Origin of the sequence: Gimesia sp., from assembly GCF_040219335.1 — a bacterium.
Taxonomy (GTDB): Bacteria; Planctomycetota; Planctomycetia; order Planctomycetales; family Planctomycetaceae; genus Gimesia.
The window spans coordinates 1-378093 of sequence record NZ_JAVJSQ010000007.1; the positions used below are offsets into that span (position 1 = coordinate 1).

The following is a 378093-nucleotide window of genomic DNA, read 5'->3' on the forward strand; positions in this document are numbered from 1 at the left end:
TGGACCTCCGCTTCCCGGAGTTTTGAAATGATCTGTTCGGATGAATGACGTTTGGTGGGCATGTTGCCTCCTCCTCAATTGGGCCAGAATCCTGATTAGTATATCAAGTTCTGGACGCGGTTAAGGGGGCCAGGTCAGCATCTCGTCTGCTTCAGCCGCACGTATGAATGGATGGACGCCCCCGGAGACAGGTCCAACGACCGTGACCATCGGGGTAGGTGCGTTGGGGGCACAAGTTCTTCTAAACGCCAAACGAATGGGCATAACAATCGATACCCTCATCGATGATGATCGCCTGCTTCCTCATAATCTTGCTAGACATGCTCTGCCCGGTTACGCGTTGGGTTTTCCGAAATCGGAGAGCATGCGAGTACTTCTGAATGACATTCTCGACTCGGATGAAACCAGCAAGGCAATTGTTGCAAATGTTCTTCGACCGGGTGAACATCATGACGCTGTTGAGAAGGCTTTGGGTGAAGCGGATATGATTCTCGACATGTCGGCATCAGTGGCTGTCGCCCGTGCACTGGCGTCCGATGCACAATCCAATGCCAGACGGGTGTCCATGTTTTTGAATCCCACCGGGACAGACCTCGTCGTTCTGGCGGAAGATGCTGATCGTACCTGTCCTCTCGACATGCTTGAATTGCAGTTCTATCGCGATTTGGTGAATCGCGATGACCTGGCCGGACACTTTGCCCCGAACGATGGTCGCCAGCGGTACGGCCAGTCATGCCGAGATGTCACTTCGCGAATTCCTCAAGACTCAATGGCAGTACACGGTGGCATCGGCACGCGTATGTTGCGCCGACTACTTTCCGATACTTCAGCGACAGCCGCCGTATGGCGTTTGGATGATGACCTTGAGATAAAGCGGATCGAGTTGAAGCCTGCGCCAGTGATCCAACGGCAGATTTCAGACTGGACGATCAAATTGGACACGACAGTTGTGGAGCGCCTGCAGGCATTGCGGCGATCAAAACTACCGAATGAAACTGGCGGCGTACTCATCGGGTCTTTTGATGTTCATCGACGTATTGCCTACATCGTTAACACGATTCCATCGCCTCCTGACAGCGATGAGTGGCCAACGCTTTACATTCGAGGCTCCAAAGGATTGCGCCGAAAGGTTGAGAGTATCGTTACAAAAACCGATGGAGCATTGCACTACGTTGGCGAGTGGCACTCGCATCCCGACGGCTGTTCGACTATGCCCAGTTCGGATGACATGAAAGTGTTCACTTGGCTAACGGATAGGATGCGTCAGGATGGATTTCCAGGACTTATGATGATTGTCGGAGATAATGACCAAGTGAATTGTTTTATTGGCGAAATCATGGCAATCGAAAATCTTATTCCCCCACTGCACATATGACAGAAGACAAATCCAAACCTAATCCGGTACTGAACTTCTTCAGTCTCAGCGATGATTACGAGCGAAGGGCGCGATTCCTACCGGCCGTCTTGACCGTCTTGGTTGCCTTGCCGGTCGCGATGGCGTTCGGAATTGAGATGATGCAATTTGTCACGCTCCTCACGACGGGTGTCGGAATCGGTGCCGTACTTGCGGTAGGGATTTCCCACTTGGCTTCGGCTTTGGGAAACCGCCTTCAGAAAAAATTGTGGCCTGACTGGCCTTATGATGCACCGACAAATCAATGGTTAAAACCCGACAATGCAGCAAGGTCTCAACAACAGAAGAAACAGTGGTACGGGACAATCAAAGCTGTCACCGGACTGGACATCGCGAAACTGGCGAAATCGGATGACGGAGAGGAAGCTCGACGCGTCATCAATGACGCCGTCTCAAAAGTTCGGTCACGATTGTGGAAGCAAGACGGCCCGGCAACAGACTTGGTGCGATTGAGGAACATCGATTACGGATACGCGCGAAACTTGACGGGACTGAGGGTAATCTGGATTCCAGCTGCCCTTTTGAGTTGTGCAGGATGCTGGGTCGCCTGGTGGAAACTCGATGGTCACATACTGTGGGCGGTTCTGTCGACCGTGTTGCTCTGCATCCTTCCGCTGGTTGGTGTCTTTGTCCTTCCGGGCTATGTTCGGCAGAAGGCGGATTATTATGCCGAAGCCTTCTTTGCGGCGATGGAACGATTGAATGCAGATGAAAATGCTGCGTAATCAAACTTAATTCGAATACTAAAAAGCCCTGCATCATCCTGACGCAGGGCTTGCCTGACGCTCAGGAACAAATTGACTAGTGGCGGCTGGACTATAACGAAAACCGCTCACACAGCTCACTGGGAAATCAGACCCCGGTGGAGTTCGCGAAAAATTCATCCCTGGCGTTAGGAATGAATTTACCTTGGTTCTCTAACATTCTAACTGGTACAAGGTTGGGGGCAGGTCAAGATAAGAAGTACCCCCCAGGGTTCGAACCTGCAACCTTCAGTTTCCTGAAACGAGGGTTTTGAATCTCCCAAATAAGATTGAATCAAACCTGCTGGAAGACACCAACAGCGACAATTCAATCAACAGGAGTGCATTCTTAAGTATCTATGAATAAGCAGTTTACGCATTTCGTTGTTTTATGTGTCCATTCTTGAACCACTCAAAACGGTGATTAATTACTTGTTAGATTTTTTATAGATGAAAAATTCAGCTTTTGCTTACATCTATCCTTGGTCAAGTCTCCTATTATGAGAGACTGTCGGCCCGGACGAAGGCTTCCCGGTCGACGCTCCAGATGGGGTGATTTGGCGTGGTGCCGATGGGCTTGGATTCCCCTTCCACACCGATGTCCAGCGTCTTGGCGGCTTGATGATGGAAGGTGCCGGTGACGATCTGGAAGCCGGGGCCCGGGCTCTTAGCGATCGGCGGACAGGCTTCAATCTTTAACAGAGTGGCATCGCCCTGAATGCCACATTCGGGAACGGAAATATAAATAGTTCCGCCAACGGTGGCGGATTGTAGTGTTCAACCTCTTATTTGGCGTTCCATCTGAATTCGATACCGTCTTGCTTTATGACGCAATTGTTGAGTGAATGTCTTGTTTTCCTCTATAGCTAATAATGCATGGATGACGGTTGCCGTTTGGTCTACATCTAAATCGACATCTGCAAGCCAGCAAAAAGCCTGCTCTGCCCAATATCCCCCCCTCGATACCGCATAAACAACAAGCCGATCAAATGGAAAATGAGGAACTGTCGTCTTGTGAACCCCAGACTCGTTAATGAATCGTTCAAGTCGTTCACACAATTCTTCGATTGTTGAGTTGAGAAGCGGAAGAATGAATACCAAGGACCTCGTCTCATCTAAGTGGGCAAGGCCATCGGCAGTATCTACGACCCAAGTGCCATCCCTCAAGACACCAATTGTGATTTCTGAGGAACCTAAAGTCCCTAGGCTAAACCATTCCACGGTCGGTCTTTCAGGTCTTCGAATCACTCGATTGACCCAAACGGGTTCTTTACCAGATAACATGGTATCAGCCTTTAACCCTCGTTTTTCTAGGAACTGCTTAGCGTGGCACCGTGAAACCCATACGTAGTTCTCGGATCGTAACCCTCCAGCCTTGAAATTTACTCGTGTGAAGTCAGGTTTCGAATGGCAAAGTTGTTTTAGTTATTTTTGAATCAATTATACGCATACTCCAGTTATTTTCATCCTCTTCATCTACACATTCAAAATACCCGTCAACTTGAAAATGAGATGAGACGATACGGTTCACAACGTCCTCTACCATAATGTCCGCATACTTTGCAGTCGCCCCAAAAAAGACATAATCTGAATAACCAAATGCCTTGGTTAGAGTCCAGTTCATTACGAGCCCTTTATATATCAGATCAGTCGAAAATTCTTCAATGATCTTCATCAAGGATTCGCCAGTGTCTTCATAGGGTTCGAGCCAACCCTTTACGTTGTAAAGTCGTCCCATTTTTAATCTCCCAATCCAATCCGCACGATAACATCTTTAGATTCAAGATAACCTTTGACATTTGGATGGACGCCATATTTGAACCAATATTCAACTTTTTTCCCTTCTTTGCGGGCATGTGCCAAAGTTGCTCTGAGTTGATTCTTAAATGCCTTTCCCGAATAGTATTTAGCCCTATCAACAGCACCAAGAGATCGCTTCACCTGGATTAAGCGATTATTGGTTAAGACATCTATTTCAAATGTTTTCCCTGCATGCATGAATTCCTGGCCAGTTTTACCTTTGACCACACCTGCAACAAGATCTTCATAGTGAGCATCCAATGCCTGAGAAGACTTGCCTTGGTCATTAAATTTTTTTGCTCGTGGAGATAGACAAAGCCCCCCATTATGCACCAGCACACCCGAGTCGGCAACGTAGTAGGTGTGTTTGACTTGGACTTCGAGGTTGTAGACCGCTTCGGGCGGGCCGCGGGGACTGATACTCTTGACGGTGGTGATGCCGTTTAGGTTTTGTAAACGCTCACCCACCGTCAGGCTGTCTGCTCTGACGAAGGCTTGTCTGTCGACGCTCCAGAAGGGGTGGTTTGGCGTAGTGCCGATGGGCTTGGATTCCCCTTCCACACCGATGTCCAGCGTCTTGGCGGCTTGATGATGGAAGGTGCCGGTGACGATCTGGAAGCCGGGTCCCGGGCTCTTAGCGATCGACGGACAGGCTTCAATCTGCAACAGTGTGGCATCGCCCTGAATGCCACATTCGGGAACAGAGATATAGAGCGTCTCACCAACTGTGGCCCGTTGTAAGGATAACCAGAGTGTAGGCCGAAGCAGTTGCACGCGCGCCGTCGTCCCATCCAGTTTGGGAGCATCGAGTGACAGCAGCTTCCAGGTCGCCGGGTCAACGTCTTTCCCGAACTCGGTATCATCCTCTTCAGCAGGATTGTCGGCTTTGACCCACTGACCGGTTTGGATATCCTGAATCGGTTTCGAAGTTAGCGGTATTTAAATTAAGGATTAATAATAATTACATTTTAAACGCGACTAATCGAGCCCATTCAGGATGCTTATCGTTCAGATTGATTATTGAATCGTTTATTCCCCCTTTTACAACAACATTCGACGTTCTGTCTAAAGTAACGACTTCTTTTGCAAAAGCTGTTATGAGAACTTCCGAGTGTATCGAAAGAGGGCCTTGTTCAGGAAATCTAATTAGATTCGTAAAGTAATCATTGATAGTCAGATCAGATTGAATTTTAAACCAATCTGTATTGCTTGCAATAATCCACCAATCATCGACCTTGAAGGAAATTGCCATGTGACCGGAGATTAAAATATCTTCAACAAGTAATGCAGTAAGAGAACTCTCATTCCATTTTTCTTGTGGTAAGTATATGTCAGAATTTGAATGGATATGTGAAATTGCATCAAATCCCAACTCATTGTTAAAGTTACAATACCTCTGGGATTCCTTATCATAGATTAGCTGAAATAGAATTCGCGAAATTAGTTGCTCTACCAAAAAGACTGATTGCTTTAGAGTACAGTTCGCCCACACACCGGTCTTAACCCAATACCCGTGTTCCTTACGCATGCTCCAGTTTGATTTCATAGGACTGTAACCGATAATAAACTGATTTAAGTCGGAGTCAAATTCAATCAAAAGAATCTCTGTGTTTCTTCGTGGCGTAAATTGAGAATCCCATTTTTCTGAAACAGTTTCTATGCAAAAAGTTTGGTGTGACCAAACGCCAAATAACTGGCTGGAAAACCACTGTTGGCTAAGGTTGACAAGTAATTGCTCAAATAGCTCAGGTATATTTGGATAATCAGTTACATGAGAATTACTACTAAGAGGTGACCACATTTCATGCCTTGTAGATATAATTATAAAATAGTTTAAAGGCTAGGAATTAGCCTCCCTTTTAAAATATCTTTTCCATCAAACCAAGCTTTACCATCAAGGTAGAAAGTAGTTTTCTTTAATAATTCAGAGTTTTCCCAAATACTTCGAAATTCCATATTTGTGAAATTAAAACGATGCCAATCTTTTGAATCTTTTACAGCAGCTAAGACTTTAAATCGATCTAAATTAAAATGAATATGCTTTGCATTTTTTGAAGCCTCATCAAATGCAAGATCAAAGACTCCATTATTCTCTGCATTAAATTGAGTTAACTTATTCTCCTTCCACTTCCAAAATGGTAATCCACCTGTTTCGTCAGCAAAATTTTGATAATTTTTTTTGGGACCAAGCCCAAGTGCTATTTCATCAGATTTACAAGGTGCTCCATTATGCACCAGCACACCCGTGTCGGCAACGTAGTAAGTGTGTTTGACTTGGACTTCGAGGTTGTAGACCGGTTCGGGTGGGCCGCGGGGACTGATACTCTTGACGGTTGTGATGCCGTTTAGGTTTTGTAGCCGTTCACCGACGGTCAGGCTGTCTGCCCGGACGAAGGCTTGGCGGTCGACGCTCCAGATGGGGTGATTTGGCGTGGTGTCGATGGGTTTGGGGGCCAGGAAAGGTGTCAGGAACCTTTGATTGACGCAGCGCAACTTCAGTCGCTCCAGTAAATCGAGTTGTGGTCTGGTTAGTTCCATAGGATAACTTGAATCAGGGAGACACACAGCTAGTCTCCAGAGTTTCCATTCTGGATTCCCACTTCACTTCTCCATTGAATCAGTGCCTGATTCTCAGATAACTCCGGAAAGACTTCCAGTGAAATCTCAACAAACATCTGTGCAATCTCCTGCAACATCGATTCAAAATGTGAAAATTCGATGTCATAACCTTCATGTACTGAATGATCGCAGTCTCTCATATCAAACGACACGCGATAGAGACCATTCTTTTTTTGCACTAACACGTCAAAGTTGAAACCTTGCTCAAAAAAGTGGATTAAAAAGCTACGGACGTGTTCATTCTTTGATGTAGAGATAACCTCGGGCAACTGCTCCAGGAATATTGAAAGTTCACAATCAACGGGCAGCAGTATTTCCTCTCCGTCACCAAAACAAAGCTTAAAGTCAAAAGCTCCACTTTCATAAAGCGCTCGACAAACTGCTGAGATCACGGCGGGGGCATAATCCACAGGGTCATACAACTCCAGCCGAGCCTTATTCTTCAGGGATTGATAGGCATCAGATTTGACAGTAAATGAAAACATGGCGTTCATTATCCAGAACCGAATGAATCTGGCCAAAGTAGTGACACACGAGAAACACTCCTAATGACTCACTAAGCTGATCAGACTTCGATCAACTCGACCGCAGCGACAATCTAAATAAGTGGACTAGATCTCTTATACTTCTTCACTTCCTTGCTGTCTCGTTACACCCCGCTCTGGTACACCACTTCGTCTGTGACTTTACGAGTTTTGGCGTCCCATCACTCATTACGGAGCTTGACGATTCCAGAAATTTTTCTGCTCAAGTTCCTTTTAACTTTTCTCCATCTTCTTCACTAAGATGAACTAGGAAATAAGATTCATCCAGACTTGGATTAGTATAATGTTCACACCAAACCAAGTGAGGAAATGTAATATCAGCCGATATATCTTCTCCCGTTTTGGAATGACAAAGTGGACATTCCCAATATAGATGGATAGGCATATCATTTGCGAAGCTCCCGTAGACTTTTCCTTCGATATGTTGGATTTCAACCTCTCTCGGTACTATACGCCATCCTTCAGTCTCATCATCTATTGCCCAATGTGCGCCTAATCTATACTCATAACCTTCTTCAGGCTTCCCGTAAGCATGACATCGCTTCACTGCCTTCACTGCTTTTTCTTCAGAACTGGAAAATACAAATATTTTATCTCCCCAGTATCCTTCATAAACAAAGATGAGTTCAGATTTCGGGATCATAATTCTCTACCATAGATATCTCATAAAATGAACCAGGGCGTTTTTATTGACTGCCGTTGAAGATTATTGTTTTCGCCAGGCATGGAGTCTTCCACTGAGAGAAATCAGTTCAATATTCAAGTATTAACGTTACTGCGTTTATCATTCACAATTAGTCGCATGTTACTTAAATTCAGGAAGCTGGTCTTCGAAGTTTGCGCAAAGAAAAATGTCGACCTTCAGTTGTTGAAGGTTCTGACAGATCGTTCTAGTCGTGTTTATTTGCCGTGACAATGTGATTTCCTTACTCAGAGGCGTTACCTCCAGACGATAGCGATAAAACAGAAAACCATCTTCGGTTTCTGTCTGAGATTCGTCGTAATCATCATTTTGATACATCTCGATCCAATTACCTTCGAAGTCAATTGAGTTAACTTTGCGCCCTCGTGCTCCCCTTAAGCCTGCTGACATTTGCCTAATAATTGAGGAAATAGTTAAGTCTGTATTCAGCATAATGATAAATTGTAATGCGCTATCCATCTTTTCTTACTCTTTTGATGAGAGGAAAATACAGTTGTGCTATTTTCATCTCTCATGATAACTCATCACATGAATAAACACCCCTGGTCCGATTTCTCAGACCAGGGGTATCCCAGATAACCAACCGAGCCGATCAGATTTCGATCGACTCGACCTCGGCGACGAACCGGCCGGCGTCGTTGCCCAGGAACGACGCCACCACGTTGAACACCGCGTCACTGAAGCCGCCCATGTTCAGGATGTCGTCGCGCTCAGGAGCCTGTGACGAACCGTAAGGCTGGATGTCGATGCATACCAGCTTCGGATCCGTCACGCCCAGTCGCCGCTGGTTCTCGATGAACCGCTGCCACTCGGTCATCACGCCGGTCGAACCGTAACGGCCCTGCCGCACCCAGCTCTCGTTGTCGCTCACCAGCACGCAGCCGGCGAACGCACGCTTGCTGAGCTTCGTGTTGGCCACGTTCAGCGGGATCGAACAGTCGGTACCACCGCCACCGTACTTCGCCAGCCGTGCCGACAGACTCAGAATCGAGTCCGACGGATCCAGGCGGGCCTGGTAAGGCCGGGTATCGAATGGAATCACCACGCTGTCCGGGTTACGTCGTAGCACAGCCGCCGCAAACAGAGCCGCAGCATCCACACACGTCATCCGACTTGTAGCACCACGACGCTGCCAACCGGTAACCGGACACTGCATCGAACCGGACGTATCCAGACCGATCACCACCGGACCTGGCAGTTCCGGCACGTTACCGCAGGCGAGCTCAGCCGCCTGGTGCAGCGCCGTCTGAATCTTGCGAGGCACTTCTGCACTCACATTCAGATAAGCCGCCAGGAACTGGTACGGAAACTGTCGCGACTGACGGATTGCCTCAGCGTCCGCCAGGCGGTCCGCCACATAGTCCACCAGCGCCGCATCCTGGAACACGTCGTGCCGCAGCAGCGTATTCAGGTTCATCCGCAGCGCCTGTGGTCCCATCTGTCGGGCCAGCGCCTTCCAGACCAGTGGACTCTTGGCCGCATCTGCCAGCAGATCCCACCGCACAGACAGATTCTCAACGATCTCTGCCTGCGCCTGGTCAGTCTCTGCCTGACGATACGCGATCAGCTGTCGCACCTGCCGTGGCAGATCCGCTGCGGTCGCCGGTGCCCACTTGGCAGGCTCCTTATCCGTCAGCCAGCCGAACAGCGCACGTCGCTCGTTGTCGACAGGCGTTGGTCGTGCCAGTCGCAGTACGTCGCGCAGGCTCGGATCGTGACCGATCGAAGCCGACAGCAGTCGACCCACCGAAGCCTCGTTCAGCCAGCGCTGAAACGCCCGCTGCAGACTCGATGACAGACCGGTTCGACCAAACTGACCCGAACGGATCATCTGGAACAGCGTCCGCAGTACACGACCGTTGTCAACCACGCGATCAAACACACGGTGCATCAGCTCGGTGTCCCGCGTCGACAGTGTCGCCAGCAGCGCTGCCGGCATGTCCTTCATGCAGGCCCGCTCCCGCGCATACACGGCCAGCTGTGCCAGGTAGCGGTCATCGTCCACCTGGTCAATCAGCGTCCGCAGAGTATCCAGTTGCGTCTGCGCACCGGCGTAGAACACGTTGTTGAACGTTCCGGTTGCCGCCAGCTGCGCGAGCGCATGCTTCGGCTCGAATTTATAAGCGCGACCGCCGGCCTCGTTACGCGAGTCCGCACGTGGATACTGATTCTGGCGATTTGAAAACAGAGTCTTGTTGGCCATCATAGCCTCCTTTAAAAAACGGGTCCGGCGAAAGACGCATCAGTCCCCACTGACGGCAGCCGGATCCTGTGCAAAGTTTGCATTTAAGGGGTCTGGTCTCTTAAATGCAGCTTCAATAAAAGCACTCGACGAGGTATTCGAGCAGAGTCCCACCCTGCCTCTCCGCGCGCACGCGGAGTTCAGGGTCCGGCCCCGATTTAAATATTCAGTGGGCCGGGCAGGAGTTGAACCAGCGAAACCATGTACTCCACTCCAGCAGTCGAGTGAGTCGCTTAAGAAAAACCGACGAAGTTGTGTAAAGAGAGTTTTCTTCTGATGCTTCTACCATTAAAGCTACAACGTGTTGTGCGGTTGCACGCGGCGCTGGTGGGATTCGAACCCACAACTAACAGATCACGATGTACTCCCCTTCGGCAGTCGGTCCTGTTTGCATGTGACGCTATTTGCGTCTCGGTTTGTCGACGATCAAAGTTTCGGTCTCCTTGAATGCATGCGATCCGTCTGCCGACAGATCGTCTTTCGACAGTAAATACAACCGACGAAGTGGTGAACCAGAGTTTCTACGGTGCTCTACCATTGAGCTACGGCGCGACTCGCTTTGCGAATGAGCGCCGGTGGGACTCGAACCCACAACCCCCGGGTCCTGAACCATGTACTCCAGATCGGCAGTCGGTCATGTCTTTTTTAAAACCCAACGAAGGGGCATCGAGATTCTTGCCTCTTCGGCCGTCCTGATCGGTCGCATGTGAAACCGTCAGTCGACACGCGCCAGACCATCTCACAGAGATGCCGTTGCGCTCACCTTCCCTGGATCACTCCAGGTTAGCTACCTTAGGACCGTCATAATGTAATCCCGACAGTCAGTTGGATTTTCAACAAACCGGCCAACGAAGAAATGATACAGACATCGGTTCTTAATCAGAGAATGATGTAGTCCGCATCGGCAGTTGGCTGGTTTAAGACGCCGGTGGGAGTCGAACCCACTTAGAACTGCTTTGCAGGCAGTCGCCTGGCCATCTGGCTCCAGCGTCAGTTTTACTCAAGTACCCCGCCAGGGAATCGAACCCCGTCTAATGGTTCCGAAGACCATCGTGCATCAATCACACCCGCAAGGCAGATCAATTCGTTCACAGACAAAACACCGCTCGTCTGTTGCCGATAAAAGACAGTGAACGTTCAGCAGGGGTTCGCTGTTTTCTGCAGGAAATTAATTTCATTGGAAAACAGTCACTCTGATTTCTCACAAGTCCTGCTTGACCCGCCTGCGCGTCTCGCTGATACTGGATGACTTCGCACACCATTCCCTCAGGAGATCCTCAGATGCCTCGACTGACCGACCACTGCCGAATTCTCACAGCGTTGTTGACGGTTCTATGTCTGACTTCGCTCGCAACAGCAGAACAGAAACAGGAACCCACAGCAGATTCCAACCTGCCCCGCGTGCTGATCATCGGCGACTCGATTTCCATCGGTTACACCAAACCCACCATCGAACTGCTCAAAAGGGTCGCGAACGTCGAACGCGTCAAAGCCAACTGCGGCGATACAAACCGGGGTCTCAAAAACCTCCAGCGCTGGCTCGGCAAAACCGACTGGGACGTGATTCATTTCAACTGGGGACTGCACGATCTCTGCTATCGGCACCCCGACTCAAAAACTCAGGGACACCGCGACAAAGTCAACGGCACCATCTCGGTCCCCCTCGCGCAGTACGAGAAAAATCTGGAAACACTGGTCAAGCAACTGGAGCAGACGAACGCCACACTCATCTGGGCCACGACCACTCCGGTTCCGGAAGGCGAAGCAGGCCGCGTTGTCGGCGACGATTTGAAATACAACGAGGTCGCGAAAAAGATCATGCAGAAACACAACATCAAAATCAACGACCTGCACCAGCTCGCGACAGGCTTCGAAGCGCCCCTCTGGGCCGGTCCGGGCAACGTCCACTTCAAACCCGCCGGCTCCCAAAAACTGGCACAACAGGTCGCCCGCGAAATCAAAGCCGCGTTAAAAGCGAAGTCGCAAGACAGGAACTGAACCTGCCTGTCAGCTTTGTGCGAGAGTAAGTGAATCGATCTTCGTCTAAATGACTTTTAACTTCCAAGGCGGGTCTTCCACATGAAACACGGCACATTTCTCTGGATTCTGATTCTATTCTCATCCTCTGTTGTTTTCGGGCAGAAGCCCGAGACGCTGCCCCCTTTGCAGGACGGCGCCGCGCCTCAAAATTTCGAAGCGATGTGGGCCGGTTTTGATCCGCGTAAAGAACCGCTTGAAACCGAAGTTCTCAAAGAATGGGAAGAAGAGGGCGTGATGCTCAGTGTGGTGCGATTTCGCATCGGCGTCTTCAAAGGACAGACCGCGAGACTCGCAGCAATTTTTGGTTTCCCCAAAAGCGTCAGCGCAAGCAGGAAAACACTTCCGGGACTTGTTCAGATTCATGGCGGCGGACAATACGCCGATCACCAGGCGTGCCTCATGAATGGCAAACGCGGGTATGCCACCGTCTCCATTGCCTGGGCAGGACGAATCAGTGCCCCGGACTACCGGGTGACTCCGGCTGAAGTGAAGCTGTTCTGGGAGGGTAAGACCGACGATCCGAACTACAAAGTAACCACCGACTGGGGCGCACTCGACGGTTATCATGCACCGGGAAAGCATCCTGGCAATGTCTTTCCCAGTGCCATGCCCGCCGCCTGGACTCTCGATGAAGTTGAGTCGCCGCGCAACAGCGGCTGGTTTCTCGCCGCGCTCGCGGCACGTCGTGCACTCACATTTCTGGAAGCGCAGCCGATGGTCGACCCCGATCGACTGGGCGTCTATGGACATTCCATGGGTGGCAAGCTCACCGTCTTGACTGCTCCCGACGCGCGTGTCAAAGCGGCTGCCCCTTCCTGTGGCGGTATCAGCGATCGATATAATCGGAGCCCGCTGTTTTGCGCGACCCTGGGTGATGATGTCAGCCTGAAGCAGATTGCCTGTCCCATCATCTTCCTCAGCCCTGCCAACGATTTTCACGGGCGTCTGGGCAACCTGCCTGATGCGATCAACGAAATCCGCAGCCAGGAATGGCGCGTGACCTGCTCGCCACACCACAATCATCAGGACACGCCCGATTTTGAAGCCGCGACGATGCTGTGGATGGACCAGCATTTAAAATCAGCATTCACATTTCCTGAGACACCGAAAACGAAGCTGGTTCTCAAGACCAGCGATCACATCCCCCGTTTCCAGGTGCAACCAGATCATACCCGACCCATTCTTTCGGTCGATATCTTTTATACCCAGCAGGGTAAACCAGACGAGCGTCCCGAAGATCGACTGCAGACGATGCACCGCTTCTGGCATCATGCATCGGCGACCGAAACCGACGGCACCTGGACGGCACCGCTGCCTTTGGGAAGTGTTGATCAGCCACTCTGGGTTTACGCGAATGTACGGTATTCTCTCGACGAACCCGTTTCCGGAGCAGGCTATTACTACCGGCCTTATACGACTAAGTCATTTAATCTCTCGTCATTGCTGACTCAGGTTACTCCCACACAACTTCAACATGCAGGCACGCGTACTACACTTGAACCGACATTACTGATCGAAGACTTTCAAGGTGACTGGCAAAAGGAATGGTTTAATTATCGATCGGATGAATGGACGCTGATCACGCATAAACTCAACGACACAACATGGAAAGCACCACAGCAGGCGGAGCTCGCGCTGAAAGTTCGCGCAGCAGAATCCAATCGGCTGGTGCTCGTGATTGACGACTTCGCTGCAGAGGTTGAGCTCACAGGGGGCAGCGACTGGCAGAACATCCAGCTGAAAGCAGAAGATTTTCAGAACTGGAACGGTGATCCATTACCAGGCTGGGATGGGATCCGTCAGCTGAAGATTACCCCTGCCGAAAGACTTCAGCCCGCGCGCAGAGGTAAAGGAAAATCACGAATCGTCGGCAAAAACTGGCGCGGCCCAGCACCGGAGTTCCGCGAACTACGCTGGAAAACAACACCCTGATTTTATGATGTTTTACGCACCTCTGTTATAAATCTGAATTCGATATCAATCTACGCAGAGAGAATAAAACAGAGGTGCGGTCATCGTCATTTCTTCTCTTTCTCCTCAGGCGACTGAATCGCTTTGAGGGTCGCTTTGACCTGCCGCAGTTCATAGTTCCGGGACTCCTGCTCCAGTTCCTTCAAGCGGGGGACCGCGGATTCTGCCAGTGGTCCGAACTGCTTGAGCCCTTCCAGTGCTGCACGCCGCTCTTGTGGATCATCCAGCATTTTGATCAGGCGGGGAATGGCTTCCTGCGCCGGTGCGCCGATGCGGCCTAAAGCACCCGCGGCGGCCACGCGAATGGATTTGTCATCCAAGGCTTTGAGTAAAGCGGGCACTGCAGGTGCAGCGTCGGCACCAAACTTACCCAGGGCCTGCACCGCGGCATATTGCACCCGTTCATTCGAGTCCTGCAGCGATTTCAGCAAAGCCGGTACCGCCAGGTCCGCTTCAATGGCCAGTTTTCCCAGCGACAGGGCAGCCAGGTCAGACAGATCCCGGTCCTTTTCTTCCAGCACTTTGATCAGCATCGTGACCACCGCTTTAGACTTCAAAGAGCCGGCGGCACGCAGCGCCATCTCACGGTCATACTGATTTTCACCGCTGGCCACATTCAATAACAGAGGCTCGATCCGCTCGGGAGCATCCGCGGCAAAGACTCCCAGGCTGTAGGCAGCATCCCCACGCAGGTTCGGTTGATCGAGGTTCTTTGCCAGAATATCGATCGTCGGCTGATGGTCTTCTTCAATCTTCTCCAGCGCCTGAGCAGCCGCATACATGGTTCGCTCATTCGTCAGCATCTTCCGCAGCGCCGGAATCGCTTCCGCAGCAGTCGATCCCAGTTCTCCCAGGGCAGCAGCGGCCTCCTCGTAATAACTGACTGTCCCCAGCAGATCAATCAAAGCCGGCACTGCTGATTTCGCGGCAGCTCCCATCTCTCCCAACTGTTCAATCGACGCCTGCCGGTAATCCCGGTTTTGCATTAACTTCATCAGGACCGGCGTCCACTGTTCATTTAAGGTACCTGCCATCGGTAGATCGTAGGCCGCCTGCTCACTCAGTTCTTCATCATCCGAGTCCAGTGCGTTACGCACAATCGTCAGCAGAGCATCATCCTCAGACCCCGCTTTCAACAGGCACAGCGCTGCCAGCAACCGGGTCTTCGGCGGCGCGTTTTTCAATAACGCTTCCAGTTTCGGCAGGACGGCTTTGGGAACGCCGTCTGCATTATTCCCCAGGGTGCGTAATGTCTGCTGCACGATCTCCTGATCCTGCTCGGCAAGCAGTTTGTTGATCGCGGTGCCCTCCCTGTCGCCGCGGACCAGGTAGCTGATCGCCGCCCTCAGCTGATAGGCATCCGTTTCCTGATCCATACCTTGAACCTGGGAGAGCAGTTGCGAACTGAATTGATCTCGCAGTCGCTCGTCCTGGCAGAGTAGAACCAGCACTGTAGACTGCTGCTTCGGTTCCAGCTCTTTTAATTTTGACTGCACCAGTTTAAGCGCTTCCGGTGAATCTGCTGCGATATTCGACAATGCCTCACCGGCGAACTGTTTGATCTGCCAGTTTTCACTTTGCACACCAGTCAGTAATAGAGGCACCAGGGACTGCTTGTCCTCGACCTGACCTGCGAGAGCAATCGCAGCCGCCACCTGTAATGGTTCAGGCTGTTTCTCCTTGAGCAATGCTTGAAGATTTTTCACGACCTCAGGTTCGTCAGCCGTGACCTCGCTGAGTGCCAGAATCACTTTGGCGCGGCGTTCCGGATCCACCTCAGTATTCGAGACCACTGCTTCCAGACTTTTCAGGGCCGGCTTGCCTCCGTGACTAAGAACAGCAGTCAGTTGATTCACCAGCTCTTCATCAATTTCATCGCTGACTAATTTCGCGGTCAGTAAGGGAACGACTGCGCCCGGCAGTGTTTTCTGCCTGTTGAGAATACTCATCACAGAGTACTGCAAGTCCGGATTCTCGAGGGATCCGACCACCGTTTTCAACTCATCCTCATTCAACTCAAAATTAGCAAGGGCAGACCCGGCGGCTTCACTGACGCGGGAATCCGAACCCTTCAACAGCTTCAGTAATGCTGCTTTCGCCTGCTCCTGCTGTGGTTTCGAGAGGGACTTCCGACGGCTGCCCAATGCCCGGGCTGCGTGCAGGCGCACACCCTCGTTGTCTGACTTGACTGCTTCCAGCAGCAGGGAATTGATCTGAGACTGCTGAGATTCGGAGGACGACAGCATGATCGCGGCACACTGTTTTGTCAGCAGATCTTTCTGGCCTAAAGCCTGTTCCAGCGAAGCCTGTTCTTCCGGACTGGGTCGATGATGAAAATCCCTGAGCACCGACATCGCATTCTCTCTGGCCTGGGTAGTACTCTGAGGATCGCAGATGATTTTGGTCAATGCGGGATACGAGTATCTCCAGGCGGTCCGCAGCGCGGAACGGATTTCCCAGTCCACTTCCCCTTCATCCAGTTGTTTGACGAGTGCGGATACAATCTTCTGGTCCGCCCCGCCGATTTTCTCCAGCAGTTTCGCCGCTTTGAGACTCACTTCAGGATCGGGATCGTTCAACAGTTTCTGCAGGGAACTGCTGGCTGTGCGGATATACTCGGCCTGATCCAGCAGCGAGACCGCCAGGGATCTGGCCTCTGCGTCATCTTCCGCGAGCACTTTGATCAACGCCTCCGTAGCCGCTTTGGAATCAGGACAGATCTCCTCGAGCGCTTCGGAAATGGCATCGCTCTCATCAGGATAGTTCGAATAGGCGGTCAGCAGTGCAGGCACCGCGGAATCCGCTGCGGCACCAAATTCTCCCAACGCGGAGATATACGCGGTGCGCACATCTTCGGGCGCCTGATCCAGGTGCTTCACCTTATCAATCAGTACCGGCAATCCCTGCTTGATTTTTCGGTTACCAATTGCTTCTGCCACCTCTGCCTGCAACGCTTCGGGACGGGATGCCTTTAACAGATCCACCAGTTTTTCATCGAGCGCACCGCTGCGTGTGGGATCGTGGCGGGAGAGGAAGATCACAGCCATGCCCCGCAGTTCCTCCGACTGTTTCGGATCGTTCATGATCTCCGTCAGCACCTTGACGATCTGCGTCGCCTGATCTTCTGACTTCATGAACGATTCGAGGACCTGCATTACCGATTCGCGAAAGACGGTCCGCTGCCCCGGATCCTGCAGGATCTCAATCAGCGTCGGCAAGGATGCCTGCTTTAACTGCTGCTTCGCCTCATATCGATACCAGGCGTTCTCCGACTGCATCGTCACCAGGGCGCCATACACCTTCAGCTTCGGATCGGTCACATACGCCTTCTCCCGATCCTGCTTATCCGGTTTGGGAATCTCTTTCAGCAGTTTCAGTAATTCTGATTTATCAACCACGCCGATCCTGCGCTGCCGCATCGATCCGTCGACAATCAGCGCGAAGGTCGGAATACTGGTGATATAAAAGTGCGAACTCAAATCCGGATTCTCATCGACGTCTACCTGAATGACCGGGTAGCCTTCGTCCTCAAGTTCCTTCACCACCGGCTTCATCATCCGACAGGGGCCACACCAGTCTGCGTAGAAATCGACCAGCTGACCTTTGGATTCAAACGTGTGTGACTGGATGTATTTCCGCGACATATTTGCCACCTGTTCATCCTTGTCATCCACAACATTCAACAGACCGGCGACAACACGGTTGGGGTCGATCTTGGACGTGACCATCATGGCGACGGCCATGACGCGCTGATCGCGATCCTTCGATTTCAGTTCGCTTAATGACCTCTGGAACGTTTTCTCCTGATGCTCGGCAACAACTCTTTTGACATAGTCATCACCGGTAGATTCCTTTTTGGGGGCCGCCTTTTTCCCTTTTTGAGTGACAGGTTCCTGCGCCGGTGCTGGCTCAGGCTTTGACTGACTCGCAGGTACCTGGCTGGGGGTGGTTTGTGTCTGTTCAACGGGTTTCGGCTGTTCGCCACACCCGACCAGGAGAATGAGGCCGATGAGCCATCCGGTTTTCTGATACATGATCCATCTCGTTATGCGTTGCCTGGTGAGACAGTAATAATCCTGTCTCTCCAGTAAGTCCGTGCCCGCGGTGACTGTCAGGATTGGGTGCGCTGCATCCTGAGGATTTCTGCCCAACCGGATGCCTTAGCCACATCTGCACATTTCTAACCATCCGGGAGCAGCATTGATCTATTTCATTATGAAAACTCATCCCGGGTTCGTCCAGCGTGAACTGAACAAATAGCGAGTATCTGTCTCAAAGCCGTAGAATTGAGCATCTAATGATGACTCGATACAATTTCTGTCAGTCTGGATCAACCAATTCTTCAGCGAGGGGGGTGTGGTACAGTGAAAGCGTTTTGTGGCTTAGTGACTGTTGTCATATTTTCCCTGATGCTTCACTGCAGGCATGAGAGCGCAGCAGAATCGTCCGGTAAATCTGTGACGAAACTCACGACTCAGGCAGGGACACCCACGCGACAGCAAAGCCTGATCCTCGACAGCAGACAACCGGATTTCGAAACGTTTCTGATTGAAGCGCACATTGATCCCACACAACACGCCGCCGGTGATCTCCAGGCGATTGCCGGTTTGACGTTTGGCCTCAAAACCCCTGAAGAGGACCCCTTCTCGAATACGAAACAGATTCGTTTCGAGTTACGCGAAGGGGCGCACCGCGGTTTCTGGGACATCTGGATCGACGGAATAAACGAACCACGCCGCGAACCGTCTCCTAAACCACAGGGCTGGATTGATCATCGAGAATACCAGCGCCCGTGGGAGTTCACCCCCCACCCGGGAAGCTACCAACTCCGCATTCTCTGTTCGCCCGTCAAAGAGGGAACCAGACTGCGCTTTTACTTCGAGCACATGGATCGTCCCGTTTTTGAGTTCACGAAGAAAGGCAAAGTAGTTCCCGGTTATATCGGCTTCTATGCCGTGACGGGGGGCACGACCCCGCGTCAGAACACAGCAACTTTCAGCAAATTGAATGTCAGGGAGATCCAGGATCTTGAGCCACTCATTCACCCCGCCCCGCGGGACATTGTTCTCGATGCACTCGATCTGACACACCCATCGTTGACGAAAGTCGCTGCAGCGATCGAGCAACAGGATCGAGCTCGCGCCGGCCAATTGCTGCTGGAACATCTGCGGACCCGGACCACACCGAAGGGCCCCGGGTTCCAGCCGGTATACTGTGGTACGAATTACCGTGAAGTTGCCGATGCCGTTCTGGAAGATCGTTATGGTACCCGCGGTCCCTTCCTCAGTTTCTCAAAGACCTATGTCGACGGAGCGGGGAACACACAGCACTTTGTCGATCAGAACGGCACAATCCGCTGGGATTTATGCAACGGTCACCTGACGCGACATTTCCACTGGGTCTCGCTGGCAAAAACATACGCGGAAACCGGAGACAAACGCTACGTCGTCCGCTTCGCACGCGAAGTCCAGGACTGGGTGGCACGGGAACCCTTTTTACATCCCCGGAATCCGGATATCGGCAAGTTAAACTGGATGGATGGGACTACGTTTGAGCCGGGATATCTCAACACCAGTAACATCGGTCGACGCTGTGAGATGACCTGGTGGCCCGCCTACGATGAATTTCGCAAATCAGCAGATTTCTCAGACGCAGCCCACTTCCACATGCTGCTGGGTTTCATCCGACAGGCGCGGCTGATCATGAACCCCAGCAGCTTCGCCGCCCATGATGACGGCGGAGCGCACATCTGCGTCGCACTCCTGCAAACTGCATTAATGCTCCCGGAACTGGCTGAGTCGCAACGCTGGGAACAGGAGGCCGTTCGACGCTGGGAGGAAGTCCTTCGGGTACAGTTCCATGCTGACGGAAGTCACGTCAGCTTGAGTACCGGCTATAACTGGGCTTCGCTGATGGCGCTCGAAAACATGATCGCACTTTATCGCAGAGTCGGGCGAGACGTCCCGCAGCAGTTTCTGGATACGCTCGAACTGGCGTATCAGCATCCCATCGCTCTCTCCCGCCCCGACCAGGGACAGATTGACATGAACGATGGGGGCTGGGGCATGATCGACGACCACATGCAACGCGCCCACAAGCTCTTCCCTCACCGCGACGATTTTCTCTGGATGGCGACCAGAGGCACACAGGGGCAACCGCCGGCGTATCGGTCGATCTACTTCCCCAATGCCGGACACTTTGTAATGCGGACCGGCTGGGGACCGCAACACCGCTACCTGTTCATGGATGCCGGGCCGGTCGGCGCCAGTCACGGTAAAGAAGATAAGCTCAACATCTATGTGGATTACGGCGGTCATCAGTTACTGGCCAGCGGCGGTCGGGGCTCATACTCCGGTGGCCCTTTTGCGGCTTACACAGGATCAACACGCGGTTACAACACGCTGCTGGTCGATGGCGGTGTCCAGGCCAGAACGTATCCCAGATACGAAATCGAGGGACACCTCCCCGAAAAAAGACGCTGGCAGACCACCGAGCACTTTGACTACGCAGAAGGCTTTCATTCTCATGGATGGTTCGCCCCGGAGAAACGGATCGAAGGAAAGCAGACGCGGCAGATCATCTTCATCAAAGGTGATAACCCTCCCACGACATCGTACTGGGTTGTGATCGATACCGTAGAACCAGCCGACCAGGGACTGCATGCATACGAGGCTCTGTTCCATTCACGTCGAAACCACGCGGGCGTTGTCGACGATCAATCTAAAATGGTTCACTGCTGGGACGCTGGTGCTGCACTCCGCATCATCCCCGTGGTCACCGAGGGGCTGGACGTCTCACTGATTCACGGCCAGACCGAACCACACATCCAGGGCTGGCATGTCGTCGGAGATGCGCATGCCCCCATGTGGACTCCGGTCTTCAAATGGAAAGCGTCCGGAACAACGACACGCGCATGGATCCTCGTCCCGGCAGGCCCTGACCAGAAATGGTGTCTTGATCGTGTCGAACTGAAACAGGCTGACGAAGCCGCATTGATTTTTCGCTGTATCCGACCGGATGGCAGTAGCGAAATCGTCTATCGCCGCCAGGGGAATGAACCAGAGACATTCTCTGCAGAGGAAATTCAGGTTCGGGGCGATATTGGTGTTGTCTCCCTGGATTCTGCCGGCGAGATCAAACAGCGATTCACCATAGTGCCTCAGCCGTGATATCAGCTGCCAGAATACACGAACAGAGCTTCCCTGCAGGAATTGCTTGACCCGGAGGTCCGGTTGCCTGATACTGAAAGCATTCATATCGAAGTTGATTGATATTCAGCATCGCCCCCGTTTTCATCCATGGTCAGCAACAGCGGACTGGCTCAACCGTAGTTTGGAGAAACGAGTAATGACGCAACCAACGGAATCAAACGTATCACGACGCGACTTCATCAAGACCAGCGCGACAACCGGTGCCGCCGCGAGCCTGCTGGCCGCAGCCACAAAGACACGCGCAGCCGATGCGAACAGTCGCTTACGGATCGGCGTGATCGGCGCAGGGAATCGCGGCTTCAATACACTCACCAAGAAACTCGTCAAACTCCGTGAGCTGGGTCACAACATCGACCTCGTTTCCGTCGCCGATGTCTACTCGGTGCATCGCCAGCGGTTTGTCGATTACATCAAGGAACAGACCGGCGTCACGCCAACCACGCACGTCGATCATCGCGAGTTGCTGGGCGATAAAGACATCGACGCCGTCGTGATTGGCACCCCCGATCACTGGCACGCCAAAATCACGCTGGATGCCCTGGCCGCGGGCAAGCACGTTTATTGCGAAAAACCGATGACGCACACGGTCGAAGAGGCCGCCGAAGTCGTAGCCGCCTGGAAAGCCAGCGATCGCGTGATGCAGGTCGGCGTGCAGTCGACCAGTGCGCCTGTCTGGGACATGGCCCGCGAGAAAATCGACGCCGGCCTGCTGGGCAAAGTCGTCCAGTTCCAGACTGAATGTGCCCGTAACGGCAAGTTCGGCATGTCGCGGCACAACCTGATCACGAAAGAAATGACGCCACAAACGGTCGACTTCCGTCGCTTCCTCGGCGTGGAGGAAGGCTTTCATCCCGACGTGCCCTTCGACCGTGAGATCTTCGGACAATGGCGCTGCTACTGGGCCTTCGGATACGGCATGTTCTCCGACCTGTTCGTGCATCGTGTGACCGGCATGCTGAAAGCCACGGGACTCCGCAAGCCCGGTCGCGTGGTCGGTGGCGGCGGGATCTTTTTTGAATACGATGATCGTGAAGTCACCGACGTGGCATCGATCATCGCCGACTTCCACGAAGGGGTGCAGGGGCTGGTCAGCAGCACCATGGTCAGCGAAGAACGCAAGCTGGATCACATCATTCGCGGCCACAACGGACTGCTGCTGTTCGACAAGAGCTGTTCGGGCAACAGTGGCAAGTGTTCGTTCGAATTTGTCCCCGAACGACCACAGGTCACGCTCAACAGCAATCTCAAACCCGAGACATTCCACGTGCAAACGGAACTCGACTTCGTGTCGACGCACTGTGCGAACTGGCTCGACGCCATCCGCTCGGGCAAACCCACATCCGTCAATAACGATCCGGAACTGGGCGCCGCTGCCGTCATGCTCGTCAACCTGGCCGTACGCAGCTACCGCGAAGGCAAGGTGTTCCATGTCGACCGCGACGGTCAGGTCAGCGATGGTAACAGCAGCTGGGCGGACGGCTGGGAGAAACTCTCTAAGGCCAAAGCCAAACCCCGCCACGTGCCCGGCTGGCATGCGGGTGACACAGGCAGCGTCATGTACCCGCCCGAATACCAGAAGCTCGCCGGCCCCTGGATCGATGGCAAGCCGCCACAAACATAATGACACTTGCCATTTAGCCAATCGCTGACCGTTGCTGACACCCACCAGGCTTGAGTGAGAATAAAGGACAAGGAACGCATGCAGTGCAACGTAGGTATTAACGCCGGAGTGAAGCTGCTGGCCCTGTGCTTCGTCTCGCTTTGTATCCTCCAAGCCTCGTTACCGGCTGCAGCAGCGGAACTGTTCAACGGTCGGGATCTCACCAGCTGGGTCAACGTCAACGGGGCGCCCGACACCTGGCAGGTGCGGGATAGTGCGATTGTCTGCACGGGCGAGCCCAGTTGTTTCCTGCGCACCGATCGGATGTATGAAAACTATGTGCTGGAACTGGAGTGCCTGCACGTGAAAACGGGCGGCAATTCCGGTCTGTTCTTCCACGCCGATGCACTACCGCAGATCGGGGCCCCCTATCCACGTGCCATCGAAGCTCAGTTGCTCGTCGAAGATCATGGCAGTCTGTTTGGAATCCGCGGCGCCTCGCTTGTGCCACTGACCGACCCCGACAAAAAGGGGACCACCGCACGGGCGCGTCCCCTCGAAAAACGCTGTCGACCAGCGGGATACTGGAACAAATATGTGCTCACAACCAAAGACGGCAACGTAGAACTGGCCGTCAACGGGAAGGTGGTCACACGTGCGAAACAAACGAGCCTCGTCAAAGGCTATATCGGCCTGCAGGCAGAACACACCGAAGTGCATTTCCGCAACATCCGCATTCGCGAATTGCCGTCGAGTAATCCGTCGGCGGAAAAAGTCGCCCAGCCTGACGCAGGCTTTAAGTCGCTGTTCGATGGACTCACCTTTTCCGGCTGGAACCATCGGCCCGGACACAAGGGGCACTGGGTCGCCCACGACGGTGAGATCCACTACGACGGTAAGGCCGAGTCCAAAAAACGGGCCGACCGTGACCTCTGGATGAAGGACGAATTCGAAGACTTTGTCCTGATCGTCGACTGGCGTCTGTCTGCCGAACCGGAAATGAAGCCGCACCCCATCGTGCTGTTTAACGGCGATTTCCTGATGGAGGCAGACAATCCCCGCCAACGCGTCACCCGCCCGCACCTCGATGCCGGCGATAGCGGCATTTATCTCCGCGGCAGTTCCAAAGCCCAGCTCAACGTCTGGAGCCAGGTCCTCGGTTCCGGCGAAATCAACGGCTACCGCACCGACAAGACGATGCCACCGGAAGTCCGCCGCGCCTGCATCCCTATCAAAAACGCGGACCGTCCCCTCGGCCAGTGGAACCGCTTCGAGATCACCATGCGCGGCGATCGCGTATCAGTGGTTCTCAATGGAACAACCGTCATCGAAAACGCACAGCTCCCGGGAATTCCTCCCAAAGGCCCCATCGCCCTGCAACACCACAACGATCCCGTGGAGTTTCGCAATCTGTTTATCAAACCGTTGAAGTAACAGCCCCCGCATACAGTCTGTTCACAGACAGGATATCTGCTATGAGTGATAATCTTTCCTGGCACCTCAGGTTCGCGCTGCTATTTAGTCTCCTCTCGACATCAGCAACATACCTGGCTGCTGCGGAACCGACGTCTGCTCAACAACAGCTGCCGCGGCCCCACTCTGAGCAGTGGCAGAACTTCAAGCAGGCAGAACGCATCACAGACCTGACGCGCTGCCTCCCGGCCGACGCACTTTCAAATCGTCGTCAGCATGACAAATGGAAAGTGTTTGAATATGAAACAGCAGAGTTCTCGGGAAAATGTATCTCGGTCGGACGTGAGTCCTCGGCACCGGACCTGACCTTAAAACTCAACAAACAAGGCTGGCACGCCGTCTATATCGGGCTGAGTTCGATCACCGATCTCGTGCGCCCCGCGAAGAATAATGTGGAGGTCAAGTTCACCAGCGACCCGGCTTACACCCGGCTGAGTAATCGACTCGACCTGGGTTCCCAACGCCGGGATGTGCTGGAAGAAGTATTTCTGGGCACCGCAGACCTGACCAATAACGACTTACAGTTCTCTACCGTGTATCACATGCCGGCGCGGATTCATTACGTCAAAACCATTCCACTGACCGAGGAGGAAGTCGCTCGGTTAAATGCTGATCGGACTCAACAGAAAACCAAAACCGCGGTCGCCACGTTTGATGGCTACACCTGGATTCACCCGTTCCGTCCTCAGAATCGCGCCGATCTCGCGGCGACATTTTCCGCTTACCGCGACAGTGATTTCAAGACCTGGTGGTTTCAGGTGGGAGGCGCGGATCTCGTCCATCACCCGAGCCAGGTGGGAAACCTGATGGGGGGACACCTTGATACGTTCCCGCGGGAAGTCGATCGCGAGTATGTCGAATCGGTTCGCCATCTGCATCAGCAGGGAATTGACCCGCTGAAAGTGGCTGTTGAAGAAGCACACAAACAACAGGCGGAAATCCTTATCTGCTTGCGTGCTGCCGGCTGGAAGGCGGCACCGCCGTGGGAGGAGTTCTTCATGAGTGAATTTTACGAAGCCCATCCCGAGTGGCGCTGCATCGATTACGACGGAACACCCACCATGCATCTCAGCTACGCCGCAGAGGAAGTTCAGGATCATCTGATCAAAGTCTACCGCGAAGCACTGCAGCGAGGCGCAGACGGAGCCGGCTTTCTCTTTCATCGCGGCATGCCCATGATTTTATGGGAAGAACCATTCTGTCAGCGATTCATCAAAGAATACGGGGAAGATCCCCGCAAGCTGGCCGAAGACGACCCACGCGTGCTCCAGTTACGGGCGACGATTGTCACGGAGTTCATGCGTAAAATTCGCAAGCTGCTGGATGAGGTTGCGACTCAGCGCGGAACACCCAGTCGCCGACTTAAACTGGCCGTTTCCACTTTTTCCACCCCCGCAGATAATCGGAAGTTCGGACTGGATGTGGAACGCTGGATTGATGAAAAACTGATCGACCAGATCGGCATCGCCTGGTTCGCGTATTATACCAGCGGGCTGAAATCCAGATCAGGAGACACGGCTTACTACGCCCGCATCACCGAGGGAACCGATGTAAGAATCTTCCCTTTCTATATCGGCTGGAAAATGGAAAGTGCGGACAGCCTGCTGAAGTCAGTCACGCGGGACTATGAACAAGGGGCTGACGGAATCGCCGTCTGGGATCCGAATCAGTTCGTCACCTGGCAAAAAGGGCGCAATCCCTACTGGCCGCTGGTCTCAAAGCTCGGTCATTGCCAGCACATCAGCGCCGGCTCATTCATCTTCAAACCCACCACCATCCCCCTGACCAGACTGGGCGACAATCACTACAGTCGCTGGTACCCGAATACCGGGTTTTAAAGACTTGCTCTGTTCCCAGCATCAAAGCCGATTCACAGCGCGATTTGCTTGACCCTGCGGTGCCGTTGGTTGATACTGAAGTAAACATACCACACCAAAAATTCTCAGAGGATGAACCATGCCGTCAGCCAACGTTGCGCTCGCTTTCGCTGCCAGAACCCGCACCTCACGTTTTCTGTTTCTCTCTGCTCTGCTCGCATTTGTCTGCGGATTGACCACGCTCTGCTGCACTGCGTCCGCCGTAGCAGCAGAAAAAGCAAACGATCCCAACATCATCTACATCCTGGCCGATGACATGGGCTACGGCGATATCAAGGCACTCAACCCGGAATGTAAAATTGACACGCCACACCTGGACCAACTCGCACACGGCGGCATGATTTTTACCGACGCCCATTCCAGTTCCTCCGTCTGCACGCCCACCCGTTATGGAGTGCTCACCGGTCGCTACAACTGGCGTTCCCGCCTGAAGAGCGGCGTGCTCTGGGGACTCTCGCGGCGGCTGATTGAACAGGACCGCATGACGGTTCCCTCCATGCTCAAGCAGCATGGCTACTATACCGCCGCGGTCGGGAAGTGGCACCTGGGCATGGACTGGACACTCAAGGATGGCGGCTTCGCGACCGAGAAGTCGTATAACAAAAAAACCAATCCCGGCTGGGAAGTCGATTACTCGAAACCGATTCAGAACGGCCCCAACAGTGTCGGCTTCGATTATTTCTATGGCATCAGTGCTTCACTCGACATGCCCCCCTATGTCTATATTGAAAACAACAAGAGCCAGGGCATCCCCACCGTCACCAAGGCCTTCTTCCGGGATGGCCCTGCCCACAAAGATTTTGAAGCCATCGACGTGCTCCCCCGCATTACCGAAAAAACGGTCCAGATCATCGATGAGCACGCGGCTGCTTCCAAACAAGGCAAGCCGTTCTTCATTTACTTCCCCCTCAACGCACCGCACACTCCGATCCTGCCGACTCCCGAATGGCAGGGCAAAAGCGGCATCAATGCCTACTGCGATTTCGTGATGCAGGTCGACGACACCGTCGGACAGGTGATGCAGGCGCTCAAAAAACAGGGCATCCACGAAAACACGCTAGTCATCTTCACCGCTGACAACGGCTGTTCGCCCGCGGCCAACTTCAAAGAGATGGCCGACAAAGACCATCAGCCCAGCTACCACTTCCGCGGGCACAAAGCCGACATCTACGAAGGCGGCCATCGCGTCCCCTTCATCGCCAACTGGCCGGCCCGCGTCAAAGCCGGCACGCACTCCGATCAGCTGACCTGCCTGACCGACCTGATGGCCACCGCCGCGGATATCGTCGGGGCGAAGCTGCCCGATAACGCGGGCGAAGACAGCGTCAGCATCCTGCCGGCACTCGAAGGCAAAGACACACAGCCCCTCCGCGAAGCCGCCGTCCATCATTCAATTCGGGGGGCCTTCTCCATTCGCAAAGGGCACTGGAAACTGGAACTCTGTCCGGGATCGGGAGGCTGGAGTTTCCCCAAGCCGGGCAAAGACGATCTCAGCCAGCTCCCGGCCATTCAGCTCTATGACCTGAATGCCGACCTGAATGAACAGAAAAACGTGCAGTCCGAATATCCCGAAGTCGTGAAAGAATTGACCGACCTTCTGCAGAGCTACGTGGACCGGGGTCGCTCGACTCCGGGAGCCCCCCAGGAAAACAACGGGGACGTCGATATCTTCGAAGCAGGCAAGTCCGCTCAGAAAATGAAACGACCGCAGAAAAAGAAACCGGCGAAAGCCAAATCGTAATGGGCAGGTGCGATCCGGTGGCGCTGTTGGCTCGCATTCCCCCAGAAGAAAGGGTAAGCCCGAATGCAATTCGGGCCGAGCGCAGCGAGCAGGAGGTCACAGCGCACTCATACAATTCACGACAGACGATCCGATAAGATCAGGCATATTATTGAACCTGTCTCAGTCTCCCCTGCGACCTCCTGTTGCCTCTGGCAATATCGGATTACATCCGATACCACCCAGAGTTGATTGAGTGAGCCACAAACCGAGTATTTATCTACTTTTAAAACCATAACTTAGGGCCAGGCACCCCGGTTTCAAACTAATTCCCATCCGGGAAAAAACTTGAATTCCAGCCCCGGTCGGGTTATCTTAATAGCTTGATTCTCTCTCCGGGAAACAACAACACATTCCCCTGATAACACATTCAGCCCGTCAGGCAGTGGTGTCTGACTACCGTCCCTCCGATATCGGCGGTTCTGACGGACCGGCATTACTTTCAATCTTCTCATCAGGTCACTTTCCAGGTCGCCAACAGCCTTGGAATTACCGCCTGTCAGGAATTGAACGCGTATGTATGGTTCTCAAGTGCCACGAGCTCTCTACGCAGGTCTCTCACTGATCAGTGCACTCACGCTGAGCACCTGGTCTGCCAGCGCAGCACCAACGCCCGCAAACAAACCGGCTGCCGGTGCCAAGATTGATTTTGAAAAAACAATCCGGCCGCTCTTCGTCAAACATTGTCAGGACTGTCACGGTCCCGATGCCCGCGAAGGGGGACTGCGGCTGACGAGTCGTAAGAATCTGCTGCTCCGTAACGATTCCGGAGAGCCCGCTATCATCTCGGGTAAAAGTGACCAGAGCGTACTCATGCATCGCGTCGCGTCAAAAGACGACAGCGAACAGATGCCCCCCGCGGATGCAGGTGAGCGTCTCACCGCAGAAGAAATCGCCACGCTCAAACAGTGGATCGATCAGGGAGCCGACTGGCCCACCGAATCGGAAGAACCCAAACACTGGGCCTACGTGCCCCCCGTGAAACAACCGCTGCCGAAACTCAAAGGCACGCCGCGCATCAACAACGCCGTCGATACCTTCGTGGTCGAGAAACTGCAGCAGCAGAATCCTGCGTTGCAACAGGCGCCGCTGGCCGAACCCGCCCGGCTGCTGCGTCGCGTTTCCCTGGATCTGATCGGCCTGCCTCCCACTCCGGAACAGGTGGCTGCCTTCGAAAAAGATCCTTCACCGGCCGCCTATGAAAAGTATGTCGACAGTCTGCTCAAGTCCCCCCGCTACGGCGAGAAGTGGGCCCGCCAGTGGCTCGACCTGGCCCGCTATGCGGACTCGAATGGCTTCCAGGCTGATCAGCTCCGCGAGATGTGGCTCTACCGGGACTGGGTGATCAACGCCCTCAACCGGGACATGCCCTTCAATCAGTTTACCATTCAACAGATCGCCGGCGACCTGATGCCTGACGCGAGTCTCGATCAGAAAATCGCCACCGGCTTTCATCGCTGCACCACCTGTAACGTGGAAGCGGGCGTCGATCCCGAAGAGAACCGCGTTAATCAGATCTTTGACCGCGTCAACACCACCGGCATGGTCTGGCTCGGCACCACCTTCGAATGTGCCCAATGCCACAATCACAAATACGACCCGTTCACACAACAGGACTACTACCAGATCTTCGCTTTCTTCAATAACACGCCGCTGGAAGTGAAGCAGGTAGGTAAAAGTGTGACCTTTGATGTCACCGGCCCCAAGCTGATGGTGCCCCTCAGTAAAACAGCTCAACAACAAAAAGATCAGCTGACCAAAGCGCGTCTGGCCCTGCAGAAGCAGCTCAACCAGCGACAGAAGCAACTCGAAACAGGGTACCCGGCCTGGGAAGAAGCAACACTCGCCCTTTTGGAAAACAGCGAAGAGGGGAACAAGGTTCCCGACAACATCCGCAAAATTCTGAATACGGAAACCGACAAACGGACTGCCAAACAGACCAAAGCCCTCGCCGCCTACCAGCGGGAACAGGATACCGATTTCGCCGACCTGACCAAACAGCTGAACCAGGTCCGCCAGCAGTTGAATGCCCTCGAGCCGGACACATCTCTGGTGATGGTCGAAATGGACAAACCGCGGATGAACAACATCTTCAAGCGGGGCAACTTCCTCGACAAGGGTGCCCAGGTCAAACCGCAGACACCCGAGTCCCTGCATCCACTCCAGGCAGAAGACACCCCCAACCGACTCGCCTTCGCGAAGTGGCTCGTCGCTCCGGAGAATCCGCTGGTCGCCCGTGTAACCGTCAATCGCTGGTGGTCGCAGTTCTTCGGACAGGGCATCGTCGCCACCCAGGAAGATTTCGGCAGCCAGGGTGATCCTCCCACGCATCCCGCACTGCTCGACTGGCTGGCCGTCGAGTTCATGGAACACAACTGGTCGATGAAACACGTGCATAAACTGATCGTGATGTCCGCCACGTATCAGCAGTCATCGAAGATCACCCCCGCACTGCTTGAAGCCGACCCCTACAATAAACTGCTGACCCGCGGTCCCCGCCTGCGACTCTCGGCGGAAACCATTCGCGACAACGCACTGGCCATCAGCGGCCTGCTCTCTACCAAAATGGGAGGCCCGCCCATCTATCCGCCACAACCCCAGGGACTCTGGCGGCACGTGGGCCGTAATGCTCCGAAATACAATACATCTACTGAAGAAGACCGCTTCCGCCGAGGCGTGTATGTGATCTGGCGGCGCAGTGCCCCCTACCCGAGTTTCACGAACTTTGATGCTCCCGACCGGGGTGCCTGCACGATCAATCGCTCGCGGACCAACACGCCTCTCCAGGCCCTGACGCTGCTCAACGACCCCGCATATATTGAGATCGCCACCGGACTGGCCCGGCGACTGGCGACAAAAGGTTTGAGCGACGGTATGACCGATCGGGAACGGATCGCGTATGCGTTCCGCCTCTGTGTGGCCCGTCAGCCTCTTGATGTGGAAGTCGATCACCTCACAAAAGTCTTCGAACAGGAACTGAAACATTTCCAGGACCACCCTCAGGCAGCCCAGAAGTTGATCTCTGCGAAAGACCGCCCCGAAGGCGTCGGCGCATCCCGCATGGCGGCCTGGCTGTATGTTGCCAACATCCTGCTCAACCTCGACGAAACAATCACCAAGGGATAATCATGAACGAGCACATGCAACAACTGTTGAATTATACCCGTCGTGAATTCTTTCAACGGGCCGGTATGGGTGTCGGAGGAGCGGCATTAACCACTCTGCTCGCCAATGACCTGCTGGGAAACATCCCCAGTGCCGTGAATCCGATGGCAGCCCGCGAATCGCATTTCACGCCCAAAGCGAAAAATGTGATCTTCCTGCACATGGTGGGTGCCCCTTCGCATCTCGATTTATACGACGCGAAACCGAAACTGCAGGAACTGGACGGCGAACTCGTTCCCGACAAACTCTGGGAAGGCCTGCGACTGGCGTTCATCCGCGAACAACCCAAACTGATGGGCAGCCCGTTTGCCTATCAGCGACAGGGAGAAGCAGGGATCCCCATCTCCGAACTGATGCCCCACCTCGGATCGGTCTCAGATGAACTCTGCATGATCCACTCGCTCAAGACCGATCACTTCAATCACGCCCCCGCACAGCTCTTCTTCCAGACCGGCTTCTCCCGCTTCGGACGGCCTTCGCTGGGTTCCTGGGTCAACTACGGCCTCGGTTCGGAAAACAGTAACCTCCCCGGCTTTGTCGTGCTGATCACCGGGAATGTCGCCGGGGGCGGCAACAGTCTCTGGGGCAGCGGCTTTCTGCCCAGCGTTTACCAGGGCGTCGAATTCCGTTCCCAGGGAGATCCGGTGCTGTTCCTCTCGAACCCCAAAGGGATGACCGGCGAGGACCGCAAACGGATCATCGACAGTGTGAATCATTTGAACAAAGTCCAGCTGGCGGATGTCGGCGATCCCGAAATCGCAACCCGCATCAACCAGTACGAAATGGCGTACCGCATGCAGACCGCGGTGCCCGAGCTGATGGATATTTCCAACGAACCCAAACACATCCACGAACAGTATGGCACCCAGCCGGGCAAAGCGAGCTTCGCCAATAACTGTCTGCTGGCGAGAAGACTCGTGGAACGGGGCGTGCGATTCGTGCAGCTGTTCGACCAGGGCTGGGACCATCATGGTAACCTGGTCAACGGGCTCAAGAAAAAATGTAAGCAGGTCGATCAGCCAATCGCGGCCCTGATAAAAGACCTCAAGCAGCGGGGCCTCCTTGATGACACGCTGGTCGTCTGGGGTGCCGAGTTCGGCCGTACTCCCATGGTACAGGGAGACCGCAAGTCACCCGGTCGCGACCATCACAAGGATGCCTACACCGTCTGGATGGCAGGCGGCGGCGTCAAACCTGGATTCGCTTACGGCAAGACCGACGACATCGGGTTCAATGTGGCTGAAAAGCCGATGCACGTGAATGATTTCCACGCAACCCTGCTGCATCTGCTGGGTATGGATCACGAGCGGCTGACGTTCAAATTCCAGGGGCTCGACATGCGGATCACCGGCGTGGCCGGCAACGTGGTTCCCGAAATCATCGCTTAGGCACCTGGTCGGGAGCGAGCCTAATCGTCGGCTCGCAGCATGGGCTGGATTTCGGTCACGAAATCGTTGGCGTCGGTAAAGTTCCGATAGACGGAAGCAAAACGGACGAAAGCCACCTGGTCGACGTTCTTCAATTCCGTGGAGACCCGCTCGCCGATGAACCGCGAGGGGACTTCGCGATCGAAGTTCTCATAGATTTCGGCTTCGATCTGGGCCACAATCGATTCTATCTGATCGGGGCTGACCGGGCGTTTGTAGCAGGCCGTCTCAATCCCCTTGACCATTTTCATCCGATCGAAGGGGACACGGGCCCCATCTTTCTTGACAACTTTGAGGGGGGATTCTTCAATCTTTTCATAGGTCGTGAAGCGTTTGCCGCAGGCCAGACATTCACGCCTGCGGCGTACACTGAAAGGTTGACTCAAGCGCGAATCAATGACTTTCGTCTCACCATCACGACAAAAAGGGCACATCATGAGCGACGCGACTCCCAGCAGGAAACAGCAACAGCCCGTCTATTCAGCCATAAAAGCTCTACGGGTCTAGTTTAAAAAATAGCAGGATCGTAACTGATTCACCAGTCAATTGTTCAGAAAACCCGAATTTTTAGCCGTTTATAAACCGTGTCGTGGAAGTGGTTTCGCAGCGAATATGGTCTCATTCAATCGGACGATCGAGAATTTCTTCGTGCGCCTGCGATTCATTCACGTCGGCCCGCAGGTCATCGAGTGTCGCTTTCAGTTCCGCTTTGACGCCACTCACGACGTAAACCAGTACGACCAGAAACGCGAGCCCACTGGTCAAGAGCAAGGCAGTCCAGATACTCATCCACAGGTACATAATCGTTTCTCTCTCAGTTTAAGCCGGATTGACGGAGACATTCGGACTGGTTTCAGCATGTCGATCGGGAATCAACAGTGAAAACACGATGTATGCCACGCTCGAAAACACAAACGTCAGCAGCGTCAGGTGTGTGCCATTTAAGCTGGTCGCAAACACGTTGTTGATCAGATCTACGCAGGGACCCATCGCCAACAATCCTGACAGACCTCCCAGGATCGCCGCCAGTGCACCGGCCCGGCTGCCCCGTTTCCAGTACAGACCACCAACCACCGTGGGAATCGCCCCGGATAGATACACGGCTCCCGTGACGGCCAGGTAACCCCAGAGGTCGCTGCTGACTTCGTACCAGAGTCCCCAGGTCAGAAGCATTGCCCCGATCACGAAGATCGCAATCCGTGTTGTCAGAATCCGGGAACGCTGGCTCATCGGCCCGGCGACAGGTGCGATAATATCCTGGGTGATCACGCCACTCCAGCAGAGCAGATAGCTGTCGTGGGTCGACATGAAGGCGGCAATCATGCCTGCCGTCACCAGCCCTAATAAGCCGGTCGGCACCACTTTCGCCAGAAACAGGGGCATCGCAGACAGCGATGTAACCGAGGCGTTAGTTTCAACGGCCTGGTGAAATTCCTGGAACAGTTCCGGCTGGGAAGCGAAAAAGGCAAACGTCCCGATCCCCCAGAACACAGGCAGGGCACGACGTGCCAGAAAGGAGATGGAGCTCAGCGAATAGAGTTTTTGAGCGACTTCCGCACTCTGACAGGAGAGCGTACGGGCCGCGCTGGTCGGCCAGAGCAGTGCGGCCGAACCGATGACAATCGCCATCTGCACGATCTGCATCCAACCGATGGGGTTCCCATTCCCCGAGTTATTTTCAGGATGGAAGGGATCATAATAACCGTTCTGCTCGGTAACAATCGCCGACAAGCCGTCCCAGCCGATCGACCAGAAGACCACACCAGTGACAATTACCATGCCGGTCCCCAGGATCAGAAACTGGATCAGGTCGGTGATCACCACCGAAACCATTCCCCCCAGCACCGTATAGAACAGCACCAGCAGCAACAGCCCCGTCATGATCAGTTTGAGGTACATCTCGTCCTGCAGTCCGGAAACCGCGGTCAGAAACTGCGAGCCCGCTTTAAGGAACAGCCCCATGTTCAACACGCCCGAGACGACCATCACCGACGCCCCGACCACCCGCACCGACTGCGAGTAACGTTGTTCATAATATTCGGGGATCGTCATGATCGAGGATTGCCGGAGCCGATAGACAACAAAGCCGGTCAGACCGATCAACAGCACCGCCCCCGCCTCCAGAAAAGCGAGGTACAGGGAGGCGTACTGCTGGGTGAAGCCGAGTTCGGCCATGTACATCACGGTCACGAGCCCCAGTTCGGTCCCCGTCATCGTGGCCAGGGCCAGTCGGAGCCGCAATTTGCGGCCGGCGACGAGATAATCGGAGAGATTTCCGACGTAACGATTGGCCCACAAACCAATTACGATTGATGAGAGCAGGTAACAGACGACGATGGACCAGTCCAACAGGGTGAAATTTGTATCGTACAAAGAAATGGTCTGGTCTCCCTCGATCCCGGTTTCAGGGCGAAATTTCAGAATTTCGCGAAAAACAGCTGAAAGGTTTCATTTAGCAGCGGTTGCAATCGTTGACATTTCCTTTTACCATATGTCGCTTCGCAAATCGTCGCGGGCAAATGTCCGTTTGACCAGCATGCTGTTAGAGCGCTTCTTGCGAATAAGACACCACTATGCCAGTTTTGACGGTCAATTTCCATAGTAAATGACCGTCTTCGATATAACATCTATTCAGAGGGGATGACACCGTGTCACTCGACAAAAGTTTGAAGAGCAAAAGCTCGCTGACTCGTGCCCGTAACGTTTTGAAGCGTGCTGAACGTATTGAGAAATTGAAGTTCGAAGACCGCTGGGTCGAAGGCCAGGGCGCCCTGGGTCTGCCCAAAGTCCGCGTCGAGAAAATCTCGATCGGCAAGAAGAAGAAAAAGAAGAAAGACGACGACGAAGATTAATCGTCCGGTTCCATCTGGCAGGAGGAGAGTTCTCTCTTCAGGCAGACTCTCCTCCACGTGGACCTTTTTCTGAGCGCAGAACATTTCGTCCGGGGAGCAAGGAATGCATGCCCTGTATGTGCTACGGGCTTTCGGGGGAACCTTCGTGCGACGACGCTATCGTCGTGCCGCTCATGAATTCCTTGCCTGCACCTCTGACTGTCGCTCGGTTCAACAGGCAACACTGCAGCGCATTCTACAGTTAAACGCTGCCAGCGATTTGAGCCGCCAGTACAACCTGGACGGTTCCTGCACGATTGAAGAGTTTCAATCCCGCTTCCCGGTTTCGGAATACGAATTCTTTCGCCCCTACATCGAACGCGTCAAACAGGGGGAAACCACTGCACTGCTGGGCCCCGAGAATCGCCTGCTGATGTTTACGCTCAGCAGCGGCACCACCACCGATTCCAAGTTCATCCCGATCACCGCCCCGTTCCTCAAAGACTATCGCCAGGGCTGGCAGAACTGGGGCATTCTGACCTATGACGATTTCGCGCCGCTGAAGTATCAGAACATCGTGCAGCTCACCAGCAACTTCGACAAGTTCCGCACACCTGGTGGCACCCCCTGCGGCAATATCAGCGGCCTGGTCGCAGCGATGCAGAGTCCCGTCGTGCAGTCGATGTATACCGTTCCCGGAGACGTCTCACGCATCGATGACCCGCAACTGAAATATTACACCGCCCTGCGACTCGCACTCGCCGACCGGCATGTGGGCATGCTCACCACCGCCAACCCCAGCACCCTGCTCCACCTGGCCCAGTTTGCCGACCAGGAAAAAGAATCGCTGGTACGCGACATTGCCGAGGGACGCCTGACGGGAGCCGCTCAGATGGACCTGCAGATCCTGGGCAAACTCAAACGACGGCTGCAGCGAAAGAACCGAGGCCGTGCGCGGGAACTGGAACAGATCATCGAACGCACCGGACACCTCTATCCCCGCGATTACTGGCCCGGACTCTCCGTGCTCGCTGTCTGGACGGGGGGCAGCGCCGGCGCTTACCTGTCACAACTCAAACCCTACTATGGCGATCTGCCGGTCCGCGATCATGGTCTCTCGGCCAGCGAAGGACGGATGACGATCCCCCTCGACTCAGGCACGTCGAGCGGTGTTCTGGATATCACGTCGCACTTCTTCGAGTTCATCCCCGAAGCGGAAGACCCGTTGAACACCTCGCACATCCTGACGGCGGATCAACTGGAAGAGGGGCAGAACTACTATATCCTGCTGACCACCCCCTCGGGTCTCTATCGTTACCATATCTGTGACGTCGTGCGTTGCACCGGCTTTTATCAGTCCACTCCCCTGCTGGCGTTCCTTCACAAAGGCGCACATATCTCGAATCTGACCGGCGAGAAGATCACCGAGTCGCAGGTCGTCGATGCCGTCCGTAGCGCAACTCAGCAGCATACGCTGGAACTGGGACAATTCGCGGTGATTCCGCAATGGGGAGAGCCCCCCTGTTATCAGCTGTTATTCGAAGCATCGCCGCTGCTCACGGATGAAACACTCACGAGACTGCTCGCCGACTTCGATCAACGTCTGCAGGAATCCAATTGTGAATACGCCGAGAAGCGCCAGTCCGGGCGACTGGCACCGCCGGTCCCCTGCCCGCTTAAGCCGGGCACCTGGCAGCGTTTCGCGACTGAACGTCAACAGAAACCGGGAGGCAGCTTCGAACAGTACAAGCATCCCTGCCTGATTCCCCAGCTCGATTACGCGAGTGAACTCATCACGAGGTTCTCTCCCTGAGGACTTCGGATTCGGACAGCTCGCTTATTTAAAGACCGGCTGACTGCTCCGCAGGAATCCGAACAGGTCCCGCAGTTCCTGGTCACTGAGTTTATCGAGCAGGCCTTCGGGCATCAGAGACTTGGGCTGCTTGATCATCTCATCGATGTTCTCCCGCTTGATCGTCACGTTCTGACCATCGGCCCCGCGGATCACGACAATCTGTTTGTCCTGATCGTAGAGGAAGCCGGATACCACCAGGCCATCGTCGGTGATCACCAGGTACGTTTCAAAACCCTCGCGAATTTCCGAACTCGGGTTCACCACGTGCATCAGCATCCGCAGGGAATCGTCGCGTTTGTACTGCGTCAACTCCGGTCCCACGCGTTTGCCTTCCCCGAATAGTATGTGACACTTGGCACAGTTCTGCTGATACAGTTCCTTGCCGCGATAAACGTCACTGCTGCCCTGCTCCAGCACGCCTGAGATACGGGCAATGCTGGCCTGCATCTGCTGATTCGAAGCGCCCTGGATCTCTTTCCAGTGCCGACCCACGAGTTCTGTGATCTGCGGATCCTGGTGAATCGTCATCTTGCGAACCAGGTCTTCCGGTATCGCCTGGGCGTCCAGCTGTCCCGCTTCCACCGCAGCCAGCAAGTCGCGGGTCCATTCCTTTCGACTGACGAGCGTACTCAACGCGACTTCGCGGACGGATTCAGAAAAGTCCGGATAGCGTTTGAGAATCACTGCCGCGATTTCCGGCTGCTGATATTTCTGTAACGCGACCAGCAATCCGGTCTGCAAATCGCTGTTTTTAGTACTGCTCAGCAAAGACTGCATCACAGTCCGGGCCTGCGGTTCCTGCAGTTCGCCCAGCACCTGAATATAGTCCAACAGCTGAGCCTGATTCTTGCCGGGTGATTTCAACGCGTTCAACGCCGTCTGAATTGCGGTCTGGTTTCCCAGTCGCATCTGCAGGGTCGTCGATCCGCCCCCCGCATCCGCCAGGGCTTTAACCAGTGCCTCGGGCAGCCCGGCCAGCGAACGTCCCTTGAACGAATTCTCGAAGCCCGTCATCAGCAGTTGGCGCGACTTCGCATCAGGGGCCAGTTCGAACAGTTTCGCACAGGTGACCAGATCCGTTCGGCTGCCTGCGGTCGCGTAACGACGAATCAGTCGTTCCAGCAGTGCCGACTGCACCAGGGGACGCTCCCAGAACTGTTTGTCTTTAAACAAGGCGAGTACCTGTTCCCGATCGGAAACCGACCTGGATTCCAACGCCCACCAGAGCATCAGCGGCTGATGCGGATCGTCCACGTCTGCCTCATAACGGCTCAAGGCTTCGACCAGGGGCAGGCAGAGATCCGCAGGCAGACGTCGAGCGGTTGCCGCCAGTTGACCGCGGACTTCCGCATTCGGTTCGTTCCGCGCGGCCTCGATCAGCTGCTCACCGATATGACTGGAGACCACTTTGTCGTCCCCCAGCAGACGCACCGTCCAGAAGCGGACCATGGGATGAGGATGTTTCAATGTCTCTTCCGCGACGGCATCGTCAAAGCCCTGCGAGAGATTCAACGCCCAGAATGCTTCCAGGGCAAGATGTCCGTCGTTCTCTTTGATCCATTGTTTCAGTGTGGGAATCACGGACGCATCTTTACGGTCGCCCAGCAGTCGCAGCGCGGTGCGGCGGTGCCATTCGTTGGGATGTTTGAGCAGGTCCAGCAGTTCCCGCGAACTCTTTTGACTCAAGTCCTCAATCTTACGGGGCGCCGCATCCTTACCGCGGAGGCGATAGACGCGACCCGAATTAGGATCGATCTGTCCCTGGTAGTGCTGACCGTGCGCGATGAATTCTTCGTAAAAGTCAGCGATGTAAACACCCCCGTCAGGTCCCGTGTAAATCGCTACCGGACGAAAACCGAGGTCAGTACTCTTCAAGGGAAAGCCGACGTCTTCGGTCTGAAAGGAAGACCCCAGTTGATTCACCTGAGTGAGGACCAGGTACTGGTGCAGCGGGTCGACGGAAATCAGCTTCCCTTTAAATCGCTCGGGCAGCGTGTCCCCCTCGTATTTCACCAGCGCGTGACTGAAGCGGGGCGTAGCGGCATGCTTCATGAAAGGCAGCAGACCAAAGGCATACGGGTTACTCACATCGCCGTACTTCCGCTCGGTCCCCTTTTCGTAATAGCCTCCCTGTACATAGTAGAAGCCGCGAGTACCACCGCCGTTATGGCCGGAATAAACACGGCCGTCGGCATCAACTTCCAGCCCGAAGGCATTACCGCCCCCTTCAGCAAACAATTCATAGCGCCCTGTTTCCGGATGATAGCGCCAGACCCCGGGCCCTTCACAGTAAATCGATTTCGCATCCGGCTTGTCGGTGTTCTTCAGATGCGAAACGAGGTTACTCCCCTGCACCATGTAGAGCCAGCCGTCCGGTCCCCACTGCAGACTGTTGGGAGCCGAGTGTGTGTCGGACAGACCAAAGCCCCACAGGTGAACTTCCGGATCACCGTCGGGAATGTCGTCGTTGTCTTTGTCAGGATAAAACAGGAGGTAAGGTGGATTGAGTACCCAGATCCCACCCCGCCCTTTGACAACCGACGTCGCGATATTGAGATCGCCGGCAAAGACCTTGTGCGCATCGTACTTGCCGTCACCGTTGGTATCTTCATGAATTGTAATCCGATCGTTACCCGGAAAGTGGTTGGGAGGCGGCGGGGAGACCCGGTCGAATTCCATCCGGTAATATTTATTCCGGCTCAACACCTTGAGCCCCGCGGGATACGGATACTGGCGATACTGCACGACCCACATCCGCCCCCGTTCATCGAAACTCATAAACAGTGGCTGCCCCACCAGTGGTTCGGTGAGTAACTGATCCACGGCCACATCATCATCGGTTTCAAAGAGTGTCATCGACTTCTCGGGGGAGAGGCGTCGCCCCGGAGAAAGTTTGGCGGAGCGTTTGAGTGTCGAGGTGGCCGGGGTGAACTCATCGAAAGCGGCCTGGGCCGGCTTCTGCTCGCGGGCGGTCAGCGCCCATTTCACATCATCGCCCGGCAGGAATTCCCATTCTCCTTTAAGCACGCATTCCAGAAAGTAACCGGCCAGAATCGGAGGTACGCCCCGGAAACCTCCCGGGCCTGCTTCATTATAAACGCGGACCGCGATCGTATTGTACTTCCCCAGCTTGAGCGTTCCCGGCGGAACCTTGTAGCGCTGATAACTGTCGAAGCCACTTTCGAAGTTCGGGGGGAACTTTCCAATCTGACCGATGCGCGTCCCGTTGATATAGACTTCGTGGGCATCCGCCAGTTTTTCAATCGAGAGCGTCACCGAATCCCGCCAGAGGGGGCGGGCATTCATGTCGGCCCAGTTATTGGGGACTTTGACGTAGCAGCGATACCAGGCGAACCCGTCCAGGTCTGCATATTTCCCTGCCTGCTGATCTTCCCAGGCTCCGGGGACCTGAATCAGCGAAGTTTCTGCATTAGATTCTGCCGCCGGAAGACAATTAGTACTGTAGAGGGTTAAAGTTACGAAGACTGCCCCAAAAACAGACATTTTCATCTCTATGTACTCCAAGCAGAATATGCGCCCTTGAGAGAGCATGGTGATATTTAAATGATATTTATTTATTTGAACAGAAGGACGAGCGACTTTCAATATCGATAAAAAACGCACCCCGTTTTTGAAATAAAAGGGAATTGCCGGAAATTTCTCCGTTACAAACCGGGTGTCTGCGTAGAGAGGGTACTACAAGACTGAAACAACTTGATGAACTTGCAGGAACCAGAACAGTGGAAACGACTCGGCTGATATTACGACGGTGGTGTGAGGGTGATGTCACACCTTTCGTCGAGCTCAATAAAGACCCACGCGTCATGCAGTATTATCCGTCCACGCTGACTTCCGAGCAGAGCGTGCAGATGGTGGAAGAAATCCGAAAGCACTTCGAAGAATATGGCTTCGGCTTATGGGCCGTCGAAATTAAAGACCAGACTCCTTTCGCCGGATTCATCGGCCTGGCGGTTCCCCAGTTCACTGCGTTTTTTACTCCCTGCATCGAGATCCTCTGGCGACTGGCAACCCCCTACTGGAACCAGGGATACGCTACGGAAGGCGCACACGCCGTGCTCGACTTCGGCTTTGATGAATGCAACCTGAAACAGATCGTTTCATTCACGGTCCCCGCCAATATCGCTTCGCGTCGCGTGATGGAAAAAATCGGCATGTCGTATATCGACAACTTCGATCATCCCGGATTGCCCGAGAACGATCCGCTGCAGCGACATGTGCTCTACAGTATCACCCATTCGGAACGGGATGGACTCCTGCCGAACTAGTCATCACTTTGACAACCGGTCGAGGACGTTTCTGGTGATCTGCTGGACGATCGGATCTTTCCCGCGCAGCCCGTGTGCCCAGTCGGTGCTCCCCACCGTCAGCACGGTTCCGCCGTTGGTATACATCCCCAGGACCGCGGCGCCGACCCGATCTTTTTCGAAGCGATCGTACCACAGGCTGTCACCGGGAGCCCATTTCGCCGGACAGGTCGCCAGGATCTGAAAGGACTTTGGAGTGCCATCTTTATGGGTCGGCACAGGCAGACCGTCCTGCATCACAAACTGACAGCCGTCGCATTCGTAACCGACAATCGTGTCTTTCCCCCCAAATTCGTCGCCCTGCTTAATCCCCGTTTTCGCAAAGATCCAGTGCTCGGGACGATGCACACGATACGCAGCGGAACCATCCATGAACTGACCGTGGCTCTTATGATAGCCGCCGTACAGAAAGCCCACGCCCGTCAGTTGATTTTCCGGTCGATTGACCAGGTGATGACTCCAGAGCGTGGTCAAGGTGCTGTGATCGTCCGTCGGAAAAACAGGATCCTGGTTGTACCACTGCTTCCAGCAGGTCAGGGCGCGTCCGTCGTCTTCACTCCGCACCTGCCAGCAGACTGAATTTCCACTAAAGAAGGCAACATTGCCTCCCTGCTTAATGTACTGCTCCAGGTGATCTCGCATCGGCGCAGACCAGTATTCATCATGGCCCACACTGAGAACCAGTTTGTACTGCTGCAAAATTTCGGGATGAAATTCCAGATCACTGTTGGCGGCGTAGTCCAGCTGGTAACCGTTCTGTTCGGCCCAGGCGATGAACGGGTATTCCCAGTTCGAAAACTGACCAGCCAGTGGACGGTCAAACGAAACGCGGTGCCCCTGCAGATGATCGCGACCATGGTAACTGTACAGGCTCGAACCACCCCAGTTGTTATAGGCATTGTAAGTGTTGGTCGAGAGTTGAATCAGGATTTTGGTTTCGGAACCGGGATTTTTGGGACGGATAATGAAAAACAGGCTCGACTCAGCCGAACGGGAATTCCGCTGAATAAATTTACCACCCCCGTCGCGTACCGCCAGACGGACGCTGTAATAACCGCTGGCCCAGGATTCGGGAACCGTCAACTCAAACGCCGCCGGCCAGCGACAGCCGTTTGACGAAGCATCTTCAGGCACGGGATAAGCGGCTCCGTTCTGACGCGTCTCTTTATAAACGGTTTTGTTCTCGGCTCCCAGGCGGGTAATCTCAATCGAGTACTGCGGTTCGGAACTGTTGAGGTGGAAATGAATCTTCTCGCCGGACTGATAGCTCAACTGATTCGTATAGCCCTCGATAAAAATCGAACCGGCATCATCTTCCGCAGCAGTTACAGGCACCGCAAACATTGTGGTCAAAACCAGCAGCAGCCACACACGAGAGAACGTTGAAATCATGGTGATCTTCCTCAGACAGAACGGCGGGTATCAAATAAAGTTGTTGCTCTACTTTGATCGTACCATCGGCGGTTCCCCATCGCCATCAAACCAGCGGTCCGATTCGCAAGGAATTGTCTACCGTCCGGAAACATTCAGCGGAGCGTATGACTCGATTGACGATATTCCCGGGGCGACATGCCCATCTCACGACCGAACATGCGAATCATCGCTTCCTGATGCTGAAAGCCACAGCGTTCTGCGATCTGTGAAATCGTCAGGTTGGTCTCCCTCAGCAGACGGGTGATCCGGTTCAACTTTGCCTGGCGAATTTCACTGGCCGGCGAGCGATGCAGGGCCTTCTGAAAACGATGTTCCAGAATGCGCCGCGAGACGTTCAGCTGCTGCGTGAGATCGGTGACCTGCAGGGGGAGATGTGCCTGCTGACGAATCAGCTGGATCGCCTCGCGAACCAGGTCGTCATCGGCAAACAGCGTATCCGTAGAAGCCCGCTCTTCGATGGACAGGGGAGGAATCAGCACCGGCGTCTTCGGCGCGGGCTGCCCCTGAATCATCTGATCCAGCAACTGTGCCGCGGCATGACCGACGACATGCGGTCCCTGGTTGATACAGGATAATGGCACCGGCGACAGCGCCGACATCAGCGGGTCGTGCTCGATGCTGAGGATCGCCACCTGGTCAGGGATTTCCAGATGATGATTCACGCAGACCGTCGCTACTTCGCGTCCCACCTTGCTCGACCAGACCAGTAACGCGACCGGCTTAGGCAGTTCCCGCAACCATTCTTTGAGTCGATGCTGCTGCTGTTCGTAGTCCGCTTCCTTCGTCAGTTCGTAATAAGGGAAGTCATAACAGACGCCCCCCGCCTCGCTGACCGCCGATTCAAAATCGTGCTGAATGGTGGGAGGGTATTTCAAATTAGGGTCGGCACCAATATAGCCAAACGAACGAAAGCCCTTGTTAAGGAAGAAGTCCGCCGCCATGCGGGCACAGGCCCGTTCGTCTGAAACGACTTTCGGAATGCGGGTCGAATGCGTTCCCAGCCAGGAGACATTCACCGCGGGCAGGCGCCGCCCGATAATCGACTGACGAATGCGTGCGTCCGTCAAGCGACAGATGGTGCCGTGCCCGTGCCAGGAGGCGGGAATCTGCAGCTGTTCTTTGAGTCCCCGGAATTCAATCCAGAAGTCCCAGCCCCCCTGCTCGAAAGCATAGTCGGCAATCCCCTGAATGATCTGGCGGCTCCAGTCGCTGGAGGTCTGGATCAGGAGTGCGATTTTTCGACGTTCAGGAAATCTCATCGTAATACTTCTACAGCAAACAGGGATTGGCGTTACCAGAGTTCTATGAACCGATACACTGTCAGAGAATGTTAAAGAACCCGTGAAGCCCATGTAAATATTATCAATTTAACTGCGTATATTATCATTGTATTCTGCACGCTGATCCCGATACTAGGCAATACTTAACTTTAAGTTTGGCACACTGAAGTTTGACAGTGCCTGGTGGGTAGAGTTCCTGTCTGCCCACCAGGCCGCGAACTTCCTGACCTTCATCCGATGGGAAACTCAAGCGACTCTCTCGTTCGGGTCTCACCGATAGCAAACCATGTCGACTCAGACTTACCAGCGAAAATATGATGTCATCGTCATCGGCGGTGGCGTACTTGGTGCGTTTCATGCATACTTTGCCATGCAACGGGGCTGGAAAACGCTCCTCATAGAACGGGATATCTTTCCCCAGCAGGCATCCGTCCGCAATTTTGGCCTCATCATCCCCAGTGCCATGCCCCCCGGAATCTGGCGCGATCGTGCCCTGGCCTCCTCGGAAATTTACGAAGAGCTGACCCGTCAGCTGGGGATCCCCCTGCGACAGGCGGGCACTCAGTACCTGGCACACACGGAAGCGGAAGCCGATTTCCTGAAACAACTCGCAGACACGCAACAGGACGCTCTCTGTCCCGCGAAGTTCCTCAACGCCGAAGAGACCATCCGTTCGAGCTGCTGTCTGAATCCGGAATTCTGCACGGGCAGTCTCTTCTTCCCCCAGGATCTGCAACTCGATCCTGGCCAGTTTTTTCGCGAACTCATCAACTGGATTGCCTGCACCTCGGACTGCGATTACCTGCCGAAAACCACAGCGGTCTCGGTACGGGAACGCAGCAGCCACTGCCAGGTCAAAATTGCGGACGGCAGATCCTTTCACGCACAACAGGTGATTGTCTGCTCCGGCGCTGATCTGCAGACCCTGTTTCCCGAAGCGTATATCGAACGCAACGTGCAGTACTGCAAGCTGCAGATGCTCAAGATTTCCAATCCGGAAAACCGCACACTGGGCACCAGTATCGCCTCGCCGATCGCGCTGACCAGGTATCCCGCATTCCTGAACGCTCAGTTTCTGCAGGGCATCAATCTTGAGGGCCCCGAACCCACGCTGCAGGAACATGGCATTCAGATCTGGATGACGCAGAACCAGGACAACGAATTCATCCTCGGCGATTCGCACGCGTATTCAGTCGATCCCCCTCCCGAACGCATGTCGGCTGAGGTGGAAGAACTCATCATAAATTATGCACGAAAGATGTTCGTGAAACTGGATTTTCAGGTCACAGACCGCTGGTGCGGCATTTATACTGAGGAGAAGTCTGCAGGCCTGTTCCACAAACAGCAGGGCGAGCGCATTCAGCTTCTCACCGGCATCGGCGGCAAAGGAATGACGACGGGACCAGGTCTGGCAAAAGAAAATATCGGTCAACTCTCTCTTTGAAAAGCAGCACCTGATGTCCAAGAACCCCAATCGTAACTGGCAGCTCATGACGCTGACGAGCCTGTTTCTCGGCTACGTCGGATACTACATCTGCCGCTCTAATCTGGCCGTCGCCACGCCACTGCTGCTGGGAGAAGAAGCCGGCCTGGGTATCACGAAAATCCAGATTGGTACCGTCGCCTCGGTCGGAGTCATGCTGTATGCCTTTGGAAAAATCATTAACGGCTACCTGGCCGACTTCCTCGGCGGTCGCCAGATGTTTCTGACCGGCATGCTCTGTTCGATTCTGTTTTCCGTTTTTTTCGGACTGGCGGGCGGGCTGACCCTGTTCATTGTCATCTGGGCCGGCAACCGCTTTGTGCAGTCCATGGGCTGGGTGGCTCTGGTCAAAACCGCATCGCGCTGGTATCCCGTCCAGTGGCATGCGACCGTGATGGCCATTCTTTCGCTCTCGTTTCTGTTTGGTGATGCCTTCGCTCGCGTCTACCTCGGCAGCCTGATCATGCTCGGAGAGAAATATAGTTCACTCAGTTTTATGGCCAACTGGCGCACCGTCTTCTTTGTCGCCGCAGGGACATTAACGGCGATCGCGGTCTTCGTTTACTTCACCCTGAAGTCGAGCCCCATCGATGTCGGCCTGGAAGAACCGGAAGCCAATCCGCTCAACGTCTTTGGGGCAGAAGGTAACCACGCGCAGCGGATTTCGATCAAAGAGGTACTCAAGCCCCTGGTCGCCAGTCCGCTGTTCTGGCTGATCTGCGTCATGAACTTCAGCCTGACACTGGTTCGTGAAACGTTTAATTTCTGGACACCGACCTTTTTAAATGAAGTGGCGCAATTCGATATCGGATCGGCGGCGGTGGGCAGTATGCTGTTTCCGCTGGTAGGCGGTTGTTCGGCCCTGCTGGCCGGAGTGATCTCCGACCGACTCCGCGGCCGCCACGGCCGAGTCGTGCTACCCAGCCTGATTCTGCTCGTACTCTCGCTGACCCTGTTGAGCACTGTCGATGTGACCGGCAAGCCTTACCTGGCTTTAACGCTCCTGTCGCTCGTCGCATTTTTCCTGATGGCCCCCTACTCCTTCCTGTCCGGCGTGATGGCTATCGACCTGGGAGGCAAACGGGGCTGTTCGACCGTCGCAGGACTCGTCGATTCCGCCGGCTACCTGGGTGCCATCCTGTCCGGACATACGGTCGGCATGATTGCCCAGTACTACGGCTGGAAGATGGCCTTCGGCGGACTGGCCGGCATCTGCTGTACCGCCATCATTGCCGGCGTCATTTACTGGATGATCCAGGAACGTGAAATGAACCTGGCGCAAACCCTGTCCGAAATCAATCCCCCGGAGGCAAACGATGTCACCCCTGGTTGAGACGCGTGAAATTCTGGATGAGATCCGTACGCTCTTCGCGGAAAAGGGCAACGACATGTATGCCGGCGAAGCCGTTTCACAAACGGAACACGCTCTGCAGGCGGCCTCCACTGCCGAGCAGGAACAGGCGTCACCGGAACTGATCACCGCAGCCCTGCTGCACGATGTGGGTCATCTGCTGCACAAGCACTCCGAAGACTGTGCCATTCAGGGCATTGATGATCTGCACGAACGCATTGGCGCCGCCTGGCTGAAGCAACACTTTCTCGAAGCGGTCACCGAACCCATCCGCCTGCACGTGGATGCCAAACGATACCGCTGTGCCACCGACGAAGAATACCTGTCCCGCCTGTCCCCCGCATCCGTATTGAGCCTGGAACTGCAGGGCGGTCCCTTCGATGCACGCGAACAGAGACAGTTTGAAAACAATCCCTGGTACGAGGAAGCGCTCCGCCTGCGGACCTGGGATGAAGCGGCCAAAATTCCCGGCTTAGCAACGCCGGATCTGGAATATTTTTTAACCTTTGTCCAACGGGTGCTGGAGCATCCCGTGGACCTCAACTGATTGAAAGTCAGCATGCAACCGACACAGATTAAACTCGCAATTTTTGACTGGGCCGGCACAACCATCGACCATGGCTGTTTCGCTCCGATCTCCGCCTTCATCAAAGCCTTCAAGGCCTGTGGTGTCGAGGTCACCCCGCAACAGGCACGCGGACCGATGGGCCTGCATAAACAGGATCATATCCGCAGTCTGTTTCAGCTCGACGAAATCGCCAGCCAGTGGGAAGCACTACACCAGCGTCCCTGGTCTGAAGACGATGTGAAACAGATTTACGAAACGTTCATGCCGCTGCAGATCGAGGAAGCGAAACTCTATACCGAGCTGGTCCCCGGCCTGTGTGCGTCACTCGCGCCACTCAAGGAACGGGGAATTAAAATCGGTTCCACCACTGGCTACCCGCGCGTGGTGGCCGACCCGATTCTCGTGTCCGCACGCGAACAGGGTTACTCTCCCGACTTTTCCATGTGTGCCGACGAGGTCCCCGCCGGACGCCCTGCTCCCTGGATGATCTACCGCAATATGGAAACGCTCGGCGTCTATCCCCCGCGTGCAGTGATCAAAGTCGGCGACACCGTACCTGATATTGAAGCGGGCCTGAATGCAGGCACCTGGACAGTCGGTCTGACCCAGACCGGCAGTGAAGTGGGACTGAGTGTCTCCGAACTGGAGGCCCTCACTCCGGAAGAAAAACAGCAGCGCTTACAGGCTGCCGAAACCAAACTCAAAAACGCAGGCGCTCACTTTGTCATCCCGACACTCGAGGGGCTGTCCGCCATCATTGACCAGATTGAAGCAGGTAGTGTGCCCTATGGATGCTGATATTCCTTACTTACTGTTGACTCCCGGTCCCCTGACGACAACCAGAACCGTCCGTGAAGCGATGCTGGCCGACTACTCAACGTGGGATGTGGACTACAATCAGCGCGTGGTGGAAATCCGCGAACGACTCGTGCAACTGGCGACAACCGGCCCCGGATATACGTCGGTTCTGATGCAGGGGAGCGGAACGTTTGCCGTCGAAGCGACCATCGGCTCGGTTATTCCCCCCGATGGGAAACTGCTGCTGATTTCCAACGGTGCCTACGGCGATCGCATTGGCCAGATCGCCGACTGCCTGAAGATCCCACGCGTCACACTTTCCTGCCCGGAAACCGAGAGCCCCGATCTGGATCAGATCCGCCAGACCCTGGCCAACGACGCCTCAATCACGCATGTGGCTCTGGTGCACTGTGAAACGACTACCGGCATGCTGAACCCGGCCCGGGAAGTGGGTCAGATCGTCGCGGACGCAGGTCGCGATTATATCCTGGATGCGATGTCCTCCTTCGGCGGCATCCCGCTGACGATGGAAGAGTTTCACATCGACTACCTGATTTCGTCCGCCAATAAATGTATTCAGGGAGTCCCCGGATTCGGATTCGTGATTGCCCGTCAGCAGAAGCTGGAACAGACGAAAGGCTATGCCCGCTCGCTGAGCCTGGATCTGTATGATCAATGGAACGAAATGGAACAGAAGGGGGGCAAATGGCGCTATACTTCCCCGACGCATGTGGTGAATGCGTTTCTGCAGGCATTGAACGAGCTGGACGCTGAGGGGGGCGTCACCGCCCGGCATGTCCGCTTCGTCGAAAACCAGACGAGGCTCGTCCGGGAAATGGAACAGCGGGGACTGCGCACCCTGCTGCCCCGGGAGTTGCAGTCACCCATCATCACTTCTTTCTACTATCCTGAATTCGACGGCTTCTCCTTTAACCACTTCTATGATGAACTCAAACGCCGCCGGTATGTAATTTATCCCGGTAAAATCAGTCAGGCTGAGACGTTCCGCATCGGTAACATCGGCCATGTTTTCCCCGAGGACATGGAGCAACTGGTCGCTCAGATCGAACTGGTCCTGGCTGAAATGCAGGTTACATCTGGACAGATCACATCAGGTTAAGATCAGTTGAAAAGAAAATCGGTACACTTTCCGATTTCATGCGGGCCGTTTATAAAAAAATAACTTTTCTAATTAAGAGAGTTCTTCTCGTACCCGGATAAATTTCAGAGCCCGTCCGAAACTACGACCGATTCTGACGGCTTTTAGATAAACGTAATTGACAGCATTATGAGCGATCCCTGCGTCTCGATCATCCTGACAGGTGACACACCTGCCTTGCAGCGTACTGAAGTCAAACAACCCCGGCTCCAGCCTGGCGAAGTCCTGGTTGAGATCTTGTGCTGTACGATCTGCGGCAGTGATCTGCATACCTACGAAGGTACGCGTTCCACTCCCTGCCCGACGATCCTGGGACATGAAATGGTCGGACGCGTTGTCGATCTGCATCCGGAACATCATACCGTCGATTTTCTCAATCGGCCGGTCAACATAGGAGATCGCATCACCTGGTCGGTGGCGGTCGCTTGTCAGAAATGTGAGTACTGCCGCCGGGGATTGACCCAGAAATGCACGAGCCTGTTCAAGTACGGTCACCAGAAACTGACTGACGAGAACTACCTCAGTGGCGGCCTGGCCAGTCATTGTCACCTGGTCAAAGGGACCACGATCTTCAAAGTCCCCGCGTCACTCCCCGATCAGATTGCGAGCCCCGCCAACTGTGCCACTGCGACCGTCATGGCCGCCTTTCGGCTGGCGGGTGAGATCAAAAATCGGAGCGTTCTGATTCTGGGAGCGGGTATGCTGGGTATTACGGCAACCGCCGTGGCGAAGTCCAGAGGTGCTGCTTCTGTCATCGTCAGCGACATCAACCCGCAACGGGTGCAGCGCGGACTGGAATTCGGTGCCAGCCATTCGATCCTGGTCAAAAAAGATCAACCGCTGCACTCAGAAGTTCATCATCTGACCCAGGGGCGGGGCGTGGACTTCGTCTTCGACATGACCGGTGTTCCCGATGTGATCGAAAGCGGTCTGGAAGCACTGGACATCGGCGGAACGATGATTCTGGTCGGCTCGGTCTATCCGGCCCGTCCGCTGCAAGTCTCCGCGGAACAGGTTGTCCGCAGGCTGCTGAAGATCGAAGGCATTCATAATTATATCGATCTCGATCTGGCGAATGCCCTGAATTTCCTCGAACGTTACCAGCACACATATCCGTTTCAGAAACTCTGCGATCAGAGCTATTCGCTGGAAGAAGTCACACAGGCGTTCGAAGCTACCGGCGAGCATCACTCTTACCGGGTTGCGGTTCTGCCACAAAAAAAATCCTGAACGAATCGCTTGCTTTGAGCGACACCGTTCAGGATTGATTCAAACCGGTCGGTTATCAGAAGTCGATTTCGGCGGACTGACCGAGATCGATTCCGCGTCCCGGGCTCTGTTCACGCTGATAACGGGGGTTTGCTGCTGGACGCTGAGGTCGGCTGTTGTTCGCAGCCCGCTGCGGTTGAGCAGAGTAACGTGCTGGCTGCTGCTGTGATTCCTGGTGCAACGAGGTCCGGGGACGACGCTGGTTTTCCTGAACCAGGGCGATGTCCTCCGCAGGCTGACTGCCGGCTGCAGGACGGCCACTGAAGGGAACCCGGGAATCGATGGGCAGCGGCCGCGATCTACGGGAATTCTCTTCGGAAGTCATCTGGTCCAGAGGCAGTGTATTGTTCTGATCTGCGGCAGCAAAATCAGCTTCGTTCTGGAGTGGTCCTTCCTGGTCAGGACTTTGCGACCGGATGACCAGGTCTTTGTTTTCGGTAGCGGGCTCAGGCTGATTGCTGGCCAGCTGCTGACCGGCGGGCTGATTCAGATCCGGGCTGCCGGCGATGATCCAGCTGCCCCAGTTCTGTTCCAGCTCATCCACGTTTTTGAACTGATACATTTTGGCAACGGCTTCATCCCAGCCGTTCTTGTGGGCATCCTGCAGGAACATCAGGTAGCGTTTGCGACCACCACGCTGCAGCAGGAAGTCTGCCAGGGAGTAACCTTCGGCATACAGCGTCAGGACCTGCTGCATCTCTTCGGGGTATTCGGTCATGGAGAGCAGACGACGCAGCGGGATGCGTTTGTTGGTCCCCATCACCTGGCGATTCAGCAGTCGCTGTCGACGTTTTTCAGATTCGTGTTCCACAATCGTCGCAGCCCCTTCATCGGCCCAGCGTGGAAGCGGACGACGGAAGTGACAGGCGAAGATGGTGTGATTGACTTCGTGAGGCAGTACGGAATCGAGGATGCGTTCCAGTGAGCCCTGGATCTGCATGTCCCAGCCAAACACGTGACCACGATCGAACGAGAAGGTGGTTGCACCGCCGGCACCATAGTTACCAACTTTGACTTTAATGGGACAGGGAGCATACCACTTGGGGAGTTCGTGTCCCAGCCAGGCAATCGCCAGTTCTTTGCGATACACCTCGGCGGCATCACCCACCTGTTTGGCAATTTCGGGAGTTGGTGCGTGGGTCACAAAATTAGGGGATTTGTATGAAGCACCCAGCGAGAAAAAAGCAGCCAGCAATAGTACGCAACAGCGATAGAGTTGAGCTTCCATGCCCTCTAGTTCCTTTTGGTTGCAGTCGTCGGCGGGATGACGACTGACAAACTCTCGGTAGTTGGTTACGGGATAGTTTTGGGTCGATCACTCGAATTGGGGATTGAGATTTGATCGGGGGTCCTGTAACGGATATCGGTGAATTCCATTCAGACCGATGCGGGTCGTGACAGGCAGAGGATCTTATTGCAAAGAAAAGACCAATGGCAAGCTGAGTTTAGAAACCCACCGGGATGTGCTAGATTCCGTTCTCGCTAAGACGCTGTCAGAATACAGCTTACGCAATTCCAAAAAAATTCGAAACACGCTGGCGCCGGTCGGCGATGTTCACCAGAAATGCTTGTAGATATTGCAAATCCGTCTGACGCGCTGCGGGAAATGCAAAAATTACAATCGCCTCAGCAGGGGCAAAAATGCGGTTTAAAAGCGAAGCCGGGCAAAGACCCAGCCCGCGATAAAACCGGCCAGCATGATCAGCCCCAACTCGGTAATCCGCTGCGTTTCACTGCCCGTCACATGAAAAAATGCCTGGAACATAAAGCAGAGCACCATCATCACTCCCGCCCCGTACAGGCCGAACCGGACACGGACTTCGCCCGGTGTGGGCAGATCCTCTTTCGACAGGGGAGTCCCGGTTTCCGGTTTCGATGTTTCGGGCTCGGGGGTTTCGGACGGGGGCTGTTCGGCAGTCACGTCTGCTAAACCTCGTCTTCCAGGTCCTGAAGTGTATTGACGATCTTTCTGACCAGCTGATCCAGGCTCTCTCCTGTGGCAGAGGAGATCTGCATCACCGGCTGCCCCAGTTCTTCAGACAGCAGCTCGGTGACCGCTTCCGCATCGGGGAGTTCACATTTGGTGACGACCACGATTTCCGGACGATCCATCAGCGTCGCATCATAGAGCCGCATTTCTTCCCGAATCTGTCGGTAATTCTCGATCGGATCGGTCTGATCCATGGGAGCCGGTTCGACCAGGTGCACCAGCACCCGGGTCCGCTCCACGTGTCGCAGGAATTCGTGTCCCAGCCCGATCCCCGCGTGGGCACCTTCGATCAGCCCGGGAATGTCGGCCATCACGAACTGATGATCGAAGCCGACCCGCACCAGACCCAGATTCGGGTATTTGGTCGTAAACGGATAGTCGGCGATTTCCGGATGCGCCTTGGAAAGTCGGCTGAGCAGCGTCGATTTCCCGGCATTCGGTTTCCCGACCAGCCCGACATCGGCGATCAGCTTTAATTCGAGGGAAATATCGCGTTGTTCTCCCAGTCCCCCCTTCTCGAATTCACGGGGTGTCTGATGTGTGGCGGTGGCAAAATGCCGATTACCACGCCCACCTTTGCCACCTTTAGCGACAACCACCCGGTCGCCGGTCTCTTTCATATCTCGCAGCAGGTGCCCGCGTTTGGTGTCGAGCACCAGTGTCCCGGGGGGAACCATGATCACAATGTCTTCCCCGTTGCGTCCGGTTTTCAGACTCCCCTGACCATGACCGCCCCGCTGGGCGTTCCAGTGCTTGTGACCAATGATATTCGCCAGGCTGTTGACGTTTTCATCCGCCAGCACGACGACATCGCCCCCCTTGCCACCATCGCCACCATTCGGGCCGCCCCGCGGAACGTGGGCCTCTCTCCGGAAACTGGCACAACCATCTCCGCCGTCTCCGGCTTTACAATAAATGTCAACGCGATCAACAAACATGGGTTTCGTCTACTACTATCAGTCAGCTAACAGGTGATGAAATCAAGGGTTACAACGCATCCGCGGCAGCCCCGTTAAGCGATCCGCCGCTTCTATCTTCGCCAGTTCGGCGTAAAAATCAATGCTGTCTCAGCTCAGGGAGCCCTGTATCTAAACACCCGAACTGGATAAGAAGAACCCGGGAAATGCGTGCGGCATCGAACCTTACATTGTAAATGTTCAAGCGGAAAATACGAGGTCCTCTGATATCAATCTGCAACAAAGCCCGTTGATCGAAGCACTTCGCCAGGGATTTTGAAATTAGCGAGCGGAGTCCCGCGGAATCTTTTCATCATAAACCGCTGCAGGCTGGTCACTTACAGCCCCACCACCCGAATAAAAACGGATTGACCCGTTTTTCGCAGCGCCTTATACTCCCGCTCCCCCACACATGCCCGCAAGGATGCGATAAAGGAATGGCGTGATGAGTTCCCTGCCTGCAAGGTCGGTGATTGAGTTTTCCCAGTTTGATCAGTTACGAGATGCGCGCGAAATTATTTTCAGCGAAGCTGCGGCATTGCGCCAGATGGGCAGCGCGCTGGGTACCGAACTCTGTGATGCCGTCGATCTGATCCTCTCCCGACCGGGAGCAGTCATCATGACCGGCATGGGCAAAGCAGGACTGATCGCACAGAAAATCTGTGCCACCCTCTCTTCGACGGGAACCCGTTCCCACTTTCTACATCCCGCGGAAGCGATTCACGGCGACCTCGGTTGCCTGCACCAGGACGACACCGTACTGGCGTTGTCCAACAGTGGAGAGACGGAAGAACTCCGTCGCCTCCTGCCGATCATTCAGAAAATGGATCTCCCCATCATTGGAATTACTGCCCGCGAGACCAGCACCCTCGGTCGTGCTTCCCGGGTCGTGCTCTGCCTGGGCGATCTCAAAGAGGCGGGCCCGCATCAGCTGGCGCCCTCCACCACCACCACCGCGATGCTGGCGATGGGCGATGCCCTCTCACTGGTCATCAGCAAGGCCCGCGGTTTTACGCCGCTACAGTTTGCCACCTTTCATCCCGGCGGCAGCCTGGGCAGACAACTGACACAAATCAACGAAGTGATGCGTCCCCGCGCCGAAGTGCGGGTGACACAGGAATCAACGTCCATTCGCGATGCCTTCGTCCGACTGAGTTCTCCCGGCCGCCGGAGCGGCGCCGTGATCATCGTCGATGAATCCGATCGCGTTACCGGCATCTTCACAGACAGTGACCTGGCCCGTCTGCTGGAAGAGCGACGCGATGCTCAGCTCGACCGTCCCATCCGCGAAGTGATGACGCTTAAGCCCACAACCATTCAGGCCGATGCTTCACTGCAGGCCGCCGTCGATCTCCTCAAGGCACGCAAGCTGAGCGAGCTGCCTGTGGTCGATCGTCAGAACCAGCTGGCCGGTCTGATTGACATTACCGATGTCATCGGCTGGCAACCCGAAGCCGCCTCGGTTGATCGCCAGGCGGGATAACACCTTATCAGTTCATTTCCCTTTCGACTGTTCATCTCACTTAAGTAAGAAACGATTTCCTTTCATACATGACCGCAACCATTCGATATAACAGGAATGGATTGTTCGATCGCCTGATCGCCAACCGGACGCTGCTGACCTGGGTGACTATGCTGTCACTGACGGGGGCGTACCTGGTCTACGCGCAGGTCCTGCGGCGGGTCATTAATAGCACGGTCGTGCGGCAGGAGTTTCCCGAAGAGGTCTTTCAGTCTCCCGAATACGCGTCTGCCAATAACGAGCACGCCAAAACGTATCTGCCGGAAATTCCCTGGGCAGCCGACGCCCGCTACCAGTTCAAGGATGAAAACGTCTTCATCTACACTGAACGCTGGCAGCAGGAAGAGGAGAAACGGGCCGCCCGTCTGAAACCGTTCGCAATGCTGATGTTCGATCCCAAGAAAAAGGATTCGGAAAAGCCCTTCGCGCTGATGAGTGAAGAAGCACTGATCCGCTTCGAGCAGCCGTTCGGTATCAAACAGACCGACCCGGGCCATATGATCGCGGGCTCGCTGGAGGGCTTTGTAAAAATTACAGGACCCAACGGCCTGATCATTTACGGACGTAACTTCTTCTACGATGAATCGTCCATGAACATCTGGAGTGACAGTGAAGTTCGCTTCGCCTACGAGGAACACCGCGGTCGCGCGCGGGGCATTGAGATGAAGCTCATCCCCGCAGCCGTGAAACCGAAAGAACTCAAACCTGCGGCTGACGGGATTCGCGAAATCGTACTGCGACGCGATGTCTACATGGAGCTGGCGCTGAAGCAGGACAAAGAGCACGCATCAAAAAACCGCAGCCGGTTCGCCAAAGTGAAAAGCGCGGGAAGCTTTACTTTCAACCTGGAAACCAACCAGGGGACATTCCATAAAGATGTCCGCGTCTACCATCCCACTGGTCCTCAGCATGCGGATACGCTGGACTGTGATCAGCTGCAACTCCAGTTTGTCAGAAAAGAAGACCCCGACAATCCGACACCGGAGGCAGATAAGAAACCGGGCCACGCTTCCGGGAAGCTGCAGTTCCAGGAGCTCGTCGCTACAGGGGAAAATGTTGCGTTGGTCTCGCAGGAAAACCAGTTCTCAGGCCGCATGACGCGTCTCTCGTATAACGAAGCAACAAAAACGATCGTGCTTACCGATGAACGGTCGGTCGAAATTTATCAACAGGCGTCGAAACTCGAGTGTCCCAAGATCACCATCCATCAGGATGAAGAGGGCCGCGTGGAGACCGTGCTGTGTGAAGGTGCCGGCAAGGTGGACTACGTGGATCCGAGTACGGGTCAGTTGAGCGTTGCTGCCCAGTGGGCAAAGCTGATGAAGAAGTCGCGCGATCCCGAGACACAACTCGACATGGTGGAACTGGAACAGCAGTGTATCATCCGGCAGCCGGCTGAGGAATTCGCGCTGGCCGCACAGCAGATTCGTCTCTGGCTCAAAGGGGATCTGGGGGCATTGAAACAGAAAGACATGCTGCAGGAGGATCGTCAAGAGAATGCGAAAAAGACCGCGCAGAAAGTCGATCCGCACAAGATGATCGCCACCCAGGACGTCGCCATCTACAGTCCCCAGCTCCGCGGGAAAACGAAGCGGCTGGAAGTCTGGTTCGATGAAGCCACCGTGCCGACATCTGCTCCGAATGCCCCTGTCAGCAAATCCGTCGCGCCACAGAAATCTGCGATCCAACCGGCGGCGTTTGCCGTCGATGACACACCGGCTGGCCAGCAGGGCGGCAGGACTCCGCTGGGCCCGGAAAAGAAAGAACCTGAGCCGGTAATGGTCGTCTCCGATTTAATCAAACTACGCATGCAGAAAGACGAAGCAGGCAAAGCCGAAGTCTCCGAAGTCTGGACTGAAGGCAACGTCTCCGTCAAACAGCTGAATGAAACGCAGAAGCAGCCGATGCACATCACCGGCAACCAGATGCACATCCAGAACAAAGGCGAAAACGACCAGGTGCTGCACGTGATGGGCACTCCGGCGAAAATCAATGGCGGTGACTCCCAGATCGAAGGGGATGACATCTTCCTGTATCGACTGGCCAACCGGGCGGAAGTTCAGGGAAAAGGACTGCTGCTGCTTCCGGTCAAAGGGGGCAAGAAGTCGGCGGCCGGACTGCTCTCGGGCGCAGATGGAATCACCCAGGAACGTGGTCTGACCGGTGAGGTCCAGGAACAGGGTAATGACCAGGAGAACCTGCTCGAAATTCACTGGGATCAGGAAATGGTCTTTGATGGCATCACCGCGAACTTCTTCGGTAAGGTTCGTACCAACATGGGCGACAATCGCCTGCGGTGCCAGGAAATGGAAGTCATCCTCTCCGACCGGGTCTCGTTCACCGAGAAACAACCGGAAGGTCAGAAACCGACGGTGCACTTCATTACCTGTCGGGACGGCGTGGAAGTGGAAAGTAACGAGTACCAGGACAACCGGCTGATCGGTATCCGCCGCGCCAGCTTCTGGCAGATGAACGTGGATCAGAAAACCGGTAACGCAGAAGCCCGCGGTCCTGGCTGGCTGATTCTCTGGCGACGTGAAAATTCCAAGGAATCCAATCCCGAATCCCGGGTCTCGCAGGCCAACCTGCCACAGAAAACCGATACCGACAGCTGGAATTACACCCGCATCGACTTCAACGGCAAGATGTCCGGCAATGTCTCGCAGCGGAGCACCACCTTCGACGATCGCGTGCAGATCACCTACGGGGGCGTCAAACGTCCGCTGGATACGATCAACCCCGATCAGCTGCCTCCCAATGCAGGCTGGATGCGAAGTAACAGTCTGAAACTGATTCAACATGACATTGAAGGACAGAAGAAGAAATTCATCTCGATGCTGGCCAAGGGGAACGCCGAACTCGAAGGCAACGCCCTGGTCAAAAACAAGAAGACACCGACCAACCAGTCGTTCATTGCCCGCGCGGATACGATCAGCTATGACGAATCCAAAGACCTGTATATGATGCGTTCGTTCGGAAACCGGAAAGCCACGATCCGCCGCTATTCGCGTACCGGCAAAACTCCCAGCGCCCCTAACCAGGCCCAGCAGATTGAATTCGCCCCCTCTTACGATCGCGTCACATTACACGGCGTAACCGGGTTACAGGGACTTCCCTGATCGGTTCCCACCTCAAATTGCCGATAAATTCCTTTTTTCCTCTGCCTGACTCGCCTAAAATCGTATTAAGAGAGCCTGTTAAACTGTCCCCTAAGGAACACCGAAGACCATGCCTGATGTGAATCGACAATCTGCTGCAATCCCTTCAGGGGAGGTCCCCCGTCAGTGCCGGCAGACTGTCTTTTCCCTGCGAACTGCGGCCAAGGGGCTACTGTTATGTTGCGCTCTGCTTGTACTGGCCCCCGGGGCCGGGTGGGCACAGAATGCACGAGCCCTGGAAGTCTATCACAAGCAGTACAATGCACTGCGGGATCAGTTTCAGGATCAACTCAAACAACTGGCAACCAGTTGTCGGCAAAATCAGCAGCCCGAAGGCACCGAGGCCATTGCGACGCTCATCCAGGAGTGGAGTGAATTTGATCCCGACTCCTACACGCTGCCCCGCGAAGTTCAGCCAGACCTGCCGGCCAGTCTGCCTGCAGGGGAACGTATGTGGCGACTCAAATTAAAGAACCTGCAGGAAGATCAGGCCAACGACCTGTTCGTCTTCTCCCGCAAAGTGCTGTATGCCGGCTTCCCCAGTTTTGCCTACGACCTGATTCGGGAAACCGCTTACCACAATCCGGATCACCGTTCGGTCAGACAGATTCTGGGATACGTGCGGAACGGCGATGAATGGATGACGCCTTTTGAAAAAGAGATGCAGGATCACAGACAGAAATGGCATCCTCAGTTCGGCTGGCTCCCCACGACGCATATCGCCCGTTATGAACGCGGGGAACGCTATGTCAACGGACGCTGGATGTCAGCCGCCCAGGAAGCCGAGATCCGCCGCGATTTCCGTAACGCCTGGGAAATCAAAACCGAACACTTTCTGATCAAAACGAATCACAGCCTGGAAATGGGTGTGAAGCTCGCAACGGAAATGGAAGAATTCTATCGCTACTTCCATCAGACCTTCGCCGGGTTCTTCAACACTCCCGAACAGCTGAGAAGAATGTTTCAGGGCTCCCGCAATCCGTTTCGTCGCCAGAATCAACAACAGCACGTGATGCACTATTACAGCACCCGTCAGGAATACCTGCAGCGACTGCAGAAAGAAATTCCCCAGATCGCTCTCACCCACGGCATCTACCTGTTCGGCGATCGCATCTCCCACTTCTATTATAACCCGGAAGCGGAAGGAGACCTGGGAACGCTGTATCACGAAGCCACCCATCAGCTGTTCTATGAAACCGGCAACAGTCGAGGCAGCCGACAGGTCGGTGAGAAGAATCATTTCTGGGCCATCGAAGGCATCGCCTGCTACATGGAATCATTCGAGAAAAAAGGCAAGAAGTTAAAAGCCGGAAATCCAAATCATATCCGCTTCAATGCTGCCCGCTATCGTCTGCTGGAAGACCAGTATTACGTCCCCCTGGAAAAATTCGCCGCCATGGGACGCACCGCCTTTCAGGGCAGTCCCAATATCAGCCCCAACTACAGCCAGGCGTCGGGACTCTCGCATTTCTTCATGCACGCCAATCAGGGAGAATATCGGGACGCGTTCATTCAACAGATGACGCAGCTCTACAGCGAAAACCCGCGGCTTCGTAACAACGCGCAGAGCCTTCCGGAACTGACGGGGCTCTCCTACGAGGAGCTGGATCGCAAGTACCTGGCCTACTCGATGACGCTGCAGAAAGCGCTCGACGAACAGGCGCTCAACCTGCAATCCCGGTAACGCTCCGCTTCCGCAGCCTTGAGTGATACCCCTCCTCTCGCCGAATCTTTCTCTGGTAACTACTGGAGAACGAGGCGTTTACCTCATTTCTCTTGGAAGCCCCCGTTTGGTTTTTCCTTTCTCCTGGCTTCGCTTCAAATAAGAAATCCCTTATCCATATTGGATTTACGGCAGAATGTTCTTGCCATGATGACTGAGTGCTGCTTAGAATAATTAATGCGCTTAAATTATAGTTTAATTTGTTACTAATCATTTCTTAATTTCAATAAGGAAATTCTGGACCATGGCACTTGAGTTCAAGAAATATTCAAAACGAGGTTTTACCCTCATCGAGTTACTGGTGGTGATCGCGATCATCGCGATTCTGATCGCCCTGCTATTACCTGCAGTTCAACAGGCACGCGAAGCCGCCCGTCGGTCAACCTGCAAAAATAATCTCAAGCAATTGGGCCTGGCGTTGCATAACTATCACGATACACACCGAATCTTTCCTCCAGGTGATATCAATGCAGGTGGCTACGATGCAGGCTGGCTACCCGCGGGTTCCATGAGAAACCATACCGCATATATGTTTTTGCTGCCTTTCATTGATCAGGCTGCAATCTACAATGAAATCAACTTTTCTTTGCCGACAGGAAATTCAGACGGATCTGGAATCGGCGGTGGTGGTTACCAGACTGCAACCGAACGAAAAGTGATTGTCTTCCTCTGCCCCAGCGATGGCTATTCTGCAGGGCCTTATACATCCACTTCAGGCGCTTATGCGGTCCGTAACGCTTACCGTACCAGCTACAGTGTGCTTTACCCCTGGTATAATACGGGCACCTCTTACGATAATTATAACGATATGACTCGCAAATCTGTCTTTGGTCATAATGGGGCAGCACGTCTGCGTGATATTCAGGATGGAGCAAGTAACACGATGTGTATGATGGAGACTCCGTTAGAAAAGCAAAGCGCATTAAGAGGCCCATTCTGGTCTGGCTATGTTGCTACTGGTGCTGTCGCTGCTGGATACAGAAAAATCAATGCTCCCTACAGTGCAACCGATGATCGAGTCGACTGGTATACCCCTGGAAGTGAACACGTTGGTGGGTGTCATATTTTGCTGACAGACGGTGCCGTCAGATTTATCAGTGAAAACATTGATTTCGAGACCCAGAAAGCCCTCGGGTCGATTCGAGGCGGTGAAGTAATTGGAGAATTCTAAACCCCTCTAAATTTAGATGAGCATTTTCATGTATTTAAAAAAGACGCGTTATATTTTTGCTAACCTGATGACAGTTACCTTCCTGCTTACAGGTTGTTCGGGTGAATCGGGGGATACTCCACCTTTAGGTGAAGTCACTGGTAAAATTACTCTCGATGGTAAACCTCTAACCGATGCCAGCGTCACTTTTGAACCAAAATCGGGGGCCCCTTCGTTGGGTAAAACCGATGAGACGGGCTCTTATGTGCTGGCATACAGTCAGGATCATCTGGGAGCCATTCCCGGTCAACACACGGTTCGCATTTCCAAGTTTGGTGAACCCGGTTCACCCAATGACACAGAAGATCAGGTGCCTGACAAATTTAATAAAAGTTCCCAACTCACCGCTGAAGTCAAAGAGGGAAATAATACTGTGAACTTCGATCTGGAATCCAAGTAGCGTCAAACCGGTTCCCGAAGTCGTTTCACTGCATCACACAGGCGATGCTCCCCCGGGGGCATCGCTTTTTTGTGCGCCGGAAAGGATTCCCCTGCCGACATTCGTTCTGGACCCACGGTTTGTCGTCGGGTACGATGAGGGAACTCTCTGCTTTTCTGCGTCCCTGCATCATCAGCCGCTCAAGAACACTCCGATGAACCAGACAGGCGATCCACAACCCGAACCGCGCCCCGCGCAGCCAAAGACACGGCACCCTGTGCTGTTTCGCACGCTGGCAGTGCTATTGGGGCTCATCTTCATTGGTCTGCTGGAAGGGGGGCTCCGCCTGGGTGGCGTTCAGCCACTGCCGCACAGCCAGGATCCTTTCATTTCTTTCAGCGAAGACTCCACCCTGTTTGTCAAAAATGCTGACGGGACGACATACCAGATCTCTGCCGACCGCAGCGATTTCTTCCGTCCGCAGCAGTTCCCGGTCAACAAAGGGAAAGACACGTTCCGCGTGTTCGTCCTCGGCGGATCAACCGTGCAGGGACGTCCGTATGCCGTCGAAACCTCATTTACCAACTGGCTGAAAATCAACCTGCAGGCCGCTGACCCTGCGCGGAAATTTGAAGTCGTCAACTGTGGCGGCGTCTCCTATGCCAGCTATCGCCTGGTACCAATCCTGCGGGAAGCGTTGCGCTACGAACCCGATCTGTTCATCGTCTACAGCGGACACAATGAATTTCTGGAAGACCGTTCCTACTCCCGTCTGAAACATCAACCCGAACTGCTGCTGCAGACCGAGAGTGCCCTGCTGGACCTGCGCCTGGCATCAGTGATTCAAAGCCTGCTTCCCGACTCACAACAGAGACCGCAGGCAACGGAAAAATCAGAAAACGTGCTCGAAACCGATGTCAACGCGCTGCTCGACTTTCGACAGGGACTGGAACAGTACCACCGCGATCCGGAACATCGCCGGGCCATTATGGTCCACTATGAATTCAACATGCGTCAGATGATTCTGCTGGCGCAGCAGGCCGGCGTTCCCCTGCTGCTGGTCAATCCGGTCAGCAATCTGAAAAACTGCATTCCCTTTAAAAGCGAATTCGCTTCGCGCCTCACCGCAGCAGAACGCGACGAGGTGAATGCACTCTGGAAGTCCGCCGACGAATGCAGCTGGGACGAGGCAGAGCAGAAAATGAACTACTGGCAACAGGCCCTGCGTATAGACGACACACACGCCAGCCTGGTGTATAGCGTGGGAAAAACCTGTGAATACCTGAAACGCACTGACGACGCGCGTCACTGGTTCATCAAGGCCAAAGAAGAAGACATCTGCCCGCTTCGCATGCTCGAACCGATGCACGACACCCTTTTCCAAGTGGCGAAACAGTACGATGTCCCCGTCATCGATGCCCGCCGGTTGTTCGAACAGAAAACACCGGACGGCATTCCCGGCAGCGAACTGCTCGTCGATCATGTGCATCCCAGTATCGAAGGCCACCAGTTGATCGCCGATGCGATCTATGAAACCATGTGCGATCTGCAGTTCATCTCTTCCCCTCCCGACTGGAAGACCACCCGCAATCGTTTGCGACAGGAACAGCTGGAGTCACTCAACCAGGAATATTTTCTGCGTGGCGCGAAGCGTCTCAGTCGTCTAAAGGGTTGGGCCCGCGGTCAAAGCACGCTCGCTCCGCCCGGCACGACGCAAACCCATACAAAATGAACGCGTTCTCTGATTGCTTCCGGTCTACCGCTGCTTTATGATCGAACTACCTGCCTGAATTACAGTTGCGATTCGCGCATCCCATTGAGAACCGGCCCCGACTGCAGCCCACAGAGAAAGAGACCGTTCAATGAATCAACGAAGGACCTGCCTGGTGACAGGACTTTTGTGCCTGATCATGGGCCATTCCCTGCTTGCCGCTCCTGATGCGGCCCCCTTTGTTTCCGGTTACGACCGCTTCGGACGTCATGCAGAACTTCCGAAAGGGACCGCAGGCCGACTGTTGATCAGTGAACTGAGCTGCGCCGCCTGTCATCCCACATCACAGTCTACCCTGCAGCCCAAGGGTGGTCCTCGACTCGATGGCGTCGGCAATCGTCTGCAGCGGAAGTGGGTTACAGAATTCCTGTCCGCCCCGCAGGTCACCAAAGCCGGCACCACGATGCCCGACGTCCTGCACGGTCTGCCTGCAAACGAAAAAGAATCCACCATCCAGGCCCTGACCGCGTTTCTGATGTCCCAGCAGAAACCGTTTCCCACGATCAAAGCCACCGGCGCCAATCCGGTCCCCTACGAATTCTGGAATAAAGGGAATCTGGCGCGGGGCCGCGAACTCTATCACAAAATCGGCTGCATCGCCTGTCATGAAACCGATGTGGACTACGAACCAGGCGAAACCAAAATTTCGCCCAACGACAAGCTGCTGGCTCAGCTCGATCCCGAAGACATCAAAGAGCTCGGACTCGCTGCAGCAGTCCGTCCGGTGAATTCGGTTCCTCACCCGGATCTCCCGGCGAAGTACACGCCACAGGCTCTGACTTTTTTCCTGCTCAATCCGGAACAGACGCGCCCCGCCGGTCGCATGCCCCAGTTGAAACTCGCCGCTGTGGAAGCAGCAGACATCGCTGCCTACCTGCTCCGAGATCAGCAACCCGGGTCCGCGACAGCTGCTACCAGCAGTGACTCTGCAGAACTGATCGCCGCCGGCAAGAAACGGTTTATCGAACTCAGATGCGTGAACTGCCATCAGGTCGACCAGTTGAAACCGACGTTCTCTGCCCGGCCTCTGATCCAGCTACAGGCGACCGCCGCTGCCAGCTGTTTTCACAATCCCCAACAGAAGATGCCCGCCTATCCTCTGGATGAACTCCAGCAGACCGCGATCAAAGAATCTCTCGCCGCTCTGAAGCAAAAACAAAATCCAGCTGCGGCAAACCAGCTGGCCTTTCAGCTCCTGCAGTTCAACTGCTATGCCTGCCATGAACGTGACAAACAGGGGGGCGTCGGTTTTAACCGGAAACCGTACTTTGAAACCGCCGGTCATGTCGACCTGGGTGATGAAGGTCGGATTCCCCCCACGCTGACAGGCATCGGCTTCAAGCTGCAGAAGGGTTGGCTGTCGAAGGTTCTCAAAGGCAAAGGGGACATTCGACCGCACATGCACGCCCGCATGCCGATCTTCTCGGGTAAGCAGATTGCAGCGCTCCCCAATCAGTTTGAGAAAGTCGATCGTCCACAAAAGCGATCTGAAGCGGACGTCTTCCCTCAACATGCGCAGCTCGCCCCCGCTGGTCGCAGCATGCTGGAGACCGGCTGTATTCAGTGTCATCCGATCCGGGGCGAAAGTATGCCGGGCGTGGTTGGCACGGACCTGGGCGAGGTCACCAGTCGCGTGCATTCCCAGTGGTTTCATGACTTCCTGCTTGATCCCGCGTCCCTCAAAGAGCGTACCCGCATGCCGACCTTCTTCCCCGATGGCAAGAGCCAGAACAAGGATGTGCTCAACGGGGATGTAGAGCAACAGATCGCCGCGATCTGGGCGTACCTCAAAGCGGGAGACAAACAGCCGCTGCCGGAAAAGATTCTCGCTGCCAAGTCGAAAAACTACGAATTGGTGCCCGACAAAAAGCCGATCATCCTGCGAACATTCATGCAGGACGCAGGCACACATGCGATCGCCGTGGGGTTCCCGCAGAAAGTCCACGTTGCCTTCGACGCCGAACAGGTTCGCCCTGCGGTGGCCTGGAAGGGACGCTTCCTCGACGCACAGGGAACCTGGTTCATCCGCTTTGCCCCACCGGCAGATCCGCTGGGTGATGCACTGATGCAGTTTCCCGCAGGGCCACCGGTCGCCTTACTCAAACAGACAGAAGAGGCCTGGCCTGAATCGAAACCGGGAACGAGTGCCCTGCAGTTCCGCGGCTATCGCATCGACAAACAGGGCGTGCCCACGTTTCTTTACCGCTACCAGGGAATTAACATCGAAGACCGCCTGGAAGCGACTGACAAACAGACACTGAAACGACGGCTGACCATCAAGGCCGGCTCACAAGCCAAGTCTGCCGGCACGCTCTGGTTCCGCGGTCTGACGGGGAAGAACCTGAAAACCGTTGATCCGACCACGCGACAAAATGAAGACGGCCTGCGTGTCTCCGTTGCAGAAGCCTTCGCCAAAGCAGGTGAAGAACGAACCCGAGACAAGCTCAGCGAATGGCTGATCCCCGTGCCCCTGACAGAAGACACCACGATTGAGGTGACATACCAATGGTAAAATACATTTTCTGCCTGCTCACACTGTTCTGTCTGACCAGCGTCCTGACGAATACCAACGCGTATGCGGAGAGTGAAGACGATTATTACCGCATCGTCTCCATCATGACCCCCAAAGCGCAGACCGAGTCGCGTTCGAAAAACTGGAAGCCGGCCCCCGGTGATCTGGTGCTGGAAGTCAGCGGCATCGCGGTCCTCGACGATCAGCGTATCGCGGTTGCCATCCGCAAGGGGGAGATCTGGATTCTGGACGGCGTCTATGACGAGCCTCCCAAAAACGTGACGTATAAACGGTTCGCCACCGCCCTGCATGAGCCGCTGGGACTGATCTGGAAAGACGGTGCCTTCTATACGGTGCAGCGGAGCGAGCTGACGCGGATTCGCGATACCGACGGCGATGGAACCGCCGATGAATACCTGACCGTCGCCAAAGGCTGGGGCGTCACCGGGCACTACCACGAATACGCTTACGGACCGAAGCTCGATCACGAGGGCAACCTGTGGCTGACACTCAATATCGGGCTGGGACTGAAAAAAGAACACAAGGCCCGAGCCGTCAAAGATCCGACGCTCGGCTTTGCCCAGGGACGCTGGCGCGGCTGGGGGATGAAGGTTACCCCCAACGGAGAACTGGTTCCCGTCTGCGCCGGCATGCGTTCGCCTGCAGGGATCGGCGTGAACCGGGCCGGCGATGTGTTCTACACCGATCAGCAGGGGAACTGGGTCGCCACGAATACGCTGCATCACATGCGCAAAGGGGCCTTCTTTCATCACGTGGAAGCACTCGCCTCGATGGGCCTCCCGGGCTCACCCATTCAGGGTGTGAAAGCGATTCCCAACGGGCTCCCCTTCCCCGATGCGATCAAACAAATGCCGCAACTCAAACCGCCTGCGGTCTGGTTTCCCTACAAAAAAGCGGGACAGTCCACGACCGATGTCATGCTCGATAACAGTGGCGGCAAGTTCGGCCCGTTCGATGGTCAGTTTTTCGTCGGCGAATTCACCCAGGCCGCCATCAACCGCGTCTTCCTGGAACAGGTCGACGGTGAATACCAGGGTGCCTGCTTCCCTTTCCGGGAAGGGTTCGCCTCAGCGGTTCTGCGTCTGGCTCAGGGAACCGATGGCAGCATGTTTGTCGGTCTGACCAACCGGGGTTGGAGCAGTCTCGGGACGGCGTCCTACGGCTTACAGCGTCTGGTCTGGACGGGTAAGACGCCCTTTGAAATCAAGGAAATGCGGGCGAAACCCGATGGCTTCGAACTGGTCTTCACGCAACCCGTCGATCCGAAAACCGCGATGGATCCCCGGTCGTATCTGATGAAAAGTTACACCTACACTTACCATTCATCCTACGGCAGCGATGAAATTCTGAACCGGGAACTCCCCCTTGAACAGATCACGGTCTCGGAAGATGGCACCCGGGTCCACCTCAAAGTGAACGACCTGCGAGAACTGTATGTGCACGAACTGATCGCCGCTGGTGTGAAAAACAAAGCCGGTCAGTCACTGCTGCATCCACAGGCCTATTACACGCTCAATAAGATCCCCAAAGAGTAAATGAGATCCTGGAACTACTCGTGTGCGTCTCCTCTGGCAGCTTCCTGTTGCCTGCAGCAGTATGTTCTATCGCGTAGAGCCCTGTGTGGCTACCCGCAGAGCGAGTCTGTCTGCGTTTGGTAGTACGAATATTTGAGAAAGCTACCTTCGTTGCCTGCATAACGGTCGAGACTCGCCAGGCGGGCGGACACACAGGTACCGCCCCTACGCCTGATTACATCTCGAAACGTGTCAACCCAGATTCAAATTACAACGACCCCGCTAATTCAGAAAACCGCGTTCGCGTAATTCCTGAATGTTACCCGGGGCACTCTCCCAGACCCGTTCGGCGGCGTAACGCATGATGGCGATGCCTCCCATGCCGGGCGGTGCACTGAGGATCGCGGTGTGCTCTTCCTCTTCGTCGTCCAGCTGTTTATTCAGCTTGTCAACCGCTTCCTCGACGCTGTCGCTGACGATCCGTTCGGGTCCGCTGGTGTTGGAGAACTTCAGATTGGAAAAGCCTGCCGTCCGCGAGAGCAGGAACGCAGCCAGGTCCGCCTCTTCCTGCTCTTCAAAAAAGTTGCGGAACTCGGGCTCCATCGAATCGGGAGTGATGATCATCGCCCGCGTGATCAGGACTTCCCCTTTGCGGACTTTGACCGTCGCCCCGGGTTCGGGCGCGCCGGTCACCAGGTAGTAAGGAAGCTGCTGATCTCCAAACGTAAACAGGGAGAAATTCACGGGACGCTCAATCCGTACTGCAGTCCAGATTTCGAAGAAGCGCTGCTCATCGAACTCGTGAGAAAAATTCATCAGGTTCCAACCGGGGTGAAGAGATTAAAGCGTGTGTGAACCTCAGGATCAAAGTCGGATCAGCTGACTTTCTTGAGTTTGCTGATCCGGCCCGTCGAGACCCATTCGGTGACAAAAATATTACCCGCCTGATCAAAGCAGGCATCGTGGGGATGCACGAAGCGACCGGCTTCCCACTGATCGGGCTGCGTGCGAATCTTAAAACCATCCAGCACGCGGTTCGTCCAGTCCTGATCATAGCCCAGGTGAGTGATTACCTGGTTCTGTTTATCGAACAGGGTCACCCGGGCATGCAGATCGGAGACCAACATGATGTCTCCCTGGATGTCAATGTCCGCCGGAAAGCTGACTGTGTTGACAAAGCCCAGGTGTTTACCATCCAGGCTGAAATACTGGAGCCGATGATTGGCCCGGTCACAGACGGCGATCTTAGGTGTGCCATCGCGGGTATCAAGCCACATGCCGTGCGGTGTTTTCATTTTGCCCGCTTCGGTGCCGCTGCCTCCCCAGAAAAACTCGGGCTTCCCGTCGCTCGTGTATTTGTGAATGTAGTGGGAGCCGTAACCATCGCCGACATAAAATCCCCCATCGGGGGCGAAGGCAATGTTGGTGGGACTGTAGCGTTGTTTGGCGTCCTGATAATGCGCGGGCGCAGCGGGTCGTCCAATCTTCCAGACGACTTCCCCTGTGAGACTGGTTTTAGCAACGATACCGTGCTTCACATCAGAGAGATACAGGAATTCCTCGTTGCCTTCCTTGCGGACGTCGATGCCGTGACCGCCGCCGTGATATTCCTTTCCGAAAGAGCGGACGAATTTCCCAGCGGCGTCAAACACCACGATGGCATCCAGGGGCGTCTTTGCGCGGGAGCGATGTTTGATATAAATCAGACCGGCTTCGTCGACACAGACGCCGTGTGTCTCTCCCCACTTGATGTGCTTCGGGGTACCGCCCCACCCGTGCGTGACTTCATACTGAAACGCGCCTTCTCCGACAAGCGGCGGCTTAGTGCCTGCTTTGTCGTCAGCCCCCAGAATCGCGGGAGCAAAAAAACTGCCGGCAACCGCGACCCCGGCGGTTTTCAAAAATGTGCGGCGGGAATCAAAGTGAGCAGAACAAGCGGTGGAACGTTGAGTCATGAGCAGACGACCTGAATCGGGAAAGATTTCTGGCAAAATACGTGAGGTTCACGTAAGACAAGGAGGGCCCATCCTCCTGATCTTAACGGACGGAATGTGGTCACCTCAATTGTGGATCGGAAAAAATAGGGTATTCTGACAATGTTCTCCACGCCAGGCTGCTCAGTTTACCTCCAGTCGGGCGGTCCGCCCCCGATTAAGATGGTCTTTAAGCAGTGAATGTGATATGAGACAATTCCGCCGGAAAACGTGTGTTTTCGGTGCTTTGTTTCACGTTAGCAGAATTCAAGCTCACTGCTTTCCTGATAAAAGGAAGAGAATCACCATGAACCGGTTGTGTGCCTCAATCTGTTTGTTCACCACCCTGGCTGGTCTGCAGATCGCCGCGCCGCTGGCCCTGTCCGCGGATGAACGTGCAGCGGCGGACGCACCGCTGCGCATCGACTCGGTGCTGGTGACCGTCATTGAGCAGGTCGAAGTCCCCGCGCGGGAAGTCGGGCAGTTGACCAACCTCAGAGTCCGGGAAGGCATGACCATCGAACGGGGCACCCTGCTGGCCCAGATTGAAGACTCCGAAGCCAAGCTGCTGCTCAAACAGGCACAACTGGAATACGAAACCGCGCAGCTCAAAGCGGAGAACGACGTCGATCTTCGGTTCGCCCGTAAATCGCATGAAGTGGCGAACGCGGAACTGCAGCGGGCCAAAGATTCAATCCAGAAATACCCGAAGAGCATCTCGAAAACCGAACTGGATCGTCTGCAGCTGACCGCAGAGAAAGCAGAGCTGGAAATCGAACAGGCAACCGAAGAAGCGAAGACCGCGCAACTGGAAGCGAAACTGAAACGGAACGCGGAAGAGATCGCAGCTTTGGCTGTGGAAAAGCGGAAAGTGGTTTCCCCGATTGACGGGATGGTGGTGCAGATCATGACCCGGACCGGAGAATGGGTGCGTCCGGGTGAAACCGTGATGCGGTTGCTGAAGCTCGATCGTCTGCGGGCAGAAGGCTTGATCAACTTGTCACTGCTGCAGGAACGGGATCTGAATGACCGTCCCGTGGTGCTGCTGGTCAACCCGGGCACGAAGCAGGAGCAGAAGTTCCAGGGCAAAATTTCATTCGTCAGTCCCGAGATCAATGCGGTCAATAACCAGACTCGTGTCTGGGCCGACATCGAAAACCCGAACCTCAAACTGAAACCAGGCATGCGTGCCTCGCTGATCATTCAATAAACTTCCGCGACTGAGAAGGCGGTCCTCCCTCATGTCTATCGGCGCCCAGAACTATTCGAACCAGTCCCTGCACCTGCGAATGCGGGCCGACCTGCAGGTGCAGCCGCTCCAGTTTGGCGGCAAGACGTACTGGGGCATCAAGGATCCGTTTTCGCTCCAGTACTATCAGCTGAGGGACGAGGAATACTTCATCCTGAAACAGCTGGACGGCGTGGCTTCGTTCGAAAGCATCCGCAGGCAGTACGAAAAAAAATTCCTGCCTCAGAAACTGGAAGCCTCACACCTGCAGGGCTTTTTATCGCGACTGCACGAAGCAGGGCTGATTCTGGCCGATGCGTTCGGGCAGGGTGAAATCCTGCTGGAACGTCAGACACAGAAACAGAAACAAGCCCGGCGGGCCCGCTGGATGAATCCGCTGGCCATTCGCTTCCGGGGCGTTGACCCGCATCGACTGCTAACCTGGCTGCAGCCGGTCGCGGCGCTCTGTTTTACTCCCTGGTTTCTGCTGGCGACGCTGCTGCTATTCGTCTCGGCGGTGACGCTCGTCTTCACTCACTTCGATGCTGTTGTCGCCCAACTGCCCGAGTTCACCACCTTTTTTGAAGCAAAGAACCTGGTGCTGCTCGGGGTCAGTCTGGCGCTGGTCAAGATCCTGCACGAACTGGGTCACGCCCTCGCCTGCCGGCACTTTGGCGGGGAGTGTCGCGAAATGGGCGTCATGCTGTTGGCCTTCATTCCCTGCCTGTACGTCAACGTGAGTGATGCGTGGACGATGCCGCAGAAGTGGCACCGGATCATCGTGAGCGCGGCGGGCATCCTCGTAGAACTGATCATTTCATCGCTCTGCGTATTTCTCTGGTGGTTTACGTATCCCGGCCTGTTTCATTCGCTCTGTCTGAATATTGTCTTCGTCTGTTCGGTGAGTACGCTGCTGCTCAACGGCAATCCGCTGCTCCGCTACGATGGCTACTACATCCTGCTGGACCTGGTCGAAGTGCCGAACCTCAGGCAACGGGCCCAGACCATTGTTTCCAACCGCGTGCATCATTTTTTCTTCGGACACAAGGCAGACACCCTGCTCCGCGAACCGCGACGGCTGCGGCGTTTTCTGTTTGCCTACGGCGTCGCTTCGGCGATTTACCGTTGGCTGGTTGTGTTTCTGATTGTGTCCGTCTGTTATTATGTACTGGAACCCTACGGCTTGGAAATCATCGCGCAGGTCCTGGGAGCCTTTGTCTTTTTGGGAATGCTGATCGTGCCCGTGAAATCCGGAATCAAGGAAATTCAGACTTACGCGAATGCGGGCCGCATCGACGGCGGTCGCTTTGTCCGGCGTGCGGCACTGGTCATTCTGATCCTGATGGGGCTGCTGCTGATTCCCTTCCCGCATCGCATCTCCGCTCCGGCACTGATTGAATTGCAGGATGCGAACCATGTCTACGTCACGTCCCCGGGGTTTGTCACTTCCATCGCCAGGCCGCAAACAAGTGTCGAACCGGGTGCACTCATCGCCCGCCTGCAGAACGATCAGATCGATCTGGAAATTCTCAAGCTCAAAGGACAGATCAGCGAACAGCAGATCCGCATCACCACGCTCAAGACGCGACAGGTCGACGATCCCGATGCCGCCCGCGAACTGCCCACCGCCGAGGAACAGCTGACCGATCTGAAAGACCAGCTCGCACAACGACTCACCGATCAACGGCGGCTCACCCTGACTGCCCCTGTGCGAGGCACGTTGATTCCCGCTCCGCGTACACCCGCACCTGCCGATGCAGCGGAGCTGCCGGACTGGGTCGGCTCTCCCTTCGATGCGGATAACCAGCACTGCTTTCTGAAGCGGGGGACCTGGCTCTGTTCGCTGGGAAATCCCCGCGCGTTGCAGTCCAGCCTGATCGTGGATCAGGAGGACGTCGAATATGTGCAGGCCGGACAGATCGTGCGGATTCTGCTCGACGAATATCCGGATCAGGTCATCACAGGCACGATCGACGACATCGCGGAGATTGATCTCGAAGATCTGCACCCCAACCTGATTCACCGGGAAGAGGTGATTACCGAAGTCGATGCCGAGGGCAAGCAGCGGCTCAGCAGCACATCCTATCTGGTGCGGGTCAAACTGGATGTGACGGACGAACAGCCCGTGATTCACGCTTCCGGACAGGCTAAAATCGTGGTTGCCCCGGAATCACTGGGGAAAAAGGCTTATCGCGGTCTGCGTAAGACCTTTCGGTTGCTGCAATAAAGCACACCCCAGTACTCCCTCTTTGCCTATTTTTACATCCACTATTCTTACAAGATCACCATTTGCAGATTGGTGACCAACTGCTAGAATCCCGCGAATCTTTGAAGATCTCAGAATTTCAACGTTGAAAATCCAAGCGATATTATGGCCGGAAGCAAGGAGGCGACCCGATGAGCCATTCACCAGCACAACCCTCGACCCTTTTAAACATTGTGGTACTTGCCGGCGGGGAATCTGCCGAAAGTGACATCAGCCTGAAGAGTGGCGAGAACGTGTCGCGCGCGTTGACTGCGCGAGGACATCAGGTGGTGACGGTCGATCCTTCCCTGGTCGATCTGGAAACTTATGACTGGTCAACCTGCGACGTCGTGTTCCTGGCATTGCACGGAACCTACGGCGAAGATGGCACCATCCAGGCCACACTCGAACGCTTAGGTGTTCCCTACTCCGGCTGTGATGCTCCCACTTCCAAGCTGGCCTTCAGTAAGTCGGCCTCCAAGGAACGTTTCATTCAGCAGAATGTGAGCACTCCTTCCTACGTATTGATCCACGAATCAGACGACGCCCAGCGGATCGAACAGCATGCCCGCTGCATGGGTTATCCGCTGGTGGTCAAGCCAGACGCCCAGGGCTCCAGCCTCGGGGTGACCATTGTTCAATCGCCCGAAGAACTGCCGCAGGCGCTGTCCCGCTGTTTTCATTATGACTCTTTCGGCATTATGGAGTCGGCAATCGCGGGTACAGAGTGGACCGTCAGCCTCGTCGATGACGACGTGCTGCCTTTGATTCAGATCGAAACGCCTCACGAATTTTTCGACTACGAAGCCAAGTACCTGGAAGACTCGACTCAGTATCACTTCGAGTTCCAGCAGACGACGAACGTGATTCAGTCGATCATTAAAACGGGCGTCGGTGCCTGCCAGGCACTGGGCACGAGCGGCATTGTACGGGTCGATATCCTGCTGGATCGCTTTCAGCAGCCCTGGGTACTGGAAGTAAATACCATTCCCGGCTTCACCGACCATTCGCTGGTCCCCAAAGCGGCCGCCCGGGCGGGTCTCGACTTTGGCGAATTGTGCGAACGGGTCCTGCTCAGCCGCCTGGCGAAAGTCACTACCCGCCCGCAAAACTGACAAAGTTTACCCAGACGGCCTGTGCCCGGCGGGAATTCTGGCTTTTCTGTGGTGTACCACAACTCGCGCTGCTTGAGATTGCGATAATGTTAATGCAGGGGAAGGTGCGCTGAGGTTGCGTCGCGCGCACCAGAATGGAACATATCAGTCAGAGCTCATGAGTCGCAAAGCATCCAAAAAGAAGCCGACGAAGAAAAAAGTCCCGGCTAAAAAACAGGTCGCAGAGATCGAAGAAGAAGAGGAAGTGCTGGACGAAGAACGGTCCGCGCTGAGCCCCGCGCGACTGGTCCGCCTGCTGTTTCGTCCCAAGGTGCTTTTGATTCTGGCAGTGGGAATTACCATCTGGTTCTTTTCGCAGAAGCTCAAGGATCAGCTTCCCGATCTGGCAGAACAGGAACAGTACCAGATTGAAACCCGCAGTCTGTCGCTGATTCCCGCACCTCCCCACTACGTCCCCATTGATCTGGTCGATCAGGTGATCAAACGCAACCAGCTGCCGGAGAAGGTCTCGCTGCTCGATAGGGATCTGGTCATCAAGGTGGCAGAAGCATTCCAGAAACATCCCTGGGTACAAAAAGTGGTCTCGGTTCGGAAGACGAGTACGGTCGAAGTCGAGCTGCAGTTCCGTAAGCCGGCGGCGATGGTGGCATTCAAAGAGCGACTGTTACCCGTCGACAACGCGGGCGTCCTGCTGCCTCCAGAAGACTTTTCGGTCTCCGATGCCCGCCGCTATCCTGTGATTACCGGCGTTGAATCGGTTCCCGCGGGACCTCCTGGAAATGCCTGGGGGGATGTCACCGTCACCGGTGCTGCCCAGCTGGCTGAAGCGCTCTCGCCGCACTGGAAGGAACTGGAGATCGTCGCTATTGCCGCGCCTCCCCGCCTGAGCGAAGCGAGTACGCTGGACGATCTGATCTTCCGGTTGATCACCGCAGGCGGTTCGGAGATTGTCTGGGGTCGCTCCCCCAAGAGCCAGCGACGGGGAGAGCTCCGCGTCGACCAGAAGATCGGCAAGCTGGAAAAATACCATCGGGATTACGGCGGGTTTGATCGGCCACACGGTCCGTATGAAATCGACATCCGCCACTGGCAGGAAATTTCCCGCCGCCCGCTGCGGCAGCAGAGTCACCGCCGAACTTTGATGCGCCGCTGAATCTCAGCTGACTGCAGTGCCTGGCTCTCTCTCCCGTTCTGATAGCAGCGATTCGCACATCGATCTCCCAGCGCCGGTTTCCAGTTCTGTTAAAGAATCTGGGAAAAAATCGTGGAAAACCGATTTCAACTCATTAGATTGTTAGGGATCTGCATCTTGCAAGCGCGCTGATTTTGACCAGGCTGCCTATGAGGAGAAAGTCATGACTGAAGACGCCATCGTTCAGGAATACCGGGAACAGGGGTTTGTGCACATTCCCGAATTCTATTCTGCCGAACAGCTGGCCCAGATCCGTGCCGCGGTCGATCGCTTTAATCGGGAAGTCGTTCCCGGGGTACCAGAGAACGATGTGGTCTTTGAAGCGGACGGTATCGCGATTCGCAACTGCTGGCGGATGCAGATCCATGATCCGTTCTTCGCGGAACTTCCGCAGTCAGCACAGCTGCAGCCCCTGATTGCTGCCCTGGTCAACGGCACACCGCTCTGTATGGGAGTCGAGACGTTTAACAAACCGGCGAAAGTCGGCTCGGGTGTACCGCCGCATCAGGACAATGCCTACTTCTGTCAGGAACCGCCGGACGTGCTTACGGTCTGGGTCGCCCTGGATGAAGTCACGCCGGAAAACGGACCGGTACAATACGTGGGTGGTTCTCATTTAAAAGGCCTGCAGGTACATACGCCATCAGGCGTCAAAGGAAATTCGTTCGGTCTGGCGGAAGACGTTGATGCCGCGACAGCGACGCCTGCACTGATCAAAGCGGGCGATGTGCTGATCCATCACTGTCAGACGATTCATTTCAGCGATCCCAATGTCAGCGATCATCCGCGGCTCGGTCTGTTGATGGTCTTTCGAGGTGAACACACACAGGATTCGCCTGAAATGAAAGCCGCCTATCAGAAAGCACGGGCCCTGATGGAGTCACAGGCGAGCTGAATCCGGCTGTATTTCCGCTGTCTGCCCATCAGCAGGTGTTCAGATTGTCCCCAGTGGTCGGTTCTGCGTCAAAAGGGATCGATTCGGGAAGAATTCGGGAATCTGCGTTACTTTCCGGTGATTTAAAGTGACTTCCGTACCCCGTTCTGCTTGATTTTCCCTGTTTTGACGCTTAGATAAGTGGTTACCTTTCATAATTCCGTTCTGAGAGGAAGCGATTGGCCGTTTGTTGACTTCAAAAAAACAGCACCCTAAAATCGCTAACTTAGCATTGTTTAATAATTCGACTTCAAGACACAGGGAGAGAATCGAATCTACACACCTGAAAATTCAGGTCGTTGATTAACATTTTTCGGTTCTTATTTCGCTCGCCAAATAACGCAAAGGGGAATGACAACGATGAGTGACCAGGCTAACGAAAACATTGAAAGTGTTCTTCAGGAAACTCGATCATTTCCGCCGCCAGCCGAGTTCGTCGAACAGGCCAATATTTCGAGCAAAGAACAGTACGAAGAGCTCTGGAACCGGGCCAAGGATGATCCGGCCGGTTTCTGGGGCGATCTGGCTCAGGGACTGGAATGGTCTCAGCCTTATGATCAGGTCCTCGAAGGCGAGATGCCCGATACCAAATGGTTCACGGGCGGCAAGATCAACGCTTCGGTCAACTGCATCGACCGTCACCTCGACAGCTGGCGGAAAAACAAGGCCGCTATCGTCTGGGAAGGCGAGCCGGGCGATACCCGCGTGCTGCGTTACCAGGACCTGTACCGCGAAGTCTGCAAGTTCGCGAACTGCCTGAAGAAACTGGGCGTTGAGACCGGCGACCGCGTCACCCTGTATATGCCCATGGTTCCCGAACTGGCCATCGCCATGCTGGCCTGCTCCCGCATCGGGGCGACACACTCGATCATCTTCGGCGGTTTCAGTGCCGATGCCATCGCCGACCGCAACAACGACGCCCAGGCCAAACTGGTCATCACCGCCGATGGCGGCTGGCGTCGTGGTAAGAACATTCCGCTCAAAGAAGCCGTCGACCAGAGCCTGGAAAAATCACCCAGCGTGGAAAAGGTAGTTGTCTACCGTCGTACCGGCTGTGAAGTCGATATGGTTCCCGATCGCGATTACTGGTGGCACGATCTGATGGAAGACGTCTCCGCAGAATGCGATCCGGTCGAACTCGACAGCGAACACCCGCTGTTCATCCTTTACACTTCCGGAAGTACCGGTAAGCCCAAGGGTGTGCAGCACTCCACCGGCGGTTACCTCCTGGGAACCATGATGACCTCCAAGTGGGTCTTCGACCTCAAAGAAGACGACACCTACTGGTGTACCGCCGACATCGGCTGGATCACCGGTCACAGCTACATCGTCTACGGTCCGCTGGCCAACGGGGCGACCACCGTGATGTACGAAGGGGCTCCCAACTGGCCCGATGAAGGTCGCTTCTGGGAAATCATCGAGAAGTACCAGGTCAACATCTTCTACACGGCCCCGACCGCGATTCGTGCCTTCATCAAGTGGGGCGACGAATGGCCCAACAAGTACGATCTCTCAAGCCTGCGTCTGCTGGGAACCGTGGGTGAGCCGATCAACCCCGAAGCCTGGATGTGGTATCACAGCGTCATCGGCCAGGAACGCTGCCCGATCGTCGATACCTGGTGGCAGACCGAAACCGGCGGCATCATGATGAGCCCGCTGCCCGGCGTGACCGCCACCAAGCCCGGCAGTTGTACGACTCCCCTGCCCGGCGTAGTCCCGGATATCGTCACCGCAGAAGGCGAAAGCCTGGGCGACAACCAGGGCGGTCTGCTCGTGATGCGTCAACCCTGGCCGCACATGCTGCGAACCCTGTACGGCGACCACGAACGGTTCAAAGACGTCTACTTCAGCACCATTGAAGGTTGTTACCTGGCCGGCGACAGTGCCCGCCGCGACGAAGACGGTTACTACTGGATCATGGGTCGTATCGATGACGTGATCAACGTTTCCGGTCACCGCCTGAGTACGATGGAAGTTGAAAGTGCTCTGGTGGCCCATCCCAAAGTTGCCGAAGCAGCCGTGGTGGGCTTCCCGCATGAAATCAAAGGGGAAGGTATCTGCTGTTTCGTCACCCTGACGACAGAAGATGGCAGCGATGAGTTGAAAAACGAACTCAAGCAGCACGTGCGGACTCAGATCGGCGTGGTCGCGACACCGGATGAAATCCGCTTTGCCGCCGCTCTGCCCAAAACCCGCAGTGGTAAAATCATGCGGCGTCTGCTGCGTGACATCGCCGCCGGTCGGGAAAGCACGGGCGATACCACGACGCTGGAAGACTTCAACGTCATCGCGAATCTGAAACAGAAAGAGGACTAAGACTCGCGGACTCAGGTCCCCGTCATCTATAATGTGCCCTGCGGCACAAAACCAATTTTGCAGGATGGTCGCTTTCGGCCATCCTGCTCTTTCTTTATACACTGACTTTTTTCACTGGAAATAGAGGCACTCTGATGGTGGATGATCAACTTTCTCAACTGTTTGAACTGGTAAAACAGGGAACGCTCTCTGTGGAGCAGGCGGTCGAGCAGGCGGAGAGCCAGGGACATCACAAATCGGGAATGCTCTCTTCTGCGAACATCGACCTCGATCGCAGTTCCCGCTGCGGTTATCCCGAAGTCATCTACTGCGAAGGCAAGACGTCGACCGCGCTGGTCGAAATCTTCACGCTACTGCTCGAATCAAAACAGCGCTGCCTGGGCACACGGATTTCCGAAGAGCAGGCCGAGACCGTACTCAAGCAGTTTCCACAGGCGATCTACAACCAGGTGGCGCGGACCATTCGCATCCCGGAAAAAGATGCCGCTTTCGACGAAGAGTTGACCAAAGGCAAAATCACCGTTCTGACCGCAGGCACCAGTGATCGCCCCGTCGCGGAAGAGGCGATGGAAACACTGATCTGGATGGGTTACGAGCCGGACCTGATCGTGGACGTGGGCGTCGCTGGACCGCATCGCCTGATCGAACAGTTACCCCGCATTCAGAACGTTTCGGCCATCATTGTGGCTGCCGGCATGGAAGGGGCGCTCCCCTCGGTGGTCGGTGGCTGGGTCTCTTGCCCGGTGATCGCGGTGCCCACGAGCGTCGGTTACGGCGCGAGCCTGGGCGGCCTGACGGCGCTGCTCGGCATGCTCAACAGTTGTGCCGCGAATGTGACCGTGGTTAATATCAATGCAGGCTTCAAAGCCGGTTTCATTGCCGGCCTGATCGCCGACCAGCAGCGTTCCTCCTCCGAAAGTTGACCCCATAACGAGAGACTCCCGCCATGCTGAATCTGTCCCCCCGTACTCTGCTCTGCGTTCTGCTTATCCTCATCGGCAGCTCTCTGTCAGGATCTCCAACACACGCGGCAGAAGAGAAACTGGCCCTGGATCCGATCGTGCGGGTTGTCGATCTGAACGTGGGTGAAACGACAACAGTCACGCTCAGCAATGGAGAACAGGTCAAAGTCAAACTCTGTGATCTCAAGGAGACCCGCGATCCGATTCGCAACGCGGTGCGCAGTGCGATTGTCACCGTGGAAGTGGACGGCGATACCATCGAACTCGAATCGGGTATGTATAATCTGCCGGTAGGCATGGGTAAGGCGCAAATCGACTGTTCCATTACCAGCGGCTACAACTCCAACGGCACGCCTGCGTTCTGGGGGCTCGACAAGGATGCCCGGCTCCGCCTGTGGCCGAATGGTTCGCCGCTGCTCAAACCAGGTTCATTAATTTATCCCGTCGATCAACGCTGGTTCGCCACGCGCACCTGGTACGACAATGAGCCGGTAGACGGCGGCCATGAGATCCTGCCGAAGATTTACTATCACAGCGGTCTGGATATCGGCGGTGCCGAAAAACTGACGCGGGTCGTCGCAGCCACCGATGCGATCGTGGTCTCTTCCGGAACGGATGTGCTGGACGGTCATGAAAAAGATACACCCGTCGCGGAGCGGTATGATGTCGTCTATCTGCTGGATGCCCGGGGCTGGTATTACCGTTACAGTCACCTGCACGAAATCAACGATCGCATCCGCCCGGGACGACTGATCAAACAGGGCGAAGAGATCGGCATCCTCGGAAAGAAAGGGGCCAGCGGCGGCTGGTCGCATCTGCACTTTGAAATCAAAAGCCGCCAACCGTCGGGCAAGTGGGGCACCCAGGCTGGCTACGCATTCATCTGGGAAGCTTACCGGAATCAATACCATCCCAAACTGGTCGCGAACACCCGCCGCAAACACATGGTCCTGCCAGGTAACACGGTCACCCTGAGCGGAGTACAGTCCTACAGTGTTAATTACAGCATTGTTGATTACGAATGGATCTTCAGCGACGGCACGACCACCCGGGGCCCGGCGATCGAACGCAAATATGACTCTCCAGGTATCTATTGTGAAACGCTTAAAGTCACCGACGAAGCGGGGAACGTCGATTATGATTTCGCGGAAGTCATGGTCCTGGATCCCAAAGACAGGGAACATTACGTGCCCCGGATTCATGCGAGCTACTGGCCTTCGCTCAAGAACAAAGTGGGGGAGCCGATTACTTTCAAGGTCCGGTCATTCAATAATACATTCGGCGAAGAGGTGTGGAACTTCGGTGATGGCACCCCTGAAGTACGGGTCAAATCAGACGGCAATGTGAACCCGCTGAATGAAGATGGTTACGCGATCACAAAACACACTTATCAGAAACCCGGCGATTACCTGGTGAAGGTCGAACGCAGCCGTGAGGATGGCGTGAAAGCAGAGACACGCTTACATGTGCGGGTGGAACCGTAATTCGATCTCTTTATTTATTGTGTTACGAGATCAGACGTAGGGGCGTTACCTGTGTGTCCGCCCGCCTGGCGAGATTTGTCTGGCATATGGACACGAAGGCAGCTTTCTCGACCATCCGAATTACAAAACGCAAACAGACTCGCTCTGCGGGTAGCCACACAGGGCTACCCCTACCCCGGTTCATTGAGAGAACACATGCATGGTCTCGGATAAAATCGGGGATTGCCGCAGGCAACAGGAAACTGTCAGAGCACGCTGGCAATTGCAAAGCAGTCGCCGACCTCGTTTCATTTTAGAGTCAAAGTGGCTCACCAAACTTGTAAGTACACACAGTCTGTTTCCTGCTCGCTCCGCTCGGCCCGAATTACATTCGGGGCCACCCTTTCGCTCATGATCAATTCAGAGACTGCAATCGCATTCCCTGCTGGCAATTGACTCCCTGCAGATTTACAATGTGAGGGAACTGCATCAAACACGGACTCATTCCTTCAAACATACCTGCCGGGAACCTGCCTGCCATGAACGCGCACCTGCTGCCCCTGTGTCTCAGCCTGTTAACCCTGATCTCCCTGCCCGCTGCTGTCGTCTCCGCTGCCGATGAGAAAGCGGAACCGTCGACCGTCGATTTCAAAGGCAAAGTCGCCCAGCGGCTGGAGTCACTGAAAAAACAACCGGCGCTGATTCACTCTGCACTCGGTGTTACTCGCCAGGAGACGCCGATTCCCTGCGTATTCTCTGCCGATGATCTGAACTTTGAAACAGGCAAGACGCGCGTCCTGCTGATCGGGGGACTGGACGGTTCACAGACATCCGTTGATGCGGTGATCGATGCCGTCAACTGGTTTTATGGATCGGAAGCAGCGGCACCGCTGCGGAAACAGTTCTCACTTTCCGCAGCCCCGATTGCCAATCCGGATGGGTGGGCACTGCAAGAGGGACCGAAAAATGCCTCCGGCGGTGATCCGACCACAGGTTACCCGCCGCAGGGATCTGCTTATCAGGATACTCAGAAACCGGAAGTTCAATACCTGTGGCGGTGGATCGGCATGCATGCCCCGGATCTGGTGGTTGATGTCCGCGCAGGTCAGCAGTCACAGTGGATCATCCCGAAAACCGCTCGCAAAGAAGTGCGTGGACTGCAGCAGCAATTGTCACCTGTGCAAACCGCGAACGCCGGCTGGGAACTGGCTGCCGCTCTGAATACCGAGGCCCCGTCGAAGATCGGACCGATCCCTGCCCTGGGTCTGGAAGTCTCAACTCAAGAGAAGGCTGCGTTCCTCCCCACACTGCTCAAGGCACTTAAGGAAACATCGTTTCCGGCGCCCTCTCCCGCGCGTGAGGAACTGATTCAGCGTCAACAGCGGACGCCGATTCAGGTGGCCACGCAGCTTTCGAAAGTGTATGGCAACGATCTGGGACGACTCTCGTATCTGCCCGTGCTCTCACTCATCAGCCAGATTCGTCTGGGTGAACTGACGAACGATCAGAGTCGTCTGCCTCATGTCGAGAAAATCACACAGGAGTATTTGAAGAAGAACCCCCAGCCCCTCGAAAATAAAGGGGGCGGCTCGGTCATCGCCGGTCACCTGCTCTTTTCCGAGCTGACCAAAGCGACCGGCAACCGGGATTACCTCAAGTACGCCCAACAGGCGGCGGACCTGGGATTTGATGTACAAGGCAAGATGAAAGAATCGATGCCGCACCATGTCGAGATGAGTGATGCGGTCTTCATGTCGTGCCCGATTCTGGCGGTCGTGGGTCGGCTGACTGGGGACCCGAAATACTACGACATGGCCATGAAACACTGGCGCTTCATCCAGAAGCTGGATCAGCGACCGGACGGCATCTATCGGAATTCTCCCCTCAGTGATGCTGCCTGGGGTCGTGGAAATGGTTTTCCCGCGCTGGGGCTGGCGTTGGTCTTGAGTGAGTTGCCCGTGCATTCGCCATTGCGGGAACCGTTCGTGGAGGGACATCGTCAGCACCTGGAGGCGCTCAGCAAACATCAGGATCCGACGGGCATGTGGCACCAGGTGATTGATCATCCGGAAAGCTACCGCGAAATGACATCCACCTGCATGATTACCTTCGCCATGATTCGTGGCGTGCGGGAAGGCTGGCTGGACGAAAGCGTCTATACGCCTCTCATCGAGAAAGCCTGGGAAGGGATCAAAACCCGGGTCGCGCCGAACGGAACCCTGGTCGATGTCTGCACGGGGACCGGCAAACAGAAGAACCTCCGCGGGTATCTCGATCGCATGGCGATTCTCGGTAATGACGCTCGTGGCGGGGCGATGGCCTTCATCGTCTCTAACGAAATGGCACAGTGGCTCAACGAACGGGCCAACGCCGCTGAGCAGAAACAGGATTAAGCGTTCTCTGCTGATGGCGATACTTTGAAACTCAACCTGGAATGCGCACTACTGGAATGATCAAACAAGACCTCTGAGCTCCTCGGAAAGGACTGTCATGATTTCGCGATTTTCTGTTCTGCTGTTGTTTGTACCTGCACTCGGGATGCTTTCGCTCAGTGTGACGGAAGTCCAGGCGGAACAGGCGGCGCTCCGTGCCGGGGCCGCGATGATCGACATTACCCCCGAGCCCGGTGTTTCACTGGACGGCGTGATTTCCAAGAATGGTCCCGTGACAGGAGTGCATGACCGGATCTACTCCCGCGCGCTGGTCCTCGACGATGGAAACACGCGGGTTGCGATCTGCGTGAACGATCTCTGCATGGTCGAGCGGAGCTATTTCGACCGGGCCAAGCAGATTGTATTTGAGAAAACCGGACTGCCCGTGAATCGAATGCTGATGACCAGCACGCACACACATGCGGCGCCTCGCGTTCCCTATGGTCGCGCAAGTGAGCAGGACGATACTTACTATCAGGGGCTGATCCAGAAAATGGCCCAGGCGGTCATTACCGCCGAGCAGAATCTTGCGCCGGCCCAGATTGCCTGGGGCTCCTTCGATGCAGGTCGTTATGCAGCGTGTCGACGTTTTCTGGCAGAGAAAGGGAGCGTCTCGCTGAATCCATTTGGTGTCGCGGGAGAGCAGATCAAATCGGTTTCAGGGCGCAGCAAACAGATCATTCAACCCGCGGCCGACATTGATCCCCAGTGTTCGATTCTCTCCGTACAACATGCTGACGGTACTCCATTGGCAGTGCTGGGGAACATGAGCATTCATTATTGTGGCGGCTACAGGAAGGGAGAAATCAGCGCGGATTACTTTGGTGCGTACGCGAAATATCTCGCGGAGAAACTGAAGTCGAACGGTTCCCATCCCCCGTTTGTGGGCATACTCTCCAACGGCACCAGCGGGAATGTGGGCGCAGTGATGAAACAGGACAAACGGAAGTATCAGCCATTCGAATGGATTGACGAATCGGGAAAACAGTTCGCCGAACAGACCATCAAGGTCCTGGCGCAGTTACAGTACCAGCGCAAGGTTCCGGTGGAGATGGTCGAACGCGAAATTGAACTGGCGATCCGCAAGCCGGATGCGGAACGCCTGGCCTGGGCACAGGAGATCCTGGCGAATCCGAAACAGAAAACCGTACATCCCTGGTCGAAAATTTACGCAACCGAAGCGGTTGAACTCAACAAGTACCCGGCGACGGAAACCATCAAGCTGCAGGCCATTCGCATCGGCGATCTGGGTATCGCCAGTCTGCCCTGCGAAGTCTTTACCGAAACCGGGCTGGCGATCAAAGCCGGCAGTCCATTTGATGCCACCTTCTCCATGGAACTGGCCAATGGATCGAGCGGTTATCTGCCCACCCCCACACAGCATGCGTTGGGAGGCTATGAAACCTGGCCCGCGCGGAGCAGTTACCTGGAGATCGAAGCCGAGACTATAATCCGACAGACGGCCCTGGAGCTGCTGCGTGAGTTACACAACTGAGAGTTGTCACGCTTAGCGGTCAAGCCAGCTGCTGAGTGTGACGGGCAGCTTCTTGATCATGCCGTCACGGAGCAGTTCGACTTGCACCACATCGCCGGCCGATTTCTCGCCGATCAGTTTCACGAGAGCATCGAAGTTTTCGACCGGTTTATCGTCGAACTTGAGAATGAAGTCTCCCGAGCGGATCCCCGCCTTCTGAGCGGCGAGACCATCAGAGACTTCGCCGACCAGGCAGCCCCCCTGGTCCCGAATGCCGGTCATGTGAGTAATGCCCAGCATGGCATCGCTGTCGCGGGTCTGGAATTGAGTGGCGGGAAGTGCCCGCATCAGATCTTCCATCGCGACAACCGGAATGGGATGTCCTTTGATGAGATACAGCACCGGAAACTTTCGGACCCGCTTGATGAACCGCAGGCCGTCTTCGCCTCCGGTCCACTTAGAGCCCAGGGCCACATAGCGTACCTGTCCGGGCTCCACACTGCCGCCCGGTGCTGTTCTGGCGATGTCTTCAGGCGTCCAGAGTTTGACCGTGCCGCCCATTTTTTTGATTTCGCGGACGGCCCGTTTTTCCCGAATGTCGGCATGCCGGTCGATGGCTTCTTCGGCGCGAATGGCAACCGAAGGATTCTTCGCCTTCGTCAGTTTCTCGAGTGCATCTTCGGCAGGTCCAACCGAATTGGCTTTCCCCAGAATGTAGACCTGTTCGATCACGAGGATCGCGCGGACCGCGGCTTCGAGGCTGTCGCCCTGGGTCACCTTGAGCAGTGGCGGAACAACCTGTTCGCCAAACTTAGGCAGTTCCTGGGTCGCTTTCTGGCGGACCTGATAGTCATCGCTCTGGAGATCGAGAATGTAGTCAACCGCCTGTTGCGGCAGCGCTGCTGTTTCTTTTTCCTGTGAGTACACAGGCGAACCGGTCGTGAGCAATGACAGGGCCAGTGCCCCCGCGAGCAGGGATGCGAAACATGATTTCATCTGGTTTGTACCTCTGGAATTAAGTGCGTCTTTTCAAGGGCGACTTCATTCCATTTTCGAACAAACCAGAGTGGAAATCAATACGAGACTTTATCCGAGCACCCGGAACAGGCGTTATTCTGCCTGTTTAAGTGTTTCCATCATCAGGCCGGGGCGATCGGTGGTGATACCGGTAATCCCCATCTCTACCAGTTTTTTCGCATCTTTGACGTCGTTGATCGTCCAGACAAAGACAGGCAGGCCGGCGGCTTCCGATTTCTGAATAAAATCGGCGGTGAGGAACCCGTTATAGCCGACATCCAGGCCATCCAGGTTCGCTTCTCTGGCTTTGCGGATGTAGTAGTCTGCATTGTGTTCCCAGCGACGGGTGACCTTGTTCTGCTTGACTTTGAAGACCCAGTAGGCTTTAAGCTCGGGCATTAATTGCTTGGCCTTGCGCATCGTGTCGTAGTCGAAACCGATCAGTGCCGTCTGGTCAGCTGCTTTGCCGGACGCTTGCAGATCGGCCTTGAGCTGCGGCAGAACCTCGGGGCCGCATTTGATTTCGATGAACAGCCGCTTGCCTGCGGGAATCGTTTTCAGAATCTGCGGGAGGGTCGGAATCCGTTCGTTGCGGTATTGAGCATTCTTCCAGGCACCGACGTCCAGGGTCTGGAGTTCTGCCAGCGTCTGTTCTGCCACATCCTTATCGCGCCCGCCGATCCGCTTGGTGGTCTTATCGTGATAGGCGACGATCTTACCATCGCTGGTGAGATAGATGTCGATCTCGACGGCATCAGCATTACGTTCCCAGGCCAGATTCACAGAGGAGAGTGTGTTCTCCGGGGCATCAAATGAGGCACCGCGGTGTCCCACAATTTCGACGGCTGAGAGGGGATTTGCAGCTGACACGAGAGTTAATCCTGCACAGAAAACGAGAAAACACACGGAACGCATCGACGACATCTGATCTGATCTCCACGAAAATAAGCAAACAGCGGTAAGGGGGTTTGATCCATCGTCAGTTATATAAAAGCATATTAACGACTTGTAAAGAAACGATGAAAACCGGAAAGTGACCGCGGGAGGCCGCCGTGGTAGCTTCTGTTCAGAAGCGAATCCCGCTGCTAAGCGAAATAACGGCTGACAGATTCGGGCCATTCCTTGACGACTGGCAGTATCACTTCTAAACTCGCTTTTTGCAAACAATCTTTGAGAAAGATCAGATTTCCCGCGATCTCTCGTTTGCTTCGTCTGATATGAAATTCTTCCAGGGAGCCGCACAGGTGCAAATTCAGGTCAACGGTGAACCCCGCGAGGTTCCCGATGCTTTTACAGTGGCTGAACTGCTGGTCCAGCTTGAACTGCAGCCCCGCTATCTGGCTGTTGAACGGAACCTGATCCTGATTCCCCGTGAAAAACATGCCAACTGTCAGCTGGAGGCCGGGGATCGTCTGGAAATCGTAACGCTGGTAGGCGGTGGATAACTATTATGGCAACAATTGGCGATACCGAATCGGCCCTGGTACTGGGCACACATCATCTAAACTCCCGACTGATCGTCGGCACGGGTAAATACACCACGTACGAACTGATGCAGGAAAGCCTGGAAATCAGCGGTGCGGAAGTGATTACCGTCGCCGTGCGTCGGGAACGATTGATCGACGCCGACGGCCGGAACATTCTGGACTTCATCGACCTCGATAAATACACGATCCTGCCGAACACCGCCGGCTGCTTCTCCGCAGACGATGCCGTGCGTGTCGCCCGGATGGGACGCGAAATTCTGCGGGGCCTCGAAAACCCGGGAGCCGACTGGGTCAAAATTGAAGTTCTGGGCGATACCAAAACCCTGCTCCCCGACCCGGTCGCCACACTCGAAGCGACGAAACAACTGGTCGACGAAGGCTTTTCGGTGCTCTGCTATTCCACCGACGATCCGATCACCGCGAAGCGTCTGAAGGACGCAGGTGCGACCTCGGTCATGCCGGCGGGCAGCCCCATCGGCAGTGGTCAGGGAATTCTGAACCCGAACAATATCCGCATCTGTCTGGAGTACCTCAAAGAGGACGACCCGGACTATCCGGTGATTGTCGATGCGGGCGTGGGAACCGCCAGCGATGTCACGATCGCCATGGAACTGGGTTGCGACGGCGTGTTACTCAATACGGGTATCGCCGGCGCGCAGGATCCCGTCCGCATGGCCCGGGCCATGAAAAACGCAATTGAAGCCGGCCGCGACGCTTATCTGGCGGGACGCATTCCCCGCAAGCTCTACGCCACGGCCTCCAGTCCCGAAACCGGGATTATTGCGCCAAAGGCTTAATTTCCCTGGTCGATTGATTTTTCCCGACCGGTTTGATTTTGCGGTCCTGCTTACGGGACTGCTCTTTCTGCCAGGGGGGCTGACGTTCGGCTGAGATCACGACCTTGATCTGATTCAAACCGGCGATTCCGCCCGTCTGGCCTGAGGTGCGGACGACTTTCCAGCTGGAAGTCGCATCCATCACGCCCCCTTCACCCAGTGCGCGATTGAGTTTTGCCAGCGCGGTCGAGAGGGCTTCTTCAAACGAGCCTTTCGAGGAGACGCCGGTAAACGTTCTGCGAATCGGCTCCATTTCGTGCCCCTGATCGAAGTGGATGACTTTGACACCCTGGTTCTTACCGTGCACGCGAACTCCTTTGACCCAGGCGGGCAGATCGGTCCAGACATCCGAGGCTTTGACTTCCGAGATGACCGTAATCGCGATACCGGTCGGCGGTTTGGCTTTGAGATAATAATCCTGAATGCCGTCTTCGGGAGGTTTGACATACACGGCTCGATCAAGATGCACGTCGGTGTAACCGCCGGTGGGAACCTCACCCACTACATCCAGGATCAGCGTGGGCGGTTTGGATTTCTGCAGCTGGTGTGAGACACTCAGAATTTTCTCGACGGTGATGGCTTCAGACTTCGATTTTTTCTTGTCTGCCTGTACCAGCGAAGTGCTGGCGCAGACACAGGCGACTGCCAGCAGGACGATTTTAAGTTGCTTCGTAGACTTCATCGGACTCCCTCCAGGTTAGAAATGGTCAAGGGAACATGCAGAGCGACTCAATTCCCTGCGACCCGCGGTCTCTTTGACGCAGGCCACGCCGCTCCTGTTCCCGGAGATCGAACAATCTCCCGTCAGCCCGGCTGTTTGCCTGCTACAGATTCGCTATCTTGCCTCGATAACCTTCCACTGGTCTTCGGTGGAAAAAGGATCGATGAGTTGTGCCAACCCTGCATCGGCCAGTTCCTGTCCGGAGACGAAGCGTCCGGGGCGCGTCCAGCGATCGAGAACGCTCTGTCGGCAACCAAACAGCTGTGCCTGGAGACGATCGAAATCGGTTTCCAGTACTTTAAAATGTCGTGCCCACTCTGCGGCTTCTTCGAGGCGAACCTCGTCTTCGCTCTGCCAGCGAATCGGATGAAACAGCAGCGTGGTGTATATGGTAACGAAGCGATGCTTACAGGCGGCAAACGGCAGGATGGCAGCGGAAGAGCATTCACCCAAAGCCACGCCAGCCACGTTAAGCTGCCTCAATCGGATCAGACTGGCCAGTGTCAGACCGGCATAGACTGAACCACCGGGGGAGTCGAAATAAATTGTGCCCCGACTGCTACGCGGGACGTCAACCAGCCTGGCCACCAGATCGGATTCCTTGTCTCCCAGATCTCCCGAGAGTGAGATTTCCCAGTCCGGCTCTTTATCCTGAGGCACAAAACTGCGCAGTGAACGTGCTTTCTCGGGATAGGATTTCAGATTGGATTCTGTACTTGTCCGTCTTCGTTTCGTCATTGTTTCTAAAAAGTCTTCAAGCTGAGAGCCCACAAATTCAACATGTCGCAAGTTATCTAGAATAACAGATTAAAAGTGTGATTCGCAAACTGTGTTTCCCCTCAGTTCGAGAAAAAACCGGTGAAATTGCCCCTGCGACTTGGCGCAGTCACACCGTTCAGGACACAATAACTGACAGTAATTAACAAACCGTTCAGGAATGACTGTTTTTTGAGGAAATTTCGCTGTGAAAACCGTGTTAAGCATACTCTGTCTGTTTGTCGGCCTCTCTAGCACTGTGGGTGCCGCAGAAGGTACCGTCGACATCAAGAAAAACGGAAGCAAGTTCAGTGTGACCATCGATGGGAAACCGTTTGCGACCTACAACACCAGTGCCGACCTGCCTAAGCCGTTCTTCTCACCGGTCCGCGCTGCAGACGGCACCGTGATTACCCGTTCGCTCGTCGATCCCGAAGATCACCCGCACCACAAAGGGGTCTGGGTGGCCGTCGATGAAGTCAACACTGTCGACTTCTGGGCCGAGAAAGGCAAAATCAAAAACACCGGCGTGAAGATCGTCAAAGCCTCAGGTAATCCGGCTGTAATGAAAGTCACCAACGAGTGGCTCGGCGAAGACAACAAGCCGATCATTACCGAAAATACCCTGATCTCGATCTACGCCAATCGTCTGATGACATACAACATCACCTTCACCGCAGGTGCGAAGCCAGTTGTCTTTGAAGACACCAAAGAAGGCCTGTTCGGAATTCGTCTGCCCAACGGCATGCGGGAAAAAGAAGATGGTTCGGTCGTCAACAGCAAAGGCGTCAAAGGAACCAAAGACACCTGGGGTAAGCCCACCGAATGGATCGACTACTACGGTCCGCTGAACGGAAAAGTTTACGGCGTCACCCTGATGGATTCTCCGCAGAACTACAAGCAGTCCCGTTACCACGTGCGGAACTACGGTCTGTTTACCATCAGCCCGTTCGGCGATCACGCTTACACCAACAAGAAGCAGCCCGCCGATCACAAGCACCTCAAAGCGGGTGAAAAGATGAACCTGAAATACGGCCTCTACATCCACTCCGGAGATACCAGGCAGGGTCACGTGGCTGACGCTTACCAGCAGTTTGTGGACGTCACTAAAAAAAAAGCGACTAAGAAAAAAGTGACACAGCAGAAACCGGCTGCCAAACCCGCTAAGAAAGTTGCCGCAGCGTCTCAAAAGCCGGCGGCACCCGCCAAGACTGCTGAACCCCAGATGAAACCGGTTCCGGAAACGGAAGCGGTTCCCGCAAATAACTGTGAATGTCAACCGGCTCAACAGCCGCAACGTCGTCGCGGTCTGTTCGGTCGTCTGCGATTTCGCCGATAACTGCACATAATATCACCCGCCGGAGCTTTTTTCCTGTATTCAGGTCTGAATAATCGGACAATCCGGAAAAAGATACCGGCGGGGTAAGGTGTATCCGCCTGCTGTTCATTGCGGGCGGTGGTCTGCTCTAATAAGATCAGCGTCATTGCTTTCAGCCCGGCGCACCAGTTGCGCGAACCCGGCCCACCCAGCGTGGATCAGAACCGGGAACGTGCATCAGTCTGCCGGCCGGAACTGACTTTGTCAGCCAGTTCCCGATATATATCCGGAGCCTGCTGCTCCCCGACACAACTTTTTTTGAGAACGAACGTTTTCTAACCAAGGACTTAGTAAGGTGTTACGAACACATACCTGTGGCGAACTGAGAACAGACCATGTTGGACAGACTGTGACTCTGGCGGGTTGGGTCATCCGTGGTCGCGATCATGGGGGCCTGGCCTTCATCGACCTTCGCGACCGCTACGGGGTCACCCAGATTGTGTTCAATCCGGATCGTGATGCCGAGATGCACGAGCTGGCTCGTACCCTGCGTGCCGAGGATGTGATCCAGGTCAGCGGCGAAGTCGTGCTGCGGGACGACCGCGAAAACGAGAAGCTGGCCACCGGGAAGATCGAAATCCGGGCGCACGAACTCAAAGTTCTCAACAAAAGTAAAACACCGCCGTTCGAACCGGGAACTTCCGAACTGCCCAACGAAGAGTTGCGGCTCACCTACCGCTTCCTCGATCTGCGGAGCGAACGTCTGCAGCACGCGATGCTGGTACGTCACCGCCTGATGAAACTCACCCGCGACTATTTTGACAACCTGCAGTTCCTGGAAATCGAAACGCCGATCCTGGGACGGAGCACACCGGAAGGGGCCCGCGATTACCTGGTGCCCAGCCGCGTGCACGAAGGTGCGTTCTACGCCCTGCCTCAGTCACCGCAGATCTACAAACAGATCCTGATGATCTCGGGCTACGACCGCTACTTCCAGATCGCCCGCTGTTTCCGTGACGAAGACCTGCGTGCCGACCGTCAGCCGGAGTTCACCCAGATCGATATCGAGATGGCGTTTGTCGAACAGGAAGACATCCTGACCCTGATCGACGGACTGATGGCGACCTTCCTGAAAGAGCTGCGGGGCGAAGAAATGGCCCTGCCCCTGCCGCGGTATGACTATGCCGACGTGATGGAAAAATACGGTTCGGACAAACCGGACCTCCGCTTCGGCCTGGAACTGGTCGACATTGGTGAGATCGCGAGCAACTGTGACTTCGCCGTGTTCAAAAAGACCATGGAATCGGGCGGTCGCGTACGTGGCCTGAACGCCAAAGGTGCCGCCGACAACTACAGCCGCAAGGACATCGACGGTCTGACCGAGTACGTGGGAGAATACGGAGCTAAAGGCCTGGCGTTCTTCAAAGTGACTGACGAAGGTCTGCACTCCCCGATCGCCAAGTTCTTCTCGGATGAAGACAAGCAGAAGATCATGGACGCCATGGGAGCCGAAGTCGGCGACCTGCTGTTTTTCGTCGCCGATCAGTGTGCGGTCACCTCTGCTGCCCTCGCGGCACTTCGTAACCGCCTGGGTAAAGAACTCAAGCTGTACGATCCGAGTGACTTCAAATGCTGCTGGGTCGTCAACTTCCCACTGCTCAACTACAACGAAGACGAACAGCGGTGGGACGCAGAACATCACCCGTTCTGTCAGCCTGTTGATGAAGACGTGCAGTACTTTGAGAGTGATCCTGCCAAGGTGCGTGCCCAGTCGTACGACCTGGTCATCAACGGTTATGAAGCAGCCAGTGGAAGCGTCCGTGTGCACGATCAGAACGTTCAGCAGACCGTCTTCGACCTGCTGGGGATCTCAGCCGACGAAGCGGAAGAACGTTTCGGCTTCCTGCTGCAGGCACTGCGTTACGGGGCACCACCGCACGCCGGGGCCGCTTTAGGCCTGGACCGACTGGTGATGCTGCTCTGCGGTAACGACAACATCCGCGACGTCATCGCGTTCCCCAAAACCCAGAAAGCGGCCGACCTGCTCAGCGGTGCACCTGCGGAAGTGGATCCGCACCAGCTGCGTGATCTGCGGATCAAAGTTGACATTCCCCAATAAGTCGATCCCGTGCATAATGGGGTGACTCGCATCAAGGAGAAACCCATGAAGTCAGTCACCCCGTTTCTGTTCTGTCTGGCAGGCCTGAGCCTGTGGGCGTGCAGTGAAGCGACATCCGAATCGATGACGCAGCGCGCAGACGCAGCGCAGGACTCCTCGGCAGAACCACTTCCCGAGGTGATCACGGAGATTTCGTTCAAGGACGCCCAGACCAAGGCGACTCCCCAGGTCGGTTTCTGGCCTCACTGGCTGGGCCCCAACTATGACGGCATCTCTCCGGAGACCAACTGGCGCGCCGACTGGTCCCAACAGCCGCCAAACGTCTCCTGGCGAAAAAATGTGGGTATCGGCTACAGCTCGATTTCCTCAGCGAATGGCCGCATCTACACGATGGGGCACAAAGAGGGCAACGAAACCGTTTACTGTCTGAATGCCGACACGGGCGAAGTCATCTGGCAGCAATCGTATCCCGCGGAACTGATCGACAACCTGAATGCAGGCGGTCCGGGTGCGACCCCCACCATCGATGGCGCGTTCCTGTATACCAACAGTCGCGACGGACGACTGATCTGCTTTGAGATTGAAACCGGTAAGAAAGTCTGGGAGAAAATCCTGCCAAAAGCGTACGACATGGAGATCCCCGAGTGGGGCTTTACCTGTTCGCCGCTGATCCGTGGAGATCGCCTGTATGTCGAAGCGGGACGTCTGGTCGCGCTGGAGAAACAGACGGGTAAGGAAATCTGGAAATCGAAAGCCTACATGCCGGGCTATGGCACGCCAGCCGCGTTCGAGAATGAGGGCACCCGTTACCTGTCAATTCTGAATAACGATTGCCTGTCGATCGCCCGTGAAGAGGACGGTAAAGAGGTCGCTTCATTTGCCTGGCCTTCCCCCTTCAATACGAATTCGACCACCCCCATCATCGACGGCAAGACCATCTTCATATCTTCCGGTTATGGCAAAGGCTGTGCGCTGCTTGACTTCGAAAATGAAACGCTGAAGTCCCGGTATACGAATCGGGATCTGAAGAACCATTTCAACAACAGTGTGCTCTACCAGGGACACTTATACGGCATGGACGGCAACTCGAACCTGGGGCGCATCGTACGCCTGACTTGCATGGATCATCAGACCGGAAAAGTCAAATGGCGGGAGGCGGGCTTCGGCTGCGGTTCCCTGCTGATCGCCGCTGGCAAGCTGATTATCCTCTCGGATAAAGGGATGCTGGTGACCGCGGAAGCCACCCCTGAAGCGTTCAAAGAAATTTCCCGCTTCAAGGTGCTCGACCATCAATGCTGGACGGTCCCCGTGCTGAGCGACGGCCGACTCTATTGCCGGGACTCAGCCGGAAACCTGGCCTGCGTGGACCTCCGGTCTAAGCCCGCCCGCTAGAATTTTCTTGGAGGGGTGTCCTTTTGCGATTTCACCCATTTCCCTACGCCTGGTAATGGCGGGTGATCAGATCGTTCTGTACCCAGAGCAGCTTATTGAACGCGACCAGGGTTTTGACTTCGGTTTCGCGATCCAGATTCAGGCCCAGAATCGTGCTGATCAGCGCAGTTGAGACGAACCCCATCAGTGCGTTCATCTGCACGAGGGGCACATTCAGGTCTTTGCTGCCCGCTTTGGGGGTGTGGATTTTGCCGACCATGTCCAGGTATTCCACCATCTTTCCGTCATAAGGCCGGGTAACCAGCGATTCCAGATAACGGGCCAGATGCTGTTTGCGAAACTGGATCATTTCGTGGTCCAGGGTCAGCGTTTCGAGGCTTTCGGGAATTTCCCCCTCATATCCGGATTGGCGTGGCAAGAAATGTCGTTTTGTGCAATCATATCTGAAGAGTTGATCATATACTGCATCAACCAGGGCCGGTACCAGAGGTTCCAGAATGCCCGCCGCACCATGAATAGCCCCCAGATCGTCTTCCGTAATCCCAATGAATTCCACGAGATACTGGAACCGGTAGGACAGATCAACTTCCAGTTTTTCTTCATCAATATGCTTCATGCAGGTTTCCTCTGCGAAGAGACGCCTATAATAAACTGACAAGAACTTTGAATAATATCAGATTTAGATTGAAACTGAGTCTATCAGACCCGATAATAGACATCAATGTCCAATTATCAGCTATAAGGACTTTCCTATGTTTTCGCAGACTGTTGAATATGCACTTCGAGCAATTGTTCACCTGGCGGATCAGGCTCCGAACCCCTGCACCACCGAACAAATCGCCAAGGCAACCAAGGTTCCCCAGGCGTATCTTTCGAAAGTGCTGCAAAGCTTAAGGCAGTCCAGTGTCGTGCATTCTCAGCGTGGCATCGGGGGTGGCATTTCGCTGGTAAAGCGCCCCGATGAACTCAGCCTGCTGGAAGTCGTGAATGCCGTGGATCCGATCTGCCGCATTACTACCTGCCCACTGGGACTGAAGGGCCACGGTGCGAATTTATGCCCGCTGCACCGCAAGCTGGATGACGCCATGAAGGAAACGGAAACGGCTTTCGGCGATACTACGCTGGCCGATATTCTGAATTCCTCGACCAGCAGTTATCCGCTCTGCAACGAACCGGTTGAGTGTCTGACTCAACTGGGCGGCCCCTCCATCGTGCCTTCCAACTGATTCACGGTCCTCCGACCTGTTGAATCTCTTCCTGATCTGAACTCCCCTCCGCTGCGGCGGGGGAGGCCGGTTCTTCCCAGTGTACCTGCTGAATCTCTGAGGTGGATCGCTTGCGCGCCAGTGCTTCCTGCTGAACTTCGCGCGCCTTCCAGCGCCCGACCAGATGCCCGGGAATCACAGCCCCCGCTTTGATCAATAGATCGCTAAAAGGCAGAAAGGGAGTCGCAGCCCCGGCGATGTAAGTCGCATACGCCGGGTAAAGTACTTCGTAGGCATCCGCTTCTCCGGAGTAATTCTGCTCCGCTTCCAGGTAACTCAAGGCATCGCCGGTAGCGATCGCTTCGGGCCAGAGTGAGACGCCGGGGATGGCCGTCACCACGGCATAGGTACCCTTCCATTTACGGGTACCAAAATCTTTGGAGTGCCCCCCTTCATGCAGGGCGACGGCGGGGTGATCCGAATAGAGGCTGATCGTGTTCGTGAAAGGATTGTAATTATCACCGCCGATGATGCGACCGGGCAGGAGTGTGTAAGACAGCGCGGTCAACGTGCCTGCAGTATACCGCCAGCCCCAGCCGACAGCCTTGTTTCTGCGAAGCCGTTTCCATTCGCCGAGCGGATCGTATTCATTGAGGCGTACCTTAACCTGATCGAGGCCGTTTTTCTCCAGGTAGTCCGCGATGGCTGCTTCCGTTTCGGGTGAGATCTTGTGATTATCGATCCGGCGATCCCAGAGCAGAACTTTCCCGGGGATGCCGACAACCCAGCCGATGCCGTCTATCACGGGCCGTGGTTTGCCGCGGACAATCTGGGGCTCTTCCTCAGGGAAATCCAGTTCCGGGCTTGTGATCAGCGGCGGCTGGTAGACATAGGGAGTCGTTGCGCAGCCGGTAGCACAGGTCAGCAGCAGGCTGGCCAGAAATCCCCAAAACCGGGGGCGCAGCTTCAGCGGAGAGTCTGGAAACGACATGTTCAGGATCTGCCTGGGAGAACGAGGGGAAAGAGAGGAAGACGCGATATATCTCAGTCCCCGCATTCAGGCAAGACCAGATTTCCACCTGCTGCCTGAACCGCTCGTTAACCGGCAGACTCTGCCGGTGTCTGCATTTCTGCCCCACCCCGAAACAGGCGTAACAGGGAACGGAACAGAATGCTGCTGGCCATCAGGATCCCCAGGCCGAGGAACAGCCAGCCAAACAGGTAAAAGAAATACGTGGTTTTAAAGACCCCGGGTTCCAGCACCGCGATCGCGTGATCCGCCGGGTCGTAATAGACGGTGATGTTTTGCTTGACGGGATATTTGCGGATCGTCTCTTCCGACAGGGAGCGGTCAGACGTCGAGACATCGTTCCCGAACCAGACGGTCTCCCCTTCAAAGTCTTTCCCTTCCACCTGGTAGCGATAGACGACATGGGGAGAGTAAGTTGACGAACTGGAGTTGCTGCTGCGATGTGACTCGACCCGCGATTCCAGAACGACCCCTTCCACGGTCGGCCAGGTTTTGCTGGCTTTGGCCCGTTCCAGCAGCGGCAGGCCCTTCTCGTAAGCTAAAATGTAACCCACGAAGATAAAGAGGAATCCAAGGAACATCACCAGCTTGCGGCCGACATTGGTCATTCGGTTATGTCTGCGATTCATGTCACCCTTCCTTTCCCCTGATTCCGTGTTTCAGCCTGCCGTGAAAACTCCAAACGTCTGTAAAGACAGGCTCAGCTGTCCCCAAACATATCGCCCAGGCCACCCAGAACAGAGCCTTCCCCGCGGGAAGACCCGCCGGCTGACGGAGCATGTGCCAGCACGCGATCTGCCAGCCGTGAGAAAGGCAGACTCTGCAGCAGCACGGTGCCATGTCCCGAAAGCGTCGCCAGAAACAGGCCTTCGCCGCCGAGCACCATTGATTTCAGGTTCCCTGCTTTCTCGATGCTGTAATCGATGTCCCCCGTGAAGGCGACGATACAACCGGTATCTACGCGGAGCGTCTCCCCCTGGAGTTTCTTTTTGATGACCGTTCCGCCAGCGTGCACGAACGCCATCCCGTCGCCGCTGAGTTGCTGCAGAATAAAACCTTCCCCACCGAAAAAACCGGAGCCCAGGCGTTTGTTAAACGCCATCGTGACTTCCGTGCCTAGAGCCGCACACAGGAAGGAGTCCTTCTGGCAGGTAATCGTGCCGCCGATCTTACTCATATCAATGGCGATGATCTTCCCGGGATAGGGGGCAGCGAATGCAACCCGTTTCTGTCCCCGACCATCATTGGTGAAATGAGTCATGAAGAGCGATTCGCCGGAAAGCATCCGTTTGCCCGCTTTGAACAACTTACCCATAAACCCATCGTCGGGGCGGGAACCATCGCCCATACGGGCTTCAAAGCGAATCCCGTCTTCCATGTAATTCATGCTGCCCGCTTCGGCGACCACCGATTCCCCCGGATCGAGGATGATTTCCACAATCTGCAGGTCGGAACCAAAGATCTCGTAGTCAACTTCGTGGCATTGCATGCTGATATCCTTAAATAGTGCCAGCGTCTGGCATAATTGATGTTGAAGGGCAGGTTCAGGAACGTTGAGCGGGGCCGCGCAGATCAAATAATCTGTTCTCCGGGGCTCAAAAGGTGTCAATCTTTTCCGAATGAGCGAGGTTTGCCGATTTTGAGTGAAGAACTGAATTTTAAGTAGTCGATTGTATGATCTAAGGAATCCTGATTCCTGAAAATCATCAACGTGTCTGAGTTGATGAACAAGTTATCAATTTAAAGGACTTTGTAAAGCAGAAATGTCGGGCTTCAGCCAGGAGAATGTCGAAGCCATCTTCGCCCAGGCGGGTGAAAGTATGGCCGCGATTTCCGATTCTCTCAATCAGTGTTTCGATACGAGCTATCGAATCGAGCTGGGTGAGTCGGGCATGTGGTCTCCCGAAGAGCTGGACGACACGTTTCGCGGTCCGGGCCTGGCTGTCTTATTTCGCATTGGCGACGAGGCAATGCTGGGCCTGATCCCGGAAGGACTGCCTTTACCAGACTGGTACACGTCCCCGGGAGAGTCGCAGTCTTCACGATTGCAGACGCTGTCGATGGAATGGTCCATGAACCTGATCCCGCTGGATGCAGGTGAAGCTGAAGAGTTTAGAGCTTACGCAGTTGAGAGTTTATTAAATGAAGTCATGCAGGGTGCTCCCGCCGATTGGGCAGCATTACTGCGCTTGAATGTGTTTCCGGGTGAATCGGAAACCGAAGCAGAAGAGAGTGACGGCCAGAGCCCGAGTGCTGTGATCCCTGTAATTTGGCCCCTGACGAACGTGCCAGTTGCAGAAACCGCATCCGCGGAACCCGATCCGGCGCCTGAACCGGCCGCCACTCAGTCTGCTGAGAAAGCCGCGTCCGCGGCTGCTCCCGCGGGAGCGATGTCCAGTGGTCATAACCCGTTGAACCGCATCACCAAATTGCCCGTGCAGGCGATCGTGAAACTGGCCTCCAAAAAAATCGAGATGAACCAGCTGCTCTCCATCTGCCCGGGCTCGCTGATCACTTTCGACAAAGCTTGCGAAGATCCCCTGGAAATGTATATCAACAACCAGGTTTACTGCCTGGGTGAAGCGGTCAAAATTGGGGAAAACTTCGGCCTCAAGATCGACAAGGTTGGCTTTCATAAGGAATACAAATCGAAGATTATTGAATTCTGATCGCGGTATCAGACGGGCCAGCCAACTTAGCCGTTATCGGCGTCTGCTTTGAGAGTCTTCGCATTGCTCTACAGGAGAACGTCTCAACTCTGTAAGTCATGCTGCTCCTCGTCTGCTGCGGGAACTGAGACCGCCTCCTGAGAATTTGGTTGAAAAATCGCCGAAATCCGATTTTTCTCAGAACGAATCGAGCCTGGAACACGTAAAATAGATGCAGCTCTTATTTTTTATTCACTTCTTAACTAATACCAGTCTGAGTCTGATACGAGCTGAATCGAGTCCGAACACGATTTAAAGCGCTTAACCACATATCTTGAAACAGGTTAAGTTTATTTTGCATGAACAGACGCAATTTGTGATTGAGCAGGTGCCGTCAGAGGCGCTCTGAACGGGCATTCTTTTCCAACAATCATTGTGAATTTGGATAACGCAGTTGCCTGGTCGGCAAAGCCTTCGATATCATCTCAAACGTTGAATTTAAGCTATTTTTAAGTGAACCTTAGATCATGAGTTCCGACTCTCAATCAGAACGATCCATGACAAGCCAGGAATCGCTGCCCGAGTTCTTCGCGCGACCGGTTCCTCAGGGGGACGGTCCGGAGACGATCATCAGTCCGCTGGAGCCGATCCCGGCTCCCGATGCGAATCGTCCGCAATCAGGTTCACAGCCTAACATGGCCCGCTCTTCCATCTGGAACCGCCTGTTTCCTCCCACCACAGATGATCCCGAAGTGGAAGTCGAAACAACCAGTCCGTCCGGCATGGAACTGGAACATTTTGTCATTCGTGAGCGCATCGGCCGGGGAGGCATGGGCGCTGTATTCCGGGCAATCGATACCCGCCTGGATCGTGTAGTGGCACTCAAGGTGCTCAGCCCTGGTCAGTCCCGGGATGCAGGTTCGGTTAAACGTTTTCAGAACGAAGCCAAAGCAGCTGCCCGGCTGGACCACGAAAATATTTCGCGTGTGTTTTACATCGGCGAAGATCAGGGTCTGAACTTCATCGCCTTCGAATACGTGAAGGGAACCAACGTCCGCGAGATCATTCAGTCACGTGGAATCCTGCCGGCTGCGGAAGCGGTCAACTACGCCCTGCAGATCGCTTCAGCGCTGAAGCACATCAACAAGGCCGGCGTGGTCCACCGTGATATTAAACCATCCAACATCATCATTACGCCCGGCGGCCGCGCCAAACTGGTGGACCTCGGTCTGGCCCGTAAGGACAGCGACAACGCTTCGGCAGACCTCACCACCGCAGGCACCACGCTGGGAACCTTCGACTACATCTCACCGGAACAGGCTAAGGACCCCCGGAACGTGGATGTGCGGAGCGATATTTATTCGCTGGGCTGCACGCTGTATCACATGCTGACCGGGGAACCACCCTACGGCGAAGGGACCGTGTTGCAGAAGCTGCTCGATCACTCGGGCAAGAACGTTCCCGACCCGGCGACCATCAACAAACAGATTCCACGCGAACTCTCGCTCATCGTACAGAAGATGATGGCCAGTGATCCGGACGAACGGTTCCAGACTCCCGAAGAGTTGATGTATCACCTGATGCAGGTTGCCGGCCAGTTGGATCTCCGCGGCGTGAACCCCGAAGGTCTGGTCTGGACTTCCCCCACGAATTCGCGACTCAGCTTCCTGGAAAAACATGTCGGCTGGATCGCAACCGCGGCTGTGCTGTTAATCGTGGTAATCCTGCTCGACCGCTATCCATCACTCGATCCCGGTTCCGTGACGGTGACACAAAACCCGGCTCCCCAGACAGGCGACAAAGGCACGACGACAGACAACGGATCAGACGTGATCAGTCCCGAAGCCAGTCAACCTCTGCCCGAACCCGACACGCCGATGGTCGGCTCGCTGACTGAGAATTCGGCGGTCGCTTCGACGACATCAACCGACGCCGGCAAAGAGAAACAGCCGGCCGGCACCAGTTCAAACAACAAAAACAGCAGTGCGGCTGACAACAGCAGCGAAACTCCACTGGCTCAGATGAATCTGGATGAACCCGGCGGTAAGGAACTGAGCGGCATTTTCGACATGCCCCTGCTCTCTTCTCCCGGTTCCATCAAGGATCTGATCGAAACTGAAAAACCCGTGACGAACAAGGTCCTGCTGGAGAACAAGCCCGAGAATCAACTGGCCATGTCCAACACTCCGGAACCCAGGAAGACCATGATTCCGCTGGCGCCCGCCCCCGAGGTGAAACCCGAGACCGAACCGGATCCGTTCCCCCGGAAAGACGCGAATGAATTCCGGAAGATCGAGATTCCAGCTATCACGATCATCAATCCGGATGGAACCGCCGGCCAGGATTTCAAAACACTCGACGCGGCCTGTGCCGCTGCCGAAGATGGCAGCATCATCGAACTGGGATTCACGGGCGTCCGCAAAGAAGCCCCGATTCACATCAACAACAAACGGGTCCGCATCCGGGCCGCGAAAGACCGCAAGCCGGTTCTCCAGTTTGAATCTGTGGAAGAACCTGCAGAAGGATATCAGACACACATGATTCACATCGCCAACGGTTCTTTAGAACTGTTTGATGTGAGCATTGTGGTCGACGTGAAAGATCTGAATACCGATTCCTGGGCCATCTTCTCGCTCAAGAATGCACACGACATTCGCCTGCATCAGGTGACGGTCACTTGTGCCAACAACACGAGTCAGCAGGTTGCCATCTTCGAAATGAACGAGCCCATCAACCAGGGCCTCGACGATGATTCCATGATGGGCAAACGCCCAGTCAAAGAATCGACGTTCATTGAAATCATCAACTCGGTACTCCGCTGTGACGGGCAGGCCTTCTCGGTTCGCGAGACAGCTCCCACCCGTCTGGAAATTACGAACTCGGCCCTGATGATTGGTCAGTCACTGATCGACCTGGTCGGCTGCAGTAACAAACCGATGGAAGGGGATCACCTGGAACTGGTGCTGAACCACTCCACGTTCCTGCTGGGCCGCGGTCTGGCGGTGATGGACAGCGGTTCGATTCCTCGCGAACTGATTCCGCTCCATGTTTCTTCCCGCAACAATATCTTCTTCTCGCGCAGCGATGCCCCATTCGTGCTGATGAAGGGGAACACGAACGAGAACGATTTCCGTCAGAAGCTGCTGACCTGGCGTGGTTCGAACAATTACTTTGACCGCTTCGAAACCTACTGGACGATTCAGTCTCAGCAGGGAACCACCGGCGCACTGTCACTCGACGCCCTGGACTGGAAAGACATCTGGGGGCTCTCTTCCGATGTCAACAATCTGCAGATGCGCATCCCCTGGCTCGCCGATCGTGAGAAACTGATCAAGTCACCCTGTGCCGAGCTGCAGACCGCACAACTTCAGTTCACGCAACCCACTGATGGCAGCCCGACGATCACCGCTGTGGATCGGACCAATGCCGGTGCCGACCTGATTACTCTGCCGGAACTGCCGCGGAATACCAAAGTCCCGAAAATCGATTAAGCAGCCACTGTTCGAGGAGGTCTGCTGCAGAAAATCAGCTCTGGGAGAACTGGAGCATTCCGTATATGATGACCTGTAGAAGGAACACCATCGCCGGTCCTCACGTCTGATTTCCCTGTTCTAATTCGATTGAGTTCATGCCGCAGCGATCACCACATGCCCCCCGCTCTGCCAACACACCGCGCAGAACCGGTGCGCTCTGCAGATGGCTCTGCGGGATCGTGCTGCTCTGTACGCTCAATGGTCTCTGCCAGGCTGAGGATCCGACGCGCACCTATTTTGAAGGACTCAGATCCCGCCACCTGTTTGGCATCGCAGAAGGCTTCTGTCTGAACGAACTGTCCCGGCAGCGTCTCTCTGATCCGGAGCGGGCCCGTTATTCCCTCGAGCTCATCCGCACGCTGGCCGCCCACGCCAGTGCTGCCACACCCTCCGAACAACCCGAACTCTGGAAACGGGCCGAGGAGACCATCGCGCAGATCGAACGCGATTATCCCCGCTGGTCAGACCTGCCTGTGTTTCGGGCCGAGCGTGCACGGATCACCTTTCTGCAGGCATCACTGCTCTTCTGGCAGTCACAAGCGATACCACAGAATGCATCACTGCGGGACAACGCCATCAATGCGCTGGATCGGGCTGTCAGCCAACTGACACTCTCCGAACAGCAGATTCAGAAACTGCTCAACAAAGCGGGTGCCAAACAGGATTTCACGGTACTCCCCGTCGCCACGGTGCGGGACAGCCTGCTTGAGTATCAGCTGCTGATCGCACGGGCAGACATGCTGCTGGCGGGCCTGTATCACCCCGATAGTCCCAAACGGAAAATGAGTCTCTCAGCGGCCCGGACCTGGCTGGAACCGCTGGCCCGCCGCGCGACGACTCTGAAGATCACCTGGGAAAGCAGGCTGGCGCTCATCGAATGCGAACGCCTGGAAGGCGATCCCGATGCCGCCGAGCGTGCGATTCAGGGACTGATCAAAGACCAGCACCCACCTTATCTGGATGAGTCTGTGTTTCTCGAATCGATGCGGATTCTACTCGCCCAGAATAAGCCCCAGCAGGCAGCTACCCAGATCATCCAGCACCGACAGAAACAGGGCCGTTACTCCAGTGAGCTCGGCTTCCTGGAAATCGATGCCCTGCTGAAGCTGCACCACATCGCCGCCGATCAGCAACAGCAGGAACTCGCCGACGAGCTCTGGCGACAGATTCAACAAAGGTCCGCACAACTCGCCGAAGCTCACCCGGGTTACTGGTCACAACGGGCGAAGCTGCTGGTCAGTCGCCAGGAGCAGATCCAGGAATACGGCAGCCGACTCTCAGACAGTCTGCAACGTGCCCAGCTGCTCTACGCGAAAGGCAAAATTCCCGAAGCGATTACCGCTTACGAGAAAACAGCCAAGCAGGCTGCTGAAGAAGGCAAGACCGATCTCGCGTTCGAGCTGGGTTTCACCAGTGCCTCGCTGCAGCTCAATCAAAAAGAGTATGCGAAAGCAGCAGAGCGGTTCCAGTCGCTGGCACAACGCTTCAGCGGGGTGGCGAAAGCCTCCGATGCGAGCCTGCTTTCCGCCTGGTGCCTGGGTCAGCTCTATTCGCAGAACCGCACCAAGTCGCGTCGCCTGGCTTATACCGACGCGCTGGAAAATGTCCGCAAGATGTTTTCCATGGACAAGGCCTATTACGAAGCCGGCTGGATGCTGGCCCGGCTGGAGGAGTCCCGCCTGCAGTACTCCAAGGCGCTCGTCCTCTATTCAGAAATTCCTGAGAACCATCCCAAAGCGGCCGACGCACACCTGGGTGTCGCCCGCTGTTACGAACAGATCCTGCTCAGACTCGCCGCCCTCGATAAACCGACACGTGCCTGGCGACAGGAGGCGATGGACGTGCTGGAAAAATACCTGGCACGCTATCCCCAGGAAAGCGACGACGCCATTCTGCTGTCGCAGTCCGAAATCGCACTTCGGCTGACGCGGATCTATCTCAATGACTCGCCTCCCGAATACGACAAAGCGCATCGCCTGCTGGATCTGCTCATCCACACTGCGGAGACCAAGCCAGAAGAACTGAAGCGGAACAGCGAACAATCGCCCGAGAGCGTAGCCCAGACGACCAGGGCCATCCAGGGCTGGAATCGGATTTCCAGCCAGGCACTCCGGCTGCAGATCATCGCGCTGGCCGGTCAGGGAAAACCGTCTGAAGCACGTTCGCTGGTGGCCAGCCTGGAGAATGCGGGGACGAGCGAGCTGCTCTCTGTCTTGAATGGGGTTTCGCAGATCGACCTGGATCTCAGCCCGTCGGTCCGCAGGGAACTGGGTATGCTGCAACTGCAGTCGGCCGAGAAGCTGGCCAATCGTCGCGATGAACTCACGCCGCAACAGGCACGACAGCTCGACCTCTGCCTGGCGGAAGCCTATCTCGCCGTCGATCGACCGATCCGCGCCCTGGAGTATTACCAGAGTCTGTTGAAACAGTCCCCCCGCGACACCGCGCTGATCAGGCAGGTCGCACTGCTGCTCGAACGGTGTGGCACCAAAGAATGTCTGCGGCAGGCGATTCCCAAATGGCGCGATCTGGAAGCAGCCGAGAAAGCGGGCACCGTCCCCTGGCTCGACGCACGCCTGCATGTAATTCGCTCCCTGTATGAATCGGGGGACACGGACGCCGCGAAGAAACTGATCGGCGTAACCCGCCTGCTCTATCCCGAACTCGGTAATGTCGATCTGAAAAAAGAGTATCGTGAACTCGAAGCACAGATTAAGAAATGACCGCTGAGAAAAAACGCAGCCTGCTGTCAGATGAAGAACTTGAATGGTCGGACGTGGCTGCGAACTGCCGCATGAATCGCGAACGCGAAATCACCGGGACTAACAGCTACACCGCCGACCTGAAACTCAATCCCCTCGAATTTCTGACCGAGAAAATCCAGGCAGGACAGACCGTGCGCTGGCTGGATCTCTGCTGTGGATCGGGACGGGCCTTGATTCAGGCTTACGAACATTTCCAACAAGCGGGACTGTCCGCACAGGTTCAGATTCGAGGCATCGATCTGGTAAATCTGTTTCTGCCTGCCCCTGACGCTGGCGATACACTTCGTCTGCAGACCGCCTCCCTGCATGACTGGGATACGGACGAACGGTTCGATCTGATTACCTGCGTGCATGGTCTGCACTATGTGGGCGATAAACTTTCGCTACTGGCCCGCGCCGCGGGCTGGCTCTCTTCCGACGGCCAGTTCCTGGCTCATCTGGATCTGGAGAATCTGCAAACCGTCGAAGGGACATGGACGACTGCAGACAAACGGGAATTTCTGAGGCGACGATTCTTTCAATACCATTCGCGGACACACCTGCTGACCTGCACGGGACAGCAAGACGTCCGCTTTCCCTGTCGTTACGCGGGTGCTTCGGATCAGGCGGGGCCGAATTTTACCGGGCAACCGGCAGTCAACTCGTTCTACCAGCTGCGGGAAACGGTTTAATCTTCCACGAGTGTGTTCATGTCGAGCAGCAACTCCAGCGCGGTCAGACAACCGTGAATATCACCAATGGCCAGCAGACGATCTACCACAGTCTTGTATCACCTTTCTGATTGGTCTCTGTCTGGCTTTAGCGACTCACAGACCGTGGGCTCCAGTGAGCCGAATCCGTGATCGCCGCCATGCTCATGAATGAATTCGTCTTCTACAAAATCCACGAAATCGACCTCATCCCCGGCGGTCTTGATCTCCAGAATGGTTCTGGTATGCGGGGCCCGCAGCAGCGTGACTTCGCTGCGCGGAAAGGCATCTTCTTCAAAATCATCCAGTCGTTGATCAAACAGATAGAACCACTCACCTTCGCGGGTATGGATTAAAAACCCGGCCGCCGGCTCGTAAGACGTGACCGACCAGTACTGGTAGATATTGCGGATCGTTATCTGTTCCGCCACGCTATCCGCGGCATCCCGCTGGCGACTTTCCTGCCTGGTTTTCCAGCGCTGCAGGTCCTCGGCACGGAGTTTGAGCAGATACCAGAATCCCCCCGCCAGGCCCAGGCCGGCGGCACCGAGCAGTACCAGCCGATTTAGTAGCAAATTCTCCTCCCCGGTCCAGCGTTCGCACACATAGAGCAGAGGCAGAACCGGAACCATGCAGAGCATCGGCAAGCCGATCAGCAGGACGACGATAAAGATGAAATATCCCTCAAAGCGATATTTTTCTTCCGGTCGTGGCGGATACGTATGCGGGATGCGGACGATTTCAATCATGTCTGTTCTGCCTGCCTGTCACCGGTTTTCTCTGATCCCAGTCATCAGAGTTTACCTCTCCTCCTGCAGGGGTACTCAGTGCTTTCAGGATAGTGGGATCAATGTTCTCAGACACATGGCGGACGCTTCCATCTGAGAGCAGAACCTGAGCCCCTTGTCCATAGGGACCTCCGAATGTGTCTGGTCCCTGATTGATACCGCGAGCAGGGTCCCTGAAATTTAAGGGATCTCCCCAGGCACGAATGCCTGCTTTGACTTCCCCTCCCAATATCGTGTAGGAAGTGCCATCGGTGATATCACGGAGTCTCAATGAAGAATTAATACCCAGCAGTCGCTGATTCGCCGCATAATGTGCGGGTTTATATCCGGGGCGATCCGACTGATAATCTTCCAGGGGATCGAAATCATAATCCAGGCCCGGATTATGGAAGACATAAAGGCGCGTCTCGTAAGGTTGGCGGTTCTCCTCTGATGTCCAGGGCTGAGTAAAATCGATCTGCTGATACAGTTCCTGTTGATCCAGGTAAGGCAGTAACCACGCCGCCCAGCCATGCTGGGGTTGTCCCGTCGAGTCAATGATCCCCCCACTGGGAAATTGATTGTGATCGTCATGGTAGTTGTGCATTGCCAGGCCAATTTCTTTCAAAATATTCCGCGACGTGCTACGACGCATACCGGTCATGCCTCCCTGATACACCAGCCTGTCTTCCCCGGTCGCCATCCACCAGAGTTGATGCGAAACGCCGATCAGACAGATGCCACTGGTTACCAGTACCAGCAGCAGTGCCACCAGTGAGAACGACCAGCGCAGTTGCCAGTCGCGGTTCTCCTCTGCGGCCGCGGTTTCCTGTTTCCCACGATAGACACCCCGGCAGGCAAAGTGCAGTCCGGTTACGAAGAGGGCCAGACAGAACAGAAACCATAACACGCCGGAAGCCGAAACCGTCAGCGTGGGCAGGGTTCGTTTCAGATAGGGAATCCAGCCGGTTCCCAGCTGAAACAGTGTCTGAACGAGAAAGGCCATTCCCGCGCAAGAGACCAGAAAAAAGAACGTCACCAGTGCCATGGCAGACAGGGAGGCGCGCTGTACTTTGGTAGAAGGTTCTGATTCAGTGCTCACGCTGCCCTCCTTTTGTGTTTCCTGACGGAGATGGATTTTCCTCCAGCACTTCCCGACCGTCAGGTGTGCTCAGCGCCTTGAGCACAGCCGGATCGATGTCTTCAGAAAGGAAGCGAACACTGCCATCCGCGATTAAGGCATTGGCTCCGGGTCCAAAGGGCCCTGCGAACGTTTCAGGTCCCTGGTTGATGCCCCGCGCGGGGTCGCGGATATTCAGGGGATTGCCCCAGGCTCGAATGCCCGCTTTGACTTCCCCTCCCATGATCGTCTGTGATGTGCCATCCTTGATGTCGCGGATTCTCAGACCGCCATTGAGGCCCAGCAGTCGTTGATTGGCCGCGTAATGCGCCGGCCTGTAACCAGAGCGGTCAGTCCGTTCATTGTCACCCGGTTCGAAGTCGTAGCTCAAGCTCGGATTCTCCAATACACGAAGCGGCTTTTCGAAAACCTGACGATTCACCTCGGCCGTCCAGGACTGATTGAAGTCGATCTGCTGGAACAGATCCGGCTGGTCCAGGTAGGGTAAAATCCGCGCCGCCCAGCCGTGGTGTGGATTGCCGGTTGCATCCACGGTTGCCCCTATCGGTAACTGGTGATGCTCGTCATGATAGTTGTGCATTCCCAGGCCGATCTGCTTGAGACGGTTAATTGAAACCCGACGTCTCTGACCTTCGATGAAAGCAACCGGATAAAACAGGGAGAGGGGACGCTCTCTGAGTAGAGCCCTCTGATCTCCAGCAGCCATCCACCACAGCTGATGCGAGATTCCAATCAGACTGATGCCACTGGTGATCAGAACCAGTAACAGGCTGACCAGGGTCGCCGTCCAGCGGAGTCTCCACCGCGAAACACCCGTCGTTGACTCGGTCCGCTTCACAGTGGTCAGCGTTCCTCGATACAGTTTTCTACCCACCAGATGGACTCCGATCAGGAACAGACTCAGGGTGCAGAGAAACCAGAGTGTCCCTGAAATTGAAAGGGTCAACGTGGGCACGACGCGCCAGAGATAACTGATCCAGCCGATCATCAGTGCGTACACTGTCTGCGGCAGAAAGAACAGTCCCAGGCCGAGAGTCAGACCGAGCAACATAAGGCCGCCTGCCAGCGCGACCCAGAACCGCTGCAGTGTAGTCAACGGTGGTGTTTCCGTTTTGCTGGTGGCGCTGTTTTCCTGCATCGCTTAATACTCCCCCACTGGTTCGCCGCCGTCGGGTGTTGCCAGTGCTTTGAGGATTGCCGGATCGATGTTTTCATTGATGAAGCGGACGGAACCATCTCCCAGTAGAAAATAGGCGCCGCCTGTCGAAGGGCTGCCGAATCCTTGAGGGGCTGCGTTGATACCACGCATGGGATCGCGGAAGTTGGTCGGATCACCCCAGGCTTTGATTTGGGAATTCACCTCGCCCGCCAGCAGGGTATTCGAAGTGCCGTCTCTGATCTCCTGAATTTTCGGTGCCGAATTCACATTGAATACATGGGAATTCGCGGCATAATGTGCCGGCTTGAGGCGGTGTTCGGCGTCTCTTCTGAGATCGCCCGGCTGATAATCATAGTTTAGCTTCGGGTTTTGCAGGACAGGTAACCTGTTCTCGAAATGCGGACGATTTTCCGGTGCTGTCCAGGGTTGCTCGAAATCGATCTGGTTATACAGATAGGCCTGGTCCAGGTAGGGCAGCAGTTGTGTGGTCCAGCTGTGCTGCGGCTGACCGGCACGATCAAAAATTCCGCCGGGAGGGAAACGGGACATCATGTTGTGATAATTGTGCATCGCGAGGCCCAGTTGCTTGAGATGGTGACGGGTTTCAATGCGACGGTATCTGCCCCTTCCTTTGTGAACCAGCAGCAGTCTCTCGTTTGTGGTCACCAGTTCCTGAACCGTGTGCTTCAGTCCCAGTAGTGCAAAGCCGAAACCCGTGAGACTCAGAACGAGTACCAGGAGTGAGGCCGTCCAGCGTTTCTCCCATTTTGTTGTCACGGCAGTCTGTACATGATCAACTCGGGTAGACTGGAACCGGTGGTAGAGACCGTTCAGCAAAAGATGGGCGACGAGCGCCACCGCCAGCAGCAGACCACAACACCAGAGGAACTGCGGCACCGTAAAGGTCCAGAGGGAGAGGAACCGCCAGAGGTAAACAGCCCAGCCCGTCAGGAACAGGAACCCGAGGAGCAGTGGAAACATGATTTGAAAAAATCCCAGCACGGCAATCAGGATCAGTAACAGACCCAACGTTTCCAGCCCCGTCAGTCGATAGCCCCAGGTGATCTCCGTCTCTGAAACATCCCGCCCGGTTTTGTGGAAGTCATCTGTCATGGTGCCACACTCCCTCACCCACCGGTTCGCCGCCGTTGGGTGTTGCCAGTGCTTTGAGGATGGCGGGATCGATATTTTCATTGATGAAACGGACGGAGCCGTCGACCATCAGAAACTGGGCACCGCCCTGAAAGGGACCGCCAAAGCCATGCGGGTCAACGTTGATGCCCCGCGTTGGATCGCGGAAGTTGGTTGGATCGCCCCAGGCCTTGAACTGCGCGTTCACTTCTCCTGCAAGCAGCGTATTCGAACTGCCGTCACTGATCTCCTGAAAACCCGGCGCCGCATTCGCATTCATGACATGCGAATTGGCCGCGTATTGCGCGGGCTGGTAGCCTGCGGAAGTCGGTTCGCCCTCGGCTCCCCCGCGGTAGGTCTCCCGCAGACCGGGATTCAGGCAGTAGTACAAGGGCTGCTGAAAGGGGAGACGATTAGCGTCGGCTGACCAGGGCTGGCCGAGGTCGATCTGACGATAGAGCCGCTCTTCCCCCAGGAAGGGGAGCAGGTGTGTGAGCCAGCTGTGCTGTGGCTGACCGGTTTGATCGAAGGTGCCCCCTGCCGGAAAGTGTCCATAGACATCCTGGTGACTGTGCAGCGCCAGCCCGAGTTCTTCGAGTTGATCGCCGGACTGCTCACGCTTCCAGCCGCCTTGACTGTCAAACGCGAATGAGATTCGTTCCTGACTGGTGACCAGCGCCCAGACCTGTTGTGTCAGCTCGGTCACTGCAAAGCTGCTGCCCAACAGCAGCAGCAACAACGCCAGGATGGTACAGGTCCACCGTGGTTGCCAGACTGCGGATGAATTCTCTGACTGAAATCGCAGGCGATAGCCACGTTTTAAAAACAGATGCAAGACGGCGCCCATGAAAATGAGAATGACGACACACCAGACGATCTGCGTGGGAGAACGACTCAAGCTGTTCCCCACGCGCTGCAGATACAGATACCAGCCGGCCAGCAGGTGATACCCGAGACGAAACGGATAGACGACTCCCAACAGCAGCAGGAAGAAACAGTAAACCAGCAGCGCAAACAGGATCATCAGGCAGCCAGCCACGATCAGCAGTTTGAAGCCCAGGCCGCGGGCAGGACGGGGATCGGTTTTCGTTTCGTTCGACATGGCTTTACCAGTCCTCCTGAAAACGGCTCATGTCTTCGCCGCCGTTGGGTGTCGCGAGTGCTTTAAGCACGGCCGGGTCGATGTTTTCATTAATGAAGCGGGCCGAACCATCTCCCAGCAGGCAATTGGCACCGCCGATGAAAGGACCACCAAAGCCGCGCGGGTGAGCATTGATTCCCAGTGCCGGATCGCGGAAGTTGGTCGGATCGCCCCAGGCTTTGAGCTGTGAATTGACTTCGCCCGCCAGCAGTGTGTTGGAAAGACCGTCCTTGATCTCTTTGAAGTTCAGCCCCGAGTTCACATTCAGGACACGTGCGTTCGCCGCGTATCCGGCTGGCTGGTATCCGTGGGGGAGCTCCGGTTCTTTCCTGTTCAAGCGGGGACCCGGAATCTGATAAACATCCAGTTCTGTAGTAAAGATGTCACGATTGTCCGCAGCGGTCCAGGGTTGATGAAAATCGACCTTGTTATACAGGGGTGCCTGGTCAACAAAAGGCAGGATCTGCGTCATCCAGCTGTGTTGTGGTTGTCCGGTCTGATTGAAAATTCCGCCGGGAGGCAGGCGATCATGGACGTCGTGGTAGTTATGCAGCGCCAGGCCGATCTGTTTGAGATTGTTTTTGGAAGCACTGCGTCTGGCTGCATTATAAGAATTATAGGCTGTCACAAGCCGCTCATCGCCGGTGGTCATCGACCAGACCTGCCTGCCGATTTCGGCAACGGCCACTCCGCTCCCGGCCAGGATCAACAGAAACAGTAGCACCGAACAGGTCCACTGTTTAGGCCAGGAGTTCAGGGGGGCGACGTCCGGCTCGGCCGACTGCAGTCGTTGTGACCAGTGATATCCCTGTTTCAGCAGCAGATGCAGGGCCACGACGATCAACGCCAGAAAGAGAATCAACCACACCAGTTGTGAGACGACCAGGGTCTGCGTGCTCAACACGCGTTTGAGATAGGCCACCCAGCCGAACAGGAGATGATAGCCGATCACGAAAGGCAACATAACTCCCAGGCAGGCCATGAATCCCGCCAGCGTCAAGACGCTGATCCCCCGCGCAATCCAGTCTCCCGATTTCTGTGGAGTCGACTGCTCTGAGTCCGTGGAGCCGGGTCCTGTGGTTTCCGGGTCGGTTGTCATCGCATTACCTCCCCTCCAGGAACGCGCTGACATCTTCGCCCCCATGGGGCGTCGCGAGTGCTTTCAATATTTCGGGGTCGATATTTTCATTGATGAATTTCCCGCTGCCATCCAGGAACAGCATGTTAGCTCCGCCTCTCAGCCTTCGCGGTGCTCCGAATCCCAGCGGGTGCCTGTTGATTCCTAATGCGGGATCGCGTGCATTCAGCGGTTCTCCCCAGGCAGGCAGCCGGGTGCTGATCTCACCGAGCATAATTGTATTCGCAAGTCCATCCGGGACGCTTTGATCATTGAGGACCTGATCTGGCGCGGCAATGTGACTGTTCAGCGCGAGATGTGAGAGTCCAAACCCGTTGCTGTCGACCCGCTGTTCGTCCGGGGTTTCACTCCTGAGAAAATTCGGGATCGAAGTCTGGAAATGCTCTGCATTCCGTTGCGAGTTCCAGGGGGCACTCAGATCGATCTTTTCGAACAAAGCGGTCGAGTCCAGGTAAGGCAACAGTTGTGTTTCCCAGCTGTGTAACGGTTTACCCGTCGAACTGATGATTACTGTGGGATGCCGATCTTGATTCTCTGCAGAATATCGCTCTGCTGATTTTCCAAGTCTGCGTTGATTCAAGAGAAATGTGTACTGGTTCCAGAATTCTTTTGTGCTTGTTAAGAAGGATCCTTTGTCATCCTTCATGATTTCCCGTGTCCGATGGGCCATACCGACCACTGACAGTCCTCCCGTGAAGCTGACGATCAGCAAGATCAGACAGACAGCCGTCCTGCGCAACCGCCAGGGACCTGCCGGGGAATTTTCAGTTTGTGAGGATCCCAGTTTTGTTGCCTGCACCCCCAGTACCTGAATTACAACTGCCAACAGAATCAGGAGCAGACACGCCGTCACGATTCCCGGCACTGAAACGGTCATTTGCGGCTGGACACGTAGCAAAAAGGGATACCAGCCCAAGAGAAGGTAGATCAGAAATCGGAAGATAAAATACATCCCACCCAGGAAAACCAGAGTCAGGAAGATCATGAAAACAACACCGATCTCAGTCTTTGTTGGTCCTTTCGATTTCTTTGTTTCATTTTCCATTGAGCACATCCTGAGCTTTGGTGGTGGGAAGCACCTTAATGGCGCCGTCGGTGAACAGGATCAGCTGCTGGTCGTCGCCGTAGATGGCCTGCTCGAAGGCGAGAGGTTCTGAAGGGTACGCTTGCTTGTCGCCCGCGACATAGCCGTAGCGGGCCTGCAGCGGGCCGGGCTGCAGCCAGAACTCTTCGGCGAAGGTGGTCTCGTCTGCTTTGCCGGGGAATTTGCCCTGGTGGGTGGCGACATGCATGAAGAGTGCCGACCGCAGTTCACCCAGTTTGCTGCGTCGCTCGTCGAGTGTGGTCCCTGCTGCCAGGGAGGAATCGTCCGGTTGTTTGTCTTCCACGAGTCGATAGGTGCGTCCGCTCTTTTCCCAGGCACCGGGGGTCAGCAGTTCGCGTGCGCCCGAGATCATCGTCAACACAAACAGGAACATCAGCCCCCAGAGCACCGAGACTCCGAGCGCGCCTTTATACGAGATGCGGGGCAGTTTCGGGAAATCTTTCGCCAGCAGATTCCAGCAGAGCTTGAGGATCAGGGCGCTCAGCAGCAGCACCATCAGGAAGAAGGAGATGGACTGCAGACGCAGCTGGGCGATGTCGGTCAGGTCGAGTGAGACGCTGGGCATCCCGGCCTGGACGGGTCCGGTCCAGAAAAAACTGACACAGCCGGCGAGCAGAACAGTGCGAACCATCATGGAAATCAACTCCGCAGAAGTGCAATGAGAAAGGGTCTATTTCCATCATACATAAGTCCACATGATACGCGAGTCTATTCTTTTTGTTGTCGGGCAATTTCGCGGGGGATCGCGATTTCGGGCTTGCCAGACGCGGGACCGCCTGTTGACACTCCCCGGCGCGCGGACTAGCATTGATCCATGATTGCGACTGCAGCGCTGTGCAGTCGTGACATTAGACTCATATTATTCCTTCCGCGTTGACCTGCCCGAGCTTATGTCTGCAGCCGAGAACAGCCCACCCCCCGAGACGAACCCGGAGCCGAACATTCCGGACCGCACTGGTTTGACGCTGCTGATGCTGGTGGCCGTCATTCTGCTGCCGCTGGCGACCTGGTTTGCCTTGCCTCTGGTTCCACCGCTGGGGAGTCTGCCCGAGCTCTACACGGGAGGCACTTCGTATCCGGCGTCCCCCCTACACTTTGATCGCAGCGGGAGTCTGCAGACTGCGAGTGCGGAGGGCTCATCAAAAGAGCTGCCTCTGATTACCAACGTGCAGATTCTTGATTTTGACGGCGATGGAAAAAACGAGATTCTCGCCTGTGATGCCGGCAATAACCGAGTGCTGCTGATCTCGATAGATAATGAGGGAGTCCAGACGACCCGCACGCTGATTGAGGATGTGGCTGCGCCCGCGCATGCGACTGCCGTGGATATTGACGCCGACGGCGATCTGGATCTGGTGATTTCGGTGCTGGGGAACATTCAGCCCGATGATGGAGTCGTGGGCAAAGTCGAGCTGTTTGAACAGACGAAAAACGGTTTTGTCAGACATGTGATTCTGGATGACGTCCGCCGCGTCGCCGATGTGCAGCCTGGTGACTTCGACCAGGATGGCGACCTCGACCTCGCGGTGGCTGTCTTCGGCTACAACCGCGGTGAAGTCCTCTGGCTGGAGAACCAGGGCAACTTTCAGTTTGTGGATCACCTGCTGCATCGGGCGCCGGGTACGATTCATGTTCCCGTGGCGGACTTTGACGGGGACGGCGATCTGGATATCGCGACGATCGTCTCGCAGGAAGAAGAAGAGCTCGTGGCCTTTGAAAATCTGGGGCAGGGAAAATTCAAAACCCGGTCCCTGTGGATGACGCCTAATATGGACCTCGGCAGTGCGGGTCTGATTCACGCCGACCTCGACCAGGATGGCGATCAGGATCTGATTCTCCCCGCGGGCGACAACCTCGAAGACTTCGATGCGTACCCGCAGCCTTACCACGGATGTTACTGGTTTGAGAACACGGGCGACTGGAAGTTTAAGCAGCACCGCATCTCGAATCTGGGAGGTACGTATGCCGGGGATGTGACCGACCTGGACGGCGACGGCGATCTGGATGTCGTGCTGGTGAGCATGACGAACGACTGGTACACGCCGGGGAATGCGAGCCTGGTCTGGCTGGAAAATGATGGTCAGCAGAACTTCAAAAGCTGGCAGATCGACAGTGAGCCGATCCATCTCGTCACGGTTGCGACGGGTGACCTGAACCAGGACGGCCGGCCCGACATCGCCGCTGGTGCGTTGAATATGCGGAAACCCTTTGATCGCATCGGACAGGTTTCGGCCTGGCTGCAACGTGCGGAAGGGGGTCGCTGATGTTATTTCGCGCGTTGATGCTGTTATTGATCGTTGAAGGCACCTGGTGCGGATATCTGTTCTACCAGCGGGCTGCACGACCGGAACCGGTATTGCCCGAAGCGCGGCTGATGGACACTTTGTTTGTAGAGGATGTCGAACCGCTGGTCACGCAGGTTCAGAAAGACAATGCGCCTTACGACTGGATGCAGTTGGGTGAGGCACTGCTGGGCCAGGGATATTACAGTCATGCGGCACTCTGTTTTGAACAGGTTGCCCGGCTGATGCCCGCGAGTCGACTGGCTGAGAGCCGCATCGCATATTGCCTGGAACGGACCGGGCGCACCTCCGAGAGCACCGACAAGTATCTGAGTCTGCTGGAGACCGCAGAAGAAGGACGCGAAGGAGACCGCGAGCGGATGCAGATCCGCTATGAAATCGGTCGCAATTATCTGCGCGAGGAACAGACCGACAAAGCGGAAGCCATGTTCCGTGAGAATCTTGGTTTCCTGCCGGCCCGCTATCAACTGGCCAAACTGTTGATCCGCTCGGACCGCATTGAGGAAGCACTGCCTTTGATTCAGGAATCGTTACAGCGGGTTCCCCAGTCACTCAAATTCCGGGAACTGGAACTGCAGGCATATCGCAGACAAGGTGACATGGACGCGGTCAACCGGAGTGCCCTTGCCCTGGCGCGGGCTCAGCACTCGGTCCCGTTGCATCCGGGTTCCGATTTCATCGAGCCCTATCGAATGCAGTATGGCATCGATCGGCGGGTGGAAGAGTTCAATCAGCGGATTTCGGGAGGCACACTGGATGAGCTGGCGGGCGAACTGGAGCAGCTGATCGCGCTGCTCGATAACCGCCCCACGACCCATTATCCGATCTTCCTGATGCGGCTGGCGGAAGTGAATCTGCAGCGAAAACGTCCCGAGCAGATCGGCAAGACGATTCAGCAGTTGAACGATTTGCAGATCCACAACGCCGAGACCCTGCTCTACCAGGCGCAGTCTCTGGGGATGCAGGACGAGTGGGATCAGGCTGCTGAGCTGGCTCAGCGGGCGGCGCTGCTCACGAAAGATCCGGCCCTGCATCAGCAGATTGCAGTCATCCTGGAACAGGCGGGTCAGGTGGAGCCAAGTACGGCGGCTCGCGCACGGGCCTTGCGGCTCAAGGGGATGCTGGCTTACCGCGAGAATCAGCTCGCAGAGGCGGAAGCCCTGCTCGATCAGTCACTCTCCCTGAACCCCGCAGATGCCCAGGCATGGTATGACCGAGGGCTGATTCGGCTCGCTCTGGGGAACCTGGAAGCCGCCCGGGCTGATTTTCAGGCCTGCCTGGAACGGGAGCCCCGACACGGTCGTGCGCAGCGTCAACTGACGCCGGCCAAGGACAAATAAGCGTAACCTTATATATATCAAGACTTACGTTATATTTTCTACCTGAGAAATGCTGCAGCAGTAGCCAGGTCCCCCTTCTCCTGACAGGTACAAGCCTCCTGCAGTAAACACATTTCTCTTAGGAAGCACTTTCTTTATTAACAAAATTATTGAATTCTTGCAGGCAGTGTGGCTAATATAAAGAAGCGTCTCAAATAATTCCCAATTACATTTCTATTAAATTTGAGGTCATGTCTTTATGAAGAGGAACAGTAGTGTGATCTGCGGCGTTCGCTGGCGTGGATTCACCTTGATCGAACTTCTGGTTGTTATCGCCATCATTGCTATCTTAATTGCCCTTTTGCTGCCAGCCGTACAACAGGCGCGCGAAGCTGCCCGCCGCAGTACCTGTAAAAATAACCTGAAGCAGATGGGCGTTGCCTTTCACAATTATCACGACACACACCGGACCTTCCCTCCCGGCTGGATCGACGGTGATCAGACTGTTGGTGACGCTTCCGAAGCTGCCAACAAGAATGGTCTGGGTTGGGGCACGATGATTCTGCCCTTCATGGATCAGACTCCGCTCTACAACCAGATCGGTACTGAGACCAATGGCTTCACCATGAACTGGCACATCGGCTATACCGGTTCGACATCTATCCCGTCCGCCAAAACCATTATTCCCGCGTATAACTGCCCGTCCGATCCGATGGGTGGCATCAATATCGACAAGGGAAGCTTTGGAAAATCCAACTATGGAACCGAGCGTCTGCTGATGGGCGTCAACAAGAAGCTACAGATCCGAGACTTCCGTGACGGAACCACCAACACGATTCTCGTCGGCGAAGTGACCACGCAGGACGAAACCGGAACGACCGGCAGCTGTGGTGGCGCCGCCTGTGATCAATTTATGGGCAAACTCTGGATCGGTGCCCGGACCGCCTCCTGGGGCTGGGAACGGGGTCTGCAGGCCGAAGACGTCTACTTCATCGGCTACAACGCACCGGATGACTTCATTAACGGTGGTGCCCGCGACCCTGCCGACCGGTTCGCTCTGTCGAGCCCTCACGTAGGCGGCGTACATATCATGCTGGCCGACGGCTCGGTTCGCTTCCTGTCGGAAAATATCGACGTCAACACCTACGAATGGTTGAACGACGAAAGTGACGGAAACGTGCTGGGCGAGTTCTAAGGGACGCCTCCGTCGACGACCACCCGTCACCAATTTCGTGATGTCTACTTTCTTGAGCACAACGGTTTTCAACTGAGAGCCGTTGTGCCTCTTTTACTGCAGCCCGAGCGGGACTGCAGTCGTTCCCAAATTTCTCCTGATTAATCCAGAGTATTTTCAAGATGACAAAACACACGCTGCTGCTGATGTTTGGTTTGACGCTTTCCCTGTTGTTGACCGCCTGTGGTGGTGCCCCCGATGACCAGCCCGAGCTGGGTACGGTTTCGGGTGTAGTAACCATGGATGGCAAACCGCTGCCCAATGCGAATGTGCGGTTCTACCCGGACGCGGGACGTGCGTCTGCTGCCAAAACGGATGACTCGGGTCATTACGAACTGGTTTACATTCGCGACGAAATGGGGGCGATCCCCGGCAAACACAGTGTCAAGATTTCAACCCTCGACGAAGCCAACGATCCGTTCGGCGACCAGGGTAGCGAAACCGTTCCTGATAAATACAACAAAAAAACCACCCTGGAAGCCACCGTTGAACCCGGCGAGAACACGATCAACTTCGACCTGGAATCGAAGTAAGCCTTTTCAACCGAAGGTCGACCGCGATCTCCTGTGGATCTGAAGACAAAAGCCCGCTATCATGATGACAGCGGGCTTTCTTTATTTCGGATGCGAATCATGCAGACTCAGCTGGCTCAAAAACCGTTTTCTCTGGAGCAACTCGTCGTACTCTGCAGAAAAATCCGCGCGGTGCTGCTGCATCCCCAGACTCTGTTACGCGGTCTGATCTATCTGCAGTGTCTGTTGACCCTGTTTCTGTTCTGCCTGTTTCATGGCGGGCTGCGATTCCTGGGTCCTTATGAAACAATGCGACCTCTGCTGCCTGCTCTGGATACCTGTATTTCGCTGGTTCCCATGCTGTGTGTCTGTTTTGGCTTTGCTTTTCTGATATTGTTCGGTTCGATTCAATATCCGGCAGGTCAAGCACGACTCTGCCTGGTATCGTATGCGGTCAACTTTGCTGCGGCGATCTTCTTCTGGTATTTCCTGTACGCCAGCCGAATTCCTGTGCTGTGAGCTCGCAACTCACTCTCCACTGTGGTCTGCGGAATCGAAGGTCATCCATTTGGGCAGTGGGATGGAAGGACTGCGGGCGATGAGCAGCAGGCAGCCGATAACGATCACCAGGATCGGGATTTCGATATTGAAGGTGACGTAGCCGATCTGTCTCAGGACGGAGAGGGTGCTGGCGATGAGGAAGAAGGGGCCGATCAGGACGGAGGACTTGTCGATTCCGCTGACGGCGAGGGAGGTCAGGCCGGTGATCGCCAGGCCGAGAATCCAGATCCAGTTGAGTCCGGGCACGACGTTGAGTGTCGTCAGTAACCAGCCGGTGCCGACGGCGATGATGAGCAGCGGAATGACCAGTGTTTTGCGGTTCGAGGCGGCGATTTCAGCAGCAGGCTGGGTGACTGGCGTATTCATCATTCTGACATCCTGTTCTAAAAGGTTGAAAGTGGCTTGATATCATTCAGGCGGTGTCGCGTCAGGAATCTCACGCGGTTTCGGGAAAAAACTGAGATTTTCCGGGAAACGGCGTTCCGCGTCGATTTGAGGCTCTATTTCAGTGAGGAAACGCACATTGACGCTCCCCCTGACTCAGAATCAGGATAAGACGCTGGTAGCATTTTTAAATGCGAACAGGTACTTGCAAAAGATCGCCTGCCCGGGCTACGTTGTTGAAGACGCCATCCGACTGGGGTTGAATATCGTCTGGTATTCGCAGCTGCCGTGTGTTGCTGGAGGCCTGACGGTTACCTGAGGTGGGAGAGACAGAAGAGGGGTTTAACATCTGCATGAGGATGGTGCACGTCATTCATGAGTGGAATCTGTCAAGAGTGAGGGCAGTCTGCGATGTTTGAACGGTAGACGTGCTTTGTCGAAGGCGGTGGTCCAGGTTTTCTCCCAGTCGGGGTCGGTGCAGTCGGCATAATTTTGATTGTCCTGCCGCAGGAGGATTGTCTGCTGTACCGTGCCCACACTATACAAGGCCAGTTCCAGTTCGCCAGGCTTTTGTTTCCAGACCAGTAACGACAGAGCTAACTGAATCAATTGATCCAGATGATCCAGGCCATCGTCAGGGTAATAAAATTTTTCGAGATCGCACCAGAGAATCAAAGACGAATCGATCCAATACTGCTTTTGAATTTTGGCGCGATGTTCCTCATTCGGAGTGAGCACTGTACACGATAGCCCCGGCTTCACCACAGTGTCGGTCAGCTCAGTGGAACGGTACATCGACTGCTGCTTGATCAGCCAGTTCAAGAGTTCTTCTGGAGTAGAGTCCAGCTTCAACGAGAACGCGTAAATACGAGACAGTCGATCTATGGTTCCAGCTCCACATTACTGATGCCTTCGCGGCCCGGGTCGAAGATGTTGTTCGAGAGATGAATGCCGGTCGCTTTGCGGGCGATGCGGATGGCGTAAACGTAGCGCGGTCCCTGCTCTGTTTTGTCCGGGTGGAAGCGACCGGAATTCTGGACGATGTTCCCCTGGATGATCACGTCGGCCAATGGCGGGTTGTCTGGTTTTTGACCTTCGTCGAGCAGAATCGGATTGCCCTGACTGCCCCAGATCCAGTGGGCGTTGCCGAAGCCGAACTGGGAGATAATATTGTTCGCGATGATCGAACCACCGTCGCCGTTATCGACGTGGGCCGACTCTGAAGGTGATTCCTGACGGGCATCATGAGAGGCGGCGCCTGGCATCAGGCCGATACTCCAGAGATCGTTTTTGATGAACTGGTTGCCGATGATGACCACATTGCGGGAGCCGTGCATCGCTTTCATTCCCACGAAGCAGTTGGAGACGATATTCTGGGCGACGATGACATGGTCGGAATGCAGGTCGATGCCCTGCGCGCCGTTTTCGATTGTATTCCCCAGGATCTGAGTACGATCGCTGGCGGTGGGCGAAGTGACGATGATGGCCGATCCCTGGTGCCAGTTTTTGACCGATTCCCGCTCCCAGGTTTCCTGGCTGGTGAGTGTCCCTTTGGTCTCGTTCTTTTTGACGAACTGGCCGAGCTGGTGTTGCTGCTGGACTTCGGGCGTGGGCAGCAGTTCGGTTTCGGTGATGCGGTTTCCCTGGATCAGGGTGCCTGTGCTGGCGTTGACGACGATGCCAGTACCGTCGATGCAGTGAAAGGCGTAGCCCCAGTCGGGGGACGCGGTGCGGTCGTCGACGGCGATCCGCATGTAGTTGGTGATCGTGCAGTTGCGAATGGTGGCGTTGCGACAGTTGAGCAGATAGAAGACGCCGGAACGGGTGCGATGATTCAGGACTGTGACATTATCGAGTACCAGATCCTGACAGTCGCGGACGTTGATGGCTTCGATGGCGGTCGTCTGTTTGTCCTCCGGTCGAGTGAGAACGAGGTCGCGAAACTGGACGCCCTTTCGATGTTCGACTTCGATGAACGGGGCTGCGGGGTTCGTCTGAATAATGCGTCCCGGACCAAACAGGCCGCTGCCATCACTGCGGATGACCAGTTTTTCCGAGATCTCATAATCGCCGGCAGGGAGGAAAAGCATCCGCCCCGGCTGGGCATCGAGGGCCGCCTGAATCGATTGTCCGGTGGTGACCATTGGAAAGGGCTGGTTGTTTTGTGCCCGGCTGGAGGTGGCAGAGACGAGGAGGCTGAAGAGAAGAAGCGTGGGCATGGTGAGTGAGCGCATGATGGTTCCTGTTTCTGTGATCGAGCGCGGGCACGGTCAGTTGCCTGCTCGCTGCGCTCGGCCCGAATTGCATTCGGGCCCACCCTGGTTTTTGAAACGATGGAATCGATTATAGCTTTCGGCTACGTTGCGGGCGACCACGCAGGGTCGCCCCTACCACGAAAGTGATTGATCAACGTTGAGGGGGCGACGATCAGTCGTCTTTCTTTTTCAGGGCTTCGACGAGTTCGTTGATTTCCATGCTGTTGAGGCGGATTGCGGTTTTCTCCAGCATTTTCTGGTAGTGTTCCCTGCCGCTGATTGAGCTGGGGAAGCCGATGTTCTGGCCGTCCTCTTCGTCGTTATTACAGGTCGCCAGGATTTTGCCGTCGGCATCCAGAATCGCCCACCAGGGAATTCCGCCTTGTGCGCCGGCCCGGATTTTCTTCATGATTTCACTGGAGCCGGTCCAGCGGTGATCCAGCTTGATCCAGATATAGTCGCGCTCCCAGATTTTGCGTTCGCGGTCCAGGTAGAGGGAAAGCAGACGACAGGGTCCGCACCAGGTGGCGGTCTCCTGCACGATGACGCGTTTGTTCTGTTCCTTCGCCTGCTTGAGCGCGGTTTCGAGTAACTCGTTCGCATCGCGGGTCGGGTACTGATTGGCTTTGAGAAACTTGAGCAGCTTCTCTTTACTGACTTTGCCGTCGACAGTGAGCTCTGACTGCGTGATGCGGGCCAACTGTTTGCCGTGCGTGTCTGTGACCAGCAGTTCGAACTGTTGCGGATCGAGTTTGAGGTTCCATTTGTCGGCGAGGGCCTGGGCGGCTGCGCGTTTTTCGCCCGTGTCACTCACGGCCATCACGAGGAAGGGATAGAGCTCTTTGCGAACGTCCTTGACTTCGTAGCGAAGCTGCATCAATTCTTTGACGGCTTTCGATTGGGGATCGCCGAAGAGCAACATGGGATACTGACTGGTGAGGCCGCCCAGGCGTTCGCTTTTTTGATAACGTTCGAGGGGCGTGCCTTTGACGCCGAACGCGGAAGCGATGCGTTCGTCGAGCGTGGGTGGGACATACGGTTTGGGTGGCGGTTGGACTTCGACTTCACCCAGGTCGACCGGCTGGCTGTCTTTCACCTTCACTTCACCGGCGGTACGCCAGGAGATATTGGCGGGATTCTTGTCCCGGCGGATGACCAGCGAGAGATTGTACTTCTGCCCGACGACCAGGTCCTTTAGCTCAAAGCGTCCCACATCATCGGTGGTCACTTTGCCCCCATACGCGGTTCGGAAGGCAGAGAAACGATCTTTGCCCAGATAGACTCTGACGCCGTATTGAAGTTCGCGGCCTTTCAAGGGTTCCCCACTGGCGCCATCAATCAGAGTGCCGAAGGCTGATCCTGAGGGTTGGAGGGGGATGGTCACGGTTTTGTCGTCCGGTCCGATCTCCACGACGCCTGTGAGCGTTTTATCTTTTTTGCGGGCATAGATGACCACCTTGTGGAGTTCACGTTCGACTTCGAACTTCCCTGCTTTGTTGGTCGTGGCCTGCATGTCACGACCTGCGAGACCGTGGCGATAAATGCCGGAGATCGAAGCATCGGGTACGGGCTGGGCTGGATTGCCTGCAACGACTGTGCCGTTCAGGATGCCTTTCTCCGGACGGACGGTATGGAAATTGAATTCTTTTTCGGTCTCTGTGGTTATATCAAACTTCTCGATCTTGTTTTGTGACGGGCCGCGCAGATCGAACTTGCCGGAGCCTACGAACAGTTCGAAGTCGCCGTTTTTATCGGTCGTCGTGCGCCGAACGATCATGGGGCGCACCGATTTCCGGCTCTTCTCCGGGTTCGGCAGATCGACGTCTTTCATATTGTGGGCGGCCTGACCGTACTGGTAGGAGTAGATCGTCTGTCCCTCGACCGGCTGATTGTCTTTGCCGGTCGTGACGCGACCAAAGAGACGGGTGGCGGGGCGGAGCTTAAAATCGAGACTGGTACGGGGCTGGTCCGGCTGGAGGGCGAAGCCGGTTTGGGGTTCTGCGGCCCATTTCTCATTTCCGGCGGTCACGAGGTAAACCATGTTGGGGGCAGCTTCAATGGTATAGTGTCCCTGGTCATCGGTGGTTGTCGTGCCGCGGAAGGAATCGATCATATAGCCTTCTCCGGATGCAGAAATCGGAATGCCTGCCGCCGGGGATCCATCGGGAAGGGAGACCTTGCCCGAGAGGGGGACAAGTTTCTGCAGGCGCATGGTCAGCTTGCCTTTGTCTTTCTCCGGGTCATACATGGTGCGGAGGTGTGCGTATCCCTTCTCGCGGGGCCACATGGTAATGGGTGTCTGTTGCCAGTGCGGGATCCAGTCGAAGTTGACCGTGCCTGACTGATCGGTTTCCGCCTGAATCAGTTTATAGAAAAACGAGAGATTGACATCGCGGGGCTGACCTTCTTTTTTGAGATACCAGGGAGCGACGTTGACGCCGGGCAGCGGCTTACCGGCGGTGTCGACGACTTTGATTGACAGTGGCTGTGTGCCATCCAGGGTCAGGCGAATGGGATGGTCGGGGACCTCCGGCCGTTTAGCCTGCTGATCGTTGTATTGTTCGCGCGAGAGTTCATAAGACCGGTAGTCGAGACCGTGCCCGTCGCTGAAGGCGAAGATGGTTTGAATATCGAGATCCTGAGGAATAAGGTAGGTTGCTTTACCGGTCTGATCGGTCTGTTGCGAACCCCAGCCCCGGTAATTCGCGAGCAGGGCTGTCGTAGCTCCGGGCAGGGGTTTTCCGTCACCATCCACCACTTCCAGGACCAGACGCCGCGGCGGTTTGAGTTGCAGGCGCAGCTTGTCGAGAGAGGGATCCTCTTCGATGGTCTGCCAGGGGAGACGAAAATGTGCCATCTGCTGATCGGGGCCGCTTACCTGGATGGTCTGACCGCGCAAGCGAGCGGACTTGCCTTTGAAGGTGAACCGGCCCCGGGCGTCGGTCTGCGTCTCAATATTGGAGTTGTCGGGAAAGCTCTGGGCTGAGAAATCGATCAAGACCTTAGCGTCGGCGACGGGCTTGTCCTGTGCATCAACGACGGTGCCCTTAATGGTCAGTTCGGTCTCTTCAGCGGGCTCCGCGGCGTGTAACACGACTGGTGTCAGCAGTGTTGATAACAGCAACAGGGAGCAGAGGAATCTGAGGGCGCGATTTTGTGAACGATTGAATGTGCAACGACTGAGCAGCGTTGAATGGACCATGGCAACAGAACTCGCGAGAGAGGAGTAGAGAATGGTTTCTCAGTTCACAATCCCCGGGTGTGCCTGAGCCCGGCTGGTGTGCTGGCCGGCGTGAGTGGTGTCACTGACCGGGGGAATCTGAGACGCTACCCGCGGTTCGTTGCCGACACTTTTGATGATAGCGAATGGGATACAGGGGTTCAAATCTTTTCTGGTGGTTTCGATTTGCTACCACGAAATGCGTGAAAATGAACCTGTTACGATGAAACCGGCGAGCATCACTTAGTCGTACTCAGAATCCTGAAAACTGAAAGCGTGCTGTTTCCTGAGGTCTTTGACTACCACCAATTACGTGCGTGGAAACTAGTTTTTTTGCTACCACGAAAAGCACGAAAGACACGAAAATGGCCTGGTGGCAGACCTGTTTCAGGGTTTGCGGTCTTGTTCTGGTGCAGGTGGTTTGGGGGTGAGTTGGACTGTTAAGGTGCCCTTGTCTCTGGCTGGATCGTAAGCGATTCGGTGGGGGATGTATTCCCTGTTTTTGACCCAAAAGTAGATTCGCTGTTTCTGCCAGTGGGGAAGCCAGGCGAAGACAGTCGTGCCTGCGTTATCCGTGGTCTGTTCGAGCTGCCGGGTTACGTAGAACATGAGTGGCAGCGGCATGGGCAAAGGCTGGTCTGGTTTCCACACAGACTGCGGCTCAAGACCGATACCAGACAGCGGTTTGCCCTCGGCTGACTCAAGTTTGATTTTGAGGGGTTGGGCGCCTGCGAGCGTTAACCGCAGTGGATGATCGGGAAACTTCGGTGGTTTGGCACCTGGTTTGTATTTGTCTTCCAGTTTCAGACGGTAAGCTCGATAATCGGCCCCGTAGCCTTCGCGGAGGGCGACGGCATATTTCAGATCGACATCCGGGGGGATCTGAAACGTAATCTTTCCTGCACTGTCGGTCTTGCCGATCCCCCAGGTTTTCGTGAGGGCCATGATGCCGGCAAGTGCTGCGGGAACCGGTTTGCCTTTCGCATCGACGACTTCCAGCTCGATGCGCTTCGGTGGTGTTAACTGCAGACGCAGGTCGTTCAATTCAAGTCGTTTCGGTTCCCTTAATGAAGGGCCGGGCAAAGAGAGTTGTGCCATCCTGTTTTGCGAATCCCTGGCCTGCAGGGTCTGTCCCTGAATCTGCCAGAGGTCGTCGGTTAACTTGAAGCGTCCCTGGGCATCGGTGGTGGTCTCGAGGTTGGGCAGGTCTAACTCGAACCAGTCACGCGACTCGATGAAGACCCTGGCCCCGGCGACGGGTTGATTCTGTTGATCGACCACAGTGCCCTGGATCGTCTGCTGGAGGGGAGTTCGCGGGTTGTCGGCGCGACTCTGTAAGGGCGCCAGCAATGTGAGTGACAGGAGGAGTAAGTGCATTGCGAAAGGCGATCTGCCGACGCGGTTCGAGGCACGTAGAAAAACGGTAATGAGCTGAGACATGATGTGTGACGTTTTCAAAAGATGGAACGATGTTTTCAATTCACCCTCCCGGGTGTGCCTGAGCCCGGAGCGATGAGGTGCCGGTATGAGTAGTGTTTATTGGGCAGCGGTCTGGTGTGATGCTGCGGACTGTTCATCTCCGGTCTGTGTGATGATATCGGGTAGAATACGGGGGTGCAATTTTTTTCGTCTTGGCGTGAGGAAAGTTCTGTTGTGATGTTGCGTGGCTCTGTTTTGATTGACTGTGGGTTGTCTGTTGCACGATGCCGTATTGTCATCCGTCTTTACCAAAACGTATTACCGGCAACTAGCGCTTTGCCGCTCACGATGAGGGAGGAGGGAGGCTGTCTGATGTTGTTGCATCATCGTGAAGGGGACAGGAGAGTCAAGACAGAATTTTGTCCTGGTGTGACCGGATTTTGTCCTGATTGGTCCGGGATTTTGTCCTGCTGTGTCCCGGTTCTGTCTCGAATTGCCCTGAACATGGAAGGGCTGATGCACTGTGTAGAGGACAGCAGTGCGAGATGTTCCAGTGAAGAGGGGGTGAAAATGGAGGGTGATTTCGGTGGTGATGAGTCACTGGTGCGACGTGTTCCGGTGATCGCGGACCTGCCTCGCGCGCGAGCCAGAGGGGGAAGAGGATACGTGGTGGCGGGGTGTCGTCAAGAGCAGGTTTGCACCCCAGGTAAACAGCCAGAGCCACTGCCTGAAGTTCAGGAGTGGCTCTGGTGTCTGATGTTGACGAAATCGTTTCTGAATTGGGGTTCAGAATTACTTCTCGTAAGAAGCCTGGTTCAGCTTGGAAGGCTCTGGCGGTACAGCAGGAGTTTCTTCCTGTTGCTGAGGAGCAGCTTCCGGCTGAGCTTCGACGGGAGCACCGGTGGAGTAGTAAACCGGTCCCTGTCCGTAGTAGTTATGACCGCGACAGTGCTTGCAGCCATGTCCGCGGCAGGCACGACAGTCACGTGTGTGGTACATGCTTGGATCTGGTGGCGGCGGAATCATGCCGGCCCGTGGTTGCCAGGTCGGTACACTCTGGTAGTAGAAACCAAGCTGGGTGGTATCGGTGGGCATGTAGATCTGTGGGTAGTTCGCCGGTCCGGTGGGGCCGGGCTGTCCCATGTACTGGTTCGAGTAGTACCGCTGATACTGCACGGGGGTGCGTTGAATCATTTGAGCGGAAGGAGGACACCAGCCATGACCGGGTGAAGTATGACATTTTCTCAGGAAGGCCCAGCCTTCGCGTGAGTTATAATTGCGATAGACGCCATCCCCGTCAAAGCGGTCGGAATAGCCGGGGGGGCAGTTATAGCCGTAGCCACCACCCCGCACGTGATGACCGACCTGCTGGATCTGTCCCGCGCCGGCGGTTGTTTTCTCTTCAGCACTTGCTGTCACAGTATGGAGCATGACGCCGGTTACTGCCAGAATCGCAAGGCTTTGCACGCTTAAGATTTTCATGTGAATCTTCCTGGACCCGATAAAGGCTACTGGGTTTTAAATTACTGAACGATGCGAGAAATGGGAGTAATGCGGCTGGAGGGAACGCCCCATCCGTAGTTGTAAGTCTGACGTACGGTCGGAGCCAGAGGCACAGCCACAGGAACGCCATAGCCCTGAGCACCGTACAGCTGTCCGTCACGACCATCGAAGTAGTAAGGATCGACGGCGTAAGTCATTTTGTAGTGTCCGATAGGAGCACAGCCTTTACCACCGCAGCCGGTGGGAATGAAATAACCGAATTTGCAACGGAAGAATTCGCGAAGCGATCCGCGTTTTCCGATGCCGGCTGAAGTCCGACAGTGCGGACAGTCGCCACCACCCGAGTACGTAGCACCGTTCGAATAGGAGTAGACATGGTTGTGTTTACAACCACATTTATCATTGAGGTAGCCCACCTGCTGGATGGGAGCAGCCTGTTTCTGATTCAGTTTCAGGCCACCGGGCTCACCTGCCTGCAGGCCTTGAGCAGAGAGAACCGTCACGATGCCGGCGACTGCGACGAGCCCTGCGATTTTATAAGTTAACTTGTGCATTTTATAACTTCCTGATCGTATCTCTGAGTGAATGGCTCAGCGTGATAAACGTTTTCCGGTTGCAACAACGCTCCGTGAGAGGCCGTTATCTCACCATAGGAGGAATGAACTTGGGGAAAAATCCGAAATCTGATTTGTACTTCACGTTGACGCGGGTACCTTCGAGTTCCCAGCGTTCGTGGGAACGCATACCGAAGGGAGTCCAGATCCAGCCCCCTTTAACGTTGTAGAAGTAAGGGCCATACATGGCGTTGTACTCATGCGGATAGAGCATCTCATGCGGAGAGAACGCCTGGTTGGTGATAATGGTCCGTCCGACGTAATCGGGAATCCCCGGTTTGGGACTGGGATACATGGGAGCTCCCAGCTGCGGGTATCCGGGCAGGACGTTCATGCCGGCCATTGAAGGCATGGGCTGAGCGGCCTTGTAATGTTTATGATCTTTGAAATGTCCGTGGCTGATGGGTCGCGCCTGGACGGCATTGTCAAAGGGAGCCGGTGTGGAGGTAATGATCCGCGGCTGATTGCTGACCTGCTGAATCGGACCGTATCCCGAGGCACGACGTCCGAGCGTCGGACGCTTGACGAACACTTTCTGGCTGGACTGCTGGGGAGCTGCCTGCTGTTCGTGAGCGACCTGCTTAACGTCAGCCGTCTGATCCTTGGATCGGCTGAATGTTCTTTTGAACCAGCTGACCGGATTATATTTTGACGTACTCGACTGGACTTCCTGCTGCACAACGGCATTATTGACCGCACCTGGCTCAGCAGCATGTAGTGCCGGCGCCATCAGAATAAACGCCGGTAACAGTCCTGTGAGCAGGGTTACCTTCAGACTCGTCTGAGCCATAACAATCCCTCCCTGGATTTTATTGTGGTTAATCCACCAATGAGACTGCGGCGAAGGCTCGTCGGACCTCCGTCAGTCAATTATAATGTTCAAATGTTTTGTGTCTGAACCGGTACTGGTTCCCCGTTGTGGCTGAGTCATGTCACAAAGACCGCAACGAGCCCCGAAATAGATGAATTTTCAGTTTTCAGAGTTCCGGTCAATTTTGTATGTTTCAATCGCCAGATTGCGACCCTCTCGAAAAGAAAGCCACTAGTCCAAATTTCGGCTGGCAGGAATCGTCGGAATGAGTCATTTTGTAACTACGATGACGATTCGTCCTATTTTCCCGAATTATTGTCTATTTAACGGGTTACGAGTGGCCTTATCTGTTCAATAATCGTTTCAACAGATACAATCCTCAATGTTTTCACAAACAGAAAATTCGACACATTTTTCTTAAACTACCAGCGGGGAATGACCCGAATTCTGAATAATAAGCCCATCTGAGATCGATAACCTGATGGTCGTCTGCTGACCTTCAGTCAGGACGGGTAATCGAAGTTTTTGGAGAGAGTCTTGGCGAAACGAAAATCAGCCAGTAACGGCGCAGAGAATGGCACCAACGGAAACGCCAGCGTTGAAACGGACCGTATTGAATATGTTCCCATCAGTGAGGTCACGCGACGACGCTATCTGAACTACGCGATGTCAGTCATCACTTCCCGGGCGTTGCCTGATGTCCGGGACGGTCTGAAGCCGGTACAACGCCGCATTTTGTATGTGATGTACCACGACTTGCGACTGGTGGCCAATGCGAAGCCCCGTAAGTGTGCCAAAATCTGTGGTGATACCACGGGTAACTACCATCCTCACGGTGACGCTTCCGTGTACGATGCCCTGGTTCGTCTGGCTCAGGACTTCAACCTGAGGAACCCTCTGGTCAATGGTCAGGGGAACTTCGGTTCGATTATGGGTCTGCCGGCCGCTGCTGCCCGTTATACGGAAGCCCGTCTGACCGGCATCGCAGAGCATCTGATGAATGAGCTGCGATATCAGACCGTCGAAATGCGTCCCAACTATGATGGTACCCGCAATGAGCCGGTTGTCCTGCCGGCCCGCTTCCCAAACCTGCTGGTTAACGGAGTACACGGGATCGCCGTCGGGATGGCAACGAACATTCCGCCTCACAATCTGGGCGAAGTAGTCAAAGCCTGCACGCATCTGATCCATCATCCCGATGCGACCGTGGCCCAATTAATGAAATACATTAAAGGTCCCGACTTCCCGCTGGGAGGTCGGATCGTCACGGACAAACGCTCTCTCACCAATGTCTATAAGGATGGCCGCGGACCGATCAAGATCCGGGGCGAGTGGAAGATCGATACAGACAAAAAAGCCAGTTCGAAAAATGCCCAGCGACTGATCGTTTATTCGGTACCTTATGCCGTCGAAACCGGATCTCTGCTGTCGGAAATCGGGGGCATTGTCGAATCGCGGAAGCTGCCCCAACTGCTGGATGTCGCTGACGAAACGGATGACAAGAACGGTCTGAAGATCGTCCTGGAGATCAAGCCGGATGCCGACCCTGAAACGGTAATGGCCTTCCTGTACAAGCACACGCACCTGGAACAGAACTTCGCCGTCAACCTGACCTGCCTGGTTCCCGATGATTCTGATGTACTGATCCCCCACCGTTGCGATCTGCGGGAGATGTTACAGTACTTCCTGGACTTCCGTTTCATTACGGTCCGCCGCCGCTTCGAATATCAGCTGGAACAGCTGGAACGCCGGATCCATATTCTGGAAGGTTTCGAAATCATCTTCAACGGGCTGGATAAAGCCCTGAAACTGATTCGTGCCAGTAACGGGAAACAGGATGCCGCTCAGAAGCTGATGGCCGAATTTCCGCTGGATGAAATCCAGACCATGGCCATTCTGGAGCTGCAGCTGTACCGCATCTCGAAACTTGAAATCAATACGATCCGCGAGGAACTGGAAGAGAAACGGGCCGAAGCGGACCGGATTCGCAAGATCCTGGCTTCCGACAAACGACTCTGGAAGGTCGTGGAAACCGAACTGAAGGAACTGGGCGAGGAATTCCCCGAGAAACGCCAGACGAAGCTGGGTTCTTCGGACGAAATTACCGAGTTCGATCCGCAGGCGTATATCGTCAAAGAAAACACGAACGTAGTGGTCACCCGCGAGGGATGGATCAAGCGCGTCGGACGGCTGCAGACCAAAGGCGATACCAGAGAGCTCGCCAAAACGCGTGTCCGCGAGGGAGACAGCGTGCTGGATGTCGCACCGGGAAGCACCCTGGATCATGTGGTGTTCTTCTCCAGTGATGGTGTCGCCTATACGCTGCCGATCGAGCAGGTTCCGGCTTCCTCGGGTTACGGCGAGCCGCTTTCAAAACATGCCCGCATGGGGGATGGGGCGAGCCTGGTGGCTGCGATTACCACAGACGCCCGGTTCACACCGGAAGATAAAGCGACGAAGAAAGAGCCGATTCCTACGCCGCACCTGCTGATCGTCACCGAAAAGGGGCAGATCATGCGGATTTCGTTCAGCCTGTTCCGCCAGGCATCGACGAAAGCGGGCCGTAAATTCTGTCGGCTCGGAAAAGACGACCGGGTGGTCTATGCCGGCCTGGTGGATGAGGCGGAAACGATGTTTATCGCAACCAAAGATGCCCGTGTGTTACACTGTGAGATCGAAGAAGCAGCTCTGCTCTCGAATCCCGGTAAAGGGGTTAAAGGGATCAAGCTGGAAAAAGGGGACTCCGTCATGGGTGCCCTGCAGCTCACTCGACCCAGCGACTGTCTGCGGGTCATCAATACCAGTGGCAAGAAAATGACGTTCGGGCAGATGAAGTACGGCGTCACGTCTCGCGGCGGTAAAGGGGTCAAAACCAGCCAGCGGAGCGGGTTCGCCGAGATCCTCTATCCGCCTATCGAAGTGGTGGACTGGGACGAGATCGAACAGGAATAAGCCTGCAGTGGGGCGACGTTCCCTTCGCGAGCAGACAAACAATTCAGTTACAAGTTCATTGAGAAAAGACGACCAGTAAAATTATGGCAACGGCAGCAAAATCATCTGACGCTAAAAAATACTCCGCTGATGACATCGAAGTTCTGGAGGGGCTTGAAGCGGTCCGCAGACGTCCTTCGATGTATATCGGGGGTGTAGACATTCGCGGACTGCACCACCTGCTCTGGGAAATCGTGGACAACTCGGTCGACGAATACCTGGCCAATGAAGCGGACACGATTGTGGTCACGCTGCATAAAGATGGTGCGTCGTGCAGTGTCAAAGACAACGGTCGTGGGATTCCGGTCGACAAGCACTCCAAGACCAAGAAGTCGGCACTGGAACTGATTCTGACGACCCTGCATGCCGGGGGGAAATTCTCGGACAAGAACTACGCCCGCAGCGGTGGTCTGCATGGCGTGGGTTCATCAGTAGTTAACGCGCTGTCTTCCGAGATGGTAGCGACCGTCTACCGGGACGGACACCAGTATGTGCAGCGTTATAAGAAGGGCAAGCCGACGACACCGGTAAAGAAGGTTAAACCATTCCGCGGGCACGGTACGGAAATCCATTTCCGCCCCGATGATAGCATTTTCCGCCGCGTACACTTCAACGCCGATACGATCCGCCAGCACCTGGAAGACATCGCCTTCATTCATGGCGGGCTGAAAATTACGTTCCGGGATGAAGTCAAAAAAGAGACACACGAACTGTCACATCCGGAAGGGATTCGTGGCTATCTGGACAAGCTGGCAACCGAACAGCAGAAGAAACCGGTTCACGAACAGCTGTTTTACGCGGAAAAAGAAGACGAACATATTCGCGTGGAACTGGCCCTGAGATGGACCGACGCAACCGATGAGCAGATTCGCAGCTATGTGAACGGTATCCGCACCCATGCCGGGGGAACACACGAAAGCGGCCTGCGCTCGGGGATCGCCAAGGCGGTCAAGAATTATATGGACGTGCATAACATCAAGCACAAGGGACTCCAGATTTCGACGGACGACATCCGCGAAGGCGTGCTCTGTCTGATCTCGGTGTTCCATAACGATCCAATGTTCCAGGGGCAGACCAAAGAGAAGCTGAATAACCCTGAGGTCAGCGGCTTCGTCGAAGGGATTGTCCGCCCGCTTCTGGAAACCTGGTTGAACAATAACCCTTCAATCGCCGACGCGGTTGTGGGACGCATCGTTCTGGCGGCGCGGGCCCGGATGGCCAGCCGCGATGCCCAGAAAGAAGTCAGACGCAAAACACCTTCCAACCGCAAGTCGACCCTGCCGGGCAAACTGCTGGACTGCCGGTCCAACAAGCCGGAAGAGTCGGAACTGTTCCTTGTCGAAGGTCTGTCCGCCGGTGGTACCGCAGCGATGGGGCGTGACAGCCGCATTCAGGCCGTGCTTCCCTTACGCGGTAAGGTACTCAATACCGAATCGCTGGCCGTCTCCAAAATCATGGGGAACCAGGAAATCAAAGACCTGGTCGAAACACTGGGAACCGGCATTGGTGCGAACTTCGATATTCGCAACCTGCGTTACAACCGAATCATCCTCCTGATGGATGCTGACAGCGACGGTTACCACATCAGCACACTGCTGCTGACTTTCTTCTTCCGGCACATGATGGAATTGATTCGACAGGGCAAACTGTTCCTGGCTCAGCCGCCGTTGTACTGCATCAGTGTGGGGAACGAAAAATATTACGCCCAGGATGATGTGCAGAAAGAAGAGATCATCGAGTCTCTGCCGGCGAATCGTAAATACGAAATCGGCCGCTTCAAAGGTCTGGGTGAGATGACCGCGAAGGAACTGAAAGAGACGACCCTGGATCCCAAGAAGCGGGTGCTCCTGAAAGTCGATATCGACAGTCAGCTGGACGCCGACGCAACGTTCTCCCAGCTGTTCGGTAAAGACGCCAGCCAGCGGTATGATCTGATTATGGAAGAGGCGATTGAAGCCGACGACATCGATTACTGATCGAAAGTCTGTGATCCGGCCTTGATCACTTCGCGCCCCTGCCGATACTTCAGATCGGTCTCAAGAGGATTTGTCATCCCGGTTCAGCAGTTACGCGTTGAGCATCGCGCACAAAAAACGGGAGGCGAACCAGATGATTCGCCTCCCGACTTAAATTCAACTCAGTGGAAAACCGAGGGTTTATTTAACCGAAGCGGTTTTCTCAACTGGTGGTGGCAGTTCTGTCTCGTTTTTCTCCACAGTCAGGTCGTTACCGATGGTCAGGGTCAACCAGCCATCGTTGGCAACAATGTCTTTGATGTGCAGATAGACGGTCCGGTTTTCCAGTTTGGCTTTAATCTGTGCGTCTTCAACACGATCCGGAAATGCCTTTTCCATTTTGTTGCGAACCACGCCAGAGCGGGCGATCTGAGAAGCAACGCTCTTGGGCCGTTCAACGGGAGACGATTTGATGGTTCCCCGTGTGATGGAAATCTTGTTGCCTTCAACTTTGAAGCTGAGAGGTACAGTGATTTCCTGAGTCGGAACGGCGGTTTCGCCTTTCTGCTCAAACCCACAGCGTAAAATCAGGTTGAGTGTGTTATCACTGATCTTAACCCGGATCGGATCATGATCATCGAATGCCAGAATGTTGGGACCTTTGTCAGGATCTACAGGTGGACGCTGCAGTTTGACCTTGCGGCCCAGAACGTCGGCGATCGATTTTTCAAACTCGGTGATCAGATCCTGATCGGAGATTTTCCGGCCTTCCAGGTTCATCCGGGAGAGGCTGTTGTTCATCAGCGATTCGTGCATCTGCAGGACAACGCTCTCGTCAGAAGCGATCGAGAGTGGCGGCGAGTTAGCGGCCAGTTCTCCGGTATCCATCAGACGGGTGCGGACATAAAGATGAGTATCGGTAGACGCATAGCTGCGGGCAGACGGGAACAGGCCGTTGTCACGCAGACGCTTGTTGAACTTCTGACCGACTTCCTCATTGGCTTTCGTGATGCGTTCGTCAACTTCTTCATCGAAGCGGGGACGAACCCGATCGCGAACACGCTGAGCAGCGATGGCTTCAGCTTCAGGACGCAGTTCTTCAGTGCGGCGGTAGGCCATTTTGCGTCCCAGGCCAGCCAGCAGCGGGATGCCATCCAGCTTGGTGGAAGCACCCACGGTGGTGTTATTGGCCTGCACATCAACCCAGGCGGGATGTGTTGTGAACAGGTCGCCGTCGAAGTTGATATCTTTTGCACCCCAGAACTGGTGGTGACCAGAGGTGTAGATCGTAGCCTGGCTGGTCTGACCGGAGGTTTCACTGTTGGTGACACCGTTCAGAGTCAGAGCGAACCGCAGGGTCGCATCGCTGGGTTGGAAGTCGACGCCAACTTCAGTGGTCGTTGCCTGGTTTCCGGTAACATAAGCACCGAGGATACAGTCAACAACAGGACCGGTTTCGCAGGTGCTGTCTTTGATCAGACGATTCATGAAGTCTTCAGCAACCATAACCCGCAGGTTGTAGTTGAAGTAGTTATTCCGCAGAGCAGTTGTCAGCGGCTCCAAACCACCTTCCAGTTCCTCACGCAGCAGAGCGTATGCTTTACGGGCTTCGAAAGCGTACTTGCTGTTCTGGGTGACTTCGTATTCTTCCAGATTTTCAACCAGGGCAGCGAGTTCTTCGCGAATCTTGCCTTTGTTGATCTGGGTTTTGCCTGGCTTGGCTTCTGCCAGGAAAGCGTTGATCGATTTTTCCAGGTCTTTGAACTGAGCACGGTTGAAGAACTTCCGCTGTTCGGCATCTTCAAGAGCTCCCCGGTTCTGGAATTTGTTTTTCAGAGCCTTGAGCAGATCCATCAGTTCGACTTCGGAGTAGCTGTTTTTCAGCTCTTTCTGCAACTGGTTCAGCTGCAGGTAGTCGACCCAGCCATTTCCATTCTGCAGGGTGCCCAGGTATTTTTTGAGTGCTGTAGCAGCAGCTGCAACCTGGTTCTGTTTGGCTTTCATCTGGGCTGCTTTGATCGTTCCGATGTTGACGTTCAAAGTTTTCAGAGCGGCATCAGCGATATCAACGCGACGCTGCAGGCTGCTGGCGTATTCCCCCAGGGCCGGCTGACCCTTGGCTTCGTCGATCTTCGCCTGCAGGCTCTTCAGAGTTGCCTGCTGCTGTGCCACGGGCAGATCCGATTCGTAGAGTTTTACAAGCAGGTCAGAAACCTGTGTGCTCCACTTGGCCCATTTTCCCTCGAGACCTTCGGGGGCCTCGGAAATTCCTTCAGGAACTTCGGCTGGCAAGATGCCTTGCAGTCCGACATCCGCTTTTTCTGGCTTCTTATCTTCAACAGCCAGAGTGGTTGTGACAACCAGCGCGAGGCTGGCGATACCCAGTACAGCAAAACTGACCATACCATAATAAAGCGAGCTTTTTCTGGCTGGCTTGAATTCCTTGAGAAGCATGTCTGATCGCACTCCATCGGCAAAAGGACTCGAATCACGGTGGCCACCGTTAAACGGAAACAGGGCCTGTCAGGCCCGCGTTCTCTCATGTGGTGGTGGAAACTACCGTTGTAAAATAATTTATCGTCATTTATCCGGTCGGGAGTGTGTTGAATTCCTACATCCCAACCGGCATTCAACTAATCCAGCTTCATAACCTGCAAAACCCTGTCTGGAAGTAATTTCCAGAAATAGAATGTTCCGCAGATCGAAATCTGGCGTTTTTTATTGGAGCGAATTTGAGCCGAAAACTCCGAGCAAACCTCCCAGACCCTGAAATCGATAGAGTCTGAGGTTGATTCTGCTTTAACTCTGGAGAGATCCAGATCATCATTCCATCTTAGCGCAGTCTAGTAGACCCGCAAATATTGTGCAATCAACCAAAGCACCTTGAACTCACAACATTAACAAAACGTACGAAAGTTCACTATTATTTCCCATTCTGGTTTGATTTCTCAAGTCTTTTTTGCTTTTGATGTCAAATTGCTCTCGAAACAGACTCTTTCTCAGTACGAAAACTGGGAATCCCTGACGGTTCGATTTGGAATTTGAGCCCCCTGCCCTTACATTGATGATTTCAGAAACGGAACCATTCAGCTTCGCTTGAAAAGGATTTTGACTTGGATTTTCAGCAGGTCCTCACACCGGAACAATACGCCGCCGTCAGCCATCACCAGGGACCACTGCTGGTACTGGCTGGACCCGGTTCGGGAAAGACGCGCGTGATTACTCACCGGATTGCCTCGCTGATCCAGGCAGGCGTGCCCGCGAATCAGATACTGGGGATTACCTTCACCAATAAAGCCTCGGATGAAATGGGCGAACGGGTTCAGCAGCTGATCCCCGGTATCCGCGTGGAGATCTCGACCTTCCATAAATTCTGCGTCCGCATTCTGAGACGGTACGGCAGAGCCGTTGGTCTCGACAGTAACTTTTCGATTTTTGACACGACCGATCAGCAACAGTTGATTCGCCACGTGCTCAATGAACTGGACATCGACACGGTAGCCTACAATCCCTCGACCATCGCAGGCATGATCAGCCGTGCAAAGAATGACCTGATCACCGCAGAGCGATATGCGGAAGCGTTTCAGGAATCGATCGGCGATCATTTGCAGGCGGTGGCCGCGCGGGTCTACCCCGTCTATCAACGACTGCTGCTCGAATCGAACGCCGTCGACTTTGATGATCTGCTGCTGCACGTCGCCAGCCTGCTCAAAGGTTCGCCCGAACTGCGAGCCACGCTCGACGAACGTTATCAATACATTCTGGTGGACGAGTATCAGGATACCAACCTGGCGCAATACCAGATTGTGATGGGACTCTCGCTGAACACACGTAATCTGTGTGTCACCGGCGATCCCGATCAGTCCATCTATGGCTGGCGTGGTGCCAAGATCGAGAACATTCTGCAGTTCGAACGCGACTTCCCGGACTGCCAGACGATTCGGCTCGAGCAGAACTTTCGCAGTACGAAAGAAATTCTGCGCGTCGCCGACAGCCTGATTGTGCACAACCAGCGACGAAAAGCCAAAACGCTGTTCACCGAGAACCCGGAGGGAACGCCGGTCGAACTGCTCACCTATAACGACGAGCGACAGGAGGCGGAAGAGATCGCCCTGCATATCCGCCGTGCAGTCGACCGGGGTGAATACGACTATACCGACTTCGCCATCTTTTACCGCGTGAACTCACTCTCCCGCGAGCTGGAACTGGCACTGGCCCGACATAAAATTCCCTACCAGCTTGCAGGCAGCGTCGCGTTTTACGAACGGACGGAAGTCAAAGACCTGTTGTCGTACCTCAAGCTGATTAACAATCCGGATGACCGCGTGGCGTTTGGCCGGATCGTAAATAAGCCGCTACGGGGGATCGGTAAAACCACACAGAGAAAACTCATCCGCTGGGCCGACGAGAAAGGAATCAGCCTGCTCGAAGCCGCGCACCAGGCCGCAGACTGCTCGACGCTGTCCAAGCGCGCCGCGACGATGGTCGCCCGGTTCGCCAAAATGATCTCCGGATTTTCACTGGCCGACACCGGGTCTGTGGCCCAGCTGATGGAAGTGGTCATCGACAGCACACGGATGATCGACAGCTGGAAAGAGAGTCCGGATGAAGACGATCAGCAGCGGATCGCCAACGTGAACGAGCTGGTCTCCACCGCCCGGAAGTACGATCAGATCTTTGGTGACGAGACGACGCTGGAGGGGTTCCTCGAAGTCAGCACCCTCGCCAGTGCCACCGATCAGCTGGATGCGGAATCAGGTCAGGTGACACTGATGACGCTGCACGCCGCGAAGGGGCTGGAGTACCCAGTGGTCTTTATTATCGGCGTCGAACAGAATCTGATTCCTCACGAGCGGGTGCTTCGCGAAGAGCTCCGTGATGGTCTGGAAGAGGAACGACGGCTGTTCTTTGTGGGCATCACCCGGGCCGAACAGAGTCTGTACCTGACACAGACACGCGAACGCTCGCTGCGCGGGCGTCCCTGGCGGACGATTACCAGTGACTTCCTGAAAGAGATCGATGTCGAAGTCAAAGACATGACCGATTTCCTGGGAGAGCACCGCTCGCATTTCGATGATTTCGTCGAGTCCGTTAAACGGGGTGAGGTCGACACCGAGGCACTGAAAGCGGCGACTCCCCAGAAAAAGCCTCTGCTGATGACCGGGGCTGACCTGCTGAAGCAAACCCCCGAAGCAGCCGAACTCCCGCAGGGATTCTCGGTGGGCATGCGGGTGCGTCATCCGCGGTACGGAGTCGGTACCGTCATGGGTATCAGCGGTTTTGCCCGTAAACGCATGGTGACAGTCCTCTTCGACGAGATGGAAGAGGGGCAGACCTTCGTTGCCGCCCACTGTCCGCTACAACCGTTGGGACTGCGATAACCGGCCCCGCGTTCATGGCATCTGATGTTTCCTTCCGATAAAGCCTCTGGTCCCCGCTGCGCCGTCTGTTAAACATGAAGTAGCAGACAGTGACATCCGCGCAGCAGCGACGTTGGACTCATCTGAAGCGAAGGACTTGCATGCCTCCCCGAAAGCGACCGCCGGCAAATTCAAAATTCCAGGTTCGCAAACCGGCCGATCCCGGCGTGCATCTGGAACCGTTCCTGAATTACCTGGAAGCCGAATGTGGAATGGCGGCCAACACCGTCTCTGCCTATCGCTCCGATATCACACAGTTTCTGGACTGGTACCGCGGTCAGCCCTCCCGCCCCTTGAGCCAGGTCGACCTGAAGTTTCTGAGCGGGTATCTGCAACACCTCAACAAACGCCGACTGGCCGCGACGACTGTTTCGCGACACCTGGTGACGATCAAGCTGTTTTTCCGCTACCTCGTCCTGGAAGGAATTCTCGCGGAGAGTGTCGCTGATCTCTTGAATTCCCCCAAGCTCTGGAAGTATCTGCCGAAGGTCCTGAGCCCTGAGAAAGTAAACGAACTGTTGATGGCTCCCTGCAATGCCGATCGGTATCCGCTCCGCGACCGAGCGATTCTGGCGATGATGTATGCCACCGGCTGTCGCGTGAGTGAGATTGTGAATCTCCCGCTGGACTCCGTCAAACTGGCGGAAGGCTATGCACGCTGCGTAGGTAAAGGGAACAAGGAACGCATGGTTTCACTGAACCCGGTTGCGGTGGCGGCCGTCGAAGCCTACCTCAAGTATGAGCGTCCCGATCTTACCCGACGCAACCCGGCAGAGCAGGCGCTGTTCCTGGGTCGAGGCGGTAAACAGCTCTCCCGGATCATGGTCTGGAACATCGTCAAGAAAAACGCGGCTCGGGTTGGTTGCAGTAAAGAGGTTAGCCCGCATACGCTCCGGCACAGTTTCGCGACCCACATGATGGCCGGTGGTGCCGAGATCCGCGCGCTGCAGGAACTGCTGGGACACGCGAATATCCGCACGACCCAGATTTATACCCACGTGGATCACAGTCGCCTCAAAGCGGTACACCAGATGTATCATCCCCGCGGCTGATTCGCGTGGTGGGTTAAAACGCTTTTTTCATCAGCTTTCCATCCGCGCGATTCCCCAGCTGATGCAACAGCGGCGCGTCGATACTCTCTGAAATGAACTGCACCCTGCCATCTCCAAAGCCGAAATGGGCGCCCCCCACATGATAGCTGCCAAAGCCCCCCATCTTCAGTAGCATGTCACCCTTGTCTTTCTCAGAATCAACATCCGAATCCGGCTCCAACCCGGGTGGCTGGCTGGAGCTGTTGTCTCTCCCCGGTTTGTCCCGATTGATAGAGCTTGTATTCCGTAATGTTGCGGAGGTGCCGGATAACCACCCCAGATTGTCTTTGGTATAGAAGTGTTCGCCGACAAAAATCGTGTTGGAACTGCCGTCTGTAATCTGGTCATAACGAATACTGCTGTTGAGAAACATCACGCCGTTATTCTCGCTGTCCAGCGGTGCTTCAGTACCGTTGTAACAGGCACCGTAGTTGGTCTGAAACAATGGGACGCCTTCTTCGGAACTCGCGTACGTGTAATAGTTCATCGGGTCGGAGGGACAGTGCAAAACGACCATCTGCACTTCCCGAACGTCCTTGTTGGCGGGAGCATACACACTCTGCTTGAAATCGATGTGCTCGAACACAGACGGCTGATCCAGATAGGGCATCAGCCCTGACAGCCAGTTCATGTGATACCCCTTGGGTTCGTTTTTGATGGGCCCGGTATCGTTATAGACACCCGCCGGCAGCATTTCGTACGCCATCTCGTAATTCTGCAGCGCCAGGCTGATCTGGACGAGGTTGTTCTTGCAGGTAACCCGTCGCGCTGCTTCACGCGCCTGCTGAACCGCAGGCAGGAGCAGTGCGATTAAAATCGCGATAATGGCGATGACCACCAGGAGCTCAATCAAGGTGAAGCCAGGTCGTCGCCGTTCACGGGCGCTGCGAAATCTGAAAGGAACTTCGTTCTTCATTTCAATTCCCCGGATTGTAGTTTCAATGATGTTCTATAAAGCATGATTTATGACATTCGATTCAAAATAAAAGTAACGCTTATAATATGATTTTTCGGGTCCGGGTGACGCTGAACGTTTCGTTTTCCGGATAGCGGATACGGGCTTCAATCGACAGCCGATCTGTTTTCTCCGCCGGCTTGAGCTGAATGACAGCAGAAGCAGCATAGCGGGTCCCCAGATCTTCCGGCCTGATTTCCCAGACCTCGCCTTTATAGTTTGGATTTTTCAATCGCTGTTCGACGGCCCGCTCCAGGGCTGACTCAGCCAGCCATTCTGCCTGAACGCGTAACTGCTCGCGGATGACCTGCCTGCGCTGCATCAGGGCGGACTTTAATAAGGAAGCCAGCAGCATGGTGACGATCAGCAGACAGACCATCACCAGAATCAGGACCGCACCGTTACGGTTCGCCTGCCGGTTCTGTAAAGTCTGTCGATTGATTATTCTCTGCATGAGTTTGGCCCTGTCAGTTCGTCTGGTTTGTTTCTTTTTCCGATTGCTCGAAAGAAATTTGTGTCAGCCGATAATCACGGCCAATTGTAGAAAGCACGGCAAGCTCGTGAGCGGCTCGAAGGCGACTTTCCGGCGTGTTCCCGCTCTCCTGTTCCGGCAGGACCGGGGAACCGGGTTCCCGGATACTGATGCCTGCCTGATTCAACCGCTGCTGCTGGATAAAATGCGCCTCGCTTCCCGCGGGAACATAGAACATATCTTCGTGAAGAACTTTCCCTTCCCGGCTGACTACGCGATCGATGCGGAACTCATCAATCCGCCAGGTAATCTGTTCCCCATCCGGCTTCTGGATAACCAGTGTTTTCGGGTTGGCCACTTTCTCCGGTTCCAGCTGCACTGATTCTGCAGCATGAATATCGTCACGGAACAGTCTTGAGAAACGCTGGAAAGAGGCCCCCAGCCAGACCGCCTCACTCGATTCCCGCTCGGCCCGCATGATGGTATGCAGCGTGGTCATGCTGAGCCCCATGAGCACAGTCGCAATCGCCATGGCCACGACGACTTCCACCAGAGATATTCCGGGCGGAATGCCATGCTGCCTGATCGAGATCATAAATCCACGTCGTCGCATTACTGCTTACCCTTTGGGGAGACCCAGGAAGTTAAGCGTACCGGCTGCTGGATGAGACCACGCTGATCACGCCAGCCCAGCTGAATCTGAATTTTTTTCATCAGCGGTAAATCTTTCGTCTCCTGGATGCGAATCCTCAGGTCGGCGTCAGGGAGTTGCTTCAAGGCACTCTCCGAGAGTGCGAACTTGTCGACTGTCGACTGCGTCATCTCCGGAAATGGCAGGGCCGCGGTCCGTTCCATCAGGTTTTCCACTTCGACCAGCGCGACCTGTCTCTGCTCGGACTGTTTCTGTTCGCGATGGACCCAGTAAATCGAAGGCACCACAATCATGAAGACGGTCGTCAGTAGAACTCCCGAGACCATCATTTCAATCAACGTGAATCCCCGACGCCTACGCAGCTTCGGCCGAGTCACCGCTGAGAAATCCTGTTTCTGTCGATACTGTATTCGCACTATGCAACCCATGCCCGTGGGATTACGCCAGGTGATGAACCAGGCTGATCAATGGTAAAAATAAACCAATCACTATGATTCCAACCAGGGCTCCCAGCCCTACAATAAACGCTGGTTCCAGATATTCGCGTACCAGCATCATCCGATAATTAATTCGCCGCTCGATGCTTTTCGCGATCGCCTTCAATGCCCAGCTCAGGTTTCCCGCCCGCTGGGCTGACTGCAGCAGCCGCACCTCACTAGGCGTTAACAGACTAAAATCATGCAGGGCCGTCCAGCAGTCGTTGCCTTTGTGAACATCCTGCAGAATTGCTTCAAACCGTTCTGCCAGCAGTCGGTTATTCGAAGTATGTGCCAGGGTCTCGAACGCCCCCATTAAAGGGCGCCCCGATTCAGTCGTGACGTGCAGGAACCGAAGCACATCCGGCGCCCTGCCCCGCGGATAGAGCAGGCCATAGACAAACGCAGGACGCCAGCCGTTCTCCAGAAAGCCGCGGCGCGTCAGTATTTTCTGCATGATCCACAACATTAAAATCGCAACAGGCAGAACATAGAAATATTCGATGACAAAATCATTGGCTTCAATAATTTTCAGCGTCAGGCCCGGCAGTTCTACTTCAAAATCATGAAAGATTTTTTTGAATTTAGGGATGATCCAATAGCCGATAAATAGCAGGTTCAGCGCGACAACCAGGAAGACCGCCAGAATATAAAGCAGAACGCCTGCACGGCTCCGCACCTGCTCAGTCCGTTCCGCCATGCAGACTTCTGAAGCCAGCGAAAGCGCCGAGGGCAGCGTGCCCGATTCTGCTCCTGCTTTCACCAGAAAAAACGCATTCGCTGGCAACAGGTCCGGCACCTTATCGATGGCATCCGCCAGGGGAACCCCACTGCGGAGCAAATCCACGAGACGGGAAATCTGCAGTCTCCAGCGGCCGTGCACGTCTTTTTCGAAGGTCTCAAGCACGTCGATCAACGACAGCTGTTTCTCTGTCGCCACAGCCAGAATTCTCAAGAGCGCCATCTGCTGTGAATGGGTGACACGTCCCGGAAGCCAGCGTGGTCCACGCAGGAGCGGACGATTGCCCCAGCGCCACAACTGATTCAGAGAATTAAAACGGGACGGCTTATTCATCAACGGGAGGTCGCTTGTAAACAGAAATGAATGTCAGGAAAACGGCTTGAAATGCAATGCTGCATGACGACTCAGGCCAGCATCGTCAGCAGTTTAAACAACGGAGCCAACAGGGATAAAAACAGGAAGCCCATCGTAATCGCACAGACAATAATGATCATCGGCTCCACAACGGTCGCGAAGAACGTGATCCGCACGCGGGTCTGGCCATTCAGCATATCTGCCAGCGCATTCAGAATTTCAACCGAGTAGCGGGGACTGTTCTGATTCGAATTACCTGACTGCGTCGCCAGGGTCTGTAGAAACGTGGCGGGAAATAACTTCAACGAGGTCAACGCTTCAATCTGCATCTCCCCGGAAGAGATGGAGTCCGAAAATTTGCGACAGGCTTTGCGAATCTGATAGTTATTTGAACTCTCCCCTGTCAGCTTGAGTGCTTCCAGAAACGGAACGTCATTATCGACCAGCAATGCCAGCAGGTGAGAAAAACGGGAAACGGAAATCCCACTCAACAGTCCCCCCAGCAGGGGAATCCGAAACAGGATGCGCTGCCCCAGCGCCTGGCCTCTTTCCGTACGGAACAGGGCGAAAGAGCCCAACAGAAAAAGTAGAGTACCGGGTAGATACCACCACCATTGCGTTCGGATAAACACGGACACCTCGAACATGAAATCGGTCACCCAGGGGAGTTCGATTCCAAAGTCCACGAAGATCGATTCAAACGAAGGAATGATCCAGAGCATGATCGCCAGAAACATTAACGAGGCGAAAAACATCAGAATCAGCGGATAGCAGAGGGCCATCAGTAACTGGCTTTTCATCTCGGAGAGCTGACGGGTATGTGCCACATAGTCGGCCAGAATCTCACTCATCTTGCCCGAACGGCTGCCGGCATGCACCAGGGCACAGAGCTCGCGCGGCGCCCTGGAATTGGCCAGCACCGTTTCCAGGTCATCGCCTGATTCCAGCTGGGTCGCCAGATCCTGTACCGCGGTCCGCAGACGTGTGTTCTCAATTTCATAAGAGACCGCTTCCAGCCCCGACGAGAGCGGGAGCCGGGCACGTGTCAAATCGGACAGATGATCGGTGATGAGTTCAAAATCACGGGAGGAGAGCCTGGTCGTCGCGCCGGAGGCAGGTGCTTCCCGGGCGGCAAACGCCAGTTCACCTTCCTCTTCCAGCTCGATCCGTTCAATTTTGATCCCCTGACCCTGCAGCTGGCTGGCAACTTCATCCCGGTCGGCAGCGTGAATCCGCCCCTTGATGAGCTTGCCTTCTGAATTAACGCCCTGATAGCGATACCAGTTCATTGGAGAATCATCCCGTCACTCAAATCATTATTATGGTGTCCAGCTGTCTGTAGCATCTGGTCACTGTCTCAGTCATGACCCTCAAGGGTTCCCTAATTGTTTAAGCATGTCGGTAAACGGGAGAAATAATACCAGGCAATAACATAAAACCGTGCCACCTCCGATAATCGCTCCCGTGAAGATCGGAAAGATCACGCGGAACCAGCGGGTATAGTGGGCCGCCTTCCGCCGATACATATCGGCTGCATTTTTCAGCGCGAGGCTTAATTCTCCCTCGTGGTTCTTGGTCGTTAATAACCAGGTCAATAACGGAGGCCAGCCATAGAATTTCGCCGATTCCCCCGATTCCAGCTGCGAGCGGGCATGTCGATCCGCCATCAGTTCAGCCGATTGAACCAACTGGTCGTCGCCGGTCGCTTCAGCCGCCAGCACTATTGACTCGGAGAACGGAATCTGTTGCTGAATCAACAGTGCCATCAGCTCGGCAAAGTTTCCGTAACGATAATAACTGGCAATCCGCTTCACGCCGGGAATCCAGCCGATCAACCGACTGGTGCCTTTAAAATTCAATAACTGAGAACTGCGGGTCCGCATCCAGACCAGGGCAAACACAAACAGGACCAGCGGCGGGACCAGCGCCCAGTAGACCATCGTCGATTCCAGAAAATTCAACGCCTGCAGTGGGCGGGTCTCACCCAGGCGGAAAACTTCATACGCGGAATTGAACCGTGCCAGCATCTCAAACAGGAAGACCAGAAACAGACCATAGGCCAGGCTGAAGACAATCAACGGATAGATCAGCGCCATGCCGATCTGTCGCCTCAGATGAAACAGTTCCCAGGCATAGTTGGACATCTCCTCCAGTGCCACGGTCAACTTACCCGATTTGACCCCCGCTTCAACGATCACCCGATACACGCGGGGAAAGCGTGAGCCTTCGGATTCCATCGCTTCAGCTAGCGTACTGCCCCGCTCCATCTTCACCGCCAGGTCCGAACTGATCTTTCCCAGCCGGTCGGGGAGTTCGTTGCCCATCTCCCGCAACCCCAATTCCAGCGGAATCCCGGCCTGCACGAGTGAAATAATTTCCTCGTTCAAGGCGATCAGCTCATCCAGCTCGAAGCGGGTTTCCCGTGTCGGTATGGCGTCGGAATCGTCTCTTGCGTTCATGTTCACACTCTCTTCAGACAGAAACGATTTCAGTCAATGTCTCCATGTCAGTGCTGCCGGTGCACCGTTATGTTTCGCTCCGCGAAATGCCCAATACTCGACGGACTTCCGCGGGACTGGTCAATCCTTCGTTCACGGCCCGCAGCGCACGATTCCACTGCGTCCGTAGTCCGGACTCAACTGCCAGCCGGTGCAACTCGGTCGCATCAACCTGGTCCAGAATCGCCTGCCCCACGGCCCCCTGATCGGGCAGCAGCATTTCGGTCAGAACCAGGCGGCCCTGATAGCCGGTCTGTCCGCAGTCTGCACAACCCGTTGCGGTTTTCCACTGTTCGACAGGCAGACCCAGTCGATCTTCTTCCGCCTGTGATGGCTGAGCACAACTGCAGAGTCGACGCAACAACCGTTGACTCAATATCGCCAGCAGACCACTCCGCAGTAAATACGGTTCGATTCCCATATCCGACAGGCGGCTGACCGCTTCGGTCGCGCTGCCTGCATGGAATGTGGTGATCACCAGATGCCCGGACAGCGAAGCCTGGAAGACTGTCTCGGCGGTTTCGCGATCTCGGATTTCTCCCACCATGATCACTTCCGGATCCTGCCGTAACAGGGACCGCAGACCCAGTGCCATATCAAAGCCCGCCGCCGGATTGACCTGCGACTGCGCCACGGTGGGCACCACGACTTCAATCGGATCTTCCAGGGAGGCCAGACTGCGGGCCCCCCGTGACTCGCGAATGATCTCCCGCAGACAGGCGTAAATCGTCGTCGTTTTGCCGCTCCCTGCAGGACCGGTCATCAGCACCACGCCGCCGGTCTGTCGTAACAGACCTCGCATCTCGGTCAAAATCTCTTCCGGCAGATTCAGGTTTTCCAGATGTTTGTATTGTCCCGAACCGACGAACAGCCGCACAACGACTTTTTCGCCATACAGGGTCGGAAAGGTGCTGATGCGGGTCTCGACCACCTGCTCGCCATCCCGGTGAATCCGCCCTTCCTGGGGGACATCGGTACGATAAGTGAGCAGCTGCGAGAGCACTTTGAGTCGGGCTGTGATCCGAGGTGCCAGCACCTGAGAAAAGTCAGCGACATGATGCAGTACGCCGTCAATTCGCCAGTCCATCCGCATCCGGTTTTCAGTGGGCAGCAGATGGATGTCGCTGGCATTGATAGCCTGCGCCTGGGCTAAGATCACATCGACCAGCTCCGTCACATACTCGGGATGATTTTCCGCTTTGTCAGGCAGTTGTTCCTGAAACTGTTGGGACAAGGTCTCCTGCATCAATCGCCTCGAGTAAAGATCTGCTCGATCGTTCCGGCCCGTTCATTCCGGAAACGAACGACGGCGTCAACCAGTCCCCATTCGCCGGACTGTTTGAGTGTGGCCTGCACGGAATTCCAATCGGTTTGAACTTTCTTCTCTCCGGGTGTGGCGGCCGAGATTCCCAGCACACGACTCCCTTTGGAATAGAGTGCACGGGACCAGCCGGATTCCGTATCGGACGCGACACGTAGATCGGCTCCTGAATCCCGGGTCAGAAATAACAGTGTGAATGTCAGAAACAAAGTGCAGCAGACCAGCAGCGTTTTGCGCTGCACCTTGCGATTTTCCGCATGGCGGGCGGCAGCCAGTACCCGCTGACGATGATCGCTGTGCGCGGGGACCGCCCCCTGGCCGGCCTTGAGTATCTGCTCTTCGAGAAAATGGTGATCTTCAAATTCAAACATTGATATCCTCACGCGCCACGGGACGCAGGTAATTATCTAATTTCTGGAGCGCATAACGGTAACGACTGGCCACGGTGTTCGGCGATTCATCCAGCACACTGGCAATTTCCGCAAACGTCATATCCTCCCAGATCTTCAGCACTACCACTTCAGACTGGTTCGTCGGCAGCCGCTTTAATGCCTGCCGAATCACCTGGGCCTGATCATTCTCTTCCACGATTTCTTCATCTCGCGACCAGAGCTGTCTGCACTGGGCGAAGATCTGCAGCGGCTTCCGCTTCTGCAGAATCCGCAGGGCTTCGTTCCGGGCCACCCGTAACAGGTAGGCCCACGGCTGCTGAGCGGTCGCCAGAATTTTGGGTCGCATGGCAATCCGTACCATGGTCGCCTGAATCGCATCCTCCGCATCGGGAGTGTTGCGGGTCACTGTCACCGCATAACGCAGCAATCGCTCCGATGTCAAATCGTACAGCGGACCCAGGCGGTCCACCCCATGATCCTGCAGATCATTGGCACAGCATCTTATCTGCGCTGCAAATTTGGCTGGCGACAGTTTATCCACGGTCCGATTCGATTCTTCTGGCGTTTGAAAACACTCAGCTTATCGCTAAAGAGCTTAACGATACTGTCCTGACAGAGCTGCCCGGATCTTTGACAAGTAAAATTCCTGTGAAATTCACACAAACTTCTGTTCCATGCTTGTGTTACCCTTCAGGGGAAAATCACAATTTAATTCTCACCTGAATTGTCACATAGTTCCTATTAGACCTGATTTGAGATATGATTTGTTTTCCTTTTCCCTGGATTTTAAAACTTTTCCAGGCTCCGGGGAAGGAAGCGAACCGAAGTCTTTGAAATGTATACAGATACGACTTTTTATATTTTGCCATTCGTTGCCCCTGTCCGCAGGAAATCACCCTGGAGAGTGCACCTTTTTCTCCCGGGAGTGCCCGCATGACCGCCGACAGCGAACCTGTCAAAACCGGAGTCGTTCTGACAGGCATGCCGGGCTCCGGAAAATCGACGGTGGGCAGACTACTGTCTGAACAGACAGGCCTTCCCTTTCTGGATACCGACGCATTAATAGAGGCTGGCGAATCCAAACGGCTGGCCGAGATTATTGCAGATCACTCCCCGGAAGGGTTCCGCGCGATTGAAGCGGCCTACATCCAATCGATTCAACCAGCAGGATCCGTTATTTCTACCGGAGGAAGTGTCTGTTACAGCAGTGAAGCCATGCATCATCTGGCCGGTCTTGGTACGATAGTCTGGCTGGATGTGAAGCCGGATATCCTAGAGCAGCGGTTTGTCGATGCCTTCGATCGGGGCGTGCTGATCGAACCGGGTTCCAGCCTCGCCGACCTGTATGACAGCCGGTTTCCACTGTACGAACAATATGCACAATTGAAAATCGAGGCCTCGCCGCTGACGGCTGAAGAAGTCGTCTCACTGATTCGTCAGCAACTGGCTCTGTAATTGAAACTGATACAAAACTGAATCTTCTCCCCCAGTAAACGAAAACGATTTAAACAAGATGCTACCCATTCAAAACGTTAACATCATCGATTCGGTTCGCCTGGTTGCTCCTCAGGAACTGAAAGAGACAATCAAACGCACTGACAAAGTGACAGAAACCGTCGGCGAATCACGGGAACAGATCAAGCATATCCTCTCGGGTGAAGATTCACGGCTGATCGTCGTTGTCGGTCCCTGCTCCATTCACGATCCCCAGGCCGCCATCGAGTATGCCAAACGCCTGAAAGAACTCTCCGAGAAAGTCAAAGACCGCATGTTCCTGGTGATGCGGGTCTACTTCGAAAAGCCGCGGACGACTGTCGGCTGGAAAGGTCTGATCAACGACCCTCACATGGACGGCACCTTCGACGTCGCCTCAGGCCTCAAAATCGCCCGCCAGCTGCTGCTGCAGATCGGTGAACTGGGACTGCCGGCCGCCACGGAAATGCTGGAGCCGATCACCCCGCAGTACATCGCAGATGCGATTTCCATCGCCTCCATCGGCGCCCGCACGACCGAATCCCCGACGCACCGCCAGATGGCCAGCGGACTTTCGATGCCCGTCGGTTACAAAAACGGAACGGACGGCAGCCTGGACGTCGCGCTCAATGCGATGCTCGCCGCCCAGAGTCCCCACAGTTTTCTGGGAATCGACGCCGAAGGTCAGACCTGCGTGGTCAACACCACAGGCAACCCCTGGGGGCACCTCATCCTGCGTGGTGGTCGCTCCGGCCCGAACTATCAGCAGGAACATCTGGAAGCAGCCGCACAAAGCCTCGAGGCGGCGGGTCTTTCGCCCCGCTTCATGGTCGACTGCAGCCACGCGAATTCTAACAAGGATTACCGCAACCAGGGCAAAGTCTGGAATGAAGTCATTGATCAACGCGTCGCCGGCAACAAGACAATCATCGGCCTGATGCTGGAAAGCAATCTGCACCCAGGCAACCAGAGCCTGCCCGAAGATCTCAGCCAGCTCCAGTACGGCGTCTCCGTCACTGACGAATGCATCGACTGGGACGAAACCGAACAGCTGATTCTCTCAGCATACGAGAAACTGGGCTAAGCGACTTAATTCCCGTCGTCACTATTTCTGTTGTGCTGCCTGCAGAAAATATTCTGCCAGCTCTCGCTCTTCAGGGGTAAAGGACGATTTGAGTTGAGTCGAGGTGCCCTGTTCGGTCGGTATTGTCTCCATCGACAGAACCCCCTTCACTGAAAACAGAGGCGGCTTCTCACCAGACCGTTGGGAGGCCGCCACAGCTTCTTTGAGCACCGCAATTTTTTGATTATCCTCTCCCCGTGAATGAAGCGCCGAGGCGACCCGGTACAAGAGGCGGACTTTCTGATTGTCATATTGAAGCCGCTGTGTCGCTTCGAGCGCACCGTCGGCCTCGCCTGCATTCAATAGCGCGGTAGCAACCTTGGCCAGCGCGTTCTCCTTCGTCTCTCGCTGGGGGATTTGCTGCACGACCTCCAGTGCCTGTTTTGACTTTCCCTGCTCTGCAACAGCGATCGCCACTTCCATCAGGTAGGTTGACTGCTCATGAGAACCCTCAATCAATGGAGCCACTTCGAGGGCCTGATTCAGATGGCCTGTTCCCACCAGCGATTTCGCCAGTGCACGTAGAAACCAGGGCCGACGATGTAAAAACAGAATCTGCCGCACGACATCCAATGCCTGCTTATCCCTGCCTGCTTTCGCGAGCTCCAGCACAATTCCTTCCAATGCCTGAAATCGGATTTCCTCATTGGTAATCTGCTCAGTCAACGACAGCGCCAGGTTACAGGCATTCGACTTGGCAAGAACCAGTATTACTTGCTGGAGCGCCTGCGATTGAGAGTTCCGATCTGGAATGGTCTCGACAAAGTTCAGAGCCTGCTCGACATTTCCGGTTTTCGCAATTTGCCCTGGAATGGAAATCAGCGTTTCTTCACGGAGATCGAGATTCGCGATTTGTTGTGCCACTTCGACAGCCTTGTTACCGTCTCCCGACCGCGCAAATGCTTTTGCATACCGATGCAGAAGTTGCTCATGCCCTGCGGAATTTCGAGCCTGCGGAAGTAATTTCTCGCCTTGAACCAGCCAGGGTTTCGCCCGCTCGAAGGCTTCCTCAGCCAGCAAGGCATGGGCAATCGCGCAATAAGCGACCGCCCGCTGACCCGCATCGGGAATCGCTTCCACTTTCTGGATGGTGTCGTCGAAGTCAGCATTCGAGCCAGTAGCAACCAGGTTATAATACTGTGGAAACAAGTCTGGCTCAGTTTCCTGTTCTGATTCCCCCTCATCCAGTCCCAGCATGCTGCCCACAGTGATCGGCCTGCGGGCCTGCTTCGGCTGGCCTGAACTACGGGGCCTCCCACTTTGTGCTTGAGGAAGATTTCGTGCTTCCGACATCAGCTTCACCCACTCCTCGGGAGTCTCCCATTGTGGGAGAGGAGGCGTCGGCGCGTTCGGTGCAGAAATCACGCCTGGTTCTGCAGCACGGGCATCCGGTTTTCGGGCGGACTCCTGCTTCAGATCTGTTTCAGGAGCACTCCCCTGCTGACCACAACCCAGATTGGTAACCAGCGCCAGCATCGTACAGATCAAACAGTTGAAGCCAACTGGCATTCTTTTGAGAGATTCTGGCATATTGAATCCTGGCTTTCGAATGGAATTTCCTGCAATCAGATCATCGGCTAGATCCTGATTCGCATCAGGCACCAAATGCGTTATGATACGTCAGCATCATAACCAACTTTCAGGAGCAAGACACACCATGAAATCACTGACCCGCGAACTCTGGATGGAAATCCCCCACCGTCGGCAGATCGTTTCAATCCATAAAAACGTCGAACAACTGGTCACAGAAAGCGGCGTCCAGGACGGCCTGTGCCTGGTCAACGCCATGCACATCACCGCGTCCGTCTTCATCAACGATAACGAATCAGGCCTGCATGAAGACTACGATCGCTGGCTGGAACAGCTGGCCCCCTTCAATCCAGGTGGCGACCCCAATTCCGGCGGCTATCTGCACAACCAGACCGGCGAAGACAACGCCGACGCCCATCACAAACGCCAGATCATGGGTCGCGAAGTCGTCGTGGCCATCACCGACGGCCAGCTGCATCTGGGACCGTGGGAACACATTTTTTATTACGAATTTGACGGCCGCCGGCGGAAACGGATCCTGGTGAAGATTATTGGGGAGTGAGTGATACATGGAATTAGACGAATTGCTGGAGCGAGTAGATGGCCCTGAAACGTTTCTTGAATTTGTACGTGCCCTCTGTGCTGATCGTGAAGCGGGAGTCGGACAGACTGTTGACCTGAGTGGTCGCGGGGCTAACGGCTGGGAAAACCATACCATTGAGGACTTCCTCAATGCCGCATTAGCCTGGGGCGAAAGTACTAATATGGGTGAAACTCAAGATATGGCTCATGAATCTCCCTGGAAACGATGTGCTGATTTTCTCTGGTGCGGAAAAATATATGAGTAAAACTGAGAGAGGAATCATAGTTGGCCAACCTGATCGAATTAAACGGAATCAAGCTGACACCGGTCATTGAATTCTTTCCGACGGACTTTTCCAGGCAAGACCGTAAGATGCCCGATGGCGGAGCTGCGTGCGCAGAATGGGAGTCCTACTGGAAGAGCTGTCTCGCAGACTCCGGCGTCGAAGAACTCAATCCCATTGAGTGCGGGTCCTGTTACGTTGACACTTCTGAGATCTCTACGGAACAGCTGGCCCGGGCCCTGCCGGTCTTCCTGGAAGACTGCGGAGGGCTGGCGGAGTTGCACGACACAGATTCCCGACCAATCTTGAGCGGAGGTCTCGCTTTAAGTGCTTACCGGCATGGGATCCTCGTCCTGCCCACCTGCTGCAGCGATCTCAGTAATCTCGAAAGCTGGCAAACCGCAGCTGGGTACACAGGCCTCTCCTGGGAGATGTTATGGATCGGGCATCCCTGGTTATCCATGAAATTTCAGCAGCCCTGGCTGGTACTGAGTGACCTGCACGAGTCTGATGATCCGGAGGCGCGCTGGATGGTCGATCCCGCTGATCTACGAAATGCCATCACAGTTGCCGAGGCTGAATTGAACCAATTCAGGGATCAACTGGCCGGAGTGTTGGCAGACTTGGGCTTTGAAGGAGATGCCACAGCAGTCGCTACAGACCTTGCTGGCTTACGCACTGTATAATCGATCTCTCAGTTACAAGCGGTATCTCGTCAATAAATGCTGACGGGGCCACACAGTTTGATGGATGACATTGACTGTCACTGCGATTGTCAGAGAGAATAAAACTGGAAAACAGCGATCGTTTAAACAGGGGAAGCGATCACCTTGCGTGGATTCCATGAAAATCAGCAGGCAGATATGAAAATTAACTTCGACCGTCGCAAAAGCCTGCAGGAACTTGAAGGCGAAGACTGGGGAGAACCGGAGGCCTCCAATACCAGTCTTGTCAAAACCTGCATGTGGTTACGACGCGTCCCCTTGCAAGACTTCACCACCGAAAATCTGCGGATCATAATCGACCAGAAGATCAGTCTGTGTTTCCTCGTTCCACTGGCACTGGAAACTCTTGATCAAGATCCGCTGGCTCAGGGAGACTTTTACGCCGGTGATCTGCTGAGCGCGGTACTCTCTGTGCCTGAGTCGTACTGGCGGCTGCACACCGAGCAGTGCGAGGTCCTCCGCCGGGTGATCGTCCGAGCCAAAACCATGCTGACAGAACTGGATGAGACGGAGTCCAACGCTCTCCGCAATAACCTCAAACAAATCCCCGACTTTCTGATCGATTCATAACAGGAGATCTTCCCTTCAACACAGACGACGAGCGTATGATCTCAACGGCCGAAACAAAGGTTGTGCAGGCCCTGGCAGAGCTGCTGCCCCTGACAGATACAGGAAAAGCTCTGCCCGACTCCGCAGCTTCTGGAAATCTCGTCTCAGCCCTGGGATATTTTATTCCCGAGGTGCTGCGGGAGCTGTATCCGGAATGGGAACACCTCTGCTTTGACGACGTCTACCCGCACGAGGCGCTCAAGCTCGGAGAGCGGGAAGCACTCATTTTTGGACTGGCTGATTTTCTGGATGACTTTCAACTGGCACCCGTCTATGCTCGTTTACAGGTCTCCAACAGCGGCCATTGCGTGAGCTGGCTTGAGTGCCGGGTGGGCGAATCTGGTCCACAGGGGATGCAGCGCTGGCCCAACCGCCCCGCCATCGAAAAACAACTCTACCGCCTGGCAGGCAAGCAGGACCAGATTGACTGGGCTTACCACGTCACCTATGGTGAGAAAGACTGACTCAAACAGGAATACACAATCCCATGTCTGCGAATCTTGACCTGGCCTCGCTCTGGGGTCGTCTGACCGCTGTCACCACGTTGACGTTCACGGCTCAATCCTTTGGTTCCGGCAGTGGCTGGAATGGTACGGGAGTTGGCACGGTGGAAGTTGAATCCATCCATGACCAGACGCTGCTCTTTCACGAATCTGGAAACTGGTCACCGCCGGAAGGAAAGTCTCTGCGTTTTACAAATGTCTATCGCTCGTGTGCCTATCCGGAACAGAAACAGTTGCGGCTGGAGCACTTGCGTTTTGGAAATGCGAATCCGGTGTATCTGTTTGATCTGCAACAGACCGCAGCCGATTGCTGGGATTCCATCGAGCCGCATGTCTGCAGCGAAGACCACTACACGGCTACACTGCGCCTCGAAAACGAGACACTGCACCTGGACTGGACCGTCAAAGGAAAGACAAAGAACGAACGGATTTCCTATGTCTATGAACAGTGAATCCAGCTGAACCCTGAGTCGCAGTCAAATCAGTTTGGCACGCAATCTGCTTACTCTGAGTCACAGATCCGTTTTGTATTTCCACCCTGTTTCAGCTCAGAAAAGCGAGAACCATGTTCGAAAAATGGATTACCTCACAATGGACTGAAATTCCCATGGTCCTGCTGTCGTGTTTCATTACTTATACTGTCATTATTGCCTATACCCGTTTTACCGGTTTGAGAAGCTTTTCAAAAATGTCGGCGGGCGATTTTGCGATGACTCTGGCCGTCGGTTCCATCTTTGCGTCCACGATCTCATCAGCGAACCCCACATTGGTAATCAGTCTGACGGCACTGGCAACGCTGTTTGTCGGGCAATGGCTACTGGCAATCTCGAGAAAGAAATTTCACTGGTTCAGCCGACTCATCGATAACCAGCCGTTACTCTTAATGCATGGCGGGACCATGGTGGAAGAAAATCTTCGCAAAGCAAACGTCACCCGGACGGACGTGTATGGGAAACTCCGCGCAGCCAACGCCCTGAACTATGAACATGTTCTGGCTGTCGTCTTTGAAACAACGGGAGACATTTCCGTGCTGCATTCCGAAGATCCCGAAGTCAAACTGGAAGCGGAGTTTTTTGAAAACGTCGTCGGGGCAGAATTGCTGTACCATAGTGAGAACGTCAATGTGAATACCCGGGAACGCGCAGCCGCTGCATCGTAACCCCGAGTACGCATGATTGTCTTCCAGCAATAGGGAGATCAGGAATTGGTCCCAACCGAAACAATAACTGAAGAGCATTCTGGCAGCTCGACGGAATCACCCATTCGTAAATGGGCTTACCGGTGTGTCCTCCTGTTGGCCAGCGTCGCGGTGTTGACCGCGTTGCTGCCCTTGCTTCCCGTTGACTGGTGGTGGGTCCGCATCGGGGATTTTCCCCGCGTTCAACTGCTGGTCGCTTATGTCGTCCTCCTGCTGGCACTCGTCCCCTTCTGCCGCAAAACCACCGCAAAAACAGGGATATTCCTGCTGTTTATCTCCAGCAGCATTCAACTATTCTGGATCTTTCCCTATCTGCCGTTCGCTCCAAATGAAGTGGAGTGGGCAGAGTCTGCTGATCCGCAAACCCGCCTGCGGATTATGACGGCGAACGTCTATCAGGAAAACCAGAACGCCGAAGCGGTGCTGTCTCTGATCGAGCAGGAACAACCGCATATCGTCGTGCTGTGTGAAGTCAACGCGCGCTGGATTCGCGACCTGAAACCCCTCGAAAAATCCTATGGCTGGCGATTAACGCATCCACTCGAAAATACCTACGGTATCGCCGTGTATTCCCGGCTTCCCCTGGAGAGTGCCCGTATCCGGTCCATGATCAAGCAGGAGATCCCCTCGATTGATGTCCGCGTCAAACTTCCCTCAGGACAGTTCGTACGCCTGTTTGCCGTACATCCTAATCCACCCCGTCCGGGTGAGGATACAACCAAACGCGACGCCGAACTCGTACTGGTCGGACGCGAAGTGCGCGACAGCCCCAGCGCTATCGTGCTGGGTGATTTAAATGATGTCGGCTGGTCACGTACGACAAACCTGTTTCAGGAAGTCAGCGGTCTACTCGATCCCCGTAAAGGACGCGGACTCTATCCGACATATGACGCCACCTCGTCGATCTGGCGTTATCCACTGGACTATCTGTTTCATTCGGATGATTTTCGCATTGTGAAACTCACTACGCTGCCTTCTATCGGTTCCGACCATTTTCCCCTGCTGGTGGAATTAAGTCATGAATCTGAAGCCGCAGTCACCCAGGAAGGCCCGCACCTGGATGGCGGTGATCAGGAAGACGCCAGCGATGCAGTAGATTCGGCGCGAGAGTTGAAAGAGACTCCTGAAGAACCCTGAGTTTTCTGTTTTCCGAGATCAAACTGACTCCCCAGCGTTCATGCTGCGCGGTCAGGCACCGCTTTAAGATGACAATTGCAAAGATTCTTTAATCGTCACTGTACCTGAATGAATGAAAGTCGAGGCAGAGTCACAATCTCTTGTTCCAGTACACTTTGGCATGCAGTTTGCGAATCTCTGCTTAGAATTATCTCGAACTCGAGGGACAGACGGCGATGGCCCGCCCAAGTCTGTAGGTTGCAAAGCTGTCCCCGTAATCAGTCTGTTATCGACACGATTTACGAAAGGACCAGGCATGTATCATCATGTTAAAAAACTGATGTATAAAGTTGATGTGGGAGATCCCGACCCCCGCTTTGGGAAAATGCTGCTCGAACAGTTCGGCGGTGCGAATGGCGAACTGGCCGCAGCCATGCAATACTCGATTCAGGGTATGAACTGCGAAGACCCGGCCCGCAAAGACCTGTTGATGGATATCGGCACCGAAGAACTGAGCCACCTGGAGGTGATCGGTGCGCTGGCCCGCATGCACCTCAAACCATTACGAAAAGCGGGAGATGCCGCTCTGGACGACCCACTAATTGCAGTGGTCGGTGGCGGTGGTGTGTCGCTGAGTAACTCACAGGGTTCTTCCTGGACTTCAGACTATATTGCGGTGACCGGTCAGCTCGAGGTTGATCTGCGTTCCAATATGGCGGCGGAAGCCCGGGCCAAGATCGTCTATGAACGTCTCATCGATCATACCGACGATCCGGGATCCAAGGATGCCCTGCGGTTCCTGATGACCCGAGAAATCACTCACCTTAAGGCCTTCGGTCAGGCACTGGAAAGTATGGATAAGCAACCGCTGGAAATCGGCGAACTGGAACCCGATTCCCAGTGGGTTGACAAGTACTTCAACGACTCGACAGAATCCGGTGATCTGGGTGAAGATTCCAGCGGCCCCTGGAATTCAGGGGATGAATGGAAAGTCGTTGATAATCCAGCCTTCAGTGGTACCTGATAGACAATTTCATGACAGAGCCCGAAGCTTCTTCATCAACTGCAGTGATGCTGAGCAGGACGATCACCACTCTGGTGGTGGTCGTCGTCTTAGCCGCTGCGCTGGTCATCACCTGGGAAATCATCTTAACGCTATTCCTGGCAGTCCTGTTCGCTGTCTTTCTGACCTTTTCCAGTAATAGTCTGAGCCGGGTCTTGCCGATCCCTTACCAGGGAAGTCTGGCATTACTCGTGACGACCCTGGTTCTGCTTTCCGCAGGAACCATTGCCTTATTCTTCGTACAGATCGAGCATCAGGTGCAGGAGGCCAGTCAACAGATCGAACGCGGTACAGAGAAAATTCAGAAATGGGCTGAAGAGTACACGACGGTCAAATCCGTGATTCAGTCGACCCCGTATTTATCCCAGTCACTGTTACCTGCATCCGATTCACAAAAGAAGAAACACGATTCCAGTCCATCTGAAGACTCGAAATCCCCTGAGCAGACTAACGACTCCCCCCAAAAGAAATCCGAAAAATCACAGCAGACCGATCTGAATTCACTGGCACAGCCTGCGAAACAGGCGGCCTCCTTTGTCGGCCAGATGTTCCGTACGACATTTGGACTTGTAGTGAATTCGGTGTTGATTCTGTTTGTGGGTCTCTTTCTGGCGACCGCCCCTGCGACCTATCGAGACGGCGTAGTCATTCTGTTTGCTCCAGAGCGTCGCGAGCGGATCCGGCAAGTCATGAACCAACTGGGAGGCACTCTCTGGCACTGGCTGATCGGCCGCTTCGGTTCGATGCTGGTAACCGGCCTGGGCGCCTGGCTGGTCCTGCTGCTGATCGGCGTTCCCATGGCGGGTACGCTGGGGTTCCTCACAGGACTGTTGACGTTCATCCCCAATATTGGTGCCGCGATCTCCTTTATTCTGGCAATCCTGGTGGCGCTCCCACAAGGCACCACCACAGCAGCACTCGTGATCCCTGCCTATATTGGACTGCAGCTGCTGGAGAGTTATGTGATCACCCCCCTGATTCAAAAGCAACAGGTCTCACTCCCCCCGGCACTGCTGATCTCGTTCCAGGCCATTATGGGCGTCCTGTTCGGTTTTCTGGGAGCCATCATCGCCTCTCCCTTCCTGGCAGCAGTCAAAGTCATCGTTCAGGAACTTTACGTGAAAGATTATCTGGAGGGGAACGCCGACCACAACGGCAGTTGACCTCATCAGCAGGATGACTTGGCCTGCCTGGTTTTCGATCGGATGCCTGCTGCTCTGACATATCATTTGCGCGTGAGTCAGTTACTCCCTGTGCACCCACCCAGCAGACATCTTTTAATAAATTAAAAACAGTTCTTGACGGGCTGCTCTGCCGCCGTTACCATCTTTTAACGAATTAAATTTAATTCCTGAATCACTCACCAGGTCTACCCGACCTGCCTGCAGGGAGCAGAATGATGGCACGTCCCGTCTCCGAACATCCGACCGATCTCGAGTTGGAAATTCTCAAGATCCTCTGGTCTACCTCGCCGCTGACGGTGCGGGAAGTCAGGGATCAACTTGAAACTGGTGCCGACCGTCCTTTGACGCACAGCTCTGTGATCACGATCCTAAACATCATGTACCGCAAGGGTTATGTGAAACGCGAGAAGGCCGGTAAATCGTTCCAGTTCTCTCCGGCCCAGGAAAAGCAGACCGTCACAGGCAGCATCATGGGAGATCTGCTGAGCCGCGTGTTTGACGGTTCCTCCAGCGATCTGGTGCTGAATCTCCTCGAAACGGCTGAGCTCGATTCCGACGAACTCGCCGAACTCCGCAAGCTGATCACACGCAAGGCAAAGGAGCTGAAAGAATGAGCTGGCACACCCTGATCGATCCGACATTAAGCAGCCGCCTCTGCCTGTCACTGTTGCATTCCCTCTGGCAGATCACCCTGGTTGCCCTGCTGGTCTGGTGCATTGACCGGCTCTGGAAATCGCTGGCCGTGGAACAGCGTTATACACTTTATGTTTCGGCACTGGTCCTTGCCTGCCTCTCACTGCCGATCAACTTTCAATGGGTGCGTGTGACGGACGCCAATCAGGCTGAAGTCAGCCAGTCAGGCATTCCGGCTGTAATCAAGTCAGTCCCCCCTGCTGGGCCGGAACTGGAATTACCAGCAGAACCGCTGCCTGTACCGCCCCAGGCGTCAGTCGCAGAAATAGCCGATACCCCGAATCAGCGCACAACGGCATCCCCGGCAACAGGCCGACTGCCTGACACACCGACTCCGTTTGACTGGAGAGTAGTGACTCCCTGGCTCGTTGTATTCTATCTGGCGGGCGTTGTGCTGATGCTACTGCGACTTTTGGCCGGCCATTTACGCATCGCCCGTGTGCGTGCCGCAGCCACACCAGTCTCGACAGGTCCCTGTGTGGAATTTCTTGCCCGTCTGACGGAACAATGGAATCTGAAGGTCCGCCCCATATTGACCTGTGCCGAACAGATCGTCGTTCCGCAAGTAACAGGTTTGCTGCGTCCGACCATTCTACTGCCTGCATCCGTCATGAGCAGTCTCTCCGCCGGTGAACTGGAACTGATTCTGGCCCACGAACTGGCTCACATCAGACGTTATGATCTCTGGATCAATCTCCTGCAGCGTCTGGCGGAGGTCGTCCTGTTCTTCAATCCCGCCCTCTGGTATCTCAGCCAGCGAATCAGTCTCCTGCGGGAATACTGTTGTGACGAAATGACCTGCCAGATTGAAGCCGAGGATCACCGTTCACTCGAGACAGCCCGCGTCGTCTATTCCACGGCCCTGCTCCGGGTCGCGGAACTGGCGCATCGCAGCCGCCTTTCCGAACCGCAGCTGACCTCGCTCTCTGCTACCGGCAAATCGCCTTCCGAAATCCGCCGTCGCGTGGCGCGCCTGTTTGGAGAACCGCTCCACGAACCGCTGCCCGTCTCGCGCGGGGGGTTCTGTACCCTGCTGGTCCTGATGCTGGCCCTGCCGGTGTTTCTGTTTCTGACTTCCACCACGGCGCAAACAGCAGAGCAGGAACAACCCCCTGAAAAGACCGTTACTGAATCACAAGACACGAAACCGGAAACGGACACAAGAGCAGTCAAGGACACAGAACGGCTGTTTCAACTGACGGTTGTCGACTCCACCGGTAAACCAGTGCCGCATGCGACGGTCGAAATTCGCAGCGATCCTTCACCCGCAGCAAAACAGATCATCCGCGGCAAGTTTCTGCGCGAAGCGACCTATGGTCCTTTCGCACAGACCAACGAACAGGGGGAACTGTTCTTCAAAATTCCGCAGAAGCTGAAGCGATTCAACCTCAGTATTAAAAAAACAGACTTCGGCCCCTACTGGGCCGGTTGGAGCGTCAGCGAGCGCCCTGAGTCCATGCCTGAAAAGTTTACCGCGATCCTTGAGACTGGCTGGTCGGTGGGAGGCATTGTGGTAGACGAAGCCGGGAAGCCGATTGAAGGTGCCCAGGTTTCTCCCGGCGTGAAATTTAAAAAACGGCCCGGTGATACAAGTGAATTATATGTTGGCACAAGAATCACCACCGATGCCAAAGGGCGTTGGCAATTTCATTATGTACCTCAATCAGAATCAGAGGTCTTTCTCTCCGTCAATCACCCGGAGTTCAGTCCCTGGAGAGAGCGCATCTCGCGTGATCAATTCGAAGTCAGGAAAAACAGGGGTCCCTCTGCGAAAGTCGAATTACAGCGGGGCCTTGATATCACAGGTAGTGTGACCGACGAAAAAGGTGCCCCCATTTCCGGCGCCCTCGTCAGAACGAAATTTATGAATGACATTCGAAAAGCCACCACGGACGAACATGGAATCTATGTACTCACCGGTTGTGAGCCGCGTCTGACCAGGGTCGTCGTCTCAGCCAAAGGTCGTGCGCCGGAAGTGCAGGAAGTTCGGGTAAAACCCGGCATGGATCCGGTTGATTTTAAACTGGTACCAGGTCGAAAAATCCGGGTCCGCGTGGTTGATGAACAGGGGAAGGGAATTCCCAGGGCACGTATCTTCTTCCAGCAGTGGCGCGGCTCGTGGCTCGGTGTCTTTTTTGAATTTAGCTACGTCCATCAATACACGGATAAAAACGGCGTCTGGGAATGGGATGAGGCACCCGTCGATGAATTCCAGGCCGACATCTACCGACCAGGTGGAATGTCCCTCAGCCGACAGACGTTGATAGCTCGTGAGAAGGAATATGTATTTACTCCTCCTCAAGCGCTGGTTGCTTCAGGACGTGTCATCGATTCCCAAACGAAAGAGCCGATCAAAAAGTTTCAAGTAACCACCGGCTTTCGTGACTCACACCCTCAATCCCGTGTGATCTGGAATACAACTGATGCTTTCGAAGCACAGGGCGGCAGCTACCAGGTGCGAATCACCCGAGATGAACCGGCTCATTTTATCAAGTTGGCGGCTCTCGGTTATCGAGTGGCCGTTTCGCGTCAGCTGAAAAACGATGAAGGCACTGTCAAGGTGGACTTCGAACTTGAGCCCGCACAGGATATTGCAGCAACGGTTTTGACTCCGGATCACCAACCCGCTAAAGAATCCAAAGTCGCCGTGGGAGTGAAAGACAGTTTTATCCGCATTCAAAACGGGGACATTCGCGAGAACTCCACTTATGCCACATTTGTCCGCACTGATGCTCAAGGACGCTTTCACACACCCGCCCCAAATGGGCCATTCCAGTTAATCATCACACATCCGACCGGTTTCGCGCATTATAAATCAGACTCCGGTCCACTCCCTGATCCACATAAACTGACTCCCTGGGCACGGGTCGAAGGTCAGTTCCAGATCGGTAAGTCACCGGCACCGAAAGTACCTTTGGAGATCCAGAGCTACAATTATTTCCCCTATGGAGATGATGGCCCCAGTATCACCATTCAACATCGCACCAGTACCGGCTCCGATGGCAAGTTTCTATTTGAGCGCGTCTGGCCAGGTAGAGGCTATCTTGGTCGTGAGATCAGTTTCATGGTAAATGATGGCGTTTCCGATCCGATCTCGTCGATTCTGCTGCCGCTGGATTTCAAAGCAGGTAAAACAGTCGCACAGAACATGGGTGGCACTGGCCGTCCTGTGATCGGGAAACTGGCTCCCTCCGCAAATCACAAGGGGAAAGTACTCTGGCAATTCACCCTGATTAACGGACATCGTTTTCTCGATCCCCCTCCCGGGATGCTGGCTGTCGAAGAAATGCAAAAGCATCCGCAGAATTACCAGACTTGGTATAAAAACTGGAAGGCTTCGAATCGCTATGCAGATGAGAAAGCGATTTATAAGCAATACACGGCAGATCAGGAAAAACTGCTGTCTGAAACTCCCCACTTCAAAGCCAGCATTGCTACCGACGGTTCCTTCCGCATTGATGATGTACCGCCCGGTAATTACGCCTTAAGTGCTCACTGCTACGAACAGAAGAAAGCCGGCTTTCCTGGTCATCTTATCAATCACATCTTCACCGTCCCTCCTGTGAACCAGTCCGGCAACAACGAACCCGTTGATCTGGGCACGCTCACGCTGGAATAAATCGTGATTGTTGCCAGGCTTGTAGAACCTCGACCATTCGAGTTGTGTCAGTCCATTCAATCTATTTAACCCAACCCTTTACAGAAGATTGAACCCGTCTCTTAAGTTGCCCGAATTGAGTATGGAAAGAGCCTGAACGGAAGATTACAATCTGTTAATCAGTGATCCTGTTTCCAACATCCGCGTGTAGATTCCAACACGCTATCGAGATAGATTCTTTTGCCATGACACATATGATTGGTATCGACCTGGGAACCTCCAACTCCCTGTGTGCCGTCTTTGAAGATGGTCAGCCCAGGCTCATCCCTAATGCCCTGAACTCGTTTCTGACGCCTTCTGTCATCAGTGTTTCGGAGGACAATCGCGTGCTCGTGGGCGCTGCCGCCAAGGAGATGCGGGTCACACAACCGGAACGCTGCGCCTGGGTTTTCAAACGACTTATGGGGACCGAACAGAGTGTGAAAATCGGCACGCATACCTTCACCGCGCCGGAGATGTCGAGTCTGGTTCTGCAGTCACTTAAACAGGATGCAGAAGCCTATCTGGGAACCCCGGTGGAGGATGCCATCATTACGGTTCCCGCTTATTTCAACGATCATCAGCGGAATGCCACCAAGCTGGCCGGAGAGCTGGCCGGTCTGAACGTCAGACGTATCATCAATGAACCGACGGCGGCAGCACTCACCTATGGTTTTCACGATCGAGGAGCCGACAAGCGACTGATTGTCATCGACCTCGGCGGCGGCACGTTCGATGTCACCGCGATGGAAGTCTTCGAAGGAACTCTGGAAATCATCTCCACTGCAGGCGAGAGCATGCTGGGTGGCGAAGACTTTACCGATCGCATTCTGGCCTGGACACTCAGCACACAGAAAATGCAACTGGAGGTGGCTGAAATGAAAGCCCCCCTGCTCGTCGCACGACTCAAGCAGGAATGCGAGGCTGCTAAACATGCCTTCTCGACAGCTTCGGAAGCCAGAATTCGTTTCCCTGATGTGCAGGGCGAAATTACCGAGCAGTCTCCGGTCATTATGATTTCACAGGAACAGTTCCAGAAACTGAGCGAACCTTTAATCAAACGTCTCTCGCGGCCCATCGCCCGGGCCGTTCGGGATTCGCGGATTCCGCCGCAGGAATTCACAGACGTGATCCTGGTCGGCGGTGCCACGCGCATGGAGGTCGTCCGCTCGTTTGTGCGCTCCTTCTTCGACACCGAGCCGCTCTGTTCTTATAACCCGGACGAAGTTGTGGCACTCGGCGCTGCAGTGCAGGCAGCGTTGATCCAGGATGAGCAGGCCGTCGACGACATGGTGATGACCGACATCTGTCCCTTCACGCTGGGAACGGAGGTCATTAAGGAATTTGGCCAGCGTAAAGTGGACGGTTATTTCCTGCCTGTGATTCATCGCAATACCACCATTCCGGTCTCCCGCGAAGAAGTAGTATTTACCGTCTCACCCAATCAGCGGCAGGTTGCTGTCGGTGTCTACCAGGGGGAATCGCGAAAAGTCGAAGACAATCTCTTCCTGGGCAAACTGGAGGTCAAAGGGATTCCCCCCGGACCGGCCGGTAAACCGGTTCATCTAAGGTTCACGTATGACTTGAACGGTATTCTGGAGGTCGAAGCCTTCGTGCCGGAAACCGGTAAGAAATCGACGCTCGTACTCACTCAACACGCCCGGCTCTCCTCCAGTAAAGAGATCAAGTCGGCCGTGAAGAAGTTGCAGGCGCTCAAATTTTATCCGCGGGACGATGTGCGGAACCAGCATCTCCTCTCCTTTGCGGAGCGGATCATCGGCGAAGTCAGCCCTTACCAGCGAGAAGATCTGGAAGCCATGATCGATCAGTTCGAGCATGCGATGTCTTCGGGCGATCGCGAATATTTCGACTCCGTACGTCAGAATCTGTTAACCTCCCTGGCAGCCCTGGGGTTCCACTACGATGAAGAGGAAGGCCGGGAACGCGAATCATGACAACAGCGCGCGAGAGCGAACAGGACTATCTCAGCCGACTGTTGCAGATGAACCCCCTGGATTGTACCGAAGAAATTCTGGCACGGCGGCACCACTTTCTGAATTCCCATTCGGTGGAGCACCCATTCCTCGCTGATCTGGATCTGAATTTTCTTGATCGCAAACAGCGAGCAAGAAAAAAGTTAGAGACCATCCGCAGGAATTTCTGGCAGGTCAATGCACAATCACTGCTGGCGCAGCTCGAGAAACTGGATGTCCACGAATTTCCCGAACTGGGTTTTTCCGTCAGTCGCCTGCAACAGGTTGCCCGGCTCAAAGGCGAATTCGCACGTCTGCAACAACACCATGCCTGCTTTGAAAATTTTTTCGATCAGTTCACTCAGCTGGTGGTCGCATCTCCGGAAGAGGCGGAACGACTCCGCACTCGTAATGGGGAGTCCACCAGCATAGAGCTGGTCGATCTTGATCTGAATACACCACGCGAGTACCAGCGCATTGCGGAAGTCGTTCAAAAACAATTCCCCGAACTCTATGAACTGGAAAAATACTGGTTGAACCAGGTCGCCGTTTCGGGCAGGGAACGGTCTTCAATCAATCGCACGGTCAATGTCCTGTATGCCCTGATCATCGCCTCCATCGGTCTGGTCCTGCTGCTGGCGCTGTTCTATCTTCCTGAAACTCTCACTGGCTGATTCCGGAGACTGGCATGAGCGAATCTGACGAACCACGGTGGGACCTGTTACCGGATGCCCCCGAACAGTTTTTTTCCCTGTCCGGCGATTACGATGTGCGCGACCTCAAACGTAGCTACAACGCGCTGATCAAACGCTTTAAGCCGGAGAAATGCCCCGAAGAATTCCAGCGCATCCGGGCCGCTTACGAACGACTGAACGATGCACTCCGCTATGGAGAAACACTGAATCCGGGAAGCTTACCACCCCAGGCCCAGTTTGACTGGTCAGCCCCGCCCACTCCCGGCAACCAGACTCAGGAACCTTCCGACGAACAGACCATCCTGCCTCCCTCAGACATCGAGCACGGTGAGTCGGAATCGGAATCCGCACCGCTGCTTGAATTCCCCGAGCTCTACGAACGCGTCCAGCAGGAACCGCTGCAGCACATCTACGAGGAACTCAAGTCCCTGCCGCACAAAACCCCCTACGATTATTATGCACTCGCATTGATGTCGGATCTGATTTCTGACGAAGAGCTGTCATTCCCGTTCTGGCTGCTCAAAGGGCTGAAAGCCCATCCGGAAGAGCCGGCCCTGTTTGAACTGCTGCACCAGTATTTTCTGACCGACCAGACCGTTAAGGGTTTGGGCAAGCTGCTGGTCGAGACGGCGCGGGTCATTCGTAACGACCGTTTCTACTATCTCACGGAAAATGCCTGGGACCGTCTGCTCAGGGAAGTTCCCTTCAACCAGTTTCGCCAGGTGCTGGAGGCCTGTGAATCAAACCTGCTCGATCACGAAGTCGATCACATGCTGGTGTTCTACGTGCATCTGCTCAAAGCGGGTCTCTGGAAAGCGGACCCCGACTGGATTCGCATGATTCTCGCCCAGATCGACGAATACCACGAACGGATGTCGTACTGGCTCGAACTCGAATACGAATTCCTGTTTCTGATTCGCAGCTACCGGGAACAGCGCGAGGAGTTTTTAAAAGGTGGACCGATCAGAAAGCTCATCGATCAAACCATCATCGACTACTGCACCCAGAGCGAACAGGTTGCGGACCGCCGGTTTCTGGAATGTCAGCAGACGCTGGTCTCACAAAGGGATGAACTTCTGAAAGAATTCAATGTGCCCAGCCGGGGTTGTGAAAACGTGATCTACCTCTGGGAGACCATCGCCGCGGATGTCTCCGAACGCATCGACACCGAATGGTCCCCCGATGATCCGGCGACCTTACCGGAACAGACTCACCGTCTGGCCGGTCAGTTGTTTGCCGAAACGGAAGGCGCCGAGTATCGCAAAGCCGTGAAGATCCCCACGCTGGCTTTCGTGCTGATCTTCCTGGTCTCGATTATCGTCGGTCTGCTCTTCGCGTTGAATAAATCGGACTCGATCTCGGCGATTCTGCTGATCGCAGGCTGCCTGCTGCTCTTTAACGGCGTGACGTTCATCATCAGTTACCTGGTCGCAGACGTGGTCACCCAGGAATTCTACCTCTCCTGGTGGCGACGACAGCTGTTAACCTTCTACCAGTCACACTGGTTTCCGCTCCCCTTTCTGGCGGCAGAGTTAAAGCGGCTGAACGGGACCGGGGTCGGCAAGGAAAAGTTCCGCGGCATGAGCGAAGTAGCCCACATGGTCCGCAACGATGCCGGTCTCTGGTTTTACTCCACCGCCCAGCGGCTGCTGGCTGCCTGTCGTTGAGAGACTCTGCTCAGCCTGCTACACCCCCACTGGACCGGTCAACACGCTGGATTCGATGTTCGTCAGCTGAAAGCGGTTCCGCATGATGATCTTGTCCCCGACATCAATGGTTGCCCGGAAATCGAAGATCCCACTCAACCGCTCGTTCAGATTCACCCGGATTTCCAGCTGATCCCCGGGGCGGGCGAAGCCTTTAAAGCGGGCCTGTTCCACCTTGACCAGCACACCCAGGGCGTACTCATTAAAGTGTGGATCGTGAGTGTTATATTCCGGCATCGGATTATAGCGTGCCGCGATGAGGATCCCCGCGGATTGCGTGGTCATTTCCTGCATCATCGCTCCCGGCACCACTGGCGCCCCCGGAAAGTGTCCCTGCAGAAAATACTCCTCACCCGTGACCCGCCGGGAGGTGACAATCTCACTGTCCGAAATCGACTGGATGGCATCGACCATCAGGTAAGGGGCTCGATGGTGCAGGTAGTCTTCAACGGACGGAAATTCGTGGCGGTATGTTTGCATACTGTGGACTTTCTGAGGAGAGATAAGATCTTAACGTACTATTTCTACTCAGCTTGTTGATTTTGGGAAGCCCTTAATTCGTGGAGAAAAGAGGCAGGAGGGAAACGAATATCATTGGAATGGATATCCACATCAGCAGACCAAAGCGCTTGATCACTTGTGCACATATAACTAAACTGAAACTCATAACCACATAAGAGTTTTAGATCAAAGAGGAATCCTGATGGCTATTTTTATCTGCTCCGAATGCGGACATTCCGAAGAAACACCCGAAGAATATATTGGTAAAAAAGCTCGCTGCCTTAGCTGCCAGACGATGGGAACGGTCCAGGCCAAACCACCTGCCCCTCCTCGGCAGTCTCCCCAACCCGTGGTGAAGGAGTCGAGTGCCGCTCCGCCTCCTCAGGATTTTGTGAAAGAGGAGACGCCTGCCCCCCAGGCACCAGCGTCTGCCTCCAGGTCAAATTCACTTACATTTGTGCTGATTGGACTGGTGGCTGCTATACTTGTCATTCAATTGCTGAGTATCCAGCTCAACATGCCTGCGTCAGTCCAGTGGGAATATAAGATTGTTTCCCCGAAAGACTCCGTCATCATTGAGGAACTCGATGACCTGGGTGAACAAGGCTGGGAAGTTGTGACAGCCAGACGCGCTTCAGGCTACAATGACTCGTACTCATATGAAATGATTTTGAAGCGGGCTAAATAGGTCGGTTTCAATCACCGGCCGATTCCTCACTCTTTCGGAGCAGTTAATCCATGCGAATTCTCATTGTCGGAGCCGGTATCGGGGGGATGACGCTGGCGGCGCTGCTCAAACAGCGTGGTTATCATCCCACGCTCATCGAGCGTGCTCCTGATTTTGAACACGCCGGCTACATGCTGGGTCTCTGGCCCCTCGGTTATCGGGTGCTGCATGGCCTGGGTCTCTATGAGCAGTTCGCCGCCGAGACTCTCGAATGCAGACATTACGAAGTCCGCGATAATCATGGCGAACTCGTCAAGCACTGGTCGATGGCACCGATCTCGGATCGCTTCGGCCCCAACCTGAGTTGCACGCGTCCCCAGTTGATCAAGCTCCTGCATTCGGCTATCGACGATCTCGATCTCCGTTTCAATACCACTCTGGATACGCTTTACGATGACGGCGAGACGGCAACCGTTGCATTCAGCGATGGCCGTACCGAGACATTCGACCTCGTCGTCGGTGCGGACGGCATTCATTCGAAGGTGCGACGGATGATCTTCGGCGATCAACCTTATTACCACACCAACTGGGGTGGCTGGGTCTGGTGGGTCGGCCTGGATCAAGTGCCGCAGGAAACCTTCATCGAACACTGGGGCGCGGGACGCTTCTTCGGGATCTATCCCACAACTCAAGGCGCGGGCGTTTATGCCGGTGCGCCGGTGACTGACGACTTCAGTCAGCCGGGACCGGGCCGCAATCAGAGGATTCGAGACCGGTTCACCGGGATGGGAGAACTGGTCGAGACCTGCCTGGAGTCGCTTCCCAATGACAATTCCGATCTCTTCTTCTGGAAACTCTCCGACGTGCGAGCCAAAGAGTGGACCCGCGGCCGCGTGGTGCTGCTGGGTGATGCGGCAGCCGGCTTCCTCCCCACCGCCGGCATCGGTGCATCAATGGCAATGGAGTCTGCAGCAGTTCTGGCCGATGAACTTTCCCGCACCAATACACAGTTTCTGGAACATGCCCTCGCGCTGTATGTCAAACGCCGCCAGCATCGCGTGGAGAGTACTCAAAACGATTCGCGCCACCTGGCGAAGATGATGTTCATCAAATCCGCCACCGTCTCGCACATCCGCGACGTCGCCACGAAATTCTATTCCCTCGAACAACTGGCCGGTTCGATCGCGAAAGCGTTTGACGAACCAATCTGAAAGAATCCAGAGCGAACACGACAAACTCTGTAAAGAGATCACATATGAATGTAAATCAGACCCCCACCACGCTCGACAGACAACTCGCACGACTGGCGGATGAGACGACCTTAGCGGAACGTTTTGACATCTTGAAAACGCTCGTGGAATACTGGCATGGAGCAATACAGGCCGAAGACGCATTGACAGAAAATGAATTGAGCGAGATCGCGATGCCTGCTGCTCTGAAAAAATGGTATCTGTGGGCTGGCAAGCGTAAGAGTATTATGAGCGGACAAAATCATTTCTTCGATCCTTCAAGGTTGCATAAACATGGAAATCACCTTGTTTTTCACCTTGAAAACCAAGGTTGTTTTGAGTGGGCAACAACGGTCGAGGAGGAAGACCCTCCTGTATTTGGACGCGAAGATGAACTTGATCCCTGGCAGCCCCAGAATTTGCGGCTCTCCGAGCATTTAATACAAACCTGTTTATTTGAAGCGATCACCTGTCATGCCAAATACAGTGCAACTGTAGCCTGGCTGGAAGAAACGAAAGTGGCATTTTTCAGGGAACACATTCCTGAAATCCCGATCTCTCCCTGGACCTGGTTGGAAGAAATTCGGTTCTTTGCTGGCCAGGATCGTTTCATGTACACAATTCAAAATGGCGAATATGAAGGAATCCCCGGTTATAATGTCTGGATCGCCACTAAGACGAAGGAGCCACTGCAGTTCGCAAAAGAAATGATTGATGAAACATGGGATTATGTTTCACTTTGACGTGAATTCCTGAATCAGCTGTCTCCCCCGCGATTCACCCGGTTATTATCTTCCGCGCGGGCCTTCTTGATCGCCGTGCGTTGCTGGTCGTTGTAGAAATCGGTTGTTAACGGCTTGCGTTTCTCACCCGACAGGGTTTCCATCAGTTGCAGCAGTTTGTCGACGATCTGCGGCTCCGCCTGAACTTCCAGGCCGGCGGTGCGGGCAGGCCAGGTGGTGTAGCCTCCCAGGTAATGCTGTTCGGGAGGCGGAATGTAGCCCGCGGCGCCGTTGGCCAGCCCCATGTTGAAGGTCTGCTTGAACGGACTCTGGGCTTTGAGCTTAAGCCCGGTAATCCCGTAGACTTCGTTCGGAATCGCCGTGATCCCCAGGTCGCCGATCCGAATCACCTGCAGCACGATCTGCTCCTGTGGATGCTCGTGAATCCACTGTGCCTGTTCCGCATAAACTTCTTCTTTCGATTTCGGACGACGTTCGCCCCGGGCCTGGTTGTACTTGTCTGCCCAGGCCAACCGCTCCTTGTTCGGCAGCCGGCGCTTGATAAGCAGCGACGATTCCGCCATCTTCAACTGTGACTCGGAACTGTCGTACTCGATCTGTTGATACGCTTTCCAGGCAATGTCGGCCAGTTCGCGGGCATACTGGTCGATCGAGTAATCGGTGCGGCGGGGCGCTCCATAATTCATCCATTGCAGATCACCGGAGGTTCCCTGAGACATGGCGGCCACGAACGGCTTCTCTCCTTTTGTACCGATTTTCTGTTCCAGCTCGTTACAGAACCGGCCGTAGTAATCGGACGAAAATCCACCCCGCGCGCCGAAATAGTGCATCGAATAATTGGCCAGCAGACCAATGGGTCGTTTGCCATCCGCAGACTGAATACTGAGTAGTGACAGTCCCGTATCAGCGGGACCGGCGGGGCCGATGAAGGCGGGATTCTGATAGCCCGGGTGCATGATCGCCCGGACCGTTTTGTCGCCGAAGGGATCGACGCCGTACTGCTCGGGATCCCGTAACCAGCGACGGCAGTGCGTATGCTCGGGTGCATCAATGCTGGTATAGCCGACGCGTGCCGGCTCCAGGTTGGCGTATGCCTGTGCGATCCCTTCCGCCAGTTTCGGAGGCAGGAAACGCTCATAACTGGGATCACTGCGGGTGCCCAGGCAATAGTTCATCACGCTGGGAGCAGAGTGCGTATGCGTGGAGGCGATTAGCATCCGATGAATGGGAATGCCGGTCTGTTTGCTGGCCAGCACTTTGGCCCGCTCGCAGACATCGCGGGGAATCATACAGGAATCGACGACGACAATGGCGATCGCCGCCCGGTCATTCTGCAGGACGAAACAGCGGGCTTTGAGACGATCCAGGACTTTGTCCTGATTCTGTTCCAGAAACAATCCGTTCTGAATCGCAGGCAGCGTGGGCGGCGTCACATCGACCGTGGCCGCTCCCGCAGAGAGCCCGCACTCACCGGGTGTCGTCATGACAAACAGTGTCGCAAGCAAAATCAGGCTGGCTGTAACAGGTGGCATCGAAATTCGCATCATCGGTTTCCTCTGATCCTCGGTGAATTACTGTTTTGATTCCTGCGCCGGTTTGTGGGCTCGCAGTTTGGGTGCGAGATATTTCGCGGTCTCGTCAGCGATCACATTGTAACCTGCCAGGTTCGGGTGCCGGTCCGAATACCAGCCGGGCAGATGTCCCAGGATCGGATCGAGCTCATTAGCCATCACGACCACCCGGCCTCCCGAGATGAAGGGTTTGATCAGAGCCTGATACTTTTCGGGAACCTTTTCCACCGGATATCGGCGGTAGTTGAGCATGTTAAAGCCCTGTTTGAGCTCAGCGGCATATCGTGGATAAATATCGAACACCTCCAGCCCTTCTGCTTTCGCGACGCCGAAGATCAGATCGTTGATCTCTTTGCTCACCTCTTCATTGGCAAACGGAATCACCGTCATGGGAATCAGCACTGCCTGTGGATGGTCTTTGCGTAGACGGTCCAGCATCGCATGGAAATCTTTGGGGAAGTTCTCCGTGAAGTTCTCCCGCTTCGCCCGGTCATTCAGTCCATAACGGATGAAGATATAATCTACGCCCGGCAGCTTGGCCGCATCCCGATCGTAGCGGCCCGAGTCAAACAGCCGCTTGATGTATTCACCGCTCAAGCTGGAGTTGATCACATGACAGGCTGGCAGATCACCTTCCGCGGCCAGCAGCTGTTCGATGACTGATTCCAGATGCGGTCCTGCCGGTTTCAACCGGCGGGGAATACTGCCTTCGGTTGTGCTGTCGCCCAGCAGCAGGATTTGAATCTTGCCCTCATGCTCCGCTCGGGCAGAAGTCACAAGCAGCAAGAGCAGGCAGCACAGCGGCAATAGAAATTTCAGGGAACGAATGCGGGGTGAGTTCATCAGTGGAGTCCTGTACGGTGAGTCATTCTGAGCGGGAAGGTTGAAAACGTTTGTCTGGTTGATTCATTATGCTCTACGGAGACGGGAAGATCAATTTACTGATCGGTGGCTCTCCGCGCAAACCGGGGGCTGAGCATCCAGATGCGACGGTGTCTCATAGAAAACACACATTTTTCTACCTGCCTGACTGCCAACACTTTGACGCAAACGCTGCCCTGCTCTGCACATCACTGGCATAGGTTTTGCGTAACTTAATTATTTACAAATGCGGACACCTCACCCGAATCATACTCAGGTAGATTCACTTGCCTCAGATATCACCGCTGACACCGCCTGAGATATTCCTCACCAGAATCAATGAAACGAATTAACTCACATGAAAAAGGAGGCAGCAATGGTTTTACTTACCTCTCAAAGTCGAAGAACCTGGCTCTGTGTTCTAACGACGCTAGTGCTACTCTTGGGATGTATTCCTCATCGCGAGGTCCAGGCAGAGCCCGAAATGACCAACCAGACCATCAGTGACAAAATCAGTGATGAAATGCTACTCGACCCGGGTGTGGTCTCGACCAGGCTCGACATCCAGACCGAAGATGGCATCGTCACGCTCTCCGGTCAGGTCAATAACATCCTGGCTAAAGAGCGAGCAGTGCGGATTGCTGAAACTGTCAAAGGGGTTCGGGCCGTGGTCAATCGGATTGAAGTCAAACCCTCACCGCTGCGAACGGATGACGCAATCAAAAAAGATATCAAGACAGCGCTACGTACCGATCCAGCAACGGAAGCCCGGGAAATTGATGTCAGCGTGAATGAAGGCGCTGTCAAGCTGACGGGGAAAGTGGAATCGTATCAGGAACTGGATCTGGTTAAGAAAGTGGCCCAAGGAGTACGCGGTGTTGTTGATCTGCAGGAAGAGATTCACGTCTTTTACAAGGATGAACGTCCGGATCAGGAAATCGAAGAAGAAGTGCAGGAAACCCTCCGCTGGGATTCACAGATTAATGACCACATGATTACCGTCACCGTCGATCAGGGTCAGGTGAAGCTCGCAGGGGTGGTCGGTAGCGCTGCGGAAGTAAGAATGGCGAAAGCCGATGCCTGGGTCGCAGGCGTGAACGATGTGGACACAGAACACCTGGAAGTTGATCCCTGGATACATGAAGAAAAACTGCGCGGCAATAAATTCGTGAGTAAATCAGAAGCAGAAATCAGCAGCGCCGTGCAGGATGCGCTCCAGAGAGATCCGCGGGTGAAATCCTTCAACGTCGATGCCGAAGTAACAGGCCGTACCGTGACCCTGCGGGGAACGGTCGACAATCTCAAAGCCCGTCGCGCAGCCGCCCGGGATGCGAAAAATACGGTGGGCGTCAGCTATGTGGAGAACCGGCTGAAAACGAGGTTCAATCAGAACCGTGAAGATTCAGCCATCGCCGCGGATGTCCGCGACACCTTCTATCGTGATCCTTATATCGAACGGTTCGACATTAATGTCACCGTCCTGAATGACACCGCGTACCTGTATGGGAAGGTCGACTCGCAGTATGAAAAGAACCGCGCCGATGATCTGGCGTCACGGGTTCCCGGCGTCGTGGATGTCAGGAACTTCCTGAGCGTTGCGGAACAGCGGCCCTACATTTCCGATCCCTACATTGATGATCTGTTCATCGATCAGGATGCCCTGGTGCGCTATGACCGCAGGTCACCCTACCAGTCGGATAAGGAAATTAAAAATGACATTCAGGATGAGCTCTGGTGGAGTCCGTTCGTCAGTTCCGAGAAGATCAAGGTCTCCGTGGACGACGGCATCGCGACCTTGAAAGGGCAGGTCAGTTCCTGGAGCGAAAGGAGGGCCTCTACTGAAAACGCTTACGAAGGGGGCGCCCTACTCGTTGATAACGAACTGGTGGTGAAAAGCGACTAATTTCACAGAACCGCTTTACAACACAGTTTCACTTTCAGTGAGCCGCGTCAGCATCTGGCGTGGCTCACACCCATTTCAGCAGAAAGGAATTCAGAAATGAATGATACCACTGTCAAAAAAGTAGACTCAGCCCATTCCCCCGAAGGAACGATGGGACAGAAATACCTGGCTTCCGGAGTTTCGGTTTCGATGCGACTCTGGGAAGAATCACCTGGATCGGTCGACCCGCAACCAATGAGCCGGGATTATGAGGTCGTCGGATTCGTCATCAAGGGAACGGCTGAACTGGAACTGGAAGACCAGAAGCTGCTACTCAATCCGGGCGAAAGCTGGCTGGTGCCGAAACATGCGGTTCACCGCTATCGAATCCTGGAACCGTTCGTCGCGATCGAGGCCACGGCTCCTCCGGCGCATGTGCATGATCGTGACAGTAAATAGCTCCTGTAGGATAGCAGGCTGAATTCGGCTGCGTTGATGGCCCCGTCTGATATTTCCGACTGGTCTGAAGGTAGGGTACCCCCTAGAATCCAGGAAGATCATCAATCCTGGAAACGGGGGCCTTTACCCATGACGCACCGCAAGTCAGAGCTGCCACAAAAGCGCTGCGCCGCCTGCGGGCGGCCTTTTACCTGGCGTAAAAAGTGGGCCCGTGTCTGGGAGAAAGTCAGGTACTGCAGCACGCGCTGTCGACGTAACCGAGGACAGACAGAGTGAAAATCGGCATCCTCTCAGATTCACACAATCACCTGGAACGGACCGAACGCGCCGTCGCGATGCTGCAGGAAGCGGGTGCCGAGGCGCTGTTTCATTGTGGTGACCTGGCAACACCTGAGATTGTCTCTGCCTGCGCGGTGCTCCCCTTCTTTTTCACCTTTGGCAATCACGACGCCGACTCTGTCCCTCAACTCGAACAGGCGACACGGGAACAGGACGTTCATTGTCTGCGCTGGGGCGGCGAAGTCAAACTGGCCCAAAGACGCATTGCCCTGGTGCACGGTCATATCAGCCGTGATCTCAAACCCCTGCTGGCTGCCGAACCCGATTACCTGCTCACCGGCCATTCACACCAGACCCACGACTTCCATGAAGGCACTACCCGCCGCATTAACCCGGGCGCCCTGTTCCGGGCGAAAGTCTTCACCGTCGCCACACTCGATCTGGCAACCGACGATCTGCAGTGGATCGAGGTACCCCGATGAAGATTGCTGCAGTATATCAGTCTCGAAGAAGATAGCCAGCTACTCCCATGTCCCGGGCAATTGCCAATTGCCGGGAATCGGGTGAGAAACAGAGGGCATACGCGACAGAACGAATCCGGCTGCTTATTTGAAGGTCAGCCGCACACAGCACCAGCACATCCCTGCCCGTGCAACAGGCAACCCAGCGGCCATCGGGTGAGATTGCCAGACATTTTCCATAGGCATTGACATCAATGGATGTTTTAAACTGCGACTCCTGCTGGTAGTCACTGCTCGCCCAGTCGTACTTAATGAGTCCCTCAGAACTTAGTATGACGAGAAAACGACCATCTTCGCTCAAGGCCACACGGGAGCCCTCGGGGACTGCAAATTCCTGAATCAGATCGACCATGAGAAAGGGCGGGCAGCGTTCTTGATTAGCAGATTCTTCAGTCATTGTCAGAGTACAGATTTTGGCCGGGCAATGCGAATCGTAAGTGACGGCGATCCGATATTGATCATCTTCAATCCGGCACGCTGTAATGGAGCGACCGGAGTCGTCGTCACAGTCGAGGATACGTTGGACTTCACCGTCAGGATTTTTAAAAACAAACTCTCTCAAGTCTGCACGTCGCAGCACAAATGGTTGACCGAAACCTGAAAAGTCTTTCAATACATGGCCACCCGTCCCCACCACAAGTTCGCCGCAACAACAGACGTCAATACAACCAGCAGCATAAATTGATTCTTCGAGTTGAGTTCCCTTCTCACGTGAATAGACTGTCAGGTCCCACGCCCTTTCAGAGGGAACCGCAAGCACTCGTTCGTTATCGAACCAAGCAATGGCTGGCAGAAAACCTTTCTCAATCTGCCAATACCGCTGTTTCGTTTTCAGATCGAAGAGTTCCAGGCAATTATTCTTGACGCCAAGCAGGCTCTGGCCATCAGGAGAGATCTGAATCTCAAAATAATTTCCACTTTCCCCGGGGGGTAGAGACCAGGCGGCTTCATAATCCGGACGGGTAATGATGAACAGCAGCAGGATCAATACCGTCAACGTTGTCAGCAAACCAATCCACTTCCGGTTTTGGGTGAATACTGTCAGACTCATCATCATCACCCCCGGGGGACACCCAGGCAAATGCGAAAGCCATCGCGTGAATCGGAATAATAATCGCTCTTGAGTCCCAGGCGGACGGCGCAGCGGGCATTGCCGGGCACGTCGTAGTAGTTCCCACCCCGACAGACCGGGCGGCGATTCTGGTCTACTAGATAGACTTCTTCATGTCCCCCCGTGGGATCGAAATGATCGAGGACGATTTCCCAGACGCCGCCACACATGTCGGCCAGCCCGAAACCGTTGCGTCCCATCTCGCCATAATGGTCGACAGGAGAGACAAACGCAAAGCCATCACTCCACGGGGCATTCGCCAGCGGCCAGATCTTGTTGCGTCCGGGCAGGAAATCGACGGCGGAGATATTCAGGCGACCTTCGCCATCCCGCAGATCATCGCCCCACCAGAAATAGTGGCTCTCGGTACTTCCCCCCCGACAGGCATACGCCCACTCGGCTTCGGTGGGCAGGCGGTACTCCAGACCTTCCGGCAGGCGTCCCGCTTTACGCTCACGCTCGGTCAGCCACTTGCAGAACGCGCGGCCGTCGTTCCAGCTCACACAGACGACCGGATAGCAGTCGCGCAGTGGAAATCCGAAACCCGGATCACGCCAGCTTTTGCCTTTTACCGAAATCCAGGGGTGCGGCGGGGCTTTGGCCGTGATCTTCCAGTTGGGATCAAAGACCTGCGTTTTTCCATCCGGCTTCTCGGCATCGGTCACGTAGCCACTCTCTTCAACAAAACGTTTGAACTGGCCGACGCTGACCTCGGTCCGTCCCATCCAGAAACCGTCTTTAACCTGCATCGCGCGGGGCTTTTCTCCTTCGTAGGACTCGCGCACGGTGCCCGGTGTCGCACCCCCTTCAATCCCTGTTGCCCAGGCTTTTTCCTCCGGAGTACTGCCCATCATGAACTTACCCGGCGGAATATACAGGACCTCCAGTGAAACGTCTGCTCCCAGATCAATCTGTTTTGAAGTGCCCTGCGCTGGTGGATCAGCGGCGGATGATTTCGCGGGCAGAACGACATTGAAAATGACTCCAGATAACAACAGCAGACGCAGCACATTTGTGATTCTCATCAGGCGGGTCCCTTGTTAAGGTAGGCTATGCGAGCAGGCAGGATTTCTCCGATTATTAACCATAAGGAATCGTAGCCAGCGGATCAACAATATTTTTTTGTCCGGTCTCCCGATTCGATGAAAGTGATGGCCTATGAGTCTTCAGAAAAAACAGGATGGTTACTGGTACGGCGACGATCATGCAGACCTGCGTCAGGAACTGCAGCGGTACAGCGAACTGAATGGTTACCCGATTGATAATTTTGCAGATGTCCGTTGTACCTGCGGGAACGATTCGTTCTACTTCGGTACCGATGAAGACGAAGGGGTGGCACTGCGAATCTGCGGCAGATGTGAAGACGAACATCTGATGGGTGACAGTGAAGAGTACGCTGAGGAAGCGGACATCGAGAAACATGGCTGCGTCTGCGGCGCGGAAGTCTTTCAGATCACGGCCGGCATATATCGCTACCGCAATGAGGATGATTCGCTGTCCCCGGATGTGAAATGGCTTTACCTCGGCTGCCGCTGCGTGGCCTGTGGACTCGTCGGCTGTTATGCCGACTGGAAAAACGAATTTAATGGATATGAAGCGCTGCTCGCGAAGATGTGAACTCCTGATCTACAGACTGTTTTCACTCTACGTCCAGATATGAACTGATTCAACATTCTCATAATCACTCTATAAAGACACGCATCATGAAAATAAGCGGCTTGTCCATTGGATGGGGAGATCGACTATGGGATCAGTTGGAACCTGATCTCGAAGCACTTCAGGAAGATCAGGAACGCTCTCGTGGTTGTCTACAATTCCTGAGATATCTTGAATCAATCGAAGGCCCCGACCTGTGGGTCGGAACTTCTCACTCTACTCTCGTTTTCTTTCTTAGTGATATACAGGAAGATCATATCGAGGTTCCGTATGTGGCCTGCGTAGATATCAGTGCAGGGACCCCACCTGCCTTGTACATGATAAGTTATCCCCTCCCACGCGAAATTCGCCCCTGGATGAAAAGGGATCCAACAGAGATCCCTGATCTGGAAGAGATCAAGAAAGATTGTTGGAAGGTATATACACATCAAGAAAACAAGGAGGACGCAGCTGCTGCGTTATTAGGTGCGATTGCTGTCTCAGGAACCAATCCCATACGACCACAATCTGATTGGTTGTGGTATATTTGCCCCAATTGCGATCTGCACTCCCCCCATTATCAATCTCATTGTCGGCGTTGTAAGTATGTCTTTCCACCTCAGAAAAAAATGGAATTGCTGGGTCTCTTTCGGAAAATATCACTTTCTGAAGGAACAAGATCTTCTACCAAAACGAACACAGAGAATACCGAAATCTAATTCGGGCAGGCGAACTTCCCTGCAACTTGCCCTGTCTTAAATCTGAGCTTGCTATACCCGCCGTGGCGCGGGATACTCGAACATCCGTTCGTGGGACTTGAGAGTGACTTCCGCGTGAGCATCTGCAGCTTTTCAGCCCGTCGCTGTCTGCATTCCCCGAACGGATTTTTTTGACTCAGGGAATGACTCTGGTGACCAACGGAACCTATTCAACATCGTCTCCCGAACGAACTCGCCTGCGCGATCAGTGCGAACGGGAAGACCTCGTGATGTTTATCAACTCCTGTTTCGCCGCCACCCGGCAGAACGAGTATTATACCGATCGGTATCTCGCCACCGTTTCGATTGAATTCCTACACCAGTACACGCTGATTAACTATCGCCTGCTTTACGCACGAACGCTGGCAGCCGGCATCAATCATTTTAACCAACTGCAGATTCTCTTTAATCTTCTCCAGTCCGGCGCGCCGGCTGATCTCACGCAGCGGTCTGAAGAAGGAGCACTGATCGCTGCTGCGCTGCGCGGACTGCCTCCCAACCGGGTGTATGGGCTATTTACACGATTGCAGCAGGCCCGAATCAATAATCGTCGCACGCGTGCCGTGATTAAGACATACCTTAACTGGCGACGAGAACCGGATTTTGATGCCATCAAATATCGCAACAAGTTTTGTTCTGCAGCAGCACACATCCATTTTCAACTCGATGCTGAACTGGGACGGTTTCTCTTTGATCCTTCCAGCCAGAAGACTTACACGCGGCCCCTGCTCAATCAGTATCGACAGGCGCAGTACAGTGCCGCTGCCATCTACGAACTGCCCTTCACTGTCGCGGAATCACTGGCACAGAAGCATCAGATTCCTCGCGAGGTCTTCCTGCAGAAGATTCAACCGAAAATGACCGCAGCGGAAAAGATGCGCTATCAGTCTACTGCTGCACGGACGAAAGGGGTTGAAATTGAATTTGACCTGAGTCGCGCAGGACTGACGAAACTGGCACTCTATATACTCTCGCTGAAGCAAAGCGAGCGACGGGACCGCGCTGTAGAACTGCAGGCTGCCCTGAATTCCGCTGCAACAAAAGCACTCCGTCGCGCTCCCCTCGCGCTGGGACGTGTCGCAGCCGTCCTTGATCGCAGCCGGTCTTCCCTGGGAAGTCGTGAGCGGCGAAACCGTCCACTGGGCGTGGCCCTGGCAGCCAGTTGTCTGCTCAGAAATGCAGCTCGGGAATACCGGTCTTTCTGGACACCGGAAAACGAAGAAACGGAATATGAATTTCTGACGCGACCTGCGGGACAGACGGCTCTGGCCGAACCATTGCTTGCCGCGCTGGAATGGGGGCCAGACCTGATCGTAATTGTTTCGGATGGATACGAAAACGATCCTCCCCAGCTGGTCGATCAGGTGGCGCGCGTGTACCGGAAAACGATTGGAAAAGGGAATACTCCGGAGATTGTGCATATGAACCCGGTCTTTGATGCCGATCATTATTCACCGCGTCGACTTGGCCCCACGATCCCCACCGTCGGACTGCGGGATGCAGAAGACATTCCCACCATGCTGGGCTTTGCCCGGTTCACTGCCGGAACGACGAAACTGGAGGATCTGGAAGCGTATCTCTCACACCGTGTCAACAGGATGCTGAACTCCGATGAAACCTGAAGATCTGCAGCAGACGATTTCGCTGAAAGGACTGAAGCTCGCTCCGTCACAAGTCCTGGGAGGAGTGCGTCTGGCGCCCGTAATACGTAAACAGGTTCGTGAAGATCTCCGTTTGACGCGGCGTCCCTACCATGAGGATATTGCCGCCGTTCAACTCGATCAGAAAACGGCATATTACTCCTACATTCCACATGCATTTATCGCGGACTGGTCAGACGATGGCTCACCGGCCGTCGCCTACGGTACACAGCTACGCCGTCTGCAGAAAAGGCAGAAAAACAGCGATGGCCGGGTTCATGACCTGGGCTTCATGACGGCGCGGGTGATGAAAAAAATGCGAAAGCGGGAAGACCGCAATCGATTGCGGTTTCTTCCGATGGATCTTTCACTCGAAGGATTTCTTTCGCTCCATTTTGGTGGACCGGATGTGATCTGGGAAGAATACTCGCGCGCAGCAATCCGCGATGGTTTGAGCCCGCGTTGTGAGATGTCGGTTCCCGGCCGCTGGATTAAAGGGCTGGAAGATGCCCTCCGTGTTTTCGAAATTCATGAGAATCAGGTTGGTTCACTGGTTTTTGTGGGGGATGCCCTGGCGTCTGCCTTTATCGTACCTCATCCGGATGATTATCGTGATCTGCACGAAACACTGTTGACCGATGATTACGGTGAGCTGCTCTATTTCTACGGACTTTACGCACAGGAAAACCGGTTACATCCAGCGGACATCGATGCCAAGCGGGTGGCGTCACTGGAAGACCTGCGTCGAGAAGTCAAGCGTGTGCGTGGCGACTGGTCAACGCTGCACACACTGATGTCTGATAATCTGCTGGATTGTCCGGTCCACAATGAAATGGTTTACAAGATGGGCCCCTTTCAGTTGCAGCGGTTCATGACGGAATTGAATCCGAAGGTGGAAAACCACATCGGGGAAGCCATCGTCCGCAAGAATGGAACGTTGGAATATTTGAAATCGTATCGACTCTCTGCCGCCCAGTGCCGACGTGCTTATCTGCTGATGCAGCTCGCTGACAGCAACTGGTCTGTCGAAGCCTGCGCTGAAAAACTGAGTTGCACAACTCACGAATTGATTTACCGTCTGGAAAAAGCGGGCTTCGGTCACCTGTTCCATCAGCATGTGCATGACAAAGTTCAGAGCATGCTGCGAAATGACCCCTGGTAAATCATTTATTAAACCCCGGTTTGACAGAGCCTCTCCGTGTAGTACCATGGGTGGCTGTTTCATCCCGCCAGGATGATTGGTCTGTTGATGTGATCGCGACCGGAGGGTTTATGGGTTATCGAGCTTTCTATTGCTGTTATAAAACCGATGAAACGCTCAGCGCGGAAGAAGCCTGTGAGATGGATCTGTCTCTCGCCGCCGATCGGATTCTGGAACTCCTCCAGGGCGATGAAGATTTCTTCGGGCTGATCGACGAACACAACAACACGCTGCAATTCCTCCGCAACGGCGAGACAATCTGGATGGAAATTCCGATTCCGGACAAGCAGGGAAGTTACGGAAAATACATCCCGCTCAGTGAAGTGAGCGCGCTGGTCGCTGGCTTACCCGCCCAGATCGATCTTAATGATTTCTCAGAAATGCAGTTTCAACCCTGGTGATCCGACAGGCTGTCTGCAGCAGTTCCACAGTTAATTGACGCTGGTCAGGCCGCTTCCTATATTCGAGGCAGGTCGTGCTGTGATTACGCAGTCATGCAAACAACCCTCCCACTTGTTAACAACCTCAGGTTCCTCAATGAACGTGTTTCGATTATTTCTCACCAGTCTGATGGTCTGTTGTCTGACTTGCCGGACGCAGGCAGATCTCAATTTGTATGTTAAAGCCGATGGAGGTCCCGGGGGCGATGGCAGTCAAGCGAAGCCGTTTCGTCAGATCGAGCAGGCACGCGATGCGATCCGCCGGTCTCGTCAGAATGGTCAGCTGAAAGTGGGTGCTGGGGCAACGGTCCACATCCAGCCCGGTGTTTATCAAATCAGTAAGTCGTTGGAATTCAACAAGACTGACAGCGGCACCGCCGCGTCGCCGATCGTCTATCGTGGAACTCAACAGGGCCAGGTACTGATTCAGGGGGGCATCGGTCTCGATCCCGCATCGTTTCAGCCTGTCACCGATGCTGCCATTCTCAAACGGCTGCCTGCTTCCGCTCGCGATAAAGTCCGGGTCTGTGATCTATCGTCCATCGCAGACGGCTCTTTCGCGGAACTCAAACGCTCCTACCGGGGAGTACCCGTCGGTCCCTGGCTGTATGTGAACGGCGCGCCGATGACGCTCGCCCGCTGGCCGAATGCCGATGCAGATCATGGTGGCTGGGCTTCGTTTTCCAAAGTCGTTGATAAAGGGCTGCCCAACCCCAAGGCCGAAGATCCGGAACAACGCAAACTGCACCCCGGTGCGTTCATCTTTGATGATCCCCGGCCCGCCCGCTGGAACCTTGAAGATGGCGTCTGGCTGCTCGGTTACTGGACTCATGACTGGAGCGACGAAGTCATCCGGATCGCCGATTATGATGCAAACCAGAAAACGATCCGGCTGGCAGCCCCTCATAACTACGGCATCATGGGTGGCACCTGGGGATCCAAATCACGTCGCTTCTTCGCACTCAACGTTCTGGAGGAACTGGACGCACCTGGCGAATGGTATCTCGATCGCAGGCAGAAGCAGCTTTATTTCTATCCCAACCAAAATCAGCAAGAGGCATCGATTGTCCTCGCGACGTTGACGCAGCCCCTGCTCAAACTGCAGGACACGCAACATGTCCGCTTTGAGAACCTGAACCTGGAGTATGGTCATTCAGAAGGTGTCTCGCTGAAGAATACCACCGGCATTGAACTGGCCGGGTGCGTGGTCGCGAACCTCGCCAGTGGCGGTATCTCCGTGAATGGTAAGCAGAACACGATCCGCAGCTGCGATCTGTATCACCTGGGAACACGCGGGATCGCCTTGTATGGAGGCGACCGTAAACAGCTCACACGCGCCGATAACCGTGCGATCAATAACCACATTCACCATTATGGACTCTTCCAGCGAACCTATGCCCCGGGCATCTATGCGAATGGTTGCGGGCAGATCGTTCAGAACAACTGTATTCACGATGCCCCTCATAACGCGGTCCTGTATGGCGGTAATGAGAACCTGTTCGAACGGAATGAAATCTACCGCGTCGTCATGGAGACGGGTGACTCGGGCGCCTTTTATACCGGTCGCGACTGGACCAGCCAGGGAAACATCCTGCGGCACAACTTCATCCACCACCTCGGAGGCGGCGATGCAGAGCATGTCAACACGATGGGCGTCTACCTGGATGACTGCGACAGCGGCGACACGGTGGAAGGCAACGTGTTCTACCAGACCGGCCGGGCCATTATGATTGGCGGCGGTCGCGATAACCCTATTCTGAATAACCTGGTCTTCGACTGTCCTATCGGCCTGCACGTCGATTCCCGGGGCATGACCTGGAAACAATGGAACAATCCTAATGAACCAAGCTGGCAGCTCGAAAAGAAGGCGGAAGCGATGAACTACCAGAGCCCGCCCTGGAGCGAACGCTATCCCCATCTCGCTAAAATCATGCAGGACTCGCCTCGAGAACCGCTCTATAATCCGATCCTTCGGAACGTGTTCGTGAACTGCTCAAAGGAAGTCGCACATCTGGACGGCAACGTAAAGAAGCTGCTTGACAAGTTCGACATGCAAAATAATCTCGCCGTGAATACGCGTGGCACATCACGGGGTATCGCCATGACCAACGATCTCAAAGGCTTCACCAACCTGAGCGGGACCCCTGACAAACACATTCCACTGGGCCTGACAATAAATTCACAAGGCAAATGGGAACTGCACCAGGATCCCTCCCTGCTGACGAAAGAGATCGGTTTTGAGCCGATTCCTTTTGACAAAATCGGTCTTTATCTGGATGACTATCGTCACAAACTGCCAGAGTAAGATCCCTCTCGAAACTAAGAAGTTCAACCGGCAACCGGTGCATGCTCTTGCGCCGGTTGCAGCGCGGCTTCTGCTGTTTTCTCCCGGGTCACACGAAAATGGCGACTGAGCAGAAAACCGATGATGCCGAGAAACAGAAACGTGGAGGTATGGTAAGTTCCCAGTAGCTCACTATAGAACTTGCCGATAAATGCGCGGTTCAAAATCAGCACCAGGAACACAAACAGACCGATGCCGACCTTCAGCGGTTTCGTAAAATGTTTCTGACTCATGGAAGAGCGGATCAGCAGATAGACACCCGGAAATATCCCCACGCAATGCTGTCCCCAGGTGACCGGCGAATATAACAGGATCAATATCGACAGCACCGCACATTCCCAGAGAATGCGTTCATCCGAACGGTCGTCGTAATGCCTGCGGAATAGCCACGCAATAAAAATCAGAAACACCAGCATACTCAGCGAGATGATCCGTCCTGCCGTCACCGGAGGCAGATTCAGAAAGTCCACATACAGCGGTGTTTTCATCCGCCCTTCATGCTCTCTGGGGAAATGCATCAGGTAACGGGCAAGTGTAATTCGCAAAGACATATTCGCGATTGGAACCGGACCGGCAATTCCTTTGGAAGGATCTTTTTCCTTAAAACCATGCATCACGTTAAATACCCAGTGCCGCACCGTGCGATCGTATTCGGCATATCCCAGTTTGAGCATGGGGGATAATGTAAAGCAAGCCGCCGCCAGGAAGGTCAACCCGGCCATTTTCCATTCCCGCTTGAGAATGAACCAGACCCAGAATAAGGAAGGCGTACATTTCAACGCCATCGCGAATCCCAGAATCAAGCTCCCCTGCAGTTCCTTCTTTTCACGCCAGAGATAAACGGACAGCCAGGCAGCAGCCACCAGCGCCAGATTCACACCGCATTCCAGCATGTCTCGAATCAGGTACCGGCTCGAGAGCAGAATCGCAATTGTTACCAACCAGAACAGTTCGTTTTTCCCCAACGGAAAATGCACTTCGCTCAAACGGTTCAAAACGCGAACGAGTACATACAGCGCCGCAAAGAACAGGGGGTAGACCAGCAGGTACGCGGTCTCCATCGGAATCCATGCCAGCGTGGAATGCACGAAACCCCAGAACGGGGGATACGGGTAATTGATGTTGCGGGTATAGAGGAACTGACCACTGGCGATGAAATGTCCCGAGGTCCAATGCAAAGGAAAGTCACCGGGAGGGCGACGGGCGATGCGCAGGAACTGAATGACAGAGACAATCACACCCACCACGATAAACGCAGCACGCCAGATTTTGTTATGTCTGTCAAACAGATCTTTAATCAAATTCACCTCCTTGTTGAAGAATCGTCTTGCCCTGATCGAGTGATTTATATACTAATGCCCTTCCTCTCAGATAGAGGAGAAAATCGAATCTGCACAATGAGCAATTAGCCTCGTCGTTGCGAGAAAAATCAGCTGACGGGTGTTCCCTATCGGGTGCAGAAATGAGTGACACTGAATATTTCCGATATTTTTAGCGCAATCAAATAAAAAGTTTGCATTAAAAATCACAGATTATAAACTGAGTGGAACATAACACCCTTCATTTATATTTCGAGTCAACATTTCTAAGAGACAGATCATTTCAGTACATCTTTGATTCGCTCATCATTCTGATGAGGGCATCAGTGCGACCTTCTGTCTTCGAACCTTTTCGATTCAGTGTGTACCGCTTCAAATTCACCCTCTTTTGTAGCGCATGCGCATGTAGTTTTGGAGATTCAATTCCTAGCTGAGGCACGATTTAGCAGCTAAAAACGACAAACAATCCGACGACATTTCATTCAGATATTCATACTTTATTCGGTTTTTTATGGAGAAATCGTCATGAAGAAGCTGGTGTCGATGTTTCATTCGTTGCTGATCGGTCCTGTTACCTTTTGTGTCGGAATGCTGGTCATTCTGTTCGCGTCTCTGATCGGAATTAACCGTCTGGTGGAGGTAGATGCCTCAGGCAGACCGCTGGTGAAGAGAAAGTGCGTGGCAGATCGGCATCCCATCACAACGGAAATGATCGAGCTCACTAAGGACCTGGGCTGGGATGAAAATCCCGCTAACCTTTCCAAGCTCGATCAACTGACCGATTTTCATAGAAAGATGGCTACCGAAACCGTCACCGAGACGGATTCTCTGTCACTCATCAAAAAAGTCGATTTCGATTAGTTTGACAGTTCCACGAACACATCTTTTCATTTACATCTCTCAGATGTATTCAATCAAATTACAGGCACTCTCTGCAGTTGAGTCATCTCAACCTGCAAGCCCGGTCCAGCTCAATCTCTCACACGTCATGCAGTGGGACCGGGGCTCAGTGTTTGTAGATTTTATGACGCGGACGATCTGACAGAATCTCTTCCTTACCCCAGTTGGTAACCGCACGAAAAGCATCGCTGTGGATAAAATCCTGGAATGCCTGTTCGTCGGACCATTCACTGGTAATCATGTAAGAAGCGTTGTCGCTCACATCCTGCCACAAGTGGGATGAGGTATGTCCCTCAGCCTGTTGCAGGGCCTGCTGTACGCCGGCAAATTTGGCTTCGAACTCAGCCTGCTTACCATCAATCACCTGGTAGTTCATTCCCACTGTAATCATCGTTTCCTCCTGGTTTTGAATAAGGATTTTCTTTACATCGTATGGCAGGGGGCGTGGTACTACAACTGCGATTCAGCTGTTCCCAGAGACATCCGCACACAGCCATTTTGTGCTCTGATCAAGTTATCAGACTCCGCCTTGCAAACATATCTTTTCTTTGCAGAGACCTGAAATATAGATTCCTTTTAAAACGACTCTGACTAGAATAGCTCGTCGGAATTAATTCTCCAGGTGCCCAGGGTACAGATTCACCTCTCACTTCTGTCATTTCTCATTTCCAGAACTTTACTATTGCCGTCGAAAAAGGACCCGCTGAATGAGCCGCTTGAACTGGCATCAGGCCGTCTTGCAGAACATGATAGACGCCGTGATCGCAGTTGATACACGACAGCGTATCATGCTGATGAATCCCTCTGCGGAACGACTGCTCGGTCGTACAATTAAAGAAATCCAGGGACAGGATTTTTTCGAAACATTCCTGTTGGCAGCAATAGAATTTCGGGCTGAAATGCAACAGTCTCTCGAATCTGTCCTCTCGACAGGTGAGTATGTCATCTTCAGCAGTCAGCCTGCTATCAATACAAAAGAGAACTCGCCTCAACAAATTAACGGTAATATCGCTCCGCTGTATGAGCATCCCGGTAAAATCATGGGAGCCCTCTTCGTCTTTTATAATCAGAACGAGGACCAGGATCCCTTCCTCTGTTTTAGAGACCTGCAGAATTTCATAGTTAATTCTCCGGTCGCGATCGCGCTGTTCGACAGAAACATGCGCTATCTGGCCACCAGCCGCCGCTGGATCGACGACTACAGGCTGGAAGACAACTTGCAGGGCCGCTCCCATTATGAAGTCTTTCCGGAAATTCCCAATCACTGGAGAGTTGCTCATCAGCAGTGTCTCGCAGGATCGATTCTGCGAAATGAAGAACTGTTTCCGCGTGAAGGCGGCGCAGCGCACTGGATCAACTGGATCATCCAACCCTGGTATGAATCGAGAAATTCGATCGGCGGTATGGTTATCCTCACAGAAGACATCACCGACCGCAAACACCTCGAGCAGGAAAACCAGGAATTGCTCGAACAGCTGGTGGCAGCGCAGAAGATCGAATCCCTCGGTAGACTCGCCGGAGGTATCGCCCACGACTTCAATAATATGTTGAACGTGATCCAGGGCCATGTCGGGCTGGCGCTGCTCGACATCGATACGGACCACCCCCTCCATCATCACCTGACAGAAATTCGCGATGCTGCAGAGCGTTCCACCGAACTGACTCAACAACTTTTGAGCTTTAGCAGTCGCGAGGAAGCCGAACCAAGGTTGATTGAACTCAATCAGTCGATTGAGGGTATGTTGCGCATTTTGAAACGCCTGATTGCTGAGGAAATCGAATTTGTCTGGGAGCCGGAATCTGAAGGCTGTATCGTCAAAATGGATCCTTCCCAGATCGATCAGATTCTGGCGAACCTCTGCGTGAATGCCAGTGACGCCATTTCCGGAATTGGAACCATCACCCTGAAAACGGAGAACAGAGAATTCGACCACGAATTCTGTAAAGCACATCCGGAGTACCTTCCCGGTCATTTTGTGATGCTTTCCGTATCTGATACCGGTCCCGGCATAGACCCGGCCACACAGGCTCGCATTTTTGAACCCTTCTTCACCACAAAGCCACAGGGAAAAGGAACCGGGCTCGGCCTGTCCACCGTCGCAGGAATTGTCAAACAGAACCAGGGCTTCGTCCGCGTGGAAAATCAGCCCGGCAGTGGCTCGACGTTTCAAATATTCCTTCCCTGTCGTCGCGATGGAAAACCGCTCCCTCACCTCGAACCCGCTGTACGTGCACCCATCGGTACCAGCGAAATGATCCTGTTGATCGATGACGAACCGATGCTCGCCAAAATCAGCAGGGAGATCCTGCTCTCGCTGGGCTATCGCGTGATCATCGCCACCAGTCCCCGGGAAGCCATCCAGATACTGCTTGATTTTAAGGGAACGGTGGACCTGTTAATCACCGATATGGTCATGCCCGAAATGAACGGCCAGGAACTTTATCTCGCATTACAGAAACTCCAGCCAAATCTCAATGTCCTGTATATGTCCGGCTACACCTTGCACATCATGGCCGAACAAGGCATCACCAGCGAAGAGAACTCCTTCCTCAAAAAACCATTCTCGCGCAACGAACTGGCAGTCAAAGTCAGACAGGTACTGCAAGGGGGCTGAGCGTAGCTGGAGTGATGTAACTCACACCGCATGCCTGAAATCAGAACAGCTTATGCAGACGCTTCGCGGCGTCAACCTCGATCTCAGCGTCATTCAAAACAGTCCGGGAATCACATCCCCGGCCGTCGCGACCTGCACGACTTCGTTGGGAACGCCCCGCGTAATCCGCAGCTCGCCCAGGTCGAACAGCGTGTGCATGATGCTGGTCACCAGATCTTTCCGTTCGATCGGCTCGGTCTGCGGACCGCCGGCATGCCGGTCTGACTGACCAATCACCTGCCCCATCTTGAGCCCGCCGCCACTCAGCATCAAAGGCGACAGGTTCCCCCAGTGATCGCGGCCGCCGCGGCTGTTGAGTTTGGGAGTCCGTCCCATTTCACCCGTGCAGACCAGCAGAATGTCTTCGCTCAAGCCCCGCTCGTGCACGTCTTCCAGGAAAGCGGAGACCGCATGATCGAAGGGGACGCCCATGTAGTCCATGCCCTCAGCCACGCCCGCATTGTTATTGTCCGCGTGCATATCCCACACAAAATTCGTGGTGATCGTCACGAATCCGCAACCCGCTTCGCACAGACGCCGCGCCATCAGCAACAGTTTTCCTAATGACTGTGCGTTATCGATGTACCGCTGATAGTTCTTCCAGCGTTTGCTGATCGTTTCAGGACGAACCAGCGGCGCCGTATCGTAGCGGGCCACAACACGGGGATCTTCCTCCGACAAGTCAAAGGCTTTGGAAACGCCACCCAGAATCACATCAAACGCCTGCTGCTGCAACTCCGACGAAGCAGCAAACGTGTCGCTCTTCTCAGCCGCCCAGCGGGCCCGATCCAGTTTCGTTAACAGCACTCGTCGATCGTCCAGACGATTCTGCGGAATCGACAGCGTCATATTCGACTGCATGTCCCCCCCGGCGCCAGGCACGAACGGGGCATACGCACTTCCCATCTGCCCGGGAGAATCAAATTTGCCGAACTTGGTAATCGCCGGCATCATCTTTTCATCAATAGCACGCGGATACAGCACCGCACTTGTGGGCATCCCTTTATCAGGATGATTCGCCCCCACCACGCGGGAGTAAAGCGCACCCAGGTTGGCATCGAGCGTATCCTTATGCACGATCGGTTTGATGTCGTGTCGACTGTCCCCCGAACGATAAGAGCGGACGATCGACATCCGGTCGGCCTGTTGTGCCAGCTTGGGAAACGTCCCTCCGAACGTCACGCCGGGAATCTTCGTCGCCACCTCGCCCGTCACGCTGTGAATGTCCGACGGCGCGGTCATCTTGGGATCGAACGTCTCAATCTGGCTCGGACCACCGTGCATGAACAGGAAGATCACCGACTTGTTCTTCAGCAGCGTTCCCGATCCCGCCGCCTGCGCCTGTAGCGACATCAGACCAGGCAGAGTCAACCCGCCCAGCGCCAGACCGCCCACGCGCAGGAATTCCCGCCGACCGTTTCGATGATTGTGATCACAGAATGAAAGCATGATTCTACCCGAGCCTAAGAAAATCGCCTGTTCTGAATATCGTCCAATATATCGACAAACGTTGATGCAATCCAGACGAAAACCTGTCTGAAGGAAAATCGGGACTGTTAATCTGATCCCCGGTTTTCTTTCGGTTCCTCTGCCGGTTATGATGGGAAGGCTTCATACGTTTTGATTCTGAAAGTCTTATCGAAAGGGACCCCGGATGCGCTTGCTCCTGATGATCGCTCTTCTCTGGCTCGTCTCCACACCGCTCCAGGCGGCTCAGAAACCCAACATTCTGTTTATTGCCATCGACGACCAGAACGACTGGATCGGCTGCCTGAAAGGGCACCCCCAGATCAAGACCCCGAACATTGACAAGGTCGCCTCGCGGGGAACCCTGTTTACCAACGCCCACTGCCAGTCCCCCCTCTGTAATCCCTCGCGGACCAGCCTGATGACCGGCCTGCGGCCCACGACCACCGGCATCTACGGACTGGCCCCCTGGTTCCGCAACGTCGATCGTTTCAAAGATCGTGTTTCGCTCCCTCAGTACCTGGAGCAGAACGGTTATAAAACTTTGAGCACCGGCAAAATTTATCACGGCGGCTACGGTCGCAAGAAAAAAGACAAGGAATTCAACGTCCTCGGCCCGCCTGCCGGGGTCGGCGTGAAGCCTCCCAAAAAACTGGTCAACACCCCCAACCCGCACCCCCTCGTCGATTGGGGCACCTTCCCGCACAAAGACGAAGACAAAGGCGACTGGAAGGTCGCCAGCTGGGCCGTCGATCAGTTGAACAAAAAACCGACCGAACCCTTCTTCCTCTCGGTCGGCTTCTTTCTGCCGCACGTCCCCTGCTACGCCACACAGAAGTGGTTCGACCTCTACCCCGCGGACACCGTCCAGTTGCCTCCCGTGCTGGATGTCGACCGCGACGACACGCCCCGCTTTTCCTGGTACCTGCACTGGAAGCTCCCCGAACCCCGGCTCAAGTTTCTCAAGGAAGCCAACGAGTGGCACAACCTGGTGCGGTCTTACCTCGCCTGCACCAGCTTTGTCGACAGCCAGGTCGGACGCGTCGTCGACGCACTTGAGAAAAACAACCTGGCGGAAAATACCATTATCGTCATCTGGTCCGACCACGGCTGGCACCTGGGTGAGAAACTGATCACCGGCAAGAACACGCTCTGGGAACGTTCGACACGTGTTCCCCTCATCTTCGCCGGTCCGGGCATCACCGAAGGCGCTGTCTGCAGCAAACCGGCCGAACTCCTGGATATCTATCCCACGCTGGTCGAACTCAGCGGCCTGCCTCCCCGCACCGACCTCGAAGGTCACTCGCTGGTCCCACAGCTCAAGGACGCCAACACACCCCGCAAGTGGCCCGCCATCACCTCTCACAACCGCAACAACACCACGGTCCGCACGGAAAATTATCGCTATATTCACTACGCTGACGGATCGGAAGAGTTTTATGATATGCAGCAGGACCCCGCGGAATGGAAAAATCTCATCGGCGATCCCAATTATGCAAAATTGATTGAAGAACATCGCACCTGGCTTCCCACGGTCAACGAAAAGCCTGCGCCCGGCAGCAAGCATCGCATCCTGCGATACGAAAACGGTCAGGCAAACTGGGAAGAAGAAGACATCAAAAACGATGATCCGATTCCTGAGTTGTAAGCAGTTTTTCACAGCCGAAATTCATCCTGAATTTGTACAAATGATCGCAGACAATTTGAAACAGTTTTAACTTTCACTCATGTCCTGCCGGTTACAATTTCACTCAAAAAAATCTGCCATTTTTTTGGGCACGACCATTCAAGTTCTGTCTGAAAACTTGCCGAAGTATCCGTGTATAACAACGAACCTGGAAGTAAGTTGCCGTCGATGAACCCAAGACAGTTCGCAAGAATTGAGTAGTCGTCAGTGATACTTATGACCAGACTAAGTGTTACCTAAACACAGGAGAAATCCTCAGGGGACTGGAAGCTTGGGCTTTCCAGTCCTCTTTTTTTATGCGCCACTGACAGAACCACATCACGCCACTCCTCCTTCCACAAATCTTTCTCCTCCCGCATCCGACCAGGGAAACTTTTTCACCTGATCTAACTGAAAAGATTGAACTTGATCGACGGTTCGCGAATCATAAAGTATTGCAATTGTGCTTCGCGCGCGAGGCGGACGATGCGTGCACTGGAACACCGCGAACCAGTGACACAGCAGCACCTGAATCGACGTCGAATTTTCCATCTTTTCACCGGAACATCCGGCACCGGTTCTGCATGTCCCGTAACATTTCAAATCATTTCGCAGCACACTCAGAGCATTTCGCAGCAAATTCAACATCAACTCACTCTCTTTCAAAGCGGAAGCACAGCACATTTCCTCTTGACCCCCTCACGCCGTTCTACAAAATGCTTCCACATGACAAACATTCAAATACATTGATTCAAGCAGCACGGTTTAAAACATTGATTACGCCCAACTGATTTTCGTCGTAGGGGCGACCCTCTGTGGTCGCCCGCCTGGCAGGTCACAAACCACTCACACGCTTTCCCAGGCCTCAGAGAAAACTCTCAATACACCGGGTAGGCCCGCAAACAATTCGGGCCGAGCGCAGCGAGCCGGAAACGGTCAGTGTTGCGTTCAAAAAAAACGTCACTCGAATCGAACAAGAACAAGAAAATGGTTCCCTCGTCGACCCATTATCCACATCGGCGTCAGTCAGGAGAGCTGAATCGACGGCAGCTGTCCGCAAAAGATCAGTGGTCGGACATCGATATACATAAACACTAACGCAGTCATAAGTTCAGTTAAATCGGACCAAAACATCAGTTTACAGATCTGGCCTGCAAAGACTATAAAACGCGCCTGACAGGTTGGACTGTTTAACGTAATAAATTTCACTGATGAAACGACTGCAGAAACTACCAGAGTACTACCACCCCCGCGTCTATATCGTGGATGATAACGACACCGTCAGGGACTCCTGCGTCATCCTGATGCAGAGCTGCGGCTTGAGTGTAGAAGCGTTTTGCTGCGCGGAAGATTTCCTCCGCAGCACCGCCGCCGATTCCTGTGGCTGCCTGCTCACCGATCTCCAGCTGACCGGCTGTAACGGGCTGGATCTGTTAAAACAGATGAAGTCCGCCGGCTACCGTCTGCCCGCAATTCTGGTCTCAGGCTCTCTGGACCGGGAGACCACCGGCTGCGCCGTCGAAGAAGGCGCGTTCGCGATCCTGGAGAAACCCTACCCGGTACAATCACTGTGGGAAGCCGTGATCACCGCCATCGAAAACGATTCCCAACAGCGTACCTGTAAATAAGCGACACAACCTCAGCGGGCAAACTCCCCCTCTACCGCATCCGACTCGCCTGATATAGCTGCTTATGCCCCCGCGCTTCAAACTCCGCCACCATCTGCCGCGCCGCTGCTTCACTAAGCCCCTCGGCCATCACAAACCGGTTCCCATCATCCCCCTGCCGCCAGACGGACCACTGGCCTGTGTCTAAAGCATCTCTGTTCTCTGTTTGATCATCGTTCATTCGGGTCTTCTTAATTACATTGTTCGGTTATAACCTGCGACTGTCTCCCAGCCCATCAGCGATAACTTCTCTTCCACCTCTATGACACAGTAGAAGCGATTCAGGATCCGTTGTAATTTCCAGAGGAACTGTTTTCAGACTCATCATAGCCTCTCACACTTCAATAAATTTTCGTGTATTTCGTGCCTTTCGTGGTAGTAAAAAATCAGCACGCATCTCTTTCTAATATCTCACAGACTACCTTGGAGCACCTCTTTTCTTGGTTAAGAAAACCAATCCCTGTTGAACTCCCCGATCACGCGGAAAACGACCGCGAACGTAACCCGCTGATTGATTTCGGTTTTGAAATGACATACGCTAGACAATATTCCTGCAATATTAAACGCCCGGACCGGGCTTCCCGCCAACATTCATTCGCGAGGGTTTTCCATGACTGCTGTTCGTCGTGATGCACTCTGTCTACTGACGCTGGTCAGTCTTCTCTGTCTGCCTGTTTCCACTATGGCGGGAGAAACGAAATCGGAAAAAACAACCATCGACCAGGCAAAAAACTGGCAGGCCAAAGGGGTCGACTATGCCCGCATCATGTCCCAGGTGAAATGGACGCCGGTCGCCGAAGGCATGCCCCGCCGCCGGGGCTTTTTCGAGCCGGGTAAAGAATACACGGGAGTTCCCTATTCCAGCGTCAAATACGTCGGCCGCTATATCGGCTTTGATATTTTTCTGAAAACCTTTCTGGCTGCCGTGGAAAATCCCCAAAGCGTTCTCTACACCGAAAACCTGTATGGCAAAGTTCCCAATGCCGAGTGCTACTACGGCAAGGTCTGTTCGTCCTACACCAGCTACGCCCTGCAGTGCGGCATCTGGTATGTCAGTCGCCTGCACAATCCCCCGTATCGCGAGGGGGTCACACCAGTGGAACCCGCTACCGCGCAACATGCCCGGGTGGGAGACATCATCTTCACACCACCCCAGCCCGGTTCGCACGTTGAAATCGTCACCCGGATTACCAGGAACCAGGCCGGCGAAGTCACCCATGTGCGGGTTGAAGAGAGTCGCCCGCTCACTACCAAAACCACGAACCGCAGCGTCGCCAGTTTTAATAAACACCTGAGTTCCCGCGGCAGGAAACTGTATCGCATTACCGACCTTGATGCCTGGCGCGGCGAGAACAAGGCTGAAGATTTCCTGTTCCCCAACTACGAGGAAGATGCCAAAACCCCTGTCATCAACCGTGTGCTGCTGCTCGATCGCGGTGACTGGGTCCCCTATCACAAAGGCCAGTCAGTCAAAATCAACATCATGGACCGGGATCAGCAGGGCGTGAAAAAACTGGTCATCAAACGGGGCGAGGCCGTGGTTGAAGAAGTCGACCAGCCCGGCACAGGCGTGAAGGAATTCACGTTCACAGACTGCGGCGACTATACTGCACACTGCGTCATGCAGGACGATTCCCTGAGTCAGGCCTGTGAATTTTCTGTCTGCGATCTCGATTTCAGTCTGCCCGCGAAAACAGCATCCAAAAGCAAGCCGTGGGAAATAGATATTCGCTCCGAAAATATGCAGGTGATTATCGCGCACCTCGTGAGTGACGCCGACGACTACGACGATCATAGCATCTTCGTCACCGAACAGGATCGCCAGAATGGAAAAGTGATGATCCCCGCCAACCTGATTCAGACCCCCGGCAACGTCCAGATCTGGCTCATCGGCGAAAACAGATACGGCAGACTTAAGAAACGCCGCGATATTCTGATTGGAGAGTGAACAAGCTCCCCCGTTGCTCCTGCAACACTGCTTATCCTGATTCCTGAAATGATTACCCACTCACACAAGGCACACCACATGCAGCTGCTCACCCTGGTTGTGGCGACCCTCCTTGCTCTGGCTCCGCTCTACGCGGATGAACCCGCCCCCAAATCGCTCTGGGATAACAGCCGGCCCCTGCCCGCCGCCGCGAATATTCCGGAACTCAAGAACGTCCGCTTCGAAGTCATCAAGAAATGGGACCAGCCCCGCGATGGCTACACCTTTCTGCACGGCGTCGGACTCTGCTGGCACAAGGGAAAACTCTACGCCTCTTTCGGTCACAATAAAGGGAAAGAAAACACCGTCGGCGAGGAAGCCCAGTATCGCGTGAGCAGCGACGACGGCAAGACCTGGAGCGACCTCCAGCTGATCGACGCCGGCGACGAAGAGAACCTCGCCGTCAGTCATGGCGTCTTCCTCTCACACCAGGGACAACTCTGGGCTTTTCAGGGTGCCTACTATAACCACATGCAGAAGATTCACACCCGCGCCTATTCGCTGGATGAAAAAACCGGCACCTGGAAAAAGCATGGCACCATTATCGAGAACGGTTTCTGGCCCATGAATCAGCCGGTCCGGTTGCAGAACGGCAACTGGATCATGCCCGGCCTGACCGGCGGCCCCTATGCAGGGGATCGTCTCTTCCCTGCCGCCGTCGCCATCAGTCACGGTGACGACCTCACGAAATGGGACTACGTGCAGATCCCCGCTGCCAAAGACATCACCCGCATGTGGGGTGAATGTGCGCTCTGGCTCGACGGCCAGCGCGTATTCAATCTCGCCCGCTACGGCGGAGGCACCCAGGCCCTGCTCGCCATCAGTGAAGACCAGGGACAGACCTGGTCCCCGTCCCGCGTCAGTAACCTGCCCATGGCCCCCTCCAAACCGGTCACCGGCGTCCTCAGTAACGGGCAACGCTACCTGGTCAGCAACAGTGCTCAAGGCATCGGTGGTCGGCGGTCCCCCCTGACCATCGCTGTCTCCCGTCCGGGTGAAAACGTCTTCTCCAAAATCTACGTCATCCGGCGGTCCCTGCACCCCGATCAGCCCGGAGAATCCGCCAAACGATTGAGCCTCTCCTACCCCTGCGCCCTGGAACACAACGGCAAGCTGTATGTCGGCTACTCCAACAACGGCGGCCGCCGCGCCAACCTCAACAGCGCCGAACTCGCCGTGATTCCCCTCGCAGAACTAACCGCGGACTAATGATTTCTTTCGTGCATTTCATGTCTTTCGTGGTTCTTCATCAATCAAGAATTGAATCACCCGATCAGTGTAACAAACCCGGAATCTCCTCTCATTATTGACGACCCGCGTCCCGCCGACTACCTTATTAATAGCGTTTATGTTTCTCTCACCAGAAAATCCGGAGTGCACCGCGCCATGTTCGAAAATGAAATCGCTCTCAACCAGCTGCAGATGAAACAATTCGAAACGATCATGGCCGATCTCCCGGAAGAGACGCTCTTCATGCCCGGCCAGGGGCACGGCCATCCCCCCGCCTGGATCCTCGGCCACCTGGCCATCGTCGGGGAAATGGGGCAGACCTTTCTCGGCGGCAAACTGACACACACTTTCTGGGTGCAGGCATTTGGTCCCGGCTCTAACGATGAAGTCCAGCCCGACGAAGGACTCAAACGCGAAACTCTGATCGCCGCGGTCCTCAGTGCCTACGAAACCCTCCGTTCGCTCGCCTCCCAGGCAACGCCCGCGGATCTCGAAAAGCCACACGGCATTGAACTCTTTGATGGCACTCCGGTCCAGACCGTCGGCCACGCGGTCGCGCTGCTCCTCACCAGCCACTTCGGCTTCCACCTCGCCCAGCTCTCCAGCTGTCGGCGCGATCTTGGTCAGGGGTACCTGTTTTAAGACCCCAACGAACCTGCGTTACCAGCTGTTTTCCTCTCTGCTGAATCTCCAGTAATGAGACTCCACTGCGAACGTGCGCCCGCATCCCGCTGATCTTTATCCCCCAAAACAAATCATTCAAAAATAAATAAGATTGTGTGAAAATTATTTGACATTGGCGCCAAAGAATACTACCAATATAACATTGGTGCCAGAATCAAATATAAAATTAGCTTTACTCCCTTCTTGCCGGCACCAGCTTCAACTGTGTTGTAATCACGATTCTGCCTGTCATTCTGCTCCGAATGACAGGAGTTCTGTTATTCTGACCGGAGGTAAGTGATGAGTTCAGCCAGATACCCACGTCGTGCGTTTACGTTGATTGAGTTGCTGGTCGTCATCGCCATCATTGCAATTTTGATCGCTCTGCTCCTGCCGGCAGTACAACAGGCCCGCGAAGCAGCCCGTCGCTCTACCTGCAAAAATAATCTCAAACAGCTGGGCATTGCCCTGCACGGCTATCACGAAGCCCACGGTTCCCTGCCCCCGAATTCCAACGGCGGACCCAACAACCTTCCCAACGGTTTCAGCTGGCGGGTCATGATTCTGCCCCTCATCGATCAGGGACCCCTGTATAACAAATTCAACTTCAGCCTCCGCATCACCGAGCCGACTCACCTGGAACTCTGTCAAACCATCCTCCCGGTTTACCTCTGTCCCAGCGATCCGACGTCGGCCATCAAAAGTGATCTACACACCAACTGGTGCTTTCCCGGAAATGCGACCGGAGCCAGTGGTACCGTCGGTTCGTCAGGCAACTGTGACCCCTCGGGTGGCCCTTATACCCAGACGGCTGCAGTGACCACCTACACGGGCGTCGCCGGTCTGCACCCCGATAACGGACCAGGCGGCTTATTCCGTCGCCGACAGACCAAAGTCGTTCGCTTCCGCGATATGACCGACGGCGTTTCCAATACGCTGGCCGTCGGGGAAAGCTCGCCGAAATATAACCCGTTCAGCGCCTGGGTCTCCAGCGACAGTCCGGTGCCTACCGCGTATGCCATCAACAGTTCCTCTTTGCTCTGTGGACCCTCGCCCTGTCAGTATCCCAGCATCGGCTGGCCACAGACCACCGCCTCTCAGAGTTTCCACGAAGGGGGCGCCCATTTCCTCGTCGGTGATGGCAGCGTGCATTTCCTGAGTGAAAACATGGACCTCCAGGTATTCCAGCAGCTGGGTCACATATCCGACGGCTTACCCACGGGCGGCCTGCCTCAGTAACAGTCGATTCACTTTCAGCGCCTGCGGAACTTTATTGACGGGACAGAGACAGATGACTTTCAGACACCTTCAACGCGTTCTGGGACTACTGCTTATCCTGAGTGTCGGCACCGGCTGTGGCGCCAACGCGGATCGCAAACCTACCGGGCAGGTGGAAGGGAAAGTCGTCTGTCAGAACCAGGACCTCAAAACGGGAACGGTGATGTTCTTCCCTGTCGACGGCGGCAAACACGCAGTGGGAATGATCGGCCAGGACGGCAACTACTCGCTCTCGACCTACGAAACCGGCGACGGTGCGATCCTGGGCAAACACAAAGTCGTGGTGCTGGTCTCCTATGAAAACCCGGATGGCAGTACTGTACCAGACGATGTCCCCCGCGTGCCCGACAAATACCTGAGTAAGGAAACCACGCCACTCGTGGTCGACGTCAACGGCGAACGCAATTCCATTCTGCTCGACCTGGAATGAACCCACGCGCGAGCAACACGTTCTTTATACTTCGGAATTGCATGCCTCTGCGACATTGTTTAGTCTGAAGGAACGCGCTGAGCTACATCATTCACACCGCATCCGAAACAGGGCTATCCACCATGATTCACCGCGCTGCCACCTTCCTGCTGACGTGCGCACTGCTGACAGGCGTGCATTTGACCACAGACAGCCTCTCTGCTGCGGAGCCGGCGACCATCGTCACCTTCGGCGATTCCACCACCGCCACCCGTGGTCCGCTGGTCGTCTATTCCATGATCCTCGCGAAAGAACTGCCGCAGCAGGGGGTTCCCGTCAAGGTGATCAATGCGGGCATCGGCGGCAACACCACGCAGAACGCCATCGCCCGATTCGAAAAAGACGTGCTGGCTAAACAGCCCGATCTGGTCGTCATTCAGTTCGGCATCAACGATTCTGCCGTCGATGTCTGGAAAGATCCTCCCGCGAAAGCCTCGCGCGTTTCACAGAAACAGTACGAGGCCAACCTCCGTTCCCTCATCGATCAGCTGCAGCAACGTGATATCAAGGTCATCCTGATGACTTCGAATTCGCTCCGCTGGATTCCGCGTATCAAAAAACTGTATGGCAAGCCGCCCTACGATCCCGATGATCCCCAGGGCTTCAACCTGTTTCTGAAAGACTACGCCCAGTCAGTCCGTGAGATCGCCCGCGAGAAACAGGTCCCCCTGGTTGACATCTACGCTGCCTTTGAAGAGTTCGACAAGCAACCCGATCAGTCGACCGATGACCTGCTCCTCGACGGCATTCATCCCAACACCGCCGGCCAGCGAAAAGTCGCCGATCTGCTGATTCCCCAGATCAAAAAAGTACTCGCAGCGCCGCAGAAATAATCAGCCGCCGGGGTCTCTCATCAAATCTCCCGTGTTGAGTCGATTTTTACTGCGAGACGCTGTATGGTAGAAACCATCAGGCCCCAACGCTCGTGAGTGCCTGCAGTATAAACCTGTCTTCTTCCCAGGCCATAATGCTACCAGGGTGAGATCCTTATGCAGACACTGTCGTCCCTCGATTACGCCGTCATCTTCGCCTATCTGATCGGAACGCTGGGGCTGGGACTCTACATCGGCTCCAAGATTAAAACCGGTTCGGATTACTTTCTCGCCGGTCGCCGCCTCCCCTGGTGGGCTATCGGCATGTCACTCGTTGCGACCGACATCGGTGCCGTGGACATCATCGGCACCGGAGGCGCTGCCTTCTCGCATGGTCTCGCTGTTGGTAACTTCGAATGGATTGGCTGCGTTCCGGCGATGATCATCGGGGCGTTCGTGTTCATTCCCTTTTTCTGGCGGAGCGGCGTGACCACGATTCCCGAATACATGGAGCGGCGGTTTAACGTCTCCGTCCGTTCCGCGCTGGCCCTCTGCTGGATCATCTTCATGGCCTGCAATCTGGGCATCATGCTCCTCGCCTCTGCGAAAATGATGAGCCTGCACCTGGGCATGAGCGTTAACGCCTGCATCTATCTCACCGCAGTTCTCGTCGGCATCTATACCATCTCCGGCGGACTCGCCGCCGTGGTCTATACCGACATGATTCAGTGCATCATCATGATCGGCGGTTGCCTGCTGGTCCTGGTGATCGGCATCATCGATGTCGGCGGTATCGACGAATTTCAGGCCAAGATCAGAGAACGGGAACTCGCCCAGAAACTGGAGCCCGTCGATGGCGCGGCAATGGAACAGGCTCCTGAAACAGAAGAGGAAGACCTGCTGCACACCTCGCTGATCCTGCCCGCCGATGCAGACACCCCCTTCCCCTGGACCGGAATCTTCTTCGGCCTGGCTCTGATTCTGAGCCCCGCTTACTGGATTGGTAACCAGGCCATCGTGCAGCGTTCGTTAGGGGCGGCCAGTGAATTCGAAGCGAAGGCCGCGTATGTCTGGGGAGCTCTGCTCAAAAATCTCGTTCCCGTGGTCGTCGCGGTGCCCGGTCTGATCGCCTTTATCAAATTCCCCGAATTGACCGATGGAGATCAGGCTTTCCCCGAACTGATTTCACATCTGCTGCCCGTCGGTCTCAAAGGGCTGTTCCTCGCCGCGTTCCTGGCGGCGCTGATGTCCAGCATCGACTCGTATCTCAACTCTGCCTCGACCATCGTCTCCAACGACTTTTACAAACGCTTTTATCGCCGGGACGCCAGTGATGTCTCCCTGCTCATGGTGGGTCGCGTGGTCACGTTTTTGCTCGTGATCTGGGCCGTCGGCTTTTCCTTCTTTCTGATGAATCGCAGCGAAGGCATCTACACCATTTTCCAGACACTGATGGCCTTCTTCCAGGGACCCGCGTTCGCCCTGCTGATCACCGGCCTGCTCTGGAGACGGGCGACCGGCGTCGCCGCCCTGACCGGATTCCTGGTCGGCGTCTGTTTCTCGATCACCCTGTTCGCCCTGAATCAGCCCGACGTCTACACCGCCCTGGGCCTCGAGCCCCTGTTCCAGATCTCCGAACCGTTCCTCTACTTTTCGATCTGGGCCTTTGTCGTTTCGTTCTCGCTGATTGTAATCATCAGCCTGTGTACCAAACCCGAGCCCAAAGAAAAAATCGACGGCCTGGTCTTTAGTCTCCAGCCCCAGAGAGGTGAAGCATGACCCCACTGCATCACATTGGAAATTTCGTCCGCGATCTGGTCGTCCAGATTCCCCTCTGGTGCGTACGGGCCCTGTTTGTCGGCACACTGATCGCCGTCCTGATCTGGGTCCTGAGTCTCCCCCGCGAAAACACAACCCCGGAAAATGCCACCCACTGGTACCAGAACCTCAAAGTCTGGGCCGGCCTCGCATTAACCATTCAGATCCTGATCTACAGCCTGTTCTGATTAACGAACTGTAATCGAGAAGTAGGGGCGACCCTGCGTGGTCGCCCGTCTGGCGGAGAACAAACTCATTCACGCTCACAAGGGATCCAGATACAACCCTCAAAAACAAGGGTAAGCCCGAATAAAATTCGGGCCGAGCGCAGCGAGCAGGAGGTCTCAGTTCACTCTGACATTCCACAACAGAGCATCGAACCAATGTCTAACAAGCTCACCCCTTCAAAATCGAACCAATCGGCGTTGCCCCATGGTCAGCCAATGGAATCGGACGGCCGATGTTCGACATGTTCTGCTTCTCCGGATCGAGGCCCAGTGCTTTACAGATCGTGGCCATCAGATCGGGAACCGTAATCGGCTGATCGGTGACTTTCATACCATCCTCGCTGGTCTTGCCAACCACCTGTCCGCCGCGAATCCCACCACCGCCGATCACCGTGGACCAGGCTGCGGGAAAATGATCGCGGCCCGTGTTCTGGTTAATCTTCGGCGTGCGACCGAATTCACCCATCCAGACCACCAGCGTCGAATCCAACAGCCCCCGTTGTTCCAGGTCGCTCAGCAACGTTCCCCAGCCCGGGTCGAGCACTTCACTCAGACTTTTGACGGCTTCGAAATTATCCTGGTGCGTGTCCCAGCCGAACGCGTTCGAACCCTGCACCCCGTTAAGCGAAACCTCGACAAAGGGAACGCCCTGTTCGACGAGCCGCCGGGCGAGCAGACATCCCTGACCAAACCGGTTCCGACCGTAGGCGTCCCGCAACGCGTCCGGTTCCTGGTCCAGTTGAAACGCTTCGATCGCCTTGGAACGCATCATCCGCACCGCCGCGGCATACGCACTCCGATGACTGCTGGTCGGCACTCCCGGGTGGGTTGCCTGAAAGTCGTCTTCCAGGTCTTTGAGAATCGAGAGCCGGGCATCCGCCTGCTTCCGGTTGATTCCCTGAGGCAGTTCCAGGTTTTTCACTTTCAGAGCCGCATCCAGATTCATCTCGTCGTTCTGCACAAAGCCCGCCCCTTCACCAACGACCAGCGGCGCATACTGGGGTCCGAGAAATCCGGGGCCGTATGCGTTGGGGCTCAATGTTTTGTTCGGGGCGATACTCACAAAGTTCGGCAGCTCGGATTCATCACGTCCCAACTCTTTACTCATCAGCGAACCGAGGGCCGGATAACTCAACGGACCCGAGGGCAAATAACCGGTGCGTAATAAATATGTCGCCCGCGTATGATCACCCTCTTTAGTACTCATGGAGCGAATCGGAACCAGGTGCTGCATCGCCTTCGCCAGCTGAGGCAGATGCTCCGAAATCTGAATCCCGGGGACAGATGTGTCGATCGGCTTGAAAGGACCGCCGTTCTCATGGTCCGGCTTCAGATCGAAGGTATCACACTGACTGGGCCCGCCCGACATCCAGAGCAGAATACACGAACGTTTGCGCTGCGGATTCTGCGCGGTCTCTGCTGCCAGCCGTCTCATCCAGCCGGACATTCCGGTTCCCAGCACACCCAGGGCCGAGAGACGCATGAAATCGCGCCGGGAGATGCTGCCGAATCGCTGTCTGTCTTTACCTGTCATGCGCGCAACCTCTGAAAATTTCGTGTTCCACTTCATTTTAGCCGTTTTTCTGAAACAAATGCGAGACTTTTCCGGTAAGAACCGGCAGCCCCCCGGGGCGTTTTTTTGTTTCGAAACACTGCCCCTGTCTGGTAAGATTCGTAAAGCCGTTCTTTTTATTTATCTATTCCGCGATCAGGTCCGATTTTATGTCGATAGTTTCACGCGTGCGAACTCTGTCTCTCTGTGCTTTACTGCTCTTAATCCCTGTCAGCAAACCGGTTAACGCCGCTGAACAGCCCGTAGCACTCTATCAGCAACAGAAAAATGTCGTCTACGCGGAAGTGCACGGCGTGGGACTGTTGATGGATATCTTCACCCCCACCGGCAAGTCCAACGGCCTGGCGATTGTCGATGTGGTTTCCGGCGCGTATCACTCGGACCGGGGCAAACTCCGCGATCACGAGCGGGCACAGATGTTCGATATCTTCTGCAGTCGCGGCTACACCATTTTCGCCATCCGACCTGGATCCATTGACAAATTCAACGGACCCGAAATGCTCGAGAATGTGAACCGCGGCATCCTCTGGGTCAAAGCCCATGCCGGCGAATATAAAATCGATCCGGATCGCCTGGCTCTGCTCGGTGCTTCCGCGGGAGGCCACCTCGCCTGCATGGCCGCTGTCTCCGCTGCCGAACCCACTGCCAAAACCCGCGTCAAAGCTGTCGCCGTCTTCTTTCCCCCCACCGACCTGATGAATTATGGCGGCCTGAAACTCGACATCACCGGGAGCGATCGTCTCTCGCAAGCCATCCGCCAACTGATCACCCCCAAAGGCGCGGAGACCATCGACGAACAGAAGCTGGACGAACTCCGCACCTCGTTCTCCCCCGCCCGCCTGGTTCAGCCCGGCCTGCCTCCGTTCCTGCTGATTCACGGCACCGCCGACTTCACCGTTCCCATTCAACAGTCACGCGCCATGGTCGCGGCACTGGAAAAAGCAAACGTCCCTGTCACGCTGATCGTCAAACAGGGAGGCGGCCACCCCTGGCCCACCATCCACGAAGAGGTCGCCAAAATGGCCGATTGGATTGATACGCAGTTGCAGCCAAAAGAAACCCAGGTTTCAGAACCGTAGACGAGATGCTCATACCTTAGAGAAAAAAGGGTGGGCCCGGATGTAATCCGGGCCGAGCGCAGCGAGCAGGAGGTCGCAATTCACACAGACAGTGGATAACAAAGCTTCTGTTATAAGATTAAAAGCTTCGGGGACACGCTCTCTGCAAAGAACGTTCTCTCAGCCACCTCCTGTTGCCTGCGGCAATCCCGAATTACATTCGGGACCACCCGGCGAAAGATCAACTCATCCCACAACCAGATCAATACCGCACAGTCGTCTGCACGTAGAACTGAGTTGCGGTATTCCGTGGCGGAATGTTGGTCCCGACGAAATCGCCATACCAGAACCAGGAGTAGCCGGCCTGGATGTTGAAGTTCGGATTGAACTTGTAAATCGCGATCAGGTCGAGTTCCTGCCCGATATCGCGGCTGCCTCCCAGCGTACCCACCGGGGCACCGGCAACGTTATACAGGTAGTCGTTACTGGTTGCCTTTTCGAACCAGTGGAACGCACTGACCAGGCTCACCTTCTTTGCCGGCTTCGCATTCAGCTGCAGGCTCCAGTCAAACAGGTTCTGACCGGACAGGTTGTCGATGATCCCCCAGTAGGCGTGGCCCAGCGGGTAGAGCGTGTTGAAGGTATTGTTCGTACTTCCGTTGGGATCGTGGTTCCCTGAACCGTAGTAGAACAGACCACTCAAACGGGGCTGCCAGGGAACCGTGGTCCAGGTGTGACCCAGTACGGCGGTCCAGAACCCTGCCGATACACGCTTGCTGTCATCGACCCCGAACTGATAAGCACCTTCGGTTTCAAAGTCCCAGATGCGGGTAACCTGGCAGCATTCGTTCTGAACTTCCCAGGAGTTTTTATAGCGTCCCCCCAGGGTATGACGTGAACCATCGGGACGGTTCGGCGTGTTGGTTTCATCACGCAGCCAGAGATAATACAGGTCGATCAACTCAGGACCAGCGTCCAGGAATGTCATGTAGATCCCGCTGAACGTCACCGAGGTATCCGGCTTATCCCGGCCATTGTCATACCGGGAAAGCGGCTGGTTTCCGGCTGCTGCGTTTACGGGGTTGGTGATGAAGGCGTCGAAGTGTACCGAATCGGTATGGTGAAAGTATTTGAAGCCTTCAAAATTCCGGCGGGTATTCGACCAGTCCAGGGGTGAGATCAGGTGCTGAGAACCGTACAACATTTCCTGTCGACCATAGCGGAACCACCCGGGCGCCCCATCCCACTCGTGCAGTTTGACATCCACAAACGCGTTCTGCACATTCCAGCGGTTAATATCAATCGGCGTAGGTGGCAGATCGTTATCGAAGATCGAGGCATCAATGCCTTCAAAATAGACGCGGGCAAAATCGCTGATATGCAGATCGAAGTACTGACGCCAGCGCCACAGATTGTAATCGGTATTGATGGGTCCGCCGGGACGCAGTCGGTTTTGTTCGTGCATCCAGCGGTGCCGCAGCTCGCCACCCACCGACAGAGTGTAAGGCGAACATTCATCTCCCAGCGGCATCTCCTTCAACCGCTCTCCCAACAGCCAGGGATGGTTGGGATTGCTGAGATAGCTGCCAAACGTGTTGTCGTAGAACAGGGGCTTATACGGATCAGCGGGCGGTTTTACCGGCGAGGGATCGTCGAAGATGATCTGGTCTTCGGACTCCTCGGTTTCATTCAGGGTCTCCGGTTGCGGATTCTCTTCGGACTCAATCGGATCTGCAGAGGGTTGGAATACTTCCGCGACGGGTGTCAGCTGAGCCTCTTCACCTGCAGTCTCAGACTGTGCTGCGGGCGCGGGAGGAACAATCGATCCCAGATTTTCCGCTTTGAGTTCGGCAGCCGTCAAAGAGGAAAGCACACAACCAACTGATAAGAGAGAGCGTAAACGCATCTGGCGGATCCTGTCTGTGACATCCCTGAAAGTGACTGAGAGCGCCCTGACTGAAAACCAGCCGCGGAGGAACTTCATGTACCGCGAACTTCGATCTTGCACCTCAAGACCGGTAGCAGGCATAGCTACTGGCAAACATCGGAACATTTCCGGCAATCCAGACATGCAGACCGTTCGGATTTTCAGTAATAACCGGAACTTAGTGTCCAAACGGACTCAGAGCAGGCACGATCCCCTTGAGCGGCAAATTAATAAAAACCACCCTAAACGCAATAACCGCTACAGATAACTGGGACCCCGGATTCAGAAAGAAGAGAGAATTATTCGCGCAGAGACGCGCGTCTTACCACTGGACACCCAGCATGAGAGAATTCAGACCACTGCCGATTCCCAGCAGGGCAATTTTGGCGTCGTCCTGCAGAATCTGATCCTGAATCCCCAGCGCCCACGCCATGGGGAGAGCAGCCGCTCCAGTGTTGCCCAGTCGTTCAACGGTCGGGTAATCCAAAGCCGGATCGAGACCCAGCTTGTCCAGCAGCAGTTTCCGGTGTGCTTTACCGACCTGATGTGTGAAGACATGGTTCACATCCTCGTTTTTCCAGCCCAGCGTGGTTTTGGTGACTTCCCAGGTCGGAATGGCCAGGTTGACGCCTGCTACCAGCAGGGATTCGGAGTCGGTCTGCATTCGCGGACGGTGATCGCCGTGCTTCTGGGCTTCGACACCCCCGGCACAGAGCTCGTGACTGGAGGTGTCAGTCTGGAAACTCCCCCCCAGCAGACGATGACCGGTTTTACTTAACTTACGGTCACAAAGCAGGATCGCTGCAGAACCACTGCCGATTGTCAGCGAGGCAAAATGATTCTTGATCGACTTGCGGGTCAACGTGCTGTCTTCCAGCAGATCATCGATGGTCCCTTCCACCAGATCGCGTCCGACTTCGGTTCCCACCACAATCCCGGCACGAATCTGACCCATTTCGATCATATTGGCCAGGAAAACCATACCGTTTAAGAGACCCAGGCAGGCATTACTCACGTCCAGAACGAGGGAATTCTGGGGAAGTTGTGTGGCATGATGCACACCACTGGCGGTCGCCGGTTCCAGCTGATCACGACAGACGGAGCCATGAATCAGGCCGCCGATGTGTTTGCGGTCGAATCCACTTTCGTCGAGCATTTGATTGACGGTCTGGGCACTGATCGAACCGGGGAGCGTTCCGGGATCAAAAAAGCGGCGTTCCTGGATACCCGTCATCAGCTCAAGTCGGCCCGCAGGCAGACCTAATCGATCGTAAACCGGGGCCAGACGCGCTTCGAGTTCATCCGAAGTGACAACGTGGGGGGGAAGCGTACAACTGACAGCTTCGACGCAGACATGCTCATAACGCATAGGAGGTAAGATATTCCCATCTCATCAGATCATAACAAACACAGTACGCTGCGCGGCGGGACTGAGCCAATGCGCGCAACGCGAACCGTCCTATTGAATTGAATCTGGGAACTAAACTCAACCTAAGCGCTGGTAATTCTCAAACCTGAGCAGCACTTTCCTGGCGCGGTGAAGAATTCAGAGTCTTTTCGAGAGCGGTAATTTCTTCCAGCTTCTCGGTCCGGCTACGGACGTATTCAGGTGTGGGATCTTCCACTCGCAGCTTTTCCGCACTTTTAACGTAGCGCAAACCTGACAAAAGGAGGTCCAGTTGTTTTTCCGTAATATTGATATTTGCGATTTCTGCCATAGGTAAACAAAAACTCTCTCGAGGTGATCCGGAGAATTCAGTCCACAACAACCTCCTGCTGCTGTTACTGACACCATATTAGTCAATCACCAGACTAAATTTCAACCAGTTTTTACAAAAACACATCCTGTCTGGCTGCTTTAATTCATCGACCTCTCAATCAAGTCCGCTTTGAAACCATTTCTGGTGCTGTTGAATCCCTTACAGCCGGACTGATTGTATTGATCGACAACCTCTTATCCACCGATCATTACATCAGTTAAACTGCCCGTAAATTACCATGCGAGAAGGCTTCGGCCATCGCCAGAGGCACTTCTGCTTCCGCCAGGACGACTTTCGCCTGGTTTTCCTGAGTCCGGGCCACCATCTCCTGTTCCGAGGCAACCGCCTCAGCACGACGTTCTTCAGCCCGGGCCTGGGCAATTCGTACGTCCGCTTCTGCCTGGTCTGCCCGCAGGCGGGCGCCAATATTCTCGCCCACATCAATGTCGGCGATATCAATTGAAACAATCGAAAACGCAGTCTGGGAATCCAGGCCCCGGTCCAGCACGTTGCGAGCAATCACGGACGGATTCGCCAGGACTTCTTTATGACTTTCACAGGAGCCGATGGCGGAGACGATCCCCTCGCCGACGCGGGCGATCACCGTATCTTCCGTAGCGCCTCCCACCAGTTGGTTCAGGTTGGTTCGCACCGTGACGCGAGCTCGGGCTTTCAGCTGAATGCCGTCTTTCGCGACGCCATCCAGAGTCGGCCGACCACTCTTCTTCGGATCGGGACAGTCGATGACTTTGGGGTCCACGCTGGTTTCCACCGCGCTGATGATGTTTCGTCCTGCCAGGTCAATTGCACAGGCGGTATCCCAGTCGAGTTCGATCCGGGCCCGGTGTGCAACAATCAACGCATGCACCACGCGATGCACATTGCCCCCCGCCAGGTAATGGGCTTCATATGACTGCGTGGGAATTTCTGTCAGACCCGCCTGGACCGCCATGATCTTGGTGTCCACAATCACCGAAGGTTTTACCTTCCGGAGCGACATGAAGACCAGAGCTAACGGGCCAATCTTCGCACGGGAAAAGAAGGCCTGGATCCAGAGCTTGAAATACCGGGCGAACAACGCCAGAAAGACGATGCCCAGGATGATACAAAATCCCCCGAGCAGAAATCCTGCGATTTGCCAAAGATTATCCATAGTCTGCTTAACTCCCTGCAAGTAGTTGATTTCGAGAGGTCTCTCTCCCGCGTATCATAACGGTCTGATAGTCAGTTCCGAAAGGATTTTTACACCCTTTTTCTATTTTTCCATGCCTACCCGTATTGGATACGGAATTCGACTTCTCCCGGATCATTCTGTTTTTGAAAAGAGTTTTCGTCGGGCGATTGGAAATCAGCAAGGCTCGTTTTATTCTGGAATAGAGTCGGCACCCCTCGCCCGCCCGGGAATCGGCTGCCTGAAATGACACTTTCTGATCGAATCGAACTTTTTAAACACAGGAACCGAAAATGAGCATCGAGGCAAAAATTCAGGAACTGAATCTGGAACTCCCTGAAGCCCCCAAACCAGGTGGAATCTATAACCCCGTCGTCCAGGTGGAAGACATGCTGTATATCTCCGGTCATGGCCCCGTCAAAACGGATGGGTCTATGCACAAAGGACGGGTTGGCGAAGAAATCACCGAAGAACAGGGGGTCGAAGCTGCCCGCGCTGTTGGTCTGACCATGCTGGCGACCCTCAAACAGTACCTGGGTGACCTGAATCGCATCGATCGCTTCGTCAAAGTGCTCGGCATGGTCAATGCCGCCCCCGATTTCAAACATCATCCGCAGGTCATCAACGGCTTCAGCGATCTGATGGTGCAGATTTTCGGCGAAAATGGTCGCGCCGCCCGCAGTGCCGTCGGCATGGGTTCACTGCCCGGAAATATCTCTGTCGAAGTCGAAGCCATCGTGCTGCTCAAGAAAGAAGCCCGGGCCTCCATCTGATCTGGATGCTCCGAACGCTCCTTTTTCGCTGAAACTGATATTCTGAACACGCATTTTACCCCGATTCACCTTCCCGAATCGGGGTAAAATCATTAAAAAACAGCTTCAACTCCGTTCAAATTGACGTTTTATGGGAAGGGACACCTTCTCACTGTGAGAAAGGATTCTCATCGTGCCTGCGGCAGATCTGATTATCTTCGGAGGAGGCATTGCCGGCCTCTGGACCCTGAGCGAAGCCACGCGGCGGGGATACCGGTGTTTTCTGCTCGAAGCTTTCGAACTGGGCAGCGGACAGACCATCGCTTCCCAGGGTATTATTCACGGCGGATTAAAATACACACTGCAGGGCATGATGACCGGATCCGCACGCGGAATCCGTGAGATGCCGCTGATCTGGCGGAAATCCCTCACCGGCGAACAAACGCCCGATCTCTCGCAGACCAAAGTCCGCTCACCCCACTGCTATCTCTGGCGAACCGAATCCCTCTCCTCACGGCTGGGAATGTTCGGTGCCAAAATGGGTCTCCGCGTCGCACCCCGGAGTCTGACCGCTGACGAAACACCGTCGGTCCTCGCCGGCTGCCCCGGTTCCATCGGCGTCATGGAGGAACAGGTGATCTCTCCCTTCAGCCTGATCAGCAATCTGGCACAAACGCACGCCGACCAGATTTTCAAATATGATCCCGCACAGCTGACCTTTCAAACAGACACATATGGAAACATCACCGCAGTTCAACTGCAGACCACCGAGGACGATCCGCTTACGATCAACACTCGCTCTGTTCTGCTGACTGCCGGCAGCGGTAACGAATCGCTTCGCACCCAGGCACGCCCGGATGCCGTTTCTCAGACCGCCCCCTTCATGCAACGACGCCCCCTGCACATGGTTCTCGTGCGGGGTAACCTGCCACCGTTCAACGGGCACTGTGTCGACGGCGCTAAAACACGGGTGACGATCACTTCAGATACCGACTCCCAGGGACGCACTGTCTGGCAACTGGGAGGCCAGATCGCCGAACAGGGCGTAGGTCAGTCACGACAGGAACTCGTCGCTCACGCTGCCCGGGAGCTAAAGGCTGTCATGCCCGGGATCAACGTCTCCGGCCTGGAATGGACTTCGTACCAGGTTGATCGTGCCGAAGGAGCCACGAAGTCAGGCCTGCGACCGGAAACGCCTCAACTGGTTGTCGAAGGAAACCTGATCACCGCCTGGCCTACCAAACTGGCTTTGGCACCACAGCTGGCAGAAGATGTGTTCGACTGCCTCAAGAAACAGGGAATCTCGCCTGCGTCTGGCAAGCATTCCGATCTCACGGCACTCCAGAAATTAGCCCGCCCCACTGTCGCGCTGCCTCCCTGGGAAACAGCATCGGAGTGGCTGACACTGGAAGAGAACGACGCACGTACTACCGCCGCCTGAAGCAGAAAGACTCATCAGCATGCAATATCGTCCCCTGGGAAATACGGGTGCTTCCATCAGTGCTCTTGGCTTCGGCGCGTTCAAGATCGGTCGCAATCAGCAGATCAAATACAGTCAGGCTTACGACCTGCCCGATGACGCCACCACCGAAACGCTGCTCAACTCGATTCTCGATCTGGGTATCAATCACTTCGACACGGCACCCGCGTATGGCATCAGCGAAGAACGTATCGGCCGCTTTCTGTCACACCGCCGCACTGAGTTTCTGCTGTCGACCAAAATCGGTGAGACCTTTGAAAACGGACAATCAAACTACGACTATTCTCGCGCGAGTCTGACCGCCAGCCTGGAGCGGAGTCTGCAACGCCTCAAGACCGATGTGCTGGACATGGTCCTGATTCACTCCAACGGAGACGATCAGAAAATTCTTAACGACAGCGATGCCGTAGAGGTCCTGCAGTCGTTTCAAGAGGCGGGCAAGATTCGCTGGATCGGTCTGTCTGGAAAAACCGTGGCAGGTGGCACTGCGGCTCTGAAGTGGGCTGATCTCTTGATGGTCGAATATCACCTCGAAGATCCTTCGCACGCAGAGCTGATTCAACGCGCTGCAGACCAGGGTGTCGGCATTCTGGTCAAAAAAGGGCTCGCTTCCGGACATCTTCCCCCTGCGGAAGCGATCTCGTTTGTCCTCGAAAATCCCGGTGTCAGTAATCTGGTTGTGGGTGGTTTGAATCTCGCGCACATCGAAAAAAACTGGCAAACCGCGGGTGCCGTCTCTCTGAGACCCGCCGCATAAGTACGCTCAATCCTCTTTGAATCAGGGGCACAGGAATTACGCAGGAAGATTTAATATCTCACAGAGGCTTCCCTTCTGAGTGCATTGACCGCGATTTCTCACTGAACGTCCGCATTCTCAACTCGTGGTCGGCTTGGCATTCATGACCCGGAGGACTATAAAAGAGAGAGTATCAGTGATTGAATTGAGAACCCTTCGAAACCCCTGATGAGTTTCCTGCCATGCCGCCCAAAGTTGGCCTGTTTATCCCCTGTTATGTTGATCAGCTGTTCCCGCAGGTGGGGATTGCCACTCTGAAAATCCTCGAGCATTTCGGGGTCGAAGTCGACTATCCCGAAAGCCAGACCTGCTGCGGTCAACCGATGGCCAACACCGGCTGTACGAATGAAGTCGGACCGCTGGCAAAACGCTTCGTCGAGATTTTCAAAGCATACGACGCCGTCGTCTGCCCCTCGGGAAGTTGTGTCTCGATGGTCACGCATCACTACGACGAATATTTCCAGAACGATGCCGACTACGAAAACCTCAAAGGTAAAACCTATGAGTTCACAGACTACCTGACCACCGTAATGGGAGTAAAACAGTTCGCGGGTCGCTTCCCTCACAAGGTCGGCCTGCATCAGAGCTGTCACGGTTTACGAGAACTCCGTCTGGCCAGTTCCAGTGAAGTCGTAGGCGAACCCTTTGGAAACGCCCGGGCCCTGCTCGAAAGTATTGAGGGGGTCGAGATCACCCAGTTGCAGCGGCCCGACGAATGCTGCGGCTTCGGGGGAACGTTCTCCGTGGCGGAAGAAGCGGTCTCCTGCATGATGGGCGAAGACCGCGTCCACGATCACGAGCAGGCGGGCACCGAAGTCCTCACCGCTTTGGACATGTCCTGCCTGATGCATCTGAATGGCATCATCCGTCGGCAGAAGAAACCGATCCGGGTGATGCACATCTCCGAAATTTTTGCTGAGTGTTTATAACATGCCTTCACATCCCCAATTAGCAGCCGAATTCATCGAGAACAAAGACCGTGCGCACTGGCATGATCAGTCGCTCTGGTTCGTTCGCTCCAAGCGGGACAAAGCCGTCAACCAGCTCCCCGAATGGGAACTGCTCCGCGAACAGGCTTCACAGATTAAACAGCACACGGTTTCCGATCTGCCAAACCTGCTCGAAGAATTCGAACGCAACGCGACTGCCCGCGGCGTGCACGTCCATTGGGCCCGTAACGCGACCGAGCATAACGAAATCGTCCATGGCATTCTGAAACAGCACAACGTGAGCCGCGTGGTCAAAAGCAAGTCGATGCTCACCGAAGAATGTCATCTCAACCCTTACCTCGAACGGCATGGAATTGAGATCATCGACACCGACCTCGGCGAACGCATCGTCCAGATGCAGAACATGCCTCCCAGTCACATCGTCATGCCCGCGATTCACATCAAGAAGGAAGAGATCGGCGAGCTGTTCCACGAAAAACTGGGTACCGAAAAAGGGGCCACCGATCCCCAGTACCTGACCGAAGCCGCCCGGCAGCATCTCCGGCAGAAGTTCATCCAGGCCGAAGCTGGTATTACCGGGGTCAACTTTGCGATCGCAGAGACCGGCGGTTTTGTCGTCTGCACGAATGAAGGCAACGCAGACCTGGGAACCTCGCTCAACAAACTGCACATCGCCTGTATGGGCATCGAAAAACTGATTCCCCGTGCCGGCGATTTGAGCGTCTTCCTCCGGCTGCTGGCCCGCTCCGCCACCGGACAGCCGATTACCACCTATTCCTCACACTTCCATGGACCGGCCCCCGGACAGGAAATGCACATTGTTCTCCTGGACAATGGTCGCAGTGAAATTTCAGGTAGTGATGAATTCCGTCGCTCGCTGAACTGCATCCGCTGTGCCGCCTGTATGAATACCTGCCCCGTCTACCGACGCAGTGGCGGATACAGTTACAGCAACACAGTTCCCGGACCCATCGGTTCGATCCTCGGACCGGCCCGTGATCCAAAAGAGAACTCCTCGCTGCCGTTCGCCTGCAGTCTGTGTGGATCCTGCACCGACGTCTGTCCGGTCAAAATCGATCTGCATCATCAGCTGCTCACCTGGCGGAAAGAAATTCGCATCAAGGGCTTCCTCCCCTTCTCCAAGCGGATCTCCATGAAGATGATGTCCTGGATGATGCAGGCACCGAAGCTCTATAAACTGTCCGGTAAGCTGGCACGCTGGATCGTACCAAAGCTACCCCGCTTCCTGCTGTATAATCGCCTGAACGACTGGGGAAAACAGCGGGAGCTGCCCGAGTTCCCCAAACAGAGTTTCCGGGAATGGATGAAAGAGAATCATGACAAAAAGTAAAGACGACATTCTCAGCAAGCTCCGGAAACAGTCGGTCCCTCCCGTCGAACTCCCCAACCTGGAAACTCCCGAACTCAAACAGCGGTGGATTCAATATCCCGATCCGACGGCGCAGTTCACCGAGGTCCTTTCCGGCGTCGGTGGAATCTGCCTGCAGGTTAAAGACGTTGCCGAAGCGACACAGAAACTCGCAGAAATGCCTGCATTCACTGATGCCAAAAAAGTCTGTTCGCAGATCTCCGAATGCGGCAATCCGAATGTTTCGATCTCCGAAATCACTGACCCCCACGATTTTGAAGACATCGATTTTGCGATTCTTCCCGGCGAATTCGCGGTCGCAGAAAACGGCGCCGTCTGGATTACTAACGACGGCGGACCAGCGCGGGTACTCTACTTTCTCGCACAACACGTCGCCCTGCTCGTACCTGCTTCCGCAGTGATCAACAACATGGCCGAAGCTTACGAACGACTCGCCTTTGCAGGGAACAGCTTTGGAACCTTCATGTCCGGCCCGTCGAAAACGGCCGACATCGAACAGTCACTGGTGATCGGAGCCCACGGCGCACGCTCCCTGATCGTCTTCCTCGTCGAAGATGCATTTCAGACGAACTGACGGGAAATTCCAAAAATCTTGTAACCCGTTTCCGCTCAGACAGGTACACTGGAACAGACGCTCCGGTTCTCACTTGAGATCCGGTCCGTTCCCTGTTTCCATTGTCATCTATCCATTGATTCTTCTTTGATATGAAGGGGTTCTGCCGTGCAGACATTGTCGAGGACTTCACTGTTTCAACGCGTGACTCTGACCCTCTCCTTTCTGGCCATCAGCACCCTGGCCCTGGCGCAACCCAAAACAGACGAACCCCGCAAAGACAAAATCGACTGGAATCAGCCCATCGCCGTGGCGTCGATCGCCAGCATCGACCGGGTCCTGGATGATGTCGACTATATGTTCTCGACCATCGACAAACCCGAGTATCCCGCGATGATCAAAGGCTTCCTGGCCCAGTATCGCAACCTGGAGGGCATTGATAAAACCAGACCACTGGGCGCCTTTGTCTTTCTGAAAGAAGGCATCTCGCCGCAACCTGAGGTCGTCGGCTTTATCCCCATCAAAGACCTGGATGCTCTGAAAACAACACTCGAAGAAGTCGGCATTCTCCTCAACCCGGTTCCCGACCAGGAGAACCGTTACACGGTCGCCCTGCCACAATTCTCCCTGCACCTGAAAATGGCCCATGACTACGCCTTCGTGCAGATCAAAAGCGAAGCCCTCGACCGCGACTTTTACAACCCCGACGAATTCACCACAGCGCTGGCAGAAAAATACGACATCGCAGCATCTCTGCTGTTGAAGAATGTTCCCGAACCGATGCGGATGATGGCTGTCGATCTGGCCAGTGCCCGCATCGACGATCAACTGCAGAAGAAAGAGAGCGAAACGGACCTCCAGTTCGAAAGTCGCAAAGCCACAACCATGATGATCTTCAAGCAGTTCCAGACGATTGCCAAAGAGGGTGCTGCGTTGACCTTTGGTTACGAACTCTCCCGGGAGAAAAAACAGATTCTGCTGCATTTCGGCATCGAAGCCAAACCGGGAACCGATTTAACCAAACAGCTGGAAGCACTCTCTCAGAAAGCCAGCCAGTACTCCTACCTGAATGCCGCCGACTCCGATGTGCTCGGATACACGATCGTTCCCCTGCACAAAGACATCGAACAGAAGATGTTGCTCGACGTCATCGAACAGTCGAAATCCAATGTGCCTCCCGTGTTTTTCGGCAGCGAAGCCAACCCGGGACCAGCCGCGAAAGTCTTCAAATCGGCTGAATCAACGGTCAAGTCCGGGAAACTCGATGCCCACATCAAACTGGTTCAGAACGGCGACGAGAAACTGGCATTGATCGGTGCTTTGAAACTCCAGGAGGCGGCTTCGTTCCGCGAAGGCCTGCAGGAATTCTTCGATCTGATCTCCCAGGCAGAAGACACCAAAGGCATCAAAGCCAAGGTGGCCGAGGTCGAAGGTGTCGTCATTCATCAAATCTCTCCCGATGATGTGAAAAACAATGCCCGGGATATCTTCGGGGAAAACCCCGTCATTTTCCTCGGCTGCAGTGATACAGAGTGCTGGGTCGCCATGGGCGAACCATCGAGCCTGGAACTGCTCTCCGCCTCGATCTCCGCAGCAGCCAAACAGGGTAAACAGACAAAACCCGGCTCCCCCTTCCTGTTCTCTTTGAAATTCGCTTCGATTCTCCCCCTGGCCAGTCAGAAGAATAAGGATCCGGAATTTGTGGAATCCGCGAAAGTCGCCTTCGCTACCGGTGGCGATCTGGTAACCTTTTCTCCTAAAATCACCGCCAGTCAGTTCAGCCTGAACCTCGAACTGGGTGAAGGGTTCATTCGGCTGTTTTCCCTCGCGATAGCCAATAGATAGTAGAATTCCCCGTATGTCTGAGTCCGAAATCGAAACACTCCCTTTTCTGACACCAGACTTACCGGGGATCGGCGGCCAGCTGAAACAGACCCCCGAGGACTTCGTCGTCGACGAAATTCCCGTCTACGAACCCACGGGAGCCGGCGAACACCTGTTCCTCTGGATTGAGAAACGGGACGTCTCTGCCCCCTACCTGGTGAAGAACCTGGCCCGCATACTGCAAGTCAATCCACGCGATATCGGCGTCGCCGGACTCAAAGACCGCTTTGCAGTCACACGTCAATATGTGTCTGTCCCCGCCGAATGCGAACCCCTGGTTGATACCTTCGAATTCACCGGCATCCAGATTCTCAAAGCGATCCGTCACGAGAACAAACTCAAAACCGGGCACCTCAAAGGGAATCGCTTCTCGATTATCGTCCGCGATACAGAAGACAACGCCTTCGAAAAAGCGCAAGCGATTCAGGAACAGATCGCCCAGACCGGCTTTCCGAATTACTACGGTGCCCAGCGGATGGGTCGCGACAACGAGACCTTCGATATGGGGCTCAAACTGCTTCAGGGAAAACGGGTCCCGGGAAAATACATGCGAAATAAAGCCCTCAAGCGGCTGGCCCTCTCGGCAGTGCAGTCGGCGCTGTTCAATCGCGCGCTCGCCAACCGGATTCTTGCCGGTCAGCAGCAGACCGTTCAAATGGGAGATGTCATGCAGGTCTGTGCGTCGGGGGGACTGTTCGTCGTTGAAGATGTCGCCGCAGAACAGCAAAGGTTCGATCAGGGAGAAACCATGATCACCGGCCCCCTGTTCGGTCCGAAAATGAAACAGCCGACTCAGGAAACATCCGCACAGGAACAGCAGGTCCTAAACGACTTTGGACTGGAGCCCGATCTGTTTAACCGCTATAAAAAACTGACCGCGGGAACCAGGCGCCCCTACCTGATCCGGCCGGAAGCACTCCAGCTGGAACCGACAGAGAACGGGGTTCGATTCGAGTTCACGCTCCCCTCCGGCGTGTATGCGACCATGCTGCTCAGGGAGTTCATGAAAACAGAACTCGCCGGGGATACGACCGAGACAAGTTAACGAAAGGATGTCGCTGTGAAAGTTCTTATTGACCAGGACCAGATCAACTCACGGGTGATCGCGCTCGGACGCGAACTGGCCCAGGAATACCAGGGACGCCCCTTAACGATTATCGGCATCCTCGCCGGCAGCCTGGTTCTGCTGGCAGACCTGATTCGTGCCATCGATGTACCGCATCAGGTCGGACTGCTCCAGGCATCCAGCTATCGCGGCAAATCGACCAAACCAGGTGAGCTGTTCGTCAACCTGGATTATCTGCCCGACCTCAGCGAACGCGATGTCCTGCTGGTCGACGATATTTTCGATACCGGGAAAACCATGCAGAAGGTCATGGCACAAATCAGCGAGCAGGAACCACGCTCACTGAAAACCGCAGTCCTGCTCTGGAAAGAGGAAGCCACCGAAGTCGATTTCGGACCGGACTATCACTGCTTCAAAATTCCCGATCACTTCGTCGTCGGCTACGGTCTGGACTTCAACAACGAGTATCGGCACCTTCCGTTCATTGCTTCTCTGGAAGGCTCCGATCTCGTCTGATTCGCCAGCTGAAGACCTCGATGATTAAATATCGAGGTTCTTCACATCCAGGGCGTGCTTCTCGATGAACTCGCGGCGGGGTTCCACCACATCACCCATCAGGACGCGGAAGATCTCATCGGCGGCAGCGGCATCTTCCATACCGACCTGCAACAGAACCCGGTTCTCGGGATCCATGCTGGTGTCCCACAGCTCTTCCGAGTTCATTTCGCCCAGTCCTTTGAAGCGGGTCAGTTTCAGGCCTTTTTCACCCAGATCACGCAGCGAGGGAAGCAGCTGACGCAGGCTGCTGAGCTTGACGTTGCTGTTGCCGCTGTGAATCGTAAACGGGAAGATCGGCTCCCCGTTCCGGTTGCCGGGCGAATAGAAATCCTTCAATGCGATACCGTAACCTTTGAGCTGTTTCAGGTACTCATTGATCGAGCGGATCTCGTGAATGTCCGTAACCTGCAACCCATCATCTTTGCCGAAGTCTTCTTCATCCTCTTCGGAATCGGCTGAGGAATCACCGTTTTCATCGGCAATCCGCAGTTCTTCGCCCCGCTTCTGTTCTTCCTCTTTCAGGAATTCTTTCATTTCATCCTGCGAGGTGAACCAGAACTGTTCCTTACCCAGAAAGATCCGGTACTGAGGCAGCAGTCCCTCTTCAGTGGCGTGATTCTGAGCCAGGAATTTCAGGTCAATCCCACGGCGGTCCAGTGTTCCCAAAGGCTCTTCGAGTTCGCCCACCAGCTTGACCAGCTTATCGAGCATTTCCGTTTCGAATACGGTGCCGTCCTCACAAGTCAGATTCGCATCGCCCAGAGCCAGTTCTACCAGCTCGTTCATCATCTCTTCCTGGGTCTGCACGTAGCGCCGTTTTTTCCCCTGTTCGACGCGGTACAACGGAGGTTGTGCGACATAGACACAGCCATGGTTCACCAGTTCCCGCATGTGGCGGAAGAAGAAGGTCAGCAGCAGCGTACGAATGTGGCTACCGTCGACGTCGGCGTCGGTCATCAGAATGATCTTACCGTAACGACGCTTGGTCACATCATCGAACTCGGCTCCCGGAGGAACACCCACGGCTTTGAAGATGTTGGAAATTTCCGCGTTATCCAGCACTTTAACCAGTTGGGCTTTTTCCACGTTCAGGATCTTACCACGCAGCGGGAGGATCGCCTGAATATTCGAATCGCGACCGGTATCCGCAGAACCACCGGCCGAATCCCCTTCGACCAGGTACAGTTCGGTAATGTCCAACTCACGACTGCGGCAGTCGCGGAGTTTTTCAGGCAGGCCGCCGGTCGTCAGCGCACCTTTACGCCGTACCATTTCGCGGGCCTTCTTGGCGGCTTCGCGGGCTTCCGCTGCCAGCAGACCTTTCTGAGCGATCTTCTTGGCAACCGAGGGGTTCTCTTCGAAGAACTTCATCAGCTTCTCGTTGACAACCGTCTGCACGATCCCTTCGACTTCGCTGTTACCCAGCTTGGTTTTGGTCTGCCCTTCGAACTGGGGATCAGGCACACGCACGGTAATCACCGCGGTCAACCCTTCGCGGAAGTCATCACCACTGGGTGTGAAGTCCTTGAACAGGTTGGCTTTCTTGCCGTATGCGTTGATCGAACGGGTCAGAGCACCACGGAAACCGGAGAAGTGCGTCCCCCCTTCGATGTTGAAAATGTTGTTGGCAAAGCAGCGGACATTTTCGGTAGAGCCATCATTGTGCTGGACAGAGATGTCGACCTGCACCCCTTCCATCTCTCCCTGGATCGAAATGATTTCCTCATAGAGCACATTCTCCGTCCGGTTCAGATAGCGAACGAATTCGACCAGCCCGTCTTCGTAGTGGAATTCATCCGTCTGTCCCGAACGTTCGTCGGTGATCCGGATTTTCACACCTGCATTCAGAAACGCCAGCTCCTGGAGTCGCTTGGTCAGCGTGTCGTAGATGAACTTCGTATCGGGGAAGATCGTACCATCGGGTTTGAAGGTAATCTTTGTGCCGCTCTTTTCGGTTTTGGCCAGCTTCTGCAGCGGTGTTTTCACGAGTCCCGCAGCGAAGTCCATGGTCCAGACGTGACCTTCCCGGCGGACTTCCGCTTCGAGCCATTCACTGAGCGCATTCACCGCGGTAATCCCGACGCCGTGCAGACCACCGGTTCCGGTTTTATAACCCCCTTCTCGGTCGAACTTACCCCCGGCGTGAATTTCGGTCAGCACCACTTCCAGAGCCGGCCGGTTGTTCATGTCGGGCATCGCCCCAACGGGAATTCCTCGACCATCGTCGCTACAGCTCACGCTGCCATCCGCGTTGATTTTGACGTTAATTACGGAGGCGTAACCGTTCACACATTCGTCGATGGAGTTATCCACGATTTCATAAACCAGGTGATGCAGACCCCGCAGCGTGGTATCGCCGATGTACATGGCGGGGCGGGTGCGAATCCCTTCTACACCTTCCAGGGCTCGAATATTCGATTCATCGTAGCCCGCTTTTTTCAGGTCTGCCTGACTCTCTTGTTGATCGCTCACTCTAATTTCACTCCCGTGAATTCCTGAATCGTTACCCGTTAGGATAACGATCGCTGATTAGTGACGGACGGCAAACAGAAATTTCCCATTCCATTTTACCCCTGCCTGCTGTCCTGGTTTGTTTTCGATTTCAATCGGAACCGCATGTCGCGGACGTTCTGTTTTCCATACTCTTTCTGCAGCTTCTGCAGCAGCGACATCTTGTGAAACGAATTCAGCTCGTTCAACAGAGCCGAATTGTCGACGCCGATCTGCACGATCCGGTTCTTGATACCCAGGATCGTGGTCTGGCTGGCAATCTTTTCGCCGGCCACCTGTTGCCAGGCCTGTTTCAGTCGCTGATCTCCCTGAACCCGAGCCAGCCCTTTCATCGCAATCAGTTCCGAGAGCACCTGGGAGACAGGTGTCGCGGCCGGAATCGCGCGGCAGGTCTTGAATTCGTATTTCTCTGACATGAATTACCGTGCCTGTGAGAGGGGCATGATCACATAGGTGTAACCATCATCGGTCTTGAGGACGGCAGCGCTGTCGGAATCGATCAGCTGCAGCTGGATATGAGCGGCGGAATCCAGAGCTTTGAGGAAGTCTGCCAGGTAGCGGACGTCAAAGGTGATAACGATTTCGTCGCCTTCAAAGGGAATCGGGATTTCAACCTTCGATTCCCCCACAGAGGCAGCCACACTCTTCAGCGTTAACAGGCCACTGTTGAAGATAAAATCAACACCCCGGGTTTCCACGTCGGTCACAATCTGTGCCTGACGGACGGCACCGAAGAAGGTTCCGACTTCCAGGTCGATACTGTGAGTCGCTTCTGGGGGAATGACATCGCGATACTTGGGGAAGCGGCCTTCTACCAGGCGGGCAAAAATTGTCGAACGACCACTTTTGACGATCACGTCATTGGCCCGAATCGCAATCTGGATGTTTCCTTCATCGCCGGTCAGGCTCTTTTCGATCAGCGTCATCGCCTTGGCGGGGATTACAGGCCGATTGTTTTCATACGCCTCTGATCCCTGGTAGGAACAGGCGGATTCTACCATCGCCAGACGACGTCCATCGGTCGCCGCCAGCGTCAGCTTGTCCCCTTCCACGTCGAACAGTACGCCACCCAATGCATAGCGGGTGCTTTCCGGATCGGTTGCGAATACGGTCCGCCGGATCATTTCCCGGAAGGACTGCATGGGAATTTCGAAGTAATTTGATTCTTTGAATGTTTCTACTGCGGGAAATTCAGAAGGATCGTGGACTGACAGACGGAATTCGCTCTTGCCCGAGGAAATCAAAATAAAGTCCTGTTCGGTTTCCTCGTCCTTCTTCAGTTCGATCTCGACCGAATCGGTTGTGGATTCTTTCAGGATCGAGACCAGTTCGTGAACCGACAGCAGGATCTCTCCGGGAATCGTGACATCCACTTCATCGAAGTCATAACGGATGCTGACTTCGAGATCGGTTCCGCTCAAGGTTGCCTTGCCGTCTCCTGCTTCGAGTTTGGCGCACTTCAGGATCTCCTTGGGAGTGCGTGAACTGATGACGCTTCCAATGATCTGGAAACCGGACAACAGGGCCGATCGTGAACAACTGAGCTTCATGTGTGAATCAACTTTGTATTAGATTTTTGATGGGTAAATTGTGCTGCCCCGCATGTCCTCTGGAACTCATTCTGGCAGCGATAAGATATCGATTTTCTGGTGTTTGTATTTTATGTGATTCAAAGCATTTTCACAATCATCGGAGAGACGTGAATCTCGACATGCCAGGGGTTTTTCAGAACCCATTTTCTCTAAAAATTAATTAATTTATTATTAGTATTATCTAGGCGGGGAGGATTCTGTTAAGAAGTCAGGAATTTTCGATGTAAGATATTATATGGGAATATCTTACATCGATTATCGATAAGGGTTTGAATGTCGATAAACTGTCGGTGGAATGTGGCGCAGCAGCGCAAGAGATGATGAGAGTCAGCAGGGGTTGTGGAGGTTACTTTTCGGCGCGTTCAGAACCCGAAAATGGCTCCACATTTCTCAACCGGAAATCAACAGGTTATACACAAAATGGCCACCAGCAACCGGGAGAATTCGAGATGGAATCCTTTATCTGACCGGTCGGGTCTCTGTGATTTCACTGTCTGCTATAAAAGATATACTCCCAGTTGTTGCTTAATGCGAGAAATCTGCTGACGTAATCCAGGTGATTTTTCGAGATCGGTCTGAATTTGACGACAGGCATGAATAACCGTGCTGTGGTTCTTCCGATTGAAGTAATTTGCGATTTTGGCTAAAGATTCATCGGTCAGTTCCCGGGAGAGAAACATCGCACACTGCCGCGGCAGAACATACTGTTGTGACCGGTTGGCAGAACGGATTTCAGCCAGGGTTGTTTTAAATTCGCGGCAGACCGCGCGTGTGATTTTCGCGGTACTCGTGCGGGGCGGTTCGAGGTTGCCCTGCAGATACTGTTTTACAAAGCGACTATCCAGGGGCTGTCGATTGATCCGACTGACGGTTTGCAGCTGTTTCAGCACCGCAAACAGTTCGCGTGGTGAGAGGTCTTTCTTTTGTGCGATCAGCGTCAGTTCTTTTTTCGGCAAGGGAATCGCTTCCACCTCGGCCCAGAATTCCAGTAATTCCTGTCGGCTCTGAAAGTCCAGAGGCGGAATCGCTGCACAGATTCCGCCATGAAAGCGATTGGTCAGCTTTTTCAGAAAAAAGGCCAGCTCCCCGGGCGGCTTCGTCGCCGACACGATGATCCGCCCCCCCTGGCCCAGAATATCACCGAGAGTCGACAGCAGCTCCTGCTGCGTGTGAGAGCGGTTTTCCAGGCTATGCACGTCTTCCAGGATCAGCAGATCGAGTCCCCGCAGCCCTTTCTGAAAGTCGGCAATCTGCTGGTTTGATGACGCCAGGGCAAAGCGGGCGGCAAATTCGCTCGCGGTCAGGAGTTCCCATTCTGCCCCGGGATGCAAGGCGAGATACTCGGGCAACAGATGATGAATCAGGGCTGATTTACCGCATCCGGAGGGGCCATACAGGTAAATCAGCTGGGGATCCGGCGTCTCAAGAGAGTGCAGTAACTCGGTGACAGCCGTGCTGGCATACTGATATTCTTTCAATATCTTGAAAGGTGTCTCGAATGACTGCTGCTGAGATGGACCGGATTTTGACATCATCCCAAATCTTTTTCTCAGTAATGTCCCGCAATCGGGGAGTATTACAGCTTAAACATACGCGTCTGGCTCTGTGAACTGATGATGGCCGAATCCGATTCGCTGATGAAATCGACTGAGACATCAAAGTCACTGCAGATGTTCTCCATCACGGACTGCAGCTCGAGGATCTCGAGCGATTTGGGTACCGCCACCTTGATCATCATCTCGAATGTCTGTCCATCGGAGGAACTGGTGGCAGACAGGTCAATGATGTCCACGCCATCCTGTCCCAGCTGGGACGAGATGCGTCTGAGAATTCCGGGACGGTTAGTGCCCGCGATGGCCAGCAGGTACTTGATGCAGTCTTCCGGAGGCAGCATGGAGGGCACGTCTACATCCGGGTCCTTAATGGAGACATCGACATTGAACGCGTTACAGATTCCCTCGATGTGTTCCTGGATCAGGGTCGGATCGCGCTCTTCAGGGAAGTCAGCGGCAATCACGATGTTGAAAAAGTTCTGGATCACTGCAATGCTGGCTTCATGCAGGTTTGCGCCCAGTTCATCCATGGCGGTCGTGACGGCGGCCATGATGCCTACGCGGTTCGCAGATAAAAGTGAGATAATGTAACGTTTCATACCAGACTCCGGTTCTGTCGAGATAGACAAACTGATCTCGATGCGCATCGTTCCTGAATCGAGAGGGAAGCGCTATTGTAGCGAATGGGGGTTCAAAATTGCGATAAGGAAACGAAAATAATCTGAAAGTCTGTCCCAGTCCTCTCCCGTCAGACTGAGGAGGCTTTTGTACTATCATTCGTGCCTGCATTGCTGTAAGTTGTTATCTGCCAACAGCTCAGATCGGGTAACCGATCGTGGCTTTTTTGCGATCTATTCTATATGGGAACTGGTTTATGGTTCGCCTCGTTTCACTCAGCATCATTTTCTGCCTGATCCTGTTCCTGGGAGTGACCTTCTTCAAGGTAATCCTGCCGTTCCTGCTGCCCCTTTTTCTGGCAGCCGTGGTCGCCATGGTCAGTCAGCCCCTGCTCCAGTATTTCATTAAACGGGCCCGGGGTCACGTCCGTATTGCCGCCAGCATCACGACCACGCTGATCATTTCCGCGATCTTTGTTCCCCTGTGTGTGGGGATTTTCCTGGGTTCCCTACAGCTGTTTACCACGGTGGTGAATGCGCTTGATGAAGCCAACTGGAATAAAACCGTGCAGACGGTCCGCGAAAAAGTAGAGGTCAGTAACCTCAAACTGCATCAGTTCGTGGAATGGTCCAACGAATACCTGGGAAAAGAGGCAACTGCAGAAGAGGGAACCAGCAATCAAGAACAGTCGCAAGTCACCGATGATTTCATCCGCAAGAATCTGCAGGCGACTCTGGTTCCGATCGCCAAACGTTCGCTCGGTTTTGCTGCTTCAACCGTGGGATTGCTCGGCACCGTGTTTTCCGCGATGATCGCCTGGATTATGTTTGTGATCGCCCTGTATTACTTTCTGGCCGATGGCTACGTGCTCGTCGAATCGACGCAGTCCCTGATTCCCGTGCACCTGGATTACCAGCGGCAGCTGATCGATAAGTTTCAGAAAGTCGTGCGGGCCGTGGTTTTGGGAACCTTCCTGGCGGCCATTGGTCAGGGACTGATGACTGCGATCGCCTTATACATTGTCGGTTTTGAGCATTTCTTCATTCTTCTGATCCTCGCCACGATCACGTCGATGGTTCCCCTGATGGGGTCCTGGATTATCTGGGGTCCCTGTGCCGGCTGGTTGATGTACCAGGGAGACTGGGGCGCGGCGATCTTCCTGACCCTGTTCGGGACACTGGTCGTCGGCACGATGGACAACGTCATCCGTACCTATATTTTGCAGAGTGACGCAAAACTGCACCCCCTGCTCGCCTTTGTCAGTGTGTTGGGCGGACTGCAGATGATGGGGCTCTGGGGGGTTTTCATCGGCCCGATCGTCGCTTCCTGTCTGCACGCACTTGTGCAGATCTTTAATGCCGAGCTTCGTGCGTTCTCCAAGGAGAAATTCAACAGCAATAACCTGCTCGACATGGTCCCGGAGGAGGAAAAAGTGAAACAGGAAGATGATCAGCAGTCAGGGCCCCAAGCAGAGACAGAGACTACCAGGGCAGATGCACCCGCGGAGGGCCCGTCGCCAGAGACGGAAACAAAAGCAGAATCTTCCGGATCGCCAGAATCTTCGCAGCAACAGAAGCAGGAAAAGAAATCACCTGAGTCGGATTAGTGGCTGGTACTCAGCGTGAAGATCGGCAACAGCATCGAGAGTGCGATAAAACCGATGATCGAGCCCATGCAGACCACCATCAACGGTTCCACCAGTGTCGTGGCGGACTTGATGGCGATTTTGACATCCCGATCAAAGTAGTCGCTCAGCTTATTGAGCACCATTCCCAGTCGGCCCGTCGATTCGCCGGAAGCGATCATCTGCTGCATCGTGGGGGGAAATAATGCTTTGCCCTCCAGTGCCTCATGAATCTGTTTTCCGCTCGTAACCTGCTCGCTGATTTCCATCCAGCTCTGTTTGAAATAAACATTGTCGGATACACCAGCGCTCAGTTCGATGGCTTCCAGCATGGGAACCCCCGCGTTGACCGTAGTCGCCAGCGTACGGATGCTGCGGCTGATTGCCAGTTTTTTCAGCATCGAGCCGAAGACGGGCATCCGAATCAGACACCAGTCGAACGTTGCTTTGCCCCAGGCCTGATTCCGCATATAGAAGAAAAAGCCGATTACAGCCACCAGAAACAGCAGCAGCAGATACCAATAAGAGGTGATGGCCGTTGAGACGAAAATCATCATTTTGGTCGGTGTGGGGACCGCGGCACCACGGGCAGCGAACATGGGCATCAGCTTGGGAAAGACGTATGTCAGCAGGAAAATACAGACGCCGATACACATCACCAGCATCACAGCCGGGTAGATCAAAGCGCCCTTCACCTGCTGAATGGTTTCCTGTTCTTCTTCAGCCTGCTGTGCAATGCGGTTCAGCATCTGCGGCATCGTACCGCTGGCCTCGCTGGCTTTAATGAGATTCACATAGGTTTTATCGAATAACCGTGGAAACTCACTCAGTGCACTGGAGAGGTCGCTACCCGCTTCAACGTCTTTCTGAATGCAGGATAGAATCTCGGCGAGTGTTTCGTTTTCAATCTGCTTCGCAATTCCTTCCAGGGCTGTGGCCACGGGCACACCCGCGTCGACCATAATCGCCATCTGGTTGGTAAAATAGATCACGTCTTTGCGAGAGACCCGTTTTTTACGGGTTGCTGCCAGACTCTTGGATGACTTTTCATCCGCTTCTTCCAGAGAGAGCAGATACAGACCTTCCTGGCGCAACTTGGCAACCGCATCTTCCCTGGTCTCAGCGACCAGTTCCCCGGACTGATTCTGTCCTGTCGTGTTGCGTGCTATATATGTGAATTGCATTGTTTCGCCTGTCCCTCATCGATCCCGTTAAGCCAGTAATCCATGAGAATATTCTTTGCCCGACGCTTCGCCCTTTAATTCCTGCAGGTTTTCGTCCACGGTTTCCGCGTCGACTTTACCGTTTAACAGCAGTTCTTTGAGAGCCTGTTCCATCGTCTGCATTCCTACGCGACGGTTCGTCGAAATAATGCCTGGGATCAGATGGGTCGTCGATTCGCGAATACTGGTTTGAATCGCCCGATTGGTCAGCATGATTTCCACGGCAGCCACACGCCCATTGGACATCGCCGCGGGTAATAAGCGTTGGGTAATGACAGCCCTTAACGATTCCGCCAGGTGGCTGCGGACCTGGGACTGTTCCTCCGGCGGAAAGACTTCTACCAGTCGATCGACGACTCCCGCTGCACTGGAAACATGCAGTGAAGCGAGCACCAGGTGTCCGGTCTCCGCAGCCTGCAGGGCGACACGAATGGTATCCAGATCCCGCAATTCCCCGATCAGAATCACATCCGGATCCTGCCTCAGAACATGTTTCAGTCCCGAGGTGAACCCGGGACAGTCTTCGCCGATCTCCCGCTGTTCGATCAATGATTTTCCATGCTGGAACTGATATTCGATCGGATCTTCCAGGGTGATGATATGTTTTGAATCCCGCTGATTAATCGCTTCGACCATGGCCGCCAGCGTGGTGGACTTACCGGAACCGGTCTGCCCGGTTACCAGGATCAGCCCGGTTTTGAGCCGCGTCAGCTCTTCCACGACAGGGGGCAGTTCCAGGCTGCTCAGCGTACAGACTTCGTTGGAAAATCGACGGATGGCCGCCGCCAGGGAACCGCGCTGCACATGAATATTGAAACGGAAACGCCCCAGTCGCGGAACGGTGATCGCGAAGTCGACGTCCTTCTGCTTCTCCAGAAGTTCTTTCTGTTGCACTTTCATCACCTGGTCGCACAGATCGCGAATCGTTTCGGGATCCAGCGGTTCCAGGGCGGTGGTGCACAACTGACCGTCAATACGGAACATGGGCGGTGCGTCGGTTACCAGCAGGATATCCGAAGCATCACTGTCCACAGCCGCGTGTAACAGGTCGTTCATTTCCATTGGGGATTACTCTCTATCTCTTCAGCGTGATGCCGTTATGAATGGGAACGGATCAGCGCGGGTTTTCGGGGAATCCAGCCGTCATCACTGACTTTGATGGCTTCTTCCACTGTCGTCAGTCCTTCCTGGGCTTTACGCAGAGCGTCGTACCGCAGGGGGATCATGCCATTGTTCTGTGCATATTCTTTGACTGCTGCCACCGTAGGATTCGAGGAGATGATTTCCCGCAGCTGATCATCGATGGTCAGGATCTCATGCACGCCGATACGTCCGGAGAAACCGGTATTGCGGCATCTCTTGCAGCCTTTGTTTTTATAAAATTCGTTCGCTTCCAGGCCGACGCGTTCCACCGCCAGTTGCATCGCCTTGGGCAGTTCATAAGGTGTTTTGCATTTCGGGCAGAGTTTACGACAGAGTCGTTGTGCCAGAGCCATGTTGACTGCTGCCGCAATCAGGTAGTCGTCGACACCCATATTGATCAGACGGGTAATCGCCGAGATCGCGTCGTTGGTGTGCAACGTACTGAAGACGAGGTGACCGGTCAGGGCTGCCTGGATGGCGATCTTGCCGGTTTCCTGGTCGCGGATTTCGCCCACCATGACGACATCCGGGTCCTGTCGCAGCAGACTCCGCAGGATCGTAGCGAATGACAGGCCGATTTTTTCATTCACCTGGAACTGATTGATAATCGGCAGCTGATATTCGATCGGGTCTTCGACCGTACAGACATTTTTCTCAATCGAGCTGACGGCATTCAGAGCCGCATACAGGGTGGTACTCTTACCACTACCGGTAGGCCCGGTCACCAGAATAATGCCGTTCGGTTTTTCCAGCTGTTCGGTGAAGTTTTCCAGAACTTCGGAACTGAAACCCAGCTGTTCGAGTGAAATATTGACGCTGCGGTTATCCAGAATACGAATCACGACTTTTTCACCGCTCGGCATGGGAAGCGTACTCACACGCAGGTCGATTGGACGCCCTTCCATCAGGACGTGAATTCGTCCATCCTGTGGCAGACGACGTTCGCTGATGTCGAGGCTCGCCATAATCTTGATACGCGACGAAACCGCAGGCGCCAGATGCACGGGCGGTTCGAGTGCCTGATGCAGCACTCCATCCACGCGATAACGCACCCGCAATTGCTGTTCGTTGGGTTCGATGTGAATATCGCTGGCCCCCTCGCGAACCGCATTATAGATAATGTAATTGACCAGTTTGATGATCGGGCTCTGGCCGGCAAACTCGACGTCGAAGCCGATGTCGTCGATTGATTCTTCGATCAGTTCGACATTGGTGCCGTTCGCATCATCGATGATGTCGTCGATCACGAACACGTTTGTGTTCGGCATATAAGTCTGCACCATCCGGCGGATTTCGCGGGCGCTGGCGGCGACAATCTGGATTTCTGACTTGGTCAGGTCGCGGAGCTGGTCGACCAGGAAGACGTTTGTCGGTTCCGCTACCGCAACAGTCAAAACGTTGCGGACTTTGAACAGAGGCAGCACCGTATGCTTTTCTACAAATTCACGCGGCAGGACATCGAAGATTTTCGAGTCGAACATGCGGCTGTCGAGCTGTACGTAGGGAATGCGGTATTCCAGGGCCAGGCATTCCAGCACCTGCTCTTCAGTGCAATATTCGTTGTTGACCAGCAGCTCACCCAGCAGCTGACTGCCGTCTCCCTGTGACTGTTCCTCCAGCGCGGAATCCAGCTGTTCTGCGGTGATGTACTCTTTAAAGATGAGCAGATCACCGAGCCGCATTTTCGGTTGTAAGAGGGAATTGGTATTCATGACTGGTTCTTAAATCTTTATTGAAAGCTGGAAACCGCTTCGATCACCGAATCGAAAATATCGATCCGCTGGTCGAGTCGTGTCATTTCCAGAATTTTCTTGCCAGGTTCTTCCAGGCCGCTGATCTTGAGGTTCCCCCCGTGTTCCCGGGTCAGATCCTGCAGATCGAGTAAGGCCGTCAGACCGGCACTGTCCAGCAGATCGCTGCGATCCATCTGCAGGACAACCTGGTAATGCTGTTCGTTAATCGCATCTGACAGCGCATGGACGAAATCACCGGATGTGTCATCCGTCAGTTCATCCGGTGTATGGGCCACCAGAACATTGCCAAAAACTTCCGTTGTGATCTGCATGTCTGACTCGCTTATGTACCCGGTTTCCTGGTGGCGTTCGTATCCAGGCCGACCACCTGATTTCGTCCGCCTTCCTTCGCCTTGTAGAGATATTCATCAGCCACCCGCACCAGCTCTTTCGTGGTTGTTGCGGGGTGACGGAATTCTGTAACGCCAAAACTGGCAGTAACTTGCAGTTGCTGTCCCTCGAATAGGATCGGGCAGTTTTCCAGTGTCTCACGTAAATCTTCCGCGATCTGACGTGCCTGAGAATATTCGTGATCCAGCAGGACGCCGATGAACTCTTCACCGCCATATCGTGCCAGCACGGCATTATCAGGCATCACGGTTTTCCAGATCCGTGCGACCTCTTTCAGTACGAAGTCACCGGCCTGGTGTCCGTAAGTATCGTTGAAGGATTTGAAGTGATCGATGTCGCTCATGATGATGCTGAGGCTCGTGGACTGCGCTTCAGCGCCCTTCACCAGTTCATGCAGTTTTTCCTGGAAAGTCGCATGGTTATACAATCCGGTCAGACCATCGCGGCTGGCCATCTCTTCAATGCGTTTGAACAACTGTGAATTCTTGATGCCCAACGCGTAGATATTGGAAAGAATATAAATCAGGCGACCAATGGTGGGAGAATCCACGTCGATCTTATCGATGATCAACAGCCCGATCAGTTCCGAACCCACGGTCAGCGGTGCAATCGCATCCGGCATCTGTGGATCGTCTTCGATGATCCGCTTGAGGCGGTAATCCTGATCGGCGTCGTTTCGCATCACAATCTGACGGTGTTCGATGACCCAGGCGGCTACGCCATGATTGGCTGCAGGCCGGTAGTCCAGTCGGTCGCGGGCTCGCGCGGGCAGTGCATTTTTCAGAGCTCGCGATTTTGAATCCCAGAGATAAACCTGACATGATTCACATTGCAGCGAGGCTTTGGCCGTGCTGATCACGGTCGGAATCAATGATTCGTTGGATTGATTAGTAGAGATCCGACGACCGATGTCCTGCAGCGTCAGCAGGAGCAGTGGATAATTCACGCCACTCTCCACACTCGTATTCTCTTTCTGCTCGCTGACCGGTTTCTCATTGCTTTCTGTAATTCCCGATTTCGAAGCATCGACGGCGGCCTGTTTCTGAGTCTGGTACAACTGGCGGACCAGTTCGTCATTCTGGTCGTGCATCTGAGACAGTTTGTGACGCAGTTTACCCATGTAGAGATCGATCAGCAGTACCAGTCCGACAAGTACGCTGGCGCACATAATGCTCGCTGGGTAGGTACTTCTGACTTCTTCCAGGTCCGGGCGAAAGAAAATTTCGGCGAAGCAGGAACTGATGGAGAGTACTGTAATGGTCCAGTAACAGACCCGCGGTGAAGAAACCGCCGCCAGAACTGTGGGGGGTGCCAGCAGCAGCAACGGAGCCACCCCCAGGGGCCAGTGCATGTAGGCACCCAGGAAGACCGCCAGCGGACACAGGCAGACTACCAGCAGGGAGTAAGACCAGAACTGGATGGCAGTGTAATAATTTCGCATGAGATAAAGTTTCAATAAACTGAATTTGAGCGACTAACCAATCGTGTCCGGTGCCGTTTGCAGACACTCCTGGACCTGTGTTAACAATTTCCTGGGACTGAAGGGTTTCACCATGACATTGGTGATTTTCAGATTCTGCATATATTCATCATGATCGAATTCGAAACCTTTCCCTGTCAGTAACGTCAGCGGGATCGAGCGGGTTACTTCAAATTCGCGAATTTTTTCGCAGAGTTCCAGACCATTCATCCGGGGCATCTGCAAATCGGTGATAATCATCTCGGGAGCCCGCTCCTGAACCTGTTCCCAACAGGTGTAGCCATCCGGAAAGCTGACGACTTCCAGGCCCGCTTTTTTAAGTTTCATACTGACGGCACGCACAATGTGCGAATCGTCGTCACAAACATAAACCAGATGACTCATGGCAGTATTCCTTGGGTTCTTTCCAGCTGTTGAACCGCGCCAGGGCGGGTCACGAACGCATTCTGTTATACGGTTACCGGCGATGCCAGTTGTTTTTTCTTTTTCTGTTCTTTATGTCCCAGCGGAATGGTGACCGTGAAACAGGTTCCTTTATTGACGACCGACTGCACCGAAATGGAGCCATTATGGACATTGGTCACAATGAAGTGGACCAGGGCCAGACCCAGTCCCGTACCGGCCGCGGAGCGGTTGTTCTCGGGTACCCGATAGAACCGATCAAAAATGTGAGGCAGCGAATTTTCTGGAATTCCCATCCCGGTATCCCGGACTTCGATAACTGCCGTATTGTCTTCCATTCTGCTCCGCAGGCGGACTTCGTGTCCGTGCGGCGTGTATTTTACTGCATTTGACAGCAGATTGATGATCGCCTGGCCCAGCATGTCTTTATCGACGTGCACGGGCAGATAGAGATCGCTCAGTTCGGAGGTAAACCTGATGTCTTTTTCACCGGCATTGGGCGAAATGACATCTGCGGCCGATTTGAGAATGTCATTCAGCTCGCAGTCGTGTCGCTTGATTTCTACAACACCGCTTTCAATGCGGGCCAGATTCAGCATGCTGTTGACCAGCCGAGTCAGACGGTCAATCTGTTCGTTGATGAAGCCATACAGTTCTTCGGCTTCATCTTCTTCGCAGTCACCATCCAGCAGCATCTCGATATAAGCCTTAATCCCGGCCATCGGTGTTTTCAACTCGTGAGCGACGGACGACACAAACTCGGCGTGCCGTTCCTTCTCATTAGTTTCTTCCCCAATGTTTTCCACCACGATCACGGTTCCCAGCAGCGCCTGATTTTCATCGAACAGGTTCGTGGCGATGGCGCGGAAATGGGACTGGAATTCGAGCCCCGTTAACTGGAACTCGCTGCGGCGGCTTAACGTGGCATCTTTGCGTTCAATTGTTTTGGTGAGCAGGCTGGCGATCTCGGGAATCACGACATCGCTGCTGAGGGCCTTATTAAGTGCGAGGCCGGATTCACTGGTGTTCAGCGTGCGGTCCGCTTCGGGAATCACGAACTTCGATGCGGCCTGATTCGAAAACTCCAGCGTGTGTTGTGCGTCGAAGACGAGTACCCCGGTCTCCAGGTGATCCAGCACCGATTCCATCAGGGCCTCTTTCTTCGAGAGGGCATTCAGACGGGCTTTCAACATCGTCTTAACCTGGGTGGTCGATACGAGTTCGGTATCGGATTCTTCAATCTTCTGAATGGCTTCCGCGAACAGGTTTCCGAAGAAGTTCTTCTGCTTCAGTTCCGGACGCAGTAAATCGGGATTCCGCAGACACGCGCTGATCTGGTCGCGGTCTTTCTGCAGGGATTTCACCAGCCAGGCCCAACCGACGAGTGATGCCACCAGCGAGGCGGCCAGCGCCAGCATGGGAGAAGCTAACTGGCTGGTTACCAGGAGGTTATCTACACAACTCATGAAGAGCAGCAGTACCACCAGAACCCAGTATTTGCCATAACTTTTCATTGCCGAACACCTTCTCAGCAGATTAACGACACTGCTGAAAATGAAATACCCTGTTTCGAATCCAGATTGGAGTACTACAGAGCGCACTCCACCAATTAAGAAGTGATCTTAAATCACCACTCTAAATCTAGGTTACGAAATCGGGGTTGTCCAATTTCTGGAGCGAGTTTGCGCTGGGCAAATGAATCTTGCACAAAAATACGCAGTTCAGGTGATTACCTTACCGCCGTCTGTTGCGCAGGGAGGAGGGCCGCGACCTCTAACAGCGTAGGATCAGCGGGCCATTTTTTACGGGCTGTAGCGATGATGGCTTTCGCGTCAGTTGTCTGGCCCCGGTTAATTGCGCATAACCCGCGCAATACCTCTACATGGAGTAACTGGTGCTGATGGGCAGCAGAAATTTCATCGAACAGTTGTTGCGCCTTTTCCAGATCTCCCAGCCGCAGCGCCGTGTCGCCAAAGGCGATTTTTTCCGAAAGCGACAGCAGTTCCCGGTCTGCTTCCTGGCAGATGGAGAACTGTTCAAAAGCTTCCTGGTACTTGCCGGCGTGATACAGACAGCGGGCGCGGTGTTTTCGCCAGACGTGGTTTTCGGGAAGATGATTGATCACCATCGCATAATATATGCTGGCTTCGGACCACTGCTGATTGACCTCACAGACGCGACCCAGGGCGATGGGCAGTCGTTTGCTGCCCGGTGTCGTATGCAGGGCCCGTAACAGAACTTCATGAGCCTCATCGGTGCGACTGGTCTGCTCCAGAAAAGCCGCCAGTTTCAACGAGTAGTTTTCTTCATGCGGTTTCAATGCGATGGCACGCTTCAGGCAGGCGATCCCTTCCTGTGTCTGGCCAGCCTGAAAAAACAGGGTTCCGACGGCACTCTGTTTGGCGGCGTCTTGAGGGCTGGCAGCACGAATCGACCGGAGCGACTGCAGAAATTGTTTCCGGTCTCCCATGTCGTAGGAGAGCTGGGCCTCGATTTCAAACGTCCCGATATGACCGGGATCTATTTCCCGCGCCGAGGCGAGCAGCGACCGGGCCTGCTGCAGTTCTCCCTGGGAATAATGCTGTAATGCCTGATCTACGAGCTGATTCGCCCGTTCATTGAAGGGAGATGTCCGCTCGGTCCGTGAGGAAGTTTCTGAGGTCTGTGGTGTGGTTTCCCCTTGCAGCGCCTCACCTGACATCTGCGTCAGCGTGGAAATCGGCACCGCCTGACAGCCGCAACAGATCAGCCAGACCAACGCACAGGCGATGCAACTGAGTTTCCGCAGCATGCTCAGGGCACCTCCTCCACAATCGGAGCCGGCATCTCGGGACCAGACAGTGGAGGCAGTCCGATCATCTGGCGGTTACGGTTGATCAGTGCATCTTCGATGTACTTCTTCAACTGAATTGCTTCGGTATTGTTTTTATCCAGTCGGACGGCAATCTTGATGTGCTCTTTGGCTTTAGGCAGATTTCCAATCCGCAGGTATTTCTTGGCCAGCTTGATATGCATCTGGACAATCCGTACCTGGTTGATCGGCAGGAAGCTCTTCTTGAAGTTATCAATCCGTTCTGCACCCTCGTATCTCTCGGCCTGACCTTCAGCATTGGCCTCTTCAGGATGTACGATCCGCGGTGTGATCAGCACGATCAACTCGGAACGGGTCGTAATTTCCCGCTGCTGGCGAAACGCATTGCCGATCACGGGAATCGCACCTAAGAATGGAACCTGATTTTTGGTATCGGAGACGCGTTCTTCAATCAGTCCCCCGATGACAACCGTATTCCCGTCGCGGACCATGACGTTTGTGGTGACTTCGGTGGTCTTCAGGTCGGGCAAATTCGTCGAGGAGTTAATGGTCGCCGAACTGCGTTCCGGGTGAATTTCCATCCGAATCTGACCATCGGGAGTAATAAAGGGTCGCAGGTTAAGCACGATACCGGAATCCAGGAAGTTCACGTTCTGAATCGAAGTATTGCCGTTCTGGGTCACTGTGGAATAACTGATGCGATCACCGATAATCAGTTCTGCTTTCTGTTTGTTCAAAGCCCGCAGCTGAGGAGATGCGATCAGGTTGGTTTCCGTGATGTCTTCCAGTGCTTCGATAAAACCGCTGATGTCGCCGTGCAGGAACCCGTATTTGAGTCCTGCCAGGTCAGCCACAAACTGTCCAGTTGGTGGGACGATCGACGAACTGCCCGACCCTGGGAAACCGCTGGCAGCGTTCAATGTCTGACCGTTACCATCGACGAGCAGGCTCTTGTTATTCCCACTGAGCATGGCGAAGTTCACGCCAAACCGCATGTCATCATTCAGCGTGACGTTCAGAATCATCGCTTCAATGACCACCTGCAGGGGAGGTACGTCCATTTTTTCGAGCAGACGATCTACCTCTTCCAGGATTTCAGGGTAATCGCGAACCAGAATGGAATCGTTCTGAGCGAACGAGTCACCGCCGGCACTCGTTTCATCAGGAGAAATCCCGACTTCGCTGGGTGTGGTCAGTGAGACGATCCCCACGTTTTCCGTCAGGATCGGCGTGATCAGCTGCTGTAATTCCTTGGCACTGATGTAAAACGGGGTATAGAGCTTGGTGACGACTTTCCGGCTCGACTTCTTCTTCTGTTCCAGCTCAGCCTGGGTCATCACGTAGATGAACTCCCCTTCTCTTTCCGAAGTCAGCTCGCGCGATCGCAGGATGGCATCCAGGGCCTGCAGCGGCGTGACATTCTTGAGGTTCGCTGTGATCGTCCCCGAAACGCTCTGCCCGGCCAGGATATTCATGCCCGAGAGTTCCCCCAGCATGTCCAGAACCTGCATGATTTCCGCATCCTGGATCTGCAGGGAGAAAGTTTCCCCGGCTCCCTTATCGGGGCTGACTTTCAGGACCGGCTCTTTTTTCGCTTTGGAATCTGCAGGGGCGCTGGTCTCACTGGCAGCGGGAGCCTGCGGTGCTGTGGCCTGTGGTGCAGGCGTTTTCGGCTGTGCAGCTGCGTCGGCCTTGCCCTGCATCCCGTCCAGTTTACGTTCGAGATCACGCAATTGATTCATCTGCTGCATCTGTTGCAGGAGCTTGGTCGCCTGTTCCAGACGATCCGTATTCTGAGCCAGTTCCATTTTGGACTGCTGCTGGACTTCCAACTGCAGATTGGTCAGCCGATCGACCTGACGGGTCAGGCTGGCAAGCCGCATTTCCATTTTCTTCTCAGTGGGATCCACGCGCTCAGCTTGTACTTCCTCAGCCAGGTGAAACTGGATCGCGCGGGAACGCTGCGGTGTGGATGGAGTTTCGCTCGGCTGTTCCAGTGTGGGATCGACAAGCGTCCGCGTCTGTACGGTCCGAGATGCGTTCGCTGCTGTCTTGACTTCGGGTGTGACATACTGTGGCACTGGTGTCGCCTGCACGGTACGGGCCACGGTTTTAATTTCAGGCTGCCGCTCAGGTTGTGCTGTCACAACGACGCGCTGCGCAGGCGCAGGCTGAGGGGCCGGCGTGGAAGCAGATGTATTATCTGAGACCTCAAGCAGCGGCTCTCTATTCGTGGGAGCCTGTTGCTGCGGTGTCGCACTGCGCGCAGTGCGAGCGTGGTGGGGTGAGATAAACAGAGACTCTGGTGTTTTGACGTCGGTCATGGCTGCGATTAACAGCAGCGAAAGACCTGTCAGCATTGCCCAGAAAGCCGGTATAAAATATTGTCGTTTCATGTTTCGACCATCATCCGTGATCGTTCGAATCAGTTGAGAATCAGCCTGTGATGCGAACCGTCTGATTATTCAAATTTAATAAATGCGGAAGGATCGTTTTGAATTTTTAATTCAAATGTCTGATCGCCCTGCCGCAAAATCACACTCCGGTCTGCGACCCGTTCCAGAACGTAGGTCACATTGTCATACTGGAATGGTTTACCTTCGTAATACAGTTTTTTGTTGATCATCGCCGCCTTGCGAAATTTACCGATGATCGTAGTCGTCAGGACGATCTCGTCGGGCAGTGCCTTGATTTCCGGTTCCTGCTTCTCCATCTGAACCTGTTTGGGTTCGGTTTCGGGCGGCTCTTCGGCAAACAGAATGGGGGGCGAGAACTGGTCTCGATTCACCTCAAAAGGATTGCGTTGAATCGCTCCCATCTGCACGGACTGCACCAGCGGATCTGTGTGCATCAGGGAATCAAACTGTTCCCAGGAGTGAAGCGTGGTTTCTTTGGGATCGAGTTGGGTGAAACTCATCTCCGTCTCGACCGGAGGCCGTTGTGGAATCGGTGCCGGACTCACTTTCGCAGGCGTTAATTCGGGAGCGGTGGTGCCCCGCATGGCGCGATAGAGAGGTGGAATCCAGAAGTACAGACCGACCAGCAGCAACAGCCCTAACATCAGGGTTTTCTGCCAGCTGACCTTCAAATCGTGTACAAATTGTTGGCTGAACGATTTCACGTGTAGTTCACCACATCTGGAATAGATGACTGCAAGAAGGGAAACGGATCTAATTTCGGTTCATAAGCGAGAACGCCTGTTTTCGAAGTTCACCTCAGGGATAGCTTGAAGGGGAGTGTCTCTTTATCTTTTATCGGTCGTAAGAAAGGACTGGCTGACCCTATTTTCCTTAAAATCGGAAAAATCACTCTGTGTGTCGCGTAATACGTAAACTGACAGTTCGATGGTTCCTTTAACAAACTGCTTGTTTTCGCTATTTTGACTAGTGAGCATGAGATTTGAGACGGTAAACAGCCGACTATCGGTATCCAGTCCATTCAGAAACTGGATCAGCCCCTTGTAAGGTCCGCTTATATTGACGGTGAAAGGCTGCCTCAGATAGGTCGCATAAGGCACAGGCTCACCAGGGTTCAGAGAAGAAACCGTCAGCGAGGAACTATTTGCCAGCTGTGCCACCCGCTGCAGAACCCGGTGTGTATCTTTATCCGTCGGGATATGTGTTTTCATGCGATTGATGAACGCCTCGCGCTGCTGCAATTCCTTCTGCAGTAGTTCCAGCTGTTCAACCTTGGTGGGAATCGCGCGGATCTCTTCCTGGATGGAGGCAATCTGTTTATTGAGCTGCTGCTTGCTCTTAAGCCCCGGCAGGTAGATCACAAAGGTAAACAAAGCGACCACTACCGCCAGGCTGATGATGGTGATCAGGCTGTCGCGTCGTAATTTTTCATTCATGGCCATAACCTCCTGTCAAAGACTGATCCAGGCCGGCGGTCAACCGGTGATCGAGTGGGGGAAGAAACATGCCTGGTGCTTTCACCACGATACGAAGTCGGAACTGCCGCATCGTTTCTCCTTCGAACATCGTTTCGTTGGATTGAATCAGATCAATGGCTTTAAACACGCCCAGTCGATCCAGATTTGACATATAACCGGAGATCGAAAGGTGGTCAGGGGCGATCCCCTGCACCAGCAGCACCAGTTGTTCGTCCGTCCGATGCTGTTTCAGCTTCTCGAGATCCAGCTTTTCAGGAACCACGTTCTCTGGTGTTTTTTTCTGTTTGACATTCGTCGGCTTTTCTTTACCCGCCACTTTTTCAAACAGAAATTGAAACTCGTTTAATGAGACATATTCGGGCAGCGCATGGCTGGTGATCGCCAGCAGCTGTGCCGGTGATTCATCCAATAGCAACCCTGCCAGCAGATCGGCCCGCAGGTCGGAAAGCTCAATCTGCTGCGTCAGCCGTGCAGGGTCCTGCAATTGCTCATGCATCTGCTGGATGTGCTTTTCCAGCGTCTCCTTTTTCGTCTGCAGTTCGTGCTGAATTTCCCGCTGTCGCACGGTGCTTAAGGTCACCAGCGTGAGGAAGATGACAACAATCGAACGACGCCAGATCCGGTTCCGGTGTCGACGTCGCACTTCGCGATAACTGGCAGGTAAAAAATCAATTTCAGGTATCATGATCTCGCCCTTAACGGGTTGCTGGCAAATCCGGCTCTCGGATTCGCTGATATCTATCTTGTTTGAAAATGGTTCGTCTCAGAGGTTTTCTGATACAAGTGTTATTTCTCGGAACTTTCTTTCATGGCCAGTCCCATGGCGGTACTCCATCTGCCAGGTCGTTCCAGAATCGAAGTGGATGTCGGCCAGCTCTTCAGACGCTCGAACGGGTTGCCCATCCGGCAGTCCGTATTCAGTCGCTCGGAAAGAAAGTCGATCAGCCACGGACTCGATTCGTTACCCGTCACCACCAGTTGTTCCAGTTTCTTTCCGCGGAAAGTCACTTTGTAATATCGCAGGCAGTTCTCCACTTCTGTGCTGATCGATTCCAGTAGTGAGCGGATCGAATCAATCACCGACCGGTGCAGCTCATCACTGGCATCCAGCGTCGGAGAATTGGTTACGATCTTTCGCAGACGAATCGCCTCGGTCAGCGGCAGATCCAGATTGTCAGCCACAGCCCGGTCCAGGTGGTTACTCCCCTGCATAATGTATTTCAGAAACAGTACGTTCTGCTGATCGGCGAATATCACGGTGGTGGCGGCGTCACCAAAATTCAGATAACAGCTCACCGAGTTCAGTTGCAACTCGCGTTTCTCATCATGAAAACAACGCAGCGTGGCCGATGGCTCAACGTCAATCGCCTCTGCAGTCAGTTCCGCCTGTTCCAGCAGATTCAAATGCCGCTCCAGAATTCCGTTGTGACAGGCCAGCAGGATCACTTCCTGCTTGGTGTTTGATTCCTGTCGAACCTGTCCTGCAGGCAGATGACGGATTTCCGCTTCGGCAACCGGGTAAGGCAGACGTTCTTCCGCCTCCCAGGCGACCACTTTCGCGATTTCTTCGGTCGGCAGTTGAGGCAGTCTCACGTTTTGAATGAACAGCTCCTGCGAACCCAGGCAGCTGATCACCCGGCGGCCTTTGAAATGATGGTCAACCAGAATCCGCCGCAGTTCAGCGGCGATCTTTGTATCGCGTTCGTCGGCAGTGAGTCGGTCATCCAGGTCGAACTGCTCCTGGGCAATCGCATGCACAACCCGATTCTGTTTCGGGCCGGTCAACTGCACCAGCGTGGCCGAACTGGGCCCCAGCTGCAAACCGATGGGTGTATATTGTGAACGAGGTAAGGAAATCATGTTGATTGATTCTGTCTATTATCAGGTATTTCTCTAGTTTCAGTTGGTCTGTATTTCATCCGCCCACGCCTGGCCTGTAATCCAGGAGACCGTAATCGGGATGGAAAAGGTGGTCCCGTTGCGGGTCGTGGAGATGACAATCATGGTATCTTCGCTGCGTCCCGGCCCGGTGCCTCCCATCGCTCCGAAAGCCAGGTCGCGTACTTCGGTGTCAGAGGTCTTCAGATAGATCTGGCTGATGACGACCCGATCAGGCAGATTCAATGTATCTTTCTGTACGGATTGAATGTATTTCGTTTTGTCCGCGGATGACCCTGCCAGACTGTTTTCCGGCACAGGTGCGGTACCTGCCCCACTGTGTACGATTTCGTATGTCTGCGTATTGAGATCGAATTCCACCGTGTATTCGGTGTTGAACTGAATCGCATGATTTCGGGCCAGCCGCAGGTCAGCCACCAGCATCCGCGCTGTGGTCTCCAGGGAGTGTGATGTACTCGAGTCAATGGAAAGCAGGGAGACCGAAGCCAGAATCGAAATCAGTACGACCACAATCAACAGTTCAACCAGCGTGAACCCCGAACGTCCACATTGATTCTGCAAAGTGTGCAGGCTCCGCGGTCGGGTGCACTGCATGCTGCAGACCCCTCTGCTGTGTCGCCAGGTTGGTTGGTGTCGGCTGTTAATCATGGTTCTGTCGTTTAGTTCGTTTCATTCCAGTCAATCAGTGACCAGCGATAACCGGCGAGTTCCGGGTTGGCATCGCCGCCGTTGTAGGGTTGAAACAGCGGAGGCTCCCAGCGATATTCCCGTTCGACCAGGTTTTGGATCTGCAACGTTGGTTCGAGGCTGATTCCGTAGGTCTGGTAGTAACTGTCCCACCCGGCAAAGTTACCCGGGTACTCCAGCCATTCACTGAAACCGATGTCGCTCATTCCCAGAATGCGTCTCAGATTATTCGTATAATTCCAGTTGCTGAGCCGGTCGTTCCAGAGAGAGCTGTACAGCACCCATTCGTTGATCCGGTTGAAATCAAAAGTTTCTGCACAGACCGGTCCGCGGATTTGAATCAGGTTGCGTTTGTGTCGTTCAATGCGATAAGAGGTGGGGGTGGACTGTTCGATTTGCCCCCGAACCGTTAACTGCTGCTGACCGTGATCAAAGCCAACGATGGGATACCAGCTGCCCGTCGTGCCCGTGTTCCCCGTACCTGTCGTTTCCAGCCAGATCGCATAGTCGCTGTTCGATGTCAGGCTGCTGAGAATTTTGTATTCCTGCAACTGAATTGTGCTGTAAGGTTGACCTTGGGGAGCCGCTGTCGCCGTGCCACTCAGACTGAGATTGAGTGCGGATGGATAGCTGAGCGAGCCGCCGCCTCCTTTCACACTACCCTGACAGACGATGGCACCTTCGACGGTGGTCTGCGTCTCACGTCCGAACTCAATGTTATTGGCGACCACGCTGGGTAACTGGGGCCAGAGTTGAGAATCCGTCACGATGGCGTCCCCGCTATCGTCTTTCCAGTTGAAGGCGGTCAGGTGGATTTGTTTGCCATAAAAGTAGATTTTCCCCGTACAGACGAGCGTCCCCTGAATGGTCACGCTGTCATACACGCTTAGATTTCCCGAACGATAATAGATGCCCAGAGGGTTATCAGCCGTCGGTTGCAATGTCCGGTTGTAAAGAGTCGAACCCAACCGTTCAGCCTGATATAGAGGACCCCCTTCATACAGTCGGTAAGAGGAGAAAGCGGCATAATCGGTGCTGGGAATGGTCAATCGCTCGCCTGTCGTCGACCAGCTCACTTTCAGGTCAGACAGATCATCGCGGACCGCGTAATTCGGGTAGTTATAAAAAGTGACATTCCCCGCAATCGGGTGGGGCGTGGAGATCCGGGCGTCGGACAGGCTGGTCGCACCCTCGGGAAACGCAACAAACCGGTTCCCCACATCCTGCAGATAGGTATCCCGGACCGTTGAACCCCAGGCCGGATCGTTGAACATGTTGTATTGGTCGTAGATCCAGATGTTCCCGTCGAAGCGAGTAGCCGGATCGAAGTTGAGTGATGTGTAACCCTGCTCTGCGAAGAGCACATAGTCTGTGACACGATCGAAGTCGCCGTCATTGTTGATCTGGTCAGAAGCCACCGCAGAGTCGCCCGGCAGAATCGTCCGTCCCTGAAGTCGCGGTACCAGCCGAACCCGGGCAGTAATCTCGTGTTCTGATTTCATGTTGGAATCGGCGGCTGAAGTCCAGGTTCCCCGCGAAGAGACATTGAGTTCGAGTACCGAACTGAGCGAATTACCAACAGCTGCGAAAGAAACCGCATAACTGCAATCGCCATCCGCGTCCGCTTGAAACGGTCGCTCGTACTGATCGCTGACGCCTTGCCAGTCAAGTGAATTCAGTCGATTAAGGGCATCTGAAATGCCGGCCCGTGCTGCATTCCGTGCCAGGTCGCGACGTGATCCATTAGCGGAGATTTGAGTCTGTACGCTTTGTGTCTGAATGAATGAGTATGTTAAGACCAGCGACATGCTCAAGGCGAACATCACCAGGATCAGCGAAACTCCAGATCGCGGCGCGCACTTTGAGCGGTCATGGCAGCGCTGATGCACCGAGCCATGTTGTCGCAGGCAGGCCTTCAGGAGTTTATGGTGTGTACGCATACAACCTCGAACTGGATCCAAAAAACGGTAATGCGGTTTCCGAGTTGATGTCGGTTAACGTGTTCTGTTCTGCGGTCTCAAACTGGATTTCATAATTCACGGTCACCTGACGCAGTCCGCTGGTGGCACTCACGGTGCCCTGCGGCCAGGGAAGATTCATCCAGGCACTCGTACCAGGAGTCGTAGCCTGCAGACTTGCATCATCGGGGGTACGGGTAATCGTGAAAATCAGATTCGACGCCGTTGGTCCCCACGGGCTTCCCGAGAGCAGGTACTGACTGTTCTTCAGCCGCTTGCTCAGAAGCGCCTTCTCCGCCTGGCTGGATTGGATCGCTGTGCGAATCGTGTTGTCGAAAGCAGAACTGTTAAAGTCGATCTCCGCCGAAGAATCGGGCAACGCGATTTCGACAAACTGATGCGCGTCTGCGGGATCCGAAGTGTAAATCAAAATTTCGTTCATCCGGGGCAGCCGGTTTAAGGTTCCATTCTGGCTGATTCCCCCGTTCCGTCCACCGGACCAGACCACCAGAATGTCCGGGACATCGATGTAATTCCAGGCGCGGGTCACGACTGCCAACCCCACTTCGGGAGCCTGTCCATTTACCTGGTAAATGCCTGCCTGCGAGATCATCATCCGCATCCGGTCGAAGGATGCGTTGATTTCGGCCTGCGAATCTTCTATTCCCTGCGTGTGTCTCCAGGCGGATTGCGTGGCGGTGACGATTCCCGCGAGTGCCATGACCAGAATTGCCGAGATCGACATGGCCATCAGCAGTTCCACAAGTGTAAAACCCCGCGCGCGTAAAGCAGTGCCCGCGCAGCAGCGAACACAGTCCGAATGGCGGCCACTCGCACGGCGTGTTTTTGTCTCGCGTTGATCAGGGTGAAAGTGGTACATAGCTGAAAATACGTGTGGTTTCCTTAATGGTCTGTTTGGGAGCACCGGCCTGCATCGCCAGTTTGATGGTGACGGTCACGCGACGATAATCGGTGTCGCTGGTTGTTACTTCCCATTCCGAACTGCTGTTCAGGCGAATTTTTTCCACGGTGACTTCGCGCGTGAGTCGCTGTAAAAAATCGCTGTCGGGTTTCAGCAGTGTGGGACGGGCAATCGGGTAGGCGCTGAGAACAGTCAGTGGTTCGTTACCCAGTGCATAACCGGTCTTATTCTCTGGCGGTGTGGAAGACCATTTATGATAGTCATCCAGATCATTGAATTGACTGCGGTTTCCGGTCGCGGTGGGACGGGAATCACTGGAAGTCGGGAATCGAACGGCGGACATCTCTTCCAGCAGTTGATCTGCCAGACCTGCGCCGATGTTGGAATTCAGGGCCGAATAACTGGCTCCCAGAGAAGCACCGATGGCTGAGAACAGAGCAGTACCGGCAATCACTGTGATGGTCACAGAGACTAACGATTCTACAAGTGTGATTCCGGTGCGGCGAGATCGCTGCAACCTGTTTCTGGTTGCCATGACCTTTTTCCATAACAGTCCGCCTGAGGGTGCCGATCGAATTTGCCGTTCGTTCTTTCACAAAGCAGCAAAAGCAACCTGGATATCCAGCACCATCCAGACAGATGGTTTAAGATAAAAAGCGCGGCAAGGTCCCCTCAAAGCTCCCAGCTTTCCTTGCCGCGCTGTAGATCCTCGCTTCGATGAAGAAGCGGAGGAAAATGATGTTCGCATGTTGGCGAGAGGATTGTTGACCCCTCTCTGCCAGTAAAAGTAGGTCAGCTTTCCCGGGAGTCAAACAGAATTAAAAAAGATCTCTGAAAATCCTCAGCCTCGAGGCAGTTCCCGGGAAGATCCCCGCTTATTGAGGTGTTACAACTGCGGGAACCGCTACAACCGGCGCGCGAGACAGGCCGGGAGCGTTGTCGAAAGCTTAATAGTCAGTAGAAAGAGTGGCTGCCGCTGCGCTTATTTCTGCGCCTGTTCGATCTGATCTTTAGAAGCCACTGCTGCTTCACGGAGATCGTCGCTGGTATTCTGATTATCGATCAGCGATTGAAGTTCGGTCAGCGAGGCTTTAGCCGGCTGCCCCATCTGACCCAGAACTTTGATGGCCGCCAGCTGGACGTCGCTGTTCTCATCATTCAAAGCCGCCTGGATGGCCTCTACCTGCGCGGTGGAATGTTCTTCCAGATTTCCCAGCGAATAGACGGCCGTCAGTCGCGTATTGGGATCACTGTGCCGGGTCAGCTCGATCAGAACCGGAATTGCCTTGTCGCGGTGTTTGGGAAAATGCGTCAGGGTTGAAGCAGCATTGACCTGCGTGAAGGGGGATTCATCCGACAGAACTTCCACCAGAGCGGGGGCCGCTGCTTCCGCGTCAGGTCCCAGGCTTGCCAGATACATGCTGGCCAGTTCGCGTGCACCCGGATCGGTGTGGGAAAGCCCTTCGGTCAGTGTGGGAACGGCCGTCTTACCGAAGGCGGCCAGTTTTTTGTCGGCGGCCTGCCATTCATCGGGATCGGGTTCAGTACGGATCGCGAGCAACTTTTCGAAAGCCTCTTTGACTTCAGCCTGAGGATCGACGGGTTCACCGACACTGACGGTCTTCGATTCTGCTAGAGCCGGTTCTGGCGCAGCTTCAGCGGTGTTTTCTGATTCCTCGCTGACAGCTGCTTGAGCCGTCTCAGCTTTCGAGGAGGCATCACCACTACTACAGCCCTGCAATCCAGGCAGGCACCACAGACATCCAATACTCAGTACAACGAAAAACGGTCGCATGTTCCGGGAGTCCATTCACTTAAGAATCCTGAAAAGTTTATCACACTGCCGGATGATAGCGGATTCTGTTGATTGTGTGGATAGAAATCAGAAAATCATAAACCAATCTGTCCAATCCTGCTTTGAAATCAAAAATCGCCATTAACGTGAAATACCCCAAACTGCTATAATTTCATCACTATCATACAAATAAACACCATTTAAACCTCTCCGCTGACCAGAGGAAGATTTCATGCAGCGATTGAATAAAAATGTGCTCAGTCTGCTTTTCCTGACCGCTCTGCTGGGGCTCTGCCAGCCCGCGTTTTCGCAAAACAACGAATATTTCCGCAACCAGCGTAACGAGATGGTCACGCGTTACATTGAAGGCGAAGGCATCAAAAACCAGCGCGTGCTCTCATCCATGCGTCAAGTGCCCCGCCACGAGTTTGTCAGTTCGAACCTCAAACATCTGGCCTACCAGGATCTGGCGCTCCCCATCGGCTACAAACAGACGATTTCCCCCCCTTATATCGTCGCCTACATGACCGAAACCATCGATCCTCAGCCGACCGACAAGGTACTCGAAATTGGTACCGGGAGCGGATTCCAGGCAGCAGTCCTCGCCGGACTGGTCAAGGATGTCTACACGATTGAAATCGTCGAGGGTCTCGGCAAGAAGGCGGCGGTCCGACTCAAACAACTCGGTTACGACAACGTACACACTCGGATTGGCGATGGTTATCTCGGCTGGCCGGAAGAGGCACCTTTCGACAAGATCATCGTGACCTGCTCGCCGGAAAAGGTTCCCCAGCCGCTGATCGATCAGCTTAAAGAGGGGGGCACACTGCTGATTCCCCTCGGTGAACGGTATCAGCAGGTGTTTCATCTGTTCCAGAAAGAAAAGGGACAGCTCAAACACAAACGCCTGATTCCCACCTTGTTCGTCCCTATGACGGGACGCTCGGAAGACAATCGGGAAGTCAAACCGGATCCCCTGCATCCGGAAATCGTCAACGGCACGTTTGAAGTTGATGCCAACCAGGATCAGAAAGTCGATAACTGGCACTATCAGCGCCGCGTCTCACGCATGACGGATGAGGCACCCGAAGGCAAATCCTATCTGCAGTTTGAAAATGACGTCCGCGATCAGCTCTCTCAGATTCTGCAGGGGATGGCGATCGACGGCTCCAAAATCAAGAGTCTCGAAATCAGCATGCAGGTCGGCTATCTGAATACGGCACAGGGAACCAAGGCTTATCAGAAGCCCGGACTGATCATTCATTTTTATGATAAGATCCGTCGCAATATCGGGCAGGCCTACCTCGGACCCTGGATTGGCAGCCGCGACTGGCACCAGGTGAAAAAGACCATCAACGTGCCACCCCAGGCTCGCGAAGCCGTGATTCAATTAGGTTTGAACGGAGGCACGGGAACACTCAAGGTCGACGATCTCAAAATAGAAAAGATCGACTGAAGCCGTCTTCACATTTCTGATTCCACCTGTTTTTTCCGCATCCGTCAAAATCCGCGCACATCAGCCGAGCTTCGTCGATTCGCCATCGTTCCGTTTAAAAACGGGCTGCACACCTTGGAAAACAGCGTCTGAGAATTAAAATGGAAACAGGCGGGCATTTATTAGAGAACCCGCCTCAACCAATCAACGACGTACAACATAGACAATCCGAGTGTCAAGCAGCGCTGGTTTCCAAATGACAGAGATCATTTGGGGTGACAGCGCGCTACTCTCCATCACGATGGGATAATCAGATGCCCTTAAATCATTTTCAGCTCGTCCAGGAAGCAGCAGGTGCTCATTTTCCCGATAAGGACCATGCGTATCCTTACCCGGCACACTACGGAGATCCCCAACAGGAGTATCAGGCCGGACATGAGTCGGCGGTGCTCTTTGATTTAAGTGATCGCGAGCAGGTCGAACTCAAGGGGACTGACTGCCAGAAGTTTCTGCATAATTTTTGCACGAATGATATCAAGAACCTGCCCGTCGACCAGGGTTGTGAAGCCTTTGTCACCAACGTACAGAGTCGCATCCTGGGGTACATCACGGTGTTTAACCAGGGGGATTCACTCTGGCTGGATCTCGCGCCCGGTCAAAGTGCGGCTCTCACCGAGCACCTGGATCGTTACATTATTATGGAAAACGTCGAACAGATCGTCCGTTCGCCGGAATTCGGCTGTCTCTATCTGACCGGTCCCGAGGCAGGTCACATCCTGAGTAAACTTGATATTGCAGCACTCGCAGTGAATCAGCAGCAGCGGGTGACCGACAGTGAAGCCGAGCTCACCGTGCGCCGCGTCGACTGGTTCGGTCAGCCCGGGTATCTCTGTTGTCTGCTCCACGAAAAAATCGTCGCGTTCTGGCAGCAGCTGATTGAAGCCGGTGCAAAGCCCGCCGGTCAGGAAGCATTCGAAGCGCTGCGAATTGAAAGTTGCTTTCCTCTCTCTGGTATCGATCTGACCGATGAAAACCTGGCACAGGAAGCAGGGCGTACCAGTCAGGCCATCTCCTTCAAGAAAGGCTGCTACCTGGGACAGGAACCGATCGCGCGCATCGATTCGCTGGGGCACGTCAACCAGGAACTGAGAATCATTGCCCTTGAGGGCGACGGGGTACCCGCTCCCGGAACTCCGGTTATGGCGACAGTGAAAGACAATCAGAAAGAAGTCGGCAAGATCACTTCTGCCGCAAAATCTTACGGCAAGTATCCCGTCGTGGCTCTGGCGATTGTTCGTAAAGAAGCTTATAAGCCGGGAACCAAAGTGGAAGTCGTCGTGGCAGAAAAGGCTCTGGAAGGTACGGTGCTCTGCTCGATGGAATAGCCGTTCATTCTCTCTGATTGCCCTGTTCCCGGCGCGGTATATTCACCGACAGTCGCTATAATGAGTCAAAAAACGGTGAATTCATCCATGTCTCGTGAGACGCTCCAGCTTCGATTACTCAAAACCAACCTGGCATTCTTCGCACTACTGCTGCTGGGGACGACCTGGCAGCTCTGGACACCACAGACGCGGTTTCCCCAGATTCCACTGTTCGAATGGGTTTCCGCACTCCCCGCAGGCATCGACTGGTTGACACTGACGATCATGCTGTCCACCGCGGGGTGTCTGTTGCTGTTTTCTGTCGTGCCCCTCTGTCTGCGCAAGCCGGCTCCGGAGCCCGGCGTGAACCGGCAGCGGATTTGTGGCCTGTTGTTTCTCCTCGCGTATGCGGTTTCAGTGCTCTTCGATCAGCATCGCCTGCAACCCTGGACCTACCAGTTTGCACTGGGCCTGTTGCTGCTGACATCGCTCACCCCGTCTCGGGCAATTCGGTTGCTGCGCCTGTTCGTGATCAGTATCTACGTCTATTCGGCACTCTCCAAATGCGACGCCAGTTTTGTACAGACGCTGGGTCGTCAGCTCGCTGAAGGGCTCTTTTCGTCTATCAGAATCTCGACGGCCTTCTGGTCTCCGGAAACGCTGGGCTGGATAGCCGCGACGTTTCCCGTGGGAGAGCTGCTGGTCGCCGCCGGTCTGTTTTTCCGGCGTACCCGAAAGCCGGCGCTCGTCGCAGCCATCGGGATGCATGTCTGTCTGATGCTGGCGATCGGTCCCTGGGGTTTGAATCATTACCAGGGTGTGTTGATCTGGAACGTCTATTTCATCATCCAGGATCTGCTGCTGTTCACGCGGAATCCGACCCTGGATCGTCCCCGCGCCGTCAAAGACGATGCACAGCTCCAGGCAGAGCGGCTGGCCCCCGCGCGCGTGCCGGGCATCGAACGCGTTCCCCTGCTGCTGGTCTGGCTCGCCATCATGGCGCCGCTGTTAGAACCGACCGGCTACTTTGATCACTGGCCCGCCTGGGGACTGTATGCCAGTCGTCATGATCGTGTGGTCCTGTTGATTGATGAGCAGGCCCGCGCAGAACTCCCTGCTGCCCTGCAGCCTTTTGTCGATCCGCCCCAGCCTTTGAGCACCTGGTGCCGGGTTCGGGTAGAACGCTGGTCGCTGGCGGAACTTGGTGCGCCCCTCTATCCGCAGGCTCGCTTTCAGTTAGGGGTCGCCATTGGAGTGGGGCGCATGCTGGACCAGCAGGCACCCGCAGCGGAGGAAACGCCACGCATTCGGATTCTGTTCGAAGGCGCAGCAGACCGCTGGACGGGCAAACGTAAAGTCAGTGAATACACAGGCTTAAAAGAGATCGACGCCCAGAGAGATCGTTTCTGGTTGAATACCCTGCCCCGCCCGGTCGCACAGGCGGACTGAGAGAACCTTTTGCAAGAAACAGGGTCTATCCTGAGTGCCTCGGTTGCAATTCGGGCAAATTCAAAATACAACGGCGTTTCCTAAATTGAAAACCAGCTTGCATCAAGCTTAACACCAGATTCACTTGGACCATTTGAACATTTGAGGCGTAAACATGGCTTTGATTAACGATCACTACCTGAAGCTCAAGGCGGGTTATCTCTTTCCAGAAATCGGACGTCGCGTCAATAAATTCTGCGAAGAAAACCCGGATGCAGCCGTGATCAAGCTGGGCATCGGCGATGTGACCGAACCCCTGCCCGCCGCCATTCGTGAAGCCATGCACAAAGCCGTCGACGAAATGGGTGACCCCACAACATTCCATGGCTACGGTCCCGAGCAGGGTTACGGCTTCCTGCGGGAAGCGATTGCCAAAAATGATTTTCACTCTCGGGGCATCGATGTCGCTGCAGATGAGATTTTCGTCTCCGACGGTTCCAAGTGTGACACGGGGAACATCCTCGACATCTTCGGTGCCGACAATAGGGTCGCGGTGACGGATCCCGTCTATCCCGTCTATGTCGATACCAACGTGATGACCGGCCGCACCGGAGCCGCTGATGACAGCGGACGTTATGCAGGTCTGACCTATCTGCCCGTGACGGCAGAAAACGACTTCGTGGCAGAACTGCCCGAATCTCCCGTCGATCTGATCTACCTCTGCTATCCCAACAATCCGACCGGAACCGTCGCCACCCGCGAAACACTCAAGAAGTGGGTTGATTACGCCAAAGAAAACGGCTCGATCATTCTGTTCGATGCTGCCTATGAAGCATTCATTACCGATCCGGAAATTCCGCACTCGATTTATGAAATCGAAGGCGCCCGGGATGTCGCGATCGAATTCCGCAGCTTCAGTAAGAACGCCGGCTTCACTGGAACCCGTTGTGCGTTCACCGTCGTCCCGAAGTCATTGAAAGGGAAAACATCGACCGGAGAAACTGCCGATATTCATCCACTCTGGAACCGCCGTCATTGCACGAAATTCAACGGCGTTTCTTACATCATCCAGCGAGGTGCGGAAGCAGCTTACTCTGATGCTGGTAAAGAGCAGATCCAGGGACTGATTTCCTTCTATCTCGAGAATGCACGTTTGTTACGTGAAGGTCTGGAAGCGGTAGGCATCTCGGTCTATGGTGGCGTCAACGCCCCTTATGTCTGGCTCAAGACCCCCGGCGATTCAACGAGCTGGGACTTTTTCGATGAACTGCTCCAGAAAGCACACCTCGTGGGAACGCCGGGCAGCGGCTTTGGTGCCTCCGGAGAAGGTTACTTCCGGTTAAGTGCTTTCAACAGCCGGGATAATATCAACGAAGCGGTGACCCGTTTCCAGAAAGTCGTGAGCTAGACTCCTGGATTGATTTGAACGGAGAAGTACGAGAGAAACCCCTGTTTTTCAGGTCGAGGATGCTTTATTGTAGACACTTCCGGGGCGCCTCTCCTATAATTGAGAATCTGTTTTCGTCCAAGTTCCTCTCTGCGAGAGGACACCATGCAATACACCCCTGCTAATTCCGGGCGCATTTCGCGAGTGTCCGGAATCTCGCCGACCCGTATGGTCTCTCCTGTAAATCTTCGTTTTCACTATTCACCGAAAGGTTTTACTCATGTCAAAATGGCATCTTACTGCCTGTCTCTGTATTGCGTTCTTCGGATGCGCGTCTCTGGCGCAAGCTCAAAATGAAAAATCCCAGCTGAAAGATCAGAAGCAGAAAGTCAGCTACGGTATTGGATACAATCTCGGTCAGAATCTCATGCGGGATAACCTGGATCTGGATCCCCAGGTTCTGGCAAAAGGCATCATGGATGCCATGACCAAACAGAAACCACAGATGACCGAAGACGAAATTCGGGCCACCCTGCTCGCATTCCAGCAGCAGCTGCAGAAAGACGCTCAGACCAAAATGCAGAAAGAAGCCGAGGCAAACGTTGCCAAAGGCAAGAAATTCCTGGCAGACAACGCCAAAAAAGAGGGCGTCAAAACCACTAAGAGTGGTCTGCAGTATAAGGTCATCAAATCCGGTTCAGGGAAAACTCCTAAATTGACCGATGAAGTGACGACTCACTATCGGGGCACCCTGATCGACGGCACCGAATTCGACAGCTCCTACAAACGGAAGCAGCCAGCAACATTCCCCGTCAACCGGGTGATCGGTGGCTGGACCGAAGCACTGCAGCTGATGAAAGAAGGCGACAAATGGCAGCTCTTCATTCCCAGTGATCTGGCCTACGGCGAGCGGGGATCGGGACCTGATATCGGACCCAACGAAGTCCTCATCTTCGACATCGAACTGCTGAAAGTGAACTAAGCTGATTCGCCTGTTTCACTAACAGTGTGTCTGAAATATCAAACCGGCGTCTTTTCGAAGGCGTCGGTTTTTTTACGTCTCATCTGATGTCTGACTGTAGCGATTTTTTGGTTCCTGTGGATTCTGGACTGCCCAATTCCGCCGAACTGATGTTTTTTATACATATCCAATTTCACAGATGTTGTTTTTTGTGAGCTAGAGTTCACGGTGACTGAAACCATTAGTCTCAATCTACCGCCAATCTACGCCAACAGAAAACAGGGCCGAATCAGATATGAACTCGCAACAGCATCAGTTACTGGAGGAGTCACAAGCGACTCATTCTCAGCCAACCTGCTCCGAATGTGGTACGCACGAACCCTGGGGACTCTCTTCCTGGTGTCCGAAATGCGGCTATTATCCCGCGTTAGGCAAATGTGTCGGACAGCCGGATCTGCAGGCTGGTGCCGAGCAAAAACCTCAGCCGCAGACCATCTGGGAGTTGATTCCTGAATGGGCCTGGGTCCTGGGACTGGGAGTCATCGGTTCAATCGGACTGAGTATCGCAGGGCGGTTCCTCACCCAGAATCCGGCAGAACTCTGCCTGTGGACGCTGACCCAGGCGAGCGCAGGAGCGCTGATGTTCCTGATCGGGCAATTTATCGCCTATCTGTATGCGGTTTCCAAATCAGCGGAATTCGGGATCTTGAGTATCGTTCTGAACCCGTTCAAAATCTGGCGACCGACCATCAGCCGATTCCCCGAAGGAGCCTGGAAACTTGACATGGCGGTCTGGGGACTGACACTGACCGTCGGGGCCTTTGCGATTGTAGGTGGATTTGAATTCGATTCCCTGTTTGATGACTGGGGAGTGCGTAAGACCGCCAACGTGAACCTGGTTTCTTCCATCGTCGATCAGGCGAAAGAACATGAAGGTGACGGGGCTGAAAACCTCGAAGATGCTCTGAATGACTTCGCTGGTGGAACCGAAGAAGCAGGCAAGGAAATGATTCCCGAAGAAGAGGGAACCACAGGACAACTGCCCGAGTTCGACTGTCTGCTGGTCGGTTACACGACCCTGTCTGACGGACGGATCGATTCCGTCCTGCTGGCGTCCTCGTTTAATAAAAAACTGACCTATGCCGGGAAGCTCAACGCAACCGACATTCCAGCAGAAGTTCTGGAAGAATGGCAGCAGCGACTGCCCAGACTGGAGCAGTTTGCACCGTTCGTCAAAGTCAAAACCAAGGGGCCGACCACCTGGATCAAACCGAAGATCACGGTCAATGTCGCCTCCAAGGGTTGGGCTGAAACCGACCAGCAGTTGATCAAACCAAAGTTTGTGTCACTGCTGCAGGAGATCAGTGTCGACTAGGCACCGTGTTGAATAATTGAAGTAGGAAGAGACGAACCCCGCTGCGAAGGTAGCGGGGTTCGTTGTTTTACCACCGGAGGATTGCCGCCGCCCCTGTTTTCCCCGGCGGGGAATGCTAGAATAAGGACTCAGGAAATACTTCATTCAGCATACGGGCAGTCAGCAAGCATGAAACCGGAATTGGAACGTTACAGTCGTCAGGTCCTCTTTTCTGAACTGGGCGAAGCGGGTCAGACGAACCTGATGCAGGGCCGCGTCTTACTCTGTGGATGTGGGGCGCTGGGAACCGTACTCGCGGAAACACTGGTTCGCGCAGGCGTGGGCCAGATCAAAATTGTCGACCGCGATTTCGTCGAGATCAGCAACCTGCAGCGGCAGGTTCTGTTTGATGAGTCGGACGTCGCAGCCAAACTGCCCAAAGCAATCGCAGCTGCTGAAAAACTGAAGAAGATCAACAGTACCGTCAACATCGAGCCGATTGTCGCCGACATCGATCATACCAATATCCTGTCCCTCGCCAAAGACGTCGACCTGATCCTGGACGGCACCGATAACTTCGAAGTCCGGTATCTGATCAATGATGTCTCACTGGAACTGGGCATCCCCTGGATCTACTGCGGCTGTATCGGCAGTACCGGTCAGACGATGACCATTCTACCCGGTAAGACTGCCTGCCTGCGTTGTCTGATCGATACCGCTCCCGAACCGGGCAGCACCGAAACCTGCGACACCGCGGGCATTCTGGGACCCACGGTCAATGTGATCGCTTCGCTGGAAGCCGTCGATGCGATCAAACTGCTCGCCGGGAAAGAAGATCTCATCAAACCGGTGCTCACCGTGGTCGATATCTGGGAAGGCTCGTATCGACAGATGAGCGTCGCGGACCTCAGAGAAAAATCGGGCTGCAAAGCCTGTCACCAGGGAGAACGCGTCTGGTTGAAAGGGGAACAGGGTTCACGTACCACGCGGCTCTGTGGTCGTAACGCGGTACAGGTCGCTCCCGCCGATAAAGGTAAGATTGTCTTCGAAGATCTGGCAGAAAAACTGAAGCATTCTGGTGAAGTCGACTTCAATCCTTATCTGCTGCGATTGAATCTGAAAAACCCCGACTACGAAATCAGTCTGTTCCGTGACGGACGCGCGATCATTAAAGGGACCGACGATCCCGCGATCGCCAAAACGGTCTACGCCCGTTACATCGGCAGCTGACCGAAGCCCGGTTCACCGGGACTCTGTTTTCAGCGCGGATTCGATCTCTGCCCGATGCGCGAGAAACGCCTGCACCATCTCGCGGCGGATACGCATCACCAGTTCCCGGGTCATCAGCGTCGAGTGATCTTTACCAGGATGAATTTCTACGACCGACTGCGCGTCAACTTGCTGGTTCAGCTTATCGAGCGAGAGTTTGAGCAGCACCGTGGCTCCCGTCAGGTAAAACGTATCTTCCTCACCCATGAAGACGTGGATTTTACCTGCCAGTTGCGGTCCCAGATTCTCCCAGTTCTCCTCCAGGATCAGGCGAATGTCATACGCTTTCCAGGTTTCGGCAACCCGGGGATCGATCTTACCTGTCTCCCGGTCATACAGTTTCAGTGGCCTGCCGTCAGCACCACGCGGGGAAAAGACGGCTTCAAAGCTTCTTAGCTGACCGCCGTAACCGAGCACCTGTTCCATTTTCGCGAATGGTTCAAACCAGAGGATCGGTTTCCCGCCACGACGCCCCAATGGCCGTGGTCGGCCATTCGCATCGCGATAGACGTTGCTGTCCGTTTCATAGATATTGATCAGCTGAAAGTCGCGAAAATCGACCGGGTCGGGAGCGGTACTCCAGGTTCCGCCAAACTGATCGGGATAAGTAATCTGCAACCACAGCGAAGACCAGCCTCCCGAGGAATGACCGGTAAGGAATCGCGCCCGTGGATGGGGGATCGCCCGGAAAGACTTTTCCAGTACCGGCAGGAACTCAGTCGTGAAGGCTTTCCCCACCGGACCATTGGTGGCGGAATCGGCAAACACGTGATGGCCCCACTGGCACTGGGGGTTCAACTGCACCCGCAGAAACTCAACCCCCTGCTCATTCTGTTCGGCAATTGGTTCATTCCGAATTCCCCGCATGTGGTCGCCGCCAAATCCGGGAATGGAATAGATGACGGGATATTTCCGCTGCGGCTGGCTGTAATAACTTTGTGGCAGTAAGACCGAGGCTTCCAGAAATGTCTCGCGACCATGAAATTGGGAAAGCAGTTCAGAACGCACCCGGATCTGTTTACTCCAGCGGGTTTCGGGAAACGGTTTCGCGGGTACCAGTGAATCGATGGTTAACAACGGCGGCTGAGTTGAGACCACGGAGTCCACACGGAGAACCTGGCTATAGCCGTTGCCCGGGCCGGTGCCGATCTTCGGCTCTCCTGCATTGAAACGTGCGACAGCCTGCACCTGATAACCGTTCAGATTCATGTCCGCATACGAGTCTGGATAAGAGAGCAGCCCGGGAGTCTCGGCAGAAAATTCGAGTCTCTCGCCCGGCTTCCAGTTGGTCACATCCCGCGCCACAAAGAACTCGGGATTAAACCACGAAGGACCCAGCCGGGGTTCACGACCGGAGCGGGTGAAGAACAGATAGACGCGCCCCGTAAACGGCTGTGAATGGACGGCCTTCGTAAATTGGACCTCAAACCGCTGCTGAGCAGCTTCTGCAGGCAAGACCTGAAACAGTGTGAACAGAAGGGACAACGTCAGCAAGCGAAGTTGAAATGCGGGAATCATGATGAATCTGATCTGAGCCTGTTTCAAAGTGGACCGTGCGCGAATAAAATCTCCCTACATCATAACCGGCGGAACCCCGCTGAAAAGCCGCTTTCCCGAAAGATCAAAGTCCCATGAGTGAATCAGCTTCTCGCCTGGAAGAAGTCTCTTCCCGCCTGAACCAGATTGAATCAGTGCTGATGCACCTGCAGCACGATGTTGAGCAATTGAACACGGCGATCCTGCATCAGAATGATGTGCTGGATAAGCTGAGTCGATCCATGAAGTTACTGGATAACCGCATCGGGACACTCGAAGAAGAGGACGAAGGCCGGGACCCCCTCGAGGAGAAACCGCCTCATTATTGAGACGGCGAAGGTCGACAGAGCCACTGAAATGGGTCGTCATCAGGCAGACGACTTGCAAAACAGAATCGAATGCGACATGCTGAAAGTGCTCAACCTGGCAGCGTTTTTCAGTTTTCAGCCCGGAAGGTTCTGCTCATGTCACGCTTCTGTATTACTTCTGTCGTGCATTGTCTGATCGTTGTGGTCGCGCTGGTAAGTGCCGGTTTCCTGCAGGCCGCAGAACAGAAACGCCCCAACGTCGTGATCATCATGACCGACAATCACGGGGAGTGGACGCTGGGTTGTTACGGCAACAAGGACATCAAAACGCCGCACATTGATCAGCTGGCTCAGGAAGGCACGCTGTTTACGCGGGCCTTCGCCAACAACGCGGTCTGTTCGCCTACGCGGGCAACCTTCCTTACCGGCCTGATGCCTTGTCAGCATGGCGTGCACTGTTATCTCAGGCCACGCATCCAGACCGGTCCCGATTCCTACAATACGCTGGACGAATTTCAGACCATTCCCCAGATCCTGCACGATGCCGGCTATGTCTGTGGACTCTCGGGCAAATGGCATCTGGGCGACAACCTCTATCCCCAGGAAGGTTTTTCCTACTGGATCACCAAGCCGCACGGCGCAAGTTCCGGATTCTATGATCAGGAAGTGATCGAAGACGAAAAGATTCACAAAGAACCGACCTATCTTACCGATCTCTGGACGCAGCACGGTATCAAGTTCATCAAACAGAATCAGGATAAACCCTTCTTCCTGTTTCTGGCGTATAACGGTCCCTATGGACTGGGTTCCGCGATGAAAGAGCCGATTAAAAACCGTTTCAAGGAAGAATACGAACAGCTGACCTTCCCCTCCTTCCCGCGAGAAAAAGCGCAGCCCTGGAACTTCAACTACGGAGACTGGATCGGAGACCTGGGCATCATTCGCAAATATGCAGCGGAAGTCTCAGGCGTGGATGATGGTGTCGGGCAAATCATGCAGACACTCAAAGAGCTGGGTCTCCGTGAAAATACGCTGGTTATTTTCACAGCCGACCAGGGGCTCTCGGGTGGACACAGTGGCTACTGGGGCATGGGTGATCATACCCGCCCCTTAACCGCCTTTGACTGGACGCTGACGATTCCGCTGATCTTCTCGCAACCAGGACAGATCGTAGAGGGAGCCCGGCAGAAGATGATGGTCGCGAATTACGATGTGTATCCCACTCTGCTCAACTACCTCGGCCTTGAGGATAAAATTCCAGCCAAACCTGCCCGACCTGGACGCAACTTTGCTCCCGTGCTCAAGGGGAAACAGATTCCCTGGAAGGAAGAGGTCTTCTACGAATTCGAAAACGTGCGGGCCGTTCGGACACCAGAGTGGAAGTTTATCGAACGCTATCATGAATCGCCCAACGAACTCTATCACCTGACCCAGGATTCAAAAGAACACAATAACCTGATCGATGATGCCCAGTACAAGCAGAAAAAAGACGCGCTGAAACAGCAGCTTGATCAGTTTTTCGCCCGCTATGCCGACCCCAAGTGGGATATCTGGAATGGTGGTCAGTCCAAAACTGTACTGATGACTCAAAAACTCTTCCCCAAGACCTATCTCTACCTGCCAGAACAGAAAAAGAAGTGAACGCCGGAATACTTTTCTGGTCCGATTCACAAATTTTTTCTGGTCAGCGCCTGGGGTAACTGATATAAATTATCCAATCGATACAATTTATCAATGTTATCCAGGTTGTGTCATTTGTCTGGTGATTCTTTTATGCAACGCGTTCTTTCGCGACATATCCTTTATGTGTCGGAAAGATAAGCAGACTGGGTAAAAACTGCTGCAGCTCCTGATTATCTGGTCCAAAAGTTGCAACTCACCTGATGTGGCACAAGCTCAACTTTCCGATACGTATTTAAACGAACCGTTTTGAAAGTCTGAGCACAACCAGGAGGTACGTGCGATGTCAGTGACCCTTTTCACTGCTAAAGAGATCGAAGATCTCGAAACAAAGTCGACAACTCCCCGTTTTTCACACTCACTGTTCGGATCCATCGCGATCATGGCGCTGGCATTCCAATGGCCCTCCTCTGCCTGGTACTTCCAGGTCGGCTGGACGATCATTGCTGCCTACAGCATGTTCTGCTGGTCGAGCTGTTTTCATGAAACATCTCACCAGGGAATCTGTGGTAAAACCTGGGTCAGCGTCTGGCTGGGCCGCGCGATCGGCACCGGACTGTTGGTCTCTTATACCGCTTATCGCGAAGCCCATATCCGTCATCACGCTTATCTGAATAAGCCCGGTGACTGGGAACTGTGGCCGTACTCCGATCCCACAACGTCTCTGACATTCCGACGTATCTTCTGCTGGCTGGAGTTCCCTTTCGGATTCTTCACGTCACCTTTCGTCTACAGTCGGCTCTGTTTCAGCAAAAATACCCCGGTTAAAAACCCCAAGGTCATTCGCACCATGCGTCTGGAATACGCGGCGATGGCTGTGTTCTGGGCTGCCGTGCTGGGAACCATTGCCTGGTTCTCGCTCTGGCGTCCGTTCATCGTCGCCTGGGTCATTCCGCACTGGGTGGCCAGTGTGATTCAGACCTTCCGCAAATTCACCGAGCACCTGGGAATGAAGAGTTACGATCCGCTGCTCGGCACCCGGACCGTGATCGGCAATGGTCTGATCACCCGGATCTGCACTTACATCAACTTTGACATCTTCGTACACGGGCCGCACCATCGGCATCCCAAGATTGCCCATAACAAGCTGATTGAGAAAATGGACAACTATCAGCAGGACAATCCCGATACGAAGTACCCGGTATTTACGACTTACATGTCAGCCATCAAGCATACCCTCCCTGCCCTCTGGAAACCGGGCGTCGGTATGAACGTGGGTGCTCCCGCACCGAAGAAAGAAAAATGGCTGGGCGCAGACAACTTTGTCACCGATGTCGCACGCGAGATTCTCTCCGACCGCGATGTCTCCAAAGTACACCGCGCATCGTAGTCATCACAAAATAGAAAACGCCCCAGCTGTCATCAGGACACTGGGGCGTTTTTTTATGTAAACAGTCTGTCCGGATTCCGCTTATCTGCGGAACAGACGCCGACCGAACAGGCGACGACGCTGCGGTGCATAGTACCCTTCCTGTCCACAGCAGGGATCTGCGGTTTCCTCGGGAGTCAGCTCTTCGCGAACTTTGAGCAGCAGCTTCTTGCTGGCCTTGATGCCCGCGTACTCATCGAGCTTCTTGCCTTCATACTCAATGCCCACGTAACCGTGATAGCCGGCGTCCAGTACGATCTGCATCATCTTCACATAGTCGGTGTTGATCTCGTTACCATCTTTATCAAAATCGTGCGTTTTGGCACTGACGGCTTTGGCATAAGGCATCAGTTCTTTGACGCCTTTGTAGCGATCGTACTGCTCGCCGGTTTTGCGATCGAGTACGAAGTTTCCGAAGTCGGGCAGCGTGCCACATTCAGGCATGTTGACCATTTTCATCACACCGGCCAGCCAGGCACCGTTGGACGACAACCCGCCATGGTTTTCCACCAGCACGTTGATGCCGTACTTTTTGGCGAACTCAGTCAGGCGACGCAGACCATCGGCGGCCAGTTTCTGCTGTTCTTCGTAGCTGCCGTTGCTGCGGGCATTCACGCGAATGGAATGACAGCCCAGTGTCTTGGCAGCGGTAACCCACTTGTGATGATTTTTGATCGCCTGGGTCCGTTTTTTGGCATCCGGATCACCCAGAGCCCCTTCTCCGTCGATCATGATCAGCACGTTCTTAACGCCCACGTCGGCGGCACGCTGATTCATTTCCGCCAGGTATTTCTTGTCCTCAGCTTTATCTTTGAAGAACTGATTCACGTACTCGACCGCATTGATGCCGAACTCTTCTTTAGTGACTTTGGCAAAATCGAGGTTGTCCAGTTTGCCCCCGCGCAGTGCCCGGTGCAGCGACCATTGGGCCAGGGAGATCTTATACAGAGGCTGGTTCAATGCGGTGTTGGCCAGCAGGGAACCGGCCCAGCCGGAGACGGCCAGTCCTGTTGAAAAAGCGGCGGTCTGTTTCAGAAAGTCACGGCGCGATGAGGCTTGTGTCATGGGAGAATCTTTCTCTGTTCGTGTAATCGAAAAAACAGCATGCAGAGCACATCCTGTCTCAGGAATGAAAGCGGAACGGTCCGGCAGTGATCCCTCAACGCCAGACCGTTCCCGGATTATAGAAACTGGTTTCTGATGTGACAATCAGACTTTGACGCGGCGCATAAAAAGACCTCCGAATCACTATCGCAGCGATTCGGAGGTCCTGATTCAATCAAAGCCGTGTTACTCTTAGTAGCGGTAGTAGTCCGGCTTGTAGGGACCTTCTACTGGAATTCCCAGATACTCAGCCTGTGCGTCTGTGAGTTTGGACAGTTTCACGCCCAGTTTCTCCAGGTGCAGACGGGCGACTTCTTCGTCCAGCTGCTTAGGCAGCATGTAGACTCCGATTTCGTACTGGTCTTCGTTGTTCCAGAGTTCGATCTGGCCGATCACCTGGTTGGTGAAGCTGTTGGACATCACGAACGAGGGGTGGCCGGTGGCACAACCCAGGTTAACCAGACGGCCTTCGGCCAGCACGATGATCGCTTTGCCGTCGGGGTAGACGAACTTGTCGACCTGTGGCTTGATTTCGATCTGCTCGATATCGCTGCGGTTCTTCAGGTAGGCGACCTGAATTTCAGAGTCGAAGTGACCGATGTTGCAGACGATGGCTTCGTTCTTCATCTGGTCCATGTGATCGCCCCGGATGACGTCGCAGCAGCCGGTAGAGGTCACAAAGATGTCGCCGCGGCTGGCAGCATCTTCCATGGTGGTAACTTCGTAACCTTCCATGGCAGCCTGCAGAGCACAGATCGGATCGATTTCGGTGATCAGCACGCGGGCGCCGAGGCCTTTCATCGCGTCGGCACAGCCTTTACCCACATCGCCGTAACCACAGACAACAACGACCTTGCCGGCGATCATGATGTCGGTGGCCCGTTTGATTCCGTCAGCCAGCGATTCCCGGCAACCGTAGAGGTTGTCGAACTTGCTCTTGGTGACGGAGTCATTGACGTTGATGGCGGGAACGCCCAGTTTGCCCTGTTCGAACATCTGGTGCAGGCGGTGCACGCCGGTCGTGGTCTCTTCGGTCAGACCTTTGATCTCCTTCAGCAGCTCGGGATACCTTTCATGGACCATCACGGTCAGGTCGCCGCCGTCGTCGAGGATCATGTTCAGACCTTCGCCGTTGGGCCAGAACAGAGTCTGCTCGATACACCAGTCAAATTCCTCTTCGTTCATCCCTTTCCAGGCGAAGACGGGAACACCGGTGGCAGCGATGGCTGCAGCAGCGTGATCCTGGGTGGAGAAAATGTTACAGCTGGACCAGCGGACTTCAGCGCCCAGAGCGGTCAGAGTTTCGATCAGCACAGCTGTCTGAATGGTCATGTGCAGACAGCCGGCGATCCGGGCTCCTTTCAGAGGCTGATCTTTTCCGTACTTTTCCCGCAGTGCCATCAAACCTGGCATTTCCGTTTCTGCCAGCTCGATTTCCTTGCGACCCCAGGCAGCGAGTTTCTGGAATTCTTCTTCGCTGTAATCCTTCACTTTATACGGCAACGGGTTGGTTTCGGTGGACATTCTCAATCCTTGTTGATTCAGTTGGAAAAGGGGAAATTTGATTCATCTTCAAGCGGAAACCGACTTGAATCATGTTATTATAGTTGCTTTACTTAAGCAGACCAATTAATTGACGATGAATCTCAGCGGGTTTCATCGATTTCGGCCAGAGACGCGACCCTGATCAGAAGCGGGCCACCTCTGGTTGAGTGCCTCTCGCTCCCATCTCAGATTGCGATCACAGTCTGCCTTTCAGGCCGCTGTTTCAGGAGTTGGCAAATAGTCAGTTAGAATGGTCTCTGCGTTGATTGCAAGATAGGTAAATCCAGCCGGACTGGCAATAGAAAATGCAGATTTGTTGACCGGCAAAACCCATAATTTATACACTACGCGAGTCGTAACTTCGTGGTATAAACTCGTACCGAGTTCGCCTCACCCCTTCGAGACAAGATAAGATAATGCGAATCAGCGAAATTTATCGTTCGGGAACCTTTGGTCTCTCTGTAGAAATTTTCCCTCCCAAAAATGAAAGTGGCGATGCAGAGTTGTTTCGTACACTGGAGGAACTGGTTCGTTACAAACCTGCTTTCGTCTCCTGTACTTATGGCGCGGGCGGATCTACCAGCAAGCGAACCATCGAACTCTGCGATACCATTCAGAAAGACCTGCATTCGACTGCGACGGCCCACTTCACCTGTGTCGGTTCCACCCGCGAGCAACTGGTTGACTGGCTGAAGGAAGCCAGCGAGGCTGGCATCGGTAACATCATGGCACTCCGCGGGGACCCACCTAAGGGGGAAGAAACTTTCATCCCCGCAGACGGTGGTCTGAGGTATGCCAGCGAACTCGTCACCCTCATTCGTGAGAATTTCCCCAAGATGGGCATCGGTGTCGCCGGCTACCCCGAAGTGCACCCCGAGGCGCTGACTCCACAGGCTGATCTGGAAAACCTCAAACGAAAAGTCGATGCGGGCGCAGATGCGATCTACACCCAGCTCTTCTTCAACAACCAGCACTTCTATCGCTTCCAGGAACGTTGTGCCCAGGCAGGCATTGATCGTCCAATCATCCCCGGCATCATGCCGATTACCGAATACCGGCGGATCCAGCGGATCATGTCGATGTGCAGTTCCGAGTTCCCTGCCGAGCTCGTGGGCCGGCTCGAAGCCGCTCAGGATGACCTCGATGCTCAGTTTGAGATCGGCGTGGAATACGCCATCGCGCAGTGCCAGGAGCTAATCGATGCGGGTGTTCCGGGCATGCACTTCTACGTGTTGAACCGTTCGCAGGCCTGCAAGCGGATTTTTGATGCCCTGGGCTGGCACGAATCCGTAGCCTGAACGGAGCCCCTTTTCTTCGCGACCAACAGACTCAACAGGGAGAAAGCACGACATGAATCAGCCGCTCAACTTCAAACAGGAACTGACGTGTGTGTTCGGACAACCGGTCGCAGAGAACCCCACGCAGTGCATGATGGAAGCTGCCTACAATGCCTGTGGTCTGGAATGGCGGTACCTGACAATTGAAGTGGCTCCCGAAAATCTGGCCCAGGCCGTCGGCGGTCTGCGGGCGATGGGCTTCCGCGGCGCGAATCTGACCATCCCGCATAAAGTCGAAGTCATCCAGTACCTCGATGGTATCAGCGATGCCGCCGCGATGATGGGGGCCGTGAACTGCATCGTCCACAAAGACGACCAGCTGCTGGGTGAGAACACCGACGGCAAAGGTTTCGTGCAGTCGTTAAAAGAAGTGACTGACCCGGCCGGTAAAAAGATCGTGATGTTTGGTGCCGGCGGCGCGGCGCGCGCGATTGGCGTGGAAACCGCCCTCGCAGGTGCAACTGAAATCTCGATCGTCAACCGCAGTGCCGAGCGCGGCGAGGCGCTCGCGCAGCTGCTTCAGGAAAAGACCAGCGTTCCCACCACGTTCACGAAATGGGATGGCAACTATACCCTCGCGGACGATGTGGACGTCGTCATCAACGCCACTTCGATCGGTCTCTTTCCCGATGTGGACGCCGTCTTCCCGCTCGACTTCGCTTCTCTCAAATCGAACATGATTGTCTCGGACGTGATTCCTAATCCTCCCGAGACCCACCTGCTCCGCGAAGCCGCCAAAGCTGGCTGCACCACCCTCGACGGTCTGGGCATGCTCGTCAACCAGGGCGTGATCGGTTTCCAGCTCTGGACCGGCGTGGACCCCGATCCCCAGGTGATGCGCGCCGCCCTCGAAGAAGTCTTCGGCGTCTGAAGAAAACGCACGCTGGGGTTTAACGGGAACGAATCCCCCCCAAATCCCGGGTGAGCCCGAATGCAATTCGGGCCGAGCGCAGCGAGCAGGAAACTGCCAGAGCAATAACACATTCAAGAGTAACCGTGTTACCACTCACTCCCTGGCGCAGGGTTTCGCTTCCTGATTCGTGCACGTGCCTTTCGTGGTAAATAAAACCAGGTATGCCCGAATGTAATTCGGGGCTACCTGTTGTTCATTTCATGGTGTAACATAACGTTGATACGTTTCGGATTGTGTGCAGGCACGTTTAAAGCTCGGGCGGGAATCAGAAAAGGATGTGTCGAATGTGGGGCGCAATTGCCGGTGATGTCATCGGTTCTTACTTCGAGCATGTGCCTACGAAGTCGACACAGTTCTATCTGTTTCGCGAAGAGTCGACATTCACCGACGATACAGTGCTCACAGCGGCGGTTGCGGACTGGCTGTTACATGACTCGGATCTGGTCAGCACGCTGCAGCGATATGTCAGACGCTATCCGGATGCCGGCTACGGACACACGTTTCTGACCTGGGCTCAGTTGCGACAGCGCATGCCCTACCAGAGTTGGGGGAACGGTTCTGCCATGCGGGTCAGCCCGGTGGCTTATGCTGCAGAAACAATGGCCGACTGTCTCTACCTGGCAAAAAAGTCAGCCGAGGTGACCCACAACCATCAGCAGGGGATTTACGGTGCCCAGGCGACGGCGGCCTGTGTCTTTCTGGCACGTACGGGAAAGTCGAAAGCAGAGATTCAAGACTTTGTCGAACATGAATTTCAGTACGATCTGCAGAGAACGCTGGAAGAGATCCGCCCCCATTATGTGTTCGATGTTTCCTGTCAGGGTTCGGTCCCGGAATCGATCATCGCCTTTCTGGAGTCGTCCGATTTCGAGTCGGCCATCCGCAATGCGATTTCACTGGGCGGTGATGCCGATACCATGGCCTGTATCGCCGGTGCGATCGCCGAACCCTTTTATGGCGGCGTCCCTGCAGAAATTTCGCAACAGGTTTTGCCACTGCTGGACGACCGATTACGAACGACCGTGCAGACGTTTCATGATCGCTTTGTCACCGGCGGTCTCCAAAACTCAGATAGAAATCAAAACGATGCAACTGAATCTGACTGAAGATGAGGCACTGGTACTCTTCGAACTGCTCTCCCGATTCTCGGAAGATTCGATTTTAGGAATTGCCGATCAGGCGGAGCAGCGTGTGCTCTGGAACCTTCAGGCAATATTGGAACAGGTGTTGCTTGAGCTATTCCAGGAAAACTATCAACAACAACTGGCGACTGCCCGTGATCGGCTTCGCGATGACGCCGGGCTCACAAATGCGGATCAAGAACAGCAAAAAGGGCGACTGGCACTCTGGCTGGAACCGAATCAGATCCGGTTCCTCGCGAATGAGTGGCGTAAGATCCCCCCGAATGCGCCCGAAACGGTTCGAAAAAAATGGGGCGAAGTGGCCTTTCGTTCGATGGCCGCCTTACATCAAGCCGGAATTGAGTATGAACCAGAGACCCCTCAGAGCGGGGAGGCGTATCAGGTAGATCAATGAAAACGCTCAGCTATAGCGGACGCAATCTGCTGCTGCCCCTCGCCGGTGATATGTTGGTCGCATTTCAGAAGACCGGACTGACGGGTCTGGTCTTTGAAGACAATGAATCGGTGCGATCTCTGATCCAGTTTGAGGACGAACTGCAAATTACGGATCTCTACGGTTCGCACACGCTGCGCGGGACAAAGCCTGGGGACGGATTCTGGCATGCGGAGCTGGAACGGCTCAACTATCTGATTGGCTTCCGGCTGACGTCAGCAGTTGCCCGGAATGATGGTTGTTTGACATTGGAGTTTGAAACCGGAGCCCGTCTGGAAGTACAATCGACAACCGGTTACGAAGCCTGGCATTTTCAGTGTCCGCTGCCACAGACTCCAACGAAGCAACATCCCATTTCCGTCTACGGAGATCACGGAAAACTGATTATTTCGTCCTAAACATCAACACCAACCATCATCCATAAATAAGACATACTCCAGGCATGCAGATCCGTAACAAAGTCATCATCTCCGTGATCCATCAGGGGCAGGTTCTGCTGGCAGAAGGCTATGATCCGCACCGCGAGTTTCTGTTCTATATTCCCGTGGGTGGCGGTGTGGAGTTCGGCGAGACCCTGGTAGCAGCCGCGAAACGGGAACTGTTTGAAGAACTGGGCATCACAGCGCACGCGCTGCAGTTCCTCGGTTTTCATGAATCCCACTTTGAATATCAAGGGATTCCGGAACATGAAATCATGTTCCACTATCTCTGCTCGATCGACGACTCAGTGCGCGACGCATTGCCGGAAACCGGAACGGAATCGGATGGAGTACCCTTCAAAGTGTTGTGGTTTTCGCGGGACGAACTGGCGACGGTCAAACAGCAACTGGTGCCACCCGGGATTTATGAACCGCTCCAATCTCAGTTGCAGTAGAGACTTACAGATTCAGACCGGGACAGCCGACTACTTCGCTCTGGATGAGTCGGAAACTGTGCGGTAACATGATTGAAAAAAGGGAAGCCCTTCGATGAAACGGTTTGACCTGTATCCTACGTTAATTAACTGGATGGCGATCTGCCTTGCGCTGCTGTTCGGCTTATACATCGAGTACAAAATTTATGGCGTTCCGTTCGGGCTGATCTGGATGCTGTTTATTCTCGGCGGTGAATGGTATCGCGTCTCCCGGATCGTAAACCAGCTGGCTCCCGAAGTGACCGTAGACCAGATTCAAAAATACTATTCCGGCGACGATGCCCGCAGATCACTTCCCTGGCGCGACCAGGTTCGGGGAATTAATCAGGAAACAGGCACAAAAAATGAGCCTGAGTGTGTCTGATTGACAGGAGGGAGAGGTCGTCCCCTCTTATAACAGACACCTTTGGAGCTGGTCGAATCGATGAATGTGGAAATTGTCAGCGGGAATATTCTTGAGCAACCTGTGGAAGTGATCGTCAACAGCTGGAACCGCAACGTGATTCCCTGGTGGCTGTTGTTACCTCAAGGCGTTTCGGGGGCGATCAAGAAACAGGGAGGATCGACGCCGTTTAAAGAGGTCGCGAAACAAGGCGCGATCCCCCTGGGAGAAGCCCGGCTGACGTCCGCGGGACGATTGCCTTATCGCGGTATCATCCATGTCGCCGGGATCAACCTGCTCTGGTTCGCAACCGAGTACTCGGTTACGCAGTCCGTCATCAACGCGATGAAGCTGGTCGACGAACATGAATTCCAGAGCGTCGCCTTTCCCCTGATCGGTTCGGGGTCCGGGAATCGGGGCAAAGACTGGTCGCTCGGCGTCATGCAACGTGCCCTGGCGAAGATCGACAGTCCCGCGCAGGTCAGGATTGTCAAATTTGAACCGCATTCGAGTCCTGCATCGACCTGAGTACCGGGATGCGAATGCAGACTGTTCTGCCAGGGCGAACCGAATCGGTGGAAATCCGGTCTATCATGCAGAATGGAAAATCAAAGCGGTTTCACTGCGACGCTGGTCAGTTGCTGGGACAGCGATTGGACTGACCAGTATTCAACGGAGACAATCTGCCATGCCGGAACCACAGCTGAAGCTCATTCCCGCCTTTCTGGATCAGCCGACGGAGTTATTTACGTTGCTGCGTGAGCAGGTCGTCTGGGATGAGAGAATGAAAGCCCGTAAGACTGCCAGCTTTGGTGTGGCTTACAACTATTCGCGAATCACTTATCCGTGGACCGTCATGCTACCCGCGTTAGAACCGGTCTGTGAGCGCATCGCGGAGGAGATCGGTTTTCTGCCTAATAACTGCCTGCTGAATTATTACGCCGACGGAAGGTCCACGATGGGCTATCACAGCGATTCTACCGAGGAGCTGCAGGCGGGGACCGGTGTAGTCATTGTTTCGCTGGGGGCGACCAGAGCGATTTCGTTTCGCAGCAGACAGGATCCGCAAGAAAAGTATTCCTACGAATTACAAAACGGCGATCTGTTGTATATGCGGAATGAGATCCAGGACGATTGGCAGCACGCGATTCCTCGCGACGCGGACGCCGGTCCGCGGATCAGTCTCACATTTCGCGAGATTGCCGACTGACCAGATTTTCGTTCACAGAAATAACTTGATTCCAGAAACAACGGCCCGACATAATTAAACCAGCTAGAACAGTTACTTAATTTCGACTCGCTGGTAAGCCTGAGGTCCTCTGATGAAATCGTTTTCCATTTCACGTAAACAATACTGGGTGTTTCTGATCGTCTTTTCCCTGTGTGCCCTGCTGGGAGTCGTCAGCCTGGTGATAGCCGAGCTCTATCTGCCAAACAATCCAGGGGGCATGGCCGGACGCGCTGCCATGTTTCGGTCAATGGGATTGGGAACGCTCGCCTGGTTGGGGATCGCAGTCTGGTCTGGCGCGATGCTTTGGATTACGCGGCAGACACACTCGGAGTGATCGCTCTCAATGACATCCAGACAGATCGCAGCCGGGTTGCTGGTGATTTTGTTAGCGTCCCTGCTCGGCTGGACGCTGATCCGTGGCGGGGGTGATCTCAAACTGCAACTGTTGCTGGTCCTGGGGATGATTCTCGGCACGCTGTACACGGTCTATGATCAGCTGCCTGACTGGCTGCTGCAGATCAGTGGAGGCAGGATCACGGCGGACGACGATCCGGGTAATCTTTCGCCTCGAGTCTATCTCACGGTCCTGTTGGTGGTGCTTCTGCTGGCGGCGGCCATTTTTGTTAGTGCCCTGCTGCTGATGTAATGATGCGGCTGATCTCCGGTGTGCTGAATCAGCGATGATCTCCCTGTTTTCGCCGGTTACTGCTTGCGGTCTCCCCCTGTGATGTGACATGATGTCTGTTCAATTGTGTATCAGGTCTGATTGAAGGGATGCGGAATGAAATTTGTGCTGCTGAGCTTGTTTGCAGTGATGTGCTTGCTGGGAACCGTTACTGCAGATGAGTTTGAGGTCGGGGGGAAGACTCTGGAGATACCCGCGCCAGAAGACTTCGTTCTGGTGACTCCCGCGATGGAAGAAGTTTACCATTACAGCCAGCTGGTGGACTCTGCCGACCTGTTGAATGAAAACGTGGCCTATTATATCTCCGCAGCGGAAGCGCCGGCTGCTTTGGAGGGGGAACTACCGGAACTTAAACGGACGTTCATTCTGAAGGCCAACCGAAAACTCAAAGACAAGGTAGTCGGTCTCGTCAATTTTCTGGAATTGAAAAAAGCGACCAAGCGCGAATACCGGCAGATCATTCAGGAAATCAAAGCCAAAGATCCCAAAATTTACGAGCGGCTCAATACCGGCATTCAGGAGCAGTTCGACCTGGCGACCGCAATCGAAGTTTCTCAGCTGGTCCCGTTTGAGCCTCATTTCGAATCCTCGCACGCGCTGGCCGTCTCGATGTTTCTCACAATCTATCTGCCACCGGAAGAAGGGGCAGCAGAGGAAGCGGAACCAGTAGAGGAGATCTCAGCAGCGACCGCGACTGTGATGAACGTGGGGGGCAAGCTGCTGTTTCTGTTTTGTTACGCACCCCAGGATGATCTGGAATGGACCCGCACCGCTTCCCGGGCCTGGACGAAAGCGATCATCGCTGCCAACGACAAGCCGCTTGTCGCGTCTTCCTATCCTTCAAACTTTGATCTGCTGAAGCCTGATCAGGGAGACAAAATCGCCAAATGGATTCTCATCGGAGCTGCTGTGCTGGTGGCTCTGGCGATCTTCGTGAAAAAGAACCGGATCAAGACCGACTGAAGGCACTCTATGAAGCACGCATCTTTCTGCTGGCTGGCTCTGATCCTGTGCTGCGGAAACTTTTTACAGGCAGAAACATTTCAGCTGAGGACAAGCCGCCTGGAGATTCCACCGCCTGCCGGTTTTGTGAATGTGACTCCGGAGATCAGGGAGCTGTTCCCCTTCGATCAGATTATGGCTGAAACGAAACGACAGGGGATGGACGTGTATTTCTATCTGACCGAAGTGCTGGCTGCTCAACTGCGCCAGGGAGAACCAGTCGAACCTGCGCGGTACCTGATTCTGCAGATCCCGGAGAAATCCAAACAACGTTCTTACAGTGCTTCCGATTTCGCGATGTTCAAGCTGACGACAAAAGAGAGGAACCAGGAATACCGGGACATGCTGGCCGAGAAGCTGAAGCAGACCCGCGACAATCTGAGTCGGGATCTCAGCCGTGAGCTGGATCTGAACGTCGCGTTTCAGATTTCAAATACGGTCGCCCTCGAACCGCATTTTGAATCGATCAATGAATTATCCAGCTCTAAGTATGTGTCCTATGGGGTGCAGGTCGAGGGCGCAGATGAGGTCCAGGATGCGAATGTCAATACGCTCACTTTCCTGAATGTGAAGGGAAAGCTGATCGCCCTGGGGGCCATCGCGCCTTACAAGGATCTGGAATGGACGCGCACCACCTCCCGCGCCTGGGCAAAGGCGATCCTGGCACAGAATCCCGAGCCGTCTCCGTTCCCGGATCGCCTCCCGGATAACAGTCGCGAAAACCTGATTCCGATTGCAACACTGGTGACACTGGCTGTGATGGCGGTGCTCGCCATCATCGTAAAACGAAGGCGGAAGCACGTGGCTTCCTCAGAGGATAAAAATGAAACGGTTGCGTGAAATCCTGTTGATATTAGTTTGTCTCAGTTCAAGCGTTTATGCCGAGAAGTTCAAGGTATGGGAAACTGAGATAGAAGTTCCTCCGCCCGCCGGGTTTGTACGCGTGACTCCGGATTTGCCGCGTGTTTACCAGATGGCGGAAATGCTGGCTAAAGCAGATCCCAAATTTGAACAGCTGGGGTTTTACATTACAAAAGAAGATGCCGCTGCATCCCGGGCCGGTGAGTCGCCGGAAATACGACGTAAATTTTTTCTGCGTGTGATGAAAAACATGGCCCAACCGATTACGGGAGATGATCGATTTCAGGAAATTCAGGAGAACACGCGCGCGAATAACGATCCTGTGATAGAGGATTTCCGTTCCCGCGATCCGAAATTTTATGATCGGATTGTAGAGCAGGTCAAACAGGAGACGGGATCAGACCTGGATCTGAAGTTCTCTCAGTTTATCCCCTTCAAAGAGCACCATGCTTCGTCGAACATCTTTTCCTTCTCAATGCTCTTTGAAGGGACCATGTCTGACGGCGTTCGGAGCCGAACGGAGTTTCAGTCTTGCACGACCACGTTTCTGAATCCGGCCGGGAAGGTGATCTACCTTTACTGTTACGCGCCGCATGATGAACTGGCCTGGAACCGGGAAGCTTCACTGGAATGGGCGCAGGCGATCATGAAAGTAAATCCGGCAGCACCAGAGAAAAGTCCGGAGAAGCCGCAGATACCAGATGAGAAGCAGCTTCAATCAAATGCCGTATCGAAAATACTACTGGGTATCCTGCTTGTGGGTGTCATGCTTCTCTATCTGTTTCGAAGGAATCGTCCGCAGAAGACTGCCGCTATGAATGAGAGTCCGTAATGGTTCTCTCTGTGCTCTGACAGTTTGCTGCGCCGGAACTATTTGTGATTCAGCGATTCGCTGTAAGGCAGTTCTTCGATGTTACCCAGGCCGAAGACCTGCAGGAAGCGGCTGGTTGTGATGTATTTGACTTCGGCTTTCTTGTCTTCGTTGCGCTCAATGGCAATCAGTTCGCGACGGATCAACTGACGCAGGATGCCGGCCGCCTTGTCTTTGCCGGCGGCGATGATCTCGTCCTTGGTGATCGGCTGGCGATAAGCGACCAGCGCGAGGACTTCCAGCGCGTCCTGGGTCAGCTTGACCTCCTTAGGGCCGAAACCATACACGCGGTTGCGGATGCGTTCGAAGTCGTGACGGAGAATCAGGCGATAGCCCCCCTCCTCCATGCGGATTTCGTACGGGCGGGCCTCGTCGTTGTACTGGCGGTTCAGATCGTCGAGCAGATCGTCGACGTAAGATGTCGAGTACTCGTCGTTCAGCAGTGAGCAGAGTTTCTTCGTGGTCAGTGGTTTGCCGCCGACAAACAGCGCGGCTTCGATGATAGCACGCGGGGGGATCCGGGTTTCCCGTTTGGTGGCGGTCTGGGAACTGGTTTTGACGGCAGCCGCTGCGACAGGCTCGTCTGTCTCAGGTTCTTCGGGGAGCTCCAGGTCCCGTTCGACGGCTTCCAGTGCTTCGAGCGTCCTTTCGTAGTCGGCGTCGATTTCTTCATCGACCTGACCTGATGACGAAAAGGCAGCCAGAAAGTCATCTTCGCTGGAGAGCCGATCGTCGTCGGCAGGGGTTTCTTCTTCCTGGGACATTCCCTCAATCCTTTCAGGGAACCGGAGAAATCAGCGGGTTACTGATTTAAGGTCAATACAAACGCATCCCACTCGGACTCTTCCTGTAACGGACCGATGTGGGCAGTGGCGTTATTGTGCATGTTTATGCGAAGTTGATCAACCTTTTTCTGGCAGCCGGGACAATGGGCCAGATGTTCCTTCATTTTACTGGTTGTTTCGGCGTCGAGCTTGTGAGCGACGAACGCTTCCGCATGGTTCAGCGCTTCATCACAGTACAGTCCACCCGGGCACTTCTTACCTACCTTCTTCGCGACCTGTTCGGTTGGCGGTTCAGCAGAGCCTGAGAACGAGTTCAGACCAAAAAAGCCGACCAGCCCGACGGCCAGACAGGCGGTGAGGATCTCGGCCCCGGTGATCATATGGCTGACTTTACGTCGCTTCTTCATCACGGTGACAAATTGTTCCAGGTCGCCCGGCGCGCAGGCCTTCCATTCAGATTCTGATTCGGTTTCGGATGTAAGTTGTATATTCATTTTTTAAACCTCCTACTGTCGCAGTAGGATTTGTACCAGTTCTTGAGCGGGGGGATACCCTGTTATCATTATCGTAGTCTGCTCTGGTGTGATCTGTGAGATAGCTTACACTTCCTGCACATTTCTAATGAGCATATCTGGGGATGGACAATCTAAGTTCAGGCTTCCGCTCCTCTTAAGACAAATTCTCCCGACTGATCCGGTTTGGACTGAAAGGCGGGGGTGAGTTTGAAATCAATCGAATGAGCCAGATAGCGGGCCTTTCTGAGGATGATGTGTCGTTTCTGGATATCGATACTGCGTTCGTCCTGCAGTTCGCCCAGCAGGACAGTCACGGTTTCACGTGTGCTGCCGATAATACTCGCCAGTTCCTGGTGCGAGAGTTTGATATTGATCAGAACGCCTTCGGGGGTAAACCGCCCGTATTTTTCCGCCAGTTCCAGCAGCAGATGCGTCAGCCGATCGCGGTTGGAGCGAAACAGCAGGGATTTGAGCCGCTGTTCCACCCGTTGCCGTCGGAGTCCCATCAGCTTGGTCACACCCAGAGAGACTTCAGGATGCTGGTGCATCAGATCCTGAATCACGACTCCGGGAATGCGGAGAATGGTCGATTTCAGCATGGCTTCGGCATACTCTTCACGTTCGCCGCCGCCGAGGATCGCCAGTTCCCCAAACAGCTCACCCGGCTCGATCAGTGCCAGCAGAGCCTGTTTGCCTTCCCCCGTGATGTGGTAGAGCTTGATTCTGCCGTTGAGTAGCAGGTAGACCGAGTCGCTGGTTTCGGTGGGGAGATAAACCATGTTTCCCCGCGCGAACTGTTTGACGGACGCATTCCGTTCGACCTGGGCGATTTGATCTTCGCTCAGTCGTTCGAAGAGGTCACAGTTCTTGAGAAACCAGAAGTTTTTGTCCATGGACCTAAATCTCATTCCTGCGTTTTGACGCAGGTACCGGTAGCAGTAGTCAACGGTCAGTCAAACAGGCCCACTCACTCGGGTTATCGGGCAAACTATAATATATCGGGTTTACGGCGGATTTGAGAACCCCCGTTTTTACGAATCGGCTGTTTTTTCCATTTTGACAGCTGATGACAGCTGGGAAGTGAGAGACGCTGATCCGCCAGAAACTACTGTTTTTGCAGGAGTTCCGTGATGATCTGTCGCGGTGCACCGATCCCCAGCACATGTACGGTCCCCGTATATTGCTGAGACTTCGGTTCCGCGAAACCCAGCTTTTCCGCCACCATGGTCGCCGTTTGCGATGCGACAATGCATTCTCCCAGTGGCAGTCCCGTGTCACAGTCGAGGCCTGATGGAAGATCGATGGCCAGGATGTTGGCGGGGGCTGCATTCATCATCCGGATGGCGGTGGCGAAGGGTTCGCGAACCTCTCCCTGCACGCCGGTCCCCAACAGGGCGTCGACGATCCACTCGGCTGAATCGAGAAACGCACGAAAACGTTCCGGATCCTGCAGATCGGGGTCGGCTTGAATCGAGAGACCCATCCGCGAAGCGACCCGGTAATTCGTGGCGGCATCGCCGGTGAGCTGTTCGGGATCGGTGAGCAGATAGACTTCGACGGGGATGCCGGCATTGTCCAGGTGACGGGCGATGACGAAGCCATCCCCGCCGTTATTACCTTTGCCCGCACAGATTTTGATGGGCCCCTGGGCTTTGAGCGAGACGAGTAACTCGAACACGCCGCGACCGGCATTCTCCATCAGGGCAATTCCCGGGAGCCCGAATTCTTCAATCGTACGCTGGTCGACGCTGCGAACTTCTTCCCGGCTGAGTCGTTCGATTGGTGACATTTTTCTCCTCATTTGGTCAAAAAACCGCTTTGACTTCAATTTGAAACGGCGAAAAATCGATCAAAGCGGGGGTATAAACAGTGGTTACGGGGTTTTCACCAGACACAAATTCAATTACGATTCCCCCTGACGCGGGCAGCACTTCTTCCCGGCCTCTTTTCAATGGAAAATCTAAGTCTCCAACAGGATACTTCTGGAGAGTCAGCTGTGATAGACGAATATTCTGATCGATGGGCTCTGATTACGGGTGCTTCATCCGGAATCGGCCTTGAATTTGCGCACCGGCTGGCTGCACGGGGAATGCATCTGGTACTGACGGCACGTCGTCAGGAGCAGCTGGAAGAGCTGGCTGCCGACCTGCTGACCCGCCATGGTACCAAAACGGAAGTCGTCGTACTGGACCTTTCCGAACCGGAGGCACCCCGAAAACTCTACGATGAGATCAACGCACGTGGTGTGCAGATCGAACTGCTGATCAACAATGCCGGTTTCAGCGTGGTTTCGGATATTGCCTCGACCGACCGGGAACGGGTGATGCAGATGGTGCAGCTGAATATGGGCGCATTGACCGATCTGACTTACCTCTATCTGCCCGAAATGATGGAACGGGGACACGGCGGAATTATCAACATCGCCTCGGTCGCCGCGTTTCAGCCGGTGGCTTACATGTCTGCTTATGCAGCCAGCAAAAGTTACGTACTGCACTTCACCGAGGGACTCTGGGCGGAAGCCCGCGACAAAGGGGTGACAGTGACTGCACTCTGCCCCGGAACGACGCAGACCGAGTTCTTCGATGTGGCCGGCGTAGAAGGCTGGCTGAAGAAGCATCGCTATCAGACCGTCGATCAGGTGGTCAAGACCGGCCTCAAAGCCCTGGAAAAGAAACGCCAGTATATGGTTTCCGGCTGGGGCAATTACCTGCTCTCTCTGCTGGTCCGCATCGCGACCCGCCGCACGGTGGTGGTCGAATCGATGAAATATTTCCGCCCGCAGCCTCAGAAAGAGAAAAAATAGAGCGCGCATGAACATGTGTGTCAACCAGGGGCTGTAAAGAATTTCGGAATGATTGCTTTTTTTAGCTCATTTCAGAGCAAAAACAGTCCGGCAAGTTGACGATCTGGCGGGAGACTCAGTATAACAGTCGTTCCTATTTTTGGAATTTGTCGAAGAAGGTATATAAATGGCATCCAAATCGAAGATTGAAAAACAGAAGAGAATTTACGCTCTGGTAGAAAAGCATGCTGAAAAGCGGGCTGAGCTGATTGCTAAAGGGGACTACGAAGGCCTTGCCAAACTGCCTCGTAACTCCAGCCGCACCCGTATGCGTCGTCTCTGTCAGCTGACAGGTCGTCCTCGTGGTAACTACCGTAAGTTCCAGATTTCGCGTATCGCTCTGCGGGATATGGCTTTAGATGGCCTGATCCCCGGCATGAAAAAATCCAGCTGGTAAGCGAACCGGCCGCACTGTGTGAGTCGCGGCCCCTGCCAGCACACTGAAATCAGCGTCGCCCCGGTTTCGGGTGTCCTAAGTTCTTACGACGCATGAAAAAGGAACAACACTATGTCAGTCGGTTTATCCCGTAAAGAGATTGTCAAACGTCGTAAAAAACGAGCTCGTCTGAAAAAGAAGCTCAAATGCCGGTTCTGCCCGGATGGTAACATTCCACGTCCCGTCTATGTCGATTACAAGGATCTGAGAACCCTGCGTTCTCTCCTGGATCGCGAAGGACGTATCCTGCCCCGTCGTCGGACAGGGACTTCTGCTCTCTACCAGCGTGCAGTGCGGAAAGCCGTTCTGCGGGCCCGCTTCATCGGTCTGCTGCCTTACGTTGCAGAAGACTAAGCGGCTGAAGAGAAGAGACAAAAGAAAAAGCTCTGGACTGATCTGGTCCAGAGCTTTTTTAATGCGCGTTGTGAAGAACAATATCTTCAGTGAGGTTTATTACCAGTGAAACCCGGTCGGGAATGAATCGGTTTCAAAAGCATCGAGCAGGCCGGCGTCCGTTTTGTCTTTCTGGTCCAGAGTAGCTTCGGCACAGGACTCTTCGGTTTCCCAGATCACGACTTTAACGGCCTGCACGCCCAGGTCGTTGAGCAGATTCGGACAGACTTCGTCCAGCAGGTAGCGGGCCATGTTTTCCGCGGTCGGATTGTAAGGCAGTACGAAGTACTTGGTCGGTTCGACCATGCGGATTGCGTTCAGGCCATTTTCGTCTTCGATGTTGAGCAGGAAGCCGTGATCCCAGTTTTCGTCGATCCAGCCTTTCAGCAGCGCCTTGAGTTGCGCAAAGTCGATGATCCGCCCCACGGCGTCCGTTTCCGGGCCGGTGACGTAAAAATCAGCGATGTAATTATGGCCGTGAAAGAACTGGCATTTTCCTTCGTGGCGAAACAGACGGTGTCCGGCGTTAAACTTGACCCGTCGCATAATTGTCATACCCATGTGACTCACTCAACCTCTTAACTGGGGTTTGCTGAACGATTCTGAAATTCGGTTAACTGTTTAACAGGGACTGCATGCCCTGCGTCATGATGGCGTCGACCCCGGGATCGCAGAAAGCGACGCTGACTTCATATCCGCCGGCGGGGTACTCTTCGGCAACCGGGATGTACCATGGTCCCCCGTCCCCGTAAGCGGCTGTGGCGATGAATTCATCTGGCTGGATTTTCTGGGCGCGCAGCTGGTATTCAATGAAACTCTCGGCGGGCAGGTGCAGCGTTTTGATATCGTTGACCTGCAGTGAACTCAGGGTGATCGGAATCTGCTTCTCGATCCGCTGCATCCAAGCCAGCATGTAGGAAGGACGATTGCGATTCACAACGCTGTTACTTTTGTTGGAAATCGTCTTCGTTAATTCTTCTACGCTGAAACTGCTCCGAACGGGAGGTAAAATGTCATGCGTTTTCCAGGTCAGTTTGCCGACCGGCTCAGGTTTGAGCCCTTTTTCGGAAGCGACGATGCCGTCGTAAATCCGTCGAGCCAGAATAGCCCGCATCGGCTTGGAGCCGTCGTTGTACTTGCCGGCGGAAATGTTTCCGGAACAGCCGGTGAAGTAAATGTGCGTGCAACCCGGTTCTTCCTGCTGACGCTGCTTACGGGCGATGCCGGTAAAGTCGCTGCTCACGCGACCGTCGCCGTAATAGCTCATCGGATGCGTGGCGTAATAGTGACAGGAGACCAGCTTTTTGTCTTTGTTATAGAAGGCGACCGTTTTCAGGAAGGGGTCAATGGTGCCTTCCGTCATGCTCCGCAGACGTTCGTCCCGGCAGCTGCTGCCCCGCATGCTGATGATCTTGCCTTCTTTGTCGCGGTTGATCCGGCGGTTGGAAGCGACCTTGTCTACTCTTCCCTGGCTGTGCGCGATATGCGTGACCGGCTCAGCCTTAGTGATCGCTGCGGAAACCGCTTTGCGTCCTTTGTCCAGGCATTCGTTGTAGAAATCCAGCTCGACGATATGCGGCAGGTCTCCCTGTTCCAGAACAATCTGTTCGGCATTCAGACAGGCGAAAGGAGCATTGTGCTGGTGCACGCACTGCACGGCCACACGATCAATGCTCGTTCCGGCTGCTTCGGCTAAAGCCTGTCGCCAGTTGATATGAGCATCGTTGAGCAGCCCGGTCCAGTCAACGGCACAGACCACAATCGGCTTGCCCGCACCCAGGAGGACATAGCCGATGGCTTCCAGTGAATCATCGTAGCCGACGACCGGTTTAATCCAGCCGCCACAGAGGGAATGCCCTTTGGGAGGCGACACATCGAACCGGAAGGGGGCGATGTGCAGATTCGGATGGTTGGCTGTTTCGCTCTGGTTGGCAAAAGCCCACTCTTCGAGCGAATGAGCAGATCCTGCAGCCGCCAGCGAAGCAGCCAGGAAATCACGTCGACTGAAATGACTCATAATACACCTGTCGTGACTAAAACCGATTTACAGTTTGGTTGGATTGGGAGCGTCTCCATAAACCTCTTTCGGATCGAAAACCTTTTCGGTTTCCGTAAATTCGAGCGCCAGGCCTTTCTCTTTGCCTTCTTCACCAACGGGCACACGGCGATAGAAACAGGAGCGATAACCAACGTGACAGCTGGCCCCCCCTCCCATGACATCGACACGCAGCCAGACCGTATCCTGGTCATCGTCGATCAGCAGTTCTTTGACTTTCTGGACCAGCCCGCTGGTAGCACCTTTGTGCCAGAGCACCTGTCGGCTGCGGCTCCAGTAGACGGCTTCACCCAGTTCAATGGTCTTCTTGAGTGCTTCCTCGTTCATGTAGGCATGCATCAGCAATTCACCTGAGGTGTAGTCGGTGGTGACAACCGGAATCAAACCGTCCTGGTCAAACTTGGGGGCCAGTTCGTTTCCTTCTTCTACCTGCTCGACTGAAGTCCTTCCAGCGAATTGAATTCCATCTGACATGATTTATCTTTCCTCACTTCAATACGATCTTGATATATGACTCTGGAGAGTTTCTCTCCACTAGAGACGATTGTTTCCGGGTGGGCAGGTCTTCCAGCGGATGCGGTTGCGCAGCGTTCCGTTCGGGAAATCAGCGCTCCTGATGATATCATACGCAATGCGATCAGTGAGACACATCGTCTCAGGCGCTGTTCAAGCGGAAAACGAGAGATTTCCTGCCTGAGGGTACGGTTTCTTAACCGAAATAGTAAACCCAATGATGGGGCAGGTCAGCAGTTTCAGCCGGGATTTTAAGAGGTTTCGCAGAATAATCGACGCGAAGCCCACGAATAGTATACATGCGCAATCTGACACTTTGAATCAGGGGCTGAGTAATCGGGTTTGTTTTGTCTGAGGACGCTGTTTCCCGACTCGGGGTTCGCCGATTTTCGAACCTTATTTACTGTAAATCTGTGCGATCGCGGAGGCCTGCTGCTGAATCAGATCGCGAAACGCCCGCGGGGTGACCACCTCCGCCTGATCGCCAAAGCTCAGGACCCAGCCGATCAGTTCCTCAAGTGTGTCGACCCGGGCCCGGAATTCAATCAGTCCCCCCTTCAGCTTCCTGATCTCCTGGGAAGGGTCCCACATGATCTGGGACACTTTCTGGGCCAGAGTACTCTGAAAGCGAATCTTCACCGACACGCGTTTTCCGTTTCCTCGAATCGGGTTCCACGAATTGCCCAGATAACGGTCCAGTTTGAAGCGGGAGGGGCGACTGAAGGTTTCATCCAGGATTTCGGATTTCACAATGCTCAGAACGGGAAACGCTTTGATCCCCCGATCTACGGAAGAGCGTCCCACCGTGTACCATTGACGGTTGGCGTAAAGGATATGATAGGGGCTGAGCATCGTGGACTGTGGTTTATTCTCCCCGGGAACAGCGTATTGAATGCGGATATTCTTTCGCGAGATGGCAGCCTGAAACAGGTTCTTGTGGTGACTGGCACTGAATTCACTCGGATTCACCGGGGTGCCCCAGACGGAAATGGTCTGAGCTGCATCAATGACGTTTTCGCGGAGTGCGTCGGGCAGACTGTTCAGGACCTTGGCGGATGCGGAGCGGGCAAACTGGTCAAAGGGGAGGCCGACGGTGGTCTGGTCGAGATCCTGGCAAAGCACAAAGAGGGCCAGTGCCTCTTCAAAGGTGAGGTCCTTGAAGGGGACGATGGTTCTCGAGGGAAGTGAATACCCCTGCTTTTCCTCGTCGAAGAGTACATAGATACCCGATTCCTGCAGCGTTCTCAGATCGCGGAATACCGTCCTGCGGCTGACTTCGCATGCGCTGGCAAGTTGTGCGGAATTAAAAACTCGTCCCGATTGTAACAGCGCAATCAGCTTCAGGAGACGATGGATTCGTCCTGCCACCATTGACTATCTTTTCAATGCTTTTCCACAGGCCTGGTCAGTGGCGGGTTTTCAAACCCGAAACTTGAGTTGCAGCTCCAGCACGTCTCTGCGGTAAGAGCCAGAAACGGTAGAAACCTCAACTATGGAAAACAACAATCGATGGAGATGGGCATCGACACAACGATTCACAAATGAAAGATAAGCGGCTGCAGGTATTTCACTCACTTGTGACGCTAAAACCTAACATCCGCTGATCGCAATGGATACAGAAAATCAAACACCACTATAAAAAACAGGGACGCCCTTCCTGTTTGTCGGTGAAAGCGGTATGACCTGAATAATGCGACCCGTCAATCATTTAGAGTTTCAGTACTAAAAACTGTCGGTAGACCGAAATTCCAGATCGAAGTTGTCTTCCGGATTGGCAATCGGTAGTTCTGCCTGTGAACTCGGGATTTCTTCCTGAGGAACAGGCAGCTGATCCAGGGTTCCACCAATGGGCGTCACATACAGATCGCTCTGCGGTTGATCCGATTCCAGCGCCACTTTCACCGCCCGATCGACCGAGGTCGGGGCGAGCGGGTTGGTGCCGCCCTGCCCGTTGAGCTGGATGCGTGCCTCGGGCTGCGGAGGTGGTGTGACCGGCGGTGCATATTCAGGAGACATACCCGGTTCCGGAACAGGCTGGAATTCAGGTGTCATACCTTCCTGCTCGGAAGAGTAGGTTCCTTCCTGAGCCGGTGCAGGCATCACGCCCACTTCGCCCACATAGCCATCGGCTACGAAGGGAGACGGCTTATGCTGCAGTTTGTGAGCTTCGATACCGTGGGTACGAGCCCAGGCTTTCCGCAGTGCCTGCTGATAGGCGATCGGATTCCATTCGCCTTCCATCAGGTGAATGTTGTTGTGTTTGAGTAAGGTTCCCTTCCACTTGTGGAGGTTCTTGATCGCGATGTTGTAAGCCACCAGCGAACGGTAGTATTCGGTTTCTGCCTGTGCCAGACTGGACTGAGCACGCAGCAGGGTATCCAGAGTGGTGGTACCCGCCTGGACTTCCGCGTCGAACAGTTCCACACGTCTGCGGGCAGCACGCCAGCGGTTGAAGTTGGACTGTGCGGTCGCATAGTTTTTGGTCAGGTCCTGGAAGGTGATCGCGAGCTCCTGGCTCACATCCATTTCCTGTGCCTGCAGAATCGCCCTGGCTTTCGACAGACGGAATTCGAGATTCTCGACCTGAGCATGTGCCGAACGGAAACCGAGGGGCATGCTGAATTCCCAGCCGAGGGTCCAGCTGTCCTGGTCATTATCCATCATGGTTCCATAGGCACTGTGCAGGCCCTGGCCTGTGATACCATCAGTATTCTTCTGACTCAGCAGACGATCGCCGAAGCCGTTAACCTGGTAACTGGAAACGAAGTCGAACCGGGGTTTGGTCAGGCTGGTTGCCGCCAGAGCCTGCAGTTCGAGACTCTTGATATTCCATTTCTGTTTGCGAAGTTCAACACGGTGAACGAGAGCTTCGGTAAGACACATGCTCCAGTCAGGAGAGAATTCTGCGGCGATGGGATCATCGATTGGTCGGATGATTTTACCATCATTAACGGGCAGACCAACCAGTCGGCGGAATCGGCTTTCCGCACTGTAGATATCACTGCGGGTTGCCTGGACGAGTGCCTGGGTTTCAAACAGACGGTCTTTGGCCTGGGCTTCATCAGCCGGCTTGAAGTTACGTGTACCACCGGCTTCCAGCTTGGCATGTGCTTCACGCCAGCTGCGTAAGGCGGAGTTTCGGGCGACGACCTGCGTATCGTACAGACGATAAGCCAGATACAGCTGCCAGTAGCTTTCTTCGATATCGGAGATCAGGTTGCGCACGTTGCGTTCAAAGTCTGCAAGTGCCTGGTCATTGTTGATCCGGGCAATCACGACCCCCTGGCTCACCCCGGTAATCCCGGAGAAGCTGGTTCCGATCGGACCGGCGATACGGGTGTATTCGACCCCGGCTCCCGCCAGCATAGGTTGACGATATGACAGCCCGAGGTTCCCGGCATAGTTCGAGGGGAACAACTGGCTGGAGGCATTACTGCCGGTGTAATTCCAGTTATGATTGATGGCAAACTGACCACCGTTGGCGAAGTTCTTGGAGAGCCCGGACTGAAACTGACCGGTTTCCTGAACCAAGGTTCCTCCGGGGACGCCACCAAAGAAGGGACTGTTCTGAACCTGTTCGGAACGACCCCACAACATATTTGCGGTGAATGTGGTATCGAAGGCGGATAACGCTGCTTCCACACCACGGGCACCACCCAGCAGCACGTTGGTCTCCTGGATTGCCGGGTCGAAAATCGAAGGTGTTCCGTCCGGATTATTCAGCAAGGAGTTGCCGTTCGTTCCCAATGCGCCGGAAACACGAATCACCTCACTGTTCGCGAGACCCAGGTGGACGGCGTCCATCAGAGGCAAGTCCCAGATCTGATCCTGGGAGCGATCGACCAGCGTCCGCGGCTTGCCCGAGAAGGTAATTTCCTCGGGTGTTTCTTCGTAAACTGCGGGATATTCTATCTTTGTGGCGACATCTTCATAATATTGAAGCTCTTTGTCACCCAGATAGTGCAGATCGGTATCGGTTCCCAGACCATGACAACCCATTATTTGAGTGGTCATCATGCATCCACAGAGAATCAGGCGTAAATTCCGGCGTAGGTTCATGTATCCATCCTTAAAGACATGAACGTCAATTATGGTCGTAAAGTGTTTTATTTAAACAGCTTATATTTCATAATCGAAGTAGCGTTCAGGGAGAATCTACCGCCTGACACAGTCTGCCCCACAGGTTACAAACACACGGGAGCGCAAGACAGTCAGTGCAAGCGATAAAATCACTACATTCGGTATCGGCGCTTCAATCGTTACAACTTGACTTTTTTGACGGTTGGTCAAAATTCTGTTGAGATTGGGTCTGTGGACCGAACTCCCTGTAGGGGATTCCCAGTAATTTCTTGATCAGAATGAGTTCGCCGGCGTCATTCTGCTCAATGGCATGCCCCAGAAACTGCAGCACATACCCCGCGACGAACGCGGACCAGGCATAAAACCACTCTCCCGCGATGCCAAATCCGATGAGTCCCCCGAATGTGAGAGGCACCCCGATCAGGTGCAGGATCTGATTGGCGCGGTTCTGGTGTCGAAGCAGGTAATTATGAAGAAAACGCTGGATCATCGGGGTGCTCGGATTGAGTTGAAAACCGGGGGACGGCTCTCTCGTATAGTTGAAAAGCGATATCTGATTTGCTACGGTCACTGCTTATCTGTGAATGATTTCATCAGTATCAACCAGTCAGGCCTCTTGTTTCAAGAGTCATGAGGCCCTTCGCCTTGTTATTGGTGCAATTGAGATCCCGGTCACATTCCCTTTTTGTCAGAAGTATTAGAGGAAACGATGTATAAAGTCACATTAATCCCGGGCGATGGTGTTGGTCCCGAAATCGCCGAGGCTACCAGAAAATGTGTTGATGCGACAGGAGTCAAAATCGACTGGGATGTTCAGGAATGTGGAATCGAAGTCATTGAAGCCGAGGGCAGTGTTCCCGATCGGGTCATGGAATCGGTTCGGGCGAACAAAATTGCCCTCAAGGCACCAATCACCACTCCGATTGGAAAAGGCTTCCGCAGCGTCAACGTGTTCCTGCGTCAGGAACTCGGACTGTATGCCTGCATCCGTCCCTGTAAAACCTACAAAGGGGTTCGGACTTACTTCGCTGATTCCAACGTCGACCTGGTCGTCGTTCGCGAAAACACCGAAGACCTCTACGCTGGCGTTGAATTCCAGGCGGGCGAAGAAAAGACCGCTGAGCTGATCAAGACGATCAACGAGTTCGCGACCGGTAAGAAGATCAACACACCTCTGGATGAGACCGGCGTCAGCATCAAGCCGATGTCTTACCAGGGAACCCGTGATATCTGTAACTACGCGTTCAAATACGCCGTCGACAACAAACGCAAAGCAGTCACCTCGATCTGCAAAGCCAACATCATGAAGTTCACCGACGGTCTGTGGTACGATGAAACCCGGGCTGTCGCGAAAGCCTATGGTGCGAAGTTCGAATGGGAAGACCTGGCAGAAGGTGTCGAACCAGATGCCAAACTGGCTGGTAACGTTCCCGATTGTGGCGGCAGCATTGAATACAATGAGCGTCTGATCGACAACATGTGCATGCAGCTGGTTCAGAAGCCCGAACTGTACGACGTGCTCGTTACTTCCAACCTGTACGGCGACATTCTGAGTGACCTCTGTGCCGGTCTGGTCGGTGGTCTGGGCGTCGCTCCCGGTTCCAACATCGGTACCGAAGCTGCCATCTTCGAAGCAACCCACGGTTCTGCTCCGAAGTACAAAGGCCAGAACAAGGTTAACCCGGTCGCCCTGATCCTTTCCGGTAAAATGATGCTGGACTACCTGGGCGAGCACGAAGCAGCCGCCAAACTGGATCAGGCTGTTGCCGATGTCATCGAAGAAGGTAAAGACGTCACCTACGACCTCAAGCCTGACCGCAACGATCCGACCGCCGTCGGTACTCAGGAAATGGCAGAAGCCATCTGCCGTAAGATGCAGTAATCACTGAGAACGATTCGACGAAAAAATCAACGATGCAGAGCAGCCAGTTTGCTCTGCATCGTTTTTTTATTTGTGGTGTGCGACATTGTCGCCGCTTCAACAATTAATCCTGGGGAAAGATCTGAACCAGGTGATAGTCGTCTCCCTCGCGGAGTTCGAGGGTCAGGTTGCCAGCCCTGTCAAATCGTCGGCGGAAGACGCACATGCCATGCTGGAATTCATCTTCCTGAATCAGATTCCCATCGCGATCGTGCCGGGTACAGTAACCATGCTGTCTCCCCTGAGCATCAAAGCGACCTCGCCAGACTTCGCCGGTCGTCTGATCCACTTTCATGACCGGCGCATCCCCTTTTAAACCAGGTACTACTGCCACAGATAAGACGGTCAGCAATAGTACAAACAGGACTTTGAAGTTCACGGAATGGCTCCTCTGGGCGCTCCTGTATCCTGGCGTGACCATCAATGGGCGCACTGTCAGGCTGGATCGGGAGAGATCTACAGGTAAGGCAGGAAATCAGTTGACGCTGGTTTCAAATGAACCAGCTGGAGCGCGGGGTGACTTTGGTGGGTGCTGCTTTTTTCATAAAGCAGTGCTGATGATCGCAGAAAACCCAGAGACGTCAATCGTCTCTCCCGCGATTGGCAGGCTTTTTTGTAAAAATGTTAAGAAATTCCAGATTTCTGTCTACAATTCCCTGAGACGGAGAGTGGCCTGGCTGTTTCCGGTCTCGAGAATCACCGATTCGATCGGTATTTCTTTGTGTAGTGTTGGTAAATCCCTTTAGATGACCTTGGCCTCGTTTGAGCCATTGCTACCGGCCTGCACATAATGGCTGATAACTTGCAGACCACATCAGTTTGACAAACATGTTTGTCTGCCTTGAGACGAGACCCGCTATCATGAAATTCAGGACGACGACTATGAGACCACTGCTGTTTGTTTTGTTTGTATTGTCATTGCCCCTCACCCTCTCCGCGCAGGAACAGTGGCCCGGTTTTCTGGGAGCGGGTGCTTCTCCCCTTAAGGCGGAGACCATTCCCACGCAGTGGTCGGCGGAAAAGAATGTCGCCTGGAAAGCAGGGATCCCCGGCTATGGACAGTCGAGCCCGGTGATCTGGGGCGACCAGGTGTATGTCACTTCGGTCGCAGGGCCAAACAAGGAGCAGCTGCACGTCGTCTGTTTTTCGCTTAAGTCCGGCAAACAGCTCTGGGATCACATTCAGCCTTCAACGTATCCCGAGAAGAACAGTGTCTACATCAGCCGGGCGGCACCGACGCCTGTACTTGATGAGAACGGCATCTACGCTTACTTCGAAAGTGGCGACATCGTGGCCCTCTCGCATGCCGGCGAATTGAAGTGGGCTGCCTCGCTGACGAAACGTTACGGGGCACCGAAAAACAAGTTCGGTCTGTCAGCGTCTCCCGTGCAGTGGCAGGATCGCGTGATTGTACTCATCGATGACGAAGGTCCGTCTTACATCACCGCGGTCAGCAAAGCGGATGGCAGTGAGCTCTGGAAGACCGATCGTAAAAGTCGCGTCAGCTGGAGCTCGCCGATGGTCGTCCCTGTAGGCGAGGCACAGCAGGTGGTCTGCAGTTCTGCCGGTTCCATCGACGGCTACGATCCAAAGACGGGTAAACAACTTTGGACCTACGACGAAGTGGGCGGTAATAACAAGACCAGTCCGATTCCCGCAGGCAACGGTGAATTCCTGATCGGCGCTTCACCCGGTCGGGAAGGCGATAACAACGAGCTGGCGAAAAAATCGAACGGTCTGTTTGTGATCAAACAGCAGGGCGCTGCATGGAAGCCCCAGTTCGCCTGGACCAATGCCAGCCCGACGCCCTCCTGGGGAACGCCCATTGTCTATCAGGGGAATGCCTACTGGGTGAACCGGGTTGGCGTGGTTTACTGTCTGAATGCCAAAGACGGAGAGTCAGTCTATACCAGCCGGATTAAAGAGTCCTGCTGGGCGACGCCAGTCGGCATCGGCGATCGTGTCTACTTCTTCGGCAAGAACGGCGTGACGACCGTTTTGAAAGCGGGAAATGAATTTGAAGTCCTTGCCGAGAATGAACTCTGGACCGAAGACAATCCACCGGTCAACAACGTTCCCACCGCCGAGGAAACCTCAGCTGAACGCCGCCAGGGCGTTGCCATGTTCTCGCGACCGACTCTGTACGGTGCAGCGATTGTGAACGGCTACCTGGTTCTCAGAACCGGTAGTCAGCTGTATTGCCTGCAGCCTTAAGTAGTGAAGCTGTTTCAGGAAAACAAAACAGGGGCAGGAACCGGTAACATCGGTCCCTGCCCCTCATTCATTTTATCAATTGATCATACGGTTGCCTATTTGGCTTTCTTAAAGCCGGCGTCAATCAGGTCATCATATCCGGGCTCGAGTGGCCGCACGTCGTACCCGTGCTTCAAGAGAACATCAGCCGCCTTACAGGAACGGAAACCGGCTGCGCAATGCGTGTAGATGATGTGTTTCGTGGAAAGCTTCATATTCAATGCTTTGGGGGTGATTCCATTGCTCAGCGTACTGAGGGGTAGAAAAGTCGCACCGGAAATGTGACCATTATCCCACTCAGACTTTTCGCGAACATCGACCAGGACGGCTTGCTTGTTATTCAGATTCTTTTTGACCGTCTCCAGAGAATCTTCAGTGGGATCTGCCCCATTTCCAACACTCACCAGCAATAAAGTGCAGGCCAGCGACAGTAAACACGACTTACAGAGATTCATCTTAAATAAACTCCTTTGAAGTTGATGATTAACAAAAGGGATTTTTCAGCCTCTAGTCTGGTTCCGCTGATTCAAGCAACGAGTTCGAACAGCGGGACGGCCAGGTATTATGTTGTCCTGCTGCTGCAGGGGGAACGTTGTGTCTGAGAATTCGAATTTTCCTGTCTCTGCCGGGCTCGTTCCCGACGTTGTTTATCCGCCTTCAACTGGGCAGGCGAGCGTTTGATAACGGGTTCTTCACGACCGAGTAATTTCAGCATGTCCCCTACCAGCCTGGGGCGCGAAAGGTAGTAGCACCGCAGAGCACCTTCCTGGGCGAAGTCCACAAGCTTCGCATTACGCAATACGCACAGATGCTGTGAAAGGTTCGCCTGTCGCACAGGTAATAACTCTTCCATGTCGGTGACGCACTTAGGACCGGCCAGCAGTTCCTGCAGAATCGAGAGCCGGGTGGTATGCGAAAACGCCTTCAGTGTCTCCGCCGCAGTTTCCGTTTCCATCATGAGCGATTCAGTTCAAATTGGTTATGGATATTCGAATATTGTAATGTCGGGTCTTAGACTGAACAACGCCTGTTTCCTTTTCGTGTCATTCATGAATTTCGTGGTTCACTCATCGTTTGACGGTTGGCAAGTCTGAGATACTTTAAATCAGTTTTAGCAGATCGCTTATACAGACTATGACAATAACTGGTATGCTGTGTGTATGAGATATTATGAATCGGGTCTAACGAACGTAGCTCTTTTTGAATACACAAATCAATCAGGGGAGTCATGATGTCGAAGCATATTTCATTTCTGAGATTCGGAAACAGCTTTTTGTTTTTAATGCTGGTCTTCGTTTTACTGTTGAATATGGATGAAATCAAATCAAGTATGCTTGATTCCCCTGACTATCCACCTGAGGAAATGCAGGGCTCGAGCTTTCTGCCTGAGGATGATTCCGAAAGGATTGCCAGCCTGCCCAAAGATGAAAGAATCACATATACAGAGAAACCATATTTCTTGCCTATGGGGCTCAGTGACTGGGAGCGATTTAGACAATTAGAGGAACACAAGATCGAGTCAATCCGCATCTTCATATCTGGTGGCAGGATACCTGGCAAGATTATTGATGGTGATGATTATGCTGATGTGACAATCAAAGATCCTCAATTCTGTAGAGTGTTTTCTATTGCACTCCAGCCCAGATATATTTTACGAACCCCCTGTTCAGATTTTGGTAGGAGTTTTGGTGGGTATGGTTCAGGAGCCGCCTTAGGTGTGATGAAAGTGCATTATAAAAATGTTAAGAAACCGCTTATTATTGGTATCGCAAAAATCGGGTTTTATCTGGATGTCTGGTATGGGAGTGAAAGGCAGACTTTTTATTCGAAGGCTCTCGCCGTGGCTGTTGATCAGGCATTGAGAAAGTACTCAAATTTACGAATGCCTCAGGAATATCTCGCCAGACAATCCGGGAGTGCTTTTTTAACTCTCCCGGATGAGTTGAACGATCTGGACAAAAAGTGAGACCTGAGGGGAGTCTAGTTAGAGGCAGATTCTCAAAACGCTAGAGTCATTCATGGTTTCACTCACCTGCAGCGTCTCGTTCGCGTGCCTGGGCTGCTGACCGGATGGCGGCGCGGTTGGCATAGGTCATGCGGACTTCTTTCAGGGTCTGTTTCTCAGACGAAGTTAACGACTGCACTTCCAGCGTCACGGTCTTTTCTGGTGGATGTCCCATGCGGGCCATTAGCTCCACGAGGTCTTCCTCAAAGCGTTTCTGCCATTTCTCGCCGTAAGTCTCTTTGCTGAAGTCAACGATCTCTTTTGCAGGAATGCCGTTGAGTGCAATCAGCCTATACCATTGGTCGTTTGCTTTCACCTCCGGCTGTGAGTCCTCCCAGCGAACGGCTTGGAAAGGAGCACGTTTCGGATAGTGCTGGCCGATACCAGGCTCAGAGTCCCAGTTCTTCGCCTGGTAGATAATGAAGAACACAACCAGCATGAGGGCGATGAACAGCACCAGGCCAACAATCAACTGAACCGGCGAGGCGCACGGAGCCGGCGGAATCTTGCCCGGAAAGGGAAGGTTCGGCAGTGCGATCTGACCGTTGATACCCTCGTCCGTGGTTTCCTGCTCAAGGCTGGCGCGCAGTTTCTGTAATTCTTCCCGCCGCGGGATGAGCTGTTCACGCACGACGCGTTTATTCAAAACATAAATCCCGCCATACAGGGCCAGGACAAAGCCTTCCAGCAGTACAAAGAAAATGAGGGCGTACAGCCAGCCAGAGTCCCGCGACTGCCAGGAGACCTGTGCGAAGAAAGCCGTAATGGAAAGCGTGGGCGGCAGCAGGTACCACCAGAGGATATTCTTGAGCAGCCAGATCTGTTGTTCCACTTCAGCCAGGGAACGCTCCACATATTGTTGCAGCAGTGGTCCTTCTGATTCATCGGACTCGGGCTGATGACGTTTGCGGTAGAGCAGCATGAACCCGGCGATCCACAGGAATACCGGCACACTCAGATACCATGTCCAGGGGAGATCCAGCATAAAGCCCATCACGAACCAGACAGGAATCATGATGACCGCGACCCCGACTTCACCGAAATCGCGATAGGAAATCATCGTGTTGAATTGGCGCTGATCTCGCTGCACTTCTTCACGGAGCAGGTCCGCATCAATGATCACCCGCGTCTGCGCGGAGTGCGCCTGCCAGGCTTGCTGGAATTCATCAGGAGCCATCGCTTTCCCCTTTCATCAGTTCGTTCAATGCCTGCCTGGCCCGATTCAGTTTCACGCCAACGTAGTTTTCAGAAATTCCCAAGACGTCGGCCATCTCTCGATAACTCAACTCTTCCAGGTAAAGCAGCACCAGCGCCGCATCGGTTTTCGGCAACTGGTGAATCGCCTTGTAAAGCTGTTCGACCAGATCGCGCTGCTGTGCGGTGGCGGCGCTGTCGGCCTCTGCGGCTGTCAGCATCTGCACTTCCAGCAACGGTTTCTGTCGGACCCGCCACGGTGCTTCCTTTCTGCGCCAGTTCATCGCCGTGTGTAATGCCACGCGATAGAACCAGGTGGCCGGGCTCGACTTCTGTTCGAACTGCGGCAGTGACTTCCAGGCCTGCAACAGAATCTCCTGCGCCAGATCCTGGGTCTCTTCCGCGGTCAGGGTGTAGGCGCGTGCCACTTTCCAGACCGAAGCACCATGGGCGTCGAGCCAGTCCGTAAACAGCGATTCCTGTGATTGGTCATGCACGAGAACACCCCTTTCCACAGGTATTAGTACCCGCTGCGGGGGGCGACTTACAGAAAAAAGGTGTCGTATGCGGATTTCTCAGAAAATAATCGACCGTTCAGCTCGGTAACAATCGATCTGGTTTCTATTCGCACCCATACACCATAAAACGTTACAGAAAAATTCATGAATCAGGGCCTGTAAACCCTGCTGCCGTCTACATAGAATTGACGCTAAGCGTTCCTCTTGAGAAGCGACTCAATACCACCAGCGAAAGACCAGGAAACGAATAGATCATGCTACGTTTGAAACGTCCTTTGTGGACAACTACGTTATTGACGACCACCTTGTTACTCATCTCCGCCTCCACGCACGCCGCCGACTGGCCGCAGTGGCAGGGACCGAACCGCGACTCCATTTCCGCCGAGACCGGACTCCGCTCTACCTTCCCCGAAGACTTCAAAACCGTGTGGTCCTTCAAGGACTGCGGCATTGGTTATTCCGCTCCTGCTGTGGTCGATAACATTGCCTACCTGCTGGGTGCCGACAAACAGGAGAACGGCGACTACACTGAATTTGTGCTGGCACTGGATCCCAGCGGCAAGCAGCTCTGGAAGCAGGAAGTCGCCCACTACAAGGAAGGCATCATGCTGACCAAATGGGGCCACGGTCCGCGGAGTACGCCCTCTATCGCCGACGGCCGCCTGTTTGGACTCGGCGCCAACGGCGACCTGTTCGCCCTGGATCAGAAAACCGGCAAACTGCTCTGGAAAGCGAATCTCCGTGAAACCTACGGCAGCATGCTCAGTGGTGCGCGGGGCAAACCGGAGAATACCTGGGGCTATTGTGAGTCACCCCTGGTGGACGGCAACCATGTCATCTGCACACCCGGCGGCGAGCAGGGCGCGGTCGTTGCCCTCGAAGCGGCGACCGGCAAGCTGGTCTGGCAATCCAAAGAACTGACCGACCCCTGCAGTTATTCCTCGACCGTGATCGCGGACTTTGGCGGGGTGAAACAATACGTCGTGCTGACCGCGAAACAGCTGGCGAGTGTTCGCGCTTCCGATGGCAAACTGCTCTGGACGGCCGAAGTTCCCGTGAATGAAGTCGCCGTGATTCCCACGCCCATCGTGACCGGGAACCGGGTCTACACGACCTGCGATTACGACGCCGGCTGCGGCCTGGTCGAAGTCAACAAAGACGGCGATCAGTTTACGGCCAAAGTGCTCTACAAAAACAAGACTATGAGCAATCACCACGGCGGTGTCGTCCTGATCGACGGCAAGATTTACGGCTGGACCGGCAAAACCACCTCACGCGGTCGCTGGGTCTGTCAGGATCTGGAAACGGGAGAAAGCGTCTGGATGGAAGGCCGCGCCGCACCTGCGGGTGCCGTGATGGCCGCGGCTGGGCACCTCTATTGTTTTACGCAGGACGACGGCGTACTGGTCTGCATTGAAGCCACCCCGAAAGGATTCAAAGAAACGGGCCGCTTCACGATTCCGGAACGCACAGAAAAACAGAGCATCCTCGGGAAAGTCTGGGCCCGACCCGTCATCTCTAACGGCCGACTCTACCTCCGCGATCAGGATCTGCTGTTCTGCTATGACATTAAACAGGATACATGATCTCCAGTGAGGCAGGGACGATGGAATTAAAAAGTGGTCAGCGTTTCATAAACAGACGCTGACCACTTTCGTTTGAAAGGCGACGCAAAAAAGTACTGGCCGACCTGCCTCGTTCGGTTTAAATTAAGGGATAGCATCATTTTTAAGACAAATTGATGGCGGGCAGTGACTCATAACAAGATGAGGTCAAGAGAAAAGATCTATGAATCACCCACGTTGGTTGAAGCACTTAAGAATTTTGGCTCTGCTGATTATGCTTTCGCTTCCGGTACTGTTTCTGTCCCTGCGGATCGTGAAAGCAAGACAGAGTCCTTGCGCATTATATGAATCCATCAGGTTCGATGACGTTTCGAATGCAGAGAGACTGATCAATCAAGGTCTGGTAGATCAGCCCTGTCGTGGAATCTATCCCATACATGCAGCAGCGATGCAATCTAATCAGCGCCTGTTGCAATTCATCCTGAATAAAGGTGTTGACCCGAATCGCCCCGATGATGAAACCGGAAAAACGCCGCTGATGTGGGTTGTTGGCAACTCCGGTCTTGCACAGACCAGAGATGTCGAGTGCTTTGACTGTTTACTTGCATCAGGAGCCGATATTAACACAAAGTCAAAGTATTACGAAAATTCTGTTTTGAATCATTTTGCATCTAATGGAAACGCTCGATTAATCAACGAACTGATTGAGCATGGGGCAAATATAGATACTCAAAATAAAAGAGGCCAAACTCCTCTGCACACGGCTGTTGAAGCCGAGAATATCAACGCGGTAGAAGTTCTTCTTAAACACCGTTCAGATACATCTGTTGTCGATAATAACAATGAAACGCCCCTCGAGATCGCGAAACGTTTGGATTTACCAGAAATTCAAAAGCTGTTGACTGAGTAATCTGGCAAGTGTTTCTATTTGAACTGATGAGTTCATATTGAGTTGACGGGTTACTGCTAAAAGGTCTGTCATGAGCAGTCGGAAGGCGTCAATGAAAACGTTCGCTCTCCCGTCGAAACGCAGACGCGTCCTGCTGGTTTGTCTGGCAGGCCTCCTGCTGGGGGTGTGCGCGTATTGTTTTACCGGTGAGGAACCGCGTCCCCTGACGCCGGAGGAGCAACGGCTGGTGGGGGAATGGAGTGATGGCAATTCTGGGATCACGCGCGGTTTCCATGCAGATCGGACCATCTCCACGTCGAATAGTCAGTACGCCGGACGCTGGCACATTGAGGACGGGAAGTTAAAAGTCGTTGCCTGGGAACTGTTTGAACTGCCGCGTTCGCTCAGTCTTTCCAGCATCCGGTTGTCGTGGAACAGTCTGCAGCGTCATTTTGAGGAGGAGAAATACTCCTGGCAGATTGATTTCCTGAAGGACGGCCGAACGATGACGCTGAATCATCCCGTCGACGAGCAACATCCGGACGGGAAATGGCTGTGGACGAAGCAGATGGACCGTTGAATTTCTGATCCACTCTTCCAGAACCCGAGGCAGGTCCGTATAGTCGTGCTGCGTTTGGAAACTTTCCGGGGTTTATTTCAGGAGCCGTTCGTGGATCCCAATCATTTGCTGGTAGACGATTCGCTGCCTTATTATAACGCGCTGACTCAGTGTATTGATCACTGGGGACTGGTGCCTGAGAAGACAGAATTAGTCCGCGATGGGGTGAACCACGTCTTTACCACCGAATTCGTTAACGGTGCACCGGTCATAATCCGGATCAGTGATGGCAATCTCCGGGAACGGGGCGAAGTGCTGGGCGAACTGCTCTGGCTGGAGCATCTGATCTCTCATGGATGTACGGTTACGACGCCGATCCCTTCGCGTGGCGGCGAACTGCTGGAATCGATTGAAGTCGACGCAGGTACGATGCATGTCTGCTGCTTTGAGCGTTTCGGGGGTCGACAACTCGACCCCGCGACCGACGCCCAGTGGAATGAGGAACTCTTCCTCAAGCTGGGACGGGAGATCGGTCGCATCCATCGGGCTTCGGAGGAATTACAACTCCCGACCGACCACGATCGTCTCTCGTGGCATGAAATCAGGCTCGGACAGTTTCCGGATCCGCTGCCTGATTATTTTCACGCCGAGGTCGTCGAAGCGATGCGCGGGTATTACGATGACTGGCGGAGCCGTTCTACCCCTGCAGGACACTATGGACTGGTGCACCGGGATCTGCATGCGGGAAATTTTCTGGTCGAGAACGGGGATGTGCAGATCATCGATTTCGATCTCGGTTGTTACGGCTGGCGGACGATGGATTTAGCCGTTCTGCTGTTCATTTACTATTATTATCCCAGCCTCCGCGTGCCTGGCGCGACGCCTGAACTGGCCGGCCATGTGCTGGCCAAACTGGTAGAGGGCTATCGCGAGGAATTTACGCTCGACCAGAATCAGTTGGCAACGGTCGCCGACATGATGATGTTGAATACGATCAACAACTACTTTCTCATGCTACCCGACCCGGAACACTGGCAGGCCGCGATGGGCAACCCGCGCATCACAGTCGCGGAGAGCCTGACCTGGATCGAGCAGCTCTGGCTGGACAATCGGAAACTTCAGATCAGCCTCGAGTTGTGATTAATTGGAAGGGGGGCTGTCTGAGTCCTGCTTCGAATGCATGGCATTCTCTTTCGATTGAATGGTCAGCCAGAGTGGGACGTGCAGGTCCCAGTGGATCACGGCGCTCCGCAGACTCATGATCAAAGCAGAGCAGCCGACGCCAATCAGGACAGCATGTTGGGGCAGCCAGGTGACCAGCGCAACAAACAGGATACAACCGAGGGTGACGGGAATCGCGTAGATCTCCCGCCGCATTAACAGTGTGGGCTGTCCCGCGAGGACGTCACGGAGCAGGCCACCACCGATCGCAGTCAACACGCCCAGCAGGACCGGCGCGACCGGCATACCGAAGTCGATCCAGATGACTTTCTGCGCTGCCTGGATCGCAAACATCGAGACCCCCAGTGCGTCGAGATAAAGCATGGTTTTGAAGATCTCTTTGCGCGTCATATGCCGGTTCATAAGAAACGCCAGAAAGCTGGCGCCCAGCGCAACCCAGATGTAATTCAGATCCGCGGCCCAGAAGACCGGTACACCCAGGATCACATCACGAATGGTGCCGCCGCCGATCGCGGTGATCAGCCCCAGCACACAAGCGCCAAAGAAATCGACACCGCGCGGCGAGACTGCCAGCACGCCCGTCACCGCAAAGGCAACTGTGCCAATCATTCCGAGGAGGTATTGTAAGTCTGCAACGCTCATGGTGAACCTGCTGACGCGCGTCAGGCTTTCTTCACGAATTCGGATTTCAGTCCCATTGAACCAATCCCGGGAATTTTGCAGTCGATGTCATGATCCCCTTCGACCAGGCGGATGTTCTTGACCTTCGTTCCCACCTTGACGACCGACGAAGAGCCCTTCACTTTAAGGTCTTTGATGACGGTGACGGAATCCCCATTCTGCAGGATGTTGCCGTTCGCGTCTCGCACGACGGGGCCAGTCGTTTCCTCCGCAGCCGCACTCTCCGGATTCCACTCGTGGCCGCATGACGGACAAACCAGCAGGCCTCTGTCTTCGTAGGTATATTCCCCAGCACATTCCGGGCAATTCGGTAACTCGCTCATGTTCGTATCCTGCAGCTTGTCTGATCAGTCTTGCAGCACCGCAACTCCACCCGGCGCCTGATGATATAAGAATAACGAGAGACTGATTTAGAGAACAGGAAGAGGCGCGGAAAGCCAACTGGAAAAGCAGCTCTTAACAACGTTTAATATCCATCACTAGTTCTTTTCCAGTGCCATTCGCATCATTTGCGTTGCAATCAGCGTCGGCTCTGACAGATAATTGAAGACTTCCATTCCTATACCATAAGACCGGTCGTGTCGGGAATTCGAACACGACAATATTGCTAAGGACGCTCACCATGCTGGCTCGTATTTCCGTTTTTCTGTTACTCTGTTTTGTGATGATCCCCGGTCGGGTGCAGGCTGAAACTAAGCAACCGAACATTTTGTTTATCCTGACCGACCAGTGGCGGGCACAGTCCCTGGGCTATGCGGGCAACGAGCAGGTGAAGACGCCGAATATTGATGCGTTGGCCCGACAGAGTGTCAATTTTCAGAACGCGGTTTCCGGCTGTCCGGTCTGCTGTCCCTTCCGGGGCTCGCTGATGACCGGCCAGCGTCCGTTGACGCACGGCGTGTTTCTGAACGATGTGCAACTGCCCGCGAAGGCGGTGACGATTGCTGAAGTGCTGGATAACGCCGGTTATGAGACCGGTTTCATCGGGAAATGGCATCTGGATGGTCGGGGGCGCTCAGCGTTTACGCCGCCGGAACGTCGACAGGGCTTTGAGTTCTGGCGGGCCCTGGAATGCACGCACAACTATAACCGTTCGTTTTACTACGGCGACTCGCCCCAGCGGCAGACCTGGGAAGGTTATGACGCCTTTGCCCAGACTCGCGTGGCCCGGCAGTTCATCCGCGACCAGTCGCAAAAGGAGCAACCGTTTCTGCTGGTGATGTCGTATGGCTCGCCGCACAATCCGTATCACACCGCGCCGCCGGAATACCAGAGGATGTATCACCCGGAGAGAATCAAAGTGCGTCCCAATGTGCCCCAGGATCAGCGGGCAGCCGCGCAAAAAGAACTCGCCGGCTACTTCGCTCATTGTTCGGCGCTGGATGACTGTGTCAGCGATTTATTAGCGACGCTCAAAGAGACCGGCATTGATGAAAACACGATCGTTGTCTTCACCTCTGACCACGGCGACATGCTGCGTTCGCACGGGCAGATCCGCAAGCAGAAACCGTGGGACGAATCGCTACGGGTACCCATGCTGTTCCGGTTGAATGGGGCGGAGCACGCGCAAGGTCGTACCGTCGATTCCCCCATCAATTCCGAAGACCTGATGCCCACGCTGCTGAGTCTCTGTCAAGTCTCGATTCCCGATACCGTGGAAGGACTGGATTATAGCGGCTACCTGCGTGGTGGGAAAAATCCTTCAGATGGGGCGACGGTCATCACCTGCCCTTCTCCCTTTGGTGAATGGCAGCGGAGCCGGGGCGGAAAGGAATACCGCGGCTTGAGAACGACCCGCTACACGTACGTCCGCGATCTCAGCGGACCCTGGTTATTGTACGACAACGAAGCAGACCCGTATCAGCTGAAGAATCTCTGCAACGATCCGGAAGCAGCCCCGATCCAGGCAAAGCTCGATGCGCTGCTCAACAAAAAACTGGCCGCCCAGAAGGACGAGTTTTTGCAGGGGAGTCAGTACATTGAAAAATTCGGTTACCAGGTGGACCCGAAAACCGGGACGGTGCCTTATACGAATTGAACCACGAAACTCACTCAATCTCTTTCCACACCAGCTGCACAGCCAGACCTTGACTGCTGGCTGGTAGTGGAGGTGATAGTTTCATTTCGAAGTGATTATTCGTGTTCTGCATATGTGCCAGTGCGCGGGGGGCGAACTGAAACAGGAATTCGGAATTCAGCTGCGCGACTGACGCCGCCGGGTCGTCGCCGTTCGTGTTTTCGCAGCGGAGATAGAACCCATAGACGGCGGTCGGCTGTTGCTTGATCCAGGCATCGAGGGAAGCCGTGAGTTTCTCCGCATTGAGGGTCGTCTCCAGAGGTGTCCAGGAAGTCCCGTTCGAGGAGACGGAGATTGTGGGAGCTGACTGACCTGGTGCGAGTTTCAGTTCCAGTGCACCTTTCAGCAGCACATAGGGCCAGGTGAAGTGCCAGTCCCGCTGGTGGGGATGCGGTTGTTTCAACGACTCCAGCTTTGCGATGCTGCGTTTCAGAGTGCCGTTCCCGGCGACGGGGGGGAGACCTTCGTCTGGCATGTTGCGTCGATGAATATATTCCGCAGCAATGTAGTCAAACTCGAGGCGGTCACCGGGTTCCAGAGTGGGAGCCAGATTCGAATCCCGAATCGCCGGTTTGCGCTCGGAGGGCCGATTGTCGGCGGTCGTTGTGTAGAGGCGGGCGATTGCCTGCGAGGGACTGCCGATCGGATCAAGGGGCGTTTTTGTAATCAGTTCGGGGTGCTGTGCCAGTTCTTCGACACTCGCGATGACTCCCTGGTCATTGCGATAAAAGACTTCATGATCGGGATCGAACATGTGCCACTTGCCATCATAGAAGGCTTCCGCAACAACGTGTCCTGAGAGTCCCCATATTCGACTTCGCACACCTGCTTTGCGGGCCAGGACCGCGAAGTTCGAGGCACAGTCATCACAGAATCCGTAGCCGTAAACGTTGAGAAACTTCACGGGGTCGTGCACTTCATCTCCCGGTTCTGCCGGATAGAAGTGATACCGCCAGTCGACCAGGAACTTCCAGATCGCCAGCGATTTCTCTTCGTCCGTCATCCCCGGTTTGAGAATACTGGCGAGCATTGCCTGCTGGCTGGAGAGATCGGGGGCCCCCTGGCGTTTCCAGTTTAGCTGGATGCTTTGCTGTGAATCTCGGTTTTCCCAGACCAGCTTGACGGGTTGCACACGTTTGCCGGGGATATCGGGAAATGAGATCAGCGAGTCGGCGTCGGTCAGTACGAATTGCGCTGACTGTTCGGTATAGGTTTCCGGGCAGACTAGTTCATATTTACGTCCATTGGTGCGGGGATCGGAAGAATCGCTGGCGGAAAAATAGAGCGTCGTTGGCGTCCAGTGACTATAGTGCCCTTTCCCTGTTTCGCGGATCAGCTTATGCAGCGCGTGAGGATGCGGCAGGGGTTGGCCATCTTCCAGCAGGATGCAGGTGGACCGTGATTTACTGTCAGCTTCATGCGGAATTTTGAGGCGGGCCACGTACCCGACGCCGATCTCATGTGTCATCGCGGCGGGTGTAATCAGTTCGCGAACCTGCTCGGTTTTCGTTTGCGAGCGGATTTCGGGACGAACTGTTTTCACGGACGGACGCGCCGCCTGGGTGTCCGAATCGCCCCACACAGGAGAGAACGGAATGCTGCATGTGAGCAACAGGCTTGCCAGGTAGAAGTATGCTAATTGTGGTTTCATATTGAGCTCTGCAAGAGAAAACAAGTTACAACGAGTGCGGGCAACACGCAGATATTATACCCCTACCTGTTGCTGACGCTTGCCATTTCCCGCGAAAAAACTGAAAGTGGACAATAGATCGAGTAGGCTAATATCTAAGTCATCGCATTCACTTTAAACTATTCCCCCTGTAATCCTTGGAATCAATAATGCTCAATCAAGCCCGGTTGTTCACGCGTCTCATCTGTTTTGCTTTCGCCTTTGCTGTCAGCGGACTGACGACTTCATTCTTGGCTGCAGTTGAAAAATATACCGAACAGCCGGGTACGAAAGGGAACGGCAGCTATGTTGTCGGGCCCAACTACAAGATCGATCCGAGACTCACTGATCGGGGCAATCCCAAGGGGAAGCGCTTCGAGTTCGAGATGCCCCTGGCGGAGAGTAAGATCTTTCCCGGTACCGACACAACCCTCGACCCCAAAAAAGAGGTGCGGAAAACCCGCAAGATCTTCGTCTATGTTCCCGCCGCTTATAAAGATGGAACGCAGGCACCGATTCTGGTGATGCAGGACGGACCCAGTCGGATGGACCTGGTCTGCAATGCCCTGGACAATCTGACGATCTCGAAAGATCCGGCACAGCGGCTGCCGGCGTTTATTGTGATTGCAGTCCAGAACGGTGGTAACGACGGCAAAGGGAGCGAACGCGGCCTGGAGTACGATACGATGTCAGATCGTTACGCCCGGTTTATCAATGACGAAGTCCTGCCGGCCGTGCTGAAAAACAAACAGATTCGCGCCGCGTATCCACACATCGCGTTTACAGAGAATCCCTGGGGGAAGGCCACCATGGGCTGCAGTTCCGGCGGTGCGGCGGCGTTGACGATGGGCTGGTTCCGCCCCGATCTGTTCCGTCGACTGATTACTTATTCCGGTACTTTCGTCGATCAGCAGGACGACGACGCACCCCAGGAAACAGAGTATCCCCTGGGGGCGTGGGAATATCATTCGAGCATGAAGCTGATTGAAAACAGCGACAAAAAGCCGCTACGGATCTTCACGCACGTGGCGGAAAACGATCTTCGGGCCGATGATCCGGAAGAGACGTACCACAACTGGGTGATGGCCAACGAACGGACGGCCGAGGCCCTCAAGGCCAAGGGTTACGATTATCGCTACGTCTTCAGCAAGGGGACCCGGCACTGCGACCGCAAGGTCTTCGAACAGACCCTGGCCGATACCCTGCTCTGGATGTGGCAAGGATATCACGGCGAGTGATTCGGTTACTATTGTTGCTGTTAACCTGTCTGAGAAAAACAACGATTCCGTATTGAAAGGAGCGCTGTCATGAATAAAAAACTGGAATATCTATCCGTTCTGGCTGGCTTGATGATTTTGCTGGTCGGCGCAGGAGCTGCATACTATTCTGATCGAGCGTCGTCAGAGCATACGGTCATTTATCGGGGTGGCGTCAGCTCGATTCAGTGGCAGAAAGGCCTGGATAATGTCACAGGGTTTTCCAGTGCCAGTAAACGGGATCTATCAAAACCGCTTAAACCGATCGGACGGGTGGTCGTGTTCGAGGACTGGGTGGAATTCAAACGAATTGACAGCCTGGATGCACCGCTGCTGATTCCTCGCGAACGGATTATCAACCTGGAACTGGTGCCGGACAACGCTCCGCCGCAATAATCAGAATGGTAGCGCTCAAAGAAACCAAAGGGGCAGGCAACCTCATGCGACAGCTCACACTGGGTCTCAATGTCTTTGTGGCGGTGTTCTTTGTGGGGTTCCTGATCTACACTTTTGTGGGGCAGCAGCACCTGGAAGGACTGGCGCGTCAGTTCGTGACGGAAAAGACGATTGCCTACTCCCTGCCCCTGGTTGATGCGGTGGAAGAGGGCATGCGTTCGCCGCTGATCAAAAAACTGTTGAACGACGATCAGGAAGCCGCCATCAATCAGCAGATCCAGGAATACCGCAACGATCCTGCTGCTTATATTGCCGACCTGACGCGTCAGAAAAAACTGTCGCCGGCTCCGCAGCGATTGAACCCCCTGTTACGGAAAGTCAGCGAGACCAAGGAGAAGATCCGGACGTATTACGATCAGACGCTGGCGGCACTGATTGCCGACCTGCGGATCTTTGCGTTTTCGAATCTGTGTGCCGCCCTGATTGCTTTGGGGTTGATCTGCTGGTCTCCCGGTAAAATCAGGCAGTCCGTGGTCTGGTTTTCCTTTCTGATCTTCGCTGCGGTATTATATTGTTCGTATCTGTATGTCGATGGACTTTCCTTCTTTCGGATCCTGCTTGGTGTGCACCTGGGCTGGACCTATCCGTTACTTCTATGCCTGGCTGTAGTCGGTCTGTTTCTGGAATACCCGCTTCGTCGACGGACAGGTGAAATTCAGAACACAGACGCGGTGAGCAACGGCGGGACTTCATGACCATTCATCGCGAAACATGGAACAGACTCACCAACTCAGAGCGGGTAGATCTGGCTCTTGAGGTGCGCAGATCACTGCCTGTTCCCTTTGCTTTTTCGGGCATCAGAACCTTTCAATACGGCGAACAGGAAAATTCGCTGGCGGTTTTCAATTATGACAACTCCGAATTCGTACTCATTCCGGGAGACACGGTTCGGCTTGGCTATGAGTGGGAACGCCCCTTTCCGCTCACTTCGGAACAGGCAGAACTGTGGGAAATAGCACTGGAAGAATTCGAGACACCGATGTCCTTCGATGACTATCTCGAAGAAATCATGACGCCGCCTCGCGACGTTTCCCTGGATGCGTTTCTGCTGGAAACAAAAATAAAACGACTGGTAGATCAGAAGCTCAAAGGTGTTGCTATTGATGAGTCTGCACCCTTTCCACATCATGCCAGAGCGCGCGCCCAACTGGCATCCCAGGGCCTCAGATTGCCGACCTCGGATGAATGGGAATATGCCTGCGGCGCGGGTGTGAGAACCCTCTATCGCTGGGGAGAGGATGCCCCGATGGACTGGAGCCCTTCAGAAGACCGGGACTGGCTGCAAAGCGAACCCAATGCCTTTGGTCTCACCATCGCGAATAATCCCTGGCAGTGGGAAGCGATTCACGAGCCTGGCTTCCGCAGAGGTGGCGACGGCGGTGGGATGAGCTGTGGAGGCGGAATGCCTTATATGCTTGAGTGGCTGCTGCTGGCGACAGCATACATCGACAAGGAGGACTTTGACCGTCCGGTTCTGGGTGATGACGTACGTCGGGCGCTGACGGTAGAACTGTAGAATCATCTGTCAGATCACGATGGGGTTAAACATGATCTCTACCAGGACCTGTCCGCTGGCGAACAGGATTACCAGGTTCGCCAGCAGTGTGGTACCCTGGAAGCGGCGGTCCCGGATGTCTGCGCTCAATAGGAATGTCGCGATGAGAAAGACCACGAAGGAACAGCCGATAAATAACATCAATAGTAGAACGGTGACATAATTATTCCCGTACTGTCCCTGTAAGAGCATCAGCAGCCAGACTCCTGCGTAAGCGCCCCAGAGCATGACCGCCGGTTCGGCGTGACGGACAATAACCCATTTGTAGAACAGAACCGGTACTCCCAGCGGAAGTGCTGAAAAGACAACCCGTAACAGATAATCATTGGGGGTGTAAGGCGTCACCATGATATAACCCATCACCCAGTATGAGAGGGCAAACAGAATCCCCAGGCTCACCACGCCTGAGAGCTGGCGAAGACGACTGGGTTTGACGGGGGGAGTCTCTGTTGACATCTCAGTGTTCCTGTCTGCAGACCTTGAGTACTTCATTGTAACGTATCAGGGGGCTTGTAACCTCAAGGTGAGCATTGCCTTCAATCACTTTGCCGCGAACCTCAGCGATATTCGCTGGTCGTATTGCGAAAGTCATCGTTCAAAAGCAGGGATCTGTGCTTCCGTAGTCGGTGGATTCACTGTGCGAAATATAATGTCACCCAAAGAAATATCCATGCCGATAATTTCGATCCTGCTGGAGTGAATGTTAGAATAGGCGGAGCAGCCAATTGTTTATACCCGTTCCCTCATGCGCATGCCACTGGTTTTCTTTATCAGAGACATGCGAAATCGCATTACGTTCTTCGAGCTCACCGTATGACCGAAACCGAAATCCAGGAACTGGAAACCGCGACCGGCTGTATTATGTCGGCCGCTTATCGGGAGTTGTTGCTAAATTATCCGCAACGGTTAAAGGACCTGGCGGCCACACTCGGCGTCGAAGAACTGGAGCTGCTCACTCATAATCCACAATCACTGATCCGGATGAATGTGGACCAGGCAGAGTCCGTGCGCATGTTTTTTCCGCCCCACTACTTCGTCATCGGCGAAAATGGGAATGGAGACTTGTACGCGATCGATACCCAGTCCCCTGCTGTTCCCGTCTATATGGGTGGACCACATCTCGGTGAGTACCCGGAGGATGCAGCAGGGAATCCCCTGCCCGATACTGACAGCCTGCAGGAGTACGTTGAGTACGTCGTCTTTCTCTACGAGGACGCCATTCAGTACGAGAGTGAGCTGGATGACACAAGGGTCTATCAACCACCGGGAAAGCTGATGGAGACACTTAGTGTCTGCCTGAGTCTTTTGCTCGCGCCGGTCATGCTGCTGTTACTGTTGTTCTCCATGATCATCGCAGTCCCGTACTTTCTACTGCTGGAATTATGGGACAAATTGAGACCTGTGAAGGATTGAGATACCATTTTTACCAACCTGACCTGTCTCTCCCTGTTTCAATACAGGGTCCGACCCAGCCAGCGATCAAACCAGGCGAAAGTCATCCGGCGGGCAACACCGGGAAAGCTGTGACCACCCGGAAATGAAAACCAGCTGAAGCAGTCCCCTGCTCCGAATTCTCCCAGCTGCCGCTCAATTTTTTCCGGCTTAATCAGGTGTTGCGTTCCATAATATTCGAGCGTCTCCGCATAGCCCCGTCGCTCCTGTCTGGCTTTGAGGACGCTGGGCAGGCCGTCTGCATCTTTCCAGTTGGCGTAGATTTCCAGCGTCTGTTGTGCTTTGGGGAAGAATCGATGTCGATAGAATTCGTGTTCCGTCGAGATGATCAGCAGGGGACGCGGCGCGACCAGGGCCATCAGGCTGTCAAAGTCGATCGGAATCTGCCTGGAAGGATCGTCAATGTACGGGCGAAAGCTTTTGATGTAGACATAAGGGCCACTATTGGTTTTGAAACCAAATCGGCGTTCCAGTTTTTTACTGCTCGTGGGCTCATCAATGCCCTTGCGCCAGGGAGTCCAACTGGATGGTTCACGGGACCACGCCGCCGTCTGTCGCCACCAGTCCAGAACACCGCCGTTACTGACGGTGGCTGTGATCCGCTCATCAAAGGCCGCCGCGAAGAGGGCCGTGTGTCCTCCCAGCGACCAGCCCGTACAACCGATCTGGCCGTGGTCGACAAAATCCAGCGTTTGCAGAAAATCGACGCTGCGCATAATATCCCAGGTATTTTTGCCGACGATCGACCATTCCGGGTGCTTTTGGTAAAACGGCCGGGTATCCATCACTCGATGCCGGGGATCGATACGTTCGCCATCGGTCAACAGGTCGATGCTCAGTGTGACAAAGCCATGCTGGGCCAGAGTCAGTCCATAGGCGGCTCCCACCTGTGGATCGCGTGGCGGATCGACGGGACGGCGCCCCGAAAGGCCAATGGTGGCATCTTTTCCTGAGCCCCAGGTTGTGCTGTGAATACAGATGATCGCGGGAGTCGGTTTTTTCTTTGCCACATCCGGAACCAGTAGCCAGCCGGTGACCCGGTCATCTGCTTCGGTCTGAAAGCTGACATGATAACGAGTCAGACCATCTTTCTGTTCTACCTGTGTCAGCTTGCTTTCAAGCGGGAGTACTTTAACAGGAAAAGGTCCCAGCAGTTCCAGCCAGCGTCGCTGGATCTCTTTACGTCGTTCGGGCCATGGCTTATCAGGCAGGATTTCGGACAGTCGCGTAATGTTGGCACTCTGGTCGGCTGCCTGGACCGTTTGTTCGCAGTAGAGGAGGAACAGGCAGCAGATGAAGAAACAGATGGTAGCGAAATACCGGGAGACTTTCAGGTTCATGAGCATGCGAGATCCCCTGTTGCAGTCAAATGATGAATGGTTGTCTGAATTCAAGTTTTATTCAGTGTACTGGTTTTAATCGCTGGAAAGAAACCCCTAGGGGAATCGGAGTCCGTACCGAAGAATCCGATATGCTGTCTAAATCACTAAAGGGCTGTTTGAGCATCCGGGTGACTTGATTTGATAAAAGTGCTTGTGGCGTGTGGAGTCATTCCGGACAATCGAAGAGTTGAACACTCTCTGATTTGTAACGGGAAACCAAACTCATGAGAATCTCCTGCTTTTATTATCTGTCTCAACTGGTGATCTTGTTTTATCTGCCACTGTTTCTCTCTGGTTGCGGGCAGAAGCCCGTTGCTTCAGAGGCAGACGCGGCGGCAGAGCTCACTCTGACGCAGGCGTATGAGGTGCTGCAGGGGAAGAGGTACGTCGATCTGACGCATGCCTTTGAGCCGGGGATTCCACACTGGCCCGGCTTTCCCGATGAAACGGTCAAGACCATCTACTGGTATGACCAGCGTCCCGGCACGCTGGGGACCGGGTTTTTTGCGCAGCTGTATTGTCACGTCGGCCAGTGGGGGACGCACGCTGATCCTCCCGCGCACTTTGTCAAAGGGGGCCGCACGCTGGATCAGATCGAGGTCAAAGAAATGATCCTGCCGCTGGTGCTGTTTGACGTGCATGCCGCGGTAGAACAGAATCCCGATTACACGATTAGGATGGACGATGTCCGCCAGTGGGAGGCGAAGTATGGACCGGTTCCCCCCAACGCATTTGCCGTGATGCGGACCGACTGGTCAAAGCGCTGGCCCGATGATGCTGCCATGCACAACAGAGACAAGGCCGGCATCGCTCACTATCCGGGTTGGAGCCGGGAGGTGTTGCAGTACCTCTACGAAGAGCGCGGCATCACCGCTTCGGGTCATGAAACCACCGACACCGATCCCGGCGTCGCAACTTCGCAGGACGACTATTCCCTGGAGACCTACATTCTGAGCCAGAACCATTACCAGATTGAACTGTTAACGAACCTGGGTCAACTGCCCGAATCGGGAGCCCTGGCAGTGGTCACCTTCCCCAAACCCAAAGGTGGCTCAGGCTTCCCGGCCCGCGTGTTTGCGATTCTACCCTGAGAGTGGCAGTAAACCATGTCAGATGCTGCCCTGCCTCTCTGTCAGTCACGGTTTTAAGTTGTGATTGCTGAGGGGCTGCCGCTATAGTGAAGAGCACGGATATTGAATTCACTCCCTGCTGTTTCGTTGGAATCTAAGACGTCATGCGCTCCCCTCTGATATTTCTGTTGATCGCGGTCTGCTGTGTGTTGACCTGCCTGGTTTCTCAGGCTGCCGAGCAACAACCGCCGAATATTGTGTTGATTCTAGCCGATGATCTCGGCTACGGTGACCTGGCCTGTTATGGAAACAAACAGGTCCAGACGCCTCACATCGATCGCCTGGCCGCGGGTGGTTTGAAATTTACCGACTTCCATTCTGCCGGCGCCATGTGCACGCCGACCCGGGCCGCGATGTTGACGGGGCAGTATCAACAGCGATTTGGTACCGAGTTTGAAGGCGCCCTGTCAGGTAAAGCAGATCGCGACATCGGTCTCCCCCATCAGGCACTGACGATGGCCGAGTTGCTGAAACAGCGAGGTTACGCGACCGCCTGTTTCGGGAAGTGGCACCTGGGCTATCAGCCCCCCTGGCTACCCCCCAGTCAGGGTTTTGATGTGTTTCGCGGTCTGGCCTCGGGAGACGGCGATCATCACACTCACATCGATCGTTCGGGCAATGAGGACTGGTGGCACAACAATGCGATCCAGATGGAAAAAGGTTACACCGCCGACCTGTTGAGCCGGTATAGCGTGGAGTTTATCGAAGCCAATCGCGAGCGGCCTTTCTTTCTCTATGTGCCTCATCTGGCGATTCACTTCCCCTGGCAGGGACCAAACGATCCACCGCATCGGCAAGCGGGACAGTCATACCATGCGGATAAATGGGGTATCATTCCCGAGCCGGGAAATGTCAGTCCGCATACGCGGGCGATGATTGAATCGCTGGACCAGAGTCTGGGACAAATTATGGCCGCGCTCCAGCGCCTGCAACTGGAAAAGAACACGCTCGTCATTTTCTCTTCGGATAATGGCGGCTATCTCAACTATGGAAAACAGTTTCAGCACATCTCCAGTAACGGCCCGCTCCGCGGTCAGAAGGGGACGCTATACGAAGGCGGACATCGCGTACCCTGTCTGATGTCCTGGCCGGGCACCATTCACGCCGGCGTCACAGACCAGACCGCGCACTCCATTGATCTGCTCCCGACCTTCGCCAGCATCGCGGGGATACCAGAGGCGAACTACCAGACCGACGGCGTCGATCTCGCATTGCTCTGGCAGGGCGAACAGAAGCTGGCTGACCGCAGTCTGTTCTGGCGGATGGGAAATCGCAGCGCGGTGCGCAGCGGGAAGTGGAAACTGTGTGTGACCAATCAGCGCGGCGAACTATTCAACCTGGAAAGCGATCTGGGCGAACAGCAAAATCTGGCAGCAGAACATCCGGAAATTGTGAATCAACTGAACCAGGCATTAAAGGGATGGGAAACCGATGTCGATACGAGCGCTCAGAAACTTAAACACTAATACCAGCGGCGGACTGCGATTCCCGTTTGCCTCAGCCCTGTTCTGGCTGATGATCTGTCTGCTCAGTATGCCGACTGCGGTACAGACGGCTGAGCAGCAGCGACCGAATATCATTTTCATCATGGCCGATGATCTGGGGTATGGTGATCTGGGTTGCTACGGACAGAAGTTGATTCAGACGCCGCACATCGATCAACTGGCCGCCCAGGGCATGCGATTCACACAGGCTTACGCAGGGGCTTCCGTCTGTACGGCTTCACGGGCCGTCTTGATGACCGGGCTGCATAACGGGCACACGCCCGCGCGGGATAATACTACCCGACTTACCTGCAGGCGGACGATGTGACTGTTGCCGAGGTCCTGAAAAAAGCGGGGTACCGGTGTGGCGGCGTGGGAAAATGGTCGCTCGGCGATGCAGGCACCGTCGGTCGGGCTACGAACCAGGGATTCGATATGTGGTTCGGCTACCTGAACCAGGATCACGCGCATTATTATTTCACCGAGTACCTGGACGACAACGAAGGTCGCCTGGAACTGACGGGGAACCGGGAATCGCGTCAGCAATACAGTCACGATCTGCTGACCGATCGCGCTTTGAAATTCATTCGCACTTCGGCTGAGGAACCCTTCTTCCTGTATGCCGCTTATACCGTCCCCCACTTCTCCGCGAAGGAGGAAGATCCGCACGGGCTGGCAGTCCCTTCGACCGAACCTTACTCCGACCGGGACTGGGATGCCAAATCGAAAAAATATGCCGCGATGATCCATCGGCTGGATCGCGATGTGGGACGAATCATGCGTCTGGTGGATGAGCTCCAGCTACGCGAGCGAACGCTGATTATTTTCACCAGCGATAATGGTGGGCATAAAGGTGTTCCCCAGCGGTTCCGAACGAACGGCCCTTTGCGAGGTTTTAAACGGGATCTCACCGAAGGAGGCATCCGCGTGCCTCTGATTGCCCGCTGGCCCGGCGTGATTCCTGCAGACACAGTTAATGAGGAAGTCATCGCCTTCCAGGATATGCTGCCCACATTTACGGAACTGGCGGTTGCCCCGGTTCCTAAAGAACTCGACGGCGTCTCCCTCGTGCAGACGCTTCAGGGAAAACCGCTGCCTGAGAAACATGACTTTCTGTACTGGGACTACGGTCATTGCCGAGCCCGCTACGATCAGGCGGTGCGCTGGAAAGACTGGAAAGGAATTCGCCACGGCCAGCAGGCAGCGATTGCGCTCTATGATTTGAAACAGGATCTGGGAGAGACCACAGACGTCGCGAAACAACATCCCGAAGTCGTGCAGCGGATCGCACAGATCATGAAGACCGCTGCGGTCCCCAGCGAGCGGTATCCCATCGGCACCCGCTACCGGGGCAAAGCGCTGTGGCAGCCGTAAGCGCAAGCATACAAAAGAGTGACAGCAGGTAGGCTTAAGTCCGCGTTGTCAGCCAACATTTTCCAGTGGCGGTTCCCCCAGTTGCCAAAGTATTTTTATTTCTGGAGCGAGGTCATTGGGAATCTCTTCGGCAACGTCAGCGGGCAATTCAATGTTTGCTGTTGCGGGGCTGGAGAGAACGAGGGATCCGGTAGCCGCCCCTGCAGCGGTCAGGGCGGTCCCAAACGAATTCCCAAAATTCGAATTGGATCTCAGGAAAATGCCGTCATGAAAACGGACGCGACGCCCTTTGCCCTCCGGATAACGTACACATGCACCTACCTCGAACGAGAGCCGTTTTCCCTGAAGTTTTTCGGGAATCGGAATGGCAATTCGAGCGAAGCCAAATCCGGCAGGCGGACATTCGACCTCAAATGTAATGGCATCAAAATTGGCACGAGTCAGAAAGAAACCTCGCGCGGGCCGCAAGGCAATTTGCCCCATACATGGTTGGTCCCTCTGCGTTTGAAAATACGCATCCATGAACGCGAGGCCGTCATGGGGAGTTACGAGAAACGCAAAACAGAAGTCATCACGATTGAAATACGTTCCCGTCAGTTGACGCAAATAATCGTGTTCCAGGTCCGCACGAAAGTGCAGCTTGAGAATCACCCCCAGCATCAGCATTGCACTGACAAAGCCGCCGATACGAATTCCCCATGTCACAGCATCAGGGCGATCGGCCATCCAGGCGAAAGCAGCAGCGATACCGCTCACGATCATCAGTAACGCACACACGGCTTTGGTGGATTCACCCATAATTTGCTGCTGGTTATTTCATTCTTGATTGAAGGATTTCTTTTGATCCGCTCAACACAACAGACAGATCACGAATGCTGCGTTGATTTCAATTCGATCATATCAAGAATGACATTATAACCAAATAGATAACACGAACCCCAAAAGATAGATCAATCCGAAAGCGATCAATACATAAACGACAGACTGCTTTTCCATTTGCTTTAATACTGGCAGGGACAATAACACACCCGCCACAAAGTAGACTCCAAAAAGGAACATATACCCGGAACCTTCGCCTCTCACTAGCACACCAGGAATAATGAAGAACAGGAGTGGAAAAGGAGAATAGCAGAGAAAAGCAGAATTTTGATTCAGAAATCGTTTTGGATAGCGTTCAAAAATGAAATACAAAATCCACCCCGGCAAGATGAGCATTGCCGGAAGAAAACCAATTATATAGGGGTCATCTCGACGAAACGAGATATTGAAAAACAGAATCACAGTGAGCGTATTCACAAACATCGTGAACCCCAAAATCGCGACCGTCTTTTTCGCTATCTGAAAAATAAAATTCATCCTTCATTTCAGAGCGTTAAAACAACGGGATGAGTCGAGACACACAGTGCACGTTCATAGATCGCAGTGTCCATCACGGTTTATACCGCGACTCTCATCATCGGCTCAGTCAGATTCCACCAGCGCGGCGTCGTTGCGGGTGCGGTAGAGAAAGGCGTCGGACGTCAGCAGGGAGACGATGAGTGCATTCATGCTGCCGCCGTTCTCTTTGTAGGCGCGATGGGCTGCCTGCAGCACCGGGGCATCGTTCAATGTTTCGTTGCGACCCATCCAGAAGCGGAATGCATGGCGGACAAAGACCTGCTCGGCCCGCTCGCTCTCGGCAATTTTTTCGATGAGCTCGAGCGCGTTGGCGACTTTGCCATCCAGTTTGGGGTCGCCGGAATCGATGATTGCGCCGGTGGTGTCGACCGGTTTTTCCAGTTCGGTCTCGCGATACAGGCCGGCGTGATTATACATCTCGAAGGGCAGGCCCAGCGGATCCATCTTTTTGTGGCAGGTCCAGCAGTATTCTTCGCGAGTCACCCGCATCCGTTCGCGAAGTGTATGTTCCGGTTCATCGGGCAGCATGGCATCGACGGTGATCGGCACATCGGGAATGCCGCCACCCAGTAATCGTTCGCGAATCCAGCGGCCGCGACGAATGGCGTGATTGTCCATCGCGTCGGAATGCGAAACAAGCCAGCTGGGATGCGTCAGGATGCCCAGACGCTGATCTTCAGGTATTTTTGCCAGGATTCGCTCTGGTTCCATCGAGCCTGTACCAAAACTGCGACGACTGACGCGGGCAAAGATCTCCGGTCCTGTGAGCTTCGTCGGTGTGACTTTATGGTTGACCTGCGCGGCTTTTCGCTTGTCGGCCTTGCTGGGTTCCTTTCCGGTTTTGGCCGCTTCTTTGGCAGCCTGTTCCTGAGCCGCTTTGCGGGCCGCGAGCTCTTCCTTGCGGGTTCGTCGCTCACCGAAATAGATTTCATCTGCTTTGGTCGCGACGACCTGGTTGGTTGTCAACAGACGCTGGAAGACATCGCGATCGTCTTTCAGGATCAGTTCGATCAGACGATCTGTACTGGCCGTTGAATCGAACATGGCCCGATAATGAGCCTGGCCCCGGTTACTCACCCCTGTGTCCGCGAGTGCTTTCGCATCCTTACAGATGTAACCGCCCAGATCGTAGTCAAAGTAATCGCGGAAGAAACGCAGGACTCGCGGTTTGCGGACAGTGTCGTCGGCCAGCATCCGTTCGACTTCGCGTTTCACGTCTGCGCGTGTCCGCATGCGACCTTCGACAATCGCGGCACGCAGTTCTGCGTCTGGTTTGATGTAGCGCAAGGCATGATTGACGGCCAGTCCCAGTTCCCAGTCCTGCAGCATGACGCGGCCGTACTGATCGGGTTGACCGGCGGCGGCCAGTTCGGGGCGGAAGAGTGCATCGCGATCGAGAAACAAAGCTGACAACCCCAGGACGACGCCGTCTTTCTTACCGAGTTTGTCGATCGACTGTTTCACGATGGTCAGGTACTGATCTGACTCTTTCGGAGTCGGCGGGCGGAAGGTCAGCATTTCGAACAGATAACTGATAGCGGCCTGCAGGCTGGCATCGGTGGTACCTTCCTGCTCCATCAGGTCATAAACGGGTGTCAGCGGTCGCATGACTTTCGTGCTGTAAACGATACTCGTCGGCAGCCCGCGAATATCCCCATTCCATTTTTTCATGACGGGACGCGGATCATCGCTGATCTGGTACGGCTTGGCGATACTCAACGGACCGTATGCCATATACCGCAAAATATCCGCCGCCATACTCAGGATCTGTGTCGCTTCCGCACTGTTGACGGTGTAGAAGTCGGGATAGTTTTCCAGCCCGTGTGTGCGAGCTGACGACAGAATGGCGGGGACGCTCTTGACTGCGGTCGCATACGCCACCGTTCCGCCTTGCCATTTGATAATGCGATCGACTCCGAAATAGAGTTTGAGTTCGCCGCCGTGATTGGTGGGAACGTCATCGCCGTGCGTCCGCAGTCCCGGCTTGTTCGGATCGTATTCGGGCTCTTTGTTGATCAGTTCATTCAGACGCGTCATATGCTCTTGAGGCGTTAACCGCCAGAGTCGTGCCGGGGACGCAGTCGGAACGAGTTTGATATTTTTCGGCAGCGGGCCAAAGAGTAGCTCATGGTCGACATAGTTGGCTTTGTTCGGATCCAGGTGGTCGTGGAAGCCCCCCTTGTCCTTCATCGCATTTGTCAGTTCGCCGACAATCCAGTCCGAGAACTGCAGCCGTTCGATGACTTCCGGCTGAGTCATGTCCCGCGGCGGCATCTCTTTCAGCGTGACCTGTGCCCAGACACTCCGCCAGGTCGCCGCGTTGACTTCATCTACGGGACCGAGATCGTGCAGCGAAAGATTCCCTTCCGGATCGGTCGCGCCGTGACAGTCGACGCAGTGGGTCTTCAGGAAGGTTTTCGCAAAACTCTGGTAGTCTTTGGAAACCTTCTGCCCGGGCGTGTACGTCTCTCCCTGAGTGACAGCGAGCAGACTTAACAGTACTGAAAGAGCGGCGACGAGACGAAACCCGATCATGCCAGCAGTTCCTGCAGCGGGCCGGAACCGGAATCAAACTTGCGGGCCAGCTTCTCATTCATGTTGAAGTGCTCACAGGGAACGCCGGCGGCTTCCAGCAGGGTTGCGTACAACGAGTTGATCGGCCGTTTGCCGTCCAGCTGGGTGAAGCAGCCGGTCTTGAAGGCACCGTCGAAATTGCCCAGCAGCATCACCGGCCAGTTGGCACCGCTGGTGTGCTGTTTGTCGGCGTTGTTGCTGGTGTAAACGATGAGTGTGTGATCCATCATCGTGCCACTCCCCTCGGGGATCGATTCGAGGGCTTCGATGATCCGCACCAGCATGCGGCTGTTGTATTGACGAATCTTAATCCAGATCGGATTGCCCGGCTGTTCCATGTGGCCCAGGTTGTGGCCCTGCTGTTCAATGCCCAGCCCTTTCCAGGCACCAAAGATTTCGCCGCGGCCCGAGCCGATGGTCAGCGTGTTGGTGATGCCTGACGTGAGGGACGAAATACCCAGATCCAGCAGTACATCGTGCCAGTCGGTTTCATGCTCGGGACTGGTATAACGACCGTCGACTTTGGGTGCGAATTTGCTCAAGTGACCAGCAACCGAATCGAGACGATCACGCAGACCATTGACTTCTTTGAAGCCGTCAACGAACTGACCGTACCGCTGCTGGTCGGCGGTGGGCAGTGCATTGCCTTTCGCGGCGGCCAGCTGTTCGATCTGATTGAAGACATTGGAGCGTGCTTCGTGCTGACGTCGAATGTCGCCGGTAGAGATGCCGCCATACAGCATCTGATACAGGTGATTCGGATTGGAGTGCATGAAGATCGGCTGACCGGCGCCACTGGCTGACAATGTTGCGATGGTCGGCTTGGTCCGCATGTTCTCGATGGAGTCCATGCCGATACAGAGATGCGGCAGCAGTGTCTGCGGCAGGATTTTGCTCAACTCGTAATCGATGGTCGAGGCACTCGGCGGGACGCCGTCACTTCCGCGGTAGCCACCCAGCGCGCCGAAGAAGGCGCTGTGCGAAGGACTGGTGTGAATGCCGTGCAGACCGTTGATGATGTGCATACGATCTTTGTATGGTTCCAGCGGGCTGATGGGTTCAGGGAGTTTGACCTTCGCCAGTGAGCCGCTGCGTTTCATGCCTTCGGGAATACAGGTCGCCGGATCGAATCCCTGGTTCTGCATGAAGAAGACAATCCGCTTGGGCGTGTCTTTACTGGTCGGCATGGCGAGCAGACGTTCGGGCAGGAGGGGCAGTCCAAAGGCGGCGCCGGCACCGGCGGCCAGGGTTTGCATCATTTGTCTACGATTGAGCATAGTCGATCTTTCAGAAAACAATCCGGTGGTTCAGCTGTGATCTCGACGCGTTGCGGGAGTGAGGCTCTCCATCCTTTCGAGCTGCGAAACGCGTTTTTACGGATCAGATGGTCGAGGCAGGCAGTCTGGAATAGTATCGGCTGGTTGCATCAGGCGTGTTGAATCGGAAACGCCTCACGCATCAACGATATTTTAACTGATTTTCGTGCGACTTCAAGCTTTATCCGGAGGAGAACCGGTCTGAGCCACTTTGAGTATCTCACCAGAATGATTTCTATAACATCAACATATAAAACAGGTTACAGGATCAATAAAAACTTCGGGTTGGGATCTTTCATATCTCCTCGTTTCTGTCAGTCTTGATTCAGGCTCGAAGTAAACAGGATCTGACCTGCCCGACTTCAATCGACAATCCGAAAGCGGGCCAGTTCTGCGTCTTGATCGCAGACGACGTAGAGATACTTTGACTCCCGATCCAGGGTGACTCCCTCGGCTTTGCGAATCGTTTTTCCTGCAGCCTCGAAGGGGAAACGCTGGGTGACTCTGCCGTTGTGCCGATCGTAGATGAAGACCTGACTGGCCTGGTCGCTGACAATCCAGCAGAGATCACGCACGCGGTCGTAACAGATGCCCGAGAAATCGATGGCTTCAGCATCGAGTTCCTCGTCGACGAATCCCCGGCTTTCGTTCAGGTGATCGACGGTGACGATGCGCTCGAGATCGTCGCTGACGGCGATCAGCAGCCCCGGATCGGCTTCCTTGAGCAGCAGGATTTCGGAACGCGTAGAGTCATGCGTAATGCCTTCCAGTCCATTGTTGTCGGCCTCTTCGAAACAGAGGGAGACGGCAGCGAAGCCCTGCATGTCCTTCAGCCGGCGGTCTGCGATTTCCTTTCCCGTGGCGGGATCGTACTTCAGGATCTTGCCGGCATCTTCATCGACGACCAGGATATGCCCCCGTGAATCGAAGGTGATGCCCTCGAGACCTTTGTTGTCCACCTCCCGCATCGAGAGGATCTGACCGTTGGTGTCGAGCTGAAAGAGTTTCCTCGATTGATCACAGACGGTCCAGAGCGTCCCTTCCGGATCGATGGTGAGCCCCGATGGTTCGCGGAGTCCGAGTGCTTTGTTTTTGATCGAACAGGCAGCTTCGAATTGCAGCGAAGCAATGGACATGGATGAGTCTTTCCGGGTGGGGATGAAAGAGGATTTTTGAGTCTCAGCGTGGTTCCCCGTACTGTAATCGATCACCTGGGGGCTGTAGACATCTTTTTTTCTTTAATCAGGAATAATTTTCATTCCATGCGTGATATCTGATCTGCTTCTACGCCTGTTAACTGTACGAGAAAATGAAACTGCTCTATTTTACCAGATTAATCCCGAGGCACCCGCATGTCAGACGTAAACGAAATCCAGGGTGGAATTGACGACGAAATCGACACCGCCCTGACATCTATTTTGACGATCTTAGCAGCCATTACCACAGCAGGCATTGGTATTATCGTTGGTGCCTTTGTGGGGTTTTATGGTCTCATCTATTTCTGCCACTTCCTGGGAGGCGGTCTCGGGGAGGCTGACTGGGTGCTCATTATTTTCACCGTTCCCGCAGGCATGCTGGGAGGGGCGATCCTGGGCGGCTCGCTGCCTTTCTTGTTTCTGATGGAGTGGAAATAACCGTTCGCGCGACATCTGGATGAATTCCGCCAGGTCGCGTTTTTTAATGTGTACGTTGCATAATAAAGACGTTTCAACCGGGGCCAATGCCCTGTGGCTAATGGGTCTGTTTTGTGGTCGAAATACTCTAAGCAGTTTGCAATAAACGCGATCTGGAACCAGACCTGTCACTCCTGTTTTCCTTCACAGAGAATTGCTATTTCTTTCTCGTTGGTAGCCTCTACACTATCTATAAGTCAGATAATTTCTCGTATGGTTCTCAATGATTCATAGCAGCTGTTTGTGTTGTGGATGTCAGGAAGAGTTTTATGCATTTTACTTCTCAACTTACCGTGCTGATTGTCGTGCTGGCCGTGGGTCAAACGTGCCTGGCTGAAAACTATCCTCAGTTCCGCGGTGCGAATTCCAATGCGGTCTCTGCGAAACCGCTGCCCGTCAACTGGTCGGATGCTGAAGGAGAACAAACCAATATTCGCTGGAAGAAGCCCCTTGAGGGTGAAGGCTGGTCGCAGCCGATTGTCTGGGAGAACCGCGTTTACATGACGGCTGCGGTGCCTGCCAATCCCGCCAAGAAAAACATTGCCCGACCGGAATCCAATAGAGGTGGCTACGGCCGCGATCGTAACGACCTGGTCAACGTGCTGTTTCAATACCAGGTTGTCTGTCTGGATGCCGCTACCGGCGAGCAGATCTGGAAGAAAACGGTGAAAGAAGGCAAGCCACCGATGCCGCGGCACAGCACCAACACCTATGCCACGGAAACGCCGGTCACTGATGGGAAACGCATTTACGCGTACTTCGGCATGAACGGCGTGTATTGTCTCGACCTGAAAGGCGACGTGTTGTGGCAGAAAGACCTGGGTGTGTATGAGATGCGGGCCGGCTGGGGCACATCGAGCTCACCGGTGATGTTCGAAGACCGGCTGTTCATTCAGGTTGATAACCAGGAGCAGTCGTTCCTCGTCGCCCTGGATACGAAAACCGGAGACGAAATCTGGAAGGTCAACCGCGAGGAAAAATCGCAATACAGCAGTCCCATGATCTGGAAGAATTCATTGCGGAATGAACTGATTGTGGGGGGCACGGTCTATCGCTCCTACGATCCGGCAACCGGAAAGTTGCTCTGGACGCTGGATATGAATAAAGGGCGTTCGTCGGCGACCCCCGTTGCGGTGGGCGATCGACTGATCATCGGGAACGAACTGCGCAATCGGGGCGGCGATGATGACGGCGGCGGACGGCTCTACTCTGTCAAACCGGGTGGCACGGGCGATATCACTCCGCCGGGCGACGGCAAACAGGGCGCGTTCGTGGAGTGGCGGATGGACGGCTCGGGCATTCAAATGGCGTCGCCGACTTATTTGGCTGGCAACCTGTATTTCTTCGAACGCCGTCGGGGCATCATTCGTTGTGTCGATATGGAAACGGGGCGACTGGAATACGAGAGCCGCGTCCCGGGTGCCCGCGCGTTCTGGGCGTCGCCCTGGACCGACGGCAAACACCTGTTCGCGCTGGATTCCAATGGCAACACGCATGTTATCGCGGCTGGTGACGAACTGCAGGTGGTGGCCGTGAATAAGCTCGACCAGCAAGCCTGGGGTACGCCCGCGATTGCCGACGGCAGCATCTTTATCCGCACGGTCGACAACCTGTATCGGATTGATGCGGGGCGGTAAACGGGTGCCAGGTCGCCCGCTGCAAACCAGCGGAGAATCGTGTAGTGCCCGATTCTCGTTCCATTGACGTGAATCCGCCGCGTCTGTTCAGCTGAAAATGGATTTCCAGTGGCGCTCTGTTTCTCACCACGCAAAATCTGGCCGGGCAAGTAGAAAACATTCGCCGTCTCTGATAAAATCCGGGCCACGTGCGAAATGAATAGCGCTATCCGTCGGGTCTTTATCATATCAACAGGAAAGTACGAGCGGTGAATATAGCTCACGCGATTTTTGGCTTCTGGTTCACCTATGTCGTCGGCGTCTGGATTTGCTGGGGGCTGTACGGCTCCCGGTTCGGCAGAGCCACCGGGGCGTTGCAGGGCAACAACTGGATGGCCGCCATCGGGGTTGGCATCTCCTACCTGCTGGTAGCCTGGCTGCTGGTGCGGTACGTCGCCTTGCCGATTTTGAAACAGAAAGGCATCGACGACGGAGATTTCACGCCGAAAGGGAACCGGATCGGACGGATCGCCGGTCTGTTCGTTGCCAGTGGCGCGGTGACTCTTTCCTATGCTTTGAAGTACTGTCCCAGCGGACACGGCCAGGTGATGCCGCTTGTGTTCTGCGGGGTTCCCCTGGTGAGTATCCTCTACGCGCTCATCACGAAGCCGCCGACAAAGGAGAGCTGGCCGGTGAAATACAAGGCGCTCTTCGCGATCGGTTTTGTTCTGCTGCTGGTCTTCGGCTGGCACATGATCGGTCTTAAAGAAATCGCCGCCACAGGACATCACGGGTCCGCGGAGCCGAACCAGGCCTGGAAAATCGCAACCGCCTGGACGGTCCTCAGCTGGGGACTTTACGTCGCTCTGATCCATTCCGGCAGCGTGGCGATGAAAGGCCAGAACAAGCTGTGCAAGAGCCTGCGAGCGCTCACGCATGTCGGCGAAGGCTACTTCCTGGTTGCCGTGGTGGCCCTGGGAATCTATGTGCTGTTTCTGAGCGGTGCGCCGGTCAGCGAGCAGTTTTCTGTGGACGGCTGTGTGAAAGCCCTTATCGCGGGGCTGTTCGGCGTCGGCGGTAACCTGTGTATCATCCTGGCGATCAACCGCCTGGGGCCCACCGGACCGCTGACCGTGCCTCCGCTGGTCTTCTCGGGAACGCCCGCCGTCAACACGCTCGTCTTTCTGATGCCGATTTTCTCCGCCAACAACTGGTCGGCCCCGGAAGGTTTCCCACTCGGTCAGCTGATCACCACGATTCTGATCGGAGCCTGCGGCGTAGTTCTGGTGACCCGTTTCAAGCCCCGGCCCCCCGCCCCCGCTGCAGTTGATTGGTTGAGTGATTTGATTCACTAGCTGAAAGTGGCGACGGGGGTTGATCCCGGTGCTGTCTGCGGTTCTACGCGTCCACCTGCTACAAAATGTTGAAGAAAAGCCGGGTTAATTATGTCTGAAAAAAAGTTTCAGCTTATACAACATGAGGGATGTGAGGGGTCCGCGTATCTGAGACTGTTAGATTTTCCAGCAGAGATTCCCCCCGGAGAAATTACTGCCCCCAACTCAATATTGATTCATGAATTGATTGAAAATTATGATGGGCCGAGTCTTATTTTAGACTTCAATGCCGCAGGACGAGCTATCGGGATCGAAATTTTATATCCCGAAAAAGATGATGATTGAACATGGTCGGCGGATCAGTGTTATATTTCTAACGTCTTGCAGAATCGCTGATTCGACATGACTCCTTGTATTACCAAGCGAATTCGCTGTCCCTTTTAATATCTTCTCAGATCAGGCTACTGACATGAAAATGACACTCGAAGCATATCTCAGAGCAGGATTGTCAGGCTTCCCGAAAGATGGCATTGAAGGAGTAGCCAGCGAATGGATGCCTGTTGCTGAACTTAGCGTATCGCACGGTTGTTTATGGGCCGGTGATCCCTGCGTATGCGACGGTGAAGATGGCTGTATGATCGATGTACCCAACGGACACTATATCGTGGAAGCACAAGGCTGCGACTTTGACGGAATTCGAATTATCGGGCGTGCTCGTGCCCGCCTGAGCTCTGCTTCTGATGTATCAGTGGGTGAAGAAATCGGTATCACCGGAACGGATAGTGCTATGATCGCAATTTGCGATATGGGTGCAGTCGACGCTGTTGTCGCCGGTGATGATGCAGGTTTTCAAAACGTCATCGACGGATATGATTTTCAGCGTTTCGGTATGATTCAGTTTGAAATGAATGGCCAGATCAGAATTCCGTATGTCAACTCGGGATTCGGCGATGGTTCAGGACCGATGTTTCGACTCATGGCGGGCGATGATTGCGTTGGTATCGAACTCGATTTTATTTGCCAGGAACTAGACCAATAATGTGTGAAAAGAAAACAGGTGAGAGCAGGCGCTTTGGTTAAAAGGAGCTATACGTCGTTACCATGAGCAGGCAAATGAAGCTATTCCATATTCACACATTGTACGACGGACCTCAAAATGTTCATCCGCAATGGCTGACTGGAGTTCTTGGCAAAGTAATTTGCCCGGAATGCTATTCACCAATGCAAGGGACAGAGGCGCTGGATATTCCTGTCGAGGGACGACTGGAGGATGTGCCACTGAATGTTGCGATTCCCATTGCACTCGGGTTGATCCGACTGGATTTACTAAGTGCATTGGGTGAGGACGAATTTCGTGAGTATTTTTTTGTAGGTAATGTCGTTGATTCCGATGGCAAGGTGATCGAAGATTTCTTTACATTCGCAGGGAAATCGCAACTGATCATTCGTGGTGGCCCGAATTCTTCTCATCGGAAATGCGGATCGTGTGGGCGACAACTGTATCATCCGATTGGAAAGCGATATGTACTGAAATCGTCGTTGGATGGCAGGCCTTTTTATGAAAGCCAACTCAACCAGATCATAGCAAGCGAAGATGCTGCGAGTCGGGTCATGGGGGAAGCGTGGGACTTCCTGAAAATAACACCTCTGTCAGTTTTGGACAAAGCTCAAGATGACAGGGATGATTAGGTTGTCTTGGCTGTCTTTCATTTCTGTATCAGGGCCTTCGCAGTCTACGCCAGTATGAAGGGGGGATGAACTAAGGAGTTGAGCCTGCTCCCTCGTTTGATCTTTGCTAAAGTACAAACCCAAACAAATCTTTCATTACCTGTGTCTGCATGGCCTCTAATTCTTCATCGTCCCAGCCATAATAGCCAGTAAATAATCCGACACACGCTATCCGAATCAAATCGTCAAAACTATTGAGACAGCGTTCCAGCCTGTGCGGATAATGTCGTGCGAGATAACAATCCCCGCTTTCGATGTTTAAAGCAAACCGGTTTTCAGGACCCCCGGCGTTGGCAATGAGGATGTATTCATTCAAGTTCTCGGTCAGCTTGTCTGCGAACCAAAGTTCGGTTGCCAATGAAATCTGGGATGGTGCAAGAATTTCGATATAATCGAACGAAACAGGGCCAAACTCGAGGAGAAATGTCCGAAGCGAATCGGGGAATTTCATTCCCATTGCCAGTTCCTGGTTCTCCAGATCCAGATTCGTACAGGGGCCTGGCAAAGGCACATCAAATGATTTCAGGAAATCGCTTAAATGTTTATTCCATCCGTTGTCTCCAATTTTTTCAAACGGTGGAAAGAGTTCTTCCGGACTAGTAGGTTTTGAGATCGACATGACGCTCCGGTTTCCAGAAGGGATTGAATGAAATCGTAAAATAATTCATGTTTGGGGCATGTGCAACGTATTGCGTTCGAAAGATCGAATCGTTTCTCAATCAGTAAACAAAATCCATTGGATTCGGATTTCGAACCCCGCTAAGCATCTATTGTGACCTGAATCGCATTCGAAACGCACTCAACTTGCACGTCTACTCAGTCGAACTTTCTCTTGATAAAAGAATTGAAGTTCGATTTAAGATTATTAAATTTGAAATAACGGGCCGTCGCGCGTTTTAAAAATTCCCTGCAGGTGAAGAACAAGACAGGCATGTAACATGAAACTACCAAAATTCTGGAAAGACACAGGTTCGTACAACGACACAGCTATTCAATTATCAATCTTCGCATGCATCTTAGCGTGTACTTACTTTGGACTTGCCTACGATATGCATTGGCTCTTACTGAGTTCCATTATTATCGGGCCGGTCATGGGTTTTGTGACAGGCTTTGGTCTCATCCTGTTTCTGTGTACTTACTGTGCTGTTGACGACAAAGATTCCTGAGACCTTTATTGCCTCTTTTTTATCATAAGGGCTCCGCGATGGCATTTGAATTAAGCGTTTGTTGCGGTCAAACAGTTCCGGACAACCTGCGGGAACTATGGCCAGCGCTCCTGATACCACATGGCATCGATTGCGAAATATATCCAGACTTCTCCCCAGAAGTCTGGAGCGGTGGTTTCCTGCCATTCAAGGTGATTTCGATGCCTGCTGAATTGATTGATGCGGCTTTGTTGTCACCTGCCATTTCTGGCTTTGAAGTTGATATCGAAGGGCAGCACATTTTTTTTCGCTCAGCCATGGGACGAACTGCTACCGAGTTCGCTCTGTTATGTCTTTGTGCCGCAGAACTTGCCATCCATACTGATGGCGAATACCACGATCCCCAGGCTGGAGAAACTTATCATGGTGATGCGGTTCGAGATGCAGCACTCTCTGAGATCAAGGACGCACTTGAGTATGAAGGTATCGTCTCAAGAACTCAGTATCCATTTGAAGGCTGGGATTAGATGAACTCTTCGAGGAAATGGATGATCCCTATGAGGATGAAGAGTAATTAGAGGCGGGTTTGGGGCCTACTCTTTTTCTTCCCAGATTTATTGTGTTTTACCAAGAGAGCATAAATTGTGGATAAACCATCGCCAGATCAAAGACCCACAGAATTGGCAGAGAGACTCACTCCTCCTTGTGAATATGATTGTGAAACTGGAATGATAGAGTTTTGGTCTGGAGTGACGACTCTTTCGAGAGATGAAAAATCGAGATCTGGAATTGGGAAAATATTATTTGAGATAGCTCCAAAACCAGATGTGATTTTTGAATTTGAATGCGATGAAAAACGCAGTCCGGCTGATTTAATAAACAGTATGTTTAACACCGATGCATCCGGGATATATGAAATGTCCTGTGGTCAACCTGTCGGTGTCGTTACTGTGAATGTGACTAATGTCAATAATAATAAGACGGGATCATCTTTTTCAGGACATGTCGTTGATCATATAGATCCTGATCCGCTCTTCGATTCAATAAAGTATTTGGTAATTAATGGCCCAGACTTAAACGGGAAAGTCATTCAAGGCAGTGACTCTATCTATATGGGAAGGACTGAAACCAATATTGATGGTTTTGAGATTGTGATCGATCAGATCAAAGAAAAGAAGAAAAATGTTCGAACCCCATTTGTCTTTACACACGTCATCGAAGTTAGATTTAGCAAGAGTATTTCTAATCCAAAAATTGATTTGATTGGCTCCATTCTACATAAAACTCTTTCATTTATGTGTGGCCGGTGGGTGGGGTTAATTGGTCCGTGGGGTTATTCAGAAACAGGATGTTTAAATCGAGTTTTCCCCCAAGTGACTATGACCAGCATGAATCCACCAGGATTATCCTGGTATTATTCTATGGTAAAGGGAACGTTTGAGGAGCTGTTTCGCTGTTTGTATAAGGCGTACAACGAACCAAAGAGATATGAAGTTTTAACTACTGGAATTGGTTGGTACGTTGAAGCTGAACAAAGTGCTGGTCTGATTGAGGGATCGATAGTATTACAGCAAGTGGCGTTAGAGACACTAGCGTGGTTTGAAGTAGTAGAACAACGCGGACTATGTAGTGTGAATGGATTCAAGTCATTACCTGCATCAGACAAAATTAGACTATTGTTATCACTCTATTCAATTCCAACGGGCCTGCCAGCAAAGAGTACTGAGCTAATCGCATATGCTAAAGAATTTAATCTGGACGATTTAATTTGTGTGCTTGTGGATGTTCGAAATGCTCTAGTTCATGGAATGCCTAAAAAAGTAGAAAAACTGCTTTCTAGGTCTACAGGCTCGGATGAACGAGTTGATTTATGGTATCAGGTAAATGGTTTGCTGTCTCAAGCCATTCTTGCAACCGCTGGTTATCAAGGAAAGGTAATCTGCCGCAGTCTTGACGTAGAATTCATACATTCTGCAATTAAAGATGTTCCTTGGAAGAGGGACTAATCATAAAGAACTTAAAGGTCAATTTGTGAGACACCTTTAATGCGGCTCGAACCACTTGGGTTAAGAAAGTTTTAGAAAATCACTAATAATGGCGATAGTTGGCGATAAAAAACATATTGCGTTTGAAATCGGTTCCTACTGGGCCGACTCAATTCAACAACAGCACATAACAATCTGGATAGGAAATAAACCGATCAATCCTATAGATGACGTCGTTTATTTACCAACCTTTTATACAATGCTGAAGAAAGAGATTGACCGAATTGAAACTAACGAATTCATTCGTCTTGATTGTAATGGATTACAGCCAGACGAAATCTTCAATCGGCTTGAGAATGAAGCCTCTACCATGTTTCAAGTTCTTAACTATGACTCAACTACTTGCGCTGCTATTTGCTATTTTCTAAAATATGATTCAAAAAGTACTATTTTGTTTAAGTATTGGGATGACCGACATAAACCATCTGAGGAAATTGGTCGTGTTTATAGTGTTGATATTTCAAAAGATACGCTCTTGAAAGTCATGAAAGAAGCTTTGGGGAAATTGTCTGATGTGTGGGTGTAATGTTAGAAGGTGTAATAAAACGACTGTCGGGCTAAAGAAAAAAGGGGTTAGACCCTTATGCCCTCTGTCAGGCTCGTTGGTCTCGCCCAGCACATAGAAGCAGAGTGAAATGATAGACCATATTCTTAAGCAACTAGAAGATATTGAAGTCCGTTTTGAAATAATTGAAGAGGACGATGATGAATTTGACGACGATTTATGTCGTATCCCTGAAATGTCGGAAGAAGAATACTTGGAATTTTTGGAAGCAAGAGGACAAACTGAATTCGGAAAAGTCTGGAGAGTTTATCGGGGACTGATGTTCGAACTCGTAGACGAATATTTGAATGCCCAGCACAAGCAACGAGAAGAGATTCGACAAAAAATTTGGAGTATGGATAATGTACAGTCTTATATTTTTTGTCTTTGTGACGAGCAATCCTGGCTGATTCGTGATAGCTCTGATGAACCACTCCTTCGTCGTCTCATTTCGTTTATTTCAATCGCAGATTCAGGTTATGACCTACCCACGCAGTTACTTTTAACAGATCTATATGAGCAGGCGACACGCGTTGCTCAAATAGATATAGAGCCTCTACTGTCAGCGATTGCTAATATCTCCTCGGATCAAACAGAGCATATATCAGAGGGCGTTTCAACACAGAAATTTCTGAAGGACTTTCAACCATTTGATAGAAGTCATTTGCTAGATGAAGAACAATAAGGAGATATGGATTACAGAGCAGATAAAAGTTGCTATCAATCCAAACCTCACCTGTTGAGTTCACATCCCAAAATTCCCCCACAAAATCCGCACCCATCCCAAAAACAGGTGGAGAGATCTGGATGATCTGATACGATAGAGGGACTGATTCTCGCCTCGCTTGTTCCCACCACAGGAGTCTTCCCTATGTCCGCTGCGAACCTGCCGCACCCTTTGTCTGAATCGCTCTCCCGCCGTGATCTGTTGAAACTGGGAGCCGCCGCCCTGGCGGGGACCGCGGGACTCAACTGGTTGAATCCGGGGCAGGCTGCCGCCGGGACGAAACGACCGCAGGTCGCTGCCATTTATACGCAGTGCTTTTACTGCTCGCACGCCTATCACATTCTGCATCCGTTCCTGGGACCTTACCTGTTTAATGGAAAACTGCTGGAGCCGCAGTGCGATGTGATTTCCTTCTACGGCGATCAGTTTACCGACCGCGATCTCTCCCGCGGCATCGCGAAGCAGTTCGACATTCCCATTTACAAAACGATCCCTGAAGCGCTCTGTAACGGCGGCGATGAACTGGCGGTTGACGCCGTCCTGTCGATTGGCGAGCACGGCGACTATCCCGATACGAAGTATGGGCAGACCAAGTATCCCCGCAAGCGGTTCTTTGATGCGATCGTCAAGGTTATGGAACAGTCCGACCGCTTTGTGCCGGTCTTCAGCGACAAGCATTTTTCCTACCGCTGGGACTGGGCCCGCGAAATGTATGACACCTCGCGGAAGTACGGCTTCCCGATGATGGTCGGCAGTTCGGTGCCCCTCGCGGAGCGCACGATTCCGCTGGAGCTGCCTTACGGCACCGAGATCGAAGACGCCGTCTCCATTCACGGCGGGCCGATCGAGAAGTACGACATCCACGGCCTGGAAGTGCTGCAGTCGATGGTCGAGTTCCGCAAAGGGGGTGAGACCGGCATTTCGAGCGTGCAGTTCCTCAAGGGGGACGACCTGATCAAAGCGGGTAAGGAAGGCCGCTGGTCGATGAAGCTGGCCGAAGCCGCGATGCAGGCTGAGCTGGGCGATACAAAGCGGGGGCTGTTCGATCCGATCGGCAGTGAGGGGACGCGCGAACCGCATGGGATTCTGCTGGAGTACAAAGACGGCTTCCGGGCCACGATGCTGCGGATTGGCTCCAACGGGGTTCGCTGGAACTTCGCCTGTTCGATCAAAGGGGAGCCGGCGCCGAAAGCGACGACCTTCTTCCCCGGTCCCTGGGGCAACCGCAATCTGTTCCGCGCCTTCTCGCACGCGATTCAATATCTGTTCGTGAACAAGGAGGAACCTTATCCCTGTGAGCGGACCCTGCTGATGACGGGTGCCCTGGATGCCGCCATGCATTCCTGCTTTGAAAAGGGGTACGCGAAGATCAAAACGCCGGAACTCGAATTTTCCTATAAGCCGAAGGATTTCAACCAGTTCCGCGAAATGGGGAAATCGTGGGAGGTCATCACGGCGGAGATGGAACCTTACAAGGATTTCGTCGTTTCGGACCCTGCTCCGAAGGAGTAAGAAGCTTAAGAAAATCGTCATTCTGTCACAGGCATGTCTGATAGGAGTGGGTTCAGAAATTCGTGGCGTGGTTACCTTGCGGGCGGGCTGGAAATTCAGGATATTGAGGACCAGACAGGTCTATTTTGACTCCTTTTTCTATCCCGCCTGAGAGTAAGTGTCCCAAAACATGAAATATGTGCTCGTAATTCCCGATGGCTGTGCGGATGAACCGCAGGACGCATTAGGGGGCAAGACCCCGTTGCAGGCTGCCTTTCTGCCGCACATGGATGAAGTTGTGTCCGCAGGTATTCTGGGCCGGACCGACACGGTGCCGGCGTCGATGCCGTCGGGCAGCGATGTGGGGACGATGAGCCTGTTCGGCTACGATCCGCTGGTCTTTCATACGGGACGGGCTCCGCTGGAAGCGGCCGCCCAGGGAATCGAGCTGGGTCCGCACGACTGGGCCATCCGCTGCAATTTCGTGACGATCGACAAAGGGAACATGGCCAGCTTCACCGCATCTCAGCTGCCCAACGAGGTCGGTGCGGAACTGATCAGCCTGTTACAGGAAGCGACCGCCGACGATCCGCAGTGGGAGTTTCACCAGGGAGTGAGCTACCGCAACCTGCTCGTCTACCGGGCCAAAGACGCCGACGATCAACCGTTCGATGGGGGAACATCGACGACTCCACCCCACGACCTGACCGATCAGCCGATCGCGCAGGACCTGCCGTCAGGCAAAGGGGGCGAGCTGCTGAATGATCTGATGGAACGCAGCAAGAAGCTGTTCAGCAAAGCGAAGTTGAATCAGAAGCGGTCAGACGGACATCCGCCGGCGACGCAGATCTGGCTCTGGGGCCAGGGGAGCCGCCCGGCTTTGACGCCGTTCCAGGAACAGTTCGGCAAGAGCGGCGCGGTGATTACCGCCGTCGACCTGTTACGTGGTCTGGGACGCCTGCTGGGCTGGGATGTGATTGAAGTCGAAGGCGCCACCGGCTACACCGACACCGATTACGCCGCCAAGGGACGTGCCGCGATTGAGACCCTGCAGAATACGGACTTCGTTGTGGTGCATGTGGAAGCGACCGACGAAGCCTCGCACGAAGGGGAAGTGCACGAGAAGATCAAGGCTCTGGAAAATATCGACCAGCACATTGTCGGGCCGGTACACGAATATCTGCGGGAACAGGGCGATTATCGTATTCTGGTCTGCCCCGATCATCCGACGTTCCTCAGAACGAAAACGCACAGCCACGGCTATGTGCCCTTCGGCATTTGTGGAACCAAGGTGCGTCCCGATCAGTCCAACAAGTATGACGAAGTCAGCGCTGGTGCCAGCAACCTGCTGCTGCCCAAAGGTCATCAGTTGATGCCGTTCTTCTTTGGGACATTGACGAACTGAGAGTCGACAAAAAAAAACAGACCCGCCCGCAGTAACGCGGACGGGTCTGTTTTTGAGACTCTGTCAGGGGCTGGCTTAGAGTGGCCAGTCCATGAGAATGCGTTCGACTTCTTCCGCGTGACCGCTTTCATCGCGGACCATGTCTTCCAGCTGAACGGCCATGCCTTTGTCGCCCAGTTCTTCGGCTTCTTTTGCCCGTTGGGTGTAGCCGGCAGTCGCTTCTTTTTCGGCAGCGAGGACTGCTTCGAGCATTTCGCGGTTGCTGTGTGCTGCTTTGACCTTGCCGGCAACGGTGGTCGGTTCGCCACCCAGGGCGACGATTTTATTCGCCAGGTACTGTGCATGTCCCAGTTCATCGGGGACTTCTGCCAGGTAGAATTGAGTCAGTTGCGGACGGTAAGGTCCGGTGGCCTTGGCGGCATAGGTAGTGTATTGGATGATGGCGGCCAGTTCGCTCGCCAGATCCTCATTCAGTTTGTCAATCATTGTCTGCTTATCCATGTCGGTCTCCTGAATATTAGTACGGGAAATTGTGAATACAGCTCCCAGAGTGTGAATCAGAGCGTACGTTACTTTCTTTATAGAGGTACATTTTACATTATCAACCGGCGATGCAACAGGGACTCGGAAATTCGAGTGGTCAGTTCGCACTGGTGGCGGGTCTCTATCACAAATATTGGGGGATGTGCGTGTGAGGAAGGGAGTTCGGACGCGGATTTCTTTCCCGCTTACAGGCAAATCGTGCGTATCCCGGGGCGGACACCTGATTTTCGGGGTTCTTTTCGGGGTGAAGATGGCCTATGATTAGAGGGCTGTCTGTGTTGCGATCTGGGGCAAAACTGCTTATTTTCGTAAAACTTCAGCGCCACAGGCGTTTGTGAATTATTGATTTTAGACTGGGAGATATGAGTGTCAGACTGGGTTGAACCACTGGGAATGCGAATTCTCATCCGCAAAGATGAAAGTCGTCAGACGACCAAAGGGGGGATTGTGCTCCCCGACAAAGCGGAAATTCCAAACATCACCGGCCGGGTGGTGGAGATCAGCGTGCAGATTGCGCGGGACGATGATTTCCCGATCAAGAAGTACGACAAGGTCCTGTTTAACCCCAGCGAAGCGATCCCCGTCGATTTCGAACCGGACAACGTGCTCTACGTGGTGCCCATCGAAGATGTGGTGGCTGTCTTCCGTCGCGGCGATGCCAAAACCAACGAAATCCTCGAGGCCGAAGAGCAGGAATTCGAAGATCCCGACGACTGGGAAGAGTAACCGGCTGTCATGATGATGTCGACCTGAAGCTTCAGGCCGGATCGGGAGTTTTCAATTCTTCCACCAGGCTGGTCCGCTGATAGCCGACGGGCACTTCATCCAGGTTGCGCCAGGCAACCAGTTCCGCGACGATGCTGAGCGCAATTTCCGGGACCGTCTGTGAGCCGATCTCAAAACCGAGCGGTGCGTGGACGCGGGCGAGGGCTTCGCGGGGCGTGCCCATGCGGATCAGGTCCTCGAAGATCAGTTTGACTTTGCGGCGGCTTCCGATCATGCCGATATAGCGGGCGGGTGACTGCGCCACGTAACCCAGGGCCTCTTCATCGTGGTTGTGTCCCCGTGTGACGATGATGATGAAGGTATCCCGATTGATGGGGAGGTCGGCCAGCGTCGTATCGAAGGTGCCGACGATCAGCTGTTTCGCGGAGGGGAAGCGTTCGGCGTTGCAGTATTCCTGGCGATCATCGACGGCGATGATTTCGAAATCAACATCGCTGGCCAGTTCGGCGACTTTCTGTCCCACATGACCACAGCCGATGACGATGAGCTGGCAGGTCTGGTGAAAGGTCAGATAGGCGATGCCCGCGTTGACGTAAGGCCGGGGTCGATTCTGGATCGGTTTGAGGCCGGCCTTTAGTTGCGCGGGGGGCTGGGGATTGCCCCGCGAAGCGACGATCTCGGCATCCGCGTTGATCAGATAGCGATCGGTTTCGGCGATGCCTGCGGCGGATTCGGGATTGAGGACGATGGCTTCGGTACAACCCTGGTCTGCGTCGAATTGCTGCAGCATCGTGCGGAAGTATTGTAAGTCATCAGCATTGCGTACCGGATCGACGAGCACTTTCATGCGTCCGCCACAGATCAGGCCGTCATCCCAGCCGTAATCGTTGTCGAGCTGGAAGGTCATGATTTCCGGGGCATCCGAATCGAGCACGCGGAGTGCGCGGCGTTTAACTTCGGCTTCCACACAACCGCCGCCGAGCGTTCCCACCTGGGAACCGTCGCTGAAAATCAGCATGGCGGCCCCGGGCTTTTGCGGGGTCGAGCCCCGGGTTTCCACCAGGCAGGTGTAGCAGACGGGTTTCTGCTGCTGGACGGCCTGTTCGAGTTCGAGTAATAGCTCACGCATGATAGTTGACTTCAGTTGATTAAAGCGAATCAATCAGTTTGCGGGCGGCCTGCAGTTCGCGCGTCAATCCGTCGACCAGCGATGGTTTCTGATCGCCGGGCAGGACTTCCCAGGTATAAGTTTCCACTTCGAGGTGCGGCGCGTAGTCGAGTTCCTTGACCGTGGCCAGTGCCTGTTTCAGTTCGCGGTGCGTGGTTCCCAGCGGTCCCAGGGTCTGCGCGTCGACGGGCACGTGGAAGTGCACCCGCAGGCGTTCGGTTTCCTGCAGACGGGGATGCGGATCGAGCAGGAAGTCGCGGTCGAGGTCGGGGATGCGGTACAGGTCGCCGTTCTTGAGGCTGCCGATGGTCTGGTGCAGGTAGCGGGGCTCGGCGTAGTCTGCGAGCTGCGTGCGTCCTGCTTCGTTATTCCAGGGGTCGTTGAGTTCGATGGCGTTGGAAATATGAATTTTGTTGATGCGGATTTCCGCGTGGGTGATCTGCCGGATCGAGCCGGGGATGTCTTCGAATTCCACCGCCTGGTGACAGATATCGTAGCAGGCCCCGATAAATTCGCGGACCACGCCCAGCAGCTGTTTGTCGGCGGCCCGTTCGTAGAGCCGTTCGAAGTAGACGATCAGCTCGTGGGTGAATTCAATCACGCAGAACGGTTCGGGTTCGATGGCCAGGCGAATGGTGCGTCCGGTTTCGTCCTGCAGCTGTTTCAGAAAGACGGCCAGCTCAATCAGCTGGTCGACGCATTGCTGACTGAAGTCGCGGGGATGTTCGAAGCCTTTGAAGCCCAGGGGGACCGTGGAGATGCTGCCTTCGACTCCCTCGGGCAACAGTGCCGCCAGGACGCGGGCGCAGCCTTTGGTGTATTCCAGCCGTTCGGGCTCTGTCCAGTCGGGGAGGTAGACATTCTCTTTGACGCGTTCGCTGTGAAAATTGCCGTAGGGGAACGCGTTGAGCGTGTAGCAGGTCAGGTTGCGCTGCTGCAGCTGTTCGGCGAAGCGGGCGATGCCTTCTGGCTCTGAGAGGATTTCCTCAATCACTGGTTGTGCCAGCCAGAGACCGGCGGCCAGTGGAGATCCCAGCTGCTCTTGAATCGGCAGGGTAAATTCATCGAGTTTCTGCAGAATCTCCGCGGTTGTCAGGCCGGGATGCACGTTCGTGCAATAACTCAAAGGGAGCGAATTTAACGTCATGGACCGTCCTCGGCGGGTTCAGGGGACTGGCAGGAGGCGAGAAACCAGGTCAGAAAATCAGTCGGAAGACTCTATCTTATCATAACCAGGCCACTGTGGGCGACTACCTGCTAAAATAAATTACAGCAGGGAATGCGGTTCCGAAATGTAATTTTCATTCGGGAACAGCTTGTGTTCACTGCCGGGTTTAGCGACGATAACCGTTAGAATCGTGCAGCGAAACAGTTAAAAAGCGGGTTTCTCCCAAACTCTGAGAGAAACTTTGTGTTACGCTGTGTGTTTAATACACGTGGGGCAACTGGCCTCATAGAGGGGAGCCTGAAGTCAGCTGTGGTTACTACTGAGATCATGAATTCACCATACTTACGGGACCCTGACGTACAGCTGATGCTGCGCGCCAAGGCCGGCGATGAAGGTGCGTTCACTGAGCTGGTAGCAGCATACCAGGACCGCATCGTCGGCATATTTTGCCATTTGCTGGGCAATCAGGAGGCAGCAGAAGATCTGGCGCAGGAAGTGTTTCTGCGGATTTATCGATCACGCGACAAGTATGAGCCGAAGGCGAAATTTTCGACCTGGCTGTTTCGCATCGCCAACAACCTGGCCAGCAACTCCCGCCGCAACAAGGGACGCCGCAGAGAGGTGGCCCTCAATCCCCACGATTCCGGCCCGCTGGGAATGCGTCCGGAAGAGCAGCTGTTAATGGAAAAATCCGGGATGATGCCCTCGCGTCAGATCGGACTGAAAGAGACCCAGGCGGTGGTCCGCCAGGCACTGGAAACATTGAACGAACGACAACAGATGGCAGTGCTGTTACACAAATTTGAAGGGATGAGTTACGCCGACATCGGAGCTGCGATGAAGCTGTCCGAGGCGGCGGTGAAATCATTACTGTCACGTGCCCGGGAAAACTTACGGGTGCAACTGGAAAAACATATCAACGGTTGAGACGTGCGATGAGCAAAGACATTACAGAACAGGAACTCGAGAAACTGGTGGCTTACCTCGATGGCGAGGTCAGCGAGCAGGAAGCGATCGAAGTCGAGCAGGCGCTCTCGAACGACGAGTCCACGCGTGCGCGCGTCGATGGGCTGGAGCGCGCCTGGGAAATGCTGGATCGTCTGCCGATCTCCAGGGCGTCTGAGGAATTCACCGACAAAACCCTCTCGAGCATTCGCACCGTTCAACTGGAAGCCCAGGCCGCTCAGGATCAGCAGCCATCCGGATTCGGCATGACGAAAAAGACACGGGCGCAACTCCGCAAAGCCGCTATCTCAGCCGGCTGGATCGTGGGGCTGGCCTGTTCGATTTTCGTGGGATATCTGATTACCAATCAGTGGGTGCCGGACGAATCCGATCCGCTGATCAGGGAGCTCTCGTTTATTGAGAATCTCGACACTTACTCGGAAGTGCAGAGTCTGGAATTCCTGGAAGAACTCACAAAGTCGGGGACCTTCGATGAAACCGCGCAGCAGTAAACCGCAGTCAGGCCTCACCGTCACCGCCCGTTCCGGAGTTGACTCGGGAGCTGGTCTGCTGACGATGCGCGCCGGCGGACTGGCGCTGGCCCTGCTCTGCGCAGGGATGCTGCTGCTGGGGGCGGCGGGATCGGAAGAGACGGAGCAGGACAATCGCAAAAAAATCGAGTCGATGTCTCCTGCAGAACGTGCGCAGCTCAAACGCAACTACGAGAAGTTCCAGAAGCTGTCTCCCGAGGAAAAAGCCCGCTACCGTAAAATTCATAAAGCCATTCAGGATCGCCCCGAGCTCAATCGCGTGATGCGGTGTTACGAGGACTGGGTCCGCACGCTCTCTCCCTGGGAACAGGAAGACCTGCGGAAAGCGGAGACCCCGGAAGCGCGCATGGCCCTCATCCGCAAGTTCCGCGCAGAGCATCAGAACAGCTCGCGCTGGCAACGCTATCGCAATTATTTCGAAGTCGTCAAGATCCTGAAAATCGACAGCCGGGATCCGGTGATGCGGGCCCTGTTCCGTATTCAGCCCCCTTCCCCTGAGCTATTTGCAGAGATGATCAGCACTCTCGAAAAGAGTCTGCCGGAACCGGTGAATTATCCGAAATCCAAAACAGAGTTAACGGAATTTCAACGTTCGCTGGCCGTGTTGCAGACCGCGACACAGGTCAAACGTCAGGAGAAGGGAAAAGCAGCCGCAGAACTTGACGCTGACTGGCCTGCAGAGGATGTCGTCACAAAGGTGTTCGCGCTCTTCGAGAAAAATCAGTATCGCCCCATACGGGAATCCGGTGACATGCGGGGGGGCTCTGACAACCGCCGCGGGGACCTGTTCAATGGCCCCGATCTGAAAATGATTCGACCGGATCGCCAGCGGATTGTGGTGAAATTTGTACTGGCAAAGGGGCTGTTAAACCAGTGGATCATGACGGTCCGCGATGAACTGGATCAGCTGACGGTGCCGGAAGACCAGTTGCAGAAATTTTTCGAAACATTGAGCAGTAAAGACAAAGACGAACTGCTCAAGCATCCTCCTGAAGAACTTCAGGAACGGCTGAAATTCATGTACCTCAGGGATCATATGACGAAAGAAGTCCGCCGGAGCCTGAGTGAGAATACCCGGGAGACGATGCAGGTCATCACCAGGATGGCCGCTGGCGCAGATCCGGGCCGCGTGATCGAAGGCCCGTTCCGTCAACGCAATGGCGGAACGCGCGGCGGTCGCTTTCTGAATCCCAATGGTCGCCGACCAAATGGTCCCGGCGGGCGGGGAGAGCGCAGCCGGGAGGATGAGCCGGGGGACCGGAAACCGGGTGCCGAGCGTCCACGTCCCCGCGATCGCCAGCCTGATGCTTGAAAAACGGCAGCTGATCCTGTCTGATAGATTCTGAATCTGAATCAGAATTTCGAACTCATCCGGTACGTCTGGTGCATTTCTGATGCTGACCGCCTGCCGGAGATTTTCACAGACACAGGAGTATTTTCATGTTGCGTTCCCTCCTTATCACCAGCCTGGCTTGCGGGCTGCTGCCGATTTCCGGCGCATGCCTGACCGCGGTCGAGGCTAAAGAGCCGGCTCCACTGAAGACATTTGAGAAAGATCAGATCCCGCAGAGCATGCAGGGGCTGCCTTTACTGTTTCACGAGAACTTCCAGTCGGGCAGTTCCGATCACTGGCTGCCTACAGACGACAAAGCCTGGAAGATGATCAAGCAGGGGGACAACCATGTCTTCAGCCTGTTCAAGAAACGCAGCAAGTTCGAGCCGCCGGTCCGTTCGCCTTACAACCGGGCCCTGCTGAAGGGCATCAAGGTCAGCGATTTCGTCTTTGATGTCAAGCTGCAGTCAACCATTCCCGATTACGGACACCGGGACCTCTGCCTGTTCTTCGATTACCAGGACGATGCCCATTTCTATTACGTGCATCTCGGTAAGAAGACCGACGATCACGCCAACCAGATCTTCATTGTCAACGACAAGCCCCGCACCAAGATCTCAACCAAGACGACACCGGGGACCGACTGGGACGACGAATGGCATCACGCCCGCATCGTCCGCGATACCAAAACGGGCGCGATCAAAGTCTATTTCGACAACATGGAAGAACCGGTGATGACAGCAACCGACAAGACCTTCCTGACCGGACAGGTGGGCATCGGTTCGTTCGATGATACCGGCAACTTCGATGAAATCCTGCTGTTCGGCAACAAAGCGAAGTAGGCACTCATTCCAGGCAGCGACGGTTCGTGAAAGCGGGCCGACGCTGCCTTTCCTTTTTCGATCAGGTGTTCCGATGCGATTCCCGTCCCCTCTGCTGGCTCTGTTATTGCTCGTTCCGTTTCCGTCCTTCGTGGCTGCGCAGCCACTGAATCTGCCCGATCCCCTGCCGGGAACCGCGCCGTTGACACTGAGCGTGCCCCTCGACGAGCATATGGTGGCGGGCATCGACGCCTACGCACTGCGGGCACTGGCGGAGTCGCCTCAGCTGCGTCCACAAAAATGGAACTACGATTTCGCCAGTCATGCGGCGTTCATCGAAAGCATCAAAGACAATCGTGCGCGGTTCAAGAAAATTATCGGTGCCGTTGATCCGCGTGTGAGTGGTCCCGGTTTTGAACTGCTGAGCACAACCGAAAAGTCATCTGTGCTCGCTGTCGATGGCGACTCAAATTTTAAGATCCATGCCGTCCGCTGGCAGGTTCTGGACGGGATGACGGCGACGGGACTGTTGCTGCAGCCCACGGGAGAGATCAAAGCCCGTGTGGTCGCACTTCCCGATGCGGACTGGACCCCGGAGATGTTTACTCACCTGAAACCGGGCGCCCCCGAGTTAAGTCTGATTCCACTGCAACTGGCGGCGCGCGGCATTCAGGTGGTAATTCCAACTTTGATCAGTCGCGATGCCGAACATTCCGGTCACCCTGAGGTCTTCTTTACCAATCAGCCGCACCGCGAGTTTATTTATCGCATGGCGTTCGAAATGGGACGGCATGTGATCGGTTATGAAGTGCAGAAGGTGCTGGCGGCCGTCGATCAGTTTGAGCGGCTCGACAAACAGGAAGGCCGCATCTTACCTGTCGGCGTGGTCGGAGTGGGTGAAGGTGGATTGCTGGCGTTATTCAGCGGGGCTGCCGACTATCGGATTCAAGCGACGTGGGTGGCCGGCTATTTTCAGCAGCGGGAACAGGTCTGGCAGGAGCCCATTTATCGTAATGTCTGGAGTCAGCTGACCGAATTCGGTGATGCGGAAATCGCGGCGATGATTGCGCCCCGGTCCTGCGTGATCGAGGCCTGTGCGGTGCCGGTTGTGAAAGGACCGCCTGCTCCCCAAAAAGGGCAGCGGGCCTCTGCAGCGCCCGGCGTGATAGAGATTGCGAAACCGGAGTCTGTGAAAGCGGAATTTGAGCGGACACTTCCCGTGTTCGAACAGCTGGGTCTGCAACGGAACCTGTCGCTGGTCTTATCGGATGGGGGAACCGGACCAGCCGGGTCTATCGAGGCGTTGACTACCTTTCTGTCAGGTCTGCGCATCAAAGACAAATGGAAGCATCTCCTGCCTGTCATAATACAATTCCCTGAGGACGCTATTCAGGTCGACCCCGCAGCTCGGCAGGAGCAGCAGTTCAATGAAATGAATGAATTCACACAGGAGTTACTTAATCGTTCGGCCCGCTACCGGGACACAGAGTGGCAGCCGGGCAAATACACGTCGGTCGCGTTGTGGGAAAAGGATGCTGACCGACTGCGAAACCAAGTCTATGACGAACTGATCGGTCGCCTGCCTGCGCCTGAGCAGGCGGTTCCGCTGAATGTGAAAACCCGCAAGGTACTGGATGAGGATCAGTATGTGGGTTACGAAGTGATGCTGGATGTGCAGCCTGACATTGTGGCTGGCGGGATTCTGTTGATTCCCCGTGATCTCAAGCCGGGTGAACGACGGCCTGTGGTCGTCTGTCAGCACGGACTGGAGGGGACGCCCATGGATACCATCCAGGCGGAAGACCGGGCGTATGCCGCATATAAAAACTTCAGCGCGCAGTTAGTGAAGCGGGGGCTCATTGTCTATGCTCCGCAGAACCCGTATAAAGGCCGCGATCGGTTTCGAACACTACAGCGGAAATCGAACCCGCTGCAGCGGTCGCTTTACAGCTACATCATTCCCCAGCACGAACGAACGCTGGAGTGGCTTAGTGGGTTGCCGTTTGTGGATGAGCAGCGGATTGGATTTTACGGCCTCTCTTACGGCGGCAAGACCGCAGTACGTGTGCCCCCCTTCGTGAAGCAGTACGTCTTCTCGATCTGTTCGGGAGACTTCAATGAATGGGTCCGCAAAAATGCCGACAGCGCGCATCGCTACAGCTATGTGTTTCATGGCGAGTATGAAATCTTCGAGTGGAACATGGGGCACGTGGCGAATTACGCGGAGCTCACGTACCTGATGGCGCCGCGTCCGTTCATGGTGGAGCGGGGACACAATGACGGAGTCGCCCCCGATGAATGGGTGGCCGCCGAATACGCGAAGGTCAGACGGTTCTATACGCAGATGGGTATCGGCGATCGAACGGAAATTGAATACTTCGATGGCCCGCATACCATCAATGGTCAGGGTACATTTGATTTCATTTTCCGTCACCTGGACTGGAAACAGATGCCCTCAAAGTGATTTTGTCGCCTGATACGGGGGGATTCCACAGGAAAAAAATCGTTCGTTCACATGCGAAATTGCAGAATTATGTGTATATTATACTCGGTACCAAATCCGGGTGAATGAAGCGATGTGTACGGATGGGGTGTGCTCGGGTGTATACAATCTCCCCGGTTTGAGCACAAAACTGAGTCGATCCCCAGCCGCTTCACGTTGATCAGAGTCAGACTTTTCAATTCCAAACAGGCCTAAACAATGAGCAAAGCTGCCACTGGTTCAGAGGAAGAAGTTCCCCAGGAATCAACTCTGGAAACAGATATCAAAGCCCTGAAGGAAATCAGTGCGAACCTGAAGATGGACTACAACGGGAATATTTCCCAGGTCTCCTTTTCCGGTTCCAAACTCGTCGACAACGGGCTGGTTTACCTCGGTCGGCTAAATAAACTTCGAAAGCTGGATCTCTCGGGTTCGAAGGTGACCGACGAAGGGATGTCGCATCTCAAGTCACTCAAGAGCCTGCGGGAAGTTTCCCTGCACGGTATCCCCGTTACGGATACCGGGCTGGCGGAATTCAAAAAGCTGACCAACCTGGAAGTGCTCAACCTGTCGCGAACCAAGATCACCGACGCGGGTCTGAAGCACCTCAAAGGTCTGGACAGTCTGAAGGAACTCTACCTGACCGGTCTGGAAATCTCGGGCGATGGACTGACTCATCTGTCTGATCTGAAAAGCCTGGAGACACTGGGTCTTTCTGAAACCCAGATTACAGATGAAGGGCTGGCTCATATCAAAGGTCTGAAAAAGCTCCGCGTACTCTTACTGCGGGACACACAGATTTCCGATGAAGGTCTGAAGCAGATCAAGAGCCTCACCCGACTGCAGCGACTCTGGCTGCGCAACACGCAGATCACCGATGAGGGAATGAAATATCTGGCCAAGATGAAAGACATGGAATGGCTGGAACTCAACGATACCGAAATCGGAAATGCGGGGATTGCAGAAATCAAAGTGCTGGAAAACATCATTGATATGAATCTGCGGAACACCAGCGTGACCGATAAATGCATTACCTCGCTGAAGAAGCTGAAGGATCTGGGCACCCTCTACATCGATGGTACCGAAATCACCGAAGAGGGCATCGCCAAGCTCGAGAAGGCACTTCCTTATTGCCGTGTTGAGCAGTAAATCTGCTCACGCGTAATTTGATTCTTCCGGTATCGGCTGGTCTTCGCTGCCCATCTGGTAGCCGAGCTCTTCCGGGATCAGCGTCGGTCGATAGCCGAGCAGTTGTTCGGCTTTGCTGAGATCCCAGCGGCGCTGTTTGCTTTCGCCGACAATGGTGATGACTTCACAGCCCTTGATCGACGCGGTTACCGCTTTCTGATATGCCTGCAGGAGATCCGGAAACGGCACCCACTGGGGCCGGAGCGGATGTGTTTTCCAGAGCGGATGATCCAGGTCGATCGGCTTGGGAATCCGCAGACAGACGATGGACATCCCGTGCTGCTGCGCGTAGTGCGCACACATCACTTCACCCAGTTGCTTCGTCAGGGCATACGAACCAACGGGCCGCGGTGCTGCATCCGAGGCGACCCACTCCGGTGCCTGATAGCCGAGTACCGTCATGATGGTGCTGGTAAAGATGAAGCGTTTGACACCCGCATCGCGGGCCGCTTCGAGCAGGTTGAAGGACCCTTTGAGATTGACGTCAAAGCGCCGATTGTTCAATTCATCCCCTTCCATGGGGCCTTCGTCCGCCTGTTTGGCCAGATGCACGACGGCGTCGATGCCCTGCATGGCGGCCCGGGTCTGCGCAGGATCGGTGATGTCCAGCGGGATACAGCGGGCGTCGTCCGGGTTCGGATGAATGTCACCCAGGACCAGTTCGTCGTCCGTCTGCCAGTGCTGACTGAAATAGCGTCCCACATAGCCGGCAGCGCCGGTGATTAAAATGCGCATGACGTGTTCTTTATTTCAGAGAGGAGCGTCGTTCATTTCAGGAAAGTGATTCGCGACAGACCCTGAGCATGTTACCGCCGATGATCTTCTGAATGTCTTCGTCGGAGTAGCCTCGCTGGACCAGGCCGACGGTAAACAGAGGCCAGTTGGTCCAGGAGACGCTGGTACTCATTTCGGAGGTCGTGCGGAAGCTGTCGGGCGGCCACAGGCTGCGCCAGGGAGTCCGCGAACGGGGTGCCCGGGGAACCTTTTTGTTTTCCAGGGAACTGTTGCGGGACGTGTAAGCGACATCGGTGCCGATGGCGACATGATCGATGCCGAATTTCTTCACCACGTAATCAATGTGATCGATCAGTCGGCTGATATCGCCGCTGCCTCCCAGGTAACGGGGGATACAGCAGATGCCGATCAGACCGTTGGTTTCGACGATGGCCTTGATCACATTATCTGGTTTGCTGCGGATGTGGTGATGCAGGCTGGCACAGGTGGAGTGGCTGGCTACCATCGGTTTTTCGGAAACCTGTGCTGTCTCCAGGCTGGTCTGCCAGCCGGAGTGGGCGACGTCGGGGATGATGCCGAGCTGGTTCATTTCCCGCACGACTTCGCGACCGAAGTCGCTGAGTCCCGCGTTGGCCGGTTCGGCACAGCCATCACCGAGCATGTTCCTGCGGTTGTAAGTCATGTGCATCATGCGGATGCCCAGCTGGAAGAAGATCCGCATGTATTTCATTTCGTCGGTCGTCGTTTCCCACTGCTGTGTGAGGGGAACACCGTTACCTGTGAGATAGAGACAGTGCCGTCCCTCTTTCTGAGCCTGTTCGATGTCATCGGGGGTGATCGCCTTGGGAACGAAATCGGCGAGCATGTCGGTCGTGTAGGTGAACCGTGCGAGTCGCTTGATGAGTCGCATGGGGTCCTGTCCTTCCTCGCCGGCGTTCTGAAAGATACAGGTTACGCCGGCGGCATCGAAGGCTTCTTTGAATTCGCGCTGTTCGGCGGGATCGGTGACGCAGCGGGTCATCGACATGTCCTCGCGGAGGTCCTGCAGTTCCGCGGTCGAAGCGTGGTCGTTGATGGCTGCGGCGAGTTTATCACCATCGATGGCGGCCCGGGGAGCGAAGCCGTAGGAATCGAAGACGAGCGAATTCGCGTGCAGATCGAGACCGTGTTCGAGCTCTTTCTGGGTCGGCTTGAGAATATCGAGGGCGACCTGGCGGGCATGCAGAATCTTGTCGTTACGAATTGGCTGTTGAGTTTTGCCGGTTTTGGCTGCGGTCTGTTCTGCGGCGGAGAGGGAGGCAGCCGCTGCGGCGCTGAGGCCGGTCGCCGCCAGTGACGAGCCCAGGAACGAACGACGGTTGATGGGATTGCTCATGATGATGTCCGTGGTGTGAGGTTGGCAGGTTGGGGTGAGGTCTAAGTGAGTCTGGTGATTATTTCTGATCGCAGCCACAGCCGCCGCTGGAGCAGCCCGAAGCAGCAGGTGCTTCGTCGACGGGGTGAAAAACAATCCGCCAGGGATAGCGGGCATTCAGCTCCTGTGCCAGAATTTCCAGGGCCGGCAGGCGGCTGCCCAGATAATACAGGACGACTGTCTGCTGATCAAACAGTTGTTCGCAATCGATGATTTCCGCAGGCATGCCCCGCTCCTGAATCAACTGCTGACAGTCGTGGAAGACCTGGGTGTTGACGTTTCCCTGTCCGGGCAACTGTTCCTGATCGAGGGGAGTGAACTCGCGCAGGATCGTTCCCGCGGGGGTTTTGTTTTTGTCTGGAGGTAAGAAGGACGAAAGAATCTCGCCGACTTCTTCGCCGCGACTGGTCTGCAGGATGACGCGATCGCGGTGGTGATAGTTCGTTTCGGCGTCCGCGGCGAAGTGATCGACCCAGCCCATGACGCTGTAGCGGACCAGGAACAGGTTGAGTGCTTCTGCTTCTGCAAACGCGTCCCCATTGATCAGCAACAGATCGGCTTCCTGTTTCAGTTCAAAGCGGGTGAGCGGAAACTCGGGGAAATCCAGACACTCGCCGCTGGCCACATCGAACGTCCAGTCGTGCAGGGGGCAGTTGACTTCGGTGCCGCAACCTTCGCCTTCAATCAGCGTGGCACCCTGATGCGGACAGGCATTGTCGATCGCGTAAAAGGTTCCCGGCTGTTCCGGTTCGGCGACATGAAAAACGGCGATCTCGGTGCCCTGGAGGGTATATAGTTTTCGGCTGCCGGGTTTGATCTCGGAAACATCGCCCAGCGGAATCCAGTTGGTCATCAGTATTTCGATCCTGGTTAATAAAGACTTCCACAATGGTTGTCAGTTCCAGTTTATTATATGCTCGATGGGGAATCCTACTGTTTTATAACCAAAGTTACGGAGTGGAGCGAAAAAACAGCATGGCTGTACGACATATCTTACTGGACATGGATGGCGTGATCGCCGATTTCATGGGCGCGATCCTCGAACTGCATGGTCAACGCGAACTGGCAGACAAGTGGCCGGACGGGGAAGCCGACTACGCGGGTGTGCTGGGCATGACCAAAGACGAATTCTGGAAACCGGTCGACGGACTGGGGGGCCGTTTCTGGGCTGAGTTCCCGCCTTATCCCTGGCTGAATGAATTGCTGACACTGCTTAGAGAGACGGCGCCGTTCACCATCAGCACCTCACCCAGTCGCAGCGCTGCCTGTGCGTCAGCCAAGGTGGAATGGCTCAGGGAGCACTTCCAGGAGCCGCTGTATATGGACTTCATGATCGGGACTCAGAAGTACCTGCTCGCGAAACCAGATGTCGTGTTAATTGATGACCAGCACAAAAATATCGATAAATTCCGGGAACATGGCGGACAGGCGATTCTGTTTCCGCAGCCCTGGAATTCGAATTTTGCGATCACAGATCGGATCGGATACGTCAGATCGGAGCTGGAAAAGCTGGTTTAAGCATTACAACAGCCATTTTTGCCGCCAGACAGGTATACATACGGTTCATTTTTGGGGATAAGGGGTAGTTTTTGCAGCTCAGGGAAGGTATCCTAAGCGGTGTTTCATAAATAAAGTTGTTAAATGAAAGTTGACGAATAGGAAATATAAGAGACAATAGATACTAGTTGGCGCCCAAACTATCGATACCGCAGTGCTTGCCGGGTTGCTGAATATATATCTGACGTCTTGAAGACGACCTGCCCGACTTTCCCCCGCAGCGCTACTACCGCCAAACCTCACAGCGTATCCTTCCTTTGATTTGGGATAGAAAGACGAGATGAAATCTCTACTCTATCATGTTCTTGGCTGCCTGATTCTGCTCTCCGCTGTTTCCGCGCAAGCAGCGCCCCCGGCAGAATCAAAGGTCAGCGTCTATCCGGATAAAGTTGAACTGAATGGACCCCGTTCCCGTCAGCAACTGATCGTGACGCGTCAGCAGGACAAGCGTTTTGTCGACCTGACCCGCGATGTGCAGTTTCAATCACAGCAACCTGCTGTGGTGCAGGTTGACGCCCAGGGCGTGATCAAGCCCCTGGCGAACGGATCCGCGACGGTCACCGTCACCGATGGTGCGCAGAAGATTAATATTCCGGTTCAGGTGAAAGACTTCGACCGCCAGGCCCTGCTCGATTTCGAGCGGGACATCCATCCCCTGTTTTCCCGCTTCGGCTGTAATGGCGGTTCCTGTCATGGGAAGCAGCGTGGTCAGGGGGGATTCCAGCTGTCGATGTTCGCCTTCGATCCCAATTACGATTATAACGCCCTGGTTAAGGAATCACGGGGACGACGGGCTTCGCCGCTGTCGCCCGAACAAAGTCTGGTGCTGCTGAAGGGATCCGGACAGGTTCCTCACGGCGGTGGTAAAAAACTGCCCGCCGACGGTCAGTATTATGCCTTGCTCGAACGCTGGATTTCTGAAGGGGCGACCCGTGAAGTCAAAGGGACTCCCGAACTCGTCAAGATTTCCGCAGAACCGACCGAACGGATCATGCTGCCGAAAACAAAGCAGCAGATGGTCGTCACCGCGCATTACAGCGATGGTTCGACCCGGGATATCACCGATCTGGCGGAGTTCATGTCCAGCGAAAGCGTTTACGTTTCCGTAGACGAACACGGTCTGGTGACTGCCGGCTCACTGATGGGTGAAGCCTCGATCATGGCCCGGTACATGGGGAAATTCGCTTCGCTGAGCGTGACGATTCCTTCCGACCACAAAGTTGCTGACGAATACTATGCCAAGCTGCCCCGCAATAACTTTATTGACGGGCTGGTCTGGGACAAGCTGCAGAAATACGGTCTGAAGCCATCGGATCCGGTAGATGACGCAACCTACCTGCGTCGGGTTTCACTGGACATCATTGGTCGTACGCCGACCGCAGAAGAAGCACGGGCCTTCCTGCAGGATCCCTCCCCCAACAAGCGGGAGCGACTGGTCGATTATCTGCTGGAGCAGCCCGAGTACGGCGATCACTGGGCCAACAAATGGGCCGATTTATTGCGTCCCAATCCGTACCATGTGGGTATCAAGACCGTCTTGAATTATGATGCCTGGATTCGCGAGTCGTTTCATCAGAACAAACCTCTCGATCAGTTTACGCACGAATTGTTGACCGCCAAGGGAGGAACGTGGCACAACGGCGCGGTAACCATGTTCCGCGATCGCCGCAAACCTGAAGAGCTCACTACGATTGTCAGTCAGCTCTTTCTGGGAATTCGACTGAGCTGTGCCCAGTGTCATCACCACCCCAACGAAGTCTGGGGTCAGGAAGATTTCTACAGCTTTGCAGCCTACTTCGCAAAAATCGGCCGTAAAGGCCGCGGGATCTCGGCCCCGATTTCGGGATCTGAGGAGATGGTTTTCACCTCCAACTCTGGTAGCGTACGTCACCCGTTGACCAACGAAGTCCTGCCGCCACGCCCCCTGTTTGGCGAAGTGCCTGAGCTTAAAGAAAATCAGGATCCACGCGAAATTCTGGCAGACTGGATTATCTCGCCTCAGAATCATTTCTTCGCCGAAGTGAATGCCAACCGCGTCTGGGCCGACCTGATGGGACGGGGGATTGTCGAGCCGATTGACGATTTCCGCGAAAGTAATCCTCCCTCGAACAAGCCGCTGATCAAAGCCCTGGGTCAGAAGTTCCGGGAGCAGAAATTTGATCTGAAACAATACATCAAGACGATCGTGCTGTCGCACGTTTACAGTCTGAGTGCAATTCCCAATGAAACCAATGTGGGCGACACCCGCAACTACTCGCGGCATTACCGTCAGCGTCTGCGGGCCGAAGTTCTGCTGGACAGCGTGAGTGAAATGATCGGCGTGCCCGATACATTTTCAGCGATGCCCAAGGATTCAACGGCCAAACAGATCTGGACGCATCGTGTGAGCTCGGTCTTCCTCGATTCGTTTGGTCGCCCCGACCCGAACCAGGATCCGCCGTGCGAGCGGACGACCGATACCACGGTCGTGCAGGTGCTGCACATGATGAATTCCCGTGACCTCTATTCCCGCATTCAGTCCAAGAATGCGAATAGTGCGAAGTGGGCCGAAAGTAAAATGACACCCGATCAGATTATGGAAGAACTGTATCTGACGGCTTATTCAAGATATCCAACCATCGAAGAAAAACGACTGGGGCGCTCCCTGTTTGAAGAGGAAGGCGCCAGCCGACAGCAGGTGATTGAAGACCTGATGTGGGCCCTGCTCAATACGCCGGAATACCTCTTCAAAAACTGACGTCCCCTGCTCCACCAGGAAACATTGTTTGACATCTATTCGAACAGGATCAGAAATGATGAACGTTTCAAAAAACTGCAATGGAATCACACGACGAAATTGCCTGCAGCTGGGCCTGGGTGCCATGACCGGCCTCGGGCTGACGGATCTGCTGCGTCTGCAGGCGCAGGCCAAAGGAACCGATGCTCCCCAGCGCAAGGCGACCGCCAAGAGCGTGATCCTGATCTGGATGGACGGCGGTCCGTCGCATTACGAAACCTTCGACCCCAAACCGGAAGCACCGGTTGAAATTCGGGGTGAGTTCAACCCGATTCCCACCAAGGTGCCCGGAGTCCAGTTCTCCCAGCACATGAAGCGGCTGGCATCGATCTTCGATAAATACTCGGTAATCCGTTCGATCCGTCACAACCAGGGGAACCACGGTGCCGGTAACCACTACATGATGACCGGTGCCCCGCCACGAATTCCCGTGGGCTGTGGTGCCTTCGTGAGCTTCCACCCCAGTATGGGTTCGGTGGTGGCACACGAAAAGCCGACCACCAACAATCTGCCCGCTTATTTCTCGATGCCGCGGATGTCGCGGTCTGGCGGACCCAACTTCCTGGGAGCCAAGTACGCTCCGTTCGTGATGTCGGACAACCCGAACTCGTCCAACTTCCGCGTACGTGACCTGGCGCTGCCCAGCGGTCTGACCGATGCCCGATACAAAACCCGCCGTGATCTGCGGGAACAGGTTGATCAGCTGAAGCGGATCCGGGACGAAGTCGCCGGTGATCCGGTATTGAACCTGGATGAATACTACGAACAGGGTTACAACCTGGTGGCTTCCACCGAAGCACAGACCGCGTTTGAGATCGATCGCGAGCCTGCCGAACTACGCGATAAGTATGGTCGCAGCTCCTTCGGTCAACGTGCCCTGCTGGCCCGTCGTCTGACGGAAGCGGGTGTGCCTTTCATTACACTGTATGAAGGGGGCTGGGACAATCACGGCAGTCTGTTCAAAACATTCAATGGCCGGATGCCTTCCTTTGAAAACACGATCGCCACGTTGATCGAAGACCTCGATGAGCGGGGGCTGCTGGATACGACGATGGTTGTGGCCCTGGGTGAATTTGGCCGTACGCCGAAAATCAATCCGGGTGGCGGTCGCGACCACTGGTCGAACGCGATGTCGGTTCTGATGGCTGGCGGTGGAACACCGGGCGGACTGGCACTGGGTGCCACCGACAAGGCCGGTTATTCCGCAGTCGAACGAGTGCTCTCTCCGGAAAACTTTGTCTCCACCGTTTACACCAAAATGGGTATCGATCCCGACAAGGTGCTCTACACGCCGGAAGGTCGTCCGTCGCACCTCGTCAGCGATCCGACACCGATTCCGGAACTGTTCGCTTAATCCGAGCCCGCACTTCGACTGAGAATGAGTTTACCAATGTCCTGCCACGCCCCGATTCTGTCCGTCGTTCTCTCTTGTTCGTTGGTATTCAGTCTGGGGACGAGCGTCATTGCGGCTCCACCCAGCGTGAACTACCTGACTCCCGCGGGAGGCCAGGTCGGACAGAAGGTTGAAGTCAGTGTCGACAAGACCCTGGGGACACAGCCGGTTTCAGTCTGGACGTCGCAGCCGGGTCTCAAAATCGAGATCCCCGAGAAGCCGGCCAAGGGAAAAGAGAAACAGTTCACGGTCGAAATCACTGCTGAAGCGAAACCGGGTTTGTACTGGCTCCGCTTTCACAATGCCGAAGGGGCTTCTGAGATTCGACCGTTCCTGGTGGGAACGCTGCCCGAAGTGACAGGCGCGGAACCGAATGAAGATCTGGAGCACGCGCAGAAAATTGAACAAACAGCGGTAACGGTTAACGGCGTCCTGGCTAAGGCGGGTGATGTCGACATCTACCAGGTCAAGCTGAAGCAGGGGCAGACGCTGATCGCCTCACAGGTCGCCAACGAACAACTGGGTTCTCCCATGGATGGCGTCTTGCAGCTGCTGAATCATCGGGGAACGGTGCTGAAGCAGATGGACGATACCCTGTGGTTCGATCCGCGGATTGTCTTTACCGCTCCCGAAGAGGGCACGTATTATATCCGCACGTTCGCGTTTCCCGCTGATCCTAACAGTACGATCCGCTTTGCAGGCGCCGCCTCTTACATTTATAGACTGACGCTGACCACGGGTCCGTTCGTCGATCACAGTCTGCCCCTGGCCTGGCATCCCTCAACGGCACAGCCGGTTACGTTGGATGGCTGGAATCTGTCTGACAAGCTCAAGACATTGATGCCTGCGGTTTCCGATTTGAGCCAGGATGCGCTGCTGAGCGCTCCGGAACTGGGAAACAACCTGACGATTCCCCTCAGCACGACACCCGTGGTGCTGGAGACGAAAGAGACGCAGTCTGAGGCAGGTCAGCAACTGACGGTACCTGCCACGGTGACGGGGAAAGTGGCCGCTGCACAGGAGATTGACGTTTATCGTTTCACTGCGAAAAAGGGCGAGAAGCTCACCTTCAAAGTCGATTCTCACAAACTGGGCTACCCGCTTGATCCGTTTGTGAAACTCTTCGATGCGAAGGGCAAATTGCTCAAAGAAATTGACGATCCTCGCCGGAATTACTTCGATGCTGCACTGGACTATACGATTCCTGCGGACGGCGAATACCGGCTGCAGGTAACCGACCGTTTCGAGCATGGCGGCTTCCGCTATGTGTACCTGCTTTCGATTCTGCCAACGGAAGCGGACTTCTCCCTGCAGGCTGCCAACGAACAGTACACGCTGACCGCAGGCGACAAACCGCTGGAGATCGACGTGACCATCGATCGCCAGAGCCCCCGCTTCAGCGATGACATCGAAGTCAGCATCGCAGGGCTGCCCGAAGGAGTGACCTGCGAACCAGTCGTGTCTAAAGTGAAGGACAAGGGAGGCAAGTCGGTCAAGCTGAAGCTGGAAGCGAAGAAAGACGTCACGTTTCAGGGGCCGCTGGTGATTCAGGGGACGAGCGTCAAAGACAAATCGCAGCAGCACACTGCGACCGCGGTCATCAAAGGGATCAGCCCCAAACGCAACACGGCCCGCCCGAAGCCCGATCTCGAACTGCCTTATCTGTGGCTGACGATTAAGAAGAAGTAAGTCGCTCGCACGAAAACCCAGCCCGAAATGAGTTGGCGTCAGCAGCGCAGTTGTGTTCTGATCTTGCATGATCCCACCGTCAGTTTCCTGCACGCTGCGCTCGGCCCGAATTGCATTCGGGCTCACCCATTCTTTCATGGTGAATTTGAACCGTAGGGGCGGGACCTGTGTGTCCGCCCGCCTGGTGGTGTTCGATGACAGATTGCCAGGTGATGGGGAACTGTTGAACCGTGCGTAAAACAAAACCAGATCGCGCCGTTCCTGCGGGTAGCCACACAGGGCTACCCCTACCTTTGGTGAAGTGAGATTCAAGAATTACTTCAACTGCTGGATCATCTCCTGGGCTTTGGCTTCGAAGATGGCCTGCCATTCGGGGGCGAAGAGGCAGTCGCTGTCTTCCTGGGCGTTGCCGACGTTCTTCAGCTGATCCGCGGTGGGGGCGTAGTAGTTGTAGCCGTTGGTGTAGCCGGCGACGAATGTGTTTTCAAACGGTGACTTCTGCTTGATGTTGAGACCAATGTTGACCGTCAGTTCGGCGGGGAAGGTGATCATGCGGAAGTCGCCGAGCTTGAAGGCGACCACTTCCACGTCGATGGTTTTGCCTGCGGCCTGGTTGCGGGTCTGGTGCTTAGTGAGCAGGCGCAGATTCGCTTTGTTGCGGCTCATCTTTTCCATCTTGTAGATGTTGTTGATGTAGCGTTCCATGTTGGCGCGGTTCTCGGCGTCCAGCTTTTTCAGGCCGTCGCGTCCCAGCTTCTGTTCCAGCATGTAACGGTGCGAATAGTAGGACGGACTCTCTTCATACAGCTTGTACTTCACGATCAACGGCAGAAATGTTTTGAGGTTCAGGCTGGTTCCCTGCAGGGAGTTGAGCAGCTGCTCCTGTTCCTGCTTGAGTTCCGCGATCCGTTTTTCATTGTTGGAACGTGGGAGTGTGAGGGTTTCGTTGATGACTTTGAGGCCGCTGTTCTCGGTGCATTGGATTTTGCGGATTGCCTTCAGGGCACTCAGCGCGAGCATGTTTCCCAGGACTTCAGCGTCGCGGGGATTGTCGACGTCTTTGTACTGCACCGGGTTGATGTCGCCGCCACATCCCTGCACGAACAAAGCGATGGTATCTTTACTGAGGTTGTCTTCGATGACCTGAGACGCCAGCCCACTCATGTCGGCGGTGTTCCCCTTGTTGGGTACACCCTGAATGGGGTGACAGGCGAAGTTATACACGACGGCCACGGTTTCGCCATCCAGTGTGTCGAGCTTGAGAATGCCGATCTCCGGATCGATGGGACCGATGCCGGCCACTTCTTCATCGGGGGGGAGTGAATAGGCGTGACGCACGTCGGCTTCTTTCCCGTTCTTGAGGAACAGCCGCCGGTTTTCCATGACGCGGTCTTCGTGACCGGTGCCAACCCCGACTTTGACGGGCACCAGTTTCTTCGCGGCTGCTTTAATCGCCTGCACCGTCCGCTGTTCGACGTCGTTACAGACGATGCCGTGACAGTGGCTGGCGTTGATCATGATATTCTGCGGCTTGATCTTGAGATCTTTTTCGATCTGCCCTCTGACATTGTCGAGGTACTCGTTGGTAATCGAACCGATTTCGCCGATGGCGACCGCATCCACCGTGACGATGGCGGCGGTGTTGTCTCCCTCTTTGATGACCAGGGCCTTCACATACAGCGGATCATTCACCAGGGGCACATCGCGGTTCGTGATATCCACCTTGGCGGCTCCCGCCATCAACTCGGCGGCAGATACCATCCCGGGGAAACAGGCCATAACCAGCAGCAGCAAGTACGCGATCAGCAGGCGGCGCGAGAAGTGATGACAGTGGGAAGCATTCCGGAGCTGGTTCATAAGAGGCCTCAGGGTTTCAAGTTGCAAGGTCACAGATTTGCAGGGGCACGTAAGTTAATATTCTTTAAATATCCATGAGCTTCAGTTTAACCGGTGTAGTGGCCCGCTTTCATCCGTTGATTGCAAAAAAAACAGAGAAATCTCAACTCGGGTTGTGGAAGCTTTAAGACCAACTCAGTGATTGGTTACTGCCGGAAACAGTTCGCGGGTGAAGTCGTCGTAGGCGTCACGGAGTTTGAGGCGTGCTTCATACATCAGTCCGTTATGGCTGCCCCGCTCGATGGTGACCAGCTGCTTGGGAATCCCGGTCTCCGAGGAAGCCGGTGCGGCGTCGAACAGTTTTTTACCGAGCTTGTAGGGGACGATTTCGTCTTCGGTGCCGTGAATGATCAGCAGCGGGCAGACGATGTTGGGGATGACCGCCTGGCTGGGGTACTGATCCCAGAGCAGCCAGGAGACAGGCACCCAGGGATAGTGGTGCGAAGCCGCATCAACCATTGAGCTGAAGGTGGAACGGAGAATCAGTCCGGCCGGCGGCGTATGCTGCTCGCAGAGTTCGCTGGCGAGTAAGGTGGCGACGCCGCCTCCCAGCGATTCTCCCATGAGGATGATGCGGCCCGGGTCAACCTTGCGTTCGCGGACCGCGTATTTCCAGAAGGCGCGGGCATCGTTGAGCAGACCGGTTTGCGAGGGACTGCCCGGGTTTTCGGCGTAGCCCCGATAGTCAAAGGCGAAGACGTGCAGGTTCAGGCTGGCCAGCAGACGGCAGGTTTCCACGCGATGCAGGCGGTTGCCTCCGTTGCCGTGGAGCAGGATCACCACGGGGCGGCCTTTGGCCAGTTCCGCATCGCACTCCCCCTGATCGGTACAGGCGACCTGTCCCGCGAGATAGTGCCAGCCTTTGAGGTCCAGGCCGTCGTCGGTCGTGGTGGTGATTTCGTGGATGATGCCGTACGGGGCAGCGGTCTGATCTGTCGAAAGTTCAGGGACGCGGGTCGGCTGATAAATGAGCCGCCGTTGTGCGAGCATGAGCACCAGCATCGCGATGACATAAAACGCGAGCACCCGTGAGACATAATAAACGAGCATCTGTTTTCCGTTTTGCGGTTTATCCAGCAGGCCGCCGGGCAGCGACTGCCGCCAGGAGCGCGGAGGTTTCGGGGTCGATTCGGTCTGGGTTTCAAGATTCATGACAGGGCAACTCAAAGACGTTTCAGGAAGTGGACGCGTCTGATCTCATTTTAGACGTTCGTCTGTGGGATGCCAGTGGGAAAACCGGAAATCGGTTTTTGCGTTTCGTTCCTGCTGGGGAACCATTAAAATCGAAACCTCTATGATTCCTGCATTTAGAAAAAAGGGCCCTCCGATGCGGCATTGTCAAACTTTCTCGCGGACGGTTGCTGGCTGGCTGACATTGATTGTGGTGACTGTCGGTTGGAACCTGGTATGTCCGCCGTTACTGGCGGACTCCCCTGCTCCGTCGTTTGATCCGGTGGAACGGGAAGTGGAAGGCTGGCAGGTGGACGTCGATCCCGCGTTGTTTTCCGAGGCGCATGCGCAGGTGGGAACGCAGGCACTCGCGGCGCTGGGGAACCATCTGCAGCGGGTGAAGTTCATCGTGCCTGCGGAACGGGTCAAGCAGTTACAGGAGGTGCGGATCTGGCTGGAGCTGAAGCATCCGCAACTGGATCGCATGCAGTACCATCCCAACCGGGCCTGGCTCGTGGCGAACGGACATGATCCGCGGTTGGCGAAGCACGTGCATATTCCGGTGGCTGCGCAGTTGTTCGCCCGGAACATGTGGGCCCAGCATCCGTATGTGGTCCTGCATGAGCTGGCGCACGCCTACCACGATCAGGTCTTGAGCTTCGATCAGCCCGAGGTGATTGCCGTTTACGATGCTGCGAAGGAAAACGGTCTGTATGAAAAAGTGCTTTCACACACCGGTCAGACGGTGCGGCACTATGGGATGAACGATCACAAGGAGTATTTCGCCGAGTCGACCGAGGCGTATTTCGGCGTGAACGATTTTTATCCGTTCGTCCGCGCAGAACTGAAGACGCACGACCCGCGGATGTTTGCGCTGCTGGAAAAGATCTGGGGCCCGGTACCGTGAATGGGTGGGGATCTTTTAAACACAATCAAGCGAATCAGGGGGTGGGCCCGAATAAAATTCGAGCTCACCCGGTGGAGGAGGGATAGCTTTAGAGGCTCGTCTTTAAGGTGTTATTTTGATTCGGGGGTGGGAGTCTCTGTCTCTGGTTCTGTGGTGCTGTACCAGGGTTTGTTGTCGATGGTCAGGTAGCGGGCGGTGATCGGGGAGCCTGTGGGGGTCAGTGGTTCGACGCGGCGGTGCATCACATCGACAATCAGACGTCGGCCGTCTTTGAGGTGCAGTACGTTCCAGGCATGTCCGGCGTGGCGGGTGGCGTCACCGTAGTTGCCGCGAACGAGGGCGACATCGAGGCCCGCTTCATCGGCGAGGATTTTAAAAAGTAGCGCCCGATGTCGACAGACGCCGGCACCGCAGAGTTGGGTCACTTCGCCGATCAGGACGCCCTGGTTGGCGTACTCGTCTGTCAGCAGGACGACCGCTGCCATGGTGGCGCGGTTCTGCTGATCCAGTGACATGCTCTGGTCGATATACTGGGCGAGCTTCAGTGCCCGTTTCTCCGGCGGCAGCGACATGACTTCCTGGGAGCGGGCGTATTCCAGATGTTTCTGCAGAGCGGGATCCCGCTGACGGTCGACGATGATCAGTTCCCGACGGGAGCGGGTCTGTCCCCGGGGATCGACCTGCATGCCTCGACCGCCGTCAATGTAGCCGTCCAGGATCTTGAGCTGGGGAGCGATGTAATGTTGCGTGTGGTAATCGCGGGCCGCCTGTTGCTGTTCGGTTTTGAGGATGGGCCGCAGCTCGGCGGCACTCTGATAGCCGCGGAGTATCAGGTCCAGATACAGATCGGTGCTGCGGGGATTCGCCTGATGCAGTTCCACTGCGAGCAGATTGGTGCCGGCCTTGAGGTTGTCTGCCGGGATTGTGAAACGTTGATAAAGTCGCTCCAGCACGCCTCCCAGGGCATTGACGGCGGTGGTCTGTGGAGTGACCTGTCCGGCGGGCAGATTGTTGCGGGCGATCTCGGTGCCATTGAGGTAGACGACGACGCCGTCATCGCTGCGGATCAACAGGACCAGCTGGCGGAGGCCGGAGTCGGCGGGAACCGTAAAGGTGTGCCGGAAGTAGGCGGTGATCTGTCGATTCTGTGGATCGGTGCCAGCGCCTGTCGGTGTGTTGATTCCCGGTTCACCAAAGCCGAGCGGTGCGGGGCCGGACGACCAGGGCTGGTCATCGAAGGTCGACAACATCCAGTCGGCCCGGGGTGGAGTGGCGGCGTCGTAATATTTCCAGATGCTGGCCTTGCCTGATGAGATCAGCGTGACTTCCGCACGCACGGGCAGCGCCTGCAGGCAGAAGCTGACCAGGAACAGCAGGCCGGTTAAGGGAAGGCGGATGTGTGGTGTGGAGATGCTGCTCATCGTTGTTTCGCTGAAGCTGTTGTGATTGAGAAAAGGACTATTAGAGAATTTTGATTTTTGACCAGTCCAGTGGGGCGTCGTCGATTTCACGAGGCGCTTTCTGCCTGGGCGGGAGATTGAGATCACTCCATTCAAATTCGAGGGTCTTGATACTTTGGCCCTGACTGCGGACGGTCGTCACGGAGGTGGGGACCCAGATCGAATCGACCTGTTCCCAGCTGACAGTGACCTCTCGAAAGGGATGCTCGGGTTGCTGCTGTATTTCTGGGTAAATCCAGATTCTGTGTGAGAGCAGCGTGAGCCCCTGTCGCTCGTTAAAGCAGAATTCATTAATAATAATCGAGGGTCTCCCATCAGCATGAATGTGACCTTTCAGTCTGACATGCAGCAGGCCGGCGGCTTTGTCTTTCGACAGTCTGATCGTATCGTCCGACGACATTAAGCCTCTGGCCATGCTTAACTGGTACCAGAATCCAACCCTTTTAATGGAGTCGGGGCCTTTCCCGATGAGGCTGCTCTGGTTGAAACCGACGTAAAGTGGATTCCAGTGCACAAGTGAGCGAGGGACTTCAGTATGGGGATTCCAGACGCGGAGAGGGCGGGAGACGGTGCTGGGTACGCCGTTGATGAGCCAGAATCGGAACCGCTCCTGCGCCGTCAGCCTGACATGAAGTTCGTAGCGGGACTCAAAGTCAGTCGTGATCCATCCCCGTGTCCCTGGCTTAAGATCCAGTCGACCTTCCAGTTTGAATACTTTCCGCAGTGTGCGTGTTTCCGTTTCACCTGCGGCCAACTGCTCGGTGTAACACCATTGTTCTTCACCGCGGACCTTTACTCGGGCGGTGCGGAGCTCATCGCGACGCGCCCGCCAGGCTTTGAGGGTTGATCTCCAACGCTCGAATTCAATGTGCTGCGGTTTTTTTGCTGTGAGGGGTGCCGATGCGGAATCTGTCTCCGCCATTACCAGTGGGAGCCAGAATAAATGGAATACAGCCAGAACAGGGATCGGTCTAATTCGTTGCATGAGCGTGAGAGACTATCTGGAACAGGGTCTAAGCGACCGTTGGTCTGTCTGAATGTTTATCTGGTTGAGGGGCGAAGGTCAAGGTGATTTACGTGTAATTCCTATTCGGGGGAGGTTGGTCTGGGGAATGGGAACCGAGTGAGGAATCGTCGCTGGCGCTCGGCCCGAATTGCATTCGGGCTCACCCCGTTTATTGTTCTATCAGCGAGTAGACGGCAAAGATGCGATAGGGGCCTGGTTCGCAGTCTTTGAAAACGTCTGCGGACAAGAGGGAGTGAGCTTCCTCGAAGGTTCGCAGCAGGCAGTGGTGATTGACGGGGACGAGTTCTGCCATGAGGTTACAGGAGAGGCAGGAGCATTCCGGGACGGGGCCCAGGGAGAAGGTCACGATGTCGAAGCCTTCCAACTGTTTTGTCGGGGGGACTTCGACGCGGGTATGCAGTCCGTTGTCGACGGTGAAGGGTTGCCAGGAACCTGCTGTATGGTATTCCTGCTCAAAGACTTCGTAATAGAACAGTCTGGTTCCCGTCAGATCGAGGCCCGCTTCCTCTGCCAGATCGCGGAGGACTGCGGGGGAGTTGAAGAGCCAGTAATTGTTGTGTTTCCAGAATTCAATGTAGTCTGCAAAGTCGTCGGAGATGCAGTTACTGAGCGCGTAGATGTCCTCGACCTGATCGTTGACGAGCCAGCCTGTGTTGGGCTCGACACGTTTGGCCAGATAGCCGGCGGGAACCATGCCGGGCATTACTGGTCTTTCAGGATGTGGGTGGGAATGCCGTCCAGGCTTTGCTGGTTTTTGTCGTGCCAGTATTGCTGGATGCCTGCGGTGCCCTGTTTGGTGGCCCAGGAAGTGAGCTGTTCGCGTTCCTCGACATAATCGTAGAAGGGAACACCCATGCCGCAGGAGGTCTGAACCAGGTCGACCTGCATATCGAAGACCTGGCGGGCGCCGGGGTTCGGGGGGAAGTGAGCGGCGAGTTCCGTCCAGTCGCTGTCGTAGGGATGCACCACGCGGGCCTGTCCGTAAAGCCTGAGGATCAGTGGTTTGCCGGTGAAGGCACAGAACATGACGGTCATGCGGCCGTCCTGCTGGATGTGAGCCGAGGTTTCATTGCCGCTGCCGGTCATGTTGAGCCAGATCACGCGGTTGGGGCCCAGGACGCGGAATGAGTCCATCCCTTTGGGGGAGACATTGATGCGGCTGTCGGCGGTGGCAGTGCCGACGAAGAACAGCCGCTGGTCGTTGATGAAGTCGATCAGTTTTTCGGAGAGTTCGTTAAAACGTTGTCCCATGGTTTGACTTTCACAGGGAAAAGGAGGTCAGCGGTCGTCGGGCGGGAGCATCATAGCAGAGGGACAATTCGAGGGCAAAATCGGTTCGGCGGGAGGAGGAACGGAACGCGGTATTTATAAGTTTCCTTAAGTTTGGAAAGCGTCAAATCTGCACAAAATGGGGCCAATTTCAGAGACGCACGCCGCCGGGACCATTACAATAAATGAAACAGCATCCCGCCTGTTTCCATCCTTTGGTACTCTCACAGAGACGACATACCCGAACTCAGCCTGTTCTCAGATGGCTTTTGAGGAGAAACCGATGACGAATTCCAGTGCGCTTAATCGTCGTGACTTTATTAAAACCGCTGCTGCCGCCAGCACGGTCTTTTCTGCCCCCCTGATCATTCCCGGCACCGCGCTGGGCCTGAACGGCACCGTTGCTCCCAGTGAGCGCATTATCCTGGGGGGGATTGGCATTCGACGACGGGGCGGCTACGTGCTGAGCCACATGCTCGAACAGCCCGATGTGCAGTTTGTGGCGATCGCCGATGTGCGTGCGGATCAGCGGAAGACCGTAAAGGAAATGGCTGACAAAGCCAACGGCGATCAGAAATGCGAGACCTATCGTGATTTTCGCGAGCTGCTCGCGCGGGATGACATTGACGCTGTGCTGATTGCCACGGGGGACCGCTGGCACGCGACCGCTTCAATGATGGCTGCGGAAGCGGGGAAAGACGTGTATTCCGAGAAGCCGTGTGCGATTTCCATCGAACTGGCCCGCAAGCTGCAGCAGACGATTCAACGTACCGGCCGTGTGTTCCAGGCAGGGACGCAGCGGCGGAATGTGTCGAACTTCGCGCATGCGGCGCACCTGGCGCAGTCTGGTCAGCTGGGAAAGATTCATACCGTGCATGCTTCGATCTACCAGTTGATCGATCGTCACGACTGGTTGCCTGCGGAACCCGAGCCCGATCCGGAAGTGGTCGACTGGAACATGTGGCTCGGACCTGCACCGTGGCGTCCTTATAACCATGCCTATGTGGATGGTGCCTGGCGCGGTCATTACGATTTCGATTCCGGGGCCAAGCTGCTCGACTGGGGCGCGCATACACTGGATATCTGCCAGTGGGCGCTGGAAGCGGATGACACGATGCCCGTCACCTATGAACCGATGGATGTGCCCAACGACAATGTGATTGAGTGCGTCTACGAAAACGGCGTGAAGCTGGTCATGCGGCGGAATGGCTGGATGGGTCTGGGAACCTGTCCGGTCCGTTTTGAAGGGGAAGAAGGCTGGGTCGAAACCGGCGACTCGGGACAGACGGCGGTTTCCTCGAACCGTTTGCGGGCCTCCCTGCCCTCGCCGAGTGCGATTCCGGGAACGTCGCCCAAGTTCCATGTGCGAGATTTCTTTAACTGTGTGAAAACCCGTTCGCAGCCGGCTGCGAATGAAGACGTGATGGCCCGTTCGCACATCGCCTGCCACGCGGCCGCGATTGCCTGGAAGCTGGGTCGCAAACTGCAGTTCGACCCGGTCAAAGAAGAATTCGTGAATGATGATGAAGCGAACCGCATGCGGAGCCGCGCCATGCGGGAGCCGTGGACCGTTTAGTCTACGCCGCTGACCGTCGTCATCCGTTTTCCTGAATCAGCTTTAATTACTTCAGCACCTGAGGGATCCTCACTCATGTTCTCGTTCAGATTCTGTCTGCTCACAATTCTTTCTATCAGTCTGTTCTCTTCAGCCAACCTGGTTTCCGCTGCGGAGAAATCTGATACCGAAGCAACCCGGCTGGTCAACGTTCTCAATTCCGATGCGTCTACTTACGACAAAGCGATGGCCTGTCGCCGGCTGGCGGCGATTGGCGATGCGAAGTCGGTGCCTGCGATTGCCAAATATCTGGGTGATGAAAAACTGGCGACCTACGCCCGTTCGGCTCTGGAGAATATCCCGGCTGACGCTGCCGACCAGGCTCTGGAAGCGGCTCTCAAGTCCGTCAAAGGGGACCAGCTGGTAGGGGTGATCAACTCGCTGGCGAAACGGAGAGACAAAGGGGCGACCGCTGAACTGGCGAAACTGCTGGCGAATGACAATCCAAAAGTCGCGATTGCAGCAGCGCATGCCCTGGGGGCGATTGGTACAAGCGATGCCGCGGCTGCGTTGAAACAGTCACTGGGAACCGACCGGGCTGCGGTGAAGCAGGAGGTCGCGTTTGCCCTGTTGATGTGTGCCCGTTCGCTGGCTGACAGCAATAAGAGACAGGCAGTCGAGCTGACGGAAGTGGTGTTGCAGGCGGACCTGCCGGAGAACGTCAACCTGGCGGCAACGCAGCGGGCGATTGTGCTGCTGGGTAAGGATGGATTCGAACTGTTAGCGAAAACACTCAAAGCCGACGACCTGGCGCGATTCCGGGCTGGTCTGCAGGCAGCACGTAAGGTGGGACCGGAAGCGTCGAGGACGTTAGTCGCCGTTTATCCGGAGCTGTCTGACGAGCGGAAGGGGCTCGTGATTGCCGCGCTGAGCCAGTCCAAAAATGCGGGTGCCCTGCCCTTGATTCAGCAGGCACTGAAAAGTGACAGCGAAGCATTACAACTGCAGGCGGTACGTGCATTGAATGAGCTCGCTCCCTCACTGTCTGCTGACGAACAGTTGCAGGTGCTCGGGGATCTGTTTGCCCTGATGAAACCCAAGGTTCCGGAGCTTGCCTCAGCGGCCCGGGAGGGAATCGTGAGCATTCAAGTCAGTCAACCTGCAGACAAGGTGGCAGCGTCCATCGAAGAGAAGACTCTGAAACTGGTGGAAAGTGAAGCACTGCCGCAGCAACTGGAAGGCCTTAAACTGGCCGGCGAATGTCGACTCAGTTCGTTGACGCCGACAGTCCTGCAGCTGGTAAATCATGCCAACCGTGGTGTTAAGCAGGCAGCCATTGAAGCCCTGGGTGGGACAACCTCCTCTCAGGATCTGCCGAAACTGATAACGTTGGCGGTTAAGAATCCAGACGATGAGACGGCCAGCAATGCCCTCAAGGCGGCCTGTGCCCGGCTGCCACTCGAAGAGACGGCCCAGACGCTGGCACAGGCGATGGACGGGGCGTCGATTGAACAACAGCAGCTGATCCTGAATCAGCTGGCGGCCATTGGCGGCGAGACCGCTTTGAAAACCATGGTGGCGGCAGCTCGTTCGAATGAGGATGCCTTACAGAACACCGCGACCGACCTGCTGGGCAAATGGGTGACAATTGATGTCGCGCCGCCGCTGCTCGATCTGGCGCAGTCGCTGGAGAATCGCAAGTATCAAATCCGTGCGCTGCGGGGATACATCCGCGTGGCCCGGCAGCTGAATATGACGCCGGCTGAACGGCTGGAAGTCTGTCGTAATACGCTCGCGAATGCGGAGCGGAACGATGAGAAGAAGCTCGTGTTTGAAGTGCTGCGGCGTTATCCGACTCCCGAAGCGGTCAACTTCACCATCAATCTGCTCAAGGAGAAAGATCTGAACGTTGCCGCGTCTGCGACGATTGTTTCGTGGGCCGAACGGGGAACGCCGATCGAGAACACACTGCTGCGAGATGCGTTGCAGCAGGTGATAACAACAACAGACAACGCGGGTCTCAAGCAGCGGGCGGAACAGCAGCTGGAACGGATCAGCGCCCAGGCGGCGCAGGAAGAGCAGGCACTCGGGTTTCAGCCGTTGTACGATGGGAAAACATTTAACGGCTGGCACGGGAACGAGGAGATCTTCCGAATTGAAGATGGTGAGATTGTCGCCGGCAGCCTGACGGAGAAGGTCAAGCAGAACGAGTTTCTGCGTTCCGATAAAGAGTACGAAGACTTCGAACTGATGCTGGAATTCAAGCTGCTGGGCGAGAAGACGAACGCGGGTGTGCAGATTCGTACTGCAGAGATTCCCAACGATCACGAAGTCAGTGGTTTCCAGGCAGACCTGGGGACCGGGTACTGGGGGTGCCTGTATGACGAATCGCGTCGAAGAAAAATTCTGGCCGGTCCGCCCAAAGAGATTCGCGATCTGCCCGTTCGTATGAATGACTGGAACACGTATCGGATTCGCTGCCAGGGGCCGCGGATTCAGCTCTGGATCAACGGGGTGCAGACGGTCGATTATGTCGAACAAGACCCGCAGATTCCGCTGAAGGGAATCATCGCGCTGCAGATTCATGGGAACCTCGTGAACCAGGTGCACTATCGGAATGTGCGTTTGCGTGAGCTGTAAACGAGCCTGAACGCAGGGAAAAACGGTCGTTCTGCACAATTTTGGCGGCCGCCCCTTGCGATCATCGTCTGTGCCGCGAAAATAGGGGTTGAGTTTCGTTTTTCACTTCGTTCGACCCCGATGAGGCACGGATGTCAGAGATTCCGCAACACATTGAAGACCTGTTCGCGCAGCTGAACCCCCAGCAACGGGCGGCGGCCTGTCACGATAGCGGTTCGCTGTTGATCATCGCCGGTGCGGGAACGGGAAAGACGACCACGCTTTCACACCGGGTGGCCTGGCTGATTTCTCAGGGCATCGATCCGAGCCGGATTCTGTTGCTGACCTTCTCCCGCAGAGCCGCGAATGAGATGGTCCGCCGCGTCGATGCACTGCTGCGGGCGATGGGTAACAGTCGTGAACACGCCGCCTCGGCCCGCTCACGGAGTATCTGGGGAGGCACGTTCCACTCCACGGCGGCACGTCTGTTGAGACGCTACGGTCAGTCGATCGGTCTGCCGGATGACTTTACGATCATCGATCGCAGCGATGCCGAAGACCTGATGAGCTCTCTGCGGAGCGAACTCGAACTGGGAAACAACGTGGCCAAGTTTCCTCGCAAAGGGACGCTGGTTGAAATCTACAGCCGCTGTGTGAATACCTGCCTCAAGCTGGAGCCGGTACTCGAACGGTATTACCCGTGGTGTCTGGAGCATGTAGAGGCACTCAAGCAACTGTTTCAGGCGTTCGTCGATCGCAAGGAGCAGCAGAACATTCTCGACTATGACGATCTGCTCCTGTTCTGGCACGCACTCTCTTCCGATCCCGCGGGGGGAAAACTGCTGCGAGGTCAGTTCGAAGCGGTACTGGTGGACGAGTACCAAGATACGAACGTGCTGCAGTCGGGCATCCTGAAAAATCTCTGTCCCGACGGAGCAGGTCTGACGGTTGTGGGCGACGATGCTCAGTCGATCTATTCCTTCCGGGCGGCGACGGTGCGGAACATCCTCGATTTTCCCGAAGAGTATCCGGGGACGACGGTGGTCACGCTCGAAGAGAACTACCGCAGTACGCAGCCGATCCTGGCGGCGACAAATCAGATCATCGATGAAGCGCATGAGCGCTACGAGAAGAAACTCTGGTCGTCGAAAATTGCCGGCGAGCCACCGATCCTGGTGGACTGCAGCGACAATAACGAGCAGGCCGACTTCGTCGTGACGCAGGTACTCGAACACCTGGAGGCGGGCATTCCCCTGAATCAGCAGGCGGTGCTGTTCCGGGCTTCGCATCACAGTCTCGCGCTGGAAGTCGAACTGGCCCGGCGGAACATTGCCTATCATAAGTACGGCGGATTGAAGTTCATTGAAACGGCACACGTCAAAGACCTGATGGCGTATCTGCGACTGGCGGAAAACCCCCGCGATGCGGTTTCCGGTCTGCGGGTGCTGACATTACTGCCGGGCATCGGTCAGAAGAAGGCGCAGCAACTGCTCAACCTGCTGGCGGAATCCGGGTTTCGCTTTGATGCCTGGTCGGAATTCAAACCACCGGCGGCAACGGTCGAGCACTGGCCCTTGTTTATTCGGCTGATGAAGAACCTGTCATCGCCGCAGTCCGAGAAAAAAGGGATCTCGTCTGAAGTCCACCAGGTGCGGACGTTTTACAGTCCCCTGCTCGATCAGCAGTACGACAATGGGCCGGCCCGCCAGCGCGATCTGGAGCAGCTGGAGCAGGTCGCCAGCCGGTTCAGCAGCCGGATGAGTTTCCTGGAAGAGATCACCCTCGACCCGCCCAGTTCAACGCAGGACATTGCCAACGACAGTAGCAAGACGGACGACGACTTCCTGGTGCTGAGTACGATTCATTCTTCGAAAGGTCTGGAGTGGGACGCGGTCTATGTGCTGCAAGCGGCGGACGGCAGCATTCCGTCCGAGATGTCGCTGGAGAGCAATGATGAGATCGACGAGGAACGCCGGCTGTTCTATGTGGCGCTTACGCGGGCGAAGAACTGGCTTTATGTCTGCTTCCCGCATCGCCAGTATTTCCAGAACCGACGCTGGAACCAGGCACACAGTTACGCGCAGCTGACGCGGTTCATTTCCTCAAAGACACTCCCCCTGTTTCAGCGGCGGCCTGCGTTTAACGCTGAGGATCTGGATACGCCCGAAGAGGCACAGATCGAAACGACGGCTGAGGACATTCGCAAGAATATCCGTAATATGTGGTCCAGCTGACTTCAGTCGGCGGAGTCGGTTGTGTCGTCAGCCGGGGTGTCGGCTTCTGTTTCCGATGTAGACTCTGAATCCGCATTCGTCGCGTCGTCCCAGGGTGACCTTTTGCGTGGCGGGGGTGGTCCGGGAAACTGGTAGTAGGTGCATTCGATGCGCCCGTTATACAGCTTGCGGCGACGGGCCTTGCGGTCGAAGATGCGTTCGAAACCGGGATGCGAGGTGAGCACGTAGATCGACCAGGTATCCAGGGGCGCGAAGACCTCTTTCATCTGGCGGTAGATGACCTCGGCTTCTTCCTTTTCGCCGAGTCGTTCCCCGTATGGGGGGTTGGTGATGATGCAGCCGTATTTGCGGGGCGTGCTGAACTCGGCGACCGGCTGATCCTGAAAATGGACGAGCTCATCGACACCCGCTTCGCGGGCATGGTAGCGGGCCATGCGGATCATGCCGGGATCGATGTCGTAACCCTGCAGACGAAATGAGAGGGCGTCGAGGTCCTGGAGGTCGCGGGCTTCTTCGCGGGCCTGTTCCCAAAGTTCGGCAGGAATCTTGTGCCACTCTTCCGCGACAAAGCTGCGGTTGAGTCCAGGGGCGGTGTTGGTGCCAATGAGGGCGGCTTCGATGGGAATCGTACCCGAACCACAACAGGGGTCGACCAGGGCACGTTCGTTGTTCCAGTAGCTGAGCTGAATCAGCCCGGCGGCGAGTGTCTCTTTAAGCTGGGCACCGGCGGTGAGTTTACGATAGCCGCGCTTGTGCAGGCCGGGGCCGGTGGTGTCGATACAGAGCGTAGCGCGATCTTTGAGGATCGAGACGCTGACCGAGTACATGGGGCCGTCTTCGGGGAACCAGTCTTTGATGTAATGATCCTTGAGACGCTCGGCGATCGCTTTCTTGACCATCTTCTGCGAGTTTTTGGCGCTGTTGATTTTGGAGCGGACTGCGGTGGCCCGCACGGGGAAGCGCGCGGAGGGGGGCAGCCAGCGTTCCCATTCCAGATCGCGGGTTTCGTCGAAGAGATCGTCGAAGTCGAGAGCCGTGAATTCGCCGAGGCAGATCAGGATGCGGTCGGCACTGCGGAGCCAGAGATTGCAGCGGCAGATCGCTGCTTTATCCGCCTGGAACATGACGCGACCGTTTTCGACGGTCTGGTCTTCGTAGCCCAGCTGCTTCAGTTCGCGGGCGACGACGGCTTCGAGGCCAAAGGTGGACGTGGCGATCAGGGTGAGCGGCTCAGACATGCGGACAGTGGTTCTTTTGGGATTTCAGTAAAACGGTCAATACCGGTAGAAAATGGGTCGAACGGTGATCATACTCTATAGAAAGGTCTCCCTCGAATTCTACCCGACAACTGATCATAAAGAAGGTTTTCAACATGCGGAATACTCCCCACCCTCATAATCGGCTTCCCCGACGGGATTTTCTGAAACAGGCATCTCTCTCGGCTCTGGCAGGCACCATGCTGGCCGGCGGTGCGGGGGAAACTGCGTCTGTGCAGGCGGGAGAAACGAAAAAAGAGAAGTCGGCGGGCGGCTATCAGCTGGGGGCGTTCACGAAGAGCTTTCAGGACATGCCGATTCCCGAGGTGTGTAAAGCGTTCAAGTCGATCGGCCTGGACGGACTCGATCTGACCGTGCGGCCCAAGGGGCACATCCTGCCTGAGAATGCGGAGCAGGAACTGCCGCAGGCATGTGCGGCGGCGAAAGAGGCGGGTGTGAAAATCCTGTTTCTGACGACGATGATTGACGAGCCCGACAAAAACGCCGAGCGGATTCTGGCGACCGCGCAGGAACAGGGCATCGACCGGGTCAAGATCGGCTATTATCGCTACAAGCCATTCGGCACGCTGGCGCAGCAGTTGAAAGAGACGACGAAGAAAATCGGCAACGTCGCGAAGCTGTGTCAGAAGTACGAAATTCTGCCCTGCGTGCACGTGCACTCAAATGCGTTTCTACCTTCACACGGGACGCAGCTGTATCAGCTGATCCAGGATTACTCGCCGCGGGAAGTCGGGGCGTATGTGGATATGCTGCACATGGTCAAAGAGGGGAGCGGCGACGGCTGGCGGCAGGGCCTCGATCTGCTGGCTCCCTGGATCTCATTGTGTGCGGTGAAGAACTTTGCCTGGGAGCGGGGTGAAGGCCGCGATAAGAAAGGCCATCAGAAATGGGAAGTCAAAACGGTTCCCGTGGCGGACGGCATTTCACCGATTCCTGAATACGTGGATGTCCTGCGGAAGCTGGGCTACGAAGGGATCTTCTCACTGCACAGCGAGTACAAGGGCCGACACAGCTGGAAAGAGTTGAGCACACAGGAATGCCTGGACCAGACGGCCGTCGATGCGAAATATTTCCGTTCGCTGTGGTCGTAAGGTTTGAACCACGAATCGCGCGGAATTGATGACTACTACGAACGGCACGAAAAACACGAAAACCATTCTGGGGTAGGGGCAGGCCTGTGTGCCTGCCCGCCTGTGGGGCCACGTGATTTTATTTAATGTGTGGATGGAATCTGTGGATGATTCGAGTTATTGACAGCAAATTCGTCGAACTGCGGGCGACCACGCAGGGTCGCCCCTACCGCGGATCTGGTTTGTATCACGTCTTTTCCATAACGGATTAGATGAACCACGAAAAGCACGAAAGACACGAAAACAAAAGACAGGGGGTGGGCCCGAATGCAATTCGGGCTGAGCGCAGCGAGCAGGAAACAGACAGTGTGATCTGCGAACTATTGAAAGAAACTGTCACACAGGAAGCAACAGAGGTCGGAGATTGCTTACCCGTTCGTGATCGTGCTCTGACAGTTTCCTGTTGTCTGCGACAACCGCGAATTACATTCGCGGTCACCCGGTTTCAATTCTTATCAATTCGGAATATGGTATTAGACTCCAACTGAGCGGCAAGGCGCTACCCGCTGGTTGTGTGTGACAGAGCTGTTGATCTTACCGGTGGTTAGCGCCATTCCGCTCAGGATGGGGTGCCTGTTTATGGTTCGGACGATCTTTGCTACTCTGACCTGTCTGGTCGTCTGTCTGACTGTATTGACGGCTGATGTGGCGCAAGCGGAGCGGCCGAATATCATTCTGATTATGGTCGACGATATGGGTTTCTCCGATCTCGGTTGTTACGGCAGCGAGATTGAAACGCCGAACATCGATGCCCTGGCGGCGGGGGGCGTGCGGTTCTCGCAGTTTTATAATTCAGGGCGCTGCTGTCCGACGCGGGCGACGCTGATGACAGGACTGCATCCGCATCAGACCGGGATTGGCTGGATGACGAATCCGCCGAATCAGACGCGGGGCTATTCCAAACCGCCGGCTTACCAGGGGTATCTGAATTCTCAGTGCGTGACGCTGGGTGAAGTACTGGGGACAGCCGGCTATGCGACTTACATGGCGGGGAAATGGCACCTGGGATTTAACGACCAGGATCGCTGGCCTTTGCAGCGGGGGTTCGAAAAATATTTCGGTTGTGTTTCGGGGGCGACGCGATATTTCCATCCGGTAGCGCCGCGGGGGATGACCTTTGGCAACCAGGATATCGAAAATCCCGAGAGCACGACAGATCGTCCGTTTTATACAACCGACGCTTTCACCGATTACGCGATTCGTTTTCTCAAGGAACATCAGGAAAACGCAAAACAGAAAACGGATCCGTACTTTCTGTATCTGGCTTATACGGCGCCGCACTGGCCGCTGCAGGCGCATGAGGAGGAGATCAAAAAGTATCGCGGCAAATACCGGATTGGCTGGGATGAACTCCGCAAACGCCGGCTGGCGAAACAGAAGCAGCTGGGACTGATTTCTGCGGAGACCAGGCTTTCGCCCCGTGATGCGGAGGTGCCGGCCTGGGAGACATTGAAGCCTGAGAAGCAGGATGAGATGGATCTGAAGATGGCGATTTATGCAGCGATGATCGATCGGATCGATCAGAACATCGGCAAGCTGGTGGACTGGCTCAAGGCGCACGATCAACTGGACTATACGCTGATTCTGTTCCTGGCGGACAACGGAGGTTGTGCTGAAGGGGGCGTGCTTGGTCGGGGTGAGTTCCGGGATGTCGAGAAACGGAACCAGGAGCACAGCAACAGTTACGGGAAAGCGTGGGCGAATGCGTCCAACACGCCTTTCCGACTGTATAAGCATTTCGCGCATGAGGGGGGAACGTCGACGCCGTTCCTGATGCACTGGCCGGCACAGATTCAGCCGCGCGCCGAGTGGTACACGAGCCCGGCACAGCTGATTGACGTGATGCCGACGTTGCTCGATGTGGCGGGAGCCGACTATCCGGAAACGTTCGCCGGCAACAAGATCCACACTCTGGATGGCATTTCACTGCGTCCGGCGCTGACGGGAAAACCGCTGGAACGGGGGCGACCGATCTTCATCGAGCACGAGAGTAACGCGTTCGTGCGTACCGGTGACTGGAAGCTGGTGGGACGAGGTGTGTCGCCGGCCAAGGGGTATCAGCCGCAGAAGTGGGAGCTGTACGATGTGCAGGCAGATCGTACGGAGCTGAATGACCTGGCGGAACGGAGGCGCGCGGTGGTGGATGATCTGAAGTCACAGTGGGAGGCGTGGGCGAAGCGTGTGGGGGTTTATCCGAAGTGAGGTGGACCGCGAAAGGGTTTGCTTCCTGGGTTTTTAACTACCACGGTCGGCACTAAAAGCACGAAAGGAATTCAGGCGTCAGTTGTCCTCACTTTCGAGGGCTGCCATTTCCAATACGTCGAGATAGTATCTTGAAACAAATGTATTTAAGAAAAAGGGCGAATTGAAAACAATCACGGACTGAGCTTTGATCCGCTTGATATCGAGTTTTTCGTCCGAAGCCAGATTAGTCTGATCCCAGACGAGTTTCACGACATCGGGTGTGACCTTATCCAGAGATGGTAATAAACGGCTCATGTCTTCCCAGAGCTCCCTGCTCTGTTCCTTAGGTCTGATCTGGTTAAAGAACCATTTATGCTTGACTGGGTCAAAGCGATTTAGAGGAGTGTCTTCTATTGGATTTTCGCCAGACCAGGTATCCCGGATGAAACTAAGGTCCTGCATTAGAGACTCGTGGCTGGAAAAGTAAGTCGCGTGCGAATTAAAAGGAATCCTGGCGCCGGACCCCAGATACAGTTTGATCGAGAAAGGATCCAGGTGTGTGATGAGCAGGTCAAACAGATTGCGAATATTTTCTAAGTTTCGCAGAACGCATTTTTTGTAAGTCAGATAGCTCTCTTCTTTCTTGGAAATGTCTTCGTCGTCCCTTACCAGAACTTCTGGCTGAAAGAAGAAATGCTGGACAGGATTGAAACTGATTTTCCCCAGTCCTTCTTCAAGAGGATAGTGTCCACGGAACTGACCCGCGCCCCATGCATACACACTGAGACTTCCAAAATGTTTCTTCGGTTTGTTCCCCGAATTCGTTTGATGGTAAGGATAGGATGTCGCAAGCGAAATTTTATAGTCCGACTGAACATCCAATTGATTAATTGTTTCGGTGAACTTATTAAGACGGGTTTTGGAATCTCGCTGCGAATCTTTGATGTCACTCCGATATTCACGATAAGGAGAGAATTGAGTGATGTTTAAACCATGCCAGTCTGAAGTGTATGAACTCCACTCGTTGACAGCCTTGATCAGCTTCCAGAATGTATCAATACAGTTGAATTCTGTCGTCTTGGGATAGATGTGGAGAGAGAGATCTTGTGACATACTGTCTGATTTTCAGTTTTCGGTGTCGGTTCCGTGACCTTGATTTCTTCAAGACACTGTGGATGGTGATGGGTTCTATTCTATTACGGAATCGTTCTGAATGTGATCTATTTTCTGTATATGAGCTTACCCCTGTTTTATCTTGAGCGGCAAGGCGCTCGCCGCCAGTAATTTTTTGCGACGCTGGATATAGTACCGGTGGCTAGCGCCATTCCGCTCACTTGTGTTGGTTTTATTCAGGGTAAGAGTGCTGCGATTACGCCGCCGATGAGTGCCATGACTGGTGCGACGAAAAAGAAGAGACAAAAAGGGAGGAGTAACGGCGTGCCACACACTGCGGTGCCGGGAGGTAAAGTGGCTGTGTATGCTGAGAACTGGTAGACGAAATAGAATCCGGCCAGCACGGGAAGTGCGGCACCGGAAGCCGCACCGATGAGAGATCGCCGTAAGTGGTTCAGGTCCTGGTCTGGCAGGTCAGGTGTGTCGGGGTCCTGAGGTGGTTGTTGATGCATCGTCTGCTCACACGTCTGAGGAGGTTGGATGTGGTTCAGGTGCATTATATCGTAAAGTTGTATCGTTGGCTGTACTTTTCGTGAGATTGCGGGGTGGGGGCTGCGAAATGCTGTGCTTCCATGAATTTATATCTACCACGGACGGCACGTAAAACACCTGAGAAATTCTCATGCAGGGGCTGGCCTGTGTGCCTGCCCGCCTGTTGGGGCACGTGATTTTATTTAACGTGTGGATGGATGCTGTGGATGACTTCGAGTTACTGACAGCAATTTCATCGAACTGCGGGCGACCACGCAGGGTCGCCCCTACTGCGGATTATGTTTGCACAGTGCCCCGCAGTATTTATTGTTATATCGCGTTCATTCCAGAGCGGATTTGATGAAGCACGGACGGCACGTAAAGCACGAAAGAAATTTAGTGGGTCGCTGGTTTTGTGGTTGGATGCTGATCAGTGCAGTGTCTGATATTCAGCTGGGTGTGGCTGGTGCCGATGTTTTATAATTCGTGGAGATGAGGGCGCTCGTCGATTTGTTGAGACAAGCTGTTTTGATCGCGGGGGCTGTGGTCTCCTGCGCGCTGCGCTTGGCATGAATTTAGTTCGGGGTTACCCCTGTTTTTTCCTGAGCGGAATGGCGCTAGCCACCGGTGTTATCTGCAGCATCGCTAAAAAATACCGGCGGTTAGCGCCTTGCCGCTCACGGTGGGGGGGCCTTTTGTTTTATCAGGTGGGTGGATACATGGGGCCGTTACTGCGCGATGAATGTTACTGGAGGGATGTTTGATGTTTTGGAATCATCTTCAAAGGCACGGGGAGGTCAAGACAGAATTTTGTCCTGATGTGACCGGATTTTGTCCTGGTCTGGCCCGGAATTTGTCCCGCTGTGGCCTGATTTTGTCTCGTTTGGGGGACCTGTTTCTGGGGAACCGGTTCTCAGAAAACAGGTGGATCTATAGTGAAAAACGACGGAGATTCAGGTGCTGCTGTGTCAGTGGTGGGCTGTGTTTCGGTACTCATTGACCCGCCTCGCGCGCGAGCCAGGAGGGAAACATAGGGATCGGCGGGAGGGAATCAAGTTCAGTTTGTGTCGTGGATAGGGGGCAGTGGTGCGGGGGTATGCAGGTGGGAAACAGATCAGGGGGATGAGGATTTGGAACCACGAAAAGCACGAAAGACACGAAAATGCTGGAGCGTTCGGATGTGGAATGTGATTCGAGTTTACTTGATTAACAGTGGAAACTGGCTGGCGGGAACCAGGCGGCCTTCGTATTGGACGAAGGCTTTGCCGCGGATCTGGTCGACGATGCGTTCGCCGGGTTTCAGCTCGAGTGATTTGATTTCGAACAGATTTGGATCGAGTGGCTGGTTGAGTTTTGATTCGACCAGTTTGAAGTTCTGGCGCAGGTCGATTTCTGTCTGGTCTGCCAACCGGGAACTAAAGCGGACCACATCGACTTCGTGAGGTAAGAAGATATCGCCGACCTGATTGTAAAGAAAGGTGCGTTTATGGATCAGTCTTGAGCCACGGAACTGTTCGTATTTGATGGCGTTGAAACCAAAGCGGGAGTCGTAGGTTGTTTCAGAGCGGATGGGGGCAACTTCGATTTCTGGTGAGTTATAATCGATTTTGACGAGGTATTGACGGTGATTCGATTCCGGAGTGAGTTCTGTGATCATAACCCGCTTGGTAACTTTGAAATTCTCTTCAGTGCCTGGTTTGCCGCTCAGTGCGTCGGCGTACATACGACAGGTTCTGGCAAAGGTGTGTGAGCCGTTACCAGTCAGTTCCCGGGGATCGAAGAAGAGACCGTTGTGTTCGGATTCAAACTGGAGCTTACGAAACAGGACGCGTCCTTTGGAGCCTGGGATCAGGATTCCTTCGGGAAAACCTTTGACGGAGCCGAAGGGTTTCTCACTCAATTCCCAGACGTCCAGACCCTGGACGATCCATTGGGTGTTTGTTGGGTGAACCACTTTCATGGGAGTCTGTGGCGTCAGCAGGTTGAACTCATCGGGCTTTCTGGTTTTGTGGTAATTTACCCGCAAGCGGTCGTGAATTTCGTCCAGCCAGAAGGTGTTCTGTCCCTCGGTGGTTTGCCATTTGGAATCTTTGGTAATGCGCGGATCAGTTAACCGGACTTGATTTTGAAAGAGGCAGGTTCCCTGCCAGGTGTGGATGGCGTCGAGATTTTTGGTGAGTTCCTCTGCGAGGAGTTGCAGCGCGTGTTCGGTTTCCGCGGCATTGAGTTCGCGCTTTGGTGTGGTGTCGGCAGCGGTACTCGGGGTCGAGGCGGTCAAACAGAACAGGAGTGTAAGGCTGAGGAGCAGACGAACGGACATGGCGTGTTCCTGACGGGATCGATTGAACAATGACCGGTTAATTTATGCGTGTATAGTATAGCAGGGAAAGGGGACGCGTGGTGAGAAATCTGAGGGGAACCATGGAATGCACGAAAAAGTCCTGAGCGGAATGGCGCTCGCCACCCGTGTTATCTACAGCGTCGCCAAAAATTACCGGCGGCTAGTAACTCCGCTCTTAAGTTCGTTCTCACCAGAAAGAATATTTACGCCGTCTTCCTGTTTTTTGTAGACCACCAGATTACTGGTGACAAAAATGCTCTTCCGAGGTCTGATGAGGAATCTCACCTCA

Annotated in this window: 321 protein-coding genes, 1 tRNA gene and 1 pseudogene; 183 read left to right on the forward strand and 140 right to left on the reverse strand. The window is 54.5% G+C overall.

Going from position 1 to position 378093, the window contains the following annotated elements:
• Positions 1–139: 139 nt before the first annotated feature.
• Both cap2-3 and RID21_RS07230 read left to right on the forward strand, forming a co-directional pair.
• Positions 140–1375 carry an anti-phage 6A-MBL system cap2_3 protein gene (cap2-3, locus tag RID21_RS07225; protein WP_502892607.1) on the forward strand — a complete coding sequence of 412 codons (1236 nt, stop codon included), beginning with the start codon at positions 140–142 and terminating at the stop codon, positions 1373–1375.
• Positions 1372–2139, forward strand: a complete 768-nt coding sequence (locus RID21_RS07230; RefSeq protein WP_350187988.1) for a hypothetical protein — start codon at positions 1372–1374, stop codon at positions 2137–2139. Before cap2-3 ends, RID21_RS07230 begins: the two co-directional genes overlap by 4 nt.
• Before the next feature lie 795 nt (positions 2140–2934).
• Here the strand turns inward: RID21_RS07230 and RID21_RS07240 are convergent.
• The 10 genes from RID21_RS07240 to RID21_RS07285 form a co-directional block, all read right to left on the reverse strand.
• A complete protein-coding gene (locus RID21_RS07240; RefSeq protein WP_350187989.1) occupies positions 2935–3441 on the reverse strand; it encodes a hypothetical protein in 507 nt (168 codons plus the stop codon).
• Between the two features lie 112 nt (positions 3442–3553).
• Positions 3554–3895 carry a hypothetical protein gene (locus tag RID21_RS07245; protein WP_350187990.1) on the reverse strand — a complete coding sequence of 114 codons (342 nt, stop codon included), beginning with the start codon at positions 3893–3895 and terminating at the stop codon, positions 3554–3556.
• A 2-nt stretch (positions 3896–3897) separates the two neighbouring features.
• Positions 3898–4731 carry a restriction endonuclease fold toxin gene (locus RID21_RS07250; protein WP_350187991.1) on the reverse strand — a complete coding sequence of 278 codons (834 nt, stop codon included), beginning with the start codon at positions 4729–4731 and terminating at the stop codon, positions 3898–3900.
• A 187-nt stretch (positions 4732–4918) separates the two neighbouring features.
• On the reverse strand, positions 4919–5758 hold the full coding sequence (locus RID21_RS07255; protein ID WP_350187992.1) for a hypothetical protein: 840 nt from the start codon (positions 5756–5758) through the stop codon (positions 4919–4921).
• A 32-nt stretch (positions 5759–5790) separates the two neighbouring features.
• Positions 5791–6495 (reverse strand): Hint domain-containing protein, encoded by a 705-nt coding sequence (locus tag RID21_RS07260; protein ID WP_350187993.1) that lies wholly within the window; start codon positions 6493–6495, stop codon positions 5791–5793.
• Positions 6496–6524: 29 nt separating this feature from the next.
• Positions 6525–7061 (reverse strand): hypothetical protein, encoded by a 537-nt coding sequence (locus tag RID21_RS07265; RefSeq protein ID WP_350187994.1) that lies wholly within the window; start codon positions 7059–7061, stop codon positions 6525–6527.
• Between the two features lie 262 nt (positions 7062–7323).
• Positions 7324–7764, reverse strand: a complete 441-nt coding sequence (locus RID21_RS07270; RefSeq protein ID WP_350187995.1) for a hypothetical protein — start codon at positions 7762–7764, stop codon at positions 7324–7326.
• 162 nt (positions 7765–7926) lie between these two features.
• A complete protein-coding gene (locus tag RID21_RS07275) occupies positions 7927–8283 on the reverse strand; it encodes a hypothetical protein (protein WP_350187996.1) in 357 nt (118 codons plus the stop codon).
• 133 nt (positions 8284–8416) lie between these two features.
• Positions 8417–10027 carry a TROVE domain-containing protein gene (locus RID21_RS07280; protein WP_350187997.1) on the reverse strand — a complete coding sequence of 537 codons (1611 nt, stop codon included), beginning with the start codon at positions 10025–10027 and terminating at the stop codon, positions 8417–8419.
• A 959-nt stretch (positions 10028–10986) separates the two neighbouring features.
• Positions 10987–11058, reverse strand: a tRNA-Cys gene (locus RID21_RS07285).
• A gap of 289 nt (positions 11059–11347) precedes the next feature.
• On the opposite strand from RID21_RS07285, the gene RID21_RS07290 reads away from it, so the two are divergent.
• Complete coding sequence (locus RID21_RS07290) at positions 11348–12064, forward strand: SGNH/GDSL hydrolase family protein (RefSeq protein ID WP_350187998.1); 717 nt, start codon at positions 11348–11350, stop codon at positions 12062–12064.
• 81 nt (positions 12065–12145) lie between these two features.
• On the forward strand, positions 12146–14038 hold the full coding sequence (locus RID21_RS07295) for a dienelactone hydrolase family protein (protein WP_350187999.1): 1893 nt from the start codon (positions 12146–12148) through the stop codon (positions 14036–14038).
• Positions 14039–14124: 86 nt separating this feature from the next.
• On the opposite strand, the gene RID21_RS07300 is transcribed toward RID21_RS07295, so the two are convergent.
• Positions 14125–18111, reverse strand: a complete 3987-nt coding sequence (locus RID21_RS07300) for a HEAT repeat domain-containing protein (protein WP_350188000.1) — start codon at positions 18109–18111, stop codon at positions 14125–14127.
• Positions 18112–18534: 423 nt separating this feature from the next.
• On the opposite strand from RID21_RS07300, the gene RID21_RS07305 reads away from it, so the two are divergent.
• From RID21_RS07305 to RID21_RS07335, 7 genes are all read left to right on the forward strand, one after another.
• Positions 18535–21246 (forward strand): heparinase II/III family protein, encoded by a 2712-nt coding sequence (locus RID21_RS07305; RefSeq protein ID WP_350188001.1) that lies wholly within the window; start codon positions 18535–18537, stop codon positions 21244–21246.
• 178 nt (positions 21247–21424) lie between these two features.
• Positions 21425–22909 carry a Gfo/Idh/MocA family protein gene (locus tag RID21_RS07310; RefSeq protein WP_350188002.1) on the forward strand — a complete coding sequence of 495 codons (1485 nt, stop codon included), beginning with the start codon at positions 21425–21427 and terminating at the stop codon, positions 22907–22909.
• A gap of 78 nt (positions 22910–22987) precedes the next feature.
• Positions 22988–24322 carry a 3-keto-disaccharide hydrolase gene (locus RID21_RS07315; protein ID WP_350188003.1) on the forward strand — a complete coding sequence of 445 codons (1335 nt, stop codon included), beginning with the start codon at positions 22988–22990 and terminating at the stop codon, positions 24320–24322.
• 41 nt (positions 24323–24363) lie between these two features.
• Positions 24364–26199 (forward strand): family 10 glycosylhydrolase, encoded by a 1836-nt coding sequence (locus RID21_RS07320; protein ID WP_350188004.1) that lies wholly within the window; start codon positions 24364–24366, stop codon positions 26197–26199.
• A 118-nt stretch (positions 26200–26317) separates the two neighbouring features.
• Positions 26318–27979: a sulfatase family protein gene (locus RID21_RS07325; RefSeq protein ID WP_350188005.1), complete on the forward strand. Its 1662-nt coding sequence runs from the start codon at positions 26318–26320 to the stop codon at positions 27977–27979.
• Between the two features lie 555 nt (positions 27980–28534).
• On the forward strand, positions 28535–31144 hold the full coding sequence (locus tag RID21_RS07330; protein ID WP_350188006.1) for a DUF1553 domain-containing protein: 2610 nt from the start codon (positions 28535–28537) through the stop codon (positions 31142–31144).
• A gap of 2 nt (positions 31145–31146) precedes the next feature.
• On the forward strand, positions 31147–32571 hold the full coding sequence (locus RID21_RS07335) for a DUF1501 domain-containing protein (protein WP_350188007.1): 1425 nt from the start codon (positions 31147–31149) through the stop codon (positions 32569–32571).
• A 20-nt stretch (positions 32572–32591) separates the two neighbouring features.
• On the opposite strand, the gene nrdR is transcribed toward RID21_RS07335, so the two are convergent.
• The 3 genes from nrdR to RID21_RS07350 form a co-directional block, all read right to left on the reverse strand.
• Positions 32592–33047 (reverse strand): transcriptional regulator NrdR, encoded by a 456-nt coding sequence (nrdR, locus tag RID21_RS07340; protein WP_145102947.1) that lies wholly within the window; start codon positions 33045–33047, stop codon positions 32592–32594.
• A gap of 181 nt (positions 33048–33228) precedes the next feature.
• On the reverse strand, positions 33229–33411 hold the full coding sequence (locus tag RID21_RS07345; protein WP_350188008.1) for a hypothetical protein: 183 nt from the start codon (positions 33409–33411) through the stop codon (positions 33229–33231).
• Positions 33412–33429: 18 nt separating this feature from the next.
• Complete coding sequence (locus tag RID21_RS07350) at positions 33430–34983, reverse strand: sodium:solute symporter family protein (protein ID WP_350188009.1); 1554 nt, start codon at positions 34981–34983, stop codon at positions 33430–33432.
• A 275-nt stretch (positions 34984–35258) separates the two neighbouring features.
• Between RID21_RS07350 and RID21_RS07355 the strand changes: the two genes are divergently transcribed.
• Both RID21_RS07355 and RID21_RS07360 read left to right on the forward strand, forming a co-directional pair.
• Positions 35259–35462 (forward strand): small basic protein, encoded by a 204-nt coding sequence (locus tag RID21_RS07355; RefSeq protein ID WP_350188010.1) that lies wholly within the window; start codon positions 35259–35261, stop codon positions 35460–35462.
• Positions 35463–35565: 103 nt separating this feature from the next.
• Positions 35566–37254 carry a GH3 auxin-responsive promoter family protein gene (locus RID21_RS07360; RefSeq protein ID WP_350188011.1) on the forward strand — a complete coding sequence of 563 codons (1689 nt, stop codon included), beginning with the start codon at positions 35566–35568 and terminating at the stop codon, positions 37252–37254.
• Between the two features lie 24 nt (positions 37255–37278).
• On the opposite strand, the gene RID21_RS07365 is transcribed toward RID21_RS07360, so the two are convergent.
• Positions 37279–40800: a PVC-type heme-binding CxxCH protein gene (locus tag RID21_RS07365; RefSeq protein ID WP_350188012.1), complete on the reverse strand. Its 3522-nt coding sequence runs from the start codon at positions 40798–40800 to the stop codon at positions 37279–37281.
• A 236-nt stretch (positions 40801–41036) separates the two neighbouring features.
• Between RID21_RS07365 and RID21_RS07370 the strand changes: the two genes are divergently transcribed.
• The gene (locus RID21_RS07370; RefSeq protein ID WP_350188013.1) at positions 41037–41582 is read left to right on the forward strand and encodes a GNAT family N-acetyltransferase; all 546 of its coding nucleotides are present in this window, start codon (positions 41037–41039) and stop codon (positions 41580–41582) included.
• Between the two features lie 3 nt (positions 41583–41585).
• Here the strand turns inward: RID21_RS07370 and RID21_RS07375 are convergent, their stop codons facing one another.
• Together RID21_RS07375 and RID21_RS07380 are read right to left on the reverse strand one after the other, a co-directional pair.
• Positions 41586–43013, reverse strand: a complete 1428-nt coding sequence (locus tag RID21_RS07375) for a N,N-dimethylformamidase beta subunit family domain-containing protein (protein WP_350188014.1) — start codon at positions 43011–43013, stop codon at positions 41586–41588.
• Positions 43014–43147: 134 nt separating this feature from the next.
• On the reverse strand, positions 43148–44314 hold the full coding sequence (locus RID21_RS07380; RefSeq protein ID WP_350188015.1) for an AraC family transcriptional regulator: 1167 nt from the start codon (positions 44312–44314) through the stop codon (positions 43148–43150).
• Between the two features lie 307 nt (positions 44315–44621).
• On the opposite strand from RID21_RS07380, the gene RID21_RS07385 reads away from it, so the two are divergent.
• The 6 genes from RID21_RS07385 (at position 44622) to RID21_RS07410 (ending at position 50924) form a co-directional block, all read left to right on the forward strand.
• Positions 44622–45779 (forward strand): TIGR03364 family FAD-dependent oxidoreductase, encoded by a 1158-nt coding sequence (locus RID21_RS07385; protein WP_350188016.1) that lies wholly within the window; start codon positions 44622–44624, stop codon positions 45777–45779.
• 13 nt (positions 45780–45792) lie between these two features.
• Positions 45793–47151 (forward strand): MFS transporter, encoded by a 1359-nt coding sequence (locus RID21_RS07390; RefSeq protein ID WP_350188017.1) that lies wholly within the window; start codon positions 45793–45795, stop codon positions 47149–47151.
• Positions 47135–47716, forward strand: a complete 582-nt coding sequence (locus tag RID21_RS07395; RefSeq protein ID WP_350188018.1) for a phosphonate degradation HD-domain oxygenase — start codon at positions 47135–47137, stop codon at positions 47714–47716. Before RID21_RS07390 ends, RID21_RS07395 begins: the two co-directional genes overlap by 17 nt.
• A 12-nt stretch (positions 47717–47728) precedes the next feature.
• Positions 47729–48535: a phosphonoacetaldehyde hydrolase gene (gene phnX / locus RID21_RS07400; protein ID WP_350188019.1), complete on the forward strand. Its 807-nt coding sequence runs from the start codon at positions 47729–47731 to the stop codon at positions 48533–48535.
• Positions 48525–49655, forward strand: coding sequence for a 2-aminoethylphosphonate--pyruvate transaminase (phnW, locus tag RID21_RS07405; RefSeq protein WP_350188020.1), 1131 nt, complete (start codon positions 48525–48527; stop codon positions 49653–49655). Before phnX ends, phnW begins: the two co-directional genes overlap by 11 nt.
• 168 nt (positions 49656–49823) lie before the next feature.
• Entirely contained in the window at positions 49824–50924 is a 1101-nt protein-coding gene (locus RID21_RS07410; RefSeq protein ID WP_350188021.1) for a zinc-binding dehydrogenase, read from the forward strand.
• A 55-nt stretch (positions 50925–50979) separates the two neighbouring features.
• Here RID21_RS07410 and RID21_RS07415 read toward each other — a convergent pair whose 3' ends face one another.
• The 3 genes from RID21_RS07415 to obgE all read right to left on the reverse strand — a co-directional run bounded on the left by RID21_RS07415 (position 50980) and on the right by obgE (position 53891).
• Complete coding sequence (locus tag RID21_RS07415; RefSeq protein ID WP_350188022.1) at positions 50980–52191, reverse strand: hypothetical protein; 1212 nt, start codon at positions 52189–52191, stop codon at positions 50980–50982.
• Positions 52192–52611: 420 nt separating this feature from the next.
• Positions 52612–52884: a hypothetical protein gene (locus tag RID21_RS07420; protein ID WP_350188023.1), complete on the reverse strand. Its 273-nt coding sequence runs from the start codon at positions 52882–52884 to the stop codon at positions 52612–52614.
• Between the two features lie 5 nt (positions 52885–52889).
• Positions 52890–53891 carry a GTPase ObgE gene (obgE, locus tag RID21_RS07425; protein ID WP_350188024.1) on the reverse strand — a complete coding sequence of 334 codons (1002 nt, stop codon included), beginning with the start codon at positions 53889–53891 and terminating at the stop codon, positions 52890–52892.
• A 463-nt stretch (positions 53892–54354) separates the two neighbouring features.
• Between obgE and RID21_RS07430 the strand changes: the two genes are divergently transcribed.
• The 8 genes from RID21_RS07430 to RID21_RS07465 all read left to right on the forward strand — a co-directional run bounded on the left by RID21_RS07430 (position 54355) and on the right by RID21_RS07465 (position 67740).
• Complete coding sequence (locus tag RID21_RS07430) at positions 54355–55392, forward strand: KpsF/GutQ family sugar-phosphate isomerase (RefSeq protein ID WP_350188025.1); 1038 nt, start codon at positions 54355–54357, stop codon at positions 55390–55392.
• A gap of 68 nt (positions 55393–55460) precedes the next feature.
• Entirely contained in the window at positions 55461–58550 is a 3090-nt protein-coding gene (locus RID21_RS07435) for a hypothetical protein (protein WP_350188026.1), read from the forward strand.
• A gap of 109 nt (positions 58551–58659) precedes the next feature.
• Positions 58660–60273 carry a DUF1570 domain-containing protein gene (locus tag RID21_RS07440; protein WP_350188027.1) on the forward strand — a complete coding sequence of 538 codons (1614 nt, stop codon included), beginning with the start codon at positions 58660–58662 and terminating at the stop codon, positions 60271–60273.
• Between the two features lie 283 nt (positions 60274–60556).
• Positions 60557–61483, forward strand: coding sequence for a DUF1559 domain-containing protein (locus tag RID21_RS07445; protein WP_350188028.1), 927 nt, complete (start codon positions 60557–60559; stop codon positions 61481–61483).
• Positions 61484–61511: 28 nt separating this feature from the next.
• Complete coding sequence (locus RID21_RS07450; protein ID WP_350188029.1) at positions 61512–61922, forward strand: hypothetical protein; 411 nt, start codon at positions 61512–61514, stop codon at positions 61920–61922.
• A gap of 193 nt (positions 61923–62115) precedes the next feature.
• A complete protein-coding gene (locus RID21_RS07455) occupies positions 62116–63633 on the forward strand; it encodes an SGNH/GDSL hydrolase family protein (RefSeq protein ID WP_350188030.1) in 1518 nt (505 codons plus the stop codon).
• Positions 63634–63763: 130 nt separating this feature from the next.
• Positions 63764–66184 carry a cytochrome oxidase gene (locus RID21_RS07460; RefSeq protein WP_350188031.1) on the forward strand — a complete coding sequence of 807 codons (2421 nt, stop codon included), beginning with the start codon at positions 63764–63766 and terminating at the stop codon, positions 66182–66184.
• The gene (locus RID21_RS07465; RefSeq protein ID WP_502892605.1) at positions 66178–67740 is read left to right on the forward strand and encodes a DUF7133 domain-containing protein; all 1563 of its coding nucleotides are present in this window, start codon (positions 66178–66180) and stop codon (positions 67738–67740) included. Before RID21_RS07460 ends, RID21_RS07465 begins: the two co-directional genes overlap by 7 nt.
• Positions 67741–68001: 261 nt before the next feature.
• Here RID21_RS07465 and RID21_RS07470 read toward each other — a convergent pair whose 3' ends face one another.
• Together RID21_RS07470 and RID21_RS07475 are read right to left on the reverse strand one after the other, a co-directional pair.
• Positions 68002–68535: a hypothetical protein gene (locus RID21_RS07470; RefSeq protein ID WP_145035597.1), complete on the reverse strand. Its 534-nt coding sequence runs from the start codon at positions 68533–68535 to the stop codon at positions 68002–68004.
• 59 nt (positions 68536–68594) lie between these two features.
• On the reverse strand, positions 68595–69674 hold the full coding sequence (locus tag RID21_RS07475) for an NHL repeat-containing protein (protein ID WP_350188032.1): 1080 nt from the start codon (positions 69672–69674) through the stop codon (positions 68595–68597).
• Positions 69675–69999: 325 nt separating this feature from the next.
• Here RID21_RS07475 and RID21_RS07480 point away from each other — a divergent pair, with 325 nt between their 5' ends.
• The 10 genes from RID21_RS07480 to RID21_RS07525 all read left to right on the forward strand — a co-directional run bounded on the left by RID21_RS07480 (position 70000) and on the right by RID21_RS07525 (position 85074).
• A complete protein-coding gene (locus RID21_RS07480; RefSeq protein ID WP_350188033.1) occupies positions 70000–70902 on the forward strand; it encodes an efflux RND transporter periplasmic adaptor subunit in 903 nt (300 codons plus the stop codon).
• Between the two features lie 31 nt (positions 70903–70933).
• Positions 70934–73147, forward strand: a complete 2214-nt coding sequence (locus RID21_RS07485) for a site-2 protease family protein (RefSeq protein WP_350188034.1) — start codon at positions 70934–70936, stop codon at positions 73145–73147.
• Between the two features lie 170 nt (positions 73148–73317).
• Positions 73318–74280 (forward strand): D-alanine--D-alanine ligase family protein, encoded by a 963-nt coding sequence (locus RID21_RS07490; RefSeq protein ID WP_350188035.1) that lies wholly within the window; start codon positions 73318–73320, stop codon positions 74278–74280.
• Between the two features lie 157 nt (positions 74281–74437).
• Positions 74438–75433: a cell division protein FtsQ/DivIB gene (locus tag RID21_RS07495; RefSeq protein ID WP_350188036.1), complete on the forward strand. Its 996-nt coding sequence runs from the start codon at positions 74438–74440 to the stop codon at positions 75431–75433.
• A gap of 202 nt (positions 75434–75635) precedes the next feature.
• Positions 75636–76367: a phytanoyl-CoA dioxygenase family protein gene (locus RID21_RS07500; RefSeq protein WP_350188037.1), complete on the forward strand. Its 732-nt coding sequence runs from the start codon at positions 75636–75638 to the stop codon at positions 76365–76367.
• Between the two features lie 399 nt (positions 76368–76766).
• Complete coding sequence (acs, locus tag RID21_RS07505; RefSeq protein WP_350188038.1) at positions 76767–78722, forward strand: acetate--CoA ligase; 1956 nt, start codon at positions 76767–76769, stop codon at positions 78720–78722.
• Between the two features lie 134 nt (positions 78723–78856).
• A complete protein-coding gene (gene larB, locus RID21_RS07510; RefSeq protein WP_350188039.1) occupies positions 78857–79645 on the forward strand; it encodes a nickel pincer cofactor biosynthesis protein LarB in 789 nt (262 codons plus the stop codon).
• A gap of 23 nt (positions 79646–79668) precedes the next feature.
• Positions 79669–81168, forward strand: a complete 1500-nt coding sequence (locus tag RID21_RS07515; protein ID WP_350188040.1) for a PKD domain-containing protein — start codon at positions 79669–79671, stop codon at positions 81166–81168.
• A gap of 518 nt (positions 81169–81686) precedes the next feature.
• Positions 81687–83540 carry a glycoside hydrolase family 88 protein gene (locus tag RID21_RS07520; protein ID WP_350188041.1) on the forward strand — a complete coding sequence of 618 codons (1854 nt, stop codon included), beginning with the start codon at positions 81687–81689 and terminating at the stop codon, positions 83538–83540.
• A 97-nt stretch (positions 83541–83637) separates the two neighbouring features.
• Positions 83638–85074 carry a neutral/alkaline non-lysosomal ceramidase N-terminal domain-containing protein gene (locus tag RID21_RS07525; RefSeq protein WP_350188042.1) on the forward strand — a complete coding sequence of 479 codons (1437 nt, stop codon included), beginning with the start codon at positions 83638–83640 and terminating at the stop codon, positions 85072–85074.
• Positions 85075–85086: 12 nt separating this feature from the next.
• Here RID21_RS07525 and RID21_RS07530 read toward each other — a convergent pair whose 3' ends face one another.
• Both RID21_RS07530 and RID21_RS07535 read right to left on the reverse strand, forming a co-directional pair.
• The gene (locus tag RID21_RS07530; RefSeq protein WP_350188043.1) at positions 85087–86049 is read right to left on the reverse strand and encodes a PDZ domain-containing protein; all 963 of its coding nucleotides are present in this window, start codon (positions 86047–86049) and stop codon (positions 85087–85089) included.
• A gap of 114 nt (positions 86050–86163) precedes the next feature.
• Positions 86164–86940, reverse strand: coding sequence for a glycerophosphodiester phosphodiesterase (locus tag RID21_RS07535; protein WP_350188044.1), 777 nt, complete (start codon positions 86938–86940; stop codon positions 86164–86166).
• Positions 86941–87227: 287 nt separating this feature from the next.
• Here RID21_RS07535 and thiS point away from each other — a divergent pair, with 287 nt between their 5' ends.
• Both thiS and RID21_RS07545 read left to right on the forward strand, forming a co-directional pair.
• The gene (gene thiS, locus RID21_RS07540; protein ID WP_502892606.1) at positions 87228–87515 is read left to right on the forward strand and encodes a sulfur carrier protein ThiS; all 288 of its coding nucleotides are present in this window, start codon (positions 87228–87230) and stop codon (positions 87513–87515) included.
• 5 nt (positions 87516–87520) lie between these two features.
• On the forward strand, positions 87521–88354 hold the full coding sequence (locus RID21_RS07545) for a thiazole synthase (protein ID WP_149343652.1): 834 nt from the start codon (positions 87521–87523) through the stop codon (positions 88352–88354).
• On the opposite strand, the gene RID21_RS07550 is transcribed toward RID21_RS07545, so the two are convergent.
• Both RID21_RS07550 and RID21_RS07555 read right to left on the reverse strand, forming a co-directional pair.
• Entirely contained in the window at positions 88335–89075 is a 741-nt protein-coding gene (locus RID21_RS07550) for a hypothetical protein (RefSeq protein WP_350188045.1), read from the reverse strand. The two genes, RID21_RS07545 and RID21_RS07550, sit on opposite strands and share 20 nt — an antisense overlap.
• A 153-nt stretch (positions 89076–89228) precedes the next feature.
• Entirely contained in the window at positions 89229–89852 is a 624-nt protein-coding gene (locus tag RID21_RS07555) for a ClpP family protease (RefSeq protein WP_350188046.1), read from the reverse strand.
• Between the two features lie 226 nt (positions 89853–90078).
• Here RID21_RS07555 and RID21_RS07560 point away from each other — a divergent pair, with 226 nt between their 5' ends.
• From RID21_RS07560 to RID21_RS07570, 3 genes are all read left to right on the forward strand, one after another.
• Complete coding sequence (locus tag RID21_RS07560) at positions 90079–91209, forward strand: DUF6807 domain-containing protein (RefSeq protein WP_350188047.1); 1131 nt, start codon at positions 90079–90081, stop codon at positions 91207–91209.
• A gap of 334 nt (positions 91210–91543) precedes the next feature.
• Positions 91544–93307, forward strand: coding sequence for an aspartate--tRNA ligase (aspS, locus tag RID21_RS07565; RefSeq protein WP_350188048.1), 1764 nt, complete (start codon positions 91544–91546; stop codon positions 93305–93307).
• A 45-nt stretch (positions 93308–93352) separates the two neighbouring features.
• Positions 93353–94699, forward strand: coding sequence for an outer membrane protein assembly factor BamB family protein (locus RID21_RS07570; protein ID WP_350188049.1), 1347 nt, complete (start codon positions 93353–93355; stop codon positions 94697–94699).
• Between the two features lie 43 nt (positions 94700–94742).
• Here RID21_RS07570 and RID21_RS07575 read toward each other — a convergent pair whose 3' ends face one another.
• The gene (locus RID21_RS07575) at positions 94743–95315 is read right to left on the reverse strand and encodes a protoglobin family protein (RefSeq protein WP_350188050.1); all 573 of its coding nucleotides are present in this window, start codon (positions 95313–95315) and stop codon (positions 94743–94745) included.
• Positions 95316–95451: 136 nt separating this feature from the next.
• On the opposite strand from RID21_RS07575, the gene RID21_RS07580 reads away from it, so the two are divergent.
• Positions 95452–95925: an RrF2 family transcriptional regulator gene (locus tag RID21_RS07580; protein WP_350188051.1), complete on the forward strand. Its 474-nt coding sequence runs from the start codon at positions 95452–95454 to the stop codon at positions 95923–95925.
• 1 nt (position 95926) lies between these two features.
• Here RID21_RS07580 and RID21_RS07585 read toward each other — a convergent pair whose 3' ends face one another.
• The 3 genes from RID21_RS07585 to RID21_RS07595 all read right to left on the reverse strand — a co-directional run bounded on the left by RID21_RS07585 (position 95927) and on the right by RID21_RS07595 (position 98429).
• Positions 95927–96895, reverse strand: coding sequence for a hypothetical protein (locus RID21_RS07585; RefSeq protein WP_350188052.1), 969 nt, complete (start codon positions 96893–96895; stop codon positions 95927–95929).
• A 107-nt stretch (positions 96896–97002) separates the two neighbouring features.
• Positions 97003–97563: a DUF3592 domain-containing protein gene (locus RID21_RS07590; protein WP_350188053.1), complete on the reverse strand. Its 561-nt coding sequence runs from the start codon at positions 97561–97563 to the stop codon at positions 97003–97005.
• A gap of 71 nt (positions 97564–97634) precedes the next feature.
• The gene (locus RID21_RS07595) at positions 97635–98429 is read right to left on the reverse strand and encodes a TIGR00266 family protein (protein WP_350188276.1); all 795 of its coding nucleotides are present in this window, start codon (positions 98427–98429) and stop codon (positions 97635–97637) included.
• A 268-nt stretch (positions 98430–98697) separates the two neighbouring features.
• Here RID21_RS07595 and RID21_RS07600 point away from each other — a divergent pair, with 268 nt between their 5' ends.
• The 4 genes from RID21_RS07600 to RID21_RS07615 all read left to right on the forward strand — a co-directional run bounded on the left by RID21_RS07600 (position 98698) and on the right by RID21_RS07615 (position 106551).
• Entirely contained in the window at positions 98698–99603 is a 906-nt protein-coding gene (locus RID21_RS07600; protein WP_350188054.1) for a FliM/FliN family flagellar motor switch protein, read from the forward strand.
• A 536-nt stretch (positions 99604–100139) separates the two neighbouring features.
• Positions 100140–103073 (forward strand): serine/threonine-protein kinase, encoded by a 2934-nt coding sequence (locus RID21_RS07605; RefSeq protein WP_350188055.1) that lies wholly within the window; start codon positions 100140–100142, stop codon positions 103071–103073.
• Between the two features lie 137 nt (positions 103074–103210).
• Positions 103211–105838 (forward strand): tetratricopeptide repeat protein, encoded by a 2628-nt coding sequence (locus RID21_RS07610; RefSeq protein WP_350188056.1) that lies wholly within the window; start codon positions 103211–103213, stop codon positions 105836–105838.
• Complete coding sequence (locus RID21_RS07615; RefSeq protein ID WP_350188057.1) at positions 105835–106551, forward strand: class I SAM-dependent methyltransferase; 717 nt, start codon at positions 105835–105837, stop codon at positions 106549–106551. Before RID21_RS07610 ends, RID21_RS07615 begins: the two co-directional genes overlap by 4 nt.
• Positions 106552–106649: 98 nt before the next feature.
• Here the strand turns inward: RID21_RS07615 and RID21_RS07620 are convergent, their stop codons facing one another.
• From RID21_RS07620 to RID21_RS07655, 8 genes are read right to left on the reverse strand one after another with little or no spacing between them, the layout of a single operon-like run.
• Positions 106650–107318, reverse strand: coding sequence for a hypothetical protein (locus RID21_RS07620; protein WP_350188058.1), 669 nt, complete (start codon positions 107316–107318; stop codon positions 106650–106652).
• Positions 107311–108438, reverse strand: a complete 1128-nt coding sequence (locus RID21_RS07625) for a DUF1559 domain-containing protein (protein ID WP_350188059.1) — start codon at positions 108436–108438, stop codon at positions 107311–107313. Before RID21_RS07625 ends, RID21_RS07620 begins: the two co-directional genes overlap by 8 nt.
• Positions 108428–109615, reverse strand: a complete 1188-nt coding sequence (locus RID21_RS07630; protein WP_350188060.1) for a DUF1559 domain-containing protein — start codon at positions 109613–109615, stop codon at positions 108428–108430. The genes RID21_RS07625 and RID21_RS07630 overlap by 11 nt, the downstream gene beginning before the upstream one ends.
• A gap of 3 nt (positions 109616–109618) precedes the next feature.
• Positions 109619–110749 carry a DUF1559 domain-containing protein gene (locus tag RID21_RS07635; RefSeq protein ID WP_350188061.1) on the reverse strand — a complete coding sequence of 377 codons (1131 nt, stop codon included), beginning with the start codon at positions 110747–110749 and terminating at the stop codon, positions 109619–109621.
• Positions 110739–111869: a DUF1559 family PulG-like putative transporter gene (locus RID21_RS07640; protein WP_350188062.1), complete on the reverse strand. Its 1131-nt coding sequence runs from the start codon at positions 111867–111869 to the stop codon at positions 110739–110741. The genes RID21_RS07635 and RID21_RS07640 overlap by 11 nt, the downstream gene beginning before the upstream one ends.
• Positions 111870–111873: 4 nt before the next feature.
• Entirely contained in the window at positions 111874–113007 is a 1134-nt protein-coding gene (locus RID21_RS07645) for a DUF1559 domain-containing protein (protein ID WP_350188063.1), read from the reverse strand.
• A gap of 4 nt (positions 113008–113011) precedes the next feature.
• Entirely contained in the window at positions 113012–114091 is a 1080-nt protein-coding gene (locus tag RID21_RS07650) for a DUF1559 family PulG-like putative transporter (protein ID WP_350188064.1), read from the reverse strand.
• A complete protein-coding gene (locus RID21_RS07655) occupies positions 114081–114785 on the reverse strand; it encodes a hypothetical protein (protein ID WP_350188065.1) in 705 nt (234 codons plus the stop codon). Before RID21_RS07655 ends, RID21_RS07650 begins: the two co-directional genes overlap by 11 nt.
• A 208-nt stretch (positions 114786–114993) precedes the next feature.
• On the opposite strand from RID21_RS07655, the gene RID21_RS07660 reads away from it, so the two are divergent.
• The 5 genes from RID21_RS07660 (at position 114994) to RID21_RS07680 (ending at position 120038) form a co-directional block, all read left to right on the forward strand.
• The gene (locus tag RID21_RS07660) at positions 114994–116415 is read left to right on the forward strand and encodes an FG-GAP repeat domain-containing protein (protein ID WP_350188066.1); all 1422 of its coding nucleotides are present in this window, start codon (positions 114994–114996) and stop codon (positions 116413–116415) included.
• Positions 116415–117794: a tetratricopeptide repeat protein gene (locus RID21_RS07665; RefSeq protein WP_350188067.1), complete on the forward strand. Its 1380-nt coding sequence runs from the start codon at positions 116415–116417 to the stop codon at positions 117792–117794. The genes RID21_RS07660 and RID21_RS07665 overlap by 1 nt, the downstream gene beginning before the upstream one ends.
• 238 nt (positions 117795–118032) lie before the next feature.
• Positions 118033–118968 carry a DUF1559 domain-containing protein gene (locus RID21_RS07670; RefSeq protein ID WP_350188068.1) on the forward strand — a complete coding sequence of 312 codons (936 nt, stop codon included), beginning with the start codon at positions 118033–118035 and terminating at the stop codon, positions 118966–118968.
• Positions 118969–119129: 161 nt separating this feature from the next.
• Entirely contained in the window at positions 119130–119540 is a 411-nt protein-coding gene (locus RID21_RS07675; RefSeq protein ID WP_149343699.1) for a carboxypeptidase-like regulatory domain-containing protein, read from the forward strand.
• Positions 119541–119639: 99 nt separating this feature from the next.
• On the forward strand, positions 119640–120038 hold the full coding sequence (locus RID21_RS07680; protein ID WP_350188069.1) for a hypothetical protein: 399 nt from the start codon (positions 119640–119642) through the stop codon (positions 120036–120038).
• A gap of 9 nt (positions 120039–120047) precedes the next feature.
• Here the strand turns inward: RID21_RS07680 and RID21_RS07685 are convergent, their stop codons facing one another.
• The 8 genes from RID21_RS07685 to RID21_RS07720 form a co-directional block, all read right to left on the reverse strand.
• Positions 120048–120449, reverse strand: coding sequence for a hypothetical protein (locus tag RID21_RS07685; RefSeq protein WP_350188070.1), 402 nt, complete (start codon positions 120447–120449; stop codon positions 120048–120050).
• 384 nt (positions 120450–120833) lie between these two features.
• Positions 120834–121259 (reverse strand): hypothetical protein, encoded by a 426-nt coding sequence (locus tag RID21_RS07690; protein WP_350188071.1) that lies wholly within the window; start codon positions 121257–121259, stop codon positions 120834–120836.
• Between the two features lie 86 nt (positions 121260–121345).
• Positions 121346–122698, reverse strand: coding sequence for a right-handed parallel beta-helix repeat-containing protein (locus tag RID21_RS07695; RefSeq protein WP_350188072.1), 1353 nt, complete (start codon positions 122696–122698; stop codon positions 121346–121348).
• Positions 122699–122891: 193 nt separating this feature from the next.
• Positions 122892–125921: a carboxypeptidase regulatory-like domain-containing protein gene (locus RID21_RS07700; protein WP_350188073.1), complete on the reverse strand. Its 3030-nt coding sequence runs from the start codon at positions 125919–125921 to the stop codon at positions 122892–122894.
• Positions 125922–126326: 405 nt separating this feature from the next.
• Entirely contained in the window at positions 126327–127316 is a 990-nt protein-coding gene (locus tag RID21_RS07705) for a carboxypeptidase-like regulatory domain-containing protein (protein ID WP_350188074.1), read from the reverse strand.
• An 834-nt stretch (positions 127317–128150) separates the two neighbouring features.
• Positions 128151–128840 carry a hypothetical protein gene (locus tag RID21_RS07710; protein ID WP_149342865.1) on the reverse strand — a complete coding sequence of 230 codons (690 nt, stop codon included), beginning with the start codon at positions 128838–128840 and terminating at the stop codon, positions 128151–128153.
• Between the two features lie 41 nt (positions 128841–128881).
• Positions 128882–129415, reverse strand: a complete 534-nt coding sequence (locus RID21_RS07715; RefSeq protein WP_350188075.1) for a hypothetical protein — start codon at positions 129413–129415, stop codon at positions 128882–128884.
• Positions 129416–129500: 85 nt separating this feature from the next.
• The gene (locus tag RID21_RS07720; RefSeq protein WP_350188076.1) at positions 129501–130265 is read right to left on the reverse strand and encodes a hypothetical protein; all 765 of its coding nucleotides are present in this window, start codon (positions 130263–130265) and stop codon (positions 129501–129503) included.
• Between the two features lie 558 nt (positions 130266–130823).
• Between RID21_RS07720 and RID21_RS07725 the strand changes: the two genes are divergently transcribed.
• Both RID21_RS07725 and RID21_RS07730 read left to right on the forward strand, forming a co-directional pair.
• A complete protein-coding gene (locus RID21_RS07725; RefSeq protein WP_145179790.1) occupies positions 130824–133238 on the forward strand; it encodes a DNA gyrase/topoisomerase IV subunit A in 2415 nt (804 codons plus the stop codon).
• A gap of 83 nt (positions 133239–133321) precedes the next feature.
• The gene (locus RID21_RS07730) at positions 133322–135253 is read left to right on the forward strand and encodes a DNA gyrase/topoisomerase IV subunit B (RefSeq protein WP_155364565.1); all 1932 of its coding nucleotides are present in this window, start codon (positions 133322–133324) and stop codon (positions 135251–135253) included.
• Positions 135254–135433: 180 nt separating this feature from the next.
• Here RID21_RS07730 and RID21_RS07735 read toward each other — a convergent pair whose 3' ends face one another.
• Positions 135434–137686, reverse strand: coding sequence for a coiled-coil domain-containing protein (locus RID21_RS07735; protein ID WP_350188077.1), 2253 nt, complete (start codon positions 137684–137686; stop codon positions 135434–135436).
• A 659-nt stretch (positions 137687–138345) separates the two neighbouring features.
• Between RID21_RS07735 and RID21_RS07740 the strand changes: the two genes are divergently transcribed.
• Positions 138346–140613 carry an ATP-dependent helicase gene (locus RID21_RS07740; protein ID WP_350188078.1) on the forward strand — a complete coding sequence of 756 codons (2268 nt, stop codon included), beginning with the start codon at positions 138346–138348 and terminating at the stop codon, positions 140611–140613.
• 140 nt (positions 140614–140753) lie between these two features.
• The gene (xerD, locus tag RID21_RS07745; protein WP_350188079.1) at positions 140754–141704 is read left to right on the forward strand and encodes a site-specific tyrosine recombinase XerD; all 951 of its coding nucleotides are present in this window, start codon (positions 140754–140756) and stop codon (positions 141702–141704) included.
• 13 nt (positions 141705–141717) lie between these two features.
• On the opposite strand, the gene RID21_RS07750 is transcribed toward xerD, so the two are convergent.
• The 10 genes from RID21_RS07750 to RID21_RS07795 all read right to left on the reverse strand — a co-directional run bounded on the left by RID21_RS07750 (position 141718) and on the right by RID21_RS07795 (position 150074).
• Positions 141718–142659, reverse strand: a complete 942-nt coding sequence (locus RID21_RS07750; RefSeq protein ID WP_350188080.1) for a DUF1559 domain-containing protein — start codon at positions 142657–142659, stop codon at positions 141718–141720.
• A 79-nt stretch (positions 142660–142738) separates the two neighbouring features.
• Positions 142739–143152, reverse strand: a complete 414-nt coding sequence (locus RID21_RS07755; RefSeq protein WP_350188081.1) for a hypothetical protein — start codon at positions 143150–143152, stop codon at positions 142739–142741.
• A 13-nt stretch (positions 143153–143165) separates the two neighbouring features.
• Positions 143166–143783, reverse strand: coding sequence for a PulJ/GspJ family protein (locus RID21_RS07760; RefSeq protein ID WP_350188082.1), 618 nt, complete (start codon positions 143781–143783; stop codon positions 143166–143168).
• Positions 143783–144199, reverse strand: coding sequence for a type IV pilus modification PilV family protein (locus tag RID21_RS07765; protein ID WP_350188083.1), 417 nt, complete (start codon positions 144197–144199; stop codon positions 143783–143785). The genes RID21_RS07760 and RID21_RS07765 overlap by 1 nt, the downstream gene beginning before the upstream one ends.
• A gap of 61 nt (positions 144200–144260) precedes the next feature.
• On the reverse strand, positions 144261–145373 hold the full coding sequence (locus RID21_RS07770) for a type II secretion system F family protein (protein WP_350188084.1): 1113 nt from the start codon (positions 145371–145373) through the stop codon (positions 144261–144263).
• 71 nt (positions 145374–145444) lie between these two features.
• The gene (locus RID21_RS07775) at positions 145445–146683 is read right to left on the reverse strand and encodes a type II secretion system F family protein (protein WP_350188085.1); all 1239 of its coding nucleotides are present in this window, start codon (positions 146681–146683) and stop codon (positions 145445–145447) included.
• 81 nt (positions 146684–146764) lie between these two features.
• The gene (locus RID21_RS07780) at positions 146765–147853 is read right to left on the reverse strand and encodes a type II secretion system F family protein (protein WP_350188086.1); all 1089 of its coding nucleotides are present in this window, start codon (positions 147851–147853) and stop codon (positions 146765–146767) included.
• A 67-nt stretch (positions 147854–147920) separates the two neighbouring features.
• Positions 147921–149138: a GspE/PulE family protein gene (locus tag RID21_RS07785; protein WP_350188087.1), complete on the reverse strand. Its 1218-nt coding sequence runs from the start codon at positions 149136–149138 to the stop codon at positions 147921–147923.
• A complete protein-coding gene (locus tag RID21_RS07790) occupies positions 149138–149584 on the reverse strand; it encodes a hypothetical protein (protein ID WP_155364576.1) in 447 nt (148 codons plus the stop codon). The genes RID21_RS07785 and RID21_RS07790 overlap by 1 nt, the downstream gene beginning before the upstream one ends.
• Positions 149577–150074 (reverse strand): RNA polymerase sigma factor, encoded by a 498-nt coding sequence (locus RID21_RS07795; protein ID WP_350188088.1) that lies wholly within the window; start codon positions 150072–150074, stop codon positions 149577–149579. Before RID21_RS07795 ends, RID21_RS07790 begins: the two co-directional genes overlap by 8 nt.
• Before the next feature lie 464 nt (positions 150075–150538).
• On the opposite strand from RID21_RS07795, the gene RID21_RS07800 reads away from it, so the two are divergent.
• Together RID21_RS07800 and RID21_RS07805 are read left to right on the forward strand one after the other, a co-directional pair.
• Positions 150539–151060, forward strand: a complete 522-nt coding sequence (locus RID21_RS07800; RefSeq protein WP_350188089.1) for a shikimate kinase — start codon at positions 150539–150541, stop codon at positions 151058–151060.
• 58 nt (positions 151061–151118) lie between these two features.
• Complete coding sequence (locus RID21_RS07805; RefSeq protein ID WP_350188090.1) at positions 151119–152162, forward strand: 3-deoxy-7-phosphoheptulonate synthase; 1044 nt, start codon at positions 151119–151121, stop codon at positions 152160–152162.
• 21 nt (positions 152163–152183) lie between these two features.
• Here the strand turns inward: RID21_RS07805 and RID21_RS07810 are convergent, their stop codons facing one another.
• Positions 152184–153731: a tetratricopeptide repeat protein gene (locus tag RID21_RS07810; protein ID WP_350188091.1), complete on the reverse strand. Its 1548-nt coding sequence runs from the start codon at positions 153729–153731 to the stop codon at positions 152184–152186.
• A gap of 127 nt (positions 153732–153858) precedes the next feature.
• Between RID21_RS07810 and RID21_RS07815 the strand changes: the two genes are divergently transcribed.
• The 15 genes and pseudogenes from RID21_RS07815 to RID21_RS07885 all read left to right on the forward strand — a co-directional run bounded on the left by RID21_RS07815 (position 153859) and on the right by RID21_RS07885 (position 169660).
• Entirely contained in the window at positions 153859–154293 is a 435-nt protein-coding gene (locus RID21_RS07815; protein WP_145035454.1) for a secondary thiamine-phosphate synthase enzyme YjbQ, read from the forward strand.
• 7 nt (positions 154294–154300) lie between these two features.
• Positions 154301–154579: a DUF7660 family protein gene (locus tag RID21_RS07820; protein WP_350188092.1), complete on the forward strand. Its 279-nt coding sequence runs from the start codon at positions 154301–154303 to the stop codon at positions 154577–154579.
• 20 nt (positions 154580–154599) lie between these two features.
• Positions 154600–155283, forward strand: a complete 684-nt coding sequence (locus RID21_RS07825; RefSeq protein ID WP_350188093.1) for a hypothetical protein — start codon at positions 154600–154602, stop codon at positions 155281–155283.
• A gap of 177 nt (positions 155284–155460) precedes the next feature.
• Positions 155461–155892: a contact-dependent growth inhibition system immunity protein gene (locus RID21_RS07830; protein ID WP_350188094.1), complete on the forward strand. Its 432-nt coding sequence runs from the start codon at positions 155461–155463 to the stop codon at positions 155890–155892.
• Positions 155893–155927: 35 nt separating this feature from the next.
• Complete coding sequence (locus RID21_RS07835; RefSeq protein WP_350188095.1) at positions 155928–156395, forward strand: hypothetical protein; 468 nt, start codon at positions 155928–155930, stop codon at positions 156393–156395.
• A gap of 23 nt (positions 156396–156418) precedes the next feature.
• Positions 156419–156886: a DUF6314 family protein gene (locus tag RID21_RS07840; RefSeq protein WP_350188096.1), complete on the forward strand. Its 468-nt coding sequence runs from the start codon at positions 156419–156421 to the stop codon at positions 156884–156886.
• Positions 156887–156999: 113 nt separating this feature from the next.
• Entirely contained in the window at positions 157000–157593 is a 594-nt protein-coding gene (locus RID21_RS07845; RefSeq protein ID WP_350188097.1) for a DUF421 domain-containing protein, read from the forward strand.
• A 45-nt stretch (positions 157594–157638) separates the two neighbouring features.
• Entirely contained in the window at positions 157639–158769 is a 1131-nt protein-coding gene (locus RID21_RS07850; protein WP_350188098.1) for an endonuclease/exonuclease/phosphatase family protein, read from the forward strand.
• Between the two features lie 295 nt (positions 158770–159064).
• Positions 159065–159769, forward strand: a pseudogene (locus tag RID21_RS07855) (manganese catalase family protein); the annotation flags it as partial.
• A 14-nt stretch (positions 159770–159783) separates the two neighbouring features.
• A complete protein-coding gene (locus tag RID21_RS07860; protein WP_350188100.1) occupies positions 159784–160974 on the forward strand; it encodes an AI-2E family transporter in 1191 nt (396 codons plus the stop codon).
• A gap of 236 nt (positions 160975–161210) precedes the next feature.
• A complete protein-coding gene (locus RID21_RS07865; protein WP_350188101.1) occupies positions 161211–161609 on the forward strand; it encodes a BlaI/MecI/CopY family transcriptional regulator in 399 nt (132 codons plus the stop codon).
• Positions 161606–165307, forward strand: coding sequence for a carboxypeptidase regulatory-like domain-containing protein (locus tag RID21_RS07870; RefSeq protein WP_350188102.1), 3702 nt, complete (start codon positions 161606–161608; stop codon positions 165305–165307). The genes RID21_RS07865 and RID21_RS07870 overlap by 4 nt, the downstream gene beginning before the upstream one ends.
• A gap of 224 nt (positions 165308–165531) precedes the next feature.
• Positions 165532–167280, forward strand: coding sequence for an Hsp70 family protein (locus tag RID21_RS07875; protein ID WP_350188103.1), 1749 nt, complete (start codon positions 165532–165534; stop codon positions 167278–167280).
• On the forward strand, positions 167277–167972 hold the full coding sequence (locus tag RID21_RS07880) for a hypothetical protein (RefSeq protein WP_350188104.1): 696 nt from the start codon (positions 167277–167279) through the stop codon (positions 167970–167972). Before RID21_RS07875 ends, RID21_RS07880 begins: the two co-directional genes overlap by 4 nt.
• A gap of 14 nt (positions 167973–167986) precedes the next feature.
• Entirely contained in the window at positions 167987–169660 is a 1674-nt protein-coding gene (locus RID21_RS07885; protein WP_350188105.1) for a J domain-containing protein, read from the forward strand.
• Between the two features lie 18 nt (positions 169661–169678).
• Here the strand turns inward: RID21_RS07885 and RID21_RS07890 are convergent, their stop codons facing one another.
• The gene (locus RID21_RS07890; protein ID WP_350188106.1) at positions 169679–170179 is read right to left on the reverse strand and encodes a 3-hydroxyacyl-ACP dehydratase FabZ family protein; all 501 of its coding nucleotides are present in this window, start codon (positions 170177–170179) and stop codon (positions 169679–169681) included.
• Positions 170180–170402: 223 nt separating this feature from the next.
• On the opposite strand from RID21_RS07890, the gene RID21_RS07895 reads away from it, so the two are divergent.
• From RID21_RS07895 to RID21_RS07905, 3 genes are read left to right on the forward strand one after another with little or no spacing between them, the layout of a single operon-like run.
• Entirely contained in the window at positions 170403–170888 is a 486-nt protein-coding gene (locus tag RID21_RS07895) for a DUF4177 domain-containing protein (RefSeq protein WP_350188107.1), read from the forward strand.
• Between the two features lie 50 nt (positions 170889–170938).
• A complete protein-coding gene (locus RID21_RS07900) occupies positions 170939–172078 on the forward strand; it encodes an FAD-dependent oxidoreductase (RefSeq protein ID WP_350188108.1) in 1140 nt (379 codons plus the stop codon).
• 44 nt (positions 172079–172122) lie between these two features.
• Positions 172123–172839, forward strand: coding sequence for a hypothetical protein (locus tag RID21_RS07905; protein ID WP_350188109.1), 717 nt, complete (start codon positions 172123–172125; stop codon positions 172837–172839).
• A gap of 14 nt (positions 172840–172853) precedes the next feature.
• Here the strand turns inward: RID21_RS07905 and RID21_RS07910 are convergent, their stop codons facing one another.
• Entirely contained in the window at positions 172854–174383 is a 1530-nt protein-coding gene (locus RID21_RS07910) for a neutral/alkaline non-lysosomal ceramidase N-terminal domain-containing protein (protein ID WP_350188110.1), read from the reverse strand.
• Between the two features lie 27 nt (positions 174384–174410).
• On the reverse strand, positions 174411–175253 hold the full coding sequence (locus tag RID21_RS07915; RefSeq protein ID WP_350188111.1) for an SGNH/GDSL hydrolase family protein: 843 nt from the start codon (positions 175251–175253) through the stop codon (positions 174411–174413).
• A 394-nt stretch (positions 175254–175647) separates the two neighbouring features.
• Here RID21_RS07915 and RID21_RS07920 point away from each other — a divergent pair, with 394 nt between their 5' ends.
• From RID21_RS07920 to RID21_RS07935, 4 genes are all read left to right on the forward strand, one after another.
• A complete protein-coding gene (locus tag RID21_RS07920) occupies positions 175648–177174 on the forward strand; it encodes a BON domain-containing protein (RefSeq protein ID WP_350188112.1) in 1527 nt (508 codons plus the stop codon).
• 96 nt (positions 177175–177270) lie between these two features.
• Complete coding sequence (locus tag RID21_RS07925) at positions 177271–177612, forward strand: cupin domain-containing protein (RefSeq protein ID WP_350188113.1); 342 nt, start codon at positions 177271–177273, stop codon at positions 177610–177612.
• A 129-nt stretch (positions 177613–177741) separates the two neighbouring features.
• Entirely contained in the window at positions 177742–177888 is a 147-nt protein-coding gene (locus RID21_RS07930) for a DUF2256 domain-containing protein (RefSeq protein WP_350188114.1), read from the forward strand.
• Positions 177885–178373 (forward strand): metallophosphoesterase family protein, encoded by a 489-nt coding sequence (locus RID21_RS07935; protein ID WP_350188115.1) that lies wholly within the window; start codon positions 177885–177887, stop codon positions 178371–178373. Before RID21_RS07930 ends, RID21_RS07935 begins: the two co-directional genes overlap by 4 nt.
• Positions 178374–178389: 16 nt before the next feature.
• On the opposite strand, the gene RID21_RS07940 is transcribed toward RID21_RS07935, so the two are convergent.
• Together RID21_RS07940 and RID21_RS07945 are read right to left on the reverse strand one after the other, a co-directional pair.
• Complete coding sequence (locus RID21_RS07940) at positions 178390–179463, reverse strand: WD40 repeat domain-containing protein (RefSeq protein WP_350188116.1); 1074 nt, start codon at positions 179461–179463, stop codon at positions 178390–178392.
• A 5-nt stretch (positions 179464–179468) separates the two neighbouring features.
• Positions 179469–180548 carry a formylglycine-generating enzyme family protein gene (locus tag RID21_RS07945; RefSeq protein ID WP_350188117.1) on the reverse strand — a complete coding sequence of 360 codons (1080 nt, stop codon included), beginning with the start codon at positions 180546–180548 and terminating at the stop codon, positions 179469–179471.
• A gap of 133 nt (positions 180549–180681) precedes the next feature.
• On the opposite strand from RID21_RS07945, the gene RID21_RS07950 reads away from it, so the two are divergent.
• The 6 genes from RID21_RS07950 to RID21_RS07975 all read left to right on the forward strand — a co-directional run bounded on the left by RID21_RS07950 (position 180682) and on the right by RID21_RS07975 (position 187502).
• Positions 180682–181140, forward strand: a complete 459-nt coding sequence (locus RID21_RS07950) for a hypothetical protein (protein ID WP_350188118.1) — start codon at positions 180682–180684, stop codon at positions 181138–181140.
• An 86-nt stretch (positions 181141–181226) separates the two neighbouring features.
• Complete coding sequence (locus RID21_RS07955) at positions 181227–181877, forward strand: hypothetical protein (protein ID WP_350188119.1); 651 nt, start codon at positions 181227–181229, stop codon at positions 181875–181877.
• Between the two features lie 191 nt (positions 181878–182068).
• Entirely contained in the window at positions 182069–183538 is a 1470-nt protein-coding gene (locus RID21_RS07960) for a hypothetical protein (RefSeq protein ID WP_350188120.1), read from the forward strand.
• Positions 183528–184718, forward strand: coding sequence for an ARPP-2 domain-containing protein (locus RID21_RS07965; RefSeq protein ID WP_350188121.1), 1191 nt, complete (start codon positions 183528–183530; stop codon positions 184716–184718). The genes RID21_RS07960 and RID21_RS07965 overlap by 11 nt, the downstream gene beginning before the upstream one ends.
• Before the next feature lie 110 nt (positions 184719–184828).
• The gene (locus RID21_RS07970; protein ID WP_350188122.1) at positions 184829–185158 is read left to right on the forward strand and encodes a hypothetical protein; all 330 of its coding nucleotides are present in this window, start codon (positions 184829–184831) and stop codon (positions 185156–185158) included.
• Positions 185159–185294: 136 nt separating this feature from the next.
• Positions 185295–187502, forward strand: coding sequence for a right-handed parallel beta-helix repeat-containing protein (locus tag RID21_RS07975; RefSeq protein WP_350188123.1), 2208 nt, complete (start codon positions 185295–185297; stop codon positions 187500–187502).
• A 23-nt stretch (positions 187503–187525) separates the two neighbouring features.
• Here the strand turns inward: RID21_RS07975 and RID21_RS07980 are convergent, their stop codons facing one another.
• Positions 187526–188842: a glycosyltransferase family 87 protein gene (locus RID21_RS07980; RefSeq protein WP_350188124.1), complete on the reverse strand. Its 1317-nt coding sequence runs from the start codon at positions 188840–188842 to the stop codon at positions 187526–187528.
• A gap of 543 nt (positions 188843–189385) precedes the next feature.
• Here RID21_RS07980 and RID21_RS07985 point away from each other — a divergent pair.
• On the forward strand, positions 189386–189721 hold the full coding sequence (locus RID21_RS07985) for a hypothetical protein (RefSeq protein WP_350188125.1): 336 nt from the start codon (positions 189386–189388) through the stop codon (positions 189719–189721).
• 145 nt (positions 189722–189866) lie between these two features.
• Here RID21_RS07985 and RID21_RS07990 read toward each other — a convergent pair whose 3' ends face one another.
• Entirely contained in the window at positions 189867–190151 is a 285-nt protein-coding gene (locus RID21_RS07990; protein ID WP_145179668.1) for an antibiotic biosynthesis monooxygenase family protein, read from the reverse strand.
• A 316-nt stretch (positions 190152–190467) separates the two neighbouring features.
• Here RID21_RS07990 and RID21_RS07995 point away from each other — a divergent pair, with 316 nt between their 5' ends.
• Entirely contained in the window at positions 190468–192375 is a 1908-nt protein-coding gene (locus tag RID21_RS07995; RefSeq protein WP_350188126.1) for a hybrid sensor histidine kinase/response regulator, read from the forward strand.
• A gap of 93 nt (positions 192376–192468) precedes the next feature.
• Here RID21_RS07995 and RID21_RS08000 read toward each other — a convergent pair whose 3' ends face one another.
• Positions 192469–193863 (reverse strand): DUF1501 domain-containing protein, encoded by a 1395-nt coding sequence (locus RID21_RS08000; RefSeq protein WP_350188127.1) that lies wholly within the window; start codon positions 193861–193863, stop codon positions 192469–192471.
• A 205-nt stretch (positions 193864–194068) separates the two neighbouring features.
• On the opposite strand from RID21_RS08000, the gene RID21_RS08005 reads away from it, so the two are divergent.
• Complete coding sequence (locus RID21_RS08005) at positions 194069–195529, forward strand: sulfatase (RefSeq protein ID WP_350188128.1); 1461 nt, start codon at positions 194069–194071, stop codon at positions 195527–195529.
• Between the two features lie 1229 nt (positions 195530–196758).
• The gene (locus tag RID21_RS08010; RefSeq protein WP_350188129.1) at positions 196759–197175 is read left to right on the forward strand and encodes a response regulator transcription factor; all 417 of its coding nucleotides are present in this window, start codon (positions 196759–196761) and stop codon (positions 197173–197175) included.
• A 31-nt stretch (positions 197176–197206) separates the two neighbouring features.
• On the opposite strand, the gene RID21_RS08015 is transcribed toward RID21_RS08010, so the two are convergent.
• Positions 197207–197395, reverse strand: a complete 189-nt coding sequence (locus RID21_RS08015) for a hypothetical protein (protein ID WP_155364610.1) — start codon at positions 197393–197395, stop codon at positions 197207–197209.
• Positions 197396–197824: 429 nt separating this feature from the next.
• Here RID21_RS08015 and RID21_RS08020 point away from each other — a divergent pair, with 429 nt between their 5' ends.
• From RID21_RS08020 to RID21_RS08055, 8 genes are all read left to right on the forward strand, one after another.
• The gene (locus RID21_RS08020; RefSeq protein WP_350188130.1) at positions 197825–199162 is read left to right on the forward strand and encodes a hypothetical protein; all 1338 of its coding nucleotides are present in this window, start codon (positions 197825–197827) and stop codon (positions 199160–199162) included.
• A gap of 78 nt (positions 199163–199240) precedes the next feature.
• A complete protein-coding gene (locus RID21_RS08025; RefSeq protein WP_350188131.1) occupies positions 199241–200410 on the forward strand; it encodes an exo-alpha-sialidase in 1170 nt (389 codons plus the stop codon).
• 177 nt (positions 200411–200587) lie between these two features.
• Positions 200588–201073, forward strand: a complete 486-nt coding sequence (locus RID21_RS08030; RefSeq protein WP_350188132.1) for a DinB family protein — start codon at positions 200588–200590, stop codon at positions 201071–201073.
• Between the two features lie 321 nt (positions 201074–201394).
• A complete protein-coding gene (locus RID21_RS08035) occupies positions 201395–202333 on the forward strand; it encodes a DUF1559 domain-containing protein (RefSeq protein WP_350188133.1) in 939 nt (312 codons plus the stop codon).
• Positions 202334–202385: 52 nt separating this feature from the next.
• On the forward strand, positions 202386–202802 hold the full coding sequence (locus RID21_RS08040; RefSeq protein ID WP_350188134.1) for a hypothetical protein: 417 nt from the start codon (positions 202386–202388) through the stop codon (positions 202800–202802).
• A 122-nt stretch (positions 202803–202924) separates the two neighbouring features.
• The gene (locus RID21_RS08045; RefSeq protein WP_350188135.1) at positions 202925–203674 is read left to right on the forward strand and encodes an SGNH/GDSL hydrolase family protein; all 750 of its coding nucleotides are present in this window, start codon (positions 202925–202927) and stop codon (positions 203672–203674) included.
• 156 nt (positions 203675–203830) lie between these two features.
• Positions 203831–205432 carry an SLC5 family protein gene (locus RID21_RS08050; protein ID WP_350188136.1) on the forward strand — a complete coding sequence of 534 codons (1602 nt, stop codon included), beginning with the start codon at positions 203831–203833 and terminating at the stop codon, positions 205430–205432.
• Positions 205429–205659 (forward strand): hypothetical protein, encoded by a 231-nt coding sequence (locus RID21_RS08055; protein WP_350188137.1) that lies wholly within the window; start codon positions 205429–205431, stop codon positions 205657–205659. Before RID21_RS08050 ends, RID21_RS08055 begins: the two co-directional genes overlap by 4 nt.
• Positions 205660–205867: 208 nt before the next feature.
• Here RID21_RS08055 and RID21_RS08060 read toward each other — a convergent pair whose 3' ends face one another.
• A complete protein-coding gene (locus RID21_RS08060; protein ID WP_350188138.1) occupies positions 205868–207232 on the reverse strand; it encodes a DUF1501 domain-containing protein in 1365 nt (454 codons plus the stop codon).
• Positions 207233–207420: 188 nt separating this feature from the next.
• Here RID21_RS08060 and RID21_RS08065 point away from each other — a divergent pair, with 188 nt between their 5' ends.
• The gene (locus RID21_RS08065) at positions 207421–208350 is read left to right on the forward strand and encodes an alpha/beta hydrolase (protein WP_350188139.1); all 930 of its coding nucleotides are present in this window, start codon (positions 207421–207423) and stop codon (positions 208348–208350) included.
• A 241-nt stretch (positions 208351–208591) separates the two neighbouring features.
• Here RID21_RS08065 and RID21_RS08070 read toward each other — a convergent pair whose 3' ends face one another.
• The 4 genes from RID21_RS08070 to floA all read right to left on the reverse strand — a co-directional run bounded on the left by RID21_RS08070 (position 208592) and on the right by floA (position 213169).
• Positions 208592–210235: an alginate export family protein gene (locus RID21_RS08070; RefSeq protein ID WP_350188140.1), complete on the reverse strand. Its 1644-nt coding sequence runs from the start codon at positions 210233–210235 to the stop codon at positions 208592–208594.
• A gap of 343 nt (positions 210236–210578) precedes the next feature.
• Positions 210579–211625 carry a 3-oxoacyl-ACP synthase III gene (locus RID21_RS08075; RefSeq protein ID WP_350188141.1) on the reverse strand — a complete coding sequence of 349 codons (1047 nt, stop codon included), beginning with the start codon at positions 211623–211625 and terminating at the stop codon, positions 210579–210581.
• Positions 211626–211764: 139 nt separating this feature from the next.
• Positions 211765–212022, reverse strand: coding sequence for a hypothetical protein (locus tag RID21_RS08080; protein ID WP_145035323.1), 258 nt, complete (start codon positions 212020–212022; stop codon positions 211765–211767).
• 211 nt (positions 212023–212233) lie between these two features.
• Positions 212234–213169, reverse strand: coding sequence for a flotillin-like protein FloA (gene floA, locus RID21_RS08085; protein ID WP_350188142.1), 936 nt, complete (start codon positions 213167–213169; stop codon positions 212234–212236).
• 311 nt (positions 213170–213480) lie between these two features.
• Between floA and RID21_RS08090 the strand changes: the two genes are divergently transcribed.
• From RID21_RS08090 to hpt, 9 genes are all read left to right on the forward strand, one after another.
• The gene (locus tag RID21_RS08090; protein WP_145035318.1) at positions 213481–213960 is read left to right on the forward strand and encodes a RidA family protein; all 480 of its coding nucleotides are present in this window, start codon (positions 213481–213483) and stop codon (positions 213958–213960) included.
• A 172-nt stretch (positions 213961–214132) separates the two neighbouring features.
• On the forward strand, positions 214133–215380 hold the full coding sequence (locus tag RID21_RS08095; RefSeq protein ID WP_350188143.1) for an FAD-dependent oxidoreductase: 1248 nt from the start codon (positions 214133–214135) through the stop codon (positions 215378–215380).
• A 19-nt stretch (positions 215381–215399) separates the two neighbouring features.
• Entirely contained in the window at positions 215400–216176 is a 777-nt protein-coding gene (locus RID21_RS08100) for an aldo/keto reductase (protein WP_350188144.1), read from the forward strand.
• 221 nt (positions 216177–216397) lie between these two features.
• Positions 216398–217144, forward strand: a complete 747-nt coding sequence (locus RID21_RS08105; protein ID WP_350188145.1) for a (Fe-S)-binding protein — start codon at positions 216398–216400, stop codon at positions 217142–217144.
• Between the two features lies 1 nt (position 217145).
• Entirely contained in the window at positions 217146–218516 is a 1371-nt protein-coding gene (locus RID21_RS08110) for a LutB/LldF family L-lactate oxidation iron-sulfur protein (protein WP_145179612.1), read from the forward strand.
• Entirely contained in the window at positions 218503–219129 is a 627-nt protein-coding gene (locus RID21_RS08115) for a LutC/YkgG family protein (protein ID WP_350188146.1), read from the forward strand. The genes RID21_RS08110 and RID21_RS08115 overlap by 14 nt, the downstream gene beginning before the upstream one ends.
• A gap of 147 nt (positions 219130–219276) precedes the next feature.
• Entirely contained in the window at positions 219277–220953 is a 1677-nt protein-coding gene (locus RID21_RS08120) for a hypothetical protein (RefSeq protein ID WP_350188147.1), read from the forward strand.
• 13 nt (positions 220954–220966) lie between these two features.
• Positions 220967–222037, forward strand: coding sequence for a tRNA pseudouridine(13) synthase TruD (truD, locus tag RID21_RS08125; RefSeq protein WP_350188148.1), 1071 nt, complete (start codon positions 220967–220969; stop codon positions 222035–222037).
• Positions 222038–222052: 15 nt separating this feature from the next.
• Positions 222053–222574: a hypoxanthine phosphoribosyltransferase gene (gene hpt / locus RID21_RS08130; protein WP_350188149.1), complete on the forward strand. Its 522-nt coding sequence runs from the start codon at positions 222053–222055 to the stop codon at positions 222572–222574.
• A gap of 24 nt (positions 222575–222598) precedes the next feature.
• Here the strand turns inward: hpt and RID21_RS08135 are convergent, their stop codons facing one another.
• The 5 genes from RID21_RS08135 to RID21_RS08155 form a co-directional block, all read right to left on the reverse strand.
• A complete protein-coding gene (locus tag RID21_RS08135) occupies positions 222599–225088 on the reverse strand; it encodes a DNA gyrase subunit B (protein ID WP_350188150.1) in 2490 nt (829 codons plus the stop codon).
• Between the two features lie 95 nt (positions 225089–225183).
• Positions 225184–225543 (reverse strand): DciA family protein, encoded by a 360-nt coding sequence (locus RID21_RS08140; RefSeq protein ID WP_145035297.1) that lies wholly within the window; start codon positions 225541–225543, stop codon positions 225184–225186.
• Positions 225544–225546: 3 nt separating this feature from the next.
• Positions 225547–226677, reverse strand: a complete 1131-nt coding sequence (dnaN, locus tag RID21_RS08145) for a DNA polymerase III subunit beta (protein WP_350188151.1) — start codon at positions 226675–226677, stop codon at positions 225547–225549.
• Between the two features lie 539 nt (positions 226678–227216).
• Positions 227217–228251 (reverse strand): helix-turn-helix domain-containing protein, encoded by a 1035-nt coding sequence (locus RID21_RS08150; protein ID WP_350188152.1) that lies wholly within the window; start codon positions 228249–228251, stop codon positions 227217–227219.
• Between the two features lie 44 nt (positions 228252–228295).
• A complete protein-coding gene (locus tag RID21_RS08155; protein WP_350188153.1) occupies positions 228296–228871 on the reverse strand; it encodes a glycine cleavage system transcriptional repressor in 576 nt (191 codons plus the stop codon).
• Between the two features lie 275 nt (positions 228872–229146).
• On the opposite strand from RID21_RS08155, the gene RID21_RS08160 reads away from it, so the two are divergent.
• Entirely contained in the window at positions 229147–230496 is a 1350-nt protein-coding gene (locus RID21_RS08160) for an AI-2E family transporter (protein ID WP_350188154.1), read from the forward strand.
• Here the strand turns inward: RID21_RS08160 and RID21_RS08165 are convergent.
• The 18 genes from RID21_RS08165 to RID21_RS08250 all read right to left on the reverse strand — a co-directional run bounded on the left by RID21_RS08165 (position 230493) and on the right by RID21_RS08250 (position 250889).
• Positions 230493–231698 (reverse strand): type II secretion system F family protein, encoded by a 1206-nt coding sequence (locus tag RID21_RS08165; protein WP_350188155.1) that lies wholly within the window; start codon positions 231696–231698, stop codon positions 230493–230495. The two genes, RID21_RS08160 and RID21_RS08165, sit on opposite strands and share 4 nt — an antisense overlap.
• Positions 231699–231725: 27 nt before the next feature.
• The gene (locus RID21_RS08170) at positions 231726–232799 is read right to left on the reverse strand and encodes a type IV pilus twitching motility protein PilT (RefSeq protein WP_350188156.1); all 1074 of its coding nucleotides are present in this window, start codon (positions 232797–232799) and stop codon (positions 231726–231728) included.
• A gap of 35 nt (positions 232800–232834) precedes the next feature.
• Positions 232835–234592 carry a GspE/PulE family protein gene (locus RID21_RS08175; protein ID WP_350188157.1) on the reverse strand — a complete coding sequence of 586 codons (1758 nt, stop codon included), beginning with the start codon at positions 234590–234592 and terminating at the stop codon, positions 232835–232837.
• A 17-nt stretch (positions 234593–234609) separates the two neighbouring features.
• On the reverse strand, positions 234610–234945 hold the full coding sequence (locus RID21_RS08180; protein WP_145443491.1) for an STAS domain-containing protein: 336 nt from the start codon (positions 234943–234945) through the stop codon (positions 234610–234612).
• Positions 234946–234956: 11 nt separating this feature from the next.
• Positions 234957–236465 (reverse strand): GGDEF domain-containing protein, encoded by a 1509-nt coding sequence (locus tag RID21_RS08185; protein WP_350188158.1) that lies wholly within the window; start codon positions 236463–236465, stop codon positions 234957–234959.
• 33 nt (positions 236466–236498) lie between these two features.
• A complete protein-coding gene (locus RID21_RS08190) occupies positions 236499–236888 on the reverse strand; it encodes a response regulator (protein WP_350188159.1) in 390 nt (129 codons plus the stop codon).
• 65 nt (positions 236889–236953) lie between these two features.
• Positions 236954–238420, reverse strand: a complete 1467-nt coding sequence (locus RID21_RS08195; RefSeq protein ID WP_350188160.1) for a sensor histidine kinase — start codon at positions 238418–238420, stop codon at positions 236954–236956.
• A gap of 215 nt (positions 238421–238635) precedes the next feature.
• A complete protein-coding gene (locus RID21_RS08200) occupies positions 238636–239697 on the reverse strand; it encodes a tetratricopeptide repeat protein (protein WP_350188161.1) in 1062 nt (353 codons plus the stop codon).
• A 2-nt stretch (positions 239698–239699) separates the two neighbouring features.
• Positions 239700–242114, reverse strand: a complete 2415-nt coding sequence (locus RID21_RS08205; RefSeq protein WP_350188162.1) for a secretin GspD/PilQ domain-containing protein — start codon at positions 242112–242114, stop codon at positions 239700–239702.
• Between the two features lie 65 nt (positions 242115–242179).
• Complete coding sequence (locus tag RID21_RS08210) at positions 242180–242779, reverse strand: hypothetical protein (RefSeq protein ID WP_350188163.1); 600 nt, start codon at positions 242777–242779, stop codon at positions 242180–242182.
• Between the two features lie 183 nt (positions 242780–242962).
• Positions 242963–243571 carry a type IV pilus inner membrane component PilO gene (locus RID21_RS08215; RefSeq protein ID WP_350188164.1) on the reverse strand — a complete coding sequence of 203 codons (609 nt, stop codon included), beginning with the start codon at positions 243569–243571 and terminating at the stop codon, positions 242963–242965.
• Entirely contained in the window at positions 243564–244298 is a 735-nt protein-coding gene (locus tag RID21_RS08220; RefSeq protein ID WP_350188165.1) for a PilN domain-containing protein, read from the reverse strand. The genes RID21_RS08215 and RID21_RS08220 overlap by 8 nt, the downstream gene beginning before the upstream one ends.
• Before the next feature lie 101 nt (positions 244299–244399).
• Positions 244400–245473, reverse strand: coding sequence for a pilus assembly protein PilM (gene pilM / locus RID21_RS08225; RefSeq protein WP_350188166.1), 1074 nt, complete (start codon positions 245471–245473; stop codon positions 244400–244402).
• Positions 245474–245512: 39 nt separating this feature from the next.
• Positions 245513–246106: a pilus assembly FimT family protein gene (locus RID21_RS08230; RefSeq protein WP_350188167.1), complete on the reverse strand. Its 594-nt coding sequence runs from the start codon at positions 246104–246106 to the stop codon at positions 245513–245515.
• A 65-nt stretch (positions 246107–246171) separates the two neighbouring features.
• Complete coding sequence (locus RID21_RS08235) at positions 246172–248139, reverse strand: hypothetical protein (protein WP_350188168.1); 1968 nt, start codon at positions 248137–248139, stop codon at positions 246172–246174.
• A complete protein-coding gene (locus tag RID21_RS08240; RefSeq protein WP_350188169.1) occupies positions 248123–249037 on the reverse strand; it encodes a prepilin-type N-terminal cleavage/methylation domain-containing protein in 915 nt (304 codons plus the stop codon). Before RID21_RS08240 ends, RID21_RS08235 begins: the two co-directional genes overlap by 17 nt.
• Entirely contained in the window at positions 249018–249614 is a 597-nt protein-coding gene (locus RID21_RS08245) for a type IV pilus modification PilV family protein (protein WP_350188170.1), read from the reverse strand. Before RID21_RS08245 ends, RID21_RS08240 begins: the two co-directional genes overlap by 20 nt.
• A 447-nt stretch (positions 249615–250061) precedes the next feature.
• Positions 250062–250889: a HEAT repeat domain-containing protein gene (locus tag RID21_RS08250; protein ID WP_350188171.1), complete on the reverse strand. Its 828-nt coding sequence runs from the start codon at positions 250887–250889 to the stop codon at positions 250062–250064.
• A 217-nt stretch (positions 250890–251106) separates the two neighbouring features.
• Between RID21_RS08250 and RID21_RS08255 the strand changes: the two genes are divergently transcribed.
• From RID21_RS08255 to RID21_RS08285, 7 genes are all read left to right on the forward strand, one after another.
• Positions 251107–252330, forward strand: a complete 1224-nt coding sequence (locus RID21_RS08255) for a protein-L-isoaspartate(D-aspartate) O-methyltransferase (protein WP_350188172.1) — start codon at positions 251107–251109, stop codon at positions 252328–252330.
• A gap of 293 nt (positions 252331–252623) precedes the next feature.
• Positions 252624–253694 carry a CAF17-like 4Fe-4S cluster assembly/insertion protein YgfZ gene (ygfZ, locus tag RID21_RS08260; protein ID WP_350188173.1) on the forward strand — a complete coding sequence of 357 codons (1071 nt, stop codon included), beginning with the start codon at positions 252624–252626 and terminating at the stop codon, positions 253692–253694.
• Positions 253695–253781: 87 nt separating this feature from the next.
• Positions 253782–255122: a hypothetical protein gene (locus tag RID21_RS08265; RefSeq protein WP_350188174.1), complete on the forward strand. Its 1341-nt coding sequence runs from the start codon at positions 253782–253784 to the stop codon at positions 255120–255122.
• 154 nt (positions 255123–255276) lie between these two features.
• The gene (locus RID21_RS08270) at positions 255277–256509 is read left to right on the forward strand and encodes an LL-diaminopimelate aminotransferase (RefSeq protein ID WP_350188175.1); all 1233 of its coding nucleotides are present in this window, start codon (positions 255277–255279) and stop codon (positions 256507–256509) included.
• A gap of 259 nt (positions 256510–256768) precedes the next feature.
• Entirely contained in the window at positions 256769–257470 is a 702-nt protein-coding gene (gene bamJ / locus RID21_RS08275; protein ID WP_145193577.1) for a BamJ family beta-barrel-assembly machinery protein, read from the forward strand.
• Between the two features lie 274 nt (positions 257471–257744).
• The gene (locus RID21_RS08280; protein WP_350188176.1) at positions 257745–258824 is read left to right on the forward strand and encodes a hypothetical protein; all 1080 of its coding nucleotides are present in this window, start codon (positions 257745–257747) and stop codon (positions 258822–258824) included.
• Between the two features lie 168 nt (positions 258825–258992).
• A complete protein-coding gene (locus RID21_RS08285; RefSeq protein WP_350188177.1) occupies positions 258993–260033 on the forward strand; it encodes a ThiF family adenylyltransferase in 1041 nt (346 codons plus the stop codon).
• Positions 260034–260045: 12 nt separating this feature from the next.
• Here RID21_RS08285 and RID21_RS08290 read toward each other — a convergent pair whose 3' ends face one another.
• Positions 260046–261590 (reverse strand): alpha/beta hydrolase-fold protein, encoded by a 1545-nt coding sequence (locus RID21_RS08290; RefSeq protein ID WP_350188178.1) that lies wholly within the window; start codon positions 261588–261590, stop codon positions 260046–260048.
• A 113-nt stretch (positions 261591–261703) separates the two neighbouring features.
• On the opposite strand from RID21_RS08290, the gene RID21_RS08295 reads away from it, so the two are divergent.
• The 3 genes from RID21_RS08295 to RID21_RS08305 all read left to right on the forward strand — a co-directional run bounded on the left by RID21_RS08295 (position 261704) and on the right by RID21_RS08305 (position 264926).
• Positions 261704–261937, forward strand: a complete 234-nt coding sequence (locus RID21_RS08295) for a SlyX family protein (RefSeq protein ID WP_350188179.1) — start codon at positions 261704–261706, stop codon at positions 261935–261937.
• A gap of 135 nt (positions 261938–262072) precedes the next feature.
• Positions 262073–263557 (forward strand): sulfatase family protein, encoded by a 1485-nt coding sequence (locus RID21_RS08300; protein WP_350188180.1) that lies wholly within the window; start codon positions 262073–262075, stop codon positions 263555–263557.
• A 322-nt stretch (positions 263558–263879) separates the two neighbouring features.
• Positions 263880–264926 (forward strand): fatty acid desaturase family protein, encoded by a 1047-nt coding sequence (locus RID21_RS08305; protein WP_350188181.1) that lies wholly within the window; start codon positions 263880–263882, stop codon positions 264924–264926.
• Positions 264927–265007: 81 nt separating this feature from the next.
• On the opposite strand, the gene RID21_RS08310 is transcribed toward RID21_RS08305, so the two are convergent.
• Complete coding sequence (locus tag RID21_RS08310) at positions 265008–266030, reverse strand: sugar phosphate isomerase/epimerase family protein (RefSeq protein ID WP_350188182.1); 1023 nt, start codon at positions 266028–266030, stop codon at positions 265008–265010.
• Between the two features lie 231 nt (positions 266031–266261).
• Positions 266262–267593: an adenosylhomocysteinase gene (gene ahcY, locus RID21_RS08315; RefSeq protein WP_350188183.1), complete on the reverse strand. Its 1332-nt coding sequence runs from the start codon at positions 267591–267593 to the stop codon at positions 266262–266264.
• Positions 267594–268030: 437 nt separating this feature from the next.
• Here ahcY and metF point away from each other — a divergent pair, with 437 nt between their 5' ends.
• The 14 genes from metF (at position 268031) to RID21_RS08385 (ending at position 277345) form a co-directional block, all read left to right on the forward strand.
• On the forward strand, positions 268031–268912 hold the full coding sequence (metF, locus tag RID21_RS08320) for a methylenetetrahydrofolate reductase [NAD(P)H] (protein ID WP_350188184.1): 882 nt from the start codon (positions 268031–268033) through the stop codon (positions 268910–268912).
• Between the two features lie 52 nt (positions 268913–268964).
• Positions 268965–269822, forward strand: a complete 858-nt coding sequence (gene aroE / locus RID21_RS08325; protein WP_350188185.1) for a shikimate dehydrogenase — start codon at positions 268965–268967, stop codon at positions 269820–269822.
• Positions 269823–270148: 326 nt separating this feature from the next.
• Complete coding sequence (locus RID21_RS08330; protein WP_350188186.1) at positions 270149–270970, forward strand: ADP-ribosylglycohydrolase family protein; 822 nt, start codon at positions 270149–270151, stop codon at positions 270968–270970.
• Positions 270951–271400, forward strand: coding sequence for a hypothetical protein (locus RID21_RS08335; RefSeq protein ID WP_197996907.1), 450 nt, complete (start codon positions 270951–270953; stop codon positions 271398–271400). Before RID21_RS08330 ends, RID21_RS08335 begins: the two co-directional genes overlap by 20 nt.
• Positions 271397–271837 (forward strand): DUF6188 family protein, encoded by a 441-nt coding sequence (locus tag RID21_RS08340; RefSeq protein WP_350188187.1) that lies wholly within the window; start codon positions 271397–271399, stop codon positions 271835–271837. Before RID21_RS08335 ends, RID21_RS08340 begins: the two co-directional genes overlap by 4 nt.
• 44 nt (positions 271838–271881) lie before the next feature.
• Positions 271882–272313 carry an NUDIX hydrolase gene (locus tag RID21_RS08345; RefSeq protein WP_350188188.1) on the forward strand — a complete coding sequence of 144 codons (432 nt, stop codon included), beginning with the start codon at positions 271882–271884 and terminating at the stop codon, positions 272311–272313.
• Positions 272314–272407: 94 nt separating this feature from the next.
• Positions 272408–272716 carry a hypothetical protein gene (locus RID21_RS08350; protein WP_145193541.1) on the forward strand — a complete coding sequence of 103 codons (309 nt, stop codon included), beginning with the start codon at positions 272408–272410 and terminating at the stop codon, positions 272714–272716.
• A gap of 60 nt (positions 272717–272776) precedes the next feature.
• Entirely contained in the window at positions 272777–273262 is a 486-nt protein-coding gene (locus RID21_RS08355) for a macro domain-containing protein (protein ID WP_350188189.1), read from the forward strand.
• A complete protein-coding gene (locus RID21_RS08360; RefSeq protein ID WP_350188190.1) occupies positions 273231–273944 on the forward strand; it encodes an alpha-ketoglutarate-dependent dioxygenase AlkB family protein in 714 nt (237 codons plus the stop codon). Before RID21_RS08355 ends, RID21_RS08360 begins: the two co-directional genes overlap by 32 nt.
• A gap of 112 nt (positions 273945–274056) precedes the next feature.
• On the forward strand, positions 274057–274299 hold the full coding sequence (locus RID21_RS08365; RefSeq protein WP_350188191.1) for a hypothetical protein: 243 nt from the start codon (positions 274057–274059) through the stop codon (positions 274297–274299).
• 9 nt (positions 274300–274308) lie between these two features.
• A complete protein-coding gene (locus tag RID21_RS08370) occupies positions 274309–274611 on the forward strand; it encodes a hypothetical protein (RefSeq protein ID WP_350188192.1) in 303 nt (100 codons plus the stop codon).
• 135 nt (positions 274612–274746) lie between these two features.
• Complete coding sequence (locus tag RID21_RS08375) at positions 274747–275613, forward strand: hypothetical protein (protein ID WP_350188193.1); 867 nt, start codon at positions 274747–274749, stop codon at positions 275611–275613.
• Positions 275614–275622: 9 nt separating this feature from the next.
• Positions 275623–276492 carry a hypothetical protein gene (locus RID21_RS08380; protein ID WP_350188194.1) on the forward strand — a complete coding sequence of 290 codons (870 nt, stop codon included), beginning with the start codon at positions 275623–275625 and terminating at the stop codon, positions 276490–276492.
• Complete coding sequence (locus tag RID21_RS08385; RefSeq protein ID WP_350188195.1) at positions 276476–277345, forward strand: hypothetical protein; 870 nt, start codon at positions 276476–276478, stop codon at positions 277343–277345. Before RID21_RS08380 ends, RID21_RS08385 begins: the two co-directional genes overlap by 17 nt.
• Before the next feature lie 38 nt (positions 277346–277383).
• Here RID21_RS08385 and scpB read toward each other — a convergent pair whose 3' ends face one another.
• The 4 genes from scpB to RID21_RS08405 form a co-directional block, all read right to left on the reverse strand.
• Complete coding sequence (gene scpB, locus RID21_RS08390; protein WP_145193529.1) at positions 277384–278148, reverse strand: SMC-Scp complex subunit ScpB; 765 nt, start codon at positions 278146–278148, stop codon at positions 277384–277386.
• Between the two features lie 38 nt (positions 278149–278186).
• Positions 278187–278663, reverse strand: a complete 477-nt coding sequence (locus RID21_RS08395) for a zf-HC2 domain-containing protein (protein WP_350188196.1) — start codon at positions 278661–278663, stop codon at positions 278187–278189.
• A 158-nt stretch (positions 278664–278821) separates the two neighbouring features.
• Positions 278822–279577, reverse strand: a complete 756-nt coding sequence (locus tag RID21_RS08400) for a Crp/Fnr family transcriptional regulator (RefSeq protein WP_145045822.1) — start codon at positions 279575–279577, stop codon at positions 278822–278824.
• A 212-nt stretch (positions 279578–279789) separates the two neighbouring features.
• Positions 279790–280473: an NAD(P)H-hydrate epimerase gene (locus RID21_RS08405; protein WP_350188197.1), complete on the reverse strand. Its 684-nt coding sequence runs from the start codon at positions 280471–280473 to the stop codon at positions 279790–279792.
• Between the two features lie 207 nt (positions 280474–280680).
• Here RID21_RS08405 and RID21_RS08410 point away from each other — a divergent pair, with 207 nt between their 5' ends.
• The 3 genes from RID21_RS08410 (at position 280681) to rpsR (ending at position 282316) form a co-directional block, all read left to right on the forward strand.
• Positions 280681–281487: an SDR family NAD(P)-dependent oxidoreductase gene (locus RID21_RS08410; protein WP_228030747.1), complete on the forward strand. Its 807-nt coding sequence runs from the start codon at positions 280681–280683 to the stop codon at positions 281485–281487.
• Positions 281488–281653: 166 nt separating this feature from the next.
• Positions 281654–281923, forward strand: coding sequence for a 30S ribosomal protein S14 (rpsN, locus tag RID21_RS08415; RefSeq protein ID WP_145193520.1), 270 nt, complete (start codon positions 281654–281656; stop codon positions 281921–281923).
• A gap of 111 nt (positions 281924–282034) precedes the next feature.
• On the forward strand, positions 282035–282316 hold the full coding sequence (rpsR, locus tag RID21_RS08420; RefSeq protein WP_044236819.1) for a 30S ribosomal protein S18: 282 nt from the start codon (positions 282035–282037) through the stop codon (positions 282314–282316).
• Between the two features lie 99 nt (positions 282317–282415).
• Here the strand turns inward: rpsR and RID21_RS08425 are convergent, their stop codons facing one another.
• The 6 genes from RID21_RS08425 to RID21_RS08450 all read right to left on the reverse strand — a co-directional run bounded on the left by RID21_RS08425 (position 282416) and on the right by RID21_RS08450 (position 289494).
• Positions 282416–282916, reverse strand: a complete 501-nt coding sequence (locus RID21_RS08425) for a 6-pyruvoyl trahydropterin synthase family protein (protein WP_145193518.1) — start codon at positions 282914–282916, stop codon at positions 282416–282418.
• Between the two features lie 52 nt (positions 282917–282968).
• The gene (locus RID21_RS08430; protein WP_350188198.1) at positions 282969–284372 is read right to left on the reverse strand and encodes a hypothetical protein; all 1404 of its coding nucleotides are present in this window, start codon (positions 284370–284372) and stop codon (positions 282969–282971) included.
• A gap of 27 nt (positions 284373–284399) precedes the next feature.
• Positions 284400–284885: a phosphoribosyl-AMP cyclohydrolase gene (gene hisI / locus RID21_RS08435; protein ID WP_145045806.1), complete on the reverse strand. Its 486-nt coding sequence runs from the start codon at positions 284883–284885 to the stop codon at positions 284400–284402.
• Positions 284886–285320: 435 nt separating this feature from the next.
• On the reverse strand, positions 285321–286295 hold the full coding sequence (locus tag RID21_RS08440) for a helix-turn-helix transcriptional regulator (protein ID WP_350188199.1): 975 nt from the start codon (positions 286293–286295) through the stop codon (positions 285321–285323).
• A gap of 351 nt (positions 286296–286646) precedes the next feature.
• Complete coding sequence (locus tag RID21_RS08445) at positions 286647–288983, reverse strand: TolC family protein (protein ID WP_350188200.1); 2337 nt, start codon at positions 288981–288983, stop codon at positions 286647–286649.
• Between the two features lie 193 nt (positions 288984–289176).
• Entirely contained in the window at positions 289177–289494 is a 318-nt protein-coding gene (locus RID21_RS08450; RefSeq protein WP_350188201.1) for a DUF962 domain-containing protein, read from the reverse strand.
• A gap of 219 nt (positions 289495–289713) precedes the next feature.
• On the opposite strand from RID21_RS08450, the gene RID21_RS08455 reads away from it, so the two are divergent.
• Positions 289714–290886 (forward strand): isocitrate/isopropylmalate dehydrogenase family protein, encoded by a 1173-nt coding sequence (locus tag RID21_RS08455; RefSeq protein WP_145443407.1) that lies wholly within the window; start codon positions 289714–289716, stop codon positions 290884–290886.
• Positions 290887–290989: 103 nt separating this feature from the next.
• Here the strand turns inward: RID21_RS08455 and RID21_RS08460 are convergent, their stop codons facing one another.
• Positions 290990–291304, reverse strand: coding sequence for a hypothetical protein (locus RID21_RS08460; RefSeq protein WP_350188202.1), 315 nt, complete (start codon positions 291302–291304; stop codon positions 290990–290992).
• 503 nt (positions 291305–291807) lie between these two features.
• Here RID21_RS08460 and RID21_RS08465 point away from each other — a divergent pair.
• The gene (locus RID21_RS08465; protein WP_350188203.1) at positions 291808–293139 is read left to right on the forward strand and encodes an outer membrane protein assembly factor BamB family protein; all 1332 of its coding nucleotides are present in this window, start codon (positions 291808–291810) and stop codon (positions 293137–293139) included.
• A 95-nt stretch (positions 293140–293234) separates the two neighbouring features.
• Here the strand turns inward: RID21_RS08465 and RID21_RS08470 are convergent, their stop codons facing one another.
• Entirely contained in the window at positions 293235–293633 is a 399-nt protein-coding gene (locus tag RID21_RS08470) for a rhodanese-like domain-containing protein (RefSeq protein ID WP_350188204.1), read from the reverse strand.
• Between the two features lie 107 nt (positions 293634–293740).
• Positions 293741–294136 (reverse strand): ArsR/SmtB family transcription factor, encoded by a 396-nt coding sequence (locus RID21_RS08475; RefSeq protein ID WP_350188205.1) that lies wholly within the window; start codon positions 294134–294136, stop codon positions 293741–293743.
• A gap of 273 nt (positions 294137–294409) precedes the next feature.
• Here RID21_RS08475 and RID21_RS08480 point away from each other — a divergent pair, with 273 nt between their 5' ends.
• Positions 294410–295144 carry a hypothetical protein gene (locus RID21_RS08480; protein WP_350188206.1) on the forward strand — a complete coding sequence of 245 codons (735 nt, stop codon included), beginning with the start codon at positions 294410–294412 and terminating at the stop codon, positions 295142–295144.
• A 58-nt stretch (positions 295145–295202) separates the two neighbouring features.
• On the opposite strand, the gene RID21_RS08485 is transcribed toward RID21_RS08480, so the two are convergent.
• Positions 295203–296360 carry a UbiA prenyltransferase family protein gene (locus RID21_RS08485; protein ID WP_350188207.1) on the reverse strand — a complete coding sequence of 386 codons (1158 nt, stop codon included), beginning with the start codon at positions 296358–296360 and terminating at the stop codon, positions 295203–295205.
• Positions 296350–296874: an RNA polymerase sigma factor gene (locus RID21_RS08490; protein WP_350188208.1), complete on the reverse strand. Its 525-nt coding sequence runs from the start codon at positions 296872–296874 to the stop codon at positions 296350–296352. The genes RID21_RS08485 and RID21_RS08490 overlap by 11 nt, the downstream gene beginning before the upstream one ends.
• Positions 296875–297149: 275 nt before the next feature.
• Between RID21_RS08490 and RID21_RS08495 the strand changes: the two genes are divergently transcribed.
• From RID21_RS08495 to RID21_RS08510, 4 genes are all read left to right on the forward strand, one after another.
• Entirely contained in the window at positions 297150–298481 is a 1332-nt protein-coding gene (locus RID21_RS08495; RefSeq protein ID WP_350188209.1) for a PQQ-binding-like beta-propeller repeat protein, read from the forward strand.
• 202 nt (positions 298482–298683) lie between these two features.
• Complete coding sequence (locus RID21_RS08500; protein ID WP_350188210.1) at positions 298684–299370, forward strand: ankyrin repeat domain-containing protein; 687 nt, start codon at positions 298684–298686, stop codon at positions 299368–299370.
• Positions 299371–299461: 91 nt separating this feature from the next.
• Positions 299462–299929, forward strand: a complete 468-nt coding sequence (locus RID21_RS08505; protein WP_350188211.1) for a hypothetical protein — start codon at positions 299462–299464, stop codon at positions 299927–299929.
• A 90-nt stretch (positions 299930–300019) separates the two neighbouring features.
• Entirely contained in the window at positions 300020–301048 is a 1029-nt protein-coding gene (locus RID21_RS08510; protein WP_350188212.1) for a phosphotransferase enzyme family protein, read from the forward strand.
• Here RID21_RS08510 and RID21_RS08515 read toward each other — a convergent pair whose 3' ends face one another.
• Complete coding sequence (locus RID21_RS08515; RefSeq protein ID WP_350188213.1) at positions 301049–301732, reverse strand: trimeric intracellular cation channel family protein; 684 nt, start codon at positions 301730–301732, stop codon at positions 301049–301051.
• A 20-nt stretch (positions 301733–301752) separates the two neighbouring features.
• Positions 301753–302094, reverse strand: a complete 342-nt coding sequence (locus RID21_RS08520) for a zinc ribbon domain-containing protein YjdM (protein WP_350188214.1) — start codon at positions 302092–302094, stop codon at positions 301753–301755.
• A 299-nt stretch (positions 302095–302393) separates the two neighbouring features.
• On the opposite strand from RID21_RS08520, the gene RID21_RS08525 reads away from it, so the two are divergent.
• Complete coding sequence (locus RID21_RS08525; RefSeq protein WP_350188215.1) at positions 302394–303809, forward strand: sulfatase family protein; 1416 nt, start codon at positions 302394–302396, stop codon at positions 303807–303809.
• A gap of 10 nt (positions 303810–303819) precedes the next feature.
• Here the strand turns inward: RID21_RS08525 and RID21_RS08530 are convergent, their stop codons facing one another.
• Positions 303820–305499 carry a transglutaminase-like domain-containing protein gene (locus RID21_RS08530; protein WP_350188216.1) on the reverse strand — a complete coding sequence of 560 codons (1680 nt, stop codon included), beginning with the start codon at positions 305497–305499 and terminating at the stop codon, positions 303820–303822.
• A gap of 188 nt (positions 305500–305687) precedes the next feature.
• Here RID21_RS08530 and RID21_RS08535 point away from each other — a divergent pair, with 188 nt between their 5' ends.
• The 4 genes from RID21_RS08535 (at position 305688) to RID21_RS08550 (ending at position 308745) form a co-directional block, all read left to right on the forward strand.
• The gene (locus tag RID21_RS08535) at positions 305688–306755 is read left to right on the forward strand and encodes an alpha/beta hydrolase (protein WP_350188217.1); all 1068 of its coding nucleotides are present in this window, start codon (positions 305688–305690) and stop codon (positions 306753–306755) included.
• 69 nt (positions 306756–306824) lie between these two features.
• The gene (locus RID21_RS08540) at positions 306825–307169 is read left to right on the forward strand and encodes a hypothetical protein (protein ID WP_350188218.1); all 345 of its coding nucleotides are present in this window, start codon (positions 306825–306827) and stop codon (positions 307167–307169) included.
• 5 nt (positions 307170–307174) lie between these two features.
• Positions 307175–307924, forward strand: coding sequence for a hypothetical protein (locus tag RID21_RS08545; protein ID WP_350188219.1), 750 nt, complete (start codon positions 307175–307177; stop codon positions 307922–307924).
• Positions 307921–308745 carry an SUMF1/EgtB/PvdO family nonheme iron enzyme gene (locus tag RID21_RS08550; RefSeq protein ID WP_350188220.1) on the forward strand — a complete coding sequence of 275 codons (825 nt, stop codon included), beginning with the start codon at positions 307921–307923 and terminating at the stop codon, positions 308743–308745. The genes RID21_RS08545 and RID21_RS08550 overlap by 4 nt, the downstream gene beginning before the upstream one ends.
• A 9-nt stretch (positions 308746–308754) precedes the next feature.
• Here the strand turns inward: RID21_RS08550 and RID21_RS08555 are convergent, their stop codons facing one another.
• Entirely contained in the window at positions 308755–309240 is a 486-nt protein-coding gene (locus RID21_RS08555) for a hypothetical protein (RefSeq protein ID WP_350188221.1), read from the reverse strand.
• A gap of 357 nt (positions 309241–309597) precedes the next feature.
• Between RID21_RS08555 and RID21_RS08560 the strand changes: the two genes are divergently transcribed.
• A complete protein-coding gene (locus RID21_RS08560) occupies positions 309598–310197 on the forward strand; it encodes an SMI1/KNR4 family protein (RefSeq protein WP_350188222.1) in 600 nt (199 codons plus the stop codon).
• A gap of 38 nt (positions 310198–310235) precedes the next feature.
• On the opposite strand, the gene RID21_RS08565 is transcribed toward RID21_RS08560, so the two are convergent.
• Positions 310236–311582 (reverse strand): glucuronyl esterase domain-containing protein, encoded by a 1347-nt coding sequence (locus RID21_RS08565; RefSeq protein ID WP_350188223.1) that lies wholly within the window; start codon positions 311580–311582, stop codon positions 310236–310238.
• A gap of 260 nt (positions 311583–311842) precedes the next feature.
• Here RID21_RS08565 and RID21_RS08570 point away from each other — a divergent pair, with 260 nt between their 5' ends.
• The 4 genes from RID21_RS08570 (at position 311843) to RID21_RS08585 (ending at position 315606) form a co-directional block, all read left to right on the forward strand.
• Positions 311843–312709: a cyclase family protein gene (locus tag RID21_RS08570; RefSeq protein WP_350188224.1), complete on the forward strand. Its 867-nt coding sequence runs from the start codon at positions 311843–311845 to the stop codon at positions 312707–312709.
• Positions 312710–312852: 143 nt separating this feature from the next.
• Positions 312853–314214 (forward strand): sulfatase, encoded by a 1362-nt coding sequence (locus RID21_RS08575; protein ID WP_350188225.1) that lies wholly within the window; start codon positions 312853–312855, stop codon positions 314212–314214.
• A complete protein-coding gene (locus RID21_RS08580; RefSeq protein ID WP_350188226.1) occupies positions 314180–314560 on the forward strand; it encodes a sulfatase-like hydrolase/transferase in 381 nt (126 codons plus the stop codon). The genes RID21_RS08575 and RID21_RS08580 overlap by 35 nt, the downstream gene beginning before the upstream one ends.
• On the forward strand, positions 314557–315606 hold the full coding sequence (locus RID21_RS08585) for a sulfatase-like hydrolase/transferase (RefSeq protein ID WP_350188227.1): 1050 nt from the start codon (positions 314557–314559) through the stop codon (positions 315604–315606). The genes RID21_RS08580 and RID21_RS08585 overlap by 4 nt, the downstream gene beginning before the upstream one ends.
• Positions 315607–315654: 48 nt before the next feature.
• Here RID21_RS08585 and RID21_RS08590 read toward each other — a convergent pair whose 3' ends face one another.
• The 5 genes from RID21_RS08590 to RID21_RS08610 form a co-directional block, all read right to left on the reverse strand.
• Positions 315655–316404 carry a hypothetical protein gene (locus tag RID21_RS08590; RefSeq protein ID WP_145193437.1) on the reverse strand — a complete coding sequence of 250 codons (750 nt, stop codon included), beginning with the start codon at positions 316402–316404 and terminating at the stop codon, positions 315655–315657.
• A gap of 114 nt (positions 316405–316518) precedes the next feature.
• Positions 316519–316962, reverse strand: a complete 444-nt coding sequence (locus RID21_RS08595) for a hypothetical protein (RefSeq protein WP_145193435.1) — start codon at positions 316960–316962, stop codon at positions 316519–316521.
• Positions 316963–317067: 105 nt separating this feature from the next.
• Entirely contained in the window at positions 317068–319539 is a 2472-nt protein-coding gene (locus tag RID21_RS08600) for a DUF1588 domain-containing protein (RefSeq protein WP_350188228.1), read from the reverse strand.
• A complete protein-coding gene (locus tag RID21_RS08605; RefSeq protein WP_350188229.1) occupies positions 319536–320855 on the reverse strand; it encodes a DUF1552 domain-containing protein in 1320 nt (439 codons plus the stop codon). Before RID21_RS08605 ends, RID21_RS08600 begins: the two co-directional genes overlap by 4 nt.
• Before the next feature lie 401 nt (positions 320856–321256).
• A complete protein-coding gene (locus RID21_RS08610; protein ID WP_350188230.1) occupies positions 321257–322030 on the reverse strand; it encodes an SdiA-regulated domain-containing protein in 774 nt (257 codons plus the stop codon).
• 216 nt (positions 322031–322246) lie between these two features.
• On the opposite strand from RID21_RS08610, the gene RID21_RS08615 reads away from it, so the two are divergent.
• From RID21_RS08615 to RID21_RS08640, 6 genes are all read left to right on the forward strand, one after another.
• Positions 322247–322528: a hypothetical protein gene (locus tag RID21_RS08615; protein ID WP_350188231.1), complete on the forward strand. Its 282-nt coding sequence runs from the start codon at positions 322247–322249 to the stop codon at positions 322526–322528.
• Between the two features lie 308 nt (positions 322529–322836).
• On the forward strand, positions 322837–324204 hold the full coding sequence (locus RID21_RS08620; RefSeq protein WP_350188232.1) for an outer membrane protein assembly factor BamB family protein: 1368 nt from the start codon (positions 322837–322839) through the stop codon (positions 324202–324204).
• Positions 324205–324452: 248 nt separating this feature from the next.
• A complete protein-coding gene (locus tag RID21_RS08625; protein ID WP_350188233.1) occupies positions 324453–325538 on the forward strand; it encodes a hypothetical protein in 1086 nt (361 codons plus the stop codon).
• Between the two features lie 90 nt (positions 325539–325628).
• Complete coding sequence (locus RID21_RS08630) at positions 325629–325862, forward strand: hypothetical protein (protein WP_350188234.1); 234 nt, start codon at positions 325629–325631, stop codon at positions 325860–325862.
• A 124-nt stretch (positions 325863–325986) separates the two neighbouring features.
• The gene (locus RID21_RS08635; protein WP_350188235.1) at positions 325987–326556 is read left to right on the forward strand and encodes a hypothetical protein; all 570 of its coding nucleotides are present in this window, start codon (positions 325987–325989) and stop codon (positions 326554–326556) included.
• 74 nt (positions 326557–326630) lie between these two features.
• Positions 326631–327206 carry a hypothetical protein gene (locus RID21_RS08640; RefSeq protein WP_350188236.1) on the forward strand — a complete coding sequence of 192 codons (576 nt, stop codon included), beginning with the start codon at positions 326631–326633 and terminating at the stop codon, positions 327204–327206.
• A 106-nt stretch (positions 327207–327312) separates the two neighbouring features.
• Here RID21_RS08640 and RID21_RS08645 read toward each other — a convergent pair whose 3' ends face one another.
• Complete coding sequence (locus RID21_RS08645; RefSeq protein ID WP_350188237.1) at positions 327313–327864, reverse strand: SMI1/KNR4 family protein; 552 nt, start codon at positions 327862–327864, stop codon at positions 327313–327315.
• Between the two features lie 585 nt (positions 327865–328449).
• On the opposite strand from RID21_RS08645, the gene RID21_RS08650 reads away from it, so the two are divergent.
• From RID21_RS08650 to RID21_RS08675, 6 genes are all read left to right on the forward strand, one after another.
• On the forward strand, positions 328450–328917 hold the full coding sequence (locus RID21_RS08650) for a hypothetical protein (protein ID WP_350188238.1): 468 nt from the start codon (positions 328450–328452) through the stop codon (positions 328915–328917).
• Between the two features lie 117 nt (positions 328918–329034).
• Positions 329035–330396: a YopA family protein gene (locus RID21_RS08655; protein WP_350188239.1), complete on the forward strand. Its 1362-nt coding sequence runs from the start codon at positions 329035–329037 to the stop codon at positions 330394–330396.
• Between the two features lie 88 nt (positions 330397–330484).
• Positions 330485–330961 (forward strand): hypothetical protein, encoded by a 477-nt coding sequence (locus RID21_RS08660; protein ID WP_350188240.1) that lies wholly within the window; start codon positions 330485–330487, stop codon positions 330959–330961.
• Between the two features lie 109 nt (positions 330962–331070).
• Complete coding sequence (locus RID21_RS08665; protein WP_350188241.1) at positions 331071–331664, forward strand: hypothetical protein; 594 nt, start codon at positions 331071–331073, stop codon at positions 331662–331664.
• 186 nt (positions 331665–331850) lie between these two features.
• Positions 331851–333218 (forward strand): hypothetical protein, encoded by a 1368-nt coding sequence (locus tag RID21_RS08670; RefSeq protein WP_350188242.1) that lies wholly within the window; start codon positions 331851–331853, stop codon positions 333216–333218.
• Between the two features lie 169 nt (positions 333219–333387).
• On the forward strand, positions 333388–334602 hold the full coding sequence (locus RID21_RS08675) for a cofactor-independent phosphoglycerate mutase (protein ID WP_350188243.1): 1215 nt from the start codon (positions 333388–333390) through the stop codon (positions 334600–334602).
• A gap of 75 nt (positions 334603–334677) precedes the next feature.
• Here RID21_RS08675 and RID21_RS08680 read toward each other — a convergent pair whose 3' ends face one another.
• Positions 334678–335103 carry a ferritin-like domain-containing protein gene (locus RID21_RS08680; protein WP_145443338.1) on the reverse strand — a complete coding sequence of 142 codons (426 nt, stop codon included), beginning with the start codon at positions 335101–335103 and terminating at the stop codon, positions 334678–334680.
• Between the two features lie 408 nt (positions 335104–335511).
• Here RID21_RS08680 and RID21_RS08685 point away from each other — a divergent pair, with 408 nt between their 5' ends.
• The gene (locus RID21_RS08685; protein ID WP_145193397.1) at positions 335512–335871 is read left to right on the forward strand and encodes a co-chaperone GroES; all 360 of its coding nucleotides are present in this window, start codon (positions 335512–335514) and stop codon (positions 335869–335871) included.
• A 31-nt stretch (positions 335872–335902) separates the two neighbouring features.
• Here the strand turns inward: RID21_RS08685 and RID21_RS08690 are convergent, their stop codons facing one another.
• Both RID21_RS08690 and eboE read right to left on the reverse strand, forming a co-directional pair.
• Complete coding sequence (locus RID21_RS08690; protein ID WP_350188244.1) at positions 335903–337000, reverse strand: XdhC family protein; 1098 nt, start codon at positions 336998–337000, stop codon at positions 335903–335905.
• A gap of 19 nt (positions 337001–337019) precedes the next feature.
• Complete coding sequence (gene eboE, locus RID21_RS08695) at positions 337020–338186, reverse strand: metabolite traffic protein EboE (RefSeq protein WP_350188245.1); 1167 nt, start codon at positions 338184–338186, stop codon at positions 337020–337022.
• Positions 338187–338573: 387 nt separating this feature from the next.
• Here eboE and RID21_RS08700 point away from each other — a divergent pair, with 387 nt between their 5' ends.
• The 6 genes from RID21_RS08700 (at position 338574) to RID21_RS08725 (ending at position 345488) form a co-directional block, all read left to right on the forward strand.
• Positions 338574–339134, forward strand: coding sequence for an RNA polymerase sigma factor (locus tag RID21_RS08700; protein ID WP_350188246.1), 561 nt, complete (start codon positions 338574–338576; stop codon positions 339132–339134).
• Between the two features lie 8 nt (positions 339135–339142).
• The gene (locus RID21_RS08705; protein WP_350188247.1) at positions 339143–339664 is read left to right on the forward strand and encodes an anti-sigma factor family protein; all 522 of its coding nucleotides are present in this window, start codon (positions 339143–339145) and stop codon (positions 339662–339664) included.
• A complete protein-coding gene (locus RID21_RS08710) occupies positions 339645–341015 on the forward strand; it encodes a hypothetical protein (RefSeq protein WP_350188248.1) in 1371 nt (456 codons plus the stop codon). The genes RID21_RS08705 and RID21_RS08710 overlap by 20 nt, the downstream gene beginning before the upstream one ends.
• Before the next feature lie 128 nt (positions 341016–341143).
• Positions 341144–341878, forward strand: a complete 735-nt coding sequence (locus RID21_RS08715; protein WP_350188249.1) for a hypothetical protein — start codon at positions 341144–341146, stop codon at positions 341876–341878.
• A gap of 73 nt (positions 341879–341951) precedes the next feature.
• Positions 341952–344321: an alpha/beta hydrolase family protein gene (locus RID21_RS08720; protein WP_350188250.1), complete on the forward strand. Its 2370-nt coding sequence runs from the start codon at positions 341952–341954 to the stop codon at positions 344319–344321.
• Between the two features lie 237 nt (positions 344322–344558).
• Positions 344559–345488 carry a leucine-rich repeat domain-containing protein gene (locus tag RID21_RS08725; RefSeq protein WP_350188251.1) on the forward strand — a complete coding sequence of 310 codons (930 nt, stop codon included), beginning with the start codon at positions 344559–344561 and terminating at the stop codon, positions 345486–345488.
• Between the two features lie 6 nt (positions 345489–345494).
• Here the strand turns inward: RID21_RS08725 and RID21_RS08730 are convergent, their stop codons facing one another.
• The 3 genes from RID21_RS08730 to RID21_RS08740 are packed head-to-tail and all read right to left on the reverse strand — an operon-like array spanning position 345495 to position 348529.
• Positions 345495–346262, reverse strand: a complete 768-nt coding sequence (locus RID21_RS08730) for an NAD-dependent epimerase/dehydratase family protein (RefSeq protein WP_350188252.1) — start codon at positions 346260–346262, stop codon at positions 345495–345497.
• 37 nt (positions 346263–346299) lie between these two features.
• Positions 346300–347637: a dipeptidase gene (locus tag RID21_RS08735; RefSeq protein WP_350188253.1), complete on the reverse strand. Its 1338-nt coding sequence runs from the start codon at positions 347635–347637 to the stop codon at positions 346300–346302.
• 58 nt (positions 347638–347695) lie between these two features.
• Positions 347696–348529: a Rieske 2Fe-2S domain-containing protein gene (locus RID21_RS08740; RefSeq protein WP_350188254.1), complete on the reverse strand. Its 834-nt coding sequence runs from the start codon at positions 348527–348529 to the stop codon at positions 347696–347698.
• 122 nt (positions 348530–348651) lie between these two features.
• Between RID21_RS08740 and RID21_RS08745 the strand changes: the two genes are divergently transcribed.
• The 4 genes from RID21_RS08745 (at position 348652) to RID21_RS08760 (ending at position 355091) form a co-directional block, all read left to right on the forward strand.
• On the forward strand, positions 348652–349194 hold the full coding sequence (locus RID21_RS08745; protein WP_350188255.1) for a 5' nucleotidase, NT5C type: 543 nt from the start codon (positions 348652–348654) through the stop codon (positions 349192–349194).
• A gap of 319 nt (positions 349195–349513) precedes the next feature.
• Positions 349514–351970 (forward strand): DUF1549 domain-containing protein, encoded by a 2457-nt coding sequence (locus RID21_RS08750; RefSeq protein ID WP_350188256.1) that lies wholly within the window; start codon positions 349514–349516, stop codon positions 351968–351970.
• A 55-nt stretch (positions 351971–352025) separates the two neighbouring features.
• Positions 352026–353363 carry a DUF1501 domain-containing protein gene (locus RID21_RS08755; RefSeq protein WP_350188257.1) on the forward strand — a complete coding sequence of 446 codons (1338 nt, stop codon included), beginning with the start codon at positions 352026–352028 and terminating at the stop codon, positions 353361–353363.
• Between the two features lie 36 nt (positions 353364–353399).
• A complete protein-coding gene (locus RID21_RS08760; protein ID WP_350188258.1) occupies positions 353400–355091 on the forward strand; it encodes a PPC domain-containing protein in 1692 nt (563 codons plus the stop codon).
• 315 nt (positions 355092–355406) lie between these two features.
• On the opposite strand, the gene RID21_RS08765 is transcribed toward RID21_RS08760, so the two are convergent.
• Together RID21_RS08765 and RID21_RS08770 are read right to left on the reverse strand one after the other, a co-directional pair.
• Positions 355407–356948: a hypothetical protein gene (locus RID21_RS08765; protein ID WP_350188259.1), complete on the reverse strand. Its 1542-nt coding sequence runs from the start codon at positions 356946–356948 to the stop codon at positions 355407–355409.
• A gap of 174 nt (positions 356949–357122) precedes the next feature.
• Positions 357123–358139: an alpha/beta hydrolase gene (locus RID21_RS08770; RefSeq protein WP_350188260.1), complete on the reverse strand. Its 1017-nt coding sequence runs from the start codon at positions 358137–358139 to the stop codon at positions 357123–357125.
• A gap of 175 nt (positions 358140–358314) precedes the next feature.
• Between RID21_RS08770 and RID21_RS08775 the strand changes: the two genes are divergently transcribed.
• Positions 358315–359064: a metallopeptidase gene (locus tag RID21_RS08775; protein WP_350188261.1), complete on the forward strand. Its 750-nt coding sequence runs from the start codon at positions 358315–358317 to the stop codon at positions 359062–359064.
• Between the two features lie 110 nt (positions 359065–359174).
• Here the strand turns inward: RID21_RS08775 and RID21_RS08780 are convergent, their stop codons facing one another.
• The 4 genes from RID21_RS08780 to RID21_RS08795 all read right to left on the reverse strand — a co-directional run bounded on the left by RID21_RS08780 (position 359175) and on the right by RID21_RS08795 (position 362802).
• Positions 359175–360485: an EDR1-related protein gene (locus tag RID21_RS08780; protein ID WP_350188262.1), complete on the reverse strand. Its 1311-nt coding sequence runs from the start codon at positions 360483–360485 to the stop codon at positions 359175–359177.
• Between the two features lie 40 nt (positions 360486–360525).
• Positions 360526–361446, reverse strand: a complete 921-nt coding sequence (locus RID21_RS08785; RefSeq protein ID WP_350188263.1) for a hypothetical protein — start codon at positions 361444–361446, stop codon at positions 360526–360528.
• 253 nt (positions 361447–361699) lie between these two features.
• Positions 361700–362254, reverse strand: coding sequence for a hypothetical protein (locus tag RID21_RS08790; RefSeq protein ID WP_350188264.1), 555 nt, complete (start codon positions 362252–362254; stop codon positions 361700–361702).
• Positions 362254–362802, reverse strand: a complete 549-nt coding sequence (locus RID21_RS08795; RefSeq protein ID WP_350188265.1) for a pyridoxamine 5'-phosphate oxidase family protein — start codon at positions 362800–362802, stop codon at positions 362254–362256. The genes RID21_RS08790 and RID21_RS08795 overlap by 1 nt, the downstream gene beginning before the upstream one ends.
• A 301-nt stretch (positions 362803–363103) precedes the next feature.
• Here RID21_RS08795 and RID21_RS08800 point away from each other — a divergent pair, with 301 nt between their 5' ends.
• From RID21_RS08800 to RID21_RS08810, 3 genes are all read left to right on the forward strand, one after another.
• A complete protein-coding gene (locus RID21_RS08800; protein WP_145443318.1) occupies positions 363104–364396 on the forward strand; it encodes a Gfo/Idh/MocA family protein in 1293 nt (430 codons plus the stop codon).
• Positions 364397–364471: 75 nt separating this feature from the next.
• A complete protein-coding gene (locus tag RID21_RS08805) occupies positions 364472–367015 on the forward strand; it encodes a DUF1080 domain-containing protein (protein ID WP_350188266.1) in 2544 nt (847 codons plus the stop codon).
• A 131-nt stretch (positions 367016–367146) separates the two neighbouring features.
• A complete protein-coding gene (locus tag RID21_RS08810) occupies positions 367147–369228 on the forward strand; it encodes an ATP-dependent helicase (RefSeq protein WP_350188267.1) in 2082 nt (693 codons plus the stop codon).
• 2 nt (positions 369229–369230) lie between these two features.
• Here the strand turns inward: RID21_RS08810 and RID21_RS08815 are convergent, their stop codons facing one another.
• A complete protein-coding gene (locus RID21_RS08815) occupies positions 369231–370466 on the reverse strand; it encodes a THUMP domain-containing class I SAM-dependent RNA methyltransferase (RefSeq protein WP_350188268.1) in 1236 nt (411 codons plus the stop codon).
• Between the two features lie 134 nt (positions 370467–370600).
• Between RID21_RS08815 and RID21_RS08820 the strand changes: the two genes are divergently transcribed.
• Together RID21_RS08820 and RID21_RS08825 are read left to right on the forward strand one after the other, a co-directional pair.
• Complete coding sequence (locus RID21_RS08820) at positions 370601–371596, forward strand: sugar phosphate isomerase/epimerase family protein (protein WP_350188269.1); 996 nt, start codon at positions 370601–370603, stop codon at positions 371594–371596.
• 618 nt (positions 371597–372214) lie between these two features.
• Complete coding sequence (locus RID21_RS08825) at positions 372215–373837, forward strand: arylsulfatase (protein WP_350188270.1); 1623 nt, start codon at positions 372215–372217, stop codon at positions 373835–373837.
• A gap of 78 nt (positions 373838–373915) precedes the next feature.
• Here the strand turns inward: RID21_RS08825 and RID21_RS08830 are convergent, their stop codons facing one another.
• The 3 genes from RID21_RS08830 to RID21_RS08840 all read right to left on the reverse strand — a co-directional run bounded on the left by RID21_RS08830 (position 373916) and on the right by RID21_RS08840 (position 377783).
• Complete coding sequence (locus RID21_RS08830; RefSeq protein WP_350188271.1) at positions 373916–374932, reverse strand: hypothetical protein; 1017 nt, start codon at positions 374930–374932, stop codon at positions 373916–373918.
• A 236-nt stretch (positions 374933–375168) separates the two neighbouring features.
• Positions 375169–375444 (reverse strand): hypothetical protein, encoded by a 276-nt coding sequence (locus RID21_RS08835; RefSeq protein WP_350188272.1) that lies wholly within the window; start codon positions 375442–375444, stop codon positions 375169–375171.
• A gap of 1217 nt (positions 375445–376661) precedes the next feature.
• Positions 376662–377783, reverse strand: a complete 1122-nt coding sequence (locus RID21_RS08840) for a hypothetical protein (protein ID WP_350188273.1) — start codon at positions 377781–377783, stop codon at positions 376662–376664.
• Positions 377784–378093: the final 310 nt, after the last annotated feature.

Bases quoted from the DNA above. Each gene is read 5' to 3' on its own strand.
- RID21_RS08195 (WP_350188160.1), bottom strand. From the start codon at position 238,420: ATGAAAAGTTATGGCAAATACTGGGTTCTGGTGGTACTGCTGCTCTTC.
- RID21_RS08175 (WP_350188157.1), bottom strand. From the start codon at position 234,592: ATGAATACCAATTCCCTCTTACAACCGAAAATGCGGCTCGGTGATCTG.
- RID21_RS07430 (WP_350188025.1), top strand. From the start codon at position 54,355: ATGAGTTCCCTGCCTGCAAGGTCGGTGATTGAGTTTTCCCAGTTTGAT.
- RID21_RS07915 (WP_350188111.1), bottom strand. From the start codon at position 175,253: ATGAACTCACCCCGCATTCGTTCCCTGAAATTTCTATTGCCGCTGTGC.
- RID21_RS08500 (WP_350188210.1), top strand. From the start codon at position 298,684: ATGAATCACCCACGTTGGTTGAAGCACTTAAGAATTTTGGCTCTGCTG.
- RID21_RS07380 (WP_350188015.1), bottom strand. From the start codon at position 44,314: ATGAGATTTCCTGAACGTCGAAAAATCGCACTCCTGATCCAGACCTCC.
- rpsR (WP_044236819.1), top strand. From the start codon at position 282,035: ATGTCAGTCGGTTTATCCCGTAAAGAGATTGTCAAACGTCGTAAAAAA.
- RID21_RS08830 (WP_350188271.1), bottom strand. From the start codon at position 374,932: ATGTCACAAGATCTCTCTCTCCACATCTATCCCAAGACGACAGAATTC.
- RID21_RS07275 (WP_350187996.1), bottom strand. From the start codon at position 8,283: ATGGATAGCGCATTACAATTTATCATTATGCTGAATACAGACTTAACT.
- RID21_RS07845 (WP_350188097.1), top strand. From the start codon at position 157,000: ATGTTCGAAAAATGGATTACCTCACAATGGACTGAAATTCCCATGGTC.
- RID21_RS08035 (WP_350188133.1), top strand. From the start codon at position 201,395: ATGAGTTCAGCCAGATACCCACGTCGTGCGTTTACGTTGATTGAGTTG.
- RID21_RS07480 (WP_350188033.1), top strand. From the start codon at position 70,000: ATGAACCGGTTGTGTGCCTCAATCTGTTTGTTCACCACCCTGGCTGGT.
- RID21_RS07800 (WP_350188089.1), top strand. From the start codon at position 150,539: ATGACCGCCGACAGCGAACCTGTCAAAACCGGAGTCGTTCTGACAGGC.
- RID21_RS07905 (WP_350188109.1), top strand. From the start codon at position 172,123: ATGAATGTAAATCAGACCCCCACCACGCTCGACAGACAACTCGCACGA.
- RID21_RS07315 (WP_350188003.1), top strand. From the start codon at position 22,988: ATGCAGTGCAACGTAGGTATTAACGCCGGAGTGAAGCTGCTGGCCCTG.
- RID21_RS08395 (WP_350188196.1), bottom strand. From the start codon at position 278,663: ATGAATATACAACTTACATCCGAAACCGAATCAGAATCTGAATGGAAG.
- RID21_RS07715 (WP_350188075.1), bottom strand. From the start codon at position 129,415: ATGCACAAGTTAACTTATAAAATCGCAGGGCTCGTCGCAGTCGCCGGC.
- RID21_RS07335 (WP_350188007.1), top strand. From the start codon at position 31,147: ATGAACGAGCACATGCAACAACTGTTGAATTATACCCGTCGTGAATTC.
- RID21_RS07900 (WP_350188108.1), top strand. From the start codon at position 170,939: ATGCGAATTCTCATTGTCGGAGCCGGTATCGGGGGGATGACGCTGGCG.
- RID21_RS08295 (WP_350188179.1), top strand. From the start codon at position 261,704: ATGAGTGAATCAGCTTCTCGCCTGGAAGAAGTCTCTTCCCGCCTGAAC.
- RID21_RS08150 (WP_350188152.1), bottom strand. From the start codon at position 228,251: ATGTCAAAATCCGGTCCATCTCAGCAGCAGTCATTCGAGACACCTTTC.
- RID21_RS08690 (WP_350188244.1), bottom strand. From the start codon at position 337,000: ATGCGTGAGCTATTACTCGAACTCGAACAGGCCGTCCAGCAGCAGAAA.
- RID21_RS07490 (WP_350188035.1), top strand. From the start codon at position 73,318: ATGAGCCATTCACCAGCACAACCCTCGACCCTTTTAAACATTGTGGTA.
- RID21_RS08215 (WP_350188164.1), bottom strand. From the start codon at position 243,571: ATGAATGAAAAATTACGACGCGACAGCCTGATCACCATCATCAGCCTG.
- RID21_RS07650 (WP_350188064.1), bottom strand. From the start codon at position 114,091: ATGGAAAATGAAACAAAGAAATCGAAAGGACCAACAAAGACTGAGATC.
- RID21_RS08200 (WP_350188161.1), bottom strand. From the start codon at position 239,697: ATGCTGCGGAAACTCAGTTGCATCGCCTGTGCGTTGGTCTGGCTGATC.
- RID21_RS08010 (WP_350188129.1), top strand. From the start codon at position 196,759: ATGAAACGACTGCAGAAACTACCAGAGTACTACCACCCCCGCGTCTAT.
- RID21_RS08565 (WP_350188223.1), bottom strand. From the start codon at position 311,582: ATGCTCATGAACCTGAAAGTCTCCCGGTATTTCGCTACCATCTGTTTC.
- RID21_RS07750 (WP_350188080.1), bottom strand. From the start codon at position 142,659: ATGAAGAACGAAGTTCCTTTCAGATTTCGCAGCGCCCGTGAACGGCGA.
- RID21_RS08700 (WP_350188246.1), top strand. From the start codon at position 338,574: ATGCTGCGCGCCAAGGCCGGCGATGAAGGTGCGTTCACTGAGCTGGTA.
- RID21_RS07240 (WP_350187989.1), bottom strand. From the start codon at position 3,441: ATGTTATCTGGTAAAGAACCCGTTTGGGTCAATCGAGTGATTCGAAGA.
- RID21_RS07450 (WP_350188029.1), top strand. From the start codon at position 61,512: ATGTATTTAAAAAAGACGCGTTATATTTTTGCTAACCTGATGACAGTT.
- RID21_RS08070 (WP_350188140.1), bottom strand. From the start codon at position 210,235: ATGCGTTTACGCTCTCTCTTATCAGTTGGTTGTGTGCTTTCCTCTTTG.
- RID21_RS08210 (WP_350188163.1), bottom strand. From the start codon at position 242,779: ATGTTAGGGCTGTTGCTGCTGGTCGGTCTGTACTTCTGGATTCCACCT.
- RID21_RS08640 (WP_350188236.1), top strand. From the start codon at position 326,631: ATGAAGCTATTCCATATTCACACATTGTACGACGGACCTCAAAATGTT.
- RID21_RS07645 (WP_350188063.1), bottom strand. From the start codon at position 113,007: ATGACAACCGACCCGGAAACCACAGGACCCGGCTCCACGGACTCAGAG.
- RID21_RS08730 (WP_350188252.1), bottom strand. From the start codon at position 346,262: ATGCGCATTTTAATCACCGGCGCTGCCGGCTATGTGGGACGCTATTTC.
- RID21_RS08540 (WP_350188218.1), top strand. From the start codon at position 306,825: ATGAATAAAAAACTGGAATATCTATCCGTTCTGGCTGGCTTGATGATT.
- metF (WP_350188184.1), top strand. From the start codon at position 268,031: ATGCGAATCAGCGAAATTTATCGTTCGGGAACCTTTGGTCTCTCTGTA.
- RID21_RS08545 (WP_350188219.1), top strand. From the start codon at position 307,175: ATGGTAGCGCTCAAAGAAACCAAAGGGGCAGGCAACCTCATGCGACAG.
- RID21_RS08775 (WP_350188261.1), top strand. From the start codon at position 358,315: ATGCGGCATTGTCAAACTTTCTCGCGGACGGTTGCTGGCTGGCTGACA.
- RID21_RS08580 (WP_350188226.1), top strand. From the start codon at position 314,180: ATGTCGATACGAGCGCTCAGAAACTTAAACACTAATACCAGCGGCGGA.
- RID21_RS08740 (WP_350188254.1), bottom strand. From the start codon at position 348,529: ATGACCAACTGGATTCCGCTGGGCGATGTTTCCGAGATCAAACCCGGC.
- RID21_RS08020 (WP_350188130.1), top strand. From the start codon at position 197,825: ATGACTGCTGTTCGTCGTGATGCACTCTGTCTACTGACGCTGGTCAGT.
- RID21_RS07675 (WP_149343699.1), top strand. From the start codon at position 119,130: ATGACAAAACACACGCTGCTGCTGATGTTTGGTTTGACGCTTTCCCTG.
- RID21_RS08575 (WP_350188225.1), top strand. From the start codon at position 312,853: ATGCGCTCCCCTCTGATATTTCTGTTGATCGCGGTCTGCTGTGTGTTG.
- RID21_RS07385 (WP_350188016.1), top strand. From the start codon at position 44,622: ATGTCGACTCAGACTTACCAGCGAAAATATGATGTCATCGTCATCGGC.
- RID21_RS07655 (WP_350188065.1), bottom strand. From the start codon at position 114,785: ATGATGGTTCGCACTGTTCTGCTCGCCGGCTGTGTCAGTTTTTTCTGG.
- RID21_RS07930 (WP_350188114.1), top strand. From the start codon at position 177,742: ATGACGCACCGCAAGTCAGAGCTGCCACAAAAGCGCTGCGCCGCCTGC.
- RID21_RS08715 (WP_350188249.1), top strand. From the start codon at position 341,144: ATGTTGCGTTCCCTCCTTATCACCAGCCTGGCTTGCGGGCTGCTGCCG.
- RID21_RS08590 (WP_145193437.1), bottom strand. From the start codon at position 316,404: ATGGGTGAATCCACCAAAGCCGTGTGTGCGTTACTGATGATCGTGAGC.
- RID21_RS07580 (WP_350188051.1), top strand. From the start codon at position 95,452: ATGTTTTCGCAGACTGTTGAATATGCACTTCGAGCAATTGTTCACCTG.
- RID21_RS08380 (WP_350188194.1), top strand. From the start codon at position 275,623: ATGAAGCACGCATCTTTCTGCTGGCTGGCTCTGATCCTGTGCTGCGGA.
- floA (WP_350188142.1), bottom strand. From the start codon at position 213,169: ATGGATAATCTTTGGCAAATCGCAGGATTTCTGCTCGGGGGATTTTGT.
- RID21_RS08815 (WP_350188268.1), bottom strand. From the start codon at position 370,466: ATGTCTGAGCCGCTCACCCTGATCGCCACGTCCACCTTTGGCCTCGAA.
- RID21_RS08495 (WP_350188209.1), top strand. From the start codon at position 297,150: ATGCTACGTTTGAAACGTCCTTTGTGGACAACTACGTTATTGACGACC.
- RID21_RS07265 (WP_350187994.1), bottom strand. From the start codon at position 7,061: ATGTTTTCATTTACTGTCAAATCTGATGCCTATCAATCCCTGAAGAAT.
- RID21_RS07410 (WP_350188021.1), top strand. From the start codon at position 49,824: ATGAGCGATCCCTGCGTCTCGATCATCCTGACAGGTGACACACCTGCC.
- RID21_RS08615 (WP_350188231.1), top strand. From the start codon at position 322,247: ATGTCAGACGTAAACGAAATCCAGGGTGGAATTGACGACGAAATCGAC.
- RID21_RS07615 (WP_350188057.1), top strand. From the start codon at position 105,835: ATGACCGCTGAGAAAAAACGCAGCCTGCTGTCAGATGAAGAACTTGAA.
- RID21_RS08680 (WP_145443338.1), bottom strand. From the start codon at position 335,103: ATGGATAAGCAGACAATGATTGACAAACTGAATGAGGATCTGGCGAGC.
- RID21_RS08255 (WP_350188172.1), top strand. From the start codon at position 251,107: ATGCAGCGATTGAATAAAAATGTGCTCAGTCTGCTTTTCCTGACCGCT.
- RID21_RS07775 (WP_350188085.1), bottom strand. From the start codon at position 146,683: ATGAACTGGTATCGCTATCAGGGCGTTAATTCAGAAGGCAAGCTCATC.
- RID21_RS08285 (WP_350188177.1), top strand. From the start codon at position 258,993: ATGAAACCGGAATTGGAACGTTACAGTCGTCAGGTCCTCTTTTCTGAA.
- phnW (WP_350188020.1), top strand. From the start codon at position 48,525: ATGGATGCTGATATTCCTTACTTACTGTTGACTCCCGGTCCCCTGACG.
- RID21_RS07925 (WP_350188113.1), top strand. From the start codon at position 177,271: ATGAATGATACCACTGTCAAAAAAGTAGACTCAGCCCATTCCCCCGAA.
- RID21_RS07525 (WP_350188042.1), top strand. From the start codon at position 83,638: ATGATTTCGCGATTTTCTGTTCTGCTGTTGTTTGTACCTGCACTCGGG.
- RID21_RS07780 (WP_350188086.1), bottom strand. From the start codon at position 147,853: ATGAACGCAAGAGACGATTCCGACGCCATACCGACACGGGAAACCCGC.
- RID21_RS08140 (WP_145035297.1), bottom strand. From the start codon at position 225,543: ATGTCAGAGAAATACGAATTCAAGACCTGCCGCGCGATTCCGGCCGCG.
- RID21_RS07310 (WP_350188002.1), top strand. From the start codon at position 21,425: ATGACGCAACCAACGGAATCAAACGTATCACGACGCGACTTCATCAAG.
- RID21_RS07920 (WP_350188112.1), top strand. From the start codon at position 175,648: ATGGTTTTACTTACCTCTCAAAGTCGAAGAACCTGGCTCTGTGTTCTA.
- RID21_RS08250 (WP_350188171.1), bottom strand. From the start codon at position 250,889: ATGGACTCCCGGAACATGCGACCGTTTTTCGTTGTACTGAGTATTGGA.
- RID21_RS07700 (WP_350188073.1), bottom strand. From the start codon at position 125,921: ATGGTCCATTCAACGCTGCTCAGTCGTTGCACATTCAATCGTTCACAA.
- RID21_RS08025 (WP_350188131.1), top strand. From the start codon at position 199,241: ATGCAGCTGCTCACCCTGGTTGTGGCGACCCTCCTTGCTCTGGCTCCG.
- RID21_RS08100 (WP_350188144.1), top strand. From the start codon at position 215,400: ATGCAATATCGTCCCCTGGGAAATACGGGTGCTTCCATCAGTGCTCTT.
- ahcY (WP_350188183.1), bottom strand. From the start codon at position 267,593: ATGTCCACCGAAACCAACCCGTTGCCGTATAAAGTGAAGGATTACAGC.
- RID21_RS08780 (WP_350188262.1), bottom strand. From the start codon at position 360,485: ATGAGCAGCATCTCCACACCACACATCCGCCTTCCCTTAACCGGCCTG.
- RID21_RS08310 (WP_350188182.1), bottom strand. From the start codon at position 266,030: ATGACACAAGCCTCATCGCGCCGTGACTTTCTGAAACAGACCGCCGCT.
- RID21_RS07730 (WP_155364565.1), top strand. From the start codon at position 133,322: ATGGCAACGGCAGCAAAATCATCTGACGCTAAAAAATACTCCGCTGAT.
- RID21_RS08015 (WP_155364610.1), bottom strand. From the start codon at position 197,395: ATGAACGATGATCAAACAGAGAACAGAGATGCTTTAGACACAGGCCAG.
- RID21_RS08650 (WP_350188238.1), top strand. From the start codon at position 328,450: ATGGCATTTGAATTAAGCGTTTGTTGCGGTCAAACAGTTCCGGACAAC.
- RID21_RS08595 (WP_145193435.1), bottom strand. From the start codon at position 316,962: ATGAATTTTATTTTTCAGATAGCGAAAAAGACGGTCGCGATTTTGGGG.
- hisI (WP_145045806.1), bottom strand. From the start codon at position 284,885: ATGTCAGATGGAATTCAATTCGCTGGAAGGACTTCAGTCGAGCAGGTA.
- RID21_RS07455 (WP_350188030.1), top strand. From the start codon at position 62,116: ATGAACCAGACAGGCGATCCACAACCCGAACCGCGCCCCGCGCAGCCA.
- RID21_RS07345 (WP_350188008.1), bottom strand. From the start codon at position 33,411: ATGTACCTGTGGATGAGTATCTGGACTGCCTTGCTCTTGACCAGTGGG.
- RID21_RS08555 (WP_350188221.1), bottom strand. From the start codon at position 309,240: ATGTCAACAGAGACTCCCCCCGTCAAACCCAGTCGTCTTCGCCAGCTC.
- RID21_RS07465 (WP_502892605.1), top strand. From the start codon at position 66,178: ATGGTAAAATACATTTTCTGCCTGCTCACACTGTTCTGTCTGACCAGC.
- acs (WP_350188038.1), top strand. From the start codon at position 76,767: ATGAGTGACCAGGCTAACGAAAACATTGAAAGTGTTCTTCAGGAAACT.
- RID21_RS08450 (WP_350188201.1), bottom strand. From the start codon at position 289,494: ATGATCCAGCGTTTTCTTCATAATTACCTGCTTCGACACCAGAACCGC.
- RID21_RS08480 (WP_350188206.1), top strand. From the start codon at position 294,410: ATGTCGAAGCATATTTCATTTCTGAGATTCGGAAACAGCTTTTTGTTT.
- RID21_RS08425 (WP_145193518.1), bottom strand. From the start codon at position 282,916: ATGGGTATGACAATTATGCGACGGGTCAAGTTTAACGCCGGACACCGT.
- RID21_RS07295 (WP_350187999.1), top strand. From the start codon at position 12,146: ATGAAACACGGCACATTTCTCTGGATTCTGATTCTATTCTCATCCTCT.
- RID21_RS08190 (WP_350188159.1), bottom strand. From the start codon at position 236,888: ATGAGTCATCTGGTTTATGTTTGTGACGACGATTCGCACATTGTGCGT.
- RID21_RS07810 (WP_350188091.1), bottom strand. From the start codon at position 153,731: ATGCCAGAATCTCTCAAAAGAATGCCAGTTGGCTTCAACTGTTTGATC.
- RID21_RS08710 (WP_350188248.1), top strand. From the start codon at position 339,645: ATGAAACCGCGCAGCAGTAAACCGCAGTCAGGCCTCACCGTCACCGCC.
- aroE (WP_350188185.1), top strand. From the start codon at position 268,965: ATGAATCAGCCGCTCAACTTCAAACAGGAACTGACGTGTGTGTTCGGA.
- RID21_RS08305 (WP_350188181.1), top strand. From the start codon at position 263,880: ATGTCAGTGACCCTTTTCACTGCTAAAGAGATCGAAGATCTCGAAACA.
- RID21_RS07255 (WP_350187992.1), bottom strand. From the start codon at position 5,758: ATGTGGTCACCTCTTAGTAGTAATTCTCATGTAACTGATTATCCAAAT.
- RID21_RS08745 (WP_350188255.1), top strand. From the start codon at position 348,652: ATGGCTGTACGACATATCTTACTGGACATGGATGGCGTGATCGCCGAT.
- RID21_RS07375 (WP_350188014.1), bottom strand. From the start codon at position 43,013: ATGATTTCAACGTTCTCTCGTGTGTGGCTGCTGCTGGTTTTGACCACA.
- RID21_RS08240 (WP_350188169.1), bottom strand. From the start codon at position 249,037: ATGTACCACTTTCACCCTGATCAACGCGAGACAAAAACACGCCGTGCG.
- RID21_RS08270 (WP_350188175.1), top strand. From the start codon at position 255,277: ATGGCTTTGATTAACGATCACTACCTGAAGCTCAAGGCGGGTTATCTC.
- RID21_RS07945 (WP_350188117.1), bottom strand. From the start codon at position 180,548: ATGAGAATCACAAATGTGCTGCGTCTGCTGTTGTTATCTGGAGTCATT.
- RID21_RS07890 (WP_350188106.1), bottom strand. From the start codon at position 170,179: ATGCAAACATACCGCCACGAATTTCCGTCCGTTGAAGACTACCTGCAC.
- RID21_RS08645 (WP_350188237.1), bottom strand. From the start codon at position 327,864: ATGTCGATCTCAAAACCTACTAGTCCGGAAGAACTCTTTCCACCGTTT.
- RID21_RS08000 (WP_350188127.1), bottom strand. From the start codon at position 193,863: ATGCTTTCATTCTGTGATCACAATCATCGAAACGGTCGGCGGGAATTC.
- RID21_RS07495 (WP_350188036.1), top strand. From the start codon at position 74,438: ATGAGTCGCAAAGCATCCAAAAAGAAGCCGACGAAGAAAAAAGTCCCG.
- RID21_RS08600 (WP_350188228.1), bottom strand. From the start codon at position 319,539: ATGATCGGGTTTCGTCTCGTCGCCGCTCTTTCAGTACTGTTAAGTCTG.
- RID21_RS07270 (WP_350187995.1), bottom strand. From the start codon at position 7,764: ATGATCCCGAAATCTGAACTCATCTTTGTTTATGAAGGATACTGGGGA.
- RID21_RS08365 (WP_350188191.1), top strand. From the start codon at position 274,057: ATGAAATCGTTTTCCATTTCACGTAAACAATACTGGGTGTTTCTGATC.
- RID21_RS08230 (WP_350188167.1), bottom strand. From the start codon at position 246,106: ATGCAGTGCACCCGACCGCGGAGCCTGCACACTTTGCAGAATCAATGT.
- RID21_RS08265 (WP_350188174.1), top strand. From the start codon at position 253,782: ATGTCTCGTGAGACGCTCCAGCTTCGATTACTCAAAACCAACCTGGCA.
- RID21_RS07820 (WP_350188092.1), top strand. From the start codon at position 154,301: ATGGAATTAGACGAATTGCTGGAGCGAGTAGATGGCCCTGAAACGTTT.
- RID21_RS08005 (WP_350188128.1), top strand. From the start codon at position 194,069: ATGCGCTTGCTCCTGATGATCGCTCTTCTCTGGCTCGTCTCCACACCG.
- RID21_RS08795 (WP_350188265.1), bottom strand. From the start codon at position 362,802: ATGGGACAACGTTTTAACGAACTCTCCGAAAAACTGATCGACTTCATC.
- RID21_RS08840 (WP_350188273.1), bottom strand. From the start codon at position 377,783: ATGTCCGTTCGTCTGCTCCTCAGCCTTACACTCCTGTTCTGTTTGACC.
- dnaN (WP_350188151.1), bottom strand. From the start codon at position 226,677: ATGAAGCTCAGTTGTTCACGATCGGCCCTGTTGTCCGGTTTCCAGATC.
- RID21_RS08300 (WP_350188180.1), top strand. From the start codon at position 262,073: ATGTCACGCTTCTGTATTACTTCTGTCGTGCATTGTCTGATCGTTGTG.
- RID21_RS07975 (WP_350188123.1), top strand. From the start codon at position 185,295: ATGAACGTGTTTCGATTATTTCTCACCAGTCTGATGGTCTGTTGTCTG.
- RID21_RS08470 (WP_350188204.1), bottom strand. From the start codon at position 293,633: ATGAATCTCTGTAAGTCGTGTTTACTGTCGCTGGCCTGCACTTTATTG.
- RID21_RS08520 (WP_350188214.1), bottom strand. From the start codon at position 302,094: ATGAGCGAGTTACCGAATTGCCCGGAATGTGCTGGGGAATATACCTAC.
- eboE (WP_350188245.1), bottom strand. From the start codon at position 338,186: ATGACGTTAAATTCGCTCCCTTTGAGTTATTGCACGAACGTGCATCCC.
- RID21_RS07545 (WP_149343652.1), top strand. From the start codon at position 87,521: ATGGCAACAATTGGCGATACCGAATCGGCCCTGGTACTGGGCACACAT.
- RID21_RS07860 (WP_350188100.1), top strand. From the start codon at position 159,784: ATGACAGAGCCCGAAGCTTCTTCATCAACTGCAGTGATGCTGAGCAGG.
- RID21_RS08350 (WP_145193541.1), top strand. From the start codon at position 272,408: ATGAAACGGTTTGACCTGTATCCTACGTTAATTAACTGGATGGCGATC.
- RID21_RS07260 (WP_350187993.1), bottom strand. From the start codon at position 6,495: ATGGAACTAACCAGACCACAACTCGATTTACTGGAGCGACTGAAGTTG.
- RID21_RS08735 (WP_350188253.1), bottom strand. From the start codon at position 347,637: ATGAGCAATCCCATCAACCGTCGTTCGTTCCTGGGCTCGTCACTGGCG.
- RID21_RS07705 (WP_350188074.1), bottom strand. From the start codon at position 127,316: ATGCACTTACTCCTCCTGTCACTCACATTGCTGGCGCCCTTACAGAGT.
- RID21_RS08280 (WP_350188176.1), top strand. From the start codon at position 257,745: ATGAACTCGCAACAGCATCAGTTACTGGAGGAGTCACAAGCGACTCAT.
- RID21_RS08750 (WP_350188256.1), top strand. From the start codon at position 349,514: ATGAAATCTCTACTCTATCATGTTCTTGGCTGCCTGATTCTGCTCTCC.
- RID21_RS07895 (WP_350188107.1), top strand. From the start codon at position 170,403: ATGGCTATTTTTATCTGCTCCGAATGCGGACATTCCGAAGAAACACCC.
- RID21_RS07445 (WP_350188028.1), top strand. From the start codon at position 60,557: ATGGCACTTGAGTTCAAGAAATATTCAAAACGAGGTTTTACCCTCATC.
- RID21_RS08660 (WP_350188240.1), top strand. From the start codon at position 330,485: ATGGCGATAGTTGGCGATAAAAAACATATTGCGTTTGAAATCGGTTCC.
- RID21_RS08330 (WP_350188186.1), top strand. From the start codon at position 270,149: ATGTGGGGCGCAATTGCCGGTGATGTCATCGGTTCTTACTTCGAGCAT.
- phnX (WP_350188019.1), top strand. From the start codon at position 47,729: ATGCAACCGACACAGATTAAACTCGCAATTTTTGACTGGGCCGGCACA.
- RID21_RS07590 (WP_350188053.1), bottom strand. From the start codon at position 97,563: ATGAATCGCAGACATAACCGAATGACCAATGTCGGCCGCAAGCTGGTG.
- RID21_RS08570 (WP_350188224.1), top strand. From the start codon at position 311,843: ATGAGAATCTCCTGCTTTTATTATCTGTCTCAACTGGTGATCTTGTTT.
- RID21_RS08725 (WP_350188251.1), top strand. From the start codon at position 344,559: ATGAGCAAAGCTGCCACTGGTTCAGAGGAAGAAGTTCCCCAGGAATCA.
- RID21_RS07485 (WP_350188034.1), top strand. From the start codon at position 70,934: ATGTCTATCGGCGCCCAGAACTATTCGAACCAGTCCCTGCACCTGCGA.
- RID21_RS08205 (WP_350188162.1), bottom strand. From the start codon at position 242,114: ATGAAACGACAATATTTTATACCGGCTTTCTGGGCAATGCTGACAGGT.
- RID21_RS08515 (WP_350188213.1), bottom strand. From the start codon at position 301,732: ATGAGCGTTGCAGACTTACAATACCTCCTCGGAATGATTGGCACAGTT.
- RID21_RS07585 (WP_350188052.1), bottom strand. From the start codon at position 96,895: ATGTCGTTTCCAGACTCTCCGCTGAAGCTGCGCCCCCGGTTTTGGGGA.
- RID21_RS07320 (WP_350188004.1), top strand. From the start codon at position 24,364: ATGAGTGATAATCTTTCCTGGCACCTCAGGTTCGCGCTGCTATTTAGT.
- RID21_RS07970 (WP_350188122.1), top strand. From the start codon at position 184,829: ATGGGTTATCGAGCTTTCTATTGCTGTTATAAAACCGATGAAACGCTC.
- RID21_RS08065 (WP_350188139.1), top strand. From the start codon at position 207,421: ATGTCGATAGTTTCACGCGTGCGAACTCTGTCTCTCTGTGCTTTACTG.
- RID21_RS07280 (WP_350187997.1), bottom strand. From the start codon at position 10,027: ATGGCCAACAAGACTCTGTTTTCAAATCGCCAGAATCAGTATCCACGT.
- RID21_RS07440 (WP_350188027.1), top strand. From the start codon at position 58,660: ATGCCTGATGTGAATCGACAATCTGCTGCAATCCCTTCAGGGGAGGTC.
- RID21_RS07910 (WP_350188110.1), bottom strand. From the start codon at position 174,383: ATGCGAATTTCGATGCCACCTGTTACAGCCAGCCTGATTTTGCTTGCG.
- RID21_RS08385 (WP_350188195.1), top strand. From the start codon at position 276,476: ATGAAACGGTTGCGTGAAATCCTGTTGATATTAGTTTGTCTCAGTTCA.
- RID21_RS08485 (WP_350188207.1), bottom strand. From the start codon at position 296,360: ATGGCTCCTGATGAATTCCAGCAAGCCTGGCAGGCGCACTCCGCGCAG.
- RID21_RS08505 (WP_350188211.1), top strand. From the start codon at position 299,462: ATGAAAACGTTCGCTCTCCCGTCGAAACGCAGACGCGTCCTGCTGGTT.
- RID21_RS08440 (WP_350188199.1), bottom strand. From the start codon at position 286,295: ATGGTGGCAGGACGAATCCATCGTCTCCTGAAGCTGATTGCGCTGTTA.
- RID21_RS08810 (WP_350188267.1), top strand. From the start codon at position 367,147: ATGTCAGAGATTCCGCAACACATTGAAGACCTGTTCGCGCAGCTGAAC.
- RID21_RS08355 (WP_350188189.1), top strand. From the start codon at position 272,777: ATGAATGTGGAAATTGTCAGCGGGAATATTCTTGAGCAACCTGTGGAA.
- RID21_RS07460 (WP_350188031.1), top strand. From the start codon at position 63,764: ATGAATCAACGAAGGACCTGCCTGGTGACAGGACTTTTGTGCCTGATC.
- RID21_RS07550 (WP_350188045.1), bottom strand. From the start codon at position 89,075: ATGAAGTCTACGAAGCAACTTAAAATCGTCCTGCTGGCAGTCGCCTGT.
- RID21_RS07760 (WP_350188082.1), bottom strand. From the start codon at position 143,783: ATGCGACGACGTGGATTTATGATCTCGATCAGGCAGCATGGCATTCCG.
- RID21_RS07290 (WP_350187998.1), top strand. From the start codon at position 11,348: ATGCCTCGACTGACCGACCACTGCCGAATTCTCACAGCGTTGTTGACG.
- RID21_RS08760 (WP_350188258.1), top strand. From the start codon at position 353,400: ATGTCCTGCCACGCCCCGATTCTGTCCGTCGTTCTCTCTTGTTCGTTG.
- RID21_RS07610 (WP_350188056.1), top strand. From the start codon at position 103,211: ATGCCGCAGCGATCACCACATGCCCCCCGCTCTGCCAACACACCGCGC.
- RID21_RS08340 (WP_350188187.1), top strand. From the start codon at position 271,397: ATGAAAACGCTCAGCTATAGCGGACGCAATCTGCTGCTGCCCCTCGCC.
- RID21_RS08535 (WP_350188217.1), top strand. From the start codon at position 305,688: ATGCTCAATCAAGCCCGGTTGTTCACGCGTCTCATCTGTTTTGCTTTC.
- larB (WP_350188039.1), top strand. From the start codon at position 78,857: ATGGTGGATGATCAACTTTCTCAACTGTTTGAACTGGTAAAACAGGGA.
- RID21_RS07995 (WP_350188126.1), top strand. From the start codon at position 190,468: ATGAGCCGCTTGAACTGGCATCAGGCCGTCTTGCAGAACATGATAGAC.
- RID21_RS07685 (WP_350188070.1), bottom strand. From the start codon at position 120,449: ATGATGAATACGCCAGTCACCCAGCCTGCTGCTGAAATCGCCGCCTCG.
- RID21_RS07790 (WP_155364576.1), bottom strand. From the start codon at position 149,584: ATGTTTGAATTTGAAGATCACCATTTTCTCGAAGAGCAGATACTCAAG.
- RID21_RS07690 (WP_350188071.1), bottom strand. From the start codon at position 121,259: ATGTACCGTTCCACTGAGCTGACCGACACTGTGGTGAAGCCGGGGCTA.
- RID21_RS08790 (WP_350188264.1), bottom strand. From the start codon at position 362,254: ATGCCCGGCATGGTTCCCGCCGGCTATCTGGCCAAACGTGTCGAGCCC.
- RID21_RS08445 (WP_350188200.1), bottom strand. From the start codon at position 288,983: ATGAACCTACGCCGGAATTTACGCCTGATTCTCTGTGGATGCATGATG.
- RID21_RS07555 (WP_350188046.1), bottom strand. From the start codon at position 89,852: ATGACGAAACGAAGACGGACAAGTACAGAATCCAATCTGAAATCCTAT.
- RID21_RS08785 (WP_350188263.1), bottom strand. From the start codon at position 361,446: ATGGCGGAGACAGATTCCGCATCGGCACCCCTCACAGCAAAAAAACCG.
- RID21_RS08805 (WP_350188266.1), top strand. From the start codon at position 364,472: ATGTTCTCGTTCAGATTCTGTCTGCTCACAATTCTTTCTATCAGTCTG.
- RID21_RS08430 (WP_350188198.1), bottom strand. From the start codon at position 284,372: ATGAGTCATTTCAGTCGACGTGATTTCCTGGCTGCTTCGCTGGCGGCT.
- RID21_RS07875 (WP_350188103.1), top strand. From the start codon at position 165,532: ATGACACATATGATTGGTATCGACCTGGGAACCTCCAACTCCCTGTGT.
- RID21_RS08820 (WP_350188269.1), top strand. From the start codon at position 370,601: ATGCGGAATACTCCCCACCCTCATAATCGGCTTCCCCGACGGGATTTT.
- RID21_RS08610 (WP_350188230.1), bottom strand. From the start codon at position 322,030: ATGTCCATTGCTTCGCTGCAATTCGAAGCTGCCTGTTCGATCAAAAAC.
- RID21_RS07570 (WP_350188049.1), top strand. From the start codon at position 93,353: ATGAAGTCAGTCACCCCGTTTCTGTTCTGTCTGGCAGGCCTGAGCCTG.
- RID21_RS08180 (WP_145443491.1), bottom strand. From the start codon at position 234,945: ATGCAGATCACAACGGAAGTTTTTGGCAATGTTCTGGTGGCCCATACA.
- rpsN (WP_145193520.1), top strand. From the start codon at position 281,654: ATGGCATCCAAATCGAAGATTGAAAAACAGAAGAGAATTTACGCTCTG.
- nrdR (WP_145102947.1), bottom strand. From the start codon at position 33,047: ATGATGTGCCCTTTTTGTCGTGATGGTGAGACGAAAGTCATTGATTCG.
- xerD (WP_350188079.1), top strand. From the start codon at position 140,754: ATGCCTCCCCGAAAGCGACCGCCGGCAAATTCAAAATTCCAGGTTCGC.
- RID21_RS07500 (WP_350188037.1), top strand. From the start codon at position 75,636: ATGACTGAAGACGCCATCGTTCAGGAATACCGGGAACAGGGGTTTGTG.
- RID21_RS08475 (WP_350188205.1), bottom strand. From the start codon at position 294,136: ATGATGGAAACGGAAACTGCGGCGGAGACACTGAAGGCGTTTTCGCAT.
- RID21_RS08720 (WP_350188250.1), top strand. From the start codon at position 341,952: ATGCGATTCCCGTCCCCTCTGCTGGCTCTGTTATTGCTCGTTCCGTTT.
- ygfZ (WP_350188173.1), top strand. From the start codon at position 252,624: ATGCCCTTAAATCATTTTCAGCTCGTCCAGGAAGCAGCAGGTGCTCAT.
- RID21_RS08605 (WP_350188229.1), bottom strand. From the start codon at position 320,855: ATGCTCAATCGTAGACAAATGATGCAAACCCTGGCCGCCGGTGCCGGC.
- RID21_RS08040 (WP_350188134.1), top strand. From the start codon at position 202,386: ATGACTTTCAGACACCTTCAACGCGTTCTGGGACTACTGCTTATCCTG.
- RID21_RS08405 (WP_350188197.1), bottom strand. From the start codon at position 280,473: ATGTCACCAATCGAACGACTCAGCCGGGAAGAAGTTCGCAGCGTCGAC.
- RID21_RS08170 (WP_350188156.1), bottom strand. From the start codon at position 232,799: ATGGAAATGAACGACCTGTTACACGCGGCTGTGGACAGTGATGCTTCG.
- RID21_RS07600 (WP_350188054.1), top strand. From the start codon at position 98,698: ATGTCGGGCTTCAGCCAGGAGAATGTCGAAGCCATCTTCGCCCAGGCG.
- obgE (WP_350188024.1), bottom strand. From the start codon at position 53,891: ATGTTTGTTGATCGCGTTGACATTTATTGTAAAGCCGGAGACGGCGGA.
- RID21_RS08110 (WP_145179612.1), top strand. From the start codon at position 217,146: ATGCCTTCACATCCCCAATTAGCAGCCGAATTCATCGAGAACAAAGAC.
- RID21_RS07830 (WP_350188094.1), top strand. From the start codon at position 155,461: ATGAAAATTAACTTCGACCGTCGCAAAAGCCTGCAGGAACTTGAAGGC.
- RID21_RS08030 (WP_350188132.1), top strand. From the start codon at position 200,588: ATGTTCGAAAATGAAATCGCTCTCAACCAGCTGCAGATGAAACAATTC.
- RID21_RS08560 (WP_350188222.1), top strand. From the start codon at position 309,598: ATGACCGAAACCGAAATCCAGGAACTGGAAACCGCGACCGGCTGTATT.
- RID21_RS07635 (WP_350188061.1), bottom strand. From the start codon at position 110,749: ATGACAGATGACTTCCACAAAACCGGGCGGGATGTTTCAGAGACGGAG.
- RID21_RS07955 (WP_350188119.1), top strand. From the start codon at position 181,227: ATGAAAATAAGCGGCTTGTCCATTGGATGGGGAGATCGACTATGGGAT.
- RID21_RS08620 (WP_350188232.1), top strand. From the start codon at position 322,837: ATGCATTTTACTTCTCAACTTACCGTGCTGATTGTCGTGCTGGCCGTG.
- RID21_RS08530 (WP_350188216.1), bottom strand. From the start codon at position 305,499: ATGAAACCACAATTAGCATACTTCTACCTGGCAAGCCTGTTGCTCACA.
- RID21_RS07325 (WP_350188005.1), top strand. From the start codon at position 26,318: ATGCCGTCAGCCAACGTTGCGCTCGCTTTCGCTGCCAGAACCCGCACC.
- RID21_RS07475 (WP_350188032.1), bottom strand. From the start codon at position 69,674: ATGACTCAACGTTCCACCGCTTGTTCTGCTCACTTTGATTCCCGCCGC.
- RID21_RS08155 (WP_350188153.1), bottom strand. From the start codon at position 228,871: ATGAAACGTTACATTATCTCACTTTTATCTGCGAACCGCGTAGGCATC.
- RID21_RS08705 (WP_350188247.1), top strand. From the start codon at position 339,143: ATGAGCAAAGACATTACAGAACAGGAACTCGAGAAACTGGTGGCTTAC.
- RID21_RS07245 (WP_350187990.1), bottom strand. From the start codon at position 3,895: ATGGGACGACTTTACAACGTAAAGGGTTGGCTCGAACCCTATGAAGAC.
- RID21_RS08105 (WP_350188145.1), top strand. From the start codon at position 216,398: ATGCCGCCCAAAGTTGGCCTGTTTATCCCCTGTTATGTTGATCAGCTG.
- RID21_RS08455 (WP_145443407.1), top strand. From the start codon at position 289,714: ATGTATAAAGTCACATTAATCCCGGGCGATGGTGTTGGTCCCGAAATC.
- RID21_RS08115 (WP_350188146.1), top strand. From the start codon at position 218,503: ATGACAAAAAGTAAAGACGACATTCTCAGCAAGCTCCGGAAACAGTCG.
- RID21_RS08835 (WP_350188272.1), bottom strand. From the start codon at position 375,444: ATGCATCAACAACCACCTCAGGACCCCGACACACCTGACCTGCCAGAC.
- RID21_RS07720 (WP_350188076.1), bottom strand. From the start codon at position 130,265: ATGGCTCAGACGAGTCTGAAGGTAACCCTGCTCACAGGACTGTTACCG.
- RID21_RS07670 (WP_350188068.1), top strand. From the start codon at position 118,033: ATGAAGAGGAACAGTAGTGTGATCTGCGGCGTTCGCTGGCGTGGATTC.
- RID21_RS07230 (WP_350187988.1), top strand. From the start codon at position 1,372: ATGACAGAAGACAAATCCAAACCTAATCCGGTACTGAACTTCTTCAGT.
- RID21_RS07785 (WP_350188087.1), bottom strand. From the start codon at position 149,138: ATGCAGGAGACCTTGTCCCAACAGTTTCAGGAACAACTGCCTGACAAA.
- RID21_RS07435 (WP_350188026.1), top strand. From the start codon at position 55,461: ATGACCGCAACCATTCGATATAACAGGAATGGATTGTTCGATCGCCTG.
- RID21_RS08185 (WP_350188158.1), bottom strand. From the start codon at position 236,465: ATGCGAAATTATTACACTGCCATCCAGTTCTGGTCTTACTCCCTGCTG.
- RID21_RS07950 (WP_350188118.1), top strand. From the start codon at position 180,682: ATGAGTCTTCAGAAAAAACAGGATGGTTACTGGTACGGCGACGATCAT.
- RID21_RS07940 (WP_350188116.1), bottom strand. From the start codon at position 179,463: ATGAGTCTGACAGTATTCACCCAAAACCGGAAGTGGATTGGTTTGCTG.
- RID21_RS08770 (WP_350188260.1), bottom strand. From the start codon at position 358,139: ATGAATCTTGAAACCCAGACCGAATCGACCCCGAAACCTCCGCGCTCC.
- RID21_RS08635 (WP_350188235.1), top strand. From the start codon at position 325,987: ATGAAAATGACACTCGAAGCATATCTCAGAGCAGGATTGTCAGGCTTC.
- RID21_RS07835 (WP_350188095.1), top strand. From the start codon at position 155,928: ATGATCTCAACGGCCGAAACAAAGGTTGTGCAGGCCCTGGCAGAGCTG.
- RID21_RS07805 (WP_350188090.1), top strand. From the start codon at position 151,119: ATGCTACCCATTCAAAACGTTAACATCATCGATTCGGTTCGCCTGGTT.
- RID21_RS08800 (WP_145443318.1), top strand. From the start codon at position 363,104: ATGACGAATTCCAGTGCGCTTAATCGTCGTGACTTTATTAAAACCGCT.
- RID21_RS07300 (WP_350188000.1), bottom strand. From the start codon at position 18,111: ATGTATCAGAAAACCGGATGGCTCATCGGCCTCATTCTCCTGGTCGGG.
- RID21_RS07985 (WP_350188125.1), top strand. From the start codon at position 189,386: ATGAAGAAGCTGGTGTCGATGTTTCATTCGTTGCTGATCGGTCCTGTT.
- RID21_RS08675 (WP_350188243.1), top strand. From the start codon at position 333,388: ATGAAATATGTGCTCGTAATTCCCGATGGCTGTGCGGATGAACCGCAG.
- RID21_RS07885 (WP_350188105.1), top strand. From the start codon at position 167,987: ATGAGCGAATCTGACGAACCACGGTGGGACCTGTTACCGGATGCCCCC.
- RID21_RS08765 (WP_350188259.1), bottom strand. From the start codon at position 356,948: ATGAACCAGCTCCGGAATGCTTCCCACTGTCATCACTTCTCGCGCCGC.
- RID21_RS08370 (WP_350188192.1), top strand. From the start codon at position 274,309: ATGACATCCAGACAGATCGCAGCCGGGTTGCTGGTGATTTTGTTAGCG.
- truD (WP_350188148.1), top strand. From the start codon at position 220,967: ATGTCTGAGTCCGAAATCGAAACACTCCCTTTTCTGACACCAGACTTA.
- RID21_RS08465 (WP_350188203.1), top strand. From the start codon at position 291,808: ATGAGACCACTGCTGTTTGTTTTGTTTGTATTGTCATTGCCCCTCACC.
- RID21_RS07630 (WP_350188060.1), bottom strand. From the start codon at position 109,615: ATGCAGGAAAACAGCGCCACCAGCAAAACGGAAACACCACCGTTGACT.
- RID21_RS07965 (WP_350188121.1), top strand. From the start codon at position 183,528: ATGAAACCTGAAGATCTGCAGCAGACGATTTCGCTGAAAGGACTGAAG.
- bamJ (WP_145193577.1), top strand. From the start codon at position 256,769: ATGTCAAAATGGCATCTTACTGCCTGTCTCTGTATTGCGTTCTTCGGA.
- RID21_RS08335 (WP_197996907.1), top strand. From the start codon at position 270,951: ATGCAACTGAATCTGACTGAAGATGAGGCACTGGTACTCTTCGAACTG.
- RID21_RS08825 (WP_350188270.1), top strand. From the start codon at position 372,215: ATGGTTCGGACGATCTTTGCTACTCTGACCTGTCTGGTCGTCTGTCTG.
- RID21_RS07520 (WP_350188041.1), top strand. From the start codon at position 81,687: ATGAACGCGCACCTGCTGCCCCTGTGTCTCAGCCTGTTAACCCTGATC.
- RID21_RS07990 (WP_145179668.1), bottom strand. From the start codon at position 190,151: ATGATTACAGTGGGAATGAACTACCAGGTGATTGATGGTAAGCAGGCT.
- RID21_RS08550 (WP_350188220.1), top strand. From the start codon at position 307,921: ATGACCATTCATCGCGAAACATGGAACAGACTCACCAACTCAGAGCGG.
- RID21_RS08670 (WP_350188242.1), top strand. From the start codon at position 331,851: ATGTCCGCTGCGAACCTGCCGCACCCTTTGTCTGAATCGCTCTCCCGC.
- RID21_RS08045 (WP_350188135.1), top strand. From the start codon at position 202,925: ATGATTCACCGCGCTGCCACCTTCCTGCTGACGTGCGCACTGCTGACA.
- RID21_RS08050 (WP_350188136.1), top strand. From the start codon at position 203,831: ATGCAGACACTGTCGTCCCTCGATTACGCCGTCATCTTCGCCTATCTG.
- RID21_RS08290 (WP_350188178.1), bottom strand. From the start codon at position 261,590: ATGATTCCCGCATTTCAACTTCGCTTGCTGACGTTGTCCCTTCTGTTC.
- RID21_RS08245 (WP_350188170.1), bottom strand. From the start codon at position 249,614: ATGGCAACCAGAAACAGGTTGCAGCGATCTCGCCGCACCGGAATCACA.
- RID21_RS08525 (WP_350188215.1), top strand. From the start codon at position 302,394: ATGCTGGCTCGTATTTCCGTTTTTCTGTTACTCTGTTTTGTGATGATC.
- RID21_RS07515 (WP_350188040.1), top strand. From the start codon at position 79,669: ATGCTGAATCTGTCCCCCCGTACTCTGCTCTGCGTTCTGCTTATCCTC.
- RID21_RS08165 (WP_350188155.1), bottom strand. From the start codon at position 231,698: ATGCAATTCACATATATAGCACGCAACACGACAGGACAGAATCAGTCC.
- RID21_RS07575 (WP_350188050.1), bottom strand. From the start codon at position 95,315: ATGAAGCATATTGATGAAGAAAAACTGGAAGTTGATCTGTCCTACCGG.
- RID21_RS07360 (WP_350188011.1), top strand. From the start codon at position 35,566: ATGCATGCCCTGTATGTGCTACGGGCTTTCGGGGGAACCTTCGTGCGA.
- RID21_RS07865 (WP_350188101.1), top strand. From the start codon at position 161,211: ATGGCACGTCCCGTCTCCGAACATCCGACCGATCTCGAGTTGGAAATT.
- RID21_RS08235 (WP_350188168.1), bottom strand. From the start codon at position 248,139: ATGCGTACACACCATAAACTCCTGAAGGCCTGCCTGCGACAACATGGC.
- RID21_RS08055 (WP_350188137.1), top strand. From the start codon at position 205,429: ATGACCCCACTGCATCACATTGGAAATTTCGTCCGCGATCTGGTCGTC.
- RID21_RS07640 (WP_350188062.1), bottom strand. From the start codon at position 111,869: ATGTCGAACGAAACGAAAACCGATCCCCGTCCTGCCCGCGGCCTGGGC.
- pilM (WP_350188166.1), bottom strand. From the start codon at position 245,473: ATGATTTCCTTACCTCGTTCACAATATACACCCATCGGTTTGCAGCTG.
- RID21_RS07530 (WP_350188043.1), bottom strand. From the start codon at position 86,049: ATGAAATCATGTTTCGCATCCCTGCTCGCGGGGGCACTGGCCCTGTCA.
- RID21_RS07620 (WP_350188058.1), bottom strand. From the start codon at position 107,318: ATGATTGAAATCGTCCGCATCCCGCATACGTATCCGCCACGACCGGAA.
- RID21_RS07330 (WP_350188006.1), top strand. From the start codon at position 28,535: ATGTATGGTTCTCAAGTGCCACGAGCTCTCTACGCAGGTCTCTCACTG.
- RID21_RS07665 (WP_350188067.1), top strand. From the start codon at position 116,415: ATGTTATTTCGCGCGTTGATGCTGTTATTGATCGTTGAAGGCACCTGG.
- RID21_RS08220 (WP_350188165.1), bottom strand. From the start codon at position 244,298: ATGATACCTGAAATTGATTTTTTACCTGCCAGTTATCGCGAAGTGCGA.
- RID21_RS08345 (WP_350188188.1), top strand. From the start codon at position 271,882: ATGCAGATCCGTAACAAAGTCATCATCTCCGTGATCCATCAGGGGCAG.
- RID21_RS08665 (WP_350188241.1), top strand. From the start codon at position 331,071: ATGATAGACCATATTCTTAAGCAACTAGAAGATATTGAAGTCCGTTTT.
- RID21_RS07470 (WP_145035597.1), bottom strand. From the start codon at position 68,535: ATGAATTTTTCTCACGAGTTCGATGAGCAGCGCTTCTTCGAAATCTGG.
- RID21_RS07680 (WP_350188069.1), top strand. From the start codon at position 119,640: ATGCAGACTCAGCTGGCTCAAAAACCGTTTTCTCTGGAGCAACTCGTC.
- scpB (WP_145193529.1), bottom strand. From the start codon at position 278,148: ATGTCCCAGGAAGAAGAAACCCCTGCCGACGACGATCGGCTCTCCAGC.
- RID21_RS07880 (WP_350188104.1), top strand. From the start codon at position 167,277: ATGACAACAGCGCGCGAGAGCGAACAGGACTATCTCAGCCGACTGTTG.
- RID21_RS07710 (WP_149342865.1), bottom strand. From the start codon at position 128,840: ATGAAAATCTTAAGCGTGCAAAGCCTTGCGATTCTGGCAGTAACCGGC.
- RID21_RS07870 (WP_350188102.1), top strand. From the start codon at position 161,606: ATGAGCTGGCACACCCTGATCGATCCGACATTAAGCAGCCGCCTCTGC.
- RID21_RS07755 (WP_350188081.1), bottom strand. From the start codon at position 143,152: ATGCAGAGAATAATCAATCGACAGACTTTACAGAACCGGCAGGCGAAC.
- RID21_RS08755 (WP_350188257.1), top strand. From the start codon at position 352,026: ATGATGAACGTTTCAAAAAACTGCAATGGAATCACACGACGAAATTGC.
- RID21_RS07365 (WP_350188012.1), bottom strand. From the start codon at position 40,800: ATGTCTGTTTTTGGGGCAGTCTTCGTAACTTTAACCCTCTACAGTACT.
- RID21_RS07395 (WP_350188018.1), top strand. From the start codon at position 47,135: ATGTCACCCCTGGTTGAGACGCGTGAAATTCTGGATGAGATCCGTACG.
- RID21_RS07770 (WP_350188084.1), bottom strand. From the start codon at position 145,373: ATGAATAAGCCGTCCCGTTTTAATTCTCTGAATCAGTTGTGGCGCTGG.
- RID21_RS07695 (WP_350188072.1), bottom strand. From the start codon at position 122,698: ATGCGCTCACTCACCATGCCCACGCTTCTTCTCTTCAGCCTCCTCGTC.
- RID21_RS08160 (WP_350188154.1), top strand. From the start codon at position 229,147: ATGGTTCGCCTCGTTTCACTCAGCATCATTTTCTGCCTGATCCTGTTC.
- RID21_RS08075 (WP_350188141.1), bottom strand. From the start codon at position 211,625: ATGCGTTATGAGCATGTCTGCGTCGAAGCTGTCAGTTGTACGCTTCCC.
- RID21_RS08375 (WP_350188193.1), top strand. From the start codon at position 274,747: ATGAAATTTGTGCTGCTGAGCTTGTTTGCAGTGATGTGCTTGCTGGGA.
- RID21_RS07415 (WP_350188022.1), bottom strand. From the start codon at position 52,191: ATGGAAGCTCAACTCTATCGCTGTTGCGTACTATTGCTGGCTGCTTTT.
- RID21_RS08400 (WP_145045822.1), bottom strand. From the start codon at position 279,577: ATGGACAAAAACTTCTGGTTTCTCAAGAACTGTGACCTCTTCGAACGA.
- RID21_RS07840 (WP_350188096.1), top strand. From the start codon at position 156,419: ATGTCTGCGAATCTTGACCTGGCCTCGCTCTGGGGTCGTCTGACCGCT.
- RID21_RS07605 (WP_350188055.1), top strand. From the start codon at position 100,140: ATGACAAGCCAGGAATCGCTGCCCGAGTTCTTCGCGCGACCGGTTCCT.
- RID21_RS08060 (WP_350188138.1), bottom strand. From the start codon at position 207,232: ATGACAGGTAAAGACAGACAGCGATTCGGCAGCATCTCCCGGCGCGAT.
- RID21_RS07735 (WP_350188077.1), bottom strand. From the start codon at position 137,686: ATGCTTCTCAAGGAATTCAAGCCAGCCAGAAAAAGCTCGCTTTATTAT.
- RID21_RS08630 (WP_350188234.1), top strand. From the start codon at position 325,629: ATGTCTGAAAAAAAGTTTCAGCTTATACAACATGAGGGATGTGAGGGG.
- RID21_RS07815 (WP_145035454.1), top strand. From the start codon at position 153,859: ATGAAATCACTGACCCGCGAACTCTGGATGGAAATCCCCCACCGTCGG.
- RID21_RS08090 (WP_145035318.1), top strand. From the start codon at position 213,481: ATGAGCATCGAGGCAAAAATTCAGGAACTGAATCTGGAACTCCCTGAA.
- RID21_RS07390 (WP_350188017.1), top strand. From the start codon at position 45,793: ATGTCCAAGAACCCCAATCGTAACTGGCAGCTCATGACGCTGACGAGC.